The organism is Xanthomonas hortorum, from assembly GCF_024339125.1.
Lineage (GTDB): Bacteria > Pseudomonadota > Gammaproteobacteria > Xanthomonadales > Xanthomonadaceae > Xanthomonas > Xanthomonas hortorum.
In genome coordinates this window covers 3,082,304-3,543,676 of sequence record NZ_CP101417.1, presented here as the reverse complement: position 1 = coordinate 3,543,676, position 461,373 = coordinate 3,082,304, and the positions used below count along the sequence as shown (strand labels likewise).

The window sequence follows — 461,373 nt, the reverse complement described above, 5'->3', positions numbered from 1 at the left end:
TCATCCAAGGTGGCGTGCCAAGGGTCGTGCTGCGCCACGCAGGTGACGCCGGCCAGCAGATTCTTCAAACCGCCGTGGCGCAAGCGCACCGCCTTGGGCACGCGCAACGCAGCCGCCACATCGGGATGCTGAAAATGCGCCTGAAACGCCTCGATCCATGCGTAGCTGTTGGCGAACGGTGCGCCTTGCGGCAGCGGCGGCACGCAGTTGACCTGCAGATGATCGTGCGCGTTGATCAAGCCCGGCGCCAGCACGTGGCCCTGCAGATCCAGCCGCAGGCTGCCGGTGCCGAGCGTGCCGCCGAAGCGGCCCGCGCGCATCGTCACTGCGGCGCGCGAAGGACCGGCCAGGGTGATCGCGCGTGCGCCCTGCAAACAGACATCGGCCATGGACATCGGCATCTCCACTCAGCGCTTGCGCATCACGATCAGGAAGTGGTCGCCCATGTCGCGCAGCAGCGGCAGCCCGCCCAAACGGTCGTCGCACTGGCCCAGGCGCTCGGACAGACGCGGATGCCGTTCGCAAAAATCCACCAGATACGGCGGCGGCAGGAACAGGCTCAACGCGCGATAGCTGTCCAGCACGAAGTGCTTGTTGAAGGCGCGGTAGAACTCGCGCGGCAGGTGGTACCAGGTCCAGATGGTATGGCCGTTCATGCCCACCGCGGTGACCCCGCGCGCGGCACGCACCGCTGCGCGCTTGAAGCGCCCGCGCAGCGTGTAATGACCGATTTCCCACGGGCAGATGCGCCCGATCACCGAGAACACCAGGCAGCCATCGGCGCGCAGCAGACGTGCGCACTCGGCAGCCACTGCCGGCAGGTCGGGAGCGCAATTGAGCGGGCCGAAGTTGGAGTACATGCCATCGAAGGTGCCGTCCAGCTGATCGAGCTGCTGGATGCCGACGTGGGCGGCGGTCAACCGTGCTTCAAGACCTTGCGTGGCAGCGCGATGGCGGGTGCGTTCGACCATCGCCGGCGACCAGTCGGTAGCCAGCACACTGTAACCGCGGCGTGCGAACTCGCCGGCATCCAGACCGGTGCCGCAGCCCAGATCCACTAGCCGCGACCCCACCGGCAACTCGGCCGCAACCGTGTCCCACAGCGTGGTGCGCATGCGCTGGATCAGCGCATTGTTGCCGCGCGGGCCGTCGTAGTCGGGGGCCACGCTATCGAACGCACGTTGCGTCTCAAGCAAGCGCTCCGGGGCCACAGTGCCGCCACGCGCCGCATGCTCATTGACCACCGACATGCGCAGCCTCCCACACCAGACCAGTTGTTCTCACGACACTCTCCAGACGCGACACTGCCAACGCGGTATCGCTTGATTGACCCGTGAGTGCCACGCGCAGCGGCTTTGGTTGCAGCCTGGTGAGCGATGTCCCACCTGCAACGCGTTGCCGTTTACATCAGGCGACGGAATGCCCTGCCGCACCCCTGCGACGCCGCCAGGCATTGCGTAACACCGCCGCCAGCACGCCCAACCCGGCGCCAGCGAGCAAACCGGCCGCCCAGGCGGTGATCGCATTTGGAAACGCCTGGCGATCGGGCACATACAGCGGCCACGCCAACGAGGTCTGATACGTGTAGCGGGTGGTAAGGCGGGCGATGAGATCGTCGCGCTCGGCTTTCAACGCGCGAATGGTGGTGTTGCTGTCGGTCAGCAATACACCGGCAACCAACTGCGCCGGAGTGGCCGCAGCACCGCCCTGCCCGGCCTGCACTTGCTGTTGCAGTTGCGTCCGGTTGACGAGCGCCGCGCGCAGGTCTTCATTCAACCCTTGCAGGCGCGTGCGTGCGAGCTCAAGCGCCACCGCATTGGTCTGGCCGTGCAGCGTCTGCAGCTCGGTCACGGTGGCCATCGCAAGGCGGCGTGCCTGCGCGGACGATTCGGCACGAATGGTCACGCCGATCAGATTCGCGTACGGGTCCGGATCGGGCTTGAGACTGCCGCGATACAACTGCGCAGCGCGGCTGTTGAGCGGCAGGCCAGCCTTGCGCAGCACCGCATCCTGAAACAGCCGCGTCTTCATACGATCGATCACGCGTTGGAACGGCTCGACCTTGGGGTCGCGCCCGGCCGGTGTCGGGCCGATTTCGCCGACCTGGATCCAGGCGGTGGCCTCCCACTGCGGTTTGGCCAACCGGGTGAAGGCGAACGTCAGGCCAAGCACCACCACCAGCGCGGCCAACGCCCAGCGCCATTCGCGGCGCAGGATGTGCCACAGGTCGATCAGGTAGATATCGTCGTGTTGATTCATGGTGCACCTGCTCTGGAACGTGGTGAAAAAACGAAGTTGCCGCGCACTACGCAGCAGCGCTAGATGCCGCATTGCGGCTGGGCAACAACACGGTGCAGGCATGCAACACCAGGCACAGCGCGATGAAGCCGAAGTTGGTCCAGGTGAATGCCTGCGGCGCGAACGGCGACATCAGGCAGGCATAGGCGAGGCGAAGGAAGATCAGCACATGAAAGATCGACAGCGAGCTGCCGAGCAGGCGCACGCTCCACACCAGGCCCGCATACAACGCCAACAGTGCAATCACGGCGCCCGGCGCGCCCCAGGCCATCAGAAACGGGAAGAATTCCGTGCCCACATTGATATTGGGCGCATCCAGCGGAATGCTGGTGCCGGCGGTGGCGATCGAACCACTGAACGGCACCAGTTGATTGACCAGAAAACTGGCGTTGACGTAGCCCTTGGCCAGAATCGCGCCGAAGTTGTACGGCCCGGCGCTGATGTACAGCAGCAGCCACTGCACACCCTGCGGCATCGCGCGATACAACGCACTGAACGGCAAGGCGACCGTGGCCAACGAGCCGGAACGCAGTGCGCCCAGGATCGAAAACACCCCACCCCCAGCCAGCACGAGCAGGCCAATGGTCTTCCACGGCAGGCGGCGCGCAGGATCGCGGCGCAACAGCATCACCAGCACGAACGAAAACAGTCCGGCAAAGATGCGGTTGCGGTCGATCACCACGATCGGGAATACGAACCCCAGCGTCACCATCGCCGCGCGCAGCCCGCTGTGGCGCACGCACAGCAGCGCGATCGGCGGCAGGATCCAGCACATGTTGGAGATGTGCCGCACATGCGAGCGCAAGGGGCTCAAGGTGGCGTACGAGGACGGATCGCTGAACAACGGAATCGGAAACAGCGCCACATCCACGATGCAGAACACCGTCACCATTGCCGCCAGCGTCATCACCACGAAGGCATCGCGCGTGCCGGCGTAGCGATAATTGCGAAAGCGCTCCACGGCAGGCAGCTGCGTGCGTAGCAACGCATCCAGCACAAACGTTGCAGCGGCAGCGACCGCCAGCAGCGCGATGCCGTCCAGATAGTCGCCGGGCAGCATGTAGGTCAGCAGCGTCAGCGCGCAGCTGAGCAGCATCGGCAGTGCCAGATACGTCGCAGGCCGGCGCAACAACGTGTTCATGCCGGCTCCACCGCGCTACGCGCATGCCTGGGCCGCCACCTGGCCGGCAACGACAACCAGGCATAGGCGAGCAGATGCCCGATCACCCTGTGCGGTCGTCGCTGCAGAAACGCCACCTTGGCCGCGATGTAACGCGATTGCGACCGCAGCAAGGTGCGCTCGGGCTCATCGAACAACTCCGCACAACGCAACGCCACCTGACGCGACTCGCTCAAGTTGGCAATCCGCGCACGCACGTTTGCGGTCTTGCTGAGGTTGTTGCCATGCAGACGGTACGCACAGACCGGCACGTCGACGAAACCAAGCGCGTTGCGCGCGGCCAGGCGCAGGAAAAAATCCCAGTCCTCGATCCGCAGCGATTCGTCCCAGCCGGTGCGCGCATCGAAGGCACTGCGGCGCAGCAACGCCACCGCACCACTGACCGCCCATTGCTGGATCACCGCGCGGCGGATGCCCGGCTCTGAGCGGTACATACCGGTATCCACCCGATGCAGGTCGCGCATGGCGCTGCCGTGCAGCAGTCTTCCATGCTGATCGACCACGCAGGCGTCGCCGATCACCGCCAGTTTTTGCGGATGCGCACGCAAGTAACGCACCTGCGCATCCAACCCGCCGGCCAACAGATAATCGTCGCTCGCGCCAAGGCGCAGGTAGTCGCCACGCGCACGCAAGGCCAGCTCGTTGAGCGTGGCCGCCACACCGCGATTGTCGCGTTGCACGAACTGCACCGGCAGCCGATGGCCATGGATGGCAACCCACTGCGCGATCTTTTCGCCCGTGGCGTCGCTGGAGCCATCGTCGATGATGACGATCTCCTTGCACGGGTACGGGTCTTCCAACACGCTATCCAGGCACCGTTGCACGAAACGCGCGTGGTTATAGGCCGGAATCAGCACCGACACCAGCGGCCAGCTCGCTCGCCCGCTCGACTGCGTTTGATCGCTCATGCGGCCTGCACCAGATAGCGACGCACCACCACGATATTGAACAGCAGATACACCACGTAGTTGGCGACGAAGGCATACATCGCCCCGATCAGCCCGAACTGCGCCGTGAACAGATACACCAGCGCCAGATAGCTGGCGGCGAACACGCATTCGGAAATCACGAACAGCCGCGTCATCGCCTTGGCCAGCATCACGTACGACAGCACGAACGCGGCAATCTTGATCACATCGCCCAGCAACTGCGGACCATAAAGCGGTGCTGCTGCAGCGAATCGCGCATCGAACAACAGCCAGGTGACCCAATCGCGGAGCATGTACACACCTAGCGCCATCGCGATCACCGCCGGCATCACATAACGATACGCGGCTCGCAGCTCGCGCCCGAGCGCCGCACGATCGTGCAGGGAGGCCAGCTTGGGCAGGTAATACACGTTGATGGCGGTAGTGAAGAACAGCAGATAGGCATCCGACACCCGGCTGACGGCCTGCCAATAACCCACCTGCTGCCATCCGAACTGCAACGCCAGATGGTCGCGCACCACAATGGCCACCAACTGCGGCACCAGCGTGGCGGTCAGCGTCATCGCCGAGAACGCGGCCAGCTTGCGCGTCATCGGCGCATCGAAACGCAGGCGCAACATCTCGCGTTGGAAATACGGGCTGCGTCGCAATGCCGGCACGCCGGCCAACAACCACAGCACCTGGCCCAGCACCAGTGCCAGCAATGCGCCCTGCAGCTGCGCCAGGCTGGACAGCCACGCCACCAGCGCAACGCTCAACACCGCGCCGCTCACCTGCACAAATGCCAGACGGCGAACATCCATGAAACCGTTGATCACCGCCAGGATGTAATTGACCAGGGCAATGCCCAGCTGCGCGATCGCCAGCACGCAGATCAGCGGCCGATACGCTGCATCGCCCAACAGGCGCTCGGCGATCACGCCACTGAACAACACCGCCAACACCGCCATCACGCAAGCCGCACAGAAGGCGTACCAGAGCGCCGCGCTGAGCAAGCGTGCCAGTGCCGGTGCGTCGTTGCGATACTCGGCCACGTACTTGACGATGCCGGCGCTGATACCGCCGCCCGCCAACACCGCCAGCACCGACATCAGATTGAGAAACTGGCCCAAGCGGCCGACACCCTGCGGGCCGGCATAGACGGCTACCAACTTCACCACCACCAGCGCAGCCAGCAGCTTGGCCAGCGTCGCAACGCCGGTGTACACGCTGCTGTGCATCAGATTCATGCAGGGCTGCCGAACGATTGGCATGCGGCAATCACACGTTCCACCGACGCGTCATCCAGTGCCGGGCCCATCGGCAGACTCAACACTTCACGATGCAGGCCCTCGCTCACCGGCAGGCAGGCATCGCCCAGCGTGGTATAGGCCGGCTGCCGATGCGGCGGCACCGGGTAATGGATCTGGGTGTGGATACCCAGCCGCAGCAAATGCGCCTGCAAGGCAGCGCGCTGCGGACTGCGCACCACGAACAGATGCCAGACGTGCTGTTCCTCAGCGACCACCGTAGGCAACGTGATCAACGGGTTATCGATGCCTTGCAGATAATGCTGCGCCACCGCGCGCCGACGCGCGATCTCATCCTCCAGATACCCCAGTTTGACCCGCAAGAACGCCGCCTGCATTTCATCCAGCCGCGAATTCACGCCCTGGCAGGTGTGGTGATATTTCACTTCCGAGCCGTAATTGCGCAGCGCGCGAATGCGCTCGGCCAGGCGCGGATCCGAGGTCACCACCGCACCACCATCGCCGAGTGCGCCCAGGTTCTTGGTCGGAAAAAAACTGAACGCCGCCGCATCGCCGAAGGCACCGGCACGCCGCCCGTGTGCGCGCGCGCCATGCGCTTGCGCGGCATCTTCGATCAGCAGCAGCCCGTAGCGATGGGCAAGCGTTTGCAACGCGGCCATGTCGGCCAGCTGCCCATACAGATGCACCGCCATGATGGCGCGCGTGCGTGGGCCGATCGCCTTCTCCACACTGGCCGGGTCCATGTTGAAAGTCAGCGGATCCGGCTCCACCGGCACCAGCACCAACTGGTTCTGGCTGATCGCCAGAAAGCTCGCGATGAAGGTGTTGGCAGGCACGATGATCTCGTCGCCCTCGCGCAATACCCCCAGCTCGCGATAGCCGCGCAGGATCAGCGACAACGCATCCAGCCCGTTGCCCACGCCCACCGCATGCGCGGCGCCGCAGTAGCTGGCGAATTCTTCTTCGAACGCGGCCAGTTCCTGCCCGAGCACATACCAGCCGGCCTCGATCACCCGCGCGGCAGCAACTTTCAATTCATCCGCGTAGCGCGCATTGACTGCACGCAAATCCAGAAACGGCACATCCATTACAACGTCCATCGATAGAAATCCTGCACCACGGCACGCGCGCCGAAGCGTTCCTTTTGTTCGACCAAGCCATCGTTGAGCACCTGCCCGCCCTGCTCGGTGGAGATACCGAAGCTGAAGTAATGGCGCTGCGCGTACACCTCAGTGATCAGCTCGGCCAGCAGCAGGCTCAACGCATCCAGCTGGCGACCGCGTTCGGACACCGCCAGATACTGGGTGTGCACGCTGCGACCGAAATCCAACACCAGTGCGGCGGCCACCAACTGCCCCTCAGCGCGCGCTTCGTGCAGCACGATCTGCTGCGGAAACCGGCTGTGCAGCAGCTGCAATTCGTCCAGCCGATGGGTCGGCGCCACACCGTGCCGTTGCAACACCTGGGTCAGCAAGGCATGAAACGCCTCCAGCTGCGTGCCGGTCTGGATCTGCACACCGGCCTTGCGCGCCTTGACCAGCGAACGCCGACGCTCGGCACTGAACGCGAACGGCTCGCGCAGCGCGATCACCGACGACAGGTCGCGCCGGAACAGCTGCGCGCCCAACCGATGCAAGGCATACAGATCCTCCTCGGCCGGATACGCATGAAACACATGCGGCACCGGCTTGTACACGATCTGGCCCACGGCGCGCGCGCGATAGTGCGCGGCAATCTGCTCGAGCACCTGCAATGTAGCGCCCGCACGCAACGCCATCGACGACAACAAGCCCGCATAGGTCAACCCGGCGTGGCTGCTGACGCAATCGCCGTGCACGCTTGCCGGAAACACCGCCACCACCTCGCCGCCACGTTCGACCAGCAACGACGCATCCACGAAGCGGTCGGCGTGATAGTCCATATAGCCACGCCGATGCAACAGGTTACCGTTGCGCGAGGACGTCACCAACGCGTCCCACGCAGGCGCATCGCTGGCGGCATACGGCCTAACCGAAAACATGGCGTCCCTGCAGGTCCACCGGCAGCGCGGCCTCGGCCAGACCGAAGCCGGCCTGCCCCATTGCGTTGCCGTTGTAGAACATCAGCACGCGATCGTGCTGCTGGATCAACGCCGGGTAGCACAAGGTCTGCGCATCCCAGCCGTGCTCGGAGAGCTGCAGCCCCAGCTGACTGTCGTCGCGTTCCCAGTGCACACCATCGCCGCTGAAGGCGATGCCCGGGAAGTAGCCGCCGTGCGTATCGCCGCGGGTGAAATACATCAGATAGCGATCGCCCAGGCGATACACGCGCGGGCGGCCGATGCGGTATTCGTCGTCGCGCGGACGCAGGCACACCACGTCGTCGCTGGGGATGTGGCGCAGATCGTCGGTCTCTGCGTAACGGATGTGGTACCGCGGATACGGCTGGCCGCCGATGGTTTCCCAATCGTCGCCCACCGCGTACCACAATCGCCAACGGCCATCTTCATAGCGGGCCGAATGCACCGCAGCAATCGTGCTGCGACCAGGGGCACGATCCAGCAGTGGCGTGTCTTGTCGGCGCTGAAAGCTCTCTCCACCATCGCGGGAGACCGCAAGCCCGGTGAAGGCCAGGAACTTGGCCTTGGCCACACGCTGGAAGCCGACATAGAACATGTACAGGCCATCCGGCCCGGCCACCACATCGCCCAGAATCATGCCGTTATCGTCGAAGCAGCCATCGCGGCCGATCTCCAGCACCGGCTGTTTGCTGACGCCGACGATCTGGGTCGGCGCATCGGCGCGCACGTCCACATAGCCGATCCGGCTCACGCCCTGCGCATCGCGAAAACCTGCATAGATGCGTAGCACCTGCGCAGACAACCGATACGGTGTCGGCGTCAGCGCGGCATGCTGCATCCAGCCGCCCACGCCATCGCGCGCGACATCGAACACCAGGCCTCGCTTGGTCCAGGCAAACATGGGTTAGAGCTCCACGTCGAAGCTGGATCTGCCGGCCACCGCACGCGCCGGCGAACCCACATACACGCGCTCGGCCTCGGTATGCCGGGTGACCAGCGCGCCCGCGCCGATGATGTTGTCTGCGGCAATGTGCACCTTGTCGCTGAGCGTGGCATTGACGCCGATGAAGCTGCCGCGCCCGATCTCGCAATAGCCGGAAATCACCGCATGCGAGGCAATGAACACGTTGTCCTGCACCACCGTGCGGTGGCCGATATGGTTGCCGCTCCACAGCACGCAGTTGTCGCCGATGCGGGTGAACGGCTGGATGACGTTGCCTTCGAAGATGAAGCAGTTGGCGCCAATCTGCGCATTGCGCCAGACGAACGCGCGCGAGCTGACATAGCTGGCGCAGCGATAGCCGCGGCGCACCATGTCTTCGAAGAAACGTGTGCGCAGGCGGTTGAGCTGCGTGGCCGGAATCGCCACGAAAACCTCGTACTGCTCGGGTGGATAGCGCTGTTCGAGTTCTTCGAACGCCACCACCGGCAGCTCGGCCAGCATGGGCCGCAGCAGGAAGTCGCGCTCCACGCTGAAGGCGACCACGGTGTAATCGCTGTCGTGCTGGAAATACTCGCAGGCGATCTGCGCAAACTCGCCGTCACCGATGATCACCAATGGCTTATGCATGCTCATGCTTCCAGCCTGCGTGCGTCCAGGCGATGTTCGCCGCGCACTTCGCTCAGGAATTCGTCGTAATCCAGAATGTAATCGGCCGGGTCGTAGAACTGGTCGGCCAGTACCATCAACACGCAGTCGGGGCTGAAGCGATACAGATCGCGCCACACCATGCGCCCGAGCAGCAGGCCTTGCGAGGGGTCGTCCAGCACCACTTCTTCCTGGCCGTTGCCATCGCCCCTGTCCAGCAGAATCGTCACCGAGCCATGCAAGGCGACGGCGAGTTGATTGAGCTGGCGGTGCGCATGCTGGCCGCGGTGCACGCCGTCGCGGGTGCCGAACAGGTAATACACGCGACGTATCTCGAACGGGACGTTGCGCTGCTGCTCCAACGAGATGAGCAGACCGCGATCGTCACCGTGGGTGTGCAACTGGATGCGTTCGATGGCCATGATTCGGGGGCGTAACCGCTGACTGCACGTAGTGCGACATGCCTGAGTGCACCGGGATGCGCCAAAGGTTGCACCACGTCACGGCACTGCGAATCCATGTGCGCGCAAGCGCAGTTGCAGACGCAGCAGACGTGGATATGCACGGACTGCCGCGCAACACCCGCAGGGCGATGCAACCTTTTGCCGGCATCGCCGCACATATCGGTGCACGTTCACCTGGCCGCAGATCGGCCGGCGTGGGGAGCCAGGCCTGGCAGCGCACGACGCACTGCCGGAACCAACGACCAGCACCGGAGCACACCGACCAAATGCGTTCATCCCCTCAGGCGCCAGACACCGCCGCCACCGACAGCGCCACTGTGCTGCCGCAACAGGCGCCACCCACAGCGCAGGTCATTCCACTTCCCAAATCGATGCGCGTGCTGCACTGGCTGACGGTGCTGTGCCTGGCCATGGCCGCCACCCTGATTTTGCTGCGCGCCGAGCTGGAAGGACGCGCATTGCGTCAGTGGCTGATGGAAGGCCATCGCCACTTCGGTTTGATGGTGCTCTTTCTCTTCGTCCTGCGCGTGGGCTTGCGCATCCGCCTGCGCAAGCTGCCGCCCGGCCCGCCGTCGCCGCTGCTGATGCGGCTGGCTGCAGGCGCCACCCATTTCGCGCTGTACGGCCTGATGGTCGCATTGCCGCTGATCGGCTGGTCGTTGAGCAACGCCTACGCCAAACCGGTCTACCTGTTCGGATTGACGCTGCCGAATCTGGTCGCGCCGGACGAAGATCTGGCCGACACCCTGGGCACCTGGCACTTGAATGCCGCCTGGGTCTTGCTGGCCCTGGTGATCCTGCATATCGGCGCCGCGCTCTGGCATCACCTGGTGCTCGGCGATGGCGTGTTGCATCGCGTGCTGCCGAAAAAAGCCCGATGAATTCCCCCGAGTTGCCAGCCCTCCCCCGCTCCCGCAGCGCCGAACCCCGCACCGTCGAACAAGGACTTTCCATGCCTACTCCCCAGCCCGCCCCGCGTCGCGTTGCCGCCACGCGCACCGCCTCCCTGACGTCCTTGTTGTGCGTGTCCGGCCCGTTGTTGCTGCTGGCCAGCACGCAGGCGCAGGCGATCCCTTCGTTCGCGCGCCAGACCGGCTCTTCGTGCGCAGATTGCCATGTCGGCTCCTATGGCCCCTCGCTCACCCCATATGGCATGCGCTTCAAGCTCGGCGGCTTCACCGATACCGATGGCAACGGCACCAAGATTCCGGTCTCCGGCCAGGTCACCTGGACGCGGAGCAATCCCAGCCGCGGCGACAGCAGCGCACGCATCAACGAAGCCGATCTGTATCTGGCCGGCCGGGTCAACGACCACATCGGCGGTTACTCCAAGATCCGCTCCAACAACGGCGGCAACGACACCTTCAACACCCAGTTGGACGATGTGGATCTGCGCTTTGTCAGCAAGCCGTTCCAGCTGGCCGGCAAGGACGCCATGATCGGCGTCAGCGTCAACAACAACCCCGGCGTGTCCGATCCGATCCAGGTGCTGCCCAATGCATCGACCCTCAGCCCGGTTTCCAATGCCGGTTCGGCCAGCATGCTGAGTTCCTCGGCGCTCTCCAACCGCGTGATCGGCGCCAGCGTGTACGGCTTGTTCGACCGCAATTGGTACGGCGAAGTCGGCAGCTACAGCGCATTGTCCGCCGATGCGCAGGACCACCTGGGCTGGAACCCCAACAACGACCCGGGCAAGCTCAGCGACACCGGCTATGCGCGCTTTGCCTATATGAAGGACATGAAGCGGCAGTTCTTCTCGGCCGGCCTGACCGCGATGACCACCCGTCGCCAACGCCTGCGCACCGGCGGTCCCACCGATGACTTCACCGATCTGGGTTACGACCTGACCTATCAGTTCCTCGGCACCCGCGAGCACGTGCTGTCGCTGGCCTACGTCAACATCTACGAGCGCCGCAAGTACGGCAGCCCGCTGCAGCCGACCGACCCGAGCATGTCGCCGCGCGACCGCGGCAGCGTGCGCGACCAGAACATCAGCATGAACTACGCGTTCAAGCAGACCTATGGCGTGCTGGCAGCGCATCTGATCAACAGCGGCTCGTTCGATGTGGCGCGTTATCAGCCCTACGGCATCCCCGACACCACCGCCAATCTGATCCTGTTGTACTGGACCCCGTTCGGTAAGGAAGGCACCTACACCACCAACGCCAACGTGCGTTTCGCGGCCACCTGGTTCCGCTTCGACAAGTTCAACGGCAGCACCACCAACGTGTTCGGTGGCGGCAATCCAATCACCAACCCGCGCGATCTCGACACCTTTTCGTTGTCGGTCAATGTCTCGTTCTGATTCCCCTGCACGCGTAAGGACCCCCATGAAGTCACTCCACAAAACCTTGTTGTGCGCCCCGCTGGCCGGCCTGTTGTTGGCCGGCGCACTGCTTGCCCCGCCCGCGCGCGCGGCCGATGGCAAAGGCGTGTTCATGACCGAATGCGCCGAGTGCCACAGCGCGGCCCAGGGCAAGAACAAGAAAGGCCCGTCCATGTTCGGCGTGGCCGGGCGCCCGGCCGCCAGCCTGGCGGACTACAGCAATTACTCAGATGCACTCAAGGGCAGCAAGTGGCAGTGGACGCCCGCCCAGCTCAAGACCTATCTGTCGCAATCCTCGTCCAAGGCCTTGCCGGGCACCAAGATGAAGTACGAAGGCCTGGAGGATCAGAAAGAGCTAGACGCGCTGATCGCCTACCTCAACACGCTGCACTGAGCGTTGTTTGACCGGCCGGCAGTCATCCCTGCCGACCGGCAACCGGGGCGCACTGCGCTTCGGGCGTCGCGCCGGCCGCGTTGCCGGCCGCGATTCCTTCGCGTATATGAACGGAACCGTCGTGCCCGCGGCGGTCTGCCCGACGCAATCAGGCACTATTGCGCCCCGCTCACCGTAGACGCTCATCCGTTGCCCCCTGTCTCGCCTGCCAGGTCGTCCCCCTTCCGAACGCGACGCCATTGCGCCTGCGGCGGGCAGCCGTGGGACAGGCCACGTCTGAACATGCGGCAGCGGCACTGCACAACGGCCAGCGCCAACCCGCGTTGCCTGTGCCCGCACGTGCGCCGGCGCAACTCCCCGTTGCGCCACTGCCTGCTGCTGGCCCTGGTCATCAGCCCCGCCGCCGTGGCCGCCAATGTCGGCGGCGCGGTGGCGCTGACCTCGCAGCTGATCGACCGGGGCATCTCGATCGCGCCCAACAAAGCCACGCTGCAGGCGGCCGGCTACTGGCTGCCCTCGCCCGGCTGGTCGGTTTCCACCTCGGTCGCGCTGCAATCGCCCTCGCTGAGCAAGCCGGTGGCGGTCACCGCCCAGGCCGCACGCGCCTGGATGCTGGACGACCGCTGGCAGATGCAGGCAAGCCTGCTCTACTACGGCTACCCGACCAACCAGGCCACGCGCACCTTCGACCGCCAGGAAGCCAGCCTGGCCTGGTCCTACCGCGACGTGCTGACCTTTTCGGTGTCGGTGTTCAACTTTCCCCGCGCCGACCAATCGCCGTGGAATGTGGCCATCGACGTCACCGCCAATGTCCCGCTGCAAAACGACTTCAGCCTGTTGGTCGGCGCCGGTTCTTCGCGCTTTCCGGCGATGGCCTACGGCGCTGCCGAATCCGGCCGCTATCAGTACGGGCAATTGGGCCTGAAGTGGAGCCGGGCACGATGGACGCTGAAACTGGAACGCATCGTCACCAGCAGCAATACCCCGCGCCTGCAGGGCGGCCCGGGCGAAACGCCCTGGCTGGGCACGGTCTCCACCACGTTCTGATCCAGCTGCAACCTTTTGCCCCCGTGCGGGCACTGACCTACGTCTTCTGCCGTGCCTGCCTCGATGAATGATTCCGACACCCTGGGTGATGCCACCGACCGCATGCTGCTGCGGCGCATGGCCGCGGGCGACCGTGCCGCCCTGGCGACCATGTACACCAGCTACCACGGCCGGCTGTGCCGGTTCCTGTCGCGGCTGACCCGCCGCCCGGACATCATCGAGGAAGCCATCAACGACTGCTTCTGGATCGCCTGGCAGAAAGCCGGCGACTTCCGCGGCGATTCGCAGGTGTCGACCTGGATCATGGGCATCGCCTATCGCTGCGGGCTCAAATGCCTGCGCCAGCATGACGGCGAGGCAATCGACGACACCGCCGTGGTGGAAGACCACGCCCCCAGCGCCGACGACAACGACGACCGCGAGCTGCGCGACTGGCTCGACAAGGGCATGCAACGGCTCTCGCCGGACCAGCGCATGGTGATCGAACTGGTCTATGGCGTTGGCCACAAACTCGAAGAAGTCGCCGAAATCATGCAGTGCCCGGTCGGCACCATCAAAGCCCGGCTGTTTCATGCGCGGGTCAAATTACGCAATGTGCTGCCCGGCCTGGCCGGCGGCGCCCCTTACACGGAGACCATGCAATGAAGACGTTTTTCATCGCGCCTGGCAAGGAATGCTCGCACGCCTGGGAACTGATGCCCGCAGTATTGCTGGACAGTGCCACAGAGGAAGAGAACACCTGGCTGATCGCGCACGTGGCCAAATGTGCCTCGTGCAGCGCCGAATTCGCCCAGCAGAATCGTCTGCGGCAAGCGCTTGCACTGCCGTCGGCGGTCAAGCTGGACGCCAACGCCGGCCTGCTACGCCTGCTCGGCCGCCTGGATGCGCCGGAACAGCACACCGCACCTGCTGCACCGGTGCCGGCAGCACGTCGCTCCGGCAACTGGACGGTGCGCGCCCTGGCCGCCGCCGCCCTGGTGCAGGCCATTGGTCTTGGCGTCATGGGCGTCAAGCTGGCCGCGCCCTCGCACGACTACCGCACGCTCAGCAGCGCCACCGCCTTGCCGGTCCCGCAGGGTGCCATCCGCGTGGTGCCCGACGCCAGGATGACCGTGGCCGACTGGGACAGCCTGCTGCATGCGCAGCAGTTGCAGGTGGTCGGCGGCCCCAATGAAATGGGCGCCTACACCGTGGTGCCTGTCGCACCGCAGCCGCCTGCCCAGCCGCAGCACACCGTGCAGCAGCTGCGTGCGAACCCGCGCATCCGCCTGGCCGAGATCGTGTCGGCACCATGAGCCGCTTCTACGTTATCGGCTTGATCGCCGGCTTCATCGGCCTGGGCAGCTGCACCTGCGTGCATGCCCAGGACACGCCCCAGCATGCTGCGCAAGCTGTCGGCACCAGTACCGCGCCGGCGCAGGCCGCTGCGCATACGCCCGATAGCAGCCGCGACATCCTGCTGGCGGTGGCCAACCCGCTCACCGCGCCGCCGGCACGCGCCGGCTCCAGCCTGATCGGCTACGCCTCCAGCTATTACGGCGCCGGCCAGAAGGCCGCCGTGCGCATGGAAGCCATCAAGCAGCGCTACAAGCTACGCGAAGTTTCCGGCTGGCCGATCACCTCGCTGGGCCTGTATTGCGCCGTGCTGCAGCCGCCGGCTGGCGTATCGCGCGACGAGCTGGTCAGCGCGCTGGCCGACGACGAAGGCGTGGAGCTGGTGCAGCCGGTGCAGGATTTCTCGGTGTTCTCCGCCGATGCATCGGAAAAGACCACGGCGCTGTCCGGCTACAACGACCCATACGTGGACATGCAACGCGGCTTCATCGCCACCGATGCGGCCAGCGCGCAGACCGTCACCCAGGGCCGCGGCGTGGTGGTGGCGGTGGTCGACACCGGCGTGGACACCGCTCACCCCGATCTGAAGTCGCGCATCCGCGACGTGCACGATCTGGTCGACGACACCGCGCTCGCCACCAGCAGCGATTCGCACGGCACCGAAGTGGCCGGCATCATTGCTGCCGGCAGCAACAACCATCAAGGCATTGTCGGCATGGCGCCCAAGGCCATGCTGAGCATCTACAAGGCGTGCTGGTATGCACCGACCGTCGGTGCCACCGCACGCTGCAACACCTTCACCCTGGCCAAGGCGCTGGCGGCGATCAACAACAGCTCGGCGCGCGTGATCAATCTGAGCCTGGGCGGCCCGGCCGACCCGCTGCTGAGCAAGATGCTGCTGCATCTGGTGCAACAGGGCCGCATCGTGGTGGCCGCGATGCCGCCGAACGGGCGCATGGATGGCTTTCCCAACGATGTGCCCGGCGTGCTGGTGGTGCGCAGCAGTAGCGCCACCGCCGCGATGCCCGGTGTGCTGAGCGCGCCCGGCAAGGACATCCTCACCACTCAGCCGAACGGCCGCTACGACTTCACCTCCGGCTCGTCGATGGCCACCGCGCATGTCAGCGGCATGGCCGCGTTGCTGTTGTCGATGTCGCCGTCGATGGACGCGACCGGCTTGCGCGAACTGATGCAACGCACCAGCAAGATGTCCGACGGCCAGCTGCAGGTCAACGCCGGCGCTGCGGTCGACGCGCTGGCTTCGCACGCCAAACATTCCAACTGACGACACCGGCATGGCCAAGTGGATTCCCTTGTGGCTGCATAAACTCAGCTCGCCGCCCACGTTCTACCGCGTCGCCGGCATCGTGCGCCCGTGGGCGCTGGCGCTGGCGCTGCTGCTCGGCGCGGTGGCCGCTTACGGCGGGCTGGTACTGGCGCCACCGGATTACCAGCAGCACGATGCCTACCGCATCATCTTCATCCACGTACCCAGCGCCTGGATGAGTCTTTTCATCTACGCGGCAATGGGCGTGTCCGCGTTCATTGCGCTGGTGTGGCGGATCAAGCTGGCCGAAGTGGTGACCATGGCCTCGGCGCCGATCGGCGCGGCCTTTACCTTCATCACCTTGTGCACCGGCTCGCTGTGGGGCAAGCCGATGTGGGGCACCTGGTGGACCTGGGATGCACGGCTCACCTCGGAGCTGCTGCTGCTGTTCTTGTATCTGGGTGTGCTCGGCCTGTATCACGCGGTGGAAGATCGCCGTCAGGCGATGCGTGCGGCCGGCTTGCTCGCGTTGGTGGGCCTGGTGAATCTGCCGATCGTGCATTACTCGGTGGTGTGGTGGAACACGCTGCATCAAGGCTCCACCGTGCGCCTGCTCGGCCCCTCCAAGATGGGCGCCGACATGCTGTGGCCTCTGCTGACGATGATGCTGGCCACCAAGTTTTATTACCTGGCCAGTCTGTTCGGCCGCGTGCGAGTGGACCTGCTCGCACTGGAAAGCGGCAAGGACTGGGCACGCCGGATCGTGTTGACGGAGCGCACCGCATGAACACCTTTCTGGCGATGGGCGGTTACGGCCACTACGTGTGGACCGCGTACGCGTTGTTCGTGCTGGTGTTGCTGGCCGATCTGGCCTCGCCGTGGTTACGTCGACGCCGCCTGCCACGCGAATTGCGCGGCCAGCTGCAACGACAGACACCGCGACGTGCACGCGATCAGCCAGTTCCCACGCTGGAGCGGGACGCGCCATGAATGCAACACGTAAGCAACGCCTTTGGCTGGTGATCGGCGTCATCGCCGCTGCCGCACTGGCGGTGACGCTGATCGTGCTCGCGCTGCAGCGGAACATGAGCTATCTGTTCACGCCCAGCCAGGTGCACGCCGGCGAGGCGGCCAGTTATCAGCAATTTCGCCTCGGCGGCATGGTCAAGGCCGGCTCGATCCAGCGCGCAACCGATAGCCTGAAAGTCAATTTCACCGTGATCGACAAGCACGCCGCAACGCAGGTCGAATACACCGGCATCCTTCCGGATCTGTTTCGCGACAACCAATCGGTGATCGCCAACGGACGCATGCAAGGCGGGCGCTTTGTCGCCAACGAAGTGCTGGCCAAGCACGACGAAACCTATATGCCCAAAGAACTCAAGGACGCGATGGCCGAGGGCCATGTCGGCAAGCCGATTCCTGCCGCCGCGGTGCCGCTGTCGGCGCCGCGTTGATGCGGCGCGCACCGCTTTCCACCACTTCCATGATCTTCCTTCGTTGCACAATGCGATTTGCCCATGACGCCTGAACTCGGCCAGATCGCACTGATCCTGGCGCTGCTGTTGTCGCTTGCCCAGGGCGTCTTGCCGCTGATCGGTGCCTGGCGTGGCAACTCCGCCTTGATGGGCATTGCACGGCCGGCAGCGGTAGGCCAGGCAGTGTTCGTGTGGATGGCGTTCGGCCTGCTCGCCTGGTCGCTGCTGTCGCTGGACTTTTCGGTGGCCTATGTCGCTGCCAACGCCAATATCGCCCTGCCCTGGTACTACCGCTTTGCCGCGGTATGGGGCGCGCACGAAGGCTCGTTGCTGCTGTGGATCGCCATCCTTGCAACATGGACGGTGTTGCTGGCCGCCTTCAGCCGGCATCTGCCGCAGCATTTCGCCGCCCGAGTGCTGGCGGTGCTGGGGCTGGTATCGGTGGGTTTTCTCGCCTTCATCCTGCTGACCTCCAATCCGTTCGGGCGGCTGTCGCCGATTCCCCTGGATGGCAACGAACTCAATCCGGTGCTGCAGGACCCGGGCATGACCTTCCACCCGCCGGTGCTGTACACCGGTTATGTCGGCTTCTCGGTGGCGTTCGCGTTTGCGGTGGCGGCCTTGCTGGGCGGCGAGCTGGAACAGGCCTGGGTGCGCTGGGCGCGGCCGTGGACCAACGTGGCCTGGGCCTGCCTCACGGCCGGCATCGTCGCCGGCAGCTGGTGGGCGTATGCGGAACTGGGCTGGGGCGGCTGGTGGTTCTGGGACCCGGTGGAAAACGCCAGTTTCATGCCGTGGCTGGTCGGCACCGCCCTGATCCACACCCAGGCGGTCACCGAAAAACGCGGCAGCCTGCGTGCGTGGACGATTCTGTTGTCGATCCTGGCGTTCTCGCTGTCGTTGCTGGGCACCTTCCTGGTGCGCTCGGGCGTGCTCACCTCGGTGCATGCGTTCGCCGCCGATCCGCGCCGCGGCCTGTACATCCTCATTTTCCTGGTGGCAGTGGTCGGCGGCTCGCTGCTGCTGTACGCCTTGCGCGCACCGAAGATCGCCAGCGGCAAACCGTTCGCCGCCGCCTCGCGCGAGACGGCCATTTTGATCGGCAATCTGCTGCTCACCGTGGCCGCCGCGATGGTGTTGCTGGGCACCTTGTTCCCGCTGATCGCCGACGCGTTCGGACTGGGCAAGGTCTCGGTGGGGCCACCGTATTTCGGCCTGTTGTTCCCGTTGCTGATGTTGCCTGTGGTGCTGTTGCTACCGTTCGGCCCTTACCTGCGCTGGGGCAAGGCCGAGGCAGCACCGTTGAAGGCACTTGGCACGCGCGCCGGCATCGCCGCGATTGCGTGTGCGTTGGTCGGCAGCCTCTTCGCTGATGGCCAGATCAAGGCGATTGCCGGCATCGGCGTCGCGGCGTGGGTGGCCGCCGGCACCGCGCTGTACATGCACAAGCGCTGGCGCGAAATGCCGCGCGGGCGGCGCTTTCCGGCTGAAATGGCCGGCATGTTGCTCGCGCATGCGGGCGTGGCGGTATTCGTTGCCGGCGTGCTGGTGTCCGACAGCCTGTCGGTCGAACGCGATGTGCGGCTGTCGCCCGGCCAGAGCGCTGAGATCGCCGGTTACGCGTTCCGGTTTGACGGCGTGCAAATGATCGATGGGCCGAACTGGAAGGCCGAACAAGGCAGCGTGCAGGTCAGTCGCGATGGCAAGGTAATCGCGCTGCTGCATCCGCAAAAACGCCTGTACAGCAGCGAGCGCATTCAGACCGAATCAGCGATCGATCCCGGCATCACCCGCGATCTGTACGTCGCACTCGGCGAGCCGCTGGACGATCAACACATCGAATACGACTGGACGCTGCGGCTGTACTACAAACCCTTCATCCGCTGGATCTGGGCCGGCGGCCTGCTGATGATGCTGGGCGGTTTTGTCAGCGCCTGCGCGCGCCGCTTTCGTGCGCCAGCCGTCGCCGGCAAGGCAACCACCTCGCCGGCACACGATGCCATCGTCACTGCGCAGGAATCGCCCGCATGAACCGTCTGCTGCCCTTGCTGGGTTTCCTGTTGCTGGCGGCGCTGTTCGGCTTCGGCATCTACTGGACGATGCAACACAACCCGCGCGATGTGCCCTCACCGTTGATCGGCAAACAAGCGCCAGCGTTCTCGCTGCCAAGGCTGGATCAGCCCGAACAACACGTCAGCCGCGACCAGCTGCTAGGCAAGCCGTATGTGCTCAACGTGTTCGGCAGCTGGTGCGCCGAATGCGTGCACGAACATCCGGTCTTGATGGCGCAGGCCAACGGGCTCGGCGTGCCGCTGATCGGCTACAACTATAAAGATGCGCCCGCCGATGCCACCGCGTGGCTCGCGCAATACGGCAACCCGTATGCCTTAGTGATCGCTGACGAAGCCGGCCAGACCGCGATCGATTTCGGCGTCTACGGTGCGCCGGAGACGTTTCTGATCGATGCGCAAGGCATGATCCGCTACAAGCACATCGGCGTGCTCACACCCGATGTCATCAACGACACACTGCTGCCGGCCATCGCCGCGCTGCCCAAGGGTGCGCAGTGATGTCGGCTCGCCCCTGGTGGCGCTGGCACTGGCGTCTGCAAGGCCGGCAACTGCGCTTGCTGCTGGTGTTGCTGCTTGGCGTGCTGCTTGCGCCGCCGCTGGCGGCGCAGGCAGTGGACCCGCTGCCGTTCAAGAACCGCAGCGAGGAAGCGCGTTACCAGCGTCTGACCGCACAACTGCGCTGCCTGGTGTGCCAGAACGAAAACCTGGCCGACTCCAACGCCGCGCTCGCACGCGATCTGCGCCATCAGGTGTTCGCGCAGATCCAGGCCGGCCACAGCGATGCGCAGATCAAGCAGTACATGGTCGAGCGCTATTCGGATTTCGTGCTGTACGACCCGCCGGTCAAACGCGGCACCTGGCTGCTGTGGTTCGGCCCGCTGTTGATGCTGGGTGCCGGTGCAGGCGTGGTGATCCACACCGTGCGCAAACGTGCGCGTGCCGGGACACCGGTGGCACCGCAAGCTGAGGAAGAGTGGTGATGACCGGTTTCTATTTGATAAGCGCGGCGTTGGTGGTAATCGCGCTGCTGTTGTTGCTGGTGCCATTGCTGCGCCGGCCAACGCGCCATCGCGGCACACGCTATGCGCTGCCGATTGTGTTGGTGCTCGGCTTGCCGATCGCCACCGCCGGCCTGTATCGCCTGGTCGGCGCGCCCGACGCCATCGCAACGCGCGTGTACGCTACGCCAGCGCAGCAGACAGTGCAGGCGACGTCTGAGGCGACTGCTGCCGGCAGCACGCAAGCACAAACACCAGCCATCAGTCCGGCTGAAGAAGCACAACTGCAGGCGCTGGACGCCTGGATGCAGCAGGCCAAGGCGCACGAGCAGGAAAACCGTTCGGCCGACGCGCGCGATGCCTATGCGCAAGCACTCAAGCTCGCCCCCGACAACAGCGCCGCCATTGTCGGCTGGATCGCGGCAGACATGGGTACGCGCAGCGATTTCGCCATCGACGCCGCATCGCGCACACGCCTGCAACAGGTGATCGCACGCGAGCCGGATCATCAACGCGCTCTGTGGCTGCTCGGCATCAGCGACTTCCAGCAGCAGGACTACAGCGCCGCCAGCGAACACTGGCGCCATTTGCATGACTTGCTGGACACCGGCTCGGCGATGCAGAAAGCGGTCGCGGAAAAAATCGCCGTGGCTGAATCGTTGGCGAGTGCGCGGCAGGCCAAACGCGCTACTCGCTAGTAACGGCTGACAAAACCCACTTCGCGGCCATCAGCGGGTGCCGCTGTACTCAGTGCGCATATACCACGCGTAGATACCGCTATTGAGTGCGCCATCCACATCCATCTGCCCATTGCTTGTGCCGTTCTTCAGCCATTTCGAGATCGTGAGATCTTAGTTGTCTTGAAAGATTGGACGCGATGAGTGCGTAGATTGCAGAGCGGCTGATCTGCGGCTTGGCTGCAGGGCTCTTGCCCGCCCACCATCGCGGGACACGCCGCAAGTACGTCCGTGTAGGCTCTTACGCGGCATCCATGCCGCGTAAGGTCCCGCGACGGTGGGCGGGCAAGGACCAGTCGAGATGGTTGGTGTGCACGGTTGCAAGCCATGCATGACGTTCTTCTAATTGGCTAGCTATCGTGTCCTTCTGCGACCCGCACCAGCAAGCCCACTCAACCTGCGAGACGCTCAGCTTTTTACCCGGCGACCGACCAACACTCTGGTGCGGTGTCCTCACCGATTGCGGGACCGTGTGGCGGCATGGATGCCGCCACCGAGCCTACAGGGACGTACTTGCGGCGTGTCCCGCAAGCGGTGAGGGCACCGCGCCCTCGACCGACAGACCGACGCTGCTTGGAAGTATTCAAATGTAGCGAAGAGTCGCTAACAAACCCAGAAAGAAACCATCAACAGACGATGGAGCAAGCAAACCAGGGCAACGCCAGATGGATATCGATTCGGCGTTACAGCATTCAAAAGGTTTTGCTAGCCGCTCTGAAGCCATGGGCAATGCACAACCAAGTGCACGTGGAGTCAAACGTGCTCCGCACTCAGGCCGAAGGCCCCAGCACTTCGTGCAACTTGCCGCTGAATTCGCCCAGCGTAAAAGGCTTGGCGATCATGCTCATGCCTTCGCCCAGAAATTCGCCACGATCGCGCGCGGTTTCCGCATAGCCGGTCATGAAGATCACCGGCAGATCGCGGCGTGACTGACGTGCGATTTCTGCCAGCTGGCGCCCGTTGAGCCCGGGCAAGCCGACATCGGTCACCAGCAGATCGATCCGCCGCTGCGAGGCCAGAATCGGCAGTGCGGCATCTGCATCGGCAACCACATCGGCCTCGTAGCCCAATTCGTTGAGCAGCTCGGTGACCAGCAAGCGCACCTGTTCGTCGTCTTCTACCACCAGCACCTGCTGGCCTCTCCCGGTGACCACCGCCCCGGCCTGCGGCAGCGGCTGCGCTGGCTGCAGATGCACGCCCGCCGGCAGATAGAGACTCACGGTGGTGCCCACGCCCATCGCCGACTCCACCCACACCTGCCCGTTGGACTGCTGCATGAAGCCGTAGATCATCGACATGCCTAGGCCGGTGCCCTGCCCGATCGGCTTGGTGGTGTAGAACGGCTCGAACACGCGCTCCAGCACATCCATCGGCATGCCGGTACCGCTGTCGGTGACCGACACCACCGCATAATTGCCGGGCGCCAGCGTCACGCCACGGCCAAGTTCGAGCGGCTGCGCATCGACCAGCAGATGACGCGTGGCGATCCGTAATTGACCACCACCGGGCATGGCATCGCGTGCGTTGATCGCCAGATTGAGCAGTGCGCTCTCCAGCTGGTTTTCATCGACATACGCCTGCGGCATATCGGCGTGCAGATCGGTTTCCAGCCGCACCGATTCGCCCAGCGTGCGCGCCAGCAATTCCTGCAGCGACACCACCAGATCGTTCAGATGCAGATGGCGCGCTTCCAGTGATTGCCGGCGCGAAAACGCCAGCAACCGCTGCGTCAGCGCGGCGGCCCGCAATGCCGAGGCCGAGGCCACATCCAGAAAGCGGCCCAGTCCTTCGGTGCGGCCTTGATCGATACGCAGGCGTGCCAGATCCAGCGCAGACAAAATACCGGTGAGCATGTTGTTGAAGTCGTGCGCGATACCACCGGTCAGCTGGCCCACCGCCTCCATCTTCTGCGCCTGACGCAACGCCGCTTCGCTGGATTCGCGCGCCTGCATCTGCTGCTGCAACTCGGCAGTGCGCTCGGCGACCTTGACCTCGAGCAGATTGGCCTGCTGCTGGATCGATTCCAACGCCAGCGTGCGTGCGGTGATGTCGGTGGCGAACACATGAAAGCCATCCACCACGCCATCTGCATCCAGGCGCGGCATATAGCGGATCTCCGCATCGCGGCGGCGCCCATCGGCGTGTGGCCAGCTTGCTTCCACCGTTAACGTCTGACCGGCCAATGCGGCTTCGATCCAGGCGCGACGCTCCTCCACCACCGCAGGTCCGACCACATCCACCAACTGCCGCCCGATCACATCGGCAGGCGGAATGCCGATCCAGTCTTCGTAAGAGCGATTGGCAAAGCGATAGATCAGGTTCTTGTCGATAAAGGCGATCAGCACCGGCAAGGCATCGGTGACGCGACGCAGTTCGGCTTCGCTCGATGCCAGCGCCGCCTTGCTTTCGGCCAGCTGTGCCATCTGGTCGCGGATCACGAACTGCTTCTGCCGCGAGCGCAACGCGGTGGAAATGGCGCTCAGCAACGAGGCCGAACTCAGCGGCCGTTCCAGCTCGATGACGTTGGTCAGCTCGGCCGGCAGCGTGGCCTGACGCCCGTTGTGGGTTCCGCGCGGGGCACGCAACAGCACGAACGGAATGTCCGACCACGCGGCCTGGCCCCGCAGGATGTGCGACAGCTGCTGCAGATCGCCGCCGATCACCTCTTCGGTCAAGACGACCACGCCCGACGCATCGAGCAGTTCGTCCGCCAGCGCAGCCAGCGAGGCATACACCCGACGCGTCAGCCCGCGCTGGCCGACGATGCCGGCAATGCTCTCCGCGTCGCGCCCGAACGGCGCAATGATGTGGACGATGGACCCGTCCGGGTCACGGGTAGTCAAGTGGACGATCCAGCAACGGCGTAGCGTCTCCAACGAACTGCGGCGTGCCGGTCAGCACACCGTGGAATTTCTCCAGCGGCTCGCTCAACTGGATCCCGCCGCCACCGATGCGCAACTCGCGGATCGAATCCTCATGCGCGCCGCTGCGATTCTTGATCACCGACAAGGCCTTGCGAATGCGTCCTTGCGCTTCGAAAAAGCGGAACAGGATGACGGTGTCGGCCATATAAGAAACGTTGAGGTTGCTGGTCGACATCGTGCCCACCAGCCCGTGCTGCGGGTTGATCAGGAACGTGGTGACGCCGCACTGGTTGAGATACGACAGCAACTCGTGCATCTGCAGCATCAGCTGCTTTTCCTGCGGCATCGACGTCAGATAGCCGTTGAGGCTGTCGATCACCAGCACCCGGCAATGACGCTCTTCGACACTGGCGCGCACCGTCCAGGCGAACTCGCCCGGTGTCAGTTCGGCCGGGTCCATCTGATGCAGTTCCAGCAGACCCGAGTCCAGATGCTTGCGCAGATCCATGCCCAGGCTTTCGGCGCGCGTCAGCAAGGTGCCAGTGCGCTCGTCGAACTCCAGGATGCAGCAGTGCTCGCCACGCTCGCAGGCGGCAACAACGTACTGCAGCGCGATATTGGTTTTGCCCGACCCGGCCGGCCCGGTCAGCAACGTGCTGGTGCCACGCAGCGGGCCGCCATGCAGCAGCGCATCGATGCGTCCCACCCCGCTGGACACCGCTTCGCCAACGAAGGGCACGTGGTGGTCGGAGGCGATCAGGCGCGGATAAATCCGCATGCCACCGGTGACGATGGTCAGGTCGTGATAGCCGGCGATGAAATTCACGCCGCGCAGCTTTTGCACCTGCATGCGCCGACGCGCCGCACCGAAGTCCAGCGTCATGCGCTCCAGCGAGATCACGCCATGGCACAGGCTGTGCAGATGCGCGTCACGCTGGCCGTTTTCGCCGGTAAGATCGTCGACCAGAAGCACGGTGATGTTGCGCGGCGCGAAAAACTGCTTGAGCGCCAGCACCTGGCGGCGATAACGCAGCGAATCCTGTGCCAGCAGACGCAGTTCGGACAGCGAATCGAACACCACGCGGGTCGGCTTGACCCGATCGATCTCGGCCTGGATGAGCTTGATGGTGCCATCCAGTTCCATTTCCCAGGGGTGCAGGATCGACTGCTGGCGCCCGTCGCCCAAAAACGCCTCGGCCGATGCCAGCTCGAAGATATTCAGCGCATCCAGCGTCCAGTCGTGCGAGGCCGCCACCTCGTTGAGCTCGTCGATGGTCTCCGACAAGGTCACATACAGGCAGCTCTCGCCCTTGGCTGCACCGTCGAGCAGGAACTGCAGCGCCAGCGTGGTCTTGCCCGACCCAGGCTGCCCCTCCAGCAGATACAGCCGATTGGGTGGCAGGCCACCGCGAAGGATGGTGTCCAACCCCTCGGTACCCGTGGCAATGCGTTTTGCGGTCGTCTGCTTCAAATTTCCCATAGCCTTCAATTTATCACGCGCACGTGATAGCCCGATGCGGACGACTGAATTGATCAGCTTGCTTGCGCGGACCTGTTTGCTCACAGCTTGCGTTTGCTGCTGCCATTGCGCGCTCAACCGAGTTTTTCGGCAATGCCTTTATGACAAATCCGACGCTCCCGTCACATCCGCCAGCCTAGCGTTGCGCATGAAGTACATCGCGTTGTTGCGATTGTTCGAGGATAGCGGTGAATCACGCAGCAAGCACCAGACGCATCCTGTTGGTCGAAGACGACGATGCGATCCGCGCCATGACCGAAGATATCCTGGGTGACGAGGGTTACCAGGTCGTCGCCACCGCCGATGCCGAGCACGCGCTGGAACAGCTCAACACGGCGCGCCCGTTCGACCTGTTGCTCTCGGATATCTGCCTGCCGGGCATGAACGGCCGCGACCTGGCCGACGAGGCCCGGTTTCTTTACCCGGCATTGCCCATCGTGTTCATGACCGGCTACGCAGGCGCCATTGCCAAGCGTGCCGACTTTCTGGATACCGGCATGCGATTGCTGACCAAACCGTTCTCGTTGCGTGATCTGCTGGGTATCGTGCAGACCACGATGTAAGCGAGCGGAGCAATTGCGCCATCCACTCCGTGTGCACGATTACTGCGGCGTCCGCCCCAGCAGTTGCGCCACGCGCCGCTCCAGATCGATCGCAAGAAAAGGCTTGGTGAGCACTTCCATGCCATCGTCCAACTGACCGGCTCCAACCGCAGCGGTGGCCGCATAGCCGGTCACGAACAGCACCGGTAGCGACGGTCGATACTGGCGCCCCGCATCGGCGACCTGGCGTCCGTTCAAGCCGCCGGTCAGGCCAACGTCCGTCACCAGCAAGTCGATCGCTTCCTGCGAGCGCAAGCGCTCCACGGCAGCACTGCCTTCGGCTGTTTCGATGACGCGGTAGCCCGCTTCGGTCAGCACTTCGGACACCAGGACACGGATCGCGGTTTCGTCTTCCACCAGCAGCACCGTGCTGCTGTGCGTGGGCGATTGCAGCGAGGGTTCGACTGAGTGCTGCGTCTCATCGGCCGGCAGCAGGCCGGTGAAACGCGGCAGATACAGCAACATGGTGGTGCCCACGCCCTCTTCCGAATCGATGCGCACATGCCCGCCGGATTGCCGGGTGAACCCATAGATCATCGACAAGCCCAGGCCGGTGCCCTGCCCGATCGGTTTGGTGGTGAAGAACGGCTCGAACACCTTGGACATGACCTCGGCGCTCATGCCGGTGCCGCTGTCCTGCACGCTCAGGCACACATAATCGCCAACCGGCAGATCGAGCTGCTGCGCCGCGGCCTCGTTCAACATGCAATTGGCAATGGCAATGGTGAGCTCGCCGCCATCGGGCATGGCATCGCGTGCGTTGATGCACAGGTTCAACAACGCGTTTTCCAGCTGCGGCGCATCCACCAACACTTTCCACGACTCTGCCGCCGGGCGCAGTTGCAAACTGATCGAAGGCCCCAGCGTGCGCGCAATGATGTCGTGCATGTCGCGCACCAGCGCTTCCACCTCCAGCGCGGTCGGTGCCAGGGTCTGCCTGCGCGAAAACGCCAGCAACCGCTGCGTCAGCGCCGTGGCGCGCGCGGCGCTGGATTGCGCCATCTCCACATAGCGTTCCAGACGGTCGTACTTGCCTTGTTCGATGCGCGTCTGCAGCAGCTCCAGCCCAACGCTGATGGCCGTCAGCAGGTTGTTGAAGTCGTGCGCCAGGCCGCCGGTGAGCTGGCCCACCGCTTCCATCTTCTGGCTCTGGCGCAGTTTCTCTTCGGCCAACAGCAAGGCCGCGCTGCGCTCGCGCACGCGCTCTTCCAGCGTTTCGGTCAGCTGGCGCAATTGCTCTTCGGCAATGCGCTTGTCGGTGATATCCGCTGCGGTGCCAAACCATTCGACGATCTGCTCATGCTCGTTGAGCAGCGGAATGGCGCGCATCAAGGTCCAGCCCACGCGTTGGTCGGAACCCGGCACGCGGTATTCCAGATCCAGTGCGGTCTTGTTGACGATCGAATGCGCAATGGCCTCTGCCAGCCGCGCGCGATCGTCCGGATGCACCATGTCCTGCTGCCAGTTCGGCGTGGCCGACAACGCATCGCTCAGCGCGCCATCGCCAACCAGCTGACGCAGTTCGCACCAATCGGCACTGGCCGAAAAAATCGATTGCGACGATGCACGCACCAGCGCATCGAGCCGGCGTTCGCTCTTGCGCAAGGCCTCGCTGGCCAGCCGTTCGGCAGTGCGATCGCGCAGCACTTTGACGAAGCCGATCGCCGCGCCGGTCTCTTCGCGCAGCACCATCAACGAACCATTGGCCCAGAAGCGCTCGCCGGATTTGCGGATGTGCCAGCGCTCGTCCATGCCGCTGCCGCTTTCCAGCGCCGCAGCCGCTTCGATCAGGATCTGCCGGTGCTCCACATCTTCAGGCGTGAACGTGCGCTCCAACGACTGGCCGAGCATTTCCGTCTCGGTCCAGCCCAGGATGCGCCGCGCGCCTTCGTTCCATGAGGTGACCCGCCCCTGCAGATCGGTGGCGATGATCGCGTAATCCATGACGCTGTCCAGGATCTGCCGGTTGCGCACTTCCGCCTCGCGCACCGCGCGTTCCAGGCTGATGCGATCGGTGATGTCCAGACCCTGCACGAAGATGCCGGAGACGGTGCCGTTGGCGCCTGCAATCGGCTGATAGACCAGATCCAGCAGGCGCCGCTCCACCGGGCCACCTGGCGCGGCCTGCACGTTGTACGCAAGCGCATTGGCCGCGTAGGCACGCCCCGACTGATAGACCTCGTCCAGGCGGCGCAGATGGCCTTGCTCGACCAGGTCAGGCAGGGCCTCGGCCAATGGCTTCCCGATCACGTCGCGGTGGCCGATCAAACGCGAATAACACGGATTGGCGAATTCCACCCGGTGCTGCGGCCCGCTCAGGAACGCCATGAACATCGGCGCCTGCTCGAACAACCGGATCAAGCGCTCGTGCTCATCGGCAAGCCGGCTCTGCGCCAGCTTGCGGTCAGTGACTTCGTTGGTCACGCAGAACGCACCGCCGACACGGCCATCGTCCAGATAGATCGGCGAGAACGAGAACGTCCACCAGGTCTCTTCGGGCGCGCCGTAGCGGCTCATGCCGATCGGCACTTCTTCGAAGCGCGACGCGCGCCCTTCGAACGCGGCTTCGATCGGCCCACGCACGGCTTCCCACGCATCGGCCCACAATGCGCGCAGCGGCGCACCCAAGGCCTGCGGCTGACGCGGCCCCAAAATCGGCGCATACGCATCGTTGTAGAAAAACGTCAGCGCATCGCCCCACACCACATACATGCTTTCCGGCGAGCCCAGCATCAGGCTGACCGCGTTGCGCAACGGCGATGGCCACTGCGCACTCGGCCCCAGTGGCGTGGACGCCCAATCGTGGCTGCGCACCGCCTGCGCCATGGCGCTGTCGCCGTGCGGGAATGACGAACTCATACGCAATGCGACCGCACTAGCGCCATGCGGCAGCCGCACTGTCTGGACCACGGGCGCAACGCAACGCGGCCCTGGCCCGGATTATCGATCACACCTACCTGCATCTTTTTCAAACCATTGATAGAGAGGCCAGCTGCCAACCTTGCGTATCGCCTATCGCAAGACCGGGCGCACGCGCATCCGGCTATCATCTGGCCTGCGCCCGGCTGCGTCCAGCCGAACCCACCCGGCATTGCTGAATAGCTAGCGCAGGCAACGCTCGCTGCGCAGCACCCAGGCGATGCACTGCCTCGACTGCGCAACGACTGCCTGACCGGCAGCGCACCCAACCGACGACGGCGTGCCATGCCAGGCAGCAAAGGTCGCACCGATGCAGGCGTGAACGCGTCGCCGGGAGCAGCACCCATGCCCCGCGCCTGGATGCCCGATAAAATCGCCCGATGGCTGAAAGGCATCACACGGTTGCGCGCATGCAGGATCAAGACGAACGCATTCACCCCCAGGCGGCAGTGGCGCCGGGTTACCTGGCCAATCACGCAGCGCGGGTCTTCAACCGGCTGGTCGACGCCGAACTGCGGCCGCACGGCGTCTCGCTGGCCCTGATCGGCCCGATTCTGCTGCTGTCCTGGAAGGGGCCGATGTTGCAACGCGACCTGGTGATCGCCTCGGCGGTCAAGCAGCCCGCCATGGTGGCCCTGCTCGACAAGCTGGAAGCGCAAAAGCTCATCAAACGCGCACCCACCGCGCAGGACCGCCGCGCCGCGCTGGTATCGCTCACCGCGCGCGGTCGCAAGACGGCCGAGCTGGGCGCTCGGGTGCTGATCGATCTGAATGCCGATGCCTTGCAAGGCTTCTCAGCTGAGGAGGCGCAGAAAACCGTCGCGTTCATGCAGCGCCTGATCGTCAACCTGGAGCAACGCGGCGCAGACCTGTAATATCACCTCTGATATTTATCTCTACGGGTGATTGTAATGGCGCGTCGCATCCTCATCACCGGCGCCAGCGTCGCCGGCAACACCGCCGCCTGGACGCTGGCCAACCAGGGCATCGACGTCGTGGTGGTGGAACAGGCGGCGCACTTCCGCGACGGTGGCCAAAACATCGACGTGCGCGGCGTCGGCCGCCAGGTCCTGCAGCGCATGGGCCTGGAGCAGGCCGCACTCGACCATGGCACCGGCGAGCAAGGCACTGCCTGGGTCGACGAACACGGCCATGCGGTGGCCACTTTCAAGACCGACGACATCGACGGCGACGGCCCGACCGCCGAGCTGGAAATCCTGCGCGGCGACCTCGCCCGCCTGCTCTACGAAGCCGCACGCGACAAGGTGACCTATCGCTTCGGCGACCGCATCGCCAGCATCCAGGACGACGGCAACTGCGCGATAGTCAATTTCCACAGCGGAAGCAGCGACCGCTTCGATGCAGTCATCATCGCCGAAGGCGTCGGCTCCTCCACGCGCGAACAGCTTTTCCCGGGCGAAAACGACCCACGCTGGATGGATCTGACCATCGCCTACTTCACTATCGCACGCAGCGCAGACGACGATCGCCTGTGGCGCTGGTATCACACCACCGGCGGCCGCAGCATCTCGTTGCGGCCGGACCGGCACGGCACCACGCGCGCCATGCTGTCGCTGCAGAAGGTCACCGACGGCGAACAGGACTGGGATCAGGCAACGCAGAAAGCGTACTTGCGTGAACAGTTCGCCGACGCCGGCTGGCAGGCAGCGCGCGTACTGGACGGCATGGACAGCACCGACGACTTCTACTTCGACGCCTTGCGGCAGGTGCGCATGCCGCGCTGGCACACAGGCCGCGTCGTCCTGACCGGTGACGCAGCGTGGTGCGCAACCCCGCTGGCCGGTATCGGCGCCACCCTGGCGGTCACCGGCGGCTATGTGTTGGCAAGCGAGATCGCACGCACCGATGATCTGCAGAGCGCATTCGCGGCCTACGCGACCGCCATGCGGCCGATGGTCGAACAGGGCCAGGGCGTGCCCAAGATCGGTCCGCGACTGATGAACCCGCATAGCCGGCTCGGCATCCAGCTGTTGCACGGCGCACTGAAGTTCGCCAGCCAACCGAGTATCCAGACCATCGCTGCGAAGCTGATGACGCCCTCGATCAAGGCGCTGGATCTGGCGCGCTACGACTGAGCCTGCCGGGCTCTCAAGCGCTGCACAGCGCGGTGACGTTGCGACGTGTCGTCCCGATCGGGGATGACGTCGCATCGCCACGAAACCAACCACACCTGAATCGGCCGACGCGCCGGTTTCAGTTTCAATGGCTGGGGTCGCTAACGAACACGTAGAGACGCAATCGGAGCAGCGGCAGCCATGTCGCTTCGAGGAGCGTGCACCTGCCTTCGCCTCCCGGCTGCTGCCGGGACTCCCCTGCTCTCCGCTTTGTCGGATCATCGATCGAACCCCCATGCATGTCTTTTTGAATCTGCGTATTGGTCAACGCCTGGCCCTTGGCTTTCTGTCGATCATCGTGCTGATGGTGATCCTGACCGTCGTCGGCATCCACCGCGTGCGCAGCATCGACCAGCAGCTGACCGCCATCAACGAGGTCAACAGCGTCAAACAACGCTATGCGATCAACTTTCGCGGCAGCGTCCACGACCGTGCGATTGCGCTGCGCGATGTGGTGCTGATGGACGAGGCGGCAGACCGGCACGCAGCAGAACAATCGATCGACAAGCTCGCCGCAGACTACGCACGCTCCGCGCAGCCGCTCGACAACATGATCGCCGCCTCTTCGGATGCCAAAGAGAAAAAGATTCTCCAGCAGATCAAGGCGATCGAGCAGCGCACCATGCCGTTTATCGCCAACGTGCGTGCACTGCGAGAGGCAGGCGACAAACCGCAGGCAGAGCAGCTGCTGTTGCATGAAGCGCGGCCCGACTTCATCGCCTGGCTGGCCAGCATCAACGCCTTCATCGATCTGCAGGAAGCCAAGAACCGCGAGGCCGCCAAAGACGCCGTCGCCACTGCACGCGGCTTCGCCATGCTGATGGTGATCTCCACCGTCATCGCGCTGCTGCTGGGCGCCACGATTGCCTTCCTGCTCACCCGTAGCGTGGTGCTGCCCCTGCGCCAATCGCTGCGGCTGGCAGAGCGCATCAACGACGGCGATCTGCGCAGCCAGGACATGCCCACCAGCCAGGACGAATCCGGCCAGCTGCTGCGTGCCATGCAACAGATGCAGCGCCGCCTGCAAGAGGTGATCTCCGCCCAGCGCGCCATGGCCGCCCGCCACGAAGCCGGCGAGATCAGCTACCGCACCGACGCCAAGCGTTTCCCGGGCGAATACGGCGATATGGTGCAGGACACCAACGCACTGGTGCATGCGCACGTGCAGACTCAGTTGCGCATGACCGAGGTCATGGGCAACTACGCGGTGGGCAATCTCGCGCAGGAAATCGAACAGTATCCCGGCGAAAAGGCCGCCATCACCGCCACCATGCAGCAGGTACGGCAGAACCTGCGCGCCATCAACGCACAGATCCAGGAACTCACCCAGGCCGCCTGTGCAGGCAACTTCGCACTCCGCGGCCAGCCGGAAAAGTTCGAGCACGACTTCCGCCTGATGGTCGAAAACCTCAACACCATGATGGCCACCTCCGACACCAACCTGGCCAAGTTCTCCGACCTGCTGCGCGCCATCGCCGACGGCGACCTGACCGTGCGCATGACCGGCAACTTCCACGGCGTGTTCGCCTCGATGCGCGACGATGCCAACAGCACCGTGCATCGCCTGACCGACATCGTCACGCATATCCAGACAACCTCCAACAGCATTGGGTTTGCCGCCGAAGACATCGCCAGCGGCAATCAGGAACTGGCGCGCCGCAGCGAACAACAGGCCGCCAGTCTCGAAGAAACCGCCGCCTCGATGGAAGAGCTGACCTCCACCGTCAAGCAAAACGCCGAGCACGCGGGCCGCGCCAACCAGCTCGCGCTGGGCGCCGCCGCGATCGCCTCGGACGGACGCGACGTGGTCGGCCAGGTCATCGAAAAGATGTCAGGGATCGAAGCGGCGTCCAAGCGCATCGCCGACATCATCTCGGTCATCGACGGCATCGCCTTCCAGACCAACATCCTCGCCCTCAACGCCGCCGTCGAAGCCGCACGCGCAGGCGAACAAGGCCGCGGATTCGCCGTGGTCGCCTCGGAAGTGCGCACCCTTTCGCACCGCTCATCGGACGCCGCCAAGGAAATCAAACGGCTCATCGACGACTCCGTACAACGCGTCGCCGACGGCGCCACACTGGTGCAAAAGGCCGGCACCACCATGAGCGAGGTCGTCACCAGCGTCCAGCACGTCACCGACATCATGGGCCACATCTCCGCCGCCTCCCAAGAGCAGGCCGGCGGCATCGAACAGGTCAATCAGACCATCGCCCAGATGGACGAAACCACCCAACACAATGTCCGCTTGGTGGAAGCGGCAAGCACTGCCGCGCGTGCGCTGGAAGACCACTCCGTGCAGCTGATCCGCGCTGTGGACGTGTTCAAGGTCAAGGCTGCGGTCATTTAAGCGCGGCGCCCCCAACGTCGCGAGCAGCCGTCGGCTGGGTATGGACAGCGCACTCAGAACAACAGTGGACGAGTGGCACATGCCGCACCGAGTACCCGCTGCGCTCGCCTGGCGGTGAGCGCAGTCGCTTTGTTAGCCGCTCTCACACCATCGATTGCCCTCGCTGGACGTCGCGCCACGAATGCGCCGGACCACATGGTCGGCTGAAGATTTCGTCGACTCTGAGACGTTATGTCGGGTTCCCATTGGCGCATCCGACAAGGTTGGCCAACGCATTTTATGCAGCTGCCAACTCTCGTCAGGACATCGATATGCCTATCCACAATCAAGGCATCAAAGCAGCCGTCTTGCTGACGCTGCTTGCGTCAAGTGGTCACGCAACCGCCAGTTGCAACGTTGCCGCCCACATCGAGGGCTCCATCAGCGGCTGGCCCACCCGGGTTGCGAACTCTTCAAATGATCGGCTCAGAACCGCATACGCCGCCAATAGCTGCACCTTCACGATAGGAGAGCATGGCGGTGGGCAAATACCTCCCGGAGCAGGGGGCGACACCCATGTCACGGTTCGCATCGATACCGCGCCGATCAGGACCTGCCACGTCTTCAAGCTCCCTTCCAATGCGCCGCAGGGAAGCAGAAACCCAACCACCTGCATTTGAGCCGTTGGTTCGGAGCAATCGAAGATGGACCACCTGGTGAGACGTTATGTCGGGTAGCGTTTTTTTAAACCGGCAAGGTGCAGACAGAGGGAACCTTTGAACGATCCACCGCAAACGCGTCGCCACCCTCGTCAGGATGATCGCTGGGCGCCATGTCTCACGTGTGGCATCGATACCAATTCGGATTCCTTTTCCAACTGTCGTTAGCGCAGCAAGCCAATCGGCAAACGGAGCGAATCACCGTCTCCGTCTCTTCACCCACAACGTCGGGAGCATCTCATGGCAGGCAAAGTCACGGTATTCAACAGCTACAACGAACCCATCACGTCTCTGCTGGTAACCAACAACAATGCCGGCAACATCGCCGGTTGGGCCGCCGGCCCGACGCCGCCGTTATATACGCCGAGTTCGCTGGCCGTGCCGCGTTCGAAGTATCCCTCGACGAGCGCGGTGTTCGCATACGGCGACAACACGTTGGTCTTCCCATGGGATAGCCGCACTGGCCACGCCACGGTCACTCTTTCACAGGACAGCAGCCTCGACGACGACCTGATTCTGTATATCACGCAGAACAAGGCGATCCTGTTGACGGCGCGCGGCGTGGTGCTCAACACCTTCGATGTCACCACATCGCTGAGCATGGCGGCCAAGGAAGAATCGCAGGACGCGGTCTGATCGACCACGCACAGGCGGCATCTGGCGTACCCAACGTCCGCGGTTGATGCAGGCGCGATGGCCGGCAGACAACCGCCGTCCATCGATGCCGACGACCACGCTGCATCCGGATCGTCGTCATTGCGTCCGTCGGCGCACTCGGATCGAGGTACGTCGCGGCTCACCGGAGATCAGCTCACCGATGCACGCCATGGCAGACATGATCTTCACTCGGATCGCGCTCGACGCTGCCGGCTTTGCGCTCTATTCGGCCGCCGTGGATCAGGCCATTGGTGTCGCGCCCGTCCAGGCAGGCTTTTTGCTGCTGCCGGGCGGTGCCGGCGCATCGCAGACCGGCGTCCGGCGAGACGAGCAGGCGCCGCAGGAGTTGAGCTTGTCGCAAGCCTGGCAACAGCCCGGCTATTTCCTGTTCCATCCGCAATCGCAGGCACTGCCGGCGGAGCCGGCCGACATCGCACAAACCCTCGGGCTCACGCCGCCTTACGCCACGCTGCGTGGGGTGGCCTGGCTATGGCAAGCGGCGGCGCCGCAATCCTGGGCCTGCACGAGCGTGCCGCTGTTCTATTTCTCGCCCACCAGCGGGCAGGTGGCGGGCAGCAACGGCTCGCTGCCGTTCGGTCATGTCGATCTGGTGCTACCGAGCGGTACGCAATGGACGCTGTCAGCAGAGACCGGGCAGGCCACCTTCGTGGGCGATGGCATCGCCCTGCTACGCGACTCCGGCCAGGGCACGCCGCTCTCGCCAGACGCCTACAGGGTGTCGCTGTCGTTCGATCCGGCCGCGGCCGGCCTGCTGCGCTTCACCGCAGCGTGGGACCCGTACAACCTGTTCGGGCTGTTCGCCGACGATCCGCAGGCGCCCGGCCTGCAAGGCGGCGAGCTGCGCTACTTCCATCCGGACCCGCAGGCGCCGCAGGGGTTTACGCAACTGCGCTATCCGGTGCTACCGCCGCTACCGCCGCTGCCCGCCAACGACTGGCCGGCGTTTCTGCTGGACTGCGAGATGGATCCGCTCGCACCGCTAGACGGGACACGCACCCGTTTTCTGTTCCTGCCGCAGCGGCTGGACAACCTGGCCTCGTCGTTCGGCCGTACCGTGTCTGGCGATCTGGTGACACTGGCACCGAGCGTGCCGTCCAACGGTTCGCCGGCCGGGCTCTATCCGGCTGCACGGCCCGGCGCTGCGCAAGCGCCGGCAGCCTATCTCGCCCCACTTGGCCCGTTCGTGCTGACGGTACCGGGCGGTGCGGCGAAGCTTTCCTGCGGCACGCTCGGCACCGAATACCTGCGCGTCGCAGACGGCGACATTCTCGATTTCGTGCCATCGATGCCGGCCTGCTCGACGGCGTTTGGCACCGCCATGGCCCGGCGCATGACGCTGGCCGATGGCGCCGACACCAAGCCATTGCTCGACGGGCCATTTGCCACCTCGTGGGTGCGGTTTCGTCCAGGCGCGGCCACTGCCATGCGCGGCTACTACGCGCAACCTGGCGCGTCGGTCAATTTCGGGCGCGGCGCGGTCTCCCCGGACATGCGCTATCCGGCTGCGGTGTCTGCGCTCGTCTCCACGCTCGCATCGACGACGAAGAGTGACGAGATCCCGGTGGCGTTTCCGATGGTGCAGTACGGCGGCGTGTTCGCGCTCGCCGACGCGACCGTACAGGACGCTCAGCTGCTGGCTGGCTACGAGAAACAGGTGATCGCCGGCCTGCGCGGTGCGCTGATCCGCGGTAGCACGCCTGATCGCCCGGTGTTCGTTGGCGAACAGGGCGCGCCCTTGCCCGGCACCCGCACTTCCACACCGCAAGGGCTGCTGGTCCAGCTCAACTCGGCAACACAGTCAACGCGGGCCGGCATTGCCGCCGCGCAGGCGCCCGAGGTGCAGGCCGGCACCTGGCAGTCGCTATTGCTCGCACGCAGTGCGGAGCAGACGCTGTCGTTCGACGCCGATCCTGCAACCGGCGTGGTGGACGCGCAGTTGGCCAGCACCTTGATGCGCGAACAACTGTTTCTGGTGCTCAACGACTGGAGCCGGTTCCCGAACATCACCCGCATGATCGCGGTGGCAGGCTTCAACTTCGAGATTGCGCCCGACGTCGACGCAACCGATCGCTGGCGCACCGTCGTTGTCTTCAAGTACGCAACGACACAGAGCCTGGCCGAGCTGATCCGTGCGCCGGAGAGTTGGGCCAACACGGAGTATTTCATCGGCGACGCTACGCGTGTAACCGACACGCAGTCTGTGCTGATCGATGCGCTGGCCGTTGCAGAAAAGGCGAGCAGCGATGACGACGACCCGTTCGCCGATTTCCGCACCAAGGCCGCCGATCCCGGCTGGACCGGCATGCTTGCCTTCAATGCGCCGATCAATGGCAACGGCATGCCGGACGATCTGCAGATGCTGCTGGCCGGCATCGACGGGCAGTTGAGCGCCCATCACTTCGGCGTGCAGGTCAACCGCATCAGCGACGGCGCCGACCAGGAGCCGCAGATCAGCGAAAGCGCGCTGTTCGGGGTGATCTATCACCACGCGGCGACTGCGATATTCAAACGCGAGCCGGCCGCGCCGCACTCGGACCAGACGCCGCCGGACTACGCATTCGTCGTGGAGGAGCTGTCGGTGGCGATCAACCAGTCGCTCGTCACCCAGTTCCATTGCCGGGTGGGAATGACCATCAACACGCTGTTCGGCCGCGCGGTCACGCTGACCGGCGCGGATATCAACGCCGACGTGCCGCCCAACACCGTGGTAGTGGCGGGCCGTTATCAGCGGCACGGCGAGGTCGGCACGGTGACGTTCGACGGCGGCCAGCACGGCAGCTTCGCGTTCAACCCGGACCGCTCACGCATCCGGGTGATCGATACCTTCCAGGTCAGCGGTGCCAGCCTGGTGCCGATTGCCTCCGTCCCGTCCGTCCCCGCCGATGCCGATGCCGGCACCACCATCACCTCGCGCTTTGCACTGAGCGGCACGCTCGCGTTCGCGGCCGATCCGTTTCCTGGCGTGACCGGGCTCGACCTGTTCTCGTACGGCCTGCCCGGTGCCGCACCCGGCACGACCACCACCGGTGTGGCGCTGACAAGCCTGGCGTTTGGCATCAGCTGTCAGCTCGACGCCGACGGCAAGCGCATCGGGCTGCCGCAGATCACGGTGGATTTCTCGGGGCTTCGGGCAACGGACGATCGCAGCGGACGGCGGCCCGGCGCACTGGTGCGCATGCTGCCGCTCACGCTGCAGGCGATCCTGCACGACGAGGCGGGCCTGGATATCAAGGCGCTGGGCGCGTTGCCCGTGCAGGTGCCGGCGCTGACCGGCGTCGCTGCCAGCGTGCCAGGCGGCGGTGGCGTTGCGCCGATGCCCACGCAGGTCGCGTATGTGACCTCCAAGCCGCTGTATGCCCTGCAATTCGCGCTGCCGCTCGGCGCGCTCGGCGCGCTGGCCGATGCCCACGCATCGCTCGATGCCTCGCTGATCGTCGCCTGGGGTGCGAGCACCTACACGCCCGACGACGACGGCGTCGCGCTGTTCGTGCAGTTGCCGCAGGTCACTGCCGGCGCCTTCGGCTTCAACCTGCAAGGCCTGCTCAAGACGACCTTTTCGGCGGCCAACCTCGGGCTGGTGAAGACAAAGAATGGGCCGGCCTACGTGCTGATGTTCAACAACGTGGCACTCAGCGTGTTCGGTATCACGCTGCCGCCGAAGGTACTTGCCGATTTCATCCTGTTCGCCGACGCCAATGATCCGGGCGGCGGCAATCTGGGCTGGAGCCTGGCTGCGACGCAGACGCCATGACCGACACCGATCCGATTCTCGCCGCACGCAGTGTTCCTGTGCTGATGCAAGCGCTCAACGACGTCTACGGGTGGAACCTGCCCGTCACGATGGCCGCCGGCACGCCGCTGGCGGCACTGTGGGCAATCGCCATCAGCGTGCGCAAGGATCCGGCCACCGGCGTGCTCTACCTCGCCACTGGCAGCACCACCTACCCGGTCGCGGCGATCCTCGAAGGGATCGTCGATGCCCGGGTCCTCAGCGGCGGCACCCACCCGTTGCCTCCCGCGCCCATCACCCACCGCAGTGCCGCACCCAGGAGAACCACCCATGAGCAAGCAACTGTCGCGCAAGGCCGCCGCCGTGGTCGCCGCTGATCCGCCGACCCCGCCGAGCACGCATCTGGTCTTCGGCCTGAACTTCAATCTGCACGGCACCATGGTGCCGGTATCGACCGACGACATCGCCAACGCCAAGACCAACGGAATCGAGTTCACGCTGCCCGCGCCGGTCGATCTCGGCACGCTGGACGACTTTGCGGCATGGTTCAAGACGCAGTTCAACATCGACCTGCCCAGCGCCGACCAATTGCCGGCACCGCTGGACAGCATCATGAGCAAGCTCACCACGCTCGACGTGGCCGTCGACCAATTCCACATAAAGGTACCGGGCACGGCCTCCCCCGACCAGTCCACCCTGTACACACTTGCGATGTCGGCGGTGTGGCCTGACGGCCAGGGCATCCCGCTGATTCCGGGCGTGCTGTCGATCGAAGGCGCGGTGTTCGGCGCCAGTAACGAAACGCCCAAGTCCAACAGCTGACGCGCCGCCCATGAGCAGGTTCACGCTAGGTGTCCAAGCCACTCTGCTGCTGCCGTCGGCATCGCACGCACTCGTCGATGCCGATGCGGCCGGCTATGGCCTGCAATTCGGCTTTGCGTTCGGCGATGGCCCTGCCCAATTCGTGGTGGGGCCATCGCCGCGGCAGCCGCCGCTGAGCCTGGGCACGGTGATCGAACAGATCGCCAAGATGCTGGGGATCGATGCGGTCGCGCAAATTGCGCATCTGAGCGCCTCGCTGCCATGGAGCAAGATCTTCGAGGTGCAGATCGCGCCTTATCTCACTGTGTCGATCGGTGAGGTGACGGCAGTACAACTGGTGGTGAAACTGTACGACGACGATGGCTACGGCATCCGGCTCGGCGGCAGCTATGGCCCGGTCACCATCGAGCCGAAATTCACCGTCTACGATCTGATCGTCGGTTACGACACGTCCAAGGATGGGCTGGCGGTCAGTGCACGCGTGGCGTTTTCGGAGCAGGACGCGTTTATGCAGACGCGTTTGCTCGCGGCAGGGATCGAACCGGGAACAACGATCGCCGCACCGCTGGGCGATGACGCCAAGACCTCGGTCGTCAACTATCCGTTCCCGGTCCCCGCGCAGGGCGGCAGCAATTTTCAGGTGAAGTATCTGGGCCTGGGCCAGCGCTTCGGCCCGCGCGCGGATATGACCAAGGACGATCCGATTGCGGCGATGTTTACCGAACTCGAATCGACGTTCACCACCAACAACCCGCGGCAACTGCTGGATAGCCTTGGCACGTATTACGACGCATCGCGCGACTGGTTCGTGGCCGCACACATCCTGGTGCGTGGCTGGGACATGCGCGCCGTCTTCAACGATCCAGTGCTTTACGGACTGGAAATCACCTGCTCGGCCGACCAGTTCAAAGGGCTGCTGTTCGAAATCCTGTACCAAAAACTCGGCCCACATCTTGGCGTGTATTACGGCGCGCTGACGATGCCCACGCAGTTCCGTCAGATCAACCTCGGCGCGGTGGCGCTCACGCTGCCCTCGTTCAAGATCTGGATCTACACCAATGGCGACTTCAAGGTCAGCGTCGGCTGGCCGCTCGGCGACGATTCGATCGGCGTGCAGGTCTACATCTTCACCGGCGGCTGCGGCTTCTACTTCGGCAAGCTGCGCAGCGGCGACAATCCAGCCAGCGCCACCGCCGCGCTGAAGGCAATCGGCTCGGCGGCGGCCGCCGACGTGGTCAGCTACAACCCGATTGTGACCTTCGGTCTGGCGATGTGGTTCGGGGTCGGGCGTTCGATCAGTGCGGGCCCATTCTCGGCGTCGCTGTCGCTGACCGCGCAGGGCACCTTCCAGGGAATCCTGGCATGGCGCGACGCGGCGGATGGCGGCTCGGTTTCCAAGACGCCCGATTATTTCTGGTTCGCCGCCACCGTCGGCATTGTCGGGCAGTTGCAGGGCGAGGTCGATCTGAGCGTGGTCAAACTCTCGGTGCTTGTGCGGCTCTCGGTGGTTGCCGGCATCGCATTCGAAACCGGCTACGGCACGGTCATCAACGTCACCGCGCGCGTGGACGCCGAGGCACGCCTGAAGATCCTGTTCGTCACGATCTCGGTGGGCTTCCACACCACGATTTCCACCTCTTTCGAGATCACCGGCGGCACCCCGGCCAGCCTGGATGGACCGCTCGATCCCGCCTTCCATGGCATGAACGACTGGGCGCATCGCGGCATCGAACAGCATGAGCGCAGTCTGCTCGCCCATCGTCAGCGGCTGCGTGCTGCCACCGCACCGCTGGCCCGGACCGCATGGCACGCAAGTCCGCCGGTCGCGCCGGTCGAGGTGGCGCTGTCGTTCCTGCTGCAGCCGTCGGTGGTGTATACGGCTGACGTCGGCAGCGCAGTCGGCGTGGCGACGCTGATCATCGGTGCGCCCGGCGCCAGCGACGCCGCGCACTTGAGCGCGCTCGAGATGCTGGTCGGCGCGCTCGCATCATGGCTCTTGCGCACCTGGTCCAACGGTACCGGCAGTTGGGCCCAGGTGATCGCGAACCTGGGACAAGGCCGCGCTTTGCCACCTGCCGAGTGGGATAAGACGCTGACCGGTTGCCTGTCCACCGAGGTCCGCTTCACGCTCAATCCGATCGATCTGAGCGTGCATCGCGAGGACGGCGAGGACGGCGACTGGGCGATGTTCCCGATGTTCGACGCGCTGCAGATGAGCTGGACCGGACAGGATACGCCGCTGGTGTTCGCCGACCACGCGCGCACCTATCCGGATTACCGTCAGGCCGTCGAGGCCTATTTCGCCCAGCTCTCGCTCAGCGTGCTGACCGACAACCCCGACCTGCGCGGCGCGGCACGCTTCGGCGCAGCCGACAGCGACGCGCCGCAGGGTCCGTCGCTGACCGCTTACATGTTCGACGACTATTTCCTCACGCTGTGCCGCCAGATGGCGAGCAGCCTCGCCGACGCAGAGCGCGGGACGGGGCAGCCTGGCGCACTGCCGGACACCGCGCTGACGCGCACCCTTGGGGGCATGACCTCGCGCTACCTGATGAACGGCATGCGCCTTCCCGACCCGGCCACAACGCCAGCAGATATCGACAAGGTGGATCTATACACGCTCGACATTGCCGCCGGCTACGCGCTCAACGGGCAGCAGTTCGCAATTACGACCAACGCAAGCGAGCCGCCCACCAGTGTCTCGGCGACCCTCTCGCTTGCACCCGCCCCGCTCGGCGCGGTGGCGGCAATTCCGGTGAAATTCGCCGGTGGCGGCAGCAGCGTCACCTCAACGATGCCCGTCGAGGCCGTGCCACCGGTGCCCTGCCCGCTATGGAGCCGACGCGGCCTGGCGCTTGCCGCAGCTGCAGCCGTCAGCGTGGCGCCGATCCCGCCGGTGCATGGCGAGGCCGTCTGGTATGCCGCGCGCGATCGCCTGCCCTGGACAGCACCAGACGCGCCAGCACGCTTCGTAGTGCCGCTGCCGCCGGCGGTGCTGCAGCAGTCGGCCGGAGCGCCGCTCACCTTGAAGGTCCAGACCGGCCGGCCGCAGACCTCGGACCCGGCCGGCCTGCAGCAGGTCAACCCGGCCCTGATGATCCAGTTGCCGATCTGGCTAGTGAATCGCGCCGCAGCCGGCAGTGTGGATGGCGACGGCGGCCCTGCGAATCCGTATTACACCGATATCTACCGCATCGGCGGTGCAGACGACGCCACGCGCGAGCGCATCCATGCCTTACTGAGCGCGCAAGCACTGGCCGGCGCAACGCTCTCGGTGCTCTACGACGCCACCACCACCGGCTACCAGTCCGACGCGATTTCGTTGTCCGCGCAACCGATATTGCTGGCAAAGACCAACCTGTCGACGAGCAGCGAACCGGCGCTTGCGAATATACCGATGCGCCAGACCTTGCTGCGCGCGGACGACGACCCACTCGGCCCGGTGTCGACACTTTTCCCCGATCCGCAGCACCCCGACGCCCCGGAAAACCAGCAGCGCCTCGAAACGCTTCTGCAATTGATCTGGGAAGTCAGCGTCACCCAGTCAGATGGCTATTTCCTGCGCTACGCAGACGTCAGCGGCCAACCGCTACCGGTGCGTATCTTCACCCCCAAGGGGCAACTGGCGCCCACCGACGGCATTGCCAACGGCGACACCGCCACCCTTACGCTGCTGGTGAGCTTCCCCGCCTCGACCACATTCCAGCCCTGGCACAACGCGTTCGCGCTCGCGCCACAGGGCAGCCTGGACGGCACGCTGTATCTCGGCGTCGCCGACGCCGCAGGCACGCCGCTGCTGCACTACCAGCCATCTTATCCACCCGGCTGTCTTGGCTTTGTGGCCGACTGGTCGCTTGCCAACACGATGCTCGCGCGCGAAGCCGGCACGCTGTACGACGCCGACTGGATCGCCGCCCTCTATCACCTGCTGCAGTTCCGCATCGACGGCGCAGCGGCCGACAGCGCAGTTCCGTTCGGCACCTCGCTGTGGAGTCTGGCGCTGAGCCCGTCGTCCGACAGCGCCGGGGAGGACGCGGCCAATGCTGCGCGCCCGGACAGCTTCGACGCGGCCCAGCAGAGCTATCGGCAAGTGGTGCCTGCCTATCGCTTCGTCACCCAGAATGGACTGGTCAGCAGCACGCCGTTGCCCTACGCGGCGATCGGCGGCAAGCCGAATCTGATGCTGCGCGTGAACGACGTGTTCGGCAACGCGCTCGACGGCGCGACCGACACCTTTACCACCGACTTCCCGGTGCTTTACAACGATGCGCTGCTCGCGCCAATGGAATGGCCTGGCGTGCGCTGCGCCTATCGCTTCGAACCCGGCCAGCTGGACAAGCCTAGCCAGCTGGGCTTGTCGATGCAGTTCGACCCCAGCCTGGTGATCCGCACCGACCCGGCGCTGGCCCACGTGCGCGTACATGGCCTGGCAGCTGGTGCGACCGCAACCGACGACGACCGCGCTCAGCAGCAGATTCGCGCAGCACTCGGTCGCTATGCCACCGTGGCCGCGCAATTGGCAGATCCGCATACCTGCGTGACGCTCACCCAATCGGTGTTGCCCTCCAACGGCGGCGAACTCGGCGACGGTAACGCCATCAAGCAGGCGCTGACCGCGTTCGCAAACGACATCGTGCAGCAGTTGAGCAACGCGCTCGGCGGCGGCACGGCAACGCCGCAAAGCCTGCTGCTGCAGCTCCCCTTCGACAAGACCGATCTGGCAAATCGCGGCGATGATTTGTTTGCGGTCACGGTCACGCTCACCTTCGCCCGACCGCCCGAGTTGGTCGACGAGGTAGCCCGCACTGGCATGCCGCGCGCGGTGTCGGTGGCGATGCCGCTGGCCGCCGATCTCGACCCGCCGTCGCAGGGCACTGCCCGCGCACGCCAGCGCGCTGCTGCCAGTGGCGCGGCGCCGGTGGAAGATGTCGGCCTGGCCTGGTTTGCCAGCCAGTTCGAGGCCAGCTTCGCGGGTTTCGACGGCGCCGACGGCACCACCCGGCTCGCCGTGCGCACAACAGCCGACAGCCCGGCAACCGGCGACGGCGGGGCCTCGCTATGGAGCATGCGCTGGAGCAAGACCCACGGCATCCATGTGCAGTTCCGCCAGGACGCGGCCAACTACTTCACCCTGCTGCCGCTCAACACCAAGCTGATGTCTGGTCCCGCCCAGGTGCCTGTCTACAATCCCGATACGCTCGTGCCGACCTACACCACGCAGACCTTCAGTAGCGTGGATGTCGATGCATGGGCGCAGAGCTTTTTATCCGCATTCGACGAACTGCTCGCGCCGGCAAACTGCGCCGCGCTCGCCGCGCTCGACGGTGCCGCCTACCAGACGCTGATGGGGCATAAAGCCACCCTGGCAAAAGCGCTCGCGCGCGGTGTCGGCCCGGTGTTCCCAGCGCTTTCCGGCGGCGATCTTGCCGCCGCGCAGGATCAATTCGAACAAAGCGTGCTGGCCGCACTCTCGACCGCCTACGCAGTCTCCTCGATCGTACAAATGCCGGCCGACGTCTTTGTGGCCAACACCGCAGAAGCGGGCACGCTGCCACCGCGTTTCTTCGGTGGCCTCACTGCCAGCGCTACGGCAAGTGGCCCGACCGAAACCCTGCCCTCCTCCTGCAGCATCAGCAGCGCAAAGCTGCCGATTGCCACAGCTACCGCGTCCACGCCTGGCCTGCTCAATTTCCTGGTGACGGCCGCGCACGCGGGCAACGATGCCAACCTGCATCTGGACCTGACCTACGGCGCACGTTTCGTCGAGCATCAGATCGACGACACGCAAGCGGCATTCGGCTATACGCCGTCGCAATGGCTGCGCTTCGTGCTCGAACTTCCCAACGATCCGCTGTCCATGCCGCTTGGTGCGATCGACGCACCGGTGCCGGTGCGCGCGTTTCCCGCCTCGCCGGTGCTGCAGACGCAGCGCGCCGAACAGACAACGCCGGTCCGTTTCACCGCCTCGGCCACCACCGCGTTGCAATGGGATTACTCGACCCGGCTCGTGCTGGCCGAACAGGAAGCGCAGGACGAACTGTGGCTGACGCTGACCTATAACCGGCCAGTGAGCGGCACGCTGCGCGGCCGGCAGCTCTCCGAGCTCGGCACCATCGAAGCCGTGTTCGAGGCGTTGGCCGCGTTCATGGCCGCTTGGCCGGTGTTGCGGCCCGCCGTGCTGGCGCTGCAGCAGAGTGCGTTCGACGCACATGTGGGCATGCCGACACCACAGCAGGTGATCGGCGCACTGCTCGATCAGATCGGCCATGTCACCGCTGCGTGGGCGGCATGGCGCGGCCCGCCCGGCGATGCCGCCCGGGTGCTGCTCGCCAACGCACCGGTGGTGCAGTCGAGCACGGGCTACGTCTTGAATCTTTCGCATGCGTTCGACGAACAGAAAACCGTGCAGCTGTTGGCCCAGGGTGCGTATGCGAACGGCCAATGCGATGCCTCAAGCATCGTCTGGCCAGCCATTAATGGCCAGATGCACGGCGAGGTGTCACCTGCGGGCGCGGCTGCACCCGACGACACGGCGTGCTGGTTCATGGCGACCTACGCCTACGCGGCGTTGCCGGAAGCAGCCACCGGCACCCTCGACTTCGTCTGGGCAAACCTCGACATCGCCACGCGCCAGACCGGCTATTCGACCTGGTGGATCGTCCGCAACGCCAATCTCGCCAGCGCCAACGGCGTAAGGACCAATCCCGCCCTGATCTACCGGACGCCGGAGGTCTCGTTCGCCTCGCCAGTGGTGCCGATCATCACCGTACCGCGCTGCACCTTCGGCTCCGGCGACGCACTGGCCGACGCAATCGAAAACGTGTTGGCGCCGCTCGCCGAGGCCACCAGCGCAGCGGCCAAGGAACGCCTGCTCAAAATCGCTGCCACGTATAGCTACCAGATTGCCGCGCCAGCACAAGGTGGCACCGGCCTGTGGAGCGACATGCCGATTTTGCTGGCCACCGACGTGCGACTCACCAGCGATGACGTGCAAGCCGTCTCGGATAATGCCGTGACGCTGCCTGTGCTGGCCGGACAATTGGCCAACGACTGCGCGCGCTGGTTCGCGATCATGCAGCCATCCACCGACGTCGCACTGCTGCGTCTGGACGTCACGTTGTTCGCCAATGTGGAAGGCACTCAAGTACCGATCGTGCTTGCGCCCGAGCTGGAGATCCAGGTTCCGCCGGGCGGGTGGACGCCCTCCCTATGAACGCCAACGACCGCTCCGACGCCGAGTGCGTAGCGAGGCCGCCCGTTCCGCCTCGCATCATTGAAGGAACCGCATCATGCCTACCACCGTGAAGCAAATCCCGGCTTCCGCGCCATCGCAAGCGGCAACAACGGAATCTTAGTAGAGCTGGTGCACGCGCCAGGTGGCGGAATGCAGACCGCCACGTTCCAGCAGCAGACGTAATGTGGACCGGCGGCGACCCTGCCGACACGCCGCGCCGCCACCGGCTTGCGGGCAGTCGCGATGCCAGACCGCCGGAGTGACACCCATGCGCTATCGGAGGATGCAATGACGGGCAAAGTCTATATCGCAAACATCAGCGCCTCGGCCGCGACGTACTCCATCAACAACACGCCTGTCAGCACGCCCGCACGCCCGATGAATTCCGCCACATGCACGCCCTACTTCGTCATCGTCGCACGCTCGCGCTACCCGGACCCATCCGGCACCTTCGCCATGGGATCCAACGACTTCTCCGTGCAGTTCGCGGACACGATTCCGCCCGAGCACAAACAAATCGATTGCGTCGTCGTGATTCCCGACAGCAGCTCGATCGACGATGACCTGATTCTCTACGTGTTCCGCAATTCGGTCAGCCTGCTTTCCAGCCGAGGGATCGTGCTGCCCGACACCACACAAGCGGCTTGAGGTAAGCGTCGGAGATGGGTTCTTTAATGCTTCAGTCGAACAGATCGAGATTGGCCGCCATGCGCACGCCTGCTTCAAGAACGCCAGCCGGTTAATGGATGAACTGCGCTCTTGACCAGATAAATTTTTGGAATCGTAAGACGGATGTGGCTCTATAAACTCGTCAACAGCGCGTTGAACGCTTTGGATAGAGGCTGAACTCAGCCACCTTGCTGCCAGACGCGTTTGTAGCCGAAACACCCGCCTAGATGGCGCATGAAAGTGAGAGCAAATTCGGCAGCAGTGGCCTGCGTCTGTCTTGCCAAGACGTCGAAGATGTCCCGACTTGCGTATTTCCCGGATCTTCGGATCTCGAGAAAATATTAAACGCTGTGATCAAGCTAAAACGCGCCTTGATTTGGCGGAGAGAGTGGGATCGGATCACCTCCGACCTAAGCCCCTCTCACCGTTGCAGAAAGCCTGCTTGGCAGGTTTCCTTTCAGTGTTTCCTCGATCATAGCCTTCGGCTTGGCCCGATTGCTAGCGCCCGCTTGCCTGTGAGGTAGATCGACGCTGGCACCGCTCCTCTGCGTAAACTGGACCGAAGCCAAATCACCACCGAGTCAAGGATGAGCCGTCCCTATCTTTCCAGCTCCATCGATCAGCTCGAGGAACTGTTTTCCACTTCCCAGAATGCCTCCCCGGTATTGCTCGCCATTGCGACCGAACTAGGGTTTAGAAGAACTGCACGGGCAAAAGAGTTGGAGGTCGAGGTGATGCAGACCTTGGCTCGCTTGAGCCCGGAAGCTGAGCAAGAACGTCCTGAACCCCCATCGCAGGCCGAAGGTGCCACCGGAGATGGGGACAGGCTCTGGTCTCCACCCGTGGCTCCGCCTGATTCGGCACACCGCCCCCAAATTTATGCCAATCGCCCCAAGGATGTGCTTGCTGCGTGGTCTGCACTGGAGGTGCTGTCACCGCAGACGTATGACCGCCCTACCGACCTGGCGAAGGGAGACCGAGCCATTGTTTCTATCAGCGATGGCCGCCTGCCTTGGGACAGAGGGCCTGCGAACTCGCGCCCCAGGCAGAAGATTTATTTCCATATCGTTTTGGCAACCATTCCTGCCGCGCCCGCTTTCGCTGCATTGATCGACCGCTTCAAAGACTCCCGTCTTGAACGCCCGAGCGTTAAAGGTGACGTTGTTCTTGCCTCGTTGCTTGTGGACAAGGAAGGAATCCTTGCTGGAGAGGCACCCGTCTCGCTGTCCGCGTTCGGATGGGGCTTGCCTGTCGCCCTGGGAGGGTCGCTCAAGGATCTGGCTGCCTGGACCCAACAAGAACCGCGGCTGATCGAAGGCCTCACCAAGCAGTTGGGCGTTTCATCAACAGAGACCCCAGTTCCACTGACGTGGGAAGCGCTACAACGCGCCTCTTCCTGGCTGGTAGACACCCTTGGGTTATCCGGACACCAAGTAAGCGGCCCGACATTCGCTGTCGCCCATTACCTCTACTACATGTTGCGGATTGTTCCAGATCCGCTTCTTCTCAATAGCTTTTACCTGCGCGACTTGGCCAAGGCACGAGAGATCGCCAACAAGGGCGAACTCCCCAAAGCGTTGTCTCTCTATCTGGGCAGCCAGAAGCCAGCAGCACGACGGGACTTATTGAAAGACGATGCCGCCCTGGAAGCTTCGTTGGCTCCAGCCGATGTGCCGCTGGGTCGATGGCCCACCCCTGCATCGCATACCCCTGCCCTGTTACAGCAGGCTGCTGTCAACTCGGCGGGGCGTTTGTCCGGAGGACCCGGGATTTTAGGCGTCAATGGCCCACCTGGGACGGGAAAAAGCACCCTGCTGCGGGACATTGTGGCGGATTTGCTGACTCGCCGAGCCACAGCCATGTGCGCGTTCACCGACCCGACCCAAGCTTTTAAAGTCGGTTGGACAAAGAGGGCCAAGGGAGAGACCCAGGAGCTTCACGCGCTGGATGCCAGCTTGCGGGGATTCGAGATGATCGTTGCCAGCTCGAACAACAAGGCCGTCGAGAACGTCAGTGCAGAAATGCCATCGCTGCAAGCGATTCCCGGCGACTCCCCCCTGCGCTATTTCGCGCCGTTGGCTTCTGATCTATTGGACCGCGAGGCATGGGGGTTGATGACAGCGGTCCTCGGCAATGCATCCAATCGGTCTGCGTTCCGAAAGAAATTTTGGGGAGACTCGCCACGCTCCCTTGAACGCTACCTCAAACAGGTCAGCGGCATCGCACCGCGTGAAGACGGGTCTCCCGAGGGCCTGGCCGAACTTTGCAGTGCGCCATCTACTCCAAAGGAAGCCCAAGACCGCTGGGAGCGTGCTCGAAAGCATTTCAAGCAACTCTCCAGTGCGTGCTCCACGCGGTTGTCTCAGCTGGAAAGCTTGCGACGCGCCTTGATCCAACTGCCCAAGCTGCGGGAAGACGAGAAGGAAAAACGCCAACAACATCTGGAGGCATCCAGTCATGCCAACCAGGCACAGTCGCTGCTTGCTGCCTTGGTTCGAGATACACAGACCGCAACTTTGGCGCTACAGCAGTGTGAGACCGCGCTGTCCCATCATGCGCAAAAGCGACCTAGTTTTTTCAGTCTAAGGCGTCTTTTTGGTGCCCAGTCCGCCAAATCTTGGGAGGTCACGCATGGGCCTCTCAAACATCAGGCTGACATCGCAAAGACGGCGAGGGGCATCGCTGTAGAAGCCCAATCCAAGGCAGATGGTTTGGCGCGGGCAGCTGGGCAGCAAGCAGTGATTGCTTCACAGGAACTCGAAAAGGCCAGTAAGAAACGCGAAGCGACGGAGCAGCAGTGCCACGAGGTGCAGATCGGCGCTGGAGCTCACGTGCTGGACGAGCATTTCCTTTCACTGCCGCACGAGCAGAAGCAGCTGGCCGTGCCCTGGCTGGACAGTGAGCTACAGAAGCTTCGAATGGAGGTCTTCGAAGCAGCCATGGAAGTGCATCGGGCCTTCATCGACGCAGCAGCAAAGCCCCTTCTCCATAACATCAACGCCTTGGTCGGAGGAAACTTCAACATTCCACCAGACCGACAGCACTTGAGCGGACATCTATGGAGCAGCTTGTTCCTGGTCGTGCCGGTCATTTCAACAACGTTTGCTTCCGTCGAGCGAATGTTGGGACGTCTTCCCCAGGAAACCTTTGGCTGGCTGCTGGTGGATGAAGCAGGGCAAGCGACGCCGCAAGCAGTCGTAGGTGCCCTGCTTCGATGTCAGCGAGCAGTGGTCGTGGGCGATCCGCAGCAAGTTGAGCCAGTCGTTCCGCTGCCTGACGTGCTGACTGCTGCCGTCCTTCGCGAGTTTGATGCCGACCCTGACAAATTCGGAGCCCCAAATGCGTCGGTTCAAACCTTGGCCGACGAGGCTGGAGACTATTGCGCCACGTTCGATACGGCCGGTGGATTCCGGACGGTGGGATCTCCCCTGCTCGTCCACCGTCGGTGTGCGTCGCCGATGTTCGAGATTTCCAACACAATTGCTTATGGCGGGTTGATGGTCCAGGCAAAGCCCCCTAAGGGCTCGAGCATTCGAGATGTCTTGGGCAACTCCCATTGGATAGACGTGCTTGGAAGTGCGCGGGACAAGTTCTCACCGGAGGAAGGCCAGCAGCTGTTGCTTTTTCTCAGGACGTTGAGAAACAACGCGGTTCTCCCTGATCTCTACATCGTCACGCCCTTTGTCGCCGTTCAAGATGGCCTTCGAGAGCTGGTGAAGCAGGACGGCGTCTTGCAAGGCTGGGTGGAAAATGCCTCCAAGTGGCCATCCGAGCGGATTGGCACCGTCCACACTGTCCAAGGAAGAGAGGCGGAGGCCGTCATCATCGTTCTAGGGGCCCCGGACCCTGGCCAAAATGGTGCCCGGCAATGGGCCGGCGCGACGCCGAACCTTCTCAATGTCGCCGTCACCCGAGCCAAGGAAGCCGTCTACGTGATTGGTAACCGCTCACTTTGGTCAGCCGCTGGGAAATTTAGTGCGCTGAATCTAAAGCTGCGTTGAGCAACGATAGGATGGTATTCGCAACGCTTTCAAGATCAGACAAACAAGGGGGAAGGTATGGGGAGACGGACAGGCTTGGAAGGATTCATCCGCGCAGCTGGACGAGCTGCGGCAAGCGCTGAGAGGGAACGCAAGCGGCAGGAGCGCATGCGTCAAACGCATTTTAGGCAATTGGAGCGCCATGCTCGCATGGCTGCGGCACAGCAAGTCCGCGATCAACGTGCGTTCGACCGTGAACAAAAAGAATCGGCCAAGCGAGCCAAAGCGGAATACCTCGATGACCGCCAGGGAGAGGTGGATGACCTCAACGCAGAGCTTGCCGACCGCATGGAGGACTTGCGTGGAATCCTTGCCCATACGCTGTCTCATGACGACACCATCGACTTTGCAAGCCTTCGGCATGTCGAGCCTTTTGAACGGTTCGAGACACCAAAGGATCTGCAACCTGCTCGCCCTCCCGAGATGCAGTCAGTTCCGCTCCCCACGGGCATCTATCAATTCATTCCGGGTGCCTCTGGTCGCCATGCCGCAGCTGTAGCAAAAGCAACAGCGGCGCATAGGCTCGTGCTGAACGATTTTGAAGAAAAAGAAAGAGCCAAAAGCAATCGTGTTGCCGGACTGAAGGCCAAATACGAAAAGGAACGAGCAGTCTACAAAGCCGATGTCAAACGTCGCGACGCCGAGATAGATGCTCTCCAATCGGCCTACATGGCACACGATGCAGATGCGATCGTGGCCTATAACGAGATGGTTTTGACACGCTCAGAATATCCGTCCGAGGGCTTCCCTCAGGTCTTCAAACTTGCTTATGGCGAAGACTCGTCCGAGCTTGTCATCGAATACGATTTGCCAGAAATATCAATGATTCCTGTAGATGCTGAATACCGCTACGTTAAGACGAAGGATCTCATTGAATCCAAGCCCCGTAAGCCAGCGGAGATCAAAGCGCTCTATCAAGACATCATTGCTTCGATTGCGCTTCGAACCCTGCACGAGGTGTTTGAGGCAGATCAAGCAAACGCCTTATCGCTGGTCACCTTCAACGGCTTGATCGACACCCACGATCCCGCCAGCGGCCGCGAGTTGCGAGTTCCTGTGGTTTCAGTTCGCACAACAAAGGCAGCGTTTCTGGAACTCCGACTGGAACGTGTAGAGAAGATCCCGTGCCTCCGAAACTTAGGCGCCCAGGTCTCTAATCGTCCAGACGAGCTCCAGGCAATCAAACCCATCATCGACTTCGACATGGTGGACAAGCGGTTCATCGAGCAGGGGGATGTGCTCTCCTCGCTCGAATCGCGACCAAATCTGCTGGACCTGACTCCAGGAGAGTTTGAGGTGCTGGTGGCGAATCTGTTTTCGAAGATGGGCCTCGACACTAAACTCACCCGCAGCTCTCGCGATGGAGGCGTGGATGCAGTGGCCTTCGATACCCGTCCGGTGCTCGGTGGGAAGGTGGTTATCCAAGCAAAACGGTATCGCGACACAGTGGGTATTAGTGCTGTTCGAGATCTCTATGGAACCATGCAAAACGAGGGAGCGAGCAAAGGCATCTTGGTGTGCACCAGTGGCTATGGGCCAGACGCCTTCAACTTCGTCAAAAACAAGCCTCTGGAACTCATAGACGGCGGCGGATTGCTCTATTTGCTACGTGAGCATACCGGTATGGATGCTCGGATTGCTTCCTAGGGACGCGCAAACATGAGCAACTCAAACCTCCCGCACGAATCCCGCGTGGCTGTATTGGTCGACTGCGACAACGTGCCGACCGACATCGTGGAGCACGCGTTGCTCATGGTGGCGCAGTTCGGTCGGGTCGTGCTGCGCCGTGGGTATGGCAACCACAACACCCTCGCCAACAAGTGGCAGGAAGTCCTGGTCCGCCAAGCGTTCACCCCATGCCTTCAATACCAATACGCCTCCGGCAAGAACACGGCCGACATCGCATTGGCGCTCGATGCCTTGGAGGCGTTGTTCGATCACCGAGCCGACACCTTCTGCCTGGTCACCAGCGACTCGGACTTTTCTTACCTTTGCCGCAAGCTCCGGGAGCGTGGAGCGACGGTCTTCATCGTGGGCGAGCCCAAGACCCCGGATGCTTTGCGCAACGCCTGCGACCAGTTCTTCGAATGGGACCGGAAGGCCAAGGAAGCGGCAGCACCCGAAGTCCAGGGCAATGAACTTCCTGTCCTGAAATCGGAGGCGGCGAAAGAAGAAGCGCTCCGCGCTGAAGCCAAGCCGCTACCCAAGCGCCGCCCTCGGTTCTTGGTTGAAGCCGTCACCCTGCTGACGGGAGACACCTCCGAAGGCAAGGTTGGATTGGGAGCACTGGGCCAATACCTCAAACGCACTGACCCGTCCTTCTCACCCAACCTCTATGGCCACTCCGGCCTGCTCAACATGGTGAAGACCTATGACCTGCTGACCACGCAACGGGAGGAGACCGGAGGCTGGTCGGTCAGTATCGCGCACAAATCAGAACCCGCCGATACGGCGTGATTGCTCCCATTGCCTCAGCGGACCATGTGCTTCTACAAACGACAAATCGGGGACGCCGACCCAGTTGAAATCTTTCCTATTCGTCAAATGGCATAACTGCCATCGAATTTCTTCGCGTATTCAAATTTGTGAAATGCAGCCACAAGCGAGCTCTTGCGTAAGCACCGTTTCTTGGTTGGATGAGGGCTTACCCAACACAGGAGCACCCATGCACCACCAAACGCAAATCCAAGTCGCCAGTCGCTTGCTCGGCCACCTCCTCCAGCAACACACCACACGCCTTCCCCCTAACCAAGTGGAGGACATCCAATACTCACTCGATTTGGCTGCAGAGTTGCTACGGCTCGGCGGGCCAGGGCCAGCCAGTCAAACCCAGGCCTCAGCCATGGCACCTTCTCAACCCATACTGGTCAAACGAGCGGCCGTTGATCGCAGCATCGTGCCGACCATGCCGGCGTCCGTCGAAGAATGGCGGGAGACGCGCAAGAAGAACAAGGAAAAGGACAATGTCCCCCGCCCCAAGGAACCCATCGGGATCGAGCGGATAGATCTCCGCCCTCGTCCCCGGCACTAAGGCCAAGAAAAAAAGCCCCGCTCTTGCGGGGCTTTTGACATCCATCAGGGGCGTGGCCGACGGCGTTTTGGTTGCGGCGCTGGCTTCGGCATTGGGGAGGGCTTGGGCGCAGCAGGAGTGGCCTTGACCGATTCAATAGGCCGGCTTACGGTTTCGAGCTGAGGACTCGCAAGAACCTCCTCGCTCCACTGCTCCACCTCAGCTGTGCGGATCTCAATCTCGTTCTCGTAGTCGTTCCAGCGCTGCTCAGAGACCGCTGCCCGAGCTGTCGCCAGTTCGGCTGTGCGTTTTTCCAGCACGGCCAACCGCCTTCCCCGCCGCTTTTCCCATTCTTGAGAGGTCCACTCGCCATCGGGACGAGGGTGGTCACCGTTGAACTGCTCCCACGCCTGTTCGGCCAAGTGGAAGAGCTTCTCGGCACGCCCCAAGGAGCTGGTCCGCTGAGCGAACTTGAGCACGCTCCGTTTCAGACGGCCGAGTCGTTCAACCAGGCCGTTGAGCCACCTGTGCAAATCGACACTGTCACGCAGGGTCGCCGCATGCGCGGTCCATTGCCTCACTAGGCGCTGGGTGGCGGTCAACGCCAGGTCGGGCCGGGTCGAGAAGATCTCCGCCAGGTCCCGAGCTGCCTCGGCGACCAGCTCAGTGATAGAGCGCAGCGGCCGCGCATTTTCCGCAGGCCGACCCAACGCATCGGAGAGGCGCATGCCGCTGAGCCCTTGGATTTCCAACCCCGGGACAGAGGACGGAAGGTCTTTTGGGGAGCCAACCCTGCGTCGACGATCGCGCTGTGCCTGGTCGTGGCTATGACCAGCGGAGCCCAGAGTTGCCCTGCCCTCCTGCTCGGCTCGCGCAAGCAACTGTTCGAACGCTTCCTCGTTTTCTCGAACGATGCGAGCGTTCTCGGCGGCACGGTCGGTCATCACGCCTTTGCGGACCAGTGCGGTGGCGGTCTTGCCCACGTGCTTTGTGGGCTGGCGGGAGAGCACCATCGCTTCGGCCCAGTCCCCGCGAGCCAGAGCATCTTCGGCCTGGACTTCCAGGCGACGGTGGTCGACCCGCGCATCGATTCCCGCAGCGGCCAAGTGCTCGTTGATCGTGGAGGCGAATGTATGGCGAACCCATTCGATCTCGATCTTCCCCGACGCTCCGCCGTCCAGCTCCCTCGTTTTCTCGGCGAAGCCGTCGCTGTTCAACCTGCGCGTGGTGGCCAGCAGGTGGACGTGATGGTTCAGCCCATCGCGGGAACCTGGGGAGTGGATGCTGGCCTGCAACGCGAAACCGTAGCGGGCGACCAGGGCCTGTCCGATGGCAATGGCGAGGTCGGACCGCTGCTCGTCGCTGAGCTCGTGGGGCAAGGCCACCTCGAACTCACGGGCGACCACCGAGTTCTTGCGGTTTTCCGCGGCCTCGGCCTGTGGCCAGAGCTCTGCGGGGGAAAGGGCCCATGCTGGGGCATCCTGGGGGGCGAGGCACTCGGACATCACGACTCCACCGCGTCGGCGGTAATCGTGACGCTGACCGGTGAGGTGGTCGATGAGTAGCAGGCCGGCCCGGTAGGCGGCTGCAGCAACGGCAGAGTCACCGCGGGAACGACTAAAAACTTTGACGCGAGAGTGGTAGATGGCCATGGAGAGCTCCGGATGAGTTTGCTCTCTTTATGCCGTGGCTTTTGATTTTCGCAAGCGCACCGCGCTTGGGGTCCAAGGGGCGGAGCCCTTTGCGCGCGCTATGTCGAAGACATTGCATCAGTGCGCTCTTGCTTCTTTCTTTGAAGCCTTGTTTTTCAGAACTTTCGAGTCACACGGCGGACGAAATTCGAGAGCACCTCAACGCTTGACGCTAGCCGTTTTCCTGCTTGACTCATTTCCAAGCGACAGGAGAAACGCATGACCGCAACGAATCACTACCGAGACCAAATTCAGCGGGCCACCGAGCGCTTGGCCCAACTGCAAGCAAGAGAGCTTTTGGCCAACCAGCGCCGCGAAGCGAAGGCGCAGGAAACGGCAAAGCGAGAAGAAATGAAACGACGGCAACGCGTGGCCGACCTGGTTTTTTTAGCCGGAGCCCAGGCACTCGACGACGACGCTCTGCTGAGCGCCCTAAAGGCGCTCATGGAGAGTAGACCAACACGCCCCCATTGAACCGTGCCCGTCAGCGCTGGCGCAGAAAGAATCCAACCAACTGGCTGCCCTTTCAGCACTGCTACAGCGAAACCAACTCTCTCAGGTTCTTCACCACTTGATCGGCAGCAGCTTCAACAGATACGCCCCAGGCCCGGGACAGGTGCTGGACGACTTCGCTGCACTGCGCCGGTGCCAAAACCCGTCCACGTATCTTCGCAAAGGGACCATCCGTCTCAGTGAGAACGCGCTCAGGCGGCATATGCTTCACAAGCTCACGGCCTTTCGCTCCGCTGACCATGGCGCTTCCGACGGAGAACCAGCAGTCCATTTCTATAGCCCTAGCCAGCTCTCTCTTTGTCCCTGAGAACCAGTGAAGTATCGCGACACCAAAGCCTTTATGCTGATCCAAAGCATCCATGACCTCCGTCGCGGCATTGCGGCTGTGAATGGTCAAGATTCTTCCGCCCTGGTCGGCACACGATTTCAGGACATGGTGAAATACCTCGACCTGCCGACTCCAGAACTCTCTGCAGTCGGACCCGCCATCCAAGCCCACCTCTCCAACGTATCTAGCCTCTGGCAAAAGGCGGTCGAACAGGCTGAGTTCTCCAATACGCTCCCCCGCCAACTGAGGATGGAGCCCCAGGGCAGTCTTGATGCGCGGGTAGCGACTAGCCAGTTCACGCGTTTTGATCCAAGCAGAGGGAGTCGTTGTAACCGACAACACGTAGGCACCACTGCGTCCTGCCCGCTCGACCTCCACCCCAGGGTCAGGATAGAGGTCGAGATGGCAATGCATGTCTACAGCGGGGGCCGGCATCAAAACTGGACTTGTGACCTGAGGTAATCCTCCACCTCAATCATCCCACGCCGCACCGCTTCCACGCGAGAATCGCGGTCGGCTGCAACCAGTGGCATTGGCCCGGTCTGTGCGACCCATTTCGCCACATCAGCCTTAGGAAGCCGTCTGACGGCCAGCAACATCGCCATCAAATCGTCAGCGTCGGCGCCGTGATCTAAGAAGTGCTGGAGCACTTGTCCCTCCGGTTGATAGTCCGTTCCATCCTTCATCCCTGCCCCATGGTATGCAGCGCGGCGAATGAGGCAAGGAACGCAGCGACCGCACTGAGTTCTCTTACGTTTCCATTTCCCACAAGACACAGTTCTGTCAGCGATCTGCTCCAGGCGAGCTTGATCCAGGCAACCCTTCATCATTTCGCCTTTGCTCTTATCTGCGTAAGGGTTCTCGATGTCGACGAGCAAGCCGACTTGGTCAAGAATCCTCTGCACGAGATGCAGGTAGTAAGGGTGCGTTGTCCTGGTGCTAAGCGCGCCAATCCGCCGCGGAGTCAGCGGCGGATTCAGCGCGATCAGACCGTTTTCGGGAACAAATAAGGTTCGGCGATTTGCACCCGGCCCTACCAAAGCGGAAGCCATCAAGACTCCCATGGCGAGGAAGTTGAAACTACGGGTCCGCATTTGAACGTCGTTCCCCACCTCCAGCCAACCACTAGGATTTGCCTGAGCGCCAAACCTGACCAAATTGACGCCCAGCTTTGGCAAAATCTCAATTTGACGCTTAGCATCGTGTGTATAGGCGTGGCTCACCAAAATTGGATTGCGGCCTTTCTTAAGCAGATCCAGCACCCCGATGGCGCTATCCAGACCTCCCGAAAACAAGCACGCGCAGTCGCATGGGGTCGGGTCGATCACTAGCCTGGTTCGAACCTTAAAGACGGGCGGCGGCGCACCGTCCCCCACGAGCTTGATGGACCAGACGTCTCCACTCAGGAAGTTGAGCGCACTCGTCAGCAGAGGGAGCACCGGAGCCCAACGAGCAGGATCAACTAGCGCCACAGTCAGCTGTATGTCCCTCGCCCACCCGTCGGCTGCATCATCCCGAGTGACAAACGTATCTGAAGCGGTGACCGCCATGGATAGCGAAAGGAAATCGAACGCAATAGGGTCAATAGGTGCCTTTAGGCGAGTAAGCCGGTTGTAGAGACTCAACCCAATCGCTGCCATCCCCATCTTGTTAGGGACGCCTCCATACAAATGGATTGGAATAACATCGGTTTGCGGAGCCGGAAGTCTAGTCAAATCAGGGTGCACGACCACAGTAGTCATGATTGATAGTCCTCCCACTCCGTCCAAACTTCCTTGATGGCTGCGATTTGGACAGCCTGCATTTCATCAGTGGTCAGCTGCGAGATCTTCCCCGACAGTAAGGGCTTCATATGCTTGTCGGTAACAACCTCAACCAGTTGCATGAGTTCTTTTTCCGCTCGCTCAACGGCCTCGGGAGTGTCGGCTTTCGTAAAAGCTTTGTCCGAATCCATGACGATTGCTTGAAAAATTGATAGCGCCGTATAGGTCACCATAAGGTTCACAAGAATCTCGTCTGTGATGCTGGCAAAGTCGAAGGCCTCCACCCCATCCAGACAGATGGAGAGAGCCTCATTGAGCGCTGTCCGGATTCGGTCCGCGTCGCCATTTTCTGGCACAAGAGCGTCAACCAAGGCATCGATGACCTCCCGCGTTGGTCTTCCAGACAAAGCGGCAAGGTTGACTGGTGCTCCTGGCGAGTTGGTCCGAAGCTGATTTAGCGTTCCGAACAAACCGGCGCCGGTTTGAGCGACTGCACCAAAGCGCCTGGGTCCTACCGCAGAGCCTCCAGTAGAAGAGCGAGCGTAGCTGTGGAGTGCCTTACTCAGTTGCTGCCCATCACCGCTCGCCACAAACTTACCAAGGTGCGTCCGAAACGACTTGAAGCGGTTCTCCTCAGGATCCGGCCCGGGACCTTGCCCGTCTACATCCGCCCACGGCGGAACAAGGGGGCTGCGGTTACTCGCCCCCCTGCTCGATGTTGATGTTCCCATTTATGCTACTCCCTTAGCCCATGCCTTATCACTTAAAAGCGCCTTCAACCATGGTGACTTCTTACCGGGCAGGCCAGCTAAAAATGCGCCAAGCTGCCGACCGGCTTCTTCATCTGCACCAGCGAGCAGCACCGCACCATTTATCGCATCAGGACGATCACTCCAGTCTGCGTGTCCTCTGAGAGAAGCGAGTAGCTCACGCATTACGGCCCCATGCTCACCTGAAGCAATGCCAGCGATTGCCATCGCGGCAGCAGGTGACGAAAGTGTCTTCACATTGGCCAAGCGCAGAACCGCTTCAGCCGACGACTGAGACATGTCACCGGCAACGGAGCGCAGCACGGCTGTTTCCTTACTGAGATACACCAATGGCCTCAAATCAAGGCCACTCAAGGCAGGCTTTAACCCAAGCCAATCGTGTAAGAAATCCGCACTCTTCTTCCATTCTACTGGACACGCCTCTTCGAACTTCTTGGGGTCGTCAGAAAGCCTTTCCAAGGTAGCGATGAGCTCAGGCTTTCCTTGAGCGGCTTCATTGATAAGTGCATAGAGCTTTCTAACGGCCACAGGGTCGACGCAACGTTCGAATAGAGCAAACTTGGCGACCATGGCCTCGTCCACTGGCATAACGCGCCTTGCCGCAATGCGGGCGCGCAAACGCACAACATTGAGAAGCCTTTTGACAATTCTCGGATTTCCCTCGACGAATGTTGATTTCGCTAGGAGCGCAGACATGCGTTCTGCTATATCAAAACTCATTCTTACATCGTCACCGCCCCCCGCTAGCTTTGAAGCTGCCTCTACCGTTATCGGCGGTTCTTTCCAGCTGGCGCGCAGATTTTTTTCGAGGGCATTTCGAAGTCCGTCCAACTTGGCTTGATTCACCTCACCGGCTTCAGCAAAGAGCATGAAGAGATATGCGCGAATTTCGGTGACGCCCAGCCTCGGAACTCGCACTGGAATTTGGATGAGCTTATCCAAATAATCCGTTACATGCCGCTCGTTGGCGCCATCGAAATGCTGACTCACCGAGTGACGAACCATGTCCTCATCGGCTGCTACAACAAATGCGGATTGCTCCATGAAGAGGAATAGTCGCAACGCTTCAAGCGTATGAATTGTCTGCTCTGGCAGGCAACGGTCCAGATTGTCGACAAAGACCACCAGCGTCTTGTCCAAACCGACCAGCAGCCTCTGGAACTCTTCACGAAATGCGTCGACATGTTCAGGCGGGCTTTTCCCCTTTACTGGATCCACCAATCCAGCCAAAGCCTTAACTCCGTCCGCCGCCGCTTGAGTGTCTTCAGCCTCGGGGGTTCCCGCGAACAACTTTCCAAGGCCTGCCACTGCTTTGGAGCCAACTCCCATCAATGGCACACCATGCAGGGCGGCAACGACTTCGATCCCTAGCCCGAGGGTGCGCATGGTGTTCACACGCGCCAGCAAGCTTTTAGCAATCCCTAACAGTCCATCATCTTTCTTTGCCGCCTCATACAACCGGCGCGCGATGACATCCATTAGTGCTGCGCGTGCATCGTCGTAGCCCTGATAGAGCCAGGCATCGAACCGGACGATGATCACTTCATCTTTTGCATCATCCTGCAGGCGCCCCTCTATGAGATTCAGCAGGCTGGACTTACCAGTTCCCCAGGTTCCGAATACCCCGACCGAGACTGGCCGCATGCTGGGATTGAGCAACACCTCCGATACAACCTCCGCTAATTCGAGGTAGTTGAGGTAATCACGCTTTGTCTCGATGTCAGACCACATACCTTCCCCCTGAGTCCATTCCACTGGCTGCAAGGCCATGCTATTCCTTGCAAGCCCGCCAGCGCATCAAAAAAATACTAACAAAACCATCATGGACCACCCATCGTCATCCGCGGCCCCTGCTCCTGCTGGGCTGTTTGCTGCTGAGTCTGCTCCATCTGCTGCTGCCGCACTTGGTCTTGCTTGATGACCTCCGCCTGCTGCAGATTCTGCTGAGCCGGCTGCTGAGAGGCCTCGCGCCCATCTACGTGAGCATGGAAGAACGGTCCTTTGTCCCCAAAGGGCGCATAGACCGCGAAGACATTCTGCGCGCCATTGTCCCCCAAGCCTCCCGTCACCCGGTCCACCCGTTGCAACAGCGAGTCTTCGGCTTGCTGCTTGTAGAGCGACGCCGACACGTTGCGGCTCTCCTCGTCGTTCCAATTGCCCGTGCCTTTGACCCAGTCGTGAATGCGGGCATAAGTCTGATGGTCGGCGTGCGCCGGGTTATCGGCCAGAATCAGCTGCGGCTGGACATCATTGTTTGCCTTCAACTCAGGGCGATTGCTGTTGCCTGCGCCTAGCTGACGCACCTCCACTTGACGCACTTGTCCCTGGGAGGTATCCGCAAACCCGAACGTCTTGCCCACCCCGCCCAGGTCAATACCCGCATCTTCGGCTTGCTGGGCACTCACCCCCAGCTCCTGCAGGTTGTAGCCCAACTTAGGCATCGGCTGCGCCGTGACATTCGCACGATCTTTCCAGATTTCGGCGCCAGCACCGATGGCGTAAGCCGTGTAGTAGGCCTGATAGACCGACGTGCCCTTGTGCCCCAAGGTGCTGCCGCCCTTGTCAAAATGGCACTCGGCCACCGCCTCCACGGCAGGACTCGCAATACGACCCTGCGTAAGCTGCAACCCGTGCTCATCCAGCCGGACGCCGGGCTCCAATTGCTCGTTGGTGACGCAAGCGGTCGTGGGGTCCAGCCGACGAAGCAGGTCTTTTTGGTTGACTTCGCCGGTGGTCGTGACAACCCGGCTCGCCACAGAGTTCATGCTCATCAACTCTGCCAGGCCCTCGTCCCGGCGAGCGGAGGCAAGATATTCCTTGGCTATAGGAGTGACATCCACCACCGGCTCACCGTATTGGGCTCCCTCTTTCAGGGCTTGGTCGATGCCGTAGGCGAGCTTGTATCGCGATTGCTCAGCCGACTTGGCCATCAACGCATGCCCGGTCTCGTGACCCAACACACCCGTCAGCAAATCCACGCGATCCGATTGCTTGGTCCTCTGGAATATATCCACGCTGACATTGACCGTGCCCGTGCTCGCGTCGTAGTGCCCGCCCTCGTTCGGCCGGTTTGACACCGACAGGTGACGCAAGCTGCCGCTCTCGATGGCTTGCGCCATCGCAGACGCAAGATAGGGAGAGGTTTCGACGGCCTCGCGAAAGTCCCGAGCAGCCGAAGGCGGCAACCCGGACTGCTTCTCTACCTCGTTGAGCAGCTGCTCGACACGTGGATCAACCATCGATTGGCTCCAACTCGAAGGTCACTCTCGAAACACAGTGCGGATCGTTGCGGTTGTCTGTCTTAACGGCGATGTAGACACCAAGGTTTTGACCGGCCTGCTTGTCGAACATGATCCGGTGGTCGTCACCAAAACCCGGCTTGGTCATTCGAAAGCCCGCCGACACCAACTGGGCTTGCACCGCGTCCATGGTGAGTTCGCATGAACTAGGCGGGCTGACCGACACTTCTATCAAGTGCCCAGGGTGCTTGGCGTAAGGCTTCCAGACCGCCAACTCGTAGCCACCCTGCCCTAATGCACCCTTGACCCCATAGCGCCGCCCCTTGCCATCAGGAGGCAACTTCAACCCCACGGCCTGCTCAACAGCTCCTGGAGCCGTGTCGGCTTGGGATCGGAGAGCCTGCGCCAACTGAGACATGGCATTAATCAACGTAGTGGCGGTCAACGCGGGACCCGCCTGCAACTCGGGGTAAGCGTCCACATCGACAAGCCGAGGCGTGGCCTTTGCCGCAGCGTCCGCCGCGAGATCGGATGCCGCGGCAGCTTTGTTTTGCTCGGCCTCAATCGCGGCCTGGCTTGGGGGTGTTGGCACAGTGGTCTCCTGGGGCAAGGCCGAAGGTTGAGCGCACGCCACCAGTCCCGAAGTCAAAACCCCTGCGGCCAATGTCATGGCCAAGGCACAGGAGAGGGGGCGTCCGTTGCGACTGAAGTCCATAAGCCAGCTCATACGAAGAGTTGGGAGGCTCAGTCTATCCGCACAGTGGCCCAGCAGGTCAAACGTGAGAATTGTCGGACGCACCCCATGGTTGTGTGACAAATCTCCCGGTATAGCGAGGCGCTCGTGGGCCACGTTTCGATCGCTGGGCTACATTGAGTGAAATGCTTCCATTGATGCGCTCATGTCCCAAGCAAGCCGCAATCTCGACTCAGCAGCCACCGACGCCAACACGCCTTGGATCACCGCTGACCAGGTGTTGCCTCTTGCGCGCCTGGAGGGCTGGAAGCTACCAATCCGGGTAGCCGGGAGAGCCAAGAAACTCATGCCATGGAAACACTTCTGCTACGGGGTTTTTGAGCCTTATCCCGGCACCGAGTTGAGCTTCAGGATTCCCGTGGACGAGCAACCTCAAGACGACGCCCCGATCATCATTGCAGGCGTGTTGACGGTGAACAGAAAAATGTCCGTAGAGCTCCAGGGGCGCGTGGAGGGCCCCTGGCTCACGGTCACGCGCGAGCCAGTGGTGCCCATCCCGGATCGAGGACGCAATCCAGTGGCGATTGGGGAGTTCCTCGGGAAAAACGGCCTTTCTGGGCTTGGCTTCCTTGCGAGCAAGACCGGTTGGGACGACATCTGCTCTGCGGCACGATTGCAGAAGCTTCGCAATAACACGCTTGTGATGGCCAACTTCGGTGATGAAACCAAGTTCCTTGAAGCATTGAAGCAGCTCACTGCAACCGGCGTGAAAGGACTGGTCATCGCGCGAGGGGGTGGCGAGCGACTAGAGACCATTGGTGACTCACGCAACGTTACCCGTGCCCTGATCGAAACAGGCCTGCCCTTCTATGCCGCGCTGGGCCATGCCAACGACGTGCTGTTGCTGGACAAGCACGCCGACGACGTTTTCCTCACGCCCAGCGATTTCGGCCACCGACTGCGAGATTGCCTGGATGCAGCTCAAGAGGCAGAAGACGCACGAACAGAAGCAAGCGATGCCGAAGACAAGCTGATTCAGCTCGCAAGCAAGTTGGATCGGAGAGAATCGGAGCTCGATGAGACCCGCCGCCACTTGGGAGAGCTATTGCAGCAAAGCAAGCTGGATAGCCAGAGCTTAAAAGCCGAACTCCGACAATGGAAGATGTTCGCTGCTGTCGCAGGAGCATGCATGTTCTTGCTGTTGCTGTGGCTTGCTGTGCGGTAAGAAGTGGGTCACGTTCTACGGAGCACATCCGCGCCGTCGTCAACCGATGAAAGAAAGGGGGGGGGGGCTACGCCCACCCCCTTGCCGCGAGGCTGACGCTCTTCTGGCCACCGATGACCAAGTGGTCCAGCACTCGGATGTCCAGGAGGCCCAAGGCTTCCTGCAGGCGCTGGGTGACCTTGCGGTCCGCTTCGCTCGGCTCTGGATTGCCGCTCGGATGGTTGTGAAAGAGGATGACAGCGGCGGCGTTGAGTTCCAGGGCACGCTTGGCGACCACCCGGCTATGGACTTCGCAGCCGTCGACGGTGCCGGTGAACAAGTGCTCGGTAGAAATGATGTGGTGCTGGTTGTCCAGGAAGACGACCCCGAAGACTTCGTGCGGCAGATGTGCGCAGCGGGCAACCAAGTAATCGCCGGCTTGGTCGGGGCTGTGGATGCGGCCTTGGCGTTGAAGGCGCTGTTCCAAGATGGTCGCGGCGGCGAGCAATATGCCCTCCTCGTCCATCTGGAGTTGGTATTGAGCCTTCAGGTCTTGGGTGCGCTTCATCGGTTCTTCCACCAGCGCGTTGTGCGCCTCGTGGGAACCGACAGGCGAAGCGTTCGGCCCTACCGCACCCGGAAGTGAGCACCGTGCAAGCGGCGCGCAACGTAGGGCCGCAACAGAGCATCAGCGTCGAGAAGGAGGCCTGTCCTTGCGGATAGGGGCAGCGAAGCTAAGGTCCCTTTCAGAGGCCCAGCGCTGGTGGAAAGTGGTGATGTGCGACTCCCATGCCGGTGGTTGAACAGCCGAGGGTGGGCTCCATGCTGCTCGCGTGCCATTGCCATCTGCTGCACTCGCCTTACCGCCCACTGCCGTATCCCGCCGCTTGCAAATCCGCTGACAGCTGCCAGCAGCCTTGAGCGTCGACCCACGGAAAGCACTCATGCTCAACGCATTTCGGGCTCAGTAGCTGAGGCGTGTATCTCAACGAAATGCCGCCTAGCTGTGGGACACTCGAGGCATCTTCGGACTGGCACCGAGACATGGGAAATGAACGACTGAAAGCGGCCCTGGACCCTTGGATGCGCGTGGAAACGTGGCACACCTTTCATCCGCTTGACGAGCAGCGCTTCCATCGATCCCTAGCTGCCGCCTTCGAGGTGGTTGGTTTACCCGCTGAGAGCTTGGAGTTTGAGACCGCGATGCTGGCGCTCGCGCGCAAGCACCACGGTGACGTGATGCTGCATCACATCGACGCAATCGAAGCCTATGCGCAGCTCGCCGAGGACATCAGCTTTTATCTCCACAACACGCGAGCATGACCGCCGCCATGAAGCGTATCCGCCACTTGCGCAGCCTGGTGCTTGCAATGCTTTTGGTCGTCTCACTTGTCGGGTGCGCAGCGACTGGCCCCGTCACCAGCCCGCCCATCGAAGGCCCCGTGGGTCTGGGCGAGATTTCGGCGGTCGACGGGCCCAAAGTGCGTCCCGACCAAGTGGTTGAGGACAGCCGTTGCCCGGCCGACGTTCAATGCGTCGTGGCAGGCCGGTTGATCGTCAGGACGACCGTGATGGGCGGCGGCTGGTCCAAGCAGATCGACCTCACGCTGGGTATTCCGGTCCCTGTGGCCGATGGCATGTTGACGCTGGTGGACGCCACACCCGTGCCCCTCAGTGGGGAGGCCGTCCCAGCATCTGCCGCTCGTTTCACGTTCAAGTTTCAGGGCGGGCGGTAGCCAAGGGTGTTCAACACGCAGCGCCTTGGCCATTTGCGCTTTTAGCTTGGTTCGTCAGTGCTGGAGAGCCCGTGCCAGGACAAAATTTCCTCGGCCCGACGGCCAACGAATTGGGCGTCCTCGCTCGTCGCTGCCTTGCTCTCGATGGCGGCGGCCATGACTGTAAAAGCTCGCCAGAAGTGGCGACGATCGGGACTTGAGGCCCGCAATGTCGGCACGGCTGCATCCAGGCGTTCGAGGTGAAGGCGTAGCTCGGCTCGGTCCATGAGCTAAGTATCGGCAGTGCGGTCGCGCCGCTTGAGACGCATCATCGTCAGGACAGCGCGGAGTCAGTTTTTTTGGGTGCCGGCACGACGCTGCTCAAGCGTCTCGCAGGGTGAGCGACCATTGGGTCCCACGTCCGGCAAGCTCATATTGAACCTCCGCCGTTTACCACGCCATAGGTCCCGCGCGCGATGGGGTGTCAGAAAGTTCCGAACCAGGCGCATCAGCCTGGGATCCGCCATGGCATGTTGACACTTACAGTGCGACTGCGCGTCTAAGGCAAACTGGACGCATGGATACAATTCGGGCCTACCGCCCTCACGACTGTGACGCATGCATTGAGCTGTTCGACACGAACATGCCCACGTTCTTCAATGCTGAAGAGCGTCCAGACTTCGTGTGGTTCCTGATGCACCATGCTGCTGCTTGGCACTACCAAGTCGTTGAGCGCGCGGGTGACGTGGTTGGCTGCGCGGGCTACTCGGTTAATGCAGATGGCACGACGGCCAGCCTGTGCTGGGGCATGGTGCATCCAAAGCTGCACCGGCAAGGCTTGGGGACAACGCTGCTCTTGGCTCGACTAGAAGCCCTGTGCCTGACGGCAGGTATTGAGAGGGTTGTGTTGGACACCAGCCAACACACCCAAGCGTTCTATGCCCGCCACGGCTTCATTGTGCAGCAGGTGACCCAGGACGGCTACGGTGCCGGCTTGGACCGGTGGGACATGGCGCTTGACCTCAAGGGACCGCCGTGACGCTGCTTAGCGTTCGTAGAGTCAGATAAGGCCCCATCCACCCCATCAATGTGCATCGTGGCCAGCCCTAGAAGGCTGGCCGCGATGCTGCACTCGGACCCGATGCCGGTTAAAACTCCTGCCAGCTGCTCTCGCCGCTGGGAGAGGTCGCAGCAGCCCGCGGCTTGAAAGCCGCGACACGACCTGCGCTGGGCACTTTCTTCTGCGTAGTCGCCGGGGCCACCAGCTTCTGAGCCAATGCCTTCGCTGAGCTCACATGGACGTCGTCCGTCTTGAACACAGCCACCGCCTCGGTGAGTTGCACTGCCTGCTCCTCAAGCGAGCGCGCAGCGGCGGTGGCTTCTTCCACCAACGCGGCGTTTTGCTGGGTGGTCTCGTCCATCTGGGTGATGGTCTGGTTGACCTGCTCAATGCCGGCCGATTGCTCCTGCGATGCCGCAGAAATCTCGCCCATGATGTCGGTCACGCGCTGCACGCTGGCCACTACCTCGACCATTGTCTGGCCAGCGCTGTGCACCAGGGCCGAGCCAGCAGCAACACGCTCAACAGAATCGTCGATGAGGCCCTTGATTTCCTTGGCTGCACCCGAAGACCGCTGGGCGAGCGTGCGCACCTCACTGGCAACCACTGCGAAGCCGCGTCCCTGGTCACCTGCTCGGGCCGCTTCGACTGCCGCGTTCAGGGCGAGGATGTTGGTTTGGAATGCGATGCCGTCGATGACACTGATGATGTCGGCGATCTTCTTCGACGACGCTTCAATGCCCGACATGGTTTCGACAACCTTGCTCACCACTTCCCCACCCTGCGCAGCCACGGTCGCTGCGCCGATCGCCAGCTGATTGGCCTGGCGCGCACCTTCCGCGTTCTGCTTGACGGTGGAGGTGAGCTCCTCCATCGAGGCAGCGGTTTCTTCGAGATTGGCAGCCTGCTGCTCGGTGCGCTGCGACAAATCTTGATTGCCGGCGGCGATCTCGCTGGCCGCACCCTTAATTGAGATCGCTGAGGTCTTGATGCTGCCGACGATCTCGGCCAACTGGGTAGCGGTCGCATTGGCGTCATCGCGCATCTGCGCGAACACACCACGAAACTCGCCGCTCATCCGTGCGGTGAGATCTCCGGCCGCGATGGACTGCAACAGGCTGGACAGCGATTGCAAGTTGCCATCGGCGGTCGACATCAAGGTATTGAGGCTATCCACCATCACGCGGAAGTCGTATTGAAAGCGCTCAGAATCGCCGCGTGCACTGAAGTCCCCGTTGGCTGCTGATTGAGCCAGATGCTTGATCTCATGGTTCATGGCCGACAGATTGGATTTCACTTCGTCCATCGTGCGCGTCAACACCGCTTTCTCGCCCGGCAGACGGTCCATGTCCTGGCTCAGGTCGCCAATCGCGTAGCGGCCCATGATCTCGGCGAGCTTTAACTTCACAGAGACGTGCGCAGCAACCAGGGCATTGGTGTCATGCGCCATCCGGCCGTAGTCGCCCGGGAACGAAGTGGCATCCATGCGGAAGCTGATCTGGCCCTCGTCATGGCGCTTGGCCATGTCGATCTGGGCATCGATCAAGCTGCGCAGCTGCTGCTGCATCTTGCTCATCGCTCTAAGCAAGCGACCACTTTCGTCCTGTGCCTGCGTGGCAACGTCGTTATCCAGGTTGCCGCCGGCAATGGACTCAGCTGCACGCGTTGCACGACTGAGCGGTTGCGTCAGGCTGCGGGTAATCAATAGCGCAAGCAGGCCACTGATCAGGACCACAGCAGCGCCGCCAGCGATGAGCAGACTCTTGCCGCGTCCCATCGCCGCAATGGCTTGGTCATAGGATGCGGCCGTTTGCGTCTCCTGCAGTTTGACGTTCTCTGCAATCTTGCCCTGCCACTTCAACATCGCCGGGCGTGCCTTCTCACTCAGAAGGGCTTGCGCTTCAGCATTATTGTTAGCAGCTGCAAGCGCTATCACCTGATCATTCAGCCCGCGGGCGACCTCACGTGCTGCATCAATCTCAGCGCGGACCTTACGCCCTGCTTCCGTTGGCGGAAATGCATCAAGCGCTTTGCGCTCATCCGCATAGCGCTGGCGCTGGTTTTTGATGGTTGCCAAGGCCTCTTGATTCAAGGCGTCTGACGTGACCATTGCAAGCGTCCCGAGCGAGATAAAGATGTTGGAGTTTGCATCGCGCATTGCATTGCCCAAACGCATCTTGGCGACGTTAACCTTAACGATGTTGTCCATTTCTGAGCGAGCACTGGCCATTGCGCTAAGCCCAATCGCCACCAGCAAGCCCGACAAGAGGATGAGGATTCCGAAGGCCACGCCCAGGCGATGGCCGACGTTGTAGCGCTGCAAAAATGTGTTCATGAGTTTTTCCAAGTAGCGTGGAAGGAAACAGCGGCTGGGCGTGCTGGCTCGTAGGAGCGTTACGCTGATATCGGCAACCGGGCTACCTGCTTGATACCTTATATACCCACTCTCGTGGCCCAAGCTGAATTTCACACTGCAAGAATCTCGCTTGCATGCCTGGAAGCTCCACCTGCCACGTAAATACGGCTGCGCTGGAACCGCTCGGAGGTGCTAAGTCCGGGGCCTGGAAAGTCTTCGAAAAGGAGCCCTGCAAGAACGACCTCTTCCGCCCCTTGTCGAGCGCGTGGGTATCGAGAACAACTCCTAATCTCCAAGCCCGGCGGCATTACGCTTCATAGTCATCGCGTCCCCAGTGTTGGCTTCACTGATAAAAGCGCCGCGTATGACTACGCCAAACACTGGATGGCGGCGTGCCATGTGTCGAGCACGGGATCGGTCAGCGCAGCTTAGCCACTCATGGCCAGCTGGACTACGACAGATGGGCTAGAACAAGCAGATGGCCTTGGCCTGAAGCTGGGATTTTACGCATGCAGGCCCGGTATCGCCCTTAAGAGGTGCGAGGCTGAGTGCTATGCCGCAACGTGCGTGGCAGATGGGTAGTTCATCTCGACTTGGTGGGTTCCAAATCCTGCCATGCCCGAGATTTCAGTCGCTGCCATGATACTGCCCGATGCTACTGTGCTGCATGGGAATCGGCTCCGATTTTGTCCGATCCAAGCCAGCTTTAGGAGAATAGTCATGCATTTGCACGCTGTTATCGCCACGGCACTTCTTGCAATGGCTGTATCTCCTCAGGGCGCGCAAGCCGAGCAGGTCGACTCGGTTCGGTCTAATCATCACGATCAGGTGGACGCCATCCTCTCAAGATGGAAAGCGGGGGAAACGCCTGGGTGCGCTATAGGTATCTCGGTGAACGATGTCCTCGACTACGCCAAGGGCTTCGGAAGTGCCGACCTCTCCAGCGACGCGCCGATCACACCTGCGACGGTCTTCCACGTCGCGTCGATCTCCAAACAGTTCACAGCCTTCTCCATCGGCGTGTTGGAAGAAAGGGGCAAGCTCTCCTACGACGACAGCATCCGGAGATACATGCCGGAACTTCCCAGCTACGCAGACTCGATCACGATCAGCGATCTGATACACCACACCAACGGCCTCAGGGAACAGGGCCAATTGCTCAACCTGGCTGGATGGCGCGACTCCGACGTCTACACCGAGTCCGATGTCATCTGGGCGCTCACGCGCCAGCAAGGTCTCAACTTCAAGCCCGGCACCGAGGTCGTTTACACCAACGCTGCATATACGCTTCTTGGCATCGTTGTCCAACGCGTTTCCGGCAAGACGCTCCGCCAGTTCGCGCAGGACGAGATATTCATCCCGCTCGGCATGCGCGACACGCGTTTCAGCGAGCGCTATACCGAGGTGGTAGCCAACAAGGCGCTGAGTTATGTTCCGAATGAAAGAGCCGCCTGGGATTTCGCCCCGCTGACGATCACCCACTACGGCTCGACTGGCCTTCTCACCACCGTTGGCGACCTACTGAAGTGGGAGCAGAATCTGATCGATGGTCGGGTCGGCGGCCAAACCTTGATTGCCAAAATGAAAGAGTCGGGCGAGCTCCGTGACGGGACCAGGATCAACTATGGCAGTGGACTGCGGCTAGACAAATACCGCAGCCTGAATCTCATCAGCCATGACGGCGCGGACGTAGGTTTTCGGTCAGACGCATTGCTTTTCCCCGATCAGCGCCTAGCAATCGTCGCACTTTGCAATGGCGCGACAACCAACCCGGCAAGTATCACCCGCTCAATAGCTGATATCTACCTCGATCCGCTGAATCTGCCCGCAAACCTCGCCCCGTCTGTGCGGATGACTCCCGAGGCGCAGTCCGTCTTGGCCGGGACCTATTGGAGCCCGCAGACCGATGAGCTGATACGGATCGATTGGAGGGACAATGCGTTGAGGCCGGCCGCAGGCTCTGTTCTCGTTCCGATAGGCAGCGATGTTTTCCGCCCGAGCGACCAACCGCACGAATGGACGTTTCACCGGCCCTCGGGCCGGGTTGGCGACTTTCGTTTGGTGGTGCGCGACTTTTGGCCGACCACACGGGAGTTCGTTAAACTCACAGAGCCCATGCCTGCTCAGTCCGACTTAGAGGCACTGACCGGGACATATCAAAGTGAAGAGACCGACATGACGTATACCGTTGCGTTCGTGGATGGGCGACTGAGAGTCTCCTGGCCCCGGGGGTATGATCTCCCACTCGATCCGGTGGGCGGCAATCGCTTCTCCAGCAGTCGTGGAACCATCACATTCATCCGCGATAGCAGTGGCCTTGTAGAGGGGCTGACCCTCAGCAACAGACGGCTACGCCGGATGACGGCGACAAGAATTGACGTAGCGCGAGGCGGGAGCAAGTTGGTTCAAGGGGATGCCTCAGCTCAGCAACATTGACCAGCTCATCAAGGCTGGTCTTCTGCCAAGCGTGAATCCAACCGGGCGCGACAAGCGACCGACCCCAGCGCCGTCGCCCCCAAGGACCAAGCTAAGCGTGAAGGCCAAAGGCATGCGGGCGATGGTAGGGAAAATACTTACAGTCGCGTTCGTCTATTGCCGATAGCGGACTGACGCCTTTTCTTCGATGATGACATGCCACTCGGCGGCCATCGACGGCCGATCGTCTGACACTGATCTTGGGCAAACCCGGGTGCCGAGCCCTATTGAGGAGGATCTATTGAGCGTCACCGACACTCGGCACGTGGGCAATTACCTGCTCGCGGCAATGGTATTCCGTGCGACGGAAATTTGCTGGAACTCTTGATTTCCAAGCCCGGCGGCATCACGCGCCGATGCCAACCTTACAGTGCCACCTCCGCTAATCAAGAACGCTGCGCTTGACCACGCCAAGCGCTGAATGGCCACGCGCCATGTGTCGAAAAGAGGCTCGCTGAGCGCCACCTAAGGATGTTGGGCCTACGATTCCCCTCCAGCCTGGGCAAACAGCGCTCAATGCGCTGTCCCCTACCGCCACCACTCCAGTGTGCTCGCTTGGTTGACGCCCGCCTATACGGCCTCGTCGATCCTACAAGTAGCGGACAACGCCGTAGAAGACAAGTATTCAACCCAGCTGCGAACGAAGGCTGCACCCCAACGGGCATCTGGTCCACGAATACAAGACGTGTCGTCCCGGCATCAGCCCGCTCATATCAGCATCACAGTCAAGATTTCGTGATGACTGCCGCTAAGCAGTAACACGCGCCAAGCAAACTCTACCGGAATGAACGAATCGACTGCCAAGGTGAAGCTTCAGACTGCCTTGTCTCCCGCTCCCCATCGGCTTTTTTCCACCCCTCAGCCGCATCACAAGGCCTGCCATGTTAACCACGATCAAGAGCAAATTTTTATTGGCATTGCTGGGAACGCTGATCCCGAGCATCCTGCTGTGCCTGTTTCTACTGAATAGCCTGCACACCTCCAAGAACAATGTCGGCACGCTCTACAATCGGGACTTCACCGGCTCTGCGCTTGCCAGCAGCATCGACGGTCAGCTGACGCGAGTCGATATCAATATCCTGCGCATGATTGCCATTGGCACGCCAGAGTTGATCGCACAATGGAAACGGGAGAACGAAAAGCGATTTACTCAAGTGGCCGCCAGCATTGCTGAGCTCAAACATTTGCTGAGCCAGGAAAAGGAATACACTACGAAACTGCAAACAATTACGGCGAGCTATGCGTTGATGCAGGCCGGTATGCAGCGCCAAGTTGAGCTGATCGAAGCTGGCGATATTCCAGGGGGCGCAGAAGTCAATCGGACTCAGGTCAAAGACAATGCCGATGCTACCTTTGCCGGGCTTGCCACACTTCGCGAAGAGCTGGGCAATTCGGCCAAGCTGCGTTATCAGCAGCAGCAGGCAGCCAACACACGCGCAATGATGCTCTCCGCAATTGCGCTAGGACTAATTACCTTGGCTGGTGTCAGCATTGCCCTATTACTTGGTAATGCGATTTCTCGTTCTATTCGAAGGGCGGTGACAGCTGTCGAACACCTGTCAGACGGAGTGCTCACAGTCGACGTCAAGGTCACCGGTAGAGACGAGACCGCGCAGCTGGCCAAAGCGGTATATCGCATACGTGACCGCTTGCAAGGAGTCATTGCGGCGCAACTGGAGATGGCCCGTCAACACGATGCTGGTGCAATCAGCTATCGCATGGATGAAGACACATTCCCGGGCGAGTATGGCCATATGGTGCGCGACGCCAATGCATTGGCCAATTCGCACATTGAAGTCATGATGCGCTTGGCGAAGATTGCAGGGCGCTACGCGATTGGCGATCTTTCTGAAGACATGGATCGGCTACCTGGTGAAAAAGCCGTGCTTTCCGAAACGATGGACCAGGTTAAGCACAACTTGAAAGCGATCAATCATGAAACAAGTCGCCTAGCCTCAGCTGCTGCAGAAGGCGACTTTAGTGTGCGCGGCGACACCGATCGCTTCCAATACGATTTCCGCGTGATGGTGGAAAGCTTGAACCTGCTTATGGCCACCGCCGACGGCAACCTGCAGTCCCTGTCCTCGCTGCTGCAGTCCATCGCCGCAGGCGACCTTACCGCGCGCATGACGGGCGATTTCAAGGGGGTCTTTGCTCAGATGCGTGACGACGCCAACACCACGGCTGCGCAGCTTGCAGAGATCGTCGGACGCATCCAGCAGTCGGCGGTGTCGATCAATTCGGCAGCCAGCGAGATTGCCGCAGGCAACCAAGATTTATCACAGCGCACCGAGCAACAGGCCGCCAATCTGGAAGAAACCGCCGCCTCGATGGAAGAACTGACCTCCACCGTTCGCCAGAATGCCGAACACGCACGCCAAGCCAACCAGCTAGCCATCGGGGCAGCTGGTGTGGCATCCCAGGGCGGCGAGATTGTGAGCCAGGTCGTGGGGACCATGGCCGGCATCGAAGCCTCGTCCAAAAAGATTGCAGACATCATCAGCGTGATTGACGGCATCTCGTTCCAGACCAATATCTTGGCATTGAATGCCGCAGTGGAAGCGGCACGCGCTGGCGAACAGGGGCGCGGTTTTGCCGTGGTTGCCTCGGAAGTGCGGACGCTTGCCCAGCGTTCCACCGCCGCTGCCAAGGAAATCAAGACCCTGATCGACGACTCTGTCGAGCGCGTCACTGAAGGCTCTGCCCTTGTGCATACGGCGGGCACCACCATGGCGGAGATCGTCTCCAGCGTGCAGCGCGTCACCGACATCATGGGTGAAATCTCCGCTGCCTCCCAGGAACAGTCTGTGGGCATCGAGCAGGTGAACACCACAGTCACTCAGATGGATGAAACGACCCAGCAGAACGCCGCCCTGGTGGAGGAAGCGACCGCTGCGGCCCGGGCCATGGAAGAGCAAGCCACGCAGCTAACCGAGGCGGTGGCAGTCTTCAAGATCGACAAAGAGAAAGCTCTTCCGGTCGGCGCAGCTCCTGCCGCATCAGCCATTGCCAACTCTAGCAGCAGAAAAGCGGCATCTCCCCTGAAGACACCCGCAAAAATTGTCCCGCACCGCGCACCGCGCAAACTCGAATTGCTCAGTGGTTCAACAGACGGCGCAGGTTGGCAGGAGTTCTGAACGAGCCCAGGTGGGTCCAGATCCTGGACCCGACGTCCCCCCGATTTTGAGTAGCGCCTCAGTTTGGAGTCCAATTCCCTACCCCGAGGAGATTGGACGTGAAGAAACGTTTTACTGACGAGCAGGTCATCGGCTTTCTGCGCGAAGCCGAAAGCGGCGTGGCGATCAAGGACCTGTGCCGGCGCCATGGCTTCAGCGAGGCCTCGTACTACCTGTGGCGCAGCAAATTCGGCGGGATGAGCGTGCCTGATGCCAAGCGGCTCAAGGACCTCGAGTCCGAGAACGCGCGGCTGAAGAAGTTGCTGGCCGAGCAATTGTTCGAGAACGACCTGATCAAGGATGCGCTGCGAAAAAAGTGGTAAGCGCACCGGCGCGTCGTACGCTGGTGCGCGAGTGGATCGGGCGTGGCGCCAGCGAGCGTCGCGCCTTGGCAGCGATCGGCATGAGCGCCAGTGCGCTGCGCTATTGCCCACGCGAAGACCGCAATGGCGAACTGCGCGAGCGCATCGTTGCGTTGGCGCATCGCCATCGCCGCTATGGCGTGGGAATGATCTATCTCAAACTGCGACAGGAAGGGCGCATCGTGAACTACAAACGGGTGGAGCGGTTGTACCGCGAGCAGCAGCTACAGGTCCGACGGCGCAAACGCAAAAAGGTGCCAATAAGCGAGCGTCAGCCGCTGCTGCGGCCAGCGCAGGCCAATCAGGTGTGGTCGATGGACTTCGTGTTCGACCGCACTGCCGACGGTCGGGTGGTCAAGTGTCTGGTGATCGTGGACGATGCAACCCACGAAGCGGTCGCCATCGACGTGGAGCGCGCGATCTCGGGACATGGCGTTGCGCGCGTGCTGGATCGGTTGGCACACAGTCGCGGTTTGCCGAAGGTGATCCGCACTGACAACGGCAAGGAGTTTTGCGGCAGGGCGATGGTCGCCTGGGCACATGCCCGTGGTGTGCAGTTGCGGCTGATCCAACCCGGCAAACCGAACCAGAACGCCTACGTCGAATCGTTCAACGGCCGACTACGCGACGAATGCCTCAACGAGCACTGGTTCCCGACACTGCTGCACGCGCGCACCGAAATCGAACGCTGGCGACGCGCGTACAACGAAGAGCGACCCAAGAATGCAATCGGCGGCATGACCCCGGCTGCTTATGCCCAACATCTGGCAAACACCGATATCATTACCCCCGGACTCTAAACCAAGCCGCTACTCAGGGCGGGGGGACGTCGGACCCACCGGAGTTCCGATTTGACATTCATTCCGCAGGACCAAGCGATGGCTACGCTTGTCCTGCATTGTCGAGTCCGCTATAAGTTTCCTGAGCGTGCGTAACAGTAACCGGCATAGCGACTTGATAGGCTTCCTCCTCACGGGCTGACTGGAGGCGGGGCTACCCGTTGACGCATCCGAGGAATTGAATGCAGAGACTAATAAGTGACCTGGAAGTGCTACTGGCGGCTCTAGATGCCCAAGCAAAGAATTTTGAGTCGTGCGACATGCCTGCATCTGCACTTGCTTTTCGGGAATGTCGGCGACGCTTGGCTCTGGTCTTGGCGCCGCATGTTCGCCGCCCACTCACGCGTCAGAGTGAGGTCAACTCTATTCTTTAGAGGTTGGCGGCCTGACGCCGCCCAACCGTCCCGCGGGAAACTCGACTAGCGGTCCCGAGTCCGGCAAATCAAGTTTAGCGCAGCCGTCTCCTAGCCCGCTATTCACGCCACTTTCCAGGATCCAGGTTCATAGCAAAGGCGCACCCAATCCTCAACGCCTGTTCACGCGCGTCGCTGCGGTCATTGCCTTCACCAGCCCCTTCAATTGTGGCGATGGGATGGGACCGATCGCGGTGATAAACGTAGGCGCTGGAGGTCCAGGTGGTCTCCCCCGGTTTCTGCGTCTCCATGGTCTCTACCCGGAATTCTCCGCAGTAGCCATGTAAGGGAGTTCGCCTCAGGGTTCTGTGTGGCATATGCGGATGGTTGCCCTGTTCGCCTCAATGCAGCGTCAAATTACGCCAGCCCGGGAACGCAACAAGCTTCAACCCAGGCTTTGCGCAATGGTTCAATCGGCAAGCTAGGCCATGCAGATGAAAGCATGGAAGCGGTGGAATCAAAAGCTACAGCTTCCAGATGATCTCTGGCTCACTGTCCGGAATGGTTCGGTAGTTCCTGGGATCAAGCTCCGCAATCAAAGCACGCCCTGCAATGACAGCCTGCCTATGCGCCTCATCCCGATCTTCTCCACGGCCCGCTTGTTCAAGCGTGGCTATCGCCTGCGACTGATCCCGGTGATAGACAAAAGCAGTAGCGCTCCAGCATGCCCCGCCTGGTGCCTTGCTCGCCATGGTTTCGACGCGGAACTCGCCAAGAAGGCTGAGGCTGCTGGTGCGGATGGGAGGGCTGTAGGGCATGAAGCGATTATCCACCAGCATTACGAAAACGTGCACTACTGATGGCAGCCTCGTCGGCATGACTAGCTGGACTCGCGTTCGCTCCCTTCGTCAGAGCGCACGCTGACATAGATACGCTCGAGCTCGCCCGCTCGCCCCCGACCGATTGTCTTCGCCTGTAATCGGGCCACATGGAGATCCTGCGATCGACCCGCATCGACGATCCAATCCACCAATCTGTCGTGCGGTCCTAGAAGAATGTAAACGTTAGAGCGCCACTCACTACCGACCCGACTCTCGGAGGTGGTCACCCGGAAATTAGCGCGTCTCTTTTTTTCCATACCTCGCGACTGCCATATGACCGGCCAAAGGAAATCAGCTTAAGCAGCCAGTTGTCATTCGCGAGTGCAACCGGAGCCATGCGACGTGATGAAAAATGGCGGTTCTCTTAACAGATCAGGCCTAGTGTAGGTAGGGCCAGATCAGCACCCCATCCAGGCGAGAAGAGGCCTCAAGCTCGCTCGCAACGGCACGGACAGCCAGCGCACACGAACCACCCCGCTCGGACGCCGATGTCCGCACCAACGCAGCTTCTACCAGCGAGGCGTAGGCGGCTCATACGTAGCATCCGGGGCAGGCGGAGAAGCTGCCACGATGACGCCGGTAAGAGGCGCAGGATCAGCGCCAGCAATCGTAAAAGTCATCCCCATGTCCCCGCCTCCTCCGCCAACGACTACCGGCATCATCTCTGACAGTTGTGTTAAATCGACGGGCGGAGGCAAGTGCTCCCCCATGTCCAAGTCAATCTTCAACCAACAGGAGGGATCGTCAAGACATGCATCACGCAGAAGCCTATCCAGCGGACAGCTTATATCTGCACTGATGTCAACCGACTCAACAGACACATTTGCGATTGAGGTTTGGACGACCTCGGCGATCTTAGAAATCGGCACTGCCACCACACCGCTCTCAAACTGTCCAAGGTAATGGACCCAGCGAAGGTCGCTCAGACCAGCAGTCGGCTCAATAAGGCGATGGATTGAGAGAGACGCATCCGTAAGAGCTTTCACTTGGTTACGATGGACCACTGCAAACGAACCAGTTGTCTTATCGTGACGTCCTCTGGCGTCTTTGGGATACAGTTTCGACTGTTTGATCTGCCCAACATACAATCGGTTATTCGCTTTTCCTTTTGAGGCGTCGCTTTTTGCTTGGAAAATCGCCAACCGCGGAGCCTTGTTCGGAACCAACAGCATCAGAGCAAAGTCGGCCCCTGTCCTGCTCTCACCGAACTCGCCACGATCATTCTTGCCGTAGCTACGCCACTGCAGCGCATCTTTGACCGAACCTGGGTAGCTGGCTGCACACAACGGATAGGAACCAACCAGCGCGCCAATCATCGCTCCGGTTAGTGTCTCCTCGTCAAAACGAGGACTGACCGTATTGAGTGCCGAAATCGACTTGGCGCACAACTGCAAGTTCATCTCAATCGCCGATTGAACGTCATCTCCAAGGCCGTAAGACTGCTTGACCCAAGCTGCCAGATCCATTGCGCTCTCCGTCACTAGAGCGTTGGAGTGTAGGCAAGCTCTCGGTCAAACTCCAGCCAAGCGCCTCTTCTCTCGCTCTTCTTCCAGTGACATGAGCATCCTGACCCCAAGAGAGTAATAGGGGTGTCCAACCCGCTCGCGCAGGACGAGCACGATTAAGGCTGGCGTCGGAAAGAATCCATCGTCATGTGAAAGAACAATGCTATCAACGACCGCTCGCAGTGCTTTGATACGATCAGTCAACACATTGCTCTTTAACCAATGGTCGATCTCATCAAGGAACGCGTCATCAGCACCTTCCACTTCTCCCCGAAAATGCTGAATCGCCAAATATTCGGAATATTCGGTTGCTGTCCATGAAGCCAACCAAATGCCAACGTCCTCAAAATTTGGAAAACACCGTTCCTTCCCGTCTGGCGGCAGGGATATCGTCCAGCTTCCGTCCGCAGTTGAGGCCAATCCAATACCAAGGCCTCTCAAAATCTCCCCAACATCGTCGCACATAGTAACCTCTCCAAACACCAGCAAACTATGTGATGACTAAAACTTGTCAAGTCCAATCAACGAACTCTCTAGCTCATCCATTCCAGGCCACTTGGAGCTATTGCTCCGAATGGTGCGCCTGCTGGCTTATCGCCGAACCTGAGGCATCACCCTGCCGGCCAATTATTCAAGAAAACCTACCATCCTATACAAGCGGTTTAGGAGCAGTACATTTAAAAACTAACATATCGGTCAAATCAGTTAGCTTATTTCAGTTAAACAGTACAATAATGACAGGGCAAAACACTCGAAATTATTCCCCGACGCGCCGCTAAACCATTGAATTATATAGCACCACCGCACTTAAACCAGACATAATAATTTTGGCAGAAGTTCAGGCTAGGCCTTTACGGTAGAGTTTGCTTCAGGAAAAGTAAAAAATTGCCCGTTCTGATTGACGAATTTCCGGGCTGTTTTATCACTACTTCCATTGAACCAATGGAAGCAAGCAATGTCCTCTATCGTCCAGCAACAGCTTCGCGATTACATCACCTCCCCGTTTGGGCTCCTGCAAATCAAGGATGTCCATGTTGGCAACGTCCGGGCCTCCGAGATCAACATCACGGGCCGTGAAGCCGCGATCCACGCCTTGGAGCTTTTTGACCGCGCAGATGAGCGCTCTCGACGGGTGCGCCTCAGCAAGAACAGAACGCTCTACCCCGAGCCCCTGCCCCTCGGCTCGCCGGCGCGCTTGCTCTCGGTCGAGATCTCGGACTACCTCGGCTATCGCGAGCGGTGCGGCCTGGCCAAAGAGACCGTCGAAGACACGGCTCGGTCGCTGAAGCTCTTGCGGATTGCCTGCGGTGACGTTCCTGTGTCGCGCATCGACCACGCTCACATCTACAAGCTTTGGGACCTGTTGCGTTGGGCACCACCGCTTCTACTGTCCGACTTCAAGTATAGGGATTACACGTTCGAGCAGTCGGTTGCCCTTGGTAAGGAACTTGGCGTGACGCCGCCCGCTCCCGCTACACTGGAGAAGCATCGGCGGTTCCTGGTGACCTTCTTCGGCAAGCTGGTGAAAGCCAAAGCGATTCCCATGTCGCCCATGGATGCATTCCCCGAAATCAAGAAGGACCTGGTCGTAGACACGAGCAAGCCAGAGCGCTTGTTTGACGAGGAAGAGCTTCAGCGCATCTTTTCACCCAAGACGTTCCCCGCCTGGGCGAAGAAGTATCCGCATCGGTGGTGGCTGCCCATGCTCTCGCTCTACACGGGGGCGCGCATCAACGAGCTCGCTCAGTTGAAGGTCGCGGACATCGTTGAGGAGGCCAAGGTCTGGTGTATCCGCATCCAAAAAACGGTCGACGCCGATCTCAGGCATAAGGATCGAGACAGGAGCCGTCAAAGCCTAAAAGGCAAAGCAGCAGTTCGCACCCTGCCTATCCCCAAACCATTGCTGGATGCTGGTTTCCTGGATTTCATTGAGGACATCAAGGCTACTGGCCATCCCAGACTCTTTCCGCATCTGTCTGCGGGCGTGAACCGGGAGACTGGAGAGACCAATGCGCGCTACAGCCAAGGCGCGGTGAACCAGTTCAGCAGCTACATGAAGACCTTGGGCTTCGGAAAGGGCATCGGTGCTCACGCGTTCCGCCACACGCTCGCCACCGAGCTGCACCACAAGAACGTGTCCGACCAAGACATCGCCCTCATCACCGGCCACTCGCTGCGGAAGAACGTCCCCGTCTTGCACGACGCGTATTTCCACAAGAAGCCCAAGCTTGCCCGGGCCACGCAGATCAGAATTCTGGCGAAATACAAGCCGCCGGTCGAATTGCCCAACTATGAGCGTGGCCAGTTTTCGGAGTGTTTGGCGGACCCGAGCAAGTTTTACCCCTGACCGTGCCCTGCCCTGATGTCCGGTTTTGCAACCTTGTTGCTGTGCTGTCGCCACCGCTATGTCGCCTGCTTCGACCCCCGTTGTTGGGCAACTGAAGACGGAGGCCAAACGACTGACGCAGCCGGCTCAAACCTCAACGCCCTTCTCCACCCTTTCGGAATTCAGTCATGAGCATCACCAGCACGCCTACTGCCGAACATCTGTCCTCTCTCCTCAATCAACGCCTACCTGGCAAAGTAATCTTTCGAACACTTCGCAGCACTGCAAGCACCGCATTTGTTATGAATGCCGAATCTCACCACCAACGCCCACAGCGTCTTGCTGAGAGCGACCTAGCGACGATTTTCGCATCTCCGGCCTACGATCAATGGGCAGCCAACGAACCGCTGCTTTTTTGGGCACCCTTGCTCGGACTCTACATGGGTGTCCGGGCATCGGAGGCGGCTGCGCTGTCTATCGACGACATCATCGAACCCGCCGGGCTGATGTGCATCGTGCTCAATAATCGAGCTGCGCCGGAATCGAAAAGCACCACTGACTCCAAATACCGAACTCGACAGAGGCATAGCACAGGGTCAATGCCGGTGCCGAAAGTGTTGCTTGATGCCGGGTTTCCGGACTACGTCGCAGCCATCAAAAGCAAGGACAGGCGGGAACTCTTTCCCACCAGCCAGAGGGAGCGAACAGCCGACACAGCCGCATGGCTTAGGAGCAAGTTCGCTCGATACTTGCGCTCTCATGGCATCAAAAAAAGCGGATTCTCAGCGCTACGCCAGACCTTCGGAGAACGCTTGATGGATGCTGACATCAGCTGGGCTGATAAAAGGGAGTTGGCCCGAGCGTCAGAGCGCCACTTCCCGGCTTTTACGTGGTTCCTTTACCCAAGTTGTCGGATGAGTAGCCTAAAAAAATCGCTGAATAAGATCTCCTGTGATGGGCTGACCTTGCCACGCTTTATGGGCGACCAGGTGCTTGTGCGCACGCATGGGGCTGCCCGTTACGGGTAACTCTTCCAGCCTCAGAAAAAGCGAAGCAGATCGCAAAAGAGCGGAACCCTAGCTTGTGCTACCTAATTCGTTTTGCACTATGGTGAACGCAGGAAGAGCGATCTTCTCTTGTGTTTATAAGTCTAGTGTTACTCAGGCACGGCTACCCTGTCATGGCTCGCCTGTCATCCCCAATCACGGCTTCTTAAAATCCTCAGCGGTCAGTGGCTTGAGGTCCAAGTGCCCACGGCGAGCCAAGGCCTTCTTGGCATCCGCCCTTTCTGCGTTGACGCAATCCGGCGTCTCGCGAAGCTCGCCAGGGTTGTCGCGACACCGAGCCAGAACGGCCTTCCGTTCTTCGTTGTGCTCAGCGTAATAATTCACCGTCTTCGGTGTCGCGGCGGGTGCTTGGCTGCTCACGGCAAGGCCGCATGCCAGGGCCGGTAGCCATCTGTGAAGGTTCATCGCCGCCACTCCCTAGTTGTTAGGAATGATCAACGTATCGCGGCTCCATGAGGAGTGCAACGGCTCAGGGACGATGCGCTCGTCACAGGCCACAGCACCGATCCCCGCGACCGCGTCCAAGTGCTGCGCAGGCACTACCTCCACAAGAAGCCGCAGGTGACGCGCAGCAAGCAGATCAGCGCTTTGGAGCTGTATCAGCCCAACGTGGAGCTGCCGCGCTACCAGCGGGGACAGTTCACCAAGTGCTTGGCCGATCCCAGCAAGTTTTATCCCTAGTCCAAGGGCTCAGAAAAATATAAGGGCTGCGGTCACTCAGCATTAGACTATTGACCAATTTTTCCACATCATGAGAATAAACCTCATGCAACTTCAATCCCGATGCGCCCATCCCCAGAAAATAGAGAAATGAATAGACAGTCACGACTTGCACCTTGGATCTATGTCCTTGCCGTTGTGGCTGCCTCCGGTTGCATAGCAACTCTCGCATGGGCAGGGGAAATCCAATCAAAAGACCTCGCCCTAGCGCTCCTTGCGCTTCTAAGCACGTTTTTCGGCGCACAGTTTGCCTTCCGACTAGGTGAACGTCGCGAGTTGGAAAAGGAGGTTCAGCGACGAATTTCGGCAATTAATCGATCGCTACTGGTTTTAGGCGCTCAACACAACGAAATAAGAACCATGAAAAAAGAACTAGAAAAGTTCGAAAAAGACGTGGACTGCGCCCTCGGAATGAACGCCTTTGTTCCTCCGGATACCATAGGGCTTTCTCAAAAAATCGATGATTTGGATTTTCTAATCGATTCATCAGATCCGAACCTCATTTTTAAAATTCACATTGAGCAACTACGATTCGACCAAACACTTGTCGCTACTCGCTTGAGAGCACAGCACTGTTTAGATGAGTTACAGCCTGCATTTGCAGCTTCCACCCTGGCAAGAGGGGCCGCTTACAGTTACAAAGATCTGAAAGCAAATCTGGGTGAGCAAGTCCTGGAATCCGCGGTAAATCTCGTTACCACCATGCGGTATCACGTCTATCAAAGCGATGAGTCAATCCCCGTCTTGCAGAAAGAGATTAGAGAAATTGGGCGACGGTTATTCCCTAAAGCTAAAATTATCAAATTTGACCTAGTGGATGTGGACCCACAATTTGATCCAAGAAAATCACTATAAGGGAAGGCTAGATTTGCAAGAGGTTGCAACCCTCCGGCTCGCAGCGCGCGGCCAGCGCCACCGCCGCCTAGGCATTCACGCCGACTTTGGACATACCTCTCAGCCCCAATCGGCGAACGCCAGGATGCTCTCCATTCGCATGACGGCTGCTTCCTTGCCTAGCGCTTTTTTCCAAAAGACCTCTCTTTTTGCCTGTTCACCGGAACCATCCCATTCCACCACGCGGATGCGTTCCGGTGACCGTCGCTCCAACAGCTCATTGAGATGGGTATCCAGTCCGGAATATCCAAACAATATGACCTCGTTGGACTCCTCCAAGGCCGACTCCAGGTGCTGCCAATAGCTCTGCAAGAGCGCTGATGCGGCGATGACCGTGGGCTTGTGTTTGACATGAGTCAGCACGATGTGGGAGCCAACTACATCATCGTCTCCACCAAGCTCTCCCTGCTGCAACTTTCGGACGATGTCGTCCTGGTCGACGAACAGTGGGGAACCATGTAGATGAAGGTAGTAACCGAAAGTTCGCCCCCATTTCCGCTCCAGGTTCTCCGGCGAGAAGCCACGTCCCAGCATACCGTCAACCAACGCGCCGTCGTATCCGCTGAGGACATGCGCCTCAATCATTCGCTGATACAGCAGGTTGTCGTAGTTAAGGGTCGCGACGTGCGAGTGGGTCTCATGAAGAAAGGCGGCCAGCGGCTGAGCGAACTCTAGCGGAAGGAGCACATCCCTCCGGTGGAACTGGAGTGCCGTCTGATAAAGAAACTTGCGCACTGCGGCAGGAAATCTTTGCCCATGGTCGCTGAGCCAATGTGCACCGCCTTGACTCATCCGATCCAAGAAGTCACATGACGAGACCACCAGTTGAAGCGCGTCTAGGTCGCCCTCTCCGTGAGGTCGCTCTGTATCGCCATCATCCATTAGGCAGCAGCGAACCAAGGCCCGCGTCTCTGGATCAAAGATCCCTTCGCCTTCCCATGCCCGTCCGATCGCCTCGTCGAGCGAGAATAGGGTTGGGTCAAGAGCCATTCCTAGCCCGTTTCCAAATATAAGCGTCTTCCTCACATCCTTGTCCTCACGCATCAGCAGGCACTGTCCCTATCGGCGCGCACGTCGGATTCTTAAACAAACGTAGCATCCCGCGTGGCCCGCTGTTGAGGTCGTGAGCGGAGCGGCTGGGGTAGCTATCCATCTCTGAAGAGCCAAGTAGGATTTATGGGACCGGCCCCTGCGCTTGGGACGTAGTTTTAACCCGGGGGCCTGACCAGAAACACTTGGGATGGATCCACTCCGGGCCCAGCGAAGAGTTCGGGCGTATGCGCCTCAGGAATCCCTTCAAGCATCAGGGCCGCCCTAGCCTGCTCAAACGCCCCCGCTACCGATAGCCCAAACCCTACCGCCGAATAAAACTGGGCGGCGAAAACGCGAGCGGCCTGATCGCCGATGGACGTATTCATCCCAATCGCGCAGGGCACATGCTCCACGATCGCAGCGGCTTGGCCATGGGAAAAGCAAGTGTTGAAGAAGACAAGCTGGATATCGCCAGACCCCGCCATCATCGTTTGCACGATGGCTTCCTTACTGACCAGCTTGGACCGGCCAACGCTGTCTTGGAACAAGATGTCATCTTCTTCCGATCCATGACCGCTGAAGTGCACAACGCCCGGCCTGCATTCGTTGATGGCCTGAAGCACGTCCAACGGCTGGACCGCCCACCTGGACTCCAATTTCACCACATCACGGTGTTCGGACTTCCGCACCATTTCGTGGATGGACCTGGCCTCCTCGTCAAGCCGAAGCTGCTGTTGGTCAATGGGATTGGAGGCCAGGAACAGCACCGTTAACAGCTCTGGCAACTCCTGTAACCGCTGCAAAGTAGCCTCAGTGCTTCGGTGTAAATGGTCGTGGTGCGTAAGACGGCCTTGGACCCTAGAGAGCTCTTGCGCGCTCGCTACCATTGCCCGCTTACGCTCAGCATCTCTCTTCTTTTCCTCCTGGACTTGCTTTTTTTGCTCCTGAGCTTGCGCTGCGGAAAGTTGCCGGTTGGCATTTCCTAATCGCTCATACTCCCGGGCTATCTTCGTCTCAAGATCAGCTATCTTCTTTTGAATTGCGACGGCACTGCCTTCATAGCGCTGGGCCTCGCGCAGCTTCGACTGCTGTGTGGAAACAGACCTTGTCCGACTTGCGGCCGCCGTCGCATCGAACGCTTTCTTCTTCTCCCCAACGGCCTTGGTCTCTTCTCGAGATTTTTCGGTCTGGAGCCGAGCTATTTCCTTTTGATGTCTTTCGACATCCCTGCGGCGCTGGTCGACTGACATTGAATTTCCTCGATGCAGGTTAGAGGCAGTGCTCGCACCAAGGCGTAACACACGTTGGTGTCCGGTGCGGCAACATCCCTTATCCCTTGTCCCTAATCCTAGGCCTTGACAATCTCATTGCCTGAGATTCGGCCAAGCATCGGTTAGCACCGGCTCGACTATCTCCGTCATTCGCCGGAGTGCTTGCCTGCAAGATCCCTGAGTCGCTCCAAGGCCTCTTTTTGCTTGGCGACAGGCAACCGAGACACGAGCAGGATGATGTCAGCCAGCACGTCGGACGTGGCGTGGAAATAAGCGACTGGAAGATTCAACGCCTTCGCTAGTGCCTCGGCCGTCGCAGGGTCCGGGTCATGTTGCCCCGTCTCGTAGCGGCTCACACGCGTGGCTCCCGACACCGAGTCCACCATCCCAATGCGCTCCGCCAGCTCGGCCTGAGTCCAGCCCATGGCCATCCGCGCATGGCGCAGACGTGTGCCATAGACCGTGGCCGGTGTCTTGGGTTTGGGCATCGAGAAGATTGCACGAAAGCTGAATTCTCTCAGTGTGCCGCTTGGAAGCGGGCGACTCATCTGCGATTATCGTAAATGCTGCCAGACCGGCGGTCTACAGGGGCTTTTCCTATGAAGCACGCAGGACAAGGAGCGTTCGCTGCGCTCTTGGCGTTGACGCTCGTCTCTCCACTCAGTGCCCAAGCCCAAGAGGTGCCGGAGCAGAAGTCCGGCTTTTTCCGTCAACTCGGAAAGGGGTTGGCCGACACGGGCAAGCAGATGGTCGGCATCAAGCCGAACGCCGCGAGCAAGGCCGGCATCCAAGGGACAGGCTCGATCTACGCGCCCATCAATGGCGCCGGGAAGCTACCGAACCTCTTCAAGGGCGACAACCACCAGGCTGCCCAGGCGGGGCGCCTGGACTGGCCCCGAGTCGCGTTGACCTTCACCGAGTGGGGGGCTTCGCTGCCCTGCTGGACGGCGGAGGCCCGCATCTGGACCAGCCCAACCGCATCGAGCACAGAGACCTTCCGCACCTGCTTCGATGCTGCAGTGACGGAAACGGACGACCTGGGCGAGACGGCGGAGCTCAACAGCGCAGCCCTGTGGAAAGGCCGGGACTCGCTCAGCGGCATCCGGGTGCCGCCCAGCAAGCCCAACACGGGGGCTCAGCGGTCCACGGGTCCCAACCCGCCGGCTCAGCCGTTCGTGGTCAATGTGAGCCGGCCTGGCGTCGCTGACCGGGCCGTGGACGTGTCGCTGCGCATCGCTTGGGTAGCCGGCTTTATCCAGACCGCCGACCTGCACCCGGGCCCCTCCGGAATGCTGACCCCGTTCAAGGACAGCCGGATGTGGATCGCCGGGTTCAAGCCCGACGGCAACCGCGACAAGTAACCCTGCCCTCCCCCACTCCCTCTCAAAGGACAGACATGAAACACGCAAGGATCGGCCTGATCGCTCTGACTATGGCCTTGAGCCTCACTGCCTGTAGTGGCAAGCCCTCGTCTGAAAACGCCAAAGAGGCATTCGTCCGGTTGCTGAAAGACAGCGGCGCCGGCCAAGTCACCGACGTTCAGAATTTCGAGCTCACCGGCTGCGTTGAGGCGGAGGGCGTCGACGGCTATCGCTGCGACACGAGGGGCAAGGTGGCGATCGACATCGGAGGCCGGCAAGTGCCCATCCCCGTGAGCAAGAACCTGCGCTACGCCAAGAGCGACGGCACCTGGAGGGCCTACGCCAAATGAAGACCCAACCCGATTCGATGGTGGGAACTTCAGCCGGCGCTGTGGGCGGCTTCCGCGAAGACGTCGTCATGCGCGCTGCCCCTAAAAAGGTGACCACCCCGCACAACCGATTCTTCTGGTGGTTCTCGCTCAGCCTGCTCTTCCTGGGCCCATTCGGCTTCATCGTTGGGCCGCTGATGGCTCGGCGAGGACTGAGGAGGGCGGAGCGGCTCTATCCGCAGGAGGCTTACGCGGCTCGACGACGCGACCAAGGGTTTACAGCTGCGCAGTGGTGGGTGATGACCCCGCTGACCGTGATGGGGGCTTTCTGGGTCAGCTCGATGCTCAGCGGACTCCCCATGGTGCTGCTTGTGTTGTGGCTTCAGCTGACCCGCTGATCCCAATGGGGCATCTGCATCAAGAAAGCGCGGCACTCCGGGCTTTCTTTTTGCTCCATGGATTGCCGGTATTGCGTCGCTGTTGAGGCCGCCGCTCCTCAAGAAGCTATCCCCAACTAGCCGGACAATCCTCCTTTCGCTCCAGCGTTGGCCCCATGTCACATTCGTGCGAGGATGCGATCCACGCTCTGTCGCTCAGACTGGCAGGACGTAATTAATAGCCAAGGAATGGGGGACCGATGACGGGGTCGACTGCAGGGACGAACACTGCGTTTGGCGCTGGCGACTCAGCGCTGGGATACCTCTATCAGATCCGCATGGCGCTTCTGACCGCCTTGCGCCGCATCAACCCCGCAGACGACGACGATTTCTCGATTTTCTTGGAGACGCTGGACGACGTCGTCTTTGAAAAGACCGGGACGCCTCTTGAGCTTTTTCAGCTCAAGCACCACTCCAACGCGCAAGCGAATCTGACCGATGCCTCTCCGGACATCTGGAAGTCGCTGCGCGTATGGATCGAAGGGAGGAAGTCTGGGAACGTCACGCCACTTGATCGCTTGGTGCTCATCACTACACAAATGGTGGGCAAGGATTCGATTGCCAGCAAGCTTCTAGCAATGAATCGCGATGAGGATGCTGCGCTCACGGCCCTGCGAAACGTTGCACAAACATCGGCAAACGCTGAAAACGCCGCCGCTTACACCGCTTTCAAAGCATTGAGTTCAGAAGAACAAAAGGCTCTTGTTGCCTCCGTCGTCATTGCGCCCAATCAACCCAACATTGAACAGGTGGGTGAGGACATTCGACACGAGGTCCGCTTCACTGTTCGACGGGATCATGTGGAGTCTTTCGTCAGTCGCCTGGAGGGATGGTGGTTCACTCAGTGCTTGAGGCACTTGGTTGGGAAATCCAAAGAGCCGTTGCGCTGCTCTGCCCTGCAGGCGCAGATGGACGACCTTCGTCACCAACTGGTCAGCGCTCTACCCGTCGATGACGACATATTTGAGCATGAGGTAGAGATTTCCAGCTACGAGAGCGAGTTGTTTGTGCACCAAGCAAGGTTGACAGGGGCTCACCACTCGCGTGTCCTTGCTGCGGTCAGAGACTACTACCGGGCCTTTGAGCAGCGGTCTCGCTGGGTGCGGGAGCACTTGATACTGGTGGGTGACTTAGAAAAATACGAGCGCACGCTCCACGAAGAATGGGAAATTTCGTTTGCCCAGGCACTGGACGATCTTGGCCCTGGGGCAGCAGAGGAAGAACAACAAAAAATGGCACGCGCGGTTTTCAAGTGGGTGGAATCCGCGTGCCTTCCTATCCGGAAGAACGTCGACCACCCCAGCATCTGTCGCGGATCCTTGCACATGATGGCCAATGAGTTGCGCATTGGCTGGCACCCAGAATTTGAAGCCAGACTCCGACACCTTCTCGCAATTCCAGGAGTCGCGGCATGACCGTCCACCGTGAACCGAGGCTCATTGAGCCTCTATGGCGTCGTCAGCCGCAGGAACAAGTCCGCCTACTCAACCCTGCGTTCTTGGGAGCATTGATCTACAGTGCCGCAAAAGGATACGAAGAAGAAAGCGACGGCAGCGGTCTCCCCTATGCATTGGCATTTGTTGCTTTGCCGGCGGTCTTACAAAAAGTGACGCGTGAAGCCCTTCCCCGAGCCATCAGCACTAGCTTGGCAGCTTGGCTGAGCGTCCATCCATCTGCCTTGGTTGGATTTGCCGATCGGGCTAAGGCCATCGCTCCACTTGTCCGGCAGTCAATTGCGGTCGCAGCGTCGAGCGGAATGATTTCTATGGATGGGCATAGGCTTGTTCCAGAATTAAATGTGCGCAAGATCAACAAGTATTATCGCGACCTCGCCACACCTGAAGTGGCCGACTGCATAAAGAAAGCCCACTTCACTGGCCGCTGGTTCGCAGCTGCCGGCGACTACTCCACCGTTATGGCCCTGTGGGGCGTGCGACCATGAGCATTCAGATCCTAGACATCGTCATCTACCATGAAGGCCGCCCTCCCCGGACGATTTCGCTGAAGCCCGGCCAGGTGAACATCATCACCGGCGAGTCCGGCACGGGAAAGTCGTCTCTTATCTCTATCGTCGACTATTGCCTGGGCAGCGGGACCTGCGAAATTCCCCACGGCATCATGGCGAAGACCATCCACTGGTATGGTCTTCGGCTGACCGATGGCACGGAAGAACACTTTGTTGCACGTCGTGCCCCCGACAAGGGGAAGGCGACCACCGGGGACGCCTTCTACATTACCGGCAGCGCACTCGCAGTTCCCGGTTATGACGATCTGTCGGTTACGACCAACATAGATGCCGTCATGGCGCGCATCGAACTAGCAACGGGAATAGGAACTCATCGCCATGTGCCGCCAGATGGTCAGACTAGGGCACCCCTATCGGCCAGCATCCGGCACGCTTTAGCCTATGTTTTCCAGAAGCAAACGGAGATTTCCCAGCCTGGATTTCTCTTCCACGGACAAGGCGATCACTTCGTCGCTCAGGGTATCAAGGACACGTTTTCCTACTTTATTGGCGCGATGGACCACGACCACGTGGAGCTATCGGCCAAACTTCGCTCGCTGCGCCGTGAGCTTCGACTAAAGGAGTCCGAACTTTCCCGATCGCTTTCACTGACCAGCGAGGCTCGAATAGAAGGTCTGGTGTCTGAAGCCAAGTCCGCCGGACTTATTGACGCGGACTCTTCAGGGGGAAGCTATCAGGACATGCTGGAATCCTTGCGCGTCGCCTCGACTGCGCCGTTTGAAGACCAGCTCGCACGCGCGGAAACCGAGGTTGACCAACTGGCGTTAAGTCAGCTCACTGCATCGAGATCCGAGCTGCGTGTCCGCCTTCATCTGGTTAACGATGAGTTGCAGTCAATGTCGGGCCTGCGCACGGACGGCAGTAATTTCGCCAAAGAATCTGCGGAACAGGTATCTCGACTGGAGAGCATCGGTCTCATCGATGAGGACGAGCATACCTGTCCGCTTTGCAGCCATGCCCTGACGGAGACAGTCCCATCTGCCAAGGACCTGCGAGCAGAACTCGTGTCAGTGAGGACGCAGCTCCAGAACGTCCGTCGACACACTCCGGGCTTGGACACGTTGATTGGGGAGAAGACCAAGGAACTCGATGGCATCAAGGAATCATTGAGGAACAACTGGGCTGCGCTTGAAGCCGTGCGCGCCTCCGACTCCCGCCTTCAGTCGATGCGGGAGGTCACCTCTCGTCGTGCCCACGTATTGGGCAGGATCAGCCTCACCTTGGAATCGCTCCCGACCGCTAAAGACAACGAACAGCTCCAGCAGACCATCGATACCCTCTCCGGGCAAATCAGCGAACTGGAGTTGCAACTCAGCGACGAAAGCGTTCGCGAGCGCACTGCCTCGGCCATGAGCAGGGTGGCAACGCTGATGACTCGCTGGGCGAAATTCTTGGAACTGGAACACGCCGGAATCCCCTTCCGGCTTGACCCGAAAAAGCTCATCGTCGTCGCTGACACGGAAGACGGTGCCGTCCCCATGAGCCGGATGGGCAGCGGTGAAACTTGGCTCGGCTGCCACCTTATCGCCTTCCTCGCCCTACATGACTTCTTCGCACGGAGCGCGAGGCCTGTGCCTCGGTTCCTCATCCTGGACCAACCGTCGCAGGTCTACTTCCCGGCAGAGCAGGAGCGCGATGTAAACCAGGTCGGCGAAGAAGATGAAGACCGCCTCGCCGTGATTCGGATCTTCCAGCTCATCGTCAATGTCGTTCAGGACCTAGCTCCCCGCATGCAGGTGATTATCACGGAACACGCCGATATTCAGGAGCCTTGGTATCAAGATCTAGTTGTCGAGCGATGGCGAAACGGCAAAGCATTGGTGCCGTTGGATTGGGATGATGATTCCGTGACAACCCCGCCTGGGTCCTAGCTCAAGCTGCGCGACATCTGAATTTTCTCTCAAGTCAGAAAATCCATTTCCAAAATACTAACATTTCCGAAACTGTGGCCAACAATCAACCGCAGCTCGATGAAGGAAATCACATGCCACGGCTAGCAGAAAGTTCTGTTGTAATAGCATTTCGTGACTGGCAATGGCTGAATCGGTGCGCTGATGCAACTATTCCACCGCTGATGATCGTAATGGAAGGAACCCCAGAGTCGAAGCTGGGCGACCTTCAGATATCGGCATCCGAAAGACTTTTCCTCCTTGAGGTAAAATCAACGGAAGATACAATCCAGGAAGAGTGGACTAAAGTCAAATCTGACAAATCCCCCAACCCCAAACAGCTTTTTAGAAAAACTTGCCAACTACTCGACTCGCTCGGCAACTGCTATGACGAAAGTGATGAAATAGTAGATCAATTGAATCATGACAGAGCCATGGAGGTTATTGGTCAGTCCATAGCATGCCACCATTTTCTCTATTGGGATAAAGCGACTGAGGACTTCCGTATAGAACCATACTTGACCGCCTGCAGGCGAAAGCAAGGCTTCACCAAAGAAAACCTTGCTACTCGTAAAATCGCAATCAAGAATCGAGGGATCGCGATAGAAACATCCCGAGCCTACACGATCGGATCGACGAAATCACCACCCCATCAAGACGAGTCGATCCCAATAAACTTTAAAACCATCAGCTTCATTAGTCCGCACATGCTCAACGAAAAGTCTGCGCGCCTAATACATAAAGACGCCAATTACGGCGATTACAGCTGGGATTTTCTTGGACTTCAGTTTGATGAATTTCACTCCTACATCCAAGACATGTGCGAGGGAGAGTCCTTCAAAACAAACTGCGTCCTCCTATCAACTAGTGGAAAAATATTCGCTCACATTGTCGATACGGCAGATCTTCTGTCATTACTACAAAAACTGGACCCGAAAATAGAATCCACCAGCTCCCCCGTCAGCCATAATGAATCAGCTGACTTAAGGTTCGCTTCAAAGAAGCAGAAAAATCAGGGGCCAACCCCTACGCATCGAACAAACATTCGTTAGATTGACGACTTTATTTAGCCTGATGCCCGCCTGTCGCCCTAGCGCGCATCTGAGCCTCGATGCACGCATCTATGGTGTTGTTGTATTCCTTTGCATCCATCCCGTCAGGAACAATATTCCTCGCCGCCTCGTAGTCAACGAACGCCCAAGGACTTTCCTTCTCACGAAGACGAGTAAGCATAGGAATGCTCGATTCCAGACTCGTTCCCTTATTTACCAACCTTAGCAGGCGCTCAATAGTTTCCTGAAGGGTGGCTGCCTGCTGATGAGCGTGGCGCAGCAATTCTACTGGCTTCACCGCGCTATCACCAGCCTCAGACAGCTGGAAGATTGGATTGCTATTTTTCACTTTTAGCCACCTATTTTTCGCACACACTAATGGCCTATGAAAGAATGTCAACCTACCAGCCAGCGAGTAAAGAATTAAGACCCTTGATAGCCGAAACCTAACTGAAATGCATGCAAACCTGGAGAATGGACACCGAGCCCAGCCAGCTTCTCGTTAGCTGTAAATTCCCGACTATAGGTTGAATGATGCTCATCATCGAGCTCATGCCCAACGATCTGCGCACGGAGCTCTGACACCACTCCAGCTCCCTGAAGCTCCTGAATGAAGGTTTTTCTGAGGGAATGAAAGCCCCGCTTGGCCGGCTCCCAGTCCTTCCCCACCTCAGCCAGATGCCGACTGAAAGCCTTGGTGATCCAGTTCCCCTGCCCGTTCACGGCGGTGGCTTTGGCCGCTGGGAACAACCTCGTTTCACCGGCCTTGCGCTTATCGTCCACCCATTTCATAAAGCCCATCTTGAGCAGCTCAGGATGGAGGGGCACTGTCCTAAGGCTCACTTCGGTTTTTACCTTTTGGTGTTCGCCTTCGTCTGAGATGCGGATGCACGGAATACCGTCTTCTTCAAACACGTCTTTGATCAGCAACTGGCCGACCTCTGACGCCCTCGCCCCCGTATAGAGTCCAAGTAGCGAGGCCCAGCGGGCCGACTCTGAAAGCCTGCCGAGCGCCTCGGGGGCAAACAGGGCTTGGATCTGGGCCCTGTCGTAGGCCTTGAACCCCAGCTTCTTTCGGGCCCGCTTCTCACGCTGGGAATAGCTGACATGGCCGGAGGCAGGATTGTCGCCCTTCGGGTAGTGGCCCGACGCCATGGCCCACTCGAAGAAGCCACCTTTGCCACCGATGTAGCTCTGCTTGTTCGTGAGGGTTGGCGTGGAAGCGCCCTTCTCGCGCATGTCTTGATACCACCGCGCCAGGTCGGACCGGGTGATGGCATGGACCTTGGCCTTCGGACCCAGGAATGCCACCAGCGCCTCGATGGCCGTTTTTTTGATGGTGAAGGTCTTGGGCAGCGTCGAGCCCTTGAGGGTGGCAAGGAACGCGTCCCGAGCCTTGCCCAAGGTCATCGTTTCAAGTGCTGGCACAGAGGCTTGCCTCACAGGACTGGCCTGGTGCGACGCTTCGAATGCGTTGAAGGCCGCCACCGGGAGCCGCGATGCTTGGACGGTTGCCCCACCCCGTGCTTCCAGCTCCATCAACTGTCGATACAACTTCAGGTCTTTTGGGCTGTCGATCTGCCACTGTTCGGTCACCGTCCCATCCGGTTGGCGGGTGCGATTGAGCGTCAGTTCCCGGAGGTTTTCGGCGCTCGTCAGTCGAGCAATAAGCAGGTCAGCGTCCGACTTACTGAGCTTGGTCACGCGTTGATCCGTCAACTGTGCGAAGAGCCGAGCATAGCCCGCCCCAAGCACCACCGCACGCACATGCGCCTGCGCCAAGTCCTTCGTTTGCAAGGTGCGTTTGATAAGCCGGCAGCCCATCACGGTTTGCAAATCGACGGGCACACGTTGGACGAACGACCAGCGGCCGGTGGACGAACGGCTCAAATGATGAGGGATGCGCATGCGAGTGTTTCCTCTGCATGCTTCCTGCCTTCCAATCCAACCAAGTCAGATTTTTATGTTATAAATCAATGACTTAGAAGTGACTGGCGGAGAGAGTGGGATTCGAACCCACGGAAGGTTTGACCCTTCGCCGGTTTTCAAGACCGGTGCCTTCAACCGCTCGGCCATCTCTCCGATGCTGCTTTGATTCTGCTCTGCGTGGTCGCCGATGGCATCGGTGTATCACGCAGGCGCCACGCGCTTTGCGGGTGACGCTGATGGTGACCACCGCTTATGCGGTGTCACCCCCCGGGATCGCTCCCGGGCGCGCATTCTCGCATGCCCGGGCGCGCTTTGCTTGGTTACACCGCACTGCTTTTGGCTGGCGCAGCGTGCCGCGCCGTCACTCGCGGCAGGCCACTGCATGTTACCGGCCGGCCGCGAGCACCCGACTAAGGGTGCAACCTGCCGAACGTTGAAGCGAGCTAACTACCGAGAACGAGCTGACTGCCGAATGGCGTGTCAGCCGGCCTCGGCGACCAGGCGCAGCTCAGCCGGCTTCGGCCACGGCCAGACGCGGTGCAGTTCCGGCGGCACGCTTGAGCTTTTCGGCCAGTTCGGCGCAGTTGCCGCCGCAATCCAGACGCGAGCGTTCGATCTCGCGCGGCAGGTGTTCGGCCAGGAAGTCGATGAACACGCGCACCGCTGGCAGCAGGCCGCGGCGCGAGGCGAACACCGCGTGGCAGATGCCTTGCGGCAGCGACCAGTGCGGCAGCACCACTTCCAGCTCGCCGCTGCGCACCGCTTGGGCGCACACGGTCTCCGGCAACATGGTGATGCCGAAGCCATCGCGCGCCATCGACTGCAGCAGCGGGAAATCGAAACCGGCCAGACGCGGCTGCAGGTCTACGCGGCGCATCTCGCCGTTGGGGCCGTGCAGTTCCCAGCGCTGATGCGCTTCGTCTTCGCTGGTGCTCATGGTGGTGTGGTTGGCCAGCTCGCTCGGGTCTTTGGGGCGGCCGGCGCGGTCCAGGTACTTGGGGCTGGCGACCAGCAATTCCTGCACCTGGCCGAAGCTGCGCATCACCAGGCTGCCGTCGTCGTCCAGGCGCGAGCGCACGCGCAGTGCGATGTCGTAGCCCTCATTGATGACGTCGACGCGGCGGTTGCTGATATTGAGCTGCAGCCGCACCTTGGGGTACTTGGTCAGAAATTCCGGCAACAGCTTGGGCAATTGAATCTGCGCCAGCGAGACCGGAACGCTCACACGCACAAGGCCACGCGGCTCGGCGCTGAGACGATCCACCACCTCGCGCGCGGCCTGGGCTTCGGCCAGCATGGTCTGGGCATGGCGATGCACGCTGGTGCCGACGTCGGTCACCGCAAAGCGGCGCGTGGAACGCTGCAACAGGCGCACGCCCAAATCGGTTTCGAGCTGGCTGATGCGGCGGCTCAGGCGCGATTTGGGGATCCCGAGCGCACGCTCGGCCGCAGCGAAGCCGCCGTGGTCCACCACCATCGCGAAGTAGTACAGGTCATTCAGGTCGTGCATGGCGCAGGTATCCATGGATAGAACGATAAGTGATATTTAACCACCTTTATCCCAACAGAGCAACGACCGCGGTCGCATCGGGTTCCCGGTCTGGCGGGCTTCCGGGATATGGAGTGCTTGGCGTCGAGGACCTCTCGTCTTGCCGCGAAAGCGCGCAGCGCACCGGCGTTGGCGCCAACTGGGCCGCGCCCGCAGGATTCGCAAGGTGGTCTGCCCAGACGAAGCGCATGAGCTCGTCACGTAAAAACGCAAAACGGGGCCACTGACGGCCCCGTTTTCTTCAATGTTTTTGGAAGCGGCCAGGTCGCGTACATCTGTCGGCTGCACGGTCGTACCGGCAGCGGCACTTGGAGTAGCTAGCAAAACGTAGCGAGCACTCGTCGGTGAGTACGGACATCCCGCTCAAAAGTGGCGTGCACGCGTGGCGCTCGCTGCTTCCGGGCAGCGGCCGCGCCCGCCTGGCGATGAGCGCAGCCCCGCTTTCAGCACCTTTTGTCAGCCGCGCTTAGCCGATCCGCTCGATCCCGCCCATATACGGGCGCAGCACCTCGGGCACATCAATCGAGCCATCGGCGTTCTGGTAGTTCTCCATCACCGCGATCATTGCGCGGCCCACGGCAGTACCCGAACCGTTGAGCGTGTGCATCAGCTCCGGCTTGCCGCTGGTCGGATTGCGCCAGCGCGCCTGCATGCGCCGCGCCTGGAAATCGCCGCAATTGGAACACGACGAAATCTCGCGATAGGTGTCCTGCGAAGGCAGCCACACTTCCAGATCGTAGGTCTTGATCGCAGCAAACCCCATGTCGCCGGTGCACAACAGCACCTTGCGATACGGCAGCCCGAGTTTTTCCAGCACCACCTCGGCGCAGCGCGTCATGCGCTGATGCTCGGCATCGCTGTCTTCCGGCGCGCAGGCGGTGACCAGCTCCACTTTTTCGAACTGGTGCTGGCGGATCATGCCGCGCGTATCGCGGCCGCCGCTGCCGGCTTCGGCGCGGAAGCACATCGAATGCGCGGTCATGCGCAACGGCAAGCGCTCGGCATCGACGATCTCGTCGCGCACGATATTGGTCAGCGGCACTTCGGAGGTGGGGATCAGATAGCGGCGCGACTCGCCCACTTCGGTCTGGAACAAATCCTCCTCGAACTTCGGCAACTGCCCGGTGCCACGCATCGACTCGGCGTTGACCAGCAAGGGCACATTGGTCTCTTCGTAGCCATGTTCGCCGACATGCAGATCGAGCATGAATTGCGCCAGCGCGCGATGCAGACGCGCGATCGGCCCGCGCAATACGGTGAAACGTGCGCCCGACAACTTGGCGGCGGTTTCGCCATCCAGCCAGCCATGCGGCGCGCCAAGTTCCACATGATCCTTGACCGCGAAATCGAACTGGCGCGGCGTGCCCCAGCGCGATTGCTCGACGTTCTCGCTCGCGTCCTTGCCGTGCGGCACATCGTCGGCCGGCAGATTGGGCAGGCCCAGCGCGATGGTTTCAAGTTTGGCGCGGATCGCATCCAGCGCGTCTTCGGAAGCCTTGAGCTCATCGCCGAAACCAGCCACTTCCGCCATCAGCGCGGTGACATCCTCGCCCTTGGCCTTGGCCTGCCCGATCGCCTTGGATTTGGAATTGCGCTGACTCTGCAGCTCCTGCGTGCGCACCTGGATGCGCTTGCGCTCGCCTTCCAGCGACTCCAGTTCCGCGGTGTCCAGGGCGAAACTGCGCGTGCTGCGCAGGCGCTCGGCAAGGTCGGCGGGATGTTGGCGAAGCAGGGCCGGATCTAGCATCGGAAGTCTGTGGGTCAGTAGGAAGCGCGAGATTATCGCCTGTTCCGCCACCTGCTGCGATCGATTCACCGCCGCTATGCCAGAATTGACCCGATCCTTCAGGTGAGCCCTATGCCCGCGCCCCGCCCTGCGTCCGATCGCCAGATCGTTCTACGTCTGCCCCGCCACACCCTGAAAATTGCCGGTATCGCCTTCGTTGCCGGGCTGCTGTTGTTCCTGTTGGTGTGGGCCACCGGCCGCAAGGACGACTTCTACAAGGCCTCGCCGGCCCAGCCGAGCGCAGGTGCGCCAGCCACCGACGATATCCAGCCGCTACCCGCGCCGCTGCCGGCCCAGGACGGCGCCAGCGACATGCCGCAGGCCAAGCCGCCCGAAGAAACCGCGACCCTGGTGGACACTGCGCCGCCTGCCACACCCGCGCCGATGCCCTTGCCCGAAGACACCGGTCCTGGAGCGCCTGGCACCACAGCACCCACAAATACTACGGTAGCCGCAGGCGGCGATCGCCCGGTACCGATGCAGGGCCAGATGCCGCCGCCGCGGTACCCCTCGGCCGCGTTGCGTCGTGGCGATGCCGGCGATGTGGTGGTGCGGGTGGACGTAAACGCAGCGGGCAAGCCCGGCGGCGTGACACTGGTGCAGCGTAGCGGTTCGCGCGATCTGGACCGCGCCGCGATGGAAGCGGTGCGTCAGTGGCGCTTCCACCCGGCGCAGCGCAATGGCCAGCCGATTGCCGGCAGTGTGGATATCCCCTTCGAGTTCAAGCCGGCGCAGTAAGACCTGCGGACAGCACCGTCGCAGATGGTCATCAGATGGCCACGCGCAAAGCGTTGACGCATCAGCGCATGCATCGGAATCTGGTCTGCCGGGCGCGCCAATCTGGCAGCGGCACGGGTGATTTGCCAGTTCGACAAAGCTGAACGCCTGCCGAGTTTTAGCCCTTCATTGGCGCCCTGCCTTAGCTCCCCCTCAGGCAGCGCCGACCAGACTGGCCGTGTCATCCCACAGATGCGCCAGGAGGCCGGCCATGTCCTTCACCTCGAATCCTTCTTCACACCAGACGCAATCGCTGCCGCAACAGGCCGCGCACGTGCGTGAGCGTGTGCGCGAAGACGATGCAGATGGCGCATCGCCGTGGTTGTGGGCCACCCTGCTGGCGGTGCTGGTAATATTGCCGACCTGGTGGTGGACGCGGCATGGCGACGAATCGTTTGCGCAGGACATGCGCCCGTTGCCGGCGGCAAGCCGCCAGATCCTGCCGACCTCCGAAGGCCCGCGTGCGATGACCATGATTGCGCACCAGCCGGCGCGTACACCGGTCAGCAGCGAAGAAGCCAAGCCGCTGCCGGGTAACGCGATGCCGCGCTATCCAGCCGACATTGCGCAAGCCGGCATCGAAGGCAGCCGCACCGCGCGTCTTCAACTGGATGTGCAGGGCCAGGTGAGCGATGTGACCATCGTCGATCGCAGCGGCAGCGACGACCCGCGTCTGGATGCTGCGGTGATGGAGAGCCTGGGGCAGTGGCGCTTTGAACCTGCAACGCGCGACGGCCACGCGGTCGTCAGCAGCGTGCAGGTGCCGGTCGAATTTACGTCCGAACGTTGAGCCCGAACCCGGCACCCTGCGCCAAGGTATCGAAACCTGGAAACGAGGTCGCGACATTGGCGACATCGTTCACCTGCACGGTGCCGGTCGAGAGCTGACCGGCAATGGCGAAGGCCATCGCAATGCGGTGATCGCCGTGGCTTTCGATCACGCCGCTACCGATGCTGCCGCCGTGAATGGTCGCACCGTCAGGCGTCTCGTCGACTTGCACGCCAAGCGTGCGTAGCCCGGTGGCCATGGCCGCCAGACGATCGGATTCCTTGACCCGCAACTCGGCCGCCCCAGTCACAACCGTCTGCCCGTTCGCCGCCGCCGCAGCCACGAACAAGGCCGGAAATTCGTCGATCATGTCCGGCACCAGCGCTTCGGGAATCTGCGCGCCCTGCAGCGGTGCGTAGCGTACGCGCAGATCGGCCACCGGCTCGCCGCCATGTTCGGCGTGGTTTTCTTCGACGATATTCGCGCCCATCAGCCGCAATGCAGCGAGCAGCCCGGTACGACGCGGATTCAAACCCACCGCACGCACCATCACGTCAGAGCCTGGAATGATGCTGGCGGCAACGATGAAGAACGCCGCCGAGGAGAAATCCGCCGGCACCGCGATATCGGTCGCACGCAAACGCTGACCACCGCGCAGACGCGCCTTGCCTGGCGAGAAATCGATCTCCACACCGAATGCGGACAACATGCGTTCGGTGTAATCGCGCGTTGGGTGCGGCTCGGTCACCGAGGTGTCGCCCTTTGCATACAACCCTGCCAACAACACGGCGGACTTGACCTGTGCGCTGGCGACCGGCGAGACGAAGTCGATGCCATGCAAGGTTTGCCCGCCATGCACACGCAATGGCGGCGTGCCGTCTTCTTCGGTGTCGATGTGGGCGCCCATCTGCGCCAGCGGGCCGGTCACGCGCCGCATCGGGCGCTTGGACAAGGAGTCGTCGCCCACCAGCACGCTGTCGAAGCGCTGCGCGGCCAGCAGGCCGGCGAGCAGGCGCATGCCAGTGCCGGCGTTACCGCAGTCCAGCGCCTCATTCGGCGGCTGCAGGCCATCCACGCCCACGCCGTGCACGATGCGCTGCGATGCCGACAGCGTTTCGATGCGCACGCCGAGCTTGGCGAAAATGGCCGCAGTGGAGCGTGTGTCTTCGCCTTCAAGAAAGCCATCGATCTGCGAGATCCCATCGGCCAAGGCGGCGAACATCACCGCGCGATGCGAGACCGATTTGTCGCCGGGAATGGCCAGGCTGCCCTGCAATGCGCTGCCCTGCTGCGCGATCCAATGTTGCGTATTGCTGCTCATACGTGTGATCCGATTGCTGCGGCAGCGCCATGCACGGCACTGCGCTTTGAAGAATGGTGTGGTAGCGCCGTCACCTTGCAGATGGCGGCGCGCCAGCTGTTACCGGCTTAGAGGAAAAGCGCTTACGGAATCGCCACCGGATACGAGCCCAGCACCTTGATCTGCGCCGAGTGCGCTTCCAGTTCGGCCAGCGCCTGCTTCATCGCCTCGTCTTCCACATGACCGGCCAGATCGATGAAGAAGCCGTACTCCCACTTGGCCTGATGCGATGGCCGCGACTCGATGCGATTCATGCTGATGCCATGCCGCGCGAACGGGCTGAGCACGTCGAACAATGCGCCCGGCTTGTCGTGGATGAACACCAGCACCGAGGTGCGGTCGTGCCCGGACGAGGGGAAGATCTGCCGGCCGATCACCAGAAAGCGCGTGGTGTTGTCGTCGTCGTCTTCGATCGACTTCATGATGACTTTCTTCAAGCCATACACGTGCGCCGCGCTCTCGCCGCCGATCGCTGCGGCATCTTCGGCATTGCGGGCGCGGCGTGCGCCCTCGGCATTGCTGGAGACGGCGATTTTCTCGACCTTGGGCAGGTGCGAACGCAACCAGCCGGCTGTCTGCGCGAACGATTGCGAATGCGCGTAGATACGCTCGATATCTTCCAGCCGGCCATTGCGCGAGAGCAAATACTGATGCACGCGTAGCTCGACTTCGCCGCAGATTTTCAGGTTGGAGGTCAGGAACATGTCCAGCGTGACCTGGATGGTGCCCTGCCCGGAATTTTCCACCGGCACCACGCCGAAATCGGCGTTGCCGGCTTCCACTTCCTGGAACACTTCTTCGATGGTCGCCATCGGCAAGCCCACTGCCGAACGACCGAAATGCTTGAGCACGGCCTGCTGGCTGAAGGTGCCTTCCGGGCCGAGATAACCGATCTTCAAGGGTTCCTGCTGGGCCAGGCACGCAGACATGATTTCGCGATACACGTGCACCAGCACTTCGTCGCTGAGCGGGCCTTCGTTGCGGTCCACCACCATGCGCAGCACCTGCGCCTCGCGCTCGGGCCGGTAGTAATCCACCGCCGCGGCGAGCTTGCCCTTGGCCTTGCCGACCTGATGGGCGAAGTTGGCGCGCTCGGCGATCAGCTCCTGGATGGTGCGGTCGATCTGGTCGATCTTGGCGCGCACGTCGGCCAGCACCGGCGCGGCGACCGCCGGCTTTGCAAGCTTGCCTGCAACTTTTTCCGCAGATTTCTCTACCGATTTACTCGCCGGCTTGGTCTTGCCGCCAGTCGCGGTGGTGGGCTTGTTGGACTTGGGAGCCATCGCTGGGCATTCCTTGAATAACGGCGCATGCGCCTGCGCGGCAGTTGCCGCGGTCGAAGAGAAGACTCAGCCGTGCCGCTGCTGGAAGTCGTGCATGAAGCTCACCAGCGCCTGCGCGCCTGCCACCGGCATCGCGTTATAGAGCGAGGCACGCAAGCCGCCGACGGCCTTGTGCCCCTTCAACGCCAACAGGCCGGCCGCCTTGGATTCGCTGACGAACAACGCGTCCAGCTGCTCATCGGGCAGAAAGAACGGGATGTTCATGCGCGAACGCACGGCGGGCTTGATCAGGTTGCGATAGAAGCCGCCGGAGCCATCGATGGCGCCATACACCAGCGCGGCTTTCTCCGCATTGCGACGCGCGAACTCGGCCACTCCGCCCTGCTCCAGCATCCACTTCACGTTGAGGCCGAGCAGATACCAGTTCCAGGTCGGCGGCGTGTTGAGCATCGAATCGCGGGCCGCGTGCGAGGCGTAGTTGAAGATATCCGCGCGCGGCTGGCCGGCACGTTCGAGCAGGTCGCGGCGCACGATCAGCACCGAAATGCCAACCGGCCCAAGATTTTTCTGCGCACCGGCGTAGATCAAGCCGTAGCGCGAGATGTCCAGCGGCTCGGAGGCGATCGACGAACTGAAGTCGGCGAACAACGGCAACGTGCCCACATCCGGCGTGTCGCGAAACTCCACGCCATGGATGGTCTCGTTGGCGGTGATGTGCACATAGGCCGAGTGCGGCGACAAGGTCCAGCTGGCCACCGGCGGGATATCGGTGAAGCCTTCCGCCTGGCCGTCGGCAGCGATCCGTGCATCCACATACGGGGCCGCCTGCTTGATCGCGGTCTTGCCCCAGTGCCCACTGATCACGTAGTCGGCGGCCTGACCGGGCGCGGCGAAATTCAGCGGTAGCAGCGCCTGAATGGTGGTGGCGCCACCGGCGGTGAACAACACCGCATAGTCGTCGGGAATCGACAACAGGGTGCGCAGATCGGCCGCGGCCGCGGCCGCCACAGCCATGAAATCGGCGCTGCGGTGGCTGATTTCCACGATCGAGGCGCCGACGCCGTTCCACTCGACCATCTCCGCCTGCGCCTGCCGCAGGACCGATTCCGGCAATGTCGCAGGGCCGGCACTGAAATTGAACGCGCGTGTCATGGCACACCTTGTCGAGCTAGCCTTCTAGTATGCCGCAGCGCATCGGCCTTGGCAGCGTTGCAGAAAAGTTGCAGCTGCATCCTTCTCACCGACGCCGACGTATGGTGTTGCAGCGTCCATGGGCAGCACCGTCACCATGGTCCGTTATTCTCATCTGCAGCCACTGTCAGGAGCGAGCCATGTCCCTTCGCGATGTCTTGAAGACGCCGTCCAGCGAGATCACCGATGAGGCCGTTTACCGCGACCGGCGCCGGCTGCTGCAGCTGTTCGCGCTGACCCCGGCGCTGGGCGTGGCCGGCTGCGCCGAGGCCGACCCGCCGCCTCCGCCCAAGACCGTGGTGACCCCGGCGCAGGCGCGCAGTGGCTTCCGTACCGCCGAAGAACTGACCCGGCTGGAAGACGTCACCAGCTACAACAATTTCTACGAATTCGGCACCGACAAGACCGATCCTTCGAAGGCCGCCAAGACCTTGAAGCTGTCGCCGTGGTCGGTGAAGGTCAGCGGCGAGTGCGAAAAGCCGGGCAGCCTGTCGCTGGACGAATTGCTCAAGGGCATCCCTGCCGAAGAACGCATCTACCGGCTGCGCTGCGTGGAGGGCTGGTCGATGGTGATTCCGTGGACCGGCGTGCCGCTGGGCGAGGTGCTCAAGCGCTTTGCGCCGACCTCCAAGGCCAAGTACGTGGCGTTCACCACGCTGGCCGACCCGCAGCAGATGCCCGGCGTGCGCTACCGCTCGATCAACTGGCCGTATCGCGAAGGCCTGCGCATCGATGAAGCAATGCATCCGCTGACCCTGCTGGCCACCGGCCTGTACGGCAAGCCGCTGCCGCAGCAGAACGGCGCGCCGTTGCGGCTGGTGGTGCCGTGGAAGTACGGCTTCAAGAGCATCAAGTCGATCGTGGAGATCCGCTTCGTCGAGAAGATGCCCGAGACCGCGTGGCACGATCTGCAGCCGTCCGAATATGGATTCTTTTCCAACGTCAATCCGGCGGTGGACCATCCGCGCTGGAGCCAGAAGACCGAGCGCCGTATCGCCGGCACCGCCAGCAAGTTGTTCGCCGAGCGCATCGCGACCAGGCCGTTCAACGGCTATGCGGATCAGGTCGCTTCGTTGTACGCGGGGATGGATTTGAAGAAGTGGTTTTAGGCAACAAACGATCTGATATCGACCTATCGTAGGAGCGCACCTGGGCGCGACGGGATTTCCTGGTAATGCCCGTCGCGCCCAGGTGCGCTCCTACGATGCAGGCATGGCACCCGCGCGGCATCGCTTCCTTTTCTGAGATCGCATGGCCAAGACATCCACCTCCCTGATCGCTGCCAAAACGCTGCTGCATGCGGCCGCGCTGACGCCGATCGCATTGCTCGGCTGGCAGTTCTGGCAGGTGTGGCAAACCGGCAGCGACGCGCTGGGTGCCGATCCGGTCGCCGAGATCGAGCACCGTACCGGGCTGTGGGCGCTGCGCTTCCTGTTGATCACCTTGGCAGTCACGCCACTGCGCCAGCTCACCGGCCAGGCGGTGCTGATCCGCTTCCGCCGCATGCTCGGGCTGTACGCGTTCTTCTACGCCAGCGTGCATCTGGCGGCCTACCTGAGCCTGGATCTGCGCGGCTTCTGGACGCAGATCTTCGAAGAGATCATCAAACGGCCCTATATCACCGTCGGCTTCACGGCCTGGCTGTTACTGCTGCCGTTGGCGATCACTTCCACCCAGGGCTGGATGCGTCGGCTCAAGCGCAACTGGGGCCGCCTGCACATGCTGATCTACCCGATCGGGCTGTTGGCGGTGCTGCACTTCTGGTGGCTGGTGAAATCCGATATCCGCGAACCGGCGCTGTATGCCGGGATTCTTGCGGTATTGCTGGGCTGGCGGGTCTGGAAAAGACTCAGCGCGCGCCGAACCACAGCAAGGCGCTCAGCGCCGCCGCCAGCAACACCGCGCTGAGCAGCAGCCACGGCCAGCGCGCGACCTTGACCGGCGCACGCGTCGGTTCGGTGGTGGCGCGCGGCGGTGGCAACGGCTCGGTGTCGGGGATATCCCAGGTGGTGCCGTGATGGGTTCGCGGTACCTCGACGACGAACCGGTGGCGGGCATCGAATACGACCTGGTCGCCGGCCTGCAGCCAGCCGTCGCGCACCTGCACGCCATTGATCCAGCTGCCTTCTTCCGAACCCAGATCGCGGATCAGCACGCGGTCGCCATGGCGTTCCAGGCGCGCATGCTGGGCCGCAAAGGCCGGGTCGTCGATGACGATGTCCGCCGCCGGGTCGCTGCCGACCAGCCGTGAACGATCCAGCGTGAAGCTGCGCCCGTGATGACGACCACCCAGCCCGCGCAACAACAGACAGACCTCGCTCAGGCCGGCGTCGTCCTCTGGCACGTCGTTGGCCGGCGCGCTCGACGGCGCACTGCGCAGCAGCATCTCCACGCCGTCGGCGTAGATCGCATCGCCGGGGCGCAGCAGTGCCATGCGGCGTACCGGGCGTCCATTGACATGGATGCCGCGGATTCCGTTGGCCACCTGCAGCCACAGGCCGCGCTGGTCCAGGCAGAACTGCGCCAATAGCAACGCGCCCTGCGCATCGTCCACCACCCGCACGCTGCCGGAGGCATGACGGACGATCCGGTGGACGCCGGGCTTGAGAGAATGATCCGGCTGCTGCCGGTGAGTGAAATGAACTTGCAGATCGCGCACCCGCAGTAGCCTAGCAGGTCTGCCCCTTGCAGCGGCCAACAACGTGACCGGCGTCCGCCCAACAGGCGCGGTGTTTGCGCGTCGTTCCTGGTCCGCTGCAAGCATCCGCACTTGGAGCCTGGCCCGCGCATGCGCACAATGCGCGCTCCTTTCGTCTCACCTATCCACGCCATGTCCAGCATCGATATCCGCCACGACCATTCCTTGACGCCGGCCCAGGCCCGCGCAGCGATCGACGAGGCGGCACGCAAACTGACCGATCGCTACGGCATCGCTTCGCACTGGGAAGGCGACACCTTGCGCATCGCGCGTGCCGGTGTGGACGGGGCGATCGCCTTGTTGCCGCAACAGGTGCATGTCACCGCCGAGCTTGGCTTTCTGTTGTCGGCGGTGCAGCCGATGGTGGAATCGGAAATCCGTCGGTTGCTGAGCGAAAAACTCGCCTGAGCAGGCCGGTCTGATCGTCCTTGCCCCAAGCGGGCCAGGCCTGGGGCCTGCGAACTTGGGCAGGCCGCGCTGAAGGTGCCTGCCCTTCAGCGCAAGGTCACCCGCATCGCGCTGGATACGCGGATGCTTGAAAACGCGTCTCGCGCACACATCACCTAGATAGACGCCAGCAGGCAATGCTTCACCTGCCCGATGCAGCGTCGGCACTAGGGTGAAAGCAACGTCGCTTTAGCAACCTACAGGAGCATCGCATGACGACCGGATACGATCAGAACGGCAACCGCAACAACGCGGCCCATGGGTTCCAGGCGCAGGCAGAGCAGATTTCTCGCCGGCTTGGTGAATCGGCACAGACGGTGTGGTTGGCCGGGCTCGGCGCGCTGGGTCGCGTCCAGACCGAGGGCGGCAAATTGTTCGATTCCCTGGTTCGCGAGGGCGCGGCCTATGAGCGCACGGGTCAGCAGAAGGCCAGCGAAAGCGTCGACGAACTGCGCGAAGAGGTGGAGACCCAGTTCGAGCAGGCACGCGACACCGCGGTGCGTGGCTGGGACCGGCTGGGCAAGGCCTTCGACGAACGCGTCAAGGGCGTGCTGCGCACCCTCAACATCCCCGAACAGGACGAGCTGGAAAACCTGCGTCGAGAAGTGGAATCGTTGAAGGCCCAGGTGCGTGCCAATACCGCCGCCACCAAGCGTGCCAACCGTACCGCCAATCAAGCGGCGCAGGCTGCCAGCAGCGACACGGCCGGCACTGGATCAACCACGCCAGGCAGCGCCTCGACCGGAAACACCGCTGCATTCGACGGCGAATAAGCCCGGCACCCGGCGAATGTTGCAAAGCAGCATGATTTTCCACACAATCGAGAAGGACCCGCCAGTCCTGTAACACGAAGTCCGTTTGCTCCCCTCCCCTCACGGCTTCGGACTGGCGGGTCTTTCGCTATCTGGATCACGGCTCGTGAGTTCGCCGCGCGCGATCCATTGACGAATCTGCCGCGAGGGATTCTTCTAGGCGCACCATTTCGTTATACGCGCCATAACTTCGTTTGATGCTGATGCCTTCCTGGATTTTGGCGCTGTTGGCCGCCCTCTTGCTGTGGCTGGCGGTGTGCGCTTATGTCTGGCTGGTGCGACGTCGCGCCGACGAAACCACCCAGGGCGTGCGCGCCCTGGCCGCGATGCATTGGCGTGATTTTTCCGCCCTGGTGCTGCGCATGCTGCAGGACCAACGCGGTTGGCAACCGACCCGGTTGCCGCAGGACGGCCTGCCCACCGCCGATTTCATGATGCAGACCGACCACGGCACCCGCCTGGTTGCATGCAAGCACGGGCGCGGTTATCGCATCGGCGTGGCGGCGGTCAACGAGTTGGGCGCGATGGCGCGGCTGGCCGGTGCCGGCGGCGGCGTGATGGTGACCGAGGGCCGCATGGAGCGCGAAGGCATTGCGGCTGCCGACAAGCAATCCATCGAAGTGCTGGATGGCACGCGCCTGTGGCCACTGCTCAAACCCTACCTGCCCGGCGATATGGAAACCGGCGTGGTCGGCATGGCAAGGCGCCGCGCGATCCGCCACAGCGTCATCGCCGGTGTGGCGTTGGCAACCTTGGCGCTGGTCGCTGTACTGGCACTGCAGCCGGCGCTGCCGGAAGCGGCGCTGACGCAGACTGCAATTGCACCGCCCCCACCGGTTGCCGCACCTGTGCGTGCTGCGCCTTCCGCTGCCCCGGCTACTGCTACTGCTACGTCGCAGGCAGCGCCGACAACTGCATCGCCCCCGGCAGCCATGCCATTCGCAAGCGGGAAGGAACCGGATGCAGCGACCATGCAGGGCTATCAACGCGAGGTTTCCAAAGCGCTCGCACAGACGCCCGGTCTACTCCGCGGGATCTGGATCACCCAGGCAACGTTGGCGGTGGACCGCACGGTCGAAGATGCCGCCGCATGGCCGCTGATCTGCCGCGAACTGGAACGCTACCCGTACCTGCGCACCGTGCGCGTGCAACTCAACCCGCGCGCAGGCGTGGACGAGCCGGTGCGCTGGCGTCAATGCACAACGATTTGAGTGGGTGATTGGCGCGTTGGTCAGCCGCTGCGAACCTCAGCGCATTCCTGGCGCAAATCGCGCCACCAGATCGTACGAGCCGCCGAGAAACCACTGACGCACGTAGGTGACCGGTTGATCGCCGCGCCAGGTGTGGCGATCGATCACCAGACATGCGGCGCCATCGTCCACCTGCAGGCATTGCGCCTGCGCGGCGTCGGCATTGACCGCGCTGATGCGATGTTCGGCGCGCGTCCACGGCACGTTGCGCAACAGCCAACTGCCCGGCGCGACATCGGTGAACGATTGCAATAACGCCTCCGGCACCGTGGTGATGTCGATCACGCGTTGCTCCAGCGCGAACGGGCTGCCATCGGCAAGGTGCACGCTTTCCAGCGCCAGAACCTTGCCGGTGCTGCCCAGGGCGCGTTCCTGCGGCACGCGCTGACGCAGGTTGCGCAGTCGCCGCGACAACAACGAAAACCGATAGGCATGGCCGCGCGTGGTCATCTCCACTTCGATATCCGGGATCGACAGCGCCACCTGTTCCAGATGCGGATGCGGCCGCGCCACGAACGAGCCGGTGCGGCGGCGACGTTCGATCATGCCGGCGTCGGCGAGCAGCCCGAGCACCTTGTTGACCGTCATGCGCGAACAGCCGTACTGCGTCATCAACTCGTGTTCGGGCGGCACGCGGTGACCGGGCGGCCAGTCGCCGCTGTGGATGCGCTGTTCCAGATCCTGACGGATGCGTTGATGCAGGGTGCCGGGCGCGGCGATGGGGTGGGCGGTCAAAGCAGGTCTCCGGTCAGACCCGCATTGTGCGCGCATCCGCTCAGTTGCTCAGCAGCGATCGCAAAACGCCGGCAAAACGCGTGGCAATGCGCGCGCGATCCACATGCTGCCCGTCGCGCACCACCTGTTGCCCGGCGCGCCAGACAGTGCGCACGGCGCTGCCGCGTGCGGCGAACAGCCAACTGTCGAGCAAGGCATCGTCGCTGCGCGCCAGCAGTGCCGGATGGGTGATATCCAGCTCAAGCAGATCGGCCGATGCGCCGACACGGATGCCGCTGTGCGCAATACCCAAGGCCTGCGCCGCGCCATCGCTGGCTTGGTCGAACAACCATCGCCCGCTGGAAACGCCGCCTTGCGCCAGCACATTGCGCGCCTGCAGGTGCAGGCGCTGGCCGTATTCGAGCAGGCGCAGTTCTTCGGCCGCATCGATCAAGACATTCGAATCCGAACCCACGCCCAAACGCCCGCCTGCGGCGGCAAATGCCTGCATCGGGAACAGCCCGTCACCCAGATTCGCCTCGGTGATCGGGCACAGCCCGACCACCGCACCGCTATCGACGATCGCCTGCAGTTCGCTTGCATCCACATGCGTGGCGTGCACCAGACACCAGCGCGCATCCACCGACGCGTTGGCCTGCAGCCACTGCACCGGGCGCTGCCCTGACCAGGCCAGACACGCATCGACCTCGCGTTGCTGCTCGGCGATATGGATGTGGATCGGGCCATCGGTGAGCGGCACCAGCGCAGCCAGTTGTTCTGGTGTGACCGCGCGCAGGCTGTGCGGCGCCAACCCGAGCACTGCATCGGGCAAGGCTTTGAGGCTGCGCGTGCAGTCGTCCAGCAAGCGCGCGAAACCGTCGATGTCGTGGATCAAACGACGCTGCGCTGTACTTGGCGCGACACCGCCGAAATCCGAATGCGCATAGAACACCGGCAACAGCGTCAACCCGATGCCAGTCGTGGCGGCAGCGGCGGCAATGCGCTCTGACATTTCGCCTGCGTGCGCATACGCCGCGCCGCCGGGGCTGTGATGCAGATAGTGGAATTCGCCGACACGGGTGAAGCCGCTTTCGAGCATTTCCACATAGGCCTGTTCGGCGATCGCCTGCAGGCTATCCGGGTCCAGCCGGTCGACGAAGCGATACATCAACTCGCGCCAGCTCCAGAAACTGTCGCCGCTGCGTCCGCCCACTTCGGTCAGGCCGGCCATGCCGCGCTGGAACGCGTGGCTGTGCAGGTTGCCCAACCCGGGCAGCAGCACCTCGGCACGGGTATCGGTGGCGGCCATAGCAGTCTCGGTCTGCACCGAGGCGATACGCCCCTGCGCCAGCGCGATCCGCACACCGCTCGCCCAGCCATCAGGCAAAAGCGCCCGCGCTGCCCACACCGCCTGCACCTGTTGGTCTGCCACTGGACACCCTCGATTGCCGGTTCTATTGTATATACATATCAGACACCACGAGCCTGCGCCATGCATTGCGACGTCCTCTGGCACAACGCGCAACTGATGACCCTGGACGCTGCCGATGGCGGCCTGGGCATCGTGGACGATGGCGTGATTGCCTGCCAGGACGGCCGCATCACCTATGCCGGCCCGGCCGCGCAGGCCCCGGCACTGAAGCCGGACGTTGCGCACGATTGCCAGCGCCGCTGGATCAGCCCCGGCCTGATCGATTGCCACACCCATCTGGTGTACGCAGGCAACCGCGCCAACGAATTCGAGCAACGCCTGCGCGGCGCCACTTACGCCGAAATCGCAGCAGCCGGCGGCGGCATCGTGGCCACCGTGCGCGCCACCCGCGCGGCCGACGACGCAGCGCTGCTGGCCGCCAGCCTGCCGCGCCTGGACGCCATGCTTGCCGAAGGCGTGACCACGCTGGAAATCAAATCCGGCTACGGACTCACGCTGGAAGATGAAACCAAGCAGCTGCGCGTGGCACGCCAGCTCACCGCGCTGCGCAAGGTCGAAGTGGTGCCGACGTTTCTTGGCGCGCACGCGGTGCCACCGGGCGGCGATGCAAAGACCTATATCGACGCGGTCTGCACGCAGATGATTCCGGCCATTGCCGCGCAAGGTCTTGCCGAGGCGGTGGACGTGTTCTGCGAGCACCTGGCGTTCTCACCCGCGCAGGCCGAACAGGTGTTCGTCGCCGCACAAGCACACGGCTTGGGCATCAAGATCCATGCCGAACAACTGAGCAACCAGCACGGCGCAGCGTTGGCCGCACGCTATGGCGCGCTGTCGGCCGATCACATCGAATATCTGGACAGCGACGGCGTTGCCGCGATGGCCAGCGCCGGCACGGTGGCGGTGCTGTTGCCGGGCGCGTTCTATTTCACCCGCGACACCCAGCTGCCACCGATCGCCGCGCTGCGCGCCGCCGGCGTGCCGCTTGCCCTGGCCACCGACTGCAATCCAGGCACCTCGCCGCTGACCAGTCCGCTGTTGGCGATGAACATGGCCGCCACCTTGTTCCGCATGACCGTGGACGAATGCATCGCCGGTTTTACCCGCGAGGCCGCACGCGCACTTGGACGCGGCGAGCGGCTTGGCCGGCTGCGCGCCGGCATGCACTGCGATCTGGCGATCTGGAACATCGACGCGCCGGCCGATCTGGTCTACCGCATGGGCTTCAACCCACTTCATGCCCGCGTCTGGCGCGGGCATTCCTGCTGAATCCGGAGTCGTCATGAGTTCTGTTGTCTTGCAGCCCGGCCAGGTCGCCCTGGCGCAATGGCGTGCGTTGTATCGCGGCGCCGAGGTCGTGTTGGACGACACTTGCGCAGCCGCCGTACTGCGCAGCGCGCAGACGGTGGAGGCCATCGTCGCGCGCGGCGAGCCGGTCTACGGCGTCAATACCGGCTTCGGCAAACTGGCCAGCGTGCGCATCGAGCGCGAAGACCTGCAGACCCTGCAACGCAATATCGTGCTGTCGCATGCGGCCGGTGTCGGGGAACCCACACCGGTGCCGGTGGTGCGGCTGATGATGGCGCTCAAGCTCACCAGCCTGGCCCAAGGCGCCTCCGGAGTGCAGCCGGACACCTTGGCGCTGCTAGACGCGATGCTGCGTCTGGGCATCACCCCGGTGGTGCCGTGCCAGGGCTCGGTCGGCGCCTCCGGCGATCTGGCGCCGCTGTCGCATCTGGCCGCAGTGATGATCGGCGTTGGCGAGGCCTTCGTCGGCGAGCAACGTTTGCCTGCCGCCGAGGCGCTTGCACAGGCGCAGTTGCAGCCGCGCGTGCTCGGCGCAAAGGAAGGCCTGGCGCTGCTCAACGGCACCCAGTTTTCCACTGCCTGCGCATTGGCCGGTTTGTTCGAGATCGAAACCGTGCTGCAGGCCGCGCTGGTCACTGGCGCCTTGTCGGTGGAAGCGGCCAAGGGCTCGGATACGCCGTTCGATGCGCGCATCCATGCCCTGCGCGGGCAGCCTGGGCAGATTGCCACCGCTGCAGCGCTGCGCGCGCTGATGGCCGATTCGAGCATTCGCGAATCGCACCGGCTCGGCGATGTGCGCGTGCAGGATCCGTACTGTCTGCGCTGCCAGCCGCAGGTGATGGGCGCGGCGCTGGACATCATGCGTCAGGCCGCGCGCACCCTGGAGATCGAGGCCAATGGCGTGTCCGATAATCCGTTGGTGTTCAGCGACACCGGCGAGGCCTTGTCGGGCGGCAACTTCCACGCCGAACCGGTGGCGTTTGCCGCCGACATGCTGGCGATGGCGGTGTGCGAAATCGGCTCGATCAGCGAACGCCGCACCGCGATGCTGGTCGACCCGGCCTTGTCTGGCCTGCCGGCATTTCTCACCCCGCGCCCGGGCTTGAATTCGGGCTTCATGATTCCGCAGGTCACCGCTGCGGCCTTGGTGTCGGAGAACAAGCAGCGCGCGTATCCGGCCAGTGTCGATTCGATTCCGACCTCGGCCAACCAGGAAGATCACGTGTCGATGGCAGCGCACGGCGCACGGCGCTTGTTGGCGATGGCCGAGAATGCCACGCACGTGATCGGCATCGAACTGCTGGCCGCCGTGCAGGGCTGCGACTTCCATGCGCCGCTACGCTCAAGCGCCGCGTTGGAAGCCGCACGCGCACTGCTGCGCGCGCAAGTACCCACGCTGCAGGACGACCGCTATTTCCATCCCGACATGCTGGCCGCCAGCGCGCTGGTGCGCTCGGGTGCACTGGCGCGCGCGGTGGCGATGGCATTGCCGGGCGTGGAGCAGGACGCATGAATCGGCAGGCCGACAAGACGCAATCGCGCCATCAAGACGTCTGGGCGATTGCACTGATGCGAGGCGCGCAACGATGAGCGCCCTGCCCTGGCTCGAAGTTCACCGCGGCGAGGCGCCACTGATCGTCAGCTTCCCGCATACCGGCACCGAGTTGCCGGACGACGTGGCCGATCAATTCGTGTCGCCGTGGCTGGCGCGCCGCGATGCCGATTGGTGGGTGCATCAGCTGTACGACTTCGCGCAATCGCTCGGTGCCACCACTGTGCGTACCGCGATCTCGCGCTCGGTGATCGACGTCAATCGCGACCCGAGCGGCGCATCGTTGTATCCGGGCCAGAACACCACCGGTCTGTGCCCGCTGACCACCTTCGACAATCAGCCGTTGTACGCAGACGGTGACGCACCTGATCAAGCGCAGATCGAGCTACGCCGCACGCGCTGGTTCGATCCTTATCACGCTGCGCTCGACACCGAGATTGCGCGCCTGCACGCGCAACACCCAAAGATCGTGGTCTACGATGCGCATTCGATCCGCTCGCATATTCCGCATCTGTTCGACGGCGAGTTGCCGCAGTTCAACATCGGCAGCAACGACGACCGCAGTTGCGATCCAGACCTGACCGATGCGGTGGAACGGCTGTGCCGCAGCAGTGGCTCCAGCACCGTGCGCAACGGGCGCTTCAAGGGCGGCTGGATCACCCGCCACTACGCGCAGCCCGAGCGCGGCGTGCATACGCTGCAGATGGAGCTGGCCTGCCGCGGTTATATGCGCGAGCCCGACGACATCACGCCAGACACCTGGCCCACGCCGTGGCATCCCGCGCACGCAGTGGCATTACGCGCCGTGCTGCGTCACGTGCTGCTGACCTGCCTGCACTTCGCCAACGCAACACCCCCCTCCTCCGACACCACGCCGCCTGCGGCGCACCGTTGATTGCAAGGAACCCGGCATGACCCGTCACGATGCAACCCGCGTCATCCGCGCCGCCACCGGCACCACGCTCACCGCCAAGAGCTGGCTCACCGAAGCGCCGCTGCGCATGCTGATGAACAACCTCGATCCGGACGTGGCCGAGCGCCCGCAGGAACTGGTGGTGTATGGCGGCATCGGCCGCGCCGCGCGCGATTGGGAATCCTTCGATGCGATCGTCGCCGCGCTCACACGCCTGGACGACGACCAGACCTTGCTGGTGCAATCCGGCAAGCCGGTCGGCGTGTTCCGCACCCATGCCGATGCGCCGCGCGTGCTGATCGCCAACTCCAACCTGGTGCCGCGCTGGGCCACCTGGGACCACTTCAACGAACTCGATAAAAAAGGCCTGGCGATGTACGGCCAGATGACCGCCGGCAGTTGGATCTACATCGGCGCGCAAGGCATCGTGCAAGGCACCTACGAAACCTTCGTGGAGATGGGCCGCCAGCATTACGCCGGCAACCTGGCCGGCAAGTGGCTGTTCACCGGCGGCCTCGGCGGCATGGGTGGCGCGCAGCCGCTGGCCGCGGTGATGGCCGGCGCCTCGTGCCTGGCGGTGGAATGCCGCCGTTCCAGCATCGACATGCGCCTGCGCACCGGTTATCTGGACACCTGGACCGACTCGCTGGACGAAGCGCTGCGCCTGATCGAGGAATCGTGCACGGCGAAGAAGCCGCTGTCGGTCGGCCTGCTCGGTAACGTGGCCGACGTGCTGGACGAGTTGCTGCTACGCGGGATCAAGCCGGACCTGCTGACCGACCAGACCTCCGCGCACGACCCGGTCAACGGCTACCTGCCGCAGGGCTGGAGCGTGGAAGAATGGGACGCAAAACGCGTGAGCGCGCCGAAGGAGGTGGAAGCGGCCGCGCGCGAGTCGATGGCCAGCCATATCCGCGCCATGCTCACCTTCCACGCGCTGGGCGTGCCCACCGTGGACTACGGCAACAACCTGCGCCAGATGGCACTGGAAGAAGGCGTCGACAACGCGTTCGACTTCCCCGGCTTCGTGCCCGCCTACATCCGGCCACTGTTCTGTCGCGGCGTCGGCCCGTTCCGCTGGGTCGCGCTCAGTGGCGATCCGCAGGACATCGCCAAGACCGATGCCAAGGTCAAGGAACTCATTCCCGACGATGCGCATTTGCATCGCTGGCTCGACATGGCCGCCGAAAAGATCGCCTTTCAGGGCCTGCCTGCGCGCATCTGCTGGGTCGGTCTGGGCGACCGGCACCGGCTGGGTCTGGCCTTCAACGCGATGGTGCGCAGTGGTGAATTGAAGGCGCCGGTCGTCATCGGGCGCGACCATCTGGATTCCGGCAGCGTCGCCTCGCCCAATCGCGAAACCGAAGCCATGGCCGATGGCTCGGATGCGGTGTCCGACTGGCCGCTGCTCAACGCCCTGCTCAACACTGCCAGCGGCGCCACCTGGGTGTCGCTGCACCACGGCGGCGGCGTCGGCATGGGGTTCTCGCAGCACGCCGGCATGGTGATCGTCTGCGACGGCAGCGAAGCAGCAGACAAGCGGATCGAACGCGTGCTCTGGAACGACCCGGCCACCGGCGTCATGCGCCACGCCGATGCCGGCTATGCCATCGCCACCGACTGTGCGAAAGAAAAAGGGCTGGATTTACCGGGGATTCTTGGCTGAGTTCGCTCGCCGACAGCGCGGTATACCGCACGCTGTCGGCAGGCTGTGTGCACTGCTCGCAACCATGCACACCGACCATCTCGAGTGGTCCTTGCCCGCCCACCGTCGCGGGACCTTACGCGGCATGGATGCCGCGTAAGAGCCTACAGGGATGTACTTGCGGCGTGTCCCGCGATGGTGCGCGGGCAAGGACCCACCAGCCAAGCTGCAGATCAACCGCTCTACACGAGTTGTGTTAGCCGCTCTAATCGGCTTTGGTTTCCATCCCTATCTACTTGCAGGCCGATGCAGCAGCCGCCAGCAATGCGCTGTCATCGAGCAGCGGCACCGCCCCGCTTGCCGGGTAAGAAGCTGCGATCGCCTTCGCCGCGCGATCTGCATCCGCCTGGATATACCACTGCGACGCCATTGACAACGCACGTCCACGTACCGCGTGTTCGAATCGATACTGCCCCCAGTAAATCGCCAATGGCTCTTCCAGCGCGTTGAGCGGGTTACGCAAGGTGGCCGCACTCGGACACAGCCGCAAGAAGTTGGCAGCGAGCATGCGTTTACGCGCGGAGGGTTGCCCCGCAGACAAGTAGTGACTCAACTCGTGCAACACGATCGGCGTCCAGTCCATCGATGCCGTGCCGGTGGGCGCATCGTGCTGCGAATAGAGCAGCATCGTGCGTCCACGCACTTTGGCCTGGGTGGTATCCATCTCCGGCCACCACACGAATCGTGCCTCGAATACCGGAGGTTCCGGCACCGCAAAGAAATTACGCATCTGCGATGCCAGGCGGGAAACGGCCGGGTTGGACAGCTCCTCTCTCAGCACGCGCATCTGTTGCTCAAAACGGGGGGCAACTGCGATCAAACGGCTGGCACGCGGAACGAACCGTGCAAAATACGCGCGCAACAGTCTCTGATCATCTGCCGACTGCTCTGCAATGGCGGCGTTCGCTGACGCTTCGAAGTCTTCGCTCCCCAGGAAATGTCGGGAGAACGGATTCGCCTCACGGGTGACGTCTGGCGCAAAGACTCGGTCGACCACCTCCAGATCGTCGTCTTTTGCCAGCCCCGAGGTGCGGCGGCGGAAATCCGCATAGGCGGCAAGCGCGGCAAGGTCCGCCTGATCCAGCCCGCCATGGGCTTCCATGTAGCTGCGGTAGACGGGCACCGTAAAGCCCGGCAACCAGTCCGACAGGTTATCCAGCAGGTTGAACAGATCCGTCGCTTCGCTGTAACCCACCTGGACGTGCGTCGATGACGTCGATGACGGTGTGGGTGGCGCGGCATGCGCAGTGGCGCACAGCAACATCCAGATCGGTGCGACTGCGCGCATGTTCCGCAGTTTGGTCGGCCAGCAATCACTCCATCTGCGCATGCGGAACTCTGGGCTGGCGAGTACGTTGATTCGAGCATGCAGGGATACCGCTCGCAACGTGTCTTTCGTCAGGGGTGCGCGAGATCTGTCCCCTGCGGCCTGCTTTGACGGCAAAACCACCGTAGCCCGTCACATTCTCGACAATTGCCCTCAAGACTGCCGGGATCAGGCCGACAAGGTATGCAACGTTTCGAGGAGCCTCCATGGGCATCCTGATCTACCTGGTGCCTGCATTCGCACTCTGGGCGCTCATCGCCACCGGGCTGGCGTTCGTGCGTGGCCGGCAACTGCGTGCCGAGTCCGGCCAGCTTGCGAACACCCAGGACAGTCTTGCCCGCTACCAGGCTGCGCTGTCGCAATTGAAGGCACGCGCGGCCGCCAGCACGCTGGAGCTGGAATCGCTGCAGCGCAGCTACGCGGTGCTCAAACAGTCACTGGAGCAGCAGGAACAGAACGCGGCCGAGCAACAGGCGACCACGGCCCAGGTGATTCCGATGGTGATGGTGCAGCAACTGGACATCGCCAACGAAATCGGCACCTTGTTTGCGCATGTGGCACGCGTTGCGCGCAGCCTGCGTCGCTATAGCGCTTACAGCCGCGGCCACAATGCCCCCGAACCGAACACCGCCCGCTACGACCTGCACTGGTTGGCGGACTGCTTGCACAGCTTCGACCAGATCGGCCATGCGCTGGTGCGCGGTAACGTCGCCGCGTTGATCACGGCCTGCCAGGACCTGCTGTCGATGTACGACCACTATCTCAAGGACGGTTCCGGCTACAACAGCCGCGACACCTTTCAGCGTCTGAGCAGCGATGTGCCACTGTCCGATGCCACCGACGCCATCCGCTCGATCATCGTCAAGGCCACCCTGGCGCAGGACGCGCAGGATGCGGTGATGGAAGAAGCAGTTGCGGCGAATGTGGCTTGATTCGGGATTCGGGATTCGGGATTCGCAAGAGCGCCGGCGCGGTGCTCTGTTAGATCAACACGTAGATGCATGACTGTCTGACAGCGTATCGATGAGCATCGTTGGCTGAAACGTACATTGCGACTGCTCATAAAAAAAGCGCACCACTTACGGTGCGCTTTTTTTGTTTCAAGCCTTAGGAACGGCTAACGAACTCTGGCGAGCAGGTTCGAGAACGGCTCAAATCAAGGCGTTTTCTGCGGCAACGCATACGCCACTACCGCATCGCCCGCAGGCGTTTCCATGAAGTGGTGGCCGCCGGCCATGATCACCATATACTCGCGGCCACCGTAGGCATACACCATCGGGTTGGCCTGACCACCGGCCGGCAACTTGGCGTGCCACAGCTCCTTGCCGGTAGACAGATCGATGGCGCGGATCAGGTCGTCGGTCGCTGCGGCAATGAAGATCAACCCGCTTGCCGTCACTACCGAACCGCCGTTGTTCGGCGTGCCGATCTCGATCGGCAACCCCGAGCGGATACCGAACGGCCCGTTGCCGCGCGCACTGCCGAACGGACGGTCCCATAGCGTCTTGCCGCTGGCCAGATCGATCGCGCGGATGCCGCCATAAGGAGGCTCCTTGCACAGCAACTTGGTGAACGGCAAGCGCCAGCCGGCATTGACGTTGATCGCATATGGCGTGCCAGCCTGCGGGTCGCCCGCGCCTTCCGCACCGCCCGCATCGCCACGCACTTCGTCGCGCGGTGCCCAGCCCAGTTTGTCGGCCTTGGCGCGCGGCACCAACAGGTTGTAGTTGGGCATGTCGTTGTAGTTGGCCACGATCACGCCGCGCTGCGGATCCACCGCCACGCTGCCCCAATCCGACCCGCCGTTGTAACCGGGATATTCGATCGAATGCCGGTCGGCTTCCGGCGGCGTGTAGATGCCCTTGTAACTGGCCTTGCGGAATTGGATGCGGCACACCAGTTGATCGATCGGCGTCATCCCCCACATGTCGCGCTCGGTCAGATCCGGCTTGCGCAAGGTGTGATACAGCGAGAACGGCTGGGTCCTGGCGCGCATTTGCGGCTCCACACCGCCACCGGGCACTGCACGTTCTTCCACGCCCACCAGCGGCTTGCCGGTACGCCGGTCCAGCACGTACAACTCGCCCTGCTTGCTCGGCAACAACACCGCCGGCACGTTGACCCCGTCCTTGGGGAAATCGATCAGGCTCGGCTGCGACCCCAGATCGTAATCCCAGGCATCGATATGCGTGGTCTGGAAATTCCACACCGGCTTGCCGGTGGTGACATCCAGCGCCACCAGCGAGGTCGCATAGCGATTCTCCGGCGGCGTACGCGAGCTGCTCCAGTAATCGGCGGTGGAATTGCCCATCGGCAGATACACATAGCCCAACTGTTCGTCGGCCGCGGCGGTGGTCCACATATTCGGCGTGCCACGCGTCCAGCTCTGGCCCGGCGGCGGTGCGCCGTCCCAGTCCGGATGGGTCATGTCCCAGGCCCAGCGCAACTTGCCGGTCACCGCATCGAAGCCTTCGATCACACCGGACGGCTCGTAACGCTTCTGCCCATCCAGCACCTGATGCCCGGTGACCACCACCCCGCGCACGATCGCCGGTGGCGAATTGATCGACACATAGCCCGGCGGGGTCTCGCCCATTCCCACGGTGATGTCGACTTGGCCGTTGTTGCCGAAGTCCGCGCACGGCTTGCCGCTGCGTGCATCCAGTGCGATCAGGCGGCCGTCCAGCGTGCCTTCGATGATGCGCGTGCGGCACATTGCCGAGGTATCCGCTGCCACCGCTCCTGCGCCATCGTTGGCTGCCGCCGGCATCTCGTAATACGACACGCCGCGGCAGGCAGCCGTGTACGGAATTGCCTCGTCCTTGACCTTGGGATCGTAGCGCCAACGCTGCTTGCCGCTAGATGCATCCAGCGCGATCACCTGATTGCGCGCAGTGCACACATACAGGCTGTCGCCCACCTTCAGCGGCGTGGTTTCCGCACCCCAGCGCTTGCTTGGCAGGTCGCCGGTGTGAAAGAGCCAGGCCTGCTTCAATTGCGCAACGTTATCGCGATTGATCTGCTGCAGCGGCGAATAACGCAGCCCGGCCTGGCTGCGTCCATACGCGGCCCAATCGTCATCGGCCGGCGCATTTGCCGGCTGTGCGCCAGAGGACGCAAGCGACGCTGGAACGTTGCGATTGACCAGGCTCGCGGCAACGCCGGCTGCATGCGCCAACGCGCCATCGGACTCGGTCACTCCAAACGGCACGAACGCCAGCGCGAAGGCCACCACAAACACCGCCGCCAGTACGCCGGCCACGCTGCGCGACAGCGCGCGCGACACCGGGCGCTCCAACTTGGGCAGCAGCAGCGCCAGCACGAACGCCAGGCCGACGATCAAGCCCGCACGCGGCACCCAACGCCAGTAATCGCTGCCCGATTCCCACCATGTCCACAGCAACGACGCCACGACCACTGCAGCAAACCACCACGCGCCCGCATTGCGACCGCGAAACAGCAGCACGCCGGCAACCAGCATGGCCGCGCCCGCAGGCGCGTAGTACCAGGAGCCGCCCAGCGCGGCTAACCACACGCCGCCTGCAAGCAGCACAGCGCCGAGCACTCCAATCACGCCTCCCAGTGTCGCCAGCGCCCAATGGCCGCGACGGGAAGGACGATGCACGATCGTCATCAGTTGTTCCTCTTCGATTCTGCGGCAACGCAACGCCGCCGCACCGCCAACCACCTTCGACCCGCAACGGTGAAAGAGCCGCGTTCTTTGCGGCCTCGGTCGAAAAACACTGCGTTGCAGATGTCACCGCGTGCAATAAAAAACGCCGGCTGTGCGCCGGCGTTTTTCTTCAACTGCGTTACTCGCTTGGCGCGATCACGCTTCGGTCGGCGGCAACTCGCTGGTGCTTGGCGCCGGTGCAACGGCTGCGTCGTCCACCACGTCTTCCACTTCATCCAGCGAGGCATCCAGACGTTCCACCGCCTGCAGCTTTTCGCCCTTGGACAGACGGATCAGCGTGACGCCCTGCGTGTTGCGACCCACGCGCGAGATCTCCGAACCGCGGGTGCGCACCAGCGTACCGCCGTCGGAAATCAGCAGCACTTCGTCGGTGCCGCCCAGCAACACCGCACGCACCAACTTGCCGTTGCGCTCGGTGGTCTGGATGCCGATCACGCCCTGCGTGCCACGTCCCTTGCGCGGATACTCGGCCAGCGGGGTGCGCTTGCCGTAGCCGTTCTCGGTGGCGGTGAGGATGTAGGCCGTGTCGTCGTTTTCCGCGACCTCGATCACTGCAGCATCGGCCACGTCCGTGGTCTCCACCACGTCTTCGACGCCCTCTTCCTCGACATCGCCTTCGACACCGCCGGCACGCTCGGCCACGATCAGGCTGACCACCTCTTCGCCCTTGGTCAGACGGATGCCGCGCACGCCGGTGGCGGTACGGCCCATCGAACGCACCGTGGATTCGCCAAAGCGCACGGTCTTGCCGTTGGAGGCGAACAACAGCACGTCGCGGTCGCCATCGGTCAAGGCCACACCGACCAGCGCATCGCCCTCATCGAGGTTGATGGCGATCTTGCCGCGCGCGAGGCGGAACGCGAATTCGCTCAACGGAGTCTTCTTGACCGTGCCGTTGCGCGTGGCGAAGAACACATAGCGGTTATCGGCGTATTCGCGCACCGGCAGCACCGCCTGCACCCGCTCGCCGGGTTCCAGCGGAATCCAGTTGATGATCGGACGGCCGCGCGCATTGGAGCCGGCCTCCGGCAACTGGTACACCGGCAGCCAGAACACCTTGCCGCTGCTGGTGAAGGTGAGCAGCGTGTCGTGCGTGTTGACCAGCCACAGCTGATCGATGAAATCCTCTTCCTTGGTCGCCGCGGCAGAACGACCGCGGCCGCCACGGCGCTGCGCGCGGTACGCACTCACCGGCTGGCGCTTGGCATAGCCCGCGTGCGAAAGCGTCACCACCACGTCTTCCGGCGAAATCAGATCGAGAATATCCAGATCTTCTTCGCTGTGACGGATTTCGGTGCGGCGTTCGTCGCCGTACTCTTCGCGGATATTGATCAGCTCGTCGCGGATCACCTGCAGCAGCACGTCGGGATTTTCCAGGATGCGGATCAGGCCCTGGATGACCTCGAGCAACTGCTTGTACTCGTCGGTCAGCTTTTCCTGCTCCAACCCGGTCAGGCGATGCAGACGCATTTCCAGTATCTGCGAGGCCTGCACTTCGGTGAGCTGGTAAAAGCCCTTGATCAGGCCCACGCCCGGCGGCAGATCTTCCGGCTTGGAGGCTTCGGCACCGGCTGCGCCCAGCAAGGCGCCGACCAACCCCGGTTCCCAGGTCTTGGCCAGCATGCGCTCGCGCGCTTCCTGCGGATTGGCCGAGGTCTTGATCAGCTCGATCATCTCGTCGATGTTGGCCAACGCGACGGTCAAACCTTCCAGCACGTGCGCACGCGCACGCGCCTTGCGCAGTTCAAAGATGGTGCGGCGGGTGACCACTTCGCGGCGGTGGCGGATGAACGCCTGCAGCATCTGCTTGAGGTTCATCAACTGCGGGCGGCCGTCGATCAGCGCCACCATGTTGATGCCGAACACCGACTCCATCTGGGTCTGCTGATACAGGTTGTTGAGCACAACCTCGGCCGACTCGCCGCGCTTGACCTCGATGTAGATGCGCATGCCGTCCTTGTCGGACTCATCGCGCAGCTCGCTGATGCCCTCGAGCTTCTTTTCCTTCACCAGCTCGGCGATCTTCTCGATCAACCGCGCCTTGTTCACCTGATACGGGATCTCGGTGACGATGATCGCTTCACGGCCGTTGTCGGCCACTTCCACGTCGGCCTTGGCGCGCATGCGCACCCGGCCACGCCCGGTGCGGTAGCCGGCGGCAATGCCGGCGGTGCCGTTGATGATGCCGGCGGTTGGGAAATCCGGGCCCGGGATGTACTCCATCAGGCCTTCGACATCCAGCTCCGGCGTGTCGATCAAGGCGATGCAGGCGTTGATCGCTTCGGTCAGATTATGCGGCGGGATGTTGGTGGCCATACCCACCGCAATACCGGCTGAGCCATTGACCAGCAGGCTCGGGAACCGGGTCGGCATGACCGTCGGTTCCAGTTCCTTTTCGTCGTAATTTGGCTGGAAATCGACGGTTTCCTTGTCGATGTCGGCCATCAGCTCATGCGCCAGACGCGACATGCGCGACTCGGTGTAACGCATCGCCGCGGCAGAGTCGCCATCGACCGAACCGAAGTTACCCTGGCCGTCGACCATCATGTAGCGCAGCGAGAATGGCTGCGCCATCCGCACCAACGTGTCGTACACCGACTGGTCGCCGTGCGGATGGTATTTACCGATGACGTCGCCGACGATACGCGCCGACTTGAAGTACGCCTTGTTGCTGTGCGCGCCCAGCACGTGCATGGCAAACAGCACGCGGCGATGCACAGGTTTGAGGCCATCACGGGCATCGGGGAGTGCGCGGCCCACGATCACGCTCATCGCGTAATCGAGATAGCTCTTGCGCATCTCGTCTTCCAGATTGACCTGGATGATTTCCTTGGCGGTTTCTGCCATTCGGGTTCCGTAATTTTGAGGTGGCGGGCGAGCCGGAAAGCCGCGTCGGGAGCACCCTGTAACAGGCTGCCGGCCCCACGCTCCCGCCGATCGATTCAAGCCCCGGATTGTACCACGAAGGGGCAGCCCGATGCCGCCGGTTTACCAGCCAGAAACAAGCACTTGCAGGGCGTTTGCGCGGTGTTGGCAGCGTTATCGCACCGCGCCGGGCTCAGGCGCCGAATGCGGCCTGCATCTGCGCCAGGTCGGGCTGCGCAATCACCCCGCGCTCGGTGACGATCGCATCGATCAAGCTGCCGGGGGTGACGTCGAACACCGGGTTCCAGGCATGGATGCCATCGGCCACCGTTCTGACCCCGCCCACCCCGAACAATTCGCCCGGGTCGCGCTGCTCGATCTCGATCTGCTCGCCGCTGGCAGTCGCCATGTCCACCGTCGACGACGGCGCGACCACCATGAACTTGACGCCGTGATGGCGCGCGGCGATGGCCAGCTGATAGGTGCCGATCTTGTTGGCGGTATCGCCATTGGCGCAGATGCGGTCGGCGCCGACGATCACCCATTGCACCAGGCCGGATTTCATCAGGTGCGAGGCGGCCGAATCGGCAATCAAGGTCGCGTCGATGCCATCCTGCTGCAGCTCCCACACGGTCAGGCGTGCGCCCTGCAGCCACGGGCGGGTCTCGCCGGCAAACACCTTGCCGATGCGGTGCTGCGCCATGCCGGCACGGATCACGCCCAGCGCGGTACCGAAACCGGCGGTGGCCAGCGAGCCGGTATTGCAGTGGGTCAGCACGCCACTGCCCGGCGCGATCAGCGCAGCGCCGAGTGCGCCCATGTGCCGATTTGCTGCCAGATCTTCATCGGCGATGGCCTGCGCCTCGCGCGCGATCACCGCGCGCCAGTCGGCGCCGGCAGCGCCCAGCACGCGACGCATGCGCATCAGCGCCCAGGCCAGATTGACCGCGGTCGGACGCGCGGCATTGAGCCGCAACAGCGCCGGTTCGAGCTTCTGCAATGCCGCGCTGCCGTCATCGGCATCGATGTCGCGCGCCGCCAACACCACGCCCCAGCCGGCCGCAATGCCGATCGCCGGCGCGCCGCGCACCGCCAGCGAATGGATCGCCTCGGCCACGGCATCGCTGCTCTCGCAACGCACATGCTCCACCACGAAGGGCAGCTTGCGTTGGTCGAGCAATTCCAGGGCATCGCCGGTCCACAGCAATGGGCGGATGTGGTCGTAGCGGGCGTAATCGATGTGGGCGCTGTCGTTCATGGCGCTATTGTAAGGTGCCCAGGCAGCCCAGTCAGTGGACCTGCCGTGCTCAGCCTGGGGTCAGCGCGCAACAATGCCTCAAGCGCGTGCTAGGCGAAGGTATTTAGAGCGGCTAAAAAACGTAGCGAGTAGTTTGGATGCAGTCAAAAGCCTGATTGGTCGAGCGCGCGGTGCCCTCGCCGCTCGCGGGACACGCCGCAAGTACGTCCATGTAGGCTCGGTGGCGGCATCCATGCCGCCACACGGTCCCGCAATCGGCGAGGGCACCGCACCAGGAAGTCTGCCGGTTGCTTTGTTGAAACCTGCCCGTCGATCGCATTGCGCTATGAAGCTGATCCGTCGCGGTGTTATCCAGACAACACACCACGCCTTGCTTGCAACCATGCACAACGACCATCTCCACTGGTCCTTGCCCGCCCACCGTCGCGGGACCTTACGCGGCATGGATGCCGCGTAAGAGCCTACACGGACGTACTTGCGGCGTGTCCCGCGATGGTGGGCGGGCAAGGGCCCTGCAGCCAAACCGCAGATCAGCCGCCCTGTGCAGCGAAAGCCAAGATCCACCGCTCTGCAATAGACCAATACGCAGCAGGTTCGTCAGCCGCTCAGTCGACGATGAACTCGGCACGGCAGCCGTCGTTCACCCACACCCCGTCGCGGCTCCAGCCCCAGGTCTGGCCTTCCACGCATTCTTTTTTGGAGATCTGCCGGCCCACGCGCACCTGGCGCTCCACCGACACCCCACAGGTGCGGCGCGAGCTCTTCTTCGATTCGCAGGTGATCATGCGCGGCACGGCCACAAAGCCGGAACCATCTTCGGCACCGACTTCGAACTCGCCATCGCAACCGCGTGACACCCAGATTTCATTACGCCGGGTGCCCCACGTGCGACCCTCCTTGCACGGCCACATCGAGCGCTGACGCAACAAGCGGACCGGCGCACCGCGCAGGATCACCGGGCAGGCCACTTTGCCACCGTTGGAGTCGCAGCGCACCACCCGGCGCATCTGCGGGTAGGCTGGCGCGCGCGCAGAGGCAAACTCCGCACGGCAGCCCTGCTCGACCCACACGCCGTCGCGTTCCACATCCCACTCGCTGCCGCGAATACAACTGGTTTCGGACAGCTGGCGCACCAGTTGCACGCCGTGTTCGGTATCCATCGCGCAGTGCGTGCGCGCCATGTCCTTGGACTCGCAACGCACCACGCCGGAGGCGCGATCCGAAGCGCGCGCATCGGCGAGCATCAGCAGCGGCAAGCACCACAAACCGCATAAGCTGACCAGCCACTTCATGCCGACACTCCTCACCCAAACACACTCTGCGCCGCGCCCCCGTGGACGTGAGGATGAGAGCATCATCGATGTGAAGAAAGCAATACGGTGCCGATGACAACTGGATGGCACTTCGTGCCTGCGATCCGCAATGGAGTCGGCGGCACAGCCCGAGCAGGCTGCGTCGGCGCTAGGCGCGGGCAAACTCGAACGCGAGCACATCCGCTATCTGCGCGGTGCCACGCAAGGCCATCAACAAGCGGTCGACGCCGACCGCCACACCGGCGCAATCGGGTAGCTGCGACAACACCGCGAGCAGGCGTTCATCCAATGGCAACTGCTGTACCCCGCGCGCGGCACGCACCGCGTTGTCGCGCAGGAAACGTGCACGCTGCTCCTGCGCATCGTTGAGCTCGTGATACCCGTTGGCCACCTCGTAAGCGCCCAGATACAGCTCGAAGCGCTCGGCCACCGGCGGACTGTCGTGGCGGATGCGCGCCAATGCGCATTGGCTGGCCGGCCAGTCGTGCACCACGGTCAAGGTGTCGCTGGCGAAGCTGGGCTGGATGCGATGGGTCATCAGCAGGTCCAGCCAGTCGTCGCGGGTCAGGCCGTGCGGATCGATGGCGATGTCGTGCAACAGCGCGCGTAGCGTTTCGATGGAATCGAGCAACGGGTCGATACCCAACTGCTGCAGGAACAGGTCGCGATAGCTCAGCACCTGCACGCGCGCTTCGCGCTCGACCAATGCAAGCGCGTGCTGCACCAACGCGATGGTCTCCTGCGCCAAGGCGCGATCGTCCCAGCCCACCCGGTACCACTCGATCATGCTGAACTCGGGATTGTGTCGGCCGCCAGCTTCGCCATTACGGAATACCCGCCCCAGCTCGTAACAATCGCCCACGCCGGCCGCAAGCAGGCGCTTGAGCGGATATTCCGGCGAGGTGCGCAACCAACGTACCGCTGCGCCGGCATCCACATGCCCGCTGAAGCGCGTGCTGAAACTGTCGATATTCGGCTCGGTGTTGCCGGCCTCCGAGAGCACCGGCGTTTCCACTTCCAGCACGCCGCGCTCGGCGAAGAACGCGCGGATCAGCGCATTGAGCCGCGCGCGTAACTGCAACGCGGCCAGATCGATCTGCACCGCACTCATGGCTGCTGGCCGTGCTCGCCAAGAAACGCCAGCAAGCGCGCTTCGTCCCAGATCTCCACGCCCAGCGACTGCGCCTTGTCGAGCTTGGAACCGGCTTCTTCGCCGGCGACCAGAAACGCGGTTTTCTTGGAGACGCTGCCGGCGACTTTCGCGCCCAGCGCTTCCAGGCGCTGCTTGGCGGCATCGCGCGTCAATGCGGCCAAGGTGCCGGTGATGACCACGGTCTGGCCGTCGAGCGGGCCGGTCTGCAGCGCATCGGCTTCGGGCAGGCGCGAGAGCACCGTTTCCATCGCCTGCTGCGCTGCGCTGGCCAAGTCCGCGTTTTCCGGCCGCTCCAGCCATTGCTGCACCGAGGCGACGACCGCCGCAGGCACGCCGGCCTGCAACAAGGTATCGGCACCGGCGCTGCGCAACGCATCGAACGAGTCCACCGCGGCGGCCAGTTGCTGCGCACGCACCGGCGTCACCTTGGGGATATCCATGTCTTCCAGCACGCTGGCAAAACTCAGCGCGTCGCGCAGCCTGGGCGAAGGCGGATGTGCATCGCCGATGCGCACGCCACGTTGCAGCAGATCGTCGATGGCCTGCTGATTGCCGGGCTGATCGAGAAAGTGCCCGAGCGAGCGCGCCACTTCGCCACCGATATCCGGCACGCGCTTGAACAGCGGCCACGGCAGATGGCGAATCAACTCCAGATCGCCGAACCAGGCCGACAAGGCCTTGGCCGTGCTCTCACCGACATGCTGGATGCCCAGCGCAAACAGGAAACGTTCGAGGGTGGTATCGCGCGATTTTTCGATCGCCTCGATCAGGTTTTCCGCCCACTTGGTGGCGATCTTCTTGCGGTTCCAGTCGAAGGCCGGCAGGCCGGCGCGCAATAGATCGGCCTGCCAGGTCTGCGGCACCTCGCGCTCGCCGGCCGGATCCACACCGATGCTCACCATCGTCTTTTCAAGCTGCGCATACGCACCGGTGGCCAGATGCTCGCGCGCCTCGCGCAAGAAGGCGTGCGGACTTTCGGTGGTGCTGATCAGACGCAACTGCAGCAGCTGATCGACGGTGAGCAGATATAGATCGGCCACGCCCTGCACCACGCCGCTGTCGACCAGCACCTCGATGAATTTTTCGCCCAGGCCATCGACATCCATCGCGCGGCGCGAGACGAAATGCCGGAACGCTTCCTTGCGCTGCGCCGGGCAGGTCAGCTCGCCGGAGCAACGCCATACCGCCTCGCCCTCCTCGCGCACGATCTCCGAGCCGCATACCGGGCATTGCGTGGGCATCTGCCATGGCTGCGTGCCGGGTGGCCGTTGATCGGCGACCACACCAGCCACTTCCGGAATCACATCGCCGGCACGCCGCACGATCACCGTATCGCCCACGCGCACATCCAGCCGCGCGATCTGGTCGGCGTTGTGCAGCGTGGCGTTGGTGACGATCACCCCGGCCACATGCACCGGCTTCAGCCGCGCCACCGGTGTGGCCGCACCGGTACGCCCGATCTGGATCTCGATCGCCTCCACCGTGGTGGACTGCTCCTGCGCCGGGAATTTATGCGCAATCGCCCAGCGCGGCGCGCGTGAGACAAAGCCCATCTCGCGCTGCCCGGCCAGATCGTCGAGCTTGTAGACCACGCCATCGATATCGAATGGCAGCCCGTCGCGCGCGGCACCAATGCGCTGGTAATACGCCAACAGCCCGTCACTGCCCTGCACTACCTCGACCAGGGCGCTGACCGGGAAACCCCATTCGCGCAATTGCGCCAGGATGGCCGAATGGGTCTGCGGTAATGCGCCCTCGCTCACTTCGCCCACGCCATACGCGAAGAAACTCAGCGGGCGTTGCGCGGTGATACGCGCATCCAGCTGCCGCAGCGAACCGGCGGCGCCGTTGCGCGGGTTGGCCAATACCTTGCCGCCATGCAGCCGCATCTGCGCGTTGTAGCTTTCGAATGCGGCGCGCGGCATATACACCTCGCCGCGCACTTCCAGAATTTGTGGCCACCCTTCGCCACGCAGACGCAGCGGAATCGCCTTGACGGTGCGCAGGTTGGCGCTGACATCCTCGCCGGTGGCGCCGTCGCCACGCGTGGCGCCCTGCACGAACTCGCCGTTTTCGTAGCGCAGGCTGATCGCCAGACCATCGAGCTTGGGCTCGGCAGAAAACAGCGGCTGCTTGACCTCGAGCCGCTCGCTGATGCGACGCACGAACTCGGCCACTTCTTCATCGCTGAAGGCATTGCCCAGCGACAACATCGGCAAGGCATGCCGCACTTCGGCAAAACGCGAGGCAGCCAGATGGCCGACGCGCTGGGTTGGCGAATCGGCGCTGGCCAGCTGCGGATGCGCGGCCTCCAACGCCTCCAGTTCGCGCATCAGGCGGTCGTAGTCGACGTCGGCCATCTGCGGCTCGTCGAGCACGTGATACCGGTAGTTGGCGTCCTCGAGACGATGACGCAGGGCGTCGACACGCTGCGCGGGATCCGGGCTGACAGTCATACGATCGCTGGGCTGGCTTGAGGGGCCGCCTATTCTAACGGGCCGTGCCGATGCGCAAGAGCTGGCCCGGCCACTGCCGCGACCACGCAGGCGCCATCGATAGCAAGCCCTACGGGTATTTCCCGATAGGCAGACAAGCACAAACCCGATAGCGTGGCGCCCTCTGCCGCCCACCCGTCTGGAGTTCACCCGTGTCGTTGCCCGTCTCGCGCCGTTCGTTTCTCAGCCTCGCCAGCGTTGGCGTGGCGGTGTCCGCACTGGGACTGGCACCCGCCGCCGAGGCAGCCCGCAAGCGCGCAGCCGCAGCGGCAACGCCCAGCGTGGCGCCGGCCGCCGGTGCGGTGTATCTCAACCTCAACGAGCATCCGCTCGGGCCGGCGCCGGCCGCGCTGGATGCCGCGACACGCTCGCTGGCGCGTTCAGGACGCTATCTGTTCGAGATGGAGCAGGACCTGCGCAATCTGATGACCGGCGAGTTGCAGCTGCCGGGCGACCATCTGGCGTTGTTTCCCGGTTCCAGGGACGCATTGAATCGTGCCGGCAGCTTGTTCACCTCGGCGCGTGCCGGGCTGGTAGTGGCCGATCCGAGCTTCGATCCGATCGTCGACAGCGCAAACGCGCGCGGCGTGCCGGTGCGCAAGGTGCCGCTGCGGGCCGATGGCGCGCACGACGTCAAAGCGATGGCCAAGGCCGACCCCACCGCAGGCCTGATCTATCTATGCAACCCCGGCAACGGCACTGGCGCCATCACTCCGCGTGCCGAGATCGAGTGGCTGCTGACCAACAAGCCGGCCAGCGCGGTATTGGTGGTCGACGAGGCCTACCTCCACTACAGCAACGAACCGTCGGTGGCCGATCTGGTGCGTCAGCGCCAGGACCTGATCGTGCTGCGCAGCTTCTCCAAGCTCTACGGCATGGCCGGCCTGCGCCTGGGCGCTGCGTTGGCGCCGCCGGGGCTGCAGACCAAGCTCGCCAGCTTGGGTAGCAACCCGTTATCGGTCCCGGCAATGGCCGCCGGCATCGCCAGCCTGCGCGACCCGCAACTGGTGCAGACCCGGCGCGCGGAAAATGCGCGCGTGCGCGACGACACCATCGCCTGGCTCAAGACCAAGGGCTACACCTGCCTGCCCACGCAGGCCAACTGCTTCCTGCTCGACGTCAAGCACGACGCCAGCGTGTTCGCCGATTCGATGCAGAAACAAGGCGTCATCGTCGGCCGCAGCTGGCCGATCTGGCCCAAGCGCGTGCGCGTAAGCGTCGGCACCGAGGCAGAGATGCTGCGGTTTCGCGAGGCGTTTGCCAAGGCGAAACGCTGATCGCGTAGTAAAGCGAAGCGCTTACCCTTCTCCCTTCGGGAAAAGGTGCCCCGAAGGGGCGGATGAGGGTACGTGCGAAGCCTAGTGTTGTCCGGTTGCACGAGGGCTTCGCCCCGTACCCTCACCCCAACCCCTCTCCCGAAGGAGAGGGGCTTTAATCAGTCGCATTGCATGACGCTGCTCTGAGTGTGTACTGCGTTATTCCCTTCTCCCCTCGGGAGAAGGTGCCCCGAAGGGGCGGATGAGGGTACGCGCGAAGCCCGGCGTTGCCCGGCTGCACGAGAGCTTCGTCCTTGCCCCAACCCCCGCACCTGCGGCGCGGGCGCGAGCACTCCAAGGCATGCGCACCTGCGGCGCGAAAGCCACGCTTTCTCGCCCCGTCGGGAGAGGGGCTTTGGATTCCTACTGATCCAACGCCTCTGGCTCCGGAGCGCGCAGCGTGCTCCGGAGCCAGAGGTAGCTAATCACAAAGGTCAATGCCATCGAGCTGGCGTTCCATAGCAATAGCTCGCGCAGCATCGGCGGGCCTTGCAGGAGGTGCGTGTAGTAACGGCGATCCAACAGCGCGATGGCGTGCGGCATGAACACGCTGATGAAGGGCGTTGGCACCGGCGCAACCAGCAGCGTCATCGCAGCTGCGAAACCGTACTCAAGCCAGGGCGAACGACGCGGGCGCTTACGCAGGCGCGCGGCGATCCTTGTAAAGATCCACAACAACGGCATCGCCAATATCGCCCACAGCACCAGCAACAACGCGACTGCCAACACGCCCTGCAGGCTAAACATCGCTCAACTCACCAGCGCGGCGACTTGGTCAGCGGCGGCGCCTGATGCTGGCGATCGTAGGCGCGTAGCTCGTCGCGGATATGCGCCACGCGCTGACGGCCCAGCGCATTGCGGCTGTCGTCCAGCACCACGCCATCGAGCAGTTCGGCCATGCGCTGCACGGTCGGCAGCATTTTTTCCCAGGCATCCAGCGCAGTCATCGGCGCCGGCAAGGTGAGGAAAAACGCAATCGCCGGGGTCTGCATCTCGCGGATGTTGGCCATGTCGAAACTACCGGGCTTGAGGATGCTGGCCATGCTGAAGATCGGCCCGCGCTCCGGGTGCCCTTCCACCAACCGGTGGAAGACATTCATGTGACCGAACACCAAACCGGTTTTCTCGGCAGCCACCACCACGTCTTCGCCACGCAGCACCTGCCCGGCCTTGGCCGCGACGAACAGCGAGACGATCTTGTCGAAGTCCTGATTCGGACGCTTGCCGACATCGTTGCCGCCAGCCACATCTGCATCGTCCAGATTGAGTTCGCTCTGCTCGGCACCTTCAGTGCGCTCGAACCGGTCGCCTTCCACGCCAAGCTCGCCGGAAATCACCGGCTCGCGGCGTTCGCGCGGCTGCCCGTCGTCCTTGTCGACCCGGCGCCCTTGCGGCGATTTTTTCGGGCGACCAAACAGGAAGATGGCCGCGACCAGCAGCAGTCCAGCGATCAGGATCCCGATCCGGATCATGGCCATGTCGGACATTCAGCGTGCCTCCGCATAAGAGTGACAGGTGTCGATATTCCAACAAGCATGGCACGTCATGCCGCACCCGCCAAACGTGCGGCTTCTTCCAGGTCAACGCTGACCAGACGGCTGACGCCCGGCTCGCGCATGGTCACGCCGGAGAGCTGACGCGCGGCCTCCATCGTCGCCTTGTTGTGGCTGACGAACAGGAACTGCACTTTCTCGCTCATTTCCCGAACCATGTTGGCCAGGCGGCCGACATTGGCTTCGTCCAGCGGCGCGTCGACCTCGTCGAGCAGGCAGAACGGCGCGGGATTGAGTTGGAAGATCGCAAACACCAGCGCCACCGCGGTCATCGCCTTTTCGCCACCGGACAGCAGCGAGATGCTGGACACGCGCTTGCCCGGCGGGCGCGCCATGATGGTCACGCCGGTGTCGAGCAGGTCTTCGCCGGTAAGTTCTAGATAGGCATGCCCGCCGCCGAACAGCCGCGGATACAGTGCCTGCACGCCGGAATTGACGCGGTCGAAGGTGTCCTTGAAACGGCCGCGGGTTTCGCGGTCGATCTTGCGGATCGCCTCTTCCAGGGTTTCCAGCGCGGTGTTGAGATCCAGGTTCTGCGCGTCGAGATATTCCGAGCGTTGCGCCGCTTCACCATATTCCTGGATCGCCGCCAGGTTGACCGGTTCCAGCCGCCGCATGCGCCCATCGATCTGGCCGACCGCCGCTTCCCACTCGGCCAGATTGGCCGATTCGGGCAAGCCGTTGACCACGTCTTCGAGCACGAAGCCGGCCTTCACCACCGCAGCCTCCAGCTGTTCGGCGCTGAGCACCAGGGCTTGCTGATCGAGCTTGCGCTGCGAGATGCGCTCGCGCTGGCCCAGTGCCTGTTCGTCGCGCTGCTGACGGGTCTGTTCGTAGCTGCGCAGTTCGCCGTCAACACTCTCCAGCATGGTGCGCGCTTCGCTTAGTACGCGCTCGGTGCGCACACGCTCGCTCAAGGCGGCCTGATGCTCGTGCTCCAGCGTTTCCACCGGCGAATCGCCTTCGCTGAGCTGGGCGACCAGATCTTCCAGGCGCGTATCGAGCTGGCCGCGCTGGCTGTCCATGCGCTCCAGCGTCTGGCTGAGCGAGGTGATTTGCGTGCGTTGCGATTCGAGCGTAAGCGCCAGTGCGTGCATCGCATCGCGCACGCCACGTGCGGCATCGCGGGCCTGGTCGCGTGCATCGGTGAGCTGACGGCGTTCGCTTTCCAAAGCCGCACGGGTGCCCTGCAGATCGCCCATGAGGGTCACCGCGTCTTCGAGTTTGGCGCGCGCTTCGCGTGCCTGCTCACGGCTGGTGTCCAGCGTTTCCAGCAGCTGCGACAACTCGCTTTCGATGCGTTCGATGCGCGTACGTGCGGCATCGACCTTGCCTTGCTGGCTCTGCAATTGACCGGCCAGTTCGGAGACGCTGCGATGCGCCATGTATAACTGACGCTGCGCATCTTCGCGTTGCTGCTCGGCAGCCAGCAACTGCTCGCGGAAGCTGCCCAGGCGCTGCTCAAGGTCGGCTTCGCGCTCCTGCAGCGTTTCGATCTGCGCGCGTAATTCTTGAATCTCGCGCTCGCGCAACAAGGCGCCCTGCTTGGCGGCGCCGGAACGCGACACCCGCACCCAGCCCTCGCCCAGCCGCTCGCCATTGCGGGTGATGACCGAATCGCCCTCGGGCAGGCCGCGCTGCAGCGTGCGTGCGGCATCCAGATCCTCGGCCGCATGCAGGCGCGCGAGCAGGCGACGGATCGCGATCGGCCCCTGCACCTTGGCCGCAAGCGAGGTCGGTGCGAAGGTGGCGTTGTCGCTGGCACTGGATACCAGCGCGATGCGGCCGTCGCCCAACTCGCCCAGCGCGTCGACCAGTTGCTCCGGCGCATCCACCAGCACGCCTTCGATCAATTGCCCCAACGCACCTTCGACCGCATTTTCCCAGCCGCTTTCGACCGTGATGCGTTCGCCGACACGCGCGGCCGAATCCAGCCCGCGCGATTTCAGCCACGCCACCGCCGCGCCCTGCTCCTGACCGAGCGCGGCCTGCTGCAGGGTTTCCAGCGACGACAGCCGACCACGTGCGGCCTGCGCCTGCTTGCGTACCTCGGCCAGCTCGCCCTGGCTGGCCCGCTGTCGTTCCTGCAGCCCGCCGAGCGCGTGCTTGCGCGCTTCGACCTGCTCGGTCAGCCCGTCCAGCGAGGTCTTCTGGGTTTCGTGGCGCAGCTCGATCTGCTCGAACGCTTCGGCCAGCGCATCCAGATCCAGCCCGGCGCGCTCGTTGACCAGAGCTTCGCGGCGGCGGTCGGCTTCCAGCGACTGGCGATCGAGATAATCGACACGCGTGCGCTCCACTTCGCCGGCACGCGAGGCCTCGCCGGTATCGCGGTTATGGGTTTCCCAGCGCTGCTGCCAGTCGGCCAGCCGCGCTTCCGCTTCGCGCAGCGATTCCTGGCGGAATTCATGGTCTTCGCGCAGCTGTTCCAGCTGCGGTTCGGCAGCGTCCACCGCCTCGCGCAGCACCGCCAATCTGGCCGAGTCACCGCTGATGTGCTGGGTCAGTTCCTGCAGTTGGCTCTGCGCCTCATCGCGCGCCTTGTGCAGGCGGTGCGAGAGTTCGCGCTGATGCTGGATCTGCTGCTCGATGCGCGCCAACGCACCACCGACCTGATAGACATCAGCCTGCGCCTTGGCCACCGCTTCGGCGGCTTCCTCGCGACGCACGCGGCCGGTTTCGATGCGCGCTTCGGCATCGCGCTGTTCGGCGATCAGTTGCTGCAGGCGGGTCTCTTCCTGATTCAATTTTTCGCGCAGGCCCTGCAGCCGGCCATCCAGGCCGCGGTATTCCAGCGCCTTCCATTCGGCGTCCTTGATCCGGCGTTCTTCCTGCAAGGCCTGATACTGCTCGGCCTGGCGCGCCTGGCGCTGCAGATGCGCCAGCTGCTTGGTGATTTCTTCGCGCAGATCGCCCAGGCGATCGAGATTTTCGCGGGTGTGGCGAATACGGGTTTCGGTTTCCTTGCGGCGTTCCTTGTACTTGGAAATGCCGGCGGCCTCTTCCAGATACACGCGCAGATCTTCCGGGCGCGCCTCGATGATCTGGCTGATCATGCCCTGCTCGATGATCGAGTAGCTGCGCGGCCCCAGACCGGTGCCCAGGAACAGATCGGTGATGTCGCGGCGTCGGCACTTGGTGCCGTTGAGGTAATACGCACTGGTGCCGTCGCGGCTGACCAGTCGCTTGACCGAGATCTCGTTGAACGAGGCGAACTCGCCGGTGATGGTGTGATCGGAGTTGTCGAAGATCAGCTCCACCGTCGCCTGCGACACCGGCTTGCGCGCCGAGGAACCGGAGAAGATCACGTCGGTCAGCGAGTCGCCGCGCAGGCGGCTGGCCGAGCTTTCGCCCATCACCCAGCGCACCGCATCGATGATGTTGGACTTGCCGCAACCATTGGGGCCGACGATGCCGGTCATGTTGGTGGGCAGATGCAACGTGGTCGGGTCGACGAACGACTTGAAACCGGACAGTTTGATCGTGGACAGGCGCATGGGACTGGAGGTTCCGGGCACCGCGCGGACGAAGCCGGCAGGCGCTTTTTCCTGTGAAGCCAGTCCCTAAACCCTTGATCCATAAGATCAGCAGGCCGTGGAACCGGCAATGGAGCATGAGTATAACGGGCCGGCCATCGCTGGCGGCGGCGCCATAAAGACAAAGGGCGCCTAACAAGGCGCCCTTCGGATACAGCATGCGGCGTGGATCAGGCGTCGGATTCGACGATGACCTTGACCGAGGTTTCCACATCGGCGTGCAGGTGCAGCACAACGTCGTACTCGCCGACATTGCGGAATGCGCCTTCGCCCAGGATCACTTCGCTCTTTTCCAGCGGCAGGCCGGCGGCGGTGAACGCCTCGGCGATGTCGCGCGGGCCGACCGAACCGTACAGCTTGCCTTCGGTAGACGCATGCGCACCGATGGTGACGCTGGCGCCTTCGAACTTGGTGGCGCGGCTCTGTGCATCGGCCAGGATGCTGTTGGCCTTGGCTTCGTAATCGGCACGCTTGGTTTCGAACGCTTCCACGTTGGCAGCGGTGGCCGGAACGGCCTTGCCCTGCGGCACGAGGAAATTGCGGCCGTAACCCGGCTTGACGCTGACCTTATCGCCCAGGTTGCCCAGGTTGGTCACTTTCTGCAGAAGAATCAGATCCATGGTGGTGCTCCGTTATTCGTTAGCGCCGGCGCTTTGGCCGACGCAACGTTTGCTGTCCGAAAAGACGGGGATTCGGGAATCGGGATTTGGGAATCGCAAGAGCACGATCAACACCGCATCTCGAATGACCGGCCTCTATATTTTAATAACCCGCACATGGATGTGCGGGCTCTTCCGAGGGACTCGGATTAGACGTCGTGATTGTCCGTGTACGGAATCAACGCCAGGAAACGCGAGCGCTTGACGGCCGTAGCCAGCTGACGCTGGTACTTGGACTTGGTACCGGTCACGCGGCTCGGCACGATCTTGCCGTTCTCGGTGAGGTACTGACGCAGGGTGTTGAGATCCTTGTAATCGATCTCTTTCACGCCTTCGGCGGTGAACTTGCAGAACTTGCGACGACGGAAGAACTTGGACATGACAGCGCTCCTTAAGCGGCTTCGGCGTTGTCGCCGTCGGTATCGGTGGCGGCAGGTGCAGCATCGCCCTCATCGTCATCACGACGACGACGCTCGCTACGCTCGGGCTTGTCGCCCTTCTCGTCCTTGCTCTTCATGATCAGCGACTGCTCGGTGTCCGGGCCATCGCGCTTGACGACCAGGTGACGCAGCACCGCATCGTTGAAGCGGAAGCTTTCCACCAGCTCGCTCAGCACGGCCTGGTCGACTTCGATGTTGAGCAGCACGTAGTGCGCCTTCACCAGGTTCTGGATCGGGTAAGCCAGCTGACGACGGCCCCAGTCTTCCAGACGGTGGATGGTGCCGTTACCGCCCTCGATCAGCGACTTATAGCGCTCGATCATGGCCGGGACCTGCTCGCTCTGATCCGGGTGGACCAGGAACACGACTTCGTAATGACGACTCATGTTTGTTATTACCTTTCGGATGTGGCCACGTGGGCCGGACAGCTCCCCGGTGAACCGCGCAAGGCGGCCGGTGGAGCAAGGATCCCCACCCGAAACCGGGTAGGAAGCAGGAAAGTATGGCAGTTCAGGCGCTTAGCCGCAACCTGGCCATACCAGCAGCCAAGTTTACGAGCGTGATATCTGCGCGGCGACTGCTTAAGCCCCTCTCCCGCCGGGAGATGGGTTGGGGTGAGGGTACGGGGCAAAGCCACTCGTGTCGTTCAGCCACGCGAGGCTTCGCTCCGTACCCTCACCCGCCCTTCGGGCACCTTCTCCCGAGGGGAGAAGGAATCAGCGGTGCTCGGCGGCCGTCGTGAAGCTCTCCCCACACCCACACTCGGCCGTGGCATTAGGGTTGCTGAAGGTAAAGGTCTCGCTGAGGCCGTGCTTGCCGAAGTCGATGCAGGTGCCATCGACCAGCGGCAGGCTGGTGGGGTCGACGAAGATGCGCACGCCGTCCTGCTCGAACACTGCGTCGTCATCGCGCTGGTCGCGCGCCAGGTCGGTGATGTGGCCCCAGCCGGAGCAACCGGTCTTGGTCACGCCGAAGCGCAGGCCCAGCGTCCCCGGGGTCTGCTGCACGAAACGCTGCACGCGCTCCAGCGCGGCGGGGGTGAGGCTGATGGCCATGGGAGGTGCTCCGAAAACGATGGTGGCAAGTATAGCGAGGCCGCAACAACCGCGGCGGCGTCCTCAGCTGCGTCACCTCCCTCAAATGGGGGCACAGCAGGCCTGCGACAAGCACCTCGACCCGCAAGCGGTTCAGATGCTCGCGCCAGCGCGCCCGCAGCCAGTAAACTCGCAGACCATTCAAAGTCGCTACGGCGAGGACAAGTCATGACGGTGGTCAGCGTTGAACATGCGCTTGCGGGGAAGCTCCCCGAAGGCGGCGAAGTCACGGTACGGGGGTGGGTGCGCACGCTGCGCGGATCTGCCGGACTGGCCTTCATCAACGTGACCGATGGCTCGTGCTTCGCTCCGATCCAGGTAGTGGCCAACGACACGTTGCCCAATTTCGACGAAATCAAGCGTCTGACCAGTGGCTGCTCGCTGATCGCCAAGGGCGTGCTGGTCAAGTCGCAGGGCAAGGGCCAGTCGTTCGAGATCCAGGCCAGCGGTGTCGAGATCGTCGGCTGGGTCGAGGACCCGTTGACCTACCCGATCCAGCCCAAGCCGATGTCGCCGGAGTTCCTGCGCGAAGTGGCGCATCTGCGCCCGCGCACCAATCTGTTCGGCGCGGTCACCCGTATCCGCAACTGCCTGGCGCAGGCGGTGCACCGCTTCTTTCACCAGAACGGTTTCAACTGGATCAGCACCCCGATCGTGACCACGTCCGACGCCGAAGGTGCCGGGCAGATGTTCCGCGTCTCGACCCTGGACATGGCCAACCTGCCGCGCAACGAGAAGGGCGAGGTCGATTTCAGCCGCGACTTCTTCGGCAAGGAAACCTTCTTGACCGTATCCGGCCAGCTCAACGTGGAGGCGTATTGCCTGGCCCTGAGCAAGGTCTACACCTTCGGCCCGACCTTCCGCGCCGAGAACAGCCACACCACGCGCCATCTGGCCGAGTTCTGGATGATCGAGCCGGAAATCGCCTTCGCCGATCTGGCCGAAGACGCGCGTCTGGCCGAGCAGTTCCTCAAGTACCTGTTCCGCGCGGTGCTGGACGAGCGCGGCGACGATCTGGCCTTCCTGGCCGAGCGCGTGGACAAGAACGCAATCAGCAAGCTGGAAGCCTTCATCAATGCGCCGTTCGAGCAGATCGATTACACCGAGGCGGTGAAGCTGCTGCAGAACTCCGGCAAGAAGTTCGACTTCCCGGTCGAATGGGGCCTGGACCTGCAGACCGAACACGAGCGCTGGCTGACCGAAGAACATATCGGCCGTCCGGTGGTGGTGACCAACTATCCAGAGCACATCAAGGCCTTCTACATGCGCCTGAACGACGACGGCAAGACGGTCGCTGCGATGGACGTGCTGGCACCGGGCATTGGCGAGATCATCGGCGGCAGCCAGCGCGAAGAGCGCCTGGATGTACTGGATGCACGCATGGCGCAATTCGGCCTGGATAAGGAGCACTACAGCTGGTACCGCGATTTCCGTCGCTACGGCTCGGTGCCGCATGCCGGCTTCGGCCTGGGGTTCGAGCGGCTGGTGGTGTACGTGTGCGGGCTGAGCAATATCCGCGACGCCATCCCCTACCCGCGCGCGCCGGGCAGCGCCGAGTTCTGATGTGACAACTGAAGCGGCCACTGTGACCATGTACCGTCCGTTGGGCCCGGAGGAATACGCATTGGTGCGTGACTCCGGCTTCCAACGCTGGCCGCCGCGATTGCCGGAGCAACCGATCTTCTATCCGGTCACCAACCAACGCTATGCCGAAGAAATCGCATCGCGCTGGAACGTTAAGGACAGTGGGGTCGGCTATGTGGCGCAGTTCGATGTGCGCAAGTCATTCGTCGAAAATTACGCCGTTCAAAAAGTCGGCGGCGCGCATCACACCGAATGGTGGATTCCTGCCGAGGAACTGGATGCGTTGAACGACAATATCGTCGGCCTGATTGCGATCATCGCCCGCTTCGACGCCCCGCCCCAGGAGCACTCCGCATGACGCTGTTCTTCGCACTGTGTTTTGTCGGTGTCGCAGTGGCCGGGCTCACCGCGCTGCTGATCTTCTGGCCGCTGACGCTGGTACACATGCGCGACCGTCATCCGGAGGCATTGGCCAGCTTCGGCGACCCGGCCTTCATTAGTCCCACGGCGCTGCGCTGGTTGCTGACGCGGCGCTACCGCAGCCACCGCGACAGCGCGCTGTCCGGTCTGGCCACTCCCGCCTGGCTGTCGCTGCTCACCATCTTTTTCGGCCTGGGCATGGCGGCCCTGCTCGGCCTGCTTTCCAAGGTAATGCAATGAACACGTACGAAGACACTGCCCAGGGCGAACAGGTTTCCTGGTGGCTGGCCACGATCGGCCGCACGCTGATCTGGGCACGCCTGCGCGTCAATGAGGCAGGCACCGCCGAGGTGCTGGACAGCGACGGCAAGACGCTGCCCTACGACAGCGAAGACAGCGCCCGTGCGGCCTTGTTCGATGCCGAATTCGTCTCGCTCGACGGGTTGGACGAAGAAGACGCGCTGATGCGCGGTTTCTCGCTCAACGAAGTCTCGCCGCCGCGCGGCGAAGACGATGCGGATCTGCGCGAACGCATGGTCGTGACCCTGGGTGGCCGCGCCTGACATGTACGCCCCACGCGCGTTTGTGCAGACCGATCTGGCCTTGCTGGACTGGCTGATCGCGCGCGACCCGTTCGTCACCCTGATCAGCCAGGGCGAGGACGGCCAGCCGGCAATCACGCATCTGCCGGTGCTGTACCAACGCGATGCGCAGGCCGTGATCATCGAAGGCCACTGGGCGCGCCCCAACCCGCAGGCACGCCAGTCCGGCGATGCGGTGATGGTGGTGCAGGGACCGCACGCCTACGTGTCGCCCAGCTGGTATCTGGACAAGGAGCCTGCCGCGCGCGTGCCGACCTGGAATTACGCGGTGGCGCATCTGCATGGCCGTTGCAGCCAGATCACCGATGAGCGGGAAGTCGGCGATCTGATCGGCCGCATGAGCGCGCATTTCGAACAACGTGTGGGTAGCGATTGGTTGTTCGAGATGGAGCGCGACAGCCACCGCCGGCAATTGCGCGGCCTGGTCGGTTTTCGCTTCGTGCCCAGCCGCATCGAGCTCACCTTCAAGCTCAGTCAGAACCATCCGGCCGGCAATGTCGCTGCGGTCAGCGATGCGCTGGAACAACAAGCCTCCAGCGAATCCCGTGAGCTGGCCACGCTAATGCGCGATACCTTGCGCGCACGCGATGGCGCCGCCTGACCGGCACGGCACACAGTCGATTTCTGCACCACCGCTTTATGGCTCCTCTCTCGAACACACCCTGCCCTCTTTGCTCTGGAATACTGCGCGCATGAACGAGCTCAACCATTTACTCGCAAACAACCAGGCCTGGTCCGAGCGCATCCGTCGCGAAGACCCGGAATTCTTCTCCAAGCTGTCCACCCAGCAGACTCCGGAATATCTGTGGATCGGCTGCTCGGATTCGCGCGTGCCGGCCAACCAGATCATCGACATGGCGCCGGGCGAGGTGTTCGTGCACCGCAATATCGCCAACGTGGTGGTGCACACCGATCTGAATTGCCTGTCGGTGATCCAGTTCGCGGTGGACGTGCTCAAGGTCAAGCACGTGCTGGTGGTGGGCCATTACGGCTGCGGCGGCGTCTTCGCCAGCCTCACCCAGAAGCGTATGGGCCTGGTCGACAACTGGATCCGCCACGTCACCGATGTGGCCGACAAGCACGAAGCCTGCCTGCACGATGCCGGTGAATTGCCGGCGCAGCACGCGCGGTTGTGCGAGCTCAACGTGCTCGAGCAGGTGGTCAATGTCTGTCGCACCACCATCGTGCGCGATGCATGGGAACGCGGCCAGGACCTGTGCGTGCATGGCTGGGTCTACAGCCTGCGCGATGGCCGCGTGCACGATCTGGGCATGTCGATCGACCGCTCCGAGCTGCTGCAGGAGCGTTACGACACGGCGCTGGCGCAGATTCAGGCCGATCACACCGAACGCTGAGTCGCACCCGCACACCATCTCACGACGGTGCCCATCGGCGCCGTCGGTTGGCTATGCTGGACGTCTTCTTTGCCGAGGAACGTCCATGCTGGTCCCGCCGATCAACCTGCATGCCTGGATCGAGCAATACCGCCACCTGCTCAAACCGCCGGTGGGCAACAAATGCATCCAGCAGGACGGTTTCATCATCATGATCGTCGGCGGGCCGAATGCGCGCACCGACTATCACTATGACGAAGGCCCGGAGTGGTTCTTCCAGCTCGAAGGCGAGATGGTGCTGAAGGTGCAGGACGAAGGCGTGGCACGCGACATTCCGATCCGCGCCGGCGAAATCTTTCTACTGCCACCGAAGGTGCCGCACTCGCCGCAGCGCGCGGCCGGCTCGATCGGCCTGGTGATCGAGCGCGAGCGCTTGCCCAACGAACAGGACGGCCTGCAGTGGTATTGCCCGCAGTGCAATCACAAACTGTACGAGGCGATGTTTCCGCTGCAGAACATCGAAACCGATTTTCCGCCGGTGTTCGATCATTTCTACCGCTCGCTTGCGCTGCGCACCTGCACCCAGTGCGGGCACGTGCACCCGGCGCCCGAGCGTTATGCCGCAACTGAGGCGTAAGTGGCGCAGAGGGTGACGATGCAGAACACGCGTAGCGGGAGGCGCTCGACGGCGCTCGAACGACAGTGGCCGATGCGCGTGCCGTGCAGCGAGGCTGCAATGGCAGGCGACGCAGCGACCGCACGCCGGCCAACAACACGCCTGTCTTTCATCCGCGCAGCTTTCAACCGCGCAGACGCGCAACGTGCATGCCGCTCGAACGCACTGCCACCGATGCCATGCTGCGCGCACTGATCGATCTCAAACCGCGCGACGTACCGCTGCGCGTTGCGCTCCGCAACACCGCCGCAGTGGTGCTGCCGCTGGCGGTGGGCGTGGCCACCGGGCATGTCGCTGCGGGTCTGGCGGTGTGCACCGGCGCGCTCAACACCATGTTCACCGACCAGCCCGGCCCGTATCGCGCGCGTCTGCAACGCATGTTGATGGCCGCGCTGGCCGCCGGTGCGGCCGCGTTGCTGGGCATTTGGGTGGGCCACAACACCCCTGCTCTGGTGGTCGCCGGCTTGTTGCTCGGCCTGGGCGGCGGGCTGCTGGTGGCGCTCGGCCCGGTGGCCGCGCGCGTGGGCCTGACCAGCATGATCCTGCTGGTGGTCAGCGCCGATATGCGCTTGCCGATCGCGCAGGCACCGGGCGTGGCCGCGCTGATCTTAGCCGGCGGCCTGCTCCAGGTCGTGCTGGCATTGGCCGCGTGGCCGCTGCAACGCTATCGCCCGGAACGCTTCGCACTGGCCGATCTGATGCGCCAGCTGGCAGGCATCGCACGCCAGCGCCCGGAAGCCAGCGCCGCGCCGCCGGCAACGCAGGAAGTACTCGATGCGATGGTGATGCTGCACGGCGAACATCGCTCGCGCGCGATCGCCGTGCAGAGCTTTCGCATCATTGCCGAGCTCTGCGATCGGGTACGACTGGAACTGCTGTCGCTGGCCGATGCCGACACCCGCCTGACCGAGTCGCAGGCGCGCCCGGCCATCGAGCGCGTGCTCGAACGCAGCGCCATCGTGCTGGAACAACTCGCACACGCAATGACGGTGGGCGAAGACCCGTTAGCGGCGGATGCCTCGATGACCGGCTTCGACGATCTGGTCGCGGCCCTGGCGCAGTTTCAGCACGACAACACCGACACCCGCGAACGCCGGCTGGTGCGTGTGGCGGTGGCGCGCGCGCAAGGCCTGGGCGGGCAGTTGCGCGCCCTGATCCGCAATGCGCACTGGGCCAGCAGCCGTGGCGAGATCCAGGCGCAGTTGGCCGAAGCGCGTTTACCTGCGGCACTCAGGCCAGCGGCGACCTTGGCCACCTTGCGCGCAAATCTGGATCTGTCCTCGGTGGCGTTTCGGCATGCGTTGCGTTGCGGCGTGTGTCTGGCACTGGCGATCGCCTTCCAGCGTTGGCAGCAGATTCCGCACGGCTTCTGGATTCCGATGACCACCGCCATCGTGCTCAAGCCGGATTTCGGCGGTACTTTCAGCTTCGGCGCCTTGCGCGTGGCAGGTACCTTCGTCGGCTTGTTGGTGGCCACGTTACTCGCACATTTTGCGATGGATGGCGCCAGCATCCGGCTGGCGTTGCTGGCGCTGTTTTGCCTGGGTTTCCGCTTGTTGACGCAGGTGAATTACGGTATCGGTGTCGCGTTTCTGACCGGCATGCTGGTGCTGTTGCTGTCGTTCGAAGGCGTGGCGCCGGGCGACGCCATCGGTGCGCGTCTGCAGGCAACGGTAGCCGGCAGCGCATGGGCGTTGATCGCCTACGCGTTGTGGCCCACGCGCGAGCGCCGGCATATCCGCGCATCGCTGGCGCAACTGCTCAGCGCGTATCGCGATCATCTGCGCCATCTGTTGCTCGGCCAGATGGAGGATTTAAGCGATACCCGCGCCGCCGCACGTGTGGCGCGCACCAATGCGCAGGCCTCGATCGAACGGCTGCGCGGCGAGCCACGCAGCCGGCGCAATCTGCACGAACTCAAACTCGCCGAATCGCTGCTGGCCAACGGCAACCGGCTGATCCGTGCCACCTTGTCGCTGGAAGCGGTGCTGCGCGATGGCCACCCCTTACCCACGCTGGCGGCATTGCCCGCATTTGCGGAACAGGCCGATCAGGCGCTGACGGACCTGATCGACTGCCTGATCCACGGCGGCATCCCCGCAGCGGCCACCTTGCGCAGCGCCGAGCGCCGTTTGTCCGATGCGTTGGCCGCACTGCCCGACAGCTCGCCCACCACCGCTGCACTGGCCGACACCGTCGACCGCATCACCGACAGCATCGGCACGTTGACCCATCTGTTGCGCCCGGCCCGACCAGCGTCAACCGGTGCCTCTGCAGAGGCACCGGCCGTGCATGACGGCGCCCCCACTGCCGGCGGGTAAACTGACCTCACCGACCCGCGCTGCGAGCCTTGACGATGACCGACCCGCTGTCCCGCGCCCATGCCGTTGCACTGGACGCCGCCGACCCGCTGCGCCGCCTGCGCGATGCGTTCGTGTTCCCGCAGCATGGCGGCCAGGATCAAACCTATTTCGTCGGCAATTCGCTGGGCCTGCAGCCGCGCGCCGCGCGCGCAATGGTCGCCGAAGTGCTCGACCAGTGGGGCGCACTCGCAGTGGAAGGCCACTTCACCGGCCCCACGCAATGGCTGACGTATCACCAATTGGTGCGCGATGGTCTGGCGCGCGTGGTCGGCGCACTGCCCGGCGAAGTGGTCGCGATGAACACGCTGAGCGTCAATCTGCATCTGATGATGGCCAGCTTTTACCGCCCCACGCCCGAGCGCGGCGCGATCCTGATCGAAGCCGGTGCGTTTCCGTCCGACCGCCATGCGGTGGAATCGCAACTGCGCCTGCATGGGCTGGATCCGGCCACGCACCTGATCGAAGTGGAAGCCGATGAGCCCAACGGTACCTTGTCGATGGCGGCGATTGCCGAAGCCATCGCATTGCATGGCCCGCGTCTGGCGTTGGTGCTGTGGCCCGGCATCCAGTACCGCAACGGCCAGGCCTTCGCGCTGGGCGACATCGCGCGTTTGGCGCGCGCGCAAGGCGCCGCGGTGGGTTTCGATCTGGCGCATGCGGTCGGCAATATCCCGCTGACGCTGCACGACGATGGCGTGGATTTCGCGGTGTGGTGCCACTACAAATATCTCAACGCAGGGCCCGGTGCGGTGGGCGGTTGTTTCGTGCACGAACGCCATGCCAACAGCGACCTGCCGCGCATGGCCGGTTGGTGGGGGCACGAACAGCAGACCCGCTTCCGCATGGACCCGCAGTTCGTGCCCTCGCCTGGTGCCGAAGGCTGGCAGCTGAGCAATCCGCCGGTACTGGCGCTGGCGCCGCTGCGTGCGTCGCTTGATGTGTTCGACCAGGCCGGCATGCCGGCGTTGCGTGCAAAATCCGAACAGCTCACCGGCCATCTGGAACAGTTGATCCACACACGCGTGCCGCAGGTGCTGCAGATCGTCACCCCGGCCGACCCTGCGCAGCGTGGCTGCCAGCTGTCGCTGCGGGTGGCAGGCGGGCGCGCGCAAGGGCGCTCGCTGTTCGAGTATCTGCAGTCGGTGGGCGTGCTTGGCGACTGGCGCGAGCCGGACGTGATCCGCATCGCACCGGTGCCGCTGTACAACCGCTTCTGCGATCTGCACCAGTTCGTCGAGCAGGTGGAAACCTGGGCCGCCGCCTGAGCACGTACGGCACAGACTGTGCCATCGAACAGGTGTGCGCGTGAGCCGGAACCGGCGCACGCGCACGTACACTCCAAGCCCGCACCTGGCTGACCGGCTTGCGCTGTTGCCAGCCGCTTCACCTTTTCCCTCTCCGCCGGCACCCGCGTCCGGCCGCTGCCGGATACCGCATTGAGCGCAGTCTCTCCTCGTTCCCTGACCCTGATCGGCGCCGGCTTGGCCGGTTGCCTGCTCGCTATCCTGCTGTCGCGTCGCGGCTGGCAGGTCACCGTCTACGAGCGCCGCGGCGATCCGCGCATCAAGGGCTACGAGTCCGGCCGCTCGATCAACCTGGCGCTGGCCGAACGCGGCCGCCACGCGCTGCGCCAGGCCGGCGCCGAAGATGCGGTAATGGCCAAGGCCGTGATGATGCGCGGGCGCATGGTGCATCCGCTGGTTGGCGAGCCGCAGCTGCAACGCTACGGGCGCGACGACAGCGAAGTAATCTGGTCGATCCACCGCGCCGCATTGAACGTCGCATTGCTGGATCTGGCCGAACAGGCCGGCGCACGCGTGCATTTCTACCGCCGCCTGCACACCGTGGACTTCGACGCCGGCTACGCGCGCTTCATCGACGACCGCGACGACCAACCGCACGAGATCCACTTCCAGAGCCTGATCGGCAGCGATGGCGCAGGCTCGGCGCTGCGCGCGGCGATGCAGCGAAAATCGCCGCTGGGCGAGCGCATCGAATTTCTGGACCACTCGTACAAGGAACTGGAAATTCCGCCCCTGCCCGGCGGCGGTTTCCGCATCGAACGCAACGCGCTGCACATCTGGCCACGCGGGCGTTACATGTGCATCGCGCTGCCCAATGATGGCGGCACCTTCACCGTCACGCTGTTTCTGCCCAACACGGGCGAGCCAAGCTTTGCCACCACGCGTACCGGCGACGAAGCGCTGGCCTTGTTCGCGCGCGACTTCCCGGATGCCTTGCCGCTGATTCCGCAGCTCAAGGAGCATTGGGAAGAACATCCGCCCGGGCTGCTCGGCACCTTGATGCTGGACCGCTGGCATCTGGACAGCCGCGCATTGCTGATCGGCGACGCCGCGCATGCGATGGTGCCGTTCCACGGCCAGGGCATGAATTGCGCCTTCGAAGACTGCGTGGCGTTGGCAGAGCAGCTGGACGCGCACGACGATCTTGAAGCCGCATTTGCTGCGTTCGAAGCAGCGCGCCGCGACGATGCCGCGGCGATCCAGCAGATGGCGCTGGAAAACTACCTGGAAATGCGCGACCGCGTCGGCGATGCCGCGTTCCTGCTGCAACGCGCACTGGAACAGGAACTGCAGACACGCTGGCCCACCCGCTTCGTGCCGCATTACACGATGGTGACTTTCCTGCGCACGCGCTATTCGATCGCCCTGGCGCGCAGCGAGATCCAGCGCGAGATCCTGGTCGAGGCCACGCGCGGGCAGACCGATCTGTCGCGCATCGACTGGGCTGCGCTGGACGCGGTCGTGCATGCGCGTCTGCAGCCGCTGGAAGGCGCGCACTGATCCCTGCACTGTTCCGTCGCACACAGGCCGGCGTCAACGAGCCGGCGCGCGGATGAGAGATACTAGCCAGCACTGGCGGCGCCCTCCGCAGCGCGCCGCGGATCTGGATTTGATACGGCATGCCTGACAGCTTTCTCTTCTACGACCTGGAAACCTTCGGCCAGGATCCGCGCCGCACGCGCATCGCGCAGTTCGCCGCCGTGCGCACCGATGCGCAGCTGCGCGTGATCGAAGAACCGATCAGTTTCTACGTGCAGCCGGCCGACGATCTGCTGCCCTCCCCGTACGCGACCATGGTCACCGGCATCACCCCGCAGCACGCCCTGCGCGAAGGCGTGAGCGAGGCCGAAGCGTTTGCGCGCATTTCCGAACAGATGAGCCGGCCGCAGACCTGCACGCTGGGCTACAACTCGATCCGCTTCGACGACGAGTTCGTGCGCTGCGGGCTGTTCCGCAATTTCTACGATCCCTACGAGCGCGAGTGGCGCGGCGGCAATTCGCGTTGGGATCTGCTCGATGTGTTGCGGCTGGTGCATGCCCTGCGCCCGGACGGCATCGTCTGGCCGCAGCGCGAAGACGGCGCCACCTCGTTCAAGCTCGAACACCTGGCCGATGCCAACGCTGTGCGCGAAGGCGATGCGCACGAGGCATTGTCGGACGTGTACGCCACCATCGGCATGGCGCGCAGATTCCAGCAACATCAACCGAAATTGTGGGAGTACGCGCTGCGTCTGCGCGACAAGCGCTTTGCAGCGACGCTGCTGGACGTCATCGCGATGCAACCGGTACTGCATATCTCGCAGCGCTATCCCGCCTCGCGCATGTGCGCCGCCGCGGTGCTGCCGTTGACGCGCCATCCGCGCATCGACAGCCGCGTGATCGTGTTCGATCTGGATGGCGACCCTGAAGTGCTGTTGCGCCTGAGCCCGGACGAGATCGCCGACCGGCTATATATCCGCGCCGCCGACCTGCCCGAAGGCGAGCAGCGCATTCCGCTCAAGGAAGTGCACTTGAACAAGTCGCCGGCGCTGGTGGCCTGGCAGCATCTGCGCGCAGCGGATTTCCAGCGTCTGGGCATCGACCACGACGCGGTGCTGGCCAAGGCTGCACGCCTGCGCGAACTCGGCCCTGAGCTGGCCGAAAAAGTGCGCCAGGTGTACGGCAACGAGCGCGCTGCGGCGCCGGCGGTCAACGATGCCGATGCCTCGCTCTATGACGGCTTCCTGGCCGAAGGCGACAAGCGCCTGCTGGCGCAGGTGCGCGCCAGTGCGCCGGCCGAACTGGGCGCGCTGGAGTCGCGCTTTCGCGACCCGCGCCTGGTCGAGTTGCTGTTCCGCTACCGCGCGCGCAACTGGCCGCAGACGTTGTCGTTCGAAGAGCAGGAACGCTGGAACGTCTACCGTCGTCAGCGCCTGCTCGACGACCGTGGCCTGGGCGAGGTCACGCTCGATCAGTTCCATGCGCAAATCGCGGATTTACGGCTTGCTCACCCCGACGATGCTACCAAGCAAGCCCTACTCGACCAGCTCGCCGCCTGGGGTTCGGACCTCCAACGCACGCTATGACCACCTATTTTTCCGACGCCAGCTTCAAGTTTCTGCGCGCCCTGGCCCGCCACAACGACAAGACCTGGTTCAACGACCACCGGCATCAGTACGAGGCGCACGTGCGCCAGCCGTTTTTGCAGCTCATCACCGACCTGCAGCCGGCGTTGACCGAGGTCAGCGAACACTATCGCGCCGATCCCAAGACCCAGGGTGGTTCGCTGTTTCGCATCTACCGCGATGCGCGGTTTTCCAACGACAAATCGCCGTACAAGAACTGGCAAGGTGCGCGCCTGTTTCATGAGCGCCGCCGCCAAGTGCCGGCGCCCTCGTTCTACCTCCATCTGCAGCCGGGCGAGAGCTTTGTCGGTGCGGGGTTGTGGCACCCGGAGCCGGATACCCAGCGCAAACTGCGCCAGTTCATTTTCGACAATCCCGCCAACTGGAAAGCGGCCGCATACGAACCCAAACTGCGCCGCAAGTTCGCGCTGGACGACAGCGAAAAACTGGTGCGCGCACCGCGCGGCTTCCCGAACGATTTCGAGTTCATCGACGATCTCAAGCATCGCAATTGGGCCTATCTGCGGCATCTGGACGACGCCATCATGACCGGCCCGCGCCTGCGCCATACCATCGAAGCGGATCTGGTGGTGCTGGCGCCGTTTGTCGATTATCTGTGCGCCGCACTGGATCTGGAATTTTGATGCAGCGCGCAGCGCAGGCAGCGATGCAAGCTGCAGCGGCCATCGGCGTGAGCCGGCGGTTTTCCACTGCGCGGCGCTGTGTCTCGCGATCTCGCCTGCCACCACCAGCAATGGACTGCGCACCATGAAAAAACGCTGGTTGCTAGTGCCTGTGCTGGCCGTGCTGCTACTGGCCAGTTATGTCGTTGCAGGCCCGTACCTGGCCATTCGCGGCATCAGTGAGGCAGTCGCCAATCGCGATGCCGGGCAGCTGGAACGCCACGTGGATTTCCCCAGCCTGCGGGTCAACCTCAAGGCGCAACTGGACGATTATCTGATCCGCCAGGCCGGCAGCAGCATGCAATCGAGTCTGCTCGGCGGGTTCGCCTTGCAGCTTGCCAGCGGCATCAGCGGCGCCGGCGTGGACACGCTGGTGACGCCGCTGGGCATCGGTGCGCTACTGCAAGGCCATAGCGTGTGGAATCGCGTCACTGGCGAGACCGTCAGCCCGGATACCTATGCGGCGCCAGCGCCGGCGCGTCCGCTGCAAGGCGCCGAGCAGCGCTTCGAATCCACCCGCCGCTTCACCGCCACCACGCGCACCGCAACCGGAGCGCCGGTAGTCTTCGTACTGACCCGACAAGGCTTGCGTTGGCGGCTGACCGATATCCAGTTGCCGCTGGCTGACGCCGGCAATCCGCTGACACCGTAACAGCGGGCTTGCGAGCGAACGTGCGATTTCCGAGATCGCACCCGCGTGCAACTGACCTCAGACCGCGACGCTACAGTGGCTCAGGAATACCGCCAGGCCCGTTCCATCCACGCCGCCTGCAGCCGCAGCATTGCCGGCCGCAGCTGCCGGCGCGCCGACCACGGCAACGCCGCCAATGCTTGCTCCGCAGTGCCCGGCGTGCGTTTGCCATTCCAGGCGTACAGCACCTGATTGCGCAGATCCGGCTCGGGCAACAGCAGCACCCGCCCATCGAAGACATCACGCAGCTTGGCCAGATGCCCGGCAAGCGGCACCTGGAACAGGTTCAACGCCAGCACACCGCTGGGTGTCAGCGCAGCGCGGCAATCGGCGTAGAACTCGGGCGTGCACAGCGCGGGCGGAATGCCGTCGGCATCGTAGGCATCCAGCAGCAACAGGTCGTAGCGCCCTGCGCGCGTGCCGATCCAATGCGCACCATCGCCGTGCGTGACCTCAAGCCGCGCATCGTCGCGCGGCACGGCAAACGCATCGCGCAGCGCCAGCACCTGCGCATCGGCGTCCACCGCCTCGATGCGCGTGCTGCGCAGATAGCGATGGCAGAACTTGGCCTGCGCGCCGCCGCCGAATCCAACAATGCCAATTCGCTCGGGGCGCGGCTGCAGCCACAACGCGGCCAGCATGCCGCGCGTGTACGGCAGCATCAGCCGAGACGGCGCCCAGCGCGACATGCGGGTCTGCACGGTGTCGTCGGCGAAATACAGTTCCAACTGACGCCAGCTGGAGCGCAGCGCGGCGCGTGCAGACGGCTTCGGTGCGTCGCTCACCTGCTCGGCGGATCGTTGGCCACGCCATGCGGCACATGACCGGCCGCCACATGCTGATGCTGGCGCGCACTATCGATGTTGTGCTGCGAATCGTCGAAGAAGATATCCGCGCCAAACGCCTCCAGGAACGGCCCCTTGTGGCGCCCACCCAGGAACAGGGCCTCGTCCAGACGCACGCCCCACTCGCGCAGGGTGCGGATCACCCGCTCATGCGCCGGTGCCGAGCGCGCAGTGACCAGCGCAGTACGGATCGGCGACGCCTCACCCGGCGGAAATGCCGCCTGCAGCGCGTGCAGCGCAGACAGAAAATTGCGGAACGGCCCGACCGACAACGGCTCGCGCGCGCGTTCGCGCTCGTGGCGTCCAAACGCCTCCACGCCCTGCTCGCGCGAAATACGCTCGCTCTCGTCGCCAAAGATCACCGCATCGCCGTCGAAGGCGATACGCAGCTGCGTCGGCAAGCGGCTCTCGTCGTTGTCCACGATCGCCGCTGCGGCTTCTGCGCGTTCGCCCGGCGCGCGCGGCATGATGGTCGCCGCCGCAATGCCATGGGTGAGTGCACGCCGCACCGATTCCGGATTGGCCGACAGAAACAGATCGGTGCCGAACGGCTTCACGTACGGCCAGGTCGGCTGCCCGGAGGTGAAGGTCGCCCGCACGATGCCCAGGTTGTAGTGCTGGATCGAATTGAAGATGCGCAAACCGGTATCGGCGGAATTACGTGAGAGCAGGATCACCTCCACCCGCGGCGCGTCTTCGGGCACATCGTAGTTGAGCGCCAGCAGCTTGCGCACCACCGGGAATGCCACGCCCGGCTCCAGGATGTCGTCCTCATGCTCTCGCTGGAACGCCGAATACGCCTCCACACCATCGGCCTCGAACAGCGCGTGGCCTTCTTCGAGGTCGAACAGCGCGCGCGAGGTGACCGCGACGGTCAGGAGCCTGGGGGAGTTGTCAGTCATTGTGGGGCCGGGATTTGGGATTCGGGATTTGGGATTGGTTTGAAGCAGGAACCGTAGGTCGGGAGTTGATCGCCCATCCGCACAGCATCGTAGCGCGTGCGAGCGATTCCAAAGACGACGTGCCGCGCTGCTGCCGTTGCCAATCCCGAATCCCGAATGCCCAATCCCCGCCCCTCACACCGCAAACTGCTCGCTGAAAATGCGCTCTTCCAGATTGTGTTCGGGATCGAACAGCAGCGTCACCTGGCGCTGCGTGGATTCGCGAATGGTCACTTCGATCACGTCGCGGATCTCGTGCGAGTCGGCGGTGACGCTGACCGGGCGCTTGTACGGGTCCAGCACCCGGAAGCACACTTCGGTATCGGCCTTGAGAATGGCGCCGCGCCAGCGACGCGGGCGATACGGGGCGATCGGCGTCAGCGCCAGCGTGTGCGAGCCCAGCGGCAGAATCGGCCCGTGCGCGGAATAGTTGTACGCGGTGCTGCCGGCGGGCGTGGCGACCATCACCCCGTCGCCGATCAGCTCGGCGATGCGGGTCTGGCCATTGAGATCCACGCTCAGATGCGCGGCCTGGCGGGTCTGGCGCAGCAGCGAGACCTCGTTGTAGGCCAGCGACACCGTGCTGGCACCGGACTCGGTCTGCACCTGCATTTCCAGCGGGCGCAGATGCGCCGGCTCGGCACGTTGCAGGCGCGCGAGCAGGTCGTCTTCGTCGTCGCGGTATTGGTTCATCAAAAACCCGACCGAGCCCAGTTTCATGCCGAACACCGGCTTGCTGGCAGCGCCATGCCGGTGCAGGGTCTGCAGCATGAAACCGTCACCGCCCAGGGCGCAGACGATGTCGGCGGTGGCCAGCGGATGATCGCCATAGCGCTGCACAAGATGCGCGCGCGCGGTCACTGCCGGCTCGGCGTGACTGGCGAGAAAGGCGATGCGGGGTGGTGCGGTCATCGTTGACTCCAAAGCATGCGAATCAGCATACCGCAGCGCTGTGCCGGGCTTGTTGCGGCCACGCCCTGCCCTCGCATGCCCGGCCGCAATTGCGCCTGCGTGATCAGGCGCCGCCGCTGGTGCGGCGCACGGCAGCCAGCCAAGCGCAGGCGATACCAGGCGCGCAATGCGCACACCGCCCGGTCAGACGCGACCGGGCCACTTCATCACGCCGTCAACCGCCACGCCCGATGGATCCGCGCATGCCGTTCGAAATCCGGGTCGATGGTGCGCGGGCTGATTTCCTCGCACTGCGCGAACTCGGCCACCAATTCCTCATCCAGCTTGAAGCGGCGGAAGTTGTTGGAGAAATACAGCACCCCGCCCGGCGCCAGACGCGCCACCGCCGCGCGCAACAGGCGCACATGCTCGCGCTGGATATCGAAGTCTTCCGCGCGTGCGGAATTTGAAAAGGTCGGCGGGTCGCAGAAGATCACGTCGAAATGCGCGCGCTCGGCTTCCAGCCAGGCCAGCGCGTCGGCCTGCACCAGCTTGTGCTTGCTGCCGGCCTGGCCGTTCAAGGCCAGGTTGTCGGCGCACCACTGCAGATAGGTACCGGACAGATCCACGCTGGTAGTGGAGCTCGCACCGGCCACTGCCGCCTGTACGCTGGCCACGCCGGTGTAGCAGAACAGATTGAGGAATCGCCGCCCCTTGGATTGCGTGGCCATGGTGCCGCGCAACGGGCGATGGTCCAGAAACAGGCCGGTATCCAGGTAATCGAACAGATTCACCCGCAGCAGCGCGCCGTGCTCGCGCACATTGATGACTTCATTGCGCTGCTCGAAGCGCCCGTACTTGCTGCCGCCCTTGCCGCGCTCACGCGATTTGAGCGCAACACGCTCGCCCGGCACCTCGAACACCTCGCGCGCGGCGGCCAGCAGTTCGCCCAGACGGCGGCGCACATCGGCTTCCGGAATCGTCGCCGGCGCGGCGTATTCCTGCACATGCAGAAACACGCGGCGATCGCCATCGGCTTGCTGATACACGTCGATGGCGGCGGAATATTCCGGCAGATCGGCGTCATAGACGCGGAAGCATTCGATGCCTTCGCGCACGCGCCACTTCTTGAACTTCTGCAGATTCTTGCGCAAACGATTGGCGACCATCTGCGCGCCTTCGCTGAGCGCGGTCGGCGCCGCCAGCGGGGTGCGCCGCGGCACTGCGATCGGGTCGCAGACGATCAACGCGCACTCGATCGCGCCGTTGAACAGCTGGTATTTCTTGCCCGCGCGCAGGCCGGTGGCATACGCCAGCTCGGCGTTGCCGCAGAGCAGGCTGGCCCGCCATTGCGGCACGGCGCGCTGCAAGGTATCGCCCAGGCGGCGATACAGCGCCGCATCGGCGGCCAGACGCTCGTCGTAAGGCGGATTGCACACCACCACGCCGGTGGCCTGCGGCGGGGTCTGCAGATCGCCCACCTCGCGCACGCCGAACCAGATCGCCTCGGCCACGCCGGCCACCTGCGCATTTTCCTTGGCCGCGCGGATCGCATGCGGGTCCATATCGCTGCCGTGGATCACTTGCTTGAGCGCGGCGCGGCCGAGGCTGTCGCGCTCGCGCGCTTCGCTCACCAGCTGTTGCCAGCCCTCGCGGTCGAAGCCGCGCCAGCGGCTGGGGACATCGCTGCCATAGCGCTGCAAGCCGGGCGCGACGTCGGCGGCCATCAGCGCGCCTTCGATCAACAAGGTGCCGCTGCCGCACATCGGATCCAGCAGGCCGCCGCCCTCGGCGTAGGCGCGCGGCCAGCCGGCGCGCAGCAGCACGGCCGCCGCCAGGTTCTCCTTCAACGGCGCTTCGTTCTGCGCCATGCGCCAGCCGCGCCGATGCAGCGGGCCGCCACCCAGATCCACCGAAATGGTGGCGCGGCCCTTGCGCAGCGACAGGTTCAACCGCAGATCCGGGCGCTCCAGATCCACCGACGGGCGTTCCAGGCCCTGCCGGCGCATGGTGTCGACCACCGCATCCTTGATGCGCTGCGCCGCATAGCGGGCATGCGTGATCGCAGTGCCGGAAACATGCGCATCCACCGACAGCGTATGGCCGACAGACAGATGTTCGTCCCATGGCAACTCGGAAACGCCGGCATACAGCGCGTCCTCGTCCGGGCAATCGAACTCGTTCAACGGCCACAGCACGCGGCTGGCCAGGCGCGACCATAGGACGGCGCGCTGCGCGTCACGCATGTCGCCTTCGACGTTGACGCCGGAGATGGTGGCAGTGGCCTTGCTGGCACCGAGCGACAGCAGCTCGTCGGCAAGCAGGTATTCCAGGCCCTTGGCACAGGATGCGAAGAATTTCACGTAGGCAGGTATCGATGGAGACGCCGGCCGTCGTGGCGAGCGTGAGAGCAGGACGCTGGGCCGGCGCCGTGGAGGGCAATGCCGTGGCCGCTGCGGGCGGGGCGCAAATGGTCGGCCATCGGCGCCGGCTTTACCAGCCCGGCGGCCGCATCGCCCGCTGCGCGGTTCACCACGGTGCCAGCCGCCACTGCGCTTGCGCGGTATCCAGGCGCTGCCGCAGGCCCAGCCGCTGCAGGAAGGCGGCATCGTGCGAGGCGACGACCAGCGCCCCCTGGTAGCTGCGCAGCAGCGCCTCGATCGCCTCTACCGAGGCCAGATCCAGGTGATTGGTCGGCTCGTCCAGCAACAGCAGCTGCGCGGGCTGCGCCCGGTACAGCGCGCAGGCCAGCGCTGCCTTGAGCCGCTGGCCGCCGCTGAGCTGGCCGGTGGGCAGATCGGCACGCGTCTGGTCCAGCCCCAGCAGCGCCAGCCGTAGCCGCTGTGCGTGCGCTGGCGCGCCCGGGTCGGCAGCGTGCAGTTGCGCGGCGGCCGAGCGCGCCGGGTCCAGCAGCCCTAGGTCCTGATCCAGATAGGCCACCGGCACATGCACCTCGCAGTGTCCTGCGCTCGGCTGCAGGTGCCCGGCCAACAACCGCAGCAACGAGGACTTGCCGCTGCCATTGGGGCCGACCAGGCCAATCCGCGGCTGCCCATGCAACAACAGATCCACCCGTCGCCCGCCCAGCCGCCCGTCGGCCAGTTCCACCTGCTCCAGCGTGGCCAACCGTCGCGATGCGCCGGCTGGCGCTGTCGGCGCCAACACGGCGATCGCGGGATCGGCCTCCACCTGCGCTGCGGCCTGCACCACCGCCTCGCTCAGCCGTGCCTGTTCGGCCTGACGTTGCTGCTGCAGCCGCCCGGCGCTGACTTCGCTACGTTGCTTCTGCCCGCCGAGCAGGATCGCCGCCTGATTGGCCTGCCCGGCAGCACGCGCGCCGCGCGCCTGGCGTTGTTGCTGACGCTGCTGCTGCTCGCGCAGCGCCTGCTCGCCGCGTGCGCGTGCATGCTTGCGCTGTGCCAGCAGGTCGCCGGCCGCCTGCTGTTCCAGCGCGCGCTGCTGGACGTAGAACGCGTAATTGCCGCCATAACTGCGCAGCCCGTGCGCGGACAGCTCCAGAATGCGCTGCATCGCGTCGAGCAAGCTGCGGTCATGGCTGATCACCACCAGGCCACCGCTCCACGCCTGCAGGTGATCCATCAGCCGCTGGCGTTGCGGGCCATCCAGATGATTGCTGGGCTCATCCAGAATCAACAGGTCCGGCTGGGTCAGAAACGCACCGGCCAACGCCACGCGCATCGCTTCGCCGCCGCTGAGTTGCGCCGCCGGTGCATATGGATCGCGCCCGCCCAGGCCTTGTCGCTCCAGTTCTGCGGCAAATTGTGCATGCGCGCTCCAGCGCTCGCCAACCAGGTCGAAATCGGCTGGCGCCACGCTGCCAGCAGCGATCCTGTCCAGCGCGTCCAGCAGCGGCGCAACGCCCGCCAACTCGGCAATGGTTTGTCCAGGCGCAACGCTCACCCGCTGCGGCAGGTAATGCACGCTGCCGCTGCGCACGCAGCGCCCTGCGCTGGGCAGCAACTCACCAGCCAACAGGCGCCCAAGCACACTCTTGCCCACGCCATTGCGCCCGACCAGGCCAGTGGGGCGTTGGTCGATGTTGATGTTTAGATCGGAAAACAGCGGGCTGCCATCGGGCAGCAGATACGCAACGCTTTCCAGCGTCAGCGACGAACAGGTCATACGTGTCTCCATTGCATGCCAGCACACGCGCCGATCCAATCGGACCAGCAGCGGGTCAGGCCGTCCTCACGACGGCGGCATCAATGGCGCATTGGACCAATCCTCAGACAGTGGAAAACGCAGCAGATTTTAAGTCAGCGCGCCCTGCAAACGGAACCCCCGGGCAGTACGCGATATTGCCGACTCATCGACCCAATGGCTTCTGCGCGATCACCGTCGGAAATATGCTGGCGGCGTCGTCGATAAACCGGATATCGGTAAATCCGGCGCTTTCCAGCTGCAGACGGGTGTGTGCATGGGTCCGGAACGAGGCCCAGCGCGCTTGTACGATCTCGGCGAATATCTGGTTCTGCAGAGTCAGCGCCTCCGCGTCGATGTTCTCCAACTTCCACGGCGACTCGGCAGAGATGCTTGGCGGCGGAGTCAGAAAACTTGCGACCAGCACGCCACCTGGCGTCAGTCGATCGAAAAAGGCGCGATACAGCGCGATCACGCGCCCGTCGTCCGGCTCGTAGATATTCAGACCATTGCTCGTCAGCACATCCACCTCATCGCCAGGGCCGGGTGTCCATGCGTCCTCAAGACGCAGCGAAAGCTGCCCCTCCAGCCCATGCTGCCGTGCGAGTTGGAGCGCCCCTTCCAAGGCCTGCGGATCCAGATCGATGCCGATCAGGCGCACGTCCGGGCACTCCCGGTAATCCAGCATCAACAGCTCCCCCATCCATCCACAGGGCACCGATGCCAGCGTCATGCCTGGCCGCAGCAGCCCCTGCAGCTGCTGCCTGAAGATGCCGAACCGTTCGCGGGTAGCCAGCGCCGCAGGCGCCTTCTCGAAGATATGGCGTTCCATCGCCGACATCGAATCGTTTGGCTGTGCATTAGGGCGATACGTCACCATCTGATGGGTCCAATAGGCATTCAGCCCACGATTTCTGAGCAGAAACCGACCGAACTCGATCGACCAGAGCGCATCGACCAGACCGATCAAACGTTGAACCACCGCATCGGATCGATCGCCGGTCTGACGCAGACGCGATTTGATCGATGCCAACACTGCGGCATCGTCCTGGTGATCGCCACCGTGGGAAATCAGTCGGCCCGCATGCGCGGCCTGACCTAGGTCTTCATCATCGCGTTGCATCTTCCACCTCGACAGGTGAGCGCCATTGCATCTCTTGCAATGCTGCGATCACTGCCGGCGTCCTGGCGTCTCGATAGCGATGGAAGATGCCGCCGAGCGAACTGCAGTGGCGCAGATCTCGGCAACGGGGCGACAGAGGCTCGACTCAACCCAGCCCGAAGGCCGGGTGATAAGACACATCGGCTAGCGGCAGCAACCGATCGCCGAAAGCCAGCGCCTGCAGCTCGGACACCGGGACGTCGGGCAATACCAGGCCCGGTTCCACCGCAAACCCCAGACGTTTGAAAAACGCCGGTTCGCCCAGTGCCAGACAACCGGCCGCACCGCGCTCGCGCAAGTTCGCCAGTGCAGATTGCACCAGGCGCGTACCCAGGCCCTGGCGCTGATGCCCCGGCCCGATCGCCAGCGGACCCAGCGCGTACCAGCCTGGCGAGTCGTCCGACAGCGACACCGGCGATACCGCCAGATGCCCGACCACATAGCCGTCGTGGTCGGCCACCAACGACAACGCCAGCGCGCCGTCGTTGCGCAACGCGGCAATCACGTGTTGCTCGTCATGGCGGCTGTGGTCGGAGCGCATGAACGCGACCATCGTCAGCAGTTCGATCGCTGCGGCATCGCCGTCGCTCGCTTCGCGGATCAACACATCCATCGGCAACTCCGCATGCAGCACGCAATCAGGTGCGGACGCATCACAGACTCTGCAACAGTTCGGCAAATGCACGCGCCGACGCGTCCACATGCGCCGCCAGCCGATGTTCGTCGTCGACCAACAACAAGCGCGCATTGCGCGCCTGCGCCCAGGCGATCACATCGGCAGCAGGAATCAATTCATCGCGCCAGGCATGCACGATCGAAATCGGCACGGCCGCCGCATCCAGCGCCGGCAACGGGCCCATCCTGGTCGGCGGCACCATCAAAAACAGCCCGCGCGTTGGCACCTGCAACGACACCTGGGCCGCGATATACGACCCAAGGCTGGATCCGACCAACACCAGCGGCCCCTTGTCGGACGCTGCACGCGCGATCTGCAGCAAACGCTGCAAGCGGCCTTGCACATCACCAAGCGAACTCACCTCGCGGCGCGCGTCCAGATCGGTGTAGTCCGGGCGCTCGTGGGTCCAGCCCAACTGCTCGGCGACGTCGGCCAGTGCGGTGACTTTCAGTGCGTCCGGGCCACTTTCGAACCCGTGCGACAGAATGCAATGCCCGCGGCTCATAGCGCTTGCACCGTATCGCCGATGCGCAGCACGCCGCCACGCAGGATGCGCGCGCACAGCCCGCCATGCCCGCGCATCGCGTTGTAGCCGCCCGCGCCCAGCGCATCTTCCATGCGCGAGCACGGGTCGCACGGATCGGTGCCTTCCAGCTCGACCTCGCCGATACGAAAGCGCCGCCCTTTCAAGGCGATCAGCGGGATGCCGGACACCACCAGATTGCGCCGCAACGTGGCGGGCGCGATTGTCGCGTAACCGGCCAGGGCCGCGATCACCGGCAGATGCTCGGCCTGGATCAAGGTCAGCCCACGCTTGCCGCTGCCGCCTTTATAGCGGTCGCCCACCAGGCCAATGCCGGTGGTGGCCTGCGCCGCGTCCACCTCCAGCATGGCCACATCGCGCGCCGGGCGCACGCCGATCCAGGTCACCTGGCCGGTCTGCGGCAGCGTTGCCATCAATTTGCCCAAAGGGCTGTCGGGATTCAAAGCCATCGTCGAATGCTAGCATCCGCTTCATGTCCGATGCCGTCCTGCCGTCTCCGCCGATCACCTACGCGCCGTTGTCCTACGAATCCCGGCTGGCGCGACGCGCGCTCACACAGATAGACATGGTGGTCATCCACTGCACCGAATTGCCCGACATGGCGATGGCGCGCGAATACGGCGAGCGCGTGCTCTACGACAGCGGCACCGGCAACAGCGGTCATTACTACATCGACCGCAACGGCAGCATCCAGCAATACGTGGCGCTCGAGCGCGTGGCACATCACGTGCGCGGCCATAACCCGCATACGCTGGGCATCGAACTGGTCAATAGCGGCCGCTATCCGCATTGGCTGGACTCGCGTTACCAGGTCATGACCGAGCCCTATCCCAACGCCCAGATCGTCGCGCTGATCACGCTGCTGCAATGGCTGCAACAGCAGTTGCCATCGATCAGCCGCATCGCTGGTCATCAGGCACTGGACACCACCCAGGAAGCGGCCAGCGACGATCCGTCGCGCAAGATCCAGCGCAAGCTCGACCCCGGCCCTATGTTTCCATGGCCGCGCATCGAAGCGGCCGTGACGTGGTCGCACGCACCCCGCTAAGCGCGGCGCTCAGCGCTCCGGCGCGCGATAGGTTTTCTCGCCTGCATTCACTGCGACATCCAGCCGATTTTCCGGTGGCGCGATCGGGCAGACCACGTGCGGCGTCAACGCGCAGGGCGGATTTTCGGCCAGATTGAAGTCCAGCACGATGCGGCCGTCGCGCGGCGCGGCGGTGTAGAGATAACGCGCACCGCCATAACTTTCCTTGCCGCTGGTGCGGTCGGCGAACAGGAAAAACAGCCCCTCCCCGCCCTCCTGCGCCAGCGCCTGCAAGCGGTACTCGTGGCCATGGCGCGAAAACACCGCCTCGCCCGGTATATCGACCGTGAGCGGGGTGCCGATCGAGGTCAACAAGGTGGTCGTGCGTGGCGTGGAATAGGCCTCCCAGCGCGCCTGGAGGCGCCACCGCGGATCGGTTGGGAAATAGTCCAGCCCATCGACTTGGGTCAGCGCCGGCGCAGCCGGATCGCGAAAACGCCAGCCGAACAAACTGCCGGTCTGCACCAGATAGAACTGCCGGCCCTCCACGTCCAGGCGATCGCCACGCTGCCCTGCCCGCTCCGGTTCCAGGCTGACGCGATCAATACGCTTCCCGTTCAAGGTCACCGGCGCACCGGCGGCCGCTTCAAAGTGCACACGGCCATCGGCGTCCAGCGTCAGCTGCCCCAACTGCGCTGGACCGGCCGGCAACACGATGTCGCTCTGCGGATCGCTGCCCACCCGATACTGGCCAGCACGCACGCGACCGGAGCCGGTGTAGCTCAACCAACCGTCGGGGGCCCGCAACCGCGTCAAACGCTGTGCACGCGCACGTTCAAGCGCAACCTGATACACCGCCTGCTCATCGCTTTGTCCACGACCGGCCAGACGCGCATCGTTGACGCCAGTGGTCGACCCCGCCGAGCACGCAGCCATCGACCACGCCGCGACGCAGAGTGCGCCGATCTGTAACTGCAACCGCATGAGTCACCCAACACTGCGAGAAACTGCGCTCCGCGCAGCGAACCTGCGTCCCCACAGGTCACCGTTCCTGTCGCTATTGTGCCTGCAATCGGTCAGGCAGTGGTCGCGACCGGACGTGCCGGGTCCTGCAACCAGCCGCTCCACGAGCCGGCGTAGACACGCGCGCCAGACAGACCGGCTACTTCCAATGCCAGCAGCAAATGGCAGGCAGTCACGCCCGATCCGCACATCACCACCGCGTGCTCGGGTGGAGTTGCACCCAGCAGCGCAGACAGCTCCGCACGTAATTCGTCTGCCGGCTTGAAACGGCCATCGCGCAGGCTCACACCCAATGGGCGACTCACCGCACCAGGCACATGCCCAGCCACCGGATCGACCGGCTCCACCTCGCCGCGAAAACGCTCGCCGGCACGCGCATCCAGCAGCCATCCCGGCGCCTGATCCAGCCGCGCCAGAAGTTGCTCGGCCTCGACCACCGCAGCGCTGTCGAAACTGCCCGGATACGCCGCGCCAGCGTGCAATGCAGGCGGCTCGGTACTTTCCGGCAATCCGGCAGCGCGCCACGCGGCCAATCCGCCATCCAGTACCGCCACGCGACGATGCCCCATCAATCGCAGCATCCACCACGCACGCGCGGCGGCCATGCTGCCGTCGGCAGCGTCGTAGACCACGACCTGACTGTCCGGATCGATACCCCATTCGCCCAGCCGCTTGGCGAAGGCCGCGCTGTGCGGCAGCGGATGCCGGCCCTGACCAGGCCGCGACAGATCGGCCAGATCATCGTTGAGATCCGCGTAATACGCGCCTGGTAGATGTCCCTGCGCATACGCGTTGCGCGCTGCATCCGGGTCCGGCGCAGTCGGCGGCGCGGCGCGGGCGTCCAGCAGCCGTAGCTGTGGATGGTGCAACGCGGCCGCCAAGGTGGCGCTATCGACCAGCGTGGTCCAGTCGGGATTGACACTCATGCAACCTGCTCCAGGCGACGACGAAGATTGAGAAGAATGGCAGCGGTGGCGCCCCAGATACGCTGGCCCGGCCAATCGTACTCGAGCACACGGCGTGGCCGGCCGCGGAACTCCAGCTCCACGCTGCGCAGATTGTCCGGGTCCATCAGATACGCCAACGGCACTTCGAACACATCGGCCACTTCGTCCGGCTGCGGCACCGCCACAAACGCCGGGTCGATCACTGCAACCACCGGCGTCACGCGAAACCCGCTTACGGTCAAAAACGGATCCAGATAACCCAATGCATGCACTTGATCTGCGCCGAGCGCGATCTCTTCGCAACTCTCGCGCAACGCCGCAGCCGCCGCATCGGCATCGGAAGGCTCGATCCGCCCACCGGGAAAACTGACCTGCCCGGCGTGATGGCGCAGGCTGTCGGTGCGGCGCGTCAGCAGCACCATACTGCCATGCTCGCGTGGAATCAGACCGCACAACACCGCCGCTTCGGCAGAGGCGCCGCCTTCGGTCAGATCGATCAATTCGGCATGGTTCCAACCCGGCCCATCGGGCGCGGTGTCCAGCGGATACAGCGCACGCCGCAGCTGCGCGCATTCGGGCAGCCGCGCCGCCAATGCGCGCGCAGGCAGAACCGTCTGCAGATATGTCTGGCGTTCGGCGTCGCTCATGCTCATCCAGCGTGCAATTTCATCCAGGCTGCGCAGGCAGCCGACACAGTGCGACTGCGCGTCCAACGAACATACACCGATACATGGGCTGGGCAGACTGCCGTCGTTCGAATCCTTGTCGGTCATCGCTCGCTCCTGCCGCCCCGCATCGTCAAGACCTCCACCCGACTTTTGCGCTCGCGCATGTCCGGTGGACCCAAACGACAACGCCGGCCTGGTGGCCGGCGTTGTCACAGCAACATCAAACGCAATTACTTGACGCTGACCAGCTTGATCTCGAACTGCACGGCCACGTTCGGCGGGAACGGCGTACGCGGGTCGGCACCGTAGGCCTTCTCCGGCGGCAGGGTCACTTCCCACTTCGAGCCAGCCGGCATCTGCAGCAGCGTATCGCGCATGGCCTGCATCTCGACTTCGCTGACCTTGATGGCCGGAATCTGCTGCGCCGGACGTGCCTTCTCGCGATCGCCGAAGGGGAACGGACCGGCCACTTCCAGCTGCACGGTGCTGGCCTGGGTCGGCTTGGCGCCCTTGCCGGCTTCGATCACGCGGTACTGCACGCCGCTCGGCAGCGTCTGCACGCCAGCGGTGCCCTTGTTCTTGGCCAGGAACTGGTCGCTCTTGGTCTTGTTGGCAGCAGCGGCCTTGTCGTACTCGGCCTTGGCCTGCTGGGCACGGCCCTGCTCACGCTTCTGGAACGCCTCGACGGCCGGCTTCAGCTGATCGGCAGTGATCGACGGCTGCTTTTTGGCATAGGCGTCTTGCAGACCCTTCACCACCGCATTGATGTCGAGCTGCTCGCCGCGACCGGTGAGCTCGGCAAGGTTGTTGCCGTAGTCATAGCCGAAGTAGTAACTCAACTTGCCTTTCTCGGACGTTGTGTCCTGGGCCAGTGCATTGCCCGTCAGGGCCAGGGCCGCCACAGCGACCGCGATAGAACGCAACTTCATCAAACAATTCTCCAGGGTGGTGGCACAGGACGGGTCTGCCGCCTGAGATGACGCGCTAGGATAGCGGCCGCGATACCGAACCGCTACTTATCACGAAAGCTATGACCAGCAAGGCTTTCGGAAGTTCCGTATTTACTAATTTTTTACGTTCGTAAGGATTTCCATGTCCAATCACGTCATTCTGATCGCCGACCACGCCAGTGTACGGACGATCACGGTCAATCGACCGGACAAACTGAACGCCTTGAACCAGGACACGATGCGGGCGCTGGATCAGGCGTTCCAGGATGCCGCCGGCGCGGATGACGTGCGCGTGGTGGTTCTCACCGGCGCAGGCCCGAAAGCCTTCGTGGCGGGTGCGGATATCGCCGAAATGCGCGATCTGTCGGCGATGCAGGGGCGCGAGTTTTCGCTGCTCGGCCAGCAGCTGATGCGCCGGATCGAACGCATGCCCAAACCGGTGATCGCGATGATCAATGGTTTTGCGCTGGGCGGCGGACTGGAGCTGGCCATGGCCTGCCATCTGCGCATTGCCGCAGCCACTGCACGCCTGGGGCAGCCCGAAATCAATCTCGGCCTGATCCCCGGCTTTGGCGGCACCCAGCGGCTGTTGCGCCTGACCGGTCGTACTGCTGCGCTTGAACTGTGTCTGCTCGGCCAGCCGATCGATGCAGTGCGCGCATTGCAGCTGGGCCTGCTCAACCGCGTGGTCGAGCCGGAGGTCCTACAGGAAGAAACACTCGCCTTGGCACAGCGCCTGGCCGCTGCTGCACCACTCGCATTGCGCGGCATTCTGGATGCGGTGGTGTTCGGCGGCGAATGCGCGATCGAAGAAGGTCTGCAGCTGGAAACCGCACAATTTGCGCTGTTGTTCGCCAGCGACGACATGCGCGAAGGCACCCGCGCCTTTCTCGAAAAACGCCCCGCACACTTTCTCAATCGCTGATCGATTTGCCATGACGTCTGACCCCATACCGGTATCACGTCCACTGCCGCTGCAACTATTCGACTGTGTGCAAGCCGACGATCTCGACGGCGCGCTGGCGCTCGGCCTGATGGAGTACCTGCCTGATCCACACGACGACCTGCTGGACCCGGCCTGCCCGCAGCTACGCGCGGTATTGCTCGCCGCACAACAGCGCCTGCGTGATGCCTGGGCCGCACGCGAACGCTACCGCGCACGCACCGCGCGCCTGCAACGCCGCGCTGCCGAACGCGATGCTCGCCGCACGCCCGCACCAGTACACAGCCAACCCGTCGCTGCCGCATTACCGCCGTTGGCCGCCGCCATCCTGGCGCGCGCCAAGGCCAAGGCCGCAGGTGGAACACAGCCATGAACGCAATTCGCCCCACCCTGCCGGCACGTCGCGGCAGCACCATGCGCAAGCCCGAAGTGCAGGAAATGTTCGAGCGCCTGCGCGAACTCAACCCGCACCCGACCACCGAGCTGGAATACACCACCCCGTTCGAGTTGCTGATCGCCGTGCTGCTTTCGGCGCAAGCCACCGATGTCGGCGTCAACAAGGCCACGCGCAAGCTGTATCCGGTTGCCAATACGCCGCGCGATATTCTCGATCTCGGCGAAGAAGGCCTGAAGCGCTATATCGCCACCATCGGTCTGTTCAACGCCAAGGCCAAGAACGTCATTGCCACGTGTCGTATTTTGCTCGAGCAATACGCTGGCGAAGTCCCGCACGACCGCGCCGCGCTGGAAGCATTACCCGGCGTCGGACGCAAGACCGCAAATGTCGTGCTCAATACCGCATTCGGCGAGCCCACCATGGCAGTGGACACGCATATTTTCCGCGTGGCCAATCGCACCGGACTTGCGCCGGGCAAGGACGTGCGCGTGGTCGAAGACAAACTGGTGAAAGTCATTCCTACGGAGTTTCTGCACGACGCGCATCACTGGCTCATTCTGCATGGCCGCTACGTCTGCAAGGCACGCAAACCGGATTGCCCGGGCTGCGTGATCCACGACCTGTGCCGCTATCGTGACAAGACCGTGGCGTCTGCCGAGCGGCCAGCACCTTTGCGCAGCTGACGCGCTCCCACTCAAACGTGGCTGAGACGATCTAGGCTGAGACGATCTAGCAAGACCATCGACGACTGCGCAGCGCCCAGTCGCGCCAGTTGCACCAGTTGCACCAGTTGCATCGTATCAGCACTGCAAACCCAGGCTTTTTACGAATCTCCAATCCCAAATCCCGAATCCCGGCCAAAAAAAATCGCGACCGGATGATGCGTCTTACGGCGCCATGCATCATCCGGTCACGACAGGGGGCACCCGGCGCGAGCGCCGGGCGGTTTGCAGCAGGTTTACGCTGCCTTGGCTTGTTCGACGCGCTGTTCGACCAGCACGCTTTCCACCGTTGGCTGACCTTCCACGCGTCGATCCAGCTCTTTCCAGTCCACCACCAACTCGCAGCCGCGCGAGGCCGCATTACGGCTCCAGTCGCGCAGCAATTCGATGCAGGCGTGGTCGACGTGGTGCAGCTTGGCCACGTCCAGATGCAGTGCGGTATTGGGCGGCACGCTTTCCAGCGTACGCGCCATCGCCGGCACCTTCAGGAACGTTGCCGAACCCTGCAGGGTCAGATGCATCTCGTCCTTCTTGTGCTCGTGCTCACGCACGTCCACCTTCAGGCGCGAAGAATGCAGGGCCAGACGGAACAGCGACAGACCAAAGCCGATCAACACACCGGTCAGCAGGTCGGTGGCCACGATCGCGAAGGTGGTGGCCAGATAGATCGCCGCGGTGCCACGACCATAGGTCGCCAGCTCCTTGACCTGACCGATCTTGATCATCTTCACGCCCGTGTAGACCAGGATGCCGGCCAGACAGGCCACCGGCGTCATCCGCAACAGCCACGGCAGCAGCATCGCGAACACCAGCAGCCAGCCGCCATGCAGCACCGTTGACATGCGTGTGGCCGCACCGGCCTGCACGTTGGCCGCACTGCGCACGATCACGCCGGTCATCGGCAATGCGCCCAGGAAACCGCACAACATATTGCCCACACCCTGCGCCGCCAGTTCACGGTCGTAGTTGGTGCGTGCGCCCTGATGCATGCGATCCACCGCTGCCGCCGACAGCAAGGTTTCTGCGCTGGCGATGAAGGCAAACGTCACTGCAGACACCAGCAAGGTCGCGTTGAACACGCCGAAGATGTCCGAGATGCTGGGGATGCTGATCGCAGAGAACAGGTTGGTCGGCACATCGACCTTGGCAACGTTCAAGCCCTGCAACTGCACCGCCGCCGTGACCGCCACCACCGCGATCAACGCACCCGGCAGGAACCGCAGACGCTGCGGACGCAGCTTGTCCCACGCCAGGATGATGCCGATGGTGGCCAGACCCACGAACAACGCAGTGCGGCCGGTGCCTTCGCTGATCGCCTGCCACACCACGGCCGGCAGTGCAGCGAAGTTCTCCAGGCCGCGCGCCTTGGGTGCGGCATCCATCAACACATGCGCCTGCGAGGCCACGATCAGGATGCCGATACCGGACAACATGCCGGCCACCACGGCCGGCGATGTCATGCGGAACCACACGCCTGCACGGCACAGACCGGCGACCAACTGAATCGCACCGGCCAACAGGATCACCGGCCCGAGCGCGGCGATGCCGTGCTCCCGGACCAGCTCGAACACCAACACAGCCAGGCCGGCGGCAGGCCCACTCACCTGCAACGGAGAACCCGCGACAAAGCCAACGACCAGACCACCGATGATGCCGGTGATCAGACCTGCGGCCGGCGGCATGCCGGATGCGATCGCAATGCCCATACACAACGGGAGCGCGACGAGGAAGACAACGACAGACGCCAATAAATCACGCCCGAACAGTCCCTGACGGAAATATCCGCCGATACCTGATGTGTTCATGATGTGCTCCGTCAGGCCAGTTCAGCGCGCACGACTTGCTGCAGTCGCGGACGTGGGGTGGCTTCGGGGGTGTTTTCCGCCAACAACGGACGGAAGCCACCCTTCTCGGCATCGAAGGCGCGGATCTCGCCATGGGCGATGTCATAGATCCAGCCGTGGATACGCAAGGTGCCAGCGGCCAGACGTGCCGCAACCACCGGCTGCGTGCGCAGATGGTCCAGCTGCGAGACCACGTTCTCTTCGGTCATGCAGTCCAGCGCGTCCTGACTGTGCGGATCGTGGCCATGATGGGCGGTGACATGGCGCGCCGAATCGGTGTGCTTGAGCCACGCCGCCACGGACGGCACATCTTCCAACGATTCCGGCTTGAGCACTGCCTTCATGGCGCCGCAATCGGTATGGCCGCAGATCACGATATGACGCACACCCAGCACGGCGATGGCGTACTCGATCGCAGCGACAACGCCGCTGACGTGTTGCGAGTAAGGCGGCACGACGTTGCCGATGTTGCGATAGACGAACAATTCGCCAGGTTGGGCGGAGAAGATCAGCTCCGGCATGACGCGCGAATCGGCGCACGTAATGAACAACGTGTGCGGACTCTGGCCACCGGCCAATTCCTGAAAGCGCGCACTCTGGCGCGGATACACTTCCTTACGGAAATGACGAAAACCATCTAGCAAGCTTTGCATGGGAGATACCTCTAGGCAACGGATGGCAATCCACGGCGCAAACCGCGAAGTGCAAAGACGAACAAATCAAATAAGTCCGGTGCGCAGCACCGGTTGACGCGACAAACGAAGGATCAGGCGCGCAGTGCGTTAGGAGGACGCAGTTGCGGGATCAGGTCGCGTTTTTGAGATGCCGGCGCGTAGTGCGCGTACCAAGAGGGAAAATAGCGTGCGACCACCGGCCATGCTTGGGAGAGCAAGGGGATGTCGTCTGCAGAATGGGTATCGACCTGGGTCTGTGCGTCCCCGTCGTCCTGCAGACCTTCGGCTGCGTCACGTTCTTCGCCAGCATCCACCATCACCGCCAAGCCGTCGCCCACAAGCGCATCGTGGATGCGATCGTGCGCATTGGCTGCCGACCACGCGGTGAGCGCGAGCAGGCAGACCAACAGCAATTGGAGGAATCGAGGAAACATGGCCTCGAAACTAACAATTTAGAACGCGCCTGCGCAAGTGGTGCGACGCACAAAGCACTTGATTGGCCGGCATTTCACGGCATCGATTCAGGTCGCCATAAGCTTGAGCCCGCCAGCGGCAAGTAAAGAAGCGCTATCGCAACTGTCATAAACCGGCCGTCGTTCAGACTTATGACACACATTGACAAAGTTTAAACACGCGTAAATCTTTGTCTTTATTGGCAAAAATCAAATTGCGATGCAGTCCGAAGTTGTCACATTAACGCAACTTTCACGCCCTAGCCTGCGCTCACTTTCTCGTCAGGTCGCAAGGCACCCATGAAACTTTCTCCTACCCTGCTCGGCTCGGCCTTGTTGCTGGCGCTGGCCGCGCCCGCTGCGCATGCCGAAATCGCCATCGATGTGATCGGCGGCTCCGAAGTCTCGCTGGAAGGCCTGGTCCAGGCCGACGGCAACTGGTTCCACAACGATGTGCAGGACCTCAACGGCCCGATCGGCGCCAACGGCGACAATTCCGAATTCAGCATCCGTCGCGCCGAGCTGGTGCTCAAGGGCAAGGGCCCGGGCAACTTCGAGTGGGTGGCCGGGTATGACCCGAGCGTGCTGAAGGAAGTCACCATCCGCGGCACCACCATCCGCAGCACCGGGCGCTTCCTCGACAACAACATCAAGTACAAGTTCGCCGGCAACGCCAACAACTACCTACAGATCGGTCAGTTCAAGCAGCCCAACAGCCTGGAAGAACTCTCCAGCACCAAGAACAACGATTTCGTCTCCAAGGCCGCGGTGACCAATACCTACGGCATCTCGCGCCGGCTGGGCGTGGCCTACGGCATGGGCGACAACAACTGGAGCATCACTGCCAGTGCGTTCGGTCGCGAACTGACCCGTAATCAGGCTCATGGCAGCGGCTACGGCGCGCGCGGCACCTGGGCGCCGATCAACGAAAGCGGCAATGTGCTGCACTTCGGCCTCAGCTATCTGGGTTACGACACCGACGACGACACCCTGCGCCTGCGCGCGCGTCCGGACGCCGACCTGACCACCATCCGCCTGATCGACAGCGGCGCCATCACCACCGTGGACAGCGTGGGTGTGGCCGGTGCCGAGGCGATGTGGATCACCGGCCCGTTCAAGCTGCAGAGCGAATTCTTCCAGGAAAACGCCAAGCGCATCGGCAACAACGCCAACGATTACAAGAGCGATGGCTGGTACGTCAGCGGCGTCTGGAACATCACCGGCGAGACCTGGGGCTACAAGGCCGGCGTGCCGACCACCCCGCTGCCGAACGCGCCGGCCTCGGGCCTGTGGCAGCTGGCGGTGCGCTACGACACGCTGGATCTCAACGACGGCCACCTGGTCTCCAACGGCAGCACCCCGTTCGTGGACGGCGTGCTGGGCGGCAAGATGGATGTGTGGACGATCGGTGCCAACTGGTACTGGCGCTCCAACTTCAAGTTCGCGCTCGACTACGCGAAGGTGGAAAGCACCCGTTACAGCAGCGCCACGCGTGGCCTGGTCGACGACAACCCGTCGATCATCGAGGCACGTGCGCAGTTCTATTGGTAAGTGAGCGACGTTTTGGCCGCCGTGGCGCGCTCGGCTGAGCGCGCGGCGGCTGCAAACGCCTTCGCCAGACCCGGCAAAGCGCCTCGGCGCAACGCCGTCATGGTCATGTCATCTCTCCGACATCGCGCGGTCATGCCCCTGCCCTGCAATGGCATGCACGCGGGACGTCCTTATCCCTTCGCTACAGGAGCTGTTCCGTGATCCACTCTTTGAAGACCCGTCTGGCCGTGGGCGTGCTTGCCGCCTCGCTGGCGCTGTGCGCCCAGGCCGCCGATGTCACCGGCGCCGGTGCGTCGTTTATTTACCCGGTGATGTCCAAGTGGTCGGCCGACTACAACGCCGCCACCAAGAAGCAGGTCAACTATCAATCGATCGGTTCGGGCGGCGGCATTGCCCAGATCAAGGCGGCCAGTGTGGACTTCGGCTCGTCCGATGCGCCGCTCAAGCCGGAAGAACTGGCAGCGGCCGGTCTGGCACAGTTCCCGTCGGTGATCGGCGGCGTGGTGCCGGTGGTCAACGTGGCGGGCATCGCCCCCGGTGCGCTCAAGCTGGATGGCAAGACCCTGGGCGACATCTTCATTGGCAAGGTCAGCACCTGGAACGATCCGGCCATCGCCGCGCTCAACCCGGGCGTGAAGCTGCCCGAGGGCAAGATCACCGTGGTGCATCGCTCGGACGGTTCGGGCACCAGCTTCAACTTCACCAACTACCTGTCAAAGGTCAACCCGGACTGGAAGAGCAAGGTCGGTGAAGGCACCGCGGTGCAGTGGCCGACCGGCATCGGCGGCAAGGGCAACGAGGGCGTGGCCGCCTACGTCAAGCAGATCAAGGGCGGCATTGGCTATGTCGAGCTGTCCTATGCGCTGCAGAACAAGATGGCCTACACCGCGATGAAGAACGCCGCCGGCAAGTTCGTGCAGCCGTCCGATGAGACCTTCGCCGCCGCTGCCAACAGCGCCGACTGGGCCAATAGCAAAGACTTCTATCTGGTGATGACCAACGCCGCTGGCGACAACGCCTGGCCGATCACCGCCACCAACTTCATCCTGGTTCAGAAAAAGCCCAAGAGCCCGGAAGGCCTCAAGAACACGCTGGACTTCTTCCGCTGGGTCTACAGCAAGGGCGATGCCCAGGCCAAGCAGCTGGACTACGTGCCGCTGCCGGACAGCCTGGTGACCCAGATCGAAGGCTACTGGGCGAAGAATCTGCCCAAGTAAAGAGAGAGCCATAGCAACAGGAACGACGCCGTCTCTCTCCCCGGCGTCGGCACCGGGACGCGGCCCTTTCGGGGTCGCGTCTTTTTTGTGATGCCTTCGCCAGAAGGCACTGTCATGCGTGTGTAACAAAAACATCATTTCATAGCGTCGTCTGCCGGACACCCGGCCAATCCAGCCTCGGAGCTTCCATGAAACTGCAGTCGGCCAGCCTGACCGCCCTGTCTCTCACCATCGCCCTCGCCCTGGCCGCGTGTTCGCCCGGCGGCAAGGATGCGCAGTCCGGCGACACCGCCAAGAGCGCTCCCAGCGCAGGCGCCACCGCCGGGGACAGCAAGATCGCTGAAATCTCCGGCGCCGGTGCCTCCTTCATCTACCCGCTGGTGTCCAAGTGGTCGGCCGATTACAACGCCGCCACCGGCAACAAGGTCAATTACCAATCGATCGGCTCCGGCGGCGGTATTGCGCAGATCAAGGCCGGCACGGTGGACTTCGGTTCGACCGACAAGCCGCTGGACAGCGCCGAGCTTGCCCAGGCAGGTCTGGGCCAGTTCCCGTCGGCGATCGGCGGCGTGGTGCCGGTGATTAATCTGGAAGGCATCGCACCGGGCAAGCTGCGTCTGACCGGCGCGCTGCTGGGCGACATCTTCCTGGGCAAGGTCACGATGTGGAACGACGCGGCGATTGTCGCGGCCAACCCGGGCGTGACCCTGCCGGCGACCAAGATCAACCTGGTGCATCGCTCGGATGGCTCGGGCACCACCTTCAACTTCTCCAACTACCTGTCCAAGGTCAGCCCGGAGTGGAAGAGCAAGGTCGGCGAAGGCACCTCCGTGCAATGGCCGGGTGGCGTCGGCGGCAAGGGCAATGAAGGTGTTGCCTCGTACGTGCAGCAAATCAAGGGTTCGATCGGTTACGTCGAACTGGCCTACGCCCTGCAGAACAAGATGCCCTACGCCTCGCTGCAGAATGCAGCCGGCCAGTGGGTGGAGCCGAATGCGGAAAGCTTCGCCGCCGCGGCCGCCAGCGCCGACTGGGCCAATGCCAAGGACTTCAATCTGGTGATCACCAATGCACCGGGCGAGAAGGCCTGGCCGATCACCGCCACCAACTTCATGCTGATGCACAAGCAGCCCAAGGATGCGGTGCGCAGCAAGGCGAAGCTGGAGTTCTTCAAGTGGGCGCTGGAAAACGGCCAGACCCAGGCCAGCGAACTGCATTACGTGCCGCTGCCGCCGGAACTGGTGAAGCAGATCCAGACCTACTGGGCCAGCGAGTTCAAGTGATGCCCTGCACCCGCTGTCGTGGCGGGTTGCGCTGCGGTGAGGTGCCTGCGGGCGCCTCGCCGTTCCTGTTGTCTCACGCTCCCGCGATTGCGCGGGTGACGAGTCCAATCGAATGAATGCCACCGCCATTCCCGAAGCGATGACCGCACCACGCGGCCGCGATCTGCGCGATGCGCGCGCCGATCGCCTGTTCAAGCTTGCGTTGGCCGCCACGGTCGTTTTCGTCCTGCTGGCGCTCGGCAGCGCCGCGCTGTCGATGCTGTGGGGCGGACGCCATGCCTTGCAGATGCAGGGCCTGAGCTTTTTCTATTCCGCCGACTGGAATCCGGTGGAAAACAAATACGGTGCACTGGCGCCGATCTACGGCACCCTGGTCACCGCGTTGATCGCGATGGTGATTGCGGTGCCGGTGAGTTTCGGCATCGCATTCTTCCTCACCGAGGTGGCGCCGCGCTGGTTGCGCGGCCCGGTGGGTACCGCGATCGAATTGCTGGCCGGCATCCCGTCGATCATCTACGGCATGTGGGGCCTGTTCGTGCTGGTGCCGGTGATGACCGAGCACGTGACGCCCTGGCTCAACGATCACCTGGGCACGCTGCCGTTGATCGGCCCGTTGTTTCAGGGCCCGCCGCTGGGGATCGGCTTGCTGACCGCAGGCTTCGTGCTGGCGATCATGGTGATTCCGTTTATCTCTTCGGTGATGCGCGAAGTGTTTCTGACCGTGCCCACGCGTTTGAAGGAATCGGCCTACGCGCTGGGATCGACCAAGTGGGAAGTCAGCTGGGACATCGTGCTGCCGTACACCCGCTCTGCGGTGATTGGCGGTGTGTTTCTGGGCCTGGGCCGGGCGCTGGGCGAAACCATGGCAGTGGCATTCGTGGTCGGCAACACGGTGCGGCTGTCGCCGTCGCTGCTGGAGCCTGGCACCACCATCGCTGCCTTGATCGCCAATGACTTCGGCGAGGCCACCGAAACATATCGCTCGGCGTTGTTGCTGCTCGGCTTTGTCTTGTTCATCGTGACCTTCATCGTGCTGGCGATTGCGCGCTTCATGCTGATGCAGCTGTCGCGTCGGGAGGGCAACTGATGTCCTCGGTCTCGCAATCCCTCTACAACCGCCGCCGCGTGATCAATGTGGTGGCGCTGCTGCTGTCGTGCGTCACCGCGTTGTTCGGGCTGTTCTTCCTGGCCTGGATCCTGTGGACCCTGTTGTCCAAGGGCGTGCCGGGCATCGACCTCAATTTGTTTACCAAGATGACACCGCCGCCGATGCAGGAAGGTGGTTTGCTCAACGCCTTCTTCGGCAGTGCGGTGATGTGCGGCCTGGCGCTGGCGATCGGCACCCCGCTCGGCATTGCCGCCGGTACCTGGCTGGCCGAATACGGCAATGCGCGCAAGACCGGTTTGGTGGTGCGTTTCGTCAACGACATTCTGTTGTCGGCGCCGTCGATCGTGCTCGGCCTGTTCGTCTACACGCTGTACGTAATGCAGACCGGCGGGCGCTTCTCGGCGTTTGCAGGTGCGTTGTCGCTGGCCTTCATCGTGCTGCCGGTGGTGGTGCGGACCACCGACGAAATGTTGCGTCTGGTGCCGGCGCAGATGCGCGAAGCGGCGTTGTCGCTCGGCATCCCGCAGTGGAAGGTCACCGTGCAGGTGCTGTATCGCGCCGCCTCGGCCGGCATTCTCACCGGCATCCTGCTGGCGCTGGCACGCATCAGCGGCGAGACCGCGCCACTGCTGTTCACCGCCTTCGGCAATCAATATTGGAACAGCAACATCTTTCAGCCGATGGCCAGCGTGCCGGTGATCATGAATCAGTTCGCCGGCAGCCCCTACGAGACCTGGCAGACCCTGGCCTGGTCCGGCGCACTGGTACTGACCGCGTTCGTGTTGTTGGTGAGCCTGGGCGCACGCGCGCTGCTATTGCGCAACAAGATTTCCAATGACTGACCTTTCCTTCCGGACACCCGACATGAACGATCTCCAAAACGCCAAGCCGATGCATCGCATCGCTGTCCCGGCCGCCAAGGGGGCGCCGACGGCGCAGGCGCCGGTGAAGGTGGCCGCACGCAATCTGGATTTCTATTACGACAAGTACCACGCGCTCAAGAGCATCAACATCGAGATTCCGGAAAAGCGTGTCACCGCGCTGATCGGGCCTTCGGGTTGCGGCAAGTCGACCTTGTTGCGCATCTTCAATCGCATCTATGCGCTGTATCCGAAGATGGAAGCGCGCGGCGAAGTGCTGCTGGACGGTGAAAACATCCTGTCGCCGAAGTACCCGATGAACCGGCTGCGCAGCAAGGTCGGCATGGTGTTTCAGAAGCCGGTGCCGTTTCCGATGACGATCTTCGAAAACGTCGCCTACGGCATTCGCCACCACGAAAAACTGTCCAAGGCCGACATGCAGAACCGTGTCGAGCAGGCGCTGCGTCAAGGTGCGCTGTGGGACGAGGTCAAGGACAAGCTGGGGCAAAGCGCGCTGGGTCTGTCCGGCGGTCAGCAGCAGCGCCTGTGCATCGCACGTGCGGTGGCGCTGCGACCGGATGTGTTGCTACTGGACGAACCGACCTCGGCGCTGGATCCGATTTCCACCAGCCGCATCGAGCAGCTGGTGGAAGAACTCAAGCGCGAATACACCATCGTGATCGTGACCCACAACATGCAGCAGGCCGCGCGCGTGTCCGACTACACCGCCTTCATGTATCTGGGCGATCTGATCGAACACGACCGCACCGAAACGATCTTTTCCCAGCCGTCCAAGCAGCAGACCGAGGATTACATCACCGGTCGTTTCGGTTGATGTAGGGCGAAACATCGCAATGCCGCATTGACGCAGCTCCGCCGCACCGCCCGGCACGACATCAACATCACGTGCGATGTCGCCAAGGTGACGGCGGACATCCACCACTGCCACGAATCGAGATCACGATGAACCAGCACCTCAACGACCATATCGTCAAAAGCTACGACGAGGAGCAGCACCGTCTTGTCGCCGAGATCGTGCGCATGGGCGACACGGCGGTGGCGCAGCTGGAAGCCGCGCTGGATGTGGTGGAGCGTCGCGACGACAACGCCGCACATCGCATCGTGGTCAACGACGAAGCGATCGATGCGCTGGAGCATGCGATCAGCCACGACGTGATGCGCCTGGCGTTGCGTGGTCCGATGGCGCGCGACCTGCGCGAGATCCTGGCCGGCCTGCGTATTCCTGCCGACATCGAACGCATCGGCGATTACGCGGCCAACGTGGCCAAGCGCTCGATCGCGCTCAACTCTGCACCGCCGCTGCCACAGACCGTGGGCCTGCGTGCGCTGGGCCAGATGGCCGCGCATGCCGTGCGCGAAGCCGTGCAGGCCTATCGCAACAAGGATGCCGATGCGGCGATTCGCGTACGCGATGAAGATGCACGCCTGGACGCGCAGTACACCGCGCTGTTTCGCGAATTGCTGACCTACATGATGGAGGACCCGCGCAACATCACTCCCTGCACGCATCTGCTGTTCATGGCCAAGAATCTGGAGCGCATCGGCGACCACGCGACCAACATCGCCGAGAACGTGTGGTTCCTGGTGCATGGCGAACAGCCGCTGCCGCCGCGAGTAAAGCGCGACGACACCACCTGCGTCATTTGATTCAAGACGCGTGCCGGCAACAGCCACCGACACGCTGAAACCAGCCGAAACGCTTTATTTCATTACGTATTCAGCTAATCACGCCTAGGGTGAAATCACACAGGCCGTTCCTGTGACGCAGGAGTACGCAGATGAAACGCATCATTGGATCTCTCATGGCTTTGTCGCTGCTGACCTCCGCTGCAGCGTTCGCTGCGCCTCAGCAACACGATGACCGCGATCATGATCGCGACCGCAATGCACAGCGTCACGATGATCGCGGCAACGACCGCCGCGACGACCATCGTGATGACAGGCACGACGACAAGCGCGACGATCGCCGCAGCACCCACAACGACGATCACCGCAACGACCGCCGCGGCCCGCCTTACCGGCGTGGCGAGCGCCTGGCGCCGGACCATCGCGGCAATCGCGTCGCCGATTACCACAGGCATCATCTGAACAAGCCGCCGCGCGGGCACGAATGGCGCCAGGTGGACAACACCTACGTGCTGATTGCAGTGGCCACCGGCCTGATCGCAAGCGTGGTCGCCGGTCACTAAGCGAACCGTCAGATGCGTCGTCAAACTGGCCCGATCCGCGGCAACGCGGGTCGGGCTTTTGTTTGCCGGAGCGCTGCGCGCGCAGGGCATGTGCGGCCGGCACCTGGCTACGATCGAGCACGGCGTGCGACCTGCTAGGCTATGCCGATGAACGAACCGGTCGACCTGCAGCCTGCTTCCTCCTTTTTGCCCATGTCGCGGCGCTTTCGCGGCTATCTGCCCGTGGTGGTGGATGTGGAAACCGGTGGATTCGACTGGAACAAACATGCGCTGCTGGAAATCGCCTGCGTGCCGATCGAAATGGATGCCGACGGTCGCTTTTTTCCGGGCGAAACCGCCAGCGCACATCTGGTGCCGGCGCCGGGCCTGGAGATCGACCCGAAGTCGCTGGAAATCACCGGCATCGTGCTCGACCACCCGTTCCGCTTCGCCAAGCAGGAGAAAGACGCGCTGGATCATGTGTTCGCACCGGTGCGTGCGGCGGTGAAGAAGTACGGCTGCCAGCGCGCGATCCTGGTCGGCCACAACGCGCATTTCGATCTGAACTTCCTCAACGCGGCAGTCGCGCGCGTAGGCCACAAACGCAATCCGTTCCATCCGTTCAGCGTGTTCGACACCGTGACCTTGGCCGGTGTGGCGTACGGGCAGACCGTGCTGGCGCGCGCGGCACAAGCTGCGGGCCTGGACTGGAATGCGGCCGATGCGCATAGCGCGGTGTACGACACCGAGCAGACTGCGCGGTTGTTTTGCAAGATTGCCAATGCCTGGCCGGGGCCCGTTTGAGCTGGGATTGGGGATTGGGGATTCGCAAAAGCAGCGGGTTTCTCAGCTTAAAGAATCAGCAGTTGGCGGCACCACCGCGTGTGGTCGTACCCTCATCCGCCCTTCGGGCACCTTCTCCCGCAGGAGAAGGGAAGCGCTAGTTAGCTCGCTTTTGCGAATCCCTAATCCCTAATCCCGATACCCAGCGCCTAGCCCACGCAGATCCGGTCGCGCCCTGCACTCTTGGCTTCGTACAAGGCGTGGTCAGCGCGTTGCATCAGTGATGAGCCGGTGTCGTCATCGCGCAGCTCGGCCACGCCGGCACTAAAGGTCACTTGCAGGCCGTCCACGCCGCCCCAGTCTTGACGCGCATGGAACAGCGCGCGGATACGCAGGCATAGCGCCTGCGCCTCTTCCAGCGAAGTGTCGGCGAGCAGCAGGGCGAATTCTTCGCCGCCCAGCCGGGCCGGCAGATCCGAGGCACGTGCAGCGGCAATCAGTAGCACACCCACTTCGTGCAGCACCGCATCGCCACTGGCATGCGAGTAATGGTCGTTGATGCGCTTGAAGTGATCGATATCCAGAATCGCCAATACCAGCGAGCGCCCACTGCGGCGTGCGCGACTGATGTCGCGCGCCAGCGCTTCGTCGAAGTGGCGACGATTGGGGAGCCCGGTCAGTGCGTCTTCGTGCGCCTGGCGCTCGAACACGTCGGACTTGATGCGTAGCCGCGTCAGCAGCTCGCTCTTTTCCTGGTTGGCCTGCAGCAGGCGCTGCGCCTGCAATTGCAGATCTTCGGTGCGTTTGCGCACCAGTTCGGCCAGGCGCGCGTTGTGGGTCTTGTAGCGATGCAACAGCAACCGGTACAACAAGGCGAGCGCAAGCAGCGCAGCCAGCACTGCCGCAAAACGCACGTCGTGGCGTTGCCACCACAGCGGCAAGACCTCGAACGCCCACACCGCCTCGTGCGGACTCCAAGCACCGCCAGGGTGCCGGGCCGCCACATGCAAACGATAGCGGCCGGGCGGCAAGCCGATGAATTCCACGCTGCGCTGCCGGCCACGTTCGGTCCAGTCGTTGTCCAGGCCTTCCAGGCGGGTGCGGTACTCGATCCGCTCCGGCAACAGAAAACTCATGCCGACGTAGGACACGTTCAAGCGATGCCCGCCGGGCAGCTTCGCCTGCTGCCGCCAGGCCAGCGGGCGGCCATCCTGCTGCACGCTCTCGATCAATGCAGGCGGCGCGCGGCGCTCGCGAAAGCGCTGCAACCGCGATGGATCGACCGTACTGATGCCGCCTGCAGTGACCACCCACAACGAGCCGTCGGCGCGCGCGATCATGCTCGGGCTGGAACTGCCATTGGCCTGCGCGTTGCCCATGCCATCGATCTCGCCATAACGTTCGACGACGAGCTGGCCGCGTCCATCGGCAACCGCGTCGAGCGTGCCGAGTTCGGTGCGCAGGACGCCGCGATTGCTGCTGATCCACGCGTTGCCAAGCCGGTCCTTGACCAGCTGGAACACCGTATCCACCGGCATGCCCTGCTCCAGGCCCACGCGTGCGAGCGCGCCTTTGCGCACGCGATACAGGCCGCGATCGGTCGAGATCCAGACGTCGCTGCCGATGCTTTGAAACCCGAACACGCTGCGTGCGCCGCCCAGGCGCTCCAATTCCAGCTGCTGCAGCTTGCCGTCGCGCAGCACCGCGGCGCCATCGACCGAGCCAATCCACAGCGCACCATCGATGCGCGCCAGCGCAGTCACCACGCCATCGGGCAGGCCATCGATCGTTAACGCCACCCGCTTGCCGTCCACCAACTTCACCACGCCGCGCTGCGTGGCCAGCCACACCACTGCGTGGTCGGCGGCGTGGTCGTCGATCACGATGGCGCGGATATGCCCGCTGGGAATGCCCTCGGCCTCGCCGTAGTGCCGCAGCACGCACCCGTCGCGCAACACGAAGACGCCATCGGCATAGGTGCCCACCCACAGGTCGCCGTGCCGATCCAGCGCCAGACTCAGCACTGAGAGCCGTCGACCGGACGGGATGGCAATCGGCACCGGCACGATGCTCCCGTCTGGCAGCATGCGATCCAGGCCTGCGGTGCTGGCGATCCACAGACTGCCGTCGCGGTCCTCCAGCACCGCGCGGGCGTAATCGCCGCTCAAGCCATCGCGCTGGCTGTAACTGCTGAACAAGGTTTCGCGCAGCCGGAACAGGCCGCCATTGGCGCCGACCCAGATGCTGCCTTCGGCATCCTCGCGCAGGCTGACGATGCGCCCGGTCGGCAGGCTACGGCCGGCTGGCAAATGCTCCACCCCATGACTGCCAATCCGCAGCAACCCCTGGTTTTCGCTGCCCAGCCACAGGTCGCCATGGCGATCCTGCAGCATCGCAGTGAAGTGTCCCTGCCCCGGTACGCGATGCATCAGCTCGGCGCGTTCGCCCTGAAGGCGATACAACTGCTCGCCCGCGACGACCCAGATGCTGCCGTCCGGTGCGCGATACGGCCATGCCAGGCCGGGCGGCAGGCCGAACGCCGCAGGCGCGCGATGCATGTGTCCATCCAGTTCGCGGTAAATCAGCCCGTCGAGCGTGCCGATCAGCAACCGTCCCTGGTCGTCGAACAGCATGCGCGGAAAGCTGCTCTGCAGCGGCACGCCATCGCGCGGCGGGAAATACTCGAAGCGCCCATCCGGCCACAGGCAACCAAGCCCGTGCCCTTCGAACAACAACCACATGCGGCCTTGCGCATCCATGGTCATTGCGTGGATCAGCGCTTGTGGCCATTGCCCTCTTCGCTCCCAGCGCCGCCATTGCCCATCGGCGCTGTGACTCACAAGATTACCGCGTGCATCGCTCAGCCACAGTGCGCCATCGCGATCGACATACAACGCGCCGACGCCGTTATCGGGCAAGCCGGGGCGCGTGCTGCGATCGATCACGCTGAATTCCAGCCCGTTGTAGCGCACCAGGCCTTCCCAGGTGGCGAACCACAGGTAGCCGTCGTGGGTCTGGGCGATATCGCGTAGCGAGTTGTGCGGCAATCCGTTGCGCGAACTCCAGCTGTCGATCGCGTAGTCGCGCAATTGCGCCGTTGCAGCGGGTGCGGCAGCCGCGGCGAACGCGCACAACGTCAACAGCAACCAGGCACCGGCACTGAGCCAGCGCTGCCACTGTCTATCTCCTCGTGCCGGCGCCCTGACGGCGCACGTGCTCTGGCCTGTACGACAGGCACCCACCCCATGATTCATCGGACACAACACGCCGTTTGCTGACGATATGGTAGGCAATAACGCATGCGCGCGTCGGTAATCGATAGGCGTGTTGTCGAAAGTGCTGATGCACAAGCGTTGCGTCTGCGACCGGCAACACTTCGCGATCGACATCTGCGCAATCGTGCGCGCAACTGCACGATTGTTGCGAGTACATGCGACGCGTGCGTGTTGAACGAGACGGCTTGGGTCTGGCGATCAATCCGCGCGCATATCTCTAGGCGCGAATGCGATTACGCGCCCAGGCGTTGGCGCACGGCTTCGAACAAGGTCACACCAGCCGCCACCGACACGTTGAGGCTTTCGATATCGCCCGGCATCGGAATCTTGACCAGGCCATCGCAATGCTCGCGCGTAAGCCGGCGCAGGCCATCGGCCTCGCCACCGAGCACGAGCCCGACATTGCCGCGCAGGTCCACGCTGTACAGCGACGCCTCGGCTTCGCCGGCCAGACCGTACAGCCACACGCCCTGCTTCTGCAGATCGCGCAGGCACCGCGCCAGATTGGTCACCGCGACCACCGGAATCCGGTCGGCCGCACCGGCCGAGGTCTTGCGCACGGTGGCATTGACGGTGGCCGACTTGTCTTTGGGAATCACCACCGCAGTGACGCTGGCGGCGGCAGCGCTGCGCAGGCAGGCGCCGAGATTGTGCGGGTCCTGCACGCCATCCAGGATCAGCAACAGCGCACGTCCTTCGGCGGCCGTCACCAAGGCTTCGAGCTCGTTTTCTGCCCACAGCCGCGCCGCTGCGTACCGCGCGACCACGCCCTGGTGGCGGACCTGCCCACCCACACCATCGAGCGCCTGCGTGTTGACGCGACGCACCTCGATGCCCTTGCGGCGCGCCTGCTCTTCGATCTCGGTCAGGCGCGGGTTCTTGCTACCGGCCTCGATCAACACCTCGCGCACGTTGTCGGCGTCGTTCTCGACCGACGAGGCAACGGCGTTGACGCCGACGATCCACTGATTCTGCTTGCTCATTGCGCGGGCATACGAAGAGATAAAGGGGAATGGTAGGGCCTGCGGCCTGCCACGTCACGGCCGGGGCGCGGATGGAGGTGCCGACGAGACGCTCGCGGTGTAGCGGATCGCGATGAGCGAAGATCACGCTCGCACCGTGGTGATGCTGCCGACACCTACGCTCGCTGGCCGTCGCGAACCGGTGCGAGGTGCGCTCATGCCAGCGGGCGCGAACTCACACCGGCCACTGCTCGGTATCGTGATCCGGATGCTGCCTTGACACGAGGTCGGCCAGAAACGCCAATGCAGCCACATTGTCCTCGGTGGTGCGCGCCGGCAGATCACCCAATGCATCGACGAAGGGCAGCTTGCGCTCCACGCCGTACTGGATCAGCGGTGGCAACCGTTCGGGCGTATCGAACGCACCGGCGGCGATGGCGATGCCATCCGGCGCCTCATAGGTCAGCGGCGTGCCGCATTCGGCACAGAATCCACGCGACACCAGCGAGGAAGATGCGAAGCGTTTCGGCTCGCCACGTGTCCAGCTGAACTCAGTGCCGCGCACGGAGACCAACGGCGCGTAGTAGGCACCGAAGGCTTTCTGACACATGCGGCAGTGGCAGATCGAAGCGTCCGACAACCTGCCGCGCACGCGGAAACGCACCGCGCCGCATTGGCAGCCACCGCTGTACTCGAGTGCTGCGTCCATCGTTGCCTCAGCGCTGTTGAACACGGATGACCGGAGATCGTTGCGAGCTTGTGACTCGCAAGGACCTGTAGCGTCATATCTTGCGATCCGCACGCATCGCGAGCCGCCGCCAGGCAGCGACTCGCGATGGTGTCGTCGCGCTTAGTACTGCTTTTTCTTGCGCTTGGCCGGCTTCTCGCGCTGCGGCAACGGCGCTTCGGGCGCTGCGCCATCTTCGGCCAGACGGAAGTCGATCTTGCGCTCTTCCATGCTCGCCTTGAGCACCAGCACCCGCACCGGGTCGCCCAGGCGGAAGGCGCGACCGCGGCGTTCGCCACTGAGCGTCTTGCGGATCGGGTCGAACTGGTAATAGTCCTGCGGCAACTGGGTGACATGCACCAGGCCATTGACCTTGGATTCGTTCAACTCGACGAACAGGCCGAAGCCGGTCACACCGCTGATCACGCCATCGAACTGGCCGCCGACATGCTTTTCCATCCACGCGGCGCGATAGCGCTCGTCGACCTCGCGCTCGGCTTCGTCGGCACGCCGTCCGCGCTCGGAGCACTGCAGCGACAATGCCGACATCTGGCGCGGGGTATAGATATATTTTTCCGGGCTGGCGCCGGTCAAGGCATGCTTGATTGCGCGGTGCACCAGCAGATCCGGGTAACGCCGGATCGGCGAGGTGAAGTGCGCATACGCTTCCAACGCCAGACCGAAGTGACCGTTGTTGTCGGGCGAGTACACCGCCAGGCTCTGGCTGCGCAGCAGCACCGATTCCAGCAACGCGGCGTCGGGGCGCGCACGCACCTTCTTCAGCAGCTTGGTGTAATCGCCGGGGCGCACCTTGCTCCATGCCGGCAGGCTCAGCTGGAATTCCTTGAGGAACTCCAGCAGGTCTTCGAACTTGCTCTCCGGCGGCCGCTCATGCACGCGGTACGGCGCCGGCACATGCATGCTCAGCAGATAGCGTGCGGCCTCGACGTTAGCCGCGATCATGCATTCTTCGATCAGCTTGTGCGCATCGTTGCGCACCAGCATGCCGGCCTGAGTGACTTCACCGGTGTTGTCGAGCACGAAGCGCACTTCGGAGGTCTCGAACTCGATCGCGCCGCGATGCGTGCGCGCCTTCGACAGCACGTTGTACAGCTGATGCAGACGCTGCACCTGCGGCAGCAACGGGCCGATAAAGGCCTTGGTGTCGGCATCGTCTTCGCCGACCGCCTTCCACACCTGGTTGTAGGTCAGGCGCGCGTGCGAGTTCATCACTGCTTCGTAGAAACGCGAGCCGGTGACTTCGCCATCGCGGCCCACCTGCATGTCGCAGACGAAGCACATGCGGTCGACCTTGGGCATCAGCGAGCAGATGCCGTTGGACAGCGTCTCCGGCAGCATCGGCACCACGAACCCCGGGAAATACACCGAGGTGGCGCGCTTCTGCGCTTCGTCGTCCAGCGGCGTGCCCGGACGCACATAGTTGGAGACGTCGGCGATCGCCACCACCAGACGGAAGCCGTCGGCGTTGGGTTCGCAATACACCGCGTCGTCGAAATCCTTGGCGTCTTCGCCATCGATGGTGACCAGCGGCATCTGCCGCAGGTCCACACGCCCGCCGATCATCTGCGGCTCGACCACCAGCGGCACCGCTGCGGCCTCGTCCAGCACTTCCTGCGAGAACTCGTGCGGCAGCTCGTGGCCGTGGATGGCCATTTCCACTACCAGCGACGGGGTCAGCTTGTCGCCGAGCACCGCGATGATCTTGCCGATCGCCGGACGACGCGCATCCGGTGGCGCGATCAGCTCGCACACCACCAACTGCCCTTCGCGCGCTTCACCGATGCCGTCCGGTGCGATCTGCACATTGCGTTGCACGCGCTTGTCGTCAGGGTCGACATAGGCCACGCCATGCTCGTAGAAGAAACGCCCGAGCATGCGCGACATGCGGCGTTCGAGCACGCGTGCAATCGCACCTTCGCGACGGCCGCGGCGGTCGATACCGGTGACGTTGGCCAGCGCACGATCGCCGTGCATGACCTTGCGCATTTCGTACGGCGGCAGGAACAGGTCGTCGCCGCCTTCATCCGGCTTGAGGAAGCCGAAGCCTTCCGGATTGGCGATCACCACGCCGGCGATCAGGCTGGTCTGCTGCACCGGCGCGTAGCCGCCACGGCGGTTCTGCACCAGCTGCGCTTCGCGCACCATCGCGGACAGGCGCTTGCCCAACGCGTCGATGCGGTCGCTCAGATGCAACTGCTCGGCGATTTCTTCGGCGGTCTGCGGGCCGTCGCAGGCTTCGAGCAGCTGCAGGATGGCCTCGCGGCTGGCGATCGGCTCGGCGTAGCGCAGTGCTTCGCGATCGGCGTGCGGATCCTTGAACTCAGCGGCGGCAGCGGGAGAAGCAGTGACAGCTGCAGGCTGGACGGACTGAAGGCGTTCCGGCGGCGGCGCAGGCGGGCCGCTCTTGCGCGGATGCGGTGCGCGCGGAGCCGGCGGCTCAGGCAGCGGTGGCGCTACTTGCAGCTCCGGCGAGGCTTGCGCGGCTTTATCGGCAGCGCGCTTGTTTGCGGACTTGGTCGAGGCGCCAGCGGCGGCGCGAACCAGGAAGTCAGGCATCCACCCCGGCAACTTCTGTTTTTCGGCGGTGGTGGGCTCGCCAGTGTTGGCGGAATTGCGGCGACTCGGCCGATCGGAATCTGGGGTGTTTTTCTTGGTCATTGCCACCATATTACCCCGTGCAGCCGCGATGTGGGCTGAAAGCCGGCCCGTCCAGGCGCAGATCGCCGTGTTCACCCGTTGACAAGGCCGCCAGGAGCCTGCAAAATTCGCGGCTCACCTTGCCCAGGTGGCGGAATTGGTAGACGCACTAGCTTCAGGTGCTAGCGGGGGCAACTTCGTGGAGGTTCGAGTCCTCTTCTGGGCACCAGTTTAAAAAGACCTCCGAGCGATCGGGGGTCTTCTGGTTTCTGGGGTCTGAAAATGCTTGAGTGCTGCTACACGGCTTGACCGACAGCAGCCTCATTCGAAGCTGCTGCTGACATTATCGTTACGGCAAGGCCGTAATGCCCGCCTCGCGCAAGGCCTTCGCCCAGATCGCATAACCGGCCTCACTGGGGTGCGTGCCGTCGGGCATCAGCGCCTCGGGCAAGGTCCCGTCGGGCTGCAGCAGTTGCTTGCCGATATCGACCAGACGCACTGACGGATCCTTGGCATAGCGCGCGGCCAGCAAGCGGTTGGTCTCGGCGATCGGTGCGCGTTGCGCGTCACCCGCATGGCGGCCGCGCGGCATGATCGCCATCAGGATCAGCTTGCTGTTGGGCAAGCGGCCACGCACTTCGTTCACCACCGCCTCCACGCCCAGCGCGGCCTCGGCCGGCGTGCTCGCGCGCGATTGCGCGGTGCCGGTGAGGTTATTGGTGCCGAGATGCAGCACCACCCATTGCGGATCCAGACCGTCGAGCTCGCCCTGGCGGATCCGCCACAGCACGTTCTGGGTGCGGTCCCAGCCGAAGCCCAGATTCAGCACCGGCCGCGAGCCGTACAACCACTGCCACGATTGCGCGCCACTCACGCGCGTGGCCTGCGGTGGGCCAGCCCAGAAATGCGTGATCGAGTCGCCGATCACCACCACGTCCGGCTTCAATGTGCGCGCTGCGGCGAGCGCCGCATGGTGGCGGGCGTACCAGTCGTACGAGTCCTGTTCCAGCCAGTCGACCGGAATCAGCGAGGTCGCAAACTCGCGGCCGAGTTCGGCGACCGGCTTGACCGGCGACTCGCCCAGCAATCGGGCCAGGGTCGGTTCGATCGCTTCGGCAAGCATGCGCTGGCCATGGGTGTCCGGATGCAAGGCGCCGGCTGGCGGCCGGAAGCGCGTGTCGTAAAACAACTCGGTGCGCAGCTTGCCGTCACGCAGAAAGATCGACCCCACATCCAGATAAGTGACACGCGGATTGTCGCCATAACGCACTGCCAGGCCTTGATTGATCTGCGCATCGCGGCGCGATTTTTCGCTGGAAATATCGCTGGGCAGCACGCTCACCAACAGAATGTGCGTGCGCGGCAGTTTTTGTTCGATCGCCGCGACCACCGCATCGATGCCCAGCTGAGTCTGCTCGGCGGTCTGGCCGAGATGGCCGGTGTTGTTGGTGCCGATCAGCACCAGGGCAACCTTGGGTTGCAGACCGTCGACCTCGCCATTGGCCAGCCGCCACAACACGTTCTCGGTGCCGTCGCCGCTGAAGCCCAGATTGAGCGCGCCGCGGCTGCCGTAGAAGGTCTGCCAGGTCGGCTGGAATTGTTCGTCCGGCGCCTTCGCTTTTTCGTAGTTCTGGGTGATCGAATCGCCGATCAACAGCAGCGGCGTGTCGGCGTGCTGTTTGACCTGCTCCAGCACCTGCGCGTGTCGTTGCGCCCACCAGGCTTCCTGCAAGCGGTCGGTGGGTACGATCGAGGGCGGTGGCGTTTGTGCACTTGCCACGCCGCAGACCAACAACAGCCCCCAGCACACAAGCACGGGCGCAATGGCAGACAGCGAAAAGCGAGGAAACACAGCGTGCGAAGAGCGGAGCATGCGCGCACCAGAGGCTGGAGAAGCAGCGATTGTGATCCGCGCGCGCCGCACCCGACAAGCGCGGACGCAGCCATCCGCTTTGTAGCGCTGTGAAGTACTTACCGTGTGCCGGCGCCAAGCCACTGACACCACACCTGCGATGCCAGGCCGCTAACGCTTGCGTAGGAGCGCGCTTGCGCGCGATGAAGCGTTATCGATAGTGCTTCATCGCGCGCAAGCGCGCTCCTACCCGGCGGTGCGAAGCAATTGCCTACACCAACACGTTGCCGGATCGACCGCTGCGCACCTTGGGCCGATGGCGTCGCCGCATCCAGCGGCAGCGCTGGATGCGGCCGGCTTCAGCGCAAGCCGGTCTCGGCGCGCGCAATCACTAGCCTTTGGATTTCCGAGGTGCCTTCGTAGATCTCGGTGATCTTGGCATCGCGGAAGTAACGCTCCAGCGGCATTTCCTTCGAGTAGCCCATACCGCCATGGATCTGCACGGCCTGATGGGTGATCCACATTGCCGCTTCCGAGGCGGTGAGCTTGGCCACGGCCGCTTCGGTGCCGAACTTCTGGCCCTGCCCCTTCAACCAGGCCGCGCGCAGCGTGAGCAGCAGCGCTGCATCCAGCTTACACTTCATGTCGGCGATCTTGGCCTGGGTCATCTGGAAGGTGCCGATGGCCGCGCCGAACGCCTTGCGCTCTTTCACGTAAGCCAGCGTGGCCTCGTACGCCGCACGCGCGATGCCGACCGCCTGCGAGGCGATGCCGATGCGCCCGGCGTCGAGCACGCTCATCGCAGTCTTGAAGCCCTCGCCCTCCAGGCCCAGCACCTCGTCGGGCTGCGCGATGTAATCGGCAAACTCGATCTCGCAGGTGGCCGAGGCACGGATGCCGAGCTTGGGTTCGGTCTTGCCGCGATGGAAGCCGGCGCGATCGGCGTCCACCATAAAGGCGGTGATGCCGCGCGAGCCCTTGTCTGGCTCGGTCACTGCAAACAGCACGATGTACTTGGCGACCGGGCCGGAGGTGATCCAGCTCTTCTTGCCGTTGATCACGAAGCTGCCATCGGCCTGTTTGACCGCGCGGCAGCGCATCGCCGAGGCATCCGAACCGGACTGCGGCTCGGTCAGCGCGAACGCGCCGATCTGCGCGCCTTCGGCAATCGCACGCACGTACAGCTGCTTCTGCGCCTCGCTGCCATTCTTCAAAATACCGGTGCAGAACAGCGAATTGTTGACCGACACGATGGTGGAGTGCGCGCCGTCGGCGGCAGCAATTTCGATCATCGCCAGCGCGTAGCTGATCGGGTCCATGCCGGCGCCACCGTACTCGGCCGGTACTTCGATGCCCATCAGGCCGTTCTCGCCGAGCAGGCGGATGTTCTCCAGCGGGAACTCGCCGCTGCGGTCGAACTGCTCGGCGCTGGGGGCGATCTTTTCCTGGGCGATGCGGCGCGCCACATCCTGGATCATCAATTGTTCTTCGGTAAAGCTGAAATCCACGTCGCATCCCTCCAGGCCTAGGCTGAGCGCCCATTGTAGCCACAACCATTCGCATGCGTATGTAGTTGACCCCACACCCCGCCCGGCCGAAAATATCTCCATATCGCGATATAGAGATATTCATGGATCTGGAAGACTGGTCGGCGCGCCTGAAGGTGTTTGCCGACGCCACCCGAGTACGCCTGCTGACCTTGCTTGAGCAGGAAGAACTCACCGTGGCCGAGCTGTCGGCCATCACCCGTCTGGCCCAGCCGCGCGTGTCCACCCACTTGGCCAAGCTCAAGGAAGCCGGGCTGGTACGCGACCGCCGCGCCGGCGTCTCGGCCTATTACCGCTTCGACGAGGTGTCGCTGGACCCGGCGCAGCGCGCGTTGTGGCTGGCGCTGAGCACCGGCAGCGACGACCCGCTGTTGCGCCAGGACGCCGAACGCGTGGCCGCCGTGCTGGCCAACCGCGCCGCCGACCAGAACTGGGCCGATTCGGTGGCCGGCGACATGGAGCGGCATTACTCGCCCGGGCGCACCTGGGAAGCGCTGGCGCGCACCGCCCTGCCCTTGCTGGAAACCGGAGACGTGCTCGACATCGCCTCCGGCGACGGCGTGCTGGCCGAGTTGGTGGCCCCGCACGCCACCCGCTACATCTGCATCGACACCAGCGCGCGCGTGGTCGCCGCCGCCAGCGAACGCCTGCGTAAGCTGCGCAATGTGGAAGTGCGCGAAGGCGACATGCATGCGCTGCCGTTCCCCGATGCCAGCTTCGACCTGGTGGTGCTGATGCATGCGCTCACCTACGCGGCCAAGCCGGCGCAGGCGGTGGCCGAATCCGCGCGCGTGCTGCGCCCCGGTGGCCGTTTGCTGTTGTGCAGCCTGGCCAAGCACGAACATCGCGCCGCGGTGCATGCCTATGGCCACGTCAATCTCGGTTTTGCATCCAAGGAATTGCGCAAGTTCGCCGAGAAAGCCGGGCTGGACGTCTCCAGCCTGGAGACGGTGACGCGCGAGAAGCGCCCGCCGCATTTCGAAGTGATCTCGTTGATTGCGATGAAGCCGGGAGTGGTGAGTCGGGATTCGGGATTGGATGAAAGCAAGAGCATTGACTCGCGGAGAACTGGATCATGACGCCTACGCCAATCCCTAATCCCCACTCCCCACTCTCGTTCTCACTGCCCTGGCTGCATCCCGAGCGCGCCGAAAAACTCAGCGCTGCGTTGCGCGAGCGCATCCTCATCATCGACGGCGCGATGGGCACCATGATCCAACGCCATGATCTGCAGGAACCCGACTATCGCGGCACCCGCTTTGCCGACGGCTACGACAGCGCACAGGTGCATGTGCACGGGCCCGGTTGTGATCACTCGCACGCTCCGCAAGGCCACGACCTGAAAGGCAACAACGACCTGTTGCTGCTGTCGCGCCCGGAGATCATCGCCGGCATCCATCGCGCCTATCTGGATGCCGGTGCCGATCTGCTGGAAACCAACACCTTCAATGCGACCTCGGTGAGTCAGGCCGACTATCACCTCGAACACTTGGTGTACGAATTGAACAAGGCCGGCGCACAGGTTGCGCGTGCGTGCTGCGACGAGGTCGAAGCGCTCACTCCGCACAAGCCGCGCTTTGTGATCGGCGTACTCGGCCCCACCAGCCGCACCGCATCGATCAGCCCGGACGTCAATGACCCCGGATATCGCAACACCAGTTTCGATGCGCTGCGCGAGACCTATCGCGAGGCCATCGACGGCCTGATCGACGGCGGCGCCGACACGCTGATGGTGGAAACCATCTTCGACACGCTCAACGCCAAGGCCGCGCTGTATGCGATCGAAGAAGTGTTCGAAGCACGCGGCGGGCGCTTGCCGGTGATGATCTCCGGCACCATCACCGACGCCTCAGGTCGCACCTTGTCTGGCCAAACGGCAGAGGCGTTCTATGCCTCGGTTGCGCACGGGCGGCCGCTGTCGGTGGGCTTGAACTGTGCGCTTGGCGCCAAGGATCTGCGCCCGCATGTGGAAACGCTGTCGCAGATCGCCGATGCCTATGTCAGCGCGCATCCCAATGCCGGCCTGCCGAATGCCTTCGGCGAGTACGACGAAAGCCCGGAAGAAATGGCCGCAACCTTGCGCGAATTTGCGCAAGCCGGCCTGCTCAATCTGGTCGGCGGCTGCTGCGGCACCTCGCCGGATCACATCCGCGCGATTGCCGAAGCGGTGGCCGATCTGCCGCCGCGGCAGCTGCCGGGTGCGCAGGAGCTGGCGGCGTGATGCAGCACGTGGGCCCTCATCCGGCGCTGCGTTCCACCTTCTCCCGCTCGCGGAAGAAGGACGGCACATTGCTCGGCACGTGGACGAAAGCTCCCTTCTCCCGCGAGTGGAAGAAGGTGTCCAAAGGGCGGATAAGGGCCATCGCGATCCGCGCCCTGCCGACCACCAATCATCATCGCCTCGCCTGGACATTCGCTACGTCCGACGCCCACCAGAGCATCGCATGAGCACTCCCCGCTACACCCGCCTGTCCGGCCTGGAGCCGCTGGTCATCACCCCGGATCTGCTGTTCATCAACGTAGGCGAGCGCACCAACGTCACCGGCAGCGCGCAGTTCCGCAAGCTGATCAAGGAAGAGCGTTACGAAGAAGCGGTGGAGGTCGCGCGCCAGCAGGTCGCCAGCGGTGCGCAGATCCTCGACGTCAACATGGACGAGGGCCTGATCGATTCCGAAAAAGCGATGACGCGCTTTCTCAACCTGATCATGTCCGAGCCGGACATCGCACGCATTCCGGTGATGGTGGATTCGTCCAAGTGGAGCGTGATCGAAGCCGGTTTGAAGTGCCTGCAGGGCAAGAGCGTGGTCAACTCGATCTCGCTCAAGGAAGGCGAAGCGCAATTCATCGAACAGGCGCGCAAGGTGCTGCGCTATGGCGCAGCCGCAGTGGTGATGGCTTTCGATGAAGTGGGCCAGGCCGACACCTGTGCACGCAAGGTCGAGATCTGCACGCGCGCCTACAAAGTGCTGACCGAGCAGGTGGGATTTCCGCCGGAAGACATCATTTTCGACCCGAATATCTTTGCCGTCGCCACCGGTATCGAGGAGCACGACAACTACGCGGTGGACTTCATCGAGGCCACCCGGCAGATCAAGCGCACGCTGCCGCATTGCCATATTTCCGGCGGCGTTTCCAATGTGTCGTTTTCGTTCCGCGGCAACGAAATGGTGCGCCAGGCGATCCATTCGGTGTTCCTGTTCCATGCGATCAAGGCCGGCATGGACATGGGCATCGTCAATGCCGGCGGCATGCCGATCTACGACGAACTGGACCCGGAGCTGCGCGAGCGCGTGGAGGATGTGATCCTCAACCGTCGCAAGGACGGCACCGAACGCTTGCTGGAAATTGCAGAGCGCTACAAGGGCAGCAAGGGCGCCGCCAAGGTCGAAGACCTGGCCTGGCGCGAGAAGCCGGTGCGCGCACGCCTGGCGCATGCGCTGGTGCATGGCATCGATGCGTTCGTGGAAACCGATACCGAAGAAGCGCGGCAGCAATCCACGCGCCCGCTGGATGTGATCGAAGGTCCGCTGATGGACGGCATGAACGTGGTCGGCGACCTGTTCGGCGCGGGCAAGATGTTCCTGCCCCAGGTGGTCAAATCCGCACGTGTGATGAAGAAAGCGGTGGCGTATCTGTTGCCGTATATCGAAGCGGAAAAACTGCGCACCGGCGATATCGGCAAGTCCAATGGCAAGATCATCATGGCCACCGTCAAGGGCGACGTGCACGACATCGGCAAGAACATCGTCGGGGTGGTGTTGGCGTGCAATAACTTCGACGTGGTGGATCTGGGCGTGATGGTCTCCGCGCAGGTGATCCTGGACCGGGCGCGTGCGGAGAATGCCGATCTGATCGGGCTATCCGGCTTGATCACGCCGTCGCTGGAAGAGATGTCGCATGTTGCACGCGAGATGCAGCGACAGGGATTCGAGATTCCGTTGTTGATCGGTGGCGCCACTACCTCGCGCGCGCACACCGCACTGAAGATCGACCCACATTACAAAGCGCCCACCGTGTGGGTGAAGGACGCCTCGCGCGCAGTGGGCGTTGCGCAGTCGCTGATCTCGCGCGATCTGCGCCAGGCGTTCGTGGCCGCCAACGATGCCGACTACGCGGAGATCCGTACCCGCCACAGAAATCGTGGCGATGCAAAACGCTTGGTCTCGCTGGAAAAGGCACGCGCGCAGCGTTTCGATGGCGATTGGGACAACTATGTGCCGCCTACCCCGCGTCAGCCGGGCGTGCATGTGTTCGACGACTATCCACTGCAGGAATTGATCGAGCTGATCGACTGGACCCCGTTCTTCCAGGCCTGGGAACTGGCCGGCAAGTTCCCGGCAATTCTCAGCGATGAAGTGGTCGGTCCGCAGGCCAACGAGTTGTATCGCGATGCGCGCAAGATGCTGCGCACGATCGTCTCCGAGAAGTGGCTGACCGCGAAGGCCGTGTTCGGGCTGTGGCCGGCCAATAGTGTGGGCGATGATGTGGAAGTGGTCCTGACGGACCAACGGGATTTGGCGATCGGGATTGGAGATTCGCAGCAGCCCAGCCAATCCCACATCCCCAATTCCCAATCCCGGCAGCTCTTGCACTTCCTGCGCCAGCAGGTCGACAAACCCGCCGACCGCCCCGACTTCTGTCTGGCCGATTTCATCGCGCCCAAGAGCAGCGGCAAGCAGGACTGGATCGGTGCGTTCGCGGTCACTGCCGGCATTGGTATCGACCCGCATGTGGCGCGTTTCGAAGCGGCGCACGACGACTACAACGCGATCCTGCTCAAGGCCTTGGCCGACCGTCTGGCCGAAGCGCTCGCCGAGCGTTTGCATCAGCGTGTGCGTACCGAGTTCTGGGGGTACATCGAAGACGAGGGCTTGGACAACGAGGCACTGATCGCCGAGCGCTATCGCGGCGTCCGTCCTGCACCCGGCTACCCTGCATGCCCGGAACATAGCGAAAAACGTACCTTGTTCGATCTGCTCGACGCCGAGCGCAACACCACGATGACGCTGACCGAAAGTTTCGCGATGCTGCCTACCGCGGCGGTGTCGGGCTATTACTTCAGCCATCCCAAGAGCCAGTATTTCGTGGTCGGGCGAGTGGGCAAGGAACAGGTTGCCGATTACGCCAAACGCAAGGGCATCACACTTGCGCTGGCCGAACGCTGGTTGGCATCGAATCTGGATTACGACCCGGAGTGAGGGCAGCTGATCTGCCGCCTGGATGCTCTGCCGCCTGGCTGCAGGGCCCTTGCCCGCCCACCGTCGCGGGACACGCTGCAAGTACGTCCTTGTAAGCTCTTACGCGGCATCCATGCCGCGTAAGGTCCCGCGACGGTGGGCGGGCAAGGGCCAGTCAAGATGGTCGGTGTGCAGGGTTTTCAATAAAACAGCCGGCAAACTGTCTGGTGCGGTGTCCTCGCCGCTTGCGGGACCGTGTGGCGGCATGGATGCCGCCACCGAGCCTACACGGATGTACTTGCGGCGTGTCCGGCAAGCGGTGAGGGCACCGCGCCCTCGACCGACTAAGCTTCTGACCTCAACGTCTGACTGCAGCTAAACGACGACTCCGAGTAGATATCTCGGCGTCTTGAAGTCATTGAACGGTCGGCACACCTCGCCGACCGTGTCGCATCACGCAGCCGGCCGCAACACGTTCAAGACTTCATAACACGCGCCCATGGTGTGGTAATCGGTCTTGCCGGCCGGGCTCTTCTCGTCGCTGTACTTGCGATTGTCCGCATCCAGAATGCGATACCAGGCGCCATAGCGATGGTCGATCATGTGCTTCCAGGAATACTCCCAGAGCTTGTCGTACCACTGCCAATAACGCGCTTCGCCGCTGCGCTGCGCCAGCAACGCCGCGGCCGCCAGCGACTCGGCCTGCACCCAGAAATACTTGTCGTCGTCGCAAACCTTGCCATCAGGGTCGAAGCCGTAATACAGCCCGCCACGCTGCGCATCCCATGAGCGCTCTACGGCCACATCGAACAGATGTTGTGCGGTCGGCAACAACCAATCGGTCGGCGCGTAACGATCCAGCAGCATCAACAGCTTGGCCCACTCGGTCTGATGGCCCGGCTGGAAGCCCCACGGGCGGAACAGGTGCTTGGGATTGTCGCGGTTGTAGTCCCAGTCGATGTTCCACTGCAGATCGTAGTGTTCCCAGACCAGCCCGTCGGCCTTGGCTGCCTGACGCCGGGTCATGGTGTCGGCCAGCGACAGTGCGCGGTCCAGATAGCGTTGCTCGCCGCTGGCTTCGTACGCGGCAATCATCGCCTCGCACATATGCATGTTGGCGTTCTGGCCGCGGTAGCTGGTGAAGTTGAACTGCGCATCGGCTTCGTCGCGATACAGCCCGAATTCCGGCTCCCAGAAATGTTTTTCCAGCAGCTGCCAGGTTTCGTCCATCCACGCGCGCGCCTCTTCGATGCCGGCCTTCAGGCCGCACGAATACGCCAGCAGCACGAACGCCACGCCGTAGCAGTGATTCATGTCGTCTTCGACCACGCCATCGCGCAAGGTCCATGCGTAGCCGCCGGTGGCCGCATTGCGATGTACGTTGCGCAAATAATCCAGGCCGTGGCGTACCGCTTCCAGATACTGCGCATCGCCGAATTCGCGATACGCCATCGCGTAGTTGAAGACAAAGCGCGTACTGCTGACCAGATGCCGATGCCCGGCGTCGTAGATCGCACCATCGTCGCGAAAATACTGGAAAAACCCGCCCGCCGGATCGATCGCGCGCGGATGGTAGAACGCCATGGTGTCGGCGATATGCTGACGCAGCACATCGGCCGAGCGGAAATCGGGTGCGGGGGTCGCAGGCAAACGGCTCATGATTGTTCCTGGATCAAAGAATGGACTTCATCGACGCTCGGCATCGCGGCGAACGCGCCTTTGCGCGTTACCGCCAGCGCACCGACTGCCGCAGCGAAGCGGATCACCTCGGTGATCGCAGCGGCATCGCCACACAGCTGCTCCAGCGTGGCCGCGCGTGCAGCCAGCTGAAACAACAAACCACCGACGAATGCATCGCCAGCCGCGGTGCTGTCGCGCACCTGCACACGGAACGCCGGCACCTGGCCGGAATCGGTGCGTGTCTGCCAATGCACCGGCCCGCCACCATCGGTAACCAACAACCAGCTGGCCTGGCCCTGCCACAGCTTCTGGGTGACCGTGCTGGCATCGCCATCGAGCGTGCCGGCCAGGTAATCGAGTTCTTCGCGCGAGAGCTTGACCACATCGGCCAGCGCCAACGCCTCCCACAACAACGCTGCCGGATCTACATCCTGCGGCCACAACATCGGACGCAGATTGAGATCCAGGCTGACGATGGCGCCATCGGCGCGCGCGCGGCGCATGCCATCGAGCGTGCACTGCGCAATCGCAGGCTCGGTCATGCTGTTGGAGCACACATGCAGCACGGCGGCCTGCTTGAAACCGTCGGCAGCGAAGTGCTCCGGACGGAACAACAGATCCGCCGCCGGCGGGCGATAGAAACTGAAACTGCGCTCGCCGGCTTCATCCAATGCCACGAAGGCCAGCGCAGTCTTGGCCTGATCGGTCCGCACGATGCCATCGGTGGCGACGCCGGCCTGCTGCAGACTCTGCAGCAGAAAATCGCCGAACATGTCGCGCCCGAGCATGCCGACAAAATGCGCCGCACCACCCAGCCGCGCCACCGCAACGGCGACGTTGGCCGGCGCACCACCGGCGTATTGCGCAAACGTGCGCGCCTCGTCGGGGCCGGCCGGCGGCAGCGCCAGCATGTCGATCAAGGCCTCGCCGAAACACACCACCCGATTCTTGACAGCACTCATGCGCGCGCCTCCGCCAGTGCACCACGCAGACGCGAGCCCCAGATGCCGTAGAACACGATGTACAGGTAGCACAGCAGCGGCAGCACGAACGACTCGTGCAGACCGATGCTGTCGGCCAGCAGACCTTGCAGATACGGCACGATGGCGCCGCCGACAATCGCCATGATCAACAGGCTCGATGCGCGGCCGGTCAACGGACCAAGGCGCTCGATGCCTAGCGTAAAGATGGTCGGGAACATGATCGAGTTGAACAAGCCGATCGCCACCAATGCATACACCGCCAGCATGCCGCCGCTAGCCATGGTCAGGCCCAGCAGCAGCGCATTGATTGCAGCGAACACCGACAACAACACACGCGGCGACAGCTTGGCCAGCAAGGCCGAACCGATGAAGCGGCCGATCATCGCCAGCGTCCAGTACGCCGACACGTAGTTGGTCGCCTCACGCTCGGTGAAACCACCGATCTGCGGCAACGAGAAGTAGTTGACCATCAGGCTGCCGATCGCCACTTCCGCGCCGACATAGAAAAAAATCGCCAGCACACCGAAGCGCACATGCGGATGACGCAAGGCATCCAGCAGCGAATGCTTGCTTTCGTCCTTTTGCGTGCCCGCATCGGTCAGGGCCGGCAGACGGAACAGAAACACGAAGATCGCCAGCAGAAACAGCACAATGCCAAGGCCGATGTAAGGCCCCTGCACCGCCTGCGCTTCCTGCACGCGATAGGCCAGCTGCTCGGCTTCCGGCAGCACCTTGAGCTGGTCGCCGCTCATCACGGTGTTGGACAGGATCAGCCAGCCACCGAACAGCGGCGCGATTGCGGTGCCCAACGAATTGAGCGCCTGCGCCAGGGTCAAACGGCTGGACGCACTGCGCTCCGGACCGAGCAACGCAACATACGGGTTGGCCGCCACCTGCAGGATGGTGATGCCGGTGGCAAGCACGAACAGCGCGCCGAGAAATGCGCCATAGACGCGCAGTTCCGCGGCAGGCCAGAAGCCCAATGCACCGACCGCAGCAACCGCCAGACCGGCAACGATGCCTTGCTTGTAGCCAAGCCGGGCCACCAGCCAACCGGCCGGCAGCGACATCAGGAAATACGCACCGAAGAAGGTGAACTGCACCAGCATCGCCTGCGCGAAGTTGAGTTCGAACACCGCCTTCAGATGCGGAATCAGAATGTCGTTGAGGCAGGTGAGAAAGCCCCACATGAAAAAGATCGTGGTGACGACCGACAACGCAACGCCGTTGTTGACCGGCGCCTTGTTGCCGCTTGGCACAGTGGATTGCGTGGAAAGGGAAACCATAGGAATTGCCTGGTCAGCGGCCTGAGGCCTTGGTGGGGGAATGAGCGGGGGAATCGCCTGGGGGATGATGCGTCAGCACGGATGGCGAGCAGGCGCTGCTCGCACGGATGTTTAATGCGACTGCGGTGGTCAAGCGCTGCGATGCGCGCTCCGGGCTGCCGATACGCTGCAGCACCAGCTGCGCGGCTTGCCTGCCGCGCGCACGCGGATCTGCGGCCAACGTAGTCAATGCCGGTGTAAACAAGGCCGCTTCGGCGATGTCGTCGAAGCCGGTCACTGCGAAATCGCGGCCCGGCACGATGCCGTGCATCGCCAGCGCGGCCATCAAGCCCAGCGCAACGCTGTCGTTGTAGCAAACCGCAGCGGTTGCAGCGTGGTCGGCGCCATCGAGCATGCGCGCGCCGCACAGCGCGGCGTCCTGACGATTCGGTGCGGATTCGACGTAGTGCACGGTAAAGCCAGCATTCGTCATCGCGCGGGTGTAGCCAGCGCGACGTTGGCGGCAGGAACTGGATTCGGCATGTCCACCGAAAAACACGATGCGCCGATGGCCCTGCGCGATCAGATGTTCGCAGGCCAGAAATGCACCCTGTTCGTTATCCAGTGCCAGCAGATCCCACTGCGCGCCCTCCACTTCGCGGTTGAACAACACCACGTTGTGCTGGCGCCCCAGCACCTGGGTCAGTGCCTGGGCCTGGCTGCCTTCGGCCGGCGACAGGATGATGCCGGCGGGCGTGTGCTCCATCAGCGAGGTCAGCACCGCCTGCTGGCGCTGCGTGGATTCGCCGGTGCTGCCGAGCAGGGTGACGTAGCCGGCGGCACCCAAGGCCTCATCCACGCCTGCAGCGAACTCGGCGAAGAACGGATTGGACAGATCGTTGATGACCAGCGCAATGCTGGACGAGGTGCGGCAGCGCAGATTGGCCGCGGCACGGTTGTAGACGTAGTTCTGCCGATCCAGCTCGGCCTCCACGCGCGCGCGCGTGGTCGCATGCACCAGCGGGCTGCCGCGCAACACCAAAGACACGGTCGCGCGCGATACGCCGATGGCACTGGCGATATCGCGCAGCGTCACTGCACCGCGTCGAATGCGGCGCGCATCGCCGTCATCCGGGGCGGCCGGCATCGGCTTGGCACGCGTCATGTAGCCGGCTTTGCAGTGGAGAAAATGCGCATGTATCTGGCGTTGATTGGATCGATCCAATTAGGCCTTTTCCGGCCAATCAATGCATGCGGCAGTGCAGCATATTTAGTCCACACGGGCTGGACTGGCGAACATCGTGCTAACTAAGCTGCAAGCCCTGTACCTGGCTTTCGCGGCAATTCGGCGGGCACGGCCTGGCCGTCGCCACACCAACTGCCATCACTGAAACGCGATCGACAAGCCGATCCCGCCCTGCCAATCCGGGCTCTCCGAGGTCAGCCCGCGCAGCACCGATACATCCAGTTGCATCGCATGCGGCAACTGCCAGGCGCCGCCGGCCCCGGCCACGCGCGAATGCTCGCTGCCGGTGTCGAAGCCCGCTTCCACATAGCTGCTGAAGCGCTCGCCGGAAAAGAACGTGTAGTTGGGCGAGAAGGTCCAGGTGTGCCCGTCGTTGTCGCGCGCATAGTTGACGTACAGCGCCAGCGCGCGCTCCTGCGCCAGATCCCACGACGCAGTCACGCCCAGCTCGCGCGCGTAGCCATCGCTGAAATCAGGACTGCCGGTCGGCACGCTGTAGCTGGCGAGCGCGGCCAAATGAAAGCTGTCCGAACGCGACGGCAGTGCCACCTTCAAGCCGATATGGCTGTCGCCACCGCCATGCACGCGCGCGCCACCGCCGTGCTGCCAGTTGTAACTGTCGCTGCCCAGCTGCAGCTCCACGTTCTGCAACAGCCCCAGACGCAGCACCGTATCGGCGGTGTACTGCGTGGTCCGCTGCCCATCGGCGCCGTCGGTGCTGGCATCCGGCAAGCCCTGTTCCCAGGCAAACGCACCCGGCTGCAGCGTTTCGGCAGCGAACGGAATCCCGGGGCGATCGAATGCCGGCGCCTCGTCCGCCTGTGCGGCTGCCTGCTGACTAAGCGCGCAGAGCACGAGCCCCAATAATCCAACCGACACAGCGTTGCGACGCCCATGCATGCACGAAACACGGCGCACGGCTGAGCGCACTGATGCATCGGCACACGATGGCAGGGAATTCGAAGACATGGACATACGCGACACCATCGGCAGGAAGTGAGCTGCAACGCCACGGACACCGTGCCCGCATACGTCGACGAACAACGCCGCGCATGGTGCCGCGCGTGCCGTGACCGGCTTGTGTATCGCCAGCCGCGTGTTTGCTGCACCGCTCAACTCACACGCGCGCGCAAGCAACGATCCAGATGCGTAACGCCAAGGCATGCGCCAAAACAGATGGGCACCCATCAGGTGCCCATGTAACAACAAAACCATGTCGTGCAGCGTTACCAGACCAGGTCGTCGGGCACCTGATACTGGGGGTCTGCATACGGGTCGTCGCTTGCCGGTGCATTCGGATCCACCTTCAATGCGACAGAGGGTGCGAACACCGCTTCGGCTTCGGCCAGCAACTCGGCGGTGACCAGCAGATAACGCCCGTTGAGCTGCAGCACACCCAACTCGCCGGCATTGAGCGCCTTGAGTTGGTCGGCAGTCACGTAGATGCGCTTGATCTTGCCGCCATACGGAAAATGCCGGGCGATATCGGCATCGGCATGATTCAGGCCCTTGTCCTTGAGCAATTCTTCGAGCTTGGCCTTGGCTTCGCGACGCAGGCGAGCTTCTTCCTGCTTCAGTCGCTCGGCTTCGATCCGTTCGTCTTTCTCGCGCTGCGCACGGATCGCATAGGCCTTGGCCAGGTCGATGTCTTCGCGCGTGCGTGCCGGTTTGGGGCCGCGACGCTCTGCATTGGGATGCTGCGGACGTGGCGAAGCTGCAGGTTTGCCATCGTTGCGACGATCAGGCCTGCCGTTGCTTGTGCGCTCATGCTTGCCATCGGTCGCCGCAGCGGCGTGCGGCCGCTGCGGTCCCCTGCCCTGGCCGCCCGGCGTGTTGCCGCCGGGCGCGGGCCTGCCACCGTTGCCATGGTGACGCGCGGCAGGCCGTGCGTCGGGTTTGCGTTCGGGCTTGGGGGCGGACTTGAAGCCCAACCCAAGCAACTGGTCACGTAAGGTATCGCTCATGGCGGTGGCAATCTGCAATCAATAGTGCGGAGGCGGCGGTTCGTCCGCTGCATCGGCAAACAACGTGGAGCGCACCTTGCCCAGATCCTCGAGCAGGTGGCGGATCAGTTCGGCATTGCGGGCGCCCGTCAAACGGGCGTCCGCAAGTGCTTCACTCAGTTCATTGAGCGCGTGCTCCTGAAAGGAGAGCCGCGTTTCCAGTTCAACCAACCGCGCGTCCAGTTCCTGGTCGCGCGGCGAGAGTTGCTCATGCATGCAACGAACGGCCTCGTCCGATGGCGTAGTAAGCCAGGCCGGCAGCTTCGATTTCCTGCGGGTCGTAAAGGTTGCGACCGTCGAACACGACGTCGTCCTTCAAGGCCTGCTTGATCTTGCCGAAATCCGGGCTGCGGAACTGCTTCCACTCGGTGACCACGACCAGCGCATCGGCGCCTTCCAGGGCCGCGAAGGCTTCGTCGCAGAAGGTCAGATCGTCGCGCTCACCGAAGATGCGCTTGGCTTCGTGGGTGGCTTCCGGATCGTAGGCACGCACCGTGGCGCCGGCTTCCCACAACTGCGCCAGCAAGCGACGGCTGGAAGCCGCACGCATGTCGTCGGTATTGGGCTTGAACGCCAGGCCCCACACCGCGAAGGTCTTGCCGGCAAGACTGCCGCCAGCTTCGCCGCCGTAGTGACGCTGCACCAGTTCGAACAGGTGACCCTTCTGCGCGTTGTTGACGCTTTCCACCGCGTTGAGGAGGGTCGGCTGCATGCCGTACTGCTCGGCAGTCTTGGCCAGCGCCTGCACGTCCTTGGGGAAGCACGAGCCGCCATAACCGGCACCGGGATAGATGAAGTGCCAGCCGATGCGCGGATCCGAACCGATACCGTTACGCACGTGCTCGACGTCCGCACCGACACGCTCGGCAATGTTGGCGATCTCGTTCATGAAACTGATCTTGGTCGCCAGCATCGCGTTGGCCGCGTACTTGGTCAGCTCGGCCGAACGCACGTCCATTTCGACGATGCGATCGCGGTTGCGATTGAACGGTGCATACAGACGGCGCATGCGTGCAATCGCTGCCGGCTTGGTGGCACCGATCACGATGCGATCCGGACGCATGCAGTCGGCAACGGCGTCGCCTTCCTTCAGGAATTCCGGATTGGAGACGACGTCGAACTCATGCTCCACGCCGCGTGCGTCCAGTTCTTCCTGGATCGCCACGCGTACCTTGTCGGCGGTACCGACCGGCACCGTGGACTTGTTGACGACCACCGACGGGCCATCGATATGACGACCGACGGTACGCGCAACTGCCAGCACGTACTGCAGGTCGGCACTGCCATCTTCATCCGGCGGCGTGCCCACGGCGATGAAGGTGATTTCGCCGTGCGCAATCGCCTCGGCAGCGTCGCTGGTGAAGCGCAACCGGCCAGAGGCATGGTTGGCTTTCACCATCGGCTCCAGGCCGGGTTCATAGATGGGGATCACCCCTCGATTGAGACCATCAACTTTCGCCTGGTCGATATCCACGCAGATAACGTGATGACCTACTTCGGCCAGACAGGTACCGGTGACTAGACCAACATAGCCGGTACCAAAGATCGCAACTCGCATGGGGGGGGATACTCCTGTGGGGGATCAGGGAAGGATACCCATCAGTTCGACATCGAACGTCAACGTTGCGTCTGGTCCGATCGGCCCCCCCTGCGTGCCGTTCGGGCCATAGGCCAAGTTGGATGGAATCCAGAAACGATATTTCGAACCGACAGGCATCAGTGCGACGCCCTCGGTCCAACCTGCAATGACTTGATTCAGACCGAACTCGGCCGGCTGGCCGCGCTGGTAGGAACTGTCGAACACCTGCCCGTTGAGCAGCTTGCCTTCGTAGTTCACGCGCACCGTGTTGGTGGGCATCGGACGCTCGCCGCTACCCTGGCGCAACACCGTGTACTGCAAGCCCGAGGCGGTGGTGATCACACCTTTTTCGGTCTTGTTCTTGGCGAGGAACGCATTGCCCTCTTCGCGATTCTTGGCACCGGCAGCGCCCTGCTTGGCAGAGGCGAAGGCCTGCATCGTCGCTGCGGCTTCCTGCTGGGTCAGACGCGTGGTGCCCTTGGCGAACACGGTGCGTACGGCTTCCATCAGGATGCTCAGATCGATCTCGTCCTTGATGCCGGCCAACGACGGGCCGACCGCGCGATCGCCCAGCATCAGGCCGACGTTTTCTTTGGACGGAGTCGCAGGCGCGCTACCCGGCGCCATGCCCGGAACCTGCTGGCCGTTACGCGCTGCCAGCGCAGTGCGCAGGGCGGTATCGGTGGCCTGGGTCTGCTCATCGGACAACAACGGCTTGCCGCCCTTGAATGCATTTTCGATGGCGCGTTGCAGTGCGCTTACATCGATGTCCTGGGCAATCGGCTCGAACGAGCGCGCCACATCCATACCGATGGCGTAGCTGACGTTGTCGCGGGTGCTCTTCTCAGACGATGCATTCACAACTGGCTTCTCCTTGGTGGCCGCTGCGGCCGGTTGCTGCGACATCGCCGGCATCGATGCCGACATTGCCACCATCAGTAGCGACGCCGCCGCGCCGCGCTTTCCCATCTTCATTCGATGCACTTCCCGAAAGTGAAAAGACACGCCGACGCCGGCGCTGAATGCGCATTGTCGCATGTGCGCGCGACGTTGCGAGAGCCGCGCTCAGCGCGACGGTGCCTTGAGCTCGCGTTCGATTGCCGCCAGCACGCTCGGATCGTCCGGTTTGATCTTGCTGGGGAACTGCGCCACCACGCGTCCATCGCGACTAATCAAATACTTGTGGAAGTTCCAACCCGGCGCAACGCCCGTGACTTGCGTCAAGCGCTGATACAGCGGCGTCGCATCCTTGCCCAGCACATGCACCTTCTCAAACATCGGGAACTTGACGCCATAGGTCAGCGTGCAGAATTCCTGGATCTGCTTCTCAGATCCGGGTTCCTGTCCCTGGAAATCGTTGGACGGAAAGCCCAGCACCGAAAAACCGCGGCTGCCGAAGCGCTGGTTCAGCGCCTCCAGCCCTTCGTACTGCGGGGTGTAGCCGCACTTGCTGGCGGTATTGACCACCATCAGGACCTTGCCGCCGTAGGTACGGTTCAGGTTGATTGGCGCCTTGCCGGCCAACGGCCGGTAATCCAGATCCAGCACCGGCGCGCCGGCGGCCAGCGCCGAGGCGGAGAAAAAGCCAGCGAATACAACGACCAGCAGACGCTTGAGCAACATGAGCGATCCCTTTCGATAGGTCCGGGCCACCCGCCGACGCGGGGTGCCATCAGTTGGGTATGACAGGCAGTTGACTGCCTGCGTGTCGGTGTTATAGTTTAATACAACACCAGTCATCCAACGCAGGGGAAAGCATGAACAGCACACGCTTCACGCGACCAGCTCCATTGCTGCTGTTCGGCAGCGCCCTGTTCGCCATTGGTTGCCTGGGAGCCGCTTCCAGTCAGGTCACGGAGTCCGGCGCCGATTATGGCGTGTCGGAGGCGGTTACGGAAAACGCGACAACTCCCCCCGAGGCGCGCACCCGGCCCAGCCGGCACCTGCGCGCTTCGCTGTCGATGCCCTATTTCTCCTTCGCGCAGGTTCTGCGTCCACGGAGCTGACCATGAACGACATCCAATGGAGCGACGGCGCTCCCATCTACCGCCAACTCAAGGAACGGGTGATAGCCATGATGCTCGATGGAATCCTCAAGCCTGGCGACGCCCTGCCCTCGGTACGGCAGGTGGCGGCCGACTACCAACTCAATCCCATCACCGTCTCGCGCGCCTACCAGGAACTGGCCGACGAGAACCTGGTGGAGAAACGCCGCGGCCTGGGCATGTTCATGACCCCGGAGGCCGCGCAGAAATTGCGCGGCAGCGAGCGCGAGCGTTTCTTGAATGAAGAATGGCCCGCAGTGCTGGAACGCATCCAGCGCCTGGGACTGTCCATCGACGATCTGTTGCCACAGGGAAAAACACCATGACCGCCGTCTCCTCCGACCATGTGGTCGACGCACGTGGCCTGCGCAAGGCCTACAAGCATCGGCTCGCGCTGGACAACACCAGTTTCACCATCGCCACCGGGCGCATCGTTGGATTGATCGGCCCCAACGGCGCCGGCAAGACCACCGCGCTCAAGGCGGTGCTGGGGCTGACCGATTTCGACGGCGAGTTGAGCGTCCTCGGCATGGATCCGCGCACCCAGCGCAACGCCCTGATGAACGAGGTCTGCTTCATCGCCGACGTGGCGGTGCTGCCGCGCTGGCTGCGGGTTGGCGAGGCGATCGATTTCGTTGCCGGCGTGCATCCGCGCTTCGATCGCGCCAAGTGCGAGCGCTTTTTGGCCAATACGCAGCTCAACCGCAAATCGCGGGTGCGCGAATTGTCCAAGGGCATGATCGTGCAGCTGCATCTGGCGCTGGTGATGGCCATCGACGCGCGCATCCTGGTGCTGGACGAGCCCACCCTGGGCCTGGACATCCTGTATCGCAAGCAGTTCTACCAGCGCCTGCTGGAAGACTATTTCGATGAGCAAAAAACCATCATCGTCACCACCCACCAGGTGGAAGAGATCGAACACATCCTCACCGATGTGATGTTCATCCGCGACGGCCGCATCGTGCTGACCGCCGACATGGAAAACGTGGCCGAACGCTACACCGAAGTGCTGGTCAATGCCGAGCATCTTGAGGCTGCCAGAGCCATGAAGCCGATCGACGAGCGCAGCCTGCCGTTCGGCAAGACCGTGATGCTGTTCGATGGCGTGCCGAAAGAGCAGCTCGCCCGCTTTGGCGAAACCCGCAATCCCGGCCTTGCCGACCTGTTCGTTGCGGTCATGAAGGGGACCTACGCATGAATGCACTCACTCACCAAGCATCTCCCGCCCGCACGTTCGGCTGGCTGCTCAAACGCGAATACTGGGAACACCGTGGCGGCTTCGTCTGGGCGCAAATCATCACTGGCGGCATCGCGGTGTTCTTCGCGCTGCTGGGCGCGGTGATCGGTGCGATCAGTGCACGCCGCAACATGATCGGCGACAGCATGACGATGTCGGACATGGCCGAGTACACCCGCACCCTCGGCCAGGTCGGCGACGGCCTGCTGCTGGGCGGCATCGGCATCGCCTCGGTGGTGCTGGCGTTCGTGGTGTTCTTCTATGCACTGGGCAGTCTGTACGACGACCGCCGCGACCGCAGCGTGCTGTTCTGGAAATCGCTGCCGGTGTCCGACGTGCAGACGGTGTTGTCCAAGGCCGCCTGGGCGCTGTTGCTGGCGCCGCTGATCGCCATCGCGATCGGCGTACTGGTCGGCCTGGCGCTGTGGTTGATCGCCATCGGCGGCGCGTTGATCGCCGGTGTGCCCAATCCATGGGGCTTGGCCACCCACTCGCATCCGTTCTCGTTGTTGTGGCTGATGCTGCAGACCGTGCCGATGAGCTTGCTGTGGTCGCTGCCGACCGTGGGCTGGCTGATGTTCTGCTCGGCCTGGGCCACCAGCAAGCCGTTCCTGTGGGCGGTGCTGTTTCCGCTGCTGGCCTGCGTGATGCTGAGCATTCTTTCGGCAATGCCGGGCGTATCGCTGCCGATCGGCTGGATCTGGTACATCGTCGGCTACCGCGGCCTGCTCAGTGCCCTGCCCGGCACCTGGTCGCCGCTTGCAGTCAGCGGCAACCTGGATAGCAGCGCGATGCAGAACCCCAGCGATCTGGTGCAGTGGGTGCTGCAGCACACCGATAGCAGGCTGGTCTACGGCAACCCCGACATCTGGATCGGCGCCGCCATCGGCGTGGTGCTGATCGCCGCCTCCATCTATCTGCGCCGTCGGCGCTCCGAAGCCTGAGTAAAGGACACCCCATGCGTTCGCACCTGCATCTGAGTCTGGCCATCTTGTTCGCGTTGCCCGGCGCTGCGTTTGCCCAGGAGCAATGCAAATTCTCCGAGCCGCGCAACCTGGAGCTGAAACTGAGCGGAGTGAAGTCGGTATTGTTCGAGGTCGCCTCCAACGACCTGCATCTGGATGCCTCGCCGGGCAATAGCGGGCGTCTGAGCGGCCGCGCCTGTGCAGCACGCGCCGATCTGCTCAAAGGCCTGACCGTCACCCAGAAGCGCGTCGGCGACAAGTTGGTGGTGACGCTGGACGACGACCGCAGCATGCGCATCTCCGTCGGCGACAGCTACGCGTACCTGGATCTGCGCGGCAGCGTGCCCGACACGCTGCTGGTGCAGTTCGACGTGGGTTCCGGCGATGCGGAGATCTCCGGTGCGGCAGCGGTCAGTGCCGACGTCGGCTCTGGCGACATGGCGATTCGTCGCACCAAGGGCCGCGTCACCGCCAAGGTCGGCTCCGGCGACATCGAGCTGGAAGACATGGGCGCGTTGCGTGTCTTGGCAGTGGGCTCGGGCGATCTCAAGGCCACGCACGTGCGTGGCGCAGCAGAGGTCGGCAAGGTCGGCTCGGGCGACGTCAAACTGCGTGGCGTTGCCGGCAACGTCAAGCTCGGCACGATCGGCTCCGGCGATGTCGAGATCGACGATGTGCAAGGCGATGTGGGCGTGGACGCGGTCAACTCCGGCGCACTGAGCGTGCGCAAGGTGCGCGGCAACGTCAGCGTGGCGCGCAAGGGTAGCGGCGATATCGACGTCAGCGATGTCACCGGCAGCACGCGCGTGCCAACCGACAACTGATCACTCATTGATGATTCGAGGGGGAACTGCTGATGAAACTGTTGATTTCTGCGGTATTGGCGAGCGCGCTGTTGGTCGGTTGTGGCAAGTCCGAGCCCACGGTCAATGTATCGGGCCAGGCCAATGGCAGTGGTGTGACCTTCAACGGCAAGAGCGTAACGCTCAAGCGTGACGGCCTGCCTGCAGCCACCATCGGTGTGGATGGCGCGCTCAGCATCGATAGCAAGCCGGTAACCTTGAACGATGCGCAGCAGCAGGCGATGCGCAGCTTCTACGCACAGATCCAGGGCGTGGCCGAGAAAGGCATCGACATCGGCACCCAAGGTGCAGCGTTTGGCGCGCATGCGGCGGGCGAAGCACTCAAGGGCGTGCTCAGCGGCAATACCGACCAGATCGGCGACAAGATCGAAGCGCAGGCGGACACCTTCAAGCACAACGCCATGCAGATCTGCGATCAGCTGGCCAAACTGCGCGCCGCGCAGGACGCCGCTGCGCAACTGGTGCCGGCGTTTGCGCCCTACTCCACCCTGACGCAACACGACGTCGACGACTGCCGCAAGTAAGTGCGGCCGTGACAGCCGCTGCGCAAGCGTTGTCAGACGCAGCGGCTTCCCGCATCGGATGAAGCGCATACCCATGCCGATTCCCGCACGTGAGTTGAGCGCCACCTTGGCCTGCGACATTTTGTCAGCCATGCCATGTAGCCCCGGCCCGGATCGCCTGATCGGTGCGGGATTACACTAGTGCGCTCCCCTCAACCCATCGACCCCATGAACAAGTTCGTGATGCTCTGCATGGCGCTGCTGCTGTGCACTCTCGCCGCCTGCGGCGACCAGTCGTCCCGGCGCGCCGAACGCGGCAAGCCGCGCGTTGCGATCACCACCCAATCGGTGATGATCCGCCGCCCACCGGCTGCCAATGCGGAAATCACCCCGGACGGCACGCTGAAGATCGACGACATTGCGCTACCGCAGAAAGAGCCGACGCGCGCCAAGCTGCAGCTGCTGTTCGGGCACCTGCAGATGCTGCGTCAGCAGGCCGTCAACGAAGCAGGCGCGGACCCGGAATACAAGTCGATCAAGCTGACGGTCACGCCGGACATCCAGAAGCTCAGCGGCGAATTACTCAATGAAATCCCGTCGCTGCAGCCGTATCGCGAGAGCTTCGGCAACGTGCAGGCCGAGCGGCACTGAGTAGCGAAGCTGCGCGAAGACCGCAGATTCGCAAGAACCCTGCGTAGGAGCGCACTTGTGCGCGACGGGGCCTTATCGATAACGCCCTATCGCGCACAAGTGCGCTCCTACATACACACAGCAGTGATCAGCCACCGCTTCCACTGCTGCCGGCCTGGATGCCGCCAAGCGTCAGCGCGGCCGGATCCAGCAAACGCCGCAGATCCGCTTCGCTGAGCCCGCTGTCTTCCAGGGCCACGTCCAGCACCGGGCGCTGTTCCTTGTAGGCGCGCTTGGCGATCGCGGCGGCCTTCTCGTAGCCGATGATCGGGTTGAGCGCAGTGACCAGGATCGGATTGCGATCCAGCGCCTCGCGCACGCGTTCCTGACGCACCTTCAGTCCGGCGATTGCGGTATCGGCCAGCAGACGCGACACATTGCCCAGCAGGGTGATCGAATCCAGCAGGTTGTAGGCGATCAGCGGCAGGGTCACATTCAACTGGAAGTTGCCAGTCTGCCCGGCCACGGTAATCGCGGTGTGGTGGCCGATGACCTGCGCGCATGCCATCACGGTGGCTTCGGGAATCACCGGGTTGACCTTGCCCGGCATGATCGAGCTACCCGGCTGCAGCGCCGGCAATTCGATCTCGCCCAGCCCCGCCAACGGGCCGGCATTCATCCAGCGCAAATCATTGGCGATCTTGATCAAGGCCACCGCCAGCGCATTGAGCTGACCGGACAGTTCCACCGCATCGTCCTGCGCAGCCAGGCCTTCGAACTTGTTGTCGGCACTCTCGAACTTGAATTTGCTCAGGCTCGACAAGGCCTTGGCCACCTTGCCGCCGAAACGCGGATCGGCATTGATGCCGGTGCCGATCGCGGTGCCGCCCAGCGGCAGACGCCGCAAACGCTTGAGCGCGTCGTCGATGCGATCCTGCGCCGAACTCAACTGCGCCGACCATGCGCCAAATTCCTGGCCGAAGGTCAGCGGCATCGCATCCATCAGATGCGTGCGCCCGGTCTTGACCACCTTGCTCAGCCCCTTGGCGCGTTTGTCGATGGTCTTGCGCAGATGCTTGAGCGCGGGCTGCAAATGCTCCTGCACCGCAAGCAACGCGGACACGCGAATCGCGGTCGGGATCACGTCGTTGGAACTCTGCCCCAGATTGACGTGATCGTTGGGATGCACCGCATCCTTGCCGGCGCGCGTGGCCAACGTGGCAATCACCTCGTTGGCATTCATGTTGGACGAGGTACCCGAGCCGGTCTGATAGACATCGATCGGAAATTGCGCGTCATACGTGCCCTCGGCCACCTGCAAGGCGGCGTCCTGCACCGTCTTGGCGATAGACTTGGGCAGCAATCCCAGCTCGGCATTGACGCCGGCTGCAGCGGCCTTGATCAGGCCCAGCGCGCGAATGAAGCCACGTGGCATCGGCTGACCCGACACCGGAAAATTCTGCACGGCACGCTGGGTCTGCGCGCCCCACAATGCATCGGCGGGTACCTGCAATTCACCCATGCTGTCGTGTTCGGTCCTGAAACGTTCGCTCATCTGCACTCTCCGCACATCGTTGGATTTGTGGTCAAGGAAGGCTGGCAGCGGGCGTACCCGGGCTGGCGAGGCTGCCTACGATACTCGCTCGCAGCGTTGCGGCCATGTCGTCGCAAGCCGTGGGCTAGACTGCCCATCGATCAATACGAGGTACCACGCCGCCATGGGCGACGACCCTGACTGTAGAAACGCAGCACCTGCGTCTTTCTCTTCTGCGCACCGCAGCATCGCTTACGCGCAGCAGATAGCGCATAGAACGATCGCCGATGCACAGCACGCAGGCGTACGCCATGCTCGGTAATGTGCTGCTGCTGTTGGTGGCATTGTTGCTGGTGCTGTTGAATGGCTTCTTCGTCGCCGCCGAATTCGCGCTGGTCAAACTGCGTCACACGCAGGCGGTGGGTCTGGCGCAGAACAACGGTTGGCGCGGGCGTTTGCTGTTGGGGGTGCATGCGCATCTGGATGCGTATCTGTCGGCCTGCCAACTCGGTATTACCTTGGCCTCGCTCGGCTTGGGCTGGGTCGGCGAACCTGCGTTTGCGCATCTGCTGCAGCCGCTGTTCGACTTGCTCGGTCTGTCGCCGGAAGCGGCGCAATTCACCGCATTGGCCATTGCCTTCAGCCTGATTTCGTTTCTGCACATCGTGCTGGGCGAACTGGCGCCCAAGAGCATGGCCATTCGCCGTCCGGAGCTGATGTCGCTGTGGACCGCCGCGCCGCTCTACGTCTTTTACTGGGCCATGTATCCGGCGATCTGGGTGCTCAATACCAGCGCCAATCGGTTGCTGCGGGTGCTCGGCTGGGGCGAGGTGGAGCACCAATCGCATCGCTACTCGCGCGAGGAGCTGATGCTCATCGTCGGCCGCCAGGACCCCAATGCAGCCACGCCCGATCACGGCCTGGCCTTGATGAGCCATGCGCTGGAATTGCCCGACCTGGTCGCCGGCGACCTGATGCGCCCGCGCGAGCACATGCGCAGCCTGCGCGAAGGCACGACGCTGGAATCGGTGCTGGCCGAGTTCAGCGAGTCGCGCTATAGCCGCTACCCGTGGTTCGATGCCGAGGGCGAGCAGGTCTTGGGCATCCTGCATACCAAGGATCTGCTGGTGGCAATGGCGCGCGGCCAGGCCCTGGACGATCTGCGCCCGCTGCTGCGCCCGGCCACCCTGCTGACTCTGGAAACCCCGATCCCCAGTGCGCTGGAGCAGTTCCGCACCGGCGCCACCCATCTGGCGCTGTGCGTGGAGGACCAGGGCCGCATCCTGGGCTTCTTCACCCTGGAAGACCTGCTGGAAGTGATGGTCGGCGAGATCGAGGACGAGCATCGCCACGTGGTGCGCGATGCGCCGATCCGCAGCCAGGACGGCTCGCTGCTGGTGGCCGGCAGCACCTCGATCTTCCGCCTGGAACGCCTGCTCGGCCGGGATCTGAGCGCGCCGGACCACGTCAATTCGGTCGGCGGGCTGATCGTACACAGACTGCAGCGGCTGCCGGAAGAAGGCGAAACCCTGCAGCTGGACGGCCACGCGCTGACCGTGCGGCGCATGGACGGGCACCGGATCCAGGCCGTCACCGTCCGCCCGATCGGCGAAGCGAGCGCCGGGGCGGCGTAGAATACCCACCCCCGCCAGCCTCCCAGTGCCCTGCCCATGTCGGATTCCGCCCTGCTCGCTTTGTCCCCGCTCGACGGCCGTTACGCCTCCAAGGTGGATGCGCTGCGCCCGATCTTTTCCGAATACGGCCTGATCAAGGCGCGGGTCAAGGTCGAGATCGAATGGCTGCTGGCACTGGCCGCCGAGCCGGGCATTGCCGAGCTGGCGCCGTTCTCGGCCGACGCCACGCAGACCCTGCGCCGCCTGGCCGACGACTTCAGCGTGAGCGATGCCGCACGCGTCAAGCAGATCGAGCGCACCACCAACCACGACGTCAAGGCGGTGGAATACTTCATCAAGGAACAACTCAAGGATGACGCCGAGCTGGGCCCAGCGCTGGAATTCGTGCATTTCGCCTGCACCAGCGAGGACATCAACAACCTCAGCTACGGCCTGATGCTGGACCAGGCGCGCCGCGAGGTGCTGCTGCCGACGCTGGACGGCATCACCGCCAGCCTGCGCACGCTCGCCCATGCCCAGGCCGGCCAGCCGATGCTGTCGCGCACGCATGGCCAGACCGCCTCGCCCACCACGCTGGGCAAGGAAATCGCCAACGTGGTCGCGCGCCTGGAGCGCCAGCGCAAGCAGATCGCCGCGGTCGAACTGACCGGCAAGATCAACGGCGCGGTCGGCAACTACAACGCGCACCTGGTGTCGTACCCGGACCTGGATTGGGCCGCATTCGCGCAGCGCTTCGTCGAAAGCCTGGGCCTGGTGTTCAACCCCTACACCACCCAGATCGAGCCGCACGACAACGTGGCCGAAATCGGCGACGCCAGCCGTCGCGTCAATACCATCCTGATCGACCTGTCGCGTGACATCTGGGGCTACATCTCGCTGGGCTACTTCAAGCAGAAACTCAAGGAAGGCGAAGTCGGCTCCTCGACCATGCCGCACAAGGTCAACCCGATCGACTTCGAAAATGCCGAAGGCAATTTCGGCATTGCCAATGCACTGTTCGAGCACTTTTCCGCCAAGCTGCCGATCAGCCGCTGGCAGCGCGACCTCACCGATTCCACCGTGCTGCGCGCACTCGGCACCGCCTTCGGCCATACCCAGGTCGCGCTGGATTCGCTGGCCAAGGGCCTCGGCAAGCTGACCGTCAACCCGGAGCGTTTGAACGCCGATCTGGACGCTGCCTGGGAAGTGCTGGCCGAAGCCGTGCAGACCGTGATGCGCCGCCACGGCCTGCCCAATCCGTACGAACAATTGAAGGCACTGACCCGCGGCCAGGGCATCACCGCCGCCTCGATGCAGGCGTTTGTGGAAAGCCTGCAGTTGCCGGAAGAAGACAAGCAGCGCCTGCGCGCGTTGACCCCGGGCGCCTATACCGGCCTGGCCGAGCAGCTGGCGCGCGCCATCTGATCTGACTGCCGCACCCGATCTGGCCGCATTGCGGCGACCCGCATCATTGCGTTGTATCCAGCTGTCAGGAGTATTGCCATGGCATTGCGCTCGCTGCTGTATGTGTCCCTGCTCGCGTTGGTGGCCTGCGGAAAGCAGGCCGCTCCCGAGTCCGCTGCTGCCGCGCCGCAAGCGCCGGCAGCCTCGTCGATCGCACCGGTTCCATCGGTGCCTTCCGTGCCATCGGTCCCGAGCATGGACGGCGCCACCCAGGTCGCCAGCACGGGCGAGCGGCCGACGCTGATGGTCACCTCGACCAGCGGCACGGTCAGCTGCGACGGGCATAACGTCGACCTGACCGGACAAAACGCCAATCTGACCTTCAAGGGCGATTGCGGCACGATCGCGGTGCTGGGTGAGCATGCGATCGTCCAGATCGAGCGCGCCGACTCGGTACGCATCGTTGCCGACGCTGCCCAGGTCACCCTTGCAAGCGATGCCAAGACCATTGAGCTATTCGGCCGCAAATCCACACTCAAGGCCGGACGCATCGACACGCTGCGGGTGCCTGGCGACGACAATCAGGTACAGGCGCAGGCGATCGCTGCAGCCACGCTGCACGGCCGTGGCAACCGCATCACCCAGCAGTCCGGCACTGCCGTGGTCAACGACTACGGCAGCGACAACCAGATTTCCACCCGCTAAACCGCTGATACCCGCCAGCAACCAGCACGTTCCGGCGATGCCTCGCGTGGCCGTGACTGCACTGAAACCTTAGTGCAACACGCCAGCAAGGCATCGCGCAGCGGGCTGGGCGACAATAGGCCACTTCGCCGGCCGCACAGCGCCGGCTTTTCCCAGTCGGACCCGTCACACCATGAAAAAGACCGCCGCAAAAAAGACCGTCGCCAGAAAGGGCGCGCCGCTGCCTTTCGAGATCCATGCCACCCGCGACCAGCCGCTGGGCATGCCGGTCGAGCGCTTCCTGCGCAACTACTGGCACAAGCACCCGCTGTTGATCCGTAACGCGTTCCCGGACTTCCAGTCGCCGCTGCAGCCCGAAGATCTGGCCGGCCTGGCCTGCGAAGACGGCGTGCTGGCGCGACTGATCAGCCACGACCGCGCCACCGACGACTGGAATGTGCGCACCGGCCCGTTCCAGGAAACCGACTTCCCCGGCCTGCCCGACCACGACTGGACCTTGCTGGTGCAGGACGTGGACAAGTGGGACGCCGATGTGCGCGCCTTGCTGGAGCAGTTCCGCTTCCTGCCGCGCTGGCGGATCGACGACATCATGATCAGCTTCGCCGCCACCGGTGGCTCGGTCGGCGCGCATGTCGACCATTACGACGTATTCCTGCTGCAGGGCCAGGGCCACCGCCGCTGGCAGATCGACGCGCGTGCGCAACAGGGCCGCAAGGCCGCGCCGCTGGCATTCCGCGACGATGTCGAGCTCAAGCTGCTCAGCGCCTTCAAGCCCACCCACAACTGGGTGCTGGGCCCGGGCGACATGCTGTACCTGCCGCCGCTGGTGCCGCACCACGGCGTGGCTGAAGACGCCTGCCTGACCTTCTCCATCGGCACCCGCGCGCCGTCCTCGGCCGAGCTGATCGGCGACTATCTGGACACCTTGATCGCCGACGCCGACGAGGCCGTGCGCTATCACGACGAAGACCTCAAAGTGCCCGCCGATCCGTACGAGATCGACGTCACCGCAATGAACCGCGTGGTCGAAGCACTCAACGCGCTGCGCATGAACGACCCGGATCGCCTGGGCGACTGGTTCGGCCGCTTCATGACCACCTACCGCGCCTCCGGCGACGTGGTGCCGGCGCCAGAACCCATCCCACGCGAGGCGGTCGAGCAGGCTCTGGAAGAAGGCGTGCTGCTGCATCGCCATCCATGGTCGCGACTGGCCTGGCGGCGTGCCAAGCGTGGCGCCACGCTGTTCTGCAGCGGGCTGGAATTTGCATTGTCGGCCAAGGACGCCGCGCGCCTGGCTGCCGCCGAAGAAATCGACGGCGCGCTGTATGCGCAGTTGTCAGTCCGCGGCCGCGAGGTGGTGCTGGAGCTGCTGGCGCAGGGCCATTACCAGCGCGCCCACGAGGAGAACGACGACGACTTCGAGGACATCGACGACGACCAGGCGCACGCACTGAGCCTGTCGGCCGACCACGACGATGCCGAACCCGACACGCAGGATGCGGACGAGGAGATCGACGCCGAAGCCGACGTCGAGCAGGTCGCAGACGCCGCGGACGGCCCGGCCGAAGCCGGTGACGCCGGGCAAGGCGAAGACGCCGATCAGAACGACGATAGCGACGACGCTGAGGCATCGGACGCTGGCGACACCGACGCGTCGCCCAAGCGCGCATGAACCACCACGCCAGGCCGCAGACCGTCTCGCTGGATCCGGCGCTCGACGCCGCGGCCCTGCGTGCGCTGCGCCTGGCGTGCACCACCGGCACCGCTAGCACCACCAGCGATGCCGAATGGGACGCACTGGATCCCCTCAGCCTGCAATTGGCCATGCGCACTGACGACGGCCAGCTGATCGCCGCGGTGCGGCTCACACCCGACCGACGCATCGACCGGCTCGGCGTGCTCCCCGACTGGCGCCGCCGTGGCATTGCCGACCAATTGCTCGCCGCCGCAGTGGACACCGCCCGCCAACGCGGCTGGCCCAGCCTGAGCGCACGCGTCAACACACATGCCGAAGCGGTGTTCGCACGCCTCGGTTTTCTGCCCGAAGCCTCCCCCGAATTTCGTCCTGACCGCGCCTTCGATACGGAGGGCGCAGCAGGCACTGCCCTGCACCGCCGCCTCGACGGCCCGATGGCAGTCGAGAATCTGAGCGCAGCCCTTGCCGCCACCACCGGCCTGCTGTGTACGGCGCGCCGTCAAGTACTGATCTATACGCGCGCACTGGATCCGCCCCTGTTCGACAACGCTGCGGCACTCGATGCGCTGCGTCGCTTCGCCACCGCCCGGCATGACAAACGCGTGCACGTGCTGGTGCAGGACACCGCAAGCGCCAACGCCAGTGGCAGCGCAATGCTGCGCCTGGCCCAACGTCTGCCCAGCGTGTTTCGCTTCCGCGCGGTCAGCGATCCGGTCGATGGCAGCTACGCGTCGGCCTATGTGGTGGGCGATGACGCCTACTACTTTCGTCCAACAGGCCACCGCTTCGACGACGGCGAAACCTGGCTGTCGGGCGCCGCGCGCAGTCGTCAGCTGGAGCGCGAATTCGCGCAGATATGGGAGCGCAGCGCGCTTTGGAGCGAACCGCGGGCGCTCGGCATCTGACGCCGCAGCGCCCTTCGCACGTAGGTGCGAGGCCGGTCGACCTACCCGTCCGGTCAGCTCGCAGACGCCCTGTCATTAGCGCAAGGGGGTATAATTTTTCGAGATTTGATACCGACCGATAGGGCATCTTGCCCTGCCGCTTCCGCACAATCTCCCCTCACAGCAGACCCGACTTACCATCGTGGATAATCTCCTAAAGCAGTTCGCACAGTCATCGCAGCTCGCCGGCGGCAACGCCGCCTACATCGAGGATCTGTACGAGCAGTACCTCGTCGCCCCGGACAGTGTCGATCCGAAGTGGAAGAGCTATTTCGACGACTTCAAAGGTCGCGATGCCGGGGATGTGCCGCACTCGGCCGCCATCGCCCACATCCTCACTGCCTCCAAGCAGGCAGCCAATGCCGGAACCGGCGCGGGTACCAGTGACGAGCGCGAGCGCAACGTCGGCCGCCTGATCACTGCCTACCGTGCGCGTGGTCACCTCGGCGCGCAGCTCGACCCGCTCGGCCTCACCCCACCAGTCAACCCGCCCGATCTGGACCTGCCGTTCCATAGCCTCTCGCAGGCCGATATGGACAGCGAGTTCAGCACCGGCGGTGTCGGTGGTCAGCCGCGGATGAAGCTGAAGGACCTGCTGGCCCGCCTGAAGGCGACCTACGCCAGCACCATCGGCGCGGAGTTCATGCACATCCAGGAATTCGACCAGCGCCAGTGGATCTACAAGCGCCTGGAAGATGCCGGCGGCAAGATTGCCGGCGACGCGGCCAGCCGCAAGCGCACGCTGGAGCGGCTCACCGCCGCCGAAGGTCTGGAGCGCTACCTGCACACCAAGTACGTCGGTCAGAAGCGCTTCTCGCTGGAAGGCGGCGATGCGCTGATCCCGATGATGGACGAGATCATTCGCCAGTCCGGCAACGATCAGGTCAAGGACATCGTGATCGGCATGGCCCACCGCGGCCGCCTCAACGTACTGGTCAATACGCTGGGCAAGAACCCGCGCAAGCTGTTCGACGAGTTCGAAGGCAAGTTCGAGCACGCCCACGACGACCGCGCGCACACCGGCGACGTCAAGTACCACATGGGCTTCTCGGCCGACATCGCCGTTGGCACCGACAAGCAGGTGCATCTGGCGCTGGCGTTCAACCCCTCGCATCTGGAAATCGTCGACCCGGTCGTGGTCGGCAGCGTGCGTTCGCGTCAGGAACGCTTCGGCGATGCCGAGCGCAAGACCGTGCTGCCGATCCTGATCCACGGCGATGCCGCATTTGCCGGCCAGGGCGTGGTGATGGAGCTGTTCCAGATGTCGCAGGCGCGCGGTTTCGCCGTTGGCGGCACCGTGCACATCGTCATCAACAACCAGATCGGCTTCACCACCAGCGCCCGCGACGACGCCCGTTCCACGCTGTACTGCACCGACGTGGCCAAGATGATCGGCGCGCCGGTCTTCCATGTGAACGGCGACGACCCGGACGCGGTGATGTTCGTGTCCAAGCTGGCCTATGAATTCCGCCAGCAGTTCAAGAAGGACGTGGTCATCGACCTGGTCTGCTACCGCCGTTGGGGCCATAACGAGGCCGACGAACCGGCAGCGACCCAGCCGGTGATGTACCAGACCATCCGCAAGCACAAGACCACCCGCGAGCTGTACGCCAACAAGCTGGAAAGCGATGGCGTGCTGAGCGCCGACGAGGCCAAGGCGCTGGTCGACGGCTACCGCAACAAGCTCGATTCGGGCGAATACACCACCGAACTGGCCACGCGCAAGCCGGACGAATTCGCCATCGACTGGTCGAAGTATCTGGTCGGCACTGCTGCCGATCCGGTCGACACCCGTGTCAAGCGCGAGCAGCTGGACCGCTTGGCCAAGCTGATCACCACCATTCCGGAAGGCGTGGAGCTGCACGCACGTGTGGCCAAGATCTACGACGATCGCGTCAAGATGGCCGCCGGCCAGCAGGCCGGCGACTGGGGCTTTGCCGAAAACCTGGCCTACGCAACGCTGCTGGCCGAAGGCCACAAGCTGCGCCTGGTCGGCCAGGATGCTGGTCGTGGCACGTTCTTCCACCGTCACGCGATCCTGCATGACCAGAAGAGCGACAGCTATTACATGCCGCTGCGCCAGTTGGTCGAGAACCCCGAAGACGCCACCGTGATCGACTCGCTGCTCAGCGAAGAAGCGGTGATGGGTTTCGAATACGGCTACTCCACCACCGACCCGAACGCGCTGTGCGTGTGGGAAGCGCAGTTCGGCGACTTCGCCAACGGCGCGCAGGTGGTGATCGACCAGTTCATCGCCGCCGGCGAAGCCAAGTGGGGCCGTATCGCGGGCCTGTCGCTGTTCCTGCCGCACGGCTACGAAGGCCAGGGCCCGGAGCACAGCTCCGCGCGTCTGGAACGTTTCCTGCAGCTGTGCGCACTGGAAAACATGCTGGTCTGCGTGCCAACCACCCCGGCGCAGTGCTTCCACATGATCCGCCGCCAGATGCGCATGACCACCCGCAAGCCGCTGGTGGTGATGACGCCCAAGTCGCTGCTGCGCCACAAGCTGGCGGTGTCGAGCCTGGAAGAACTGGCCGAGGGCGAATTCCAGCATCTGATCCCCGATGCCAAGGCCGATGCCGGCAAGGTCAAGCGCGTGGTGCTGTGCTCGGGCAAGGTCTATTACGACCTGCTCGAAGACCAGACCAAGCGTGGCCAGGACGACGTCGCCATCCTGCGCGTGGAGCAGCTGTATCCGTTCCCGCGTGCGCAGCTGGCGGCCGAGCTCAAGGCCTATGCCAACGCCACCGATGTGGTGTGGTGTCAGGAAGAACCGCAGAACCAGGGTGCGTGGTACCAGATTCGCCACCATCTGAACTTCTGCCTGACCGGCGCCCAGAGCCTGCATTACGCCGGCCGTGCCCGCTCGCCCTCGCCTGCCGCCGGCCACATGGCCGACCACATCGTCGAACAGCAGAAGCTGGTCGCCGATGCGCTCCTCAATCCGTTCAACGACCAAGTCGCTGAATAACTCCTCTTCCCCAAAGAACGCACACACTAGGACGCTCCCCGAATGGCCACCGAAGTCAAAGTTCCGGTACTGCCCGAATCCGTTTCCGACGCCACCATCGCCAGCTGGCACAAGAAGGCCGGCGAAGCGGTCAAGCGCGACGAGAATCTGGTCGACCTGGAAACCGACAAGGTCGTGTTGGAAGTTCCTTCGCCCGTCGACGGCGTGCTGAAGGAAATCAAGTTCGAAGCCGGCAGCACGGTCACCAGCAACCAGATCCTGGCGATCATCGAAGAAGGCGCGGTGGCTGCGGCCGCACCGGCCGACGAGAAGAAGGCTGAGGCACCGGCACCTGCCGCTGCTGCGCCGGCCGCCGCTCCGGCAGCTGCCGCCGCTGCACCTGCAGCTGCGTCCAAGTCGTCTGCCGATGCCCTGCCCCCGGGTGCGCGTTTTGCTGCGATCACCCAGGGCGTGGACCCGGCGCAGGTCGACGGCACCGGCCGTCGCGGCGCGGTGACCAAGGAAGACATCGTCAACTTCGCCAAGGCCGGCGGCGTGGGCAAGGCATCCGGCGCCCGTCCGGAAGAGCGCGTGGCGATGACCCGCGTGCGCAAGACCATCGCCAAGCGCCTGATGGAGTCCAAGAACTCCACCGCGATGCTGACCACCTTCAACGAGGTCAATCTCGCCAAGGTGTCGGCCGCGCGCAAGGAACTGCAGGACGAATTCCAGAAGGCGCACGGCATCAAGCTCGGTTTCATGAGCTTCTTCGTCAAGGCCGCCGCCAATGCGCTGCAGCGCTTCCCGCTGGTCAATGCCTCGATCGACGGCGACGACATCATCTATCACGGCTACAGCGACATCTCGATCGCCGTATCGACCGAGAAGGGCCTGGTCACGCCGGTGTTGCGTAACGTCGAGCGCCAGTCGTTCGCTGAAGTCGAACAGGGCATCGCCGACTACGCCGCCAAGGCGCGCGCCGGCAAGCTGGGCCTGGACGACCTGCAGGGCGGTACCTTCACCATCACCAACGGCGGCACTTTCGGCTCGCTGCTGTCCACCCCGATCATCAACCCGCCGCAGAGCGCCATCCTGGGCATGCACGCGATCAAGGAACGTCCGATCGCCGAGAACGGCCAGGTCGTGATCGCGCCGATGATGTATCTGGCGCTGTCCTACGACCACCGCATCATCGACGGCAAGGATTCGGTGCAGTTCCTGGTGGACATCAAGAACCAGCTGGAAAACCCGGGCCGGATGTTGTTCGGCCTGTAAGCCTTGCAGCCCCTCTCCCATCGGGAGGGGGGTTGGTTTGAGGGGACGGCCGCACTTGCATCGCACGGTGTCCGCCCCAAACCCAAGCAGCACCAGTCGGCAGCGCCATCTCCGCTCCGCCGCACCCTCATCCGGCGCTACGCGCCACCTTCTCCCGACGGGAGAAGGGAAAGGCAAAGGACTTTAGAAATGGCTGAAAACTACGACATCGTCGTCATCGGTGCCGGTCCGGCCGGTTATCACGCCGCCATCCGCGCGGCCCAGCTGGGCATGAAGGTCGCCTGCATCGACGCGGCACTCGGCAAGGACGGCAAGCCCGCCCTGGGCGGGACCTGCCTGCGCGTGGGCTGCATTCCGTCCAAGGCGCTGCTGGATTCCTCGCGCCAGTTCTGGAACATGGGCCATCTGTTCGGCGACCACGGCATCAGCTTCAACGATGCCAAGATGGACGTGCCCACCATGATCGGCCGCAAGGACAAGATCGTGAAGCAGTTCACCGGCGGCATCGCGATGCTGTTCAAGGCGAACAAGATCACCCCGTACTACGGCTTCGGCCAGTTGCTGCCGGGCAACATCGTCAAGGTCGCCCAGCACGAAGGCGGCGAGATCGAGCTCAAGGGCACCAATGTGATCCTGGCGCCGGGCTCGGAGTCGATCGAGCTGCCGTTCGCCAAGTTCGAAGGCGACACCATCGTCGACAACGTCGGCGGCCTGGACTTCACCGCCGTGCCCAAGCGCATGGCCGTGATCGGCGCCGGCGTGATCGGCCTGGAACTGGGCAGCGTGTGGAAGCGTCTGGGCGCCGAGGTCACCATCCTCGAAGCGCTGCCGGACTTCCTGGCGCTGGCCGATGCAGAAGTCGCCAAGACCGCGCTGAAGGAATTCAAGAAGCAGGGCCTGGACATCAAGCTCGGCGCCAAGGTCAGCAAGACCGAGATCACCGGCAGCGGCGATGCCAAGCAGGTGGTGGTCAGCTACACCGACGCCGCTGGCGAACAGACCCTCACCGTGGACAAGCTGCTGGTGGCAGTGGGCCGCAAGGCGGCAACCAAGAACCTGCTGGCCGACGGTACCGGCGTCAAGCTCAACGAGCGTGGCCAGATCGAAGTGGACGCGCATTGCCACACCGGCGTCGATGGCGTGTGGGCGGTCGGCGACTGCGTGCGCGGCCCGATGCTGGCGCACAAGGGCTTCGAAGAAGGCATTGCGGTTGCCGAGCTGATCGCCGGCCTGCCTGGTCACGTCAACTTCGACACCATTCCGTGGGTCATCTACACCGAGCCGGAGATTGCCTGGGTCGGCAAGACCGAGCAACAGTTGAAGGCCGAAGGCGTCGCCTACAAGGCCGGCAGCTTCCCGTTCGCGGCGATCGGCCGTGCGGTGGCCATGGGCGAGCCGGCCGGCTTCGTCAAGGTGATCGCCGATGCCGAAACCGACCGCGTGCTGGGCATGCACCTGGTCGGCGTGGGCGTGTCCGAACTGGTGCACGAAGGTGTGCTGACGATGGAATTCAACGGCTCGGCCGACGATCTGGCCCGCATCTGCCACGCGCATCCGACGCTGTCCGAAGCGATCCACGATGCCGCAATGGCAGTGAGCAAGCGCGCGATCCATAAGGCGAACTGATCGGGATTGGTGGATTCGGGATTGGGGATTCGCGACGGCGGCTCCCGGTCCCGACCCCTTCCGGCAATGACATGGCGCCGGGTGAAAACCCGGCGTTATGTTTTTCAAGCCTGGCAAGAACTTCAGACACATCAGCGCGGGCTCTGCCGACAGCACCACGTGCAATCAGCGCAACGCCGCCCTCGCTTCAACCAATCCCCAATCCCAACTCCCGAATCCCATGAAATCCATCTGCGTCTACTGCGGTTCCAATGCCGGCAACAAACCCGCCTACGCCGAGCGTGCCACCGCGCTGGGTCAGCGCATCGCCGAGCAGGGCTTGCGCCTGGTCTATGGCGGCGGCAACGTCGGCTTGATGGGCACGGTGGCAAATGCGGTGCTGGCGGCCGGTGGCGAAGTGACCGGGGTGATTCCGCAGCAGCTGGCCGATTGGGAAGTGGCCCATCGCGGCCTGACCACGCTGGAAATCGTCGGCTCCATGCATGAGCGCAAGATGCGCATGTTCGAGCTGTCGGATGCCTTCGTCGCCCTGCCCGGGGGCTTCGGCACCATGGAAGAGATCTTCGAGATGCTGACCTGGCGCCAGCTGGGCATCGGCAACAAGCCCTGCGCGTTCCTGGATATCGAAGGTTTTTATGCACCGCTGATCGGCATGATCGATCGCATGGTGGAAGAGCGCTTCCTGCATCCGGACCAGCGCACCGACCTGTGGTACGGCAACGATCTGGCGCAGATGCTGGAGTGGATGCAGCACTACACGCCGGCGCAGGCATCCAAGTGGATCGACGAGAAGCGCCGCTCCACACTGGTGTAATCGACTGCTGTCCTTGACCGATGTGATCGGGTTGCACGAGGTGCGCCGTGCAACCGCATGTGCGCGCAAGCTGCCAGCTTGCAACCGTAGTCACACTGGCCGCAGCGATAGGCATCACCGGCTCGCATAGAATGGCGACGATGCTCGATACCCTCGCCGCTGACGCGCACCACAGCCTGGACATCAAGCACAGTCGCTTTCTGGCCAACGCTGCTGCATTGGACGCTCCTGCGCATGCGCTGGAGATCGTGCAGCGCGTGTCTGTTGCAGATGCCACCCACAACTGCTGGGCGTACCGGTTTGGGCAGGAGTACCGCTCCAGCGACGACGGCGAGCCCAGCGGCACTGCCGGGCGGCCGATCCTGGCCGCCATCGATGGCCAGGGCTTTGATCGCGTGGTGGTGGTGGTCACACGCTGGTACGGCGGCATCAAGCTGGGCGCCGGTGGGCTGGTACGTGCCTACGGCGGCGCGGCGGCCGAATGCCTGCGGCTGGCGACACGACAGCCATTGATCGCGTTGTCGCTGCTCGACCTGCAGTGCCAGTTCGACGACCTGGGCCTGGTGCATGCCGCACTCAGCGCGTTCCATGCCGACAAGCTGGATGAACATTTCGACGCCAATGGCGCCGCGCTACGCGTGCAATTGCCTGCCGATCAACTGGCCGGCTTGAAAACCCGCCTGTGCGACGCCACTCGCAACCGTGTCCACCTCTCAACACCGGAAGCCGCATGAACCAGCCAGCCGCCGCCAGGCCCAACCCATTGCGGAAGCTCGGCAGCCTGCGCACCTTGTGGCCATTCGTACAACGCCAGCGCGGCCTGTTCGCCGCCTGGTTGATCGCGCTGGCAGTATCTTCGGCCGCCACGCTGAGCCTGCCGGCAGCGGTCAAGCAGATGATCGACCACGGTTTCTCCGGCGGTTCGCAGATCAATCAGGCCTTCGCGCTGTTGTTTGCAGTGGCGGTGGTGCTGGCACTGGCCACGGCCGCGCGCTTTTACTTCGTTGCGTTGCTGGGCGAAAAAGTCGTCGCCGATCTGCGTGGCCGGTTGTACGCGCATCTGATCGGGCTGGACGCCGGCTTTCATGATCGCAGCCGCAGCGGCGAGCTGGTCTCGCGCCTGTCGGCCGACAGCGAGCTGCTGCGTGGGGTAATCGGCACCACCATGTCGGTAGCCTTGCGCAGCTCGGTGACGGTGATCGGCAGCATGGTGATGCTGTTCGTCACCAGCCCGCGGCTGGCCGGGTTCACGCTGATCGGCATCCCGCTGGCAGTGCTGCCGATCGTGCTGGGCGCACGCCGCCTGCAGAAGATCTCGCGCGCCAGCCAGGACCGTGTGGCCGACGCCAACACGCTGGCCGCCGAAACGCTGGGCGCGGTGCGCACCGTGCAGGCACATGCGCGCGAAGGCTACGAAAGCCACCGTTTCAGCCAGGCCTTGTTGGCGGCGATCGAAACCGCGCGGCTGCGCATCCGTACCCAGGCCACCGTCACTGCGGTGGCGATCATGCTGATCTTCGGCGCGATCGTCGGGGTGCTGTGGCTGGGTGCGCACGATGTGATCGGCGGGCGCATGACGCCCGGCACGCTGGGGCAATTCGTGTTGTACGCGTTGATCGGCGGTGGTTCGGTCGGTGCGCTGGCCGAGGTCTGGAACGAGTTGCAGCGCGCGGCCGGCGGCATGGGCCGCGTTGGCGAATTGCTGGACGAGCAACCGGTGATCGTCGCGCCGGCCACGCCGCAGCCATTGCCGCAGCCGCTGCGCGGCGCGATCCATTTCGATCAGGTGGTGTTTCATTATCCGCAGCGCCCCGATGCGCCTGCCCTGGATCACTTCGATCTGCATGTCCTTCCGGGCGAAACCGTAGCGCTGGTCGGGCCCTCCGGCGCCGGCAAGAGCACGGTGCTGTCGATGTTACTGCGTTTCCACGACCCGGTCAGCGGCAAGCTGCGCATCGACGATGTGGATCTGCGCGACACCGATCCGGTGCTGCTGCGCGAACGCATTGCCTTGGTGCCGCAGCAACCCACGCTGTTTGCCGCCAGCGCCGCCGACAATATTCGTTATGGGCGCCTGGAAGCGAGCGATGCGCAAGTGGAAGCCGCTGCCGTTGCCGCCGAAGCCGATGTCTTCATCCGCGCCCTGCCGCAGGGCTATGCCAGCGAACTGGGCGAACGCGGCGCACGCCTGTCCGGCGGCCAGCAGCAGCGTGTGGCGATTGCGCGTGCATTGCTCAAGGACGCGCCGATCCTGCTGCTGGACGAGGCCACCAGCGCACTGGACGCGCAGAGCGAGCGTGCCGTGCAGCAGGCGCTGGACCGGCTGATGGAAGGCCGCACCACGCTGGTCATCGCCCATCGCCTGGCCACCGTACTCAAGGCCGACCGCATCGTGGTGATGGATGCCGGCCGCATCGTTGCGCAGGGCACGCATGCGCAATTGATTGCCGAAGGCGGCCTGTATGCAGAGCTGGCGCGGCTGCAGTTCATCGATCAGTGACGCCTGGATGCGCTGTTGCCTGAGTGACATGGCGGTACGTTTCGCTCACCGGCGCCTTGCCGGTGGTGCGCTCCGAGCACTCCCGAAGTAACGCTGTGACGGTAACGAAGTGACGCATGCCCCGCCCTAGAACCACCATTCGCCAGCTTAGTTATTTCGTCGCGCTCGCCGACACCGGAAGCTTCACCCGCGCCGCCGAGCAGATGGGCGTGTCGCAACCCTCGCTGTCGCAGCAGATTCGCGCCTTCGAAACCATCATCGGTGCAGTGCTGTTCGAACGCGGCGTGCCGGCGATCCTGACACCGCTGGGACGCGATCTGCTCGACCGCGCGCGCAGCATCCTGCTCGACATCACAGACCTGGAAGAAGTACGTGCCACCTCGGCCGACACGCTGATCGGCACCATCCGGCTGGGCGTGTCGCCCACGCTCGGTGCGTACCTGATGCCGAGCCTGGTCGCGCGCCTGCACCGCGAGCACCCGGCGCTGCGCGTGCATGTGCGCGAAGGCTTGCCGACGGTGCTGGCCGCAGGCCTGGCCAGCGGTCTGCATGACGTGATCCTTGCGCAATTGCCGGTCGCCGGGCGCGGCCTGCATAGCGAGCGGCTGTTCCGCGAACCGCTGCACGTAACCATGGCTGCAGATCACCCGTTGCGTGCCAAAGCCTTCATCACACCGGCCGATCTGCGCGGCGCCAACCTGCTGACCCTGATGCCGGAATACCGCCTGGCCGAACAGATCGCCGCGATCGCCATGGACGTCGGCGCCACCGTCCTGCGCGATTACGAAGGCACCAGCCTGGATGCGATCCGTCAGATGGCAGGAATGGGCATGGGTCTTGCACTATTGCCAGACCTGTATGTGCGCCAGGAAATCCGCGAGGGCGACGACGTCGTCGTTCGGCCGATCAAAGGCGGACGCTACTATAGGGAGATCGGGCTGTTGTGGCGGCAAGGCGCAGGACGCGCGCCGGCCTTCGGGTTGATCGCCGATCTCCTGCGTGCGGTGGCCGCATAGGAAAATCCTATGCGTCGAATAAGCGCTGCGGCCTTGTTCGTTCCCTGCAACTCGTCAATGCTTCATTGAACTCATCAACGGAAATCGAATGGCGGGCAAGCAGATCGGATGGCGGGAAGCGGGAGCCTGGCTGGCGGAGATCGTCGGGCCGGACATGCCGTATGTGCGTCTGGCCATGGTGTATGGCGTGGCGATCAGCCTGCTGTCGCTGGCCACGCCGATCTCGGTGCAGTTGCTGATCAACAGCGTGGCCAACACCGCGCTGCCCGCACCGCTGTGGACGCTGTCGAGCCTGCTGCTGGGGCTGTTGCTGCTGGTGGCCGGCCTGAGCGCGATGCGGGTGTGGGTCATGGCGCTGTTCGAGCGCCGCCTGTTTGCGCGCGTGGTCTCCGAAATCACGGTGCGCGCGGTGCATGCGCAAAACCCGTTCTTCGCCGATCAGAACCGCGGCGACATGTTCAATCGTTACTTCGATCTGGTGGTGGTGCAAAAAGCGGTGCCAAGCCTGGCCATCGGCGCCTTCACCATCGTGCTGCAATCGGCGGTCGGGCTGATACTCACCAGTTTCTACCACCCGTTCTTCCTCGGCTTCAACGCATTGCTGTTGTTGGTCATCTTCGGCATTTGGATGATCTGGTCGCGCGGTTCGATCCGCACCGCGGTCGATCTGAGCCATGCCAAGCACGAGGCCGCACGCTGGCTGGAAAGCGTCGGCGGCTCGAACGGTTTCTATAAATCCAGCCGCCATCTCAATTTCGCGATGGACCGCTCCGAAGCCGTCACTGCAGCGTATGTCGACCGGCACCGGCGCCATTTCCGCTACAGCTTCACGCAGACGGTGGCGTTTTTGCTGGTCTACGCGGTAGCCAGCGCGGCGTTGCTGGCGCTGGGCGGCAACCTGATCCTGCGCGGCGAGCTGTCGATCGGCCAGCTGGTCGCGGCCGAACTGATCCTCAGCGCGGTCTTCTACGGCATCTCGCAACTCGGTGGTTATCTGGACGCGTTTTACGACCTGGTGGCGAGCTCGGAAGAGCTGTCGCTGCTGTTTGCGATCCCGCAGGAACGCGCCGTGGTTGCGCGTGGCAAAACGCCCGGCAACAGCGCGGTGCGCCTGGATGGCGTGGTGATCGACGGCGCACGTTTCGATTTTTCTCTGGCCGCTGGCGAGCAGCTGGTGACGATCGCCGATGGCGGTGCGGAGCGGCTGCTGGCGATGATCCTCAAGCGCCACGTAGTGCCCGATCGCGGGCTGGTGATGGTGGGCGGCGCAGACATGGCCACCTTCGACATGTATCTGCTGCGCTCGGAAGTGACGGTGCTCGACCGGCCGACCATTGTCGAGGTCACCATCCGCGAATATTTGGCGCTGGCGTCGGCCGATGTGACCTCCGAAGCGATGCTGGAAGCGATCGATGCAGTTGGGTTGCGCGGCCGCATCGCCGCACTCCCGCAAGGTCTGGATACGCGCCTGGCCGCATCGGGCTACCCGTTGTGGATCGGCGAAGTGATGGCGTTGAAGCTGGCCAATGCGCTACTGGTGCGCCCGCGCGTGCTGATGCTGGCGCAGTTGTACGATCTGATTCCCGCCGATCGGCTGACCGATGTCTTGCGTCGCCTGAAAGAGGCCGGCACCACGGTGCTGCTGTGCACCGGCCGGCCGGAAGACATCACCCTGGATGGCTGGTTCCACCTGCAGCCGGAGCGGCAGCAGCGCTTTGCCACGCGCGCCGAATTGATCGCATCGACGCAGGAGGCGAACGATGCAGCACGCTCCTGATCACAACACGCACTTCCCCACCCTGGCGGCAATGCGCCCACCCAGCATCGCCAAGGCGCTGGCGTGGATGCTGCTGATCGGCATTGCCATTGCCAGCGCGATCCTGGCGCTGGCGCCGTGGGTGCAGACCGCCAGCGGCAAGGGCCAGGTGGTGGCGCTGGATCCGGGCGACCGCCAGCAACAGGTCACCGCCTTCGTGCCCGGCCGGGTCGAGCGTTGGTATGTGCACGACGGCCAGCATGTCTCGCGCGGCGATCCGATCGCGCGCGTCGGCGATCTGGATCCGGACCTGCTCACTCGCCTGGCCAGCGAACGTGCACAGGTGCAGGCCGAAATCGCCGCGATCCAGCAATCGCGCGCGGTTGCCAGCATCGACGTGGCACGTAGCAGGCAATTGCTCGCCGAAGGGCTGGCCGGCCGCCGCGACTTCGAGCTGACCCAGATCAAGGTCGCCGAGGCCGACGCCAAGCTGGCCGAATCGCGCGCCAAGCTGACCCGCATCGATATCCAGTTGAATCGTCAGTCCGCGCAATTGGTGCGCGCGCCGCGCGACGGCCGCGTGCAGCAGCTCAACGCCGCCAGCGGCAGCGCGATGGTCTCGCCCGGCACGGTGCTGGCGGTGATCGCGCCGGAGCGGGTGGAGCGCGCGGTCGAGCTGTACATCGACGGCCGCGACGTGCCGTTGATCCGCCCCGGTCGCCCGGTGCGGCTGGAGTTCGAAGGCTGGCCGGCGATCCAGTTCAGCGGCTGGCCGTCGGTGGCGCATGGCATGTTCGACGGCCGCGTGCGCGCGATCGACCCCAACGCCGCGCCCGATGGCTTGTTCCGCATCCTGGTCGAACCGCAGCCGGGCAAGCCGGCCTGGCCGGCGCGCGAGTTCGCCCGCCAGGGCGGCAAGGTGCGCGGCTGGGTGCAGGGCGAAACGGTGAAGGTCGGCTACGAATTGTGGCGCCAGCTCAACAACTTCCCGCTGGAATTCGGCCGGCGCCCGGCAGCGGCGACGCAGGATGAGGGCAAAGCCAAACCGGCAGCGTCCAAGGCCGAAGACGACGAGACCGGCAAAAAATGATCCGCCGTCTTGTCTTCTTGCTGATCGCGTTCGCGCCGGGCGCGGCAGCGGCCCAAACCACTGCGCTGACCCTGGACGAAGTGCTGCAGTCCTCGGCCCGCTCCGCGCCGCAGATTGTCGAATCGCTGGCCAAGGTCCGTCAGGCCGAAGGCAAGGGCATCTCGGCCGATGGCGCGTTCGATACCGTGTTCGATATCGACGGCCGTTCGCGCGAGGCCGGGTATTACGACGGCAGCGCGATCGAAAGCACGGTCAAGCGGCCGTTCGATAACAACGGCGGCTATTACTACGGTGGTTACCGCTCCTCGCGTGGTTCGTTCCCGGTCTACGAAGACAAGTCCTACGCCGACCGCGGCGGCGAAGTGAAAGTGGGCGCGCTGTACGCGCTGTTGCGCGACCGCGTGGTCGACGAGCGCCGCACCAAGCGCAGCGTTGCCAGCGCCGACATCAATGTCGCCCAGTACGAAGCCGAAATGGTGGCCATTGGCGTGCAGCGACGCGCGGTGGACGCGTACCAGAGCTGGGTCGCGGCGGGCCTGAAACTGCGCGCGTACAACGACCTGCTGCAACTGGCCGAGCAACGCCGCAACGCGATTTCGCGGCAGGTGACGCTGGGCGCGCGGCCGACCATCCTGCTGACCGAAAACGACCAGAACCTGGTACGCCGACGTGCGCTGGTGGTGCGTTCGGAGCAGGACTTCGCCAACGCGGCCAATGCCTTGTCGCTGTATCTGCGCGACGACACCGGCATGCCACTGATCGTCTCCAGCGAGCGCCTGCCGGCCGATACCTCCGCACTGGAAGGCCTTGCCGGCGCCAGCAAGATCACCGCACCGGTGGAGCGCCCGGACTACCGCGCCGTGCTGACCCGCATCGATCAGGCCACCGCGCGGCTGATGCTGGCGCAGAACGATCTCAAACCCCGCCTGGATGTGAGCCTGGAAGTCAGCAAGGATCTGGGCGAACCCGGCGTCGGCGGCCCGAACCGCTCGCCCACCGATGCCATCATCGGCTTCCGTTTCAGCGTGCCGCTGGAAAACCGTGCCGCCAAGGGCCGCGTTGCCGAAGCGCGCGCCGAGATCGAAGCGCTGGATCAACGCAGCCGTTACCTGCGCGACCAGATCTCGGTGGAGGTCGAGTCGGTGGTCATCTCGCTCAACGCCGCCGAGCGCCTGGCCAAGATCGCCGACGAAGAACGCAGCCTGGCCGACCGTCTCGCCGCGGCCGAGCGGCGTCGCTTCGAGCTTGGGTCGGGCGACTTCTTCCTGGTCAATCAGCGCGAAGAAACCGCCAACGACGCACGCGTGCGTTTGATCGATGCTCAGGCGCGCATTGCCTCTGCGCGCGCCGAACTGGCAGCCGCGACGGCTGATCGGGATGCGTTGCAGCTGAGTCGTTGAGCCGGCGTCGTTCGAACTTTTCCGCATCGCGCAATGACGCCCGGGTAACACGTGCCTGCGCATGCTCGCCTCCACCGGCCCGGCGCCGGTCGTGCGGTCCCTGGCGGTTCGCACTGCGACCTTGGAATCTTTCGGAGGTGCGTATGTCTTTTCGGCAATTTCCCGCAGTCGGTGCAGATGGCGAGTCTTACGTCATCATCGAATTCCGCGACGAGCTCGAATCCCCCAACGCGCAGCAATCCTGCACGACCGCGCACGCTGCGCCACGTTACGAACTCCCCGATGGCCGCCACCTGCAACGGCAAGGCCAACGTTTCGTCACCCAGGGTGGCGAGTTGCGGCTTTCGACGTCCTGAGATGGCTCTGGTCATTTTTTAACCACACAAGCCGCAGCCGTTGCAGCGCAATGGCTGCACGCAGTTATCCACATGCTTGTGCAGATTTCATCCACACCCTGTGTGGATGAAATGTATGTTGTGAGTGTGCGGCATTACGCCAAGCGACAATCAGCCAGGCGACAATCACTCGCGACGTCGACTCCTCGCCTACAGCTGCAGTCAAACCACACATGGTTGCTGCTCACATCCCGGCAGCCCGATACCAACATCGACATCGACCAACCGCACGCCGGCACTACGGTTACCCAACGCGATCGGAACGCTCCAGCACCCGCCCGATCCCGCTGCGATCGATCTCGCTGGCAGCTTGCGTCAACGCAACGCGGTCGCTGTTCGGCTCGAACCCAATCCGGAAATGCAGCTCGCCCACCGGCGTGCGCGAGGAATGGATCGACGACAGATTCACCCCATGCTGCTCGAACACATGCAGCAGCGCGCGCAGCGAGCCGGGTTGATCCTCCGGCAGATACACGCTCAGCGTCAACGGCTCGGTGAGATCGGCCAACAGGTAGCCAACACGCTCGTAGGTGTAGTTGCCCGCCGCAAGCGACTCGCGTTGCAGTGCCTGTGCGTTGTCGTCCAGAAATCGACCGCGAAACTGCGCACGCGCCGCGTCGTCGCCTTGCGCGACCAGGGCGCGCAATTCCTGTAGTTGCAGCAGTAGGCGATCAAGCATCTCGCCCACGTACGGATTACCGAACTGGATGTCTTCGTAGATCGACGGATTGAGCGAGAGAATGCGCGCGATCACTGCAGTATCCAGCTCGAACGAGGCCGAGCGATACGGCATCAGCGCGCGCAGTTCGCCGAGCAGCGGCGCGTAGTCACGCAAGGTGCCGGCCTGCGCCAGATGGGTGGCGTGCACCATCGCCTGCACCAGGGCCATCACGCGGTCGTGGTGCTCGGGCGTGGCGTACACGCATTCGGCCTGCAGCGCGCTGTAGAGCGTCTGCACCCACGCCGACCAATGCTGCAGACGCGCCTCGCAAACCACCATCACCCGCCCCTTCAAGGTCGGTGACTTGGGCGGTGCGGTCATCGGATGCAGACCGACGACGTCGGCCTGCGAGGTGAGCATTGCAGCGACCGGCGCCTGCTTGATCGAGGTGACATCCATCCACAACTGCGATGCCGCGCGCGGCCCGGCAAGTTCGACATAGCGCTCGATCAATGCGGCGGTGTGGCGAATCGGCGCAGAAAAAATCAGCACATCCGCACGCTGCGCCAGGGTCGCCTCGTCCATGCCGCCGGCCTCGGCCGGATCGAAGCCGATCACCTCCAGCCCCATGCGCACGCGCAGAAACTGCGCCAGCCATCGACCGTAGGCGCCGGCAATGCCGACGATGCCGATCACCGGCTGCGCGATCATGCCAAGCGCTCGACGGCAAAGCGCGGTGCACCCGCCAGCGCGGCCGGCGCGGCAGCCAGCACATCGAACTCTTCATACCCTGCAGACAGCGTCGCTTCCAGTGCGCTATGCACACCGCTGAGCGCATGCCCCACCGCCTGCTCGAACGGCACATCGCGCAACAGGAAACCGATCAGCAACGCCATCAACACATCGCCGGTACCGGCCACATCCACCGGCAAATGCGGCGTGGCCCAGCGATACACCGCCTCGTTGCTGACCGCCAACGTCACCAGCTCGCCGGCCGCACCGGCCACGCTGTGCGCAAGCACCCATTGCGGGCCGCGCGCAAGCAATGCGCGCGCGGCAATGATGGCATTGTCCTGTTCCAGACTCGGCAAACCGGTCAACCGCCCAAGCTCGAAGGCATTCGGCGTCACCAGCCAGGCATGCGGCAATAGCCGCTCGGCGAATACGCGTTCCAGTCCGGGTTCGACATATGGGCCAGTGTGCGTGTCGCCAATCACCGGATCCAGGCAGTAACGCAGCTGCGGCGCCTGCGGCAAGGTCTGCTCCAGCCAATCGGCAAAGACTTCGCCATTGGCCAGGCTGCCGAAATAGCCCGATACCAGAATGCGCGCGCGTTGCGGCAGCCCACGTTCGCTCGCACCCAGCAACAGATCGGCCAGCCAATCGGCCGGCAGAATACGCCCGCGCAAGGTGGCGTAAAACGGCGCATTGCTCAGCAGCGTGGTGGGCACTTCCGCCACCCGTAGCCCGAGCGCGCGCAACGGCGGCACTGCCGCGCTGTTGCCGGCATGCCCATAGACCAGTTGCGATTGCACCGAGATCACATCGATCGGCGAAGGACCATCCGGGCGCTGGCGGCGACCGTGGACGAGGTGGCTGTCGGTTGCATCGCTCATAGGGGCGGCCATCGTCGAAGGAGATGGCGCCATTATCCGCGCAACACCGGAAGCATGCTGTAGATGCGGCATGCTGTAGATGCAGCATGTCGCGGAGGCAACGCGCAGCACAACTGCATGCTGCAAGACGAGACACTACATCGACATCGACAGTGCGATGCCAACGCAGCGGATCAGTGCAGTACACGTGCACTACGGGCATAAGGCACAAAAAAAGCCGGGCACGCAGTGGTCCACGCGCCCGGCTCTCGTTGCATCAGAACACCTGACTCAGGACGTCATCCGATCCCAGAAGCCCTTGACGCCATCGATGAACGTGGCCGACTTGGGCGAATGCTTGCGCGCATCCTCACCGGTGAAGGTGGACTCGAACTGCTGCAGCAACTCGCGCTGATCGGCGGTCAAATTGACCGGCGTTTCGACCACCACGCGGCAGTACAGATCGCCTTCGGTGCGACTACGCACCGAACGCACGCCCTTGCCGCGCAGACGGAACAGCTTACCGGTCTGGGTCTCGGCCGGAATGCGGATTTCTGCCTCGCCCCCCAGCGTTGCCACACGCACGGTGTCGCCGAGCGCCGCCTGCGAAATGCGGATCGGCACCTCGCAATGCAGGTCGTCGCCATCGCGCTGGAAGATCGCATGCTCGCGTACGCGCACTTCCACATACAGATCGCCCGGCGGTGTACCGGCGGGGCCGGCTTCGCCCTCGCCTGCCAGACGGATGCGGTCGCCAGTATCCACACCGGCAGGCACCTTGATCGACAGCACCTTGTCTTCTTCCACCCGGCCGGCGCCGTGGCAGACCTTGCACGGATTCTGGATCAGCGTGCCACGCCCATCGCAATGCGGGCAGCTCTGCTGCATCGCAAAGATGCCGCGCTGGATGCGCACCTGGCCACGTCCGTGACAGGTACCGCACACCTCCACCTTGCCGTCTTCCGACCCGCTGCCGTGGCAGGGATCGCATTCGATCAGGGTCGGAATCTCGATGCGTCGCTCGATGCCGGCAACGGCTTCTTCCAGATCCAGTTCCAGCACGTAACCGACGTCGGCGCCACGTCGCGCAGCGCGCGGACCGGCGGCGCCACCGCCGAAAATATTGCCGAAGATATCGCCAAAGATATCTCCCATGTCCGGGCCACCCGGCCCACCGCTACCACCGCCCATGCCGTGCTCGAACGCAGCGTGGCCATGCGCATCGTAGGCGCGGCGCTTGTTGCCGTCCGACAACACTTCATAGGCTTCCTTGCACTCCTTGAACATCGCCTCGGCAGCAGCGTCGCCCGGATTGCGGTCCGGATGGTGCTTCATCGCACAGCGCCGATACGCCTTCTTCAGCTCCTCGTCGCTGGCGCCACGGGCCACGCCCAGCACTTCGTAGTAATCGCGTTTGCTCATAAGCCGGTATTGGGGATTCGTGATTTGAGATTCGTTGAAACGCGAAAGCGGACAGCGTGTGCTGGTCCGCCTTGGCGACGCGACGCGTAAAGGATATCGGGGCGGGAACTCACACGCACAGCGGCGTGCAAATCCCCACTCCCGACTCCCAAATCACGGCTTACTTCTTGTCGTCCTTGACCTCGGTGAACTCGGCGTCCACCACGTCATCGGCCGCCTTGGACGCCTGCGCATTGCCGCTGGCTGCATCGGCGTTGCCGCCCTGCTCTGCCGCGGCGGCTGCCGCGTACAGCGACTGGCCGGCTTCTTCCAGGGTCTTGCTGCGCGCTTCGATCTGCGCCTTGTCGTCGCCCTTCATGGCCTTTTCCAGATCCGACAGCGCCGCTTCCACCTTGCCGATCACATCGCCACCGACCTTGCTGCCATGCTCGGTGATCGCGGTGCGGGTGGCGTGGATCAGGCCATCGGCCTGATTGCGGGTCTGCACCAGTTCCTGGAACTTCTTGTCTTCTTCGCGGTTGGCTTCCGCGTCGGCGACCATGCGCTGGATCTCTTCGTCCGACAGGCCCGACCCGGCCTTGATCTCGACCTTCTGCTCCTTGTTGGTCTTCTTGTCCTTGGCCGATACGTGCAGGATGCCGTTGGCGTCGATGTCGAAAGACACCTCCACCTGCGGCATGCCGCGCGGCGCCGGCTCGATGCCGGACAGGTCGAACTTGGCCAGCGACTTGTTGAAGCGGGCCTGCTCGCGCTCACCCTGCAACACGTGCACGGTCACGGCCGACTGGTTGTCTTCGGCGGTGGAGAAGGTCTGCGAGGCCTTAGTCGGGATGGTGGTGTTCTTTTCGATGATCTTGGTGAACACGCCGCCCATGGTTTCGATACCCAGCGACAGCGGGGTCACGTCCAGCAGCAGCACGTCCTTGACGTCGCCGGCCAGCACGCCGCCCTGGATCGCGGCGCCAACGGCCACGGCTTCGTCCGGGTTGACGTCCTTACGCGGTTCCTTGCCGAAGAAATCGGCAACCGCCTGCTGCACCTTCGGCATACGGGTCTGACCGCCGACCAGGATCACTTCGTTGACATCACTGGCGCGCAGGCCGGCATCGTTCAACGCGGTGCGGCACGGCTCGATCGACTTCTTGACCAGGTCTTCCACCAGCGCTTCGAGCTTGGCACGGGTCAACTTGATGTTGAGGTGCTTCGGGCCCGATGCATCGGCGGTGACGTACGGCAGGTTCACTTCGGTCTGCTGGCTGGTCGACAGCTCGATCTTGGCGCGCTCTGCGGCGTCCTTCAGGCGCTGCAGCGCCAATGGATCCTTGCGCAGATCGATGCCCTGATCCTTGTTGAATTCGTCGACCAGATACTCGATGACGCGGTTGTCGAAGTCTTCGCCGCCCAGGAAGGTGTCGCCATTGGTGGCCAGCACTTCGAACTGCTTCTCGCCATCGACTTCGGCGATTTCGATGATCGACACGTCGAAGGTGCCGCCGCCCAGGTCGTACACCGCAATCTTGCGGTCGCCGCCATTCTTGTCCAGGCCATAGGCCAGGGCTGCAGCGGTCGGCTCGTTGATGATGCGCTTGACGTCCAGACCGGCGATGCGGCCGGCGTCCTTGGTGGCCTGACGCTGGCTGTCGTTGAAGTAGGCCGGCACCGTGATCACGGCCTCGGTGACCTTCTCGCCCAGGAAATCCTCGGCGGTCTTCTTCATCTTTTCCAGCACGCGTGCAGAGATTTCCTGCGGCGCCATACGCTTGGCATCGCTGGTCTGCACCCAGGCATCGCCATTGTCGTGGGCGAGGATGCCGTACGGCACGTGCGAGATGTCCTTCTGCACTTCGGCGTCGGTGAACTTGCGGCCGATCAGGCGCTTCACCGCGTAGAAGGTGTTCTTCGGGTTGGTGACCGCCTGGCGCTTGGCCGAGGCACCCACCAGCACTTCGCCGTCCTTGGTGTAGGCGACGATCGAAGGCGTGGTGCGATCGCCCTCGGAATTTTCGATGACGCGGGCCTTGCCGCCGTCCATGATCGACACGCACGAGTTCGTGGTGCCGAGGTCAATACCAATGATCTTGCCCATGGATACGCTCCTGATGATTCTGTAGCTGTTTCCGGCGACGCCGGGTCTGGCTGAGATGTGGGGGTGGTGCGCAGGTGTTCAAGCCACCTGTACGAATCTGCGTTCCGCGTCCGCGCCGGCCAGTTCAGCCGGCAGCAGCCTTCAGTCGTGCTTGGCCACGACCACCAGGGCCGGGCGCAGCAGGCGATCGTTGAGCAGATAGCCTTTCTGGAACACCTGCACCACGTGGCCCGGTGCGATGCCCTCAGCCTCGCCCTGGCTGATCGCCTGGTGTTGGTCCGGGTTGAACGGCTGGCCGACCGGATCGAGCAGGGTCAGGCCGTTGTCGGCGGCCACCTTGAGCAGCTGCTTGTAGGTCATGTCCAGACCGTCGCGCAGCGGGCTGGGCTGGCTGCCGGCGGCGGTCAGGCCCGCATCCAGGCTGTCGAACACCGGCAACAGCTCGCCCAGCAGCTTCTCGTTGGCGAACTTGCGTGCATTGTCGACATCGCGGGCGATGCGCTTGCGCTGGTTTTCCAGATCGGCGCGCTCGCGCAGGGCGTCGGCCTTGACCAGCGCGATCTCGCTGCGCAGCGATTCGATCTCGGCCTTGAGCGGATCGGTCTCGGGTGGGTTCTGGGACAGGTCTTCGGAGTCGAATTCGGAGTGGTCTTGGTTCATGTGCACAGTTCCCGGGCCGGCGGAACGCCCGCCCCAACGTCACCCCGTATGTGGGCGCCCGCGCGCGTTTCAAGCAAAACGATCGCCCCGATCGACTCCGGTTATCGCGATGCGTGCGGTTCCATGGCCGCGCCCAGCACCTGGGCGGCGGTCTGCACCAGCGGAATCAGGCGGTCGTAGGCCATGCGTTTAGGCCCGATCACCCCAAGCACGCCCAGCACCTGGCCATTGGCGGCATACGGCGCGGTGACCAGCGAGACGTCTTCCAGCGACACCATGCCGGTCTCCTCGCCGATGAAGATGCGCACGCCAGGCGCCTGGATGGTGCGTTCGAGCAGCTGCAGGATCTCGCGCTTGCTAGCGAAAGCCTCGAACAGCTCGCGCAGCCGGTCCAGGTCCGACAGGTCCTGCACGCCCATCAGCCGGGTCTGCCCAGCCATCACCATGTCGTCGACCTCGGCCGGCACCAGCGCCTCGCTGGCCAGGTCCACGCTGTGCGCCAGCAGCTGCTCCATCTCGTTCTTGGCCACGCGCAGCTCGCGCAGCAGCGAGGCGCGGATGTCCGACAGCGCGCGCCCGGCAAACTGCGCATTGAGGTAATTGGCCACCCGCTCCAGCTCGGCGGGCTCGTAAGCGCGGCGCGGCTCGATCACCCGGTTCTGCACCTCGTTGTCGGCAAACACCAGAATCGCCAGCACCCGCCGCGCATCCAGCGGCACGAAATCGATATGCCGGAACGCGAACTGCTCGCGCCGCGGCGCGCTGACCACGCCGACGAAGTGGCTCATCGCCGACAGCATCTGCGAGGCGCTGCCCAGCAACGATTGAGTCCCGTTGCCGCTGGCAAGCTCGGCGCGCAGGCGGCGCACTTCTTCCTCGCCCGGCGGCTGCATCTGCACCAGGCTATCGACGAACACGCGGTAGCCGTGTGCGGTAGGAATACGCCCGGCCGAGGTGTGCGGTGAGCTGAGCAGCCCCACATCTTCCAGGTCGGCCAGAATATTGCGGATGGTGGCCGGGCTGACATCCAGCCCCGCATGCTGGGCCAGCGTCTTGGAGCCCACCGGCTCGCCGTCGCGGATGTAACGGGCAATCAGCGTCCGTAGCAACTGGCGTGCGCGGGGGTCGAGCGTTGGGGACTGTGACGCGCGCATGGGATCATCCGGTGAGACTGGGCATAGATAATCTCTGGCCCCGTGATTGGCAAGGGTCTCATTCCCTCGCCGCCCCTCCCACCCTAAGCTTGCCCAAAGCGTCCACACTCGATCCCATGCTCAGACACCTCTCCATCAAGGATTTCGCCGTCGTCCGCGCCACCGAACTGGAATTCGGGCCGGGCATGACCGTGGTCTCTGGCGAAACCGGCGCCGGCAAGTCGCTGATGGTGGATGCGCTGGGCTTTCTGTCCGGCCTGCGCGCCGACAGCGGCGTGGTGCGCCACGGCGCCGACCGCGCCGAGCTCTCGGCCGAATTCCAGCTGCCCAGCGAACACCCTGGCCTGACCTGGCTGGCCGACAACGAACTGGACGACGACGCGCAATGCCAACTGCGCCGCATCATCCGCGCCGATGGCGGCTCGCGCGCCTGGATCAACGGCCGCCCGGTCACCTCTTCGCAACTGTCCGAGCTGGCGTCACGGCTGGTGGAAATCCACGGCCAGCACGAGCACCAGGCCTTGATGGCCCGCCACAGCCAGCTCACCCTGCTCGACGCCTACGCACGTAACAGCGCGCAGCGCGAACAGGTGCGCCAGGCCAGCCGGCAGTGGCAGGCGCTGCTGGACGAGCGCGATGCGCTCTCGGCGCAGGGCGATGTCTCCGACCGTATCGGCTTTCTCGAACACCAGTTGGGCGAACTCGAACGCGAAGACCTGGACCCGGCCGCAATTGCCGCGCTGGACGTCAATCATCGTCGTCAGGCGCACGCCACCGCGCTGATCGGCGCCTGTGAAAGCGTCGTCCAGCAGCTCAACGGCGACGATGGCGCATCGGCGCTGGGCCTGCTGCAAGGCAGCCGCCACGACCTGGCCCGCGTCGCCGAACACGAGCCGCGCCTTGGGGAGGTGGACGCACTGCTGGACAGTGCCGCAATCCAGATCGACGAAGCGCTGGCCCTGCTCGACCGCGTACGCGACGACCTGGATGCCGACCCGGCACAGTTCGAAGCGATGGAACGCCGGCTCGGCCGTCTGCACGATCTGGCGCGCAAGCACCGCGTGACCCCGGACGAACTGGCCGCGCAGCGCGACCGCATGAGCCAGGAAGTGGAAAGCCTGCGCGGCGCAGACGAACGCCTGCAGCAGCTGGACAAGCACATCGCCACCGCAACCGACGTCTGGCGCAACGCCGCCGCCGCCCTCAGCGCCAGCCGTACCACCGCGGCAGACTCCTTGTCGGCCGCCACCACCACGCTGATCGGCGAGCTGGGCATGGGCGGCGGGCAGTTCCTGATCCAGTTGCAGCCGCAGGACACCCTGCGCCCGGACCCGAACGGCGCCGAGCGGGTCGAATTCCTGGTCGCCGCCAACGCCGGGCAACCGCCGCGCGCGCTGCGCAAGGTCGCCTCCGGCGGCGAGCTGTCGCGGATTTCTCTGGCGATCGAAGTGGCTGCACTGGGGCTGGACAGCGTGCCGACCATGGTCTTCGACGAAGTCGATTCCGGCATCGGCGGCGCGGTGGCCGACATCGTCGGGCAGAAGCTGCGCGCCCTGGGCGAAGAGCGCCAGGTGCTGTGCGTCACCCACTTGCCGCAGGTCGCCGCCAAGGGCCACGCGCATTACCGGGTCAGCAAGGCGCCGGTGGACGGCATGACCCAGAGCGCGGTCGAACTGCTCGGCCCGCAGGCCCGTCAGGAAGAACTGGCGCGCATGCTGGGCGGTGTGGAAGTGAGCAAAGAGGCTCGCGCGGCCGCACGCAAGCTGCTGCAGAGCGCGTAATCGGCTGGATTGCTGGATTGCCGGGCGACACGCTCGGCGTTGTCGAGGCGGCTACCCTCTGCAAACGTACAAGGCGGCCGAAGCCGCCTTGTCGTTGCCGCCGTGCTGCGCGCCGGGTTTAGCGCACACGCTTCTTGCGCACGTACAGCACCAGCGAATGCTCTTCCAGCTCGTAACCGTGCTGGGCGGCGATCTGGCGCTGCAGCGCCTCGATCTCTTCGCTTTCGAACTCGATCACGTGGCCGGTATCCACATCGACCATATGGTCGTGGTGGCCACCGCGATCCAGCTCATAGACAGCCTGGCCGCCTTCGAAATTGTGCTTCAGCACCAGGCCGGCAGCCTCGAACTGGGTCAGCACCCGATACACCGTGGCCAGACCGATTTCGTCGCCGTGGTCGAGTAGCTGGCGATAGATGTCTTCTGCGCTGAGGTGATGGTGATTGCTCTTTTGTTCGAGCAATTCCAGTATCCGCATCCGCGGATGGGTCACCTTGAGCCCGACTTTGCGCAGGTCGTGGGTTTCCATACGTTCTCCGTTCATTGGCGATTTAGCGCCAGCTGCCTTCAAACGGGTCGCGGCGACCGGGGGGAGTGTATCATCGGCGTGATTTCCTCAGCACTTAATCCCCGATGCGCAATCTCCTGCTGGTCGCCGCCGTTGCTCTTTCCACCGCTGGCTGCGGCATCATCTACAAGCAGCCGATCTACCAGGGCAATCTGATCAAACAGAATGCCGTGGAGCAACTCCAGGTCGGCCAGAGCAAGCAGCAGGTCAGCGCGTTGCTGGGCACTCCTTCGATCCCCGACCCGTTCCATGCGCAGCGTTGGGACTACACGTCTACCCAGCGCGTAGACCGTCTGGCGCACACCGAGGTCAAGAACTTCGTGGTGTACTTCGAAAACGAGCAGGTTACCCGTTGGGAGGGCGATTATTTCCCGGCCCAGGACGAGCAGCTCGCCAAGTCGGCACCCAAGCAGTTCGGCCGCAATCTGGCGCGCGACAAGAAGAAGCAGCGCGGCCGTTGATGCGGCTGCTCGGCGATTTTGCGATCGTCTGAGTGTTGGCAGGACCAGAGAACGCATCCCTTCGAACGGATGCGTTTTTCATTTTTGGCTGGTCGGAAAGACGTGTTCAATCAAGGACTGCAGCGCGGGCCCTGACACCGATACAGCGCGTTTTTTGTCGGCTGCGTCGTGTCCACAGGCGCTTGTCCGAACCAACGGCTAGGTTCGGCTTCTCGGGACCGGAAGAGTTCGCTGTGCCGCACCGCGCACGTGCGTCGCAGCGCTGGCAAACGACTAGGCGTTGGGACCGGCTTTTTTGCTGGGTCCGGCACGGCGGCGACGCGCCTCTTTCGGATCCAGCAGCAGCGGCCTGAGCAATTCGACTCGGTCGCCATCGCGCAGCACCTGATCCGGTCGCGCAATTACCCCATGAATCGCCTGCGCTGCGATTGGCTGATCCACCGCCAGACCAGAAGCGGCAATCGCCTCGGCTACCGTGGCGCCGTCAGGCAGATCCAGTTGCATCGAGCTGTAGCGATCCGGCCAGGCCAACACCACTTCGACCTGCATGGCTTACACGTCGCCGCGATCGGCGACCCGCACGAAATCGTTGACCATGCGATCGGCCAGCCCCTGAAAGCCCAGCGCCAGCGCCGGACCCAGCAGACGCGAGCTGGTCTCCACTTCCATCGTCAAACTGACCTTGCAGGCGTTTTCGCCGAGCGACTGAAATTCCCACAGCCCTTCCAGACGCTTGAACGGGCCGTCGCGCAGATGCATGACGATACGTTCCGGACGCTCAAGCCGATTTTCGGTAGTGAACCAGGTGCGGAACGACGCCAGTCCCAGATCCAGGCGCGCCACGATATGCGCCTGGTCCTGCTCAAGCACATGGGCAGCATCGCACCAGCCGAAACGGCGCGGATAGGCGGCGACATCATTGACCAGATCGAACATGCGGGTGGCGCTGTGTTCGACCAGTGCGCTGCGACGGATGGTAGGCATTCTCTAACTTGTGAAAGACAGAAGATCGTTTGAAGACACCGAATCGGCGACAATAGCGGCATGAGCAAGAAACCAGCCAAGGATAAAGCAAACGGCGCGACGGCCACGAAAACCATCGCGTTGAACAAGCGTGCGCGCCACGAGTACCACCTGGAAGAGCGCTACGAAGCCGGCCTGGCCCTGCAGGGCTGGGAGGTCAAGGCGATTCGCGCCGGCCGCGCCAATATCATTGACGGCTACGCGTATGTGCGCTCCGGCGAGATTTTCCTGATCGGCGCGCAGATCACACCGCTGATCCAGGCCTCCAGCCACACCGTGCCGGTGGAACGCCGCGACCGCAAGCTGCTGCTGCATCGTCGGGAAATCGACAAGGTGCTGAGCAGCGTCGAACGCGACGGCTACACCCTGGTGCCCACTGCGCTGTACTGGAGCAACAACAAGGTCAAGCTGGAAATCGCACTGGCCAAGGGCAAGCAGAATCACGACAAGCGCGACGCCGCCAAGGACCGCGACTGGCAGCGCGACAAGCAGCGCGTGATGCGGCGGCATAATCGCGATGCGTGAGGGGCCGGGATTGGGGATTCGGCATTGGGAATTCGTAACCGCAAATGCTGCTTGCTGATTCAGATGTAGCAACGTCTTTGCGCCATCCACACGATGGGAGCCACCAGCGTCCTGACGTGCTTTTGCCAATCCCCAATCCCGAATCCCGAATCACGTCCTCCCAAGCATCCGCATCAGATTCGGCACCCCCCTGCCCTGCACATAGCGATCGCGTTGCAGGTCGGTACTGGTTTCCAGCAGCAGTTGCTTGACCCGATCCGGAAAGCCGATGAACTCGCGGCGTGCGGAGAGGAAGCCGGCCAATACGCCGGAGACATGCGGTGCGGCCATGCTGGTACCGCTCATCTCCACCATCAGGCTGGCCGCATCGTTCGGGTCGAAGTCGTAATAGGCCGACAGGATCTTTTCGCCTGGTGCGACCACATCGGGCTTGCCGCGGCCATCGGCGGTCGGCCCGCGCGACGAAAAATACGAGACGCCGTAATTGTGCGGGCTGCTCTTGTGCACCGAGCCGACCACGATGGCGTCTTCCAGATTGCCCGGGTCGCTGATCGACAGATCCATGTTGGCCGGATATGCATCGCCGTCGTTGCGCATCAACCAGGCCATGCCCTCGTTGCCGGCGGCAACGACAACCAGTACACCTTGCCGCCATAGCCGGCGCAACTCGTTGCACAACGGCGTAAAACCGCAGCCGTAACTCTCCGGGTCGAAGTAGCCGCCCAGGCTCAGGTTGACCCCGTGGATGACCAACTCGCCTGCGCGCTCGTTGATCGCCGCCACTTGCTGCACCGCCTTGATCATCCAGGAATCGCGACCGTTTCCGGTGTCGTCCAGCACCTTGAATCCATACAACTGCGTGTCCGGCGCCATGCCGGCGAACTCCTGTGGTTTACCGGGATTGCCCTCCACGTCCGCGATCACCGCGCGAGATTGGCCGGCGATGATGCCGGCGATATGGGTGCCGTGCCCATGCCGATCGAGTCTGGCGAATGCATCGCCATCTGCGCGCGTCAATCGTTTAGGCGCGCCACGCTACATACAGCCAAGCAAGTGGACGCTGACACTAAATAAACTGGACGAAGCTATCAGCCAAACTGGACGGCGACGTCATTTAGGCTGGACGGTTGTGACTTGCAAAGTCAGCGCAGCCAGGCAAGGAGGATGCAACTCGGCTGGCCTGCTGCTGGTCAGAGGCAGCGCTTATAGAGCGCCCAGCGCCGCCTGCGGGAGGACTGCGCGGCCACGTACTGCTAGCGAGGGATTCTCACGGAGCCTAAACGCCGGCAGAGCTAGAGCAGGCGCGGGCCGATCACGCCTGCTCCGGCAGTTCGAAGAAGTCCGCGTAGCGGGAACTGAAGCTCTCGCGGTCTGTGACGAATGCCTCCAGATCTGCTGCAATTCCATGCGCGAAAGGTGGTAATTCGATACCATGCGCATGCGCCAATGCTCGGACGGCCAATTCGGTCTTCGCAGCGCTTCCTCTACTGTCAGGCATGGCATGCGCCATCCACCAGTGGAGACTACCCAGCGTCGGCATCAGGCTGGCGGGATCGTGGCGTTGTGCGATTAAGTTGCTAAACAAGGTTTCGACATGATTCATGATCGGCTGCACCATTCCGAATGGTGTGTGCTCAATGACAAATGGAAAAGCTGAGCCTTCAACCTGCAGACCGTTTCCTTTCCGCCCTTGCTGGGCGAGCGAATGGTAGAAGTCGTCAGGATTCACAGCCAGCTTTAATTGGGTGAGCGGTATCATTGCCCCATTCAGTACACCTACCATTTCGAAAACATCATGCGCCATGAATGTTTTGGGCAGCGCCTGCTCACTTTTTGCAACAAGGTCGTTCGCTTGCCGGATCAGCGGAAGCTGGCGCACCCTTGGTCGCAGATATGCATAGTGTTTTGTAAGAGGCGTGGAGACGTTCTTTTGCCGTGGGTAGCCCGCCGCAAATGGCTGTGCATTTCCTTTCGTTTGACCGGGGCCCTCTGCCTGCGGATTTTGTTGTGTAGCCCAGCTATGACGTGCTGCGCCTGAGAAATCCCACAACTGCCGGAAGGTCTGGATCTGCCCGCTTGCAATACGTTCGCCACCTTCCCGCGCAGTGGCATAAAATCGGCGGCCATACTCTTGATTCTCTGGGGTTGACTCTTGGTTGACGCGCGGATCTGGCCATCGTGCCACGCCCGTCAGCGCGACCTGTGCGGGCGACAGACTGCACTCGGTAGCAGGTCCTGGCAGTGACCTGCGGATAGGCGGCGATACCGAGGTGATACTATGGTTCAGCCCCTGCATGCCGGGCGCCAGAGCCGCGAAGGCAGCCTCCCTCAACAACGTCTGGGACCACTCCGTGAGGGATTGATGTCTCGGCTCATGGAAGCGACTGCTTTCAATGTGGAGCGTATGTTCGCCTTGTTCCTCGGTGTAAAGCACTTGCAGCTGCACATCAGAACTGATTCGTTCCTCTGGAGCCAGCGCCTGGTGGGGGCGGCGATGTTTCAGTTCCACGGTCACTTTCTCCCACGGTCTGGACAGCGCCATGTCGATAGCTGCCAGCGCTACGTTTTCCCCGTGCTGCTGAACTTTGTGCGGCAAATGGCCGGCGCCAGCCCGCCTTGCCCTACGAGCCCCGAGTGACCCCAAGCCATACAGGCTAGGTGACATGGGCGCCTCGGGAGATGACGGCGTAGAGGGCGTGGTCTGCTCTGCGGCGTGGGCTGCATAATCCTCAAGTGAGCCCGCCACGCTCGGCTTTGAAACGCATAGACCCATGTTGATCTCCTACAGTGACTGTCGGAGCAAGTTTGGCGAGAAGCTCTCCGATTCGCGCTGGCTCACCGAAGTCATAGCTGGGACGACGAAGCATTGACGCGCGGGATTCTCGAGCCTCTATAGAGGCTTGGCAGGGATTCTTGAAAAAATCCTTTTCTGACAGCAGGTTAGATCACTTTTTGCTTTTTTTACGAATCCCCCCCCCGACCCTCGATCGGCTTGTATTACATATCGATGTAATCGAACACTTCGGTGCGAAGTCTTGGAGCAGAGGGGTTCAACATCCGATTCCACGGGCGCTTACGAGAAGGCCGATTGAGGCCGTGAGGAGGGTTCATGTCAAAGCGAAGGAAGTTCAGGCGCCCGAAGCGGCAATTCGATCTCTCACCTCATCCGGCATCAGGCGCTCGCGCCTGCCGGCTTGAAGCGTCCTCAGTCCCCACTCCCATGCAATGTCTTGCTCTGCGACCCATCGCCTGGCGTTCTCGCTGGATTGTTCGACCGGCTGAGTCAGCCGAAAGCGTGGTCCGAGCCCAAAGAACAGATCGAAACCAAAATCAATCGTCAGCAACCGACGCAGCTGCCGGGTATGCCCGCCCGGGAGATAGCCATCCCATCCAGCGTCCTCTAGCTGCAGTACGACGCGGGAGAAGCAGAAAGCCTGCCTTTGCATGATCCTTGGATGCAGATCAAACGCAAGCTCCTTGTCTTCTGCCAACGGAAAAATGAAGCAGATGAAGTAGGCGAACAGCTCCTCTGCGATCTCCCACAGCGGACCCTCAATCGTGGCCAGGAACAGGCTGGCGTGCAGCGAACGCCCGAGTTCAAAAGCCCGCCCTTGATTTCCTGCTTCATGCGCTTCTCGAAGCAATACGACGAGCGCGGCTAGGCTATCCAGGCCCGCTTGTCCCTCCAGGCGTCGAGTCACTTGGCGCGTTGCTTTACGCCGCACATAGCGTCCGCGCTCCAACGCCTGCTGATCGAAGATCGCCATCTGGATCCCGGGTCCCAACCGCTTTAGCAGCGTGTCGGCACTTACCCCAACAGGGCGGGAGATGTCCAGCGCGTCCCAAGCTGCTGCCATGAGGATTTCACTGGAGCCTGCCATGGCTGCTTCTGTGGTGCGGAGAGTTTCGGCGCCGGGGACGTGCTTACCCAGGGCGTACTTGGCCCACAAATTGTGATGGTGCTCGCCCTTGAGGTAGGTGCCGGGCTGCAAAACCTGACCCAGGCGATAGGCCGTCGGACGGCCCATACGCGCCCGCAGCCCCTCGAACCATAAGCCAACCTTCAGCACGTTCAAGGCCTTCTCAGCGGAACGGTTTGCGTTCGATTCGGCTAAGCGAACTACCGCTTTTACCCGGCCAAGTTTGTAGTCCTTGATCTGTATCAATGGCTTATCGACTCATTGCGGTGCAATTTAGAGTAACGCGGAAGCCCTCAGTTTCCTTCTGGGCGACTATCGGTGCAATCGTTACGCTAGCGGCATGACAGAGCGTGACGAACACATCGGCGCGTTGGCCAAAGTCCTGGAGCAGGATCTGTTGCACCACTACGGCCCGGTGATCGGCCAGGATGATCTGCGCCAAGCACTGGGCTACACCTCGCTGGATGCGTTCCGGCAGGCTCTGTCCCGTGACTCGCTGCCGGTGCCGGTGTTCCCCATCCCTAATCGCCGCGGCAAATACGCGCTTGCCAAAGACATTGCGCACTGGCTGGCAGGCTTGCGCGACCAAGCCATCCGGGCATCGCACCCAAACGGAAACACGCCATGACTGCGAACATGGAAGACAGGGGGTCAGCATGACCTGACGACTCCCACCGCCATTCCACACGTGGGAAATGCAAAAGCCCCCAAGCGCGTCAACGCTTGGGGGCTTTGAGGGTGTAGCTAGAACCTATTCGCTGCATTCTCGGCATCCGCCCTCCCTTCGTCAATCCCTGTTTGCCAGCTCTTACGCGCTGGCGCGGGGGACTGTTGCCGCTGTTCTGGCCCGGATGCTGGTGCCTGGAACGAAGGCGGTGCAAGGAGTGCCATGAATCCGTTGAAAGACCTGTGCCGGTGCCTGCTGCGCACTGACCTGACCGATCGGCAGGTTGGTCAAAAGTTGAATCGCTCGCCGACCACGGTCGGCCGCTATCGCAAACGCCTGCGAGCCCTCTCACAATCGTGGGATGACATCGAGAGCATGGACGAAGTCGCGCTGGCGCGCCGATTGAATCCGGGCAAAAGTAGTGCGAAGAAGTTGCTCGTTGAACCGGATTGGTCGTATGTGCACGCCGAGCTGCAGCGGCGCGGCATGACGATCGCGCTATTGCATGAGGAATATGCCCTTGGCTTGGAAGCCGGGGCGATGTCAGAGACCGAGTTCCGACGCCGCTACCGCCGCTATGCGCGTAAGCGAGGACTGGTCATGCGTCAGGTGCGTGTACCGGGACAACAGCTGTTTCTGGACTTCTCCGGAGTGCGCCCTTCGATCACTGATCAGATGACCGGCGCAACAACCCCGGTGGAGCTCTTCGTGGCGGTCATGGGTGCCAGCCGCAAGACCTTCGTCTATGCCGTCGCAAGCCAGAAATCGGTTGACTGGATCGCTTGCAATGCAAAGGCGCTGGAGTTCTTTGCGGGCGTGCCCACCTATCTGGTGCCGGATAACCTCAAGGCGGCGGTGACCTCCGTTTCCGGGCAGGACGGGGCACTGCTGAACATGACCTACGCCGAGTTCGCTGCACACTACGACACCATGGTGCTGCCGGCACGTCCGCGCAAACCTACGGACAAGGCGCCGGTGGAGATTGGGGTGCAACTGGCCCAGCGTTGGATCCTGGCGCGGCTGCGCAATCGGGTGTTCTTCTCGCTGGAGGAACTGAATCGCGCCATTGCCGAGCTGGTGGACCGCATGAACCTTCGTCCGATGCGTGGGTCCGGCGGAAAAAGCCGTCAGCAACTGTTCGAGGAACTGGACGGCCCCGCGCTGCGTCCCTGTCCGCAGATGCCCTACGAGTACGCAGAGTGGAAGCTTAAGGTCCCTGTGGGACAGGATTACCACGTCCCTTGGCAGGGCCACTTTTACTCGGTTCCTCACACATTGGTTGGCGCAAAGGTGAACTTGAAGGTCACCCGGGAGGCCGTGGCAGTCTTCCACCGCGACAAGCGGGTGGCCATGCATCCGCGCAGCGGCGAAGTGGGTGGATGTAGCACGTCACCGGAGCACCAGCCACCGGCTCATCGCGCTTACGCACAAGACACGCCGGACGTACTGATGACATGGGCGCGTCAGCAAGGAGGCGCCCTGCATAAGTTCGTGCAACGACATAGCGCGACCCATCGCCGACCGGCACTGACCCTGCAAGCCTGTCGAGGGCTGCGACGCCTTGCGCGTGAACACGGGATCGAAAGGCTGCAGGCGGCCTGTGACCGGGCAGTGCGCATCCAAGCAAACAGTGTCAGCTCGGTGAAGTCGATCCTGGTGCGCCATCTGGATCGCAGCGCATCTTGCGATGACAGTGCAAGCAACGATGACGCTCCACAGGCGCACGAAAACGTGCGCGGTGCTAACTACTACTCATAATTCAGGGAGAACATTATGTCTTTGGAACATACGATTGATCAGCTACGAACGCTCAAATTGACCGGCATGGTGGCTGGCGTCGAACATCAACTCGCCCAATCCAGCTACGGAGCACTCGGCTTCGATCAGCGCCTTGGCCATCTGGTTGACGCCGAGGTGAGTCAGCGCGACAGCAAGCGCTTCACGCGCCTGATTCGCAATGCCAAGCTCAAGGTCTACGCCGAACCGGAGGCTATTGACTATCGTGTTGGGCGCGGGTTGGATCGATCGGTGATCGCGGATTTGCTGACCTGTGGCTGGATTGAGCACCGCCAAAACGTTTTGGTCACTGGACAAACAGGTACTGGAAAGACCTGGTTGGCATGTGCCCTGGCCGTACAAGCCGCACGCCAAGGGATCACCGTAGGCTACCGGCGCGTAGGCCGCCTGTTGGAAGACATGGAGGTCGGGCATGCGGACGGCTCACTGGCCAAGCTTCGCAATCAACTCGCCAGGACCGGACTACTAATCTTGGATGATTTCGGCCTGACGCCGCTGAGCAGCCGCGGACGTGCAGATCTACTGGAATTACTCGATGACCGTGTCGGCTCTGGCGCCACGATTGTGGCTGGCCAGATGCCAGTGCAGGACTGGCATGCGTTTATCCATGACCCTGCTTTGGCTGATGCCATCATGGATCGACTGATTCACAGCAGCCACAAACTAGCGCTCAAGGGTGAATCCATGCGAAAGACGAAGGTGGCCAAGTCCGGGAAGTGAAGATTGGCGGCGCTGTCCAGCGCTTCTGGCGCTCGCATCCAATTCATTTGGCGGCGGTGTCCAGTTCCGTCGCCGATGAGTGTCCAGTTGGTTGGCTTTTCGTACCACGCCGCGTGCAATCCCATTGCGCCACCACACTGTCACGCTCGCCCTTCACGAAGAAATGCGGATGACTGGCCGCAATGCCGGTGTCCAGCACCGCCCAGCCGATCTGCTGACCGCGCGCGCGATACGCGGTGCGCGCAGCATCGGCATGCAACACGTTGCCGGAGACGTTGATCAGCGCGCGCTTGCCGGCATCGCGCCACACGCGCCGGAATCCGAGTGCGCGGTAGCGATCCTGCAATGACTCGATCTCGAAGCGCGTCAACCGCGCCGAGACGAAACGCTGCAAGCCGTCTTCCAGTTCGATCGCCTCATCCAACGCGTCGCCGCTCAAGCCGGTGCTGCGTGCAGCGGTCTCGCGCAACTGCGCCAGCAGCAGCGCACGCGTGGCGGCCGGGTCGTTGCCGAGCAGGCGACGATCCAGTTCGATCAGCACTTCATGCCGATGCTCGGACCCATGCGCTTCCAGTTGCTCGCTGAGATCCTTGATCAGCACCGCGTTGGACACCGGCTGATCGAAGCCCATGCCGACGGCCTCACGCACCGCCGCACGCACCTGCGGAATCGACAGATAGCCCGAGCCCGAATGCGGGTTGTGCTGCCAATCCGGATTCAAGCGTGCGTCCGAGAGGTTTTCGAAACGTCCCTTGGCATTGGCGATGTCGTCGGTGAGATCCGGGTCCAGCGCGATCGGGTCGCGTGTTTCGGCCACGTTGATCCAGCGCCGCACGCACTCGGGAAACGGCAGCTTGCGCGTGCCGGTCCAGCGTTTGAACATGCTGCGCACTTGCGGCAAGCCCAGCGGAGAGCCCAGGGTCAGGAACAAGCTGACCTCGCACTCGGCGGCCTGTAGCTGGCGCAGCACATCGAAGGCGATCATCGAGCCCTGGCTGTGCGCGACCACCACGAACGGCCCGCCGCCCGAGCGCAACCGCTGCGCCAGGCTTTCGCGCATCAACGCCGCACGCTCGGGCACGAAGAACAGATCGTGCACGTCCTGCAGCAGCGCGGCAGAGATCAAGCGCAGCAGCACGCGGTTGATCGCATTGATCGGGCCTTTCGCCTGCACTTCACCAACGGCAGGCGTGGCGGACGCCATGTCCAGCTCGTCCAGCAAGCGATGCAGATCGCTGCGTTCCTGCTCGCTCTGCGCCAACGCATCGGCCAGCAGATGCAGATCCTGCTCGCCTGGCACCAACCCAAGCGTACTCAAGGCGCGCTGCACACTCTGATTGAGCGCGGGGCCGACATCGCGCGCCTCGCAACTGCCGGGCTCGGCGACCGGATACCGCTCGCGATTGACCCAGTACGCCAGGCGCGTGCGCTCGCCCATCGGCCGTCCGAACAAGGCCTTGTCCCATTGGCAGCGCAACACCTCGGCCGGCGGCTTGTTGCCGATGCCATGGATGTAGATCACCGTGCGCGCCTTGTCCTGCACGCGGCTCTTCGCCGTGGTCTGCGGCTGCGCGCTGCGCGCTGCACGTTTGCGCGCGAGTTGATCGGCAGTGGCCGCTGGTTTGCGGGGCGCTGCACGCGCCGGCCGTGGACGTGGGGGCTTGCTGGTCGCCATCGCTTCGCTCCTTCGTTTACAGATTGTTCCGTTCGGTACGGGACTGAAGCCACTGTAAGCGCTGCGTATCTCACCACTTGTGACAGGGCGCGCCGATCCCTACACTGGGCAGGTCAGCGTTTTGATGCTTTCCCCGGGGGTGCACTGGTTTCGACGGGGGTCGCGAAGTCGCTTGGCGCATGCCGAGGGGGCAGCTTTCCTCGTTAATCCAGCAGCAAACTCTTAGTTGCCAACGATGACAACTACGGTTCGGACTACGCTATCGCCGCTTAACTGGCTTTAGTTTTAGTTCTACAGCCGCCTAAGGCGAACCCCCGAACCTACTTGTGCCCGTGCTCGTAGATGTAGGGTCATTATCACGGAACCGTCGGTAGTGGCTGCCTGTCAGCTACCGGTTAGATAAAGCAGGCTGGTTTCCAGGTGCGCTTTGCCAACCGTGCTGCCTGGAAATGAGATCTAACGGAGGGCTAAGCATGTAGTGCTGGGGATGGAGTGCTTCCGGACGGCGGTTCGATTCCGCCCACCTCCACCATCTGATCGCGGAAAAGAGCAGTAATTGCTTGATTCTGCGAAGGTTAGGCCCGGGGTTTGATGTTCAGTTTGAGCCTGCGTTAGGTATCAAACGAGGTATCAAACCCCGTGCCGAAGCCTTATTTTTTGCGTCGCCCTGCTGGGCTCTATGTGCGCTTCTTCGTCCCGACCGACCTGCAAGCCCTCATCGGCTCCCGCTACCTTGTCCGTCCCGTTCGCTTGACCCTTGGTGATGCTGCCCGTCTGGCCGTGGCACGAACTGCTGTGGCACTCTCGGAAGCATTCGATCGGATGCGGCAAGGAGCGGGCATGCGTGACGATTTGCTGAGCCAGGCGCTGGCCGCGTTGCAAGGGAGCGACGCCAGCCCCTACACCATCAAAGTCGGTGGCGTAGAGCGACGCCCCCCCCCCCAATTTTGAGTAGCACCCCCAGTTTGGAGTCCAACTCCCTTCCCGAAGTCTCTTCGGACACTCGTTTCGTTGCTTCGGTATTCGCAGGACTCTGCATGGAAAAGCCGGAAACTTCTCATCTGGATGCTTGGCTTTCGATTCCTTGTAAAACGCACTACCCTGCTAGATGGTGAAGGCTTTAGGCAGACGGCCACAAGCGTCTCGCGCTGCGCGGGCCTCAGAACTTTTTTCATAGCGCATCCTGCAACATGACCTTGTCCAGGCTCAGATCGGCGACCAACTGCTTGAGCTTGCGGTTCTTTTCCTCAAGCTGGCGTAGCCGGCGCAGTTCGGCAATGCCGAGCCAACCAAACTTCTTGCGCCGCGTGTAGAACGTCGCCTGGCTAATGCCCATCTTGCGGCAGATTCCCTCGACAATGGTGCCGGTCTCGGCCTGCTTCAGAGCGAACGCGATCTGCTCTTCAGTGAACTTCGACTTCTTCATGGCGACAGGCCTCCTTGGGCCTGAGTGTCGCCGAATTTTCCAGTTCTGGCTGGTGCAAGTTAGAGGGAGGAGGTCAACTAGGGCCTGTTAACACATCCGAAGCCCATCAACGACTAGGACGAAGCTGAGGAATCCAAGGAACATGACATCTAGCTTCTCGAAGCGCGAGAAAATCCGGCGGTAGCCTTTCAAGCGACGGAACAGTCTCTCTACTTCGTTGCGCCGCTTGTACATCTCCCGGTTGTATTCCCAAGGCTCGACCCGATTGGATTTCGGTGGAACCACCGGAACGAAGCCAAGATCGAGCGCCAACTGGCGGGTTTCGTTGCCTTCATAAGCACGGTCCATCAACAAATGAATCGGCCGCTCCACTGGCCCGAGGTGTTCAAGCAACGCGCGGCCTGCAGGTGCGTCATGCACGTTGCCAGGCGTCAATCCAAAGGTGATGGCTGTTCGAGCATCTGCGGCAACCATATGAATCTTGGTGTTCCATCCACCGCGGGACTTGCCGACGGCCTGCGGGCCGTTTTTTTTAATGCACCCGTGCCATCGGGATGGACCTTGACGCTGGTGGAGTCCAGCGAGACTGCTTCGATTTTGATGCGCACGATCTGGGACTTCTGCAATTGGGCGAACATCCGGTCCAGCACACCCGCCTTGGCCCAACGGTTCATGCGTGTGTAGACCGTATGCCAGTTGCCAAAGCGCTTGGGTAGGCCGCGCCATTTGCAGCCATGCTCGGCAACGTAAAGGATGGCGTTGACCACTTGCAGGTTGGTCATGCTGACATTGCCGCGCTGCGCCGGCAGGCAGTGTTCGATCAGAGAAAATTGTGCTGGCGTGATCTCCATGCTCAATAGTTTAATCGCTCGGGCCATTAGTGTTAACAGGCCCTAGAAATTCGAAGCGTCCAAGCGGATCTTACTGATTGAGCAAACGCACTTGACGATTGAAAAAATCCGCGTCTTCGTCAACCAAACGCGACCAATCGACCTTTCCGCCCAGCACTTTTTCCAGGGCGGCGTTGGGGTATTGGCCAAAGCCCTGTTCTTCCAGGGATCGATATTGGCTCGCAAATTCAGCTTTGTGCTCGTGACTTAGCTCAAATAGTTTGACCGCGACAAGCCCCGCATAGAGGTAGTTGGTCAGATACATCGGATCTTCATAGAACAGTCGCTTTGTTGCCCAGGTCTCGGCCAACTCTGGATGCGCTTGAGGCCAGCGCTCATACCTTTGAAGCACAGCCGTTGTCAGGCGTGATAAGTCCGCTGCACTTTGCAAAGTCCCTGCCGCTTGGCTGTCGTAAAGATCGCGCTCCAACTGCGCCTCTTCGGCGGAGGTAAAAATTTGAAGCGCTATGTCGTCAAGCAGTGAGCGAAGATAGAACTCCCGTGCTTGTGGCGTCTTGGCCTCTTTGGCAAGTTGCTCACGCAGCAGTAGCTCGTCCAAGATCGCGAACGCTTCTATCATCCAAGAAGGCCCATTCCTCGTCAGAGGAGAGGTCTGAGCGTCATTCATCAGCTGCCCATGCACCGCATGCGCCGCCTCATGGATCAACTCCACATCACTTTCCAGATCGTCTCTTCGGTAGCCAACATAAAGCACCGAAGGCACTTCGGGAGCCGTGATCGAAAACGCATCCTTTGCTCTCGATCCGATTTCCGATGACAAGTCCATGCGCTGCTCTCGCGCATCAAGCACGCGCGATAGCTCTTCTGCATGATGCTTACCAAGCGGTGCGACCGCGCGCGTAGCCACTTGTCTGAGCTGGTCAACGGTAAGGTGGTGAGCAAAGGAACCGACCGGTGCGGACATGTCCCAAGGCTTATCACCCTTCACGGTCTGATACGCCTGCCAAGCACTGACGTGGCTTTCCACCTGAGCGAGCGTCTCAGTCACCTCATCGCGCGTCAATCCCATCGCGGCATAGTGCGCCTCGGGCGCATCTCGATAACCCCTCAACGCCGCCATCGCGTTCTCGCTTCGAACAATCCCGATGAGCGTCTGCCCCAAACGCTCAGATTGGGAATTCACGCCATCCCAGTAAGCCCGCCACGAGATGGCACGAACCTTACCATCTGGATTGCTCATCAATGTCTTGTTGTCGACGAAAGCGTTCAGGCGCTTTTGACCCGTCTCAACGCTTTCAAACGGCACCGCTTGAAGAATTTCCCTATATGCTCGGGAGAGCTGATCCACCTGGTCAGACAATGCATCAAAGGCGGCCTGCTGGTCCACTGACACCTTGTGATCTCGTGCGCGCTCAGCACGCGCCCGAAGAAAAGCATATGGCTGGGTCCACGCCTCGCTAGAGGGCGAGGAAAGCAACACCCCCCTCGCCTCAGAGGATGCGATCTCACAAAGATCATCAACCTCGTTCAGAGCTTTACGGGCCTGAGCATCTTGGGTATTTCGTGAACTCAGAAGTTCGTAGTAAGCATGGTGCCTGAGGCATTTGCCAAAGAGCTTTTCAAAGTTGGAAAAGCGCTCGGATGGATCTGAGGACTGAGGGCTTACCTTGGACAAAGCCAGGGACTTAGCAAGTCCCTCTCGCTGGGCCCTTTCGGCCTTTGCCGAGGCGAAGAAGGCATGCTCATCGGCTGCGTAGTCTTGCTGAGCAGCGTCAGCGGCACGCACATCGGTAGACCATAACAGTGCCAGTCCAACGCCACACTGAAAAAGGACCCTCAACCCAAGCGCGAACGGATCAGCCGGAATACTCATGCTTGGATTATAACGCCTTCTACACGGACCTCATCGTGACCACAGGCGCAGTCTTCGCTGCCTTACGAGCCGGAAGCCAAGCGGCAAGCTGACCCAGCGCGCAAACCAACACAAAGCCAGCAATAAGAAATGCACCAGGCACCTTCGGAGCACCATAATGCACAGATACCCACATGCTCAATGCCGCTGCCAGACCGCTACCGATCACCGCTCCCGCCCCTGTCAGAAGCATGTTCTCGGTCATGAAATACCTGCTGATGTCGATCGAACGCGCGCCGAGCGATCGCCGAATGCCGATATATCGATAACGCTGACGAACCCAGAAGCTTACTAGCCCATAGACCCCGATCACAGTGACCACCAACAGTGAAGCGCCAGCTGCTAAGAAGAGGTAAGCCATCATTCGATCACGCCGGAAGTAGCCGTGACGAAGCGCTTTGTAGCTCATGACCCGAGGGGTCATTCGATTTCGATCCAGGACTCGGATCCCTGCCTCTGCATCGCTCAGCACACTCTCTAACCGATCTGGGTCGGCTCGGATGGCATAAATGACGCGTTTGGCGTCCGGAACCAACGGCAAGAGCATCGATACATCGTTGCCTTGACCACTTCCCAGAAGCGGGCGGGAAAAATGGTCAACGACGCCTACGATGTGAACCGGATGCTCGCCATCGATGAAAATTGCCTTACCAAGCGCTTTCTCTCCTGGAAACAGCAACTGCGCTAAGTCCTTTGAGATGATGACCTCACCTGCGTCATAAAGCCCTGAGTAGTCATTACTGGCTGCCATGGGGACATAGGCATCTGGCGAGAAATCGCGCCCAGCCGAAAGCGCCACGCCAAGGGTTTGAAGTGCGCCGGGTGAAACGCTGTAAACCGATGGTTCAGCTTCAATCAGACCGTGAAGATCGTTTCGGTCTAGAAGCTTGTTGGTGATGCCAACGGTCCAGTTGTTTTGACTCAATGGCAGTGCGTCAACAGCGGCAACGCTTTGAACTCCGGGCACTTCTCGAAGGCGCTGCAAATCAGCAAGCACCTTGGATCGTGCGTCATCGCTACCTTCACCAAGGAACTCGGTCTCGACGACGCCAAGCCCCTCTTCACGCAGTCCCGTCTGGTAGGTCAAAAGTTCAACCCGATTAGCCAGCAATGAGGAAACATTGCTGATGACTGCCGTGGTGATGATGATCTGCAACAGGAAGACGGCAGAAATCAACCGATGCCGTTTCAGGCTACGCGCAATGACCGGGATCTCAGAGATGCTCATTCTGCCACCTTGATCTGCATGGCCATTCGACCAGAGGCGGTTCGAATGGCTGGAAACGCGGCGGCCGCGAGACTCGATAGGCAGGCGAAAGCCAGGGTTGCTGCCACCATGGTCAGATCCAGGTGCGCTAACGCCGCATAGTCTTCTGGCTGCGCCCTAACCACCGATAGCCCAACTTGACAGACGACAAGTGCGCCTAGCCCTCCTAGTGCCCCAATCAGGAGAGACTCGGTGCAAAGCTGCGCCATAATATCAATCCTGCGAGCCCCCAGCGCCCGGCGCACCGCTACTTCATGCGTTCGCCGGATGAAACGTGAAAAAAGCAGAGCACAGATATTGACCATGCAGACGATCAGGAAGCCGATGGCCAACGCCAATTGGAGCTTCACATCATCCGGCACCACCTGACGCCGGATTAGAAAATCTTCAAGCCCCTCCAAGCGAGCAGGGCTACGCCGCTCAAAACGACCAGCATCTGCTTGCTGCTCCACGTAGCTTTGAAGCTGCTCCAAGTAGCGCTGTTGCGCGGCCTGATCAAGATAGACCCAAAGTTGCAGCCAAGCGGTTGAGGGGCTTTCCATCTTGTTGGACTCGTCGCCCCGCGCCCACGAGAACATGCTCGAACTGACACTGAGCTTGTCATCAATCGCTGTATGGAGTGGGATGTAAAAGTCGTCTTGCCCCTTAAAGATGTCCTTTTGCAGATCAGTATGAAAGCGCGGCTTCGGTGCCCAATCGCGCGAAATTCCCACGATGCGAAACGCTTTTGCACCCAGTTGAAGGCTTTTTCCGACTTCTCCGGCCTGGCCGAGGCGCTTTCTAAACGACTCACTGATCACTACCAGTGCTGCTCGCGACTGCTCTTCTTCATCGGTCCAAGATCTACCCTGGCTCAGATTAATCCCAAACATATGAAAGATGCCGGGGGTTGCATACTGCCCATCAACAAAAAATGGCGAATCCACTCCATCTTGAGCCACCACCAGCAAGTGACCTGTGGCCATTGCAGCACTTGACGGTGCAGGAAGTCTGCGCATGATCTCTTTCGCATCGACCCAAGTCACTGAGTTGCGAGGATCGAGCGACGCTTTCGCTTCATAAGAGCGAGGCAAAGGATCGAAGTAGGGATGAAACAGATACGCGCTGCGACCTGGCATGGGGTCCCATGACAGCACCCGAACCACCGTGAGCATCGTCATGCTTGCGCCCACGCCCAGAGCAAGTGCAACGACCAGCGCCAAGGTCATCGCCTTAGACGCCAACAGGTTTTGCTTTGCCAAAGTCAGGTAGTAGCTAAACATTGCACCCCGCATCTAGTGGAAAAAAGTCACGCCCGCTGCCTGAATATCGATGGGCTCAATCCTCAACCAGGCAGTGCTATTTTGCGCGCGATCGCTCGTTTCGATTAGGGATGGTCTGATCAACGGCATCGGAGGATGAGCCTAACCACATCGACCAGGCTGACGGCGCTCAGATCCTCGATTTTTTTGCCGTTTCCGGCGCGTTTGCAGGGTGTTGCCCGGGTTACAGGCGCACGTTCCCCATCGTCGGCAGTAACTGCTTTCGCTTCATCCACAGGTTCGTTAGGTGCATGAGGCGAAACGACGAGCGCCTTACCCTCGTTTCAAGCCGCTGGACTTCAAGCTCATCGAGCTCCTTGGTGAGCCCTGAGGGCAATCGTCCCTGGTTGAGATGCTCCACTATCTTTTCAAGCGCCAGATAGCTCAACCGATGCGTTGAAGCGCTATCGACGAAGATGGACGAGGTCTCCTGCATGACCGGAAGAAAAGCACTCAGCAACGCCTGTATGCACTCAGGCGAATGATTGAAGTCCGAGAAAACCATGTCGATCCCTGATTGGAAGGCATCATCCGATGCCACTTCATCCATGGCGATATCGCCTCGATGAATGACCACATGCTCCTCTGCACCCACCCACGACAGCAGACTTCCAATGAAGGCATTAAAGCCATCCAAGCCTTCTTGCCGGTCTGCAAACGAGTTCAGGGGTTCAGACAGACCACTAAGGAACTTCTTTGAAGGCTCACTGATGTAATGGGACCCGTTGTCATAGGTGTGCAAAACACCTCTTCCCGCCTCCTTCATCGCAGCCGCTATCCAAGCGGTGGAAACACCGAGCCCTGTTCCAAGCTCGACGACAATTGCTGGCTTCTCTCGCTTGACCAAGCTGTAAAGCAACACGCAAAGATCTTCGCTTCCGTAAAGCCAACCCATCTCCTCACGAATTCGAAGAAGCTGTTCAATGGACGATCCGAGGCGCAGCATCGGCAAGACTCCTTACAGCATCAAGGTGAGGGGGCACCAGCCAATTGCTCAGCATCGATTGGAATGCGGGCTCTTCTGCCACCGAGAGGAGATGCGGCGAGAACGCATAAAAGCGCAACGATCGATCTTCTGCATAGAGCAGCACTTCACCGGCTTCAGCACAAAAAACGCGCTTGGCAGCATCAACCACTTCATTGACTTGCCCAAGATCCACATCCACGCGCTCCCGGGGCCAAAACACCTCCAAAGCGTCGCCAGCAAAGCAAGCGATCAATGGCACCCCCTTCGGGGCCTCCACGAAGAACTGATGTCTCTTGGCCTCATCAGGACTCAGGTGACGCTCAACTTTCCAATCAAAGAGCGACCACACCGATTTTTGCAAAGGGCAAGCCAAAGCCGAGATGTCAGGATGTTCGTAACCAAAGCCATACTCGAAAGCGGGAGTGCTCAGATCGGGCAAAAAACGCTTCATCTCAAACCATTGTGCGTTTAAGGGGAGAAGCGACCGCGACACCCCTCTGACTCCGGTGTCATACGACACCCTACTTCCGAGCTTCAAAAGATCCTGCAGGCGGACATGGAACCAGCGCTCATCGACGCCCCAGGCGGACAGGCAAGATGAAAGCTCAGTTCCAGATAGGGTGAAGGCGCGGTTGATGATTTTGGCGCCCGCAAACATCGCTTCAATGTCTGCTGTTGTCGCTATATCGAGCACCTTGGGCCAATCTCGGCGCGACAAGAGCGGAATCAGCTGGTCAACATGGATGCAAGCGATCTCCGGGTTCGCCTCATCCAGCGCCTTCAACGCGATCGGATCATTCCGGTCTGAGTAAAGCACAACGGTTGTTGCGTTCATACTGCTGCCTCGTATCCGTATTCGCGCTGCATGTCTGCCTGCATCATGTCGACCATGCTGCCGATGTCCTCATTGAGCGGCGCAGTGGACATCAGGCGCTGGCTCAGTGGCTGCTGAATGAGAAATCCCGATGCGCAAACTGCCAATCGCTTATGCACATGCGCAACGGCACTTTTGGCAAGGTTTTTTGAGTTTGCTAGATGACTTCTCAGAAGACGGTGGCAAATGTAGTAGACAAAAACCGCATGAATGAACGATGAGTTCGGGATCTGGTTCCCAGACCAAGGAGACACCACGCGATGCTTGTAGTCGTTGGCGACAAAAAATCCGTGGGCAAGCTCCCACGCAGCGAGGAAGTTGTGCGTGCTTTCGTGCATTAAGCTCTCCATGCACGCTTCAACGCTGAGTTCATCCCGATGGATGTTGAGCAATCTGAGCGAACCCGGTTGCCTTGGCACATGCTCAGACCCGTAGTGCTTGGGTCCTTGGTCGGATCGCTCTTGCGACTTGCGCACTACGATGCGCCTAACGAAGTTTCGGATGATCAAGCCATAAAGCGGCTCCGCTTCGTCAATCAAACGCAGACTTTCAGCAATCTTCGTGCGAACTGCGTGCCGTTCGAAATCGTCAAGCGGCAAATAGGCCTGACTAAGCACGCCTGAGCGCGGCTCGTAGTTCGTGGCAACGGGACTATCAAAGTCAACCGCAATGCACTCGCCCACACTTTGAACCTTTTCAAGGCTCCAGTCGCCTCCACTTGATCGATTGGCATAAGTGTCGCCAAGGGGGCTGTAAACCTGCCATTGGCGAGACTCAGCCAAATATTTGCTCACATGCCCCTTGCTTAGCTCTTCAATAGCATGTTCGCGACAAACCATGTCATGAAGGAGCGCAAAGTTCCGCGCTAATTCCCATGCATCTTGTTGTTCAGATCTTCCGGTGCTGATCTTGCGCTGGGCAGCTTCAATGGCCAGGTAGCATTCGCAAAACTCTGAACTCAGAAGGAGACGCGCCTGGCGATCGGGCGGCATAGATATATAAAATTGATAAATCGCTTCGAGAAACTTTTCGTCACCCCGACCCTTTAGCGCCTCTTGGAGACGCATGCGCATGCGGTTCAGCCGCGCCCACATAATGCCTTCTATCACTTCACCGGTATAAGCCGACACCGTGGTGAGTTCCATGAGACAGAGAGGACGAGCGATGGCAATACTTGGGTTGTTCAATACGGCATTCATGGCACCTCACTTCCCTGAGAAGTTCTTGAGCAACACCGAGGAGCCTCACTTGGGCCCCTCGGTGATCACGCTTGGATCAAACGTCGAAGCGACCCGATTCGGCTTGACGACCAGCCGTTGTAGCCGACGCAATGGCATGATGGTGATGCGAGCCAATGGAGTCGTCGTGATGGCCATCGGCCGCCGCCAGAAGGTTGCCAGCCTTTGCGGTTTGCTCGAATTCGTTCATGGCCAAGTCGTGAAGCGACGTCAACGAGGCAGCGGTTTCAAGCGCGGCGTTTGCGCTCGGATCCACAGTGGTTCCAGCCAGAGCAGCTCCTGCAGTCGAGCCGACGACAAGCAACGTCAGCACGGAGAGCGTTTTGGTGAGATTGCGATGATCATTCATGGCGAGCGATTAGTCCTTTAACGAAGAGTGGCAGCTTAAGAATCAAACATCAAAGCGCGAAGCTGCGTCACTCACTTTCACGCCATCGGTGCTGGCAATGGTGTGATGGTGATGAGAACCAATAGAATCCGAATGGTGACCATCGGCTGCGGCCAATAGAGAGTCGGGAGAGGCAAACTCCGCCATTCGCAGACTTTCGAGACTAGCGTTTATCGCCGTCGCTGATTCGAGGCTTTGAGTCGCGGTGGAGGGAGCTTCCGACGCTGCGGCCGAACCGGCTGCACCCGCGATGATCAGCGCTAAAGACGAGATCGCTCTGCTAGTGATGCTCTTGCTCATTTTATTCCTTCCTTTGGCATTGGGGTTTTGCGGTGAAAGCCTTGACATTTGCTTTACTCGCTTGTCGATCTAAGTCCAGCTGAAATCATTGATCAAGCTTTTTGCTGTGCTGCGCACAGCAAGGCCAGCTGCACCGCTTCGACTCGCCGTGGATGCTCTAGGGATGGTCTGATCAACGGCATCGGAGGATGAGCCTAACCACATCGACCAGGCTGACGGCGCTCAGATCCTCGATTTTTTTGCCGTTTCCGGCGCGTTTGCAGGGTGTTGCCCGGGTTACAGGCGCACGCTCCCCATCGTCGGCAGTAACTGCTTTCGCTTCATCCACAGGTTCGATAGCGCAAACAAGGTCAGCACCTGCGCGGTGTTCTTGGCCAGGCCGCGATAGCGGACCTTGGTGTAGCCGAACTGGCGCTTGATCACCCGGAATGGATGCTCCACCTTCGCGCGCACGCTGGCCTTGAAGTGTTCCCAACGTCTTTCCCGAGCACGCTCGCGTTTGTTGCCGAGGGCTTGCATCGTCGAGGGCCTGGCGGCGATGAAGAATGCAGCCTTGCAGGCCTGCAGTTCTTCGCGTTTGTCCGCACCGGTGTAGCCGCTATCGCCGAACACGCTGTCTTCTTTGCCATGCAGCAACGTGTGCATCACCGTGACATCGGCGACGTTGGCGGCTGTGCAATGGACGTGGTGCACCAACCCGGAAAATTCATCCACGCCGATGTGCGCCTTCATCCCGAAATACCACTGATTGCCCTTCTTGGTCTGATGCATCTCAGGGTCGCGCGCGTTGTCGGCATTCTTGGTCGAACTGGGCGCCGCGATCAGCGTCGCATCGACGATCGTGCCCGACCGCAGGCTCTGGCCCTTGCGCGCCAGATGCGCGTTGACCGCTTCCAGCATCCGCGCGGCAAGGCCATGGGTCTCCAGCAGGCGCCGAAAGTTGAGAATCGTGGTCTCGTCCGGAACGTTGTCCAAGCCACCGAGCTGGGCAAACCGCCGCAAGGTCGGGATCTCGTGCAGTGCTTCTTCCATCGCCGGATCGCTCAGCGCATACCACTGCTGCAGCAGATGAATCCGCAACATCGTCGCCAGTGCGTACGGCTGCCGACCTGGCCGGCCCGATACCGGATAGTGCGGCGCGATCAGACCGAGCAGTTGCTGCCACGGAACCACCTGCTCCATCTCGGCCAGAAAGATCTCGCGCCGGGTCTGCTTGCGCTTGCCCAGGCCCTCAGCGTCACCGAACGTCAGTTGCATGGATCACTCCTCAACATCAGGCGGGTAGTGTCGCGTATCTGTGGTGCGTTGTTCAGAGGTTCCCTAGATCAACGAGCATCTATAACGCTGTGATACGCCCAGGGTTTCCCAGACATCTCAAGGCCATGGAAAATGGTCGATTCGGAGGTGCCTATGAGCAGCAAGCGATATACGGATGAGTTCAAGATCGAGGCGGTCCGGCAAGTGACTGATCGTGGGTTCAAGGTGGCAGAAGTCGCCGAGCGGCTGGGTGTCACGACGCACAGCCTGTACGCCTGGCTGCGCAAGTTCGGCAAGCCTGGCGTGGTGCATCGCGCCGAGGTGGACCAGAGCGCCGAGGTTCGGCGGCTGAAGGCAGAGTTGCGTCGAGTGACCGAGGAGCGCGACATCCTAAAAAAGGCCGCCGCGTACTTTGCCAAGGGGTAAAGGCAAAGTACGCCTTCATGCAAGCCCACTGCGGGGAATTCAGGGTGTGTGCAATGTGCCGGGTATTGCGGGTCAACCGGTCCGGCTATTACGCCTGGTTGTGCTCGCCCAACAGTGAGCGCGCCAAGGAAGATGATCGCTTGCTTGGACTAATCAAGCACCACTGGCTGGCCAGCGGCAGTGTCTATGGGCATCGCAAGATCACCACGGATCTGCGCGATCTAGGTGAGCGTTGTAGTCGCCATCGGGTGCATCGGCTGATGCGCACCGAGGGACTGCGTGCCCAGGTGGGCTATGGTCGCAAACCGCGCTTCCATGGAGGGATGCAGTGCAAGGCGGCTGCCAACCTGCTTGACCGACAGTTCGACGTGACGGAGCCGGACACGGCCTGGGCGAGCGATTTCACCTTCATCCGCACGCATGAAGGCTGGATGTATTTGGCTGTTGTGATCGATCTGTTTTCCAGGCAGGTCGTCGGCTGGGCGATGCGCGATCGGGCCGACACCGAGTTGGTCGTGCAGGCCTTGTTGTCTGCGGTGTGGCGGCGCAAACCCAACGCTGGTTGCTTGTTCGGCCTGCTCAAACGCGAGCGGATCAGGCGGCGGACCTATCCCACCAAGGACGCCGCTCGCGCCGAGGTATTCGACTACAGCGAGATGTTCTACAACCCCAACCGCCGCCACGGTTCAACTGGCGACTTGTCCCCTGTAGAGTTTGAACTGCGCTACGCGCAACGAGGGTCTTGAGTGTCTACGGAACCCTGGGCGTATCAATTAGAGATAAAGCTCAGCTTTCTCCAAAAGAGCCACAACGCTGGCAAGGAACGAAACAGGAAGGTGCTTTGACAGCTCAAGCATCCTGCCCTCAAGGTGATATCTTGAACCGCGCGACGAAGCGACCGGAGATGACTCTTCGTCACCCCCTGTTAGCCAATCGATGGTGACGTCCAATGCAAGACTGAGCGAATGGAGATGTTGAAGATTAGGCGCAAAGCTTTCGCTTCTTTCCCAGTGCCCAACCGTTGCACGATTCACGCCAAGCAACTTCGAAAGCTCGGTCTGGGACAGCCCTCGATCAGTGCGTGCCGATCGGATCCGATTTGAGATTGAGCTCGTCAAACCAACGCCTCCTTGTGCAGACAAGTCCCGCCGCGCCGCTTTTTCCTGTCTGGAGGCTAGTAGCATCTGCCGCTTCTGTCAAACGCGTACGACACAAGTTTGCCGCTTACTAGGCCAGTTTTCTCCAAATGGCCGTCATATGAGTGTTGCGAATTTAGTAATATTGAAGGCAAAAGATCCCAGCTCTCTAAAGCCAACAATCGGCACCCGAATTCAAGTCAGGGTGCCTTTGGGGATAGGTGCCATCTCCGCTTGCGACACGCCAGCCTTGACGGCGTCACGCTCGTCTCACTGGGCATTCGCGCGGTCATCAAAGATCCACAAGGACATAGGGTCGAGGGGACTTCGTCTTCTCACCCAAGTAGCCCACCAATGCTTGGATGGTCGACTTCTTGATGACATAGGTCTTGGACAAGGTGCGGCCCTTCAAGGTCGCCAATTACGCATGTCGCGCCTTCCCAAGCGTCATTGGCTCAAGGGTCGAGCCGAGCGTGGCGGCATACGCCGCCACGGCCAGCGGCGACCCCGGCAGTGGGACTGGTCGTTCCCCCTCCGAGCCGAGGCCTTCGTGGAGTTCTCGAAACAGCCTCACGCCTTTGGTGCTGTCGATTTGCCAACGCTCATGCACCGTCCCGCCTGGCGTCCTGGTTCGATGCAAGGTCAGGTTGCGGAAGGGTGTTGCAGCAGAGGCGGATGCCACCAATGCGGAAGCGTCTGCCTGACTGCGGTGGTCCAACCCGTCGTCCCGCAACCGCGCGAACAGCCGCTCGTAGTGCGATGCCAAGGTGGCCGCTCGCAACTGCGCCTCTTCCAAAACGGTCGTGTGCAAGGTGCGCTTGATCGCCTGCAAGCCGAGCAGCGGCTGTAGGTCAGCAGGAACCCGCTGCCAAAACGACCATCGACCCGAGGGCAACGAACGCGATAAATACTGAGGGATACGCCCCGGCTGCGCGCTGCTTTGCCTCTCTTGGAGCTCAGGTTGAGCTCCGAAGACGACGAGAGCGCGGAACGATCAACCTCTCAAACCGAGTGCGGGGGCAGCACTATCGCCGGAGGCAACTGGTGGTCAAGGTTGCGTCTTCGCTTTGCGCGAGCCGCTGTCAGCAGCCGTGGAATTGGCTTATCGCCAAACCCTGAGGCGTCGGTCTTGGAGTGCTGCAAGCCAAGACGCGGCAGCAAGCTGGACTGCTGAGCAGGCATCTCAGAATGGGCTATCGATCAAGCTGTGCAGCCGACTGGCTTGCTGCACCTGATCAGCAACGCCATTCCCCACTTCCTCAGCTCAGGACATTAGGTATCATTTGAGGTATCAAAGCAGGATCAGCTGGAAGACCCGAAATGCTTTAGGGTCAATGACTTGCGTAAGGGCGTCTTCAGGCTCCGCCCACCTCCACCAAACAACGGTCCTAAGACGACCGACTAAGGCCGGGGCTCTCGATGCAGAGGGTTCTCGGCCTTTTTCATGGACGCTACAAGGTCGTCGGATCGACGGCCCATCCGATGAAGCGCCCTGCGCTGCGCATTGCGTCAGATAGTGACGTGGCCCGTCTATTCGGGGGCCATGGTCGGCGCGACCGCGATCTGTGGCGAGCTTGCCTCCACGGGCAAGGCATCGCCGCGCAATCGATCGAAAAGCTGCAGTAATTCGGTGGCTTCTTGCTGCAGCAGGACCAGGGCGCTCTTGTTGGGCTCTTCCATCTCACGCTCCTCTGGAGACACTCCCCAGCATCTTGATGCAATGGGAGCAAGCCTCGTGCCAGCGTCGTGGCTGCAGGCAGACGTGTGCTGTATTCGCACCACACAGAATCGGGGACATCAGCGTGGGAGTTGTGGCGCCGAGCACCAGCACAATCGATGGGCAGCAGCATTCAACGAGTGACCAAGACGTGTGGGCGGCGCCAATGTGCCACGCGATATCGACGCACCGTTCTCGGCACGCGCCTCACTGTCACTACCGGAATTCTGAACGAACGGTCAAACGAGGTGAAGCGTAGGCACGCGCTTTGCATCAGCCTCTACCAGACGATCAGTGTTGGGGAACACGGTGTTGACCAAAAAAGCAAAACGCCATGCCGCCGGGGCTTTACTGCTCGGCGGGGTGATCTTCGTGCTGATCGGTGTGGGCGGTTATTTCACCACGCAGCGTTCGCTTTCCGACGCCGGCTGGGTAACGCACACACAGGAAGTGATCGCCGCCATCGATGAAATCCAGGCCGGCATGCTGTCGGCGGAGTCGTCTGTGCGTGGCTATGTGCTGACCGATAACGAGGCATTTCTGGGCGTGTATGCCGATGCGATCGGACGCCTGCCCGAACGCATCGTGCGCCTGGAAGCGCTGGTACAGGACAACGTGGCGCAGGAGCGCAATGTCGTGCTGCTGCGGCGGTTGATGGACACACGCCTGGTGCAGATCAACGACTTGCTGCACAGCTACCGCGCAAACGGCCTGGATGGCGCACGTGCTTCGATTGCGCGCGGGGTGTTTCAGACCTCCTCCACGCTGCGTCGCCAGGTGCAGACCATGACCGAGCTGGAACGCCGCCAGTTGGTGACGCGTACCGAGACCAACCAAACCAGCGCGCAGTGGGTGCTGCGTAGCACCGTGATCGGCATCATCAGCGGGCTATTAGTGATGCTGCTTGCCTACCGCCTGCTGTCGCGCGAACTGGAACGACGCGTGCGTGCGGAAGACGAGGCCAGCAGCACCAGCGAGCGACTGGTGGAGTCGTTCGCCGCACTCGAACGCACTTCCGCCGGGCTGGAGGCGCTGTCGCGCTATTCGGGGCTGCTGCAGAACTGTCGCGATGCCGAAGAAGCACTGGAAATCACCGCGCGCACGATTGCGCCGTTGATCCCCGGTGCCTCTGGCGCGGTCTACCTGCTGCGCGCCTCGCGCGATCGCGCCGAGCCGGTGGTCACCTGGGGCGCGATGGCTGACGACGACAGTGCCAGCATTGCGCCGCACGACTGTTGGGCGCTGCGTCGCGATCGCACGCATGTGGTGGAGGACATCAGTCAGGGCATGGTCTGCCAACATGCCGGCGCCAATCTTCCGGCGCATGCGAGCACGGTCTGCATTCCGTTGTCGGCGCAAGGTACGCAATTGGGCATGCTGGCGTTGCGCAGCGAGGATCCGCGCGAACTGACCTCGTTGACCGTGGCCGAAGCGGCCGCAGAACAACTCTCGCTGGCGCTGCACAACCTGCGTTTGCGCGAGACGCTGCGTCAGCAATCCATCCGCGATCCGCTGACCGGTCTGTACAACCGCCGCTATCTGGAAGAGGCGCTCAACCACGAACTGGCACGCTGCACGCGCCGGGCGCTGCCGTTGTCGGTATTGATGCTGGACGTGGACCATTTCAAACAGTTCAACGATCTGCATGGGCACAGTGGTGGCGATCGCGTGCTGGCGGCGATTGGCGAATTCCTGCTGACGCAGATGCGCGGCGAAGACATCTGCTGCCGCTATGGTGGCGAAGAATTGACCATCATCCTGCCGGAAGTGGATCTCCCCACCGCCAGCAAGATGGCCGAGAAGTTGCGCGTGGGCATCGAGGCCTTGCAGGTCATGGCCGACGGGGTATCGCTACCCAAGATTACCGCATCGTTTGGTGCGGCCAGCTTCCCCGAGCATGCGGGCAATGCAATGCAGCTGCTGCGGCGTGCGGACGAGGCGCTCTACCGGGCCAAACAGGCTGGGCGCAATCAGGTGGTGAGCGCAGGCGCTTCGACTGCCGCAGTGTAATCGTCGATCAGCTGCAACAAGGCGCACTGTAGCCAGGAATGCGATCTGCAGATGCTGCCTCTCGGTCAGGTCGCACCTACCTGACTGCCGTACCCTAGTATTGCCAACCATGCAGAGCAAGACTCAAACGCAGGCCTGTCCGTCTTCGTCGGTTGGAATCAGGCCGGCGCCGGCAAGCATTGCATCGACGCGGGTCCGCACATAGGCGGCATCCTCGGGCTCGACGCTGCTCAGCAGGGCTTCGGCGCGCGCCTGGAAATCGAGATAGTCGAAATCCGCATCATCATCGGCCGACAGCTGCGGCAATGCATCCTGCAACGCATCCAGACGCGTCTCGAGTTCTTCGCGGGTAGGCATGGCAGACTCCAATGGCAGAGCGGACACGGTTGCGGCAAGGCCGTCAACAAGGTGCGAAGTCCTGCCCTGCAATGCTTCATCTTCCTACCCGATGCAGCGGCACTGCACGCTCAATTTCCACAGTGCGCAGCCGATAATGATGCCGACTCCTATAGAACCTTCCCTGTGATCCTCCACCTGCGGCGGGATTTCCGCCTCGGCATCGTCAAGATGCTTGGGCCAATCACCGCGCTGTTGCTCTGCCTCTATGCGGTGTACCTGGCCATGACCGGTCAGGTCGTCGCCTGCCTGATCACCGCAACGCTCGGTGTGCTTGCGGTATGGCGCGGCTGGCAGATGCGCAGTGCCGACCGCACCGGTGTGGGCGGGGTGTGGCTGGCATCGATCAATGTGAGCGGGTGCCTGGTGGCGTGCTGGACCGGCGGCGATGGCGCGCTGCCCTGGCTGTTTCCGGTGCTGGCGACCAATTATTTTCTATGCGGACCGCAACGTGCGGTGCTGCTCAGCCTGCCGCTGTTGGCGGCACTGTTGTTGTTGCCCGGTTTGATCGTCAGCCCTGGTCAAGGCGTGTCGACGGTCGTGGTGACCTTGGTGACGCTGACGGTGGGGTATGCGTTTTCGCTGCGCATGCAGGACGACCGCGTGCATCTGGAAGAGCTGGCATCGCTGGATGCGCTCACTGGTTTGCCCAACCGACGCATGCTCGAACGCGCGCTCACCCATCAGATCGATCAGCGGCAACCGCATGATCGGCTCAACAGCCTGATCATCCTGGATCTGGATCATTTCAAGGAGGTCAACGATCTGTACGGGCATGCCGCAGGCGATGCCGCACTCTCGGATCTGGCCACCATCCTGCGCTACGAGGTACGCGATCCGCATCAGGTGTTCCGCTTCGGCGGCGAAGAATTCGTGGTGTTGTTGCGCGCCGGCTCGCTGCAGGAACTGGAAGCGGCGACCGAGCGCCTGCGCAAGGTCATTCGCAATGGCCTGCGCGGCCCGGGTGGACGTATCACGGTGTCGCTGGGTGCGGCCCGCCACGATGGCGAAACGCATTGGCAGGACTGGTTTTCACGCGCCGATGCGGCGCTGTATCTGGCCAAGAACGGCGGCCGCGATAGCGTGCGGGTTGCCGACTGACCCAGCGGTTGCGGGGCGACACCTTGGCCGCCCCGCATGCCTGCTTCAACGATTGACTACAGCCACCGGTACCGCAGGCGCTTCGCCCTGCTTCCAGCCGCCCAGCGCTTTGTAGACACCGACCACACCAACATTCACTGCCGCTTCGGCCTGTGCCAACGCATCGTCTGCGGCCAGCTGGGTGCGCTGTGCATCCAGCAGCGTGAGGAAGTCTTCCGAGCCCTCGCGGTAGCGGATCTGCGCCAACTGTTCGGCACGCCGCGCGGCGTTGGCCTGCTCCACCACGATCGCCAGACGCGCCTGTTGGCGGCCGTAGCCGATCAGTGCGTTCTCGGTGTCTTCCAACGCCAGCAACACGGCCTGCTGGTATTGCGCCAACGCGCCTTCGGCCTGCGCCTTGCTGGCACGCAAGCGCGCACGCACGGTGCCGAAGTCGAACGCTGCCCAGCTGATCGACGGGGTGATCGACCAGGCCTTGCCACTGCCCTCGGTCAGCCTGGCCGCATCGCCGGACAGGAAGCCGACAAAGCCGCTCACGCTGATGCGCGGGAACAGGTCGGCAGTCGCGACGCCAACCTGCGCGGTGGCTGCCGCCAGGCGCCGTTCGGCACTGCGCACGTCCGGTCGCTGACGCAGCAGCCCGGCGGTGTCGCCCAGCGGCAACGCACGTGCGAACGCGGGCGTGGTGCGCGGTACCAGGGTCGCATCCAGCGCGTCCGGCGCCTGGCCGAGCAACACGGCCAGACGGTGGCGGTATTGCGCCTCGGCGGTTTCCAGCAACGGAATATCCGCCTCGATCGCCTTCAGCCGCGCCAGGCTGCTCTGCACTTCCAGCTCGCTGCCGGCGCCCAGGTCCCAACGCGTCTGCGTCAGTTTCTGGGTGTCGTGCAGGTTGGTCAGCGTGCGCTTGGAGACATCCAGCTGCTTCTGCGTACCGCGCAACTCGAAGTAGTTGCGGGCCACTTCGGCTGCGACCGTGACCTGCACGTCGAGCAAACCGGCTTGCTCGGCTTCCAGATCGGCACGCGCCGCTTCCGACGCACGTCGCTGACGACCGAATAGATCCAGTTCCCAGGCCGCATCCAGACCCAGGGTGGTCTGTTCGGTGAGGAAACGCTGATTGCCGGCGATCACCTGCTGTTGTTCGCGGCGATCGAAGCTGCCCTGCGCAGTGATGTGCGGGGCCTGGTCCAGACGACGTTCGACGAACACCGCACGCGCCTGCTTGACGCGCGAGACGGCGATGCGCAGATCGTGGTTGGCAAACAAGCCATCGCGCACCAGTTGCTCCAGCACCGGGTCGTCGAACTGCGACCACCAGTTGCCGACCGGCGACTCGGCACTGTAGGCCGCGTCCTGCGCGCCCTGCAGCGTCACCGCGGCGGGCGGGTCGGGCCGGTAATCCGGGCCGACCGCACAACCGCTGAGCACCAGCGCGGCCAGTGCCACGCTCAAGAATGTCCTTACCATGGCAACACGTCTCCCATATACGTAAAGCTGCCGGTGGCGCCGTGTGCGTCGAGCAGCGCCATCTGCACGCTGCTGTGCGCGCCCTGCTCCACTTCGATCTCACCGTTACCAGCGTTCATATCGGTTTTGACGTAGCCCGGATGCACGCTGTTGACCTTGATGGCGGTGTCGCGCAGCTCATAGGCCAGATGCACGGTCCAGCTGTTCAGCGCGCTCTTGGAGGCGTTGTACGCAGGAACCTTGGCGTCGTAGATCGGCGAGCCGGGTTGGCTGTGCAAGGTCAGCGAGCCGAGCTGGCTCGATACGTTGACGATGCGCCCGGCCAGCGAACGTCGCAGCAGCGGCAGGAACGCCTTGGTCACGCCGACCACGGCGAACAGATTGGTGTCGAAGGTGCGCTTCCACACCTCCAGACTCTGCTGCGACGGCGTGCGCTGCATGTCGTCGATCAAGATGCCGGCGTTGTTGATCAGGATGTCCAGGTGGCCATGACGCTGTTCCACCGTGCCCACTGCTGCGGCGATGCTGATGTCGTCGTTGACGTCGAGCTGGATGGCTTCCACCGGCAGGCCCTCGGCCTGCAGCTTGACCGCGTCATCGCGCTTGCGGCCGGCCAGCAGCGTGTGCACGCCGGCCTGGGCCAATTGCCGAACGGTTTCCAGACCAATGCCGCGGGTGGCACCGGTGACCAGTGCAATTTTGCTGTTGCTCATTTCAAGATCCTTCGAATGGATGGAATGCACCGCGGCGCTTATGCATTGACGGGTTCATGCGAGACGGCAGCCGGCGCGGCGGGTTGTTCGCCACGGGTCACCCACTTGCGCAGGGCCACGTAGAACACCGGGGTCAGGAACAGGCCGAACAAGGTCACACCGAGCATGCCGGCGAAGACGGTGATGCCGGTGACCGAGCGCACTTCGGCGCCAGCGCCATGACCGAACACCAGCGGCACGGTGCCGGCGATGAAGGCGATGGAGGTCATCACGATCGGGCGCAGACGCAGGCGGCAGGCTTCCAGCGCGGCTTCGACGATGCCCTTGCCGTGCATTTCGAGTTCGCGGGCGAACTCCACGATCAGGATCGCGTTCTTGCACGCCAGGCCCATCAGCACCACCAACCCCACCTGCACGAACACGTTGTTGTCGCCACCGGTGAGCCACACGCCGAACAAGGCGGATAGCAAGGTCATCGGCACGATCAGGATCACCGCCAGTGGCAGCGTCCAGCTTTCGTACAACGCGGCCAGCACCAGGAACGCCAGCAACACCGCCATCGGGAACACGATCAACGCCGAGTTGCCCTGGATGGATTGCTGATAGCTCAGATCGGTCCACTCGATGTTCATGCCGTTGGGCAACACCTTCGGCGCCATGCCGGCCAGCGTCTGCATCGCCTGTGTGGACGAGAGCACACGCGGATCAGCTTCACCGATCAGATCGGCAGCCGGATAGCCGTTGTAGCGAATCACTGGGTCCGGGCCATAGGTCTGGCCCAGCGTGACCATGCTGCCGATCGGCACCATCTGCCCGCGATCGTTGCGGGTGCGCAGGTTGGCGATGTCTTCGACGCTGTCGCGGAACTGTCCATCGGCCTGGGCGATCACCTGGTAGGTGCGACCGAAGCGATTGAAGTCGTTGATGTAAGACGAACCCAGATAAGTCTGCAGCGTGTCGAACAGATTGGTCAGCGGCACGCCCTGCGCCTTGGCCTTGTCGCGATCGACCTTGGCGTCGAGCTGCGGCACGTTGGCCTGATACGTGCCGATCGGGAACTGCATGCCCGGCGTTTGCGAGATCGCACCGGACATCGCATTGACCGCACTCTGCAACTGGCCATAGCCCAGACCGGCACGGTCCTGGATATAAAGCGAGTAGCCCGAGCCCTGCCCCAGACCCAGAATCGGCGGCGGCATGAACGCAAACGCAAAGCCCTGCTGGATCTGGCTGATGCGTGCGTTGATCTCCGCGTTGATCTGCTCGGCCGTGCGGCTGCGCTGGCTAAACGGCTTGAGGGTGAGGAACACCGTGCCGGTGTTGGGCGTGTTGGTGAACTGCAGCGGATTCAGGCCCGGGAACGCGATCGCATGGTCCACGCCTTCGGTCTGCAGCGCGATCTGGGTGATCTGACGGATCACCTCATTGGTGCGCTCCAGCGATGCGCCTTCCGGCAGTTTGGTACCGGCGATCAGATACAGCTTGTCCTGAGTCGGAATGAAGCCACCCGGCACCACCTTGAACATGAAACCGGTGGCCACCAGCAGCAGCAGATACACCATGAACACCGCACCGCGCTTGCCCAGCGCACGCGACACCGCGCCCTGATACTTGTTGGAGCTGGTGTTGAAGAAGCGATTGAACGGACGGAACAACCAGCCGAACAAACGATCGATCAATCGCGTCGGGCCATCCTTGGGTGCGTCGTGGGCCTTGAGCAACATGGCCGCCAATGCCGGCGACAGCGTCAACGAGTTGATCGCCGAGATCACCGTGGAAATGGCGATGGTCACCGCGAACTGCTTGTAGAACTGGCCGGTCACGCCCGACAGGAACGCCATCGGCACGAACACCGCGCACAGCACCAGCGCGATGGCGATGATCGGCCCGGACACTTCGCGCATCGCCTGATGCGCAGCAGCCAACGGGGCCAGCCCTTCTTCGATGTTGCGCTCGACGTTTTCCACCACCACGATCGCATCGTCGACCACGATGCCAATCGCCAGTACCAGGCCGAACAGGCTCAGCGTATTGATCGAAAAACCCAGCAGATACAGTGCGGCAAACGTACCGACCACCGATACCGGCACTGCCAGCAACGGAATGATCGAGGCGCGCCAGGTCTGCAGGAACAGGATCACCACCAGCACCACCAGCAGCACCGCTTCCAGCAGCGTGTGCACCACCGCGCTGATCGAGTCGCGTACGAACACGGTCGGGTCGTACGCAGCCGACCACGCCATGTCCTGCGGGAACTGCTTTTCCAGCTCGGCCATCTTGGCGCGCACCGCATCGGACAATTCGATCGCGTTGGCACCCGGCGACTGGAACACGCCCATGCCCACAGCGTTCTGGTTGTCCAGCTGCGAGCGCAAGGTGTAGTTGCCGGCACCCAGTTCCAGACGCGCCACATCCGACAGGCGCACGATCTCGCCGCTGTTGCCGCTGCGGATCACGATGTTGCCGAACTCTTCTTCGGTGGTGAGGCGGCCCTGCGCGTTGATCGAGAGCAGGAAATCGCTCTTGTTGGGCATCGGCTCGGCACCGAGCTGACCGGCGGAGACCTGCACGTTCTGCTCGCGGATCGCGGCGACCACGTCGCTGGCAGTGAGCCCGCGTGCGGCGACCTTGTCCGGATCCAGCCAGATGCGCATGGCGTAATCGCCCGCACCGAAGATCTGGATCTGGCCCACGCCCGGCAGGCGCGACAGCTCGTCCTTGACCTTCAGCAACGCGTAGTTGCTCAGGTACAACGAGTTGTACTTGCCTTTGGGCGAGGTCAGATGCACGACCATGGTCAGCGTCGGCGACTGCTTCTGGGTGGTGACACCCTGGCGCCGCACGTCCTCGGGCAGACGCGCCTGCGCCTGGCTGACGCGGTTCTGCACCTGCACTTGCGCCTGGTCCGGATCGGTGCCGGGCTTGAAGGTCACGGTGACCACCAGCACGCCATCGGAGCCGGCGACCGACTTCATGTACATCATGTCTTCCACGCCGTTGATGGCTTCCTCAAGCGGCGTGGCGACGGTCTCGGCGATGACCTTGGGATTGGCGCCCGGATACACCGCACGCACCTGCACGCTCGGCGGCACCACTTCGGGGTACTCGCTGATGGGCAGCAGCGGCATGGCGATCAGGCCGGCAGCGAAAATGATGATCGACAGCACCGCGGCAAAGATCGGCCGGTCGATGAAAAAACGGGAAAAGTCCATTGGGGTGGTCCTGAAAGAGGTTGCCGCCAGGTGGCGGCGCGGCACAGCAGCCCCGAACCGGCCTTTTAGAAAGACCGGTGCTCATGGGTGCGATGCAGCGATGAATCAGTTCGACGCGGTGCGCTTGTCCGACGCGGGCACCATCGCCACGGTCTTGGCATCGACCGGCATGCCAGGCATGAAGATCTTCTGCACGCCGTCGACCACCACGCGGTCGCCAACGACCAGTCCCTTGCGCACGATGCGCAGACCATCGGCATTGCGGCCGAGCTCCACATCGCGCCGCTGCGCCTTGCCGTCCTTCTCGACCACATACACGTACTTGCGGTCCTGGTCGGTCAGCACCGCCTTTTCGTCGACCAGCATGGCCTTGAACTGGCCGCTGCCCAGCAACTGCACGTGGGCATACAGGCCCGGCGTGAACTGCCGCTGCGCGTTGTCCAGCACCGCGCGCACGCGGATGGTGCCGGTGCTGCGGGTGACCTGGTTATCCAGGAAATCCACGCGCCCGGCATGCGGGAACCCCTGCTCGCCGACCAGGCCGATGCGTACCGGCAACTCGCCGCCACGCGCGTCCGGACGCTCGCCATCGCGGGTCATCTGCGAATAGCGCAGGAAGGTGCCTTCGTCGGCATCGAAGTAGACGAACATCTTGTCCAGCGACACCAACGTGGTCAGCACGCTGGCACTGTCGCTGGCCGTGACCAGGTTGCCGGCGGTGACCATCGCACGCCCGGCGCGGCCGTCGATCGGTGCGCGCACGCGGGTCCAGTCCAGGTTGAGCTTGGCGGTATCCACCGCGGCCTGCGCGGCCAGCACCTCGGCATCGGCCTGGTCGCCAGCGGCGCGACGCTGCTCCCAGGTTTCGGTCGAAATGGCCTGCTGCTCGGACAACTTGCGCGCACGTGCCGCTTCGCTGCGGGCCAGATTGGCCTGCGTGCGGGCACGCACCAACGCCGCATTGGCACGCGCGAATTCGGCACGGTAGCTGCGGTCATCGATGCTGAAGAGCACATCACCCTTCTTCACTTCGGCGCCTTCGACATAGTTGACCTTGTCGATATAGCCGGACACGCGCGGGCGCAGCTCGACGCTTTCCACCGGCTCGATACGGCCGCTGAATTCGTCCCACTGGCTGATTTCCTTGGTCAGCACCGGGGCGACGCTGACGCTGGGCGGCGGCGGTGCACCGGTCTCGGCGGCCTGGCTGCCGCAACCGGCCAACACGACCGCCAGTACGGCGCCCGTCAATACGGTACGCAAGGGAAAACGGAACGGGGTGGCGTTCGTAGTCATGGGGAAATCTCTCGGGTGGGGATGGGGAAATGCAGACCTGCCAGCCGGTCCGCCGACGGAGCGGCATGCAGGCGACGACTGACGGTCACGACAGGTTGTCCGGGCTGGCCAGGCCCGACGATCAACGACACGGCGGCGCGACCGACATCCACGGCACGGATCCATTCCGGACACGCATCCTTGGCACGGCCGGGCGTACACACCGGTTGCTCGATCGACAGCAGGTGGACACGCACGCCCAGCGGCTTGGCTTCTTCGTGCAGCACCTGGGCGAGCATGCGGGTGGCCGCAGCGGCGATGGAAATATCGCCATGCGCGGCCCAGGCCCGCAGCGGGCTGCCGAGCAACAGGTAGCGGCCGCCGCCATCGGCCTCGCTCAGCAGCGGCAACAGATGGCGGGCAGCAGCCAGATGTGGCAATACGTCACGCTCCAGGCGGCGACGCAACGCGGTGACCGGGCGGTCCAGCAAGCGGCCAGCCTTGAGCGGGCTGCCCAGGCTGGCGATCACTGCCGCCAACGGATGTGGGCGTTGCGCCAGTTCGGTCGCCAGCGCCTGCGCGGAGGTGTCATCGGCCACCGAGCCTTGCAGGGTGTCCAACAGGGGAGAGTTGCCATGCTCCGCGCGTAGCGCATCTAGCTTGGCAGCATCGCGTCCAATCACGAGCACCCGCATGCCGGCGTCGAGCAGCGCGGCGACAATACCGGCGCCCACATTGCCCGTACCACCGATGACAGCCGTCTCGGATTGAACCATCCCAGTCATGGGACTTTCACTCCCGACATCGGGACAATTCTGCTCTGTATCCAGCGCGCAGGCAGTCCAGCCCGTTTGGCCGGCGCACCGCCGGCCTGACGCTTCGGCGACGCTGCAAATGTGCGCGAAACACCGGCACGCGGGCTTTTCGCCGACGAAATCACTGGATCGAAGGCACCTTCAATCGCATTGCGTGAGGTGGAGGACAAACCGAAAACGTCGCACAACCACATGGCCGTGCTCCTGCATGGAGGGGATGACGTACAAGTTAGGCCTCAAAGCAGGACTTGATTAGTCCTGATTTAGGGGAATAATCGTCCCGTAAGCGGTCCAATCCTCCTGACCCCCTGGAAGGCACCCCCATGATCCACGATCTCAACGACACCCTGATCTTCGTCAAGGTGGTCGAGCAAGGTAGTTTCATCGCCGCCGCCAACGCGCTCGGTCTGCCCAAGACCACCGTCAGTCGCAAGGTGCAGGAACTCGAAACCCGGCTCGGCGCGCGCCTGCTGCATCGGACCACGCGCCGGATCGGCCTGACCGAAGCCGGCTCGGTGTATCACGAACATTGCCAACGCATCGCCCGCGAACTGGAAGAAGCCGAAAGCGCGGTCGGGCAATTGCAGTCAGGCCCGCGCGGCTGGTTGCGCTTTACCGTGCCCTACTCGCTCGGCATTACCTGGATCGCACCGTTGCTGGGCGAATTCCATGCGCAATATCCGGAGATCCAGCTGGACATGCACCTGGGCAACGAGAAGCTGGACCTGATCGGCGGCGAAGCCGATCTGGCGCTGCGTGTCGGTGCGCTGCCGGATTCGAATCTGGTCGCACGCAAACTCGGCAGCCTGCGCACGCAGGTCTTCGCCAGCCCGTCCTATATCGAACGCTATGGCGAACCGCTGCATCCGGACGAGCTGCAGTTCCATCGCACGCTGGCACTGCGCAAGAACCGCAATGTGCACAACAACCGCTTTTTCTGGTCGCTCAGCGATGGCAGCGATGTGCGCGACTTCCCGGTCAATCCGCTGATGGTGGCCAACGATCCGGCCGCGCTCAACGGTGCAGTACTCTGCGGCGAAGGCCTGCTATTGACTGGCGATGTAATGGCCAAACCGTTCGTGCAATCGGGCCTGGTACGCCGCGTGCTCGCTGGTTGGACAGGCCCGGAGGTCGACTTCAACGCAGTGTTTGCCGGCGGCCGTTTGGTCTCGCCAAAAGTGCGCGCCTTCGTGGACTTTCTGGTCACCCGGATGAACTTCGACGCCGACTACATGATGGCGCAGTGCCCGGCACGGTTGGCAGCGCAGAAAGCAGACAACGATGCGAAAGTGGAGGTCGTCACAGAGGCGAAATTGCGCGCCGAAGGCAAGCGCATCCTGGAAAACGTCACCGCGTAATACCGAATCAAGCAGCCGCCCAACGGAGTAACCCTTCTCCCTCCGGGAGAAGGTGCCCGAAGGGCGGATGAGGGTACGGTTGCACGTTTGGACGCAGTCAACATTTAGGTCAAAAGCCTAGCTACAGGTCAAAAGCCTACTCAGTCGAGGGCGCGGTGCCCTCACCGCTCGCGGGACACGCCGCAAGTACGTCCATGTAGGCTCGGTGGCGGCATCCATGCCGCCACACGGTCCCGCAATCGGTGAGGACACCGCACCAGAGAGTTAGTCGGTTGCTTTCTTAAAAGCTTGTTGGTGCTCGGCCTGCGTTGGAAAGCTGACCGAACTCACCGTTATCCGAACAATATGCATCGTGCATTGCTTGCACCATGCACACCGACACTCTCGACCGGTCCTTGCCCGCCCACCGTCGCGGGACCTTACGCGGCATGGATGCCGCGTAAGAGCCTACAGGGAAGTACTTGCGGCGTGTCCCGCGACGGTGGGCGGGCAAGGGCCCTGCAGCAAACCCGCAGATCAGCCGCTCTGCAATTGATCTATCCGCACTGTTCAGTCACTACAAGACAATCGAGATGTCGATTCGTAGCGTCGTTTAGATGCAATCAAATTCTAAGTCACAAGCCGAGTCGGTTGAGGGCGCGGCACCCTCGCCAGACAGTTGGCAAGTTGCTTTATTGAAAACATGCACACCGACCATCTCGACCGGTCCTTGCCCGCCCACCGTCGCGAGCTCTTACGCGGCATGGATGCCGCGTAAGAGCCTACACGGACGTACTTGCGGCGTGTCCCGCGACGGTGGGCGGGCAAGGGCCCTGCAGCCAAGTCTCAGATCAGCCGCACTTAACCAACAAAATCCGTAGCGCAAAAAAACAGGCCGCTTTCGCGACCTGTTTTTTTTGACATCGCGGTTTCGTCAATCGACTCGCCGCGATCCACTGCGTCAAACTCAACGCATACCCGTGTTGTTACCAGTGCCCTCAGAGCGCAGCGGAATCAAACGGATTTCCACGCGACGGTTCTGTGCGCGACCGGCATCGGTGTTGTTGTCGGCGATCGGGTAACGCTTGCCGGCGCCCATCGTTTCCATGCGCTCGCGCTGCACGCCTTGTGCGGTCAGATACTGCGCAACTGCGCCGGCACGTTCTTCGGACAGACGCTGGTTCACCGCATCGCTGCCGACGCTGTCGGTATGACCGACCACTTCCACCATGGTCTGGTTGTACTCGCGCAACGTAGACGCCACACCATTGAGCGCGGTGTAGAACTGCGGCTTCAACGCCGACTTGCCGAAGTCGAAGGTGATGCCGTCGGGCAGGTTCAAGGTGATGTTGTCGCCCTGGCGCTGCACTTCGATACCGGTGTTGGCGGTACGCTCACGCAATGCGCGCTCCTGACGATCCTGGTACTGACCCACCGCGGCGCCGCTCAGTGCGCCGATACCGGCGCCGACCATCGCGTGCTGACGGCGCTCGGTGGCGCTGTCACCGGTGAGCAACCCTGCAGCGACACCAATGGCGGTGCCGATCAGCGCGTTGCGGCCGGTGCGGTTCTGCTGTTGGGTCTGGTCGCCGTACTGGTCGCGCTGCACATACGAGCCGCCAGTGGCGCAAGCGGACAGCGCAATGGCGCTGGCCAGGGCAACGGCCAGACTCTTGGTAGCTGCTGGGGACATGGTGTTCTCCTGTGGCCGGACCATCCGGCACTCAATCGTGTCGGCGAGGATAAACAGACCAACGCGACTGGCACATGATGAAAGCGGCCGCAGATTGCCTGCGACAGGTACTGCATTCAGGAAAACGTTTCCGGTTATCCCCGCGTCTTCGCATACGCCGCCAACGCCGCATCGCGACCTTCGGCCAATCCGATAATTGGCGTGCGCGGGTACTCCGGCGCAAATCGCGCCAACGACAACGGAGACAACCACGGTGCGAAACGCTCCTTCACCGCAAGCTTGCCGAGCTCCGGCACCCAGCGTGTGATGTAAGCCGCCTGCGGATCGAATTTCTCCGCCTGCGTCACCGGATTGAACACGCGAAAATACGGCGCCGCATCCGCGCCGGTACCGGCCACCCATTGCCAGCCCAAGGTGTTGTTGGCCAGGTCCGCATCCACCAGCGTGTCCCAGAACCAGCGCGCCCCTTCGATCCAGTGGATGCGCAAATGCTTGCACAACAGACTCGCCACGATCATGCGCACACGGTTGTGCATCCAGCCGGTGTGCCAGAGCTGACGCATGCCGGCATCGACGATCGGAATACCGGTGCGGCCGCGCTGCCAGGCCTGCAACGCGACCGGGTCGACCTTGGCCCAATCGAAGCCTTCGAAGCGCGGATTGAGATTCTGGTTGGTGGTTTCCGGGAAGTGATGCAACAGGTGATACGCAAAATCGCGCCAACCCAGCTGGCGGATGTAGCCATCGATCTCTGCGCTGTTGCGCGCGTTGCGGTTGGCTTCCAGCGTGCTGGCGATCCGCCATGGCGCGATCTCGCCGAAATGCAGATGCGGAGACAGCTGCGAAGTGCCGACCCGATCGGGCCGATCGCGGTTTTCGCGATAGCCGGACAGCGCGCCGTCGATGAAAATTTCCAGCATCTCGTGCGCACCAGCCTCACCAGGTTGCCAGTGCTCCCAGAAGCCTTGATCCCAGTCCAGTTTCGGCACTAACCCCAACGTCTCCAGCGCGGCGCTTTTCAACGTCGCAGGCAGCGGCGGCAGGCTGCGTGGCGTAGCCATTGCAGCGGGCAACTGCAGTTGCGTGAGTGCGTTGCGCCAGTACGGAGTGAAGACCTTGTACGGGCCGCCCTGCTGAGTCGACAACTGCCACGGCTCCATCAACAGCGCGGCATTGCAGCTCTGCACCTCGATGCCGCGCTCGCGCAAGCTGCGCTTGATCTGCGCATCGCGCGGCTGGGTGGCCGGTTCGTACTTGCGGTTCCAATACACCGCCACCGCACCGGTCTGGGCGATCACCTCATCCAGCACCTGGGCGCTGTCGCCCGCGCGAATCACCAGGCCGCTGCCGAGCGCGCGCAATGCAGCGTCCAAGGCAGCCAGCGAGCGATGCCGCCAACTGCGCGACGCGGCACCGGGCGTCCACTCGCCTTCTTCGTGCGGCGCATCGATATACAGCGGAATCGGGGCATGCCCGGCATCCAGCGCAGCGCGCAAGGCCGGGTTGTCCTGAAGGCGCAGATCGCGACGGAACCAGACGATGGCGTAAGACATACGAACTCGGCAGCGACGATAAGGCTGCGCAGCATAAGCCAGCAGGTGCAACGATGGCGCGACGCAGGGGTGAGCACTCCTGGTCCAGCTAAGAGCGGCTACAAAACCTCCCGAGCGCTGTAGCGATGGCGGCAGCGTGGTTGGCCACACCAGCCTTCGTTGATCAGTGGAGGATGTCGTGGACAACAGCAACACTGTCCGATTCAGATCGAACTGAGTTGATCAGACCGCAGTTAATCAACCGGCCGCGCTGCACGCACTGCTCGCAACCCTGCACACCGACACTCTCGACTGGTCCTTGCCCGCCCACCGTCGCGGGACCTTACGCGGCATGGATGCCGCGTAAGAGCTTACAAGGACGTACTTGCAGCGTGTCCCGCGATGGTGGGCGGGCAAGGGCCCTGCAGCCAAACTGCAGATCATCCGCTCTACAACCGACGCATCCAAATGGTTCGAGCAGCCCTCAAGGCGCCCGAGAGCTTGAGCTTCAGCGTCGTCTGGATGTTCCCAACCGAGTAGGTCGAGGGTGCGATGCCCTCACCGCTCGCGGGACACGCCGCAAGTACGTCCATGTAGGCTCGGTGGCGGCATCCATGCCGCCACACGGTCCCGCAAGCGGTAAGGGCATCGCACCTGCCAACGTGATCGTGTACGGATGGGAACCACAACGCAGGCCGCGCTCGCATAGCGCTGAGCGCAGTAGCTTTTTGGCGAACCAAAACAAAACGCTTACTCGAAACTGCCCACCGAATCGTGCGCCAGATTGTCGAAACGGGTGTATTCGCCAAAGAATTTGAGCTTGCACGAGCCGGTAGGACCACCGCGGTGCTTGCCGATGATGATCTCGGCCAGGCCCTTGTCCGGCGAGTTTTCCTTGTTGTAATAATCGTCGCGGTAGATGAAGACGATCATGTCGGCGTCCTGCTCGATTGCGCCGGATTCGCGCAAGTCGGCCATCACCGGGCGCTTGTCGGTACGCGTTTCCAGCGAGCGATTGAGCTGCGACAGCGCAATTACCGGCACGTTGAGTTCCTTGGCCAGTCCCTTCAGACCACGCGAAATCTCCGAGATTTCGGTCGCGCGGTTTTCGCTGTTGCCAGGCACCGACATCAGCTGCAAATAGTCGATGACGATCAGACCCAAGTCGTGCTCGCGCTTGAGCCGGCGGCACTTGGAGCGCAGCACTTCCGGTGATACGCCCGGCGTGTCGTCGATGAAGATCTTGGTTTCCTTCAGCATCTTGATCGCGCCGGTCACGCGCGCCCAGTCCTCGTCTTCCAGCGCACCGGTACGCAGGCGCTGCGCGTTGATGCGGCCATTGGACGAGATCAAGCGCATCGCCAGCTGCGAGGCCGACATTTCCATCGAAAACACCGCAACGCCTTTCTTGGACTTGATCGCGGCGTATTCGGCAATGTTCAACGCCAGCGTGGTCTTGCCCATCGCCGGACGTGCGGCCAGGATGATCAGATCGGTCGGCTGCAGGCCGGCGGTCATCGCATCGAAATCGGTGTAGCCGGTCGGCAGGCCGGTGATGTTGCCGCCGTTTTCGAAACGGTTACGCAGCTCTTCGAAGGCGTCCTTCAACGCGCCCGGCATCGCTACGAAGTCGGTGCGCCCGCGCGCGCCGGCTTCGGCGATCTTGAACACCGCTTTTTCCGCCGACGCCAGCAGCTCCACGCTTTCGCGGCCTTCCGGCTGGAAGCCATCGTTGACGATGGTGGTGCCGACTTCGATCAACTGCCGCAGCACCGCCTTGTCGCGCACAATTTCGGCATAGGCGGCGATGTTGGCCGCCGACGGCGTGGTGCTGGCCAGCTCGATCAGATACGCGCCATCGGCCACTTGCTCCAGCTTGCCTTGCGATTCGAACCATTCGCCCAGCGTCACCGCATCGAACGGGCGGTCTTTCTCGTTCAATTCGCGAATCGCGCGATAGATCAGCCGGTGGTCGCGGCGGTAGAAATCGTTGTCGGTGAGCTGGTCGTTGACCCGGTCAAACGCCTCCGGCGCCAGCATCAACCCGCCAAGCACAGCCTGCTCGGCCTCGACCGAATGCGGCGGCACACGCAGCTGGTCCAGCCGCGGCTCGGGACGATCGTAATCGTCGTCGTCGCGATCGCGATTGCGTTTGGAACGGAAACCAGGACGAGCGGACATGGACAAACAAACCTGACGCTAGGGGGATGAGGGCAGGAAGCATAGTCATCGATGGCGTCGACGACCATGCACAACTCTGTGGATAACCGGTGCACAGCCGGTGCATCACGTTCTACGCGCCGGCTGTCGCAGCAGCCGCGATCCTTGCCCCACCTACGTTTTGGCCGCGTGGCCGGGCCGCCCGGCGCAGTGCGTCAGGCGGATCACATCACCTGCCACTCAGTGCTTGAGCTGCTCGATCAAGCCCAGGAACGTGTCGATAAAGCCCTGTAGAAACGCGCGGCTGTCGGCGTTGGCGATCTGATCATCGGGACCGAACAAGCCTTCCTTGTACTGCAGGAACACTTCCGGCTGACCGAGCACATGCATGTTCAGATACGACAGCACATTGCGCAGATGCTGCTGCGCGGTCGCCGTGCCGATCGCTCCGACCGAGATGCCGACCACCGCCGCCGGCTTGCCGGAAAACGCGCTATCGCCATACGGCCGCGAGCCGGTGTCGATGGCATTCTTGAGCACGCCGGGAATCGAACGATTGTATTCGGGGGTCACGAACAACACCGCGTCGGCGGCACGCACCTGCTGCTTGAAACGGGTGCCCTGAGCCGGGAAATCCGCATCGTTGTCCTGGTTGTACAGCGGAATATCGCCGATCTCCAGATACTCGAACACCGCCTTGTCGCCGGCCAGATGCTCCAGCGCGCGCGCCAACTGGCGGTTGTAGGACGCTGCGCGCAGGCTGCCGACCAGGACGGCGATGGTGATCTTGCTCATGGGGGACGCTCCGTGGAAACAGGGCCCCACCCTACCCAGCGCGATGCTCAGAGCCGGTGAAGTGCCGCCCGGCACCGGGCGATCACCCGCAGCTGCACGCACACGGCGGCGTCTCAATCTGCAAGGCGTTAACGCCCCTACCCGGCCTGATGTCCGAGCGGCAGCTTCAAGCGTCAGAAACAACTCGGCAACGGCAGCGCGGTCTCGCACACCGCGCAACGGTTGGTCGCCGCGCGCAAGATCAACACGTGACCAAGATCAGCGCGTCATCGCCGCCCGCTGCGCACGCCAGTGCGCCTGCCAGGCCTGGAACATCAGCACTGTCCATAGATGCGTATGCCATTTGCGCTCGCCGCGGTTGAAGTCGCGCCACAGCCCGGCCACGGTGTCGGCAGCGAACACACCCTCGCGCTCCAGCGTGCCGTGCGCCAGCAGATCGTCGGCCCAGCCGTTCAGATCGCCGCGCAGCCACGCGCTGACCGGCGCGCCAAAGCCGCGCTTGCCGCGGTAGACCATCGGGTCAGGCAGATAGCGGCACAGCACGCGCTTGAGCAGGTACTTGCTGACCCCGTCGCGGTACTTCAACGACAGCGGCAGCGACCAGGCGAACTCGGCCACGCGCCAGTCCAGCAACGGCGCGCGTGCCTCCAGCCCCACCGCCATGGTGGTGCGGTCCACCTTGCACAGCAGATCGTCGGGCAGATAGGCGGCGAAGTCGGCCAGCATCATCGCGTCGGCCGGGGTGCCGGAGCCGTGCAGTGGGTCGGCCAGGCTGTAGAAACTGTCCGGCTCGGTCGCGCCCAGCACCACCGCCGCTGGGTCGCGCCAGCGTGAAATGCGGTTGCGATAAATGTCACCGATACCGCGTGCGCCGGCCTCGGCCACCAACGCCGCCAGGCCGCCGGTGCGCGACGACTCGCCATTGCTGCGCGCTGCCACCGCCATCAGCTTTCGCAGCGGGCCCGGCACCAGCCCATGCATGCGCCAGTTGCGCAGCGCACGCTGGTAGCGGCCGTAGCCGAAAAACAATTCGTCGCCGCCGTCGCCGGACAGCGCCACCGTCACCCCGCCGCGCGCCAGCCGCGCGACCAGCGCAGTGGGCACCTGCGAAGCATCGGCAAACGGCTCGTCGAACATGTCCGGCAAGCTAGGCACCACCGCCAGTGCGTCGGCACCGCTGACGTAGAGCTCGGTGTGGTCGGTGTGCAGGTGCGTGGCCACTTCGCGCGCCAGCGGCGCTTCGTCGTGATGCGAGCCTTCGAATCCGATGCTGAAGGTGTGCACCGGCTGGCTGCTCTGCGCCTGCATCATCGCGGTGACGATCGACGAATCGGTGCCGCCGGACAGGAATACGCCCACCGGTACATCCGCCACCATGCGCAGCGCCACCGCATCGCGCAGCACCGCATCGAGTTGTTCTTCGGCCTGCGCATCGCTGCCGGTGAACGGCGCAGCCAAGGCGCGCTGCATCGCTTCGCGCGCGTTCCAGAACGGCTGCTGCGCCTGATCCGGCCGATGTGCCGCCGCGCCGGCCGCCACCGCCTGCGCATCCAGCCGCAGCACCCGGCCTGGCATCAGCTTGAAGGTGCGCTCATGGATGCAGGCCGGCGCCGGGATGTAACCCAGCCGCAGCAGCAAGGTCAGCGCATCGCGATCCACGCCGTTGTCGAAATCCGGGTGCTGCCACAGCGCCTTGAGTTCGGACCCGAACACCAGCGTGTCGCCGGCCCAGCCGTAGTACAGCGGCTTCTTGCCGACGCGGTCGCGCGCCAGCGACAGGCAGGTGTCGCGTTCGTCCCACAGGGCGAGTGCGAACATGCCGTTGCAGCGGGTCAGGGTGTCGTCCAGGCCCCACTCCACCACTGCAGCCAACAGCACTTCGGTATCGGAGTGGCCACGGAAACGATGCCCGAGCGCCGACAAGGCCGCACGCAGCTGCGCGAAGTTGTAGATCTCGCCGTTGTAGGCCAGTACGTAACGGCCATCGGCCGAGCGCATCGGCTGATGGCCGAGCGGCGACAGATCCAGAATGCTCAGCCGCTGATGCGCCAGCGCCACGCCCGCCTGTGCATCGCACCAGGTGCCGGCATCGTCGGGGCCGCGATGGCGCAAGGCCGCGCCCATCGGCCGCACCAGCGCGTCGAGTTGTTCGCCATGCAGGCGCGGCGACGCCAGCAGCAGTCCTGCCAATCCGCACATCGTCAGTGCTCCTGCAGATTGTGCATTGCGCGCGCGCCGCTCATGCCGGCACCGAGGCGGATGCAGGCGCCGGCATCGCGATGAAACCGGACAAGGCCTGCACGCACTGCAGCCAGGCGCCGATCGCCGGCCAGCGTTCCAGATCGAAGCCGCCGTCTTCGGCGCAATGGGTATAGGCGAACAGCGCGATATCGGCGATGCCGTACTCGCCACCGGTAAACCAGGCGTGCTGCTGCAGATGCTGTTCCATCACCACCAGCGCCTGCTCGCCACGTGCGCGCAGCTGCGGCAGTTCGGCCCGGCGCGCCGCATCGCGCGGCGTCCACAGGCTGATGAAACGCGCCACCGCCACATACGGCTCATGGCTGTATTGCTCGAAGAACATCCAGCTCAAGGCCTGCGCGCGCTGCCACGCGTCGGTGGGCAGATACGGGGTGCCTTCGGCCAGCCAGAACAGGATCGCGTTGGATTCGGTCAGCACGCGGCCGTCGTCGCGCTCCACCATCGGCACCTTGCCGTTGGGATTTTTGGCCAGATACTCCAGCGTGCGGGTTTCGCCCGCAGCGCTGTCCACCTCGACCCAGTGATAGCGGCTGCCCAGTTGCTCCAGCAACAGGCGCACCTTGTAGCAGTTGCCGGAACTAGACATGCCATGGACGGTCAACGGGGGACGCACGGTCGACATCAAGCTGGCTCCGCGGCAACAACGAGGGGGCTGGCAGTGTCACAGCCCGGCGCATCTTTGCAAAGCCCTGCCGGATTGCGCGACACAGCCGCACAACGGTTACCTGGACCGATGCATCTACTGGCAGGCGCGCCAGCGCTGACGAGTACGCAACGCAGACCATGCCGACACGTCCGCAGTGTGACCAGGGCATCCGATTGCCGCATGCCGAAGCCGCAGACGGCTCGGCACACCGCCGCCGACACGATGGGATGCAAGCGCAACGTGTCAGTACATCGCCACCAAGGCCACCGGCACACCCAGCACCGCAATCAGCACGCCCAGCGCCGACAGCATCAATGCCACTGCGCCGAATGCGCGTGCACGCCCGCAGCCGGCCGCACCCGCCACCGCCTGCACCGCGCACACCGACCACCACAGCACCCCCAGCATCAGCAACAGCGCGCACATCGCCAGCTGCGCCACGCCGGCCGGATCGCTTGCGCCGGTGTGCAGCAACGCCACATTGCCAGCGAGTGCGACCAACGCTGCCAGCAAGCAGACCAGCCACGGCAAGGCGCAGCCCAGCACAGCCGGCAACAACCGCCCGACCTGCGCCATGCACCCCATCCAGCGCAGCACCTGCCTGAGCAACACGCAGCTCAGCACAGCGATCGCCACCACCGCCACGACACCCAGCGCCTTGGCCCACCACGGCAAGGCATGCAGCCACATCCAGGCCGACAACAGCGTGGCCAGCGCAAATACGCTCCAGGCGCTCCAGCGCAAACCGGCCTGCTGCGGCATGCGCTGCGCGGTGGCGTATGGATCGAACACCATCCCGCCCAGGCCACCGCCGCGCCACCACACCAGGCACGCCAGCAGCAACACGATCAACACCAGCAGCCCTGCCGCCGGATAGCTCAGCGCACTCCAGTCGGCCTCAGGCCTGCGCCGCTGCGGCTTGAAATCGTGATTGAAGTACAGCAGGTCGCGCGCACGCTCCATGTCGGCCGCTGCGCGCGCCACGCCATCGGCGGGAATGCGGTCGGTGAACCGCTGCCACTCGCCCACGATGACGATGTGCCCATCGTGCATGGAGACCGTGCGCGAGAACCGGAACCACGGGTTGGCGACAATCTGCTCTTCCGGTTTCACCCGTACCACCGGATCGGTCTGCACCCGTACGGTCTGCCGCGCCCGTTGCGGCCCGCCCAGCGCCAATGGCCGCTTGCGCGCCTGTTTCGGCAAGGCATCCATCCACTCGCCGAGTTGAAACAGCGGGAAGCCGACCTCGTCGCCCTCCTCAGCCGGCCACTCCAGGCGATAGGTTTCGTGCGTGCGCACATCGAGCGCATCGGCATCGTCGATGCTGGGCACGTCGACCTGGGTCAGCGCGGTGTAGTACTTCTGCATGAACTCCAGATAGTGCTCACCAACCGTTTCTGCGCCATGGTCTTCGAAGCTGGCAGACACGCGATCGCCGCGGCCTTGGCGATAACGCGTGTCCACGGTAAAGCTCGCCACGCGTTGCGGTTTGCGCAGTGAGATCGCCACCTCCTCGTTCACTTCGATCTGCGGCAGCGTCGGCATCGGCGATGGCACTGCGACCAATCCGCTCTGCCCGGCCAGCACCGGCAACCCGCGCACGAACGGCAATGGCCGGCGCTGGGCCAGCACGCCGTCTTCGCGATCGCGCGTGGCATCCACCCAGACCTCGCCCTGCGGCAGATGCGCGCGCACCACCACATGATCGAACGCGTAAGGACTGGGCAGCCGTGCATCCAGGCCATGACCCTGGTCGCTGTTGACCAGCACCGGTTCGGCGCGAATGCCTGCCAGTTGCAGCAGCGCGATCAACAGCGTCGCCTTGTCCTTGCAGTCGCCATAGCGATTGCGCAGCGTCACTTCCGGTGCGTGCGGGGCATGCGAGTTCTCGCCCATGTCCAGGCCGACGTAGCGGATCTCGCCCTGCACGAACGCCACCGCACGCAACAACGCGCCCTGCGGGTCGTCGCTGCGCAGTTGCAGACTGCGCACCATGCTGGCGGCAACCTGCGCATCCTTGAACGCGCGCGGATACAGCTGCGCCGCCCATGCCGCCACCGCTTCCCAATTGCCGGCGGTGGAGAGTTCGATCAAGCCATAGGCATCGACATCGTCCGGCGCGTCTTTTTCTTCCTGCACGGCGGCGATATTGCGTGCGGCGATCTCCAGCGTGGCCACCTCACCGGCGCGGCTGACGTTGCGGCTGAAGCCCGGCGCGCTCACCCGCCACTGCAATGGCATGGCGGCGGGATACCGCACGCGCACGCGGCGCTCGCCCAGCGCCACGCCATAGCGCGCCTCGAACACGTCGTAATAGCCCTTGCCGAACACCGGATTGCTGCCGGTGGTGGTCACGGCATAGTCGACCCGGTCGCCGACGCGCAGGTCCGGCAAGGTGATCGACAGCGTCAACGCGCCATCGATCAAGCCTTGTTCCAGCCCGCTCTCGCGACGCAACCTGGCGTAGTGCGCGCGGCTGCGCATGTCGATGCGCTTGCCGTCGCGCCAGACATCCAGGCTATTGAGTTCCAGGCGCTGGTATTGCGGTTGGTAATCGATGGAAATCTGCCCGGCTTCGTCCAGGCTTTTTGCACGCTGCACGCTGTAGCTGAGGCGGCGATACGCCTGCGGCGCGGCGCCGGTCAGATCGATCTGATCGGACACCAGCTCATAGCGCATACCGTTGGCGCCAGGCACCTTGTCGGGCACTGCATCGGCCACCACCCAGGCCGGCGGCGGCGCCATGCTTGGCGCCTCGTCGGCCTGCACCGGCGAGACGACTGCGATTGCAGCGATCACACCCAGCATCCAGAACACGCCTTGCAGGCGTCGCCTCACATCCTTGCTGATCAACATCCACTCCTTGTCAGAACGCATTGAGTCCGGTCAGTGCTCGCCCCACCACCAACTGATGCACGGTCTCGGTGCCCTCGTAGGTAATCACCGATTCCAGGTTCAGCGCATGCCGGATCGCCACATGCTCGGTGGTGATGCCGGCCGCGCCCAGCAGATCGCGGCACTCGCGTGCCACGTCCAGCGCCATGCGGCAATTATTCCATTTTGCCAGCGAGATCTGTTCCGGCCGCAGCGTACCGGCTTCTTTCAGCCGCCCCAGCTGCAGCGCCAGCAATTGCGCGGTGGAAATCCGCCGGGCCATGTCGGCCAGTTTGATCTGCGCGCTTTGCGTGGCCGCCAGCGGCCGGCCGAACAGAATGCGCTGCCCGCTATAAGCCAGCGCTTCGCGCAGACAGGCCACCGCCGCACCGATCGCGCCCCAGGCGATGCCGTAGCGCGCCTGGTTGAGGCAACCCAGCGGCGCCTTCAAACCGGCCGCGTTCGGCAACCGCATCTGCTCCGGCACGAACACGTTATCCAGGAACAAACCCGAGGTCACCGACGCGCGCAGGCTCATCTTGTGGGCGATGTCCTGCGCACTGAAACCGGCGCTGCTGGTCTCGACCAGAAAGCCGCACACGCCATCGTCGGTATGCGCCCAGATGATCGCAAGACCAGCGATGCTGCCGTTGGTGATCCACATCTTGGACCCGTTCAAGCGCCAGCCATCGCCCTCGCGCACCGCACGGGTGGTCATCGCCGCCGGATCCGAGCCACCCTGCGCTTCGCTCAATCCGAAGCAGCCGATCAAACGGCCCGCCGCCATCTCCGGCAACCAGCGTTGCCGCTGTTCGTCGCTGCCGTAGGCATGGATCGGATACATGCACAGCGACGATTGCACGCTGACGAAACTGCGCAGGCCGCTGTCGCCGCGCTCCAGTTCCTGGCAGATCAGCCCATAGGCCACCGCGCCCAGGCCTGCGCCACCATCGCGGACCGGCAGGCTGGCGCCGAGCAGTCCCAGCTCGGCCAATTCCGGCACCCATTCGCCGGGGAAGCGCCCCGCATCGAAGGCATCGCCGATCGCCGGCAACACCCGCGTGTCGGTGAAGCGGGCCACCGCATCCTGCACCGCACGCTCCTCGTCGGTCAGCAGCGCGCGTACATCGAACAGATCATCAGGGCGCACCGGCATGCTGGCTTCCACCAAAGGAGAAGCGGCGATTATCTGCCAGTTGCCAGCCGAACATTGCGCCGGCTTGTTCAGCGCACCCGCCTGCATACGCTGGTCGCAGGCAGCACCTGAAAACGAAAAGAGCCGGCAATGCCGGCTCTTTTCTTGCTATCGCAGCGATCCTGGGCGGATGACTGCCAGCGATTTACTGACGCGTGCTGCCCGCATCCATACGAACGCCCTTGTCACCGGCCGTCGAAGCGGTCTGGGTCACCAGTTGACCGTCGACCACCGGCAGACGATCGCTGGCCGGCTTGTCGTTCATACGCACGGTCTTCTCGAAACCGTCGTAGCGGTAGGTCACGTCGTAGGCCACCACGTTGTCGGCGTCGCCCAGCGAGATGCGCTCGCCCGGCTTGCTGTCCATGCGCATGGTGCCGGTGGTGCCATCGGCGTTGCGGTAGGTCACGTCATAGCCGACCACACGCGAAGACTGCGAGTTGGCGTTTTCGGTATGGCACTGGCGCTCGGTGCGGTCCACCACGCGGCCGCCGACATGGTTGCGGTCCACACGGTTGCCGACCATGCCGCCACCGACTGCACCGGCCACCGTGGCCAGCTTGCGGCCATTGCCGCCGCCGACCTGGTTACCCAGCAGACCGCCGATCACCGCGCCAGCGACGGTGCCGCCGACATTGCCGTCGCGCTCGGGCAGACGTTCCTGCACCACTACGTCGCGGCAGACTTCGCGCGGCGAGGAGCTGGTGGTGGTTTCGCGGATGGCGGCGCTGTTGACGACCTGCGCGTACTGCGGCTCGCGCTCGGTGATCGGTGCGACCTTGACCACGTCGGCGTACTCCAGACCACGCGGTGCCGGCTCGCCGTTGGCGACAAAATCGCCGGACGACGGGCGATTGTTCATGAAGGCGGCCGTGGCCACGCCTCCGACCAGCAACGCACCAGCAGCGACCAGTATAGTTGTCGTATTGCTCTTCATGATCCAGCTCCGTGCGGACACGCCGCGTTGTTGACGGCGTGATTCCAGCACGTGAACCCTGAACAAAAACGCCCTCGCTCATGAACGCCGCAGTTAAGTTCAGCTAGCGGTTACTTCATGCGCTTCTAACAGCCGGAGCATTCGCATGCGCAACCCCATCACCTCGCGCGCCCTGGACTGGGCCAGCAAGCTGCGCTACCCCACCTTGTTCAAGCTGGCTGCGGCGCTGTTTCTGGTCGACCTGGTGCTCCCGGACCCGATCCCGTTCCTGGACGAGCTGCTGTTCGGCCTGACCACGCTGCTGCTGGCCAACTGGAAGACGCGCAAGGCGCCGCTGCCCGCGCCGGTGCGCCGCGATTGATGCAGCTGGTCGATAGCCATTGCCACCTGGATGCCGGCGAGTTCGAGCACGACCGCGCCGCGGTGATCGCGCGCGCGCAGGCGGCCGGTGTCGTGCAGCAGGTGATCCCGGCGGTCACCGCCGCCAGCTGGCCGCAGCTGCGCAGCGTCTGCACCCAGGCCCCCGGCTTGCACCCGGCCTACGGGCTGCACCCGATCTTTCTCGAGCAGCACCGTCCCGATCATCTGGAACTGCTGGCCGAATGGATCGAGCGAGAGCGCCCGTGCGCCATCGGCGAGTGCGGGCTGGATTTCTATGTGGACGGGCTGGACGCGCAGGCGCAGCGCGCTTATTTCGACGGACAACTGCAGCTGGCCAGGCGCTTCGAGCTGCCGCTGATCGTGCATGCGCGGCGCGCCACCGAAGAGGTCATCGCCCGCATCAAGGCCGTGGGCGGCCTGCGCGGGGTGGTCCACAGCTTTGCCGGCAGCCCCGAACAGGCGCAGCAACTGTGGAAGCTGGATTTCATGATCGGCCTGGGCGGCCCGGTGACCTACCCGCGCGCCAACCGCCTGCGCGGCTTGGCCGCAACGATGCCGCTGCAGTACCTGTTACTGGAAACCGATGCGCCGGATCAGCCCGACGCCGGCATCCGCGGCCAACGCAACGAGCCGGCATACCTGCGCACGGTGCTGGCCTGCATCGCGCAGCTGCGCGGCGAGCCGGAAGAGCGCATTGCCGCGCAGACCAGCGCCAACGCGCGGCAGCTGTTCGGATTGCCTGACCTGGCTTTGCCCGGCTGACGCAGGCGCGCTGCCGAAGCGCGCCATGTACAAACGTTACGAAATTGCAGCCACCTCGGCGGTCGGCGACGCAGCGGCGGCAGCCACTTTCGGCTTGAGCAACATCTCCAACGCCTTGCCCACTGCCACAAACGCGAAGGTGCCGGTGATATGCGTGGCGGCGCCCAGCCCTGCCCCGCAATCCAGCTTGAGCGTGGCATCGGCATCCAGTTGCGGGCGGATGCCACACACGCTGCCGTCGGCCTGCGGGTATTTGACGTTTTCCAGCGAGTACACCGCCGGCACGCCGAAGTAACGCTGCGGATTCTTGGGAAAATTGAACTCGCTGCGCAGCTTCTTGCGGATCAGCGCCAGCATCGCGTCGTGCTCGGTGCGCGAGACATCGCGCACCCGCACCAGGGTGGGGTCAGAGCGCCCACCAGCGGCGCCCACCGTGAGCAACGGCAACTTGCGCCGGCGGCACCAGGCGATGGTTTCCACTTTCACCCGGAAGCTGTCGCAGGCATCGATCACCAGATCGAAGTCATCGCCGAGCAGGCTTTCGATATTGCCGGCGGTGAGAAACGACTCCACGGCATCGGCGGCGATCTCCGGATTGATCGCCACACAGCGCTCGGCCATCGCGCGCGCCTTGTTGCGTCCGTATTGCCCGGCCAAGGCCGGCAATTGCCGGTTGGTGTTGGACACGCACAGGTCGTCGGCATCGATCAGGCGGATGTGCCCGACGCCGGTACGCGCCAGCGCCTCCACCACCCACGAGCCGACGCCGCCCATCCCGACCACCGCCACGCGGCAGGCCGAAAGGCGCTCCACCGTGCCGACTCCGTACAGCCGGTCGATACCGGCAAAGCGTTCACGCCATTGTGCTTTCATCGGCCTATTTTACGCGCGCCGCTCAACAAGCGCTTGCTTACCCCGCGCCTTCACCGGCGCCTTCAGTGGAGCCACCATGTCCGCCACACCCCCTCACCAATCACGTGCGTCCCGCTACGCGTTCATGCTGATCCTGGGCTTGTTGATCGGCCTGGTCTGCAGCGTGATGGTGGCGCGCGCGCTGCAGGCCAGGCGCAACCCGGTGCCGGATAGCTTGATGCAGGTGATGGCCTATCAATTGCGCTCTTTACAACCCGGTGCCGGCGAGGTGTGCAACCCGACGCAACAGCAGGCACGACTGCAATCGCTACGTCTGCTTGCAGACGAACTGGAACCCGCATTTGCAGACATCGGCGAAGACCGCCGCTTTGGCGAGCATGCGCAGGCGCTGCGTGCCGCGCTGGATCAGGCGCAGCGCGCGCCATTGCACGATTGCGCCGCGATTGCTGCAGTCAAAACACCGCTGTCGGACGCCTGCGACGCCTGCCACCGTGACTTTCGATGAAGAACGCGCTCGGGTTTCGTTAAGCCTGGAGCGATCCAGTTGGCAGACCGTTCACCTGGACCACCACAGGATGACGTCGCCGCGGCCCTGACCGCTTTTCGAACCACCCCGGAGAGATTTCATGAAGACCCGACTGCTCGTCATTGGCCTGGCTGCAACCGCGACCCTGGTTGGCTGCGCCACCTCTCAACCTCAGTACGGCGGCTATCGCGGCGACCGCGGTTACGACCAGGGGCAGTCGCAGCAGGCGCGCTGCGTGGATTGCGGCATCGTGACCCGCATCGATGAAGTCGGCCCCACCCGCAGCGCGCCCACCGGCACCGGCGCAGTGCTCGGCGGCATCGTCGGCGCGGTGGCCGGCCGTCAGATCTCCAAGGAGACCGGTGGCAGCAAGGGCAACAAGAACGTCTCGGCCGTGGCCGGTGCCGCCGCTGGCGCGCTGGCAGGCAACGCGATCCAGAACAACGTCACCAGCGACAGCTTCGATGTGCAGGTGCGCATGGACGATGGGCGCGTGATCGTGGTGAACCAGCGCGACCTGGCCGGCGTACGCGAAAACGCCTATGTGCGCGTGGTCAACGGCAAGGTCGTGCTGCGCTGATCGGCTTACCCGCTGAGTGACATGACAGAAAGGCCCGGCAACGGGCCTTTCTGCTGTTTGGATGGTGGCTCGAAGTGCTGCGCTGCACTCAGACCACCTGTACCGCGTCGGCCTGTAGGCCTTTCTGCCCTTGCACGACGGTGAAGCTGACCTTCTGACCTTCCTTGAGACTCTTGAAACCCTGGATCTGGATCGCGCGGAAATGGACGAACACGTCCTCGCCGTTTTCGCGACTGATGAATCCAAAACCCTTGGCATCGTTGAACCACTTCACGACACCATTCTCGCGTTCGATGTTGGACATCTCGACTGACTCCCTACGACACTGTGGTGGACTGGCGGTGGTCGCTGTGATTGCAAGGAGGAGCCGAGGTACAAGGATGTAGCGGATCGGACGATCTGCCGCATCAGGCCACGATTCACGGTGACCGTTGCAAACAGCAGCGCTGGCAACTTAACCCGCACAAAACGATTTTTCAAGAACCCCTTGCGCATTTTTGTCAAGCCTGAAACGGGATATTTCCAAACCATATGGACACCACCGTCGTTTATTACATCCTGGCCGGCGTGCTGGTGCTGATCGGCCTGGCCGGAGTCATCCTGCCGGCGCTACCGGGCCTGCCATTGGTGTTCGTGGGGTTGCTGGTGGCCGCCTGGGCCGATGGCTTCGTCCACGTCGACTGGGTCGCGCTGGTGATCCTGGGCCTGATCACCGCGCTGTCGTTCGCGATCGACTTTCTGGCCACCGTGTACGGCGCAAAGCGCGTCGGCGCCAGCAAGATGGCGTTATGGGGATCGGTGATCGGCTCGATCATTGGCATCTTCTTCATGCCGATCGGCTTGTTTGTCGGCCCGTTTGCGGGCGCGTGGATCGGCGAATACTGGCAGACCCGCAAATCCGACCAGGCCACCAAGGTCGGCATCGGCACCTGGATCGGCATCATGCTGGGCACCGCGAGCAAGCTGGCGCTGGGTCTGTGCATGCTTGGCGTGTTTGCGATCGCCTGGTTTTTCTAGTCGCTCCAGCGACCACTGGCGTTGGTGGCGCCAGACGGCTGTTTGAGCTAGACGGCTGTTTCGGTGTTGGCAGCGCGGGCAGGTATTGACCTATCGCTGCCCCGCCGATGTAGCCGCCTGATCGAATGTTATGCCGCCGTGTACACATCGCGTATGCAGGCGCGACCGTTAAGCTACAAACCTCTGCGCCTGCCTGGCGCCTTCATTCGGCCAGACTGCCCATGTCAAAGCACCGCACCCGTCCCTTGATGCTGATTGCGCTGGCGGCCGCGCCGCTGGCGCACGCGCAGGAAATCGCCGCAACCCCCGCCTCGCCGCAGGCCTGCACCTCCGTCACCTCGGATGCGGCGCGGCTGGCGTGCTACGACCAGGCGCTGGGCTACACGCCGCAGCTGACCGCAGAAGCCGACGCCGCCGCGCAACTGGCCAAGCAGAAAGAGGCCAAGCCACAGGACGAACGCACCATCAGCCGTGTCGGCGATTTCTTCCGTGCCGATGGACAGGACCAACCCAAGGCCGAGGCGGTCGCCAACGCCGGCCGTGGCTCGCTGCTGGATCGCCGCTGGGAGCTGGCCAAGGATTCCAAGCTGGGCACGTTCCAGCTGCGCGGCTACAAGCCGGTGTATCTGTTGCCGGCGTTCTGGACCAGCGACTCCAACCGCACCCCGCAGTCGCCGAACCCGGCCAACTCGGTGTCCACCCCGCAGCAACTGGACAGCGCCGAGCTGAAGTTCCAGCTCAGCTTCAAGACCAAGGTGGTCGAGGATCTGTTCGGCGACAACGGCGATATCTGGATGGGCTACACCCAGAGCTCGCGTTGGCAGGCCTACAACACCGATGCCTCGCGCCCGTTCCGCGAAACCAACTACGAGCCGGAGGCGATGTTGGTGTTCCGCAACAACTACAGCCTGTTCGGCTGGAAGGGCCGCATGAGCGGCATCAGCATCAATCACATGTCCAACGGCCGCGAGGATCCGCTGTCGCGTTCCTGGAACCGGGTGATCCTCAACATCGGTCTGGATCGCGAGAACTGGGCACTGACGCTGCGTCCGTGGTTCCGCATCAAGGAAGATCGCGCCGACGACAACAATCCCGATATCGAGGATTACATGGGCCGCGGCGACGCGACCCTGGTCTACAACAAGGACGGCCACGAGTTCGCATTGATCGCACGGCATTCGCTACGTGGCGGCGACCGCTCGCACGGCTCGGTGCAACTGGACTACGGCTTCCCGATCACCAACCTGTTGCGCGGCCACGTGCAGGTGTTCGACGGCTACGGCGAAAGCCTGATCGACTACAACCACAAGGCGACCTATATCGGCCTGGGTGTGTCGTTGTTGGAGTGGTTCTAACCGCTTGCCGTTTCACTGGCCGGCGCAGTGCCGGCCAGTCGCCAGCGTCGACGTTTGATCGGAGCTGGCGTGCCCGTCGCAAAACGCTTGCGGCCGAGCACGCGTACTGGGAGCATGGATGCACGCACTCCGTGCACGGCCAACCAGGCCGCCCCGTCGACAGGACGTCCCATGGCTCGCCCGAACCGCTCCTTCTTCGCCCATGCCTCTGCGCTGCTGGGCGTGCTCAGTCTGATGGGTGTGGTGTGTTTCCACTTTCCCGATCTGTTGACCAGCCGCGAGTTCCGCGCCGCCTATAACGAGCAGTTCGCACGCCATCTCCTGCTGGTCGGGCTGGTTGCCGCGTTCCTGCTGGGTACCTTCGCCATTCTGCGCGACCGCAACAAGCGCATTGCGATGGTCGGCGTGGGCAGCGCAACGTTGGCGGTGTTGTTCGGCGGCACCAACGTGCAGTTCGATACGATCGGGCGCACGCCCTATTCGCTTGGCCTGGACTGGTTTGTGATTTCGCTGTTTTTCTCGGCGCTGGTGTTCGTGCCGCTGGAACGCTATCTGGGCAAGCGCCGCATTTCGCCGTTACGCCCCGGCTGGCGTACCGATATCGGCTACTTTTTCATGAGCCATGTGCTGGTGCAGTTCATCCTGATCCTGGTCACCGCCTCCACGTCGAGTATCGCCGGGCTGGCCGCGTTTCCATCGCTGAAAGCGGCAATCCAGTCCCTGCCGGTGTGGGGACAGTTTCTGATCGCAGTCTTCGTTGCCGACATGGCGCAGGCATCGCTGCATCGGGCGTATCACAACATTCCGTGGCTGTGGCGCTTCCACGCGGTGCATCACTCCAGCCGCGAGATGGACTGGCTGGCGGGATCGCGCATCCATTTTGTGGAAATCGTGCTGACCCGCAGTGCGGTGCTGCTGCCGCTGTTGATTCTCGGTTTTTCGACACCGGCGGTGAATGCGTACGTGATTCTGGTCGGCCTGCAGGCGGTGCTCGCACATTCCAACCTCGGCCTGCGTTTTGGCTGGCTGGAATATGTGCTGGTCTTGCCGCGTTATCACCATTGGCATCATGCGCGCCAGCAGGACTATATCGACGTCAACTACGCCATCCATCTGCCCTTGGTGGACATGTTGATGGGCACGTTCAAACTGCCGCCGAGTCGCGACGCGTGGCCGCAGGAATACGGCGTCATGAAACTGGAAACGGTGCCCAAGGGGCTGATGCGCCAGCACCTGATGCCATTCCGTCGGCGCAAGACGTTCGATGATTATGTGGACTAAAACTCGAGATACGGTTTGCGTTGGAGTGTTTGCTCAGCGCAGATAATCCCGTGCAGAACGGCTGATCTGCCACTTGGCTGCAGGGCCCTTGCCCGCCCACCCTCGCGGGACACGCCGCAAGTACGTCCGTGTAGGCTCTTACGCGGCATCCATGCCGCGTAAGGTCCCGCGACGCTGGGCGGGCAAGGACCGGTCGGGAGTGTCGGTGTGCATGGTTGCTAGCAGTGCATGCGGCGCGGCTGTCCGATGAGCTGCGGTTTGATCAGCGCCTGTCGATCTGATCGATGTTGCGACCATTCCAGACATCACTCTATTCGGTCAACGAACGCGACACGTTGCCGCCATCGATACAGTGTTCGGGAGGTTGTGTCAGAGCTAACGACAGCGCTGCACCGCACATATGAAAACAGCGCAGGAGATCATCCTGCGCTGTCATTGCCCGAACCATTGCAATAACCATCAGACGTCGAAGAAATCCACCTTGCCGTCTTTCAGGGTGTAATACGCACCGACCACGCGAACATTGCCTGCGCGCAGTGGTTCCAGCAGTGCCGGCTCGGAAGCGGCACGCAGGCGGTCGACGGTGCGCTTGACGTTGGCCTTGACCGAGTCGGCCAGCAGGTCAGCGCCGCCCTTGCTCTTGGCAGTCAGCACGGCGGGGACGATCGGCTCGATCATCGAGCCGATCGCGCCGGGGAAGAACGCGCCCTGCTCCACCACCGACACCGCGGCGGCAACCGCGCCGCAACTCTCGTGGCCCATCACCACCACCAGCGGCACGCCGAGCTGACTCACCGCATATTCGATCGAACCCAATGCAGTGGTATCGACGGTGTTGCCGGCGTTGCGCACGATGAACATCTCGCCAAGGCCGCGACCGAACAGCAGTTCCGGCGGCACGCGCGAATCCGAGCACGACACCAGAATCACGAACGGAGTCTGGCCCAGCGCCAGTTCCAGCCGGCGCTTGCCGTCGGAGATCACCTTCTTGGGACGGTTCTCGACAAACGCAGCGTTGCCGTCACGCAGGGTCTGCAACGCCTGCTCGGCATTTAGATCGGTTTTCTTCGACGGCGCGGCGCGCACAGCAAATGGCAGTGACGCGGCGGCGGCCGCGACCGGCGCGCAACAGGCGCATTGCAGCAATTTTCGACGGGATGCGGAATGCGACATGGACGAGCCCCTGCTCTCTGGTTGGTGTCGCGATCGTACTACGCGGCAAGCGCGGCGGAACGCCTTGAAGCACGCTGATGGACGCCGCACAACGCCTGCTGCGGCTGGGGATTCAGGTCCAGTCCGTTAGACCCTCGCGGCGATAGGTTTCCTGAAACGCCGGCCGGGCTTTCATTCGCTGCGCATGCGCGTGCAGCGCCGGCCAGGTATCGCTGGGCCGGGGCATATTGCGCGACCAGCGCATCATCATGGTCAGCATGAAATCGGCTGCCGACAACGTCTGGCCAAGCAGATACGGACCATTGGCTTGCAGGTGCGCATCGACCTGGGTCCAGGCCGCTTCGAGTTTTTGCCGTGCCTGCGCCTGCGCCGCATCGCTATGCGCAGCGCCCGCCGGCTCGCTCGGGTAGAACCAGGCGCGATACGCCGGCTGCAAGGTGTTGGCGCAGAAGAACATCCACCTGTAGTAGTCCGCACGCGCAGGCGTGCCGACCGGCGGTGCCAGCCCGGCCTGCGGATACAGGTCGGCCAGATGCAGCACGATTGCTGCAGCTTCGGTCAACACCTGGCCCTCCAGCACCAGCGTCGGCACCACGCCGGCCGGATTGAGTGCCAGGTATTCAGGCGATTTCTGCTCTGCGCGATCGAAATCCAGCGGCTGCAGCACGTGCGGCACATCCAGTTCGATCAGCAGCCAATGCACGACCAGGGCGGCGGTGCTGGGGGAGTGATAAAGCGTTGTGGTCATACGGATTCCTGAAGTCAGTTGGTGCAGGCGCGCAGGCAGGCGAGCTTGCGTGGTTCACAGCGATTGTCGTCACTCTGTTGGCTGCAATCGAAGACCTGCGCGAGGCAATTGGCCCGCTGTGCCGGATTCTGCACGTCATCGCAGCGTTTTCCGCGCGGCGCTACCGAGGCGCTGCAACTGCTCTCGCTGGGCCGATCGGCGCGGCATTGCCTGGCACTCTGGTTGCACTGCGCGATGCAACGGTCCGACGCTACGGGCCCGCTGAATCGTGTGGAGGGCTCGCTTGGCCTGAGTGGCTTTTTTTCTTCAAACGGCACCGGCGCGGCTGGTCTCGGTGCGTAGTTGCCGGAAGGAAACAGCACCGTCGGTGCTGTCTTCTGCTGCGCTGCCACACCCTGGCTAAGGCAGGCCAACAACGCGATGCAGATGAGTCGGAGCATTCCTGTTCTCCTGTGACCGTCAGTACGCCGAGCATAACGGGTTGTCGCTCGGCGTTGCCTGGCCGCGTGGTCGATCCGGCAGGCCGTCTTCATCCCGATACACAGACACCGGCTGACGACGGGGACCTACGCGTATTAACTCGTTTGCGGGACGCGGCGACGCCGTGCAGTTGCGTCGCCGCTCCAGCCAAACTTATTCCACCACCACCGGAATCTTGCCGATGCGCGACTGCCACAAACGCGGCCCGGTCTTGTGCACCGACTCACCGGTGGAATCCACTGCGACGGTGACCGGCATGTCCTTGACCTCGAATTCGTAGATCGCTTCCATGCCGAGGTCTTCGAACGCCAGCACGCGCGCAGCCTTGATCGCCTTGGACACCAGATACGCCGAGCCGCCGACGGCCATCAGATAGACGGCCTTGTTGTCGCGGATCGCATCGATCGCCGCATCGCCGCGCTCGGACTTGCCGACCATGCCCAGCAGGCCGGTCTGTTCCAGCATCTGGCGGGTGAACTTGTCCATGCGGGTGGCAGTGGTCGGGCCGGCCGGGCCGACCACTTCATCGCGCACCGGGTCGACCGGGCCGACGTAATAGATGAAGCGGTTGGTGAAGTCGACCGGCAAGGTTTCGCCCTTGTTGAGCATGTCGATCATGCGCTTATGCGCGGCGTCGCGGCCGGTCAGCAGCTTGCCGTTGAGCAGCACCACTTCGCCGGGCTTGAAGCTGGCGACTTCCTCGCGGGTGATGGTGTCCAGATTCACCCGGCGCGCGTTGGTCGGGTTGTAGGTGAGCTTGGGCCAGTCTTCCAGCGACGGCGGGTCCAGCATCACCGGGCCGCTGCCGTCCAGGGTGAAGTGCGCGTGGCGGGTGGCGGCGCAGTTGGGAATCAGCGCCACCGGCAGGTTGGCGGCGTGGGTCGGGTAATCCTTGACCTTGATGTCCAGCACCGTTGTCAGGCCGCCCAGGCCTTGCGCGCCGATGCCGAGCGCGTTGACCTTTTCGTACAGCTCCAACCGCAGTTCTTCGGCGCGATTGGAGGCACCGCGCGCCTGCAGATCGACGATGTCGATCGGCTCCATCAGCGCTTCCTTGGCCAGCAGCATGGCCTTTTCGGCAGTGCCGCCGATGCCGATGCCGAGCATGCCCGGCGGGCACCAGCCGGCGCCCATGGTCGGCACGGTCTTGAGCACCCAGTCGACGATGGAGTCGGACGGGTTGAGCATGGCGAATTTGCTCTTGGCTTCCGAACCGCCGCCCTTGGCCGCGACGATCACCTCGACATGGTGGCCGGGCACAATCTTGGTGTTGACCACCGCAGGCGTGTTGTCCTTGGTGTTCTGCCGCTTGCCGGCCGGGTCGGCCAGCACGCTGGCGCGCAGCTTGTTGTCGGGGTGGTTGTAGGCGCGGCGCACGCCTTCGTTGACCATGTCTTCCACACCCATGGTGGCGTCGTCCCAGCGCACCTGCATGCCGATTTCCAGGAACACGGTGACGATGCCGGTGTCCTGGCAGATCGGGCGGTGGCCTTCGGCGCACATGCGCGAGTTGATCAGGATCTGCGCGATGGCGTCCTTGGCGGCCGGCGACTCTTCGCGCTCGTAAGCGGCGGACAGATTCTTGATGTAGTCGACCGGGTGGTAATAGCTGATGTACTGCAGCGCGTCGGCGACGGACTGGATGAGGTCTTCCTGCTTGATCGAGGTCACGGCTGGCTCTACGGCTGGCGGGGGCAATCCGGGCATTTTAGTCCAAACTTCCAGCGCGTCCTGCGGCCGCGTCAATGGCTGCGATTGACCAGGCCAAGGATTGCGTGGCGCCCGACCCAACGCCCGGGTGCCCTGCGATACACCGGCCGCACCGATTTGCGAGGGCGCAGTCAGCGACAGAGCAGCTATCGCGCGCCAATGCAGGGATGCGCACTGGCGCCTTCCAACACTTCACGCCTACGCAAAGCGCTGCACACTAGTGCGATGTCAGCCTCCCGTTCCGGCGCCACCGCGCCCGCCGCACCCCGTACCGGCCCCACCCTGCGCGAGCGCTTGAATGCGTTGCGTAACCTGCCACCGTTTCTGCGCCAGATCTGGCAGACCAGCCGCTGGCTGAGCGCCAGCAGCATCGGCCTGCGCGTGCTGCGCGCGTTGATGCCGGTGGCTTCGCTGTATATCGGCAAATTGATCATCGACGAGGCGATCCATCTGGTCGGTCAACCGCCGGCCTTCGATTCGCTGAGCCAGGCGCTGAGCAGCGGCCGCCTGAACCGGCTGCTGGAATTGCTGGCGCTGGAACTGGCGCTGGCAATCGGTTCGGACCTGCTCGGCCGGCTGGTCGGCTACGCCGATGCGCTGCTGTCGGAGTTGTTCAACAACGCCGCCAGCGTGCGCCTGATGGAACACGCCGCACAGCTGGATCTGGAGGATTTCGAAGACCCCGACCGGCAGGACAAGCTGGATCGGGCGCGGCGCCAGACCATGAACCGCATGAACCTGATGAGCCAGTTGTTCGGCCAGGTGCAGGGCGCCATTACCGTGGTCAGCCTGGCGGTGGGCCTGGTGGTGTATGCACCGTGGTTGATCCTGCTGCTGGCCATCGCCCTGATCCCGGCCTTCATCGGCGAGGCGCATTTCAATGCGCTGGGCTATTCGCTCAATTTCCAGTGGACGCCGGAGCGGCGCCAGCTCGACTACCTGCGCCAGGTCGGCGCGAGCGTCGAGACGGCCAAGGAAGTCAAGATCCTCAACCTGCACCGGTTTTTGATCGCACGCTATCGCCGGCTGGCCGACAAGTTCTTCCAGGCCAATCGCGCATTGGCGCGCAAGCGGGCGCTATGGGGCGCGCTGCTGGCTGCGCTGGGCACATTGGGTTACTACATGGCCTATGGCTATATCGCCTGGCGCACCGTGCGCGGCGATTTCAGCATCGGCGATCTGACCTTTCTGGCCGGCAGTTTCCTGCGCCTGCGCCAGTTGCTGGAAGGACTGCTGATCGGGTTTTCGCAGGTCGCCGGGCAGGCCTTGTATCTGGACGATCTGTATTCGTTCTTCAACATCGTGCCGGAAATCCGCTCGCGCCCGAATGCGCTGCCGGTGCCGCGACCGATCCGCCAGGGCTTCGTGTTCGAGGAAGTGGGTTTTCGCTATCCGGACGCCGAACAATGGACGGTGCGGCACCTGGATTTCGAGCTGCGGGCGGGCGAAGTGCTGGCCCTGGTCGGCGAAAACGGCGCCGGCAAGACCACCCTGGTCAAGCTGCTGGCACGGCTGTACGACCCGGACGAAGGCCGCATCCTGCTCGATGGGCAGGACCTGCGCGACTACGATCTGGACGATCTGCGCGCCAACCTGGGCGTGATCTTTCAGGACTTCGTGCGCTATCACCTGAGCGTTGGCGAGAACATTGGCGTAGGCCAGGTCGATGCAATGGGCGATGCGCCGCGCATCCAGGCCGCTGCGCAGCGCGCGATGGCCGGCGAGCTCATCGACAGCCTGCCCGATGGCTACGATCAATTGATCGGCCGACGCTTCAAGAACAGCGTGGATCTGTCCGGCGGGCAATGGCAGAAGATCGCCATCGCACGCGCCTACATGCGCGATGCGCAATTGATGATCCTGGACGAACCCACCGCCGCACTGGATGCACGCAGCGAGTTCGAGGTGTTCCAGCGCTTCAAGGAATTGTCGGACAACCGCACTGCGGTGCTGATCTCGCACCGTTTCTCCAGCGTACGCATGGCCGACCGCATCCTGGTGCTGGCTGCGGGCCGCATCGAGGCCAACGGCACGCATGCGGAGTTGATGGCGCAGGGTGGGCGGTATGCGGAGTTGTTCGAGTTGCAGGCGGCGGGGTATCGGTGAGGCGGGGATTCGGGATGGGAGATTGGGGATTGGCCTGAGCTGCCGGTCCATCGCGGGCCCGGGAACGTCCAGGACCCAAGGATCCGCTCTTGCGAATCACCAATCCCGAATCCCGCATCCCGGCCACCTAAATGAGAGTTCATCTCATTTGGCCGGCTTGAGGTAGAATTGCCAGGTATTCTTCCCACGACACTCACCGGCATGTCTTCCGCTTTCGGCGCCCAAACGGTGCTCGAGGTCCGTCACTGGACCGACGCCTACTTCAGCTTTACCACGACCCGCGATGCCGGTTTCCGTTTCGAGAACGGCCAATTCGTGATGATCGGCCTGGAAACCGAGACGCGCCCGTTGCTGCGTGCGTACTCCATCGCCAGCGCCAACTGGGAAGAGCATCTGGAGTTCTTCAGCATCAAGGTGCCGGACGGCCCGCTGACCTCGCGGCTGCAGCACATCAAACCGGGCGATCAGGTACTGGTCGGCAAGAAGCCCACCGGCACGCTGCTGATCAGCGATCTGCACCCAGGACGCAACCTGTACCTGCTGGGCACCGGCACCGGCCTGGCGCCGTGGTTGTCGGTAATCAAGGATCCGGAAACCTACGAGCGTTTCGACAAGGTGATCCTGACCCAGGGCGTGCGCTTCGTGCAGGATCTGGCCTACCGCGACTATTTCGAGCGCGAGCTGCCGCAGCATGAGTTTCTCGGCGACCTCCTGCGCGACAAGTTGCTGTATTACCCGGCGGTGACGCGCGAAGACTTCGCCAATCGGGGCCGCCTGACCGAGCTGATGGAAGACGGCCGCATGCAGCAGACGCTGGGCTTGCCGCCGCTGGATCCGGCCAACGACCGTTTCATGATCTGCGGCAGCCCGCAGATGCTGGCCGACCTGCGCAACGTGCTGGATGCGCGCGGTTTTGAAACCTCGCCACGCATCGGCACGCCGGGGCATTACGTCTTCGAGCGCGCGTTCGTCGAGAAGTGATGCGGCGCGCGGAGTAGCCGCCACCGCACCGTCGTAGGAGCGCACCTGGGCGCGATGAAGCAGTCCCGGTAACGCCCCATCGCGCCCAGGTGCGCTCCTACGGGTTGAGCAACACGCCCTGCAAGATCACGCGCCCAGCGCGCGCTCGATATCCGCAGCCAACGCTTCCGGCTTGGTGGTCGGCGCATAACGCTCCAGCACCGTGCCATCCCGGCCGATCAGGAACTTGGTGAAATTCCACTTGATCGCTTCCGATCCCAGGACGCCGCGCTGTTCGTGCTTGAGGTGCTGCCACAGCGGATGCGCGCCACTGCCGTTGACCTCGATCTTCTCGGCCAGCGGAAAATCCACCGCGTAATCGAGCGAGCAGAACTGGCGGATCTGCGCCGCATCGCCCGGCTCCTGATGGCCGAACTGATCGCACGGGAACCCGATCACCACCAAGCCACGTTCGCGATAGCGCTGCCACAGCGCCTGCAGGCCTGCGTATTGCGGCGTAAAGCCGCATTTCGAAGCGACATTGACCACCAGCAGCACCTTGCCGGCATAGTCGCGCATCGACTGCGTGCGACCGTCCAGGTCGGTGAATTCAAACGTGGAGATGTCGCTCATGGCGTGCTCGGATGCTCAGGGAAACGGCAGCGTAGCCCAGCTGTCGGCATTGCGGCACTGCATCCGCACTGCGCGTGCTCAGCACGCGCGCGACAGCAGAAAGGCGCGACAGATCGACGCTCTGTTGGGGCCATCCCCACAGTTCATCCAATGTCTCCGAATCATTGTTAGCGCCGCAGGTGAAACGCCAGGCGGCCCCACAAAACGAACGAGACCCAAGCGAGCCATCATTGGACCAGCCCAGATGGCGCACTTCGCCGCAGCGTTCGACTACGGCATTTCACGGTAACGCTGCGTCTTGCGAGTCGCGGTCCAGCGGCGCCAGCTAACGGCGGAGCCCGCGTGCACTGCCGCCGACCAGCTGGTCGAGCTCGGCCTCGTCCACCGGCCACGTTCGCGGATTGGCTACACGATGACCTTGCAGCCATGCCTTTTGTCACACGCCTGTCCGGCCCGGCTGGGTTAGCCTCGGCGGTTCGCACTTTGGAGCCACTCTCTTGACCACCCGTCTCGCCTTTGCCCTGGCCGCTTCCCTGGGACTTGCCATGCCGTCCTACAGCATCGCCGCACCTGCCGCCACGCAGGCCGCCACCCAAGCCAATCCGTTCTTCGCCGACAGCACGTTGCCGCTGCATTACCCGCAGTTCGACAAGATCAAAGACAGCGATTTCGCACCCGCCTTCGACGCCGGAATGACCGAGCAGTTGAAGGAAGTGGAAAAAATTGCCAACCAGAAGGCCAAGCCGAGCTTCGACAACACCATCATCGCGCTGGAAAAAAGCGGCGCCACGCTCGATCGCGCCACCACGGTGTTCTTCAACCTGGTCGGTGCCGACACCAACGACGCACGCAAGAAACTGCAGGCCGATTATTCGGCGAAATTCGCCGCGCACCGCGACGCGATCTCGCTCAATGGCAAGCTGTTTGCACGCATCCAGACCTTGTACGACCAACGCAGCAAGCTGGGCCTGGATGCGCAAGGCCTGCGCCTGGTCGAGAAGTACCACAGCGACTTCGTGCGCGATGGCGCCAAGCTCTCCGATGCCGACAAGACCACGCTCAAGGCGATGAATGCCGAGCTGGCCAACCTGGGCACCACCTTCAGCCAGAACGTGCTGGCCGAAGTGAATGCCGCCGCCGTTGTCGTCGATGACGTCAAGCAGCTCGATGGCCTGTCAGACGAGCAGATCGCCTCCGCCGCAGAAGCCGCCAAGGCGCGCAAGCTCGACGGCAAATACGTGATCGCACTGCTCAACACCACCGGCCAGCCGCCGCTGACCCAGCTGAAGAATCGCGAGCTGCGCAAGAAAATCTACGACGCTTCGGTGTCGCGTGGCAGCCACGGCGGCCAGTACGACAACACCGCGCTGGTCGCACGCATCATGAAGCTGCGCGCAGACAAGGCCAAGCTGCTCGGCTTCCCCACCTACGCCGCCTATTCGCTGGAAAACCAGACCGCCAAGACCCCCGAGGCGGTCAATGCGATGCTGGGCAAGCTGGCGCCGGCCGCAGTGGCCAATGCCAAGCGCGAAGCGGCCGATCTGCAGGCGATGATCGACAAGGAACAAAAGGCCGCGCGCAAGCCGAGCTTCAAGCTTGAAGCCTGGGATTGGGCCTACTACAGCGAGAAGGTGCGCCAGGCCAAGTACAACTTCGACGAGTCGCAGCTCAAGCCATACTTCGAGCTGAAGAACGTGCTGGAAAACGGCGTGTTCTATGCGGCCAATCAGGAATACGGCCTGACCTTCAAGCAGCGCACCGACCTGCCCACCTATCGCGACGACATCACCGTCTACGACGTGTTCGATGCCGACGGCAAGCAGCTGGCGATCTTCATCGCCGACATGTACGCACGCGAATCCAAGCGCGGCGGCGCGTGGATGAACTCGTATGTCTCGCAATCGGATCTGACCGGTTTCAAGCCGGTGGTGGCCAATCACCTCAATATCCCCAAGCCGCCGGCCGGCCAGCCCACGTTGCTGACCTGGGACGAAGTGACCACCATGTTCCATGAGTTCGGCCATGCGCTGCACGGCATGTTCTCGGACGTCAAATACCCGTATTTCTCCGGTACCAGCGTGCCGCGCGACTTCGTCGAGTTCCCCTCGCAGGTCAACGAAATGTGGGCCGACGAGCCGACCATCCTGAAGAACTACGCCAAGCATTACCAGAACGGCACGCCGATGCCGCAGGCGCTGCTGGACAAGGTGATTGCGGCCTCCAAGTTCAACCAGGGCTTTGCCACCACCGAGTATCTGGGTGCGGCGATGCTGGATCAGAACTGGCACCAACTCAGCGCCAACCAGGTGCCCGACGCAGCCGGCGTCATGGCCTTCGAAGCCAAGGCACTCCAGCAGGACGGCATTGCCTATGCGCCGGTGCCGCCGCGCTACAAGACCCCGTATTTCAGCCACATCATGGGCGGCTATGCGGCCGGCTATTACGCCTACATCTGGTCAGAAGTGCTGGACGCCAACACCCAGCAGTGGTTCAAGCAGCATGGCGGGTTGAGCCGCGCCAATGGCGATCGTTTCCGCCAGACCCTGCTCTCGCGTGGCGGCAGCGTGGATGCGATGGAGCTGTTCCAGAACTTTGCCGGGCATGCGCCGCAGATCGAGCCCCTGCTCGAAAAGCGCGGCCTGAGCGCGCAAGGCGGCGATGGCGCTACGCCGGAAGCACCACAGTCCAAGCCGTAAAGGGATCTGCAGGAAAATAAAAACGCCGTCCGGAGCGATCCGGGCGGCGTTTTTTCATGCGTGCGGTGGCGCGTCCTGCGGCAAGCCAGACGCCTGTCGTTCAGAGCTCGACAGCATCCACACCTTCCAACAATTTCCTCAGCAGTTTTTCCAGACGCACCTGCTCTGCCTCGCTCATGCAGGAAGTTTCTGCATTCAACAGCGTGCAGGCATCGGGAAGCAGACTGTTGATCAAGGCCAGGCCTGCCGGCTGCAACGTCAGCACGATCTTGCGCCGATCGTCGGGGCTGCTGCCACGCGCGATCAAGCCCTTTTCGCAGAGCTGATCGGTGAGCCGGGTGATGTTGGCCGGCTTCTCGCTGGCCGCTTCGGCCACTTCGGTAGGCGTGATCGCCTGCTCCGGCGTGCCGTAGATCATCATCAGAATTTCGTATTCCGGTGGACTGATCCCATACGGCTTGAGCGTTCTACAGCCCTGCGTATGCAGCCGCTTGTAGAGATGCTTGATCAACCTCACCAGGACCGCCGGCTCCCGTGGGAACGCCGGGTAACGCACGCAGGTGTGGTCCACGCGACTTGCGGTTGGATCGAAACTACTCATATCACCCGTTTGATTACATTACTGAATGGCCAAGCCATTCAATCACATCATCTGCGGGGTGACATCTCAGCGAGCGAAGAGATGTACATATTCCGGCGCGACCCAGGCCAATAATGTGGTGGCAGCGACATCGGCGGTCTGCGTGCCATCCGAATACGGCCCCACCTGATACGGCGGAAACACGAACCGTAGCGCAGTGATCTGCCCTGCCGGGTTCAGTACCGGCACGAACTGGGCAAAGTTGTCGACCTGTGCCGCGGTGCCTTCGGCAATCATGCGATCCGCCGAGGCGACCTGTTCAGCCTGCTCCTCGACCGGTACGCGGTCGGCTTCCACGCGCTGGGCGGCGGCGTTGTGCAACTGCGCGGCGACCTCGCGTGCGATCTTTTCCCAGCCCGCCGGGTCGGGAATCAACGCCTGCGCCGTCAGTTGCTTGCGCTCCTTGACCAACCAGACGAAGCGCGCCACCAGCGGCTCGCCATGCGCGCCGCCGGTGTAGCGGCTGCCATCGGCAGACACCACGATCAGATCGGCAGTCTGCAGCACGGTCTCGAACGCCAGCGACAGCTCATAGGGTGCGGCAGGTTTGTCGTTACCAAGACCAGAGACGGCTTCCATCAACTCGGCGCGCGCGTCCTGCGAATAGCTGCGGATCAGCGCGGCCAATTCCGGGTACGCATCCAGCCCACGTGGATAGCTGATGCCGACCATATAGGCAGGCGCATGCTCGATCACATCTTCCAATGGGCCGCTCTGGACGACAACGGGCTCCGGAGCCGGCATCGCTTGCGCTGTTGCGTCCGCTGCCGGCTCCGTCGTTTCTGCCGTTGTAGGTGCGCGCTGTGTACACCCCGCCAGCAGAGCCAGCATCAGCACGCCCCGCATTCCATTCACTGCAAACAACCGCCCCATCCCACCTGCCCCTCATCGAATACACGCTGCAAAGACACGCTGCCGGCGATCAGGCCAGCAGATCCTGAAACTGTTGATGCCGACGTACATACGCCTCGGCGTAGCTGCACTCGGGTACGACCTTCCACCCCGCCTGGCGCGCGTAATGCAAAGCGGCCTCGACCAGCACGGCAGCGATGCCGCGCCCACCGATCGCCTCCGGCACATGCGTATGCGTGATGGTCATGCGCTCGCCCTCAAGACGGTAGGCCAGTTCGGCGCGTTGTCCATCGGTGTCTACGCTGAAGCGTTGCCGGGTCGGATCGTGTTCTGCCTGCACTGTCGCGGCCTCCATCATGGTCTGCGTCTGGCAGTGAATGTGGTGATGAGTGTGACCAGCGCGGCGCCGCGCCTGCGTGAAAATGAATCGATGCTGTGACACGTAGCGCAGCGCGTCGAAGGCGCACTTAAGTTCGTTCGCGTAGCGCCGATAGCTGAGCCGAAGGCATTCGCTGCGCATGGCCGGCTGGCACGGGCTGCCGGCCATCTGCCGACGTCTTCGCCTTACCTACGAGGAGTCACCGCATGAACAACGATTCGGCAGGACACAGCACAGACAGCGATAGCTCGTTGCTTGAGGGCCTGTTCCAGTTCGCCATCAACGGCGATACCCACAACCCGGACTTCGCGCAGCTCAACGATACGGTGTACGAGCGCTTGCAGCAGGCCTACGGCAGCACTGCCGTTGCCGACCAGGAACGCAACGCGGCCTGAGCCAAGCGTCGCGTTACCCGCCAGGGCCAATCGCATCGATGGCCCTGGCCGGTTGCCTCAGGCAACCCAGCCATCACGATTTCCGATCACCTCCGCGCCGCCTGACGGCCACGCTGTCCTTCGGCAAACCTTGCTAAACCGACGCGCTTAACCGAAGCGCGGATTGGACAGCTGCTCCAGAAACACCTGCCACACCCGCGGCTCCATGATCAGCATGAACATCACACCGAAGGCCGCACCGGCCAGATGCGCGCTGTGGTTGATGCGATCGCCGCCACGGCGGTCCATCCACAGGCTGTAGCCCACGTAGAACACCGCATAGATGATCGCCGGCGCCGGAATGAACAGCACCAGGATGATCGTCCACGGCTTGAGCAGGATGAAGGCGAACAACACTGCCGACACCGCGCCGGAAGCGCCCAGGCTGAGGTAATTGGGGTTCTTCTGATTCTTCAGATAGCTGGGCAGGATCGACACCACCAGCGCGCTCAGATAGAACAACGGATAGGTCAGCACGCTGCCGCTTAGCCGCGTCATCACGTCTTCGATGTACCGGCCGAAGAAGAACAGCGTGATCATGTTGAAGACCAGATGGCCCAGGTCGGCATGGATGAAGCCGTAGGTCACCAGGCGGTCGTATTGCTTTTGCTTGTCCAGCGCCGGCGGCCACAGCACCAGCCGGTCGGCCAGCTTGCGGTTGTTGAACGCCATCCACGAGACGATGCCGGTGATGGCGATCAGGATCAGGGTAATCATGCGGACCTCAGGCAGAACGGTAATTGTCGACCATGCGATACCGGCGTGCGTACAGGCCGAAGGCCAGTGCCGCCAGAAACGCGAAGGCCGCGAAGAAGAACATCAGAAATGCCGCTTCGCTGAGCCCAGTATCGGCGATATGCGCGGTCACCGTCTCGTTACGCACCGCCACGTTCGACAACAGCACCCATAGATTGCCCACCGTGGTGGTCAGGTACCAGAAGCTCATCACCACGCCCTTCATCGACGGCGGCGCCTGGCTGTAGGCGAACTCGATACCGGTGGCCGACACCAGCACCTCGCCGAAGGTCAGCAGCGCGTAGGGAAGGATCTGCCAGGCGATATGCATCGGCTCGCCGCCGTCCATGCCGATCTGGATGCCACCGACCGCGATCCAGGCAAGGCCGCTGAAGGCGATGCCGCAGGTCATGCGCCGCAAAGCAGTCGGCTCCCAGCCGCCACGCCGCAGCAGCGGATACAGCACCAGGTTGTTGAACGGGATCAGCAGCATCACCAGCAGCGGATTGAGCGCCTGCATCTGCGAGGCGGTGAACCAGGCCGGCATGGTCATCTCGCGCCCCTGCAGCACCCAGGTCGAGGCCTTCTGGTCGAACAGCGAGAAGAACGGCGTCACCAGCGCGAAGATCACCAGCACCCGCAGCAACGCACGCACGCCTTCGACCGCCGTATCGGGATGGATACCGCGTGCACGCTCCAGCTGCCACCAGGTGCCGCCACCGATGCCCGCCAGCAGCAACACCAGCGCCATGCACAGGCAGATGACGATGCCGAGCTGTTCGACCAGCGCGAAGCAGGCCAGCGCCAGCAGTACCGACACCACTGCCAGCATCAGGCCGGGACGGCCCTGCCCCGGCTCATGCGCCAGCAAGGCGGTGCGCATCACCGCGCCGAAGCCATGCGGATCGGTCGGTGGCAGCGGCACCCGCACGTAACGCTTGCGGCCCAGCCAGAACACCAGCGTGGCCACGAACATCAAAATGCCGGGAATGCCGAACGCCCATGCCGGACCCAGATGTTTCAGCGCCAGCGGAATCAACAACGAAGCGAACAACGAGCCGAAGTTGATGATCCAGTAGAAGGCGTCGAATACCACCTTGGCCCGGTGCTTGTTGGTCTGGTCGAACTGGTCGCCCATGAACGAGGCCACCAGCGGCTTGATGCCGCCCGCGCCCAATGCGATCAGCCCCAGCCCGACGAAAAATCCGTTGCGGCTGCCTTCGAACAGCGCCAGGCACGCATGGCCGGCGCAGTACACCAGGCTGAACCACACAATGGTGTTGTATTTGCCGAAGAAGCGATCGGCCAACCAGCCACCGAGCAGCGGAAAGAAAAACACCCCGATCATGAAGCTGTGCAGGATGTGCTTGGCCTCGGCCTCACGGCCGGGCCCGCCGACTTCCTGCAACAGCAGCGAGGTGATCAGAAACTGCACCAGGATGTTGCGCATCCCGTAGAAGCTGAAACGCTCGCAGGCCTCGTTGCCGATGATGAAAGGAATCTGGCGCGGCAACCGCGCCCCGGCAGTAGAGCCCGGCAAGGTGGTAGTGGTCAAAGGCAGTCCGGTCGAGCAGAAAACACGCGCTATCGTACCGGCGGCTGCGGGTTGGCCGCCATCGCGACCATTGGATAAGGCTTCGGTGGAGGACGTTGCATGCGTCGACCCCGCTGCGGCCGTTGCTACGGTCGTGGCTCGGTTCGGAAAGTCGTCCGGCCAGGCGCATGCTGAAAAACACGTATCGAAACCCCGCTGCCAAGCCGATCACACGGAAGTCATGACGCAGTGCAGATTGGCCTGCTGCGCCGGCTCGGCTACATTGCAAACGTTTTCCTGGAACACTGGACCGCTGGATGCCCCGCTTCACCCGCCTGGCCCTGAGCCTGTTGCTGTTGACCACCGCCCCCGCCGCACTGGCCGCCGAACCGCTGACCACCCTGGCCGAGCGCAGCGGCTTTGCCCAAACCGGACGCTACGATGAGGTCATCGCACTGTGCGATGCCTTCGCCCAGCGCTATCCGCAGGCGGTGCGCTGCATCGACTTCGGTACCACCCCGGAAGGCCGGCCGATGAAGGCGCTGATCGTCTCCACCAGCGGCGCGCTGGATGCGGCCAGTGCCGCGCAGCGCAAGTTGCCGGTGGTGCTGGTGCAAGGCGGCATCCATGCCGGCGAGATCGACGGCAAGGACGCGGGCTTTCTGGCGCTGCGCGAGTTGCTGGACGGCAAGGCCGGCAAAGGCGTGCTCGACAAACTGGTGTGGGTGTTCGTGCCGGTGTTCAACGTCGACGGCCACGAACGCTTCGGTGCCTGGAACCGCCCCAATCAACGCGGCCCCGAACAGATGGGCTGGCGCACCACCGCGCAGAACCTCAATCTCAATCGCGACTACCTCAAGGCCGACGCGCCGGAAATGCAGGCGATGCTGCGGCTGGTGCAGCAGTGGGACCCGCTGATGTATGTGGACCTGCATGTCACCGATGGCGCCAAGTTCGAACACGATGTCTCGGTGCAGGTGGAACCGGTGCATGCCGGCGATGCCACGCTGCAACGCGACGGCACGCGCTGGCGCGATGCTGTGATTGCCGATCTGGCCAAACAAGGCTCGCTGCCGCTGCCGTATTACCCCTCGTTCGTGCACGAAGACGACCCGACCTCCGGCTTTGCCGACGACGTGTCGCCGCCGCGTTTTTCGCATGGCTATTTCCTGCTGCGCAACCGTTTCGGCATGCTGGTGGAAACGCATTCGTGGAAGACCTACCCGGTGCGTGTGCGCGTCACCCGCAACGCCATCGTCTCGGTGCTGCAGCAGACCGCGCGCAACGGTACGAAGTGGCGCGCCGATGCGCTGGCAGCCGATCAGCGTGCCACCAAACTGGCTGGCGAAATGGAGCCGTTGAGCTTCGCTGCCGGCCCGGCCGCACGCACTGTTGCCTTCCGCGGCTACGCCTACACGCGCACGCCTTCGCCGATTTCCGGCGCATTGATGACGCGCTACGACGAGACCAAACCACAGATCTGGAAGGTGCCGTTACGCGATCAGATCACCCCCGACGTGGTGATCGATGCACCACGCGGCGGCTATCTGGTGCCTGCCGCGCAGGCCGCGCTGGTGGCGGAAAAACTACGCCTGCACGGCATCGCCTTCGACACCATCGCCACTGCTGGCGAGTATCCGGTGCAGAGCTTCCGTGCCGACAAGGCAACGTTTGCCGCACGCTCCAACGAAGGCCATCAAAACCTGGAAATCGCCGGCCACTGGCGCGATGAAACCCGTAACGTGCCAGCCGGCTCGCTGTTCGTCCCGATTGCCCAGGCCAAGTCGCGCCTGGTGATGGCGATGTTGGAACCGCAGGCGCCAGACTCGCTGTTGCAGTGGGGGTTTTTCAACACCGCATTCGAGCGCAAGGAATACATGGAAGACTACGTCGCCGAGGATGTCGCCCGCGACATGCTCGAACGCGACCCGGCAGTGAAAGCGCAATTCGAACAGCGCCTGGCAAGCGATGCGGCCTTCGCCGCCGACCCGAAGGCAAGGCTGGAATTCTTCGCCCGCCTGCATTCCTCCTGGGACGAGCGCTACCGCTTGTATCCGGTGTTGCGCACGGCACAGACGCAGTTCTGATGCCGCGCCCGATTACGGCAACCCCCTGATTCGGCGCGCACGCGCGCCATTCGAACTTGGGCACTGCGGTGCCCTCCCCTGATTGCAACCGCACCACAAGGACCACCCCGTGCCACACCCCGATATGAAAACGTTTACACGCGCCACGCCGCGCCGTCTCGCGCTCGCCATTGCACTCGGCATGAGCGTCGCGTTTGCCGCCCCGCTCAGCGCACAACCCGCCGCTGCAGCGCAGCCGTGGATGGACACCGCCTTGACTGCGGACCAGCGCGCCGACCGCCTGCTGGCGCAGATGAGCGAAGACGAAAAATTCCAGATGCTGCGCAGCTACTTCGGCCTGGGCACCGACAAGATTCCCAAGCCCGAGGGCGCGCTGGGCTCGGCCGGCTACGTGCCCGGCATCCCCCGCCTGGGCATCCCGGCGCAGCAGCTAGCCGACGCCGGCGTGGGCGTGACCAATCCGGGCGGCATTCGCAAGGGCGACTTCGCCACCGCGATGCCGTCCGGCCCGTCCACGGCATCGAGCTGGAATCCGCAGCTGGCCTATGCCGGCGGCAAGACCATGGGCCGCGAATCCTGGCAGCAGGGCTTCAATGTGCTGCTGGCCGGCAGCGTCAACCTGCAGCGCGACCCGCGCAACGGGCGCAATTTCGAATATGCCGGCGAAGACCCGCTGCTGGCCGGCACGATGGTTGGCGAATCGATTCGTGGCGTGCAGAGCGAGCATGTGCTGTCGACGATGAAGCACTTCGCGCTCAACGACATGGAAACCCGGCGCAACTTCCATAGCGCCGAGATCGGCGAGCAGGCGATGCACGAATCGGATCTGCTGGCATTCGAGATCGCGTTGAAGATCGGCGACCCGGCCTCGGTGATGTGCTCCTACAACAAGATCAACGGTGTCTACGGCTGCGAGCACGATTACCTGCTCAATCAGGTGCTCAAGCAGGAATGGAAATACCCCGGCTACGTGATGTCCGACTGGGGCGGCGTGCACAGCGGTTCCAAGGCGGCGCTGGCCGGTCTGGACCAGCAATCGGCCGGCGAAGTATTCGATGCGGCGGTGTTCTTCGATGCGCCGCTGCGCATGGCGGTGTCGGCCGGCGTGGTGCCGCGCGCGCGCTTCGACGACATGGTCAAGCGCGTGCTGCGCAGCCTGTTCGCGCATGGCGCGTTCGATCACCCAACCCAGCGCCAGCCGATCGACGGCAAGGCCGGACTACTGGCCGCGCAGCATGTTGCCGAGGAAGGCAGCGTGCTGCTGCGTAACGAGCAGGCCACCTTGCCGCTGTCCAAGGACGTGCGCCGTATCGCGGTGATCGGTGGGTACGCCGACAAGGGCGTGATGTCCGGCGGCGGTTCTTCGCGGGTGGACTACACCATCAACGGCGGCAACGCGGTGCCCGGCCTCACCCCGACCACCTGGCCCGGCCCGGTGATCATCCATCCGTCCTCGCCGTTGCAGGCGCTGCGCGCCGCATTGCCGAATGTGCAGATCGATTATGTCGACGGCAAGGACCGCGCTGCCGCAGCACGCGCGGCCAAGGCCGCCGATGTGGCCATCGTGTTCGCCACCCAATGGGCCGCCGAATCGGTGGACCTGCCGGACATGCAGTTGCCCGACAACCAGGACGCACTGATCGAAGCGGTGGCCAAGGCCAACCCCAAGACCACCGTGGTGCTGGAAACCAACGGCCCGGTGCGCATGCCCTGGGCCGAGCGCGTACCGGCGGTGTTGCAGGCGTGGTATCCGGGCATCGGCGGAGGCGAGGCGATCGCCAACCTGCTGACCGGCAAGGTCAATCCTTCCGGCCATCTGCCGGTGACCTGGCCAGTGGACGAATCGCAGCTGCCGCGTCCCTCGATTCCTGGCCTGGGCTTCAAGCCGGCCAAGCCGGGCGAAGACAGCATCGACTACGCCATCGAAGGCGCCAACGTCGGCTACAAGTGGTTCGCCGCGCGCAAGCTGACCCCGCGTTACCCGTTCGGCCACGGCCTGTCGTACACCCAGTTCCGCATGGGCGGGTTACGCGTGCAGGCCAATGGCAGCCAGCTCACGGCGAGCTTCGAAGTGGAAAATATCGGCCAGCGCGAAGGCGCCGCCGTGCCGCAACTCTACCTCACCCTGCCCGACGGCCACGCCACCCCGCTGCGCCTGATCGGCTGGCAGAAGCTCACCCTCAAGCCGGGCGAAAAGCGCAACGTGCAGGTGATCGCCGAACCCAAGACGCTGGCCGACTTCGATGCCAAGGCACGTCACTGGACCATCGCGGCCGGCACCTACCGCGTGCAGTTGGCGCGTTCGGCAAGCGAACCGGTGCAAAGTGCGGAGGTCACCTTGCCGGCGGCGCAGCTGCCGTAAACCGGCATCGCGGCGGGCGCGCATTGCGCGCGTCCGCCACGCCGTCTTCTCACGTCGCCGGCAGGCGCGAGCCACCACGAAGAATTTGTGCGAGATGCGTTGACAGCTTCGTGCGCAACTTGCACAATTCGCCCCCTGAGTCGCCCAGGTGGCGGAATTGGTAGACGCACTAGCTTCAGGTGCTAGCGGGGGCAACTTCGTGGAGGTTCGAGTCCTCTCCTGGGCACCACGACTCACGGTAGATCGCAAAAAACCCCGCTCAGGCGGGGTTTTTTGCGTTTGGTCAAGGGCTGCTAGAAGCTTAGCGAGTACATGCTTTGTCACTAACCTCACTAATAGATAGCTGCTACGCGCTTAAACATATACCCGCACAATCTTGCCTTAGCATAGCTGTCGCGAAGTCACCTCCGCGAAGATCTACTTGCACTCACGCGAGAATGTCAAAACAAGCACAACCATTGAAGTTGCTACATGTTTGGGCTGAGATCTACCTCTGGCGTCTGGAACATGACAAACAGCTTCTCAGTGAGAATCAACAGCGTCGCGCTTGGCGACTACGCTGAGCTCCTGGCGAGTAGGATTATTATCGGACTTGGATTTAAGCCCGCTGCTTAGGCGAGAAGATGTCGCACCTCATAAAACTCGGCAAGCTTGCCAACGAGATGGAACGCAATGTGAGGTATGCCATTGCGTTGCTGGATTGTGTTCATTTTGACAGTTTAGAAAAAGGTCGCCAATGCCAAATTACAACTATGAAGCACTCTCGCCTCAAGATTTTGAAGAAGTCTCTCGAGATCTCTTGCAAGCAGAGTGGAATGTCGTATTAGAGGCGTTCAAGGAAGGTCGCGACGGCGGCATCGATCTGCGTTACACCACACATCCTGGCAACCTAGTTGTCATTCAATGCAAGCACTTTGCCAAATCAGGCTTTGCCGCATTGCTACGTCACTTGAAAGACTCCGAGCTACCTAAGATCCATAAAATTAACCCAAGTCGATATGTCGTCATGACGACAGTAAGTCTTTCACCAGGAAACAAACTTTCCATTCTAGAAGCATTGAATCCTTATATAAAATCGCCATCAGATATTTTAGGAACCAACGACATTGATGGACTCCTCGCCAAACATCCAGATGTCGAGCGAGCAAATTTTAAATTATGGCTTGCGAGCACAAATGTTATTGACCGAATTTTGCACAACGCTGAAGTTTGCCAAACCCAATTTGAAGTAGAGCGCATCAGGCAAAAACTTCCACTTTTTGTTCAGAACCAAGCGTATCCTCAGGCAAAAAAAATTTTGAGTAAGGATAGAATCCTGGTGATCTCCGGACCTCCTGGAATTGGAAAGACAACACTAGCTGAGATGCTTCTTTATTCCAGCCTAGAGGAGGGTTACGAACCCGTAGTCATCCAAGCAAACATCACCGAAGGTAAGAATTTATATAAAAAAGAATCTAAACAAATATTCTATTATGACGACTTCCTCGGACAAACTTTTCTCGGTGACCGACGAGAATACTTTGGCCAAAACCATGACAAAGCCGTGGTTGACTTTATTGAAATGATCAGAAGATCATCAAACTCAAAGTTTATCCTGACTACGCGCGAACACATCCTCAGCAGCGCGATACACCTATCTGAGCGACTAAATGATAATAAATTAATTCGCGACCGAATTATATTAAAGCTTAGTCACTACAATTTTGGCGATCGGGCGAGAATACTTTATAACCATCTCTATTTCAGCGAACTACCCTACTCGCACAAGAAAAAAATACTAATAGGCGATTTTTTTCTAAAGATTATTCAACACCCACACTTCAACCCTCGATTAATTGAGTGGTTAGCTGACCTAGATCGCATCGAGTCAGTACTCCCCGAAAACTATCAGAAATACATCGAAAATTTACTAGAAAACCCAGAAAGAATTTGGGATCACGCCTATCGCACACAGATTTCGGAGGCTGGACGCTGTCTTCTTCTAGCCTTGTACACTGACGGGGGAGACAGCCTCGCCGGCCTGAAGTCCTGTTTTGACGAGCTTCGCATCACAAGGGCCAAGAGGTACAACCAGCAAATCGAACCGAATGAATTTGAGGCAAATCTTAAAATTCTTGAAGGTGGATTCATAGCCATTAGATCCCGAAGCGTTGATTACTTAAACCCGTCAGTAAAGGGATATGTCGGAACGGTCATTTCTGCTGATGCACAAGCATATTCTGACATCCTACAATCGGCTATCCACTTCAAACAAATCGCAGCTGTTTGGCGGCTAAAAAAAGAAATTGGCTCACCAACAGCGCAAATGCTACCGCGTGATCACAGCGCAGTTTTCATCGCGAAGCTAACTTCATTAGCAGATTCCCCAACGTACGCTTTCGAAACCTCAACCGAGGGACGAATAGTTGCAGATAAGGTTGACAACAGCACAGAGGAACGAATTCGATTTCTAACCGAGTTTTGTGCTACTAAAGAAGCAAACGCTGGCCTCGAACAAATTCAAGACGCAATGATAAGGCTAATTGCGAACTGGGCTCCCCACATGGTGAATATTTGGGCTACTCGGGAACTTGTACGCGAGATGGCAACCTATAGCAGCCCGGAGAAGAGCCATGGAACTTTCATTCGACAGCTAGTCCTTGAAAAACTATTAGATTCATTACCATACGCTCGGTCGTACCATTGGCGAGACCTTATTAATCTACCGGAAGACACTCCTGGCTGGCAGCAACGTAATTCGCAAAAATTTCACGATGGACTTCGCTTTTACATGAACGAGGGCTGGCAAGATGACTACGATAATTGTGAAGACCTCTACGAGAAAGAGCGTCTCCTTGAAAATTTGTCCGAACTAGCGCAGAAGAAAAAGAAGTCAAGATTTTTTGCAATTCCTTTGCGTGGAGTTCGCGATGCAATGGAAGCTAGTGCGGACGATACGGATGAAGAAGATGCTGAGTCCGGACATGGATCACCTAGTCAGCGTCATCCTCAACGCGTACTAAGTGAAAGTGATGTTCGAACTATGTTTAAGACTTTATTGCTGGAAGATTTTTCTGAAACTGATCCATAAATATCACCATAAGAAGCAATGACTACATCCATTAAATCCTATCCACTTATTACTTTTAGATTCCAAAAATAGCTTTTAAATAAATCGCTGCGGATAGAAGCTTCTCTGTGCACAACCCAAGTCAATGCCCACCCGCTGCCGCCGCACCACCGGCACCCGCACCAAACGGCGGTTTGGCCAGCCACAGGAAAAAGATGATCGCCAGGAACGTCCAGCCGAGCAGGTAGAAGATGTCGTTGAAGCCCATCTGCGAGGCCTGGTGGTTGATCATGTTGTTGAGCGAGGCAGCACCGCGTTGCAGGTCGCCCTGCCCCATCGCGGTGACCTGCTCCTGCATACCCGGGGTGTACACCGAGATGTGTTCGGTGATGTGCGCGTGGTGCACCTGGGTGCGACGTGCCCACAGATAGGTGGTCAACGATGCGGCAAAGCTGCCGCCCAAGGTGCGCAGGAAGGTGGCCAGGCCGGAACCTGCCGCGATCTCGCGCCCGTCCAGATCCGACAGCAGAATCTGCAGCACCGGCATGAAGAACAACGCCACGCCCACGCCCATCACCAACTGCACGGTGGCCACGTGATTGAAGTCCACCTGCAGGTTGAAGTTGGAGCGCAGGAAGCTGGTGAACGACAGAAAGATGAAGGCCACGGTGGCAAGCATGCGCAGATCGAACCGCAGCGCGTACTTGCCCACGAATGGCGTCATCAGCACCGGCAGGATGCCGATCGGCGCGGTGGCCAGGCCAGCCCAGATCGCCGTGTAGCCCATGTCGCGCTGCAGCCATTGCGGGATCAGCAGACTCACACTGAAAAACGCCGCATACGCCACCACCATCGCCAGCGTGCCGGCACGGAAGTTGCGGTGCCGGAACAGCTTGAGATCGACGATGGGGTCCTTGTCGGTGAGCTCCCAGATCACGAATATCACCAGCGCCACCGCAGCGACGCAGGCCAACACCACGATCTTGTCGGAAGAGAACCAATCCTCGTCGTTGCCCAGATCCAGCACCAGCTGCAGCGCGCCGACACCGACCACCAATAGGATCAGACCGATGTAATCCATGCGCGGCTTTTCAAGTTGCTCAGGGCGATGGCGCAACTGCGAACCGACGATGCTGCTGGCGATGATGCCCAGCGGCACGTTGATCAGAAAGATCCATTCCCAGCTGTAGTTGTCGGTGATCCAGCCACCCAGGATCGGGCCGGCGATGGGTGCCACCACTGTGATCATTGCCAGCAAGGCGAGCGCCTGCCCGCGTTTTTCGCGTGGATAGATCGACACCAGCAGACTCTGGGTAATCGGGTACATCGGCCCGGCGACAAACCCCTGCAGCGCACGCGACACCACCAGCATGCCCATGCTCTGGGCCAGCCCGCACAGCAACGAAGCAACGGTGAAGGCCAGTGTCGACCATACGAACAACTTGGTCTCGCCAAAACGCCGACTCAGCCAACCGGTCAGCGGCAAGGCGATCGCGGTGCTGACCGCAAACGAGGTGATGACCCAGGTGGCCTGCTGCGAACTGGCACCGAGATTGCCGGCGATGGTCGGCAACGACACGTTGGCGATGGTGGTGTCCAGCACCTGCATGAACGAGGCCATCGCCAGGCCCACGGTGCACAACGCCACGCTCGCCGGGCGAAAGCCGGCGGCGGGCGCAGGCGCCGAGGGGCCGCCGGGCGCGGTGGGAGCTTGCGAAGACATGCTGGCTTAGCCCGCCTTGGAAACAGCCTGCGTGGGCAGGTTGTCCTGGATGATGCGTTGGATATCCGCGTCGGCGGCCTGCAACTGCTGCGCATACACGTCGGTGGAAAACACCGCGCCATTGGCGAACTTGGTCGGCAACACGCTGCCCTGCTGATCGTGCAGATTGACCTCGACCTTCATCGACAAGCCAATGCGCAAGGGATTGCCGGCCAATTGTTTGGCATCCACCGCGATGCGCACCGGCACGCGCTGCACGATCTTGATCCAGTTGCCGCTGGCGTTTTGCGCCGGCAACAGCGAGAACGCGCTGCCGGTGCCCAGGCCCAGGCTTTCGATGCGGCCGATGTAGTTCACGCCACCGCCGTACAGATCCGAATGCAGTTCCACCGGCTGGCCCAGACGCATGTGCTTGAGCTGAGTTTCCTTGAAATTGGCTTCCACCCACACCTGCTCCAGCGGCACCACCGCCATCAGCACGCTACCCGGCTGTACACGCTGGCCGAGCTGCGCCGAACGACGCGCCACGTAACCGGACACCGGCGCAATCACACCGGTGCGCGCATGGTTGAGATAGGCCTGACGCAGCTGCGCGGCGGCCGTCTGCACGTCTGGCTGATTCGCCACCGCGCTGTCATCCACCAAGGCGCGATTACGTTCGAAGCTCTCGCGCGAACCGCTCACCGCCGCTTCGGCAGCAGCGAGTTCTTCGCGGGCATGCGCCAGTTCTTCGTTGGAAATCGCGCCGCTGGCAGCCAGATCCTTGCGCCGTGCGAAGTCGGCACGTGCGCTGCGCAACGTGACTTCGCGCGAAGACAATTCGGCTTGCGCACCTTCCACACTGCGATACAGACCGCGCACCTGACGCACGGTCTTGGCCAGGTTGGCTTCGGCCTGCTGCAATGCGACTGCGGTATCGGCCGGGTCCAGCTGCACCAGCAACTGGCCGCGCTCCACGCGCATGCCGTCTTCGGCGCCGATGCTGACCACGGTGCCGCCCACCATCGGGGTGATCTGCACCTGGTTGCCCTGCACATACGCGTCGTCGGTCTCTTCGTGCCAGCGGCCGACCAGGAAGTACCACACCACAAGACCGATGATCGCCAGGATCACCACAATGGCCACGATGCGCAGCGCCGCACGGCGCTTGCTGGGCGCGGCCGGCGCAGGTTGGGAAGAAGTTGCAGTCGTCTGGCTCATCGTCGCTGTCTCAGGAATTCGGTTGTGCGGAAGTGGTCGCGGCGTGTGCGGTGTCGCGCGCAGGTTCCGGCGTGAATCCGCCGCCCAAGGCGCGCTGCAACCTCACCGAGGCCAACAGTTGTTGCGATTGCAGGCTGGCCATGCGCTGGCGTGCGAGCAGCAATTGCTCCTGCACGCTGAGCACTTCCAGATAGCTGCCAATGCCGGCGCGGTAGCGTTGTTGTGCGAGATCGAAGGCGGCAGTGACGGTCTGCACTGCCTCGTCCTGCGAGCGTGCGCGCTGCTCCAGCGAACGCACTGCGTTGACCTGGTCGGCCACCTCGCGCAGCGCATCGAGCACCTTCTGGTTGTAGTCGGCCACCGCCAGGTCGTATTGCGCATCGCTGCCGGCGAGATTGGCGCGCAGCTTACCGCCATCGAAGATCGGCAGGCTCAATGCCGGGGCGACCACGCCGAACAGCGATGCACTTTCCAGCAACTGGCCGACATCCCGGTTCACCAGCCCGCCCAACGCAGTGATGTTGAAGCTGGGATAGAAGCGCGTCTTGGCGACCGCAATGTTTTTATCGGCCGCTTCAACGCGCCAGCGCGCGGCGACCACATCGGGGCGATGACCCAACAACTCGGCCGGCAATGCACTTGGCAATTGCAGCGCGCCTGCGCTGCTCAAGGTGGGGCGCGCGATATCCAGCCCGCGGTCCGGGCCCTGCCCGACCAAGGCGGCCAGCGCCGTGCGCGCTTCGTCGATCTGCTGCTGCGCCGATTGCAGCTGCTGTTGCGCAGCCGGCACGCGCACCTGCGATTGACGCACCTGCAGTTCACTATCGATGCCGGCGCCGCGACGTTGCCGAGTCAAATCCAGGGTCTTCTGCGCGCGCGTCAACTCGTCGCTGGCCACATCGTGCAGACGCCACGCGTAATCGAGCTGGGCATAGGCTTCGGCGATTGCCGCCGACAGGTTCAGGCGGGCTGCCTGCGCATCCACATCGGACGCATGCGCCTGGTCCACTGCCGCTTCCCAGGCGGCGCGCTTGCCGCCCCACAGGTCCACGCCGTAGCGGAAATCCAGCACTACCTGGCCGTTGCCGCCGAACTTGCCGCCGCGTTCGTCGCCCACCACCGATTCGGGCAACTGCACGCCGGCATAGCCACCGGACACCGACAGGCTCGGGCCGCGGTCGGCCTGCGCGGTGCCGATGCGTGCCTGCGCCTGGCGCAGGCGCGCATCGGCCGCCGCCAGGCTGGGGCTGTGTTGCAGGCCTTCGGCAATCAACGCATTCAATTGCGGATCGCCCAAGGCGCGCCACCAATCGCTGGCCGGCCACGCCGCCGGGCTCAGGGTGGTCTGCGCCAGGGTGCGCTCGGCATGCAGCGCGCCCGGTTCCAGCACGGCGCCTTGCGGAGCCAGACCACGACTACTCGCGCAGGCGGCCAATGCCAGCGTCAAGGCGGTGAGCACAAGCGGCCGCGCAAAGCGCGTTGAGCGCAGGCGCAACATCTGGATCGAGGAACTAGCAGCGTTCATGAGTTGAGTGCATCGCGGACACGAATGAGAAGAGAGGTGAGTTGTTCGCGCTCGGGCGCGGCCAGATCGCGCAGGCCGTGCTCAATGGCGCGTTCGCCGCGCAGCTTCAGGCGCTCCCACAAGGCCACGCCCTGTTCGGTCATGACGATCTGCAACGCGCGCCGGTCCTGCGCATGCGGCTCGCGCCGCACCGCGCCCAGCGCTTCAAGCTTGTCCAGCAGCCGGGTCACCGCGCTCGGGGTCTGGTCCAGCGCCAGCGCCAGTTCGTTGGCCGTACAGGGCGAGCGCACCGCCAGAATCTTCAAGCCGACGTAGTGGCTGAAGCCGAAGTCGGGCAGTTCGCCCTTCATCTCGGCATCGAGCTGCCGCATCAGCGCGTCGCGCACCTGGCGCAGCAACAAACCGAACGACGGCGAGGCGGAGGAGAGATCGTTCATGGCCGGCTATTTTCTTCCGGAATATATATTTGTCAATGCAAATATGTCGAAAGGGATTAAACCGCCTGAAAGGATCGCCACGATACGCGCGGGTCTGGCTGGCCTGGTAATACAATTGCGCCAATGACTATCGAAAACCCGCCAACGACGGTCGATGCCTTGCATCCGGGCGTGCGCGCCAGCTTCGAGTGGGCCGATGGTCCGGAAGTGATCGCCTTCCTGGCCGATCTGCATGCGGTATGGGCGCCGGAGACCGCCGCGCACGCGCATGTGCGCGGCCAGCTGATGTATGTGGAGCACGGCGTACTGACCGTGCATACCGAACAGGGCACCCTCTCATTGCCGCCGGGCTGCGCCGGCTGGATGCCGCCCGGCCAGCAGCACACCGTGGAGCTGGCCGGGCCGATGCGCGGCTGGGGCGTGGTGGTGCGGCCGGATGCCTGCGCCGCCCTGCCCGCGCAAGGCGGGGTGATCCGGCTGACCGGGCTGGCCCGCGAAGCGATCATGCGCGCCGCCAGCTGGCCGCTGGATCAGCCGCTGGATAGCGCCCAGCAACGGCTGGCCGCCGTGCTGCTGGACGAGCTGTGCCAGGTCCAGATCGACCACCTGCACCTGCCGATGCCGGCCGACCGCCGGCTGCTGCGCATCGCCCGCCAGCTGCTCGATAACCCCGCCGACCCGCGCCCGCTGGATGCCTGGGCCGATTGGGGCGGGCTGTCGCCGCGCAGTCTGAGCCGGCACTTCCGCAGCGAGACCGGGCTGAGTTTCGCGCAGTGGCGGCAGCAGGCCAGGCTCGCCGAAGGCCTGCGGCGCTTGAGTCAGGGCAGCGCGGTGGCACAGGTCGCCGACCAGCTCGGCTACAGCAGCCCCAGCGCTTTCGTCAGCGTGTTCCACCGCCATTTCGGCGCCCCGCCCACGCGTTATCTGGCCGGTGGCCACGCGCGCGGCTTGGCATCCCCCGCCGCATCCGGATAATCGGCGCTCTTCGAGCTCGCGCCTGGCGCGCGGGCTCCTCTTTCGTAGGACCTGGCTTCGCAATGACCGATCTGACCCGCCCCACCTTCCATGGCTTCGAACAGCTGCCGCTGCGCGAGTACGCCGAACGCGCCTATCTCGACTATTCGATGTACGTGGTGCTCGACCGCGCCCTGCCGTTTCTGGGTGACGGACTGAAGCCGGTGCAGCGGCGCATCATCTTCGCGATGAGCGAGCTGGGCCTGAACGCCGCCGCCAAGCCGAAGAAATCCGCACGCACCGTGGGCGATGTGATCGGTAAGTACCATCCGCACGGCGACAGCGCGTGCTACGAAGCGCTGGTGCTGATGGCGCAGCCGTTTTCGTACCGTTACCCGCTGATCGAAGGCCAGGGCAACTTCGGTTCCACCGACGATCCGAAGTCGTTCGCGGCGATGCGCTACACCGAATCCAAGCTGACCCCGATCGCCGAAGTGCTGCTGGGCGAGATCAGCCAAGGCACCACCGATTGGGCCGCCAACTTCGACGGCACCCTGGAAGAGCCGACCTGGTTGCCGGCACGCCTGCCGCACCTGCTGCTCAACGGCACCACCGGCATTGCGGTGGGCATGGCCACCGACGTGCCGCCGCACAACCTCAACGAGATCGTCAGCGCGCTGCTGCGCCTGCTCGACAACCCCGATGCCACGGTCGCCGAACTGTGCGAGCACGTGCTCGGCCCGGACTACCCGACCACCGCCGAAATCATCACCCCGGTGGCCGACCTGCGCGCCATCTACGAGACCGGCCACGGCAGCGTGCGTGCGCGCGCCACCTACAAGAAAGAACACGCGAACATTGTCATCGACGCGCTGCCGTACCAGGTCTCGCCGTCCAAGGTGATCGAGCAGATCGCCCAGCAGATGCGCGCCAAGAAGCTGCCGTGGCTGGAAGACATCCGCGACGAATCCGACCACACCAGCCCGGTGCGGGTGGTGCTGGTGCCGCGCTCCAACCGCGTCGATGCCGAGCAGCTGATGGGCCACCTGTTCGTCACCACCGATCTTGAGCGCAGCTACCGCGTCAACCTCAACGTGATCGGGCTGGATGGCCGCCCGCAGGTAAAGAATCTGCGCCAATTGCTGAGCGAGTGGCTGACCTTCCGCAGCGATACCGTCACCCGCCGCCTCAACCATCGCCTGCAGAAGGTCGAGCGCCGCCTGCACCTGTTGGAAGGTTTGTTGATCGCCTTCCTCAACCTGGACGAAGTGATCCGCATCGTCCGCAGCGAGGACGAACCCAAGCCGGTGTTGATGGCCAAGTTCGCACTCAGCGAGGAACAGGCCGAATACATTCTGGAAACCAAGCTGCGCCAGCTGGCGCGCCTGGAAGAAATGAAGATCCGCGGCGAGCAGGAAGCCCTCGCCAAGGAACGCGCGCAGATCCTGGCCATTCTCGAAAGCAAGACCAAGCTGAAGAAGCTGATCAAGGACGAACTGACCGCCGATGCCAAGAAGTTCGGCGACGCACGTCGCTCGCCACTGGTGCAGCGTGGCGCGGCGCAGGCGATCGACGAAACGGAGATGGTCGCCAGCGAACCGATGACCGTGGTGTTGTCGGAAAAGGGCTGGGTGCGCGCGGCCAAGGGCCACGAAGTGGATCCGCCCGGCATGTCCTACCGCGATGGCGACAGCCTGCTGGCCGCAGTGCGCAGCCGCAGCACCCATCAAGTGGCGTTCCTGGATTCGGAAGGCCGCGCCTACTCCACCGCAGTGCACACCCTTCCCTCGGCGCGAGGCAATGGCGAGCCGTTGACCGGGCGGTTCTCGCCCGCTTCCGGCGCGTCGTTCCAGGTCATGGCCAGCGCCGACAACGCCACCCGCTTCGTGCTGGCCTCATCGCACGGCTATGGCTTCGTCACCCGCTTCGAAAACCTCACCGGTCGCAACAAGGCCGGCAAGGCGATGCTCAATCTGACCACCGGCGCGCAAGTGCTCACGCCGGCGCAAGTGATCAACCCGCAGAGCGATCGCATTGTCGCGGTCACCAGCGCCGGCAATCTGCTGGCGGTGGCGGCCAGCGATGTGCCTGAGCTGGACAAGGGCAAAGGCAACAAGATCATCGAGATCCCCAAGGCCAAGCTCGGCACCGAGCGCGTGGTGGCGGTGGTGGCGGTGGCGCCGGGCAACACGCTGCTGGTACGCAGCGGAGCACGCACCATGAGCCTGTCGTTCAAGGATCTGGATACGTATGTGGGCGCGCGTGCGAGCCGCGGGGCGTTGTTGCCGCGCGGGTGGCAGAAAGTAGATGGGCTGGAAGTGCAGTAACGCTTGTTCACCTAAGCGGCGCGCGGCGGCGCGTTCGATGCTGTCGTCGCGCCCTCGATTAGTTCGGCTTGGAACATCCAAACGACGCTGAAGTTCAAGCTCTGCGTCGTCTTGAGAGGTCATCGAACGGTGCGGATGCGTCGGTTGTAGAGCGGATGATCTGCGGCTTGGCTGCAGGGTCCTTGCCGGCCCACCATCGCGGGACACGCCGCAAGTACATCCATGTAGGCTCTTACGCGGCATCCATGCCGCGTAAGGTCCCGCGATGGTGGGCGGGCAAGGACCAATCAAGATGGTCGGTGTGCGTGGTTGCGCGCGGTGTCTGCCAGGCAGCTGTGCGATGAGTTGCGGTCTGATCAGCTCCTTTCGAGCGGCAATATCACTCCTATTTTCGCCATCACATCACTGGTCAACGCAAGACAACAAGACAACAAGACAACATCATGGACACAGATTTCTGGCTGCAGCGGTGGCAGGACGGTCAGACCGGCTTCCATCAGGACGAGGTGATGCCGCTGCTGCAAAAGCATTGGCCGGCGTTGCAGTCGCCGAAGGCTGCCCGCGTGCTGGTGCCGTTGTGCGGCAAGACACTGGATATGCATTGGTTGGCCGCGCAAGGCCATCGCGTGCTGGGTGTGGAAGTATCGCCGTTGGCCGTCACGCAGTTTTTCGATGACGCAGGCCTGCAACCGCAGCGACACACCAGCAGCGCCGGCGAGCACTTTATTGCCGGCCCGATCGAAATCATCTGCGGCGATGCCTTTGCACTGGACGCAAGCGTGCTGGCCGATTGCAGCGCTGTCTATGACCGCGCTGCATTGATCGCCCTGCCTGCGGCGCTACGTCGGCGCCATCTGGAGACCGTCTATGCGCGCCTGCCCGCAGGCTGCTGCGGTCTGCTGATCACGTTGGACTATCCGCAAGCCGAAAAAGCCGGCCCACCCTTCTCGGTGGATACTGCCGAGGTGCACGCATTGTTCGACGCGCAGTGGCAGGTGCAGGCGTTGGAACACCGCGACATCCTGGATCAGGAGCCACGCTTCCGTGCCGATGGCGTTACTGCGCTGTCGACCGGGGTGTATCGCCTGCAACGTAACTGACGATTGCGTTCGAACGCGCTGTCGCGCCCCAAAGCCGTCTTCGCATCAGTCGGCCACTGCATGCTTCGCACAATGCGCGAGTCGCAAGCCAATCGAGACCGCGTGACCTTGCGCCACGCGGTGGTTCTGCAACGCGCGCAATGCGCCAAGCAACACACCGCAGCAGACGGTCGGTAGATGACGCAGGCAGCGCAGCAATCGCGATGCACAGCGCGGCACCTGCCGACTGCGAAGCTGTGCTGCGCCAGCTCTTCGGCTGCGCAGCGCCCAGTCGCCCGACTCAGCCGGCCACGTGACCCTTGTCGATCTTCGAGGTCTGGTACAACTCCAGGCCAATGCGCTTGATCAGGCCGAGCTGCTGCTCCAGCCACCAGGCGTGATCTTCTTCGGTGTCCTGCAGCTGCTTGAGCAGCATGTCGCGGCTGACGTAATCGCCGTGCTCTTCGCACAGCTTCATGCCGGCGGCGAGCGCAGCGCGCACTTCGTATTCCACCACCAGATCGCGCTCGAGCATCTCCACCACGGTCTTGCCGGGCGCAAACTCCGACGGCCGCATGTCCGGGTCGCCTTCCAGGAACAGGATGCGCCGCAGCAGCGCGTCGGCGTGCTCGGTCTCTTCCTGCATCTCGTGATTGATGCGCTCGTACAGCGCCATCAGGCCCTGATCTTCGTAACGGCGCGAATGCAGGAAATACTGGTCGCGTGCCGCCAGCTCGCCGCGCAGCAGCTGCTTGAGGTAATCGACGACTTCGGGATGGCCTTTCATGGTGTGCTCCAGCGACGCAATGCGCGCATGGTGCCCTAAGCCGCCGGGCAATGATCTAATCGGAATCACTTTCAGTTGCGTTGCCACCAGACCCGCCACCGTCATGACGGCGCGCCACACTTTGACCGAGCTCAAGGAATCGACAATGCGCAAATGGCTGGGCCGGCTGCTGCTGGCAATCTTGGTGTTGGTCGTGGCGGCCGTGTTGGCCGTGTATCTGTTGATGCGTGGCAGCCTGCCGCAGCTGGACGGCAATAGCGCACTGCACGGCCTGGCGGCACCGGTCAGCGTGCAGCGCGACCGATTGGGCGTGGTCACCATCGATGCGGCCAGCCAGGTCGATGCCATGCGTGCGCTCGGCTATGTGCACGCGCAGGAGCGCTATTTCGAGATGGATCTGATGCGCCGCGCGCCGGCCGGTGAACTCTCCGAGCTGTTTGGCGCCGCGGCGCTGGACCTGGACAAGCGCAATCGCGTGCATCGGTTGCGCGCCCGCGTGCATGCCAGCCTGGACATTGCTGCAGGCAGCCAGCGCGCAGCATTGCAGGCCTATACCGACGGCGTGAATGCCGGGCTGGCGGCCTTGCGCGTGCGTCCATGGCCGTACCTGCTGCTGCGGCAGACGCCGCGCGCATGGACGCTGGACGATTCCATCCTCACCGGCATGGCGATGTACGCCGACCTGCAGGACAACGACAACCAGACCGAACTGGCCATCGCACGCATCCGCGCGGTGGTGCCGCCCGCACTGGCGGCGCTGCTCGATCATCAGGGCTCCAGCTGGGATGCACCGCTGTTCGGGCCGGCACTGGGCGATGCGGCGCTTCCGGATGCGGCGACGCTGGATCTGCGGCGTTTGCCGCATCCAGCCGCCGCACCACGCGCCGAACAACCGACCCCGGGCAGCAACAACTTCGCCGTGGACGGCAGCCTCACCCGCGATGGTCGCGCCATCGTCGCCGACGACATGCACCTGGGCCTGCGTGCGCCCAACATCTGGTTCCGCGCGCGCTTGCGGTATCCGGATATCAGCGCGCCCGAGGGCAAGGTGGATGTCACCGGCTTCACCCTGCCCGGCCTGCCGGCGGTGGTGGTCGGCAGCAATGGGCACGTGGCCTGGGCGTTCACCAACAGCTATATCGATACGGCGGATTTCGCGCGGATTGCGCCAGCCACGCCCGGGCATCCGCAAGCGCTCACCACGCATGTCGAAACGATTCGTGTGGCAGGCGCTGCACCGGTAAGTTTTCCCGTTCGCGAGGCGGTCTGGGGCCCGATCCTGCACGAGAATGCCGACGGCAGTTTGCTCGCACTGCGCTGGGCCGCGCAGCTTCCCGGCGCAATCCGCCTGGATTTCGCGCAGATGAGCAGCGCGGCGGATCTGCAGGCGGCTTTTGCGGTGGCGGATCGCTCGGGCATTCCCGCGCAAAATCTCGTACTGGCCGATCGCAGCGGCCGCATCGCCTGGCGGCTGATCGGCGCACGCCCGGCACGCAATGCGGGGTGCAGCCCGAGCGGTACTGCCGAACTTGCAACCTCGGCGCAGGAGTCGAACGAGGCAGTGCCTTCGACTGCCGGAGCGGTCGCCTCCGAAACTGCGCCGACCGGCTGCGTGCCCTGGCCTGTGCGCAGCGACAATGCACCCGCCTTGATCGACCCACCCGCGCACCGGCTCTGGACTGCAAACAGCCGCATCGTCGATGCGCAACAGCTGGCGACACTCGGCAATGCCGGCTACGACCTGGGCGCGCGCGCGCAGCAGATTCGCGACGACTTGTTCGCAAAACAGCGTTTCAACGAACTGGATCTGCTTGCCATCCAGCTCGACGATCGCGCCGTGCTGCTCACGCGGTGGTGGCAGTTGTTGCGCAGCGTGGTCGAACACAGCAAGGACCCGGCGCTGCAACAAATCGAAGTCGCCACACGGCAGTGGCACGGGCATGCGTCCACCGGCTCGGTGAGCTATCGCATCGTGCGCGGTTTTCGCAGCATGACCATCGATGCGGTGGAAGCCGGACTGCTGGCACCGGCAAACGCTGCGCTTGGCGATGACTTCCTGCCGCCGCGTCGCGCGCAGTTGGAAGGCATCGTCTGGCCGTTGCTGCAGCAGCGCCCTGCACATTTGTTGCCGCCCACGTACACCAGTTGGGATCAGTTGCTTGCCGATGCTGCACGCAGTGCGCAGACGGATTTAGCTGCGCAGGACGGCCCCTTGAGCGAGCGCACCTGGGGCGAGCGCAATACCGCCGCGATCTGCCACCCGATCGCGCGCGCCTTGCCTGCCCTCGCCAAGCGCTGGCTGTGCATGCCGCCGGATCAACTGCCCGGCGATCGCGACATGCCGCGCGTGCAAGGCCCGGCCTTCGGCGCCTCCGAACGCATGGTGGTCTCGCCAGGCCACGAACGCGACGGCATCGTGCATATGCCGGGCGGCCAGAGCGGACATCCGTTGTCGCCGTTCTGGGGCGCGGGGCATGACGATTGGGTGCATGGCCGGCCGACCCCGTTTTTGCCGACGGCTACGCGTTACACGCTGCGATTGCAGCCGAATTAGGCGTGGTCGTGTTGTCTCGTCTGTCGACACAGGTTTCGACAGTGGATACGGGTTTCGACGAAAGCAAAACGCTTGGGTGAGCTGCATTAGCCCCTCTCCTGCGGGAGAGGGGTTGGGGTGAGGGTACGGGCATCAAGCAATGCTGGATTGCACGCGGCGCGCCTCTATCCATTCGAGTCCAACAGCGCTATGGCGTGGGCGAGCACGAGGCTGCGCCCGTACCCTCATCCGCCCTTCGGGCACCTTCTCCCGGCGGGAGAAGGGATGCGCTGTGCGTCTGCGTGTCCACATGTCTGAAGTTCTGCGTTCTACAAATCTGCACGTCTGCAAATCTCCACCCTGCACCTCTCAAACCTACGCCCGGCTCAAAACCTACACCCGGCCCTAGCGGTCCACGCAGCGAAGCGAGCACATCATGCTAAGATGCATTTGATAACCATTCCCATTAGTGACCAATGCGCCCCACGCTCCTTGTCACCGCGCTTACCGCTGCGCTCGCCCTACACTCGCCATCCGCTTTCGCTCAGCACACCAGCACCTCAGCAACCGTCACCGACCTGGATGGCGTCGATGTCATCGGCCGTGCGCAAACGCTCTACAAGTCCGAAGACGCCGCAGTGGCCACACGCACCGATACGCCGCTGGCGCTGGTGCCGCAGTCGGTGCAGGTGCTGCCGCGCGAGCTGATCGACGACCAGGCGGCGCGGCAGATCACCGATCTGTATCGCAGCATCAGCGGCATCAGTTTCTTCAGCTATGCCGGTGTCACCCTGCGCGGATTCCGCCAGGAAAACGTGTTGTACGACGGATTGCGCGGCGACCCGTATGCGGGCTTCTCGGTGCCGCAGCTGTTCAATATCGAACGCGTGGAAGTGCTCAAGGGCCCGGCCGGCGCGCTGTACGGCGGTGGCGAGCCTGGCGGCGTCATCAACTACGTCACCCGCAAACCTGGCCATCAGGCCGCGCGTCGGGTCGAGCTGCAGGTAGGCAATCAATCCTTCGGTGCGGCCTCGTTCGAAGCCACCGGCCCGGCACGCGACGATGGGCGCATCCGCTACCGCATCGGTGCCTATGCCGATGGCGAGGATGGCTTTCGCTGGAATACCGATAGCCAGAGCCAGATCGGCGATGCGTCGGTGGCGTTCGACATCGGACAGACCGGCGAGCTCACGCTGCAGTACACCGACATCACCCAGAACCTGGGCGGCAATCGCCTGCGTGGCGTGCCGGTGGACGACGACGGCAACTTCCTCACCGATCGTCGCTGGAATCACAACGAGCCCACCGATTTCCTCGACATGCGCGCCAAGGTGGCGTTTGCGCAGTACCGCTTTGCGCCATCGGATGCGTGGGACGTGGACATGGCGCTGCGCTGGTTCAAGAACGACGAGCATCAGATCTATCACGAGCCGATGGGCCTGATCGACCGCGATGGCGACGGCACCGCCGAATGGATGACGCGCCAGTTGCGCAATCAGTTCCGCGATAACGATGCGATCTCCAGCAACGTCAACGCGATCTTCCGCACCAGCATCGGCGCGATCGAACACAAGCTGCTGATGGGCGCGGATTACTACCGGCTGGATGCGGATTTCCGCGCGCAAACCGCAAATACCGCCGACACCGGCCGCACGCGCGGCCCGGTGCCGGGCATCGATCTGCTCAACCCGGTGTACGGGCGCAGCGGCTTCTACGACTATGGTCTGGACAGCCTGCCCTGGCGCGCCACCAGCACCCGCAGCCAGCGCTACGGTGCGTATCTGCAGGACGAACTCACACTGACGCCGCGCTGGTATGCGATGGCCGGGCTGCGTTGGGACGGCTTCAAGGACGACAACCTGCTGGATGGCTCGCGCGTCACCGGCAACGATCTCAGTTGGCGCGTGGGCAGCACCTTCGTGCTGCGCGATGGCGTCAATGCCTACGCAAGTTATGCCAGCGGTTTTCTGCCGCAGGATGCGGCAAATCAGGACAGCAGCGTCGGCGGGCCGTTCGATCCCGAGCGCAGCACGCAATGGGAAGTCGGTCTGAAAACCGCGCTCAACGATGGCGGGCTCACGCTCAATACTGCGCTGTACCGCATCGAACGCAGCAATATCGTGCAAGCCAACGGCAGCATCGTCGATGGCGTCAATCAACTCTCCGCCCTCGGCCTGGTGCGCAGCGAAGGTCTGGAAGTGGATCTGTTGGCCGACCTCACCGAGCGTTGGGTGCTCAATCTGACCTACGCCTACAACGATGCGCGCGTGCTCGATGCAGGCACCAACGGCATCACCAATGCCTCCGGCGACCGTTTTGCCAATGCACCGCGCAACACCTTCGGCCTGTGGACGCGCTACGACCTGCCGGCCTGGAAATCGGCAATCGCCTTTGGTGCCGATTACGTGGGCGAGCGGGTCAGCCTGGAAGGCCAGCGCGTCAAACCGTATGCGATCTTCGACATCAGTTGGCAGACGCAGTGGGATGCGTGGAAGCTGCAGGTCAACGTCAAGAACCTGTTCGACAAGGTCTATGCGGTGAGCGGTTTCACCGAACGCACCGGGCATTTTCCGGGCGAACCGCGTCGCATCTATGCGCAGCTGGCTTACAGTTTTTAAGCGTGGCAACCGCGCACGTGCTCAGATCTTGATCGCTGCGCTCAACTGTGACGTTCGTCAGCCGCTCCGGCGTGACGCACACGCCGTTGCGGCCTCGACTACAGCGACGCAATGAACCTGCGCAGAATCGCGCACGCCGGAATCAGCCAGACCTTAACGTTCGGTGGGACACACTAGAGGCCGTCGCGATATGGAGTTCATCTCCACACCATCGCTCCCCTCCCCCCACTGACCGGAATCCGCATGCCTCAGCTTGCCCGCTCCGTTTCCGCCCTGTTGCCATTGTTCATTGCCACTGCCTGCTCGGCTGCGCCACCCGCACAACCCGGCCCACCGGACGCGCCCGTCGCCGCGTGCACCGCCAAAGTGCGCCCCGGCCAGGATCTGCAAAAAGCCATCGACAAGCTTCCGCAAAGCGATACGCCTGCGGTGTTGTGCCTGGAAAAAGGCGAATTTCCGCTCAACGGCCTGGTCTCGATCCACCGCGGCAATCTCACCTTGCGCGGCAAGGGCCCGACCACAGTGCTGCGCATGGCCGATGGCGTGCAGCAGCCGGCGCTGGTGGTCGGCGATTACGAAAATCAGCAGCCGATCGGTGTGATCCGCAACGTCAGCATCGAAGACATGCAGATCGTCGCCAGCACCGGCGACAAGGAATTCATGCCCGAGCGCCCGTATCTGAGCAATAGCGCAGTGGTGGTGCGTTCCGGCCAGGGCATCCGGCTTGCCGGCCTGCAGGTCAACAAATGCCGCAGCGCCTGCCTGTTGAGCGAGTACGACACGCGCGAGATCACCATCGAAAACAACGACGTCTCCGGTGCGATCTGGGATGGCGTGTCGTTCAACCGCACCGCCAAGGTCACCATGGTCAACAACTACATCCACGACAACGTGGCGGCAGGCCTGACCACCGAGCACCTGGAAGACAGCGAAATCCGCAACAACCGCTTCGAGCGCAATGGCAGCCAGGGCATCTATCTGTCGGATGCGCGGCGCAACCGCTTCAGCAACAACCAGTTCGAAGGCAACAAGGTCGCCGGCATCTTTCTGGCCTGCGCGATTCGCTACCGCACCCCGGAAATCCTGTGCTGGGACAACAGCATGAGCCAGGACAACGTGTTCGAGAACAACCGCTTTGCCAGCAATCCGTTCACCTACACCATCGGCGTGGACCGCGCCGCCAACTGCACTGCGGGCGACTTCAAGCCGAACCTGTGGCGCAACAACCAGGCCGATGTGGCCGGTGTGGATATCGAGCCGCAGCGCTACGGCTATTGCGTACGCCACGAGTGATTGCAACAGTGGCCGGCAGTGCGTGAGCGCATGCCGGCCACTGCAGTTGTAGCGACGTTACGAAGCCAGTGCCTGTTCGTGCACGCCGGCAATCGCACGGCCGGACGGGTCGGCCATCGCAGCAAAACTCGCATCCCAGGCAATCGCGGTCGGCGACGAACACGCGATCGACTTGCCGCCCGGCACCGTCTCCGCAGCCGCCTGGCTGGGGAAGAACTGCGCAAACAGCGTGCGATAGAAATACGCTTCCTTGGTCTGCGGCGGATTGACCGGATAGCGCTTGTCGGCCGCGGCCAACTCGCGATCGCTCACATGCGCGGCGGCATGCGCCTTGAGTCCATCGATCCAGCCATAGCCCACGCCATCGCTGAACTGCTCTTTCTGTCGCCACAGAATCGACTCGGGCAGATAGCCGGCGAAGGCTTCGCGCAACACGCCCTTTTCCATGCGCATGGCGCCGCTGCTGGTCTTGTCGATCATCTTGAAACTGGCATCCATGCGCATCGCCACATCCAGGAACTCGCGATCCAGGAACGGCACGCGCGGCTCCACACCCCAGGCCATCATCGACTTGTTGGCGCGCAGGCAATCGAAGTTGTTGAGCGCGTCGAGCTTGCGCACCAGTTCCTCATGGAATTCGCGCGCGTTCGGCGCTTTGTGGAAGTACAGATAGCCGCCGAAGATTTCGTCGCTGCCTTCGCCGGAGAGCACCATCTTGACGCCCATCGCCTTGATCCGCCGCGCCAGCAGAAACATCGGGGTGGATGCGCGAATGGTGGTGACGTCGTAGGTCTCGATATGACGGATGACTTCCGGCAGCGCATCCAGACCTTCTTCGAACGTGTATTCGAAGCCGTGATGCACAGTGCCCAGCGCGGCGGCAGCGACTTCGGCGGCGGCCAGATCCGGCGAGCCCTTCAAACCGATCGCGAACGAATGCAGGCGCGGCCACCAGGCTTCGGTGGTGTCGTTCTCTTCGATGCGATGACGTGCGTAGCGCGCGGCAACGGCAGCGACCAGCGACGAATCCAGACCGCCAGACAGCAACACGCCGTACGGCACGTCGGTCATCAACTGGCGATGCACTGCACGCTCGAACGCCTCGCGCAATTCCTGCAACTGCACCTGCACGCCTTCCACTTCGGCATATTCGCGCCAGGCGCGCTCGTAGTAGCGGCTCAATGCGCCGGTGGCGCTGTCGTACCAATGGCCGGGCGGGAACTGCGCGGCATCGGCGCAATCGTCGACCAGCGATTTCAGTTCGGAGGCCACCCGCAAGCGGCCTTCGCGATCATGGCCCCAGTACAGCGGCACTACACCGATCGGGTCGCGCGCGATGATCACCCGCCCGGCGGTCTTGTCCCATAGCGCGAAGGCGAAGATGCCGTTGAGGCGGTTGAGATAGGAGGCCGGCGCATCCTCGCGGTACAGCGCATTGATCACCTCGCAATCGGAGCCGGTCTGGAACGCGTACGGCTGCGTCAGCTCCTGCTTGAGCTCGCGATGGTTGTAGATCTCACCGTTCACGGCGAGGGCGAGCTGCCCATCTTCGGACAGCAACGGCTGCGAACCACCGGCCGGGTCGACGATGGCCAGGCGCTCATGAACCAGGATCGCGCCGGTATCGACATACACGCCGCTCCAGTCGGGACCGCGATGGCGCTGCCGTTGCGAACATTCCAGTGCCTGCCGGCGCAATGCCTGCAGATCGTCACCGGGTTGCAGGCCGAAAATACCGAAGATGGAACACATGGAAACACTCCTGAAAAACTGCGGGGGTTGGCGGCCGGTGGAAGAGCGTGCTGCACGAGAATGACACCCATAAAAAAACCCGCATCGGCCGATGCGGGTTTTCTGATTCCTGGGCGCTTGCTGTACTTCGCCTAGTCGCAGATCCGCATCGGCCGCGCACGATTATTCGCGCGCAGATTGTTGCGGTTGGCGTTATTGACGAGGTTGGGCAGGAGCGATGACATGACTCGACCGTATCCCGCTTTCGACGGCGGCGCAACTGTTGCGATGGCAACCAAGCCCGGCATCGCAGACCACGCCGCAGTCGCACCGGCGTATTGCGAGGATAATGACCGCCCCAACAATCGGCAGTAATGGAATGACCCCACGCATCGGACGCATGCCGCCCCTGGCCCTGTTGCTTGCAGTGTTGCTGCAAGCCTGCAGCAGCGCCCCTCCGCGCACCGATCCAGTCTATCTGCAACAGCTGGAAAAACAGGCGGCCGATGGCAGTTTCGACAGCGCGTGGAATGCGGCCGAACGCCTGGAGGCACGCAACGACCCGCGCGCCATCCACTGGTACGAACGTGCCGCGGCGATCACCCCGTGGACGTTCCGCAACACCCGCGCCGAACTGGCGCTGGGACGAATCTGGGCAAGCGGGACGCTCTTCCATCCCGACAGCCCGCACATCGACCAGCGCGTCGCATTACGTGCGTCGCCGCGCAAGGGCGAGCGCTGGTACCTGGCAGCGGCCATGCATGGAAACCCGTATGCCATCGCCGAGCTCGCCAAGTTCCACCGCGACCGTGGGGAGGCGGCTGCGGCGTTGCGCTGGGATCTGCGCGCAACGATCTATGAGCGCTCCGCATCCGGATCGTCGGGGCTTCCCGCCGCCATCGCGCCAAGCGGCGGTGCATTGCACCCGCTGGTACGCGACATCCAGCGCCGCGCCCGTAACGGCGACGCCGAGGCGCAAGTCGATCTTGGCGCGCTGCATGAAAAAGGAATGGGTGGCGTGGACAGAGACGGTACGGAGGCGCTGCGCTGGTACCGGCGCGCGGCGGACCAGCGCAATGTGTATGGCCAGTATTTTTCTGGCCTGCTGCTCGGACGCGGCAGCAGCGGCGTGACGCGCGACGTGGAGACGGCGGCAACCTGGTTTGCCAAGGCGTCCGCACAGACGTTCTATATCGCCGACGAATCGCTTTGGCGCGAGGCGATCAAACCGCCGTTCTGGACGTTCGACTAGCCCCCGAGCCTTGGGCGTCCATGCCACCTGGCAGCGCAATGCAAGCGAGATGCTGCTGCAATCCAAAAGGTCTTAGCGCAGCTTGGCGATGCCTGCTTCGAGCAGCAGCATCGGCATGCCGCAGGTGACCGCATGCCGTGGCGCTCGCTGCGTATTCTGCAAACCAGCGCTTGGCATCGGCATGTCCTGGCAACTCAGACCAGCAGGCGTTCGATCAGCGTGCGGTACAACGCCGGCAGCGCTTCCAGATCGGCCACGCGCACATGCTCATCGACCTGGTGGATGCTGGCGTTGACCGGGCCGACCTCGATGCATTGCGCGCCCAGCGGTGCGATGAAGCGCGCATCGGAGGTACCGCCGCCAGTGCTCTCTTCCGGCGGCGCTCCGGCAAACTGCCCCAATACCTCGCGCGCGACGCTGCGCAGGCACCCTTCGGGGGTGTAGAACGGCTCGCCGCTGCGATGCCAACGCAGCGAATACTCCAGCGCGTGGCGATCCAGCACTGCGGCGATCTCCGCTTCCAATCGCGGCGCATCCCAATGCGGGGTGTAACGCAGATTGAAGGCCACCTGCAGCTCGCCGGGGATCACGTTGTTGGCGCCGGTGCCGGCATGGATATTGGAGATCTGCAGGCTGGTCGGCGGAAAACTCTCGAAGCCATCGTCCCATTGCCGTGCTACCAACTCTGCCAATGCAGGTGCTGCCAGATGGATCGGATTGCGCGCCTTGTGCGGGTACGCCACATGCCCCTGCACGCCTTTCACCGTCAGCGTGCCGGACAGGCTGCCGCGACGGCCGACCCGCAGCAGGTCGCCCAACCGCTCGGTGGACGACGGCTCGCCGGTGATGCACCAATCGATCGCCTGCCCACGCTCGCGGAACAGCTCGGCCACCCGCCGCACGCCATTGATGGCATCGCCTTCTTCGTCGGAGGTCAGCAGCAGCGCCAGCGTGCCGGTGTGCTGCGGATGCGCGGCAACGAACTGTTCGGCGGCGACCACGAATGCGGCCACTCCACTCTTCATGTCGGCGGCGCCGCGCCCGTACAGCACACCATCGCGAATCTGCGGGTCGAACGGATCGCTGGTCCACGCCTCGCGCGGCCCCGGCGGCACCACATCGGTATGCCCGAGCAGCACCAGCACCGGCGCACCGCTGCCATGCGTGGCCCATAGATTGTCCACCGCGCCCAGGCGCAGGTGTTCGACAGCAAAGCCGGCGCGCGCCAGCCGCTGCGCGATCAGTTCCTGACAGCCGGCATCGTCCGGCGTCACCGACGGGCGGGAGATCAGTTCACAGGTGAGGTCAACAATGTCGGACATGATCGGGAATCACTGGAGAAGTGGGGAGCTGCGGCAGCACTGGCTCACGCAACGCCAAAGCGCTGCTTGAAACCGTTGTCCGAAAATCCCTGGCTGAGCTGGCCGTCATCGGTGATGACCACCGGGCGGCGGATCAGTTGCGGATATTCGCGTAGCAGCAGTTTCCATTCGGCGGCGCTGGCTGCAGCCTTGCGGTTGTCCGGCAGTTGCCGCCAGGTGGTCGACGACTTGTTGATCAGCGCATCGAATCCGCCGGCCTGCTCGGCCCACGCCACCAGCGTCTCCGGCTCGGGCTTGTGATCGCGGTAATCGACGAAGGTGTAGGCGACATCGAAGCGGTCCAGCCACTTGGTGGCTTTTTTGCAGGTGTCGCAGTTTTTGAGTCCGTATAGCGTAGTCATGTCATGCAGCTCCTGTGGTTGCGCGGCGCGCATCGGCGCGCGCCATCAGGTCGGTGGCAAGCAGTTCGGGCGACCGGCCGTGGGCAGGCAGGAAGATCACCGGTGCGTCGCCGGCCTGCACCTGCAGTGCCAGGCGCACCGGCGGAATCAGCCAGGCCGGCTCGACCGCGCGCAAGTCACGCAGGTCGATGCGCTGCCGCCGTCCCTGGCGCTCGACCAACAAGGCATCGCCGGCGTCGTACACCTGTGCCCAGCGCGCCGGTTGCCGCAGCCAACGCACGGCCATCACCACTACCAGCGCCGGCACGATCCAATGCCACGGCCCGCCGGTTGTGACCCTAGGATCGCGGGTCAGCACACCGACCGTGTAGAGCACGCCCCAGCCCAGCCAGAATGCCGGGATGCCCCACCTCATCCAGCGCGATGCGGCCCTGGAGAGGATGTCCTGGTGCATGTTCGGTTGCGTGCTCAATCGGCAAGGCCACGCAGCAGCTCATTGACGCTGGTCTTGCTGCGCGTCTTGGCATCCACCTGCTTGACGATCACCGCGCAATACAGCGAGTGCGAGCCATCCTTGGACGGCAGTTGCCCGGACACCACCACGCTATACGGCGGCACATAGCCATACGAGATTTCGCCGGTGGCACGGTTGTAGATGCGCGTGCTCTGGCCGATGAACACGCCCATGCCGATCACGCTGTGATGGCCCACCACCACGCCTTCCACCACTTCCGAACGCGCGCCGATGAAGCAATGATCTTCGATGATGGTCGGGCTGGCCTGCAGCGGCTCCAGCACGCCGCCGATGCCGGCGCCGCCGGACAGATGGCAGTGCTTGCCGATCTGCGCACACGAACCCACCGTGGCCCAGGTGTCGACCATGCTGCCTTCGCCGACGTACGCGCCGATATTGGTAAAGCTCGGCATCAGCACCACGTCCTTGCCGAAATAGCTGCCGCGACGCGCCACCGCGCCCGGCACCACACGCACACCGGCCTTGCGGAACTCGGCCTCGTTGAAACCGGCAAAACGCGATTCCACCTTGTCCCAGAACGGCGCCGGCTGCGCCTCGATCACCGCCATCTCGTTGACACGAAAATACAGCAGCACGGCCTTCTTCAACCACTCGTTGACGGTCCAGTCGCCCTGCCCGTCCGGCTCGGCGACGCGGAACTCGCCGCTCTCCAATCCGTCGATGACGCGGGTGACGATGGCGCGGGTGGAGCCGTCGATTTCGTCGATGGTCAAGCTGGCGCGGCGCTCGAATGCGCTCTCGATACCGAATTTGAGTTCGTCGGTGCCCACCTGCGCGGCAACGCTGTGCAAGGCCTTTTCGGCGATCGGCAGTTTCTTCGCAGCGGCAGCCTTTTTGGCCGCCGGCGCAGACACCACGCTGGTCGGCTGCTTGGCCACGCGCGGTGCGCTGGCAGCGACTTTCTTTGCAACGTTCTTCTTGGCAGCAGCCTTGGTGTCGGCAGCTGCGACAGCGGTGGCCTTGCGCGCAACAGGCAGCTTGCCTGACTTACTGACTGCCTTACTTACCGGCTTGCCGACCGACTTGTTGTCACTTGGCTTGCCGCTGGTCTTGCTGGTTTTTGCGTTCGCGCGCGCAGGCGCTGCGCTGGTCGTGGTCGCGCTCTGCTTGCGCGCAGTCTTCTTGGTAGCCATGGGGGTCTCCGGAGGTGCTAGGTGGGATCGAGACAGGCGCACAGCGCATCACGCAGCGCCTGCCGGGCGGATTCGGACAACGGGCGGTCGTGCTCGTCGGTGATCTGGAACTGGTCTTCGGCGCGCTCGCCAAACGTGGCAATGCGCGCGTCGTGCACGCGCAGGTGTTGCAGGCGCAACACGTTGGCCACGTCGGCCAGCAAGCCGGGGCGATCGGGTGCGACCAGGCTGATGCGGGTGCGGCGGCCGCCAGCGCTTTCGCTGAATTCCACACGCGGCGCAAAGCGGAAATGGCGCAGCTGGCGCGGCACCGCACGCCGCGAGGGACGCACCTTCTGCAGGTCGCCGGCCAGCACCTGCCGCAAGGCCGCAGCCAGACGCTGCGGGTCGCCATCGGCAGAGCTGTCCTGCGGCAGCACTTCGAACACGTCGAAGATGGCATCGTTGGGTGCATCCAGCACGCGGGCGCGGTGGATGCCGTAACCCTTGCGATCCAGCGTGGAGACGATCGCCGAGAACAACCCGTCACGGTCGCGCGAATACACGAACACTTCCAGTGCGTCGTTGTCCGGCACTGCGCGACGCGCCTTGACCGTGGTCTGGCCGATCTGCACTTCGATCAGCGACACCGCCTGCCAGGCCAGTTGCTCAGGACGGAAACGCAGGAAATTCTCGTCCGGCATGCCGGCGAACTGACGATCGATGGTGGCATCGTCGTGGCCTTGCGCCTGCATCAGCGCACGCGCGGACTCGCGCGCTTCGCGCAGGCGTTCTTCGCGCGGCGGCGGATGTTCCAGACCTTCGCGCAAGGCGCGGCGCGCAGCGAAATACAGATCGGCCAGCAGCCGGTCCTTCCAGGCATTCCACAATTTGGGGCTGGTGCCGGCGATGTCGGCGCAGGTCAGCAGATACAGATAGTCCAGCCGTTCGCGCGTGCCCACCAGCGTGGCGAAACGATGGATCACCTCCGGGTCGGAGATGTCCTGCTTCTGCGCGGTCACCGACATGCGCAGATGCTGCTCCACCAGCCAGGCCACCAAGGCGGTATCGCCTTCGCTGAGCCGATGCGCCTGGCAGAACGCACGCGCATCCACCGCACCCAGCTCGGAATGGTCGCCGCCACGGCCCTTGGCGATGTCGTGAAACAGACCGGCCAGCAGCAGCAATTCCGGCTTGCGCAAGCGCGGCCAGACTTCATGCGTGATCGAAAAACGCTCGTCGGCGCGACCGGCCGCAAACAGCGCGATATTGCGCAGCACCATCAGCGTGTGCTGGTCCACCGTGTAGACATGAAACAGGTCGAACTGCATGCGCCCAGACACGCTGGCGAATGCGGGAATCCACTGGCCCAACACGCCCAGGCGCGCCATGCGATTGAGCGTTTCCATCGCACGCGGGCCGCGCAGCAGCCCCATGAAACGGTCGCGCGCGGTGGCGTCGGCCACGTCGTAAGCCGGCAGCTCGCGCAGCACCTCGGCCAGCGCGCGCGCGGTCAGCGAATGCAGGCCACGCACCTCGCGATGGGCCGCCCACTGCGCAAACAACGCGAATACCTGCAGCACATCGCCGGCCGGCCAATCATCCGCGTCGGCCGCCAGATAGCCGCGGCGCAGGCTGAAGCCGCCACCGATCGGTTCCGGTACCGCTTCGCCATCGAATTGTTCTTCGAAGCGCTGCAACAACCGGTCGCTGATGCGGCGGATCAATGCAGCGCTGCGATAGAAGCGCTGCATCATCTTTTCCACGCCCAGGCTTTCCGGGTCGTCGGCAAACCCCAGCCGCTCGGCCAGGGTCTTCTGGTAATCGAAACGCAGGCGTTCTTCCGGCCGGTTGGCGACGATGTGCAGACCGAACCGCAGCCGCGCCAGTTCTTCGCGCTCGCGCCGCAGCGCCGCAGCCTCGTCGAAGCCGACATGGCCAAGCCCGACCAGCGCTTCCAGATCCTTGACGCCGAAGGCGCGCAGCGCCATCCAGCCCAGCGTCTGCAGATCGCGCAAGCCGCCAGGGCCGTCCTTGATGTCCGGTTCCAGATTGTCGGCGGTGTCGCCAAAGCGCTGATGCCGCGCCAGCAGTTCTTCGCGCTTGGCCTGGAAGAATTCGCGCGCCGGCCACACCCGTTGCGGGGCGATCGCTGCGGCCAGTGCCGCGCGCGCCTCGCTCCCTGCAACCAGCGGGCGCGATTCGATCAATGCGGTCAGCACGGTCTGGTCGGCTGCAGCGGCGGTGCACTGCGCAGCGGAGCGCACCGCATGACTGATCGGCAGGCCCACATCCCACAGCAACGCGAACAAGCGCGCCAGGGCCTGCTCGTGCTGTTGCTGCACCGCGCTTTCGCCCAGCACCAGCACATCCACGTCCGAACGCGGAAACAGTTCACCGCGCCCGTAACCGCCAACCGCATGCAACGACAACCCGGCATCGCCCGGGATGCAGCGCGTCCAGGCATTGCGCATCAATTGGTCGACCGCGCGTGCGCGCAAGGCCACCAGGCGTTCGATCGGTTCACCCTGATCGAAGCGCTTGCACAGCCGCATGTCCGCATGCACCAGCAGCGGACGGGCCTGCGCGGCCCACTCGGCATCGCCGGCGACACCCGGGTCGGGTCGATCCGCCGGCGTGGCCGTCATACCGGGGCGGGCGCGTTCGGCGACAGCGTCAGCACATCCACGCCGTCTTCGGTCACCGCGACCATGTGTTCCCACTGCGCGGACAACTTGCGGTCCTTGGTGACCACGGTCCAGCCATCGGGCAGCGTCTTATGGTGGTAGGTGCCTTCGTTGATCATCGGCTCGATGGTGAAGGTCATGCCGGGCTTGAGCACCAGGCCTTCGCCGGGACGGCCGTAATGCATCACCTGCGGCTCGTCGTGATAGACCTTGCCGATGCCGTGGCCGCAGTAATCGCGCACCACGCTGAAGCGCTCGGCCTCGGCATACTTCTGGATCGCATGGCCGACATCGCCCAGCGTCGCACCCGGCTTGACCGCGCGGATGCCGCGCCACATCGCTTCGTAGGTGGTATCGACCAGGCGCTTGGCCATCACCGACGGCGTACCGACGTAATACATGCGGCTGGTATCGCCGTGCCAGCCGTCCTTGATGACGGTGACATCGATATTGACGATGTCGCCTTCCTTCAGGACTTTGGCCGCGCTCGGGATGCCGTGACAGATCACGTTATTGACCGAGGTGCACACGCTCTTGGGGAAGCCGCGATAACCGACATTGGCAGGAATGGTGCCCTGCACGTTGACGATGTGGTCGTGGCAGATGCGGTCCAGCTCGGCAGTGGTCACGCCCGGTTGCACGTGCGGGGCCACGATGTCGAGCACCTCGGCGGCCAGGCGGCCGGCGACGCGCATCAGTTCGATTTCTTCTTTGGTTTTTAGATTGACGCTCATGGTCCGGATTATCGCCGATTCGGGCTGAATCTGAACGACCCGCGCAGCCGTTTTTTGCAAAACACGCCGTTACGGCGGAAGCGGGCGGTGCAGCAAAAAACTGGCGTCACCGCGCATTCATGTGTGACATAGTTCAGAAAGCGTCAAATTCTCCATTAACGGAGTCATCCGCAGGACATCCCAATTTTGCGAAAAGAATCAGATTAAACAGCTAGATAGCGCGTGAATTCGGCGTTATCGTTTGGCACAGCTGATGCATTGGAGGAAGGGCGACACGTCGTCGCGTCACCAATGACCAGACCGGTCAAGGAAATGTCCATGCGTACTGTCCGTCCTGTCCTGCTGTCCCTCGGCCTGCTCTCGACCATTGGCGTTGCCACAGCAGCCGATACCACCACATTCAACGTCAAGATCGCCGTCACCAAGGCCTGCACCATCACGGCGGCATCTGCGACGGACGTCGACTTCGGCTCGGTGTTGTCCACCTCGACCGCCAATGCCGACGCCAACGGCAGCGTGACCGCGCAGTGCACCGCGTTGACGCCGTACAACATCGCCTTGAGCGCAGGCAGCAATGCCGGCACCGCCAACGACGTCACCACCCGCCGCATGAAGAACACCGATGCGCTGGTCACCACCAACAACTTCATCGCCTACCAGCTGTACCAGGATCTGGGCCGCAGCACGGTGTGGGGCAGCACCAGCGGCACCAATACGCTGAGTCGTACCGCCACCGGCATCAACCAGGTCTATCCGGTCTACGGCCGTGTGACCAACCCGTCCGCCAACAATCCGGCAACCGGTGCGTACCAGGACACGATCACCGCCACGATCGTCTATTGAGCGCGCGCATGCCTTTGCACCACCGCCTGTCGTCTCGCATGCCGGCGTGGCTGGTCACGACCGGAATGGTCTTGACGCTCGCGCTGAGCAGCGCCTGGCCGCTGCTATCGGCGCGCGCAGCCAGCCTGCAATTGGCACCGACCTCGCTGACGCTGAGCGCAGAACAGTCCGCCGACGGGTTGTGGCTGAGCAACAGCGGCGGCGTGCCGGTGCAGGTGCAGACCCGCGCCTATCGCTGGACCCAGCGAGACGGGCAGGACCAGCTCGACCCGACCCAGGAACTGCTGGTCAGCCCACCGATGCGCACCCTGGCCGCCGGCGAGCGCCAGCTGATCCGGGTGATCCGCGCCGGGCCTGCGCCGACCAGGCAGGAAGTCTGCTACCGCATCATCGTCGACGAATTGCCCAATGCCGATGCCGACCGCAAGGGCATGCAGTTCGTGCTGCGCTACTCGGTGCCGATCTTCGTGCTGCCGCCTGGAAAAGCCGAGCCCACGCCGACCTTGAGCACGCAAGTGGTGGCCGGCAGCGACGGCAATGCGCAGATCCAGATCAGCAACACCGGCAATGGGCATGCCCAGGTCGCCGACCTGCAGCATCGGGTCGATGGCGCGACCAAGACCACATTGAACGGACTGGTGGGCTATGTGCTGCCCGGCCAGACCATGCGCTGGTCGCTGGGTGCACCGCTGGCGCAGTTCGCCCGCGGCACCATCATCGCAAGGATCAATGGTGAGGCGGACGAACGCACCCTGTTGGCAACGCCGACAGCGCCGTGACACGGCCCGGCTGGCGATGACGCTGCTCGCGACCGCCACCTGCCTGGGAAGCGCCGCGGCTGTCGATCTGGCCGACGTTGCCGCGCTGCCCGATCAAACCCCGCAAAGCGCCAGCGCACTGCCGCAGACGCTGTACCTGGATGTCACCCTGAATCAGGCCGACCGCGGCCTGGCGCCGTTCGAATTGGTGGACGGCCACCTGCGTGGGTCGGTCGAAACGCTGCGCAAGCTAGGCTTCATCCTGGCCGACCGCAGCGCCGGCGAGCTGGTCGATCTGGATCGCCTGCCCGATGTGGAAGTGCGCTACGACGCCGCGCTGCAGCGGCTGGCGCTGCAGGTGCCGCTGGCCCAGCTGTCGCTCTCCACCACGGTATTGAAAGCCGAAGAAGTCGCCCCGCCCAGCGCCACCGCCTCCCCGGGCATGCTGCTCAATTACGACGTCTATGCCACGCGCAATGCCGGTGCCAGCAGCGTGTCGTTGGCGACCGAACTGCGCGGCTTCGGCATCGGCCGCGGCATGGTCGACACCACCGCCGTGTTCCTGGCCTACGACCGTCCGCAGGACCAGCGCTGGCGCAGCGAAGCGGTGCGCCTGGACAGCGCCTGGCAGATGGATTTCCCGGATACAGCCACCAGCCTGACGGTCGGCGACTTCTACAGCGGCTTTGTCGACTGGAGCCGCTCGATCCGCCTGGGCGGCGTGCAGATCGGCCGCAATTACGCCTTGCAGCCCTATCGCGTGTTGACGCCGACGCCGAGTTTTCTGGGCGAAGCGGCGGTGCCTTCAACCATCGAGCTGTATGTCGATGGCCTGCGCCAATACAGCGGCCAGGTGCCGGCCGGGCCGTTTCAGCTGGCCGCACAACCGGGCATCAGCGGCACCGGCCAGGCGCAGATCGTGGTGACCGATGCGTTCGGCCGCGTGCGCCGGCTGGACTTCGCGTTTTACGGCACCCCGCAACTGCTGGCGCGCGGCATCTCCGAATGGTCGGCCGGGATCGGCCACCTGCGCCAGGACTACGGCGTGCGCTCGTTTTCCTACGATGCGCGCACGGTCGCCAGCGCCACCCTGCGCAAGGGCCTGCGCGACGATTTCACCATCGAGGCGCATGCCGAAGCCGGCGGCGGCGTGGTCAACGCCGGGGCCGGCGGGATCTGGCTGCTTGGCGTGGGCGGGGTGTTCAACCTCGCCTATGCGCACAGCCAGATGGATGCGCTGCGTGGCGGCCAGTACGTGCTGGGTTATGCCTGGAACAACCGTCGTTTCAATTTCAATCTCGGCACCCAGCGCACCCATGGCGACTACCGCGACCTGGGCGCGCTGCAGGGCGCATTGCCGGCACGCATCAGCGACCGCGCGGTGTTCGGCGTCAACGTCGCTCCGATCGGCTCACTCGGGACCAGCTACGTGCGGCTGAGCTATCCGCAAGGCGACACCTCGCGCTATGCCAGCGTGTTCTGGTCGCGCAGTTTCGGGCGCAACTGGGCCGCCAATCTGTCCGGCAATCAGAACCTGGACGTGCGCAGCGATCGCAGCCTGTATCTGTCGCTATCGACCACCTTCGGCGAGCTGCGTCAGGCCAGCGCCTCGATGCAGCGCAACGGCAATCGCACCGGATTTGTGGCCGATGTCAGCCAGCCGTTGCCTGGCGACGGCGACCTGGGCGGCATCGGCTGGCGCCTGCAGGGGCGTGCCGGCGACGATGCCAGCGGCGGGCTGGCCGAACTTGGCTGGTTGAACCGGGTCGGCCGCTACAACCTCGGCGCAGCCAATCAGGATGGCGACAACTTCGGCTATGCCAGCGCCAGCGGCAGCCTGGTGTGGATGAACGGGCGTGGCTTTGCCGCGCGCGATATCCAGGATGCGTTTGCGGTGGTGTCCACCGACGGCCAGGCCGGCATTCCGGTACGGCTGGAGAATCGCCTGATCGGCGTCACCGATGCGCGCGGCACGCTGCTGGTCACCCCGCTGCAATCGTGGCAGCGCAACCAGTTGTCGATCGACACCTTGAACCTGCCGGCGGATCTGCGCGTGGACCGCGTCGATACCGCAGTGACGCCGCGCCAGCAATCCGGCGTCGCGGTGCGCTTCGGCATCACCCGCGTACGCGCGGCGATCATCGTGTTGCACGACGCGCAAGGCGCCCCGCTGCCGGTGGGCAGCGTGGTGCAGCGCGAGGGCGATGCCGAACGCGTGGTGGTCGGCTACGACGGCGAAACCTATCTGGACAATCTACAGAGCCACAACCACCTGCTGGTCGACTTGCCGCAGGGCCGCTGCAGCGCGCAGTTCACCTATCCGGCCCACCCGAGCGGCATTCCGCGGGTGGGACCACTGCAATGCGTCACCGAGCAGAAAACGCCATGAACCTGCACGGCCTCTGGCGCCTGGTGTTTGCGCTGGCTATCGCAACGCTATGGCTTGCACCAAATCAGCGCGCGCATGCCGACACCACCTGTACGGTCACCCTCGGCACCCCGCTGGCATTCGGCAATGTCGCCGCCAATGGCACCACCGATGCAGTGGCAACGCTCAACGTCTCCTGCGCAACCGCCGCGCTCAGCGTCCTGGGCTATGCACAAGTAAGCCTTTGCCTGGACCTGGGGCCAGGCAGCGCCAGCAGCGGGCTGTATGCACCGCGCCGCATGCTCAACTCCACCAGCGACAGCCTGGACTTCCAGGTCTACAGCGATGCCACGCGCACCCAGATCTGGGGTGCCACCGGATCCACAACGCCGTCGCCGCGCACCTTGACGCTGTCGTACGGCGTCCCGGTGATCACCGGTGGCTCGCAGACGGCCACCATCACGCTGTACGGACGCATTCCGGCCAACCAGATCCTGTCGGTCGGCAACCACACCAGCAGCTTCGGCGGCGCCGACACCGTGCTGCGCTATGCCTACAACGAGAGCATCATCGGCATCCCACCGCTTCCGGGCAGTTGCATGGCCGGCGGCAGCGGCGCCAAGACCGCCAGCAACGCCTTCCCGTTCACCGCCTCGGCCAACGTGCCGGCACGCTGCAATACCTACGTCACCACCGACCTGGATTTCGGCAGCATTGCCGGCACCATCAACACCGCCATCGACCGCAGCTCCACCATCAGCCTGACCTGCACCAACCGCACCGCCTGGAACATCGGCCTGGGCGACGGCATCAACGCCACGGGCAGTCTCCGACGCATGCGGCATTCCAGCAGCGCCAATTACATCGCCTATGAGCTCTACAGAGACGTCGGCCGCGGCAGCCGTTGGGGGACCAGCATCGGCGTCGATACGCTCAGCGGCACCGGCAACGGAGTGGCCCAGACGGTGACCGTTTACGGCCGCGCGCCCGCACCGCAACTCCCCATCGCAGGCGACTACAACGACACGGTGACCGTCTCCATCACTTATTGACAGTTAATCAAGTTCGCATCCGGGACGTCGCTATTTGTTACGTCTCCAATGCAAACGATTGCCTTCATGATGCCGGTCACCCTCCTGAAGCGCCTGATGCTGCTTGCTCTGTTCTGCAGCGCGTCTGTGGCCAATGCTGCGGCCAGCCGCGGCCCGGAAAATTCCACCCTGCACATCGGCCTGCGCCTGCTCAGCGGCTGCGAGCTGCGCACCACGCCGCCGCGCGCCAGTTGTTCCAGGGGCACGCCGATGGCGATCGCCCAGCCGGCGCGTGCCGCCGAAACACCGGCCATCGCAAGCACGGGCCAGGACGCCAGCGCATTGGCAGGCCCGGCGCCGGCCACCGCCGCACGCATCACCACGATCGCGTTCTGACCATGGCCACGCGACGCTCCCTTCATTGCTGGCTCGCAGTTGCGCTGGCCTGCGTCGCAATCGACGGCGGCGCCGTCGCTGCCGAGATCGCCATCGCACCGACCACTGCGCATATCCCGGCCGATAGCGATCAGGCAACGGTCTGGCTCTACAACCAGGCCGCGCTGCCATGGCGCGCCGAAGCCAAGCTCTACCGCTGGCGGCAGGATGGCGAGCGCGAAGTACTTGAACCCGCCACCGGCGCCACGGTCAGCCCGAATCATTTCGAGATACCGTCGCAAGGGCGCCAGCTGTTGCGGGTGATCCGGCTCGGCCCCAGCCCGGTGCAGACCGAAGACAGCTATCGACTGGTGGTGACCCAACACGCCACCGGCGACGAAACCGAGTTGCTGCGTTATTCCACCCCGGTGTTCGCCCTGCCCAGCCAGCCAGCCGAACCGAATCCGGTACTGCGGACCACCCTGTCCGGCCACGGCGGCGGACGCGCACTGAGCGTGCACAATGCCGGGCTCAGCCATGCACGGCTGGCCGATCTGGCCTACATCGATGCTGGCGGCACTCGCCGCAGCATCCGTGATGATCTGGCCGGTTACGTGTTGCCAGGCCAAACCCGCCAATGGGCACTACCGGCCAACCTGCCCACCGGCAGCGGCCGCTTCGTGGCGCGCATCAACAGCGACATCGAGACCACGCTGACGCTTGAGCCGTGAATCGGGAATTGGGAATTGGGAATCGGGGCAGCATTAGAGTGGCTGACGAAACCGCTCAGTTGTTTGGATCGAACTGAGCTGATCAGGCCGCACCACATCTGACCGCCGCGTCGCATTCACTGCTCGCAACGATGCACACCAGCCATCTCCACTGGTCCTTGCCCTCCCACCATCGCGGGACCTTACGCGGCATGGATGCCGCGTAAGAGCCTTATCTGTTCGGAATCTGGCAGTTTAGGTGTCGAGAGCCGGCGTGGGCCACCGTGAGAGCCTGGATCTCAGCGATCGCCGTGTAGCTTGGTACCCACGCCGGATTCTCCCTTGATTCGCCCGAACAGTTGCCCGAGGTGACACTCGAAACGATAAGACTGGGCAGGCGAGGGAGCTCTCGACATTTCTAGCCTAGCGGAGATTTCCCATGAGCGGAATCGGGATCGATGTGTGCAAACACTCTCTTGACGTTGCGGTTTTTCGAGGCCAGACCCGTCAGTTCACCAACACCGCAGGCGGTCATCGGAAGCTTGTCGATTGGCTGAATACGCTGTCGGTGCGGCAGGTGGTGCTGGAGGCGACCGGGGGCTACGAGCTGGCAGCGCTGGATGCCTTGCATCACGCCGCATTGCCGGTGGCGCGCGTCAATGCGCAACGGGCACGCAACTTGGCCAACGGTTTGGGACTGGCCAAGACCGACCGGCTGGACGCCGCCATGTTGGCCTGCATGGCCGAGAAGATGGAGCTCCATCAGTATGTTCCACTGGAACCATGGCAGCGCGATCTGGGCGAGCATGTGCGTGCCCGTCGGCAACTGGTGGATCTGTTGAAAACAGCAAGGCAGCAGCTGCTGCAGGTTGCGGAAAAAGCGCTGCGCAAGCTGCTGCAGGGCAACGTGAACCAGCTTGTGCGCAGTGTGGCGCGGTTAGACAAACTGATCGCCGGGCAGCTGAAGACGCTACTCACCGAGCAACCGCACCTGGCTGCGTTGAAGACGCTCAAAGGGGTCGGTCCGGTGCTGCTGGCCGTGCTGGCGTGCCGGTTACCAGAGCTTGGGACGCTCAGCGGAAAGCAGATATCCCGATTGGTTGGCGTTGCCCCGCTCTCGCGCGACAGCGGCGCGATGCGAGGTAAACGGGGGATTGGCGGAGGCCGAGCCGACATCCGACAGGCGCTGTATATGGCGGCCATGTCCTCAGCTCGGCACGAGCCACGTCTGCGCGATTTTTACAGAGCGCTGCGGGCACGCGGCAAGGAGGGCAAGGTCGCCCTTGTGGCGGTGATGCGCAAGATGCTGGTCATCCTCAATGCGCGCGTGCGCGATGAAAGAGCCGCCATGCAGCCCGCCTGAGCGCATTTGACGGCCATGCGCAAACGCAAAAAAGCGTGCCGGCCAGCGGCCGGCACCTACCGATGAACGCGCCTGAAGGAAACCGCTCAAAGGTCGCGGGTTGAGGTCCTGATCAACACAGTTGCTACACGGACGTACTTGCGGCGTGTCCCGCAATGGTGGGCGGGCAAGGGCCCCGCAGTCAATCAACAGACCAACTGCTCTGCCCCCGAAGCATCCACACCTCCAATGAACCTCTCAAGGCGCCCAAGCTGTTGAGCTTCAGCGCAGCTGGACGTCCCCAAGCCGACCAATTGCGCAGACGCGCCCTGCCGGCTATACTCCGCCGGCTGTTTTGCGTCTTTACGCATTGCGTCGTCCACGTCGGACGTCACCGACGAATTCACACCTGCCGCCGCCATCCGTGCCGGGGTGCCCCGCGAGGGGTTCGACACGGAGGCGACAGGGAAGCCCAACCCCGGAATCACGTGCGTTTTGATGCGAGTCCCTCGCAACAGCCCGCACATCCATGTGCGGACTTTTCAACAACAGCCGCGCACGGCGATTCCGCTACCAGGAATTACTTCAATGCCCCAAGTCACCATGCGTCAGATGCTGGAAGCCGGCGTCCATTTCGGTCACCAGACCCGCTACTGGAACCCCAAGATGGCGCCGTACATCTTCGGCGCGCGCGGCAAGATCCACATCATCAACCTCGAGAAGACCGTTCCGCTCTTCAACGACGCGATGAACTTCCTCTCCTCGATCGCGCAGAAGCGCGGCACCATCCTGTTCCTGGGCACCAAGCGCAGCGCGCGCGAGTCCATCAAGGAAGAAGCCGAGCGTTGCAACATGCCGTTCATGACCCAGCGCTGGCTGGGCGGCACGCTGACCAACTTCCGCACCGTCAAGCAGTCGGTTGCGCGCCTGAAGGAACTGGAAGCGGCCGAGACCGATGGCACCTTCGAGAAGCTGGTCAAGCACGAAGTGCTGGGCCTGCGTCGCGAGCGCGAGAAGCTGGACGCCTCGCTGGGCGGCATCAAGGAAATGAACCGCCTGCCCGACGCGATCTTCGTGATCGACATCGGCCATGAAGATATCGCCATCAAGGAAGCCAAGAAGCTCGGCATCCCGGTGATCGCCGTGGTCGATACCAACTACGACCCGGCCCTGGTCGACTACGCCATCCCGGGTAACGACGACGCCATTCGTGCCGTGCAGCTGTATGCACGCGCCGCTGCCGACGCCGTGCTGGAAGGCAAGGCTGCTGCTCCGAACTCCGCCTCCGTGCGCGAAGAAGAGTTCTCGGCCGAATCCGCCGACGAAGGCAAGGGCCGTCGCGCCCCGGCCAAGAAGGCCGAGAAGACCGAAAAGAAGGCTGACGCTCCGGCCGATGCCGCAGCTCCGGCTGCTCCTGCTGCCGAGTAATCGGCCTGCAATGCGGCCGCACCATGCTGTGCGGCCGCAGCCCCGACGGGACCATGGCGTCCCGTCGCCCGGGCCACTGAAGACATCTACGGGGGCGGCCAGCACATTGCGCCGTCTCCTCATTGGCGGAACATCTCCGCCGCATGCATTCGTCCAAACGAGGTAATTCCATGGAAATCACTGCTTCCCTGGTCAAGGAACTGCGCGAGCGCACTGGCGCCGGCATGATGGAGTGCAAGAAGGCACTCGTCGAAAACGCTGGCGACATCGACGCCGCTGCCGAATGGCTGCGCAAGTCGGGTCTGGCCAAGGCCGACAAGAAGGCCGACCGTGTTGCCGCCGAAGGCCGCATCGCGACCGCCCAGGCCGGCGGCAAGGCCGTGCTGGTCGAAATCAATTCCGAAACCGACTTTGTCGCCAAGGATGAGAACTTCCTGGCCTTCACCGAGACCGTGGCCACCGCTGCGCTGAACTCGGATGCGGCCGATGCCGAAGCGCTGAAGAGCGTCAAGCTCGACAGCGGCGAGACCATCGAAGAACGCCGCGCTGCGGTCATCGCCAAGGTCGGCGAGAACCTGCAGGTGCGTCGCCTGGTGCGCATCGACAGCGCCAACAACGTCGCAGCCTACGTGCACGGCGGCCGCATCGGCGTGCTGGTCGAGCTGAAGGGTGGCGACATCGAGCTGGCACGCGGCATCGCCATGCACATCGCCGCGATGAACCCGCCGCACGTCAAGGCCTCCGACGTTCCGGCCGAGTTCGTTGCGAAGGAAAAGGAAATCGAACTGGCCAAGATGTCCGAGAAGGACAAGTCCAAGCCGGCCGAGATCCTGGAAAAGATCATCAGCGGCAAGATCAGCAAGATCATCAACGAAGTCACGCTGTACGGTCAGCCGTACGTGCTGAACACCGATCAGACCGTCGAGCAGGCCGTCAAGGCGGCCGGTGCAGAGGTGATCGGCTTCCAGCGCCTGGCCGTTGGCGAAGGCATCGAGAAGGTGGTGGAAGACTACGCCGCCGAAGTGATGAAGCAGGCCGGCCTGGCCTGATCTTCGCCACACGCAAAAAAAAAGCCGCGGCATGCCGCGGCTTTTTTTTGCCTGAAACCTGATGCGCATCCGCACCGACGCTCAAAGCTGAAGCGCACGCATACACCGCACCGACAACCGACCTCGACTCTACAGATGTTGTGACGGTGGCCGCTAAATCTGAATGCCGACAAGGCTCTCAGCGTCCAGAACGCGCATATCGCAGCGCAGCGATGGCAAAGCTTGGCGTGCCCCACTCAACGAACGCAGCTGTATGCTTGCGCTCACCGTCGGCGATGAATCATGCAACCAGACCTCCAAGCCGCCCTGCACTACTGCCGCAATCTGCCATCGCCGCCCGGCGTCGCGCTGCGCATCATTGAACTTGCGCAAGACCCCGATGTGGACATGACCGCGACGGCCAATGTCATCGGCATGGACATGGCATTGAGCGCACGCATGCTGCGCGTTGCCAATTCGCCGCTGTACGCCAGCCGCCGCCGCATCGACAACCTCGGCCAGGCGCTGACCATGCTCGGCCTCAACGCCACCTTGAGCCTGGCACTTGGGTTTTCGATGGTGCACGGCGTGCGCAGCACCTTCACCGCGCATCCGCTGCACGATCGTATCTGGCGGCGTGCCGGCTTGTGCGCACTGGCCAGCCGCATCCTCGGGCAGGCCTACGGCATCCGCAAACCCGAAGAATTGATGCTGGCCGGCCTGCTGCAGGACATCGGCAAGCTGGCCCTGCTGCAAGGCGCACCCGCGCTGTATGCGCCGCTGCTGGAACAGGCACCGGACAACACCGCGTTGCTGGAAGCCGAGCGCGAGCACCTTGGCGCAACCCATGCCGAGGTCGGCGCCTGGCTTGCGCATCAATGGCAGTTACCGCCGTATCTGCAGAACGCGATCGCGCAAAGCGAACAGGAGCCAGCCAGCCTGGAACCGTTCATGGCCTGTGTCGCGCTGTCCGGACGGCTGGCCGATATCTGGCTGTCGGCCAGCGCGGTCACCGCCACCGAACACGCGCAACAGCAGGCCCAGCAGGTGCTGGAACTGGACGCAGAACGCTTCGAAAAAGTGATCGAGCGCATCGCCGAATCGCTGCCCGAACTGGAAGCCCTGTTCGACATCCGCGTACCGCAGCCCGAGCACATCCAGATGATCTTCGAGCAGGCCCGCGAGTTGGCGATGCTGCGCAGCCTGCGCGAGTTGCAGGATGTGGCCGAAGCGCGCCGGCATGCCGACGAATCGGAAAACCGCATGCGTCATCTGGCCGAACAGGCCAGCCGCGACGCACTCACCGGTGTGTTCAATCGGCACCAGCTCGGCACTGCGCTCGAGCACGAATTCGAGCTTGCATCACGCCAGAGCTGGCCGCTGTCGATCGCCTTCATCGATCTGGACGACTTCAAGCGCGTCAACGATTCGCATGGGCACCTGATCGGCGACGAAGTGCTGCGTAATTTTGCGCAGACACTGCAGCGGATGGTGCGCACCAGCGACCTGGTCGCCCGCTATGGTGGCGAAGAATTCCTGGTGATCCTGCCCAACACCACAGCCGACGCCGCATTGATGGTGATCGAGCGCATCCTGGTCGAAACCGCACGCACGCCGATGGCGCAATTGCAGAGCGGCCCGCTGCACATCACCTTCTCCGCAGGGCTGGCCACGCATGGCGGCGGCGGCCGCCAGTTCGAGAGCATCGAGCATTTATTGCAGGCTGCCGACAGTACGCTGTATCGCTCCAAGCATCGCGGCCGCAACCGTGTCACCGCTTACGATGCGACCGATGTGCCAGCCCCGCAGCCGCTGCGCGCGCACTGAGCAACGCATCACGTCACGCCCCGACAAGCGAATTTTTACCACGCCCGGTGACAGGCTTCCGCTAGACTTGCCGGCGTTTGCCGATCCCCCACACCGAGGTTCCCCCATGTCTGCACTTCCCTATCGCCGCATTCTTCTCAAACTTTCCGGGGAGGCGCTGATGGGAGACGGGGATTACGGCATCGACCCCAAAGTCATCAATCGCCTCGCCCATGAAGTGATCGAAGCGCAGCAGGCCGGCGCGCAGGTCGCACTGGTGATCGGCGGCGGCAACATCTTCCGCGGCGCAGGTCTGGCCGCCAGCGGCATGGACCGCGTCACCGGCGATCACATGGGCATGCTGGCCACCGTGATCAACGCACTGGCCATGCAGGACGCGCTGGAAAAGCTCGGCGCCAAGGTGCGCGTGATGAGCGCGATCAAGATCAACGACGTGTGCGAAGACTTCATCCGCCGGCGCGCGATCCGTCATCTGGAAAAGGGCCGCATCGCCATCTTCGCCGCCGGCACCGGCAACCCGTTCTTCACCACCGACTCGGGTGCGGCGCTGCGCGCGATCGAGATCGGTGCCGACCTGCTGCTCAAGGCAACCAAGGTCGACGGCGTCTACGACAAGGACCCGAAGAAGCACACCGATGCGGTGCGTTACGACACCCTGACCTACGACCAGGTCATCATGCAGGGCCTGGAAGTGATGGACACCGCCGCCTTCGCCCTGGCACGCGACAGCGACCTGCCGCTGCGCATCTTCGGCATGAGCGAGCCCGGCGTGCTGCTGCGCATCCTGCACGGCGAGCAGATCGGCACGCTGGTTCAGGGCCGGAGCTGAGGTTGGGAATCGGGATTGGGGAATCGCAAAAGCGCCGTTCCAGGAACTGCGCTGATACCTGACCGATAGCGTCGCCGGGCTGAAGCGGCGCCGCAAGTGAACCGGCTGCGCAGGACCCTGCCAGCCGGCAAGTCTCAAAACGCAGTCCCGGCTATAATCCCCGGATTCAGCTCCACACGGATTCCGGCGATGCTCAACCAGATCAAACAAGACGCGCTCACGCGCATGACCAAGAGCATCGATGCTCTGCGCCATTCCCTGACCACCGTGCGTACCGGCCGCGCCTCTCCGGCGCTGCTGGACAACATCAAGGTCAAGGCATACGGCACCGACACCCCCTTGAATCAGGTTGCCAGCATCAGCGTCTCCGAAGGCCGCTCGCTGGTCATCAGCCTGTTCGACAAGGGCATGATCAAGGACGTCGAAAAAGCGATCTATGCCTCGGATCTGGGCCTGACCCCGACCGTGGTCGGCACCGTGATCCGTCTGAACCTGCCGCCGCTGACCGAGGAGCGCCGCAAGGAGCTCAGCAAGTCCGTGCACGGCGAAGGCGAAGACAGCAAGGTGGCCATCCGCAACATCCGGCGCGATGCCAACCAGCAGGTCAAGGATCTGCTCAAGGACAAGGCAGTCACCGAAGACGAGGCGCGCAGCGCCGAAGACGACATCCAGAAGCTGACCGACAAGGCCATCAAGGACGTGGATGAGGTCGTCAAGGGCAAGGAACAGGAACTGATGACGGTCTGATCGTGGCATCACCTGCCATGCATCCAGAACCCTCCGCTGCCGCCGTGCCGCGCCACATTGCCATCATCATGGATGGCAACGGGCGTTGGGCGCAGCGTCGGCGCCGTCCGCGCATGATCGGCCATCGCGCAGGCGCGCGTGCGGTCAATCGCACCATCGACTTCTGCCTGGAAAAAGGCGTCTCGGCGCTGACCCTGTTCGCGTTCTCCAGTGAAAACTGGGGCCGCCCGCAGGAGGAAGTGGATGCCTTGATGAAGTTGTTCCTGCATGCACTCGATCGCGAGGTCGACGAACTGCAGCGGCGTGGCGTGCAAGTGCGTTTCATCGGCGACCGCAGCCGCTTTGCCGCGCCGTTGCGCGAGCGCATGGCCGGCGCCGAGCGCATCACCGCCGCCAACTCGCGGCTGGTGCTGAGCATCGCTGCCAGCTACGGCGGCCGCCAGGACATCGCGCTGGCCGCACGTGCACTGGCCGAAGAAGTGGCTGCCGGCCGTCTGCAGCCGCAGCAGATCGACGAAGCCCTGCTGGCCAGCCGGATCGCATTGGCCGACCTGCCGGCGCCGGATCTGTTCATCCGCACCGGTGGCGACACCCGCATCAGCAATTTCCTGTTGTGGCAGCTGGCCTATACCGAACTGTGGTTCACCGAAACCCTGTGGCCGGAGTTCGATGCCGCGGTGCTGCAGCAGGCGCTGGACGACTATGCCGGGCGCGAACGTCGCTTCGGCCTGACCAGCGCCCAGATTGCCGACAAGGCGACAGAGGCCTCCTCCGCATGACCAGGACCCGCGTGATTGCCGCGTTGATCATGGCGCCGCTCGCCATCTGCGCGATCGTACTACTGCCGACCCAATGGCTGGCAGCGCTGGCGGCGATCCTGTTCCTGACCGGCCTGTGGGAGTGGCTCAAGCTGTCCGGCATCGACGACAGCCTGCCGCGCACCGTGCTGCTGATGCTCAATCTGCTGCTGATGGTGCTGATGGTGTGGGCGTCGGCCGGCTCCATGGTGCTGTTCCAGATTGCCGCGTTGGTGGGTGTCGCCTGGTGGCTGCTGGCCTTGCTCTGGCTGCGCTTTTTCACCTTTGGCGCAGACCACGGCAACGGCCAGGCGCGTGCGCTCAAGCTGGCCGCCGGCACGCTGGCGGTGCTGCCGGCCTGGGCCGCGCTGGTGCTGCTGCATGCCAATCCGGACAAGGGCAATCTGTGGTTACTGACCGCGCTGACCATGGTGTGGGCGGCCGATTCGGGCGCGTATTTCGCCGGTCGCGCGTTCGGCAAGCACAAGCTGGCGCCGCGGGTCAGCCCGAACAAGACCATCGAAGGCCTGCTCGGCGGCATGGTTGCCGGCATCGTGGTCGCCTGCGCATTCGGCTGGCTGGCCGGTCTGACCCTGGCGCATGTGCCGCAGCTGATGCTGGTCTCTGCCATTGCGGTGCTGGCCTCGGTGCTGGGCGACCTGTTCGAGAGCCTGCTCAAGCGCCACGCCGGCGCCAAGGATTCGGGTGCTGTGATTCCGGGCCACGGCGGCGTGCTGGATCGCATCGATGGCGTGCTCGCCGCCCTTCCGGTGTTCGCACTCGGCAAGGAAATTCTCGGATTCTAGGCATGGCTGGCTCTTCTCTCCGTCAGGTCGCCGTGTTCGGCGCCACCGGCTCGATCGGTGCGTCGGCATTGGATGTGATCGCCCGTCACCCCGAGCGGCTGCGCGCCAGCGTGCTGTCGGCCGGTAACAAGGTCGAGGCATTGCTGGCGCTATGCGCCGCGCATCGGCCCGCGCATGCGGTGATTGCCGACCACTCCCTGTACCCGGCGCTGCGCGATGGCTTGCGTGCGGCCAGCCTGGCCACGCAGGCGCATGCAGGTAGCGAGGCACTGGATGCACTGGCCGGCAGCGATGCCTGCGACACCGTGGTGGCCGCCATCGTGGGCGCCGCCGGCCTGCCTTCGACCCTGGCCGCCGCCCGCGCCGGCAAGCGCCTGCTGCTGGCCAACAAGGAATCGCTGGTGCTGGCCGGCGAGCTGCTGACCCGCACCGCGGCGGCGGCGGGCGCGGAGATCATCCCGATCGACAGCGAGCACAGCGCCATCTTCCAGTGCCTGCGCTCCTGCGACGCCAGCCGTGGCGTGCGGCGGGTGATCCTGACCGCCTCCGGCGGGCCATTCCGCGGCTGGGAGCGCGCCGCGCTGGGCGCGGTCACCCCGGCGCAAGCGGTCGCACATCCCAAATGGTCGATGGGCCCGAAGATTTCGGTGGATTCGGCGACCCTGATGAACAAAGGCCTGGAGGTCATCGAGGCGCATCACCTGTTCGGCCTGCCCGGCGCGCAGATCGATGTGCTGGTGCACCCGCAAAGCCTGGTGCATTCGCTGGTCGAATTCGTCGACGGCTCCACCCTGGCCCAGCTTGGCCTGCCGGACATGCGCACCACCCTGGCGGTCGGCCTGGCGTGGCCGGAGCGGGTCGAATCGGGCGTTGCCGGGCTGGATCTGCTGAGCCAGGGGCGACTGGATTTCGAAGCACCGGACACCGCCGCATTTCCGTGTCTGCGGCTGGCCTGGGAGGCACTGGAGGCCGGTGGAACCGCGCCCGCGATCCTGAACGCGGCCAACGAAGTGGCTGTTTCAGCCTTTCTTCAGGGCAAAGTGGGTTTCCTAGCGATCCCAGCGTTGGTCGAACACACACTGACAACGCTCCCACGGCACAATGCCGACACCCTCGACACCCTTCTTTCTGCCGATGCCCAAGCACGGCAGATCACTGAACGCGCCCTCGCCCATCATTCCTTTCATGCCTGATCGATCCACGCAGCCGAGTTGCATCCATGGGTGATTTCATCGGTTCGGTCTGGTGGATGATCGTCAGCCTGGGCGTGTTGGTGACGTTTCACGAATTCGGGCACTTCTGGGTCGCGCGCCGCTGTGGCGTCAAGGTGCTGCGGTTTTCGGTGGGTTTCGGCAAGCCGTTGTGGATGCGCCGCGACCGCCACGGTACCGAGTTCGCGATCGCCGCGATTCCGCTGGGCGGCTACGTCAAGATGCTCGACGAGCGCGAAGGCGAGGTGCATCCGGCCGAGCAGGATCAGGCCTTCAATCGCAAGACGGTGTGGCAACGCATCGCGATTGTCGCGGCCGGCCCGATCGCCAACCTGTTGCTGTGCATGGCGATGCTGTGGGCGATGTTCGTGGTCGGCAAGCAGGATTATTCGGCCACCGTCGGCCGTGCCGATGGCCTGGCCGCCGAAGCCGGGCTGACGCCTGGCGAGCGCATCGTGCGGATCGACGACCGCAACGTGAGCAGCTGGAGCGATGCGAGCATGCAGCTCACCACCGCAGCGATGGACAGGCGCGATATCCGCGTGCTGACCGCCGCCGAGGGCGCCGGCAACAGCGAGCACACCCTGCGCCTGTCGCAGCTGCCGGCCGGTTTCGACGAGCGCCGCGTGGCCGCGCTGGCCGGCATCGGCTGGCAGTTCATGCTGCAGCCGCCGGTGGTGGGTCAGGTGGTCGCCGGCTCTGCGGCCGAGGGCCTGCTCAAGCCGGGCGACCGCATCGTGGCCATCGATGGCCAGCCGATCCGCTCGGCCGACGAGATTCCTGCCCAGCTGCAGACGCTGGGCGCGCAGGGCGGGAAAGGCATGATCGAGGTCGCACGCGGCGAAGACCGGCTGGCGCTGGAAATTGCCCCGCGCAAGTCGCCGCAAGGACAGTGGATGCTGGGCGTGGGGTTTGCCCCCGCACCAGCCCCGGCCTACGACAGCCGCCAGCAGTACGGCCTGTTCGCCGCCGTCCCTGCCGCCATCCGCGAAACCGGCAAGATGACTGCCGATTCGCTGGGCATGATGAAGCGCATGCTGACCGGCCAGGCCTCGGTGAAAAACATCTCCGGCCCAGTCACAATTGCGCGCGCCGCCAATGCCTCGGCCGAACGCGGGCTCGACTGGTTCCTGTATTTCCTGGGATTGCTGTCGCTCAGCCTGGCGATCATCAACCTGATGCCCATCCCGATCTTGGACGGTGGGCATCTGCTGTATTACCTTATCGAGTTGATCAAGGGCAGCCCGATCAGCGAACGGGCCATGATTGCCGGGCAATATGTCGGCCTGGCGCTCCTGGCAGGGCTGATGGGACTGGCGTTCTACAACGACATCCTCGGCCTGCTTCCACGATGAAACTGCTCCACCCTTTCCGCCTGTTGTCGTCGTCATACGTCGGCATCCAGCAACACCCGAAATCGACTCCAACCGGATGTGACATGACGCGTCTTCCCACTCGCCGCCTGCTTGCCCTCGCTCTTGCCGCCGGCCTCAGCCTGCCAGCCCTGGCCCTGGCGGCCGAGCCGTTCGTTGCCAGCGACATCCGCGTCGACGGCCTGCAGCGCATTGCCTCCGGCACCGTGTTCACCTATCTGCCGGTGAATCGCGGCGACACCGTGGACGATGGCAAGGTTGCCGACTCGATCCGTGCGCTGTACCGCACCGGCTTCTTCGAAGACGTGCAGCTGGATCGCCAGGGCAACATCCTGGTGATCACGGTCAAGGAGCGCCCGGCGATCAACAAGCTCACCGTGACCGGCAACAAGGACATCAAGTCCGAAGAGCTGCTCAAGGGCCTGGGCGATATCGGCCTGACCGAAGGCGGCACCTTCGACCGGCTGAGCCTGGACCGCGTGACCCAGGAACTGACCCGCCAGTACAACAACCGCGGCAAGTACAACGTCGAGATCACTCCGACGGTGAGCCCGCTGGATCGCAACCGCGTCGACGTGGCCATCGCGATCAAGGAAGGCAAGGCGGCCAAGATCCGCCACGTCAACCTGATCGGTACCGAGAAGTTCGCCAACGAGGACATCCTGGAAAACTGGGAATCCAAGGAGCACAACTGGGCCTCGTGGTATCGCCGCGACGACCAGTACTCCAAGGAAAAGATGTCCGGCGACCTGGAGAAGCTCAACTCCTGGTACCTGGACCGCGGCTACGTGGACTTCAGCATCGACTCCACCCAGGTGGCGATCAGCCCCGACAAGCGCGACATGTTCGTCAGCGCCGGCGTCACCGAGGGCGAGCAGTACAAGATTTCCGAGATCAAGGTCACCGGCGACACCGTGTTGCCGCAGGCCGACATCGAGCGCCTGGTCATTCCCAAGGCCGGCGACATCTTCTCGCGCGCGTTGCTGGAATACACCTCCGATGCGATCACCAACACGCTGAGCAACGTCGGTTACGCGTTCGCCAAGGTCAACCCGATCCCGACGCCGAACCGCGAGGACCGCACCGTTGCGGTGAACCTGCAAGTAGTGCCGGGTCCGCGCGTGACCGTGCGCCGCATCCTGTACAAGGGCAACAGCCGTACCTCGGACGAAGTGTTGCGCCGCGAAATGCGCCAGTTCGAAAACACCTGGTACTCGCAGGCGGCGATCGACCGCTCCAAGATCCGTCTGCAACGCCTGGGCTACTTCGAGAGCGTGGACGTGGAAACGCCGGCCGTGCCGGGTAGCAACGACCAGGTCGATGTGGTCTACAACGTCAAGGAAACCACCTCCGGCAGCTTCGTGTTCGGCCTGGGTTACTCGCAGAGCTTTGGTGTGACCACCTCCGTGCAGTTGTCGCAGAACAACTTCCTGGGCGGCGGTAACCGTGTGGCGGTGGAGGCCTCGCGCAGCACCTTCCAGCAGCGTTACGCGTTCTCCTACACCAACCCGTTCTTTACCGACGACGGCGTGTCGCTGGGCTACAACCTGTCCTGGCGCGCACTGGACTACTCGGACTTCAACACCGCGCAGTTCAACAGCAAGAATGGTTCGGCGCAGGTGGTGTTCGGCGTGCCGATCACCGAGAACGATACCGTCTCGGCAATGGTCGGCATCGACAGCAATCAGATCACCACCTTCCCGGGCACCACGCCTCGGGCGATCATCGATTACATCGATGCGATCGGCACCCGTACCTTCCACGCCTGGCGGACCGAGCTGGGTTGGGCGCGCGATACCCGCAACGACTTCTTCATGCCGACCCGCGGCATGTACCAGCGCGTCGGCCTGGAAACCACCCTGCCCGGCTCCACGGTCGAGTACTACAAGCTCAATTACCAGATCTCCAACTACTGGCCGATCATTCCGGCAATCGTGTTGAACACGCGCTTCGAACTGGGCTATGGCGACAGCTACGGCAATGACAGCACGCGTGTGGTGACCGATGGCAATGGCGTGTCACGCACCATCACCGCCACCGGCCTGCCGTTCTACGAGAACTTCTACGCCGGCGGCACCAACTCGGTGCGCGGCTTCGAAGACAACACCCTGGGCCCGCGTTCGGAAACCATCAACGGATTCAATCGCGGCCAGCCGCTGGGTGGCTCGTTCAAGACCGTGGGCTCGGTGGAAATGTATTTCCCCAAGCTGTTCGACAGCCCGTCGGCGCGCGTATCGGCATTCTTCGACTTCGGTAACGTGTATAGCGGCGTGGACAACTTCAAGGCCAACGAACTGCGCGCGTCCACCGGCGTGGCGTTGCTGTGGCGCGCACCGGTCGGCCCCATCTCGATCAGCTACGCGTTCCCGCTGAAGAAGGAAGACAACGACGAGATCGAACGTCTGCAGTTCACCTTCGGCGGCCAGTTCTAATCAATGCAGGCAAAACAATGGCGGCCCGAACTTCGGGCCGCCATTGTTTGTTTGAACTGCTTCCTGTCTGAAACCCGGACTTAGAAGTAGGTGTTCCAGACGTTGCCCAGGCAGGTGGCGGTGGCGCCCCAATCGGACGAGTCCACGCACTGGATCTGCTGGTCCCAGAAGCCCTGAGCGTTGGCGCGCTGTTCTGCGAAGTCGTCGGCCGAGGCACTGGCAACCGCGCCCAGCAGGATCACGCTTCCGAAAATGGAGAGGACAGTTTTCATATGCTTTTCCTGGGTTCGCCGCACAGTTGCGGCCCAGTCAGAGATACGCCCGACTGTTTGGCAAACGTTTGGCAACGTTTTTTTTCCGTAAAACCAGCTACTTACTGTTTACGCGAGGTTCACCCTGATGCGCTTGACCGCCAGTGCGATTGCCGAACAATTTGGGTTGACCGTCGTTGGCGACGGCACCACCGAAGTCACCGGTGTCGCCACCCTGGCGCATGCCGGCGCGGGGCAGCTGAGCTTCCTGTCCAACCCACGCTATCGGCCGCAGCTGGCTGACACTCAGGCAGCCATCGTTGTCCTGCGTGCCGAGGATGCGCAAGCCGCACGCGGCACCGCGTTGGTCGCCAAGGATCCCTATACCGCGTTCGCCAAGATCGCCGCCTTGTTCGATGTGGCGCCGGTGCGCGAACCGGGCATCCATCCCTTGGCGGTGATCGACCCCACCGCTCAGGTCTCGCCGAGCGCGCATGTCGGCCCGTTCGTCAGCATCGGTGCGCGCAGCCGCGTGGGCGATGGCTGCGTGATCGGCACCGGCAGCATCATCGGCGAAGACTGCGTGGTGGATGCCGGCAGCGAACTGATCGCCCGCGTCACCCTGGTGACCCGCGTGCGGTTGGGCAAGCGGGTGCGCATTCACCCCGGCGCGGTGATCGGCGCCGATGGTTTCGGCCTGGCGATGGATGCCGGCCACTGGATCAAGGTGCCGCAACTGGGCGGTGTGGTGATCGGCGACGATTGCGAGATTGGCGCCAACACCTGCATCGACCGCGGCGCGCTGGAAGACACCGTGCTGGAAGAAGACGTGCGCGTGGATAACCTGGTGCAGATTGCGCACAACTGCCATATCGGTGCGCATAGCGCGATCGCCGGCTGCACCGGCATTGCCGGCAGCGCCAAGATCGGCCGTTACTGTCTGCTCGGCGGCCACGTCGGCGTGGTCGGCCACCTGGAGATCTGCGACAAGGTCGTGATCACCGGCAAATCGGTGGTGCGCAATTCCATCCATGAGCCGGGCGAGTATTCGTCCGGCACCCCTCTCACCGACAATCGCACGTGGCGCAAGAATGCCGCGCGCTTCAAACAACTCGATGTGCTGGCAAGGCGCATTCTGGCTGTGGGCAAGGAGAAAGAATGAGTTACCCCACGTATGAGCTGCCGATCGACGTCAGTCAGATCCAGACGCTGCTCCCGCATCGTTACCCGTTTCTGCTGGTCGACCGGGTCCTCGAACTCGATCTGGAAACCAAGTGGATCGTGGCGCAGAAGAACGTCACCATCAACGAGCCGTTCTTCCAGGGCCACTTCCCGAACCGCCCGGTGATGCCTGGCGTGCTGATCATCGAGGCGCTGGCGCAGGTCGGTGGCGTGATGACCCAACTCGGCTTGGGCCGCGATGCGTTGTCGCAGTTGTTCTACATGGTCAAGGTCGACAACGCCCGCTTCAACAAGCAGGTGATCCCGGGCGATGTGTTGATCATGGAGGTGAAGATGAAGCGCCTGATCCGTAACGTGGGATGCTTCTACGGCGAGGCCAAGGTCGATGGCGAAGTGGTGGCCAGTGCCGAGGTGATGTGCGCCGGCGCCAGGTAATAACCCGCTTTCGGAGTAAGACACGATGCGTGATTCGACACCTTTGATTCATCCCACGGCGGTCATCGATCCCTCGGCAACGCTGGCTGACGACGTCCGCGTCGGCGCGTTTTCGCTGATCGGCGCCGATGTGGAGATCGGCGCGGGCACCGAGGTCGGGCCGCATTGCTGGATCCATGGCCCGACCCGGATCGGCCGCAATAACCGCTTCATCGGCCACGCGGCGATCGGCGGCGAGCCGCAGGACAAGAAGTACGCCGGCGAGCGCACCGAACTGGTGATCGGCGACGGCAATGTGATCCGCGAATTCGTCACCATCAATCGCGGTACCGGCGGCGGTGGCGGCATCACCGTGGTCGGCGACGACAACTGGATGCTGGCCTATACGCATGTGGCGCACGACTGCCATGTCGGCAACCACTGCGTGTTTTCCAACAACACCACGCTGGCCGGCCACGTCACCGTCGGCGACTACGTGATCATCAGCGGCTTTGCCGGCGCGCATCAGTTCTGCCGGATCGGCGCGCACGCCTTCCTGGGCATGGGCGCGCTGACCAATGGCGACGTGCCGCCGTTCACCATGGTCGGCAGCGAATCGCTGGGCCGCCCACGCGGCATCAATAGCGAAGGGCTCAAGCGCCGCGGCTTCGATGCCGAGCGCATCACCGCGATCAAGCGCGCCTACCGCACGCTGTACGTCGCCGGCCTGCCGCTGAGCGAGGCCAAACTGCAGCTGGCCGAACAGGCCAAGAGCAGCGAGGACGTGCGCGGGCTGCTCGAGTTCATCGAAGCGGCGGAAAGGCCGTTGTTGCGATGAAGGCCGGGATTCGGGATTCGGGATTGGAGATGCAAAGCGTCCACACCACACCGGGCGACGTCGTGCACGACGCGCTGGCCAATCCCCAATCCCCAATCCCCAATCTCCGCTCCCCACGCATCGCGCTGATCGCCGGCGAAGCCTCCGGCGACATCCTGGGTGCCGGGTTGATCGATGAATTGCGCCGCCGTTATCCGACTGCCGAGTTCGTCGGCATCGGTGGCGATGCGATGCGCGGCGCCGGCTGCCAGACCTGGTTCGATGCCAGCGAGCTGGCGGTGATGGGCCTGACCGAAGTGCTGCAGCATCTGCCGCGGCTGTTGAAGCTGCGCCGCGCCTTCCGCGAGCGCGTGCTGGCCTGGAAGCCGGATGTGTTCATCGGCATCGACGCGCCCGATTTCAATCTTTCGGTCGAGCGCTGGCTCAAGCAGCGTGGCGTGCGTACCGTGCATTACGTCAGTCCCTCGGTGTGGGCATGGCGCGAGAAGCGTGCCGAGAAGATCGGTGCCAGCGCCGACCTGGTGCTGTGCCTGTTTCCGATGGAGCCGCCGATCTACGCCCGGCACGGCATCGATGCGCGGTTTGTCGGCCACCCGATGGCCGACGACATCGCCTACCAGGCCGATCGCGCGGCCGCGCGCGCCAAGCTGGGCCTGTCTGCCTCCAGCACCGTGCTGGCGGTGTTGCCAGGTAGCCGGCATGGCGAAATCAGCAAGCTCGGCGATACGTTTTTCCAGGCCGCCTGGCTGGTGTCCGAACATCTGCCCAACCTGCACGTGCTGGTACCGGCAGCCAACCCTGGCTGCAAGCAACTGCTGGCCGAACAGCTGTCGCACTCGTCGCTGCCGGTGCTGCGCTCGCACCTGCTCGACGGCCAGGCGCGCACCGCGATGCTGGCTGCCGACGTGGTGTTGCTGGCCTCCGGCACTGCCACACTGGAGGCGATGCTGGTCAAGCGCCCGATGGTGGTCGGCTACAAGGTCGCCCCGCTCACCTACCGCATCGTCAAGACACTGGGTCTGCTCAAGGTCAACCGCTATGCGCTGCCCAACATCCTGGCCAACGACGATCTGGCGCCCGAGCTGATGCAGGACGACTGCACCCCGGAGCGCCTGTGCGTGGCCCTGCTGGACTGGTTCAAGCACCCGGAGAAAGTCGCCGCGCTGCAGCCGCGGTATCTGGCCCTGCACGCAGAACTGCGCCGCGATGCATCGGCGCGCGCGGCCGATGCGGTGGCCGGGTTGCTGGAGGGCAGGGATTCGGGAGTGGGCATTCGGGATTCGTCAGGAGCAAAGGCGTGAAAATCCTGGCTCCGTGCGCACAAGCCGATAGCGCCAGCACCGAGGCGCGCCAGTCGTCCTTGTTCGGCCAATCCCCAATCCCGAATGCCGAATCCCGGCGCTTGATCGCCGGCGTCGACGAAGCCGGCCGCGGCCCGCTCGCTGGCCCGGTTGCGGTGGCTGCGGTGGTGTTCGACCCGAGCAAGCCGCGCATCAACGGGCTGGATGATTCCAAGCAACTGAGTGCGCAGCGGCGCGAGCAGTTGTACGCGCGCATCGTCGAGCGGGCGCTGGCGTGGTCGGTGGTGCTGATCGACAGCGAGGAGATCGACCGCATCAACATCTATCAGGCCACCATGCTCGGCATGCGCCGCGCGGTGGAAGGGGTGGCGCATGTGGCCGGGTTCGCGCGCATCGACGGCAACCGCGTGCCCAAGGGCTTGCCCTGCCCGGCCGAGGCCTTGATCGGTGGCGATGCGCTCGACCGCGCGATCATGGCGGCCTCGATCGTGGCCAAGGTCACCCGCGACCGTTTGATGCATGAGTTGCACGCGCAGCATCCCGAATACCGCTTCGACCAGCACAAGGGCTACGCCACCCCGGTGCATCTGGCCGCATTGCAGACGCACGGGCCCTGCCCGCAGCATCGCCGCAGTTTCGCACCGGTGCGGCGTGCGCTGGGAATCGAGACCGCCGCCCCGTCGAACTGGGACGTGCCCTGCGTGGCCCCGGCCGATGGCCTGCTGCTGGCCGATTGACTGACCGCAGTTCAGGGGACCTGGCCCGGTATCGGTGCCGTCCATCCGCGCGCATGCGGCCCGCTTCGGCCGTGGCTTCGCGGAGCGGACGTTGCACTCGCGCAGCCCCGCACGCCCCCCGATCCGCGCAATCGCCGTCAGCGCGCTCCACGCAGCTAGCCGAACCCTGAATCGGCTGCACCGGCCAGCCCCCGTGGCGTCTGGCCGCAGCCCCGTACCGGTGCTGTCAAGCCTTGTTCGGCCCGGCCACGGTCGCTACCCTGACCGCGCATTATTCCGGTCTCGCATGTCCACTTCCCGCTTCGTCCATCTGCACGTCCACACCGAGTTCTCGCTGGCGGATTCCACCATCCGTGTGCCCGAGAAACCGGATCAGGCTGACCCGAAAAAGGCCAAGCAGGCCAACCTGCTGAGCCGCGCGGTCGAGCTCGACATGCCCGCGCTGGCAGTCACCGACCTCAACAACCTGTTCGCGCTGGTCAAGTTCTACAAGGCCGCCGAAGGTGTGGGCATCAAGCCGATCGCCGGCGCCGACGTGATGATCGCCACACCGGACATGACGCCCTGGCGCATGACCCTGCTGTGCCGAGACCGCGAAGGGTACTTGAGCCTGTCGCGCCTGCTCACCCGCGCCTGGATGGAAGGCCACCGCCCCGAGGGCGGCGTGGCGATCCACCCCGAATGGCTGCAGAGCGGCCACGCCAACCTGTTCGCCCTGGCCGGCCGCGACAGCCTGGCCGGGCGCCTGTTTGGCGAAGGCCGCGCCGATCTGGCCGAGCAGCAGCTGGCCGACTGGCAACGCGTGTTCGGCGATGGCCTGCATCTGGAACTCACCCGCACCGGGCGCGAGGGCGAAGAACGCTTCAACCAGTTCGCACTGCATGCAGCCGGCGTACGTGGCCTGCCGGTGGTGGCCAGCAACGATGTGCGCTTTCTGTACGCCAGCGACTTCAATGCGCACGAAGCGCGTGTGTGCATTTCGTCCGGCCGCGTGCTCGACGATCCCAAGCGCCCGCGCGAGTACAGCGACCAGCAGTACCTGAAGTCTGCCGACGAGATGGCCGCGCTGTTCGCCGACGTGCCCGACGCGATCGACAACACCCACGCGCTGGCGCAACGCTGCAACATCGAGATGCGCCTGGGTACCTACTTCCTGCCCGCCTATCCGGTGCCGGAAGACGAGACGCTGGACAGCTGGATCCGCAGCCAGGCGCGCGACGGTCTGGCCGCGCGCCTGGAAAAAAGCCCGATCGCACCCGGCAAGACCCGTCAGGACTATGTGGACCGGCTCGAATTCGAGCTGGATACCATCATCAAGATGGGCTTCCCCGGCTACTTCCTGATCGTGGCCGACTTCATCCAGTGGGGCAAGAACCAGGGTATTCCGATCGGCCCGGGCCGCGGCTCCGGTGCCGGCTCGCTGGTGGCCTGGGCGTTGCAGATCACCGATCTGGATCCGCTGCCGTACAACCTGCTGTTCGAGCGCTTCTTGAATCCAGAGCGCGTGTCGATGCCCGACTTCGACATCGACTTCTGCATGGATCGCCGCGACGAGGTGATCGACTACGTGGCGCGCAAGTACGGGCGCGAGCGGGTCAGCCAGATCATCACCTACGGCACCATGGCGGCCAAGGCGGTGGTGCGCGACGCCGGGCGCGTGCTCGGCTTCACCTATGGCCTGGTCGACAGCGTGGCCAAGCTGATCCCCAACATCCTGGGCATCACGCTCAAGGATGCGATGGGCGAAGGCAAGGATTCGGAGATGGCCTCGCCGGACCTGATCCAGCGCTATCAGGTCGAAGACGACGTGCGCGACCTGATGGACCTGGCGCGCCAGCTCGAGGACCTCACCCGCAACGCCGGCAAGCACGCCGGCGGCGTGGTGATCGCGCCCGAGCCGCTCTCCGAGTTCTGCCCGCTGTTCGCCGAACACGACGAGGGCGGGCGCGGCAAGAATCAGGTCACCCAGTTCGACAAGGACGACGTCGAAGCGGTCGGCCTGGTGAAGTTCGACTTCCTCGGCCTGCGCACGCTGACCATCATCGATTGGGCGGTCAAGGCGATCAACGTGCGCCACGCGCGCGCCGGCATCGACCCGGTCGACATCACCACGCTTCCGCTCGACGACGTGCCAACCTACAAGGGCGTGTTCGCCTCGGGCAATACCGGCGCGGTGTTCCAGTTCGAATCCTCGGGCATGCGCCGCCTGCTCAAGGACGCGCGCCCGGACCGCTTCGAAGACCTGATCGCGCTGGTGTCGCTGTACCGCCCCGGCCCGATGGACCTGATCCCGGACTTCAACGCGCGCAAGCACGGCCAGCAGGAGATCATCTACCCGGATCCGCGCACCGAGGCCATCCTCAAGGACACCTACGGGATCATGGTGTACCAGGAGCAGGTGATGCAGATGGCGCAGATCGTCGGCGATTATTCGCTGGGCGGTGCCGACCTGCTGCGCCGCGCGATGGGCAAGAAAGTGCCGGCCGAAATGGCCAAGCACCGCGAGATATTCCGCGAGGGCGCCGCCAAGGGCGGGGTGAGCGCGCACAAGGCCGACGAAATCTTCGACCTGATGGAGAAGTTCGCCGGCTACGGCTTCAACAAGTCGCACGCCGCCGCCTATGCGCTGGTCAGTTACCAGACCGCCTGGCTGAAACGGCATTACCCGGCCGAGTTCATGGCCGCCACGCTGTCTTCGGACATGGACAACACCGACAAGGTGGTCGGCTTCCTCGATGAGGTGCGCAATCTCGGCCTGACCGTCAAGCCGCCGCGCGTCAACGAATCGGCCTACATGTTCGAGGCCGCCACCCCGGACACGATTCAATACGGCCTGGGCGCGATCAAGGGCGTCGGCCAGGGCGCGTGCGAGGCGATCATCGAAGAACGCCAGCGCGGCGGTCCTTACACCACGCTGCTGGATTTCTGCACGCGTGTGGGCACCGCAAAGCTCAACCGGCGCACGCTGGAGGCGATGGTCAATGCCGGCGCGATGGACGGCCTGGGCAAGAACCGCGCCTCGCTGATGCTGCAGCTGCCGGAGGTGATGAAAGCCACCGAGCAGATGGCGCGCGAGCGCGCCTCGGGGCAGAACTCGCTGTTCGGCGGGCCGGACCCGAGTGCACCGGCGCTGCGTCTGGACCTGCCAGAAAGCAAGGAATGGCCGCTGGGCCAACTGCTCACCGGCGAGCGCGAAACGCTGGGCTTTTATCTCAGCGGCCACCCGTTCGACCCGCACCGCGACGAAGTGCGCGAACTGGTCGGCTGCGATCTGGGGGCGCTGGAAAAGATTCTCGCCTCGCAACAGCGTGGCGGCGGTGGGGGCGGCGGCGATGGCGAAAAACGTGCCTGGCGCCCGGAAGTCAGCGCCATTCTCGCTGGCCTGGTGGTCGGCGTGCGCCGCAAGGGCGACAGCCAGGTGTTCGTGCAACTGGAAGACGGCCGTGGCCGGGTCGAGTGCAGCGCGTTCTCCGATGCGATGGCCGAGTTCGGGCATCTGCTCACCCGCGACCGCATCCTGATCGTCAAGGGCGGCCTGCGCGAGGACGAATTCAACGGCGGCTACAGCCTGCGCATCCGCCAGTGCTGGGACTACGAGCAGATCTGCGCCGACCACGCGCAACGGCTGTCGCTGCGCCTGGACCTACGCGAAAAGCAGGCCTGGAAGCGCATCGACGCACTGCTGGCCAAGCACCGCCCCGGCAAGACGCCGCTGCGCCTGGACCTGCTGCTACGCGCCCCAAGCGGCGGCGTCGCCGGCATGCTCGACCTCAACGGCAGCCACTCGGTGCGCATCGACCAGCACCTGATGGACAGCCTGCGCGCCGACCCGGCAGTGCGCACCTTGAAGATCAAGTACAGCCCACCGTGGGCGTGAGGGGCCGGGATTGGGGATTGGGGATTCGGGATTGGCAAGAGCGGCGCTGCTACGTTCGGGTTGCTCTGGACCGCTGTTGCGAATCCCCAATCCCGAATCCCCGCATCCGAACGGTTCCGTACGGGTCGGGCGCACCGCTTCAGCTACACTTCCCGCCTTACGTTGACGACACCACTGCATGAATCCTAACTACCTCGACTTCGAGCAACCCATCGCCGATCTGGAAGCCAAGATCCAGGAACTGCGCAAGGCCAGCACCGGCCCTGCAGTCAACGTGGACACCGAAGTGCGTGCGCTGCGCGACAAGCTGCGCATACGCACCGCACAGATCTTCCGCGACCTCTCCGCCTGGCAGGTCTCGCAGCTGGCGCGCCACCCGCAGCGCCCGTACACGCTGGACTACATCAACACCATCTGCGACGAATTCCAGGAACTGGCCGGCGACCGCGCCTATTCCGATGACAAGGCGATCGTCGGTGGCCTGGGCCGCATCAATGGCCGCCCGGTGGTGATCATCGGTCACCAGAAAGGCCGCGACACCAAGACCAAGGTTGCGCGCAACTTCGGCATGCCGCGCCCCGAGGGCTACCGCAAGGCGCTGCGCCTGATGAAGCTGGCCGACCGCTTCCGCCTGCCGCTGCTGACCTTCATCGACACCCCGGGTGCCTATCCCGGCATCGGCGCCGAAGAGCGCGGGCAGTCCGAAGCGATCGCGCGCAATTTGCTCGAAATGGCAGAACTGAAAGTACCGGTGATCTGCACGGTGATCGGCGAAGGCGGCTCCGGCGGCGCGCTGGCGATCGGTGTGGGCGACCGCACCCTGATGCTGGAATACGGCACCTATTCGGTGATTTCGCCGGAAGGCTGCGCCTCCATCCTGTGGAAGGACGCCGCCAAGGCCAAGGACGCCGCCGAGCAACTCGGCCTCACCGCCAAGCGCCTGAAAGGCCTGGGCCTGGTCGACAAGGTGATCCGCGAGCCCACCGGTGGCGCGCATCGCAATCCCGAGCAGATGGGCAAGCGTCTGAAAGCGGTACTGCTCAACGAGCTGGACGCGCTGGAAAAGATCCCGGTCGACGCCCTGCTGCAGCAACGTTACGAGCGCCTGCGCAGCTACGGCGCCTACGAAGGCAACTGATCGGCGGTTGACTCACGATGGCGCAGAACGCGCCATCGCACCGCCAGGCACGCATGAAAAGGATGTCCGCACAATGAGCCCGCTGCTGCTTTTATCGCTGGTGTTACAGGCCGCCTGCTGCGTGCACGTGGTCCGCAGCGGCCGCCCGCTGTACTGGATCTTCATCCTGCTGGTGCTGCCTTTTCTGGCCACGCTGGTCTACATCGTGGTGGCGGTGATTCCGGATCTGCGCAACGACCCGACCGCGCGCCGCGGTTTGCGCAAGGTGCGTCAGCGCATCGATCCGCAACGCGAACAACGCGACGCCTCGCGGCAACTGGATGTGGCCGACACTCCGGAAAACCGCCGTCGGCTCGCGCAGACGCTGCTGGAACAAGGCGATTACACGCGTGCGGCAGAGCTCTACCAGGGCGCACTGCGTGGCATCTACCGCGACGATCCAGACTTGATGCTGGGCCTGGCCAAGGCGCAGTACGGGCTGGGCCAGGCAGCGGAAACACGCAAGACCCTGGACGCATTGATCGCCGCCAATCCCAACTACCGTTCGCACGACGGGCATCTGCTGTATGCACGCGCGGTTGAAGACAGCGGCAGCATCGACGAGGCGCTGCACGAGTACGAGACGCTTGCGCAAGGCTATCCGGGCGAAGAAGCACGCGTGCGCTATGCGCAATTGCTGCTGCACGCTGCGCGCCAGCAGGAGGCCAAGGCCATCTTCGAGCAGGTGCTACGCCACGCGGCCGCCTCGCCCAAGCATTACCAGCGCGAACAACGCGCCTGGATCGACATCGCACGCAAAGGTCTGAGCGAGCTGGGCGTCGACGCGTAATTGCTACCTGACCCAATCACCCTGCGTCGGCCAGCGCCTCGGCACACGCCGTCTGTTCGTCAACAGCGCTCAAAACGGCTTGGCAAGCACCAGCCAGATCACGCCGACCAACAAGAACACCGGCACTTCGTTGAACAACCGCAGCGCGCGGCCGCTGGGCACGGCGCGCCCCTGGTCCAAGCCCTTCAACCAGCGCCCGGACACGATGTAGTGCGCCAGAATCAGCGCCACTGCAAAGAGTTTCGCGTGCATCCAGCCGCCAGCCACCATCGTCGGAAAGTCAGGAATCACCCGATAGCCTTGCCACAACACCGCACCCAGCACCAGCGCCAGACCCAGCATGCTGTGGCCGAACTTGTAGAGGCGCCGCCCCATCAGCACCAGGCGCGTGCGCACTGCGGGTTCGGCGCCGGCTTCGGCGATATTGACCAGGATGCGCGGCAGGTAGAACACCGCGGCCATCCAGGCGATGACGAACAACAGGTGGAAGGTCTTGATCCACAGATACAGGGTCATGGGCTGGCTTCGCTGGCTGGCGTAGGATGGCCCGCATTTTCACCTATCCGCTTGCGCGAAAGCACATCCGTCCATGCATCAGCCCGACGACAAACAGTACGACGCCCACTATTTCAGCCGCTGGTATCGCGATGCAGGGCTAGCCGACCCGGCGCGTCTGCGACGCAAGGTCGCACTCGCAGTAAGCCAGGCCGAGTACTACCTGGAGCGCCCGATCCGCAGCGTGCTGGATATCGGCTGTGGCGAGGCCGCGTGGCGCGCACCGTTGCTGGCGTTGCGGCCAAAGCTCAGTTATCTGGGTTTCGACAGCAGCGCCTATGCAGTGCAGCGCTACGGGCGCAGCCGGCAGATCCACCCTGCCCGCTTCGGCGACTTCGCCTGGCTGCGCCCGTGCGCGCCGGTGGATCTGCTGATCTGCTCGGACGTGCTGCACTACGTACCCACGCGTGAGTTCAATCAGGGCCTGCCCGGACTGGCCGAGATGTGCGCAGGCGTGGCGTTTCTGGAGACCTTCGCCGAAGAAGACGCCTTCGAAGGCGACCACGGAGGTTTTCAGGCGCGGCCGGCACGCTGGTATCGGCGCCGCTTCGCCAGCGTGGGCTTTACGGCGCTGGGGTCGCATTGCTGGTTGTCGCCGCAGTTGGGTGGGGAGACGTCGGCGTTGGAGCGCAGTTAACGGGTGAGTGGGCTGCTTGAGGCATTCATTGCGTGCAGCTTCGCTCCCTACCCTCACCCCAATCCTCGCTCCGCGCCCCGGCCCGCGCTTGCGGCGCGGGCGCTCCAAGGCACGCGCGCCATGGCGAGCAAGCAGTGTCTTCTCGCCTCGCAGGGAGAGGGACTTGTTTCTGCAGGTTTGCGCAGGCCGTCCATAGCGTACCGGCGAACGCGGTCTATCATCCGCGCGGAGCTGTCCCTTCTCCCACCGGGAGAAGGTGCCCCGCAGGGGCGGATGAGGGTACGGGCGAAGCTTGGTGGAGTTCGAGTGCATGTGGCTTCGCCCCGTACCCTCACCCCAACCCCTCTCCCGGAGGGAGAGGGGCTTTCATGGTCGCGATCTTCTGGCCGCACGCAGCCGCTCGAAGATCACAATTAGCCGCAGATACGTCGCCTACGCCTGCCATAGCTCCTATGACAACCTCTACCGTCCCCAGCCCCATTAAGGTGCAAATGCGCCAAAGCGGGTATGCTGCGTGGCAGCAAAGCCGCACGGATGGGTGGAATGCTTTATCAACTGCACGAGCTAACCCGCAATCTGCTAGCCCCCTGGGTGCATCAGGCCCAGGCGAACGCCAAGATGTTCTCCGACCCCGACAGTCTGTGGGCCTCGCTCCCGGGTGCCGAACGCATGGCGGCCAGCAATGAGCTGTTCCACCGCCTCGGCAAGGAATACGAAAAACCCGCCTGGGCGCTCGACGATGTCGAGGTCGATGGCCACTCGCTGCCGATCATCGAACGCGAAGTCCTGAGCAAGCCGTTCTGCCGCCTGCTGCGCTTCAAGCGTTTCAGCGACCATGTCGAGCTGATCGGCACGATGAAGCAGCAGCCTGCCGTGCTGGTGGTGGCACCGTTGTCCGGCCACCACGCCACCCTGCTGCGCGATACCGTGCGTACCCTGCTGCGCAACCACAAGGTCTACGTGACCGACTGGGTCGACGCGCGCATGGTGCCGCTGGAAGCCGGCGCGTTCCGGCTCGAGGACTACATCAGCTACATCCAGGAGTTCATCCGCCACATCGGCGCCGACCGCCTGCATGTGGTGAGCGTGTGCCAGCCCACCGTGCCGGTGCTCGCGGCGGTATCGCTGATGGCCACCAACGATGAGCCCACGCCGCGCTCGCTGGTGATGATGGGCGGGCCGATCGATGCACGCCGCAGCCCGACCCAGGTCAACAACCTGGCCACCGAGAACGGCATCGAGTGGTTCCAGAACAACCTGATCCACACCGTGCCGTTCCCGTATCCGGGACATGGCCGGCAGGTGTATCCGGGCTTCCTGCAGCACGCCGGTTTCCTGTCGATGAATCCCAACCGGCACGTGATGTCGCACTGGGATTTCTACACCGATCTGGTCAAGGGCGACCTGCAGGATGCGCAGGCGCACCGGCAGTTCTACGACGAATACAACGCCGTGCTCGACATGCCGGCCGAGTATTACCTGGACACGATTCGCGTGGTGTTCCAGGACTTCCTGCTGCCGCAGGGCAAGTGGAAAGTGGACGGTCAGTTGGTGAAGCCATCGGCGATCCGCAACACCGCGCTGCTCAGCATCGAGGGCGAACTGGACGATATTGCCGGCCTCGGTCAGACCGAAGCCGTGCACGATCTGTGCACCGGCATCGATGCGGCGCATCGCCGTCATCTGGTGGTGGAAGGCGCCGGCCATTACGGCATCTTCAGCGGCCGTCGCTGGCGCGAAGTGGTATATCCGCAGGTGCGCGAATTCATCGGCCGCTACGACGCAGACCCGGTCGGCAACCGCGATCCGGCCACCGTCACCCCGATCCGCAAGCGCGGCAAACGCGCTTGATCAGGTGAAAAAAAGCGCCTTGATCGATCTCGATCAAGGCGCTTTTTTTATGGACAGATTCTTGGTTCATGCGAAGACAGAGTAGTGCGTGATCGCGCGGTCGCGTGCGCGGTGCCCTCGCCGCCCGCGGGACACGCCGCAAGTACGTCCGTGTAGGCTCGGTGGCGGCATCCATGCCGCCACACGGTCCCGCAATCGGCGAGGACACCGCACCGGACAGTTTGCCGGCTGTTTTATTGAAGACCCTGCACACCGACCATCTCGACTGGTCCTTGTCCGCTCACCGTCGCGGGACCTTATGCGGCATGGATGCCGCATAAGAGCCTACACGGAAGTACTTGCGGCGTGTCCCGCGATGGTGAGCGGGCAAGGGCCCTGCAGCCAAGTGGAAGATCAACCGCTCTGCAACTGATCTATCCGCACTCTCCATGCGTTCAAGACAACCGAGATTTCGAGTCGTAGCGTCATTAGATACAGTCACAAGCTAGTTAGTCGAGCGCGCGGTGCCCTCGCCGCTCGCGGGACACGCCGCAAGTACGTCCATGTAGGCTCGGTGGCGGCATCCATGCCGCCACACGGTCCCGCAAGCGGCGAGGACACCGCACCAGAAAGTTAGTCGGCTGCTTTGTTGAAAGCCTGCCTGTTGATCTCGTTGCGTTGCGAAGCTGATCGGACGCGCAGTTATCCAGACAGCGCATGTCATGCCTTGCTTGCAACCATGCATACCGACCATCTTGATTGGTCCTTGCCCGCTTACCGTCGCGGGACCTTACGCGGCATGGATGCCGCGTAAGAGCCTACACGGACGTACTTGCGGCGTGTCCCGCGATGGTGGGCGGGCAAGGACCCTACAGCCAAGCCACAGATCACCCGCTCTGCAACTGATCTATCCGCACTGTCCAATCACTTCCACGACAACCGGGATTTCAAGTCGTAGCGTCTTTCAGGTTCTGCACTGCAGACCACGCGGTACTGCAGCGATCGCAGCCGCGTGTCGCACAACACGCAATCACGCAGTGCACTCAACTTTCGCCACTTTTGACCAGCAAGTGCTTGGCGAACATGCCATGCAGCTTGCCGAAGGCGCGTGCCAGATGCAGCGTGACGAACAGCAGCAGCACGCCCACGACGAACGACGGCAGCGTCAGCCAGGGGCTGGTGACATCCACGCCGTCCCAGGTCAGCACCGCCGTGTTGTCGAACAACAGCGCCAACGGTGAAGCGGCCAAGCCCAGCGACAACGACAACAAGGTGGTGAACACGCTGAAGTAAATGATGCCCAACGGCAGCATCAGCAGGAAGTACAGCATCGTGCTCCAGGTGCGCGCATCGGTGAACATCGCGCCGATGCGTTGCAGCCAGCCACCTTGCGGCCCGGGATGGGCGGGACGACGCGGCATGCGCACACCGAGCAGCGTCTCCACCACGCGGCCTTCCACCAGCGACAGCACACGCACCGACCCGAAAAACAGCACCAGCAGCGGCACACCGATGATCAGGATCAACAGGCCCGCCGACAGACTCGCGCCGGTCACCACCCAGGTGAAATAGAACACGCCGGTGACCAGCGACAGCAGCATGTAGAACAATGCGCCGTACGTGCGCGGGTCGGCCGCGACGCCGAAGAACCTGCCCACCCAGGAACTGCGTTTGGGCGGTAGCGGCGGACGCAGTGCGCGCGTCACCGTCACTTCCGTCTCGCGGTAGATCTCGGCCACTTCATCCGGCGCGCCGTAGCTACCGGCCACCGCCGCGATCACTTCCGCCTCGCTCTTGTCAGCGTGCTCGGCCAGTTCGGCTCGCAGGTATTCCTCGGCGTCGTAGAGTGCGTCCTGGATCATCGCCGGGTCCGCGCCGGCCAGGGCCTGGCGCAACTGGGTCAGGTAATCGGGAATGGTGGTCGGCAACGGACGTGTCTGCGCAATGGTCGTCATGGGTGAGTCCCCTCCAGCACTGAATCAACGGAATCGCGGGTGGCGCGCCAGGCGGCGGTCCAGTCGCGTAGGCAATCACGCCCTGTTTGGGTGATGCGGTAGTAGCGCCGCGGCGGACCGGACGCAGAGGGCTCGACCTGGCTCTGCAGCAGCCCTGCCGCTTCCAGATTGCGCAGCACCGGATACAGCGCGCTCTGCTTGCCGCTCAGCACGCCGTCCAATCGCTCCAGGCGCTTGGCGATCAGGTAGCCATACAATGGCTCGTCGGCCTGCCCCAGCACTGCCAGCAACGCCAGCGACACGGTGCCGGCGCTCAGCTCTTTCTGAAATTTTCGTAGGTAGGCATCCGGCTCGCTCATCGCCATCTCCGCTAGGTCGAAGACGATACTAGTGAGAAGTTAGGTATAGCGGATGTGCTGTTAGTCATGGAGCCGGGTTATGTCAGTCGGGATTCGGGATTCGCAAAAGCATGCCGGCCGAGAATTTCCGTGCATCGACTCAAGCGAACTGAAGAAGAATTGGCACACCAATCGACACGCCTGCTGGTGCGAATCCTCAATCCCCAATGACAAATTCCGGCTCATGTACTTAGAACCATTGGGTTACTGCCTTTACGGCATGGCTCCACTACAGTCCTTGGTCACTGAGCCGATACACCGTGCTCAGGCGACTCACTTTTAGATAGGGCGACACGATGCGACTTGCGCGTTTGGCACGACCGGCCATGGCTGACACTTCCTTTGGTACCACCCGGCGCCTCTGCCTTGCGATCGGGTTGTCGCTGCCTGGCGTGAGCGTTGCACAGGCGCAGACAGCGCCGGTCAATGCCGAGCAGACCCAGCCGGACATCAGCAAATCGCAAGCGCCTGCTGCAGCACCTGCTGTCCCTGCAGCGCCCGCTGCATCCAAGGGTTACCCGCTCGAAGCGCAGGGTTGGGGTGCCAAACAGGGCGGCAATATGTGGCAGGTGCGCTGGGTCGAAGACTGGTCATATCTGAAAGATCCGTCCAAGCGCAAGAGCCCGTTCGATCCGCTCAAGTACATCCCGCTCAGCGAATCCGGCGATGTCTACGTGTCGCTCAGCAACGAGCTGCGCATACGCAGCAACACCATCACCAATCCCGGCCTGATTCCGGGCAGCCATTCGCAGCAGCAGTATCTGTTCCGTGCATTCTTCGGCGCCGACTTCCATGTCGGCGAGCACTTCCGTCTGTATACGGAACTGGCGCACGGCAGCCTGGATGGGCGCAACGAAGGTACCAAGACCGGTACCCAGGAAAACAACGCGATCCTGCAGCAGGTGTTCTTCGACGTGAAGGGCAACATCGGCGGCGCCGACACCGGTCTGCGTGTGGGCCGTCAGGTGTTCGTCGACGGCCCGACCACATTGATGGCGCTGCGCGACAACACCGATATCTTCGTGACCTTCAACGGTGTGCGCGCCTGGGCGATCGGCGAAAAGACCCGTGTGGACGTGTTCGATTTCAACTTCAATCTGGATGGCACCGAAGGGTTGGGCGACGATCGCATCGACCGCTCGCGGCATTTCCGCGGCGTGGTTGGCGGATATCGCCTGCCGACCGCCAAGCCGATGTATCTGGAGCCGTTCTTCTATCAGTTCCGCAACGACAATCAGGTGTGGGGCCGGCAGACCGCCGAAGAAAACCGCAATTACTACGGCCTGCGCCTGTGGGGCAATGTGGGCAAGCTGCGCACCGATTCGTTCGTGACCGTGCAGCGCGGCAGTTTTGGCGGACGCGACCTGCGCGCGTACATGGCGAGCACCTCCAATGCCTGGACGTTGAGCGACAGCGGCTGGAAGCCACGCGTGGGGTTTCATAGCGAAATCGCATCCGGTGGCGGCGGTACCTCCGGCACCGGCACCTTGCGCAACAACAATTTTCTCTACGGCAACACGATCTATTTCAGCTGGGCGACGTTCTTCGGCCCGGTCAACCTGGTCACTGCCGCGCCAACGCTGATCTTCTCGCCCACGCCCAAGCTCACCGTGAACCTGGAGTGGGAAACTTTGTGGCGCCAGACCACCAGCGATGCGATCTACAACAACCAGGCGCGCGCCTATGCACGTACGCAGAGCACCGGCGAGCGGCGCATCGGCACCATGCCGCGCATCAACGCGACCTGGAACATCGACCCGAACTGGTCGGTGACCTTCCGCGCCGAACACCTGATCGCCGGCCCCGCGCTGACCAAGGCCGGTTACGGCGATTCGACCTTCGTGATGGGGTGGTTGAACTTCCGGTTCTGAGTAAGCGGTACGGTCCGATCGTTGTTCTGCACTGATCTGCGCACTAGGATCGGACGCGATGAATGTGTCGGTTGCATAGCGGCTGATCTGTGGCTTGGCTGCGGCTTGGCTGCAGGGCCCTTGCCCGCCCACCATCGCGGGACACGCCGCAAGTACGTCCGTGTAGGCTCTTACGCGGCATCCATGCCGCGTAAGGTCCCGCAACGGTGGGCGGGCAAGGACCAATCGAGATGGTTGGTGTGCAGGGTGCAAGCAGTGCATGACGCGCTTCTGATTCGCCAGCTCTCATGTGGGTGCGAACCGCAACAGCAAGCTAATGCAACGAGATGGCTCGCTTTTCATCCAACCACCGACCAACTTTATGGCGCGGTGTCCTCACCGCTTGCGGGACCGTGTGGCGGCATGGATGCCGCCACCGAGCCTACATGGACGTACTTGCGGCGTGTCCCGCGAGCGGTGAGGGCACCGCGCGCTCGACTAACCAGGCTTTTGACCTAAGGAACCTCTGAACAACGCACCATAGATACGCGACACTACCCGCCTCATGTTGAGGAGTGATCCATGCAACTGACGTTCGGTGACGCTGAAGGCCTGGGCAAGCGTAAGCAGACCCGCCGGGAGATCTTCCTGGCCGAGATGGAGCAGGTCGTTCCGTGGCAGCACTTGCTCGGTCTGATCGAACCGCACTATCCGGTGTCGGGGCGCCCTGGTCGACAGCCATACGCACTGGCGACGATGTTGCGGATTCATTTGCTGCAGCAGTGGTATGCGTTGAGCGATCCGGCGATGGAAGAAGCGTTGCACGAGATCCCGATCTTGCGGAGGTTTGCCCAGCTCGGTGGCTTGGACAACGTTCCGGACGAGACCACGATTTTGAACTTTCGGCGCCTGCTGGAGACCCATGGCCTTGCCGCGCGGATGCTGGACGCGGTCAATGCGCATCTGGCGCGCAAGGGTCAGAGCCTGCGGTCGGGCACGATCGTCGATGCGACACTGATCGCTGCGCCCAGTTCGACCAAGAATGCCGATCACGCGCGCGACCCTGAAATGCATCAGACCAGGAAGGGCAATCAGTGGTATTTCGGGATGAAGGCGCACATCGGCGTGGATGAGTTTTCCGGGTTGGTGCACCACGTCCATTGCACAGCGGCTAATGTCGCCGACGTCACGGTGACGCACACGTTGCTGCATGGCAACGAAGACAGCGTGTTCGGCGACAGCGGCTACACCGGCGCGGACAAACGCGACGAACTGCAGACCTGCAAGGCAGCATTCTTCATCGCCGCCAGGCCCTCGACGACGCAAGCCATCGGCAACAACCGCGAGCGTGCTCGGGAACAGCGTTGGGAACACTTCAAGGCCAGCGTGCGCGCGAAGGTGGAGCATCCATTCCGGGTGATCAAGCGCCAATTCGGTTACACCAAGGTCCGCTATCGCGGCCTGGCCAAGAACACCGCGCAGGTGCTGACGTTGTTTGCGCTGTCAAACCTGTGGATGAAGCGAAAGCAGTTACTTCCTGCTATGGGGAGCGTGCGCCTGTAACCCGGGGAATTCCCACGGAAAGCGCCAGAAATGGCCAAACTCCGAAGATCCAAACGCGACTCTCCGCAACGACGCGACATTCCGCGCTCTCAGGCCGCGTTATTCAGACCTTCCCTAAGCATTTGACTGCACCTACGACGACGCACCGAATCGAAAGATTGATTGGCTTTGAGTAGTTGGACATTGCGGATAGATCGCTTGTAGAGCCGACGATCTTCGGCTTGGCTGCACGGCCCTTGCCCGCCTACCGTCGCGGGACACGCCGCAAGTACGTCCGTGTAGGCTCTTACGCGGCATCCATGCCGCGTAAGGTCCCGCGACGGTAGGCGGGCAAGGACCAGTCGAGAGTGTCGGTATGCATGGTGCAAGCAATGCATGACGTGCGTTGCTTAGATAACGGCGTGTCCGATCATCTTCTCAATGCAGTCAAAACAATGGGCAGGCTTTCAACAAAGCAACCTAAAAACTTTCTGGTGCGGTGTCCTCACCGCTTGCGGGACCGTGTGGCGGCATGGATGCCGCCACCGAGCCTCCACGGACGGATTCACGGCGTGTCCCGCGAGCGGTGAGGGCACCGCGCACTCGACCGACTCAGTTTTTGACTGCATCTAAACGCCACTAACTCCGTTTGATCGATATCGCCGCCGGCTCAGGCGGCCGCTTGCTGCCGGCCAGCGGCCACTGATCTTCCACTACATTCTCCTCGCGCCTGGCGTATTGACGCAGCTGCACGCTCCGGCCATCGGCACCGGGCTGGAGTGGTCGCGCTTGTCCGCGCAGCGCTGGCGGCAAGCTGGCAAGACGCTGCTCAAGTGTCTGCGCATCATTGGGATGATCGCGTAACCACAGCACTGCCGACAGCGCGCGCAATGCAGCCGCGGCGTCCTGGAGCTTGTGCTGATAATGCGCATAGTCAGGGCTTGCCATACCCGCCAACACACACCCAACCGCATTGGCAATACAGCCCATCGACATAGTGTCCGGCACCGGAATCATTGCCTGCGGCACCGCTTGATCCTGCGCCAGCAAGGTCCGCACCGGCGCGCTACACGCCCAGGTATAGGTCGGCGCCATCAGCGCACGGGTACGCTTGTGGTCCAGCAGACGCAGCGACAACCGTTCGTCCCAGGACAGGTCGGTTGCCGGGTCCTTGCGAACCTCTGTCTCGAGCATCGACAGCACCATTCGCGATTCGCCGTGCAAGGCATTGCACAGCGAAACCTCATCGACCGCAAGCGGCGCGAATGCAGCGAGGCATTGCGCGGGTAATGGATGCTTTGCAGGCAGCTCGGACAGCATTTCAGCAAACAGATGCGCGTTGGTACGCAGCATCGCCGCGCCAACCATCGGCATGATGAGGTTGTCGCCGCTGCGCAGCAGTACCCGCGCAATCCGTGCATCGGCGCAGACGCCCGCCAGCGCCTGCTCGGTGCGTCCTTGGACGAAGTCCAGCGCGTTGCTGGTCATCGACAGCTTGAACTGCGGCAGTGTCGGTAGCGGGGCCGTGGCGCTGGGCGGGAACGGGCTGCGGTAATCTGCATAGCCCGCAAGATCGCGCGACTTGATCAACTGCGGCCTATGCGCGGCTAGCGCGTCGGCATAGGCTTGCTGCCGTTGACGCACGCGGTCCAGGCACCCGTCATAGCGCGTACACAGTTCCGGGGCCGACGCAGGCCAATTCGGCCGGCGTGGATAGCGTGTGGCGGCGCTTTGCAACGGCATGCCGGCAGGCAGGCGTTCGAACCGCTGCACGTCCTGCGCAAGCAGCGCCTCACGCTGTGCATCCGGCACCGCGTACGGCAACGACCATAGCGCGACAAACATGTTGGGCCCACGCAGCGGCAGCGGCGGTTGACGCAGTTGCGCCAACGCCTGGCGTTGTGCCTCAGGAATCGGCCAGCGTGCGGAGATCGCGTACAGGGCCACCAGTAGGGCAACCAGAATGCAGAGCCCCAGCAGGGCCGACTTGAGGAATCTGGCGAGCATGCGTTTGCAACCTTCCGTGGATGAACTGCGCCATCTTAGAGCGGCAGGCACCGGCTCACGCGTGCCATAACGCATATGCGCACTTGCCGTCTCCCGGGCGAACAAGCCCTGCCTCGGGTCTGCACCGGACCCGGCCGAGTGCCTACAATGCGCGGATGTCCGAATCCCCCACTCCGCATCCCCGCCCTTCCCTGCAACGGGTCTTTCTGACCGGTTTGCTCACCCTGCTGCCGGTCTGGTTGACCTGGGTGGTGGTGAAGTTCGTGTTCTCGCTGCTCTCTGGCATCAGCAGCCCGTGGGTGGTGCCGTTGTCCGAACGCATCGCGGCCTCGTTCCCCGACTATCTGGGCTGGATCAAGGCGCTGTGGGTGCAGAACACCATCGCGCTGATTGCCACCGTGGGCGTGATCCTGTTCGTCGGGATCCTGAGCCGGCGCGTGATCGGCCAGCGCCTGTTGCGCTGGTTCGAGGCGATCATGCGGCGCATCCCGCTGGCCAGCGTGGTCTACGACAGCGCGCGCAAGTTGCTCGACATCCTGCAGACCCAGCCCGGCAGCACCCAACGCGTGGTGCTGATCGACTTCCCGCATCGCGACATGAAGTCGGTGGGCCTGGTCACGCGCGTGATCAAGGAACAAGGCACCGGCCGCGAGCTGGCGGCGGTGTATGTGCCGACCACACCCAACCCGACCTCCGGCTATCTGGAGATCGTGCCGGTGGAGTTGCTCACACCGACCGACTGGACCGTGGATCAGGCAATGAGCTTCATCATCTCCGGCGGCGCGGTGGCGCCGGAGTCGGTGCCCTTCACCCGTACTGCGGATCGCTAACGCCATGACACAGGTGCGTACCCTCGACGATCCTGCGGTCCGCCTGTTCATTGCGCTGGCGGCGTTCTTCTGCGTCAACGCGGCGCTGGCCGAGTTCATCGGCGTCAAGATCTTTGCGCTGGAAGACACGCTCGGCATCGCGCCGTTGAACTGGAATCTGTTCGGCCAGACCGGCTCGCTCAGCTTCACCGCCGGCACCTTGCTGTGGCCGGTGGTGTTCATCATGACCGACACCATCAACGAGTTCTTCGGCAGCCGCGGGGTGCGTTTCATCTCGTGGGTGGCGGTGGCGCTGATCGGCTACGGCTTTGTGTTTGCGTTCGCCGCGATCGCGCTGGCGCCGGCCGGTTGGTGGGTCACTGCGGCGCAGAGCCAGGGCGTGCCCGATTATCAGGCGGCGTTTGCGGCGGTGTTCGGGCAGGGGTTGTGGACGATCGGTGGGTCGCTGGTGGCGTTTCTGTTCGGCCAATTGATCGATGTCTCGGTGTTCCACCGCATCCGCCGCGCCACCGGCGAAAAACACGTGTGGCTGCGCGCCACCGGCTCCACGGCGGTGTCGCAGTTGGTGGACAGCTTTGTGGTGATCTACATCGCCTTCGTGCTTGGCCCGCAGCATTGGTCCACCGACCAGTTTCTGGCGGTGAGCACGCTCAACTACGTCTACAAAATGGGCTTTGCGATCGCGCTGATCCCGCTGCTGTATCTGGCCCGGCGCGCCATCGGCGCGTATCTGGGCGCTGCGCGCGCCGAGCAGTTGCGTGAGGAAGCCGCTGCCGACTGAGCGTGGCCGGCAAGACGAACGTGCTCACCGCCGGGTACGCGCAGTTGGCGCCCGCAACGGCGTGTCGCACTCGACCGCCGTGTTTCCGAGAACACGCTTCCGTGCACATCACGACTGCCAGCTACGATTTGTCAGCAACTTCTAGCGGACGAAAGTCGCCCGTCGAAATTTTGTTCAATCCGTCATCGCCCTCGCTGGCCATGCTGTTGCGCCCCGCTATGGACGTCGCGCAATGGATCATCTTGTGGCAATGGCGAGCTTCGCGCTGGTGTGTTCGATTTCGCCCGGCCCGGTCAACCTGGTCGCGCTGAGCACCGGCGCCAGCGCCGGCGCGCGTGCCGGGCATACCCATGTGATCGGGGCCACCGTGGGCTTCGTAGCGCTGCTGTTGTTGGTCGGCATGGGGCTGCAGCAGGTATTGGTGCGCTGGCCGCTGCTCGGACGCGCATTGCATCTGGCCGGGGTGGCGTTTCTGCTCTACATGGCGTGGCGCCTGCTGCGCGACGATGGCGTCATCGACGCTGCCAGGCCGCGCCCGAGCGCCTCGTTCTGGAACGGCGCGGCAATGCAATGGCTCAACCCCAAAGCCTGGCTGGCGGCGACCTCCGGCGTGGCCCTGTATGCAACGGCAGGCAGCACGCAACTGGCCGGCTTTGCGGCGGTGTATGCGCTGATCTGCTATCCCTCGCTGGCGTGCTGGTTGCTGGCCGGTGCAGTGCTGCGGCGGCATGTGCAGGCGCCGAAACAGCTACGCCGGTTGAACCGGGTATTGGCCGCCCTGCTCGTACTCAGCGCCGTCTATCTGTTGAGGGACTTCTGCTGAGGACATGGGGTCCGGCATTGCGATAGTGCCCGGGTGTCACTGCCCAGGCGCGTTTGAAGCTGCGCTGCAGATGCGCCTGGTCGGCATACCCGTGCGCATAGGCGACCTCGGCAATGCCACCACCGCGACGCAAGGCCTCACGCGCACGCTGAAACCGGCAGTCCAGCAGATACGCGTGCGGGGTCAGACCATGGGCCTGACGAAAACCGCGAATCAAGCGCGGCGCGGGCATCCCGGCCAGCGTGCACAGTTCGCGCAGCGACACCGCACGCGCATGATGGGTCTGCAGATACTCGGCCACCTGCTGCATCGGCCCGGTATCGACCGCAACCGCACGGCTCATCGGCTCCACGTGCAGATGCAGGCGCGCCACGAACGCGATCAACGCGCTCTCGCGTGCAAGCGCATCGGCGTTGTCGTCGATCAGCAGCGCATGCATGCGGTCGAAAGCGGCGTAGGCTGCCGGCGTCTGGCACAACGGCGCTGCCAGCATATGCACATCCGTATTGGCGGCCAGGCCGAGTGCGCGTTGTTGTTCGCGCAGCCACGCCACGTCCAGATACAGCATGCGGAACGACCAGTCCTGCTGCGGATCCGGATTGCAGGCATGCACATCGCCGGGGTTGATCAAGGTCAGCGACTGCGCGCCCACCTGCGCCCGCATGCGTCCATTGCGGTAACGCGCAAGCCCGCGATCCACCGCACCCACCGACCATTGTTCGTGCGTATGCGCCGCATAACAGAGCGTGCGGCTGTTGATCACCTGGCGGAGTTCGACGAAGGGCAATGCCGCATCGCGCCAGAACCCCTGCCCGCCTTGCAGGGGCAACTGCGTCCCGCGTGTCGATTCATCCTGTTGCATGCGCGCAAGACTATCGCACTGCAACATGCGTGTGCGCCGCCCATCTGCAGCGCGGGCTTCATGAATTTCAGGCGGGCCAGGTGTCGCGGGTGGGTGGCTTGAACGGTGCGGATCGGGCAAGCTCCCCGCTCGCTTGTTCCCGGAGCCGGTAATGCCCCTCAGCTTTTCCCGCCTGCTGTCCCTGGCCATGGCCGCCATCATGAGCCTGTCGCTGGCAGTGCCCGCCGATGCGGCCAAGAAGAAAACCGGCAAGGCACAGACCTCGCAAACGCGCGCGAAGGCGAGCAAAGGCAAGAAGACCGCCAAGCCGGCGGCCAGGACCACCAAGGCTGCCAAAGGGGGCAAAGCCGCCAGGGCCAAGCCGCGCGTGGTCGCCCCGCCCGTGGTGCTGACCAAGGCGCAGCAGCTCAACCTGCTTTACGACCAGTACTGGGATGCCTCGCTCAAGCTCAACCCGCTGCAGGCCACCTTCCAGGGCGAAACCCGCTACAACGACCAGTTGCCCAACTTCCTGTCGCCGGCGTTCCGGCAACAGTCGCACGATTTCACCGTGCTGTGGCTGGGCAAGGCCGAAGCGTTGGGGCCGGACGGCTTGAGCGGGCAGGACCTGCTCAGCTACCAGATCTTCGTGCGCGACGCGCGCAGCGCACTGGCGGCCGAGCAGTTCCCCAGCTGGATGCTGCCGATCAACCAGTTCTACAACATCGCCAGCATCGCGGTGGTGCTGGGCTCGGGCACCGGCGCGCAGCCGTTCAAGACGGTCAAGGACTACGACAACTGGTCGCGGCGTGCGGTCGGCATCCCCGAGCTGTTCGACCAGGCGATCAGCAATATGCGCGCCGGCATGCAGGCCGGCGTGGTGCAGCCGAAGGTGCTGATGCAAAAAGTGCTGCCGCAGCTGGACGCGATCATCGCGCGCAACGCGGAAGACAGCCTGTTCTGGGGCCCGGTGCGCAACCTGCCGGCAGACATGCCCGAGGCCGACAAGCAGCGCATCACCGCCGAATACAAGCGCTTGATCGAAGTGCGCATCATGCCGGCCTACCGGGAGCTGCGTGGCTTCATCGCCACCGAATACCTGCCGGCCTGCCGCGATACCGACGGACTGACGGCGCTGCCCAATGGCGCGGCCTGGTACGCCTACGACGTGCGCCAGAGCACCACCTCCGAGCTGACCCCGGACCAGATCCATCAGATCGGGCTGGATGAGGTGGCGCGCCTGCAGGGCGAGATCGCCGCGCTGGCCAAGCAGGTCAAGTTCCGCGGCAACCTGCCCAAGTTCTACAAGTTCATGCAGACCGACAGGCGCTTCGCCTTCCGCAGCGACACCGAATTGCTGGGTTATTACCGTGGCCTGCAAGGCCGTGTACAGCTGGCGGTGCCGCGCCTGTTCAATGTCCAGGGCATGCCGGCGCTGGAAGTGCGTGTGGTGGAAGCGCAGCGCGCGCAAGCGGCCGCCAGTGGCTCCTACATGCGCCCCAACGGCGACGGCAGTACGCCGGGCATCTTCTACGTCAACACCTCCGACCTGCCCTCGCGCAAGACCTGGGAGGCCGAGAGCCTGTACCTGCACGAAGCGATTCCCGGCCATCACTACCAGCTCGGGCTGCAGCAGCAGCTGACCGATCTGCCCAAGTTCCGCCGCCTGGGCGGCGAGACGGCGTATATCGAAGGCTGGGGCCTGTATGCAGAGTCGCTGGGGCGCGAGCTGGGGCTGTATCAGGATCCGTACAACACCTACGGTTATCTGCAGAACGCGCTGTGGCGCTCGATTCGCCTGGTGGCTGACACCGGCCTGCACAGCAAGGGCTGGAGCCGCACCCAGGCGATCGACTACATGCTGGACAACTCGGGCATGAGCCGCACCGATGCCGAAGCCGAGGTCGACCGCTACATGGCCATCCCCGGCCAGGCGCTGGCCTACAAGGTCGGCGAGATGAAGATCGCGCAGCTGCGCGAACAGGCGCAACGCGAACTTGGGCCACGCTTCGATGTGCGCGCCTTCCACACCGAAGTGCTCAAGGACGGCTCGGTGCCGCTGGAGATCCTGCAGGACAAGATCCAGCGCTGGATCGCCACGCAAAAAGGCTGAGCCAGCTCAGCCCGCCGCGCGCGCAGCCGCCAGCGCGGCGATGTCGCGCGGCGTGGTGCGGCAGCAACCGCCGATCAACCGCGCACCGGCCGCCAGCCACTGTGCGTGCTGGTCGGCCAAGCTGCATGCCGTCGTGCTGCCGGCATGCCAGCGTTTGTCGCTGGCATCGTAGTGCTCGCCCGAATTGGGATACACCACCAGCGGCAGCGCTGTCAGTGCAGAGAGGGTCTGCAATGCGGCGGTGACGTGTTCCAGCGCGATGCAGTTGATGCCCACTGCGATCACCTGCTTGCAGGCATCCAGCGCCGGGATGACCTGCGCCAACGGCGTGCCGTCGCTCAGATGCGCGGCATCGCGCAAGGTGAAGGAAAACCATGCATGCAGCTGTGGAAATTCTTCCAGCAGCAGGCGCAGCGCGACGATCTCGTTAGCCGACGGCAGCGTCTCGCAGGCCAGGACATCCACACCCGCCTCGGCCAACGCGGCGATACGTGGACGATGGAAGTCCAGCAACTGCGCCAACGGCAGAGCGTAGTCGCCGCGATATTCCGAACCATCTGCCAGATACGCGCCATACGGCCCGACCGACCCGGCCACCCATAACGGCACGTCCTGTGGATGGGCAAGCAGATGATCGGCCCGCGCCTGCGCCGCCAACGCCACGCTGCGTGCGATCAGCGCTTGCGACTGCGCCAGATCCAGCCCGCGCGCGGCAAAGCCCAACGGCGTGGCCTGGTAACTGGCGGTGATGGCGCATTGCGCCCCGGCGGCGAAGTAGTCGCGATGCACCTGGTAGATCAGCTCCGGCTGCTCCATCAGCACGCGCGCCGACCACAGCGCATCGTTGAGATCGCAGCCGCGTTGTTCCAGTTCGGTGGCGAGTGCGCCATCGAGCAGCACATAGCCGTCGTGCTGCAGGGCCTGGCTGAAAGGCGCGTCGGCACGCGGCCGGCGGGGAAGAATCGTCATGCGTGCTGTCTCCGGGTCGCAAGCCATTGCGTGAGTGCGTAGGCGCCGTAGCACAGCGCCACAAACGGGATGCCGCACCACAGCGCGATGCGTTGCTGCGGATCGAATGCCAGCCCGATACAGGCCAGCAGACAGAGCGAAAACCCCAGGATCGGCGTCCACGGATACCACGGCGCGCGATACGCCAGGCTCTCCGGCGCGATGCCATCGCGCAGCAACTGGCGCCGAAAAAAGTAGTGCGAGGCGCAGATGCTCAGCCACACCACTACCACCGCAAAACCCGATACTGCCGAGATCGCAACGAACACGGTGTCGGCCGCGTACACGCCGGTGAGCAGCGCCAACAGGCCACCGAGCATGCTCAACGCCAATGCCGGCAACGGGATGCCGCGCCGGGTCAGGCGCGCCAGCCGCGCCGGCAGCGTGCCTTCGTTGGCCAGCGACCACAGCATGCGCGCGGCTGCGTACAGGCCGGAATTGGCCGCCGACAGGATCGCGGTGAGGATCACCGCATTCAAGATGTCGGCCGCATACGGAATGCCCAGCAATTCAAAGGCGCGCACGAATGGACTGGTCTCCACTGCTGCCTGCTCGGCCGGTAACAGTGCGGCCAGCACCAGCACGGTGCCAACGAACAACACCGCCAACCGGACCAGCGTGGTGCGGATCGCCAGCGGAATCGCACGCGCAGGCTGCGCGGTTTCGCCGGCGGCAACACCGATCAACTCGGTGCCGGAGAAGGCGAAGTTCACCGCCACCATCGTCATCAAAATCGGCAAGGTGCCCTGCGCAAACCAGCCATCGGCGCGCAGGTGGCGCAGCCCGGGGGCCGGCGAACCATCTGCCAACGGCAACACGCCGACCACCGCCGCACCACCAAGCACGATAAACACCAGGATGGTGATCACCTTGATCAGCGAAAACCAGAATTCGCCTTCGGCAAACCAGCGCGCCGACACCGTGTTCAAGCCGAAGATCAGCGCGCAGAACAACAGACACCACGGCCATGCCGGTGTGTGCGGGAACCAGTACTGCATGCAGAACGCGGCAGCGGTCAGGCTCGATCCCAACGCCACCGTCCAGGTCAGCCAATACAACCACGCCACCACGTAGCCGGTGGCCGGGCCGAGATAGCGCGCGGCATACACGTGAAAGGCACCGGTCTGCGGCATCGCCACCGCCAGCTCGCCCAAGCATTGCATCACCAGATACACCACCAATGCGCCGATCAGATACGCCATCACCGTGCCCAACGCACCGGTGCTGGCGATGATGTAACCGGTGTTGAAGAACAACCCGGTGCCGATCACACCGCCCAGCGACAGCATCACCAGATGGCGCACCTGCATGCTGCGCTGGAATTGCGGTGCGGCGTTGGAGGTGGGTTCGGGCATCGGCAGGACGGGTCGGTGGCCCAGCATCCTGCCATGCGCGCGCAGGCGAGCACAGCCACGCGTTGGCCAGCCGTGACGCGGCACCAACAATCCGGGATGCCGTGCGGCGATACCGCGCGGGGCGTTCTGCCTCGATGCGCTCCAGCGCGCGCCGCGCCCGGCCTGGCCTGGTCTGCACGACACGCTCCGGGCACCCGGGCGGTATCCTCGCCACTGCTCATCCGGACCGCTGACATGCCACACGACTTGCACACACGCACCTACGCGCAGACGCAGCGCTGGAGTGCATCCTCGCTGCCTGCACGTATCGCAGACGCCATCGCCATCGCTGTCGCCGCGTGTCGCGCATCCATGCTGGCCGCTAGCGACGCGGGGCAGCGCCAGCTCCCCCATCGCGTGCGAGGCGCCGCATGATGCTCGCCGGCATCCACCACGTGGCGATCATCGCCGGCGACTATGCGCGCTCCAAGCAGTTCTATTGCAACGTCCTGGGCCTGCGCGTACTCGCTGAGCATTACCGGCAGCCGCGCGATTCCTGGAAGCTGGATCTGGCGCTGCCCGACGGCGGCCAGATCGAGCTGTTTTCGTTTCCCGACGCACCGCTGCGCCCCAGCCGCCCGGAAGCGCGCGGGCTGCGTCATCTTGCCTTCCGGGTCGAAGCGCTGGACGCGGCCGTCGCGCATCTCAACGCGCACGGCGTGGTCACCGAAGACATCCGCATCGACGAGTACACCGGCCGCCGCTTCACCTTCTTTGCCGACCCGGACGACTTGCCGCTGGAGCTCTACGAAGTCGGTTGAACAGCAGACCGGGCAGGTTCGGTCACATCTGCCACGGAGGCACGTCGAAGAGTCAGAGCGATCACCAAAGCTACTGCGCGGCCGCCAGGCGGGCGCTCGGTATGTTTTGTGAGCCGCTGGTAGTCGATGGTCGCTGTGACTTTCGGCGGATGCGGCGATGCGGTAACGCCATGAAGATCGAACCACACCAGGACACAGGAACCGTACATGCTGCAGATCCGTGCGTTGTCCAAGACCTACGCCAATGGCGTGCATGCGCTGCAAGGCGTCACCCTCGACATTCCTCGCGGCATGTTCGGATTGCTTGGGCCAAACGGCGCCGGCAAGTCGTCGTTGATGCGCACGCTGGCCACGCTGCAGGAACCCGATTCGGGCAGCGTCAGCCTGACCGGTGCCGACGGCAGCAGCATCGATGTGCTCACCGACAAGGACGCATTGCGGCGCCGGCTGGGCTATCTGCCGCAGGATTTCGGCGTGTACCCGAAGGTCAGCGCGCTGGACATGCTCGATCACTTTGCCGTGCTCAAAGGGCTGAGCCATCGCGGCCAGCGCAAGGAGGTGGTCGAGCGGCTGTTGCAGCAAGTGAATCTGTGGGACGCACGCAAGCGCAAGCTCGGCACCTATTCCGGCGGCATGCGGCAACGTTTCGGCATTGCGCAGGCGCTGCTGGGCAACCCGCAATTGGTCATCGTCGATGAGCCGACGGCCGGGCTGGATCCGGAAGAGCGCAATCGCTTTCTCAATCTGCTGGCCGAAATCGGCGAGAACGTGGTGGTGATCCTGTCCACCCACATCGTCGAAGACGTCACCGACCTGTGCCCGACGATGGCCATCATGAACAAGGGCCAGGTGTTGCTGACCGGGCGGCCCGCCGATGCGATCGACATGCTGCAACAGCAGGTCTGGCGCAAACAGGTCGCCAAGCAGGCGCTGCCCGATTACGAGGCACGCTTCACCGTGCTGTCCACGCGTCTGATTGCCGGGCATCCGGTGATCCACGTGTTCAGCGCCGACTGCCCGGAGCCGGGTTTCGAACAGGTCGCTCCCGATCTTGAGGATGTCTATTTCCAGCGCCTGCGCAAGCAAGCGCTGGCTGCCTGACGGAGCGCTGCGATGATCCTGGCGTTCCTGCGCTTCGAGCTGCGCGAACAACTGCGCTCGCCCTTCCTGTGGCTGCTGGCTGCGCTGTATGCGTTGCTGGCGTTTGCCGCACTGTCCAGCGATGCGGTGCAGATCGGTGGCGGCATCGGCAACGTGCTGCGCAATGCGCCGACCGTGATCGCTACGCTGCTGGGGCTTTTCAGCCTGCTCGGTCTGCTGGTGATCACCCTGTTCGTCAGCAATGCCTTGCTGCGTGACTTCGACCTGGGCACTGCCGAGCTGGTGTTTTCCACACCGGTGCGGCGGCGTGACTATCTGCTTGGCCGCATCGGCGCGGCGCTGATCGCCGGCATGGTGATGTACGTGGTGATCGCGCTGGGCATGTTCGCGGCGCAATTCATGCCGTGGATCGATCAGGCACGGCTCGGCCCGGTCGCAGTGCTGCCCTATCTGTGGTCGTTGCTGGTGCTGGTGCTGCCCAATCTGCTGTTCACCACCGCGCTGCTGTCGGTGCTGGCGGTGACCACGCGCAGCATCCTGTGGGTCTATATCGGCGTGATCGTGTTCTTCGTGCTGTATGGCGTGAGCCGTGCGCTGATGGCCGACCTGGACAATGTGTGGATCGCCACGCTGTCCGACCCGCTCGGCATCCGCGCGTTGTCGCAGACGCTGCGCTACTGGTCGGTGGACCAGCGCAATCACCAGTTGCCGCCACTGACCGGTTATCTGCTCGCCAATCGCGCGGTGTGGTTGGGCATGAGCGGTGTGCTGTTCGCTGCCACCTTCGCGCTGTTTCGCACCGAGCGCAGCGGCACGCGTCGGCGCCGTGGCGCTGGCGCGATTGCGCCTGCCGATACGGCGCCCACCAGCACACGCGCCACCACCACGCGCCTGACGGTCACACCGAGCTTCGGCGTGGCCACCGCCTGGAAGCAGCTGCTGCGGCAGATCCGCTTCGACACGCTCGGCGTGCTGCGCAGTGCGCCGTTCGTGGTGCTGCTGATGCTGGGCCTGGCCAACTTCATCCCGACCGCCTTGTTCAATTCGCGCAATTACGGCACCGCCGTGCTGCCGGTGACCTCGTTGATGCTGGAGGCGCTGCAGAACAGCTACAGCTTTCTGCTGATCATCGTGGTGCTGTTCTATGCCGGCGAACTGGTGTGGAAGGAGCGCAGCAACCGCATCGACGGCATCACCGACGCGATGCCGGTCCCGGATTGGGTGCCGCTGCTTGGCAAATTCGTCGCTTTGCTGGCGGTGATCGCCAGTTTCCAGCTCGCCGGTGCGCTGACCTCGATCGCGCTGCAGCTTGGCCGTGGCTACACCAGCATCGAACCGCTGCTGTATCTCAAAACCCTGGCACTGGGCTCGGTGCTGTACGTGCTGATGGGCGGCATGGCCTTGGCGCTGCAGGTGCTGAGCAACAACAAGTTCGTCGGCTATGCGCTGCTGATGCTGGTGTTGATCGGGCAATCGGTGCTGTCGATGCTCGACTACACCCAGAACCTCTACACCTTCGGTGGCTGGCCCAACGCACCGTATTCGGACATGAACGGCTACGGGCACTTTTTGCCCGGCCAGTTGTGGTTTCAGGGCTACTGGGGCGTGTTCCTGCTGGCCTTGCTGTTGCTGTCCTCGGCATTCTGGCCGCGCGGCGTGGGCCACGGGTTGCGACAGCGTGTGCGGCTGGCGTTGCGGCGCCTGCGCAGCCCGACCGGTGCGGCATTGGCGGCCACCCTGCTCGGCTTCGCGGCGGTCGGCGGCTGGCTGTACTGGAACACCAACGTCTACAACAGCTTCCTGTCGCCGGAACAGCGGCTGGACCTGCAGGCGCGCTACGAGCGCGATTACCGCAAGTACAAGGATCTGCCGCAGCCGCGCATCGTCGCGATCGACAACCATGTCGATCTGCATCCGGACACCCAGTCGGTCGTTATCGATGCCACCTGGACAGTGCGCAACACCCACACCGCGCCGATCAGCGAGGTGCACATCGGCATGCAAGGCCGCACTGGCGACCGCAGCCTGGTAAAGGTGGATCTGGGCGGGCAGACCCTGACCACGCACGACGTCCCGGCCGGCTATCGCATCTATCGCCTGCAAAAGCCGCTGCAACCTGGCGAAGAGCGCGTGTTCCGCTTCCGCGTGGACCAGCATCCGCACGGCCTCACCGCCGAACAGGCGCAAACCGAACTGGTCGCCAACGGCAGCTTTTTCAACAATACCCTGCTGCCCTGGTTCGGCTACAACACGCAGACCGAGATCACCGACCGCAACGACCGCCGCAAGCGCGGCCTGGGCGAACCCACGCGCATGCCCAAGCTGGAAGATCAGGCCGCGCGTGCCAACAGCTACGTCAGCAACGATGCCGACTGGCTCGGTTTTGCCAGCACCGTCTGCACCGCACCGGATCAGATCGCCCTGGCACCGGGCTATCTGCAGAAAGAATTCCAACGCGATGGCAGGCGCTGCTTCCGCTACGTGATGGACCGCCCGATGCTCAACTTCTACGCCTACCTGTCGGCACGCTGGGAAGTGCGCAAGGCGCGTTACAAGAACATCCCGATCGAAATCTATTACGACCCCAAGCACCCATACAACGTGCAACGCATGATCGAGAGCGTGCAGAAATCGCTGGCCTATTACGAAGCCAATTTCAGCCCGTATCAGCACCATCAGGTGCGCATCATCGAGTTCCCCGGCTACGCGCGATTTGCGCAGTCGTTCGCCAACACCATTCCCTACTCCGAATCGATCGGCTTCATTGCCGATCTGCGCGACAAGAACGATATCGACTACGTGTTCTATGTCACCGCCCACGAAGTGGCGCATCAATGGTGGGCGCATCAGGTGATCGGCGCGAACGTGCAAGGCGCCACCATGCTGTCGGAATCGCTGGCGCAGTATTCGGCGTTGATGGTGATGGAACGCGAGTACGGACGCGCCCACATGCGCCGCTTTCTCAAGTACGAACTGGACCGCTATCTGGAAGGCCGTGGTGGCGAAACCATCGAGGAATTGCCGCTGTATCGCGTGGAAGACCAGCAATACATCCACTACCGCAAGGGCTCGCTGGTGTTTTACCGGCTGCGCGAAGAGATCGGTGAGCAGGCGCTCAACCGCGCGTTGCAGCGCTTCCTGGCCGCCAAGGCGTTCGAACAACCGCCTTACACCACCTCGGCCGAGCTGCTGCAGACCATTCGGGCCGAGGCGCGCCCGGACCAGCAAGGGCTGATCACCGACCTGTTCGAGAAGATCACCTTCTACGACAACCGCGTGGTGAGCGCGCAGGCACGCAAGCGCCCCGATGGGCGCTATGAGGTCACCGTGCAGACGCATGCGGCCAAGTTGCAGGCCGACGGCAAGGGCAAGGAGCACGCAGTGCCACTGGATGACTGGATCGAGGTGGCGATTTACGGGAAGGCCGCTGGCAAGGACGCGCAAGCACCGGTGCTGTATCTACAGCGTCAGCACATCACCAGCGTCGCGCCGAGTTTCACGGTCATGGTCGACGGCCTGCCTGCCGAAGCCGGCTTCGACCCAGACAACAAGCTGATCGACCGCGTGCCGGCGGACAACCGCAAGCAGGTGACGCTGCAATAGCCGAATGAACGCATGCCGCAGCGCGTCTTTCCGCCACCATACTCCACGGTATACATTGCGATCAGGCCGCCGACGGCGGCCACAGCAATCCCTGGGAGGGGACACATGCGCAAGACCTTCAAGACCCTGATGCTGGCCCTGCCGCTGGCCGCCGCCTCGCTGCTGGCCCAGGCCGCCGACTCGCCGGTGGGCCGCTGGAAGACCATCGACGACGAGACCGGCAGGCCCAAGTCGGTGGTGCAGATCGAACAGACCGGCAACGGCACGCTGAGCGGCAAGGTGGTGGACATCCTGCAATCGGACAAGGGCCCGAACCCGCTCTGCGACAAATGCGATGGCGCCCAGAAAGGCAAGCCGATCAAGGGCATGACCATCCTGTGGGGCCTCAAGCCCGACGGCACCGCGGTGTGGAGCGGCGGCTCGGTGCTTGACCCGGCCAAGGGCAAGACCTACAAGGCCAAGGTCACCCTGACCGACGGCGGCAAGAAGCTGCAGATGCGCGGCTATGTGGGTATCGAGGCGCTGGGCCGCACTCAGACCTGGATTCGCGAGTAAATCGGGAATCGGGATTGGGGAATCGGTAAGAGCAGGCGCCCGCAAGGGCGCCTTTTTTGTGCGTGTCCATCCGCGCGTATCTGTGCGGCGAGACCTGGCAGGCGACGATCGCCAGCCAATGACGCCCAATGGACAGCCAAATGCCTGCGCGCCTCAACAACACGGCCGCCTGACCCTGCTTTGACCGATTCCCGATTCCCGAATCCCCATTCCCGACTAATGCGATAATCGCCCGTCCCCCGCATTACGCCTGCCATGACCCGCACCGCACTCGTCACCACCGCCCTGCCCTACGCCAACGGCCCGCTGCATCTTGGCCATATGGTCGGCTATATCCAGGCCGACATCTGGGTGCGCGCGCGCCGCTTGCGCGGCGACAAGACCTGGTTCGTCTGCGCCGACGACACCCATGGCACGCCGATCATGCTCGCCGCCGAAAAGGCCGGCGTGACCCCGGAAGCCTTCATCGCCAACATCCAGGCCAGCCATGAGCGCGATTTCGCCGCGTTCGGGGTGACCTTCGATCATTACGATTCGACCAATTCGCCGGTCAATCGCGAGCTCACCGAAGTCTTCTATACCAAGCTCGAGGCCGCCGGTCACATCAGCCGTCGCTCGGTGGCACAGTTTTACGACCCGGCCAAAGGCATGTTTCTGCCGGATCGCTATATCAAGGGCATCTGCCCCAACTGCGGCAGCGCCGACCAATACGGCGACAACTGCGAGGTCTGTGGCGCCACCTATGCGCCGACCGAGCTGAAAGAGCCCAAATCGGTGATCTCCGGCGCCACACCGGAACTGCGCGATTCGGAGCATTTCTTCTTCGAAGTGGGCCATTTCGACGGTTTCTTGCGCGAGTGGCTGGCCGGCGATGTGGCACTGCCCGGCGTCAAGGCCAAGCTCAAGGAATGGCTGGATACCGAAGGCGGCCTGCGCGCGTGGGACATCTCGCGCGATGCGCCGTACTTCGGCTTCCAGATTCCCGGCCAGCCGGGCAAGTATTTCTACGTGTGGCTGGACGCGCCGATCGGCTACCTGTGCAGCTTCAAGACGCTGTGCGCGCAGATGGGCGAGGACTTCGACGCGCATCTGGTCGCCGGCACGCAGACCGAGCTGCATCACTTCATCGGCAAGGACATCGTCAATTTCCACGGCCTGTTCTGGCCGGCGGTGCTGCACGGCACCGGCCATCGCGCGCCGACCCGTCTACATGTCAACGGCTACCTGATGGTGGACGGCGCCAAGATGTCCAAGTCGCGCGGCACTTTCGTGATGGCGCGGACCTTCCTGGACGTGGGCCTGGAGCCGGAAGCGCTGCGCTACTACTTCGCGGCCAAGTCCTCTGGCGGTGTGGATGATCTGGATCTCAATCTGGGCGATTTCGTCACGCGGGTGAACTCCGATCTGGTCGGCAAGTTCGTCAACCTGGCCAGCCGCTGCGCCGGCTTCATCGGCAAGCGCTTCGACGGCAAGCTGGCCGACACCCTGCCCGACCTGGCGCAATACGAGCGCTTCGTCGCCGCGTTGGCGCCGATCCGCGAGGCCTACGAGCGCAACGACGCGGCCAGCGCGATCCGCCAGACCATGGCGCTGGCCGACGAGGCCAACAAGTACATCGACGACACCAAGCCATGGGTGATCGCCAAGCAGGAAGGTGCCGATGCGCAACTGCAATCGGTATGCACGCAGGGTTTGAATCTGTTCCGCATTCTGGTCGCCGCACTCAAGCCGATCCTGCCGCGCACCTGCGCCGAGGCCGAGGCTTTCCTGTCGGCACCGATGACCAGCTGGGAAGACGTCGCGCGCCCGCTGACCGCACACACGATCCAGCCCTACACCGCCCTGTTCACCCGTATCGACCCCAAACTGATCGACGCCATGACCGACGCTTCAAAAGACACTCTCTCTGCGCCCGCAGCACCGGCTGCGGCCACCGTCAGCGCTGCAAAGGTGACCAAAACCGATGCAAAAGCGGCTACGCCGGCCAATCCCCCCGCCTCCGTCTCGAATCCAGGTCTTATTGGCATCGACGATTTCGCCAAGCTCGACCTGCGTATCGGCAAGGTGCTGGTGTGCGAGTTCGTGGAAGGCTCCGACAAGCTGCTGCGCTTCGAACTGGACGCCGGCGAGCTGGGCAAGCGCCAGATCTTCTCCGGCATCCGCGCCAGCTACGGCGAACCCGAAACGCTGGTCGGCCGCAGCGTGGTGTTCATCGCCAACCTGGCACCGCGCAAGATGCGCTTCGGCATCAGCGAAGGCATGATTTTGTCGGCCGGCTTCGATGGCGGCGCGTTGGCGTTGCTGGATGCCGATACAGGCGCGCAGCCGGGGATGCCGGTTCGGTGAGGCGGGAATCGGGAATCGTAAAAGCAAGACCTGATTGTTGAGGGAGACCTGACACGAGTGCTTCGCCCGTACCCTCATCCGCCCCTACGGGGCACCTTCTCCCGGTGGGAGAAGGAAGAGGCTAAGCCCCTCTCCTGCGGGAGAGGGGTTGGGGTGAGGGTACGGAGGCGAAGCCCTGGTGTGGTTCCAACTGCACGTGGCTTCGCCCGTACCCTCATCCGCCCCTTCGGGGCACCTTCTCCCGATGGGAGAAGGAAGAGGCTAAGCCCCTCTCCTGCGGGAGAGGGGTTGGGGTGAGGGTACGGTGCGAAGCCCTGGTGTCGTTCCAACTGCACGTGGCTTCGCCCGTACCCTCATCCGCCCCTATGGGGCACCTTCTCCCGGTGGGAGAAGGCAAAACACCGCGCCTTTAACCAATCTCTAATCCCCAATCCCCAATCCCACGCCCCACTCCCAGCCCCATGCAGCTCGCCCTGTTCGACTTCGATCACACCATCACCACCTGCGACACCTATGCGCGCTTCCTGCGCAAGGTGGCAACGCCGGCGCAGTTGGCGGCGGCGAGGTGGCAGGTGGGTCCGTGGGTGTTGGGCTATCGGGTTGGGTTGATCTCCGCGCAGGCCTTGCGCGCACGCGTCACGCGCCTGGTCTTCAGCGCTCGCTCGCTGGAAGAAATGACCATGCACGGGGCGGCGTATGCACGCAACGAGCTGCCTGGCATGTTGCGCACGAACATGATGCAGCGCATCGACTGGCACCAGGCGCAGGGGCATGAAGTGGTGGTGGTGTCCGGTTCGCTGGACCTATATCTGCAGCCGTGGTGTGCGCAGCATGACCTGTCGTTGATCTGCAATCGGCTGGAACACCACGCCGGCGTGTTGAGCGGGCGCTATGCCAATGGCGATTGCGGACCGCACAAGGCCACGCAGATCCGCCTGCGCTACGACCTGTCGCAGTACGAGTGCGTGCATGCCTATGGCGATAGCCGCGAAGACACGCCGATGCTGGCACTGGCGCAGCAGCGCTGGTATCGCGGCAATCTGTTGCACTGACATGCCCATTGCAACGCCCGCCCCCACGCACGATCTGGTCGAACGCCTCGACCGCCTGCTGCCGCAGACCCAATGCGGCCAGTGCGGTTACGACGGCTGTCGCCCGTATGCGCAAGCGATGGCCGATGGGCACGCCGACGTCGATCATTGCCCGCCCGGTGGCGACGCCGGTGCCCGCGCGCTGGCGCACGCACTGCAGGTTCCTGCACGCCCGTACGACCGCACCCGCGGTACCCACACGCCACCGCAAGTGGCGTGGATCGTGGAGGCCGACTGCATCGGCTGCACCAAATGCATCCAGGCCTGCCCGGTGGATGCCATCGTCGGCGGCGCCAAACACATGCACACGGTGATCGCGCCGCTGTGCACCGGCTGCGAGCTCTGCCTGCCAGCCTGCCCGGTGGATTGCATCGAGCTGCGCACAATCGGCTAGACGGCTCGCAAAAGGCCTCCAACTCCTACCTTCCGTCAGGAACGTCCTGACGCATCCGGCGCATCCGTGCTGCGGACGCGCTCGTATTGGTGTGTACTCCCATCGAGGAATCCGCCGATGCGCCCATTCGCCGCCCTTGCCACGCTCGCCGCACGCTGCCGGCCGATCCCGCCGTTGTTGTTGCTGGTGCTGGGCTGTTCGCCGCTCAACGCCGCAGCCGTCACCCGTGTGGACGGCGATGCCTTAGACGGCGACAGCGGCGCGCTGCGTTACCGCGAGTCGCACTGGTTGCTCGACGACGGCGGCCGGGTGGTGCTGTATCGCTGCACGGACGGGCGCCCGTTCGCGCGCAAACTGGTCGATGGCGGCGGCCCCTCGCCCAACTTCAGCCTGCTCGATGGACGCGACGGCTACCGCGAAGGCGTGCGCCAACGCGATGGCGTGCGCGAGATGTTCCAGCAGGAACCCGGCAAGACCGAACGCCGCACCGCGCTGCCGGCCAGCGAAGGCGCGCGCGTGATCGATGCCGGTTTCGATGCCTATCTGCGCACCCAATGGGACGCACTCGCCAGCGCAACGCAGCGCGTCGACTTCGTGCTGCCGAGTCTGCAGCGCCAGCTGGCCTTCAAGGTCGAACGGATCGGCGACAGCGCCGGCCAGCGTCGCTATCGGCTCAGCCTGGATGCCTGGTACGGCGCCGCAGTGCCGTCGCTGGAAGTGCGCTATTCCATCGCCGACAAGCGCCTGCTCGAATTCCGCGGCGTCGGCAATCTGCGCGACGAACGCGGCCGCTATCCGCACGTGCGCATCGTTTTCCCGGACACCGCTGCGCGTGCCGCCAGTGCGGACGAGTTGCGCCAGGCACGCGAGCAGCCGCTGGCCAAGCGCTGCAGCGCCCCGTGAACCAGACACGTGCCATCTTCACGTTCGACCACGCGCCGTTGCGTAAAACGGCCCGGGCACCCATTCCCCACGCAGGAACATCCTCATGGCCAAGGCCTATCTCTGGATCAACGCAGTGCTCTATGTCGTCCTGGCGATCTGGTGCACGCTCTCACCGGCCAAGACCGCAAATGCGGTCGGTTACACCCAGCTTTCGCCGGCCGGGCAGTCGGAATACCTGGTCATCTACGGCGGCCTGCAGTTGGGCATGGCGTTTTTGTTCGGTTACTTCGCCTGGATCGATCAACCGCGCACCGGGCTGCTGGTGGCACTCGCCTTCTACGTCCCGATCGTACTGTTCCGCACTGTCGCGCTCTCGCGGCTGTGGCCGGTCTCTGCACCGACGGTTGCGCTGGCAGGCGTGGAAATCCTGTTGCTGCTCGCCGCTGTGCTGCTGTGGTTCCGGCACAAGTGAAAGACACGCTGTAGCCAGTCCGGTAGGATCGGCGCCACCTTACTCAACGCCCGACCGCATGAGTGCCATTCCTGGCCACGACGACGATGAAACCGGACGCCTGCTCACCGCAACTGCGGGCGGCGACCGGCATGCTTTCGAAGCGCTGTATCGGCAGACCTCGGCCAAGCTGTTCGGGGTGTGCTTGCGCATGATTCCGCAACGCGCCGAAGCCGAAGAAGTGCTGCAGGACGTGTTCACGCTGATCTGGCACAAGGCCGGGCAGTTCGATCCGGCGCGTGCACGCGGGCTGACGTGGCTGGCGATGATTGCGCGCAACAAGGCGATCGACCATCTGCGCGCCAATGCACCGCAGCGCCGCAACGTGACCCTGGACGATGCCGGCGACCTGCGTGCCAGCGATGCCTCACCGCTGGAGCGCACCGAGCGCGCCAGCACGCGCCACCGCATCGACCATTGTCTGGCCGAACTCGAACCGCCGCGCAGCGAATTGATCCGCACCGCCTTCTTCGATGGCATCACCTACGAAGAACTGGCGGCGCGCACCGACACGCCGATCGGCACGGTCAAGAGCTGGATCCGTCGTGGCCTGGCCAAACTCAAGGCATGTCTGGAACGATGAGCACGCCATTCCCCATCGACCAGGAACCGCCGCGCGACGTGCTTGCCGGCGAATACGTGCTGGGCCTGCTGAGCGCCGACGAGCGCCTGGCGGCCGAACAACGCATCGCCACCGACAGCCAGTTCGATCAGGCGGTTCTGCAATGGCAGCAACATCTGATGCCGCTGCTGGACGAAATCGCGGCGGTGACCCCGTCCGATCAGCTCTGGCCGCGCATCCGCCAGACGCTGGGCTTCGATACGCCATTGCGCGCAGTGCCGGCTGCATCGACCACCACCACATCGGCCACGCCACTGTGGAACAGCGTGCGCTTCTGGCGTTGGGCCAGTGCCGGTGGCCTGGCCACTGCTGCGGTGTGCGTGCTGGCGTTATTGAACGTGAACACGCCGCCCGCACCGGTGCAGCCGCCAGCCACTGGCCCGGTGGTACAGGCACCGCCGGTCACGACTCCAGCAACCCCGGCCACACCACCTGCCACCGGCATCGCGATGACCGCCACGCTGGCGACCGAAGACGGCCGGCCGGGCTACGTGGCCTTGATGGATGCCGACAAGCACACCATCACGGTGACGCCGCTGGATCGCACCGCCACCGCCGACAAGGTGCCCGAACTGTGGTTGATCACCGCAGACGGCAAGCCGCATTCGATGGGCACGTTCGACGATCAACGCGCACGCCGCGCGCAGATCCCCGATCAGCTGATGCCCATGCTCAGCAACGAGGCTCTGTTGGCCGTCACCCTGGAACCACTGGGCGGTGCGCCGGGTGGCATCCCCACCGGTACCGTGGTGGCCAAGGGCGGCATCAGCACGCTGGCAATGGCGCCCTGACCCGGCTATGAGCTTGCCTGCGAGGCTCTCGCAGGCAAGCTCGTTTCACGAACGACCTCATGCGCGCCAGCGATACGGCGTGTGGTCAATTGTGTGCGCGATTGCGCGAATTATCAGTGTGATCAGACGAACCTTACACACGCATGCGACGATCATGCGCGCTGGTGCATCTGTTTGCCGGCAGCGTTCGTAAAGGGTCACGACCAACGACGGAGAACCACGCGTGCCGAGTACCGGAGTCGACCCCAACGCTGCAACGCCTCAGCCCACCAGCCCACATCCCCGTGGCTGGTTGGCAATGCGTATCGGCAGCCTGCGCCGCTGGGTGGATTCGCAGACCGACGAACCGCTGGACGAAGCGCGCGCAGACCGCATCGACTGGTTGCGCGCCATCCCCTTCATCGCCCTGCACCTGGCCTGCCTGTCGGTGATCTGGGTGGGCGCGTCCTGGTTTGCGGTGGGCATGGCGGTGGCGCTGTATGCGCTGCGTATGTTTGCGCTGACCGGCTTCTATCATCGCTATTTCTCGCACCGCGCCTTCAAGACCTCGCGCGTGTTGCAGTTCGTGTTCGCCGCGATCGGTGCTACCTGCGTGCAACGCGGGCCGCTGTGGTGGGCCGCGCATCATCGCAATCATCATCGGCATACCGACACCGGCCGCGACCCGCATTCGCCGGCGCAACACGGCTTCTGGTGGAGCCATACCGGCTGGTTCCTGACCCCGCGCAATTTCCGCACCGATTGGGAGGTCATTCCCGATCTGCGCCGCTTTGCCGAGCTGCGCTTTCTGGACCGCTTCGACATCGTGATGCCGGTGGTGCTGGCGCTGGGCCTATACCTGCTCGGCGACTGGCTGGCCACCGCCGCGCCCGCGCTGGAGACCAATGGCGCGCAGTTGCTGGTATGGGGCTTTGTGATCTCCACCGTGGCCTTGTTCCATGCCACCTTCACCATCAACTCGCTGGCGCATCGCTTCGGCAGCCGGCGCTTCGACACCCGCGACGACAGCCGCAACAACTGGCTGCTGGCGCTACTCACCTTCGGCGAAGGCTGGCACAACAATCACCACTTCTTCCCCGGCTCGGCGCGCCAAGGCTTGCGCTGGTGGGAGTACGACATGACCTGGTACGGCCTCACGGCGATGTCGTGGGTGGGCCTGGTGTGGGACCTCAAGCCGATGCCGAAACTGCTCACGCAGCGCGCCGAGCGGGTGCGCCGATGAGCGAGGGCAGGATTGCCGTGGTCGGCAGTGGCATCGCCGGCCTGGGCGCGGCGTGGCTGTTGTCGCGGCGCTATGAAGTCACTCTGTTCGAGGCAGCCGATTATCTCGGCGGGCATACGCACACGCACGACATCCAGCTGCAAGGCCAGCGCTACGCGGTGGACAGCGGCTTCATCGTGTTCAACCCGCAGCACTATCCGTTGCTCACGCGCATGTTCGCCGAGCTCGACGTGGCCGCGCAGCCGACCACGATGAGCTTCTCCGTGCACGATGCGCGCAGCGGGCTCGAATACAACGCCGGCAGCCTGGGCGGGCTGTTCTGCCAGCGCCGCAATCTGCTCAGCCCGCGCTTCTGGGGCATGTTGTCCGACCTGCGCCGCTTCTATCGTCAGGCACCGGCGGTGCTGCACAGCGACGAGCAGTTCAGCACGCTGGGCGAGTATCTGCAGCGGCATGGCTACTCGTCGGCGTTTCGCGACCAGCATCTGGTGCCCATGGCCTCGGCGCTGTGGTCCTCGCCCTCGCAGCGCATCCTGGAATTTCCGATGGGCCAGCTGATCGGCTTCATGGCCAACCACCACATGCTGCAACTCAGCGGGCGGCCGCAGTGGCAGGTGGTGCGTGGCGGATCCAATAGCTATGTGCGCGCGCTGCGGCGGCGCTGGCAGGTGCTGGAGCGGCTGTCCACCCCGGTGCATGCGATCCGGCGCGTCGGCAATGGCGTGGTGCTCAGCTCGCTGCGCGGCGAAGAACATTTCAACGACGTGGTGCTGGCTTGTCACGCCGACGATGCCTTGGCATTGCTCAGCGACTCCACACCGGCCGAGCAACAGATCCTGGGCGGCATCACCTATCAGAACAACGACACCGTGCTGCATACCGATGCGCGCGTGTTGCCGCGCGATCGCCGCGCCTGGGCAGCGTGGAACGCGCATGTGCCGGCCGACCCGCAGGCGCCGTGCACGGTGAGTTACTGGATGAACGCGCTGCAGTCGATCGAAGCGCCACAGCCGTTCATCGTCAGCCTCAATCGCGACCACGATATCGACCCGGACAAGGTGCTGCGCCGCATGCGCTATCGCCATCCGGTGCAGAACGCAGCCGCACTCGCTGCGCAGACGCGCAAGGCCGATATCCAAGGCGTCCAGCACACCTGGTTTGCCGGTGCGGCGTGGGGCTTCGGCTTCCACGAGGACGGCCTGCGCAGCGGTGTGGACGTAGCGCATGGGCTAGGAGTGCCGTGGTGATGCAGCTGTTGCGCGAAGCCAGCAACGATGCGGTGCCGTTGCCCCCGACCGAGGGCAGCGGCGCCGGCAGCGTGGCCGCACCGTTGCGCAGCGCGATCTATACCGGTTGGGTGCGGCATCGCCGGTTTGCGCCAAAACCGCTGGATTTTCGCTACAAGCTGTTTTTGATGTATCTGGATCTGTCCGAACTGGATCGGGTGTTTGCGCAGCGTTGGCTGTGGTCGGTGGGGCGCACGAACCTGGCGCAGTTCCGTCGCAGCGATTATCTCGGCGACCCAACTATTCCACTGGATGAAGCAGTGCGCGATTGCGTGCAGACCCACACCGGCGAGCGCCCCGACGGCGCGATCCGCCTGCTCACGCATCTGCGCTACTTCGGCCATGTGTTCAATCCGGTCAGCTTCTACTACTGTTTCGATCGTCACGACGGCCTGCGCTGGATCGTTGCCGAGATCACCAACACGCCCTGGCAGCAGCGCCACACCTACGTGCTGCCGGTCGCGCAGGCGCGTACCCATCGCGACGTGCATGCCTGGCGTTTCGACAAGCGCTTCCACGTCTCGCCCTTCATGGGCATGCAGCACCAGTACGACTGGCGTTTCAGCGTGCCGGACGCGCAATTGCGCGTACATATGGAGGTGCTGGATGCGCCCGATGCCGACGCGGCAGGCAACGACAGCGGAGCCCGCCGTTTCGACGCCACCCTGGTGCTGCAGCGCCAGCCGCTGACTGCGCGCACCCTGGCGCGCACGCTGTTGGCCTACCCCTTGATGACCGTGCAGGTGGTGGTCGCCATCCACTGGCAGGCCTTGCGCCTGTGGCTGCGCGGCAACCCTGTGCACGACACCCCCCATCCGCCTGTGCGAGAACGCCGATGAACGCCACGTCCCTGCCCGACACCACTGCCCCGCGCGCAGCTTCCTGGACGGATCGCCTGTTGCGCAAGCGCCTGCTTGCCACGATCGGCGACCTGCGCGATGGGCAATTGCAGCTGCACGAGGCCGATGGCATCACCACCCTCGGCAATGCCAGCGGCGCGGATGCCTTGCAACTGCAGTTGCGCGTCACCGATCCGGGCTTCTATCGGCAGGCCGCGCTCAATGGCAGCGTCGGTGCCGGCGAGTCGTACATGGATGGGCAATGGCAGTGCGACGACCTGGTCGGCCTGATGCGCCTGCTGTTGCGCAATCGCGACCGCCTGGATGCGATGGAAACCGGCACCGCACGTCTGGGTGGCTGGGCGATGCGCAGCCTGCACACCTTTGCGCGCAATACCCGCAGCGGCAGCCGGCGCAATATCGCCGCGCATTACGATCTGGGCAATCCGTTATTCAGCCTGTTTCTCGATGAAAACCTGATGTATTCCTCGGCGATCTTCGTCGATGGCGAAGAAGCGCAAGGCGAAGCGGCACTGGAACGCGCCGCCACCCGCAAGCTCGAACGCATCTGCCAGAAACTGCGGCTCGGCCCGCAGCACCATGTGGTGGAAATCGGCACCGGCTGGGGTGGATTCGCGCTGCATGCTGCGCGCGAGCACGGCTGCCGCGTCACCACCACCACCATCTCGCGCGAACAGTTCGATCTGGCAACCCAACGCATCGCTGCAGCCGGTTTGAGCGATCGTGTGACGGTGTTGCTGCGCGACTATCGCGATCTGGACGGCCGCTACGACCGGGTGGTGTCGATCGAGATGATCGAGGCGATCGGCCATCAGTATCTGGACACCTATTTCGCCAAGGTCGGCAGCTTGCTCACCGACGATGGCGAGGCGCTGATCCAGGCCATCACCATCGAAGACCATCGCTATGCGCAGGCATTGCACTCGGTGGACTTCATCAAGCGGCATATCTTCCCCGGCAGCTTCATTCCCTCGGTGGCGGCGATGACCGGCGCGATCGCACGCGCCAGCGACCTGCGCCTGTTCAACCTGGAAGACATCGGGCCGAGCTATGCGTTGACGCTGCGTGCCTGGCGGCAGCGCTTCATAGCGCAGCTGCCGCAGGTGCGCGCGCTGGGCTACGACGAGCGCTTCATCCGCATGTGGGAGTTCTATCTGGCCTATTGCGAAGCCGGTTTTCTGGAGCGCTCGATCGGCGATGTGCATCTGTGGCTGAGCAAGCCGGGCGCGCGTCCGCCGCAGTTCGTGCCTGGCCTGCCTGCCGACGCATGAAGCAGCTCGGCAACTATCTCGGTTTGCAGGTGCTATGGGTGGTGGCGGTCAGCGCCGCCGCGCAGGCGCGCATCTGGCCGACACTGCTGGTGTTGGCGCTATTTGCGCTGTATCAGCTGTGGCCGTCGCGGCGCGCGCCGGGCGATCTGCAATTGTTGATCGCCGCGTTGTCGCTGGGCTTGCTGCTGGATACCACGCTGGCTGCAGGCGGTTGGGTGCGTTACGCCGCACCGTGGCCGGGCACGCCGTTGGCACCGCCGTGGATTCTGGCGTTGTGGCTGGGCTTTGCGCTCACCCTCAATCATTCCTTGGCCACGGTGATGCAACGTCCATGGCTGGCGGTACTGCTGGGCGCCATCTTCGGGCCGTTCTCGTATTGGTTGGCGCAGCGCAGCTGGCAGGCAGTGGAATTCCAGCCGCCACAGCTGCACGCAGTGGTTGCGGTCGGCATCGGCTGGGGCGTGGCCTGCGGCGTGTTGTCGCTGTATGCACGCCGCCTGGCGCGACCATCGCCTGAGCACATCACTGGAGAACTGCAATGACTGTCTGGCCACTGCTGCATGTAGGCGTGTTTGCGAGCGTGGTGATGGTGATCGGCTGGCTGTGGCAGCGCCGCAGCGGCAATGCCGGCCCGGTGGATGTGCTGTGGGCCGCGTGCCTGGCCGTCGCTGCACCGTATTGCGCGTGGATGTCCGATGGCGCGCTGCTACCGCGCGTGCTGGTGGCCGTGCTCGGCGGCGTGTGGGGTGCGCGCCTGGCGCTGCATCTGGGCGTGCGCGTGTTCGGCGACCCGCACGAAGATGGCCGCTATCGCGCACTGCGCGAACACTGGAATGGCGACCAGCGCAAATTCCTGGGCTTTTTCCTGGCGCAAGCGGTGGTGGTGGTGCTGTTTTCGGTGCCGTTTCTGGCCGCTGCCAGCAACCCGAATCCGGCCTGGAGCATGTGGAGCAGCCTGGCAATCGCCGTGTGGTTGATCGCGGTCGGCGGTGAAGCGCTGGCGGACCAGCAACTATCTGCGCACAAGGCCAATCCGGCCAATCGCGGCGTCACCTGCCGCAGCGGGCTGTGGCGGTATTCGCGCCATCCCAATTATTTCTTCGAGTTCGTGCATTGGTTTGCCTATCTGGCGCTGGCTGTCGGTGCCGGGCCGTGGCCGGTCGCGCTGTGCGCGCTTGGGCCGGTGGTGATGTTCGTGTTTCTGTATCGCTTCACCGGCATTCCCTACACCGAACAGCAGGCGCTGCGCTCGCGTGGTGAGGACTATGCGCAGTACCAACGCAGCACCAGCGCATTTTTTCCGTTCCCCCCTTCGTCCTGAGTCGCCTGGAGAGTCGTATGTCCACCGTTACCATCCCGCCCTCCTCGCTGCCCGAAGAATCCTTCGCCACCCGGCTGGCCGAATCCGGCCTGCTGCCCGATGCAGCGCTGCGCTACGGCATCCGCCGACTGTGCGCACAGCGCCTGCGCGATGAGCGCGGCGACGGCGCCGATGCCAGCGGCGAACGTCAACGCGCGTTTATCGACAGCCTGCGTGCCAGCGCGATCGCGATCGAAACCGATGCCGCCAATCGCCAGCACTACGAGTTGCCGCCGCAGTTCTTCACCCTGTGCCTGGGGCGCCGGCTCAAATACAGCAGCTGCTATTGGGACGCGACCACGCCGGATCTGGATGCCGCCGAAGAACGCATGCTGGCGCTGTACGGCGAGCGTGCCGAGCTGGCCGACGGCCAGCGCATTCTGGAACTGGGCTGCGGCTGGGGCTCGCTGACCCTGTGGATGGCCGAACGCTATCCCGGCGCCACCATCACCGCGGTGTCCAACTCACGCCCGCAGCGCGCGCATATTCTAGAACAGTGTCGCGTACGCGGCTTGAGCAACGTGCAGGTCATCACTGCCGACGTCAATGCGCTGGCGCTGCCGCCGGGCAATTTCGACCGTGTGGTGTCGGTGGAAATGTTCGAGCACATGCGCAATTACCGCGAGCTGCTGGCGCGCGTCGGCAGCTGGCTGGCGCCGGGCGGCAAGCTGTTCGTGCATGTCTTCTGTCATCGCGATCTGGCCTACCCGTTCGAAGTGGCCGGCGAAGATAACTGGATGGGGCGGCACTTTTTCACCGGCGGGCTGATGCCGGCCACCGATACCTTGCTGCATTTCCAGCAGGATGTCGTGATCGAACAGCGTTGGGTGCTGTCGGGCGAGCATTACGAAAAAACCGCCAATGCCTGGCTGGAGAATCAGGACCGCCACCGCGAGCAGATCATGCCGCTGCTGAAGCAGACTTACGGCGAGGATGCGCAGCGCTGGTGGCAACGCTGGCGGATGTTCTGGCTGGCCTGCGCGGAGCTGTTCGGTTACGACCAGGGCCGCGAATGGGGCGTGGCGCACTATCGCTTCGTCAAGCGTTGATCGAAGCAAGGCTGATCGACGCAGGAGCGCGCGTCAAAACGACATCGCGGCCAGCAGATGGCCGCGATGTGTCGGCTTCCACTCGGCTCTTCAACAACGCTGGCACGCAGATCAGCGCGTTGGCTGGCAATGCCAGCTCGGCACGCAAGCAGGTTTTCGTAACCGGCTGCTGAGGCGGCTGCAATGTTGCAGATCATAGGGTCGCAGCGCGCGATCGCTCGGCGATCCGCGCGCCGCCAGGCGATCAGCCCGCCGCAGCGGTGATCACGATTTCCACCTTCCACTCCGGCCGCGCCAGTTTGGCTTCGACAGTGGCACGTGCGGGCGTAAAGCCATGCGGCACCCACTCGTCCCAGGCCTTGTTCATGCCGTCGAAATCGGCGATGTCGGCCAGGAAGATTTCCGCACGCAGGATCTTGGTCTTGTCGCTGGCCGCCTGCGCCAGCAATTTGTCGATTTCGCCCAGCACCTGGCGGGTCTGCCCGGTGATGTCTTCGCTGGTGTCCTCGGCAATCTGGCCGGCCAGATAGCACACGCCGCCATGCACGGCCATTTCGGACATCCGCGGACCTGTATCGAATCGCTGCACCATTTCAGACTTCCTACGGTTGATTGACCCGGGCATTGTCCCGCGAATGCGGCAAACATGCAGCCTGCGCATGTACGTCGCGCGCTAGCCACCGCCCAACCAGCACCATCCAGGACACGATCGCCACGATGGCACTCTTCTGGCTGATACCCGGCGGCGCGCTGGTCACGCTGACGTGGAACAACAACAGCGCAAATGCCACCAAGCCCAGACCGAATGCCGGTACGAAATGCTGGCGCCACCAACGATCACGACGGAAATACCAGGATTGCAGCAATATCGCTGCAATTACGCACAGAAATGCGGTATTGGCCGACAACAGATGCACCATCGTCGCCGCGTCGGGTGCGAGCACCGGCATCCAGCTGTCGCCGATCGCCACCGCGCTCAGGCCTACTGCCGCCATGCAGAACAAGCCCACCACCGTGCGACTGCATACGACCGGCGCCAGCGCCGCGTACAGGCCCAGCGCCAGCCACACCATGGCTGCGGCTAGCAGGCAATAGGCGGTGCGCAGCAGCAAGCCGTAAGCGCCGTGCAGGTAGGCACTCAGTTGTGCATCGATCCAGTCCAGATCGCCGCGCAGCCATTGCAGCAACACCACCAGAGCGATGAAGGCCACGCCCGTCGCTGCGGTGATCGCTCCGGCGTAACCGCTCCAGCGTGGCGGACATGGCTGCCGGGTTTGCGCAGCAGCGCGGTGATCGCATGCATTCCCCATCAACAGCCTGTCTCCCCTGCAACTGTCATCTGATCCATCCGGCTCCCCGACGGCACGTACGCGTGGCTTTGCCCTATGATGCGCGCGGCCGCCATGCGCGGACAAATATCGGTATGGCCGAACCTTAGCGTTCACTTCATTTCTGCATTGACGCGATCACGCTGCACGCACTTCAATCGACCGGCCCATGCAGACCCTCCGCGCGCGGCACATTCCGTGCATGCACCCTCTTTCCCTCAAGCAGATCCCGTTGCCCTCATGACGGATACCCCCGTGTCTTCCGAAACGCCCGCCAGCGGTTGGCGTCGCGCCCTGCCGGTGATCATCAGCCTGGCGATCCTGGCGATGGCGCTGCACGCGCTGTCCTCTCAGTTCACTGACCACGGCTATCGGCAGATCCGCCAGGCGTTCCGTGAACTGGGGGTCGGCCAGATCGCGCTCACCCTGCTGCTGGGCCTGAGCAGCTACGCCTGCCTGGTGGGCTTTGACTGGGTGGGGCTCAAGCGCACCGGCAAGCGCTTGCACCCGGCGCGGGTGGGCATCACTGCATTCATGGCGCACGCGGTCGGGCAGACATTGGGCTTTGCTGCACTGACCGGCGGCGCGGTGCGCTTGCGCGGTTATGGCAGCGTGGGGCTGACCCTGGCCGAGATCGGCCAGGTGGTGCTGATGAGCACGCTGGGCTTCATCTTCGGCGCATGGGTGCTGCTTGGCCTGGCCTTGATGCTGGAACCTGAAGCGGCCGCACGCGCCCTGCCGATCGCTGCCGAAGGCATCCGCATTGCCGGCATCGCCCTGCTGGTCGGCTATGTGGCGATGCTGGTATTGGTCGGCAGACAGGGCCGCGAATTCGGCATCCGCAGTCATCGCTTCTGGCTGCCCGATCGCACCACGGTGCTCGGCGTGACCGCGCTGAGCGTGGTCGAACTGGGCCTGGCTGCGGCCGCGTTCTACGTGCTGCTGCCGCCGGATCCGGGCACCGGCTATTTCGGTTTTATCGGCATCTGGCTGGTGGCGGTGGTGGCCGGGCTGATCTCCACCGTGCCGGCCGGGCTGGGCGTGTTCGAGTGGAGCCTGCTCAAGCTGCTGCCGCATGTCACTCCCGCGGCGGTGCTGGCTGCGGCGCTGGCCTACCGGGTCACCTACTACATCGTGCCGTTGCTGATCTCGGTGGCAATGGCGGCGGCTTCCGGCCTGGGGGCGCCAGTGCGCGCCAGTGCGAGCACCGCACGCACAGTATGGAAGGCGTTTCGCCCGTGGCTGCCACAGATTCTGGCTTTGGCAGTGTTTGCGGTGGGCGCGGCGCTGATGATCGACGGCACCTTGCCCACCCCGCGCGCGCGCCAGGAAGTGGCGCCGCTGCCGCTGATCGAAACCTCGCATCTGCTGGTCAGCCTGGGCGGCATGTTGTTGTTGCTGATCGGCCAGGGCCTGCAACGCCGCAGCCATGCGGCCTGGGCGCTGGCGCTGGGTGTGTGCGTGCTGTTGCCGCCGCTGTCTCTGTTACGCGGCAGCCATATTTCGGTCTCGCTGTCGGCGGCATTGGCGGCGGTTGCGCTGTGGGCGGCACGCCGCGAGTTCTATCGCCAGGGCGCGCTGCTGGACGAAGCCTGGTCGTGGCGCTGGCTGAGCAATCTAGGCCTGGTGCTGGTGGCCACGTTCTGGCTGCTGTTCTTCGTCTACAGCCATGTCGAATACAGCAATGACCTGTGGTGGCAGTTCGCCACCTCGGCCAATGCGCCGCGTGCGTTGCGCGCCGCGCTGATCCTGTGCGTAGGCGTGATCGTGTTCGGCATGGCGCGCCTGCTGCGTGGCGGGCGCCGCCCGATGCCGGCCGCCGATGCGCAGACGCTGCAGACGTTGGCACCGATTCTGGCCATCAGCACCGACACCCAGGCCTGCCTGGCGCTGACCGGCGACAAAGCGTTTCTGCTCGATGAGCAGGGGCGTGGGTTTGTGATGATGCAGCGCTACGGCGGCTCGCTGATCTCGATGGGCGACCCGGTCGGCCCGCCGGAGGTCGCGCGCGCATTGATGTGGCGTTTCCGCGAAGAGGCCGACCACATGGGCCTGCGCCCGGTGTTCTACCAGGTCGGCGAAAAATACTGGCAGACCTATCTCGACATGGGCCTGACCCTGGTCAAGCTGGGCGAAGAAGCGATCGTGCCGCTGGAAGGCTTCACCCTGGAAGGCCGCGACCGTGCCGACCTGCGCCAGGCCTGGAACCGCGGCAAGCGCGGCGGCCTGACCTTCCGCATGCTGCAGCCCGAACAAGTGGAGGCGGTGCTGCCGCAGCTGGCCGAGGTCTCCGAGCAGTGGCTGGAAGAAAAAGCCGGCGAAGAGAAAGGCTTTTCGTTGGGCAGCTTCGATGCGGAGTACCTGCGTCGGTTTCCGGTGGCGGTGGCCGAGGCGGAAGGGCAGATCATGGCCTTCGCCAACGTGTGGTGGGCGCCGGCCGGCGGCGAGCTGTCGGTGGATCTGATGCGCCACAGTGCGCAGGCGCCCAAGGGCACCATGGACTTCCTGTTTATCGAGCTGTTCCTGTGGGGCCAGGCCAATGGCTACACGCGCTTCTCGCTGGGCATGGCGCCACTGTCGGGCATGGCCGAGCATCGCCTGGCCGGCCGCTGGAACCGCTTCGCCAGCCTGGTCGCGCGGCACGGCGAACGCTTCTACGGGTTCAGCGGCCTGCGCCGCTTCAAGTCGAAGTTCGCGCCGACCTGGCGCCCGCGCTATCTGGTCGCGCCGGGCGGCATGCACTTGCCGGCGGCGTTGCTGGATGTGACCCGCTTGATCTCGGTGGATCCTGGTCGGCAGGAATAAGATCGCGTGATGCCTGCGCCTTTGTGCGAAATGCTCGGTTTACTGAGGGGCGCTTGCGCGCGTGCCGGCATGGGACACGCCGCGAGTACGTCCGTGTAGGCTCTTACGCGGCATCCATGCCGCGTAAGGTCCCATGCCGGCACGCGCGCAAGCACCTTCAGTCGTTTCGGTCGCTGAAGGAACAGCGTCGCCTGGTTGATTGATCATGCCTTGAAGCGTGGCCTTCGCTGGCGAAGTCATGACAAAGCGATAGACAAGGCAGCGTCGAGTATCGACTGCGGAATCCGCAGGCATTCGACTACATAAAGTCATTGCTTGCCGATCAGCAGTCGCGAAAAGTGGCAGCGCGGTGCCGCGTCCAGGGGCGGGACCGTGTGGCGGCATGGATGCCGCCACCGAGCCTACATGGACGTACTTGCGGCGTGTCCCGACACTGGATGCGGCACCGCGCGCAAGCCGAACAAGCAGACGAAGTCAGCTGGTTTCGTGGGAATGCTTCGGTTTGCTGCGGGCACTTGCACGCGTACCGGCATGGGACACGCCGCAAGTACGTCCGTGTAGGCTCTTACGCGGCATCCATGCCGCGTAAGGTCCCATGCCGGCACGCGCGCAAGCACCTTCGGATATTGTTGGCGGCTGAAGGAAAAGCTGCGGATGGAAAGATGCACCGCTCGCTTACGGCTTCGACAGCCCGTGCAACTGCTCCATGATCACCTTGGCCAAGGTGGCGTAATCGCCCTTGAAGTGATGATCGCCCGGCAACGCGACCCGCTTGGCCGCCTGCGCCGGCAGGCTCGGGCAAAGCGCGTCCTCATCGTCCTGGCCGTAGATGCACACCGTGGTGCCGGCCGGCAGGCGCTGCACTTCCGGTGCGATCGGCAAGCCATCGTCGTCCGAACCCAGCCAGTTGCTGACATGGAACTCGTAGTCGGCCAGCTTGCCCACCGACAACAGCGCCGTCATGCGGACGTTCTGCCTGGTCTGCGCCGGTAGCTTGTTGATCGCTGCGGGCAATACGTCTGCGCCTTGCGAAAAGCCGATCAGCACCACCCGCTGACGCTGCCAACGCTGCGCATAGAAGCGCGCGATGCGGTCCAGATCGGTCGCGAAGCCTTGCGGCGTGCGTTCGGTCCAGAAGTAACGCAGCGAATCCAGGCCGACCACCGGAATGCCCTGCGCCGCCAACGCGTCGGCCACTTCTTCGTCCAGACCCGCCCAGCCACCATCACCGGAGACGAAGATCACAAAGGTGTCGTCGTCGCTGTCGCCGTCGGGTTTGGCCGGCACTTCCACCACTGGCAGATCGGCCAGACCGCCCGGCGGCGGCGGCAGCGCCACGCCCTTCTGCTCGCCCAACGAGCGGGCGGCGGCGCGCAGGCCCGGCAGAATATCGCCCTGGGCAGAACGCGTGAACGTACGCGCCTGCGGCACCTGCTTGAGGAAGGCGTTCTCGGTCGCGGCCGGGCAACGCTTGTCCTGGCTGCCGGCCAGCACCCAGGGAATCTGCAGCGGCACCGGGAGCAGCGTGTTGCTGCCCGGACGCACGCCCGGCTGGCAGATCGCCTGGTCGGAGACCGCCGCCGGGCACAGCCCATCGGTGAGCACGCCGGCCAGCACATGCGGCTTGGCTTGTGCCCCGATCGCATAAGCCAGTGCCGCTCCGTCGCCGTCGCCGACCAGCAATGGCAGACGGTAGGTGGGGATGTGATAGAAGGCCTGCAGATAGCGGGAAAAGTTCTCCACATCGCCCACCGAGAACGCGCAGCTGCCACCGGCCTTGCGTAGCACCGCGTACAGATGCGCGGTGTCCACCATCGCCACCATCGCGCCATCGGCACGCAAGCTTTCTGCCTGCGCCTGGCGCTTGGCGGCATTGCCGGCACCGCTCAGCCAGATCACCACACGCTGCGGCTCGCCCTTGGGCATCAGCACCGGCACCTGCTCGAAACGGCCATGGCTTACCGGTTGCGGTGCCTGTGCGGCGACCGCGCCCGATAGCGCCAACACCGCCGCGCCGCAGAGCGCGCTCCACATCTCAAGTCGTCGCATGTCGCACCATCGGAAAAAGTGGTTCAAAGATAATCGTTCCAGGCTGCAGCGCGAAGCGCGACGCTTCGCTTACGGCGCACCCGCTTGCTGACGCGCTTCCCAGGCTGCCAGTGCCTGCCGGTAGCGCGCCAGTTCCTCGGCGTACAGATCATGCACGCACAACGGACAACCGCTTTCGCAGCACTCATTGGGCGCAGGCGGCTCGGGGGGTTGCGGGCGTGGATCGGTGGCGGAAACGGCGCTGTCGTGCATGCGCCATTGTAGCGTGCGCTGTTGCTGTGCCTGGATAAACCGCCAGGATCATCCAGGCGGATCAGCGACCCAGCCGCCGGCGCAGATTGGCCCGCGCAGCCGCATCACAGCGCGCATGGAAGTCATCGCTCAAGAAGATGCGCGGGCGCTTGAGCAGGCCGGCCAGAAAACGCCGGCGGTTGAGCCGGAACAGCACGCTTGGCACATGTCCGCAGTATTCGGCGGCAATGGCACGGTCGTACGCATCGAACACCGCTGCCGGTGCGGCCAGAATCGCCATATCGCAATCCAGAAACAACGCCGCTTCGGCGTCCACATCCTGCGGCTGCAGTTGCCCATGACGTGCGGTCAGCAGAATCAGGCTCTGCACGCGCTCCACATCCACCTGCGCCTGCGGCCACCAGCGCGGAATGCACTGCGCCGCCCAGTTGGCAGATTCCGCCTCGTTGTCGCTGCGTCCGGGCTGATACACCGCATCGTGAAACAACACCGCCAGCCAGACCTCGGCCGGCTGCTGCCAGCCCGGCCCGGCGGCGACCTCGGCGTAATGCTGCAGCAGCGCGCGCACATGGCCGAAGTGATGGTAGGCGCGCGGTGGCGTGGCATAGGCCTGTTCGAGCGCGGCCAGGTGCTCGGCCTGCAATGGCAGTGGTGTGGTGACGTCCATGCACGCAGGCTACCGCGTGCGCGCCCGCCTGCACATCAGCGCAGCGACCAGCGCCCTTCGATCTGGTAACGCGACTGGCCGAGAAAGCTGCGCACCAGCGCGAACTCGCGCACCGTCCAGGCGAGCGTATCGCAGCGCCGTTGTGGCAACGCCTGATTGCAATACAGCAGCGTCATATGCGGGGTGTACTGCGCATCGCCGGCAATGCCCACATGCGCCAGTTGCCGACCCAATGCACCTTGCAATTCATACAAGCCGCGCACCTGTTCTTCGCCGCGCAACACGCACGGCAACTGCGAACGCCGTCCACCGAAGGTACCAACCCGATCGAACACCACGTCGAATGCATCCAGCACCACGCGCTCGGCCGCCTGGCTGGCGCGGCTCACCAACGACGGCGGCAAACCGCCTGCGTAATCGCCCAGATGATGCAAGGTCACATGCAGCCGCTCGCGCGCAAGCGGCTTGCCATCGACCTGACCATTACCAAGCAACCCTTCGGCGATGATGGCCGCATGCTCGGCAGTGCGCGCATCGGCCATCACCGCAAAAAACAGACGCTCGGTGGTCTTCTCTTCCCCCAGGCCCAGCGACAACTGCGCCTCGGCCGACGACAGGTACAGGAACTGCTGTTTCATGGGGTGAGTCCACGACCGCGCATGCGGGCCTGCCGGAGGAAGGGCGGCGGATACTAGCAGACCGGGCGGGTGTCCGACATACGCAAAAACATGGCTGGCAATGTGGAACGCGCAAGGTTGCGTGGAACAGAACACGTGCGCCGTATCTGCATGCGCGCCTGCATGCGCGACACAAAAAGAAACGGGCAGCTTGCGCTACCCGTTTCCGCCTTTATCGGTTTACTCCGCGAGCTGCATCACCTGGATGCGCTGCGGTCACGCACGCAACTTATGCGGCGCTTTTCATCGCGTGCTTGCGGTTACGCATTACGTCGTGACATGCGCGCACTTCCGGCAGCAGGCGCAGTGCGGCGTCGCGTGCAGCGGCCGGCGTATCCTGGTCGGCAATGGTTTCATCGAACGCCTTCAACAGACGGTCTTCGGACTCTTCCAGCTCGGCCACGTAGCCATACTTGGTGTCGCCCAGCGTTGCACGGACCTTGCCGTAGAACTGCTGCATGCTGCCGACCAGGGTGCCGCTGGTCTTCGGCTCGCCGCCGGCGGCTGCGACAACAGTGCTCAGATTGCTGACGATGTCGGACTTGACGCCAGCGATGCGGCGGAACAGCGTCGCAAGTTCTGCATCGTCGACCTTGGCTGCGGCTTCATCGTAGAAGTCCTTGCCGTCGCGGGAAATGGCGATGAGGTCGTTGAGGCTATGCTCGGTCTTGCTCTGAATGCTCATGTATCGCTCCTTGTTGCGATGGGCCAGCGCTGCGTCGTCTAGCAGATGCGGTCGCGCCGACTTTGGGATGAGGCAATCGATGCGTTGATTGCGCTGCAGTGATGTGGTGTACGGCCCCATAGTGGCGTTGCGCGCATAATCCGCATGTGAGTTATGTGGGCCGCTTCCTCACGCGGTCATGCAGGCAATGAATAGCGATTCATCCATGCCAACGCGAAGTCAAAACTCACTTGGGTTGCCGGCTTGCCCACATGTTGTCGACCAGATTGGGATACGGCCGCCCGGCTTCTTCCGCACGTTGTTTGGCCGCGGCTTTCTGCGCATCGCTTAGTGGCGTGGAGGCAGATTTACGCTTGGGATTGGGGCGCTTCCACGGCGGTGGAGTGAACTCGGTCATGGCGCTGTTCGGTCCGCTTGTGTTCAAGCCTGCAGTCTCGGTGCGATGCCGTGAGGTGGCTGTGGATACGCTGCGCGTCTGTGCTGCATCGCGTTACCGATTGCCGTTGAAGCCCCAGAAAAACGAGCTACCGACCGTGGCAATGCGGATCAGCTCGCCACCAACACACGTTGCCGACGCTCCTGCCACACCGCCAGCGCGTACACCAACAAACCGCCCAGCGCGGTTGCCGCGCCCACATACCCGGTGGACGTCCAGCCCCAACCTGCGGTGATCGCCATGCCACCCAGCCACGGGCCCAAGGCATTGGCGGTATTGAACGCCGCATGGTTGGATGCTGCCGCCAGGGTCTGCGCTTCGGCCGCCACATCCATCAAACGGGTCTGCAATGCGGGGGCCAATGCGCCCATGGTGCCGACGGCCACGATGGAGACGAACACCCACAGGCCCGATTGCGCGGCCAACGGAAACGTCAGCATCACCACCACCGACCACACCAACAGCACCGGCACCGCGCGGAACTGCATGCGATCGAACAACCAGCCGCCCAGGATGCTTCCGAGCACGCCGCCAACACCGAACGCCACCATGGCCAACGGAATCAGCGCCGGCTCCACGCCGGTGACGGCAGTCAAGGTCGGCGCCAGATAACTGAAGACGCAGAACATGCCGGAAAAACCCACTGCGCCGATCGCCAATGCCAGCCACACCTGCGGCTGATTGAACGCGCGCAGCTCGCGCAACGGCTGTTGACGTGGCTCGTCCGGCGCAGGCGGCAAGCGCGCTGCCACTGCGGCAACCGTGCACAGCGCAAGCACCGACACCGCCGCGTACGCCCACCGCCAGCTCACGATCTGGCCCAGCCAGGTCGCCAGCGGGTTGCCTACCAGCAAGGCGATGCTCAGGCCCATCAACACGCGGCCCACCGCAGTGGCGCGTTGATGGGGCGGACTGATCGATGCGGCCACCAACGAGGCCACGCCGAAGTAAGCGCCATGCGGCAAACCGGCGATAAAGCGGCACAGCAACATCGTGTGATAGCTCGGCGCCAACGCACTGGCCAGGTTGCCCAACGCGTAGAACACCATCAACAGCAGCAACAAGGTGCGCCGCGGCCAGCGCGCGCCAAGAATCGCCAGCAACGGTGCCCCGACCACCACACCTAACGCATAGGCACTGATGATGTGACCGACCTGCGGCTCGCTGATCTGCAGCCCCTGCGCGATCTGTGTCATCAACCCCATGGTCGAGAATTCGCTGATGCCGATCGCAAAGCCGCCCATTGCCAGCGCAAACAGGATCAGCACGTAATCGCGCCGCGAGACGGGCGGCGGTGAGAGAGCGATATCGGACATGCCCGACTCCAGAATGACGGGGCGGCTTATTATTGTGCAATGCAGCATCGAGCGAAAGGATGCCGCTTGCAGCGATTCAGCGCCAAGCCCCAACACGTCACAGTTCAGCGCCTTCTACTGCAATGAAAGACGCTGTGTCCTATCGGCATCGCTCGAATCCGCTTGGGTCCGCCACCATCGCTAGGGGCACTCGCGATCGGCGCGGTGTCGCGCCTGGCGCGTGATCAACTTCAACTGGTTGCTGATGTCCAAATCCACTGAATCTCCGTTGTTCTCCCCGGTACGCCTGGGCGCGCTGGATCTTGCCAACCGCGTGATCATGGCGCCGCTGACGCGCAACCGCGCCGTCGCCGGTCAGGTGCCCTCGCCGCTCGCCGCCGAGTATTACGGCCAGCGTGCCAGCGCCGGATTGATCGTGGCCGAAGGCACCCAGATCAGCCCGCTCGGTCAGGGCTATCTCGACACACCCGGCATCCACAGCAAGGAACAAGTCGAAGGCTGGCGGGCGGTCACCGAGGAAGTACATCGCCGCGGCGGCAAGATCGTGCTGCAGCTGTGGCACGTGGGCCGCGTGTCGCATACCAGCGTGCTGCCGCCGGGCGAATCGCCGGTTGCGCCCAGCGCCATCCGTGCCGAAGGCAAGACCTTCACCAAGAACGGCTTTGAAGATGTGTCCGAGCCGCGCGCACTGGGCTGGACGAAATCCCCGCCCTGATCGAGGACTACCGCATCGCCGCGCGCAACGCCATCGATGCGGGCTTTGACGGCGTGGAAGTGCATGCAGCCAACGGCTACCTGCTCGACCAGTTCCTGCGTGACGGTTCCAACCAGCGCACCGACGCGTACGGCGGCGATATCGAAAACCGCACCCGTCTGCTGGCCGAAGTGGTGCAGGCCATTGCCGACGAGATTGGCGCCGAGCGCACCGGTGTGCGCCTGTCGCCGGTCACACCGGTGTACGGCATGCACGACTCCGATCCGCAGCCCTTGTTCGAGCGTGCGGTCGAGCGTCTCAACCTGATCGGCGGGCTGGCCTTCGTGCACGTGATCGAAGGTGCAACCGGCGGTCCGCGCGACAACGTGGCCTTCGACTACGCCGCGCTGCGCGGGAAGTTCGACGGTGCCTGGATCGCCAACAACAGCTACGACAAGGCGCTGTCCGAGAAGGCTATCGACAGCGGCTATGCCGATGCGATCGCCTACGGCCGCCCCTACATCGCCAACCCGGATCTGGTGCGTCGCCTGCGCGAAAACGCCCCGCTGGCCGACTTCAACCAGGCCACCATGTACGGCGGCGGTGCCGAAGGCTATATCGACTACCCCGCATTGCCGAACTAAGCCCGGCTGGCACACCGGCTGCGCTCAGCATCAAGCGAGCGCAGTCGATGCTTCAGATCTGCCTGTACATGCGCGCACTGCGGCTCTGAGCACATCGCCCGCCGACTCCTCAGGTGAGCGCAGCGCGGACCTCTGCGCGATTGCCATCGCGATTGGGCGAGCGTCTTGCGTCTGCAAGTCAATCGTTGACCCAGCGCGCAAGGCCAAACGCTTATGCGTTGGTTGCGCCACAGGCTCGTTGGATACCCAACCGCGGACACATCGCGCCCATCGCAACGCCGCCACCTTCGCATCGCGCACCAACACCAACACCAACCACATGACGCGCACACCCTGCCCCGCTAGGATCGTGCCGACACTGCTTTCTGGAATGCCGATGCGGCCCCTGCTCACTTCCGTTCTTTTCTGCACGCTGCTGATCTGCGGGCACGCCATTGCCGTGCCGTTCTGGGGCGCGCGCCAATCCAGCCCTGCCGAAACCGCGCCCGCACAGCTCAAACCGGGCGAATGGATCTGGGGCGGCGTCAGCAAGGGCTGGGGGCCGATGGCGGTGATCGTCAGCCTCACCGAACAACGCGCCTATGCGTATCGCAACGGTATCCTGATCGGCGTTTCCACCATCAGCTCCGGCAAGCCCGGGCACGAGACGCCTACCGGCGTGTTCACCATCCTGCAGAAGGACAAGGACCACCGCTCCAACATCTACAACGCCGCGCCGATGCCGTATCAGCAACGGCTGACCTGGGACGGCGTGGCCCTGCATGCCGGCGGCTTGCCCGGTTATCCGGAATCGCATGGCTGCGTGCATCTGCCATCGGAATTCGCGCGACTGCTGTTCGACAACTCCAACATGGGCATGGTGGTGGTGGTCGCGCAGGCGGGCGTGGATGCCGACGCAGTGGTGCATCCACGCGCACTCAGCCCGATCGACCCGACCACCGGCGCGCAGCGCGCATTGCTGCCGCTACCCAACGGCCAGGCGTTTGCATGGCAACCGGAACTGGCGCCCACCGGCCCGATCTCGATGCTGGTCAGCAGCAGCGACCAGCAACTGGTGGTGTATCGCAATGGCGTGGAAATCGGACGTGCGCAAGTCGCGCTGCACGCGCAACCGGGCGCCGCGCCGCTGGGCACGCAGGCCTTTATCGTCGGCCAGGGATTTTTGCCTGGCGAGGTGCCCGGCCTGCCCGGTCAACGCATGCCCAACTGGATGCGCATCGGCATCCCCGGCAGCAGCGCTGCAGCAGGACAGGCACTGGACGCCGACACCATCGCGCGGCTGCGGGTTCCACCGGCATTTCTGGCTGGATTGCTGCCGCTGCTGACGCCTGGTGTGGTGTTGGTGGCCACCGATCAGCGCATTCTTCCCGAGACCACCGGCGGCAAGTTGCAGGTGCTGAATTCGGATCCGCCCGAAGCGCCTTGAGCGCAAGCTGCGCAGCGTTATCGCAGCAGCAAGGTGCAAGGTGCGCATGAGGTTGCGCGCGCACATGGTCACTGGCGGTGCCCCAGCGCAGGCCGCCCGCCCGGTTTTGTTGAACGCGCGACGCGTCGCGCGTTGCGATTGTCAGCGCAGCCTGCTTGGCAGATGATGCAGCCATACCTCATTGCCAAGGATGTGCGTGATGCGTGTACTCACTGCGGTTCTGCTCGGCAGCACGTTTTTCAGTTGCGCGTTATCCACTGCATCGGCCGAGCCGGTGCGCCCGGCCGCACCAAACGCCGAGTGTCTGGATGCACGCCAGCTGGCCGAGCTACATCAAGTCGATGCACGCACGCTGGCCGTGGCCGAACACGGCGGACGACTGTTCCGCCTCACCCTGGCGCAGGACTGCCCGCAACTTGCCGCGCAAGCGGACGCGAGCCTGTTGGCGGCGCACGGTTGGGTCTGCAATGGTGCGCAAGCGTACGTGAGCACCGCTCAGCAGCGATGCGCGATCAGCCAGGTCGCCACGCTCAGTGCGCGCGAGTACGCCAGCGCAGCCAGGCAACGCGACCATAACGGCATACCCACCCTGGAAGGCATCAGCGTGCGCGAGTCGCGTCGGCGCAATTTCGCCGGCTCATCCAGCTATTGCTTCAATCCCAGCATGCTGCGCTCCTGGTCGGAAGATGGCCAAGGGTTGGTGGTGGAAGTCTCGCCACGTCATCCCGGCACGCACCGCCATTACCGTGTGGAACTGATGGACAGCTGCCGCGAACTCAGCGGCGCGCCGCCGATCCGCTTCGTGTCCGGCATGGGTTTGAATGCCATCTGCGGCAATCCCGGCGACAAGGTCGACGTGCTCGACGAGATGGCGCTTGCCGGCGCGGCTGCCGGATCCGGCCAGCAGGGCGACCTGAGCGCCACGCGCGGCGGTCTGGCTGCGCGGATGCGCCAGAGCTGCACGGTTGCAGCGGTCTACCCGCGCGATTGAAAGTGGCGCTTGGTAGGAGCGCGCTTGCGCGCGATGAAGCGTTATCGATAACGCCTCATCGCGCGCAAGCGCGCTCCTACACACTACGTGCGGCATTGCAGCAGCCGCAACCGCCTCACGCCTTGCGCAGAAAACAGGTCTTCAACACCAGGCCCTTGATCTTTTCCGAATTGCCTTCGATGTGCTCGGCATCGTCCTCGACCAGGCGGATATTGCGGATCAGCGTGCCCTGCTTGAGCGGAATCGACGAGCCCTTGACCTTCAGATCCTTGATCACGCTCACCGTGTCGCCAGCCTGCAGCACATTGCCGTTGCTGTCGCGTACCACCGTCGCGGTTGCGGCGGAGTCGCCCGCACTCCATTCGAAGCCGCAGTCTGCGCAGATCGACAAGGCGCCGTCGACATAGGTGTTGTCCAGGCCGCATTGCGGACAGGCGGGAACGGTGGACATGCGATTCCTAAGCTCAAAACGGGCGTGGATTGTAGCGCCCCGGCCGCGCGATCACGTCTCCGGCACGGCGGTGGCGCGATAGTGCGGCGCTTGTCGAATGCCTTGCAGGTCGCGCGTGTCCAATCAATCGGTCTCCAATACGCCCAGCGGCGCGCCCGAATCTGGAGAGCATCGGGTTGCCGGGCCTGGGTCCACCGGACCCGGCGCGGCTAAGACCAGTCCCGCAAAGAAGACCGGCTCGCATCTGGTCGTCTACGTGGCGCTGGCCGGCAACCTGGCCATCGCCATCGCCAAGTTCATCGCCGCCGGCATTTCCGGCAGCTCGGCGATGCTCAGCGAAGGCGTGCATTCGCTGGTGGACACCATCAACGAAGTGCTGCTGCTCTACGGCCTGCGGCGCGCAGCGCAGGCGCCGACGCCTACCCATCCGTTCGGCTACGGACGCGAGCTGTATTTCTGGAGCTTCATCGTCGCGTTACTGGTGTTTGCAATGGGCGCAGGCGTATCGCTGTACGAAGGCATCGTGCATCTGCGCAATCCCGAGCCGGCCAAGAGCCATCTGATCGCCTACATCGTGCTCGGCGTGTCGATCGTGTTCGAAGGCATTTCCTGGGTGGTGGCCTTGCGCGAGTTCCGCGCGAAGAAGGGCCGTATGGGCTATTTCCAGGCATTTCGGCAAAGCAAGGATCCCAGCACGTTCACCGTGCTGCTCGAAGACAGCGCCGCATTGATCGGTTTGTTCATGGCCGTGCTGGGGTTGGCCGGCGCGCAACTGCTGGACATGCCCGAACTCGATGGCATCGCCTCGATCGGCATCGCCGGCGTACTGGCGGTCACCGCGTTCCTGCTGGCGCGCGAAACCAAGGGCTTGCTGATCGGCGAGCCCGCACATGCGCACGTCACCGAATCGCTGCTGCGCATTGCCGCCAGCGACCCGGATGTGCGCGCCGCCAACGGCGTATTGACCATGCAGATGGGCCCGAATCAAGTGGTGGCTGCGTTGAGCGCCGAGTTCGAAGACAGCCGCACCACGCCGCAGATCGAAGCCTGCGTCGGGCGCATCGAGGCCGCCGCCAAACGCCAGCACCCCGAGCTCACCGCACTGTTCATCAAGCCGCAAACGCCTGAAACCTGGCATGCACGTCGCTCCGAGATCGAACGCGGCGCACAACCCGACTAGCGCGCAGCACCTGCGTTGGGGTGCACGTTGAAACATGCGAAACACCTGCTGACGTGCGACGCAAAACATCCGCCGCGTAGTTCCAGTGCAGCCAGACAGTCGACGCTTGACCTTCGGCTGCAGGCATGGCCCGACCTGACACCACCACGACCAAGCTGATCCTCGCCCTAACCGCCGGATCGGCTGCGGTTGCATGATCGAAGGCGATTGCCTACGGTGGGCGTGCAGCATCTCCTCGCATCGTGAATCAGCCGATGCATTCCACTCGATCACCGTCATGGAGGTTTCCAATGGAAATCAGCCAGGGTCGCGTTGCGACCATTCACTACACTCTTTCCGACGACACCGGCCAGGTGCTGGACCGCTCCACGCCAGACACGCCGCTGAGCTATCTGCACGGCGCCGGCAATATCGTGCCGGGCCTAGAGCTGGCGCTGGATGGCAAGCGTCTGGGCGAAACGCTCACCGCCGATGTGGCGCCCGAGCAAGGGTACGGACCGCGCCATGCGCAGTTGATCCAGCAGGTGCCACGCGATGCCTTTCCCACCGATATCGAGGTGGTGCCGGGCGTGCAGTTCGAGGCCCGCACCCAGCAAGGTCCGGTGCTGGTGACGGTCACCGACGTCGGCCCGGAGCATGTCACCGTCGACGGCAACCACCCGTTGGCTGGAAAGTCCCTGCATTTCGCGGTCGAAGTCATCGAAGTGCGCGAAGCCACCACCGAAGAACTGAACGAAGGTCACGTCGCCAACCTTGCGGCATGAGTCATCGCGCCGTGCGCCTGCGGGTGCACGGCGCTTCGGCTGCTGCGACCTGCGCGCGGACCCTTGCCCACGACGCAAACGGCAGAAGTAGTAAAGTGCGCGGCCCGCTCATAGGCCCGCCTGCATGAAACTCGGCATCGACTTCGGTACCAGCAATTCCGCCGCTGCGGCGATCGTCGATGGCCAGGTGGTGCCGGTGCGGTTCGGGCAGGACCTGCAGTTCCGCACCACGGTGTATTTCCCCGAGGCCATGCGCGACCCGGATGATTTCAGCCTCACTCCGGCGCTGGAATACGAGGTGGAACGGCTGATCGACTCGGGCCGCCGCGACGCCGCCGCAGCCGGCCGCACGTCCAGCAACGACAGCCTGCGCCGCGACGCGATCCGCATCGTGCGCCGTCAATGGATGGAAGAGCAGGTGCGCGAACCGCGCAGCTCCGCCGCCCTGCTGCAGAACGCGGTCTATGGCGACGAGGCCCTGGATGCGTATTTCCTCGAAGGCGAAGGCAGCCTGGTGCAGAGCCCCAAGTCGATGCTCGGCTACAACCTGCATCCGCGTGCGCGCCAGACCATCACCGGCATCGCCACGCATGTGCTGGAACACATCCGGCTCACCGCCTCGCGCCAGTTCGATATCAACATCCGCAGCGCCACGCTGGGTCGCCCGGTGCAGTTCCGCAGCTCGATCGGCGAGGCCGGCAATGCGCAGGCACTGGAGATCCTGCAGACCGCCGCAATCGCTGCGGGCTTCGACACGGTGGATTTCCTCGAAGAACCCGCAGCGGCCGCGATGCACTACCACGTCAGCCACGACACCCGGCACGACACCGTGGTGGTGGACATCGGCGGCGGTACCACCGACATCGCGCATGCCAGCGTCGGCGGCAGCGACGCGCCGCAGGTGCACCGCGCCTGGGGCATCGCACGCGGCGGTACCGATATCGATCTTGCGCTGAGCCTGGCCGCCTACATGCCGCTGTTCGGCCGCGGCATCACCCGCGTGCCGACCCACCACTACGTGGAAGCGGCGATGGTGCAGGACATGACACGCCAGCGCGAATTCCGCCTGCACAAGTACCAGGACGTGCCCGCCCCGTTCGACAAGCGTCTGCAGGCGCTGCAGGACACCGGCAACACCGCGCGCCTGTATCGCGGCGTGGAAGCCTGCAAGATCGCGCTCAGCGAGCGCGACCAGCACCAGGCGGCGCTGGACTTCATCGAGCGCGGGCTGGGCGTGGAGGTGCAGGCCAGCGCGCTGGTGGCGTCCGCTTCCAACTATCTGGGCGAACTGGAAGGCCTGCTCGCGCAGGTGCGTGCCGACCTGGCCGCGCCGCCGGCCACGCTGTTCCTCACCGGCGGCATGTCGCGCGCAGGCTATATCCGTGACACGGTCGCGGCCGCCTTCCCGGAATCGCGCCTGGTGCAGGGCGATCCGTCCTTCGGTGTGGTCCAGGGCCTGGCCTGGGCTGCCGCGCGGTAAGCGGCAGCTAGATGATCGGTTAGCTGTGCACAGCACGCGTTAACGCAATCCGGCGCGACTTCCCATATAATGCACGGTTGCTGCCGGACGCCCCGCCGTCTTGTCCGCAAGGCACGCTCGCCGTGCCGCCGCGATTGCGCACCGAACGCGATCGCACCTCTCGACATCGCTTCTGCGCGCGCCACCCTAGCCGCACGCGATGTCCTTGCACTTCCCCGCTACAGGAGGCCACATGGCACGTCCCGCGACCAAGCAGAAATCCCAGCCCAGCATCGCTCGCAGCGAAGGCAAGTCGCAGCCGCTCAGTCGTGAGCGTATCGCTGCCGACATCGCCGCGTTCCGCAAGACCGGCGGCAGGATTGAAGTGCTCACCACCAACTTCGGCCCAGCTCGCAACGATGGCGACAAGATCGCCTAAGCGTTGCCCCGAAGTGTTTGCTCAACGTGCCACCGTAAGGTGGCACGCTTGTTTCAGGCGTCAGGTTATGGGTATCAGTTGCTGTAATCAATGCGCACCGAGCCCGAGTGCGATTCCAGTTTGACGTCGCCATTGCCCGCACCCAGCCTGGTTTTCAGACTCTTGCCCGGGCCGTACTCCGGCCGCTCCACCTGCCCGGCCACCGAGCGGATGTCGCCACTGAACACCTCCACCTGCAGCGCTGCCGAGACATTGCGCGGCACACCCAGGGTGATCGAACCGCTGACACTCTCCGCCGCGATACTGCCGCCAGGCGCCAGCCCGGTCACCGTCAGCGCCGTTCCCCCGGACACACTCTCGGCGCGCAGCTGCGACACCTGCCCCGCGCCAACCCGGATCTGGCCGGAGACGGACTCGACCGAGATAACCCCACTGGCGCCCGAGGGCGCATCGATCTGCCCGCTCACCGTGCCCAGCGTCAGCCGCCCGCTGGCCACCGAGCTACGCAGCGAGCCACTGACAGTTTCCAGTTGCGCCTCCTTGGCGCGCCCACCGGCGACTACATCGCCGCTGACCGACTTGAGCTGCAACCGCGCCAGATCGACCTGATCGACATCGACCGAGGCACTCACCGCCTCCACGTCCAGCAACGCCGCACGCGGGACCCGCAACTCCAGTTGAGCGCCCTTGCTGTTGCGGCCGTTGCGCGGGTAGATCACCTCCAGCTGCAGCAAGTCCGGGCTTGCGTCGACATCCAGCCGCTGCCCCTCGCCCAAGCTGCCGGTCAGCGCCACCTCGTCGCGATCCCAGCCGCGCACGCGAATCTGCCCGGCAATGTTTTCCACCTCCACGCGCCCACCGCGCGCCAGCGGATGGGTCTGCTTCAGCGCGGTCTGCGCCGCTGCCGGCGCGGCGCACACCGCAGCCAGCAGCAACAGGGAAAGACGGGCGTAACGCATGGGCATGCTCCTCAGCTAGGGAAAGACGCCTCGCCGTGTGCGGCGAGACGGGTCAATTGCAGCCGCTTCGCATAGGTGCGCTGCAGCTGCGACAACAAAAATGCCGAGCGCGGGCTCTGCGCGATCGCGGCGTGGATGGCCTGTACGCTTTGATCCAGCTCATCCAGCGCTGGACGTAGATCGGCAGGCACCTGCTGGACTGGAAATGCCGCAATCGCCTGCCGGTACTGCCCGGCCATCGCCTGTGCCTGCGCCACCAGCGCAGGCTGCGTGGGGACGGGCGTACGTGCCTGCCGATCGAGCCCGGGCACGATGACCACCAACGCCAGCGCAGCGGCGAGTGCCACACCCAATGCAGGCCAGACCCAGGCGCGATGGCGGCGCGGCGGCAATGCGACCACGTTGGAGTGCGCCGTCAATGCGGGCGCAATGCGCTCCCACACCTGCGCCGGTGGCTGGCGGTGTTGCGGCAATGCCCGCAAACCCGCGCATAACGCAGCGTCATCGGTCTCGCGTGGGTCGCGTGAATCATGGTGATCGTGGTTCATACGGTGTCTCCCAGCCGCGCACGCAGCAAACCACGCGCGCGATGTAGTTGCGCCTTGGAACTGCCGACCGCCATGTGCAGTTGGTCGGCAATTTCCTGATGTTTCCAGCCCTCGATGTCGTGCAACACCAGCACAGCGCGTGCACGCGGCGGCAATGTTTGCAGCGCGCGCTCCAGATCCATCCGGGTCGATTGGCAATGCGCTGCCCCGGGAATCGCCGCGAGAATCTCGCCGTCGGCGTCGTCCACCATGTGATCGCTCGCAGCCGAGCGCGCACGCAACTCCATCAAGGCGGTGTTGACCGCCAGGCGATGCAGCCAGGTACCCAGCGCACTCTGAAAACGGAATTGCGGCAAGGCCTTCCATGCCGCGATGAAGGTTTCCTGCAGCACATCGTCGGCACGCGCCGCATTGCCGCCGCACAGCCGCCAGACCACCGCATACAACCGTGGCGAGTGGCGGCGATAGATGGTCTCGTAGGCAGCGCGATCTCCGCGCGCAGCAGCACGCGCCAAGCCGGCGTCGTCGCGGTCGGCGGGGCTGTCGCACTCTGAGGCATCGATGGGCATGGCGGTGTCGAGCATATCCAGTTCGATGCGCCAGACAGCGCAAAGGTTTAAACCCGGCAAACTCTTTTTCTTCGAGCGCGGCGTAAACCTTTTCGCCTGCCGGCGCATCCAATCCTTTCGATAGCGCACTCCTGCGTCGCATCGCTTGCCTGGGCACGGTCATCGGCCGCTCCAAGCGCAGGCATTCTGATCGGAAGCCCACATGCCGCATGTTCTTGGATTGCTCCTGAGCCTGTGCTCCACCCACTGCCCGGCCCCGCTGCCGATGGATGCGCTGCAGCTCACGCTGACCCCGGCGCGCCTGGAGCTGTGCCTGCTGCGTTTACCGCTCAAGCAGGTGTCTTGCGTCGCGATGAGCACACCATGGGAATGGACACTGGTGCGTCACCTGGAACAGCGCTGGCAGCGCTTGGTCGCGCTCTCCGCATCCGGTGCGCGTGTCACGCGCTAGCCACCTGCAACTGCATGCCGTCTTCCCCGAGCGCCCCGTTACAATGGGCATCCGCCCAACCTGCATGATGTGATGTCCGCGCCCGATGCGTTGCCCACCATGATCCGTGGCCTGCTGCCGCACTGGAATCCGCAATGGCTGGCTGTCGCAGTGCCAACGGTGCAGATCGTGTTGATCGTCGCCGTTGCCGCGCTGGTACGGTTGCTGCTACGGCAACTGCTGCGGCGCTTGTGCACGCGCTACAGCCTGCCGGCAGAAATGATGATCGGTATCCGGCGCGTGGGCAGCTTCGTCATCTCGGTCACCGCCGTGCTGACGGTGCTGAACGTGCTTGGCGTCTCCAGCGGCACCTTGTGGACCGCGTTCACCGGGTTCGCCGCGGTCGGTGCGGTGGCGTTCTTCGCGGCATGGAGCGTGCTGTCCAATATCTTCTGCACGTTCCTGATCATCACCACGCGCCCGTTCCGCCTGCACGACCATATCGAATTGCTCGAAGGCGGCGACAAGCCGGGCCTGAAAGGCCGCGTGATCGACATCAACGTGATTTACACGACACTGGAAGAAACCGGCGATCACGCCGGCAGCGTGCTACAGGTCCCCAACAGCCTGTTCTTCCAGCGCACCACGCGGCGCTGGCGCGAGACCAGCCACTTCAACGCAAACTAAGACGCCCACCCAGCTGTCAACGCAGCTGGCTGTCCTTGCTGCCGCGGCGGTTGTAGCCGCCCTGTGCCGCCTGATCTAGATCGTGCGCTTCCTGGCAATTCACGCACAGGTGCACGCCCGGCACTGCCTTGCGGCGCGCTTCGGGAATCGCTGCATCGCACTCTTCGCAATGCGTCAGGCTCGGCCCCTGATGCAGCTGGCTCCGCGCGCGCTTGATCGCATCTTCGACGGTTGCATCGATCTGGTCCTGCACCGCCCCATCACCCGCCCATCCGGTCGCCATGATCGCCTCGGCTTGTTGGCTCAGGAGTGGAATATGGGCATGCCCGCAGGCAAATCCAAGCCGGACGTGCACAGTGCGCTCAAATCGGGTGTTCTAGCATCGGGGTATTCGCACTCTTCGAGGAATCTGCAATGGAACAACCTGTCCACCCGTTCTCCGAATTATTCGCCCAGTTGGGTCTGCCATCGGACGAAGTCAGCATTCGCGACTTTATCGATGAGCACTCTCCATTGCCGGGCGATGTGCGTCTGGAAGAGGCACCCTTCTGGACCCCGGCACAGGCACAGTTGCTGCGTGAAGAACGCCTCGACGATGCCGACTGGATCGTGACCATCGATCAACTCAACATCGCCCTGCACACCACCGCCGAAGACACCGGCGTCTGATCTGCGCAAGCGCGCAGCGAAGGCATTGCGGTAGAACTCGCCTGCGGTCTTTTACTTGCGCCGGCCGAATACTTGCCCGGCCTATTCGATTGATCAGATTGCAGTGATAAAAAAGAGCGGCCAGTGGCCGCTCTTTTGCATTCCGGGTAACGCGGCTGGCGTGCGAAGCGCGCGCCGACGCCAGGCACTCGGACGTCAGGTCACCTTCTTGGCGATCGTCACACCCAGCACGAACAGCACGATAGCGATGATGATGCCGGCCCAGAACAGGAACTTGGCAATGCCCATCGCAGCGCCCGCCATGCCGCCAAACCCGAGCGCACCGGCGATCAGTCCGATGATGGCGAAAATAATGGCCCACTTGATCATGTTGTTGTCTCCTCATTCGGCACGGTGCCGTGTTTTTAGTCGTGTGCCTGCGGCAATCCGCCGCAAAACATGCGCTGCACGCTACGCATCCAGGTGTGCCGCATTCGTGAATACGCCTGACACACACCGCCACATTCGCGCGCGCAGATTCGCCACCGAGACCTGCATCGGCGATCATGCGCACTTCGCAGCACTCGATCGGCATGGACACTCTCCGCTATCTCACCGGTTACCCGCCCGCCGTCCTGGATCAGGTGCGGGAGTTGATCGCGCAGGACAAACTCGCAACGGTGCTGGCGCGGCGCTACCCGGACCGCCATGAGATCCGCACCGACCGCCATCTGTACGAGTACGTCAAAGCGATGAAGGAGCGCTACATGCGCTCATCGCCCACCTTGCACAAGGCGATGTACGACAACCATCTGCAGGTGGTGAAGCATGCGCTGGGCACGCACACCGCCATCTCGCGCGTACACGGCAGCCGGCTCAAGGCCAGCCGCGAAATCCGCATCGCCTCGCTGTTCCGCGACGCTCCAGAGCCATTTCTGCAGATGATCGTGGCCCACGAACTGGCGCATCTGAAGGAGGCCGATCACAACAAGGCCTTCTACCAGCTGTGCAACCACATGACGCGCGACTACCACCAACTGGAGTTCGATCTGCGCCTGTATCTGACCCAGCTGGCGCTGTCGGCGAACCGCTGATCGCGCATCGCGCGGGCAGGGCTTAGGATGCCGCGATGGAACAGACGCATGCACTCGCCGCCCTGACGCAAGCTGCCAACGGGCAACAGCCCGCCGCAATGAATGCCTTGGCACAGGCGCTGGTGCGCGCCGGGCAGACCGAGCAGGCCTTGGTCTGGTACACACGGGGCGCGGCCGCCGGCGATCCCACGGCACTGATCGAAGCCGGGCGCATGCTGGCCTACGGTGTCGGTTGCGATGTGGACATTGCCCAGGCGCGGGCGCACTGGCAGCAGGCCGAGCGCCAGGACTCCGCAGCGGCGCGTTACCTGCTGGCAACGCTGGCAGTCACCGACACTCCATTGGCGCTGGCGCCGCAGGCATACGCGCAACTGCACGCCGCAGCCTCGGCCGACTACCCACTCGCACTCCGCGCACTGGCCATCCAGCACGGCCGCATCGATGACCCGCAACAGCAACGCCGCTGCGTCGCCCTGCTGGAACGCGCCGCCGCAGGCGGCGATGCGCTGGCGGCCGCACTCCTGGCAGAGCGCCTGCTGCGCGGCGAAGGCGTCCCGCCGCAGCCTGAGGCCGCGGCGCAGCTGTTGCGGCAATTGCAACCCTTGGGCATCGCCGCACTGCCCGATGTGCGGATCCCGCCACCCGATCCCGGTGGCGACCCCATTGGCGAAGAGGATCACATCAGTTTCGCGCCCCAAAGAAACGTGACGACGCGGCGCCACGACGCGCCCATGATCGAGGAAGTCTCCGCTGTGCTGTCTGCCGACGAATGCCGCTTGCTGATGCTGCTGGCACGGCCGCATCTGCGTGCTTCGCAGGTGGTGGACCCCAACGATGCGAGCACGCACCGCGCGCCGATCCGCACCAGCCGCGGCGCCACGCTGGATCCGATCCTCGAAGACTTCGCCGCGCGTGCAGCGCAGGCGCGCGTGGCGGCCTGCGCGCAGCTGCCGTTGACCCACGCCGAAACGCTGTCGGTGCTGTGCTACGCGCCGGGCGAGCACTACCGCGCCCATCGCGACTACCTGCCGCCCGGCACGATCGCCGCAGACCGCCCTGGCGCCGGCAATCGGCTGCGCACCGCGTGCGTCTATCTCAACGCTGTCGGCGCAGGCGGCGAAACCGAGTTCCCTGTTGCTGGCATTCGGGTACAGCCGCGTGCCGGGTCGGTGGTGTGCTTCGACAACCTGCAGGCCGATGGCCACCCCGATCCCGATTCGCTGCACGCCGGCCTGCCGGTCACCACGGGCAGCAAATGGCTGGGAACCTTGTGGTTTCGGCAGCAGCGTTATCGGCATTGGTGAACAGATTCATACACAAGCCCCTGCCGACGTGGTTTAAAATGTTGCAGCGCGACGTGATCGGACAGGGTCTGCAGACGTCGCGTTTTTTGTTTCCCATTGCACGGGTCCAGACCCGGCCTCAGGGAAGGCACATCACGCAGCCCCGCGGAGCCTTCGATGCTTTTCGAAACCCTCGATACCACCGGCCACGAGCAGGTGATTTTCTGTCACAACCGCGACGCCGGCCTTAAAGCGATCATCGCCTTGCACAGCACCCGTCTCGGGCCGGCACTGGGCGGCGTGCGCATGCGCCCGTACCCCACTAGCGAAGCGGCACTCGACGACGCGCTGCGGCTCAGCCGCACCATGACCTACAAGAACGCACTGGCCGGGCTGAATGTCGGCGGCGGCAAGGCGGTGATCATCGGCGACCCCAAGACCGACAAGAGCGAGGCGCTGTTTCGCGCGTTCGGCCGTTTTGTCGACACCCTGGGCGGGCGCTACATCACCTCCGAAGACGTGGGCACCGACGTCAACGACATGGAAAAGATCTACCTGGAGAGCGAGTACGTCACCGGCGTGCATCAGGTGCATCGCGGCTCCGGCGACCCGGCGCCGTTCACCGCCTATGGCGCGCTGCAGGCGCTGATGGCCTCGCTCAATCGCAGGCTTGGCCATGAAGAAGTCGGCAAGTCCAGCATCGCCATCCAGGGCCTGGGCCATATCGGCATGGAGCTGGTCAAGCTGCTCAAGGAACGCGGCGCCAAACTCTATGTGACCGATCTGAACCCGGCGTTGGTGGACCGCGCAGTGGCCGAATACGGCGCCGAAGCCGTGCGTGTGGACGAGATCTACGAAGTGCCGGCCGATGTGTTCGCGCCGTGCGCGCTGGAAGGCGCGATCAACGAACAGACGCTGCCACGGCTCAAGGCCAAGATCATTTGCGGCACCGCCAACAACCAGCTCGCCAGCGCCGCCATCGGGCAAGAGTTGCACAAGCGCGGCATCCTGTACGCACCCGATTACGTGGTCAATGCCGGTGGCGTGATGAATGTGTCGCTGGAGATCGACGGCTACAACCGCGAACGCGCGATGCGGCTGATCCGCAGCATCTATCACAATCTGGAAAAGGTGTTCGATCTATCCACGCAGCTGGGCGTACCGCCGCAGCAGGCGGCCGATCAGATTGCCGAAACGCGTATCGAGGCCATCAGCAAGCTCAAATTGCCGCTGGGCCGCACCGCACCGCGCTTTTTGCACAAGCTACGCGGCGAGTGATCCGCATGCCCAGGCAACAGTGCCTGGGCATGCAGGACGCCGATCAGAAATCGGCGCTGTAATGCAGGCTCAGCGCGCGATCGTCGCCGCGCTCGCCCACCCGCTGGTCGTAACCGAAACGCAGCTGGCTCCGGTTGCCGAACGGCGCGGAGGCCGCGATGCCGAACAGGCCACCCGAGCGCGCCGGCTGCATGCCACGCAACGGCGCCCACGCATCCACACCGATGAAACTAGCATCCAGCATCAAGCCGTCGCTGCGCAATGCCTGCTGCCATTCGGCATAACCGCCCAACTGGATGCCGCGCCAGCGATACGCCGAACGCACACCGGCCAGCACCTGGGTGCGTGAGGACGTGCTGGCATCGGCACGCAAGCCGAAGCCGTCGCCACCGCTTTCGCGGAAGCCTTCGCTACGCAGCCGCACGTAATCCAGACCCATGTACGGCGTCAGCGATGCGCGTGCACCGCCCCAGCGGTAGCCGGTTTCCAGGTTGCCGCTGAGGTAACTGCCGCTGTAGTCGCTGAAGGCGCTGCTGCGGTCTTCGCCGAACTGCAGGCTGCGCTTGATCTGCCGATCGACATTGCCGAAACCCAGCTGACCCAGCGTGTAGGCCGAGCCCAGCGTGGTGCCCCAGTACAGCTGACCTTGCACCTGACGATCGCGCCCACGCGCACCATCCAGATCGCCCAGGCTGTTGGAGCGCGTTTCGCCGAAAGCAAAACCCGCGACCGCGCCGGAGGCCAGGCGCAGATCATTCCCCATCATCCAGCCGGAGGTGGCGAATCCGGACGTGGTCACCCCACCCTCGCCCGGCCCGCCGAGCGCGCGTTGCCAGACGCCGAGCATGCGCGGCTGCTGCGACAAGCCATCGAAATGCGCCGCCAACGCACGCCGACCCAGATCGATGGTGTCGAAGGTCATCGCTGCCGAGGCCGCATGCGCACGACCGGACAGACTGCGCAACGAATCGGCTGCTGCCTTGGCGGTGGGCGATTGCTGCAAGGCCGCTGCGGCGCGAATGAAGCCGTTACTGATCGCGCCGCTGCCTTGCAGTTGTTGCGCATCCACCTGCTGGAACGCCTGCTCGACACGCACTGCCGAATCCATCGATGCAGTGCCGATGACGCCCAGCGTTGCCGCGACTGCAGTGACATCCATGCGCCGCAACGTCAGATACGCGCTATTGCTGTCGTAGCTGAGATTGGCATCGAGGAAGGTCACTGCCGGCCCGTTGCTGAGCGAATCGAACCGGCCCTGCAGCCCGTTGGTGGCTTGCAGCAAGGTGTAGGTGTTGTTGTCGATCACGTAATCGCGCCGGCCGAGCACTTGCAGATCGCCCGCAATCGTCGCGGTGCCCGCAACGTTCAAACGATCGCCGACGTTCAAGGCCAGACGGCCGTCACCCGCCTGGGTGTAATTGCCGGTGACAGACAGCGCGGCACTGTTGACCTGCAGCGTGCCGGCGTTGTTCACCGTTCCACCGATCCTGCCGGCACCGACCAGCCTGGCGCCATTGGCGATGCCCACGCGCGCACTCTGCAGACTGGCCGTCTGCAAGGTGCCACCGAGCACCTGGGTGTCGCCGGCAAAGGTGTTGGCATCGCTGCTTAATACCAAGGTACCGGTCCCACGCTTGGTCAGGCCACCGCTGCCGCTGATGTCGTTGGCCCAGGTCGAACGCAAGGTATTGACGGTGACATCCACCGTCCCCCAATCGAAACGTGCCGGTCCCAGTACCGCCTTGCCGACATTGAGCAAGCCGTAGCCGAACGTCGGATCGACGCCCGCCGCGCCCAGATCGGTGGCAGTTCCCAGCAACGTCTGGCGCACCAGATCATTGTTGAAATACGGAAACGCCTCCCACACCAGCGCAGCTGCGCCGGACACCAGCGGCGCGGCAAACGAGGTGCCGCTGCCATAGAAATAACGGATGTTGCTGGCAGTGGCATCTGGGTCGAGAAACATCGAGGTGCCCGGCGCCACCAGGCAATAACGCATCGCAACGCCGCAAGCATTGGAGTACGAGGCCAGCTGCGTTGGATTGGCGGTATCCAGCGCGGCGACCACCAACCAGCCGCGTTCCAGATCGGCGGCCGGCAGCGTTCCATTCGGGCCCAGTTGGCTGGGCAGCGCGGCCGTATCGGAGGGCTGCGCACGCGATTCGTTGCCCGACGCAAACACCACCAGCCCATCGTTGCCGATGATGAAAGGCCGGTATTCCTGCGCAATCTGATTGGTCACCGCCGGGTCGTTCCAATACAGCCCGCCCCAGGAATTATTCATGATGCGCACGCCTGCGCTGATCAGGTCGGCATGTACGCCGGCCAGTCCAAGCGGGCCATCGACCTCGTTGCCTTCGCCGCTACCGTCATCGTCCGGCGCTTCATCGCTGATGATGCGTGCGGACACCAGGCCTGCGCCGCTGGCGATGCCGCCAGGCCACTGCCCTACTGCACGCCCGGCCGCCAGTTGCGCCACCACGGTGCCGTGGCCCACCACATCGCCCGCAGCGACATTGTTGGTGCGCGGATCGACATAGATGAAGCTGTCGCTGACCCGCCCCTGCAAGGCCGGATGATTGGTATTGATGCCGGTATCGATCACGCCGATGCGATACCCCGCACCGGTGAACCCCAACGCCTGCGCGGCGCGCGCATTGGTCAGCGTCAGATGCGCGTCGAATGCGGGTTCCGGTGTCGTCGGCGGTGCCACCACTGGCGGTGGCGGTGGCGGCGGTGAGGTTGGCGGCGGTGGTGGCGGTGGCGAGGTCGGTGGCGGTGCAGTCGGTGTGGTCGGACGAATGCCGCCACCACCTCCACCGCCGCCACACGCGGTCAACGCCACAGCTAACGCCGAGGCCAGGACAGTCCTGGCGACGTCTCTCTTCTTCATCTGCGTTGTTCTCCCCGAACCCATTCCATGGATAGGGCCCAATCCGGACCCGAACGACGTCTTTATAACGCATCGTCACGCCACTGTCGCAGCTAACTGCGTAGCGCATGTCGCGGCTGGCGCGAACGGAGCATGAGGCAGATAATCGTTTCACTTTAAACGGTATCTCTTCTATGTCCGACATCGTCATCGTTGCAGCCAAACGCACTGCCATCGGCTCGTTCCTTGGCCAATTCAATGGCGTGCCGGCGCCCAAGCTCGCCGCCGCCGCGATCGAGGGTGCGCTGGCGCAATCAGGGATCGCACCAGCCGACATTTCAGAAGTCATCGTCGGCTGCGTGCTGCCGGCCAACCTCGGCCAGGCGCCTGCACGTCAGGCCGCGATTGCCGCAGGCATTCCCACCTCCACCGGTGCCACCACCATCAACAAGGTCTGCGGCTCGGGCATGAAGGCAATCATGTTCGGACACGATCTGATCAAGGCCGGCTCGGCCAGCATCGTGGTCGCCGGCGGCATGGAGTCGATGAGCAACGCGCCGCATCTGCTGCCCAACTCGCGCACCGGCAACCGTTACGGCAACTTCCAGGCAGTCGATCACATGGCCTGGGATGGTCTGACCAATCCGTACGACGGCCAGGCGATGGGCGTGTTCGGCGAAGCCACTGCGGAGAAGTTCGAATTCAGCCGCGCCGATCAGGATGCCTTCGCGATCGCCTCGGTCGAGCGTGCGCAGGCAGCGCAGCGCAGCGGCGCGTTCGTCGATGAAATCGTTCCGGTCACCGTGGCAACACGCAAGGGCGAGGTCGTCGTGGACAGCGACGAGCAGCCCGGCAAATCCGATGTGGCCAAGATTCCGACCCTGAAGCCGGCCTTCAAGAAGGACGGCACCGTCACCGCCGCCAGTTCGTCGAGTATTTCCGACGGCGCGGCAATCACCATCCTGATGCACGCAGACGATGCGCAACGTCGTGGCATCACGCCGTTGGCGCGCATCGTCGGGCATGTCACCCACTCGCAGGAACCTGAGTGGTTCACTACCGCGCCGGTGGCCGCGATCCAGACCCTGGTCGGCAAGATCGGCTGGCACCTGGACCAGGTGGATCTGTTCGAAATCAACGAAGCGTTCGCGGTGGTACCGATGGTGCCGATCAAGGAACTGGGCATCGCGCACGACAAGGTCAACGTGCATGGCGGTGCCTGCGCACTCGGTCATCCGATCGGCGCATCCGGTGCGCGCTTGGTGGTGACATTGGTGAACGCGTTGCGCACGCGCGGCGGCAAGCGCGGAATCGCGACGCTGTGCATCGGCGGCGGCGAAGCGACTGCCATCGCTATCGAATTGATTTGATTGTTTTTAACGGCGATTTTGCAAAACTGAATGCGCGCACGCTTGACACTAGTCTTGTGGCCGTCATCATGTCGGGGGCGCGCAATAGCGCGTTGCCTAATCTAACGACGAGGATTGAAACAATGACCATTAACAAGCTGCTGATCGCAATGGCTCTGGGCCTGGCCCTGACCGCTTGCTCGAAGCCGGAACAGGCTCAGGACGCTGCTGCTTCGGCTAACGAAGCTGCTGCCGACGCTCAGACCGCTGCTGACCAGGCTGCTGCCTCGGGCTCGCAGTCGGCTGACGCCGCTCAGGCTGCTGCCAACACCGCTGCTGCTTCGGCTGACACCGCTGCTGACGCTGCCCAGGCTGCTTCCGGCGCCGCGACCGACGCTGCTGCTGATCAGGCTGCCGACGCTGCCAAGACGGCTGAAAACACCGCCGAAGCTGCTAAGGACACCGCCGAAGAAGCCAAGAAGTAATCACTTCTTAGCTCCAAGCGAGTTCGGAGAAAGCCGCTGGTTTCCAGCGGCTTTTTCTTTGCCTGCGATTTGTCCGGCGGATGGCACAGCGGCCGTATGCCCGCCCGGCGGCTGAATGGACAGTACGGCATTGACGCGCACTGCATTGGCTCCTGCATAAGCTCCGCGTTCCAACACCGGAACAGGAACAGGACCCACCCATGAAGACGATCCGCATGCTGTCGTTGAGCGCCATTGCCGCCCTTACGCTCGCCGCCTGCCAAGGCCCTGATGCAGAGCAGGCGCAACGCGATGCCGCATCCGCCGCCAAGCACGCCGCTGCCGCCACCGAGCAGGCCGCCGATCGCGCTGCCGTGCAGGCCAAGGCTGCCACTGCCGACGCACGCGTGGCCGCTCGCGAACTGGCGGCCGATGCCAGCCGCGCAACCGCCAATGCCGCCGACGCCACCGCCGACAAGACCCGCGAAATGGCCAACAAGGCCGAGCAGAACGCCGACAAGCACGACGCAGAGCATCCGGAACACTAAGAGCGACTGTCACAACGACTGCGCTCACCGCTAGGCGGGCACGGTCGGTGCTCGGAAAGCGCCATGTATCACGCACACGCCGGCTCTTCTGCGCCGTTCGTGCCACCAAGGACCGCCGGCCGCGCTTGTCAGCCACTCCGAAACACCGCGTGACCCCGTTGGCACTTTGCGCACGCGCCGGCTTTATCGAGCCGGCGCGTGCGTTTGTCGGCGGCAGAAAGCGCATGTTGTCGAGCACGGCAGGCTAGCATCGGCGCATGCCCTCCTCTTTTACCTCGCGCCGCAGCAATCAGCTTGCACTAGCTTTTTCTGCGCTGATTTTTATCGCCATCGGCATCGGCATCTTCGTCGGTGCACGCCGCTCGCTGGCCGATGCCGCGTGGGTGGCACACACGCATGAAGTGATCGGCCGGATCGACGAGATCCAGGCGCGCATGCTGGATGCCGAATCGGCGCAGCGCGGCTTTTTGCTCACCGGCAACGATGGATATTTGCTCGACTATCAGACCAGCGTCGAACGCCTGCCGATTCTGCTCGGCAACCTGCGAAGGCTGATTACCGACAACACCACCCAGGAACAGCATCTGGACCGCTTGCAGCAGTTGGTGGAGACGCGCCTGCAACAGATCCAGCATACGCTCGACCTCTATACGCAAAGCGGTCTGGAACCGGCGCGCGCAAGCATTCGACAGAACGCTTTCCGCACCACCAGCGCGATCCGCGAGCAGTCGCTGAGCATGGTGCAGCGCGAACAGGAACTGTTGGTGGAGCGCGCCGACAGCAGCCGGCAAAGTGCGACCTTGCTGCTGGTGCTGGCGCTGGCCGGCATTCCATTCGGGCTGGTCGTCGTCGGCACCGTCTACGGGTTGTTGATGCGCGAACTGAGCAATCGCGCGCAGGCCGAGCGGCTGGCAGCGCAGGCCAATCGCGAGCTGGGCGACAGTGTCGACGCGTTGCAACGCAGTACCGCCGATCTCAATCTGCTCAGCCGTTACACCGGCCTGCTGCAGAGTTGCATCAGCGCCGAAGAGGCGTTGGTGGTGACCAGCCGCACCCTGGCCGGCCTGCTGCCCGGCGTGGCCGGAAGCGTGTATCTGCTGCGCGCGTCGCAGGATCGCGCCGAAGCGATCAGCCATTGGGGCGAGCCGCTGCTGCAAAGCGCGCCGCATCTGCTGCCGGAAGAGTGCTGGGCGCTGCGCCGGGGCCAGCCGCACATCATCGAAGACCTGCACCGGGATGCGCTGTGTGCGCATATCGCCGTGCCCGACACCACCGCGCCAATCACTACCGCCTGCCTGCCGATGTCGGCGCAAGGCACCCAGCTCGGCTTTCTGTTTCTGTCCTCGCCCGGCCCTGGCCCGATGCCGCGCCTGGAAATTGCCGAGGCTGCCGCCGAGCAGTTGTCGTTGGCACTGAGCAATCTGCGTCTGCGCGAATCGCTGCGGCGGCAATCCATTCGCGATGCGCTGACCGGGCTGTACAACCGCCGCTATCTGGAAGAATCGCTCAGCCACGAACTGGCGCGCTGCGCACGCCGCGACCTGCCGTTGTCGGTGCTGATGCTGGATGTGGACCACTTCAAACAGTTCAACGACAGCCAGGGCCATGCCGGCGGCGATCTGCTGCTGGCAGCGGTGGGCGAGCTGCTGCTGACCCGCCTGCGCGCCGAAGATGTGGCCTGCCGCTACGGCGGCGAAGAATTCACTGTGATCCTGCCCGAGACCGATGGCGCCGAAGCCATGCGCGTGGCCGAGCAGATCCGTGGCTTTATCGCCGCATTGGCGGTCAGCGATGGCCAGCGCGCGTTGCCGCGCGTGACCGCGTCGATCGGCGTGGCCAGCTTCCCGGTCGACGGCGAATTGGGATCGAGCCTGATCCAGAAAGCCGATGCGGCGCTGTATATCGCCAAACACCGCGGACGTAACCGGGTCGAGCAGCACGGCGCCGCCACGCCCCCACTGGATTGAGCACGCACGCCGTCGATGTTGGATTGCGCAATTCGTCACACAAAAGATCCAACGACGCGGCGATAGTCGGCCTTGACCCCCAAGCGAGGCAATCCGATGTCGATGTGGCGCGATCAAGGTCCCAACAAGAAAGACGGCGTTCCGGCCGCACCCGAAGTTCCCCCCGCCGCCGATGGGCGGTTGTTCACCGCCGAGGCCAGCCCCGCTCCGCCGGTGCCCGCCACCGCCCCGCCCAATGTTGCACCGGTGACGCCGGCAGCCAGTACTGCGGCCCCGCAGCGCCAGAGTGAAGCGAAAGAGTCGTTGATCGCCGCCGACATCAGCATCGAAGGCAAGATCGAAGGCGCCGGGCACGTGCGTCTGGCCGGCCGCTTCAAGGGCGACGTCAACGTCAAGGGCGATCTCACCATCGAACGCGGTGCCAAGCTCAACGGCGGCGTGCGCGCCAACAAGGTGATCATCGCCGGCGAACTGGAGGGCAATATCGAATCCGCTGCGCAAGTGGAATTGCAGACTTCCGGCGTGCTGGTCGGCGACGTCAAGGCCGGTAGCCTCACCGTGGCGTCGGGCGCCCGCATGCGCGGCCAGGCCGATTTCGGCTGGGGCGAAGACACCGGCAAGCCGGTTGGCACGAGCAAGGCAATCGTGAGCGGAGACAGCGACGCCACATGAGTGGACCCCGCCCGGGCACGCCCGGTGCCACGCGCAGCTGCCCGCATTGCAAGGCGACGATTCTGGAAAGCGCCAGCGTCTGCCCTGCGTGCAAGCACCACCTGCGCTTCGACTCGGCAGCTGTGCAACATGCGCAGCCCGCCCCGATCGTGCCGCTCAAGGTCGAAGGCACCATCCGCCATCCTGCCGATGGCGATCCATGGGAATACACCGTGGTGGTGTCGGTGCGTAACGGCAAGGGCGAAGAGATTCGCCGCCAGGTCGTGGATGTCGGCGCAATGCAGGGCGGCGAAGAGCGTGGATTTACGCTGGCTGTGGAAGCGACCGCGGTGCGCTCACCTGGCCGGCGTACGCGGCATTAGGGTGTAAGACGGCAAGCGCCAGATGGAAGACATGCAGGAGATCGGGCGTGCGGGAGATCAGGATCGGAGCGGGATCAACGCGGATAAAGCCGACACTCCTCGCCTTTGATGTTCGCTTGTCACCTCTCAGTGGTGTTTTCGATGCAGCAAAAGGCAACGTCCTAGCGTCCCAGCGACGTTGAAGCCGCACGTCTCGCCACGCGAAACGCTCGACCGCGTCGCGCTAGACGCTTTCGCGTAATCACGCACGCGTCCACCCGAACCTCGCCGTGCAAGCACGTGTCAAAGCGTTACGCCGATGCATGCCATTCCCATTCTCAGGATCTGCACACCGGCTTGGCCAGAGTTGCCGCATGCGCAACGGCAACGACAAACCTGGCGATCTGGTGGTGCTTGGCCCCGAGGGTCTGTATTGCCCGCAGGGCGACTTCCATATCGATCCCTGGCGGCCGGTGCCGCGTGCGGTGATCACCCACGGGCATGGCGACCACGCGCGCAGTGGCATGGGCGAATACCACTGCACGCACGAGAGCCTGCCGATCCTGCAGTGGCGCCTTGGCGAGCAGGTCTATCACACGCATGCCGATGGTGAAGCGTTTCGCCTGGGACGTGCGCAGGTGTCGCTGCATCCGGCCGGCCACGTGCTCGGCTCGGCGCAGGTGCGTATCGAAGTCGATGGCGAGGTCTGGGTCGCCTCGGGTGACTACAAACGCCAGCACGACCCCACCTGCAAGCCGTTCGAAGTGGTGCCGTGCGACACCTTCATCACCGAAGCGACCTTCGGGCTGCCGGTGTATCGCTGGCCGGATACTTCAGACGTCGCAGCCGATATCGTCGCCTGGCGTCACGAATGCGCCGAGCGCGGCGAAGCGGCCATTCTGTATTGCTACGCATTGGGCAAGGCGCAGCGGGTGTTGGCGGAACTGCGTGCCTGGGACACGCAACCGGCGTTGCTGCATGGCGCGATCGCGGTGGGCGTGGAGGTGTATCGGCAAGCCGGCATCGCGATGCTGGAGACCCAACCGGTCAGCGAACACGCGCGCGGCGCCGACTATGCCGGGCAATTGGTATTGGCGCCGCCCTCGGCGGCCGGCAGCGCCTGGATCCGTCGCTTCCGGCATGCGCAACAGGGCTTTGCATCGGGCTGGATGCGCATTCGCGGCAATCGCCGTCGGCGCAATTACGACCGCGGCTTTGTGGTGTCCGATCATGCCGATTGGCCGGACCTGTTGCGCACCATCGAAGAGACCGGCGCGCGCCGCGTGATCGCCACCCACGGCAACACCGACGCCTTGATCCAGCATCTGCTGGAACGCGGCGTCGCTGCCGAAGCCTTCCGCACCGATTTCGGAGCCGAGGAATGAACCCGCTGCCCGCACGTCGTTATGTTCGCGCACGTCCCCGCACTCTCCTGAGCGGCGCGCTTGCGTTTCGTCGGCACGCCTTGGCGTTTCGCATTCATCGCGCTGCGCCTGCGGCCATTGTCGGACCGCCGCAGCCGCAGCGTCACGCGCGCAGCTTGAGTGCGTTTACGCAACGCGCGATGAAACTGCGCGCCGCAAGCAAGTGCGCAACGACGCAGGCACTGCCGTGAAGCGATTTGCCGCGTTGTACCGCACCCTGGATCGCAGCACCGGCACGCTCGACAAGCGTGCAGCATTGGTGCGTTATTTCGGCAGCGCGCCGCCGCTTGATGCGGCCTGGGCGCTGTATTTACTGGCAGGCGGCAAGGTGGCCAGCACGCGCATGCGCATCGCCAGCAGCGGCGAGTTGCGCGAATGGATCACCGAAACCGCCGGCATTGCCGATTGGTTGGTTGCAGATAGCTACGACCACGTTGGCGATCTGGCTGAAACGCTGGCCTTGCTGTTGGATGATCCGGCCACCGAAGCGGCGGATTTACCGCTTGCAGAATGGATCGAACAGCGGCTGCTGCCGATCGCCAATCAAGACGTCGATGTACGCAAGGCCTGCATCGTGCAGGCGTGGCGCAGCCTGGCCTTCGACGAGCGTTTGGTGTTCAACAAGCTGCTGACCGGCGCGCTGCGCGTCGGCGTGTCGCAGCGACTGGTGCAACAGGCCTTGGCCGAGATGTCCGGAATAGAGATCGCGCGTATCGCGCAGCGCATGCTCGGCAGCTGGCGGCCGCATCCGACCTATCTGGCCAACCTGCTGACCGCCGAAGAATTGCCCGGCGATCGGCAGCAGCCCTACCCCTTCTTTCTCGCCTCGCCACTGGAAGCCGAGGTCGACACGCTGGGCGCGGTCGATGCCTGGCTGCTGGAATGGAAGTGGGACGGCATTCGGCTGCAGCTGATTCGACGCGCTGGCGAAGCGGCGTTGTGGTCGCGTGGCGAAGAACGTCTGGATGGTCGTTTTCCGGAAATCGAACAGGCCGCGATGCAGTTGCCAGAGGGCACCGTCATCGATGGCGAGCTGTTGGCCTGGCAAGCGGAGCAGCCATTGCCGATGCCGTTCACCGCCTTGCAGACGCGCATCCAGCGGCTCAAGCCCGGACCCAAAACCTTGGCGGCGGCGCCGGCGCGCGTGGTCGCCTACGATTTGCTTGAGCTGGACGGCGAGGATTTACGCGAGCGTCCATTGCGGGAGCGTCGCGCATTGCTGGAAGGCGTGCTGGCCACACTCGCCGATCCACGCATCGTTGCCTCGCCATTGGTGCAGGTGAGCGATTGGCAGGCCGCCGCGCAAGTGCGCCTGGATGCACGCGAGCGCGGCGTGGAAGGGCTGATGCTCAAGCGCGCCAATTCGGTGTATCAATCCGGTCGTCGACGCGGCGACTGGTGGAAGTGGAAGATCGACCCGCTCACCATCGACGCGGTGCTGCTGTATGCGCAAGCCGGTCATGGCCGGCGCAGCACGCTGTACACCGACTACACCTTCGGGCTGTGGCACGAGGGCCAGCTGGTGCCGATCGCCAAGGCCTACTCCGGTCTGGACGACAAGGAAATTCTGCAACTGGATCGCTGGATCCGCGCCAATACCACCGAGCGCTTCGGCCCGGTGCGCGCGGTCACCGCGCATCATGTGTTCGAGCTGGGATTCGAAGCGGTCAATCGCAGCGCGCGGCACAAGTCCGGCATTGCGGTGCGTTTTCCGCGGATTTTGCGCTGGCGCCAGGACAAACCGATGGCCGAGGCCGATCACCTGAGCAGCTTGCAGGCGCTGGCACGGTGAGCAACGCGCAGCAGACACGCGGCACGCCATTGCAGCAATGGCGTGCCTGGTTCGCGCAGCGCGGCTGGGCGCCGTTGCCGTTTCAACGCGATGTGTGGAAGCGCTATCTCGATAGCGAATCCGGCTTGTTGCATACGCCAACCGGCAGCGGCAAGACGCTGGCGGCCTTCGGCGGGCCGCTGCTGGAAGCATTGGCTGCACGTGGGCGCAAGCCGGCGACCAAACCCGCCACGACTGCGCGACGCCAACAGCAACGCACGTTGCAGGTGCTGTGGATCACCCCGTTGCGCGCACTCGCCGCCGATACCGCACGCGCTCTACGCGAGCCGGTGGAAGCACTGGGGCTGGATTGGCAGGTGGGCTTGCGTACCGGCGATGCCAGCGCGCGCGACAAGCGGCTGGCGCGCAGCGGCAAGCTCGATGTACTGGTCACCACGCCCGAATCGTTGGCGTTGTTGCTGTCGTACCCGGATACCGCGCCGCAGTTGTCGGCGCTGCGCTGCGTGATCGTCGACGAGTGGCATGAGCTGCTCGGCAACAAACGCGGCGTGCTGCTGCAGCTGTGCTTGGCGCGCCTGCGCGGCTGGGCGCCGGCACTACGCATCTGGGGCTTGTCGGCGACGCTGGGCAACCTGGCGCAGGCACGCGACGTGCTGTTGCCGCATCGCCCGGATGCTGCGCTGGTCTCGGGCGTCAAACCGCGCGCGATGACGTTGGAGACGTTGTTGCCGGAGAGCGGCGAACGCTTTCCCTGGGCCGGGCATCTCGGCCTGGCGCAGCTGGCGCGCGTGCTGCAGAAGATCATGCAGCAACGTACCAGCCTGGTGTTTACCAACACGCGCGCGCAGGCCGAGTTGTGGCATCAGGCCTTGAACGCGGTGTGGCCGGACGATCCGGCCATGCTCGCGTTGCATCACGGCTCGCTGGACCCCTCGCTGCGCGCAGCGGCCGAACTCGGCTTGCGCGACGGCAGCCTGCGCTGCGTGGTGGCAACCTCCAGCCTGGATCTGGGCGTGGATTTTCCGGCGGTGGATCAGGTGCTGCAGGTCGGCAGCCCGAAAGGCATTGCCCGCTTGCTGCAGCGTGCGGGCCGCGCGCGTCATCGCCCGGGCGAATCCGGACACGTGGTATGCGTGCCCTCGCATGCGCTGGAACTGGTGGAATACGCCGCTGCGCGCCGCGCGATCGTGCATGGCCATATCGAAGCGCGCCCACCGCCACGCCTGTCGCTGGACGTATTGGCGCAGCACTGCGTCACGCTCGCACTCGGCGGCGGTTTCCGCGCCGATGCAGTGTTTGAAGAAGTGCGCGGCACCGATGCATTTGCGGCGCTGGATAAAGCCACCTGGCAAGCGGTACTCGACTTCATCGTGCAAGGCGGCAGCGCGCTGGCGCATTACCCGGATTTCCATAAAGTCGTGCGCGACGAAGAGGGCGTGTATCGCGTCATCGATCGGCGCGTCGCGCTGCGGCATCGCTTGTCCATCGGCACCATCACCAGCGACGGCAGCGTGCGCGTGCAGTTCCTGCGCGGCGGGCGCCTGGGTGCGGTAGAAGAACAATTCGTCGGCCGTCTGCGCCGTGGCGATCGTTTTCAATTCGCCGGCCGTTTGCTGGAGCTGGTGCGGCTGGAAGACATGACCGCTTATGTGCGCGTGGCCAAGGGCGGCAGTGGCGTGGTGCCGAAATGGATGGGCGGGCGCATGCCGTTGTCGTCGGCCTTGGGACGCGAGGTCGAGGCGGTGTTTGCCGATCCCGGCGATGCGCCGGAAATGCAGGCGCTTGCGCCGTTACTGCGCTTGCAGTCATCGCTGTCCTCGCTGCCCGGCCCGGAACATCTGCTGGTGGAAAGCATCAAGGCGCGCGATGGCCGGCATGTATTCGTGTATCCGTTCGCCGGGCGTCAGGTCAATGAAGGGTTGGCTGCATTGCTTGCCGCACGCTGGGGTCGGCGTCAGCGCAACACCTTCAGTTTCGCCGCCAACGATTATGGCTTTGTGCTATCGCCCGCGCAGGATGTGGAACTCGACGCGAGCGTACTGCAGAGCTTGTTGTCGCCAGCCGGATTGCTCGACGATCTGCGCGACAGCCTCAATCTGGGCGAACTGGCACGCCGGCAATTCCGCGAGATCGCCCGCGTTGCCGGGTTGCTGTCGCCAGCGTTGCCTGGCCGTGCACCACGCAGCCTGCGTCAGCTGCAGGCCTCCAGCGGCTTGCTCTACGACGTGTTGCAGCGCTTCGATCCCGAGCATCTGCTGCTTGCTCAAGCCGAGCGCGAAGTGTTCGAAGGCCAGCTCGAACTGGCGCGGCTTGCGCATGCACTGGAAGATTGCGCACGCCGCGAACTACGCCTGTGCAAACCGCGCAGTCTGACTCCTCTGTCGTTTCCGTTATGGGCAGAACGTGTGCGCGGCCAACTGAGTACCGAAGACTGGAAGGCCCGCGTGCTGCGCGCTGCCGAACAACTGGAGCGTAAACATGGGCGATAGCGTGCAACTGCAGCTGGCCGGCGAAACAGTGGAATTGCTCGGCGAGCGTGCGCTGTACCGGCCGGCACAACGCGCCTTGTTGATCGCCGACCTGCATCTGGGCAAGGCCGATGTGTTCCGCCGCGCCGGCATCGGGATGCCGGCCGGCGGCACTGCGCACGATCTGGATCGGCTGGATGCGTTGCTGCAACAACGCGACGTGGAGGCGTTGTGGATCCTCGGCGATCTGCTGCACGGACCCGCCCCGCGCGCGGCCTGGCATCGCCGCTGGAGCGCATGGCGCGAGCGTCACTGCGCGTTGCGCGTGATCGCCATCCGCGGCAACCACGACCGCGCTCTGGCCGGTGCGGATCTGCATATCGAAGCGGCCGGCGAGCAGGTCGAAGACGGCCCGTTCGTGCTGCGCCACGATCCCTTGCCGCATC

General features: G+C 63.5%; 395 protein-coding genes, 3 tRNA genes, 2 other RNA genes and 10 pseudogenes (2 of these 410 only partly in view). 224 read left to right on the top strand and 186 right to left on the bottom strand.

Going from position 1 to position 461,373, the window contains the following annotated elements; translation table 11 throughout:
- From NMB96_RS15245 to NMB96_RS15195, 11 genes are all read right to left on the bottom strand, one after another.
- A protein-coding gene (locus tag NMB96_RS15245) for an amidohydrolase family protein (RefSeq protein WP_084218026.1) crosses the window boundary here: on the bottom strand, nucleotides 1-395 show its 5' end (the start). The gene continues 826 nt to the left of window position 1, outside the view; the window shows 395 of its 1,221 coding nt (coding positions 1-395); its start codon is at nucleotides 393-395; the stop codon falls past the left edge of the window.
- 12 nt (nucleotides 396-407) lie between these two features.
- Nucleotides 408-1,250, bottom strand: coding sequence for a class I SAM-dependent methyltransferase (locus NMB96_RS15240; RefSeq protein WP_023903715.1), 843 nt, complete (start codon nucleotides 1,248-1,250; stop codon nucleotides 408-410).
- A 157-nt stretch (nucleotides 1,251-1,407) separates the two neighbouring features.
- Complete coding sequence (locus NMB96_RS15235; RefSeq protein ID WP_255085177.1) at nucleotides 1,408-2,259, bottom strand: Wzz/FepE/Etk N-terminal domain-containing protein; 852 nt, start codon at nucleotides 2,257-2,259, stop codon at nucleotides 1,408-1,410.
- 46 nt (nucleotides 2,260-2,305) lie between these two features.
- A complete protein-coding gene (locus tag NMB96_RS15230) occupies nucleotides 2,306-3,439 on the bottom strand; it encodes a hypothetical protein (RefSeq protein WP_255085176.1) in 1,134 nt (377 codons plus the stop codon).
- Nucleotides 3,436-4,386, bottom strand: a complete 951-nt coding sequence (locus tag NMB96_RS15225) for a glycosyltransferase (protein WP_255085175.1) — start codon at nucleotides 4,384-4,386, stop codon at nucleotides 3,436-3,438. Before NMB96_RS15225 ends, NMB96_RS15230 begins: the two co-directional genes overlap by 4 nt.
- Nucleotides 4,383-5,636 (bottom strand): O-antigen translocase, encoded by a 1,254-nt coding sequence (locus tag NMB96_RS15220; protein ID WP_255085174.1) that lies wholly within the window; start codon nucleotides 5,634-5,636, stop codon nucleotides 4,383-4,385. Before NMB96_RS15220 ends, NMB96_RS15225 begins: the two co-directional genes overlap by 4 nt.
- Nucleotides 5,633-6,745: a DegT/DnrJ/EryC1/StrS family aminotransferase gene (locus NMB96_RS15215; RefSeq protein WP_023903710.1), complete on the bottom strand. Its 1,113-nt coding sequence runs from the start codon at nucleotides 6,743-6,745 to the stop codon at nucleotides 5,633-5,635. The genes NMB96_RS15220 and NMB96_RS15215 overlap by 4 nt, the downstream gene beginning before the upstream one ends.
- Complete coding sequence (locus NMB96_RS15210) at nucleotides 6,745-7,677, bottom strand: GNAT family N-acetyltransferase (RefSeq protein WP_023903709.1); 933 nt, start codon at nucleotides 7,675-7,677, stop codon at nucleotides 6,745-6,747. The genes NMB96_RS15215 and NMB96_RS15210 overlap by 1 nt, the downstream gene beginning before the upstream one ends.
- Nucleotides 7,664-8,617 (bottom strand): glycoside hydrolase family protein, encoded by a 954-nt coding sequence (locus tag NMB96_RS15205; RefSeq protein WP_023903708.1) that lies wholly within the window; start codon nucleotides 8,615-8,617, stop codon nucleotides 7,664-7,666. The genes NMB96_RS15210 and NMB96_RS15205 overlap by 14 nt, the downstream gene beginning before the upstream one ends.
- A gap of 3 nt (nucleotides 8,618-8,620) precedes the next feature.
- Entirely contained in the window at nucleotides 8,621-9,292 is a 672-nt protein-coding gene (locus NMB96_RS15200; protein WP_043889163.1) for an acetyltransferase, read from the bottom strand.
- Nucleotides 9,289-9,726 (bottom strand): sugar 3,4-ketoisomerase, encoded by a 438-nt coding sequence (locus NMB96_RS15195; RefSeq protein WP_023903706.1) that lies wholly within the window; start codon nucleotides 9,724-9,726, stop codon nucleotides 9,289-9,291. Before NMB96_RS15195 ends, NMB96_RS15200 begins: the two co-directional genes overlap by 4 nt.
- Before the next feature lie 308 nt (nucleotides 9,727-10,034).
- Between NMB96_RS15195 and NMB96_RS15190 the strand changes: the two genes are divergently transcribed.
- The 14 genes from NMB96_RS15190 to NMB96_RS15125 all read left to right on the top strand — a co-directional run bounded on the left by NMB96_RS15190 (nucleotide 10,035) and on the right by NMB96_RS15125 (nucleotide 21,383).
- Entirely contained in the window at nucleotides 10,035-10,649 is a 615-nt protein-coding gene (locus NMB96_RS15190; protein WP_084217869.1) for a cytochrome b, read from the top strand.
- A gap of 71 nt (nucleotides 10,650-10,720) precedes the next feature.
- Nucleotides 10,721-12,073: a cytochrome C gene (locus tag NMB96_RS15185; RefSeq protein ID WP_255085168.1), complete on the top strand. Its 1,353-nt coding sequence runs from the start codon at nucleotides 10,721-10,723 to the stop codon at nucleotides 12,071-12,073.
- Nucleotides 12,074-12,098: 25 nt separating this feature from the next.
- Nucleotides 12,099-12,488, top strand: a complete 390-nt coding sequence (locus NMB96_RS15180; protein ID WP_023903703.1) for a c-type cytochrome — start codon at nucleotides 12,099-12,101, stop codon at nucleotides 12,486-12,488.
- A gap of 282 nt (nucleotides 12,489-12,770) precedes the next feature.
- Nucleotides 12,771-13,535, top strand: a complete 765-nt coding sequence (locus tag NMB96_RS15175; RefSeq protein WP_255085166.1) for a TorF family putative porin — start codon at nucleotides 12,771-12,773, stop codon at nucleotides 13,533-13,535.
- Between the two features lie 63 nt (nucleotides 13,536-13,598).
- The gene (locus NMB96_RS15170; RefSeq protein ID WP_006452988.1) at nucleotides 13,599-14,180 is read left to right on the top strand and encodes a sigma-70 family RNA polymerase sigma factor; all 582 of its coding nucleotides are present in this window, start codon (nucleotides 13,599-13,601) and stop codon (nucleotides 14,178-14,180) included.
- On the top strand, nucleotides 14,177-14,830 hold the full coding sequence (locus NMB96_RS15165; RefSeq protein ID WP_255085164.1) for a zf-HC2 domain-containing protein: 654 nt from the start codon (nucleotides 14,177-14,179) through the stop codon (nucleotides 14,828-14,830). Before NMB96_RS15170 ends, NMB96_RS15165 begins: the two co-directional genes overlap by 4 nt.
- Complete coding sequence (locus NMB96_RS15160) at nucleotides 14,827-16,155, top strand: S8 family serine peptidase (protein ID WP_255085162.1); 1,329 nt, start codon at nucleotides 14,827-14,829, stop codon at nucleotides 16,153-16,155. Before NMB96_RS15165 ends, NMB96_RS15160 begins: the two co-directional genes overlap by 4 nt.
- Before the next feature lie 10 nt (nucleotides 16,156-16,165).
- Nucleotides 16,166-16,924, top strand: coding sequence for a heme ABC transporter permease CcmC (ccmC, locus tag NMB96_RS15155; RefSeq protein WP_006452991.1), 759 nt, complete (start codon nucleotides 16,166-16,168; stop codon nucleotides 16,922-16,924).
- Nucleotides 16,921-17,127: a heme exporter protein CcmD gene (gene ccmD / locus NMB96_RS15150; RefSeq protein ID WP_023903698.1), complete on the top strand. Its 207-nt coding sequence runs from the start codon at nucleotides 16,921-16,923 to the stop codon at nucleotides 17,125-17,127. The genes ccmC and ccmD overlap by 4 nt, the downstream gene beginning before the upstream one ends.
- The gene (ccmE, locus tag NMB96_RS15145; protein ID WP_095574646.1) at nucleotides 17,124-17,594 is read left to right on the top strand and encodes a cytochrome c maturation protein CcmE; all 471 of its coding nucleotides are present in this window, start codon (nucleotides 17,124-17,126) and stop codon (nucleotides 17,592-17,594) included. The genes ccmD and ccmE overlap by 4 nt, the downstream gene beginning before the upstream one ends.
- A gap of 63 nt (nucleotides 17,595-17,657) precedes the next feature.
- Nucleotides 17,658-19,646, top strand: coding sequence for a heme lyase CcmF/NrfE family subunit (locus NMB96_RS15140; protein ID WP_023903696.1), 1,989 nt, complete (start codon nucleotides 17,658-17,660; stop codon nucleotides 19,644-19,646).
- The gene (locus NMB96_RS15135) at nucleotides 19,643-20,185 is read left to right on the top strand and encodes a DsbE family thiol:disulfide interchange protein (protein ID WP_255085159.1); all 543 of its coding nucleotides are present in this window, start codon (nucleotides 19,643-19,645) and stop codon (nucleotides 20,183-20,185) included. The genes NMB96_RS15140 and NMB96_RS15135 overlap by 4 nt, the downstream gene beginning before the upstream one ends.
- The gene (locus tag NMB96_RS15130) at nucleotides 20,185-20,667 is read left to right on the top strand and encodes a cytochrome c-type biogenesis protein (protein ID WP_023903694.1); all 483 of its coding nucleotides are present in this window, start codon (nucleotides 20,185-20,187) and stop codon (nucleotides 20,665-20,667) included. The genes NMB96_RS15135 and NMB96_RS15130 overlap by 1 nt, the downstream gene beginning before the upstream one ends.
- Complete coding sequence (locus NMB96_RS15125) at nucleotides 20,667-21,383, top strand: tetratricopeptide repeat protein (protein WP_255085158.1); 717 nt, start codon at nucleotides 20,667-20,669, stop codon at nucleotides 21,381-21,383. The genes NMB96_RS15130 and NMB96_RS15125 overlap by 1 nt, the downstream gene beginning before the upstream one ends.
- Nucleotides 21,384-22,192: 809 nt before the next feature.
- Here NMB96_RS15125 and NMB96_RS15120 read toward each other — a convergent pair.
- Both NMB96_RS15120 and NMB96_RS15115 read right to left on the bottom strand, forming a co-directional pair.
- Complete coding sequence (locus NMB96_RS15120; RefSeq protein ID WP_255085157.1) at nucleotides 22,193-24,265, bottom strand: ATP-binding protein; 2,073 nt, start codon at nucleotides 24,263-24,265, stop codon at nucleotides 22,193-22,195.
- Entirely contained in the window at nucleotides 24,252-25,766 is a 1,515-nt protein-coding gene (locus NMB96_RS15115; RefSeq protein ID WP_255085156.1) for an ATPase domain-containing protein, read from the bottom strand. Before NMB96_RS15115 ends, NMB96_RS15120 begins: the two co-directional genes overlap by 14 nt.
- A gap of 257 nt (nucleotides 25,767-26,023) precedes the next feature.
- On the opposite strand from NMB96_RS15115, the gene NMB96_RS15110 reads away from it, so the two are divergent.
- Entirely contained in the window at nucleotides 26,024-26,368 is a 345-nt protein-coding gene (locus tag NMB96_RS15110) for a response regulator (protein WP_043889761.1), read from the top strand.
- A 39-nt stretch (nucleotides 26,369-26,407) separates the two neighbouring features.
- On the opposite strand, the gene NMB96_RS15105 is transcribed toward NMB96_RS15110, so the two are convergent.
- Nucleotides 26,408-29,266 (bottom strand): hybrid sensor histidine kinase/response regulator, encoded by a 2,859-nt coding sequence (locus NMB96_RS15105; RefSeq protein WP_255085155.1) that lies wholly within the window; start codon nucleotides 29,264-29,266, stop codon nucleotides 26,408-26,410.
- 470 nt (nucleotides 29,267-29,736) lie between these two features.
- Here NMB96_RS15105 and NMB96_RS15100 point away from each other — a divergent pair, with 470 nt between their 5' ends.
- The 3 genes from NMB96_RS15100 (at nucleotide 29,737) to NMB96_RS15090 (ending at nucleotide 33,808) form a co-directional block, all read left to right on the top strand.
- Nucleotides 29,737-30,201: a MarR family winged helix-turn-helix transcriptional regulator gene (locus NMB96_RS15100; RefSeq protein WP_255085154.1), complete on the top strand. Its 465-nt coding sequence runs from the start codon at nucleotides 29,737-29,739 to the stop codon at nucleotides 30,199-30,201.
- 36 nt (nucleotides 30,202-30,237) lie between these two features.
- Entirely contained in the window at nucleotides 30,238-31,422 is a 1,185-nt protein-coding gene (locus NMB96_RS15095; protein WP_255085153.1) for an FAD-dependent monooxygenase, read from the top strand.
- A 274-nt stretch (nucleotides 31,423-31,696) separates the two neighbouring features.
- Complete coding sequence (locus NMB96_RS15090; protein ID WP_255085151.1) at nucleotides 31,697-33,808, top strand: methyl-accepting chemotaxis protein; 2,112 nt, start codon at nucleotides 31,697-31,699, stop codon at nucleotides 33,806-33,808.
- Between the two features lie 6 nt (nucleotides 33,809-33,814).
- Here the strand turns inward: NMB96_RS15090 and NMB96_RS15085 are convergent.
- Nucleotides 33,815-33,889, bottom strand: a non-coding RNA gene (locus tag NMB96_RS15085) — sX9 sRNA.
- Nucleotides 33,890-34,071: 182 nt separating this feature from the next.
- Here NMB96_RS15085 and NMB96_RS15080 point away from each other — a divergent pair.
- The 11 genes from NMB96_RS15080 to NMB96_RS23405 all read left to right on the top strand — a co-directional run bounded on the left by NMB96_RS15080 (nucleotide 34,072) and on the right by NMB96_RS23405 (nucleotide 54,710).
- A complete protein-coding gene (locus tag NMB96_RS15080; RefSeq protein WP_255085150.1) occupies nucleotides 34,072-34,467 on the top strand; it encodes a hypothetical protein in 396 nt (131 codons plus the stop codon).
- Nucleotides 34,468-34,746: 279 nt separating this feature from the next.
- A complete protein-coding gene (locus tag NMB96_RS15075) occupies nucleotides 34,747-35,142 on the top strand; it encodes a hypothetical protein (protein WP_255085149.1) in 396 nt (131 codons plus the stop codon).
- A 190-nt stretch (nucleotides 35,143-35,332) separates the two neighbouring features.
- On the top strand, nucleotides 35,333-38,935 hold the full coding sequence (locus tag NMB96_RS15070; protein WP_255085148.1) for a hypothetical protein: 3,603 nt from the start codon (nucleotides 35,333-35,335) through the stop codon (nucleotides 38,933-38,935).
- Nucleotides 38,932-39,291 (top strand): hypothetical protein, encoded by a 360-nt coding sequence (locus NMB96_RS15065; RefSeq protein WP_255085147.1) that lies wholly within the window; start codon nucleotides 38,932-38,934, stop codon nucleotides 39,289-39,291. Before NMB96_RS15070 ends, NMB96_RS15065 begins: the two co-directional genes overlap by 4 nt.
- On the top strand, nucleotides 39,245-39,736 hold the full coding sequence (locus NMB96_RS15060) for a hypothetical protein (protein ID WP_115038584.1): 492 nt from the start codon (nucleotides 39,245-39,247) through the stop codon (nucleotides 39,734-39,736). The genes NMB96_RS15065 and NMB96_RS15060 overlap by 47 nt, the downstream gene beginning before the upstream one ends.
- Before the next feature lie 10 nt (nucleotides 39,737-39,746).
- Complete coding sequence (locus NMB96_RS15055; RefSeq protein WP_255085146.1) at nucleotides 39,747-46,949, top strand: hypothetical protein; 7,203 nt, start codon at nucleotides 39,747-39,749, stop codon at nucleotides 46,947-46,949.
- A gap of 309 nt (nucleotides 46,950-47,258) precedes the next feature.
- Entirely contained in the window at nucleotides 47,259-47,618 is a 360-nt protein-coding gene (locus NMB96_RS15050; protein ID WP_023903676.1) for a hypothetical protein, read from the top strand.
- Nucleotides 47,619-48,226: 608 nt separating this feature from the next.
- Nucleotides 48,227-51,640 carry a DEAD/DEAH box helicase gene (locus NMB96_RS15045; protein ID WP_232095570.1) on the top strand — a complete coding sequence of 1,138 codons (3,414 nt, stop codon included), beginning with the start codon at nucleotides 48,227-48,229 and terminating at the stop codon, nucleotides 51,638-51,640.
- Nucleotides 51,641-51,715: 75 nt separating this feature from the next.
- Nucleotides 51,716-53,326 carry a restriction endonuclease gene (locus tag NMB96_RS15040; protein WP_255085145.1) on the top strand — a complete coding sequence of 537 codons (1,611 nt, stop codon included), beginning with the start codon at nucleotides 51,716-51,718 and terminating at the stop codon, nucleotides 53,324-53,326.
- Between the two features lie 12 nt (nucleotides 53,327-53,338).
- Nucleotides 53,339-54,136 carry an NYN domain-containing protein gene (locus tag NMB96_RS15035; protein ID WP_115043318.1) on the top strand — a complete coding sequence of 266 codons (798 nt, stop codon included), beginning with the start codon at nucleotides 53,339-53,341 and terminating at the stop codon, nucleotides 54,134-54,136.
- A gap of 208 nt (nucleotides 54,137-54,344) precedes the next feature.
- The gene (locus NMB96_RS23405) at nucleotides 54,345-54,710 is read left to right on the top strand and encodes a hypothetical protein (protein WP_115043317.1); all 366 of its coding nucleotides are present in this window, start codon (nucleotides 54,345-54,347) and stop codon (nucleotides 54,708-54,710) included.
- A gap of 44 nt (nucleotides 54,711-54,754) precedes the next feature.
- Here NMB96_RS23405 and mobQ read toward each other — a convergent pair whose 3' ends face one another.
- Nucleotides 54,755-56,341 (bottom strand): MobQ family relaxase, encoded by a 1,587-nt coding sequence (gene mobQ / locus NMB96_RS15030; protein ID WP_255085144.1) that lies wholly within the window; start codon nucleotides 56,339-56,341, stop codon nucleotides 54,755-54,757.
- 258 nt (nucleotides 56,342-56,599) lie between these two features.
- Here mobQ and NMB96_RS15025 point away from each other — a divergent pair, with 258 nt between their 5' ends.
- Nucleotides 56,600-56,854, top strand: coding sequence for a hypothetical protein (locus NMB96_RS15025; RefSeq protein ID WP_255085143.1), 255 nt, complete (start codon nucleotides 56,600-56,602; stop codon nucleotides 56,852-56,854).
- A gap of 61 nt (nucleotides 56,855-56,915) precedes the next feature.
- On the opposite strand, the gene qatD is transcribed toward NMB96_RS15025, so the two are convergent.
- The 6 genes and pseudogenes from qatD to NMB96_RS14995 form a co-directional block, all read right to left on the bottom strand.
- On the bottom strand, nucleotides 56,916-57,656 hold the full coding sequence (gene qatD / locus NMB96_RS15020; RefSeq protein WP_255085142.1) for a Qat anti-phage system TatD family nuclease QatD: 741 nt from the start codon (nucleotides 57,654-57,656) through the stop codon (nucleotides 56,916-56,918).
- Nucleotides 57,656-58,963 carry a Qat anti-phage system QueC-like protein QatC gene (gene qatC / locus NMB96_RS15015; RefSeq protein WP_255085141.1) on the bottom strand — a complete coding sequence of 436 codons (1,308 nt, stop codon included), beginning with the start codon at nucleotides 58,961-58,963 and terminating at the stop codon, nucleotides 57,656-57,658. Before qatC ends, qatD begins: the two co-directional genes overlap by 1 nt.
- A complete protein-coding gene (locus NMB96_RS15010) occupies nucleotides 58,960-59,355 on the bottom strand; it encodes a hypothetical protein (protein WP_255085140.1) in 396 nt (131 codons plus the stop codon). Before NMB96_RS15010 ends, qatC begins: the two co-directional genes overlap by 4 nt.
- Before the next feature lie 360 nt (nucleotides 59,356-59,715).
- On the bottom strand, nucleotides 59,716-61,524 hold the full coding sequence (locus NMB96_RS15005; RefSeq protein WP_255085139.1) for a KAP family P-loop NTPase fold protein: 1,809 nt from the start codon (nucleotides 61,522-61,524) through the stop codon (nucleotides 59,716-59,718).
- A gap of 50 nt (nucleotides 61,525-61,574) precedes the next feature.
- A pseudogene (locus NMB96_RS23400) lies at nucleotides 61,575-61,985 on the bottom strand (XVIPCD domain-containing protein); the annotation flags it as partial.
- Nucleotides 61,986-62,985: 1,000 nt separating this feature from the next.
- Nucleotides 62,986-63,585: a hypothetical protein gene (locus tag NMB96_RS14995; protein WP_255085137.1), complete on the bottom strand. Its 600-nt coding sequence runs from the start codon at nucleotides 63,583-63,585 to the stop codon at nucleotides 62,986-62,988.
- A 307-nt stretch (nucleotides 63,586-63,892) separates the two neighbouring features.
- Between NMB96_RS14995 and NMB96_RS14990 the strand changes: the two genes are divergently transcribed.
- The gene (locus NMB96_RS14990) at nucleotides 63,893-64,912 is read left to right on the top strand and encodes an exodeoxyribonuclease VII large subunit (RefSeq protein WP_255085136.1); all 1,020 of its coding nucleotides are present in this window, start codon (nucleotides 63,893-63,895) and stop codon (nucleotides 64,910-64,912) included.
- 67 nt (nucleotides 64,913-64,979) lie between these two features.
- Here the strand turns inward: NMB96_RS14990 and NMB96_RS14985 are convergent, their stop codons facing one another.
- Complete coding sequence (locus NMB96_RS14985) at nucleotides 64,980-65,459, bottom strand: JAB domain-containing protein (protein ID WP_255085135.1); 480 nt, start codon at nucleotides 65,457-65,459, stop codon at nucleotides 64,980-64,982.
- A 515-nt stretch (nucleotides 65,460-65,974) separates the two neighbouring features.
- Between NMB96_RS14985 and NMB96_RS14980 the strand changes: the two genes are divergently transcribed.
- Together NMB96_RS14980 and NMB96_RS14975 are read left to right on the top strand one after the other, a co-directional pair.
- On the top strand, nucleotides 65,975-66,214 hold the full coding sequence (locus NMB96_RS14980) for a hypothetical protein (RefSeq protein ID WP_255085134.1): 240 nt from the start codon (nucleotides 65,975-65,977) through the stop codon (nucleotides 66,212-66,214).
- Nucleotides 66,211-66,627 (top strand): hypothetical protein, encoded by a 417-nt coding sequence (locus NMB96_RS14975; protein WP_255085132.1) that lies wholly within the window; start codon nucleotides 66,211-66,213, stop codon nucleotides 66,625-66,627. The genes NMB96_RS14980 and NMB96_RS14975 overlap by 4 nt, the downstream gene beginning before the upstream one ends.
- A 41-nt stretch (nucleotides 66,628-66,668) precedes the next feature.
- On the opposite strand, the gene NMB96_RS14970 is transcribed toward NMB96_RS14975, so the two are convergent.
- Complete coding sequence (locus NMB96_RS14970) at nucleotides 66,669-66,893, bottom strand: hypothetical protein (RefSeq protein ID WP_255085130.1); 225 nt, start codon at nucleotides 66,891-66,893, stop codon at nucleotides 66,669-66,671.
- A gap of 356 nt (nucleotides 66,894-67,249) precedes the next feature.
- Between NMB96_RS14970 and NMB96_RS14965 the strand changes: the two genes are divergently transcribed.
- Nucleotides 67,250-67,645, top strand: a complete 396-nt coding sequence (locus NMB96_RS14965; protein ID WP_343237613.1) for a GNAT family N-acetyltransferase — start codon at nucleotides 67,250-67,252, stop codon at nucleotides 67,643-67,645.
- Between the two features lie 109 nt (nucleotides 67,646-67,754).
- Here the strand turns inward: NMB96_RS14965 and NMB96_RS14960 are convergent, their stop codons facing one another.
- Nucleotides 67,755-70,001 (bottom strand): methyl-accepting chemotaxis protein, encoded by a 2,247-nt coding sequence (locus tag NMB96_RS14960; RefSeq protein ID WP_255085128.1) that lies wholly within the window; start codon nucleotides 69,999-70,001, stop codon nucleotides 67,755-67,757.
- A 741-nt stretch (nucleotides 70,002-70,742) separates the two neighbouring features.
- On the opposite strand from NMB96_RS14960, the gene NMB96_RS14955 reads away from it, so the two are divergent.
- The 3 genes from NMB96_RS14955 (at nucleotide 70,743) to NMB96_RS14945 (ending at nucleotide 76,835) form a co-directional block, all read left to right on the top strand.
- Nucleotides 70,743-72,458 (top strand): serine hydrolase domain-containing protein, encoded by a 1,716-nt coding sequence (locus tag NMB96_RS14955; RefSeq protein ID WP_255085127.1) that lies wholly within the window; start codon nucleotides 70,743-70,745, stop codon nucleotides 72,456-72,458.
- Nucleotides 72,459-73,378: 920 nt separating this feature from the next.
- Entirely contained in the window at nucleotides 73,379-75,634 is a 2,256-nt protein-coding gene (locus NMB96_RS14950; protein ID WP_255085126.1) for a methyl-accepting chemotaxis protein, read from the top strand.
- Between the two features lie 98 nt (nucleotides 75,635-75,732).
- Nucleotides 75,733-76,835, top strand: a protein-coding gene (locus NMB96_RS14945; RefSeq protein WP_183086658.1) for an IS3 family transposase whose coding sequence is annotated in 2 segments (ribosomal slippage) — nucleotides 75,733-75,991 and nucleotides 75,991-76,835 — 1,104 coding nt in all. Because the reading frame shifts where the segments join, the coding sequence is not laid out codon by codon here.
- Nucleotides 76,836-77,346: 511 nt separating this feature from the next.
- Here NMB96_RS14945 and NMB96_RS14940 read toward each other — a convergent pair.
- The 4 genes from NMB96_RS14940 to NMB96_RS14925 all read right to left on the bottom strand — a co-directional run bounded on the left by NMB96_RS14940 (nucleotide 77,347) and on the right by NMB96_RS14925 (nucleotide 80,078).
- On the bottom strand, nucleotides 77,347-77,604 hold the full coding sequence (locus NMB96_RS14940; protein WP_255085125.1) for a hypothetical protein: 258 nt from the start codon (nucleotides 77,602-77,604) through the stop codon (nucleotides 77,347-77,349).
- Between the two features lie 147 nt (nucleotides 77,605-77,751).
- A complete protein-coding gene (locus tag NMB96_RS14935; RefSeq protein WP_255085124.1) occupies nucleotides 77,752-78,066 on the bottom strand; it encodes a hypothetical protein in 315 nt (104 codons plus the stop codon).
- Between the two features lie 551 nt (nucleotides 78,067-78,617).
- On the bottom strand, nucleotides 78,618-79,574 hold the full coding sequence (locus tag NMB96_RS14930) for a hypothetical protein (RefSeq protein WP_100101106.1): 957 nt from the start codon (nucleotides 79,572-79,574) through the stop codon (nucleotides 78,618-78,620).
- A 45-nt stretch (nucleotides 79,575-79,619) separates the two neighbouring features.
- On the bottom strand, nucleotides 79,620-80,078 hold the full coding sequence (locus tag NMB96_RS14925; protein ID WP_146011546.1) for a hypothetical protein: 459 nt from the start codon (nucleotides 80,076-80,078) through the stop codon (nucleotides 79,620-79,622).
- 490 nt (nucleotides 80,079-80,568) lie between these two features.
- Between NMB96_RS14925 and NMB96_RS14920 the strand changes: the two genes are divergently transcribed.
- A complete protein-coding gene (locus NMB96_RS14920; RefSeq protein ID WP_255085123.1) occupies nucleotides 80,569-81,960 on the top strand; it encodes a site-specific integrase in 1,392 nt (463 codons plus the stop codon).
- Nucleotides 81,961-82,127: 167 nt separating this feature from the next.
- Nucleotides 82,128-82,967 (top strand): site-specific integrase, encoded by an 840-nt coding sequence (locus tag NMB96_RS14915; protein WP_255085122.1) that lies wholly within the window; start codon nucleotides 82,128-82,130, stop codon nucleotides 82,965-82,967.
- A 174-nt stretch (nucleotides 82,968-83,141) separates the two neighbouring features.
- On the opposite strand, the gene NMB96_RS14910 is transcribed toward NMB96_RS14915, so the two are convergent.
- Nucleotides 83,142-83,411: an EexN family lipoprotein gene (locus tag NMB96_RS14910; RefSeq protein ID WP_152971768.1), complete on the bottom strand. Its 270-nt coding sequence runs from the start codon at nucleotides 83,409-83,411 to the stop codon at nucleotides 83,142-83,144.
- A gap of 75 nt (nucleotides 83,412-83,486) precedes the next feature.
- Here NMB96_RS14910 and NMB96_RS14905 point away from each other — a divergent pair.
- Together NMB96_RS14905 and NMB96_RS14900 are read left to right on the top strand one after the other, a co-directional pair.
- A pseudogene (locus NMB96_RS14905) lies at nucleotides 83,487-83,687 on the top strand (integrase); the annotation flags it as partial.
- Between the two features lie 129 nt (nucleotides 83,688-83,816).
- Nucleotides 83,817-84,581: a hypothetical protein gene (locus tag NMB96_RS14900; protein ID WP_255085121.1), complete on the top strand. Its 765-nt coding sequence runs from the start codon at nucleotides 83,817-83,819 to the stop codon at nucleotides 84,579-84,581.
- Between the two features lie 99 nt (nucleotides 84,582-84,680).
- On the opposite strand, the gene NMB96_RS14895 is transcribed toward NMB96_RS14900, so the two are convergent.
- The 3 genes from NMB96_RS14895 to NMB96_RS14885 all read right to left on the bottom strand — a co-directional run bounded on the left by NMB96_RS14895 (nucleotide 84,681) and on the right by NMB96_RS14885 (nucleotide 87,471).
- A complete protein-coding gene (locus NMB96_RS14895) occupies nucleotides 84,681-85,664 on the bottom strand; it encodes a hypothetical protein (protein ID WP_039513932.1) in 984 nt (327 codons plus the stop codon).
- A 164-nt stretch (nucleotides 85,665-85,828) separates the two neighbouring features.
- A complete protein-coding gene (locus NMB96_RS14890; RefSeq protein WP_166743178.1) occupies nucleotides 85,829-86,902 on the bottom strand; it encodes a CHAT domain-containing protein in 1,074 nt (357 codons plus the stop codon).
- A 167-nt stretch (nucleotides 86,903-87,069) separates the two neighbouring features.
- Nucleotides 87,070-87,471, bottom strand: coding sequence for a helix-turn-helix domain-containing protein (locus tag NMB96_RS14885; RefSeq protein ID WP_255085120.1), 402 nt, complete (start codon nucleotides 87,469-87,471; stop codon nucleotides 87,070-87,072).
- Between the two features lie 51 nt (nucleotides 87,472-87,522).
- Here NMB96_RS14885 and NMB96_RS14880 point away from each other — a divergent pair, with 51 nt between their 5' ends.
- The 7 genes from NMB96_RS14880 (at nucleotide 87,523) to NMB96_RS14850 (ending at nucleotide 94,017) form a co-directional block, all read left to right on the top strand.
- Entirely contained in the window at nucleotides 87,523-88,284 is a 762-nt protein-coding gene (locus NMB96_RS14880; RefSeq protein WP_255085119.1) for a hypothetical protein, read from the top strand.
- A gap of 35 nt (nucleotides 88,285-88,319) precedes the next feature.
- Nucleotides 88,320-88,634 carry a hypothetical protein gene (locus tag NMB96_RS14875; protein ID WP_255085118.1) on the top strand — a complete coding sequence of 105 codons (315 nt, stop codon included), beginning with the start codon at nucleotides 88,320-88,322 and terminating at the stop codon, nucleotides 88,632-88,634.
- Nucleotides 88,631-89,011, top strand: a complete 381-nt coding sequence (locus NMB96_RS14870; RefSeq protein ID WP_255085117.1) for a hypothetical protein — start codon at nucleotides 88,631-88,633, stop codon at nucleotides 89,009-89,011. Before NMB96_RS14875 ends, NMB96_RS14870 begins: the two co-directional genes overlap by 4 nt.
- A gap of 317 nt (nucleotides 89,012-89,328) precedes the next feature.
- The gene (locus tag NMB96_RS14865; protein WP_255085116.1) at nucleotides 89,329-90,465 is read left to right on the top strand and encodes an ABC-three component system protein; all 1,137 of its coding nucleotides are present in this window, start codon (nucleotides 89,329-89,331) and stop codon (nucleotides 90,463-90,465) included.
- Nucleotides 90,462-90,992, top strand: a complete 531-nt coding sequence (locus tag NMB96_RS14860; RefSeq protein ID WP_233362711.1) for a three component ABC system middle component — start codon at nucleotides 90,462-90,464, stop codon at nucleotides 90,990-90,992. Before NMB96_RS14865 ends, NMB96_RS14860 begins: the two co-directional genes overlap by 4 nt.
- Complete coding sequence (locus NMB96_RS14855; protein WP_255085115.1) at nucleotides 90,989-92,947, top strand: DUF3732 domain-containing protein; 1,959 nt, start codon at nucleotides 90,989-90,991, stop codon at nucleotides 92,945-92,947. The genes NMB96_RS14860 and NMB96_RS14855 overlap by 4 nt, the downstream gene beginning before the upstream one ends.
- 74 nt (nucleotides 92,948-93,021) lie before the next feature.
- Nucleotides 93,022-94,017, top strand: a complete 996-nt coding sequence (locus NMB96_RS14850; protein WP_255085114.1) for a hypothetical protein — start codon at nucleotides 93,022-93,024, stop codon at nucleotides 94,015-94,017.
- A gap of 10 nt (nucleotides 94,018-94,027) precedes the next feature.
- Here NMB96_RS14850 and NMB96_RS14845 read toward each other — a convergent pair whose 3' ends face one another.
- From NMB96_RS14845 to serS, 5 genes are all read right to left on the bottom strand, one after another.
- Nucleotides 94,028-94,366 (bottom strand): hypothetical protein, encoded by a 339-nt coding sequence (locus NMB96_RS14845; protein ID WP_255085113.1) that lies wholly within the window; start codon nucleotides 94,364-94,366, stop codon nucleotides 94,028-94,030.
- A 74-nt stretch (nucleotides 94,367-94,440) separates the two neighbouring features.
- A complete protein-coding gene (locus NMB96_RS14840; protein ID WP_255085112.1) occupies nucleotides 94,441-95,925 on the bottom strand; it encodes a site-specific integrase in 1,485 nt (494 codons plus the stop codon).
- Between the two features lie 84 nt (nucleotides 95,926-96,009).
- A tRNA-Ser gene (locus tag NMB96_RS14835) sits at nucleotides 96,010-96,099 on the bottom strand.
- A gap of 355 nt (nucleotides 96,100-96,454) precedes the next feature.
- Nucleotides 96,455-97,471, bottom strand: a complete 1,017-nt coding sequence (locus NMB96_RS14830) for a LysR family transcriptional regulator (RefSeq protein ID WP_006451085.1) — start codon at nucleotides 97,469-97,471, stop codon at nucleotides 96,455-96,457.
- Between the two features lie 490 nt (nucleotides 97,472-97,961).
- Nucleotides 97,962-99,242, bottom strand: a complete 1,281-nt coding sequence (gene serS / locus NMB96_RS14825) for a serine--tRNA ligase (protein WP_255085111.1) — start codon at nucleotides 99,240-99,242, stop codon at nucleotides 97,962-97,964.
- A gap of 111 nt (nucleotides 99,243-99,353) precedes the next feature.
- On the opposite strand from serS, the gene NMB96_RS14820 reads away from it, so the two are divergent.
- Nucleotides 99,354-100,019: an energy transducer TonB gene (locus NMB96_RS14820; protein ID WP_255085110.1), complete on the top strand. Its 666-nt coding sequence runs from the start codon at nucleotides 99,354-99,356 to the stop codon at nucleotides 100,017-100,019.
- 361 nt (nucleotides 100,020-100,380) lie between these two features.
- A complete protein-coding gene (locus NMB96_RS14815) occupies nucleotides 100,381-100,848 on the top strand; it encodes an energy transducer TonB (RefSeq protein ID WP_255086973.1) in 468 nt (155 codons plus the stop codon).
- Here the strand turns inward: NMB96_RS14815 and aroA are convergent.
- From aroA to serC, 3 genes are all read right to left on the bottom strand, one after another.
- Nucleotides 100,832-102,148 carry a 3-phosphoshikimate 1-carboxyvinyltransferase gene (gene aroA, locus NMB96_RS14810; RefSeq protein ID WP_255085109.1) on the bottom strand — a complete coding sequence of 439 codons (1,317 nt, stop codon included), beginning with the start codon at nucleotides 102,146-102,148 and terminating at the stop codon, nucleotides 100,832-100,834. The genes NMB96_RS14815 and aroA overlap by 17 nt on opposite strands.
- Before the next feature lie 122 nt (nucleotides 102,149-102,270).
- A complete protein-coding gene (gene pheA, locus NMB96_RS14805; protein WP_095574583.1) occupies nucleotides 102,271-103,470 on the bottom strand; it encodes a prephenate dehydratase in 1,200 nt (399 codons plus the stop codon).
- 66 nt (nucleotides 103,471-103,536) lie between these two features.
- Nucleotides 103,537-104,622, bottom strand: a complete 1,086-nt coding sequence (serC, locus tag NMB96_RS14800; protein WP_255085108.1) for a 3-phosphoserine/phosphohydroxythreonine transaminase — start codon at nucleotides 104,620-104,622, stop codon at nucleotides 103,537-103,539.
- 179 nt (nucleotides 104,623-104,801) lie between these two features.
- Here serC and msrP point away from each other — a divergent pair, with 179 nt between their 5' ends.
- Together msrP and msrQ are read left to right on the top strand one after the other, a co-directional pair.
- Nucleotides 104,802-105,770, top strand: coding sequence for a protein-methionine-sulfoxide reductase catalytic subunit MsrP (msrP, locus tag NMB96_RS14795; RefSeq protein ID WP_023903668.1), 969 nt, complete (start codon nucleotides 104,802-104,804; stop codon nucleotides 105,768-105,770).
- Nucleotides 105,771-105,912: 142 nt separating this feature from the next.
- Nucleotides 105,913-106,569, top strand: coding sequence for a protein-methionine-sulfoxide reductase heme-binding subunit MsrQ (msrQ, locus tag NMB96_RS14790; protein ID WP_043889152.1), 657 nt, complete (start codon nucleotides 105,913-105,915; stop codon nucleotides 106,567-106,569).
- On the opposite strand, the gene NMB96_RS14785 is transcribed toward msrQ, so the two are convergent.
- Nucleotides 106,511-107,320 (bottom strand): FHA domain-containing protein, encoded by an 810-nt coding sequence (locus NMB96_RS14785; RefSeq protein ID WP_023903666.1) that lies wholly within the window; start codon nucleotides 107,318-107,320, stop codon nucleotides 106,511-106,513. The two genes, msrQ and NMB96_RS14785, sit on opposite strands and share 59 nt — an antisense overlap.
- A gap of 171 nt (nucleotides 107,321-107,491) precedes the next feature.
- Between NMB96_RS14785 and NMB96_RS14780 the strand changes: the two genes are divergently transcribed.
- From NMB96_RS14780 to NMB96_RS14770, 3 genes are all read left to right on the top strand, one after another.
- Nucleotides 107,492-107,767 carry a polyhydroxyalkanoic acid system family protein gene (locus tag NMB96_RS14780; protein ID WP_043889151.1) on the top strand — a complete coding sequence of 92 codons (276 nt, stop codon included), beginning with the start codon at nucleotides 107,492-107,494 and terminating at the stop codon, nucleotides 107,765-107,767.
- A 251-nt stretch (nucleotides 107,768-108,018) separates the two neighbouring features.
- Nucleotides 108,019-108,579: a phasin family protein gene (locus tag NMB96_RS14775; RefSeq protein ID WP_023903663.1), complete on the top strand. Its 561-nt coding sequence runs from the start codon at nucleotides 108,019-108,021 to the stop codon at nucleotides 108,577-108,579.
- 236 nt (nucleotides 108,580-108,815) lie between these two features.
- On the top strand, nucleotides 108,816-109,829 hold the full coding sequence (locus tag NMB96_RS14770) for a restriction endonuclease (protein ID WP_255085107.1): 1,014 nt from the start codon (nucleotides 108,816-108,818) through the stop codon (nucleotides 109,827-109,829).
- Nucleotides 109,830-109,865: 36 nt separating this feature from the next.
- On the opposite strand, the gene hutC is transcribed toward NMB96_RS14770, so the two are convergent.
- Together hutC and NMB96_RS14760 are read right to left on the bottom strand one after the other, a co-directional pair.
- Nucleotides 109,866-110,639: a histidine utilization transcriptional repressor HutC gene (hutC, locus tag NMB96_RS14765; RefSeq protein ID WP_255085106.1), complete on the bottom strand. Its 774-nt coding sequence runs from the start codon at nucleotides 110,637-110,639 to the stop codon at nucleotides 109,866-109,868.
- 4 nt (nucleotides 110,640-110,643) lie between these two features.
- Nucleotides 110,644-112,014, bottom strand: a complete 1,371-nt coding sequence (locus NMB96_RS14760; RefSeq protein WP_255085105.1) for a formimidoylglutamate deiminase — start codon at nucleotides 112,012-112,014, stop codon at nucleotides 110,644-110,646.
- Between the two features lie 60 nt (nucleotides 112,015-112,074).
- Between NMB96_RS14760 and hutI the strand changes: the two genes are divergently transcribed.
- The 4 genes from hutI (at nucleotide 112,075) to hutU (ending at nucleotide 117,450) form a co-directional block, all read left to right on the top strand.
- The gene (hutI, locus tag NMB96_RS14755) at nucleotides 112,075-113,280 is read left to right on the top strand and encodes an imidazolonepropionase (RefSeq protein WP_023903659.1); all 1,206 of its coding nucleotides are present in this window, start codon (nucleotides 112,075-112,077) and stop codon (nucleotides 113,278-113,280) included.
- Nucleotides 113,281-113,293: 13 nt separating this feature from the next.
- Nucleotides 113,294-114,832, top strand: coding sequence for a histidine ammonia-lyase (hutH, locus tag NMB96_RS14750; protein ID WP_425520890.1), 1,539 nt, complete (start codon nucleotides 113,294-113,296; stop codon nucleotides 114,830-114,832).
- 73 nt (nucleotides 114,833-114,905) lie between these two features.
- On the top strand, nucleotides 114,906-115,766 hold the full coding sequence (gene hutG / locus NMB96_RS14745; RefSeq protein WP_023903657.1) for an N-formylglutamate deformylase: 861 nt from the start codon (nucleotides 114,906-114,908) through the stop codon (nucleotides 115,764-115,766).
- Nucleotides 115,767-115,782: 16 nt separating this feature from the next.
- Complete coding sequence (gene hutU, locus NMB96_RS14740; RefSeq protein ID WP_255085103.1) at nucleotides 115,783-117,450, top strand: urocanate hydratase; 1,668 nt, start codon at nucleotides 115,783-115,785, stop codon at nucleotides 117,448-117,450.
- Nucleotides 117,451-117,721: 271 nt separating this feature from the next.
- On the opposite strand, the gene NMB96_RS14735 is transcribed toward hutU, so the two are convergent.
- Complete coding sequence (locus tag NMB96_RS14735; protein ID WP_043889149.1) at nucleotides 117,722-118,777, bottom strand: hypothetical protein; 1,056 nt, start codon at nucleotides 118,775-118,777, stop codon at nucleotides 117,722-117,724.
- A 245-nt stretch (nucleotides 118,778-119,022) separates the two neighbouring features.
- On the opposite strand from NMB96_RS14735, the gene NMB96_RS14730 reads away from it, so the two are divergent.
- Entirely contained in the window at nucleotides 119,023-119,748 is a 726-nt protein-coding gene (locus NMB96_RS14730; RefSeq protein ID WP_023903654.1) for a hypothetical protein, read from the top strand.
- Between the two features lie 224 nt (nucleotides 119,749-119,972).
- On the opposite strand, the gene NMB96_RS14725 is transcribed toward NMB96_RS14730, so the two are convergent.
- The 7 genes and pseudogenes from NMB96_RS14725 to ligA form a co-directional block, all read right to left on the bottom strand.
- A complete protein-coding gene (locus tag NMB96_RS14725) occupies nucleotides 119,973-122,450 on the bottom strand; it encodes a membrane-bound PQQ-dependent dehydrogenase, glucose/quinate/shikimate family (RefSeq protein WP_255085102.1) in 2,478 nt (825 codons plus the stop codon).
- A gap of 195 nt (nucleotides 122,451-122,645) precedes the next feature.
- Entirely contained in the window at nucleotides 122,646-125,357 is a 2,712-nt protein-coding gene (gene gyrA, locus NMB96_RS14720) for a DNA gyrase subunit A (RefSeq protein ID WP_255085101.1), read from the bottom strand.
- A gap of 211 nt (nucleotides 125,358-125,568) precedes the next feature.
- A complete protein-coding gene (gene mtnA / locus NMB96_RS14715; protein WP_023903651.1) occupies nucleotides 125,569-126,633 on the bottom strand; it encodes an S-methyl-5-thioribose-1-phosphate isomerase in 1,065 nt (354 codons plus the stop codon).
- Between the two features lie 112 nt (nucleotides 126,634-126,745).
- Nucleotides 126,746-126,933: pseudogene (locus NMB96_RS23540) on the bottom strand (hypothetical protein); the annotation flags it as partial.
- Between the two features lie 305 nt (nucleotides 126,934-127,238).
- Entirely contained in the window at nucleotides 127,239-127,925 is a 687-nt protein-coding gene (locus NMB96_RS14710) for a DUF3011 domain-containing protein (protein WP_043889557.1), read from the bottom strand.
- Between the two features lie 169 nt (nucleotides 127,926-128,094).
- Entirely contained in the window at nucleotides 128,095-129,057 is a 963-nt protein-coding gene (epmA, locus tag NMB96_RS14705; protein ID WP_023905705.1) for an EF-P lysine aminoacylase EpmA, read from the bottom strand.
- The gene (ligA, locus tag NMB96_RS14700) at nucleotides 129,054-131,555 is read right to left on the bottom strand and encodes an NAD-dependent DNA ligase LigA (RefSeq protein ID WP_023905704.1); all 2,502 of its coding nucleotides are present in this window, start codon (nucleotides 131,553-131,555) and stop codon (nucleotides 129,054-129,056) included. Before ligA ends, epmA begins: the two co-directional genes overlap by 4 nt.
- A gap of 191 nt (nucleotides 131,556-131,746) precedes the next feature.
- On the opposite strand from ligA, the gene NMB96_RS14695 reads away from it, so the two are divergent.
- Complete coding sequence (locus NMB96_RS14695; protein ID WP_023905703.1) at nucleotides 131,747-132,871, top strand: pyridoxal phosphate-dependent aminotransferase; 1,125 nt, start codon at nucleotides 131,747-131,749, stop codon at nucleotides 132,869-132,871.
- 402 nt (nucleotides 132,872-133,273) lie between these two features.
- Here NMB96_RS14695 and NMB96_RS14690 read toward each other — a convergent pair whose 3' ends face one another.
- The 7 genes from NMB96_RS14690 to NMB96_RS14660 all read right to left on the bottom strand — a co-directional run bounded on the left by NMB96_RS14690 (nucleotide 133,274) and on the right by NMB96_RS14660 (nucleotide 140,150).
- Nucleotides 133,274-133,657, bottom strand: a complete 384-nt coding sequence (locus tag NMB96_RS14690; RefSeq protein WP_023903625.1) for a hypothetical protein — start codon at nucleotides 133,655-133,657, stop codon at nucleotides 133,274-133,276.
- An 8-nt stretch (nucleotides 133,658-133,665) separates the two neighbouring features.
- The gene (zipA, locus tag NMB96_RS14685; RefSeq protein WP_255085100.1) at nucleotides 133,666-134,397 is read right to left on the bottom strand and encodes a cell division protein ZipA; all 732 of its coding nucleotides are present in this window, start codon (nucleotides 134,395-134,397) and stop codon (nucleotides 133,666-133,668) included.
- 56 nt (nucleotides 134,398-134,453) lie between these two features.
- Nucleotides 134,454-137,957 (bottom strand): chromosome segregation protein SMC, encoded by a 3,504-nt coding sequence (gene smc, locus NMB96_RS14680; RefSeq protein WP_255085099.1) that lies wholly within the window; start codon nucleotides 137,955-137,957, stop codon nucleotides 134,454-134,456.
- Nucleotides 137,958-138,166: 209 nt separating this feature from the next.
- A complete protein-coding gene (gene rplI, locus NMB96_RS14675) occupies nucleotides 138,167-138,616 on the bottom strand; it encodes a 50S ribosomal protein L9 (protein ID WP_006451584.1) in 450 nt (149 codons plus the stop codon).
- A gap of 188 nt (nucleotides 138,617-138,804) precedes the next feature.
- Nucleotides 138,805-139,035 carry a 30S ribosomal protein S18 gene (rpsR, locus tag NMB96_RS14670; protein ID WP_005991243.1) on the bottom strand — a complete coding sequence of 77 codons (231 nt, stop codon included), beginning with the start codon at nucleotides 139,033-139,035 and terminating at the stop codon, nucleotides 138,805-138,807.
- 11 nt (nucleotides 139,036-139,046) lie between these two features.
- Complete coding sequence (gene rpsF / locus NMB96_RS14665) at nucleotides 139,047-139,481, bottom strand: 30S ribosomal protein S6 (protein ID WP_006451585.1); 435 nt, start codon at nucleotides 139,479-139,481, stop codon at nucleotides 139,047-139,049.
- Nucleotides 139,482-139,811: 330 nt separating this feature from the next.
- The gene (locus NMB96_RS14660; protein WP_006451586.1) at nucleotides 139,812-140,150 is read right to left on the bottom strand and encodes a HesB/IscA family protein; all 339 of its coding nucleotides are present in this window, start codon (nucleotides 140,148-140,150) and stop codon (nucleotides 139,812-139,814) included.
- 207 nt (nucleotides 140,151-140,357) lie between these two features.
- Between NMB96_RS14660 and asnS the strand changes: the two genes are divergently transcribed.
- The 13 genes from asnS (at nucleotide 140,358) to NMB96_RS14595 (ending at nucleotide 152,911) form a co-directional block, all read left to right on the top strand.
- Nucleotides 140,358-141,752 carry an asparagine--tRNA ligase gene (gene asnS / locus NMB96_RS14655; protein WP_255085096.1) on the top strand — a complete coding sequence of 465 codons (1,395 nt, stop codon included), beginning with the start codon at nucleotides 140,358-140,360 and terminating at the stop codon, nucleotides 141,750-141,752.
- A gap of 28 nt (nucleotides 141,753-141,780) precedes the next feature.
- Nucleotides 141,781-142,131, top strand: a complete 351-nt coding sequence (locus NMB96_RS14650; protein ID WP_043889754.1) for a hypothetical protein — start codon at nucleotides 141,781-141,783, stop codon at nucleotides 142,129-142,131.
- On the top strand, nucleotides 142,128-142,433 hold the full coding sequence (locus tag NMB96_RS14645; RefSeq protein ID WP_006451589.1) for a hypothetical protein: 306 nt from the start codon (nucleotides 142,128-142,130) through the stop codon (nucleotides 142,431-142,433). The genes NMB96_RS14650 and NMB96_RS14645 overlap by 4 nt, the downstream gene beginning before the upstream one ends.
- Nucleotides 142,430-142,756 carry a hypothetical protein gene (locus NMB96_RS14640; RefSeq protein ID WP_255085095.1) on the top strand — a complete coding sequence of 109 codons (327 nt, stop codon included), beginning with the start codon at nucleotides 142,430-142,432 and terminating at the stop codon, nucleotides 142,754-142,756. Before NMB96_RS14645 ends, NMB96_RS14640 begins: the two co-directional genes overlap by 4 nt.
- A gap of 1 nt (nucleotide 142,757) precedes the next feature.
- Entirely contained in the window at nucleotides 142,758-143,396 is a 639-nt protein-coding gene (locus tag NMB96_RS14635) for an FMN-binding negative transcriptional regulator (protein WP_255085094.1), read from the top strand.
- A gap of 91 nt (nucleotides 143,397-143,487) precedes the next feature.
- Complete coding sequence (gene can, locus NMB96_RS14630; RefSeq protein ID WP_255085093.1) at nucleotides 143,488-144,150, top strand: carbonate dehydratase; 663 nt, start codon at nucleotides 143,488-143,490, stop codon at nucleotides 144,148-144,150.
- Between the two features lie 85 nt (nucleotides 144,151-144,235).
- Nucleotides 144,236-144,766, top strand: a complete 531-nt coding sequence (locus tag NMB96_RS14625) for a 3-hydroxyanthranilate 3,4-dioxygenase (protein ID WP_006450277.1) — start codon at nucleotides 144,236-144,238, stop codon at nucleotides 144,764-144,766.
- Nucleotides 144,767-144,984: 218 nt separating this feature from the next.
- Nucleotides 144,985-147,126, top strand: a complete 2,142-nt coding sequence (locus NMB96_RS14620) for an FUSC family protein (RefSeq protein WP_183086874.1) — start codon at nucleotides 144,985-144,987, stop codon at nucleotides 147,124-147,126.
- A 35-nt stretch (nucleotides 147,127-147,161) separates the two neighbouring features.
- Nucleotides 147,162-148,433, top strand: a complete 1,272-nt coding sequence (gene kynU / locus NMB96_RS14615; protein WP_023903616.1) for a kynureninase — start codon at nucleotides 147,162-147,164, stop codon at nucleotides 148,431-148,433.
- 171 nt (nucleotides 148,434-148,604) lie between these two features.
- A complete protein-coding gene (locus tag NMB96_RS14610; protein WP_023903615.1) occupies nucleotides 148,605-149,972 on the top strand; it encodes an FAD-dependent oxidoreductase in 1,368 nt (455 codons plus the stop codon).
- A gap of 119 nt (nucleotides 149,973-150,091) precedes the next feature.
- Nucleotides 150,092-151,537: an exodeoxyribonuclease I gene (gene sbcB, locus NMB96_RS14605; protein WP_023903614.1), complete on the top strand. Its 1,446-nt coding sequence runs from the start codon at nucleotides 150,092-150,094 to the stop codon at nucleotides 151,535-151,537.
- Nucleotides 151,534-152,220 carry a DUF2461 domain-containing protein gene (locus tag NMB96_RS14600; RefSeq protein ID WP_023903613.1) on the top strand — a complete coding sequence of 229 codons (687 nt, stop codon included), beginning with the start codon at nucleotides 151,534-151,536 and terminating at the stop codon, nucleotides 152,218-152,220. The genes sbcB and NMB96_RS14600 overlap by 4 nt, the downstream gene beginning before the upstream one ends.
- 124 nt (nucleotides 152,221-152,344) lie before the next feature.
- Entirely contained in the window at nucleotides 152,345-152,911 is a 567-nt protein-coding gene (locus NMB96_RS14595) for a DUF2939 domain-containing protein (RefSeq protein ID WP_023903612.1), read from the top strand.
- Nucleotides 152,912-152,991: 80 nt separating this feature from the next.
- Here the strand turns inward: NMB96_RS14595 and NMB96_RS14590 are convergent, their stop codons facing one another.
- The 10 genes from NMB96_RS14590 to NMB96_RS14545 form a co-directional block, all read right to left on the bottom strand.
- Nucleotides 152,992-153,735 (bottom strand): spermine/spermidine synthase domain-containing protein, encoded by a 744-nt coding sequence (locus NMB96_RS14590; RefSeq protein ID WP_023903611.1) that lies wholly within the window; start codon nucleotides 153,733-153,735, stop codon nucleotides 152,992-152,994.
- On the bottom strand, nucleotides 153,732-154,697 hold the full coding sequence (locus NMB96_RS14585; protein WP_023903610.1) for a 5'-nucleotidase: 966 nt from the start codon (nucleotides 154,695-154,697) through the stop codon (nucleotides 153,732-153,734). The genes NMB96_RS14590 and NMB96_RS14585 overlap by 4 nt, the downstream gene beginning before the upstream one ends.
- Before the next feature lie 174 nt (nucleotides 154,698-154,871).
- A complete protein-coding gene (locus NMB96_RS14580; protein ID WP_006450286.1) occupies nucleotides 154,872-155,648 on the bottom strand; it encodes an NAD kinase in 777 nt (258 codons plus the stop codon).
- 206 nt (nucleotides 155,649-155,854) lie between these two features.
- On the bottom strand, nucleotides 155,855-157,990 hold the full coding sequence (gene rlmKL / locus NMB96_RS14575) for a bifunctional 23S rRNA (guanine(2069)-N(7))-methyltransferase RlmK/23S rRNA (guanine(2445)-N(2))-methyltransferase RlmL (RefSeq protein ID WP_255085091.1): 2,136 nt from the start codon (nucleotides 157,988-157,990) through the stop codon (nucleotides 155,855-155,857).
- Nucleotides 157,987-158,178 carry a hypothetical protein gene (locus NMB96_RS14570; protein WP_084217860.1) on the bottom strand — a complete coding sequence of 64 codons (192 nt, stop codon included), beginning with the start codon at nucleotides 158,176-158,178 and terminating at the stop codon, nucleotides 157,987-157,989. The genes rlmKL and NMB96_RS14570 overlap by 4 nt, the downstream gene beginning before the upstream one ends.
- On the bottom strand, nucleotides 158,157-159,770 hold the full coding sequence (locus NMB96_RS14565; protein WP_255085090.1) for an ABC-F family ATP-binding cassette domain-containing protein: 1,614 nt from the start codon (nucleotides 159,768-159,770) through the stop codon (nucleotides 158,157-158,159). Before NMB96_RS14565 ends, NMB96_RS14570 begins: the two co-directional genes overlap by 22 nt.
- A 184-nt stretch (nucleotides 159,771-159,954) precedes the next feature.
- The gene (locus NMB96_RS14560; protein WP_255085088.1) at nucleotides 159,955-160,911 is read right to left on the bottom strand and encodes an SAM-dependent methyltransferase; all 957 of its coding nucleotides are present in this window, start codon (nucleotides 160,909-160,911) and stop codon (nucleotides 159,955-159,957) included.
- Between the two features lie 145 nt (nucleotides 160,912-161,056).
- The gene (locus NMB96_RS14555) at nucleotides 161,057-161,563 is read right to left on the bottom strand and encodes a GNAT family N-acetyltransferase (protein WP_104550368.1); all 507 of its coding nucleotides are present in this window, start codon (nucleotides 161,561-161,563) and stop codon (nucleotides 161,057-161,059) included.
- Between the two features lie 40 nt (nucleotides 161,564-161,603).
- On the bottom strand, nucleotides 161,604-162,131 hold the full coding sequence (locus NMB96_RS14550) for a YqiA/YcfP family alpha/beta fold hydrolase (protein WP_104550360.1): 528 nt from the start codon (nucleotides 162,129-162,131) through the stop codon (nucleotides 161,604-161,606).
- A complete protein-coding gene (locus NMB96_RS14545) occupies nucleotides 162,128-162,619 on the bottom strand; it encodes an MOSC domain-containing protein (protein ID WP_255085087.1) in 492 nt (163 codons plus the stop codon). The genes NMB96_RS14550 and NMB96_RS14545 overlap by 4 nt, the downstream gene beginning before the upstream one ends.
- Before the next feature lie 23 nt (nucleotides 162,620-162,642).
- On the opposite strand from NMB96_RS14545, the gene NMB96_RS14540 reads away from it, so the two are divergent.
- A complete protein-coding gene (locus tag NMB96_RS14540; RefSeq protein ID WP_104550361.1) occupies nucleotides 162,643-163,218 on the top strand; it encodes an N-acetylmuramoyl-L-alanine amidase in 576 nt (191 codons plus the stop codon).
- A 9-nt stretch (nucleotides 163,219-163,227) separates the two neighbouring features.
- On the opposite strand, the gene NMB96_RS14535 is transcribed toward NMB96_RS14540, so the two are convergent.
- From NMB96_RS14535 to NMB96_RS14520, 4 genes are all read right to left on the bottom strand, one after another.
- Nucleotides 163,228-164,181: a DUF1684 domain-containing protein gene (locus NMB96_RS14535; RefSeq protein ID WP_255085085.1), complete on the bottom strand. Its 954-nt coding sequence runs from the start codon at nucleotides 164,179-164,181 to the stop codon at nucleotides 163,228-163,230.
- Between the two features lie 92 nt (nucleotides 164,182-164,273).
- The gene (locus tag NMB96_RS14530) at nucleotides 164,274-165,146 is read right to left on the bottom strand and encodes a sulfurtransferase (protein WP_255085084.1); all 873 of its coding nucleotides are present in this window, start codon (nucleotides 165,144-165,146) and stop codon (nucleotides 164,274-164,276) included.
- The gene (locus NMB96_RS14525; RefSeq protein ID WP_023903599.1) at nucleotides 165,143-165,940 is read right to left on the bottom strand and encodes a CoA pyrophosphatase; all 798 of its coding nucleotides are present in this window, start codon (nucleotides 165,938-165,940) and stop codon (nucleotides 165,143-165,145) included. The genes NMB96_RS14530 and NMB96_RS14525 overlap by 4 nt, the downstream gene beginning before the upstream one ends.
- Nucleotides 165,941-166,065: 125 nt before the next feature.
- A complete protein-coding gene (locus NMB96_RS14520) occupies nucleotides 166,066-166,764 on the bottom strand; it encodes an FKBP-type peptidyl-prolyl cis-trans isomerase N-terminal domain-containing protein (RefSeq protein WP_006450296.1) in 699 nt (232 codons plus the stop codon).
- Between the two features lie 163 nt (nucleotides 166,765-166,927).
- On the opposite strand from NMB96_RS14520, the gene NMB96_RS14515 reads away from it, so the two are divergent.
- The 3 genes from NMB96_RS14515 to nth are packed head-to-tail and all read left to right on the top strand — an operon-like array spanning nucleotide 166,928 to nucleotide 168,808.
- Nucleotides 166,928-167,710: an enoyl-CoA hydratase-related protein gene (locus tag NMB96_RS14515; RefSeq protein ID WP_255085083.1), complete on the top strand. Its 783-nt coding sequence runs from the start codon at nucleotides 166,928-166,930 to the stop codon at nucleotides 167,708-167,710.
- Between the two features lie 10 nt (nucleotides 167,711-167,720).
- Nucleotides 167,721-168,101 (top strand): hypothetical protein, encoded by a 381-nt coding sequence (locus NMB96_RS14510; protein WP_023903597.1) that lies wholly within the window; start codon nucleotides 167,721-167,723, stop codon nucleotides 168,099-168,101.
- Nucleotides 168,098-168,808 carry an endonuclease III gene (gene nth / locus NMB96_RS14505; protein ID WP_023903596.1) on the top strand — a complete coding sequence of 237 codons (711 nt, stop codon included), beginning with the start codon at nucleotides 168,098-168,100 and terminating at the stop codon, nucleotides 168,806-168,808. The genes NMB96_RS14510 and nth overlap by 4 nt, the downstream gene beginning before the upstream one ends.
- 275 nt (nucleotides 168,809-169,083) lie before the next feature.
- Here nth and NMB96_RS14500 read toward each other — a convergent pair whose 3' ends face one another.
- The 3 genes from NMB96_RS14500 to NMB96_RS14490 form a co-directional block, all read right to left on the bottom strand.
- On the bottom strand, nucleotides 169,084-170,652 hold the full coding sequence (locus tag NMB96_RS14500; RefSeq protein ID WP_255085082.1) for a SulP family inorganic anion transporter: 1,569 nt from the start codon (nucleotides 170,650-170,652) through the stop codon (nucleotides 169,084-169,086).
- A gap of 11 nt (nucleotides 170,653-170,663) precedes the next feature.
- Nucleotides 170,664-171,344, bottom strand: a complete 681-nt coding sequence (locus NMB96_RS14495; protein WP_006450301.1) for a carbonic anhydrase — start codon at nucleotides 171,342-171,344, stop codon at nucleotides 170,664-170,666.
- Between the two features lie 113 nt (nucleotides 171,345-171,457).
- Nucleotides 171,458-171,778, bottom strand: coding sequence for a hypothetical protein (locus tag NMB96_RS14490; RefSeq protein ID WP_183086875.1), 321 nt, complete (start codon nucleotides 171,776-171,778; stop codon nucleotides 171,458-171,460).
- 339 nt (nucleotides 171,779-172,117) lie between these two features.
- Between NMB96_RS14490 and NMB96_RS14485 the strand changes: the two genes are divergently transcribed.
- From NMB96_RS14485 to rnt, 9 genes are all read left to right on the top strand, one after another.
- Entirely contained in the window at nucleotides 172,118-173,368 is a 1,251-nt protein-coding gene (locus NMB96_RS14485; RefSeq protein WP_023903593.1) for an OprO/OprP family phosphate-selective porin, read from the top strand.
- A gap of 197 nt (nucleotides 173,369-173,565) precedes the next feature.
- Entirely contained in the window at nucleotides 173,566-174,585 is a 1,020-nt protein-coding gene (gene pstS / locus NMB96_RS14480) for a phosphate ABC transporter substrate-binding protein PstS (protein WP_115038108.1), read from the top strand.
- Between the two features lie 188 nt (nucleotides 174,586-174,773).
- Nucleotides 174,774-175,868 (top strand): phosphate ABC transporter substrate-binding protein PstS, encoded by a 1,095-nt coding sequence (gene pstS / locus NMB96_RS14475; RefSeq protein WP_255085081.1) that lies wholly within the window; start codon nucleotides 174,774-174,776, stop codon nucleotides 175,866-175,868.
- 112 nt (nucleotides 175,869-175,980) lie between these two features.
- Nucleotides 175,981-176,955, top strand: a complete 975-nt coding sequence (gene pstC, locus NMB96_RS14470; protein ID WP_006450306.1) for a phosphate ABC transporter permease subunit PstC — start codon at nucleotides 175,981-175,983, stop codon at nucleotides 176,953-176,955.
- Nucleotides 176,955-177,818, top strand: coding sequence for a phosphate ABC transporter permease PstA (pstA, locus tag NMB96_RS14465; RefSeq protein WP_006450307.1), 864 nt, complete (start codon nucleotides 176,955-176,957; stop codon nucleotides 177,816-177,818). Before pstC ends, pstA begins: the two co-directional genes overlap by 1 nt.
- Nucleotides 177,819-177,840: 22 nt before the next feature.
- A complete protein-coding gene (gene pstB, locus NMB96_RS14460; RefSeq protein WP_023903589.1) occupies nucleotides 177,841-178,671 on the top strand; it encodes a phosphate ABC transporter ATP-binding protein PstB in 831 nt (276 codons plus the stop codon).
- 128 nt (nucleotides 178,672-178,799) lie between these two features.
- The gene (gene phoU / locus NMB96_RS14455) at nucleotides 178,800-179,504 is read left to right on the top strand and encodes a phosphate signaling complex protein PhoU (RefSeq protein WP_255085080.1); all 705 of its coding nucleotides are present in this window, start codon (nucleotides 178,800-178,802) and stop codon (nucleotides 179,502-179,504) included.
- A gap of 131 nt (nucleotides 179,505-179,635) precedes the next feature.
- Nucleotides 179,636-180,046 (top strand): RcnB family protein, encoded by a 411-nt coding sequence (locus NMB96_RS14450; protein ID WP_255085079.1) that lies wholly within the window; start codon nucleotides 179,636-179,638, stop codon nucleotides 180,044-180,046.
- A 141-nt stretch (nucleotides 180,047-180,187) separates the two neighbouring features.
- Nucleotides 180,188-180,829, top strand: coding sequence for a ribonuclease T (gene rnt, locus NMB96_RS14445; RefSeq protein ID WP_255085078.1), 642 nt, complete (start codon nucleotides 180,188-180,190; stop codon nucleotides 180,827-180,829).
- 188 nt (nucleotides 180,830-181,017) lie between these two features.
- Here the strand turns inward: rnt and NMB96_RS14440 are convergent, their stop codons facing one another.
- The 4 genes from NMB96_RS14440 to rnr form a co-directional block, all read right to left on the bottom strand.
- Nucleotides 181,018-184,062 carry a ligand-binding sensor domain-containing diguanylate cyclase gene (locus NMB96_RS14440; RefSeq protein ID WP_255085077.1) on the bottom strand — a complete coding sequence of 1,015 codons (3,045 nt, stop codon included), beginning with the start codon at nucleotides 184,060-184,062 and terminating at the stop codon, nucleotides 181,018-181,020.
- A gap of 254 nt (nucleotides 184,063-184,316) precedes the next feature.
- Nucleotides 184,317-185,066, bottom strand: coding sequence for a 23S rRNA (guanosine(2251)-2'-O)-methyltransferase RlmB (gene rlmB, locus NMB96_RS14435; protein WP_006450313.1), 750 nt, complete (start codon nucleotides 185,064-185,066; stop codon nucleotides 184,317-184,319).
- A gap of 214 nt (nucleotides 185,067-185,280) precedes the next feature.
- Entirely contained in the window at nucleotides 185,281-185,754 is a 474-nt protein-coding gene (locus NMB96_RS14430) for a GFA family protein (RefSeq protein WP_043889130.1), read from the bottom strand.
- Between the two features lie 141 nt (nucleotides 185,755-185,895).
- Nucleotides 185,896-188,451 carry a ribonuclease R gene (rnr, locus tag NMB96_RS14425; RefSeq protein ID WP_176341008.1) on the bottom strand — a complete coding sequence of 852 codons (2,556 nt, stop codon included), beginning with the start codon at nucleotides 188,449-188,451 and terminating at the stop codon, nucleotides 185,896-185,898.
- A 121-nt stretch (nucleotides 188,452-188,572) separates the two neighbouring features.
- On the opposite strand from rnr, the gene NMB96_RS14420 reads away from it, so the two are divergent.
- Nucleotides 188,573-188,659 (top strand) — tRNA-Leu (locus tag NMB96_RS14420).
- 120 nt (nucleotides 188,660-188,779) lie between these two features.
- Here the strand turns inward: NMB96_RS14420 and NMB96_RS14415 are convergent.
- Nucleotides 188,780-190,303 (bottom strand): platelet-activating factor acetylhydrolase IB subunit, encoded by a 1,524-nt coding sequence (locus NMB96_RS14415; RefSeq protein ID WP_255085075.1) that lies wholly within the window; start codon nucleotides 190,301-190,303, stop codon nucleotides 188,780-188,782.
- Between the two features lie 338 nt (nucleotides 190,304-190,641).
- A complete protein-coding gene (locus tag NMB96_RS14410; RefSeq protein WP_225970193.1) occupies nucleotides 190,642-191,760 on the bottom strand; it encodes an acyl-CoA dehydrogenase family protein in 1,119 nt (372 codons plus the stop codon).
- Between the two features lie 152 nt (nucleotides 191,761-191,912).
- Here NMB96_RS14410 and NMB96_RS14405 point away from each other — a divergent pair, with 152 nt between their 5' ends.
- From NMB96_RS14405 to metH, 4 genes are read left to right on the top strand one after another with little or no spacing between them, the layout of a single operon-like run.
- A complete protein-coding gene (locus NMB96_RS14405) occupies nucleotides 191,913-192,908 on the top strand; it encodes an ArsR/SmtB family transcription factor (RefSeq protein WP_023903577.1) in 996 nt (331 codons plus the stop codon).
- Nucleotides 192,905-194,050 (top strand): homocysteine S-methyltransferase family protein, encoded by a 1,146-nt coding sequence (locus NMB96_RS14400; RefSeq protein WP_023903576.1) that lies wholly within the window; start codon nucleotides 192,905-192,907, stop codon nucleotides 194,048-194,050. The genes NMB96_RS14405 and NMB96_RS14400 overlap by 4 nt, the downstream gene beginning before the upstream one ends.
- Nucleotides 194,047-194,277 carry a hypothetical protein gene (locus tag NMB96_RS14395; RefSeq protein WP_255085074.1) on the top strand — a complete coding sequence of 77 codons (231 nt, stop codon included), beginning with the start codon at nucleotides 194,047-194,049 and terminating at the stop codon, nucleotides 194,275-194,277. Before NMB96_RS14400 ends, NMB96_RS14395 begins: the two co-directional genes overlap by 4 nt.
- Entirely contained in the window at nucleotides 194,274-197,027 is a 2,754-nt protein-coding gene (gene metH / locus NMB96_RS14390) for a methionine synthase (RefSeq protein WP_255085073.1), read from the top strand. Before NMB96_RS14395 ends, metH begins: the two co-directional genes overlap by 4 nt.
- A gap of 432 nt (nucleotides 197,028-197,459) precedes the next feature.
- Here metH and NMB96_RS14385 read toward each other — a convergent pair whose 3' ends face one another.
- The 10 genes from NMB96_RS14385 to NMB96_RS14340 all read right to left on the bottom strand — a co-directional run bounded on the left by NMB96_RS14385 (nucleotide 197,460) and on the right by NMB96_RS14340 (nucleotide 207,385).
- Complete coding sequence (locus NMB96_RS14385; protein ID WP_255085072.1) at nucleotides 197,460-198,665, bottom strand: AGE family epimerase/isomerase; 1,206 nt, start codon at nucleotides 198,663-198,665, stop codon at nucleotides 197,460-197,462.
- The gene (locus tag NMB96_RS14380; protein ID WP_023903573.1) at nucleotides 198,662-199,648 is read right to left on the bottom strand and encodes a carbohydrate kinase family protein; all 987 of its coding nucleotides are present in this window, start codon (nucleotides 199,646-199,648) and stop codon (nucleotides 198,662-198,664) included. The genes NMB96_RS14385 and NMB96_RS14380 overlap by 4 nt, the downstream gene beginning before the upstream one ends.
- Complete coding sequence (fucP, locus tag NMB96_RS14375; RefSeq protein ID WP_023903572.1) at nucleotides 199,645-200,955, bottom strand: L-fucose:H+ symporter permease; 1,311 nt, start codon at nucleotides 200,953-200,955, stop codon at nucleotides 199,645-199,647. The genes NMB96_RS14380 and fucP overlap by 4 nt, the downstream gene beginning before the upstream one ends.
- 13 nt (nucleotides 200,956-200,968) lie before the next feature.
- Nucleotides 200,969-202,099, bottom strand: a complete 1,131-nt coding sequence (locus NMB96_RS14370) for a LacI family DNA-binding transcriptional regulator (RefSeq protein WP_084218018.1) — start codon at nucleotides 202,097-202,099, stop codon at nucleotides 200,969-200,971.
- Nucleotides 202,100-202,318: 219 nt separating this feature from the next.
- Nucleotides 202,319-203,080, bottom strand: a complete 762-nt coding sequence (locus tag NMB96_RS14365; RefSeq protein ID WP_374728753.1) for a transporter — start codon at nucleotides 203,078-203,080, stop codon at nucleotides 202,319-202,321.
- Nucleotides 203,081-203,406: 326 nt separating this feature from the next.
- Entirely contained in the window at nucleotides 203,407-204,144 is a 738-nt protein-coding gene (locus NMB96_RS14360; RefSeq protein WP_043889750.1) for a DUF2058 domain-containing protein, read from the bottom strand.
- Nucleotides 204,145-204,162: 18 nt separating this feature from the next.
- Nucleotides 204,163-204,399, bottom strand: coding sequence for a SlyX family protein (locus tag NMB96_RS14355; RefSeq protein WP_006448709.1), 237 nt, complete (start codon nucleotides 204,397-204,399; stop codon nucleotides 204,163-204,165).
- A complete protein-coding gene (locus NMB96_RS14350; protein WP_023903568.1) occupies nucleotides 204,392-205,741 on the bottom strand; it encodes a UDP-glucose dehydrogenase family protein in 1,350 nt (449 codons plus the stop codon). Before NMB96_RS14350 ends, NMB96_RS14355 begins: the two co-directional genes overlap by 8 nt.
- Before the next feature lie 24 nt (nucleotides 205,742-205,765).
- Nucleotides 205,766-206,737: an FKBP-type peptidyl-prolyl cis-trans isomerase gene (locus NMB96_RS14345; protein WP_167387167.1), complete on the bottom strand. Its 972-nt coding sequence runs from the start codon at nucleotides 206,735-206,737 to the stop codon at nucleotides 205,766-205,768.
- Between the two features lie 90 nt (nucleotides 206,738-206,827).
- Nucleotides 206,828-207,385: a glutathione peroxidase gene (locus NMB96_RS14340; protein WP_255085071.1), complete on the bottom strand. Its 558-nt coding sequence runs from the start codon at nucleotides 207,383-207,385 to the stop codon at nucleotides 206,828-206,830.
- Between the two features lie 134 nt (nucleotides 207,386-207,519).
- Between NMB96_RS14340 and NMB96_RS14335 the strand changes: the two genes are divergently transcribed.
- The 7 genes from NMB96_RS14335 to NMB96_RS14305 all read left to right on the top strand — a co-directional run bounded on the left by NMB96_RS14335 (nucleotide 207,520) and on the right by NMB96_RS14305 (nucleotide 212,026).
- Nucleotides 207,520-207,768: a hypothetical protein gene (locus NMB96_RS14335; protein WP_024939341.1), complete on the top strand. Its 249-nt coding sequence runs from the start codon at nucleotides 207,520-207,522 to the stop codon at nucleotides 207,766-207,768.
- 2 nt (nucleotides 207,769-207,770) lie between these two features.
- Nucleotides 207,771-208,133 (top strand): GntR family transcriptional regulator, encoded by a 363-nt coding sequence (locus tag NMB96_RS14330; protein WP_003483692.1) that lies wholly within the window; start codon nucleotides 207,771-207,773, stop codon nucleotides 208,131-208,133.
- Entirely contained in the window at nucleotides 208,130-209,005 is an 876-nt protein-coding gene (locus NMB96_RS14325; protein WP_023903564.1) for an ABC transporter ATP-binding protein, read from the top strand. Before NMB96_RS14330 ends, NMB96_RS14325 begins: the two co-directional genes overlap by 4 nt.
- Nucleotides 209,002-209,988 carry an ABC transporter permease gene (locus NMB96_RS14320; RefSeq protein ID WP_023903563.1) on the top strand — a complete coding sequence of 329 codons (987 nt, stop codon included), beginning with the start codon at nucleotides 209,002-209,004 and terminating at the stop codon, nucleotides 209,986-209,988. The genes NMB96_RS14325 and NMB96_RS14320 overlap by 4 nt, the downstream gene beginning before the upstream one ends.
- Before the next feature lie 14 nt (nucleotides 209,989-210,002).
- On the top strand, nucleotides 210,003-210,833 hold the full coding sequence (locus NMB96_RS14315; protein WP_023903562.1) for a DUF4097 family beta strand repeat-containing protein: 831 nt from the start codon (nucleotides 210,003-210,005) through the stop codon (nucleotides 210,831-210,833).
- A 32-nt stretch (nucleotides 210,834-210,865) separates the two neighbouring features.
- On the top strand, nucleotides 210,866-211,396 hold the full coding sequence (locus tag NMB96_RS14310) for a DUF2884 family protein (RefSeq protein WP_023903561.1): 531 nt from the start codon (nucleotides 210,866-210,868) through the stop codon (nucleotides 211,394-211,396).
- Between the two features lie 207 nt (nucleotides 211,397-211,603).
- Nucleotides 211,604-212,026: a hypothetical protein gene (locus tag NMB96_RS14305; RefSeq protein WP_043889123.1), complete on the top strand. Its 423-nt coding sequence runs from the start codon at nucleotides 211,604-211,606 to the stop codon at nucleotides 212,024-212,026.
- A 127-nt stretch (nucleotides 212,027-212,153) separates the two neighbouring features.
- On the opposite strand, the gene NMB96_RS14300 is transcribed toward NMB96_RS14305, so the two are convergent.
- Nucleotides 212,154-213,560 carry a class II fumarate hydratase gene (locus NMB96_RS14300; protein WP_023903559.1) on the bottom strand — a complete coding sequence of 469 codons (1,407 nt, stop codon included), beginning with the start codon at nucleotides 213,558-213,560 and terminating at the stop codon, nucleotides 212,154-212,156.
- Between the two features lie 266 nt (nucleotides 213,561-213,826).
- Between NMB96_RS14300 and NMB96_RS14295 the strand changes: the two genes are divergently transcribed.
- The 16 genes from NMB96_RS14295 (at nucleotide 213,827) to NMB96_RS14220 (ending at nucleotide 234,684) form a co-directional block, all read left to right on the top strand.
- Nucleotides 213,827-215,173 (top strand): hemolysin family protein, encoded by a 1,347-nt coding sequence (locus NMB96_RS14295; protein ID WP_043889122.1) that lies wholly within the window; start codon nucleotides 213,827-213,829, stop codon nucleotides 215,171-215,173.
- Nucleotides 215,174-215,209: 36 nt separating this feature from the next.
- Entirely contained in the window at nucleotides 215,210-216,577 is a 1,368-nt protein-coding gene (purB, locus tag NMB96_RS14290; protein ID WP_023903556.1) for an adenylosuccinate lyase, read from the top strand.
- A gap of 78 nt (nucleotides 216,578-216,655) precedes the next feature.
- Nucleotides 216,656-217,261, top strand: coding sequence for a DUF3060 domain-containing protein (locus NMB96_RS14285; protein WP_023903555.1), 606 nt, complete (start codon nucleotides 216,656-216,658; stop codon nucleotides 217,259-217,261).
- Nucleotides 217,262-217,433: 172 nt separating this feature from the next.
- Entirely contained in the window at nucleotides 217,434-218,933 is a 1,500-nt protein-coding gene (locus NMB96_RS14280; RefSeq protein ID WP_023903554.1) for a ribosomal protein uL16 3-hydroxylase, read from the top strand.
- Complete coding sequence (locus NMB96_RS14275) at nucleotides 218,930-219,862, top strand: GNAT family N-acetyltransferase (RefSeq protein WP_183086827.1); 933 nt, start codon at nucleotides 218,930-218,932, stop codon at nucleotides 219,860-219,862. The genes NMB96_RS14280 and NMB96_RS14275 overlap by 4 nt, the downstream gene beginning before the upstream one ends.
- A 181-nt stretch (nucleotides 219,863-220,043) precedes the next feature.
- A complete protein-coding gene (locus tag NMB96_RS14270) occupies nucleotides 220,044-222,872 on the top strand; it encodes a 2-oxoglutarate dehydrogenase E1 component (protein WP_023903552.1) in 2,829 nt (942 codons plus the stop codon).
- 42 nt (nucleotides 222,873-222,914) lie between these two features.
- Nucleotides 222,915-224,126, top strand: coding sequence for a dihydrolipoyllysine-residue succinyltransferase (gene sucB, locus NMB96_RS14265; RefSeq protein WP_183086828.1), 1,212 nt, complete (start codon nucleotides 222,915-222,917; stop codon nucleotides 224,124-224,126).
- Between the two features lie 189 nt (nucleotides 224,127-224,315).
- Entirely contained in the window at nucleotides 224,316-225,752 is a 1,437-nt protein-coding gene (gene lpdA / locus NMB96_RS14260; RefSeq protein ID WP_023903550.1) for a dihydrolipoyl dehydrogenase, read from the top strand.
- Between the two features lie 220 nt (nucleotides 225,753-225,972).
- Nucleotides 225,973-226,566, top strand: a complete 594-nt coding sequence (locus NMB96_RS14255) for an LOG family protein (protein WP_006449471.1) — start codon at nucleotides 225,973-225,975, stop codon at nucleotides 226,564-226,566.
- Between the two features lie 131 nt (nucleotides 226,567-226,697).
- Nucleotides 226,698-227,300 (top strand): IMPACT family protein, encoded by a 603-nt coding sequence (locus NMB96_RS14250; RefSeq protein ID WP_043889120.1) that lies wholly within the window; start codon nucleotides 226,698-226,700, stop codon nucleotides 227,298-227,300.
- Nucleotides 227,297-229,066: an ABC transporter transmembrane domain-containing protein gene (locus NMB96_RS14245; protein ID WP_255085069.1), complete on the top strand. Its 1,770-nt coding sequence runs from the start codon at nucleotides 227,297-227,299 to the stop codon at nucleotides 229,064-229,066. The genes NMB96_RS14250 and NMB96_RS14245 overlap by 4 nt, the downstream gene beginning before the upstream one ends.
- A 116-nt stretch (nucleotides 229,067-229,182) precedes the next feature.
- Entirely contained in the window at nucleotides 229,183-230,082 is a 900-nt protein-coding gene (locus tag NMB96_RS14240) for a hydrogen peroxide-inducible genes activator (protein WP_255085068.1), read from the top strand.
- Nucleotides 230,083-230,170: 88 nt separating this feature from the next.
- A complete protein-coding gene (locus tag NMB96_RS14235; RefSeq protein ID WP_023903546.1) occupies nucleotides 230,171-231,859 on the top strand; it encodes an ATP-binding cassette domain-containing protein in 1,689 nt (562 codons plus the stop codon).
- Nucleotides 231,843-232,928, top strand: a complete 1,086-nt coding sequence (locus NMB96_RS14230) for an efflux RND transporter periplasmic adaptor subunit (protein WP_023903545.1) — start codon at nucleotides 231,843-231,845, stop codon at nucleotides 232,926-232,928. The genes NMB96_RS14235 and NMB96_RS14230 overlap by 17 nt, the downstream gene beginning before the upstream one ends.
- Nucleotides 232,925-234,328 carry a TolC family protein gene (locus tag NMB96_RS14225; RefSeq protein ID WP_023903544.1) on the top strand — a complete coding sequence of 468 codons (1,404 nt, stop codon included), beginning with the start codon at nucleotides 232,925-232,927 and terminating at the stop codon, nucleotides 234,326-234,328. The genes NMB96_RS14230 and NMB96_RS14225 overlap by 4 nt, the downstream gene beginning before the upstream one ends.
- Nucleotides 234,329-234,471: 143 nt before the next feature.
- A complete protein-coding gene (locus NMB96_RS14220; RefSeq protein WP_023903543.1) occupies nucleotides 234,472-234,684 on the top strand; it encodes a hypothetical protein in 213 nt (70 codons plus the stop codon).
- Between the two features lie 283 nt (nucleotides 234,685-234,967).
- Here the strand turns inward: NMB96_RS14220 and NMB96_RS14215 are convergent, their stop codons facing one another.
- The 6 genes from NMB96_RS14215 to hrcA all read right to left on the bottom strand — a co-directional run bounded on the left by NMB96_RS14215 (nucleotide 234,968) and on the right by hrcA (nucleotide 242,301).
- Nucleotides 234,968-236,095 carry a prephenate dehydrogenase gene (locus NMB96_RS14215; RefSeq protein WP_023903542.1) on the bottom strand — a complete coding sequence of 376 codons (1,128 nt, stop codon included), beginning with the start codon at nucleotides 236,093-236,095 and terminating at the stop codon, nucleotides 234,968-234,970.
- On the bottom strand, nucleotides 236,092-237,000 hold the full coding sequence (pdxY, locus tag NMB96_RS14210) for a pyridoxal kinase (protein ID WP_023903541.1): 909 nt from the start codon (nucleotides 236,998-237,000) through the stop codon (nucleotides 236,092-236,094). The genes NMB96_RS14215 and pdxY overlap by 4 nt, the downstream gene beginning before the upstream one ends.
- A 270-nt stretch (nucleotides 237,001-237,270) precedes the next feature.
- Complete coding sequence (dnaJ, locus tag NMB96_RS14205; RefSeq protein ID WP_023903540.1) at nucleotides 237,271-238,401, bottom strand: molecular chaperone DnaJ; 1,131 nt, start codon at nucleotides 238,399-238,401, stop codon at nucleotides 237,271-237,273.
- A 160-nt stretch (nucleotides 238,402-238,561) separates the two neighbouring features.
- Entirely contained in the window at nucleotides 238,562-240,487 is a 1,926-nt protein-coding gene (gene dnaK / locus NMB96_RS14200; RefSeq protein ID WP_006449460.1) for a molecular chaperone DnaK, read from the bottom strand.
- A 141-nt stretch (nucleotides 240,488-240,628) separates the two neighbouring features.
- Nucleotides 240,629-241,147, bottom strand: coding sequence for a nucleotide exchange factor GrpE (gene grpE, locus NMB96_RS14195; protein WP_023903539.1), 519 nt, complete (start codon nucleotides 241,145-241,147; stop codon nucleotides 240,629-240,631).
- A gap of 101 nt (nucleotides 241,148-241,248) precedes the next feature.
- Nucleotides 241,249-242,301 carry a heat-inducible transcriptional repressor HrcA gene (hrcA, locus tag NMB96_RS14190; protein ID WP_255085067.1) on the bottom strand — a complete coding sequence of 351 codons (1,053 nt, stop codon included), beginning with the start codon at nucleotides 242,299-242,301 and terminating at the stop codon, nucleotides 241,249-241,251.
- Between the two features lie 116 nt (nucleotides 242,302-242,417).
- On the opposite strand from hrcA, the gene recN reads away from it, so the two are divergent.
- Nucleotides 242,418-244,082 carry a DNA repair protein RecN gene (gene recN / locus NMB96_RS14185; RefSeq protein WP_043889748.1) on the top strand — a complete coding sequence of 555 codons (1,665 nt, stop codon included), beginning with the start codon at nucleotides 242,418-242,420 and terminating at the stop codon, nucleotides 244,080-244,082.
- Nucleotides 244,083-244,200: 118 nt separating this feature from the next.
- Here the strand turns inward: recN and fur are convergent, their stop codons facing one another.
- The gene (gene fur / locus NMB96_RS14180; protein ID WP_006449456.1) at nucleotides 244,201-244,611 is read right to left on the bottom strand and encodes a ferric iron uptake transcriptional regulator; all 411 of its coding nucleotides are present in this window, start codon (nucleotides 244,609-244,611) and stop codon (nucleotides 244,201-244,203) included.
- A 104-nt stretch (nucleotides 244,612-244,715) separates the two neighbouring features.
- Here fur and NMB96_RS14175 point away from each other — a divergent pair, with 104 nt between their 5' ends.
- Entirely contained in the window at nucleotides 244,716-245,111 is a 396-nt protein-coding gene (locus NMB96_RS14175) for an outer membrane protein assembly factor BamE (protein WP_006449455.1), read from the top strand.
- Between the two features lie 273 nt (nucleotides 245,112-245,384).
- Here the strand turns inward: NMB96_RS14175 and NMB96_RS14170 are convergent, their stop codons facing one another.
- A complete protein-coding gene (locus NMB96_RS14170) occupies nucleotides 245,385-245,660 on the bottom strand; it encodes an RnfH family protein (protein WP_023903535.1) in 276 nt (91 codons plus the stop codon).
- Nucleotides 245,661-245,663: 3 nt separating this feature from the next.
- Nucleotides 245,664-246,095, bottom strand: coding sequence for a type II toxin-antitoxin system RatA family toxin (locus NMB96_RS14165; RefSeq protein ID WP_023903534.1), 432 nt, complete (start codon nucleotides 246,093-246,095; stop codon nucleotides 245,664-245,666).
- Between the two features lie 60 nt (nucleotides 246,096-246,155).
- On the opposite strand from NMB96_RS14165, the gene smpB reads away from it, so the two are divergent.
- On the top strand, nucleotides 246,156-246,659 hold the full coding sequence (smpB, locus tag NMB96_RS14160) for an SsrA-binding protein SmpB (RefSeq protein WP_006449452.1): 504 nt from the start codon (nucleotides 246,156-246,158) through the stop codon (nucleotides 246,657-246,659).
- A 150-nt stretch (nucleotides 246,660-246,809) separates the two neighbouring features.
- Here the strand turns inward: smpB and NMB96_RS14155 are convergent.
- The 4 genes and pseudogenes from NMB96_RS14155 to NMB96_RS14145 form a co-directional block, all read right to left on the bottom strand.
- Nucleotides 246,810-247,694, bottom strand: a pseudogene (locus NMB96_RS14155) (S8 family peptidase); the annotation flags it as partial.
- Between the two features lie 277 nt (nucleotides 247,695-247,971).
- The gene (gene xopAH / locus NMB96_RS14150) at nucleotides 247,972-248,955 is read right to left on the bottom strand and encodes a XopAH/AvrB family type III secretion system effector (protein ID WP_425520928.1); all 984 of its coding nucleotides are present in this window, start codon (nucleotides 248,953-248,955) and stop codon (nucleotides 247,972-247,974) included.
- Between the two features lie 279 nt (nucleotides 248,956-249,234).
- A pseudogene (locus tag NMB96_RS23395) lies at nucleotides 249,235-249,432 on the bottom strand (XopE/AvrPphe family type III secretion system effector); the annotation flags it as partial.
- 355 nt (nucleotides 249,433-249,787) lie between these two features.
- Nucleotides 249,788-250,825: a hypothetical protein gene (locus NMB96_RS14145; protein ID WP_255085065.1), complete on the bottom strand. Its 1,038-nt coding sequence runs from the start codon at nucleotides 250,823-250,825 to the stop codon at nucleotides 249,788-249,790.
- A gap of 94 nt (nucleotides 250,826-250,919) precedes the next feature.
- On the opposite strand from NMB96_RS14145, the gene NMB96_RS14140 reads away from it, so the two are divergent.
- From NMB96_RS14140 to istB, 3 genes are all read left to right on the top strand, one after another.
- The gene (locus tag NMB96_RS14140; protein ID WP_046932707.1) at nucleotides 250,920-251,207 is read left to right on the top strand and encodes a hypothetical protein; all 288 of its coding nucleotides are present in this window, start codon (nucleotides 250,920-250,922) and stop codon (nucleotides 251,205-251,207) included.
- Between the two features lie 261 nt (nucleotides 251,208-251,468).
- Nucleotides 251,469-253,004 (top strand): IS21 family transposase, encoded by a 1,536-nt coding sequence (istA, locus tag NMB96_RS14135; protein ID WP_229009178.1) that lies wholly within the window; start codon nucleotides 251,469-251,471, stop codon nucleotides 253,002-253,004.
- Between the two features lie 15 nt (nucleotides 253,005-253,019).
- The gene (gene istB, locus NMB96_RS14130) at nucleotides 253,020-253,763 is read left to right on the top strand and encodes an IS21-like element helper ATPase IstB (RefSeq protein WP_053051498.1); all 744 of its coding nucleotides are present in this window, start codon (nucleotides 253,020-253,022) and stop codon (nucleotides 253,761-253,763) included.
- 58 nt (nucleotides 253,764-253,821) lie between these two features.
- Here the strand turns inward: istB and NMB96_RS14125 are convergent.
- Nucleotides 253,822-255,438: pseudogene (locus tag NMB96_RS14125) on the bottom strand (lipase family protein); the annotation flags it as partial.
- A gap of 135 nt (nucleotides 255,439-255,573) precedes the next feature.
- Here NMB96_RS14125 and ssrA point away from each other — a divergent pair.
- Nucleotides 255,574-255,970, top strand: a transfer-messenger RNA (tmRNA) gene (gene ssrA, locus NMB96_RS14120).
- 506 nt (nucleotides 255,971-256,476) lie between these two features.
- Here the strand turns inward: ssrA and NMB96_RS14110 are convergent.
- From NMB96_RS14110 to NMB96_RS14055, 12 genes and pseudogenes are all read right to left on the bottom strand, one after another.
- Nucleotides 256,477-256,572 (bottom strand): annotated as a pseudogene (locus tag NMB96_RS14110) (histone-like nucleoid-structuring protein); the annotation flags it as partial.
- Nucleotides 256,572-256,864 (bottom strand): annotated as a pseudogene (locus tag NMB96_RS14105) (transposase); the annotation flags it as partial. The pseudogenes NMB96_RS14105 and NMB96_RS14110, both read right to left, overlap by 1 nt.
- Nucleotides 256,865-256,951: 87 nt before the next feature.
- Nucleotides 256,952-257,715, bottom strand: a protein-coding gene (locus tag NMB96_RS14100) for an IS5 family transposase (RefSeq protein ID WP_095574585.1) whose coding sequence is annotated in 2 segments (ribosomal slippage) — nucleotides 256,952-257,400 and nucleotides 257,400-257,715 — 765 coding nt in all. Because the reading frame shifts where the segments join, the coding sequence is not laid out codon by codon here.
- A 70-nt stretch (nucleotides 257,716-257,785) separates the two neighbouring features.
- Nucleotides 257,786-259,588 (bottom strand): M3 family metallopeptidase, encoded by a 1,803-nt coding sequence (locus NMB96_RS14095; protein WP_183086831.1) that lies wholly within the window; start codon nucleotides 259,586-259,588, stop codon nucleotides 257,786-257,788.
- Between the two features lie 19 nt (nucleotides 259,589-259,607).
- Nucleotides 259,608-260,855: an ABC transporter permease gene (locus tag NMB96_RS14090; protein ID WP_023905873.1), complete on the bottom strand. Its 1,248-nt coding sequence runs from the start codon at nucleotides 260,853-260,855 to the stop codon at nucleotides 259,608-259,610.
- Entirely contained in the window at nucleotides 260,852-262,156 is a 1,305-nt protein-coding gene (locus NMB96_RS14085) for an ABC transporter permease (protein ID WP_043889958.1), read from the bottom strand. The genes NMB96_RS14090 and NMB96_RS14085 overlap by 4 nt, the downstream gene beginning before the upstream one ends.
- A 223-nt stretch (nucleotides 262,157-262,379) precedes the next feature.
- Nucleotides 262,380-263,141, bottom strand: a complete 762-nt coding sequence (locus NMB96_RS14080; RefSeq protein ID WP_255085063.1) for a class I SAM-dependent methyltransferase — start codon at nucleotides 263,139-263,141, stop codon at nucleotides 262,380-262,382.
- Entirely contained in the window at nucleotides 263,116-263,997 is an 882-nt protein-coding gene (locus tag NMB96_RS14075) for a hypothetical protein (RefSeq protein WP_023905876.1), read from the bottom strand. The genes NMB96_RS14080 and NMB96_RS14075 overlap by 26 nt, the downstream gene beginning before the upstream one ends.
- Nucleotides 263,994-265,235 (bottom strand): hypothetical protein, encoded by a 1,242-nt coding sequence (locus NMB96_RS14070; protein WP_023905877.1) that lies wholly within the window; start codon nucleotides 265,233-265,235, stop codon nucleotides 263,994-263,996. Before NMB96_RS14070 ends, NMB96_RS14075 begins: the two co-directional genes overlap by 4 nt.
- A gap of 76 nt (nucleotides 265,236-265,311) precedes the next feature.
- Nucleotides 265,312-265,623: a hypothetical protein gene (locus NMB96_RS14065; protein ID WP_023905878.1), complete on the bottom strand. Its 312-nt coding sequence runs from the start codon at nucleotides 265,621-265,623 to the stop codon at nucleotides 265,312-265,314.
- Between the two features lie 42 nt (nucleotides 265,624-265,665).
- The gene (locus tag NMB96_RS14060; protein ID WP_152025623.1) at nucleotides 265,666-265,962 is read right to left on the bottom strand and encodes a hypothetical protein; all 297 of its coding nucleotides are present in this window, start codon (nucleotides 265,960-265,962) and stop codon (nucleotides 265,666-265,668) included.
- A 276-nt stretch (nucleotides 265,963-266,238) separates the two neighbouring features.
- Nucleotides 266,239-267,219: an IS5 family transposase gene (locus NMB96_RS14055; RefSeq protein WP_183086603.1), complete on the bottom strand. Its 981-nt coding sequence runs from the start codon at nucleotides 267,217-267,219 to the stop codon at nucleotides 266,239-266,241.
- 153 nt (nucleotides 267,220-267,372) lie between these two features.
- On the opposite strand from NMB96_RS14055, the pseudogene NMB96_RS14050 reads away from it, so the two are divergent.
- Nucleotides 267,373-268,391, top strand: a pseudogene (locus tag NMB96_RS14050) (IS3 family transposase).
- Nucleotides 268,392-268,418: 27 nt separating this feature from the next.
- On the opposite strand, the gene NMB96_RS14045 reads toward NMB96_RS14050, so the two are convergent.
- The 3 genes from NMB96_RS14045 to NMB96_RS14035 all read right to left on the bottom strand — a co-directional run bounded on the left by NMB96_RS14045 (nucleotide 268,419) and on the right by NMB96_RS14035 (nucleotide 270,461).
- Nucleotides 268,419-268,829, bottom strand: a complete 411-nt coding sequence (locus NMB96_RS14045; protein WP_084217855.1) for a helix-turn-helix domain-containing protein — start codon at nucleotides 268,827-268,829, stop codon at nucleotides 268,419-268,421.
- Nucleotides 268,830-269,202: 373 nt separating this feature from the next.
- Nucleotides 269,203-269,676, bottom strand: coding sequence for a DUF6538 domain-containing protein (locus NMB96_RS14040; RefSeq protein ID WP_310888848.1), 474 nt, complete (start codon nucleotides 269,674-269,676; stop codon nucleotides 269,203-269,205).
- 635 nt (nucleotides 269,677-270,311) lie between these two features.
- Nucleotides 270,312-270,461, bottom strand: coding sequence for a hypothetical protein (locus NMB96_RS14035; protein WP_023903525.1), 150 nt, complete (start codon nucleotides 270,459-270,461; stop codon nucleotides 270,312-270,314).
- 346 nt (nucleotides 270,462-270,807) lie between these two features.
- On the opposite strand from NMB96_RS14035, the gene NMB96_RS14030 reads away from it, so the two are divergent.
- The gene (locus NMB96_RS14030) at nucleotides 270,808-272,508 is read left to right on the top strand and encodes a sensor domain-containing diguanylate cyclase (RefSeq protein WP_043889744.1); all 1,701 of its coding nucleotides are present in this window, start codon (nucleotides 270,808-270,810) and stop codon (nucleotides 272,506-272,508) included.
- Between the two features lie 123 nt (nucleotides 272,509-272,631).
- Here NMB96_RS14030 and NMB96_RS14025 read toward each other — a convergent pair whose 3' ends face one another.
- Complete coding sequence (locus tag NMB96_RS14025) at nucleotides 272,632-272,937, bottom strand: hypothetical protein (RefSeq protein ID WP_043889115.1); 306 nt, start codon at nucleotides 272,935-272,937, stop codon at nucleotides 272,632-272,634.
- 93 nt (nucleotides 272,938-273,030) lie between these two features.
- Here NMB96_RS14025 and NMB96_RS14020 point away from each other — a divergent pair, with 93 nt between their 5' ends.
- The gene (locus tag NMB96_RS14020; protein ID WP_023903522.1) at nucleotides 273,031-274,005 is read left to right on the top strand and encodes a GGDEF domain-containing protein; all 975 of its coding nucleotides are present in this window, start codon (nucleotides 273,031-273,033) and stop codon (nucleotides 274,003-274,005) included.
- A gap of 45 nt (nucleotides 274,006-274,050) precedes the next feature.
- On the opposite strand, the gene NMB96_RS14015 is transcribed toward NMB96_RS14020, so the two are convergent.
- From NMB96_RS14015 to NMB96_RS23390, 6 genes are all read right to left on the bottom strand, one after another.
- Nucleotides 274,051-275,475 carry an efflux transporter outer membrane subunit gene (locus tag NMB96_RS14015; RefSeq protein WP_023903521.1) on the bottom strand — a complete coding sequence of 475 codons (1,425 nt, stop codon included), beginning with the start codon at nucleotides 275,473-275,475 and terminating at the stop codon, nucleotides 274,051-274,053.
- On the bottom strand, nucleotides 275,469-276,188 hold the full coding sequence (locus NMB96_RS14010; RefSeq protein WP_255085061.1) for an SDR family oxidoreductase: 720 nt from the start codon (nucleotides 276,186-276,188) through the stop codon (nucleotides 275,469-275,471). The genes NMB96_RS14015 and NMB96_RS14010 overlap by 7 nt, the downstream gene beginning before the upstream one ends.
- Before the next feature lie 38 nt (nucleotides 276,189-276,226).
- Nucleotides 276,227-279,400: an efflux RND transporter permease subunit gene (locus NMB96_RS14005; protein ID WP_023903519.1), complete on the bottom strand. Its 3,174-nt coding sequence runs from the start codon at nucleotides 279,398-279,400 to the stop codon at nucleotides 276,227-276,229.
- 105 nt (nucleotides 279,401-279,505) lie between these two features.
- The gene (locus tag NMB96_RS14000) at nucleotides 279,506-280,696 is read right to left on the bottom strand and encodes an efflux RND transporter periplasmic adaptor subunit (RefSeq protein WP_023903518.1); all 1,191 of its coding nucleotides are present in this window, start codon (nucleotides 280,694-280,696) and stop codon (nucleotides 279,506-279,508) included.
- A complete protein-coding gene (locus tag NMB96_RS13995; protein ID WP_023903517.1) occupies nucleotides 280,693-281,460 on the bottom strand; it encodes an SDR family NAD(P)-dependent oxidoreductase in 768 nt (255 codons plus the stop codon). Before NMB96_RS13995 ends, NMB96_RS14000 begins: the two co-directional genes overlap by 4 nt.
- Nucleotides 281,457-281,684, bottom strand: a complete 228-nt coding sequence (locus tag NMB96_RS23390; protein WP_084217854.1) for a hypothetical protein — start codon at nucleotides 281,682-281,684, stop codon at nucleotides 281,457-281,459. The genes NMB96_RS13995 and NMB96_RS23390 overlap by 4 nt, the downstream gene beginning before the upstream one ends.
- 129 nt (nucleotides 281,685-281,813) lie before the next feature.
- Here NMB96_RS23390 and NMB96_RS13990 point away from each other — a divergent pair, with 129 nt between their 5' ends.
- Nucleotides 281,814-282,848, top strand: a complete 1,035-nt coding sequence (locus NMB96_RS13990) for an XC_2801 family transcriptional regulator (protein ID WP_023903516.1) — start codon at nucleotides 281,814-281,816, stop codon at nucleotides 282,846-282,848.
- 946 nt (nucleotides 282,849-283,794) lie between these two features.
- Here NMB96_RS13990 and NMB96_RS13985 read toward each other — a convergent pair.
- From NMB96_RS13985 to NMB96_RS13945, 9 genes are all read right to left on the bottom strand, one after another.
- A complete protein-coding gene (locus tag NMB96_RS13985; RefSeq protein ID WP_023903499.1) occupies nucleotides 283,795-284,520 on the bottom strand; it encodes a YiaD family glycine zipper/OmpA-like lipoprotein in 726 nt (241 codons plus the stop codon).
- Between the two features lie 134 nt (nucleotides 284,521-284,654).
- On the bottom strand, nucleotides 284,655-286,073 hold the full coding sequence (locus tag NMB96_RS13980) for a cryptochrome/photolyase family protein (protein ID WP_023903498.1): 1,419 nt from the start codon (nucleotides 286,071-286,073) through the stop codon (nucleotides 284,655-284,657).
- Between the two features lie 729 nt (nucleotides 286,074-286,802).
- Nucleotides 286,803-288,233: a replicative DNA helicase gene (locus tag NMB96_RS13975; RefSeq protein ID WP_006451927.1), complete on the bottom strand. Its 1,431-nt coding sequence runs from the start codon at nucleotides 288,231-288,233 to the stop codon at nucleotides 286,803-286,805.
- Between the two features lie 219 nt (nucleotides 288,234-288,452).
- Nucleotides 288,453-289,007, bottom strand: coding sequence for an NADPH-dependent FMN reductase (locus NMB96_RS13970; protein WP_255085059.1), 555 nt, complete (start codon nucleotides 289,005-289,007; stop codon nucleotides 288,453-288,455).
- A gap of 258 nt (nucleotides 289,008-289,265) precedes the next feature.
- The gene (gene asnB / locus NMB96_RS13965; RefSeq protein WP_255085058.1) at nucleotides 289,266-291,206 is read right to left on the bottom strand and encodes an asparagine synthase (glutamine-hydrolyzing); all 1,941 of its coding nucleotides are present in this window, start codon (nucleotides 291,204-291,206) and stop codon (nucleotides 289,266-289,268) included.
- A 40-nt stretch (nucleotides 291,207-291,246) separates the two neighbouring features.
- Nucleotides 291,247-291,891, bottom strand: a complete 645-nt coding sequence (locus NMB96_RS13960) for a glutathione S-transferase family protein (RefSeq protein WP_023903494.1) — start codon at nucleotides 291,889-291,891, stop codon at nucleotides 291,247-291,249.
- 267 nt (nucleotides 291,892-292,158) lie between these two features.
- Nucleotides 292,159-294,726 carry a DUF3857 domain-containing transglutaminase family protein gene (locus NMB96_RS13955; protein WP_255086972.1) on the bottom strand — a complete coding sequence of 856 codons (2,568 nt, stop codon included), beginning with the start codon at nucleotides 294,724-294,726 and terminating at the stop codon, nucleotides 292,159-292,161.
- A 58-nt stretch (nucleotides 294,727-294,784) separates the two neighbouring features.
- Nucleotides 294,785-295,960, bottom strand: coding sequence for an acyl-CoA dehydrogenase family protein (locus NMB96_RS13950; protein ID WP_255085057.1), 1,176 nt, complete (start codon nucleotides 295,958-295,960; stop codon nucleotides 294,785-294,787).
- 172 nt (nucleotides 295,961-296,132) lie between these two features.
- Nucleotides 296,133-296,924: a glycine zipper 2TM domain-containing protein gene (locus tag NMB96_RS13945; protein WP_255085056.1), complete on the bottom strand. Its 792-nt coding sequence runs from the start codon at nucleotides 296,922-296,924 to the stop codon at nucleotides 296,133-296,135.
- Between the two features lie 145 nt (nucleotides 296,925-297,069).
- Between NMB96_RS13945 and NMB96_RS13940 the strand changes: the two genes are divergently transcribed.
- Both NMB96_RS13940 and NMB96_RS13935 read left to right on the top strand, forming a co-directional pair.
- Nucleotides 297,070-297,285, top strand: a complete 216-nt coding sequence (locus NMB96_RS13940) for a DUF6116 family protein (RefSeq protein WP_023903489.1) — start codon at nucleotides 297,070-297,072, stop codon at nucleotides 297,283-297,285.
- Nucleotides 297,285-298,067 carry a TatD family hydrolase gene (locus NMB96_RS13935; protein ID WP_023903488.1) on the top strand — a complete coding sequence of 261 codons (783 nt, stop codon included), beginning with the start codon at nucleotides 297,285-297,287 and terminating at the stop codon, nucleotides 298,065-298,067. The genes NMB96_RS13940 and NMB96_RS13935 overlap by 1 nt, the downstream gene beginning before the upstream one ends.
- A 36-nt stretch (nucleotides 298,068-298,103) precedes the next feature.
- Here NMB96_RS13935 and NMB96_RS13930 read toward each other — a convergent pair whose 3' ends face one another.
- Nucleotides 298,104-298,940, bottom strand: coding sequence for a tRNA threonylcarbamoyladenosine dehydratase (locus NMB96_RS13930; RefSeq protein WP_183086833.1), 837 nt, complete (start codon nucleotides 298,938-298,940; stop codon nucleotides 298,104-298,106).
- 76 nt (nucleotides 298,941-299,016) lie between these two features.
- Here NMB96_RS13930 and NMB96_RS13925 point away from each other — a divergent pair, with 76 nt between their 5' ends.
- Nucleotides 299,017-299,445, top strand: coding sequence for a hypothetical protein (locus NMB96_RS13925; protein ID WP_115036574.1), 429 nt, complete (start codon nucleotides 299,017-299,019; stop codon nucleotides 299,443-299,445).
- A gap of 121 nt (nucleotides 299,446-299,566) precedes the next feature.
- Complete coding sequence (locus NMB96_RS13920) at nucleotides 299,567-300,046, top strand: outer membrane lipoprotein (protein WP_023903485.1); 480 nt, start codon at nucleotides 299,567-299,569, stop codon at nucleotides 300,044-300,046.
- An 88-nt stretch (nucleotides 300,047-300,134) separates the two neighbouring features.
- Here NMB96_RS13920 and NMB96_RS13915 read toward each other — a convergent pair whose 3' ends face one another.
- Entirely contained in the window at nucleotides 300,135-300,350 is a 216-nt protein-coding gene (locus tag NMB96_RS13915) for a cold-shock protein (RefSeq protein WP_003483561.1), read from the bottom strand.
- A 227-nt stretch (nucleotides 300,351-300,577) separates the two neighbouring features.
- Between NMB96_RS13915 and NMB96_RS13910 the strand changes: the two genes are divergently transcribed.
- From NMB96_RS13910 to NMB96_RS13900, 3 genes are all read left to right on the top strand, one after another.
- A complete protein-coding gene (locus NMB96_RS13910) occupies nucleotides 300,578-301,063 on the top strand; it encodes a DUF456 domain-containing protein (RefSeq protein WP_023903484.1) in 486 nt (161 codons plus the stop codon).
- Nucleotides 301,064-301,284: 221 nt separating this feature from the next.
- Nucleotides 301,285-302,418: a phospholipase A gene (locus tag NMB96_RS13905; RefSeq protein ID WP_023903483.1), complete on the top strand. Its 1,134-nt coding sequence runs from the start codon at nucleotides 301,285-301,287 to the stop codon at nucleotides 302,416-302,418.
- Nucleotides 302,419-302,589: 171 nt separating this feature from the next.
- Entirely contained in the window at nucleotides 302,590-303,699 is a 1,110-nt protein-coding gene (locus NMB96_RS13900) for a sterol desaturase family protein (protein ID WP_043889111.1), read from the top strand.
- A 459-nt stretch (nucleotides 303,700-304,158) separates the two neighbouring features.
- On the opposite strand, the gene NMB96_RS13895 is transcribed toward NMB96_RS13900, so the two are convergent.
- The 4 genes from NMB96_RS13895 to NMB96_RS13880 all read right to left on the bottom strand — a co-directional run bounded on the left by NMB96_RS13895 (nucleotide 304,159) and on the right by NMB96_RS13880 (nucleotide 307,771).
- Nucleotides 304,159-304,797, bottom strand: a complete 639-nt coding sequence (locus NMB96_RS13895) for a carbonic anhydrase (RefSeq protein ID WP_176340694.1) — start codon at nucleotides 304,795-304,797, stop codon at nucleotides 304,159-304,161.
- 187 nt (nucleotides 304,798-304,984) lie between these two features.
- The gene (locus NMB96_RS13890) at nucleotides 304,985-305,620 is read right to left on the bottom strand and encodes a glutathione S-transferase family protein (RefSeq protein ID WP_255085055.1); all 636 of its coding nucleotides are present in this window, start codon (nucleotides 305,618-305,620) and stop codon (nucleotides 304,985-304,987) included.
- Between the two features lie 14 nt (nucleotides 305,621-305,634).
- Entirely contained in the window at nucleotides 305,635-306,060 is a 426-nt protein-coding gene (locus NMB96_RS13885) for a hypothetical protein (protein ID WP_255085054.1), read from the bottom strand.
- 193 nt (nucleotides 306,061-306,253) lie between these two features.
- Nucleotides 306,254-307,771 carry a fumarate hydratase gene (locus tag NMB96_RS13880; RefSeq protein WP_043889108.1) on the bottom strand — a complete coding sequence of 506 codons (1,518 nt, stop codon included), beginning with the start codon at nucleotides 307,769-307,771 and terminating at the stop codon, nucleotides 306,254-306,256.
- 264 nt (nucleotides 307,772-308,035) lie between these two features.
- On the opposite strand from NMB96_RS13880, the gene NMB96_RS13875 reads away from it, so the two are divergent.
- Nucleotides 308,036-309,916, top strand: a complete 1,881-nt coding sequence (locus NMB96_RS13875; protein ID WP_255085053.1) for an ABC transporter ATP-binding protein — start codon at nucleotides 308,036-308,038, stop codon at nucleotides 309,914-309,916.
- A gap of 201 nt (nucleotides 309,917-310,117) precedes the next feature.
- Nucleotides 310,118-310,897: a ferredoxin--NADP reductase gene (locus NMB96_RS13870; protein WP_023903476.1), complete on the top strand. Its 780-nt coding sequence runs from the start codon at nucleotides 310,118-310,120 to the stop codon at nucleotides 310,895-310,897.
- Nucleotides 310,898-311,023: 126 nt separating this feature from the next.
- Here NMB96_RS13870 and NMB96_RS13865 read toward each other — a convergent pair whose 3' ends face one another.
- Nucleotides 311,024-311,509, bottom strand: a complete 486-nt coding sequence (locus NMB96_RS13865) for a glutathione peroxidase (RefSeq protein WP_255085052.1) — start codon at nucleotides 311,507-311,509, stop codon at nucleotides 311,024-311,026.
- A gap of 497 nt (nucleotides 311,510-312,006) precedes the next feature.
- On the opposite strand from NMB96_RS13865, the gene NMB96_RS13860 reads away from it, so the two are divergent.
- Nucleotides 312,007-314,205 (top strand): M3 family metallopeptidase, encoded by a 2,199-nt coding sequence (locus NMB96_RS13860; protein ID WP_255085050.1) that lies wholly within the window; start codon nucleotides 312,007-312,009, stop codon nucleotides 314,203-314,205.
- A gap of 100 nt (nucleotides 314,206-314,305) precedes the next feature.
- Here the strand turns inward: NMB96_RS13860 and NMB96_RS13855 are convergent, their stop codons facing one another.
- The 3 genes from NMB96_RS13855 to NMB96_RS13845 all read right to left on the bottom strand — a co-directional run bounded on the left by NMB96_RS13855 (nucleotide 314,306) and on the right by NMB96_RS13845 (nucleotide 316,055).
- Nucleotides 314,306-314,806, bottom strand: a complete 501-nt coding sequence (locus tag NMB96_RS13855) for a MarR family winged helix-turn-helix transcriptional regulator (RefSeq protein ID WP_023903473.1) — start codon at nucleotides 314,804-314,806, stop codon at nucleotides 314,306-314,308.
- A 66-nt stretch (nucleotides 314,807-314,872) separates the two neighbouring features.
- Nucleotides 314,873-315,718, bottom strand: coding sequence for a DUF3298 and DUF4163 domain-containing protein (locus tag NMB96_RS13850; RefSeq protein WP_023903472.1), 846 nt, complete (start codon nucleotides 315,716-315,718; stop codon nucleotides 314,873-314,875).
- Between the two features lie 49 nt (nucleotides 315,719-315,767).
- Nucleotides 315,768-316,055, bottom strand: coding sequence for a GNAT family N-acetyltransferase (locus tag NMB96_RS13845; RefSeq protein ID WP_023903471.1), 288 nt, complete (start codon nucleotides 316,053-316,055; stop codon nucleotides 315,768-315,770).
- 227 nt (nucleotides 316,056-316,282) lie between these two features.
- Here NMB96_RS13845 and NMB96_RS13840 point away from each other — a divergent pair, with 227 nt between their 5' ends.
- The gene (locus tag NMB96_RS13840) at nucleotides 316,283-316,471 is read left to right on the top strand and encodes a hypothetical protein (protein ID WP_006450869.1); all 189 of its coding nucleotides are present in this window, start codon (nucleotides 316,283-316,285) and stop codon (nucleotides 316,469-316,471) included.
- Nucleotides 316,472-316,618: 147 nt separating this feature from the next.
- Here the strand turns inward: NMB96_RS13840 and NMB96_RS13835 are convergent, their stop codons facing one another.
- Complete coding sequence (locus NMB96_RS13835) at nucleotides 316,619-317,227, bottom strand: rhomboid family intramembrane serine protease (protein ID WP_006450868.1); 609 nt, start codon at nucleotides 317,225-317,227, stop codon at nucleotides 316,619-316,621.
- A 7-nt stretch (nucleotides 317,228-317,234) separates the two neighbouring features.
- Nucleotides 317,235-318,800, bottom strand: coding sequence for a POT-type proton-dependent oligopeptide transporter (locus NMB96_RS13830; protein WP_043889104.1), 1,566 nt, complete (start codon nucleotides 318,798-318,800; stop codon nucleotides 317,235-317,237).
- Nucleotides 318,801-319,096: 296 nt separating this feature from the next.
- Here NMB96_RS13830 and NMB96_RS13825 point away from each other — a divergent pair, with 296 nt between their 5' ends.
- The 4 genes from NMB96_RS13825 to NMB96_RS13810 all read left to right on the top strand — a co-directional run bounded on the left by NMB96_RS13825 (nucleotide 319,097) and on the right by NMB96_RS13810 (nucleotide 326,298).
- Nucleotides 319,097-320,866 carry a M14 family metallopeptidase gene (locus tag NMB96_RS13825; RefSeq protein WP_023903469.1) on the top strand — a complete coding sequence of 590 codons (1,770 nt, stop codon included), beginning with the start codon at nucleotides 319,097-319,099 and terminating at the stop codon, nucleotides 320,864-320,866.
- Between the two features lie 124 nt (nucleotides 320,867-320,990).
- Complete coding sequence (locus tag NMB96_RS13820; RefSeq protein ID WP_043889103.1) at nucleotides 320,991-323,228, top strand: beta-glucosidase family protein; 2,238 nt, start codon at nucleotides 320,991-320,993, stop codon at nucleotides 323,226-323,228.
- 142 nt (nucleotides 323,229-323,370) lie between these two features.
- A tRNA-Leu gene (locus NMB96_RS13815) sits at nucleotides 323,371-323,457 on the top strand.
- 507 nt (nucleotides 323,458-323,964) lie between these two features.
- Nucleotides 323,965-326,298 (top strand): nSTAND3 domain-containing NTPase, encoded by a 2,334-nt coding sequence (locus NMB96_RS13810; protein ID WP_023903467.1) that lies wholly within the window; start codon nucleotides 323,965-323,967, stop codon nucleotides 326,296-326,298.
- Nucleotides 326,299-326,419: 121 nt separating this feature from the next.
- On the opposite strand, the gene NMB96_RS13805 is transcribed toward NMB96_RS13810, so the two are convergent.
- Genes NMB96_RS13805 through NMB96_RS13790 form a run of 4 tightly spaced genes read right to left on the bottom strand, consistent with a single transcriptional unit; the run spans nucleotide 326,420 to nucleotide 331,162 of the window.
- Nucleotides 326,420-328,000 carry a DHA2 family efflux MFS transporter permease subunit gene (locus NMB96_RS13805; protein ID WP_023903466.1) on the bottom strand — a complete coding sequence of 527 codons (1,581 nt, stop codon included), beginning with the start codon at nucleotides 327,998-328,000 and terminating at the stop codon, nucleotides 326,420-326,422.
- Between the two features lie 6 nt (nucleotides 328,001-328,006).
- Nucleotides 328,007-329,200 (bottom strand): HlyD/EmrA/EmrK family protein, encoded by a 1,194-nt coding sequence (locus tag NMB96_RS13800; protein WP_023903465.1) that lies wholly within the window; start codon nucleotides 329,198-329,200, stop codon nucleotides 328,007-328,009.
- A gap of 10 nt (nucleotides 329,201-329,210) precedes the next feature.
- A complete protein-coding gene (locus tag NMB96_RS13795; protein ID WP_084217853.1) occupies nucleotides 329,211-330,698 on the bottom strand; it encodes an AdeC/AdeK/OprM family multidrug efflux complex outer membrane factor in 1,488 nt (495 codons plus the stop codon).
- A 23-nt stretch (nucleotides 330,699-330,721) separates the two neighbouring features.
- A complete protein-coding gene (locus NMB96_RS13790) occupies nucleotides 330,722-331,162 on the bottom strand; it encodes a MarR family winged helix-turn-helix transcriptional regulator (protein ID WP_023903463.1) in 441 nt (146 codons plus the stop codon).
- 123 nt (nucleotides 331,163-331,285) lie between these two features.
- Here NMB96_RS13790 and NMB96_RS13785 point away from each other — a divergent pair, with 123 nt between their 5' ends.
- From NMB96_RS13785 to NMB96_RS13775, 3 genes are all read left to right on the top strand, one after another.
- Entirely contained in the window at nucleotides 331,286-332,137 is an 852-nt protein-coding gene (locus NMB96_RS13785) for an AraC family transcriptional regulator (RefSeq protein ID WP_023903462.1), read from the top strand.
- Between the two features lie 62 nt (nucleotides 332,138-332,199).
- Nucleotides 332,200-334,443, top strand: a complete 2,244-nt coding sequence (gene parC, locus NMB96_RS13780) for a DNA topoisomerase IV subunit A (RefSeq protein ID WP_255085046.1) — start codon at nucleotides 332,200-332,202, stop codon at nucleotides 334,441-334,443.
- A 443-nt stretch (nucleotides 334,444-334,886) separates the two neighbouring features.
- A complete protein-coding gene (locus NMB96_RS13775; protein ID WP_043889101.1) occupies nucleotides 334,887-335,543 on the top strand; it encodes a thiopurine S-methyltransferase in 657 nt (218 codons plus the stop codon).
- A 280-nt stretch (nucleotides 335,544-335,823) separates the two neighbouring features.
- Here NMB96_RS13775 and bfr read toward each other — a convergent pair whose 3' ends face one another.
- On the bottom strand, nucleotides 335,824-336,309 hold the full coding sequence (gene bfr / locus NMB96_RS13770) for a bacterioferritin (protein ID WP_043889738.1): 486 nt from the start codon (nucleotides 336,307-336,309) through the stop codon (nucleotides 335,824-335,826).
- 145 nt (nucleotides 336,310-336,454) lie between these two features.
- On the opposite strand from bfr, the gene NMB96_RS13765 reads away from it, so the two are divergent.
- The 3 genes from NMB96_RS13765 (at nucleotide 336,455) to hpaM (ending at nucleotide 342,753) form a co-directional block, all read left to right on the top strand.
- Complete coding sequence (locus tag NMB96_RS13765; protein ID WP_255085045.1) at nucleotides 336,455-338,863, top strand: penicillin acylase family protein; 2,409 nt, start codon at nucleotides 336,455-336,457, stop codon at nucleotides 338,861-338,863.
- Between the two features lie 455 nt (nucleotides 338,864-339,318).
- The gene (locus tag NMB96_RS13760; RefSeq protein WP_255085043.1) at nucleotides 339,319-341,460 is read left to right on the top strand and encodes a TonB-dependent siderophore receptor; all 2,142 of its coding nucleotides are present in this window, start codon (nucleotides 339,319-339,321) and stop codon (nucleotides 341,458-341,460) included.
- Between the two features lie 243 nt (nucleotides 341,461-341,703).
- Complete coding sequence (hpaM, locus tag NMB96_RS13755) at nucleotides 341,704-342,753, top strand: type III secretion-associated outer membrane-bound protein HpaM (RefSeq protein ID WP_255085042.1); 1,050 nt, start codon at nucleotides 341,704-341,706, stop codon at nucleotides 342,751-342,753.
- A gap of 57 nt (nucleotides 342,754-342,810) precedes the next feature.
- Here hpaM and asnB (NMB96_RS13750) read toward each other — a convergent pair whose 3' ends face one another.
- Nucleotides 342,811-344,505, bottom strand: coding sequence for an asparagine synthase B (gene asnB, locus NMB96_RS13750; protein WP_255085041.1), 1,695 nt, complete (start codon nucleotides 344,503-344,505; stop codon nucleotides 342,811-342,813).
- Nucleotides 344,506-344,863: 358 nt separating this feature from the next.
- Between asnB (NMB96_RS13750) and NMB96_RS13745 the strand changes: the two genes are divergently transcribed.
- Nucleotides 344,864-345,736, top strand: a complete 873-nt coding sequence (locus tag NMB96_RS13745; protein WP_255085040.1) for a tetratricopeptide repeat protein — start codon at nucleotides 344,864-344,866, stop codon at nucleotides 345,734-345,736.
- Nucleotides 345,737-345,930: 194 nt separating this feature from the next.
- Here NMB96_RS13745 and dapE read toward each other — a convergent pair whose 3' ends face one another.
- The 6 genes from dapE to map are packed head-to-tail and all read right to left on the bottom strand — an operon-like array spanning nucleotide 345,931 to nucleotide 352,527.
- Nucleotides 345,931-347,058 (bottom strand): succinyl-diaminopimelate desuccinylase, encoded by a 1,128-nt coding sequence (gene dapE / locus NMB96_RS13740; RefSeq protein ID WP_023903452.1) that lies wholly within the window; start codon nucleotides 347,056-347,058, stop codon nucleotides 345,931-345,933.
- 44 nt (nucleotides 347,059-347,102) lie between these two features.
- On the bottom strand, nucleotides 347,103-347,459 hold the full coding sequence (locus tag NMB96_RS13735; protein WP_006450834.1) for an arsenate reductase: 357 nt from the start codon (nucleotides 347,457-347,459) through the stop codon (nucleotides 347,103-347,105).
- Between the two features lies 1 nt (nucleotide 347,460).
- A complete protein-coding gene (locus tag NMB96_RS13730) occupies nucleotides 347,461-347,913 on the bottom strand; it encodes a hypothetical protein (RefSeq protein ID WP_023903450.1) in 453 nt (150 codons plus the stop codon).
- Between the two features lie 14 nt (nucleotides 347,914-347,927).
- Complete coding sequence (gene dapD, locus NMB96_RS13725) at nucleotides 347,928-349,127, bottom strand: 2,3,4,5-tetrahydropyridine-2,6-dicarboxylate N-succinyltransferase (protein ID WP_255085039.1); 1,200 nt, start codon at nucleotides 349,125-349,127, stop codon at nucleotides 347,928-347,930.
- A 17-nt stretch (nucleotides 349,128-349,144) separates the two neighbouring features.
- The gene (locus NMB96_RS13720; protein ID WP_023903448.1) at nucleotides 349,145-351,754 is read right to left on the bottom strand and encodes a [protein-PII] uridylyltransferase; all 2,610 of its coding nucleotides are present in this window, start codon (nucleotides 351,752-351,754) and stop codon (nucleotides 349,145-349,147) included.
- On the bottom strand, nucleotides 351,751-352,527 hold the full coding sequence (map, locus tag NMB96_RS13715) for a type I methionyl aminopeptidase (RefSeq protein WP_043889100.1): 777 nt from the start codon (nucleotides 352,525-352,527) through the stop codon (nucleotides 351,751-351,753). The genes NMB96_RS13720 and map overlap by 4 nt, the downstream gene beginning before the upstream one ends.
- 318 nt (nucleotides 352,528-352,845) lie before the next feature.
- On the opposite strand from map, the gene NMB96_RS13710 reads away from it, so the two are divergent.
- From NMB96_RS13710 to bamA, 17 genes are all read left to right on the top strand, one after another.
- A complete protein-coding gene (locus NMB96_RS13710; protein ID WP_043909063.1) occupies nucleotides 352,846-353,370 on the top strand; it encodes a Csu type fimbrial protein in 525 nt (174 codons plus the stop codon).
- Between the two features lie 8 nt (nucleotides 353,371-353,378).
- Nucleotides 353,379-354,149 carry a fimbrial biogenesis chaperone gene (locus tag NMB96_RS13705; RefSeq protein ID WP_023903446.1) on the top strand — a complete coding sequence of 257 codons (771 nt, stop codon included), beginning with the start codon at nucleotides 353,379-353,381 and terminating at the stop codon, nucleotides 354,147-354,149.
- Between the two features lie 16 nt (nucleotides 354,150-354,165).
- Entirely contained in the window at nucleotides 354,166-356,517 is a 2,352-nt protein-coding gene (locus NMB96_RS13700; RefSeq protein ID WP_043889098.1) for a fimbria/pilus outer membrane usher protein, read from the top strand.
- Nucleotides 356,514-357,548 (top strand): Csu type fimbrial protein, encoded by a 1,035-nt coding sequence (locus tag NMB96_RS13695; RefSeq protein WP_183086836.1) that lies wholly within the window; start codon nucleotides 356,514-356,516, stop codon nucleotides 357,546-357,548. The genes NMB96_RS13700 and NMB96_RS13695 overlap by 4 nt, the downstream gene beginning before the upstream one ends.
- A gap of 48 nt (nucleotides 357,549-357,596) precedes the next feature.
- Nucleotides 357,597-357,923 carry a hypothetical protein gene (locus NMB96_RS13690; RefSeq protein WP_023903442.1) on the top strand — a complete coding sequence of 109 codons (327 nt, stop codon included), beginning with the start codon at nucleotides 357,597-357,599 and terminating at the stop codon, nucleotides 357,921-357,923.
- A gap of 2 nt (nucleotides 357,924-357,925) precedes the next feature.
- Nucleotides 357,926-358,633, top strand: a complete 708-nt coding sequence (locus NMB96_RS13685) for a fimbrial biogenesis chaperone (RefSeq protein WP_023903441.1) — start codon at nucleotides 357,926-357,928, stop codon at nucleotides 358,631-358,633.
- A gap of 418 nt (nucleotides 358,634-359,051) precedes the next feature.
- Complete coding sequence (locus NMB96_RS13680; protein ID WP_183086592.1) at nucleotides 359,052-359,975, top strand: IS110 family RNA-guided transposase; 924 nt, start codon at nucleotides 359,052-359,054, stop codon at nucleotides 359,973-359,975.
- Between the two features lie 567 nt (nucleotides 359,976-360,542).
- Nucleotides 360,543-361,382 carry a 30S ribosomal protein S2 gene (gene rpsB, locus NMB96_RS13675; protein WP_023903440.1) on the top strand — a complete coding sequence of 280 codons (840 nt, stop codon included), beginning with the start codon at nucleotides 360,543-360,545 and terminating at the stop codon, nucleotides 361,380-361,382.
- 170 nt (nucleotides 361,383-361,552) lie between these two features.
- Nucleotides 361,553-362,431, top strand: coding sequence for a translation elongation factor Ts (tsf, locus tag NMB96_RS13670; RefSeq protein WP_023903439.1), 879 nt, complete (start codon nucleotides 361,553-361,555; stop codon nucleotides 362,429-362,431).
- A 282-nt stretch (nucleotides 362,432-362,713) separates the two neighbouring features.
- Nucleotides 362,714-364,237, top strand: coding sequence for a sensor domain-containing diguanylate cyclase (locus tag NMB96_RS13665; RefSeq protein WP_023903438.1), 1,524 nt, complete (start codon nucleotides 362,714-362,716; stop codon nucleotides 364,235-364,237).
- 106 nt (nucleotides 364,238-364,343) lie between these two features.
- Complete coding sequence (pyrH, locus tag NMB96_RS13660; protein WP_006452833.1) at nucleotides 364,344-365,066, top strand: UMP kinase; 723 nt, start codon at nucleotides 364,344-364,346, stop codon at nucleotides 365,064-365,066.
- 189 nt (nucleotides 365,067-365,255) lie between these two features.
- Nucleotides 365,256-365,813: a ribosome recycling factor gene (gene frr, locus NMB96_RS13655; RefSeq protein ID WP_006452832.1), complete on the top strand. Its 558-nt coding sequence runs from the start codon at nucleotides 365,256-365,258 to the stop codon at nucleotides 365,811-365,813.
- Nucleotides 365,814-365,830: 17 nt separating this feature from the next.
- Nucleotides 365,831-366,592: a polyprenyl diphosphate synthase gene (uppS, locus tag NMB96_RS13650; RefSeq protein WP_043889096.1), complete on the top strand. Its 762-nt coding sequence runs from the start codon at nucleotides 365,831-365,833 to the stop codon at nucleotides 366,590-366,592.
- Nucleotides 366,589-367,416 carry a phosphatidate cytidylyltransferase gene (locus NMB96_RS13645; RefSeq protein WP_006452830.1) on the top strand — a complete coding sequence of 276 codons (828 nt, stop codon included), beginning with the start codon at nucleotides 366,589-366,591 and terminating at the stop codon, nucleotides 367,414-367,416. The genes uppS and NMB96_RS13645 overlap by 4 nt, the downstream gene beginning before the upstream one ends.
- Before the next feature lie 2 nt (nucleotides 367,417-367,418).
- The gene (locus NMB96_RS13640) at nucleotides 367,419-368,609 is read left to right on the top strand and encodes a 1-deoxy-D-xylulose-5-phosphate reductoisomerase (protein WP_255085037.1); all 1,191 of its coding nucleotides are present in this window, start codon (nucleotides 367,419-367,421) and stop codon (nucleotides 368,607-368,609) included.
- Between the two features lie 26 nt (nucleotides 368,610-368,635).
- The gene (gene rseP, locus NMB96_RS13635) at nucleotides 368,636-369,982 is read left to right on the top strand and encodes an RIP metalloprotease RseP (protein WP_023903433.1); all 1,347 of its coding nucleotides are present in this window, start codon (nucleotides 368,636-368,638) and stop codon (nucleotides 369,980-369,982) included.
- 83 nt (nucleotides 369,983-370,065) lie between these two features.
- On the top strand, nucleotides 370,066-372,432 hold the full coding sequence (gene bamA, locus NMB96_RS13630) for an outer membrane protein assembly factor BamA (RefSeq protein ID WP_006452827.1): 2,367 nt from the start codon (nucleotides 370,066-370,068) through the stop codon (nucleotides 372,430-372,432).
- A gap of 80 nt (nucleotides 372,433-372,512) precedes the next feature.
- Here bamA and NMB96_RS13625 read toward each other — a convergent pair whose 3' ends face one another.
- Nucleotides 372,513-372,704: a hypothetical protein gene (locus NMB96_RS13625; RefSeq protein WP_023903431.1), complete on the bottom strand. Its 192-nt coding sequence runs from the start codon at nucleotides 372,702-372,704 to the stop codon at nucleotides 372,513-372,515.
- Nucleotides 372,705-372,831: 127 nt separating this feature from the next.
- On the opposite strand from NMB96_RS13625, the gene lpxD reads away from it, so the two are divergent.
- From lpxD to NMB96_RS13585, 8 genes are all read left to right on the top strand, one after another.
- The gene (gene lpxD / locus NMB96_RS13620; protein ID WP_023903430.1) at nucleotides 372,832-373,845 is read left to right on the top strand and encodes a UDP-3-O-(3-hydroxymyristoyl)glucosamine N-acyltransferase; all 1,014 of its coding nucleotides are present in this window, start codon (nucleotides 372,832-372,834) and stop codon (nucleotides 373,843-373,845) included.
- The gene (gene fabZ, locus NMB96_RS13615; RefSeq protein ID WP_006452824.1) at nucleotides 373,842-374,300 is read left to right on the top strand and encodes a 3-hydroxyacyl-ACP dehydratase FabZ; all 459 of its coding nucleotides are present in this window, start codon (nucleotides 373,842-373,844) and stop codon (nucleotides 374,298-374,300) included. Before lpxD ends, fabZ begins: the two co-directional genes overlap by 4 nt.
- Before the next feature lie 25 nt (nucleotides 374,301-374,325).
- Nucleotides 374,326-375,117, top strand: coding sequence for an acyl-ACP--UDP-N-acetylglucosamine O-acyltransferase (lpxA, locus tag NMB96_RS13610; protein ID WP_023903429.1), 792 nt, complete (start codon nucleotides 374,326-374,328; stop codon nucleotides 375,115-375,117).
- A 29-nt stretch (nucleotides 375,118-375,146) separates the two neighbouring features.
- The gene (gene lpxB, locus NMB96_RS13605; RefSeq protein ID WP_255085033.1) at nucleotides 375,147-376,418 is read left to right on the top strand and encodes a lipid-A-disaccharide synthase; all 1,272 of its coding nucleotides are present in this window, start codon (nucleotides 375,147-375,149) and stop codon (nucleotides 376,416-376,418) included.
- A complete protein-coding gene (locus NMB96_RS13600) occupies nucleotides 376,415-377,155 on the top strand; it encodes a ribonuclease HII (protein WP_255085032.1) in 741 nt (246 codons plus the stop codon). Before lpxB ends, NMB96_RS13600 begins: the two co-directional genes overlap by 4 nt.
- 286 nt (nucleotides 377,156-377,441) lie before the next feature.
- On the top strand, nucleotides 377,442-381,032 hold the full coding sequence (gene dnaE / locus NMB96_RS13595) for a DNA polymerase III subunit alpha (RefSeq protein ID WP_255085030.1): 3,591 nt from the start codon (nucleotides 377,442-377,444) through the stop codon (nucleotides 381,030-381,032).
- Nucleotides 381,033-381,210: 178 nt separating this feature from the next.
- Nucleotides 381,211-382,170: an acetyl-CoA carboxylase carboxyltransferase subunit alpha gene (locus NMB96_RS13590; protein WP_023903424.1), complete on the top strand. Its 960-nt coding sequence runs from the start codon at nucleotides 381,211-381,213 to the stop codon at nucleotides 382,168-382,170.
- A gap of 73 nt (nucleotides 382,171-382,243) precedes the next feature.
- On the top strand, nucleotides 382,244-382,999 hold the full coding sequence (locus tag NMB96_RS13585) for a tetratricopeptide repeat protein (protein ID WP_043889094.1): 756 nt from the start codon (nucleotides 382,244-382,246) through the stop codon (nucleotides 382,997-382,999).
- 69 nt (nucleotides 383,000-383,068) lie between these two features.
- Here the strand turns inward: NMB96_RS13585 and NMB96_RS13580 are convergent, their stop codons facing one another.
- Complete coding sequence (locus NMB96_RS13580) at nucleotides 383,069-383,515, bottom strand: CopD family protein (protein ID WP_255085028.1); 447 nt, start codon at nucleotides 383,513-383,515, stop codon at nucleotides 383,069-383,071.
- A 73-nt stretch (nucleotides 383,516-383,588) separates the two neighbouring features.
- Between NMB96_RS13580 and NMB96_RS13575 the strand changes: the two genes are divergently transcribed.
- Both NMB96_RS13575 and NMB96_RS13570 read left to right on the top strand, forming a co-directional pair.
- Nucleotides 383,589-384,191 (top strand): methyltransferase, encoded by a 603-nt coding sequence (locus NMB96_RS13575; protein ID WP_023903421.1) that lies wholly within the window; start codon nucleotides 383,589-383,591, stop codon nucleotides 384,189-384,191.
- A 507-nt stretch (nucleotides 384,192-384,698) separates the two neighbouring features.
- The gene (locus NMB96_RS13570; protein ID WP_084217848.1) at nucleotides 384,699-386,042 is read left to right on the top strand and encodes a polyhydroxyalkanoate depolymerase; all 1,344 of its coding nucleotides are present in this window, start codon (nucleotides 384,699-384,701) and stop codon (nucleotides 386,040-386,042) included.
- A gap of 1,022 nt (nucleotides 386,043-387,064) precedes the next feature.
- Here NMB96_RS13570 and NMB96_RS13565 read toward each other — a convergent pair.
- Entirely contained in the window at nucleotides 387,065-387,976 is a 912-nt protein-coding gene (locus NMB96_RS13565) for a sensor domain-containing protein (protein ID WP_023903335.1), read from the bottom strand.
- Nucleotides 387,973-388,335 carry a PadR family transcriptional regulator gene (locus NMB96_RS13560; RefSeq protein WP_255085027.1) on the bottom strand — a complete coding sequence of 121 codons (363 nt, stop codon included), beginning with the start codon at nucleotides 388,333-388,335 and terminating at the stop codon, nucleotides 387,973-387,975. Before NMB96_RS13560 ends, NMB96_RS13565 begins: the two co-directional genes overlap by 4 nt.
- Before the next feature lie 335 nt (nucleotides 388,336-388,670).
- On the opposite strand from NMB96_RS13560, the gene NMB96_RS13555 reads away from it, so the two are divergent.
- Both NMB96_RS13555 and NMB96_RS13550 read left to right on the top strand, forming a co-directional pair.
- Nucleotides 388,671-390,245 (top strand): alginate export family protein, encoded by a 1,575-nt coding sequence (locus NMB96_RS13555; RefSeq protein ID WP_023903332.1) that lies wholly within the window; start codon nucleotides 388,671-388,673, stop codon nucleotides 390,243-390,245.
- A gap of 561 nt (nucleotides 390,246-390,806) precedes the next feature.
- Nucleotides 390,807-391,787, top strand: coding sequence for an IS5 family transposase (locus NMB96_RS13550; protein WP_183086757.1), 981 nt, complete (start codon nucleotides 390,807-390,809; stop codon nucleotides 391,785-391,787).
- 618 nt (nucleotides 391,788-392,405) lie between these two features.
- Here the strand turns inward: NMB96_RS13550 and NMB96_RS13545 are convergent.
- On the bottom strand, nucleotides 392,406-393,773 hold the full coding sequence (locus tag NMB96_RS13545) for a hypothetical protein (protein WP_043889073.1): 1,368 nt from the start codon (nucleotides 393,771-393,773) through the stop codon (nucleotides 392,406-392,408).
- Nucleotides 393,774-393,928: 155 nt separating this feature from the next.
- Between NMB96_RS13545 and NMB96_RS13540 the strand changes: the two genes are divergently transcribed.
- The 3 genes from NMB96_RS13540 (at nucleotide 393,929) to NMB96_RS13530 (ending at nucleotide 396,207) form a co-directional block, all read left to right on the top strand.
- Nucleotides 393,929-394,603 (top strand): DUF502 domain-containing protein, encoded by a 675-nt coding sequence (locus tag NMB96_RS13540; protein WP_023903330.1) that lies wholly within the window; start codon nucleotides 393,929-393,931, stop codon nucleotides 394,601-394,603.
- Nucleotides 394,604-394,607: 4 nt separating this feature from the next.
- Entirely contained in the window at nucleotides 394,608-395,384 is a 777-nt protein-coding gene (locus NMB96_RS13535) for a queuosine precursor transporter (RefSeq protein WP_255085026.1), read from the top strand.
- 232 nt (nucleotides 395,385-395,616) lie between these two features.
- Entirely contained in the window at nucleotides 395,617-396,207 is a 591-nt protein-coding gene (locus NMB96_RS13530) for a LysE family translocator (protein WP_255085025.1), read from the top strand.
- Here the strand turns inward: NMB96_RS13530 and NMB96_RS13525 are convergent.
- Entirely contained in the window at nucleotides 396,173-397,069 is an 897-nt protein-coding gene (locus NMB96_RS13525) for an AraC family transcriptional regulator (protein ID WP_255085024.1), read from the bottom strand. The genes NMB96_RS13530 and NMB96_RS13525 overlap by 35 nt on opposite strands.
- A 151-nt stretch (nucleotides 397,070-397,220) precedes the next feature.
- On the opposite strand from NMB96_RS13525, the gene NMB96_RS13520 reads away from it, so the two are divergent.
- Nucleotides 397,221-399,161, top strand: a complete 1,941-nt coding sequence (locus NMB96_RS13520; protein WP_255085023.1) for a DUF885 domain-containing protein — start codon at nucleotides 397,221-397,223, stop codon at nucleotides 399,159-399,161.
- Between the two features lie 6 nt (nucleotides 399,162-399,167).
- Here the strand turns inward: NMB96_RS13520 and mmuM are convergent, their stop codons facing one another.
- Both mmuM and mmuP read right to left on the bottom strand, forming a co-directional pair.
- Complete coding sequence (gene mmuM / locus NMB96_RS13515) at nucleotides 399,168-400,130, bottom strand: homocysteine S-methyltransferase (RefSeq protein ID WP_043889070.1); 963 nt, start codon at nucleotides 400,128-400,130, stop codon at nucleotides 399,168-399,170.
- Nucleotides 400,127-401,524, bottom strand: a complete 1,398-nt coding sequence (mmuP, locus tag NMB96_RS13510; protein WP_043889069.1) for an S-methylmethionine permease — start codon at nucleotides 401,522-401,524, stop codon at nucleotides 400,127-400,129. Before mmuP ends, mmuM begins: the two co-directional genes overlap by 4 nt.
- Nucleotides 401,525-401,934: 410 nt before the next feature.
- On the opposite strand from mmuP, the gene gloA2 reads away from it, so the two are divergent.
- The 18 genes from gloA2 to NMB96_RS13420 all read left to right on the top strand — a co-directional run bounded on the left by gloA2 (nucleotide 401,935) and on the right by NMB96_RS13420 (nucleotide 421,271).
- The gene (gloA2, locus tag NMB96_RS13505; protein ID WP_043889068.1) at nucleotides 401,935-402,324 is read left to right on the top strand and encodes an SMU1112c/YaeR family gloxylase I-like metalloprotein; all 390 of its coding nucleotides are present in this window, start codon (nucleotides 401,935-401,937) and stop codon (nucleotides 402,322-402,324) included.
- A 207-nt stretch (nucleotides 402,325-402,531) separates the two neighbouring features.
- On the top strand, nucleotides 402,532-403,425 hold the full coding sequence (locus tag NMB96_RS13500) for an ABC transporter ATP-binding protein (RefSeq protein ID WP_006450216.1): 894 nt from the start codon (nucleotides 402,532-402,534) through the stop codon (nucleotides 403,423-403,425).
- 12 nt (nucleotides 403,426-403,437) lie between these two features.
- Entirely contained in the window at nucleotides 403,438-407,028 is a 3,591-nt protein-coding gene (locus NMB96_RS13495; RefSeq protein WP_255085022.1) for an ABC transporter permease/M1 family aminopeptidase, read from the top strand.
- 105 nt (nucleotides 407,029-407,133) lie between these two features.
- Nucleotides 407,134-407,583 (top strand): DUF2147 domain-containing protein, encoded by a 450-nt coding sequence (locus NMB96_RS13490; RefSeq protein ID WP_023903321.1) that lies wholly within the window; start codon nucleotides 407,134-407,136, stop codon nucleotides 407,581-407,583.
- 255 nt (nucleotides 407,584-407,838) lie between these two features.
- Nucleotides 407,839-409,929 carry a methionine--tRNA ligase gene (metG, locus tag NMB96_RS13485; RefSeq protein ID WP_023903320.1) on the top strand — a complete coding sequence of 697 codons (2,091 nt, stop codon included), beginning with the start codon at nucleotides 407,839-407,841 and terminating at the stop codon, nucleotides 409,927-409,929.
- A 461-nt stretch (nucleotides 409,930-410,390) separates the two neighbouring features.
- On the top strand, nucleotides 410,391-410,981 hold the full coding sequence (locus NMB96_RS13480; RefSeq protein WP_023903319.1) for an HAD family hydrolase: 591 nt from the start codon (nucleotides 410,391-410,393) through the stop codon (nucleotides 410,979-410,981).
- 1 nt (nucleotide 410,982) lies between these two features.
- Nucleotides 410,983-411,414, top strand: a complete 432-nt coding sequence (gene rnfB / locus NMB96_RS13475) for an Rnf electron transport complex subunit RnfB (RefSeq protein WP_023903318.1) — start codon at nucleotides 410,983-410,985, stop codon at nucleotides 411,412-411,414.
- Nucleotides 411,415-411,531: 117 nt separating this feature from the next.
- Nucleotides 411,532-412,317 (top strand): hypothetical protein, encoded by a 786-nt coding sequence (locus NMB96_RS13470; protein WP_023903317.1) that lies wholly within the window; start codon nucleotides 411,532-411,534, stop codon nucleotides 412,315-412,317.
- An 85-nt stretch (nucleotides 412,318-412,402) separates the two neighbouring features.
- Nucleotides 412,403-412,771, top strand: a complete 369-nt coding sequence (locus NMB96_RS13465) for a hypothetical protein (protein ID WP_023903316.1) — start codon at nucleotides 412,403-412,405, stop codon at nucleotides 412,769-412,771.
- A 58-nt stretch (nucleotides 412,772-412,829) separates the two neighbouring features.
- Nucleotides 412,830-413,393 (top strand): sigma-70 family RNA polymerase sigma factor, encoded by a 564-nt coding sequence (locus tag NMB96_RS13460; RefSeq protein WP_023903315.1) that lies wholly within the window; start codon nucleotides 412,830-412,832, stop codon nucleotides 413,391-413,393.
- The gene (locus NMB96_RS13455) at nucleotides 413,390-414,223 is read left to right on the top strand and encodes an anti-sigma factor (RefSeq protein WP_043889067.1); all 834 of its coding nucleotides are present in this window, start codon (nucleotides 413,390-413,392) and stop codon (nucleotides 414,221-414,223) included. Before NMB96_RS13460 ends, NMB96_RS13455 begins: the two co-directional genes overlap by 4 nt.
- Nucleotides 414,224-414,446: 223 nt before the next feature.
- Complete coding sequence (locus tag NMB96_RS13450) at nucleotides 414,447-415,445, top strand: acyl-CoA desaturase (protein ID WP_023903313.1); 999 nt, start codon at nucleotides 414,447-414,449, stop codon at nucleotides 415,443-415,445.
- Entirely contained in the window at nucleotides 415,442-416,692 is a 1,251-nt protein-coding gene (locus tag NMB96_RS13445; protein ID WP_183086837.1) for an NAD(P)/FAD-dependent oxidoreductase, read from the top strand. The genes NMB96_RS13450 and NMB96_RS13445 overlap by 4 nt, the downstream gene beginning before the upstream one ends.
- The gene (locus NMB96_RS13440; protein ID WP_043889065.1) at nucleotides 416,692-417,570 is read left to right on the top strand and encodes a DUF1365 domain-containing protein; all 879 of its coding nucleotides are present in this window, start codon (nucleotides 416,692-416,694) and stop codon (nucleotides 417,568-417,570) included. Before NMB96_RS13445 ends, NMB96_RS13440 begins: the two co-directional genes overlap by 1 nt.
- On the top strand, nucleotides 417,567-418,862 hold the full coding sequence (locus tag NMB96_RS13435; protein ID WP_023903310.1) for an SAM-dependent methyltransferase: 1,296 nt from the start codon (nucleotides 417,567-417,569) through the stop codon (nucleotides 418,860-418,862). Before NMB96_RS13440 ends, NMB96_RS13435 begins: the two co-directional genes overlap by 4 nt.
- Nucleotides 418,859-419,404, top strand: a complete 546-nt coding sequence (locus NMB96_RS13430; RefSeq protein WP_023903309.1) for a DUF2878 domain-containing protein — start codon at nucleotides 418,859-418,861, stop codon at nucleotides 419,402-419,404. Before NMB96_RS13435 ends, NMB96_RS13430 begins: the two co-directional genes overlap by 4 nt.
- Entirely contained in the window at nucleotides 419,401-420,183 is a 783-nt protein-coding gene (locus NMB96_RS13425) for a DUF1295 domain-containing protein (RefSeq protein WP_023903308.1), read from the top strand. The genes NMB96_RS13430 and NMB96_RS13425 overlap by 4 nt, the downstream gene beginning before the upstream one ends.
- A gap of 17 nt (nucleotides 420,184-420,200) precedes the next feature.
- Complete coding sequence (locus NMB96_RS13420) at nucleotides 420,201-421,271, top strand: SAM-dependent methyltransferase (RefSeq protein WP_023903307.1); 1,071 nt, start codon at nucleotides 420,201-420,203, stop codon at nucleotides 421,269-421,271.
- Between the two features lie 244 nt (nucleotides 421,272-421,515).
- On the opposite strand, the gene NMB96_RS13415 is transcribed toward NMB96_RS13420, so the two are convergent.
- Together NMB96_RS13415 and NMB96_RS13410 are read right to left on the bottom strand one after the other, a co-directional pair.
- Nucleotides 421,516-421,863, bottom strand: a complete 348-nt coding sequence (locus NMB96_RS13415) for a RidA family protein (RefSeq protein WP_023903305.1) — start codon at nucleotides 421,861-421,863, stop codon at nucleotides 421,516-421,518.
- Nucleotides 421,864-421,873: 10 nt separating this feature from the next.
- Nucleotides 421,874-422,581, bottom strand: a complete 708-nt coding sequence (locus NMB96_RS13410) for a DUF998 domain-containing protein (protein ID WP_043889064.1) — start codon at nucleotides 422,579-422,581, stop codon at nucleotides 421,874-421,876.
- A gap of 258 nt (nucleotides 422,582-422,839) precedes the next feature.
- Between NMB96_RS13410 and mprF the strand changes: the two genes are divergently transcribed.
- Nucleotides 422,840-425,404, top strand: a complete 2,565-nt coding sequence (mprF, locus tag NMB96_RS13405; RefSeq protein ID WP_023903303.1) for a bifunctional lysylphosphatidylglycerol flippase/synthetase MprF — start codon at nucleotides 422,840-422,842, stop codon at nucleotides 425,402-425,404.
- Between the two features lie 675 nt (nucleotides 425,405-426,079).
- On the opposite strand, the gene NMB96_RS13400 is transcribed toward mprF, so the two are convergent.
- From NMB96_RS13400 to NMB96_RS13370, 7 genes are all read right to left on the bottom strand, one after another.
- A complete protein-coding gene (locus tag NMB96_RS13400; protein ID WP_043889063.1) occupies nucleotides 426,080-427,453 on the bottom strand; it encodes a virulence factor in 1,374 nt (457 codons plus the stop codon).
- A gap of 69 nt (nucleotides 427,454-427,522) precedes the next feature.
- Complete coding sequence (locus NMB96_RS13395) at nucleotides 427,523-427,705, bottom strand: oxidoreductase-like domain-containing protein (RefSeq protein ID WP_023903301.1); 183 nt, start codon at nucleotides 427,703-427,705, stop codon at nucleotides 427,523-427,525.
- A gap of 61 nt (nucleotides 427,706-427,766) precedes the next feature.
- A complete protein-coding gene (locus NMB96_RS13390; protein ID WP_023903300.1) occupies nucleotides 427,767-428,372 on the bottom strand; it encodes an HD domain-containing protein in 606 nt (201 codons plus the stop codon).
- Nucleotides 428,373-428,407: 35 nt separating this feature from the next.
- Nucleotides 428,408-429,010 carry a 2'-5' RNA ligase family protein gene (locus NMB96_RS13385; protein ID WP_255085020.1) on the bottom strand — a complete coding sequence of 201 codons (603 nt, stop codon included), beginning with the start codon at nucleotides 429,008-429,010 and terminating at the stop codon, nucleotides 428,408-428,410.
- 268 nt (nucleotides 429,011-429,278) lie between these two features.
- Nucleotides 429,279-429,734: a PA2169 family four-helix-bundle protein gene (locus NMB96_RS13380; protein ID WP_023903298.1), complete on the bottom strand. Its 456-nt coding sequence runs from the start codon at nucleotides 429,732-429,734 to the stop codon at nucleotides 429,279-429,281.
- A 226-nt stretch (nucleotides 429,735-429,960) separates the two neighbouring features.
- Nucleotides 429,961-430,131, bottom strand: a complete 171-nt coding sequence (locus NMB96_RS13375) for a hypothetical protein (protein WP_104549902.1) — start codon at nucleotides 430,129-430,131, stop codon at nucleotides 429,961-429,963.
- 149 nt (nucleotides 430,132-430,280) lie between these two features.
- Nucleotides 430,281-431,486 carry an MFS transporter gene (locus NMB96_RS13370; RefSeq protein WP_043889060.1) on the bottom strand — a complete coding sequence of 402 codons (1,206 nt, stop codon included), beginning with the start codon at nucleotides 431,484-431,486 and terminating at the stop codon, nucleotides 430,281-430,283.
- 220 nt (nucleotides 431,487-431,706) lie between these two features.
- Here NMB96_RS13370 and NMB96_RS13365 point away from each other — a divergent pair.
- From NMB96_RS13365 to NMB96_RS13355, 3 genes and pseudogenes are all read left to right on the top strand, one after another.
- Nucleotides 431,707-432,824: pseudogene (locus NMB96_RS13365) on the top strand (alkene reductase).
- 370 nt (nucleotides 432,825-433,194) lie between these two features.
- Nucleotides 433,195-434,250, top strand: a complete 1,056-nt coding sequence (locus NMB96_RS13360; protein ID WP_023903293.1) for a L,D-transpeptidase — start codon at nucleotides 433,195-433,197, stop codon at nucleotides 434,248-434,250.
- 199 nt (nucleotides 434,251-434,449) lie between these two features.
- Nucleotides 434,450-435,241, top strand: coding sequence for a hypothetical protein (locus NMB96_RS13355; protein WP_255085018.1), 792 nt, complete (start codon nucleotides 434,450-434,452; stop codon nucleotides 435,239-435,241).
- Between the two features lie 115 nt (nucleotides 435,242-435,356).
- On the opposite strand, the gene NMB96_RS13350 is transcribed toward NMB96_RS13355, so the two are convergent.
- The gene (locus NMB96_RS13350; RefSeq protein WP_115038409.1) at nucleotides 435,357-435,692 is read right to left on the bottom strand and encodes a zinc ribbon domain-containing protein YjdM; all 336 of its coding nucleotides are present in this window, start codon (nucleotides 435,690-435,692) and stop codon (nucleotides 435,357-435,359) included.
- Nucleotides 435,693-435,807: 115 nt separating this feature from the next.
- On the opposite strand from NMB96_RS13350, the gene NMB96_RS13345 reads away from it, so the two are divergent.
- The 4 genes from NMB96_RS13345 to NMB96_RS13330 all read left to right on the top strand — a co-directional run bounded on the left by NMB96_RS13345 (nucleotide 435,808) and on the right by NMB96_RS13330 (nucleotide 439,534).
- Nucleotides 435,808-436,872: a cation diffusion facilitator family transporter gene (locus NMB96_RS13345; RefSeq protein WP_255085017.1), complete on the top strand. Its 1,065-nt coding sequence runs from the start codon at nucleotides 435,808-435,810 to the stop codon at nucleotides 436,870-436,872.
- A 290-nt stretch (nucleotides 436,873-437,162) separates the two neighbouring features.
- Complete coding sequence (locus tag NMB96_RS13340) at nucleotides 437,163-437,636, top strand: FKBP-type peptidyl-prolyl cis-trans isomerase (protein ID WP_023903288.1); 474 nt, start codon at nucleotides 437,163-437,165, stop codon at nucleotides 437,634-437,636.
- Between the two features lie 124 nt (nucleotides 437,637-437,760).
- Entirely contained in the window at nucleotides 437,761-439,116 is a 1,356-nt protein-coding gene (locus tag NMB96_RS13335; protein WP_023903286.1) for an Hsp70 family protein, read from the top strand.
- 232 nt (nucleotides 439,117-439,348) lie between these two features.
- Nucleotides 439,349-439,534 (top strand): hypothetical protein, encoded by a 186-nt coding sequence (locus NMB96_RS13330; RefSeq protein ID WP_010366034.1) that lies wholly within the window; start codon nucleotides 439,349-439,351, stop codon nucleotides 439,532-439,534.
- A gap of 74 nt (nucleotides 439,535-439,608) precedes the next feature.
- Here NMB96_RS13330 and NMB96_RS13325 read toward each other — a convergent pair whose 3' ends face one another.
- The 3 genes from NMB96_RS13325 to NMB96_RS13315 are packed head-to-tail and all read right to left on the bottom strand — an operon-like array spanning nucleotide 439,609 to nucleotide 441,625.
- Complete coding sequence (locus NMB96_RS13325; protein ID WP_255085016.1) at nucleotides 439,609-440,493, bottom strand: DUF4097 family beta strand repeat-containing protein; 885 nt, start codon at nucleotides 440,491-440,493, stop codon at nucleotides 439,609-439,611.
- An 11-nt stretch (nucleotides 440,494-440,504) separates the two neighbouring features.
- Nucleotides 440,505-441,041, bottom strand: coding sequence for a hypothetical protein (locus NMB96_RS13320; protein ID WP_255085015.1), 537 nt, complete (start codon nucleotides 441,039-441,041; stop codon nucleotides 440,505-440,507).
- On the bottom strand, nucleotides 441,038-441,625 hold the full coding sequence (locus NMB96_RS13315; RefSeq protein WP_255085014.1) for an RNA polymerase sigma factor: 588 nt from the start codon (nucleotides 441,623-441,625) through the stop codon (nucleotides 441,038-441,040). The genes NMB96_RS13320 and NMB96_RS13315 overlap by 4 nt, the downstream gene beginning before the upstream one ends.
- A 187-nt stretch (nucleotides 441,626-441,812) precedes the next feature.
- Between NMB96_RS13315 and NMB96_RS13310 the strand changes: the two genes are divergently transcribed.
- Together NMB96_RS13310 and NMB96_RS13305 are read left to right on the top strand one after the other, a co-directional pair.
- Complete coding sequence (locus tag NMB96_RS13310) at nucleotides 441,813-442,061, top strand: hypothetical protein (protein ID WP_255085013.1); 249 nt, start codon at nucleotides 441,813-441,815, stop codon at nucleotides 442,059-442,061.
- 72 nt (nucleotides 442,062-442,133) lie between these two features.
- On the top strand, nucleotides 442,134-442,727 hold the full coding sequence (locus NMB96_RS13305) for a mechanosensitive ion channel family protein (protein ID WP_255085012.1): 594 nt from the start codon (nucleotides 442,134-442,136) through the stop codon (nucleotides 442,725-442,727).
- 16 nt (nucleotides 442,728-442,743) lie between these two features.
- Here NMB96_RS13305 and NMB96_RS13300 read toward each other — a convergent pair whose 3' ends face one another.
- A complete protein-coding gene (locus NMB96_RS13300) occupies nucleotides 442,744-443,010 on the bottom strand; it encodes a DksA/TraR family C4-type zinc finger protein (RefSeq protein ID WP_006452846.1) in 267 nt (88 codons plus the stop codon).
- Nucleotides 443,011-443,141: 131 nt separating this feature from the next.
- On the opposite strand from NMB96_RS13300, the gene NMB96_RS13295 reads away from it, so the two are divergent.
- Complete coding sequence (locus tag NMB96_RS13295; protein ID WP_006452845.1) at nucleotides 443,142-443,396, top strand: DUF2789 domain-containing protein; 255 nt, start codon at nucleotides 443,142-443,144, stop codon at nucleotides 443,394-443,396.
- 195 nt (nucleotides 443,397-443,591) lie between these two features.
- Here the strand turns inward: NMB96_RS13295 and NMB96_RS13290 are convergent, their stop codons facing one another.
- Nucleotides 443,592-443,765, bottom strand: coding sequence for a DUF1328 domain-containing protein (locus tag NMB96_RS13290; RefSeq protein WP_006452844.1), 174 nt, complete (start codon nucleotides 443,763-443,765; stop codon nucleotides 443,592-443,594).
- A gap of 176 nt (nucleotides 443,766-443,941) precedes the next feature.
- Here NMB96_RS13290 and NMB96_RS13285 point away from each other — a divergent pair, with 176 nt between their 5' ends.
- From NMB96_RS13285 to NMB96_RS13275, 3 genes are all read left to right on the top strand, one after another.
- Entirely contained in the window at nucleotides 443,942-444,469 is a 528-nt protein-coding gene (locus NMB96_RS13285; RefSeq protein WP_023903278.1) for a YgjP-like metallopeptidase domain-containing protein, read from the top strand.
- A 35-nt stretch (nucleotides 444,470-444,504) separates the two neighbouring features.
- Nucleotides 444,505-445,773: a 2OG-Fe(II) oxygenase gene (locus tag NMB96_RS13280; protein WP_023903277.1), complete on the top strand. Its 1,269-nt coding sequence runs from the start codon at nucleotides 444,505-444,507 to the stop codon at nucleotides 445,771-445,773.
- 156 nt (nucleotides 445,774-445,929) lie between these two features.
- Nucleotides 445,930-447,030: a Glu/Leu/Phe/Val dehydrogenase dimerization domain-containing protein gene (locus NMB96_RS13275; protein WP_023903276.1), complete on the top strand. Its 1,101-nt coding sequence runs from the start codon at nucleotides 445,930-445,932 to the stop codon at nucleotides 447,028-447,030.
- Between the two features lie 43 nt (nucleotides 447,031-447,073).
- Here NMB96_RS13275 and NMB96_RS13270 read toward each other — a convergent pair whose 3' ends face one another.
- Entirely contained in the window at nucleotides 447,074-449,923 is a 2,850-nt protein-coding gene (locus NMB96_RS13270) for an autotransporter serine protease (protein WP_255085010.1), read from the bottom strand.
- Nucleotides 449,924-450,096: 173 nt separating this feature from the next.
- Here NMB96_RS13270 and NMB96_RS13265 point away from each other — a divergent pair, with 173 nt between their 5' ends.
- The 11 genes from NMB96_RS13265 to pdeM form a co-directional block, all read left to right on the top strand.
- A complete protein-coding gene (locus NMB96_RS13265) occupies nucleotides 450,097-451,272 on the top strand; it encodes a thiolase family protein (RefSeq protein ID WP_023903274.1) in 1,176 nt (391 codons plus the stop codon).
- Between the two features lie 122 nt (nucleotides 451,273-451,394).
- A complete protein-coding gene (locus NMB96_RS13260) occupies nucleotides 451,395-451,736 on the top strand; it encodes a hypothetical protein (protein ID WP_039528386.1) in 342 nt (113 codons plus the stop codon).
- A 200-nt stretch (nucleotides 451,737-451,936) separates the two neighbouring features.
- Complete coding sequence (locus tag NMB96_RS13255; RefSeq protein ID WP_023903272.1) at nucleotides 451,937-452,263, top strand: XAC1346 family secretion chaperone; 327 nt, start codon at nucleotides 451,937-451,939, stop codon at nucleotides 452,261-452,263.
- Between the two features lie 257 nt (nucleotides 452,264-452,520).
- The gene (locus tag NMB96_RS13250) at nucleotides 452,521-454,230 is read left to right on the top strand and encodes a diguanylate cyclase (protein WP_023903270.1); all 1,710 of its coding nucleotides are present in this window, start codon (nucleotides 452,521-452,523) and stop codon (nucleotides 454,228-454,230) included.
- Nucleotides 454,231-454,326: 96 nt separating this feature from the next.
- Nucleotides 454,327-454,902 carry a bactofilin family protein gene (locus NMB96_RS13245; protein WP_023903269.1) on the top strand — a complete coding sequence of 192 codons (576 nt, stop codon included), beginning with the start codon at nucleotides 454,327-454,329 and terminating at the stop codon, nucleotides 454,900-454,902.
- Nucleotides 454,899-455,264: a hypothetical protein gene (locus NMB96_RS13240; RefSeq protein WP_023903268.1), complete on the top strand. Its 366-nt coding sequence runs from the start codon at nucleotides 454,899-454,901 to the stop codon at nucleotides 455,262-455,264. The genes NMB96_RS13245 and NMB96_RS13240 overlap by 4 nt, the downstream gene beginning before the upstream one ends.
- Before the next feature lie 353 nt (nucleotides 455,265-455,617).
- Nucleotides 455,618-456,628 (top strand): ligase-associated DNA damage response exonuclease, encoded by a 1,011-nt coding sequence (locus NMB96_RS13235; protein WP_023903267.1) that lies wholly within the window; start codon nucleotides 455,618-455,620, stop codon nucleotides 456,626-456,628.
- A complete protein-coding gene (locus tag NMB96_RS13230; protein ID WP_043889055.1) occupies nucleotides 456,625-456,858 on the top strand; it encodes a hypothetical protein in 234 nt (77 codons plus the stop codon). The genes NMB96_RS13235 and NMB96_RS13230 overlap by 4 nt, the downstream gene beginning before the upstream one ends.
- Nucleotides 456,855-458,459, top strand: coding sequence for an ATP-dependent DNA ligase (locus NMB96_RS13225; RefSeq protein WP_023903265.1), 1,605 nt, complete (start codon nucleotides 456,855-456,857; stop codon nucleotides 458,457-458,459). The genes NMB96_RS13230 and NMB96_RS13225 overlap by 4 nt, the downstream gene beginning before the upstream one ends.
- On the top strand, nucleotides 458,456-460,948 hold the full coding sequence (locus NMB96_RS13220) for a ligase-associated DNA damage response DEXH box helicase (protein WP_255085008.1): 2,493 nt from the start codon (nucleotides 458,456-458,458) through the stop codon (nucleotides 460,946-460,948). Before NMB96_RS13225 ends, NMB96_RS13220 begins: the two co-directional genes overlap by 4 nt.
- Nucleotides 460,938-461,373, top strand: the 5' portion of a protein-coding gene (gene pdeM / locus NMB96_RS13215; protein ID WP_023903262.1) for a ligase-associated DNA damage response endonuclease PdeM. The gene runs 209 nt beyond the window's last position; the window shows 436 of its 645 coding nt (coding positions 1-436); the start codon lies at nucleotides 460,938-460,940; the stop codon falls past the right edge of the window. Before NMB96_RS13220 ends, pdeM begins: the two co-directional genes overlap by 11 nt.

Bases quoted from the DNA above. Each gene is read 5' to 3' on its own strand.
- NMB96_RS15240 (WP_023903715.1), bottom strand. From the start codon at position 1,250: ATGTCGGTGGTCAATGAGCATGCGGCGCGTGGCGGCACTGTGGCCCCG.
- NMB96_RS15235 (WP_255085177.1), bottom strand. From the start codon at position 2,259: ATGAATCAACACGACGATATCTACCTGATCGACCTGTGGCACATCCTG.
- NMB96_RS15230 (WP_255085176.1), bottom strand. From the start codon at position 3,439: ATGAACACGTTGTTGCGCCGGCCTGCGACGTATCTGGCACTGCCGATG.
- NMB96_RS15225 (WP_255085175.1), bottom strand. From the start codon at position 4,386: ATGAGCGATCAAACGCAGTCGAGCGGGCGAGCGAGCTGGCCGCTGGTG.
- NMB96_RS15220 (WP_255085174.1), bottom strand. From the start codon at position 5,636: ATGAATCTGATGCACAGCAGCGTGTACACCGGCGTTGCGACGCTGGCC.
- NMB96_RS15215 (WP_023903710.1), bottom strand. From the start codon at position 6,745: ATGGATGTGCCGTTTCTGGATTTGCGTGCAGTCAATGCGCGCTACGCG.
- NMB96_RS15210 (WP_023903709.1), bottom strand. From the start codon at position 7,677: ATGTTTTCGGTTAGGCCGTATGCCGCCAGCGATGCGCCTGCGTGGGAC.
- NMB96_RS15205 (WP_023903708.1), bottom strand. From the start codon at position 8,617: ATGTTTGCCTGGACCAAGCGAGGCCTGGTGTTCGATGTCGCGCGCGAT.
- NMB96_RS15200 (WP_043889163.1), bottom strand. From the start codon at position 9,292: ATGAGCATGCATAAGCCATTGGTGATCATCGGTGACGGCGAGTTTGCG.
- NMB96_RS15195 (WP_023903706.1), bottom strand. From the start codon at position 9,726: ATGGCCATCGAACGCATCCAGTTGCACACCCACGGTGACGATCGCGGT.
- NMB96_RS15190 (WP_084217869.1), top strand. From the start codon at position 10,035: ATGCGTTCATCCCCTCAGGCGCCAGACACCGCCGCCACCGACAGCGCC.
- NMB96_RS15185 (WP_255085168.1), top strand. From the start codon at position 10,721: ATGCCTACTCCCCAGCCCGCCCCGCGTCGCGTTGCCGCCACGCGCACC.
- NMB96_RS15180 (WP_023903703.1), top strand. From the start codon at position 12,099: ATGAAGTCACTCCACAAAACCTTGTTGTGCGCCCCGCTGGCCGGCCTG.
- NMB96_RS15175 (WP_255085166.1), top strand. From the start codon at position 12,771: ATGCGGCAGCGGCACTGCACAACGGCCAGCGCCAACCCGCGTTGCCTG.
- NMB96_RS15170 (WP_006452988.1), top strand. From the start codon at position 13,599: ATGAATGATTCCGACACCCTGGGTGATGCCACCGACCGCATGCTGCTG.
- NMB96_RS15165 (WP_255085164.1), top strand. From the start codon at position 14,177: ATGAAGACGTTTTTCATCGCGCCTGGCAAGGAATGCTCGCACGCCTGG.
- NMB96_RS15160 (WP_255085162.1), top strand. From the start codon at position 14,827: ATGAGCCGCTTCTACGTTATCGGCTTGATCGCCGGCTTCATCGGCCTG.
- ccmC (WP_006452991.1), top strand. From the start codon at position 16,166: ATGGCCAAGTGGATTCCCTTGTGGCTGCATAAACTCAGCTCGCCGCCC.
- ccmD (WP_023903698.1), top strand. From the start codon at position 16,921: ATGAACACCTTTCTGGCGATGGGCGGTTACGGCCACTACGTGTGGACC.
- ccmE (WP_095574646.1), top strand. From the start codon at position 17,124: ATGAATGCAACACGTAAGCAACGCCTTTGGCTGGTGATCGGCGTCATC.
- NMB96_RS15140 (WP_023903696.1), top strand. From the start codon at position 17,658: ATGACGCCTGAACTCGGCCAGATCGCACTGATCCTGGCGCTGCTGTTG.
- NMB96_RS15135 (WP_255085159.1), top strand. From the start codon at position 19,643: ATGAACCGTCTGCTGCCCTTGCTGGGTTTCCTGTTGCTGGCGGCGCTG.
- NMB96_RS15130 (WP_023903694.1), top strand. From the start codon at position 20,185: ATGTCGGCTCGCCCCTGGTGGCGCTGGCACTGGCGTCTGCAAGGCCGG.
- NMB96_RS15125 (WP_255085158.1), top strand. From the start codon at position 20,667: ATGACCGGTTTCTATTTGATAAGCGCGGCGTTGGTGGTAATCGCGCTG.
- NMB96_RS15115 (WP_255085156.1), bottom strand. From the start codon at position 25,766: ATGGGAAATTTGAAGCAGACGACCGCAAAACGCATTGCCACGGGTACC.
- NMB96_RS15105 (WP_255085155.1), bottom strand. From the start codon at position 29,266: ATGAGTTCGTCATTCCCGCACGGCGACAGCGCCATGGCGCAGGCGGTG.
- NMB96_RS15100 (WP_255085154.1), top strand. From the start codon at position 29,737: ATGCAGGATCAAGACGAACGCATTCACCCCCAGGCGGCAGTGGCGCCG.
- NMB96_RS15095 (WP_255085153.1), top strand. From the start codon at position 30,238: ATGGCGCGTCGCATCCTCATCACCGGCGCCAGCGTCGCCGGCAACACC.
- NMB96_RS15090 (WP_255085151.1), top strand. From the start codon at position 31,697: ATGCATGTCTTTTTGAATCTGCGTATTGGTCAACGCCTGGCCCTTGGC.
- NMB96_RS15075 (WP_255085149.1), top strand. From the start codon at position 34,747: ATGGCAGGCAAAGTCACGGTATTCAACAGCTACAACGAACCCATCACG.
- NMB96_RS15070 (WP_255085148.1), top strand. From the start codon at position 35,333: ATGGCAGACATGATCTTCACTCGGATCGCGCTCGACGCTGCCGGCTTT.
- NMB96_RS15065 (WP_255085147.1), top strand. From the start codon at position 38,932: ATGACCGACACCGATCCGATTCTCGCCGCACGCAGTGTTCCTGTGCTG.
- NMB96_RS15060 (WP_115038584.1), top strand. From the start codon at position 39,245: ATGAGCAAGCAACTGTCGCGCAAGGCCGCCGCCGTGGTCGCCGCTGAT.
- NMB96_RS15055 (WP_255085146.1), top strand. From the start codon at position 39,747: ATGAGCAGGTTCACGCTAGGTGTCCAAGCCACTCTGCTGCTGCCGTCG.
- NMB96_RS15050 (WP_023903676.1), top strand. From the start codon at position 47,259: ATGACGGGCAAAGTCTATATCGCAAACATCAGCGCCTCGGCCGCGACG.
- NMB96_RS15045 (WP_232095570.1), top strand. From the start codon at position 48,227: ATGAGCCGTCCCTATCTTTCCAGCTCCATCGATCAGCTCGAGGAACTG.
- NMB96_RS15035 (WP_115043318.1), top strand. From the start codon at position 53,339: ATGAGCAACTCAAACCTCCCGCACGAATCCCGCGTGGCTGTATTGGTC.
- NMB96_RS23405 (WP_115043317.1), top strand. From the start codon at position 54,345: ATGCACCACCAAACGCAAATCCAAGTCGCCAGTCGCTTGCTCGGCCAC.
- mobQ (WP_255085144.1), bottom strand. From the start codon at position 56,341: ATGGCCATCTACCACTCTCGCGTCAAAGTTTTTAGTCGTTCCCGCGGT.
- NMB96_RS15025 (WP_255085143.1), top strand. From the start codon at position 56,600: ATGACCGCAACGAATCACTACCGAGACCAAATTCAGCGGGCCACCGAG.
- qatD (WP_255085142.1), bottom strand. From the start codon at position 57,656: ATGCCGGCCCCCGCTGTAGACATGCATTGCCATCTCGACCTCTATCCT.
- qatC (WP_255085141.1), bottom strand. From the start codon at position 58,963: ATGACTACTGTGGTCGTGCACCCTGATTTGACTAGACTTCCGGCTCCG.
- NMB96_RS15005 (WP_255085139.1), bottom strand. From the start codon at position 61,524: ATGGCCTTGCAGCCAGTGGAATGGACTCAGGGGGAAGGTATGTGGTCT.
- NMB96_RS14990 (WP_255085136.1), top strand. From the start codon at position 63,893: ATGTCCCAAGCAAGCCGCAATCTCGACTCAGCAGCCACCGACGCCAAC.
- NMB96_RS14985 (WP_255085135.1), bottom strand. From the start codon at position 65,459: ATGAAGCGCACCCAAGACCTGAAGGCTCAATACCAACTCCAGATGGAC.
- NMB96_RS14980 (WP_255085134.1), top strand. From the start codon at position 65,975: ATGCGCGTGGAAACGTGGCACACCTTTCATCCGCTTGACGAGCAGCGC.
- NMB96_RS14975 (WP_255085132.1), top strand. From the start codon at position 66,211: ATGACCGCCGCCATGAAGCGTATCCGCCACTTGCGCAGCCTGGTGCTT.
- NMB96_RS14970 (WP_255085130.1), bottom strand. From the start codon at position 66,893: ATGGACCGAGCCGAGCTACGCCTTCACCTCGAACGCCTGGATGCAGCC.
- NMB96_RS14965 (WP_343237613.1), top strand. From the start codon at position 67,250: ATGCCCACGTTCTTCAATGCTGAAGAGCGTCCAGACTTCGTGTGGTTC.
- NMB96_RS14960 (WP_255085128.1), bottom strand. From the start codon at position 70,001: ATGAACACATTTTTGCAGCGCTACAACGTCGGCCATCGCCTGGGCGTG.
- NMB96_RS14955 (WP_255085127.1), top strand. From the start codon at position 70,743: ATGCATTTGCACGCTGTTATCGCCACGGCACTTCTTGCAATGGCTGTA.
- NMB96_RS14950 (WP_255085126.1), top strand. From the start codon at position 73,379: ATGTTAACCACGATCAAGAGCAAATTTTTATTGGCATTGCTGGGAACG.
- NMB96_RS14940 (WP_255085125.1), bottom strand. From the start codon at position 77,604: ATGCCACACAGAACCCTGAGGCGAACTCCCTTACATGGCTACTGCGGA.
- NMB96_RS14935 (WP_255085124.1), bottom strand. From the start codon at position 78,066: ATGCTGGTGGATAATCGCTTCATGCCCTACAGCCCTCCCATCCGCACC.
- NMB96_RS14930 (WP_100101106.1), bottom strand. From the start codon at position 79,574: ATGGATCTGGCAGCTTGGGTCAAGCAGTCTTACGGCCTTGGAGATGAC.
- NMB96_RS14925 (WP_146011546.1), bottom strand. From the start codon at position 80,078: ATGTGCGACGATGTTGGGGAGATTTTGAGAGGCCTTGGTATTGGATTG.
- NMB96_RS14920 (WP_255085123.1), top strand. From the start codon at position 80,569: ATGTCCTCTATCGTCCAGCAACAGCTTCGCGATTACATCACCTCCCCG.
- NMB96_RS14915 (WP_255085122.1), top strand. From the start codon at position 82,128: ATGAGCATCACCAGCACGCCTACTGCCGAACATCTGTCCTCTCTCCTC.
- NMB96_RS14910 (WP_152971768.1), bottom strand. From the start codon at position 83,411: ATGAACCTTCACAGATGGCTACCGGCCCTGGCATGCGGCCTTGCCGTG.
- NMB96_RS14900 (WP_255085121.1), top strand. From the start codon at position 83,817: ATGAATAGACAGTCACGACTTGCACCTTGGATCTATGTCCTTGCCGTT.
- NMB96_RS14895 (WP_039513932.1), bottom strand. From the start codon at position 85,664: ATGCGTGAGGACAAGGATGTGAGGAAGACGCTTATATTTGGAAACGGG.
- NMB96_RS14890 (WP_166743178.1), bottom strand. From the start codon at position 86,902: ATGTCAGTCGACCAGCGCCGCAGGGATGTCGAAAGACATCAAAAGGAA.
- NMB96_RS14885 (WP_255085120.1), bottom strand. From the start codon at position 87,471: ATGAGTCGCCCGCTTCCAAGCGGCACACTGAGAGAATTCAGCTTTCGT.
- NMB96_RS14880 (WP_255085119.1), top strand. From the start codon at position 87,523: ATGAAGCACGCAGGACAAGGAGCGTTCGCTGCGCTCTTGGCGTTGACG.
- NMB96_RS14875 (WP_255085118.1), top strand. From the start codon at position 88,320: ATGAAACACGCAAGGATCGGCCTGATCGCTCTGACTATGGCCTTGAGC.
- NMB96_RS14870 (WP_255085117.1), top strand. From the start codon at position 88,631: ATGAAGACCCAACCCGATTCGATGGTGGGAACTTCAGCCGGCGCTGTG.
- NMB96_RS14865 (WP_255085116.1), top strand. From the start codon at position 89,329: ATGGCGCTTCTGACCGCCTTGCGCCGCATCAACCCCGCAGACGACGAC.
- NMB96_RS14860 (WP_233362711.1), top strand. From the start codon at position 90,462: ATGACCGTCCACCGTGAACCGAGGCTCATTGAGCCTCTATGGCGTCGT.
- NMB96_RS14855 (WP_255085115.1), top strand. From the start codon at position 90,989: ATGAGCATTCAGATCCTAGACATCGTCATCTACCATGAAGGCCGCCCT.
- NMB96_RS14840 (WP_255085112.1), bottom strand. From the start codon at position 95,925: ATGCGCATCCCTCATCATTTGAGCCGTTCGTCCACCGGCCGCTGGTCG.
- NMB96_RS14830 (WP_006451085.1), bottom strand. From the start codon at position 97,471: ATGGATACCTGCGCCATGCACGACCTGAATGACCTGTACTACTTCGCG.
- serS (WP_255085111.1), bottom strand. From the start codon at position 99,242: ATGCTAGATCCGGCCCTGCTTCGCCAACATCCCGCCGACCTTGCCGAG.
- NMB96_RS14820 (WP_255085110.1), top strand. From the start codon at position 99,354: ATGCCCGCGCCCCGCCCTGCGTCCGATCGCCAGATCGTTCTACGTCTG.
- aroA (WP_255085109.1), bottom strand. From the start codon at position 102,148: ATGAGCAGCAATACGCAACATTGGATCGCGCAGCAGGGCAGCGCATTG.
- pheA (WP_095574583.1), bottom strand. From the start codon at position 103,470: ATGGCTCCCAAGTCCAACAAGCCCACCACCGCGACTGGCGGCAAGACC.
- serC (WP_255085108.1), bottom strand. From the start codon at position 104,622: ATGACACGCGCGTTCAATTTCAGTGCCGGCCCTGCGACATTGCCGGAA.
- msrP (WP_023903668.1), top strand. From the start codon at position 104,802: ATGTCCCTTCGCGATGTCTTGAAGACGCCGTCCAGCGAGATCACCGAT.
- msrQ (WP_043889152.1), top strand. From the start codon at position 105,913: ATGGCCAAGACATCCACCTCCCTGATCGCTGCCAAAACGCTGCTGCAT.
- NMB96_RS14780 (WP_043889151.1), top strand. From the start codon at position 107,492: ATGTCCAGCATCGATATCCGCCACGACCATTCCTTGACGCCGGCCCAG.
- NMB96_RS14775 (WP_023903663.1), top strand. From the start codon at position 108,019: ATGACGACCGGATACGATCAGAACGGCAACCGCAACAACGCGGCCCAT.
- NMB96_RS14770 (WP_255085107.1), top strand. From the start codon at position 108,816: ATGCTGATGCCTTCCTGGATTTTGGCGCTGTTGGCCGCCCTCTTGCTG.
- hutC (WP_255085106.1), bottom strand. From the start codon at position 110,639: ATGCGCGCACAATGCGGGTCTGACCGGAGACCTGCTTTGACCGCCCAC.
- hutI (WP_023903659.1), top strand. From the start codon at position 112,075: ATGCATTGCGACGTCCTCTGGCACAACGCGCAACTGATGACCCTGGAC.
- hutH (WP_425520890.1), top strand. From the start codon at position 113,294: ATGAGTTCTGTTGTCTTGCAGCCCGGCCAGGTCGCCCTGGCGCAATGG.
- hutG (WP_023903657.1), top strand. From the start codon at position 114,906: ATGAGCGCCCTGCCCTGGCTCGAAGTTCACCGCGGCGAGGCGCCACTG.
- hutU (WP_255085103.1), top strand. From the start codon at position 115,783: ATGACCCGTCACGATGCAACCCGCGTCATCCGCGCCGCCACCGGCACC.
- NMB96_RS14735 (WP_043889149.1), bottom strand. From the start codon at position 118,777: ATGCGCGCAGTCGCACCGATCTGGATGTTGCTGTGCGCCACTGCGCAT.
- NMB96_RS14730 (WP_023903654.1), top strand. From the start codon at position 119,023: ATGGGCATCCTGATCTACCTGGTGCCTGCATTCGCACTCTGGGCGCTC.
- NMB96_RS14725 (WP_255085102.1), bottom strand. From the start codon at position 122,450: ATGACGATCGTGCATCGTCCTTCCCGTCGCGGCCATTGGGCGCTGGCG.
- gyrA (WP_255085101.1), bottom strand. From the start codon at position 125,357: ATGGCAGAAACCGCCAAGGAAATCATCCAGGTCAATCTGGAAGACGAG.
- mtnA (WP_023903651.1), bottom strand. From the start codon at position 126,633: ATGAACGACAGCGCCCACATCGATTACGCCCGCTACGACCACATCCGC.
- NMB96_RS14710 (WP_043889557.1), bottom strand. From the start codon at position 127,925: ATGAAGTGGCTGGTCAGCTTATGCGGTTTGTGGTGCTTGCCGCTGCTG.
- epmA (WP_023905705.1), bottom strand. From the start codon at position 129,057: ATGAGTGCGGTGCAGATCGATCTGGCCGCGTTGCAGTTACGCGCGCGG.
- ligA (WP_023905704.1), bottom strand. From the start codon at position 131,555: ATGACTGTCAGCCCGGATCCCGCGCAGCGTGTCGACGCCCTGCGTCAT.
- NMB96_RS14690 (WP_023903625.1), bottom strand. From the start codon at position 133,657: ATGTTTAGCCTGCAGGGCGTGTTGGCAGTCGCGTTGTTGCTGGTGCTG.
- zipA (WP_255085100.1), bottom strand. From the start codon at position 134,397: ATGTCCGACATGGCCATGATCCGGATCGGGATCCTGATCGCTGGACTG.
- smc (WP_255085099.1), bottom strand. From the start codon at position 137,957: ATGCGCCTGTCCACGATCAAACTGTCCGGTTTCAAGTCGTTCGTCGAC.
- rplI (WP_006451584.1), bottom strand. From the start codon at position 138,616: ATGGATCTGATTCTTCTGCAGAAAGTGACCAACCTGGGCAACCTGGGC.
- rpsR (WP_005991243.1), bottom strand. From the start codon at position 139,035: ATGTCCAAGTTCTTCCGTCGTCGCAAGTTCTGCAAGTTCACCGCCGAA.
- rpsF (WP_006451585.1), bottom strand. From the start codon at position 139,481: ATGAGTCGTCATTACGAAGTCGTGTTCCTGGTCCACCCGGATCAGAGC.
- NMB96_RS14660 (WP_006451586.1), bottom strand. From the start codon at position 140,150: ATGGCCATCAGCCTCACCCCCGCCGCGCTGGAGCGCGTGCAGCGTTTC.
- asnS (WP_255085096.1), top strand. From the start codon at position 140,358: ATGACGGTGGTCAGCGTTGAACATGCGCTTGCGGGGAAGCTCCCCGAA.
- NMB96_RS14650 (WP_043889754.1), top strand. From the start codon at position 141,781: ATGTACCGTCCGTTGGGCCCGGAGGAATACGCATTGGTGCGTGACTCC.
- NMB96_RS14645 (WP_006451589.1), top strand. From the start codon at position 142,128: ATGACGCTGTTCTTCGCACTGTGTTTTGTCGGTGTCGCAGTGGCCGGG.
- NMB96_RS14640 (WP_255085095.1), top strand. From the start codon at position 142,430: ATGAACACGTACGAAGACACTGCCCAGGGCGAACAGGTTTCCTGGTGG.
- NMB96_RS14635 (WP_255085094.1), top strand. From the start codon at position 142,758: ATGTACGCCCCACGCGCGTTTGTGCAGACCGATCTGGCCTTGCTGGAC.
- can (WP_255085093.1), top strand. From the start codon at position 143,488: ATGAACGAGCTCAACCATTTACTCGCAAACAACCAGGCCTGGTCCGAG.
- NMB96_RS14625 (WP_006450277.1), top strand. From the start codon at position 144,236: ATGCTGGTCCCGCCGATCAACCTGCATGCCTGGATCGAGCAATACCGC.
- NMB96_RS14620 (WP_183086874.1), top strand. From the start codon at position 144,985: ATGCTGCGCGCACTGATCGATCTCAAACCGCGCGACGTACCGCTGCGC.
- kynU (WP_023903616.1), top strand. From the start codon at position 147,162: ATGACCGACCCGCTGTCCCGCGCCCATGCCGTTGCACTGGACGCCGCC.
- sbcB (WP_023903614.1), top strand. From the start codon at position 150,092: ATGCCTGACAGCTTTCTCTTCTACGACCTGGAAACCTTCGGCCAGGAT.
- NMB96_RS14600 (WP_023903613.1), top strand. From the start codon at position 151,534: ATGACCACCTATTTTTCCGACGCCAGCTTCAAGTTTCTGCGCGCCCTG.
- NMB96_RS14595 (WP_023903612.1), top strand. From the start codon at position 152,345: ATGAAAAAACGCTGGTTGCTAGTGCCTGTGCTGGCCGTGCTGCTACTG.
- NMB96_RS14585 (WP_023903610.1), bottom strand. From the start codon at position 154,697: ATGACTGACAACTCCCCCAGGCTCCTGACCGTCGCGGTCACCTCGCGC.
- NMB96_RS14580 (WP_006450286.1), bottom strand. From the start codon at position 155,648: ATGACCGCACCACCCCGCATCGCCTTTCTCGCCAGTCACGCCGAGCCG.
- NMB96_RS14565 (WP_255085090.1), bottom strand. From the start codon at position 159,770: ATGACCTGTTCGTCGCTGACGCTGGAAAGCGTTGCGTATCTGCTGCCC.
- NMB96_RS14560 (WP_255085088.1), bottom strand. From the start codon at position 160,911: ATGCAACGCGATGATGAAGACCTAGGTCAGGCCGCGCATGCGGGCCGA.
- NMB96_RS14555 (WP_104550368.1), bottom strand. From the start codon at position 161,563: ATGGATGTGTTGATCCGCGAAGCGAGCGACGGCGATGCCGCAGCGATC.
- NMB96_RS14550 (WP_104550360.1), bottom strand. From the start codon at position 162,131: ATGAGCCGCGGGCATTGCATTCTGTCGCACGGGTTCGAAAGTGGCCCG.
- NMB96_RS14545 (WP_255085087.1), bottom strand. From the start codon at position 162,619: ATGGCTTTGAATCCCGACAGCCCTTTGGGCAAATTGATGGCAACGCTG.
- NMB96_RS14540 (WP_104550361.1), top strand. From the start codon at position 162,643: ATGTCCGATGCCGTCCTGCCGTCTCCGCCGATCACCTACGCGCCGTTG.
- NMB96_RS14535 (WP_255085085.1), bottom strand. From the start codon at position 164,181: ATGCGGTTGCAGTTACAGATCGGCGCACTCTGCGTCGCGGCGTGGTCG.
- NMB96_RS14530 (WP_255085084.1), bottom strand. From the start codon at position 165,146: ATGAGTGTCAATCCCGACTGGACCACGCTGGTCGATAGCGCCACCTTG.
- NMB96_RS14525 (WP_023903599.1), bottom strand. From the start codon at position 165,940: ATGACCGACAAGGATTCGAACGACGGCAGTCTGCCCAGCCCATGTATC.
- NMB96_RS14520 (WP_006450296.1), bottom strand. From the start codon at position 166,764: ATGAAGTTGCGTTCTATCGCGGTCGCTGTGGCGGCCCTGGCCCTGACG.
- NMB96_RS14515 (WP_255085083.1), top strand. From the start codon at position 166,928: ATGTCCAATCACGTCATTCTGATCGCCGACCACGCCAGTGTACGGACG.
- NMB96_RS14510 (WP_023903597.1), top strand. From the start codon at position 167,721: ATGACGTCTGACCCCATACCGGTATCACGTCCACTGCCGCTGCAACTA.
- nth (WP_023903596.1), top strand. From the start codon at position 168,098: ATGAACGCAATTCGCCCCACCCTGCCGGCACGTCGCGGCAGCACCATG.
- NMB96_RS14500 (WP_255085082.1), bottom strand. From the start codon at position 170,652: ATGAACACATCAGGTATCGGCGGATATTTCCGTCAGGGACTGTTCGGG.
- NMB96_RS14495 (WP_006450301.1), bottom strand. From the start codon at position 171,344: ATGCAAAGCTTGCTAGATGGTTTTCGTCATTTCCGTAAGGAAGTGTAT.
- NMB96_RS14485 (WP_023903593.1), top strand. From the start codon at position 172,118: ATGAAACTTTCTCCTACCCTGCTCGGCTCGGCCTTGTTGCTGGCGCTG.
- pstS (WP_255085081.1), top strand. From the start codon at position 174,774: ATGAAACTGCAGTCGGCCAGCCTGACCGCCCTGTCTCTCACCATCGCC.
- pstC (WP_006450306.1), top strand. From the start codon at position 175,981: ATGAATGCCACCGCCATTCCCGAAGCGATGACCGCACCACGCGGCCGC.
- pstA (WP_006450307.1), top strand. From the start codon at position 176,955: ATGTCCTCGGTCTCGCAATCCCTCTACAACCGCCGCCGCGTGATCAAT.
- pstB (WP_023903589.1), top strand. From the start codon at position 177,841: ATGAACGATCTCCAAAACGCCAAGCCGATGCATCGCATCGCTGTCCCG.
- phoU (WP_255085080.1), top strand. From the start codon at position 178,800: ATGAACCAGCACCTCAACGACCATATCGTCAAAAGCTACGACGAGGAG.
- NMB96_RS14450 (WP_255085079.1), top strand. From the start codon at position 179,636: ATGAAACGCATCATTGGATCTCTCATGGCTTTGTCGCTGCTGACCTCC.
- rnt (WP_255085078.1), top strand. From the start codon at position 180,188: ATGCCGATGAACGAACCGGTCGACCTGCAGCCTGCTTCCTCCTTTTTG.
- NMB96_RS14440 (WP_255085077.1), bottom strand. From the start codon at position 184,062: ATGAATCATGGGGTGGGTGCCTGTCGTACAGGCCAGAGCACGTGCGCC.
- rlmB (WP_006450313.1), bottom strand. From the start codon at position 185,066: ATGAGCAAGCAGAATCAGTGGATCGTCGGCGTCAACGCCGTTGCCTCG.
- NMB96_RS14430 (WP_043889130.1), bottom strand. From the start codon at position 185,754: ATGGACGCAGCACTCGAGTACAGCGGTGGCTGCCAATGCGGCGCGGTG.
- rnr (WP_176341008.1), bottom strand. From the start codon at position 188,451: ATGACCAAGAAAAACACCCCAGATTCCGATCGGCCGAGTCGCCGCAAT.
- NMB96_RS14415 (WP_255085075.1), bottom strand. From the start codon at position 190,303: ATGCTCCGCTCTTCGCACGCTGTGTTTCCTCGCTTTTCGCTGTCTGCC.
- NMB96_RS14410 (WP_225970193.1), bottom strand. From the start codon at position 191,760: ATGATCCAGGATGTGGCGCGCCGCATCGCCCAGGAAAAGATCGCCCCC.
- NMB96_RS14405 (WP_023903577.1), top strand. From the start codon at position 191,913: ATGGATCTGGAAGACTGGTCGGCGCGCCTGAAGGTGTTTGCCGACGCC.
- NMB96_RS14400 (WP_023903576.1), top strand. From the start codon at position 192,905: ATGACGCCTACGCCAATCCCTAATCCCCACTCCCCACTCTCGTTCTCA.
- metH (WP_255085073.1), top strand. From the start codon at position 194,274: ATGAGCACTCCCCGCTACACCCGCCTGTCCGGCCTGGAGCCGCTGGTC.
- NMB96_RS14385 (WP_255085072.1), bottom strand. From the start codon at position 198,665: ATGAGCCGTTTGCCTGCGACCCCCGCACCCGATTTCCGCTCGGCCGAT.
- NMB96_RS14380 (WP_023903573.1), bottom strand. From the start codon at position 199,648: ATGAGTGCTGTCAAGAATCGGGTGGTGTGTTTCGGCGAGGCCTTGATC.
- fucP (WP_023903572.1), bottom strand. From the start codon at position 200,955: ATGGTTTCCCTTTCCACGCAATCCACTGTGCCAAGCGGCAACAAGGCG.
- NMB96_RS14370 (WP_084218018.1), bottom strand. From the start codon at position 202,099: ATGACGCGTGCCAAGCCGATGCCGGCCGCCCCGGATGACGGCGATGCG.
- NMB96_RS14365 (WP_374728753.1), bottom strand. From the start codon at position 203,080: ATGCATGGGCGTCGCAACGCTGTGTCGGTTGGATTATTGGGGCTCGTG.
- NMB96_RS14360 (WP_043889750.1), bottom strand. From the start codon at position 204,144: ATGAGCGATACCTTACGTGACCAGTTGCTTGGGTTGGGCTTCAAGTCC.
- NMB96_RS14355 (WP_006448709.1), bottom strand. From the start codon at position 204,399: ATGCATGAGCAACTCTCGCCGCGCGACCAGGAACTGGACGCGCGGTTG.
- NMB96_RS14350 (WP_023903568.1), bottom strand. From the start codon at position 205,741: ATGCGAGTTGCGATCTTTGGTACCGGCTATGTTGGTCTAGTCACCGGT.
- NMB96_RS14345 (WP_167387167.1), bottom strand. From the start codon at position 206,737: ATGAAGATGGGAAAGCGCGGCGCGGCGGCGTCGCTACTGATGGTGGCA.
- NMB96_RS14340 (WP_255085071.1), bottom strand. From the start codon at position 207,385: ATGTTGCTCAAGCGTCTGCTGGTCGTTGTATTCGCTGGCTTTTTCTCC.
- NMB96_RS14335 (WP_024939341.1), top strand. From the start codon at position 207,520: ATGAACAGCACACGCTTCACGCGACCAGCTCCATTGCTGCTGTTCGGC.
- NMB96_RS14330 (WP_003483692.1), top strand. From the start codon at position 207,771: ATGAACGACATCCAATGGAGCGACGGCGCTCCCATCTACCGCCAACTC.
- NMB96_RS14325 (WP_023903564.1), top strand. From the start codon at position 208,130: ATGACCGCCGTCTCCTCCGACCATGTGGTCGACGCACGTGGCCTGCGC.
- NMB96_RS14320 (WP_023903563.1), top strand. From the start codon at position 209,002: ATGAATGCACTCACTCACCAAGCATCTCCCGCCCGCACGTTCGGCTGG.
- NMB96_RS14315 (WP_023903562.1), top strand. From the start codon at position 210,003: ATGCGTTCGCACCTGCATCTGAGTCTGGCCATCTTGTTCGCGTTGCCC.
- NMB96_RS14310 (WP_023903561.1), top strand. From the start codon at position 210,866: ATGAAACTGTTGATTTCTGCGGTATTGGCGAGCGCGCTGTTGGTCGGT.
- NMB96_RS14305 (WP_043889123.1), top strand. From the start codon at position 211,604: ATGAACAAGTTCGTGATGCTCTGCATGGCGCTGCTGCTGTGCACTCTC.
- NMB96_RS14300 (WP_023903559.1), bottom strand. From the start codon at position 213,560: ATGAGCGAACGTTTCAGGACCGAACACGACAGCATGGGTGAATTGCAG.
- NMB96_RS14295 (WP_043889122.1), top strand. From the start codon at position 213,827: ATGCACAGCACGCAGGCGTACGCCATGCTCGGTAATGTGCTGCTGCTG.
- purB (WP_023903556.1), top strand. From the start codon at position 215,210: ATGTCGGATTCCGCCCTGCTCGCTTTGTCCCCGCTCGACGGCCGTTAC.
- NMB96_RS14285 (WP_023903555.1), top strand. From the start codon at position 216,656: ATGGCATTGCGCTCGCTGCTGTATGTGTCCCTGCTCGCGTTGGTGGCC.
- NMB96_RS14280 (WP_023903554.1), top strand. From the start codon at position 217,434: ATGAAAAAGACCGCCGCAAAAAAGACCGTCGCCAGAAAGGGCGCGCCG.
- NMB96_RS14275 (WP_183086827.1), top strand. From the start codon at position 218,930: ATGAACCACCACGCCAGGCCGCAGACCGTCTCGCTGGATCCGGCGCTC.
- sucB (WP_183086828.1), top strand. From the start codon at position 222,915: ATGGCCACCGAAGTCAAAGTTCCGGTACTGCCCGAATCCGTTTCCGAC.
- lpdA (WP_023903550.1), top strand. From the start codon at position 224,316: ATGGCTGAAAACTACGACATCGTCGTCATCGGTGCCGGTCCGGCCGGT.
- NMB96_RS14255 (WP_006449471.1), top strand. From the start codon at position 225,973: ATGAAATCCATCTGCGTCTACTGCGGTTCCAATGCCGGCAACAAACCC.
- NMB96_RS14250 (WP_043889120.1), top strand. From the start codon at position 226,698: ATGGCGACGATGCTCGATACCCTCGCCGCTGACGCGCACCACAGCCTG.
- NMB96_RS14245 (WP_255085069.1), top strand. From the start codon at position 227,297: ATGAACCAGCCAGCCGCCGCCAGGCCCAACCCATTGCGGAAGCTCGGC.
- NMB96_RS14240 (WP_255085068.1), top strand. From the start codon at position 229,183: ATGCCCCGCCCTAGAACCACCATTCGCCAGCTTAGTTATTTCGTCGCG.
- NMB96_RS14235 (WP_023903546.1), top strand. From the start codon at position 230,171: ATGGCGGGCAAGCAGATCGGATGGCGGGAAGCGGGAGCCTGGCTGGCG.
- NMB96_RS14230 (WP_023903545.1), top strand. From the start codon at position 231,843: ATGCAGCACGCTCCTGATCACAACACGCACTTCCCCACCCTGGCGGCA.
- NMB96_RS14225 (WP_023903544.1), top strand. From the start codon at position 232,925: ATGATCCGCCGTCTTGTCTTCTTGCTGATCGCGTTCGCGCCGGGCGCG.
- NMB96_RS14220 (WP_023903543.1), top strand. From the start codon at position 234,472: ATGTCTTTTCGGCAATTTCCCGCAGTCGGTGCAGATGGCGAGTCTTAC.
- NMB96_RS14215 (WP_023903542.1), bottom strand. From the start codon at position 236,095: ATGATCGCGCAGCCGGTGATCGGCATCGTCGGCATTGCCGGCGCCTAC.
- pdxY (WP_023903541.1), bottom strand. From the start codon at position 237,000: ATGAGCGATGCAACCGACAGCCACCTCGTCCACGGTCGCCGCCAGCGC.
- dnaJ (WP_023903540.1), bottom strand. From the start codon at position 238,401: ATGAGCAAACGCGATTACTACGAAGTGCTGGGCGTGGCCCGTGGCGCC.
- dnaK (WP_006449460.1), bottom strand. From the start codon at position 240,487: ATGGGCAAGATCATTGGTATTGACCTCGGCACCACGAACTCGTGCGTG.
- grpE (WP_023903539.1), bottom strand. From the start codon at position 241,147: ATGAACCAAGACCACTCCGAATTCGACTCCGAAGACCTGTCCCAGAAC.
- hrcA (WP_255085067.1), bottom strand. From the start codon at position 242,301: ATGCGCGCGTCACAGTCCCCAACGCTCGACCCCCGCGCACGCCAGTTG.
- recN (WP_043889748.1), top strand. From the start codon at position 242,418: ATGCTCAGACACCTCTCCATCAAGGATTTCGCCGTCGTCCGCGCCACC.
- fur (WP_006449456.1), bottom strand. From the start codon at position 244,611: ATGGAAACCCACGACCTGCGCAAAGTCGGGCTCAAGGTGACCCATCCG.
- NMB96_RS14175 (WP_006449455.1), top strand. From the start codon at position 244,716: ATGCGCAATCTCCTGCTGGTCGCCGCCGTTGCTCTTTCCACCGCTGGC.
- NMB96_RS14170 (WP_023903535.1), bottom strand. From the start codon at position 245,660: ATGCAGGTCGAAGTGGTGTTGGCCTGGCCGGATCGCTACAGCTCGATG.
- NMB96_RS14165 (WP_023903534.1), bottom strand. From the start codon at position 246,095: ATGCCTACCATCCGTCGCAGCGCACTGGTCGAACACAGCGCCACCCGC.
- smpB (WP_006449452.1), top strand. From the start codon at position 246,156: ATGAGCAAGAAACCAGCCAAGGATAAAGCAAACGGCGCGACGGCCACG.
- xopAH (WP_425520928.1), bottom strand. From the start codon at position 248,955: ATGCAGGGGCTGAACCATAGTATCACCTCGGTATCGCCGCCTATCCGC.
- NMB96_RS14140 (WP_046932707.1), top strand. From the start codon at position 250,920: ATGACAGAGCGTGACGAACACATCGGCGCGTTGGCCAAAGTCCTGGAG.
- istA (WP_229009178.1), top strand. From the start codon at position 251,469: ATGAATCCGTTGAAAGACCTGTGCCGGTGCCTGCTGCGCACTGACCTG.
- istB (WP_053051498.1), top strand. From the start codon at position 253,020: ATGTCTTTGGAACATACGATTGATCAGCTACGAACGCTCAAATTGACC.
- NMB96_RS14095 (WP_183086831.1), bottom strand. From the start codon at position 259,588: ATGAGTATTCCGGCTGATCCGTTCGCGCTTGGGTTGAGGGTCCTTTTT.
- NMB96_RS14090 (WP_023905873.1), bottom strand. From the start codon at position 260,855: ATGAGCATCTCTGAGATCCCGGTCATTGCGCGTAGCCTGAAACGGCAT.
- NMB96_RS14085 (WP_043889958.1), bottom strand. From the start codon at position 262,156: ATGTTTAGCTACTACCTGACTTTGGCAAAGCAAAACCTGTTGGCGTCT.
- NMB96_RS14080 (WP_255085063.1), bottom strand. From the start codon at position 263,141: ATGCTGCGCCTCGGATCGTCCATTGAACAGCTTCTTCGAATTCGTGAG.
- NMB96_RS14075 (WP_023905876.1), bottom strand. From the start codon at position 263,997: ATGAACGCAACAACCGTTGTGCTTTACTCAGACCGGAATGATCCGATC.
- NMB96_RS14070 (WP_023905877.1), bottom strand. From the start codon at position 265,235: ATGAATGCCGTATTGAACAACCCAAGTATTGCCATCGCTCGTCCTCTC.
- NMB96_RS14065 (WP_023905878.1), bottom strand. From the start codon at position 265,623: ATGAATGATCATCGCAATCTCACCAAAACGCTCTCCGTGCTGACGTTG.
- NMB96_RS14060 (WP_152025623.1), bottom strand. From the start codon at position 265,962: ATGAGCAAGAGCATCACTAGCAGAGCGATCTCGTCTTTAGCGCTGATC.
- NMB96_RS14055 (WP_183086603.1), bottom strand. From the start codon at position 267,219: ATGCAACTGACGTTCGGTGACGCTGAGGGCCTGGGCAAGCGCAAGCAG.
- NMB96_RS14045 (WP_084217855.1), bottom strand. From the start codon at position 268,829: ATGCTACTAGCCTCCAGACAGGAAAAAGCGGCGCGGCGGGACTTGTCT.
- NMB96_RS14035 (WP_023903525.1), bottom strand. From the start codon at position 270,461: ATGGAAGAGCCCAACAAGAGCGCCCTGGTCCTGCTGCAGCAAGAAGCC.
- NMB96_RS14015 (WP_023903521.1), bottom strand. From the start codon at position 275,475: ATGGTAAGGACATTCTTGAGCGTGGCACTGGCCGCGCTGGTGCTCAGC.
- NMB96_RS14010 (WP_255085061.1), bottom strand. From the start codon at position 276,188: ATGAGCAACAGCAAAATTGCACTGGTCACCGGTGCCACCCGCGGCATT.
- NMB96_RS14005 (WP_023903519.1), bottom strand. From the start codon at position 279,400: ATGGACTTTTCCCGTTTTTTCATCGACCGGCCGATCTTTGCCGCGGTG.
- NMB96_RS14000 (WP_023903518.1), bottom strand. From the start codon at position 280,696: ATGACTACGAACGCCACCCCGTTCCGTTTTCCCTTGCGTACCGTATTG.
- NMB96_RS13995 (WP_023903517.1), bottom strand. From the start codon at position 281,460: ATGACTGGGATGGTTCAATCCGAGACGGCTGTCATCGGTGGTACGGGC.
- NMB96_RS23390 (WP_084217854.1), bottom strand. From the start codon at position 281,684: ATGTGGTTGTGCGACGTTTTCGGTTTGTCCTCCACCTCACGCAATGCG.
- NMB96_RS13990 (WP_023903516.1), top strand. From the start codon at position 281,814: ATGATCCACGATCTCAACGACACCCTGATCTTCGTCAAGGTGGTCGAG.
- NMB96_RS13985 (WP_023903499.1), bottom strand. From the start codon at position 284,520: ATGTCCCCAGCAGCTACCAAGAGTCTGGCCGTTGCCCTGGCCAGCGCC.
- NMB96_RS13980 (WP_023903498.1), bottom strand. From the start codon at position 286,073: ATGTCTTACGCCATCGTCTGGTTCCGTCGCGATCTGCGCCTTCAGGAC.
- NMB96_RS13975 (WP_006451927.1), bottom strand. From the start codon at position 288,233: ATGTCCGCTCGTCCTGGTTTCCGTTCCAAACGCAATCGCGATCGCGAC.
- NMB96_RS13970 (WP_255085059.1), bottom strand. From the start codon at position 289,007: ATGAGCAAGATCACCATCGCCGTCCTGGTCGGCAGCCTGCGCGCAGCG.
- asnB (WP_255085058.1), bottom strand. From the start codon at position 291,206: ATGTGCGGATTGGCAGGACTGCTGCTGGCGTCGCCGCGCCTGCATGGC.
- NMB96_RS13960 (WP_023903494.1), bottom strand. From the start codon at position 291,891: ATGTCGACCGTGCGTCCCCCGTTGACCGTCCATGGCATGTCTAGTTCC.
- NMB96_RS13955 (WP_255086972.1), bottom strand. From the start codon at position 294,726: ATGCTGGGTGTGATCGCTGCAATCGCAGTCGTCTCGCCGGTGCAGGCC.
- NMB96_RS13945 (WP_255085056.1), bottom strand. From the start codon at position 296,924: ATGAAGAGCAATACGACAACTATACTGGTCGCTGCTGGTGCGTTGCTG.
- NMB96_RS13940 (WP_023903489.1), top strand. From the start codon at position 297,070: ATGCGCAACCCCATCACCTCGCGCGCCCTGGACTGGGCCAGCAAGCTG.
- NMB96_RS13935 (WP_023903488.1), top strand. From the start codon at position 297,285: ATGCAGCTGGTCGATAGCCATTGCCACCTGGATGCCGGCGAGTTCGAG.
- NMB96_RS13930 (WP_183086833.1), bottom strand. From the start codon at position 298,940: ATGAAAGCACAATGGCGTGAACGCTTTGCCGGTATCGACCGGCTGTAC.
- NMB96_RS13925 (WP_115036574.1), top strand. From the start codon at position 299,017: ATGTCCGCCACACCCCCTCACCAATCACGTGCGTCCCGCTACGCGTTC.
- NMB96_RS13920 (WP_023903485.1), top strand. From the start codon at position 299,567: ATGAAGACCCGACTGCTCGTCATTGGCCTGGCTGCAACCGCGACCCTG.
- NMB96_RS13915 (WP_003483561.1), bottom strand. From the start codon at position 300,350: ATGTCCAACATCGAACGCGAGAATGGTGTCGTGAAGTGGTTCAACGAT.
- NMB96_RS13910 (WP_023903484.1), top strand. From the start codon at position 300,578: ATGGACACCACCGTCGTTTATTACATCCTGGCCGGCGTGCTGGTGCTG.
- NMB96_RS13905 (WP_023903483.1), top strand. From the start codon at position 301,285: ATGTCAAAGCACCGCACCCGTCCCTTGATGCTGATTGCGCTGGCGGCC.
- NMB96_RS13900 (WP_043889111.1), top strand. From the start codon at position 302,590: ATGGCTCGCCCGAACCGCTCCTTCTTCGCCCATGCCTCTGCGCTGCTG.
- NMB96_RS13890 (WP_255085055.1), bottom strand. From the start codon at position 305,620: ATGACCACAACGCTTTATCACTCCCCCAGCACCGCCGCCCTGGTCGTG.
- NMB96_RS13885 (WP_255085054.1), bottom strand. From the start codon at position 306,060: ATGCTCCGACTCATCTGCATCGCGTTGTTGGCCTGCCTTAGCCAGGGT.
- NMB96_RS13875 (WP_255085053.1), top strand. From the start codon at position 308,036: ATGTCAGCCTCCCGTTCCGGCGCCACCGCGCCCGCCGCACCCCGTACC.
- NMB96_RS13870 (WP_023903476.1), top strand. From the start codon at position 310,118: ATGTCTTCCGCTTTCGGCGCCCAAACGGTGCTCGAGGTCCGTCACTGG.
- NMB96_RS13865 (WP_255085052.1), bottom strand. From the start codon at position 311,509: ATGAGCGACATCTCCACGTTTGAATTCACCGACCTGGACGGTCGCACG.
- NMB96_RS13855 (WP_023903473.1), bottom strand. From the start codon at position 314,806: ATGAGTAGTTTCGATCCAACCGCAAGTCGCGTGGACCACACCTGCGTG.
- NMB96_RS13850 (WP_023903472.1), bottom strand. From the start codon at position 315,718: ATGGGGCGGTTGTTTGCAGTGAATGGAATGCGGGGCGTGCTGATGCTG.
- NMB96_RS13845 (WP_023903471.1), bottom strand. From the start codon at position 316,055: ATGATGGAGGCCGCGACAGTGCAGGCAGAACACGATCCGACCCGGCAA.
- NMB96_RS13840 (WP_006450869.1), top strand. From the start codon at position 316,283: ATGAACAACGATTCGGCAGGACACAGCACAGACAGCGATAGCTCGTTG.
- NMB96_RS13835 (WP_006450868.1), bottom strand. From the start codon at position 317,227: ATGATTACCCTGATCCTGATCGCCATCACCGGCATCGTCTCGTGGATG.
- NMB96_RS13825 (WP_023903469.1), top strand. From the start codon at position 319,097: ATGCCCCGCTTCACCCGCCTGGCCCTGAGCCTGTTGCTGTTGACCACC.
- NMB96_RS13820 (WP_043889103.1), top strand. From the start codon at position 320,991: ATGAAAACGTTTACACGCGCCACGCCGCGCCGTCTCGCGCTCGCCATT.
- NMB96_RS13810 (WP_023903467.1), top strand. From the start codon at position 323,965: ATGCCAAATTACAACTATGAAGCACTCTCGCCTCAAGATTTTGAAGAA.
- NMB96_RS13805 (WP_023903466.1), bottom strand. From the start codon at position 328,000: ATGTCTTCGCAAGCTCCCACCGCGCCCGGCGGCCCCTCGGCGCCTGCG.
- NMB96_RS13800 (WP_023903465.1), bottom strand. From the start codon at position 329,200: ATGAGCCAGACGACTGCAACTTCTTCCCAACCTGCGCCGGCCGCGCCC.
- NMB96_RS13795 (WP_084217853.1), bottom strand. From the start codon at position 330,698: ATGTTGCGCCTGCGCTCAACGCGCTTTGCGCGGCCGCTTGTGCTCACC.
- NMB96_RS13790 (WP_023903463.1), bottom strand. From the start codon at position 331,162: ATGAACGATCTCTCCTCCGCCTCGCCGTCGTTCGGTTTGTTGCTGCGC.
- NMB96_RS13785 (WP_023903462.1), top strand. From the start codon at position 331,286: ATGACTATCGAAAACCCGCCAACGACGGTCGATGCCTTGCATCCGGGC.
- parC (WP_255085046.1), top strand. From the start codon at position 332,200: ATGACCGATCTGACCCGCCCCACCTTCCATGGCTTCGAACAGCTGCCG.
- NMB96_RS13775 (WP_043889101.1), top strand. From the start codon at position 334,887: ATGGACACAGATTTCTGGCTGCAGCGGTGGCAGGACGGTCAGACCGGC.
- bfr (WP_043889738.1), bottom strand. From the start codon at position 336,309: ATGAAAGGCCATCCCGAAGTCGTCGATTACCTCAAGCAGCTGCTGCGC.
- NMB96_RS13765 (WP_255085045.1), top strand. From the start codon at position 336,455: ATGCGCAAATGGCTGGGCCGGCTGCTGCTGGCAATCTTGGTGTTGGTC.
- NMB96_RS13760 (WP_255085043.1), top strand. From the start codon at position 339,319: ATGCGCCCCACGCTCCTTGTCACCGCGCTTACCGCTGCGCTCGCCCTA.
- hpaM (WP_255085042.1), top strand. From the start codon at position 341,704: ATGCCTCAGCTTGCCCGCTCCGTTTCCGCCCTGTTGCCATTGTTCATT.
- asnB (WP_255085041.1), bottom strand. From the start codon at position 344,505: ATGTGTTCCATCTTCGGTATTTTCGGCCTGCAACCCGGTGACGATCTG.
- NMB96_RS13745 (WP_255085040.1), top strand. From the start codon at position 344,864: ATGACCCCACGCATCGGACGCATGCCGCCCCTGGCCCTGTTGCTTGCA.
- dapE (WP_023903452.1), bottom strand. From the start codon at position 347,058: ATGTCCGACATTGTTGACCTCACCTGTGAACTGATCTCCCGCCCGTCG.
- NMB96_RS13735 (WP_006450834.1), bottom strand. From the start codon at position 347,459: ATGACTACGCTATACGGACTCAAAAACTGCGACACCTGCAAAAAAGCC.
- NMB96_RS13730 (WP_023903450.1), bottom strand. From the start codon at position 347,913: ATGCACCAGGACATCCTCTCCAGGGCCGCATCGCGCTGGATGAGGTGG.
- dapD (WP_255085039.1), bottom strand. From the start codon at position 349,127: ATGGCTACCAAGAAGACTGCGCGCAAGCAGAGCGCGACCACGACCAGC.
- NMB96_RS13720 (WP_023903448.1), bottom strand. From the start codon at position 351,754: ATGACGGCCACGCCGGCGGATCGACCCGACCCGGGTGTCGCCGGCGAT.
- map (WP_043889100.1), bottom strand. From the start codon at position 352,527: ATGAGCGTCAATCTAAAAACCAAAGAAGAAATCGAACTGATGCGCGTC.
- NMB96_RS13710 (WP_043909063.1), top strand. From the start codon at position 352,846: ATGCGTACTGTCCGTCCTGTCCTGCTGTCCCTCGGCCTGCTCTCGACC.
- NMB96_RS13705 (WP_023903446.1), top strand. From the start codon at position 353,379: ATGCCTTTGCACCACCGCCTGTCGTCTCGCATGCCGGCGTGGCTGGTC.
- NMB96_RS13700 (WP_043889098.1), top strand. From the start codon at position 354,166: ATGACGCTGCTCGCGACCGCCACCTGCCTGGGAAGCGCCGCGGCTGTC.
- NMB96_RS13695 (WP_183086836.1), top strand. From the start codon at position 356,514: ATGAACCTGCACGGCCTCTGGCGCCTGGTGTTTGCGCTGGCTATCGCA.
- NMB96_RS13690 (WP_023903442.1), top strand. From the start codon at position 357,597: ATGCAAACGATTGCCTTCATGATGCCGGTCACCCTCCTGAAGCGCCTG.
- NMB96_RS13685 (WP_023903441.1), top strand. From the start codon at position 357,926: ATGGCCACGCGACGCTCCCTTCATTGCTGGCTCGCAGTTGCGCTGGCC.
- NMB96_RS13680 (WP_183086592.1), top strand. From the start codon at position 359,052: ATGAGCGGAATCGGGATCGATGTGTGCAAACACTCTCTTGACGTTGCG.
- rpsB (WP_023903440.1), top strand. From the start codon at position 360,543: ATGCCCCAAGTCACCATGCGTCAGATGCTGGAAGCCGGCGTCCATTTC.
- tsf (WP_023903439.1), top strand. From the start codon at position 361,553: ATGGAAATCACTGCTTCCCTGGTCAAGGAACTGCGCGAGCGCACTGGC.
- NMB96_RS13665 (WP_023903438.1), top strand. From the start codon at position 362,714: ATGCAACCAGACCTCCAAGCCGCCCTGCACTACTGCCGCAATCTGCCA.
- pyrH (WP_006452833.1), top strand. From the start codon at position 364,344: ATGTCTGCACTTCCCTATCGCCGCATTCTTCTCAAACTTTCCGGGGAG.
- frr (WP_006452832.1), top strand. From the start codon at position 365,256: ATGCTCAACCAGATCAAACAAGACGCGCTCACGCGCATGACCAAGAGC.
- uppS (WP_043889096.1), top strand. From the start codon at position 365,831: ATGCATCCAGAACCCTCCGCTGCCGCCGTGCCGCGCCACATTGCCATC.
- NMB96_RS13645 (WP_006452830.1), top strand. From the start codon at position 366,589: ATGACCAGGACCCGCGTGATTGCCGCGTTGATCATGGCGCCGCTCGCC.
- NMB96_RS13640 (WP_255085037.1), top strand. From the start codon at position 367,419: ATGGCTGGCTCTTCTCTCCGTCAGGTCGCCGTGTTCGGCGCCACCGGC.
- rseP (WP_023903433.1), top strand. From the start codon at position 368,636: ATGGGTGATTTCATCGGTTCGGTCTGGTGGATGATCGTCAGCCTGGGC.
- bamA (WP_006452827.1), top strand. From the start codon at position 370,066: ATGACGCGTCTTCCCACTCGCCGCCTGCTTGCCCTCGCTCTTGCCGCC.
- NMB96_RS13625 (WP_023903431.1), bottom strand. From the start codon at position 372,704: ATGAAAACTGTCCTCTCCATTTTCGGAAGCGTGATCCTGCTGGGCGCG.
- lpxD (WP_023903430.1), top strand. From the start codon at position 372,832: ATGCGCTTGACCGCCAGTGCGATTGCCGAACAATTTGGGTTGACCGTC.
- fabZ (WP_006452824.1), top strand. From the start codon at position 373,842: ATGAGTTACCCCACGTATGAGCTGCCGATCGACGTCAGTCAGATCCAG.
- lpxA (WP_023903429.1), top strand. From the start codon at position 374,326: ATGCGTGATTCGACACCTTTGATTCATCCCACGGCGGTCATCGATCCC.
- lpxB (WP_255085033.1), top strand. From the start codon at position 375,147: ATGCAAAGCGTCCACACCACACCGGGCGACGTCGTGCACGACGCGCTG.
- dnaE (WP_255085030.1), top strand. From the start codon at position 377,442: ATGTCCACTTCCCGCTTCGTCCATCTGCACGTCCACACCGAGTTCTCG.
- NMB96_RS13590 (WP_023903424.1), top strand. From the start codon at position 381,211: ATGAATCCTAACTACCTCGACTTCGAGCAACCCATCGCCGATCTGGAA.
- NMB96_RS13585 (WP_043889094.1), top strand. From the start codon at position 382,244: ATGAGCCCGCTGCTGCTTTTATCGCTGGTGTTACAGGCCGCCTGCTGC.
- NMB96_RS13580 (WP_255085028.1), bottom strand. From the start codon at position 383,515: ATGACCCTGTATCTGTGGATCAAGACCTTCCACCTGTTGTTCGTCATC.
- NMB96_RS13575 (WP_023903421.1), top strand. From the start codon at position 383,589: ATGCATCAGCCCGACGACAAACAGTACGACGCCCACTATTTCAGCCGC.
- NMB96_RS13570 (WP_084217848.1), top strand. From the start codon at position 384,699: ATGCTGCGTGGCAGCAAAGCCGCACGGATGGGTGGAATGCTTTATCAA.
- NMB96_RS13565 (WP_023903335.1), bottom strand. From the start codon at position 387,976: ATGACGACCATTGCGCAGACACGTCCGTTGCCGACCACCATTCCCGAT.
- NMB96_RS13560 (WP_255085027.1), bottom strand. From the start codon at position 388,335: ATGAGCGAGCCGGATGCCTACCTACGAAAATTTCAGAAAGAGCTGAGC.
- NMB96_RS13555 (WP_023903332.1), top strand. From the start codon at position 388,671: ATGCGACTTGCGCGTTTGGCACGACCGGCCATGGCTGACACTTCCTTT.
- NMB96_RS13550 (WP_183086757.1), top strand. From the start codon at position 390,807: ATGCAACTGACGTTCGGTGACGCTGAAGGCCTGGGCAAGCGTAAGCAG.
- NMB96_RS13545 (WP_043889073.1), bottom strand. From the start codon at position 393,773: ATGCTCGCCAGATTCCTCAAGTCGGCCCTGCTGGGGCTCTGCATTCTG.
- NMB96_RS13540 (WP_023903330.1), top strand. From the start codon at position 393,929: ATGTCCGAATCCCCCACTCCGCATCCCCGCCCTTCCCTGCAACGGGTC.
- NMB96_RS13535 (WP_255085026.1), top strand. From the start codon at position 394,608: ATGACACAGGTGCGTACCCTCGACGATCCTGCGGTCCGCCTGTTCATT.
- NMB96_RS13530 (WP_255085025.1), top strand. From the start codon at position 395,617: ATGGATCATCTTGTGGCAATGGCGAGCTTCGCGCTGGTGTGTTCGATT.
- NMB96_RS13525 (WP_255085024.1), bottom strand. From the start codon at position 397,069: ATGCAACAGGATGAATCGACACGCGGGACGCAGTTGCCCCTGCAAGGC.
- NMB96_RS13520 (WP_255085023.1), top strand. From the start codon at position 397,221: ATGCCCCTCAGCTTTTCCCGCCTGCTGTCCCTGGCCATGGCCGCCATC.
- mmuM (WP_043889070.1), bottom strand. From the start codon at position 400,130: ATGACGATTCTTCCCCGCCGGCCGCGTGCCGACGCGCCTTTCAGCCAG.
- mmuP (WP_043889069.1), bottom strand. From the start codon at position 401,524: ATGCCCGAACCCACCTCCAACGCCGCACCGCAATTCCAGCGCAGCATG.
- gloA2 (WP_043889068.1), top strand. From the start codon at position 401,935: ATGATGCTCGCCGGCATCCACCACGTGGCGATCATCGCCGGCGACTAT.
- NMB96_RS13500 (WP_006450216.1), top strand. From the start codon at position 402,532: ATGCTGCAGATCCGTGCGTTGTCCAAGACCTACGCCAATGGCGTGCAT.
- NMB96_RS13495 (WP_255085022.1), top strand. From the start codon at position 403,438: ATGATCCTGGCGTTCCTGCGCTTCGAGCTGCGCGAACAACTGCGCTCG.
- NMB96_RS13490 (WP_023903321.1), top strand. From the start codon at position 407,134: ATGCGCAAGACCTTCAAGACCCTGATGCTGGCCCTGCCGCTGGCCGCC.
- metG (WP_023903320.1), top strand. From the start codon at position 407,839: ATGACCCGCACCGCACTCGTCACCACCGCCCTGCCCTACGCCAACGGC.
- NMB96_RS13480 (WP_023903319.1), top strand. From the start codon at position 410,391: ATGCAGCTCGCCCTGTTCGACTTCGATCACACCATCACCACCTGCGAC.
- rnfB (WP_023903318.1), top strand. From the start codon at position 410,983: ATGCCCATTGCAACGCCCGCCCCCACGCACGATCTGGTCGAACGCCTC.
- NMB96_RS13470 (WP_023903317.1), top strand. From the start codon at position 411,532: ATGCGCCCATTCGCCGCCCTTGCCACGCTCGCCGCACGCTGCCGGCCG.
- NMB96_RS13465 (WP_023903316.1), top strand. From the start codon at position 412,403: ATGGCCAAGGCCTATCTCTGGATCAACGCAGTGCTCTATGTCGTCCTG.
- NMB96_RS13460 (WP_023903315.1), top strand. From the start codon at position 412,830: ATGAGTGCCATTCCTGGCCACGACGACGATGAAACCGGACGCCTGCTC.
- NMB96_RS13455 (WP_043889067.1), top strand. From the start codon at position 413,390: ATGAGCACGCCATTCCCCATCGACCAGGAACCGCCGCGCGACGTGCTT.
- NMB96_RS13445 (WP_183086837.1), top strand. From the start codon at position 415,442: ATGAGCGAGGGCAGGATTGCCGTGGTCGGCAGTGGCATCGCCGGCCTG.
- NMB96_RS13440 (WP_043889065.1), top strand. From the start codon at position 416,692: ATGCAGCTGTTGCGCGAAGCCAGCAACGATGCGGTGCCGTTGCCCCCG.
- NMB96_RS13435 (WP_023903310.1), top strand. From the start codon at position 417,567: ATGAACGCCACGTCCCTGCCCGACACCACTGCCCCGCGCGCAGCTTCC.
- NMB96_RS13430 (WP_023903309.1), top strand. From the start codon at position 418,859: ATGAAGCAGCTCGGCAACTATCTCGGTTTGCAGGTGCTATGGGTGGTG.
- NMB96_RS13425 (WP_023903308.1), top strand. From the start codon at position 419,401: ATGACTGTCTGGCCACTGCTGCATGTAGGCGTGTTTGCGAGCGTGGTG.
- NMB96_RS13420 (WP_023903307.1), top strand. From the start codon at position 420,201: ATGTCCACCGTTACCATCCCGCCCTCCTCGCTGCCCGAAGAATCCTTC.
- NMB96_RS13415 (WP_023903305.1), bottom strand. From the start codon at position 421,863: ATGGTGCAGCGATTCGATACAGGTCCGCGGATGTCCGAAATGGCCGTG.
- NMB96_RS13410 (WP_043889064.1), bottom strand. From the start codon at position 422,581: ATGGGGAATGCATGCGATCACCGCGCTGCTGCGCAAACCCGGCAGCCA.
- mprF (WP_023903303.1), top strand. From the start codon at position 422,840: ATGACGGATACCCCCGTGTCTTCCGAAACGCCCGCCAGCGGTTGGCGT.
- NMB96_RS13400 (WP_043889063.1), bottom strand. From the start codon at position 427,453: ATGCGACGACTTGAGATGTGGAGCGCGCTCTGCGGCGCGGCGGTGTTG.
- NMB96_RS13395 (WP_023903301.1), bottom strand. From the start codon at position 427,705: ATGCACGACAGCGCCGTTTCCGCCACCGATCCACGCCCGCAACCCCCC.
- NMB96_RS13390 (WP_023903300.1), bottom strand. From the start codon at position 428,372: ATGGACGTCACCACACCACTGCCATTGCAGGCCGAGCACCTGGCCGCG.
- NMB96_RS13385 (WP_255085020.1), bottom strand. From the start codon at position 429,010: ATGAAACAGCAGTTCCTGTACCTGTCGTCGGCCGAGGCGCAGTTGTCG.
- NMB96_RS13380 (WP_023903298.1), bottom strand. From the start codon at position 429,734: ATGAGCATTCAGAGCAAGACCGAGCATAGCCTCAACGACCTCATCGCC.
- NMB96_RS13375 (WP_104549902.1), bottom strand. From the start codon at position 430,131: ATGACCGAGTTCACTCCACCGCCGTGGAAGCGCCCCAATCCCAAGCGT.
- NMB96_RS13370 (WP_043889060.1), bottom strand. From the start codon at position 431,486: ATGTCCGATATCGCTCTCTCACCGCCGCCCGTCTCGCGGCGCGATTAC.
- NMB96_RS13360 (WP_023903293.1), top strand. From the start codon at position 433,195: ATGCCGATGCGGCCCCTGCTCACTTCCGTTCTTTTCTGCACGCTGCTG.
- NMB96_RS13355 (WP_255085018.1), top strand. From the start codon at position 434,450: ATGCGTGTACTCACTGCGGTTCTGCTCGGCAGCACGTTTTTCAGTTGC.
- NMB96_RS13350 (WP_115038409.1), bottom strand. From the start codon at position 435,692: ATGTCCACCGTTCCCGCCTGTCCGCAATGCGGCCTGGACAACACCTAT.
- NMB96_RS13340 (WP_023903288.1), top strand. From the start codon at position 437,163: ATGGAAATCAGCCAGGGTCGCGTTGCGACCATTCACTACACTCTTTCC.
- NMB96_RS13335 (WP_023903286.1), top strand. From the start codon at position 437,761: ATGAAACTCGGCATCGACTTCGGTACCAGCAATTCCGCCGCTGCGGCG.
- NMB96_RS13330 (WP_010366034.1), top strand. From the start codon at position 439,349: ATGGCACGTCCCGCGACCAAGCAGAAATCCCAGCCCAGCATCGCTCGC.
- NMB96_RS13325 (WP_255085016.1), bottom strand. From the start codon at position 440,493: ATGCGTTACGCCCGTCTTTCCCTGTTGCTGCTGGCTGCGGTGTGCGCC.
- NMB96_RS13320 (WP_255085015.1), bottom strand. From the start codon at position 441,041: ATGAACCACGATCACCATGATTCACGCGACCCACGCGAGACCGATGAC.
- NMB96_RS13315 (WP_255085014.1), bottom strand. From the start codon at position 441,625: ATGCTCGACACCGCCATGCCCATCGATGCCTCAGAGTGCGACAGCCCC.
- NMB96_RS13310 (WP_255085013.1), top strand. From the start codon at position 441,813: ATGCCGCATGTTCTTGGATTGCTCCTGAGCCTGTGCTCCACCCACTGC.
- NMB96_RS13305 (WP_255085012.1), top strand. From the start codon at position 442,134: ATGTCCGCGCCCGATGCGTTGCCCACCATGATCCGTGGCCTGCTGCCG.
- NMB96_RS13300 (WP_006452846.1), bottom strand. From the start codon at position 443,010: ATGGCGACCGGATGGGCGGGTGATGGGGCGGTGCAGGACCAGATCGAT.
- NMB96_RS13295 (WP_006452845.1), top strand. From the start codon at position 443,142: ATGGAACAACCTGTCCACCCGTTCTCCGAATTATTCGCCCAGTTGGGT.
- NMB96_RS13290 (WP_006452844.1), bottom strand. From the start codon at position 443,765: ATGATCAAGTGGGCCATTATTTTCGCCATCATCGGACTGATCGCCGGT.
- NMB96_RS13285 (WP_023903278.1), top strand. From the start codon at position 443,942: ATGCGCACTTCGCAGCACTCGATCGGCATGGACACTCTCCGCTATCTC.
- NMB96_RS13280 (WP_023903277.1), top strand. From the start codon at position 444,505: ATGGAACAGACGCATGCACTCGCCGCCCTGACGCAAGCTGCCAACGGG.
- NMB96_RS13275 (WP_023903276.1), top strand. From the start codon at position 445,930: ATGCTTTTCGAAACCCTCGATACCACCGGCCACGAGCAGGTGATTTTC.
- NMB96_RS13270 (WP_255085010.1), bottom strand. From the start codon at position 449,923: ATGAAGAAGAGAGACGTCGCCAGGACTGTCCTGGCCTCGGCGTTAGCT.
- NMB96_RS13265 (WP_023903274.1), top strand. From the start codon at position 450,097: ATGTCCGACATCGTCATCGTTGCAGCCAAACGCACTGCCATCGGCTCG.
- NMB96_RS13260 (WP_039528386.1), top strand. From the start codon at position 451,395: ATGACCATTAACAAGCTGCTGATCGCAATGGCTCTGGGCCTGGCCCTG.
- NMB96_RS13255 (WP_023903272.1), top strand. From the start codon at position 451,937: ATGAAGACGATCCGCATGCTGTCGTTGAGCGCCATTGCCGCCCTTACG.
- NMB96_RS13250 (WP_023903270.1), top strand. From the start codon at position 452,521: ATGCCCTCCTCTTTTACCTCGCGCCGCAGCAATCAGCTTGCACTAGCT.
- NMB96_RS13245 (WP_023903269.1), top strand. From the start codon at position 454,327: ATGTCGATGTGGCGCGATCAAGGTCCCAACAAGAAAGACGGCGTTCCG.
- NMB96_RS13240 (WP_023903268.1), top strand. From the start codon at position 454,899: ATGAGTGGACCCCGCCCGGGCACGCCCGGTGCCACGCGCAGCTGCCCG.
- NMB96_RS13235 (WP_023903267.1), top strand. From the start codon at position 455,618: ATGCGCAACGGCAACGACAAACCTGGCGATCTGGTGGTGCTTGGCCCC.
- NMB96_RS13230 (WP_043889055.1), top strand. From the start codon at position 456,625: ATGAACCCGCTGCCCGCACGTCGTTATGTTCGCGCACGTCCCCGCACT.